We start from the raw sequence: 461,373 nt of genomic DNA on the forward strand, positions 1-461,373 counted from the left end.
GTGTGCTCGAGTTGCGCATAGGGACGGTCTCCAACCAGCTGCAAAGGTCCGTCCGATGCTTCGGGTTGCGGATCTACCTTGGGGCTTCGACGCCACTGCGAGTCAGCATTGACTCCGTCGAGGATTGCCGAGAGAAGGCTACGGTCGAACGCCTTCAGGGTTTCAGCATCTCGACTCTTGGGTTCCTCGCTCGTAGCGGCAGGGATTTCGTCGTGCGTGGGTGGATTGTTGATTGCTCGCCCTGCTGGGTGGCGGTCACGAGCTTCCTGTTCGGACTTGCCAACCAGGCGAACGGACTCGGACTTGATCGCATTCGTCACGTTCACCGTGCCGGTGCCGAGCGCTTCGATCACTGCCGCCATGATGTCTTCACGGGTAAGCGGTTGTGCGGTAGTCTCTGTCATCAGATTCCTTTGCTTGGGATTCGGTTGGCCGTCATCTGTTGCTGCAGATGACGGCTTTTTCATGCGGTTCGCCTGAGTCGTTGCGGCTTCTCGCCGGACCTCCAGGCGATAGCGTCGGAAGGCAGGATCAGCCAGCGGGTCTTGCGACTTCCCGTCTGCCTTGCGCGCAATTCGCCACTCTGGCATGCCTTTAGGACCGTGTTGTATGAAGGGCTCGTCTGCGTTCCTGAACCTTCCCAACCGAGCAATCGCGCAATGCGTTCGGGAGGAAGAGGAATCTCACCAGTCACGCCGCCGCTCGATCCATCCGAGGAACACGCTTGCCGGTCGGCCGTTTCACGATGCGGGCACGGCGCTGAGCGACCTCCTCGACGGTTACGTCGAATGCTTCCTCGAAGTCAACAGCGAACGTCGTCATCACCGCACCGATGAACCGAGGGCTAGCTTCACTTCTGCCATTCGCCTGCCTGGACACGGTCGACGTCTCAATGCCCATCCGCTCAGCAAACTTTGTCATCGTTCGATGCTTTTCGAGCATCTTGTCGATCCAGTCCGAGCGCACCCGGACTGTCGCAATTTCAGGCATTCCAGCCTCCTGGTTCTTCTCTGTGAACTAGCGGTTCACGTCGCAGAACAGAAGTTACATCATTGGTATTTCATGCGCAACCATCAGTTTGGTTCTGGCAACTGCTTGCCTCGTTGCATGTGCGCAACTAGGCTGGTCGCATGACGGAAACACGATGGTGGGCGTACGTACAGAAGCTGATCGGAAACGACACAGCTCAGGACGCGGCAAAGCGCGCAGGATTCAGCAAGAGCGCATTCACGCGATGGAAGCAGGGAGCCAACGCTGATCCGGAATTCGTTGTTCAACTGGCTCGTGCGTACAAAGTGAACATCGTTGAAGCATTGGCGGAATCTGGGCTGATCACGGATGACGAAGCTGCACTGCGCCTCGTTCCGGTCGGCAAAACTGAAATCCTCCGCTCCATCTCGATTGCCGAACTGGCTGAAGAAATAATTCGGAAGGCCAAGGAGCTACCTCGTAGTGAGTCCGACGCTCCGGACAACATCCGAGCATTGGCCCCGAGTGATCGACCAGACGAGGTTGACCATCGAGCTCTACGATCCGTCGCCGACAAGTCCCCTCGAGAGGACGGACATGGAGGTGACGAGAGTGCTTGGGATGCTTGAGCGAATCGCCTCCGGACTGGGGGTCCGAATCATCGAGGCTCCTCCCCCGGAAGGGAAAGGGTGTTACTCCCATCAGTCCGGGCTGATCGTTCTAGCGCCCTGGCTTAGCCACCGAGAGAAGGTGGGCACCCTGGGGCACGAACTCGGGCACGCAATTGCGGGCGATGAAGCTGTCGACGATCCGCGATTCACTGCCAGGCAAGAGCGCGCGGCAGACCAGTTTGCAGCGAGACTCCTGATCAATCGCCGTGAGGTTGAGATCGCAGAGCGCGCCTATGGTCCGAACTGGCCGAAGATCGCACACGAACTTGGCGTCACTGAACACCTACTTGGCGTGTGGATGGAGATGCACGCCAGCAGGAATTGATATCCGACCGCGACATCGGAGCATGAGCGGCATTTTCCAGGGAGGGATGCAATGAACGAACCTGAGCCGACGGCTGCCAACGATATCGACATAGAGGCGCTGATCAAGAGCGACGAGCCGTACCTGTCCTGCAAATTCTTCGGCGAACCCGATTCGCGCGATGTGTGGGATGCCGAAGTCGAAGCGCCGGATGACCCCGGCGACGAATGGGGAGCATGACCCGTGGCGACGATCAAGTCCTACGACACAAAATCCGGTCTGCGCTACAAAGTCCGGTATATGAAACCGGACGGCTCACAGGGGTCCAAAGGAGGGTTTCCGAGCAAGCCAGCCGCGGAAAGCTTCGCCAATCGTATCGAGGTCCGGAAACTTGATGGTGAATTTGTCGACCCCAAGCACGGCAAACTGACAGTCGAGTCTCTCGCTCAACCGTGGCTCGACACCAAGAAGGCGAAGCTGAAGGCCTCGGCCTACAAGCCGCTCGAATCGGCGTGGAGGGTTCACGTAAAGCCCGAGTGGGGCACTGTGCGAATTGCGGACATCGAAGTCACGATGGTCGAGGACTGGATCACGGACCTAGTCACCGATCAGAGGGACCCCGCGAATCCGGAAGTGATCATCAAGAAGGCTGCGAGCGCGACAACGGTGATCCGTGCGCACGCAGTTCTCTCCGGGTTGCTCGACCGGGCGGTGCGAGACCGAAAGATCCTCGCAAACAAGGCTCGCGATGTAGACAACCTGCCGCGGAAAGTTGCGAAGCGGAAGATCTATCTGACCCACGCTCAGGTCGCCTCGCTTGCCGATAGCGCCGGCGAATGGTCGACCCTCGTCCTGTTCCTGGCGTATTGCGGCCTCCGATGGGGCGAGGCGATCGGACTGCAAGTTGGCGACCTGGACCTTCTGCGCCGGCGCGTGAGCGTCAACCGGAACGCTGTAGAGGTCGGGTCGGAGATCGTCGTCGGGACGCCGAAGTCGAACAAGCCGCGTTCGATCCCTATCCCCGCATTCCTTGTAGACGAGCTTTCGAAGCAGTGCGTCGGAAAGGGCCGCGAGTCGCTGGTCTTCTCGGGACCGGATGGCGACTTCATGCGTCGGCCGAAGACACCACGCGGGTGGTTCATCCGGGCTGTAGAGGCTGCAGAGCTCCCGACGATCACTCCACACGACCTTCGGCACACCGCGGCGTCACTGGCAATCTCAGCGGGTGCAAACGTGAAGGCTGTGCAGAGGATGCTCGGTCACGAGTCCGCGGCGCTCACCTTGGACGTATACGCAGAACTATTTGACGACGATCTCGACACCGTCGCGAGCGCGCTGGATCGGGCTCGACTGGCTGTCATTAATTCGTAGGCTGTCCGAAAACTGTCCGCTCTCGCGAAGCTCACGATAATTTTGGGCGCAAAAAAGCCCCTCACCTGCACTCGCAGATGAGGGGCTTTTGTGGGCGCGGAGGGTTTCGAACCCCCGACCGCTGGTGTGTAAAACCAGAGCTCTACCACTGAGCTACACGCCCGAACTCCCGGTGAGACCCTCACCGGGAGTGCTCTAAGACTCTAGCGCGGCAAGCGCGTTTGCCCAAAGTCCGTGGTCACGGGCTTCTCCGGGGCCGTTCATCTCGGCAAAACGAATGATTCCGTCTTTGTCGATGACAAAGGTGCCACGATTCGCGAAGCCCAACTTGTCGTTGAACACCTCGTACTTCTGAGCGACCTCACCGTGCGGCCAGAAGTCCGACAGCAAGGGAAATGTGTATCCCTGCTCAGCTGACCAGATCTTGTGAGTCGGCGAAGCACCGACAGAAATCGCGAGAATGGCGGTGTCGTCGTTCTCGAACTTCGGAAGCTCGTCACGGACCTTGCAGAGTTCCCCCTGACAAGTCCCGGTGAAGGCCAACGGATAGAAGACCAGCAGAACGTTCTTCTTACCGCGGAAATCTGCTAGCGAGACTTCCTGGTTGTTCTGGTCCTTCAAGGTGAAATCCGGTGCCTGGGCACCAACTTCGAGAGGCATGTGCGATTCCTTGGGAAAGTGCGGAAAGGACCGGGTCAGCGCTTGTTGGCCGGACGAGCCTTCGGCTGAACCAGTCGACTTCCCGACCAGTCACCGAGGTTGGCTGCCGATGTCTGCGTCAGGCCGGCAGTCGGCGCCGATTCGGCGATCTCGCTGGGCTCGACGTGTCCGTCGAGACCGGTCTTGGGAGTGAGAACCCACACGAAGCCTTCGTCGGCGAGGGGCCCGATGGCATCCATCAAGGCATCTACCAGGTCACCGTCCTCGTCGCGCCACCACAGCAGCACGACGTCGATGACCTCGTCGGAATCCTCGTCGAGCATTTCCCCGCCGATGGTTTCCTCAACCGCGGCACGAATGCCGTCGTCGGTATCCTCATCCCAGCCCAGTTCCTGCACCACCATGTCAGTGGTAATCCCGAGTTTCTGAGCGTAGTTCTGGGCATCCGCCGCGGCGACCACGGTGGGGTCCTCCTTTTGTTGATGGTGTGTGGCGACCCCGCACACCTACCGTTTGACGATCAATTAGGGAAAGCGAACATGGTCTGAGGCGTTAGCGCAAGCCGACCACGCCGAAAACTTTCACCAAAGATCGTCTTCTGACACACGGCGAACCTTACGCCTGCGGATTACCGCAGGTCACAGGGATCCACATTCATCGAAGATCGACCTGCGAATCGAATTGCTCGTATCGCTGATCGAATTGATTTCATCGGCCGAATGATCACTCTCGATCACGACAGCAGATGAACGTAGGTTCGCGGCCAATTCGGCGAACAGTCCGGAAAGTTGCGTCGGAAGTTCACTCGAGACCGAGTCGAACCACGAGGCCGTCTCCCTTGCCGAGGAAGCAGCAGCGCTTGCTTCGGCTCTCAGGTCGGTCTCACCATGATTTCCGGCGTCGACGTAGGCATTGAACGCAACCACGTCGTTTTTCGATCGAGAGACCGCTTCCTCACAGATCGCGAACGCCGCCTCTGCCGCATCTGCCGCCGCTTTCGACGAGGACGCGGCGGCCATCGAAATACTCACCTCGGATTGGTATGCAGCCACGTGCGCTTCATTGGGTACTGCCGATCCGGTCACCGCCGCCGAACATCCCACGATCACCGACAGTCCCACTGCGATCGATCCGACCGAGACCCACGCCCCGACCCTGCCGTAATTGATTTCTTTGTTTATTTTTTCCCACCCCTTCATACGTTCCGATCGATCCCCCAAGCCTGTGACTACGGGGAACCATCACACCCCTGCGTCACGCCGAAAAACGCTACCCGAGAGTAACCAGAGGCGAGGTGTGCCGGACCGACCGGGATGGTGAAAGATGAGGTACGCGCCATATTCACGATGGAAGTGCGTCGGACCTAACAAGGCCTCGATCACCTATGTAAGGACGCCCCACCACGCGTCCCCAAACCAATGAGGAGCACACGTTGTCTGACCTGATCCAGGGTCCCGCGTCCGGGCAGAACGCCGATTCCGGCGCCGCCGGCGAGTCGGGTTCGCCCGCGTCGAATACGCCGGGGGGAACCGACGGTCGCGTTCGCGTCATTCGCGAAGGTGTTGCGTCGTACCTGCCGGACATCGATCCGGACGAGACCACCGAATGGCTCGAATCATTCGACGGACTTCTGGATCGATCCGGACCCACGCGTGCCCGCTACCTCATGCTCCGCATGCTCGAACGCGCCGGTGAGAAGCATGTCGCACTCCCCGCGCTCACTTCGACCGACTACGTCAACACGATTCCGACCGAAAACGAGCCGTGGTTCCCCGGTGACGAAGAGGTCGAGCGCCGCTATCGCGCCTGGATCCGTTGGAACGCCGCGATCATGGTCCACCGCGCTCAGCGACCGGGCGTCGGCGTCGGTGGACACATCTCGACCTACGCCTCGTCGGCAGCGTTGTACGAGGTCGGCTTCAACCACTTCTTCCGTGGCAAGGACCATCCCGGCGGCGGCGACCACATCTTCATCCAGGGTCACGCCTCCCCCGGCATCTACGCACGCGCCTTCCTCGAGGGCCGCATCCCCGCGGAACAGCTCGACGGATTCCGCCAGGAGAAGTCCCACGCCGACTTCGGCGGCGCACTGCCGTCCTACCCGCACCCACGGCTGCTTCCCGACTTCTGGGAATTCCCGACGGTCTCGATGGGCCTCGGTCCGATGAACGCCATCTACCAGGCCCGGTTCAACCACTACCTCAACGACCGCGGCATCAAGGACACCACCGATCAACACGTGTGGGCGTTCCTCGGCGACGGCGAAATGGACGAGCCCGAGTCACGCGGCCTCGCTCACGTCGCGGCAACCGAAGGCCTCGACAACCTCACGTTCGTCGTGAACTGCAACCTCCAACGCCTCGACGGCCCGGTCCGCGGCAACGGAAAGATCATCCAGGAACTGGAATCGTTCTTCCGCGGTGCCGGCTGGAACGTCATCAAGGTCGTCTGGGGTCGCGAGTGGGATGCGCTGCTGCACGCCGATCGCGACGGCGCACTGGTCAACCTGATGAACGTGACGCCGGACGGTGACTACCAGACGTACAAGGCCAACGACGGCGCGTTCGTACGCGATCACTTCTTCGGACGTGACCCCCGCACCAAGGAACTGGTCAAGGACCTCACAGACCAGGAAATCTGGAACCTCAAGCGCGGTGGCCACGACTACCGCAAGGTCCACGCCGCCTACGCAGCGGCCATGGCACACAAGGGCCAGCCGACGGTCATTCTGGCGCACACCATCAAGGGCTACACCCTCGGTAAGCACTTCGAGGGCCGCAACGCCACGCACCAGATGAAGAAGCTGACGCTGGACGATCTCAAGGCGTTCCGCGACATGCAGCACATCCCGATCTCGGATGCCGAGCTCGAGAAGGATCCGTACCTGCCTCCGTACTACCACCCGGGCGCGGACGCTCCCGAGATCAAGTACATGCTCGACCGTCGTAAAGCACTCGGCGGGTTCCTGCCTTCCCGCAACACCGATGCTGCTCCGCTCAAGCTCCCCGAGGACAAGACGTACGACGTCATCCGCAAGGGTTCGGGCAAGCAGGAAGTCGCCACCACCATGGCGATCGTGCGCATCCTCAAGGAACTGTTGCGCGACAAGGAGATCGGCAAGCGCATCGTGCCGATCATCCCGGACGAGGCTCGCACGTTCGGTATGGACTCGTGGTTCCCGTCGCTGAAGATCTACAACCGCAACGGTCAGCTCTACACGTCCGTCGACGCCGAACTGATGCTCGCCTACAAGGAGAGCCCGATCGGCCAGATCCTGCACGAGGGCATCAACGAGGCCGGTTCGACGGCATCGTTCACCGCAGTCGGCACGTCGTACGCCACCCACGGTGAACCGATGATTCCGCTGTACATCTTCTACTCGATGTTCGGTTTCCAGCGCACCGGCGACGGCCTGTGGGCGGCCGCCGACCAGATGGCTCGCGGATTCGTTCTCGGCGCCACCGCCGGTCGTACCACTCTGACCGGTGAAGGTCTCCAGCACGCCGACGGACACTCGCTGCTCCTGGCATCCACCAACCCCGCAGCTGTCACGTACGACGCCGCGTTCTCGTACGAGTTGGCGCACATCGTCAAGGACGGCTTGCGCCGCATGTACGGCGGCACCGAGGGCGTCGACGGTTTCGGTGGCGAGAACATCTTCTACTACCTGACCATCTACAACGAGCCGTACGTTCAGCCGGCCGAGCCCGAAGGTCTCGACGTCGAGGGCTTGCTCAAGGGCATCTACCTCTACAAGACGTCCGAAGCAGCCGGCCCGAAGGCACAGATCCTCGTATCCGGTGTCGCGATGCCCGAGGGTCTACGTGCGCAGAAGCTACTTGCCGACGAATGGGGCGTCTCGGCCGACGTCTGGTCGGTCACGTCCTGGGGTGAGCTGCGCCGCGAAGGCGTCGAATGCGAACGTCAGGCGCTGCTCAATCCGTCCGAGGATGCTCCGGTTCCCTTCGTCACCACGGCGTTGTCGTCGGCCCAAGGCCCCGTCGTTGCGGCTTCGGACTGGATGCGGGCGGTCTCGGACCAGATCCGTCAGTGGGTTCCCGGCGACTACACCACGCTCGGCACGGACGGGTTCGGGTTCTCCGACACCCGCACTGCAGCGCGTCGCTACTTCAACGTCGATGCCGAGTCCATCGTCGTTGCCGTGCTGATCGGTTTGGCGAAGGAAGGATCGATCGAGCGGTCGAAGGCCGTCGAAGCAGCGAGCCGATACCGCATCGACGACGTGAATGCTGCTCCCGAGCAGACCGGGGACACCGGTAGCGCCTAAGTCGTAGGGCAACAGTCCCAGCGATCGAAAACAGACCTACGCCCATCGCCGCGGGTGTCATCTCGACATCCGCTGCGGCGATGGGCGTAGGTTTTTCTCATGCCCGAACCTGATCCCGAGAAACCCGAAGAGGGCGTACGCCGCACTCGACCACAGTCGTCCGGGTTGCAGGCTGTACTCGCCCGCCGTCGTCAGGTTCGCGATCCACTTCCAGAAGCCTTGCTCCGCCGCGTCAAACAGTTCTCCGGCCGGCTCTCCACCGAGGCCGTGACCGTGATGGAGGAGCAGCTTCCGTTCTTCGACAGTCTCGACGCTTCGCAACGCGCCGACGTTCAACTGTTGGTGCAGACGTCGGTGGTGAATTTCCTGGAATGGCTGCGGCAACTCGACTCGGAGATCAGCTTCGGATACGAGTCGTTTCCGGTCATCCCTCAGGATCTTGCTCGACAGCTCACGCTGCGCCAGACCGTCGACATGGTCCGGGTGGCGATGGAGTTCTTCGAGAAATGGCTGCCGGCTCTCGCCCGCAACGATCAGCAGCTGATCGCGCTGACAGAAGCCGTCCTGCGCTACGGGCGTGAACTCGGTTTCGCAGCAGCGACGGTGTACGCAAGCGCTGCCGAGTCGCGGGGTGCCCTGGACACGCGACTGGAAGCGCTCGTCGTCGACGCCGTCGTGCAGGGAGACACCGGCTCGGACATGCTCTCTCGCGCCGCCACCTTGAACTGGGATGCCACGGCTCCGGCCACCGTCATCGTCGGGTCTCCCCCGCCGGACGAGCGGGTCTCGGTTGCCGGCACCGTCCACGCGACTGCCGCCGCGCACGGGCGCGCTGTTCTCGCCGTGGTGCAGGGTCCGCGACTGGTGATGATCGTCAGCGGCGAGCTGAGCAGTAAGACGGAAGGCAGCCAATTCCTTCAAGACCTGCTCATGAGTTTCGCCGACGAGCCGGTGGTGATCGGCCCGACGACACCCTCGTTGAGCGCAGCGCACTTCAGTGCGTCCGAAGCTCTGGCGGGAATCAAGGCTGTTGCCGGGTGGCGCGGCGCACCTCGTCCCGTTTTCGCGACTGAACTGCTCCCGGAACGGGCACTACTGGGAGACGCCGCTGCCGTGAAGGCTCTTCGCGATTTCCTCGTCGCACCTTTAGCTGAATCCGGCACAGTCTTGACCGATACTTTAGACAGTTATCTCGACTGTGGAGGTGCGGTTGAGACTTGTGCACGTCTTCTGTTTGTTCATCCAAATACCGTTCGGTACCGCTTGAAGCGAATCGCCGAAGTTACCGGCCGGGATCCAACGAATCCACGCGACGCGTATGTACTACGGATCGCCGCTACCGTGGGCCGATTGACACAAATCGATCTCAAATCGAACAATTCGGTTACTTCAGTCACATCTTTAACATCCGGACAAACAAACCTGTAACCCCTGAGCGTCCAATTTCGATGGCCGAGCGCGACGTGGGATTTTGTGGGAACCCTACAAAACACTTCGCCAGAGTTCATCGCGACCGACATCTCGCAGGTCGCTCGCGGCGGTGTTCTCTTAATAAGTGATTTCGTTGCTCGCCCCGGGACAGGGCTCTCAGACACCCGGCATGCTCAGCCCCTGGCTGGCACTGCCCGGAGCACAAGACCGCCTCGAAGTGTGGTCGAAGGCAGCCGGCCTGGACCTCGTCCGACTCGGCACGACCGCGACCGCCGAAGAAATCACCGACACCTCGGTAACCCAGCCCCTCGTCGTTGCCGCTGCTCTGCTGGCATACGAGGAAATCGAATCACGTGGGCTCCTCGGCGCCGACGTCATCGCTGCCGGCCATTCGGTGGGTGAACTTGCCGCTGCTGCGGTCGCCGGTGTTATCTCCGCTGACGACGCGGTCGCGCTTGCCGCCCTCCGTGGCGCCGAGATGGCCAAGGCTTGTGCGCTCGAGCCCACGGGCATGTCAGCCGTTCTCGGTGGAGACGAAGCCGAAGTGCTCGCACGAATCGAAGAACTCGGGCTGGAAGCAGCCAACCGCAATGCGGCCGGCCAGATCGTGGCGGCCGGACTGCTCACCGCGCTCGAAGAACTCGCAGCAAACGCACCCGAAAAGGCCCGAGTCCGCGCACTACCCGTCGCCGGAGCTTTCCACACCCGCTTCATGGCGCCGGCGCAGGACGCCGTCGCAGCTGCTGCCGCCAAGATCACCCCTTCCGATCCGACGCGCACGCTGCTTTCCAACTCGGATGGCGCACCCGTCTCCTCGGGCGCCGACGCCCTCACCAAGCTTGCCGCGCAGGTAACCCGCCCCGTTCGTTGGGACCTCTGCTCCGCGTCGTTGCGGACAGCAGAAGTCAGCGCGATCGTGGAACTCCCGCCGGCCGGAACCCTCGTCGGAATTGCCAAGCGTGAAATGCGTGGCACACCGACGGTGGCCCTCAAGAACCCGGAGGATATCTCCGCACTGTCCGAGCTGACCTAGCTCGGACGCCCACCCGGCCGATCAGCCCGAACGGCGGCCGGACGTTTCACCCCACCTCAATCGATCAAGAAGGGAGCCACACCAGTGGCCCACACTCAGGAAGAAATCATCGCGGAACTCGGCCAGATCGTGGAGGAGGTCACCGGTATCGAGCCTTCCGAGGTCACCGTTGACAAGTCCTTCGTGGACGACCTCGATATCGACTCCCTGTCCATGGTCGAGATCGCCGTTCAGACCGAAGACAAGTACGGCGTGAAGGTCCCCGACGAGGATCTCGCAGGCCTGCGCACCGTCGGCGACATCGTCGCGTACATCCAGAAGCTCGAAGCCGAAGGCGCCGAAGCCAAGAACGCAGAGTGAGCCGACCGTGACTTCCGCTTCTACCCGCAAAGGGAAATTCCCCGACATCGTCGTCACGAGCCTCGCGACGTCGACCTCGGTGGCTGGTGATGTGGATGGCACGTGGAAGGCGCTACTCGCCGGCGAAAGCGGCATCGGAATCCTCGATGACCCGTTCATCGACGAGTTCGACCTTCCCATTCGCATCGGCGGGCACCTGAAGGTTTCACCGGACGAGGGCTTGTCCCGCGTCGAAATTCGACGGATGAGCTGGGTGGAACGCCTTGCCCTCACGTTGAGTCGCACGGTCTGGAGCAACGCCGGCAGCCCTGAAGTCGATCAGGACCGCCTGGCCGTTGTCATCGGCACCGGACTCGGCGGCGGCGACACGCTCATCGACGCCGTCGACAAGCTCCGTGGCGGCGGATACCGCAAGGTGTCCCCGTTCTCGGTGCAGATGGTCATGCCCAACGGACCGGCCGCAACGGTCGGACTCGAACTCGGGGCCCGCGGTGGCGTCATCACTCCGGTGTCGGCATGTTCATCAGGTTCCGAGGCAATTGCTCACGCTCACCGCATGCTTGTCATGGGTGACGCGGACATGGTTGTGGCTGGTGGAGTCGAGAGCTTCATCGACGCCGTTCCGATCGCGAGCTTCGCCATGATGCGTGCGATGAGCACCAACAACGACAATCCGGCCGCAGCTTCACGTCCTTTCGACAAGGACCGCGACGGATTTGTCTTCGGCGAAGCCGGCGCCCTGATGATCCTCGAAACCGAGGAGCACGCAAAGGCACGCGGGGCGACGATTCACGCCCGCCTGCTCGGTTCCGGAATCACTTCGGACGGGTACCACATCGTGGCACCGCATCCGGAAGGCCTGGGTGCGGCGCGAGCCATGACCCGAGCAATCGAGATGGCCGGACTGACGAAGTCCGACATCAAGCACATCAACGCCCACGCCACTGCGACGCCGATCGGTGACATCGCAGAGGCAAAGGCAATCAACGCAGCGGTCGGCAATCACGCTGCGGTGTACGGCCCGAAATCCGCGCTGGGACACTCGATCGGCGCTGTCGGCGCCCTCGAATCAGTCCTCACGGTTCTGGCAGTGCGTGACGGGATCATCCCGCCCACGCTCAACGTTGACAGCCAGGATCCAGAGATCGATCTCGATGTCGTCAAGGGTGAACCCCGAACCGGCTCTTTCGATTTCGCACTGAACAACTCGTTCGGTTTCGGTGGGCACAATGTCGCGCTCGCCTTCGGTCGGGCCTAGCCCGAACCGCGGTTTGCATCTGTCCGCGGGTGTCGTTGCAACACAACGTCACCCGCGGACAACACCGACCTTTCGTTCCACCCAAGGCTCGTACTGAAGGAGGACGCGATGACCATCCTGGCCCCCGTGACAAAGTCCGAATCATCGACAGACCCGCGCGATCCTCTTGCGCGCCTGGAAAATCTGTTCGACCCCGGCACAACAGTGCCGCTCCACGCCCGTGACAAATCCGGTGTGCTCGCCGCGTCCGGAAACATCGACGGCGTCCGCACCATCGCGTACTGCTCCGACGCCACTGTCATGGGTGGCGCCATGGGCGTCGACGGTTGCAAACACCTCGTCAAAGCCATCGATACCGCTATCGAGGAAGAGTCCCCCATCGTGGGCCTCTGGCACTCCGGTGGCGCGCGTCTGGCTGAAGGCGTCGAGGCGCTCCACGCCGTCGGACTGGTCTTCGAGGCCATGGTCCGCGCGTCGGGTCTCATACCTCAAATTTCCGTCGTGCTCGGCTTTGCCGCTGGCGGAGCCGCGTATGGTCCAGCCCTCACCGATGTCGTGATCATGGCGCCGGAAGGCCGAGTGTTCGTCACCGGGCCAGACGTAGTTCGTAGTGTCACCGGCGAACAGGTCGACATGGTGTCACTCGGCGGTCCGGACACACACACCAAGAAGTCGGGTGTCGCGCACATCGCCGCACACGACGAGGCCGACGCATTGCACCGCGCGCGCCGCCTGGTCTCGATGATGTGCGAGCAGGGCGAATTCGATCAGCGGGCAGCGGAACTCGGCGACAGCGATCTGCGCGCCATGATGCCTGCCTCCGCGAAACGCGCGTACGACGTTCGTCCGATCGTTCACGAAATGCTCGACAACGTCGAAGGCGAGTCGAGTTTCGAAGAACTGCAAGGCAATTACGCTCGGAGCATCGTCACCGGTTTCGGCCGGATGGCCGGACGCACCGTTGGCGTCATTGCGAACAACCCACTGCGACTCGGGGGGTGCCTGAACTCCGAAAGTGCAGAGAAGGCCGCTCGATTCGTGCGACTGTGCAACGCATTTGGCGTGCCGCTCGTGGTCGTCGTCGATGTTCCCGGGTATTTGCCGGGCGTCTCGATGGAGTGGGAAGGCGTTGTCCGACGCGGAGCGAAGTTACTTCACGCCTTCGCCGAGGCAACGGTCCCCCGCGTCACCGTCGTCACTCGAAAGATCTACGGCGGCGCCTACATCGCGATGAACTCGCGAGCACTGGGAGCCACGGCCGTATTCGCTTGGCCCAACTCCGAAGTAGCCGTGATGGGTGCGAAGGCTGCTGTCGGCATCCTGCACAAGCGGGCCCTCGCAGCTGCACCGGACGACGAGCGTGAAGCATTGCACGACCGACTCGCTGCCGAGCACGAGGCAATCGCGGGCGGCGTCGACCGCGCGGTCGAAATCGGCGTCGTCGACGAGGAAATCGACCCGGCGAAGACTCGCAGCATCGTGACCGCTGCCCTCGCGTCTGCACCATCTGTCCGCGCGCGGCACAAGAACATTCCGCTCTGACAACCCTGGACAGCAAGGTGGGCCTCGCCGATACGGCGGGGCCCACCTTTGTCATTCAAGTCTTTGTCGTTCAAGCCGCGAGAGCACTCCGGGTTCAGGATGGACCTCGGTCAGCTGACACGCCTTCGCAGCCATGTCACTTCGGCACCTTCGCCTGAACTCCGGAAGGGTTCAAGTTCCTCGTCCCACGGTGCGCCTATCGCCCGATCGATTTCCGCGGCGATGTCTCCACCGGAATTCATGATGGACCGCAGTTTCATCTCCCCTACGACGACATCACCGTTCGCACTGGTGGATCCGCGCCACAGGCCCAGACCGGGCACATGGCTGTACCGTTCGCCGTCGACGCCGTGACTCGGGTCCTCGGTGACCTCGAACCGCAACATCGGCCACGCGCGTAGCGAGTCGACCAGGCGGGCACAGGTTCCGACGGGACCCGTCCAGTCCGTCGTCGCACGCAGAAGCCCGTCGTAGGCAGGCTGTGAGGTCCATCTGAGCTTGGCAGGGCTGTCCAACGTGGCGGACAAAGCCCAATCCACGTGCGGGCACAGCGCCGCGGGCGACGAGTGGATGTAAACCACACCAGTCGTCACGTCCGCGAATTGATTCATTTCGCGCACTCGAGCCTCCTGCTTCGACGAGGGACGTCTTCCCCAACGACCTCTGTCGAGTTCGTGCAGCACGCTCGATTGAACAGTGTGCCTTGTGTTACCCGTGTTGCGCCAGTGGAAGGAGAGAAATTTGTGCTCTACCGCGAAACTTCACCGACCACGCCATCCGACAATTCGGTCCACAAAGGCTTGGCCCAATCACCGAAATCGCGATCGGTAAGCACGACGCACGCAGTATCGATCGTGGGATCGACCCACAGGAACGTCCCGGACTGGCCGAAATGACCGAAGGTAGCGGCCGAGTTCTCGAGACCCGTCCAATGCGGACGCTTGTCGCCCCGAATTTCGAATCCGAGCCCCCAGTCGTTGGGGCGCTGAGAGCCGTAACCCGGAAGAATTCCGTTGAGCCCCGGGAACTGCACAGTTGTCGCCTCTGCGAACGTCTGCGCCGAGACCAGAGTCGGCGAGAGCAGTTCAGCCGCGAACTTGGCCAAGTCGTCTGCCGATGCCTGCGCACCGTGACCGGCCGGACCGACAAGAGCCGCGCTGGTCATCGCCAACGGCGCGAACACCGCCTCGGCCAGATAGTCGGCAAATTCGATCTCGGTCTCCCGGGAAACCAACTCGGCAAGCACCTCGAACCCCGCACTCGAGTAGATCCGCTTCGACGCCACCGGCGCCTGAACAACACGTTCGGCGAATGCCAATCCCGAAGCATGTGCGAGGAGATGACGAACGGTCGACCCCTCAGGCCCGGCCGGCCCATCCAACTCGACCGCCCCCTCCTCCACTGCCACGAGAATCGCGTAGGCGCACAACAGTTTTGTCACCGAAGCCAGGGGGAAAACATGCGCCTGGTCGCCACTGAAACCACGAATGCGGTCGCCCTCACCGGGATTCTTCCCGGAGAGGACGACCGCTGCCGCATTGTCGACCGGCCACTGCTGGATTACGTCGAGACTGTGAGTACTGGGCACCCGATCAGACTACTGGCACAAGAGTTGCGCTTCCGATCACCAGTCAGCTTCGGTGTAGCGGATGACGCCGCGGATGTTCTTGCCATCCAACATGTCCTGGTAGCCGTCGTTCACGCCTTCGAGCGTGTAGGTCCGAGTCACCATGTCGTCGAGGTTCAGCTTGCCTGCCTTGTACATCGCGAGGAGGTTCGGCACGTCCTGGCGAGCGTTGCCACCGCCGAAAATGTTGCCCTGAAGGTCCTTCTGAAGCATCGCCATCAGGAACAGGTTCAGCTTCACATCCATGTCCGTCAGGTGCCCCATTGCGGTGACGACACAACGGCCGGCCTTTGCCGTCAGAATCATCGCTTCTTCGACGTACTCACCCCTCATTTCGCCGACGGTGATGATCGTCTTCTGTGCCATGCGGCCATACGTAGCGTCGATGATCGGCTGAATGGCAGCGGCAGCGCTTTCGAAAGCGTGCGTTGCGCCGAACTTCAGAGCCTGCTCACGCTTCCACGGCACGGGGTCGATGGCAAAGATGTACCGGGCGCCCGATGCAACTGCACCCTGTAGCGCACTGATACCGACGCCGCCGACACCCATGATCACAACGTCTTCGCCGGGCTTCACATCGGCGATGTGGGTTGCCGATCCCCAACCGGTCGGAACGCCGCAACCGACGAGTGCGGCAACCTCGAACGGAATGTCCTTGTCGATCTTCACCACTGACGACTGGTTCACGACCATGTAGGGCGAGAACGTCCCTAGCAGGCACATCGGGATCACGTTTTCGCCGCGAGCCTGGATCCGGTAAGTGCCGTCACTGATGGCCTGGCCGCTGAGGAGGCCCATCCCGAGGTCACACAGGTTCTGATGACCGGCCGAACACGCCGGACAGGTTCCACAAGCCGGAATGAAGGACAGAACGACGTGGTCGCCGACCTCCAGACCCTTGACCTCCGGGCCGAGCTTGGTGATGACGCCCGAACCCTCGTGCCCACCCATGACGGGGAACGACGGCATCGGGGTCGCGCCGGTGACGATGTGGTGATCGGAGTGGCACATTCCGGCCGCTTCCATGCGAATCTGAACTTCGCCGGCTACCGGCTCACCGATCTCGATCTCCTCGACGGACCACTTTTCATTGAGGCCCCACAGGATTGCACCCTTGGTCTTCACGTCACTTCACCCTTTCATTCGCACACCCGCATCTATCTCTGTGACCATAGCCACAAATCTGCGAAATTGGAACGTGTTCTAACGAAAGATTTTGCACTGCAGGTCAGACGTCCAAATGACCTGGCACAACCGGCGCGGCAACAACGGAATAATGACCCACTGAGTGGGACAGGCCACACGGGCACCCGAAAGTAGAGCCGCCCCGAAAGCACGCAACCATTCGACTCCACCTCCCACCAATCGGTCGGACACAGAGCAGCGGGTCTGAAACAGGCCTGGGCATGTTCTGGTGCATCTGAGGTTTGGCCCCTCAGGTTTTGAAGGTGGTGTTCGCCGGCCGTGGGTGCTGCCCGGGGTCGATCGAGAGCGGCGGGATGAACCACGGTTTGTTGTCGGCGCCTATTCGGATCGCCCATTTCCCGACGAACCCTGATTTGCGGTGCATCAACCGATGATGTGAACGGCACAGCAGGACCAGGTTGTTCATCACCGTCGGCCCGCCGTTCGCCCAGTGCCGGATATGGTGCGCATCCGTCCAGGCGGGCACGCATGTGCAGCCCGGGAACGCGCAGCCCTTGTCCCGGGCGATCAACGCCACTCGCTGTTCGGCGGTGACCAATCGTTTTCCTGGTTGCGCATCCAAGGGCGCGCCGTGATCGTCGAGCAGAACGGTCGACAGGAAACAATCACACCCGAGAAGCCTGGTCTGCGATACGGACAGTGGTCCGAGCCAGGGCATGTGCCCGACATCGAGATCCGACAAGTCCAGATCGGGTGAGCCTTCGTCGTCCACATCAGAAGGCGACGCGGCGCAATCCCGATGCTCCGCCAAATCACGAGCATTGATGTGCACATTCACGTGCGGACGCTGACCACCATCGATTCCGGTCTTGGCGCAATCGAGATAACGCCGGATCAGTTCCGTGAACCCATCCGCAGTCCGCTTCGCCGCCGACCGAGAATCCGGGGTTCCATCGAGTGCCGGGGTCGGCATCGTCAGATTCGACAACGCCGACAACAACATTTCCCCGGTGAGAGCATCGAAATCACCACGCACCACCACCCGACCATTCAAGGTCGACGCGATCCGCAACTCATTGAGATCGACATCCTCGGCGGGCGGGATCTCATCCGATTCGAACAACCGCTCCAACGTCGCGATCACGTCCCGCACCTTCGTCGTCGTCGCCTCCACACCCGACGCAGCAGCCAACAACAAATCGATACAGCGAGGGAGCGCCTCCTCCGACATCCCCTTCGGCGGTGACTCACAGAACGCCACGATCAACACAGCATGATCGAACGAGCAATCCCCGCCATCGAACCGAGCAGCCACCGCCGGAAACGGCCGCAAAGCCGCACCCAACGCGGCGATCTTCTTCCCGTCCCGAACCTGCAGCATCGTGTTCGCCGCCAACCACGCACCCACACCGCGACTGGCAATCACCTGATCATCCGGGCGCAACGACAACTCGTCCACCACCGCCACACGCACAGCTTCGAGACGCAGAATCTCCGCACTCGCCTCGACAGCAGCAGCACGCAACTCGGCAGCAGACAACCGCCACAGACGTCCGCGTAACCCCACCGCAGAACCAGACACCACATCCGACAACAAGACACTCATTGAATCCCCCGATCCCCTCCCCAAACAATACTCGAACACCCGTTCGAGTCAAGAGTTTCTCGAGTCAATCCACCGAGCGTCCCGGAATCACCACACCGCATTGATAGGCGAGAACCACCAGTTGCGCGCGGTCGCGGACATCCAGTTTTGTCATCGCCCGGTTCACGTGCGTTTTTGCCGTGACCGCGCTGATCACCAATTCCGCAGCGATTTCGTCGTTGGACATCCCGAGGGCAACGAGGGTTACCACTTCGAGCTCGCGTGGGGTCAACTGACCGAAAATCCCAGAAGTCGAGTCGGCCCGCGACGGAGTGGAAAGGAACCGAGAAATCAACGCGCTGGTCGCAATCGGCGACAGCAAAGAGTTCCCACCTGCGACCGTCCGAACAGCATCGAGTAGATCCTCGGCTCGGATTCCTTTGCCGATGAAGCCGCTGGCTCCCGCCCGGATCGCCTGTGCCACATGCTCATCCACTTCGAAGGTGGTAAGAATCAACACGTGCACGTCGGTCAAATCCGGATGATCGGCAATCATGCCGGTCGCTTCGACTCCGCTGGTGCCTGGCATTCGAATGTCCATCAATACAACGTCGGGTCGATGCTCGAGCGCCGCCTGGAATGCCTGCTCTCCGTCTGCCGCCTCGGCGACCACCTCCATGTCCTCTTCCGAACCGATCAGCAGCGCAAGCGTTTGACGGAAGAGCGCCTGATCGTCTGCCACTACCACCCGAATACTCACGACTCCTCACGCTCCGAACCCCTGGACACCGAGACAAGCGGTAGTTGGGCGTCCACACGAAATCCCCCGTCGGCGCGGAATCCTGCTGAGACCTCGCCTCCCATCGCCTGTGCCCTCTCCTTCATTCCCAGCAGTCCGTACCCGGGTGGTGACGTCGAAGGCACTGCCGTTCCGGCGTTTTCGACCGACAGCATCAGAACCTCGGCTTCGTATGACAACGACACGGTGACGGCTCCTGGCAGCGCATGCTTGCTCGCATTCACGAGTGCCTCCTGGATAATTCGGTACGCTGTGAGATCTACTGCGGGCCCGAGTGGGCGCAGCGAACCCACAGCGCGCACATCGATTTCCATTCCTGCACTGACGAATTGATCCACCAGTGCCGGTAGATCCGAAAGCCCCGGAGCCGGCTTCATCGAGCGATCACCGTCCTGAGCATCACGGAGAACTCCGACCGTGGCCCGAATTTCATCGAGTGCCGCCTTGGACGTTTCCTCCACTCCGCGTAGTGCAGTCGTCGCCTTCTCCGGGTCTTTCCCGATCAAGTGCGACGCGACCCCGACTTGCAGGTTGACCAAGGCAATGTGGTGCGCGACAACGTCGTGCAGGTCTCGCGCAATCCGCATCCTTTCTTCGACGACGCGGTGTCGGGCCTCGTCCTCGCGCATTCTTTCCGCTTGCACCGCGCGCGCCTCGACGGACTCCAGATAGGCTCGGCGAGAACGGACCTCGGCGCCGGCAAAACTTGCCATCAGCAACCAAGCCAACAACCCCAGTGCCTCCTGCAGGAGATTGTTCCCCACTCCCAGGAAGATCGTGACGAGCATCAGCGAGCTGACTGTGCTCGCCGCTGCGAAGAAGGTCCTCCGGCGGTCACTCGTGCTGGCAACGTAGTAGAGGCACACCATCGCTGCGGAACCTGTGCCGGCATTCGGCGGCGCTGACAGTGCAATCATCAATACGCCGAGGAGTACTGCCACCGCCAGTGCCGAGAACGGATAGCGCCTTCGGAACACGATGGTTGCCGCTGCGATCGCTGTTACAAGCACTCCCACAACCGTGACCTCGCGGGTGTCATTGCCGTCGAGCGCGATGCGGTGCGCCGTCCACGTGGCAAGGAGCACGAGAATCGCCAGTGCCAGGTCGATGGTGCGCGGGTGTTCCGCACACCATCGACCCCACGTCGATGTCGAAGTCATCGATCTACCGTATCCGGGTCACACCGACAACTTGTCGCTCGTGGGTTCACTGGATTCCTTCGAATCTGCGAGCAGCGCTCGCAACTGCTCCCCCTCGACATCGACGTTCGGGACCAACCGGTCCAGCCATGAGGGGAACCACCATGCCCTCGAGCCCAACAGGGACATGACGGCCGGTACGACGGTCATACGAATCACGAAGGCGTCGAACAGAACCGCGAACGAGAGTCCGAGTCCGATCTGCATGATGAAGGCGTCGCCGCCGAAGATGAAGCCCGCGAAAACGGCGATCATGATCAGCGCCGCGGCCGTGACCACTCGCGCGCCCTGGTCGAAGCCCTTCACGACTGCTTCATCCGGTCCGTCACCGTGGACGAACGCTTCACGCATTCTGGTCACCAGGAACACCTGGTAGTCCATCGCCAACCCGAAGACGATGCCGATCATGAAGATGGGCAACATCGCCACAACTGATCCGGTTTGACCTTCGATTCCGAGAATGCCGGCGAACCAACCCCACTGGAAGATCGCGACCAGCACACCGAACGTCGCACCGATCGAGAGCAGAAATCCGAGAGTTGCCTTGAGTGGTACCAAGATCGAGCGGAACACCAACATCAGGAGGATGAAGGCGAGGCCGACGACCAATGCGAGGTAGGGAACCAGGGCGTCGGCCAGGCGATCCGAAACGTCGATCGTCAACGCTGTCTGACCGGTGACCGACATCGTGGCTCCGGTCTCGTCGGTCAGTGATCCGGCGACCTCACGTATATCTGCGACGAGTGCCTTTGTTGCCTCGGTTTCGGGGCCGCTCGAGGGAACCACCGTGACGACTGCTGTATCGCCGGCCTGGTTGAGTGCTGGCGGCGTCACTGCCGCTATGTCAGGCAGAGCACCGAGCTTTTCCTGGGCGCCGCTCAATGCCGCTGCCGGATCTGTGGCGTCGGCAACGTCGACGACCACCATGAGCGGACCGCTGAACCCGGCACCGAACCCCTCGGATAGTCGGTCGGTAGCCCTGGCGGCAGTTGTGTCGGGCACTGGTGGGCTCGCCAAACTCAGGTTGATTCCGAAGGTGGGGATCGCCAGCAATCCCAACCCGAGGACAGACGCGAGCAAAACCGGAACTCGACGCCGGATCACGAACTTGGCCCATCGCGAGCCTGCGCCTTCCTTCGTCTTGCGATGCGTCAACTGACCACCGGACGCAAGCAGGCGACGATCGGATCGGCTCAGAACGCGCAATCCAGCAAATCCCAGCGTGGCGGGCAGCAGGGTCAGTGAAATCACCACTGCAACAGCAACTGCAAACGCCGCAGCCAGACCCATGCTCGTCAGGAACGGGATGTTCACGACGAACAGTCCTGCCAATGCGATGAGCACCGTCAACCCCGCGAACACTACGGCCGAACCCGCCGTCCCCGCTGCGCGGCCCGCAGCAATTTCCGGATCATGTCCGTCACGTAGTTCGGAGCGGTAGCGCGAGACGATGAAGAGCGAATAGTCGATCGCCACGGCGAGCCCCAGCATCATTGCCAGGACGGTTGTGCTCGAACCCAATTCGATGAAACCAGTTGCGATAGTGATCGTGCAGATCGCGATGCCGATGCCGATCAACGCGCTGATCAAGGGAAGCCCTGCTGCCACCAACGAACCGAAAGTGACCGTCAGGACCACAGCGGCGATCGCGACGCCGATCACTTCGCCCATCGATTCGGCACTGCTTTCCATCAGCACGTTGCCGGCAACATCGACTGCCAGCCCTGAATCCGCGGCGTCGTGGACGGCGGACTCGAGCAGTTCTTTCGAACTGTCCGGTAAGTCCATCGAGTCGGCGGTATAGGAGACCTGCATGTATCCGATCGTCCCAGTCGGCGACACTCCGCCGGAGGCATACGGATCCGATACCGCTGCAATCTCAGGATCCTTCCCGAGCGCAGAGACCAAGTCACTGACGGATTGTCGAATCGCCGGATCGGTGAGCGTCGTGCCCGCCGGAGATTCGAAGACGATGCGAGCACTGGCTCCGTCGGTGGACGATTGCGGAAATCTTTCAGCCAGAAGATCTTGCGCCGCTTGTGATTCGGTGCCCGGAATCGACAACGTATTGACGGTCGGACCGGACAGCGTTGCTGCGCCTACTCCGCCCGCCACCAGCAGGACGACCCAGAAGCCCACCATTGCCCAACGGCGCCGAAACGCGAGTCGCGAGAGTTTGTACAGGAATATCGACATGCGTGTCACTGTGCCGATACACGACCCCGTCGCACATCGTGCACAGGTAGGCAGTTCGACGTACTGCGCTCGCAGTAGGGCGGTGGTCCCCAGTGCTAGACGGGCAGGCCCAACTCCCTTGACCACGGCGGATCCGCCCCGGGACGTGACACGGTGACGGCTGCCGCGCGTGCGGCAAAGGTCAACGCGGCCGACCAATCTGCCTCGGTGAACGCACGCACAACAGCGACGTCGAGTGCGTCGTGACGATCAAGGTAGGCCAACAGGGCTCCGTGAACGGTGTCGCCCGCACCGATCGTGTCCGCGACGTCGACCGCGGGCGCCGGCACCGAAACATCGAGTTCCTCGGTGATCAACCGCAACCCGTCACCACCACGGGTGAGCAGGACGGCGCCGACGCCTTCGTGGAGCCACTCGGCGCCGTCGACCGAACCCAACCACTTCGCGTCGTCGTCGCTCACTTTGAGAATATCGATGGCGGGCAACCACGAACGAAACCGTCGTCGATACGCGTCCGGGTCGGAGATCACCGCCGGACGAATGTTGGGGTCGACCATGGTGAGTCGACCGCGGGCGTGTGCTTCGTGCAGCAAAGCTTCGTAGGCCGAGGCCCCGGGCTCGAGCACCAGCGACAGCGTTCCGAACGAGAATGCCCGGGCAGAGGGAAGTTTCGGCAGCGCGAACTGTCGATCTGCCGTTCCCTCGAGGTAGAAGGAATACCGCGCACCTCCGTCCGCTGCAAGGTTCACGACGGCCAGAGTTGTCGGCTCGGGCCCACGTTCGACCCCAGTTGTGTCGACATTGGACGCGGCCAGCGAGTCGATCATCCGATCTCCGAAAGCGTCTGTGGACAAGCGAGAGACGAATCCCACGTCGGATCCGAGTCGACCCAGTGCAATCGCAACGTTGAACGGTCCACCGCCCAACTTGGGTGAGAAGTTCTCCCCCACCGGAACCAGATCAACCAGTCCCTCACCACACACCACGACGGATCGTTCGCGTGTATCACTCATCGGTAGACCCTAACCTTCTCACCAGTCGAAGATGGATGTGACCTGCTCGGCACGAACGAGTTCGGGTGCCGAGCAGGTCACGATTGTGATGGGATTCAGCTACCCACACGCTCGCCCGTAGCCGGGTCGAAGAGGTGAACGAGGCCGTCCACCCGCTCGAAGCCCAGCGTCTGGCCGTACTGCAGCTTCGATCGCCCGCCGGTGCGTGCAACGAGCGAGATCGGGTCGGCTTCGGTACCAGGCACGTGTGCGTAGATGTACGACTCGTTGCCCAGTTCCTCTACCAGGTCGATCTGAGCTGCGATTCCGTCTCCGGCAGCGACCACCTGGAATTGCTCGGGCCGAATTCCTACTGTGACCGAAGCCAGACCGGCCGCGGCGATTGCCGCCATCTGCTCGCGGTCCAGCGGAACCTCGACGTCGCCGAAACGCACCCCACCCGAACTGACCGGCGCCGTTACCAAGTTCATACCTGGAGATCCGATGAAGCCTGCAACAAACGCATTGGCCGGCCGATCGTAAAGTTCGGTCGGAGAAGCGAATTGTTGCAACTTGCCGCCCTTGAGCACTGCCACGCGATCACCCATCGTCATCGCTTCCACCTGATCGTGCGTGACGTAGACGGTGGTGGTTCCGAGACGACGCTGCAACGCCGCGATCTGCGTGCGGGTCTGGACGCGTAGCTTTGCGTCGAGGTTGGAGAGCGGCTCGTCCATGCAGAACACTTGCGGTTCACGAACGATAGCTCGGCCCATGGCAACTCGCTGCCGTTGACCACCGGAAAGCTTGGCCGGCTTGCGGTCGAGATAGTCAGTCAGGTCAAGCAGTTTGGCCGCTTCGGCCACTTTCTTCTTACGCTCCTCAACGGGCACACCGCGCATCTTCAACGCGAACCCCATATTTTCCCCGACGGTTTTGTTGGGGTACAGCGCGTAATTCTGGAAGACCATTGCGATGTCGCGATCCTTGGACGGGACATCGGTCATGTCCTTGCCGTTGATGGTGATCGCGCCGGAATCGATGTCCTCGAGCCCTGCCAACATGCGCAGGGCCGTGGACTTTCCGGAACCTGACGGACCGACGAGCACGATGAACTCCCCGTCGTTGATGTCGAGATCGAGTGAATCGACAGCGAGGGTCCCGGCACCTTCGTAGATGCAAGACGCTTTCTGGTACGAGATTTCAGCCATGACGAACTCCTGAGAGGGTGAGGAGAATTATTTGATTGCACCGAAGGACAGGCCGCGCACCAGTTTGTTCTGGGCGAACCAACCGGCCAGGATGACGGGCAATGCCGCCATGGTCGCTGCCGCGGAGAGCCGAGCCCAGTACAGTCCCTCGCCGGTGATGAACCCGACCAGGAAGACCGGAATCGTCTGCGCTTGAACAGCTGTCAGGTTGACTGCGAAGAAGAATTCGTTCCACGAGAAGATCACGCAGATCAGCGCAGTCGCAGCAATTCCGGGCGAGATCAGCGGGAGGATCACCTCGCGAACCGAGGTCCACAAACTCGCGCCGTCCATGCTGGCAGCTTCGAGAAGTTCGCCGGGGACTTCGAGAAAGAACGAACGCATCATCCACACTGCGATCGGCAGATTCATCGATGTGTACAAGATGACCAGCGCCCAGATGTTGTCGAGCAATCCGATGTCGTTGACGATCACGTACAGCGGCACGATTGCAGCGACGACTGGGAGCATCTTGGTACTGATGAAAAAGAACAGAACGTCCTGAGTCTTGGCTACCGGGCGAAGCGACAATGCAAACGCAGCCGGAACACCCAGTAGCAGAACAAGAATCGTCGACATGGCCGTCGCAAATGCGGAGTTTGCCAGCGTCGTGCCGAGACCGGAGTCGAGGACGGCACGGAACTGTTCGAGGGTGGGAGTGAAGAACAGCTTCGGCGGATCCGTGTAGGCGTCTGCCTCGGTCTTGAACGCGGTGAGGACCATCCAGAAGACCGGGAAGAAAAACCCGAGAGCGGCGATCCACGCCACAACCGACCACGGACTGAACTTGCTGCTCTTCCTTTTCTTGACGACGGGCTTGTCGGCCGTCGCGCTTGTCGTCTCTACGGCAGTCATCACGCCGCCTCCTCGTTGCCGGTGAAGCTCTTGAAGATCAATCGGAGCGCAAGTGTCGACACGATGATCGTCGCGATCACTGTTACGACACCCATCGCCGCAGCTTGACCTACGTCGAAGCCGAGGAACGCGCGCTGGTAGATGTAGAACGGCAGGTTCGAGCTGGCCACGCCGGGCCCGCCCGACGTCATCATGTACACCGCGTCAAAGGTGTTCACGAGGTAGATCGCACCCAGAACTGCACCGAGTTCGATGAAGCGGCGCAGGTGCGGCAACGTCAGTTCGCGGAACATCGCAAACGGCTTGGCTCCGTCCACTCGTGCGGCTTCGAGAATGTCTCGGGGCATGGACTGCAAACCGGCCAGAATGAGCAGCATCATGAAGGGCGTCCACTGCCAGATCAGATTGATCATGACGGCGGCGAGCGGAAACTTGCTGACCCAGTCGACCTGGCCGACGCCGAAAGGCTGGAGTACGAAGTTCACGATACCGAACACCGGGTCGAACATTGTTGTCTTCCAAAGCAATGCGCCGGCGACGGGAGTGATGAGAAACGGCGTGATCAGCAGTGTCCGGACGATGCCCCGACCAAGGAATGCGCGGTCGAGCAGCAGCGCCAGCGCGAGTCCGAGGATCACCGAAACGATGACCGTACCCACGATCATGATGACCGTGTTGACCGCGACTTCCCGAAACTGACTGTCCTTGAAAACCTCTATGTAGTTATCGAACCCGTTGAAGTGCCGCGATCCCGGCCGGACAAGGTTCCACGACTGCGTCGAGTAGTAGAGGGTGAACAGAAACGGAATCTGAGTGACGACGATCGAGAAGATCAACGCCGGCAACAGGGGACCTCTACGACGCCAACCCTCGGCGCGGGAGATCTTCTTTTCGACACGGACCGGTGGCGCGTCGTCCACCGTAGTTCTGGGCTCGGCAACCGTAGTCATCGGTTCTCCTGATAGGTCTTGCCGACCACCTCGGCATACTGCTGGGATTGTTCGAGTGCTTCTTTCACGCTCTTCTGACCCGCGATGGCCGCACTGATCTGCTGGCTGACGCGAGTGCCCAGGTCCTGAAACTCAGGGATGGTGAGGAACTGGACGCCGGTGTACGGAACCGGTTGCACTGTCGGGTTTTTCGGATCTGCATTATTGATCGATTCGAGGGTGATCGGACCGAATGCCTGTGCGGCCTCTTGATATTCCGGAATCTCGTAGGTCGATAGGCGACTTCCCGGAGGAACTCTCGACCAGCCGAGTTCGGTTCCGACCTTCTGGATGTAGTCCTTGTTCGTCATCCAGGAAATGAACTTCCAGGCGTCATATTTGTTCTGTGCCGACTCCGGGATTCCGAGCGCCCACGTGTAGAGCCAACCAGGATCGGACTTCTCGACCTTCGGGGCCTTCGCATATCCGATGTTGCCGACTACCTTCGACGACGCAGGGTCCTCGAGAACCGACACAGCCGACGTCGCGTCGTACCACATCGCCGTGTTGCCTTGCGCGAATTGTGTTGCACATTCACCGAATCCGCTTGTGGCAGGACCCGGCTGACCGTGCTCCTTGACCGTGTCCACGTAGAACTGAACCGCATCCTCGACCTGCGGACTGGTCAGCTGCGCATTCCAATTCTCGTCGTACCAGCGTCCACCGAAGGTGTTGATCACGGTGTTCAGCGGTGCGAGTACCTCACCCCAGCCAGGCTTTCCGCGCAAGCAGATTCCCGCCATCTTGGCGTCCGGGTTGTCGAACTGTGCTGCCCAACCTGCAACTTCTTGCCACGTCGGGTCTTCGGGAACTGTAATCCCCGCCTGATCGAACAGATCCTTGCGGTACATCAGGAACGACGACTCCCCGTAGAAGGGGACCGCGTACATACTGTCCTCGTACGACAGAGAAGTCTTGATCGACGGTACGAAGTCGTCCTCGTCGTAACCGGGCGTCGTGTCTGCATAGTCGGACAGGTTCGTGAGCCAACCGTTGGCGGCCCACTGAGGTGTCTCGTAGTTGCTGATCATCACGACGTCGAACTCACCGCCGCCGGTTGCCGTCGACGCCGTGATCTTGGCGCGCGCCTGGTTCTCGGAAAGGCTGACGAATTTGAGGTCGATGCCAGGGTTCTCGGCTTCGAAAGCCGGCGCCAGTTTGATGGCGTCCTGCATCTGCGAGTTCGACACCATCGCGATGGTGACTGTTCGTTCGCCGGAACCACCGAGCGCACCAGCGCCCGCACATCCCGACACCAGGAGGCAGAGCGCCGCCGCGGCAGCGCCCCACACTCGTCTTCCTGTTTTCACGGATTACCTTCCTTCACACTTGCGTGTCAGTCGCGCGCTCGGACCGCGAAACTCGTGAGATCGCTAGCCTTCGAGCAGCCACTGGGCGCACTCGACGTCGGTGACGAGTACGTTTGCCAAACCTCCGCGCAATGCGCCCAGAACGGCCTGGCGTTTGTGTGTTCCTCCCGAAATCAGAATCGTCTGATCGCAGGATTTCACTGCGTCGAGCGAGACGGAGACCGTTCGCTCAGGTAGTGGCCCCTCCACTGGATTGCCGTCGACCGAGTAGAAACGGCCGCCGATTTCACCGACAGCGCCTCGACTTTCCAACTCGTCCAGCATGGTCGAGTCGACGAAGCTACCGGCAAACAAGGTCGTCGCGGTCGAGACGGCACCGACTCCGAAAACCATGATGTCGGAATCAGTTCCGGCTTGCAGCGCCTTCGAGATCACCGAGTCGTTTCGCATCGACTCCACGGTCGCCGGGTCGGCATACAGCGGAGCGTTGAGACGAATAGGATTGGCCTGCAACTGTTGTGCACATCGGCCGATGGTGAAGTCGACACCGGTTTGGTAGTCGGTCACCGTCATGGAGCCGTCAAGTTGTACCACAGCCGAGCACTTCGCGGCCTTGTCCGGCAAAGATCCTGCTACCGCAACGGTTTCCGGACCCCAGGTAAACCCGAGAACGCTCGAAGGCTGCAGACGACGAACCAGAACTTCCGCTGCTCGTCGACCGAGTGCGTCGAAGTCCGGGTCGTCCGCATCCGAAATCGCTTCGGGGACGATCAACACTTCGGCCAACCCGAAGTGCTTCTCCAGCTTCGATTCCAACTCCGTGTTCACCGAACCTTCGAGCTCCGGCGGTACCAAAATCTCGACCCTGACCAAACCTTGCGTCCGCGCCCTGGCCAACAGTCGCCCGGCTGTCGGCCGCGAGACGCCCAATTTCGCTGCAATCTCCGCCTGAGTGGCGCCTTCGAGGTGATACATCGTCGCCGCCCGCAAGGCGAGCCGCACATCCTCGGAAGCGGGCAACTTCGACGACTTGAGTCCTGTGGGCTGAGCCGACTGGTTCACACGGTCTCCTTGTGTATCAGGTTCAAAGTTTCTCGATCGTGAGCAAATGCTCACTAGATGTTCTTATGCTCATTAAGCTAACATCTACGTTGTGACCCACACAACAGTTTCCGGAGAATCCGTCGATCTACCTGCGACAATTCGGGCAAATGTCCTCGTCGAGACCGGAAAGATGCAGATGGTCGAGAGACCACGACCGTCCCCGAAGGCGGGTGAAGTCCTCGTTCGCATCCATGCCGTGGGCGTGTGCGGGTCGGACGCGCACTACTTTCACGAAGGTCGCATCGGCCCTTACGTAGTCAACTCACCGCTCGTTCTCGGACACGAAGCATCGGGACGCATCGCTGCGGTCGGTGACGGCGTCGACCCAAGACGCATCGGGCAGCGTGTCTCCATCGAGCCTCAGAAGCCCGATCCGACAAGTCCCGAATCCAAGGCAGGCAGATACAACCTCTGCCCTCATATGGAGTTCTTCGCGACGCCGCCGATCGACGGTGCGCTGACCGACTACGTCACGATCGGTGCCGACTTCGCCCATCCCATCGCAGATTCCGTGTCCTACGAGGCAGCTGCGCTGTTCGAGCCACTTTCCGTAGGGATCGCCTCAGCCCAGAAGGCGGGGATCACTGCCGGCTCTCGGGTGTTGATCGCCGGCGCCGGCCCGGTAGGAATCGTGACGACGCAGGTGGCCAAGGCATTCGGCGCGACGGAAGTCATCGTCTCGGACATCGACGCGGCCCGGCGTGATGTGGCACTGAAATTCGGCGCAACAACCGTCGTTGATCCACGTGAGAGCGACGTACGCTCGCTGGCCGTCGACGCATTCATCGACGCGTCGGGTGCCACGGCCGCAGTGATCGACGGGATTCACGCAGTTCGGCCCGCTGGAACCGTCGTTCTGGTCGGAATGGGTGCCGACGAGATACCGTTGCCGGTCCCGATCATTCAGAATCGCGAACTGATGCTGACCGGAGTGTTCCGGTACGCCAACACGTGGCCGATCGCCGCCGCATTGGTCGCTGCCGGGCGCGTCGATCTGGACTCGATGGTCACAGCACGCTTTTCACTCGAACAGTCGCAAGAGGCCCTGGTGGCCGATCGCATTCTCGGCAGCATCAAAGCCGTAGTCATCGTCGCCGAAGGAGACTAGTACTTTCATGGAACTCAATACGAAGACCCTGTTCGACTTCGATGCTGCACTCGAAGTGCCGAACTACGACCGGAGCAAAGTCACTACTGGCATAGTGCATTTCGGTGTCGGAGGCTTTCACCGTGCACACCAGGCCATGTACATCGATGATCTCCTGCGACGCGGTGAGGGCTTCGACTGGGGAATCTGCGGAGTGGGAGTGATGCCGTCGGACAAGCGGATGAAAGACGCTCTCCGCGCGCAGGACTGCCTCTACACGCTGGCGCTCAAGCATTCTGACGGAACCCTCGAGGCCCGGGTCATCGGGTCGATCGTCGAGTACCTGTTCGCTCCGGAGGATCCGGAGGCGGTGATCGAAAAGATGGCATCCGAATCGACGAAAATCGTATCTCTCACCATCACCGAGGGCGGATACAACATCTCGCACACTACGGGTGAGTTCGACGCGTCCGATCCCGATGTAATGCACGATCTCGAGCCGGGAACACTCCCCCACACCACCTTCGGTCTGATTTGTGCGGCACTCGCACTCCGTCGCGACCGGGGCCTCGCCCCGTTCACGATCATGAGTTGCGACAACATCGAAGGCAACGGATCGGTCGCCAGGACGGCAGTCGGAGCGTTCGCCGCCCTGAAGGATCCCGAACTTGCGGAGTGGATCGACGAGAACGGCGCCTTCCCCAACTCCATGGTCGACCGGATCACACCCGTCACGACAGCCGAGGTGACCACCGAGATCGCCGAGACGTTTGGCGTGGAAGATCAGTGGCCGGTCGCGGCTGAGCCGTTCACCGCGTGGTTCCTCGAGGACGAGTTCACCTCAGGCAGGCCACCTCTGGAGAATGTCGGCGTCAATCTCGTGCCGGATGTTCGCCCGTACGAACTGATGAAACTGCGCCTTCTCAATGCCGGCCATCAAGGCATCGCGTACTTCGGCTACCTTGCCGGATACCGCCTGGTCCACGAGGCATGCCAGGACGAACTCTTGTCGGGGTTCCTGCTCGACTACATGAATCTCGAAGCGACGCCGACCCTTGACCCGGTACCCGGCGTCGACCTCGATCAGTACAAGAAGACCCTCATCGAAAGATTCTCGAACCCCCAGATCCGCGACACGATTGCACGTCTGTGTGCCGAGTCGTCCGATCGAATTCCCAAGTGGCTGTTGCCCGTCATCCGGAACCAACTCGACACCGGTGGGTCGATCAACCTGTCCACCGCAATTGTCGCTAGCTGGGCCCGCTACGCCGAGGGCACAGACGAGAACGGAGATCCCATCACCGTCGTCGATCAGCTGTCGGACACTCTGGTGCCGCTCGCCCAGAAACAGTCGAGCGACCCGTTGGCCTTCATCGGGTACCGCCAAGTGTTCGGCGATCTCGTGGACGATCGCCGATTTGTCGCTAGCTTCCGAAAGACCCTCGACTCATTGCACTCCGTCGGAGCCAGAAGAACCCTCGAGGAGGTGCGCGGGCTCTGACTACACCGAGACGTCGTGCAGGTGATGGATCGGATCGTGAATGAAGTAGGCCGCCAACGATTCGACGGTGAACGCCGATCCGTCACTGCGGAGACCCCGTCGTTGGCGGCTACCCTCTGGCACGGTTTCGAAGGCATTCGCGACCTCCGCCGCGGCGTCGGACAATTCCGATGCCACCTTTGCCGGATCTTGGTCGTTGTACCGCTCGGCCTCAGCTGTTGCGTCTTGATCCCAGTTCTCGAATAGCGGATCGTCGAATTCGAGCATCTGTTCCAACCTCACCTTGAAGATCCTGAACACGTCGCGTACGTGGGCGGAATACTCCAGCGCTGACCATGTTTCGCTGTCCGGTCGCTCCGTCACATTCTCGCCCTCCAGTACCTCGGCCCACGAGACGGCATTGCTACGCACAAGATCTGGAACATCCGCGAACGCAACAGCGGACGAATCAAACCCGCACTCGCCGCATGGGCGTTCGAGGACCCAGGTCCAGTTCTTTGTATCCGGGGTGATCGGCATGCATCGAGAATAGTCCGCGGGAGCGGAGTCGGTCTGCTTCGATTGGCCGATGAAGCGCATCATGGTCGGTATTGCGATTCCATTCGTGCTGATGCTTACTTCGTGTGGCGGGGACGGGGGCGACGCCGAACCACACGAACTCGCCTTCACATGCGACGACGCACATGCGTACCTCGAAGTTTTCGGGACGGTCGAGGCGGCGTTGGCCCGGCTACAGAGCCCTGGATGGAACGATGTCCCTGAGTTCCGCCAGCGCCTGGGCAGCGTTCACACCACAACAGCAGACTGCGATAGTCAATTCACTTCATTCGGCTTCCCGAGGTGAATGTTGATCCGTATTTCGGTGCCGGTATCCGGCATCTGACTCCGTCGACAAGATTTGCCGGTCGATACTCGGATCGGCCGAAGAACTGGACATACTCCGACTGATTCCACGTCGCCGATCGATCAAGTCCGCGATGACATGAGCGGGCCGCACGACGACTGGAGAGGATTCGACGCTGAGGCGCGTGAGCGCACCAAGAAGCCTTCGAAGCAGCGGAATCGGGATCGTGCGACTGAGCAACGCCGGAGGCCTGATTCGCCGGTCGCACAACAGAATTACAAACGACGACGTAACTACGTCATTCCGATCGTGACAAAATACTCGTTCGTCGGCGACGGACCGATCACTTCGATTTCCTCGACGGGTCTCGTCGCCCCTCAAGTGAAGGGCGTCGAGTCGACATGTACCCCTTCCGAACGCAGTAAATGCTCGGCCGCACAAATCAACAGGGAAAGGGATTCGTACGAGAGTCCCTCGATCGCATGCATCAGCCTGTCAGGCGCCGGAATCGACCGGTCGACCGGCGAACCCTCGGATCTCCGCACAGAAAGCACGGTCGAGAGTTCTCGTTGATTCACCACCTGACCTGCGCTGTTCGCTCGCTCGAACATGGCATTCAGCCGCTGGACCAGTTCCTCACCTTCAGCTGATCGAATAGTGTTGCCAAACAGCCTGTTTCCATGATCGGCTTCGACACCAGGCCCGATCGAGTTCTTGATTGTCACAGTATGTTCTCCGTTACGTTGGTCTGTCAGGTTGATCAGGGGTGCGACCCGGCGCAATTCACAGAGCCTTTATCCGTGCCGCCCAACGGCGTCGCGTCCATCGACAGCAGACGAATCTCCCCCGGCGCCCATCGGCTTCCGGTAGCGAGACCTTGAAGTTGCTGTTCACTTGCAGTTCGTCGTTACACTTTAACAATATTTGTAACGCATCGACAAGTGTTTTGTTCCGATTGCCCGGTTTTGCACCCGATCGAGGCAACTACTGAGCTCTCACGGGCTGCGGATTCTGCAATTCACGAAGCTCGGCAAAATGGATCCGACGCAGACAAGGACGGCGAGACAGCCCTCGTTGGCTCTCATTTCCAGTGATCGAGCACGAAGTCCTCAATGGTGATGACCCAAGTCCGACAGCGCTTTTCAGACAGGGAAAGGGCCCCGCAGTTGCGGGGCCCACTATCGTTGCCGTTCCTTGCGTAGAGTCGTTTCCGACAGTCGGCTGCCGGTCAGCGCGTCAACATTTGGGTGCAGCCGAGCCGCGGGGGGGGGACGGCTCGACTGCCTTGTACCTACACCGGTAGGCACGTCTAAAGCGTGACACTTCTGTACGTCGAGCACATACGCTGAAATACCCGGATAGGTACCTACTTTTCCTTCACGTCCGGCACGTCGCTCGCTCGGTTGCGCCCAATTGCACTGCGCTCCCGATACTTGTCGAGGATTGGGTATCCGGATCCGAGACTTTCACCTCGTCCGAGATCGACGATCGCGGTACGACATTTACTTGTGTAGCCACGAAGGATCAACTCAGCCGTACCCGCATGCGCGTTGCGTGCGATTCAATACCAACTACGTGTGGGCAACTGCACCAACTACCTGTGGGCAACTGCCCTGTTGATTGCACTCTGCGCACTTGTCGCCGTTGCGATCGTCGGCAGCATGACTTTCGACAAACGTCATTGGGTCTGACCTGCGGGCTCACGGCAACTGAACGTGGGGCGGGCGGGGCTCGAACCCGCGACCAATGGATTATGAGTCCACGGCTCTAACCGACTGAGCTACCGCCCCATCCGGATGCGATGCATCGCGGCGAATCCGAATGTTACCGGCACATCCGACGCGGATCACAATCGGGCAGGCGGTGACGCGTTGCACTCTTTCGAGTCGAGTCTTCCAAGGTTGGTCGGCACAGGCGCGATGAGCCGATACCGTGGGAGTGCACACCCCACGGAACAGGATCACCACATGAAGCTTGCACTGACCGAATTCAAGAACTCGAAGGCCACGATCCGGATCATCATGTCCGACGGCGCGAAACTGAACGGCACCGTCACCGATTTCACCGAAGACACTCTCGTTCTCAATTCTCCGAATGGTGTCTACTACATCAACCCCAGCCACATCATCCGGCTGTTCGAGCCGTCGGATCGCGCAGCGAAGTAGGCGCACCGGTCAAACAGTTCGACGGTTCCACCGAAAGCCCGACGCAGACACTTGCGTCGGGCTTTGGTGTATCTGTCGCCAATATCTTCGCGTCGCGTTCACGGGTGCTGATGCCGCCTATCCTCTCCGACATGGCGAACGACAGCGGACCACCTGAACTCGTGTTGTTCGACTTGGGCGGTGTGCTGTGTCGATTCGAGCCTGACCGTCGCGCCGCAGAACTGGCTGCGGCCATCGGCGTCACGGAAGACGAGATTCATGCCCTCGTGTTCGCGTCCGGGTTCGACCAGGAATGCGATCTCGGCATTCACTCCGAAACCGCGATCCTGGAACGCTTTCGACGACTCGGGTTTCCTGGTGACCGCGACGAGCTACGCCGAGCCTGGGCCAAGGCCTTCATCCCGGACCGCGCGGTCATCGATCTCGCAATCGCGCTTCGAAGCGAGGGGGTCGTGGTCGCCACACTCTCCGACAACGGACCTGTTCTCTTGGCCGCCATCGAGAGTGTCGTAACTCCATCGGCAATCGACGAGCATGTTTTCTCCTGCATGCTCGGAGCTACCAAACCCGAACCTGCGGCCTTCCTGGCTGCGCTGGAGTTGCTCGATGCGCGTCCACAGCAGACCTTCTTCGTCGACGACAACCCGGTGAACGTCCTCAGCGCTCGACGGCTGGGAATTCGCGGCGAACAAGCAAACAAGGCGGCAGACGTCGAATCGGCACTTCGATCGGTGGGTCTGCTGCGAGCGCACTAGGTCAGACAAAAACAAGGTCAGACCACAACAAGAAAGCCCCCCACCCGATTTCTCAGGTGAGGGGCTTTGCTGCTCCCCCGGCTGGACTCGAACCAGCAACCGTCCGATTAACAGTCGGAAGCTCTGCCAATTGAGCTACAGGGGATTGTCTTGCTCGCTTCGCCCGTTCCGGCGTTGCCTGAGAAACTGTAGCGAATCCTTCACCGAAGTACCAAATCGCCTGCCCAGCGAGTCATCAGGCAGGATGGAGTCAGGACGATCGGTGCTGGAGGGAAGCAGGAATGATGCGTTTGTTGATCGGTGTTGCAGCTGGGTACGTCCTGGGAACCAAAGCGGGCCGCGCACGATACGAGCAGATCAGCCGGGCCGCGAAGGCGGTGGCCACCAGTCCGGCCACCAAGAAGGTGTTGGACGCGTCACGGCAGAAGCTGGCCGACTCACTGAGTACTCAGCCCAAGCTCGAGCCGATGAAGCCGATCAACGAGGAGACTACGATTCTGGTCCCCCACGACCAGTTGAAGAAAAACCGCTAGGTCAGACGCTTTGGTCGCCGACAGCCTGCTCACGCAGCTGTCGGCGATACTGCTCCAGCGCCACGAGGTCGCCGAACAGTGAGTTGTACTCCTCGGGGGCTGCAGCAGGTGAAACGCGCTGAAGCTTGGATTTGAGGTCGGCAACCTGCTCGCCCACCCACGCTTCCTGCAGTCGTGCGAGCACTCCGTTGATGTAGCGCGGAACCGTGTCTTCGTCACACGGCATCGGTTCGACGGCCAGCTCAGATACAACCGAGGCCACCGTCATGTCTTCGACGCCCTTGGTGACGACTTCGATCCACTCGGCGCCGCCGAGTCCCTTGCTCGTTCCACCGGCGTCAGCCATTGCCTGTCTGATGACAACGTAGGCGGGGTGGGTGAACGTCTCGGGCGGCAACGAGTCGAAGACACTGCCGGCGATGCCAGGGTGCTGCAATGCGGCCTTGAGGACAGCTCGCTGCGTCGAGAGCGCGGGATCGTTGGGCCGGGGCCTGGAGATTCCGATCGGCAGCGCAAGCGCATCGGCAGCAGGTTGGTCGACAACCTGACGACGCTTGGGCGCCGGTGACGATCCGCGCGTCGACGCCCGTTTGCGAGCTTCGTCACGCACGCGTCGTCGAACCGACGGAAGATCGTCCCAACCGACCCATCCGCACAACAGATTCGCGTAGCTGTCGCGCAGAGTTGATTCCTTGATCTGCGCAACGACGGGCACGGTACGACGCAGTGCCTCGACACGACCTTCAGCGGTCTCCAGATCGTGTTCGGTGAGGATGGACTTCACCACGAACTCGAACATCGGAGTGCGCCGTGCCACGAGGTCGCGAACGGCGGCGTCACCAGACTTCAGACGCAGATCGCACGGGTCCATTCCGTCGGGCGCGACGGCGACGAACGTCTGCCCGGCCATCTTTTGATCACCCTCGAACGCCTTCATCGCAGCGGCCTGCCCCGCGGCATCACCGTCGAAGGTGTAGATGATTTCACCGCGAAAGTAGCTGTCGTCCATCAGGAGTCGACGGAGCATCGCAAGGTGCTCCTCACCGAAGGCGGTCCCGCACGAAGCGACGGCGGTCTTGACGCCGGCCAAATGCATCGCCATGACGTCGGTGTAACCCTCGACGACTACCGCCTGGTGTCCCTTGGCGATGTCGCGCTTGGCGAGGTCCAAGCCGAACAGGACCTGAGACTTCTTGTAGAGAATCGTTTCCGGCGTGTTGACGTACTTACCCGGCATGGTGTCGTCGTCGAAGAGCTTGCGGGCACCGAAGCCGATGACGTCACCGGCGACGCTGCGGATCGGCCACAGAAGTCGGCGATGGAACCGGTCGATCGGACCTCGCCGGCCTTCTTTGGACAGCCCGGCTGCTTCTAGTTCTTTGAACTCGAAACCTTTGGACATCAAGTGTTTTGTGAGAGTGTCCCAACCTTCTGGCGCGTATCCACACCCGAACTGCAGGGCCGCTGCACCGTCGAAGTTTCTCTCGGTGAGGTAGTCGCGAGCCGCCTGGGCATCGGGTTCGCGCAGACGAGCGGCGTAGAACTCCTGAGCCGCCGCGTTTGCTGCGATCAAGCGTGCACGGGTGCCGCGATCGCGCTGAACGGACGGTCCGCCGCCCTCGTACGAAATCGTGTAGCTGAGTCGATCCGCCAACTGCTCGACGGCCTCTACGAAGCTGATGTGATCCATCTTCTGCAGGAACGAGTACACGTCACCACCCTCACCGCAGCCGAAGCAGTGGTAGAGGCCGTGGTTGGGTCGCACGTGGAACGACGGCGACTTCTCGTCGTGAAAGGGACACAGACCTTTGATCGAATCGCCACCGGCACGCTTGAGTGAAACGTATTCACCGACGATGTCCTCGATGCGAGTGCGTTCGCGAATGGCCGCGATGTCTCTGTCAGAAATTCGGCCCGCCACGTACATCAGTCTAGGCGGTCCCCCGGCACCTCCTGACAACGATATGTTGATGGCCGACTCTGCACCGCAGCGATGGGACCGACGATGACTGAAAACGCCTCGAGCGCGCACGAAGGGCGATCAGGAACCCGATTCGGCGTGTACGAGTTGCGTAGCCTCCTCGGCCGAGGCGGAATGGGTGAAGTGTACGAGGCGTACGACACCTCGAAGGATCGCCTGGTCGCACTCAAGTTGCTCCATCGAGAGCTTGCGGCCGACCCGTCATTCCAAGCTCGTTTCCGCCGAGAATCTCGCGCCACCGCCGCCCTGAACGAACCGCACGTGATCCCGGTGCATGACTGGGGCGAAATCGACGGAGTCCTCTTCATCGACATGCGTTTGGTCGAAGGCCACACATTGCGAGCCGAGTTGACCGAATTCGGCCGACTCACCCCGGCGCGAGCCGTCGACATCGTCTCGCAGATAGCGTCAGCGCTGGACGCAGCGCACGCGCGCGGACTCATCCATCGCGACGTCAAACCAGACAACATCATTATCACGAAGACCGGCTTCGCGTACCTCGTGGACTTCGGAATCGCATATTCACAGACAGACACGAAAATCACCACCGAGGGAAGCGCGGTCGGTTCGTATGCGTACATGGCGCCGGAGCGATTCGGTATCGAAACACCGACGGCCGCAGCGGATGTCTACTCCCTGGCTTGTGTTCTCTACCAGTCCCTCACCGGAACAACGCCTTTCAACACCACAAGCATCGGCCATCTCGTCAATTCGCACCTGAACGCTCCGCCGCCGCGCCCCACCCTGACGGTTCCGTCGCTCCCGCAACGTTTCGACACTGTCGTGGCCCGCGGTATGGCAAAGGATCCCGCACACCGCTATCCGACCACCGGAGCGCTCGCACTCGAAGCGCGGCAAGCACTCTCGGCCGACAACGCCACCAGTGCGGCCGGCGGACTGCAATCCACAATCGTCGGGCCGCCCGCCTACACCACAGTGAATCCCGCTTACGGGAACTACACGCACATCGCGACAAAGACCAAGCGAAACCGAGCCCCGATCGCGATCGGAGCGGCTGGAGTTGCACTCGTTCTGGCCGCAGGAGGCGCGGCGGCTTGGGCGATACAGGGAAGCTCGGGGCCCGAATCACCAACCGCTGTAACAGCTTCCACCGCCACGACGGAACCGGCACCCATCCAGGAGCCGGTCAGAACGCCAAACCTGGAGCCGCTACCCACCGCCGGACTGCAGGCAACCACGACCACGCAGGCGTCCACCCCGTCCACGAAGAACGGCGATCTCGGGGTGAGCAAGCCGATCACCGTCCCCTCGTGCAAGGGAACCGGAATCGTGGTGTTGGCCAATGCCACCGATCCGGCCACGTATGCCAGTGAGATTCAGAACTACCTTGACGCGTTCCCGGGCTCGAAATACCTACGCACAGACCAGTCCTGCCCGTCACTGCGTCAAGTCTCGGATTCCGGGACTGCGATCTACACCGTGTATCGCGAATCCGGAAACAGCGAGTCGAAGATCTGCAAGGACGTCCGCGCAGCAGGAGGCGACGCTTACGGCAAGTGGCTCGACACCACTACCGATCCGTCGACGCGAATGACCTGCTGAGAGCGCGGCCGGCTCAGCCCCAACTGGCCTGCGCGCCCAGGCTTGCCTTGTCCACCCGCTCCAGCCGACTTTCCGTGTACGACGCGATCTGATCCACCACCACGCGGACCCGAGCACCGTCGTCCGCGGCGCGCTCCCATGCGGGCAGCAAGATCGGATCGAGCCCGGCGGGCGCCGTGGCCAACAACCATTCCGCGACGCGATGAACACGATCACGTTGCCGATCCTGACGCGCCTTGTGCCCGGCGTCGGACATCACGTAGTAGAGCGCCACGGTCTTGAGCAACGCGACCTCGGATGCGACGGCCTCGGGTATGTCGAGGTCGGCTTGATAGCGCGAGAGGGGTCGGTTGCCGTTTGTGAGCCGGGTGCTGGCGATCGCCGCGGTGGCGAAGCGACCCACCAATTCACTCGTGAGATTCTTCAACGCGACGGAACTTCCGAGTGTTCCGTCGAAACTTCCGACCCCGCGTACGACGGGGAGTTCGGACAACCGTTGAGCGGCGTCGATCAGATCGTCGACTACCAACCCCCGAAACTCGGAGGCCCCCAGTTCTGCCAGTGCGCGCTGCTCGGACGGATCAGCAAGCGAGCGAAGGTCGATACGGCCTGCGATCACCCCGTCCTCCACGTCGTGCACGGAGTACGCGATGTCGTCGGCCCAGTCCATGACCTGAGCTTCCAGGCATTGCCGACGCTCGGGCGCTCCCTCGCGAACCCAGGCGAGCACCTCTGCGTCGTCGTCGTATGCCCCGAACTTCGCGCCGGGCTCAGGGCGGGTCCAGGGATACTTGATGGCTGCGTCGAGTGACGCCCTGGTGAGATTGAGGCCTGCGCTCAGACCGTCGGGGCGCAGGATCTTGGGTTCGAGGCTGGTCAAGATCCGCAGATTCTGCGCATTGCCCTCGAAACCTCCGCAGTCCTTGGCGACTTCGTCGAGGGCCTTCTCGCCGTTGTGACCGTACGGTGGGTGCCCGATGTCGTGCGCGAGACCGGCGAGGTCCACCAGGTCCGGATCGCAACCGAGTCCGTCGGCGATCCCTCGCCCGATCTGTGCGACCTCCATCGAGTGCGTCAACCGCGTGCGAGGTGTGTCACCGTCGCGCGGGCCGACAACCTGGGTCTTGTCGGCCAAGCGCCGCAAAGCCGCGGAGTGTTGGACACGCGCCCGATCTCGCGAGAAGTCCGAACGATGCTGCGCCGCTGCGATCTGCGAACCCGGCAACCCCGCTCGCTTCGGCGCCTCGACGACACGACGTTCGAGGTCGTGTTCGGAGTAGGTGCCGCCTCCGTAGGTGGTGTGAGCTGTCATGGTCTCTATTGCCCTGCCGTGTAGGGGAAGTCTGCCGAGAAGTGCGTGAGCTGATACCAGAGCAGCGCGCCGGTTTCGCGAGCGATTCCGTGCAACTGGGATTCGCGGGTGAAGACAGCCGGGCCCTGACGAGTAGGTGCGGTCCACGCCTGGAGTCCTGTGTCGCGGGCCATCGTCCGCGTTCGCAAGGAGTGCCACGGGTCACTGACCAGGACAGCGGAATTGATTCCCTGCGAGGACATCTCGGCGCTCACCGCGTCGATACTGAGCAGTGTGTCCGAACCGGTCTCCACCGCGGTGATCGCACTCGAAGGAATTCCGCGATCGGTCAGATACATCTTTCCCGACGCCGCTTCGGTGTACTCGTCACCTTCTTGTTTGCCGCCGACAGTGATGATCTGCGGCGCCACTCCGCGCTTGTACAGCTTGTACGCCTGCTCGAGTCGGGCCTCGAAGACGGACGACGGAGTGCCGGAATACTGAGCCGCGCCCAGAACGACTATCGCGTCGGCCGGCCGCGTGTCGTCGATGCGCGCCACCTGCCACACCCGGAACGCAGTACCCCCGACCAGAACCACGGCCATCAACACGGCACCGGCGATCAGTCGGCGCGTCCAGCGAGCCAATCCTGCCCCGAAGCCGCCCGCCCGTGAGGGTGATGGGTCGTGGGGGCGGTTACCGAAAGCAGGTTTCACTCCCGCAATTCTGCCAGTTCGCGGCGATCACCTCCGATGCCGACGCGCCACAACGGATAGATTTGCGTCATGGCCCTCGCACCACACTTCTCGCAGTTGTCCTCGGTAGAGCAGAGTCGGACAATCACCCGACCCGTTCGCCGTCGGGGAAGCGCCGCCGCCGTCGCTGCGATTTTCGCTCTGCTGGCGCTCGTCTTCAGTCCTGCGCTCGCCTCGGCGGACGCCCCGATGGTGTTGCCGAATCACATCACCGACACCTCCGGGGTTCTCGACGCCGGGCAACGCAGCGACATACAAGCCGCGATCGATCAACTCGGCGAGGACCACCAGATCGATCTGTGGGTCGCGTTCGTCCCCGATTTCAACAACCTGGGTGGCCAGGCGTGGGCGCAGCAGACAGCCACGAAGTCGACGCTGAGTACCAAGTCCGTCCTGCTTGCAGTTGCCACGGCGGAGCGTGCTTACTACCTCGATGTGCCCGCTGAGCTGAGCAACATCACGGATTCCGACATCGAATCGATCAATACCGACGCGGTGGAACCGGCTCTCGCCGAGGATGATTGGACCGGCGCGGCGATTGCCGCGGCCGGCGCACTCGGCGACGCGAACAACACGAGTGGCGGAATGGGAGTCGGAACACTCCTCATCGCGGGCGGCGCTGTGGTGGTCGGGACGGGCGGCGTGGTCCTGTACTCACGCAAGCGCAAGAACGACAAGAACAAGGCAAGCGTCGAAGCCGCGAAGAACATCTCCCCCGACGACATCGCCAGCCTCAATGCACTCCCGCTGCCAACGCTCGACGAACGCGCGAAGGAGATCCTCGTCGAGACGGACAACGCGATCGCCGGCAGCCAGGAGGAACTCGATCTGGCCCGCAGCGAGTTCGGAGATTCCGCCGTCGCACCCTTCTCGGCAGCATTCGACAAGGCCAAGGCCACCCTCGCCGAAGCCTTCGCGATCAGGCAGCGACTCGACGACGCCATCCCGGAAACTCCCGATCAACGCCGCCAGATGCTGATCGACATCATTTCCTCGTGCGGTCGAGCCGACCAAGAACTCGAAGCTCGCGTCGAGGAGTTCGACGGGCTTCGCGACCTTCTCATCAACGCCCCCGCCCGTCTCGATGCGTTGACGCAGAGTGTTGTTTCTCTCAGCGTGCGCTTGCCCGAATCCGAGGCGATTCTGACCAAATTGAAGGATCAATTCCCCGCGCCGACGCTGGCATCGGTCGTGAACAACGTCACGATGGCGAGTGAGCGCCTGACGCTCGCCGAGAAGTCGATCGAGGAAGGACGAGACGCGACGGCACTGCCGGCCGGTAAGCAAGGCGCTGCCGTCACTGCGATTCGCACGGCCGAAGCCGCCCTCGATCAGGCACGCAAGCTACTCGACGGCGTCGATCACGCCGCCGACGACATCCGAAACGCCATCGCGACACTTCCGTCCGCGATGGACGACGTCCAGCAGGGCATCACCGCTGCGGACGCTTACCTGGCGCAAGGCGGGCAGAAGTTGGCGGACGCGAAGGCCGCAGCCCAGGCAGCGTTGGCGAATGCTCAGACGTCGAAGGACAGCGATCCGCTGACAGCCTTCAACCAGATCGTCGCAGCCGACGCCCAACTCGACGCGCTTCTTGCCGACGCTCAGGAGCAGAAGCAGCAGCTCGAACGTGCACAGCAGCGCCTCGCCCAGGACATTCTGGCCGCACAGGCTCAGGTGACCGCTGCAGGCGACTTCCTCGGAACCAGGCGCGGCGCGATCGGAGCGGAGGCGCGCACTCGCTACGCCGAGGCTCAGCGGCACCTGCAGGCGGCCCAGCAATTGCAGGCCTCGGATCCGTCGAAGGCGCTGCAACACGCCCAGGCCGCGACCACCTTGGCGACGCACTCACTTCGCGCCGCGCAGAACGAGGTCAACACCTGGGAAGCAAACCAACGACCCCGTGGCGGCGGTGGCGATGCGACAGGAGCGATCCTCGGCGGCATCCTGATCAACAGCATTCTGCGAGGTGGCGGAGGGCCCCGTTCGTACGGCGGACCGAGCAGCAGCGGACGCTCCGGTCGCGGTGGCGGCGGCGGTGGTTTCGGCGGCGGGGGCGGCGGCCGAACCAGTCGAGGCGGCGGCGGCCGGTTCTGACGGATCCCGTCGAGGTAGTAAAATCCCTACTTTGTTCACGACCGCACTCGTCGTACGCTTCATCCGGCAAGTCGGGATCACAGATCATACGAAGGTGTTATGGAAAGCGTCGCCCCGCAGATAACCGTCGTTGTACCCACATACAACGAGCGTGAGAACCTGCCAAAGCTCGTCGATCGCCTCGCCGCGTTGAAGATCCCGAACCTGCACGTCCTCGTGGTGGATGACAACTCCCCCGACGGAACGGGCGAGGTTGCGGACAAGTTGGGTATCGATGGTCCCATCCCGGTCGGAGTGCTTCACCGCACGGTCAAGGACGGTCTCGGCCGTGCTTACGTCGCGGGCATGAGCCGGGCTCTGGCGGAGAACGCAGACATCGTCATTCAGATGGACGCAGATCTCTCGCACCCGTCCGAAGCGATCCCCGCCATGATCGAGATCCTCACCACTACCGATGCGGCAGTCGTTCTCGGCTCCCGCTACGTCGAAGGCGGCGCAGTCGCCGGCGACTGGCCGTGGCACCGCAAGGCCTTGTCCGCCTGGGCGAACTTCTACGTCAACGCCATTCTGCGACTGCACGTCAAGGATGCGACCGCCGGCTTCAAGGCGTGGCATGCAAAGACCTTGCGCGACATCGACGTCGAATCGGTGCAGAGCAACGGCTACGCGTTCCAGGTCGAGATGAACTACCGAGTTGTTCAGCGCGGCATGAAGATCGCCGAAACGCCCATCCGCTTCGAGGAGCGCACCGAAGGCGTCTCCAAGATGAGTCTCTCGGTTCAGTTGGAGTCTGCTCTGGTGCCGTGGAAGCTCAAGTTCGGCAAGAAGTCCCTGTGACCTCGGCGGCCGATCGAAAGTAGTCGGCCGTCTGCGTGTCCGACGGGTAGAACGATTCGATCGCAATCTCTGCGAGCGTGACGTCGCGCGGCGTACCGAACACGGTGGTGGTGCTGAACATCGCCAGTTCGGTATCGCCGACGCGTACACGCAACGGAACCAGCAGGGAATTCGCGCGGTCGTCGTGCCAGTCTCCGCCGCTCGGATAGGCGCGCAGCTCGTCGAGCAACGACGACAGCTGCACATCCGCACTGACCTCCACTTCCCGAGCCAGCCTTGTGAGCAGGTGGGCCCGCCACTGCGCGAGGTTCACGATCCGCGGCGCCATGCCCTCGGGATGCAAGCTCAGACGCAATACGTTCACCGGTGGTTCCAGGAGGAAATCAGCGGCGCCCGCGGTCAAAATTCCCACGGCCTGGTTCCCGGCGACCATCTCCCACTGCTGATCGACCACCACGGCCGGATACGGGTCATGCGCGTCGATGATGCGATCGATGGCCTCACTCACCGCTGACATCGGCGCTTCTGCCAACGACTTCTGCGAGTACTCCGGCGCGTGGCCACTTGCCAGCAGAAGCGTGTTCTGTTGTCGTAGAGGAACATCCAGACATTCGGACAGGTGAAGAATCATGTCCCGGCTCGGCTTGGAGCGGCCGGTTTCGATGAAGCTCAGATGCCTGGTCGACACTCCTGCCGCCGCCGAGAGTCCCAACTGAGTGAGCCTTCGCCGCTCCCGCCACCGCTTGAGTTCGGAGCCCACGTCCATCGTCTCGAAGGTCATTCTTTCAAGTTAGCGACCCGAGGTAGCCGAGGCCATGACCTCAGAGGTAATCGACCCGACGCAGTTTCGGAGGAACAGTGGTCTCAGCCGGCGAGGCCGCCGGACATTCACCACCGGAAACTGATCAAGGGAGCGACCATGAGCGACTTCGACGCAATCGCCGACGCCTACATCGACATGTGGAACGAAACCGATACCACCGCCCGTAAAGCACGGGTCGAGCAATTGTTCGCACCCGGCGGTCGCTACACCGATCCGCTCGCGGACGTCACCGGACACGTTCAGATCGACGCGATGATCAACGCTGTGCAGCAACAATTTCCGGGCATGCACTTCACCCTCGTCGGACCTGTGGACGCGCATCACCGACAGGCCCGATTCGGTTGGGCTCTCGGCCCGTCGGGGGCCGAGTCACTGATCGACGGATTCGACGTACTCGAACGCGACGACGACGGCCGGGTGACGCTTGTCCTCGGGTTTCTCGACAAGGTGCCTTCGGCCTGAATCGGGACTACCACCGACAGCGTTCGTCACGAAGGTTGTCGGTGGTTCGTGGCATCATCGGTGCCGATGAACGCCGACGGATTTACCTGGTCCACACCGATTCCCGAGTCCGAGGGTGCTGAGTACGACGCTCACACGTTGACCGTCAACGGCCTTGCCTCCGTCTATCGAACCGCCAAGACGACGCCGACCAAGCTCGGTCAGTTCGTCACGCTGTGGCGCCGTTCCGAGGCCGGGCCCATCCGCCCATTCGACACCAGCGACGGCGTCGCGCTGTTTGTGGTGAAGGTATACGACGAAGAGCATTCGGGGCACTTCGTCTTTCCCGTCGAAACCCTCGTCGAACACGAGATCGTCTCGACGAACTTCTCCGGCGGTAAGCGCGCTGTCCGGGTCTATGCGCCCTGGGTTACGCCGACCAGCGCGCAAGCAGTCAGAACTCAGCGCTGGCAGATTCGGCATTTCGGCGAGTTCCCTGATGTACTCAGCTCGACTGTGTTCAGCTCAACTGCGTTCAGCTCAACTGATACGTCGCGATGATGACGCCTGTTGTCGTAGGGACGCTGTCGGTGAGGGTGAACTGAGCGAGCGCAGCTCCGTCGGGGAATAATCTGCGCCCAGTTCCGAGAACCAGCGGATGTATCAGCAGAGTGTAGGTGTCGACGAGACGCCGATCGGCCAAGGACGTGATCAAGTCGCCACTGCCCAGAATCACCAGATCCGGGCCCTCACTTTCCTTGAGCGTGGCGACCGCGTCGGCGGCATCACCTTTCAACAAGGTCGAGTTCTTCCACGGGAGCTGTACGCCCAAAGTTCTTGAAACTACGTATTTCTGCGTGTTGTCGAGCACCTCGGTGAACGGATTGTCGGTCTGAAACGGCCAGTACGAGGCGAAGTTTTCGTACGTTCTGCGGCCCAACAGCAACTCCGATTTCTTCGCCATCCCCTCCCCCATCTTCTGCGCCATGACGGAATCGTTGAAGGGTGCTGCCCACCCACCGTGCTCGAATCCGCCACGACGGTCCTCGTCCGGCCCACCAGGTGCCTGCATGACACCGTCGAGAGTCACGCTGTTGGTCACGCTGAGTTTTCTCATAACTTCGATCCTGCGCCTGAAGGACCATCGGGGAAAGAGAAAACGGGCGGTCCTTCTCGATTGAGAAGGACCGCCCGTCAGCTTCGAACGAGAATCAGGAGCCGATCAGCCGTGCGGCCAGGTAGCTTTCCACCTGATCGAGGGCGACGCGTTCCTGCGCCATGGAGTCACGCTCACGCACCGTCACAGCCTGGTCTTCGAGAGTGTCGAAGTCGACCGTGATGCAGAACGGTGTGCCGATCTCGTCCTGGCGACGGTAACGACGACCGATGGCGCCGGCGTCGTCGAACTCGACGTTCCAATTCTGACGCAGCTGCGCTGCAAGATCTTTGGCCTTCGGCGTCAGGTCCGCGTTACGCGAGAGCGGCAGAACGGCAGCCTTGACGGGAGCGAGTCGACGATCCAGGCGGAGCACTGTGCGCTTGTCGACGCCGCCCTTGGAGTTGGGCGCCTCGTCCTCGGTGTAGGCGTCGACCAGGAAGGCCATCAGCGAACGCGTGAGACCGGCCGCCGGCTCGATGACGTACGGCGTGTACCGCTCGCCCGTCGTCTGGTCGTAGTAGTTCAGCTCGGTGCCCGAGTGCTTGGAGTGCGTCGAGAGATCGAAGTCGGTACGGTTCGCGATACCTTCGAGCTCGCCCCATTCGCTGCCCTGGAAGTGGAAGCGGTACTCGATGTCGGTCGTGCCCTTCGAGTAGTGCGAAAGCTTTTCCGGCGCATGCTCGTACAGACGCAGGTTGTCCTTGTTGATACCGAGGCCGGTGTACCAGTCAAGGCGGTAGTCGATCCAGTACTGATGCCACTGCTCGTCCTCGCCCGGCTTGACGAAGAATTCCATCTCCATCTGCTCGAACTCACGGGTGCGGAAGATGAAGTTGCCGGGGGTGATCTCGTTGCGGAAGCTCTTGCCGATCTGGCCGATGCCGAACGGCGGCTTCTTACGCGAGGTGGTCAGCACGTTGGCGAAGTTCACGAAGATGCCCTGTGCGGTCTCGGGGCGAAGGTAGTGCATGCCCTCTTCGCTCTCGACGGGGCCGAGGTACGTCTTGAGCATCATGTTGAAGTCGCGCGGCTCGGTCCACTGGCCGACGGTGCCGCAATCGGGGCAACCGATGACATCCATCGAGACGTCGTCCGGGTTGTCGAGCTTCTTCTTCTCCGCGTACGCCTCCTGCAGGTGATCCTGACGGTGACGCTTGTGACAGTTGAGGCACTCGACGAGCGGGTCGTTGAAGACACCGACGTGACCGGACGCGACCCACACCTCGCGGGGCAGAATCACCGACGAGTCGAGGCCGACGACGTCCTCGCGGCTGGTGACCATGTTGCGCCACCACTGGCGCTTGATGTTCTCCTTGAGCTCGACACCCAATGGGCCGTAGTCCCATGCGGACTTGGTACCGCCGTAGATCTCACCGCACGGGTAGACCAGGCCTCGCCGCTTGGCGAGATTGACAACGGCTTCGATCTTGGACTTGGGTGCCACTCGATTGCTCTCCATCTGGGTAATAGATGCATGATTTTCGTGCGCTTTTCGCACCATCAGCCTATCTGGCGGCTGCCACGCACTTCCGTCCAAGGTTGACATGCATACTTGTGCATATCAAAATGAAAGTGATTTGCAATAATGTGGTGAGATGGCTATGCCCGGACATCATGATCTACCCCTCGAAGGAGCCTCGCTGTGAGCATTGCGGATACCGGCGATCTCCACAAAAGCCATGATCATTCCGACCTCGGACACACGCACGACCCGTTCGAAGCCGCACCGCCCGCGCCCGTGCCGCCCAAGGAAACCCTGGCGGCCGCCGGCGAAATTCTGCGGGCGCTCGCTGCACCCGTTCGGATCGCGATCGTGCTTCAGTTGCACGAGTCGGAGCGTTGCGTTCACGAACTCGTCGGAGCTCTCGGTGTCACTCAGCCACTCATCAGCCAGCATCTGCGCGTACTCAAAGCAGCGGGCGTCGTCCGCGGCGAGCGCAACGGACGAGAAGTTCTCTATCGACTCGTCGACGATCACCTTGCACACATCGTCGTCGACGCTGTCGCCCACGCCGAAGAAGGATGAGATTCCACCGCATGAACACCCCGGGCAGTACGACCTCGAAACGTGGACCGGCCACAGTCGGCGTTCGTTCCACGAAACAGCGCAGCGCCATCTCCGCCCTGCTCGACGACATCGACGAATTCAAGTCGGCACAGGAATTGCACGACGAACTGCGCAAGCGAGGTGAAGGCATCGGCCTGACCACCGTCTACCGCACGCTGCAGGCACTCTCCGACGCCGGAACCATCGACGTCCTACGCACCGACACAGGTGAGTCCGTCTACCGACGCTGCTCCTCCGGGCACCACCATCACCTGGTGTGCCGCAACTGCGGATTCACCGTCGAGGTCGAGGGCCCGACGGTCGAGCAGTGGTCACAGACCATCGCCGAGGACAACGGTTTCACCGAAGTGAGTCACACCGTCGAGATCTTCGGCACCTGCCGCGACTGCGCCGCCGCCTGAGAGCGTCAGGGAATCAAACCCTGCCGGGCGGTATCGGCACCGGTGAGCGCCAGTAGCAACATCGTGGTCAGTGCCTCGTCGTCCAGTCCGGCGGCAGGGAACGTGTAACGCAGGATGACGTCCGCCAGACTGCCGTGGCCGAACACCGCGATGGAGCCGAATTGGATGGTGCGATTTCGCTCGGCCACCTTGCGATGCAGTGCCGCGCTGACCGGTCGGTCCCATGCGAGAACGCACGTCATGGACAGCACGTCCAGACCCTCGGACAGATTCATCGCCTGGATGGAACACAGCGCGCCGGAGTACTGGAAACCCAGTGATCCGTCGGCAGCCACATCGACCGTCACGAAATGCGCCAGCGAGGCGGCCGCGCGTTCTTGTAGGCGGGCTGCTTCGTCGGTGGTGTCGGTCATGTTCTCCCCTGTCATTTGACGCCACCGAATCTACGGTCACGTGAGGCGTACTCGACGCAGGCGGCCCAAAGGTCGCGGCGGTCGAAATCGGGAAACAGCTTCTCCTGGTACACCATTTCGGCGTAGGCGGATTGCCAGATCAAGAAATTGGACGTCCGCTGTTCCCCCGACGGACGCAGGAAGAGATCGACGTCGGGCATGTCGGGTTCGTCGAGGTACTTGGCAACCGTCGCCTCGGTGATCTTGTCCGGATTGATCTCACCGGCCGCGACACGCTTCGCGATTTCCTTTACCGCATCGGCAATTTCGGCCCGGCCGCCGTAGTTCACACACATGGTCAAGTTCATGACGGTGTTGTTCTTGGTCAGTTCTTCGGCGATCTCGAGTTCCTTGATCACGCTGGCCCACAGGCGTGGCTTACGACCGGCCCAGCGAACACGCACACCCATTTCGTTCATCTCGTCGCGTCGACGGCGGATGACATCACGGTTGAAGCCCATCAGGAATCGAACCTCGTCGGGACTGCGCTTCCAGTTCTCGGTGGAGAAGGCGTAAGCGGAGAGCCACTCGACACCCATCTCGATGCACCCGCAGACGGTGTCCATCAGGACAGCTTCGCCGCGTTCGTGCCCGGCGGTTCGGGGCAGACCGCGCTCCTGCGCCCATCGTCCGTTGCCGTCCATCACCAAAGCGACGTGGCGCGGGATCAGTTCGGTCTGCAGGATCGGCGGGGTCGCCCCGGACGGATGTGGGTCCGGTGGTCGGATCACCCGGTCAGCAGCAGAATCAAGCGGAGTTCGCGGTTCGCGTCGTCGAATCACGTGTTCCATCCTGCCTCACGGGCAAGTCGACCTCGACGGCTGCATGCGGCCTCGAACGCTCGATCAGCGGCAACGTCCGCAATTGGCGCTCGAGATGCCACTGCAGGTGTGCCGCGACCAGTCCGCTGGCTTGCGTCCGCAGCGTCGCGGGCGCCGAATCGGTACCCTCCCACTCCCCTCGGAGCAGGGCTTCCATCAAGTCGAGCACTCCGGGCGACGGCGTCGCAGCACCCGCCGGGCGGCAATAGGTACACACGGCTCCGCCTGCGGCGACATGAAAGGCCCGGTGCGGTCCAGGAGCACTGCAGCGGGCGCACTCTTCGAGGGCAGGCGCCCAACCCGCATAGCCCATGGCTCTCAACAAGAACGCGTCGAGCACGAACTCGACCGGTCGTGCCTGCTCGGCGATCGCACGCAGTGCTCCCACCGTCAATCGCTGAAGCTGCGGGGCCGGCGCGCGTTCCTCGCCGGCCAACCGCTCGGCAGTTTCGAGTACGGCGCAGGCCGTGGTGTACCGGCTGTAGTCGTCGACGATGTCGGTGGCGAATGCGTCGACCGTCTGCACCTGAGTGATGATGTCGAGATTCTTGCCCGGAAGTAGTTGCACGTCGATGTGAGCAAACGGTTCGAGTCTGGCACCGAATTTGGAGGTGGTTCGGCGGACACCTTTGGCCACGGCACGTACCAACCCGAACTGACGGGTGAGCAACGTGACGATGTGGTCGGCTTCGCCCAGTTTGTGCAGGCGCAGCACCACCGCCGTGTCTCGATACAACCTCACTCGACCAGTGTCCCACGTTGTACCGACGACCGATCCCGATGCCGCGCCCGATGACAAGTCGGAAACACGGCAGGTCCGTCCGGATAGACTGGCGCGATGCCGAGCGACGCAATTGTGCAACCTGTCACTGCAGAGTTGACCGGTCGCGAAGCGCGGTGGGAGCGACACAACTCCGAGCGTCAGAAACGGATACTCACCTCGGCGGTCGAACTGATCGAAGAGCGTGCGGCAGGTGCCGAGGTGTCCGTCCAGCAGATCGCCGATCGTGCCGGCCTCGCCAAGTCGGTGGTGTACCGCCAATTCAGCGGCCGAGACGACCTCGATCGACGAGTGCGAGCGTTTGTGCTCGGCCAATTTGCGGCGGCCCTGGATGCTTCGATGAGCATTTCGGTAGGCACTCTCGACCAGATCCTGACCCGAACCATCAGCGCCGTCGCCGAGTGGATCACCGAGCATCCGCGGATTCACGAGTTCATGGGTACCGGCCCCACCGACTACGACGACGAGAGCATCGACGCGATCAGCAGTCTGAAGGCCACAATCGCCGACTCCGCCCGCACCACTATCACCGAAGTCGGTCGATCCGTGGGGATCGACTCCTCACCCTTCGATTCACTACCGTTCGCAGTGGTGACAATGGTCGAGGGCACGCTCACCCACTGGGTCCGAAGCACCGATCCGAAACCGAGCCGCGAAGAGATCGTCGCCGACCTCGCGAAATACACCTGGTACATGTTCGACGGCGTTGCCCGCTCGAGCGGACTACAGATCGATCCCCATGTCGAATTGTCCACGCTCATAGCCGAGCTGGTGTCCTCCGACGGAGGAACTTCGCGGCCGGACTAGATCCGGGTCTTGTCGGAACGCTTCGGCTCGCCGCGGTAGCGGGCGTAGTCGCCGTCGATGCGCAGCTTTCGCCACGCACGCTTCGACACCGGATTCATCAATCCGAGTTCGTCTGCCAGGGCTCGCATTTCGCCGAAGTAGTTACCCAGGATGCGGCGTGAATGCGGGCTCCCCCAGAAGGCGCTCTTCATCACCTCGTCCGGGATTCCGAATTCTTCGGCGAATTCCTTTGGCGGTGACATGATTTCACCCGCAAGCCAACGCATCGCGCCGGGGAAGGCGACCGATGTGATGGCTCGACTCGTACGACTGAGTCTGGGGACGTGATTGCGCAGGAACTCGTGAGCAAACGAGATGTGTCTCGCTTCTTCGGCGATGTGGATCTCCATGGTGCGGAGCATCGCCGGCGGCGTGTCCTTACCCTCACGGATGAGATCCTTCTGGAAGTGGTCGATCGGTTCTTCACCAGCCAGAATGCCGATGAAGAAGATGACCGGGAACTTTGCTCCCAGCACTCCGATGATCGGCGACAGTCGCCGGAACATCGGACGCATACCCGGCACGTCGATGTCCATGCGATTGACGAGTTCCTGGAACATCTGGATGTGATTGCACTCTTCGGTCATCTCGTGCAGGCAGTACCGAAACTCAGGCGACTGGTTGGGTAGCGCCATGATGTATTGCAGCATTCCCCGGATCAAGATGCTCTCGAAGGCCGAACCCACCTTGGTCACGTTCGCCTGACGCCACATTCCCATGGCGATTCGACGCTCCAACGACTGATCCTGGTACCACTGCGTCGCCCCGAGGGGGTCCGACACGGACGAGAGCACCCATCTCGGATCATGCGGATCGATCGCGAACTCTGGTGAATCCCAGTCGATGTCGAGATAGGGATCGAAACTGCGGGCAACTGAGCCCTCGGACAAAGTCTGCAGTACCTGGTGGTACGGCTTTTCCACTTCGATCGACGCTGACCGAGCCATCGGTGTCTCCTCACGGCCAGTCCGTCGATTGCAGTCGACGGACTTGAATGAGGTCAAACATAATGGGACACCGCGTCCCACGCAACCCCCTCGGGGCCTATTTCAGGCCCGACGCAGCGGGATGATCTCGCGAACCTTCTCGTCCCGGAGATACAGTCCCGCCCACATGACGATTCCGGTGTAGACGGCAAACAGGGTCGTGCTCAGCAGAGGCTGTTCAGCTCGAAGGTTGGTCAACACCGCTCCCCCCAGGTAACCGGTGAGCAGAATCGCGCCGAGTATCGACGTTCGCGGAATCACGTACAGCGCAAGGCAGATCAGTTGCACCACCCCAGCCGTCAATGCCAGCGAGTCCGGCAACCCAAGTTCAGCCGACGCATCCTTGACTGTCTGAAGGTTGAGAATGTGGATGATGCCGTCGAAGAGCATGAAAACGACGAACAGCCCACTCAGGACGTATCCGAGCTTGCGAGCCGTGGCCGAAGGTGTCGTCGTCGTGGCGTTACCGGAAACAGTGTGGACGGGCTGGGTGGTCATCGGAATCTCCTGGGGCGAAGGCGAGCGGCCGGTTGCCACTTCGCTTGCAATTACGACTCCCGCGCGATCGAAAACTCATCGCGCCGGCCGTTACAACGCACCCGGCGTTCAGGACGATTCACCTCACGTGGTCTGATGGACGGTGACACGGGGTGCCGAAAAAGTCGGCTGAGATCAGACCCGATGAACCTGACCAGTTAGCACTGGCGGAGGGATGTCGACGTGACCGAACAGCAATTTCAGCGCGCATTGAACCTCGACGAGCAGATCGTTCTGATCACCGGTGGCGCCCGCGGGCTCGGCGCCGCACTGAGCCGAGCATTCTCCCGCTCGGGCGCCCGCGTAATCGTGAACTACAACAAGAGCCGCGATGCCGCCGAGGCCCTGGTCGCCGAACTGGGTGAGGATCGCACCTTCGCAGTCCAGGCGGACGTGACGGACCGCAGTTCCGTCGACCAGTTGTTCTCCGCTGCACGCGAGAGATTCGACGCACCGATCTCGACCGTGGTCGACAATGCACTGGTCGACTTCTCGTTCAACGGCGATGCACGGCCGAACGCGGACACGATCACCTGGGCCGACTTCGACTCTCAACTACGCGGAGCTGTTGCCGGAACACTCAATACCACCCAGGCAGCGCTACCAGGCATGCGCGAACTCGGCTTCGGCCGAATCATCACTGTCGGAACCAATCTGGTCCAGAATCCGGTAGTTCCGTACCACGACTACACCGCTGCCAAGGCCGCACTGTTGGCACTGACACGGACGCTGTCCGCCGACCTCGGTCCGGACGGGATCACAGTCAACATGGTCTCGGGCGGCTTGCTCCGCACCACCGATGCGAGCGCCGCAACACCGGAAGCCGTGTTCGACATGATCGCGGCAAGCACTCCCCTGCGCCGAGTCACCACGCCGGACGAATTTGCCGACGCTGCACTCTTTTTCGCCTCCCCATGGTCGCGGGCCGTGACCGGCCAGAACCTGGTTGTCGACGGCGGACTCGTCAAGAACTGATGGGCGCACAGCTGCGGATAGGTGCGTTCCTGCTCGGTTGCGGACATCACAGTGCGGCATGGCGTCATCGCGACTCACCGGTCGAAAGTCTCGGCGACATAACGTATTACGAGTCGCTCGCCCAGATCGCCGAACGCGGCAAGCTGGACGCCGTCTTCTTCGCTGACGGTCACAGTGTTCGCGAACCCGAGTCGGGTGCGTCGTGGTTTCTCGAGCCGATCACCGCATTGACTGCCATGGCACGAGCGACAGCGGACATCGGCCTGGTGACCACCATTTCCACCACTTTCTACACGCCGTTTCACGCGGCGCGACTGTTGGCCTCGCTCGACCACATCAGCGGCGGACGGGCCGGCTGGAACGTCGTGACCTCGATGTTCGACCAGGAGGCGCGCAACCACGGACTCGAGGCGATGCCCGATCACGCATCCCGATACGAACGAGCCGACGAATTTGTCGAAGTGGCCCTCGCATTGTGGGATTCATGGTCGGAAGACGCGCTGATTCTCGACCGGTCGGGGCGTTTTGCCGACGCAAACAGGATTTCTCGAATCGATCACGACGGCAAACATTTTCGGGTGGACGGGCCGTTGACGGTTCCGCGCTCCCCGCAAGGCCGGCCGGTGTTGTTCCAGGCCGGGGCGTCCGAGCAGGGCCGCGATCTGGCGGCGCGTCGCGCCGAGGCAATCTATTCGGTTGCCTACGACTTACCCAGCGCACAGGCCTACTACGCGGACGTGAAATCGAGAATCGAGCGAGCCGGCCGGGATTCGAACTCTGTCGCCGTGATGCCGGGACTGGTCACCTACGTCGGCAGCACCGTCGCCGAGGCCAGGGCGAAGAAGGCCGAACTCGATCTCCTGCTGCCCACCGAACAGTCGATACGCCAACTCTCGTTGTTCACCGGACAGGATTGCGAGAACTGGGATCTCGACGGGCCCGTGCCCCCGTTGCCTTCACTCGAAGCGTTCACCGGGCCGCAGGGACGCTACGCCACTATTTTGCGGATCGTCGAGAAGGACGCACCGACTGTGCGGGAACTCCTCGGGACGCTCGCTGCGGGTGGTGGTCACGCAACGATGATCGGAACACCGGAGTCGATTGCCGACGAGATGGGATCCTGGTTGAACGGCCGCGGTGCCGACGGTTTCAATCTGATGCCGCCGACCTATCCGCAGGGCCTGGAAGATTTTGTCGATCACGTGATTCCAGTGCTGCAGGCGCGTGGGTTGTTCCGTCGCGAATACGAGGGAGCGACTCTGCGAGAAAACCTCACCTAGTCCGGCAGTAGCGGCACCGACAGATCCGGATCGCGTCCCAGGAGCACTCCCCTCGTGAGGGCCGCGGAGCCGAACTTCTTCCGGACACTGTCCATTGCCGAGTCGAGGGCGGCAGTGTCCGGACCCGCGAATCCTGGACCGTCGAAGGGCAATTCGAGTTGTTCGGCGCCGTCCCGATCCAGGTTGGAGACAGCGACGCCGATCAACGTGATGCCCTTGTCCGCGATCATCGGTATCGCTTCGTCCAGCAGCACCATCGAGGCGTTCAGCAATTCCGCTGTGTCGGCGGTGGACCGGCGCAGCGTGTGAGATCGAGTTGCCCGCGTGAAATCCGCGAAGCGGAGCCGGAGCGTGACCGTGCGCCCCGTCCGCTGCGCCGAACGCATGCGTCGACTGACACGGTCGACAAGGGACATCAACGACGCATCGAGTTCTGCGCGGGGATGGGATCCGCGACCCAGCGCATGCTGAGCACCCATCGAACTGCGGCCACGATAGGCGCGGACGGGGCGCGGATCTCGATTGTGTGAGAGTGCGTAGAGATGGCGACCGGCGCCGCCCCCGAGAATCGAGACGATCGAGGATTCGTCGTGCCGAGCGATGTCACCCACCGTCACGATGTCGAAGTTTCGCAGCTTCTGGGCCGTGATCTTGCCGACGCCCCACAGCTTCTCGACCGGCAAGGGATGCAGGAACTCGGTCTCGCCCTCCGGCGGCACTCGCAGCAATCCGTCGGGTTTCGCGAATGCACTGGCGACCTTGGCCAGGAACTTGGTGCGTGCGATTCCGACCGTGATCGGTAGTCCGACCTGCTCGGCCACATCGCGTCTGAGGTTGGCTCCGATCTGCAGCGGGTTTCCCACGATCTTGGCGAGCCCGCCGACCTCGAGAAAGGCCTCGTCTATGGAGATTCCTTCGACCAGCGGCGACGTGTCGTGAAAGACGTCGAACACGTCTTTGCTCGCCTGCGAGTACGCCGACATTCGCGGAGGGACGACTATCGCCTGAGGACACAGTGATCGGGCCTGACCACCGCTCATGGCTGTGCGAACCCCGAACGCCTTGGCCTCGTAGCTTGCCGCCAAGACCACCCCACCACCGACGATGACCGGCCTGCCGGCCAGAGTCGGGTCGTCGCGTTGCTCGACTGATGCGTAGAACGAATCGAGGTCCGCATGCAGGATTGTTGCGTCACCTGTGGACCGACTACCGCCAGAATGATTACCGCCGGAACGAGCACCGCCAGGGTGATTACCTGGCGTTTCTTGATCCAGCGGTTCATGCGACACGAACATATGTTCCCATGCGCCACCGACACAATGAAAGGCCGCAAATAGATTCCATGGAATTAATCACGAATCGGGCGTACGGTGAGAAAATGATTCCACGGAATGCATATCGGTTCGGAGTCTGCTCTTGACCAGATCAGCCCTGAGCAGGCACTTCGACAACCTCGTCCGCTTCGAAACCGAACTGTGGACGGCCGTCGACCAGCGACTCCGAATCGAGCACGACCTGCCACTGAGTCGATTCGAGCCGATGCAGATCATCGACAGGCTCGGCTCCTGTCGGGTCTTCGACATCGCCGAGGCCCTCGCGATCACCGTCGGTGGCACGAGCAAGCTGGTGGATCGAATCGAAGCGGCTGGACACTGCCGTCGAAAATCCAATCCCACCGACAAACGATCCTCACTCATCGAGTTGACTCCCGAGGGCAATGAGCTGTTGCGGCGGGCGAAGGCAACGTTCGACGACGAATTGGAGCGCCGTCTCGGTTCCGTGCTGACGCCCGACGCTCTCGATCGATTCGGCGCCACACTGGCCACGCTGCGTGAAGCCAATCGAAACCTGACACCGACCACGAAGGAAAAAGCATGACCGACACAATGCGCGCAATCGTGCTCGACGCCCCCGGCCCGCCAGAAGCATTGACTATCAAAGTGATTCCGATACCCGTGCCGATTGCGGGCTGGGTACTGGTCCGGGTGAAGGCTTTCGGCCTCAATCGATCCGAACTTCACACCCGCCTCGGCCTCGCCGAAGGCGTGACATTCCCGAGGGTGCTGGGCATCGAGGCCGTCGGCGAAGTGGTGAACTGCCCCGGCGGGGAGCTCACCGAAGGCCGGCAAGTCGCCGCCATGATGGGTGGGATGGGGAGGACGTTCGACGGCGGTTATGCCGAGTACACGTGCGTTCCCGTCAGTCAGGTCGTTCCCTTCTCGAGCGAACTGGACTGGTCGACAGTGGGAGCTGTTCCCGAGATGCTGCAGACGTCCTACGGCTCGCTGACGGTAGGACTGGACGCGAAATCCGGTCAATCCCTGTTGATCCGGGGAGGAACCTCCTCGGTCGGCATGGCAACCGCAGTCCTGGCGAAGCAGTGGGGACTCACTGTCCTTGCGACCACCCGAGATGCGAACAAAGCGTCGTCGTTGACCGCGATCGGGGTTGACCACGTTATCGTCGACGACGGTGCTGTGGCCGGCCAGGTTCGAGACATCCTCCCGGGCGGTGTTGATCTGGCCCTCGAATTGGTCGGAACACCAACACTTCCCGACACGTTGCGCGCGACCCGCGTTCACGGCACCGTGTGTTTCACGGGAATGCTGTCCAACGAGTGGACAGTCAAAGACTTTTATCCGATCGACTACATTCCACGCGGAGTGCGATTGACCTCGTACGGTGGGGACGCGTCCGACCTGCCTGCCGGCGTACTGCAAGACTTCCTCTCCGCTGTGGCGTCAGGCGAGGCGGTGGCACCGATCGACGAGGTGTTCGCGTTCGAGGACATCGCGCGAGCACATGCCAAGATGGAAGCCGGTACGGCACGTGGCAAATTGGTAGTTGTGCTCTGACCTGGCTTCTCACACCACGAATCGATAACCCATTCCTGCCTCGGTGATCAGATGCTTGGGGTTCGCCGGGTCATCCTCGAGCTTCCGACGAAGTTGAGCCAGGTAGACACGCAGATAGTGGGTCTCGGTGTCGTACGCCGGTCCCCACACTTCCCGAAGCAACTCCTTCTGCCCGACCAGCTTTCCGCGGTTGCGCACAAGCATCTCGAGCATGCCCCACTCGGTCGGAGTCAGGTGCACCTGTTCACCGCGCCGACTCACTGTTTTCGCAGCCAAGTCCACCGTGAAGGACGCGGTCTCGACCGACGGTTCCGAAGTGTCCGCCGCGGAGGTTCCCCGCCTCGCCGCAGCGCGCACGCGGGCCAGAAACTCGTCCATCCCGAAGGGTTTGGTGACGTAGTCGTCCGCACCGGCGTCGAGAGCCTCGACCTTGTCCGCGGAATCCGTGCGCGCCGACAGCACGATGACCGGCGCCGTGCACCAGCCACGCAGGCCGGCAAGCACTTCGGTGCCGTCCATGTCGGGCAGTCCGAGATCGAGTACCACGACGTCCGGTGGACGCTCGGCAGCAGCCCGCAAGGCACCGGCGCCCGTCGACGCGGTCACCACCTCGTACCCGCGCACCGAAAGATTGATACGCAGAGCTCGCAGAATCTGCGGTTCGTCGTCCACTACCAGGATTCGACTCATGATCCATTCCCATTCGTACCGGCCGCAGCCAACTCCACGATCATCGTCAATCCCCCACCAGGTGTGTCTGTGGCGCTGACCGTTCCGCCCATCGCATCGACAAACCCGCGCACCACGGAAAGTCCGAGGCCCACTCCGCCGGTGTTGTCGCGATCTCCCATCCGTTGGAACGGCTGGAACATCGTTTCGGCCTCACCTCGCGGAACACCTGGGCCCGTATCGGCAACACTGATCACCACACGATCACCGAGTTGCGCCGCCCCGACGCGCACCGGGGTTTCTCCCCCGTAGCGCAGAGCGTTGTCGACGATGTTCGCAATCACCCGCTCGAGCAGACCTTGATCTGCTTGCACTGCAACGGTACCCACGTCGACGACTACACTTCGAGCCCGCGAATCCGAGCGTCCACCGATGCCGAGGCCCAGCAACGCGCGGTGAACCACCTCGTCCAGATACACCGGCCGGAGCGTGGGTTTCACCACCCCGGCGGCAAGGCGGGACGAGTCGAGCAAGTTCCCGACCAGTGCCGTCAACTGATCCGCCGACTCCTCGATGGTTGCCAACAATTCAGCGGTGTCTTCGGGCGAGAACTCGATGTCGTCGCTGCGCAGACTCGACACCGCCGCCTTCACTCCGGCGAGAGGCGTTCGCAGGTCATGGCTTACCGCTGACAGCAGGGCTCGACGCAGTTGATCAGCCTCGGTGAGCGCGGCAGCCTTGCTCGCCTCGACTGTCAGTTTCTCCTGGCGGATCATCCCAACTGCTTGGTGAGCCACCACCGTCAGCACTCGTCGATCCCGCGCACTCAGGTCGGGCCCAGCCAACAACAGCGCGTATTCCCCGTCGTTGACCTCACAGACCGTATCCGCTTCGTCGTCCGTGGTCGGCGGCTGCGTACCCACGGCGGCGATGACTCCGTCGTCGTGATGAATGACGGAAACCCCTCGCTGGCGATAGATTTCGAGTGCCTTCGCCAGAAGTGTCGACAGATCCGCTCCGCGGAGAACTGATCCCGCGAACAGTGTGAGCAGTTCGGCTTCCTCGGATGCGCGCTTCGCCTCGCGGGCGCGCTTTGCTGCGGCGTCGACCAGAACGGCAACTGCCACAGCCACGATCAACAGCACGATAGTGGTGATGAAGTTGTCAGGTTCGGCGATGGTGAAGCTGTACCGCGGATCGGTGAAGAAGTAATTGAGCAGCAGTCCCGAGATCAGGGCCGACAATATCGCCGGGCCGACGCCGCCGAGGAGGGCGACCAGAACGACCACGACGAAGAACAGCGCGTTCTCGCCGTTGACCCCGGAGATTCGGTCGACGAGACCCATGATCGCGGCCGCGAGCGAAGGCACGACGATCGCCGCAATCCACGACAGGACCCGGCGCTCCGAGCGCCCCAGCACCGAAATGCGTCGTCGCGCCGTCGCTTCCTCGTGCGTGACCATGTGAACGTCGATACCACCGGACTGCTGAACCACCGCAGCGCCGATCCCCTCGTCGAGGATGCGAGCCAGGCGGGAACGCCGCGACGTTCCCAGCACCAACTGTGTGGCGTTCTCCTCACGCGCGAACTCGAGGAGCGTCGACGGTACGTCGTCACCGACAACAGTGTGAAGCGTGGCGCCGACTCCGACAGCCAACGCGCGCACCTTGCCCATCTCGGGGGCCGAGACTCCGGTGAGTCCGTCACCGCGTACGACGTGGACCACCATCAGCTCGGCGCTCGACTTCGACGCGATTCGAGATGCGCGTCGTACCAGGGTTTCCGACTCCGGTCCCCCGGTCACGGCAACGACGACACGCTCGCGCGCTTCCCAGGTATCGGTGATCTTGTTCTCGGCCCGGTATTTCGCCAGTGCGGCGTCCACCTGATCGGCCACCCACAGCAGAGCCAGTTCGCGTAGCGCCGTGAGGTTTCCGCGTCTGAAGTAATTGCCCAAGGCCGCATCGACCCGTTCCGGTGAATACACGTTTCCGTGAGAAAGTCTGCGGCGCAGCGCCTCCGGGGTGATGTCGACCAGCTCGACCTGCGCCGCACTACGCACTACCGCGTCCGGAACCGTCTCCTGCTGAACCACGCCGGTGATGTGCGCGACAACGTCGTTGAGGCTTTCGAGGTGTTGCACGTTGACCGTGGACAGAACGTCGATCCCGGCTTCGAGCAGTTCCTGTACGTCCTGCCAGCGCTTGTGATTCTTGCTCCCTGGCGTGTTGGTATGTGCCAACTCGTCCACCAGGACAAGGGCCGGACGCCGAGCCAACACGGCCTCGACGTCCAGTTCCGGCATCCGTGTTCCGCGATAATCCACCAGCTTGGGCGGCACTATTTCGAGGTCTCCGATCTGCGCCGCGGTGCGGGCGCGGCCGTGTGTCTCCACGACGGCCGCGACCACGTCACAGCCACGATCTCGACGCCGATGAGCCTCACCGAGCATCGCGAAGGTCTTTCCGACGCCGGGCGCAGCGCCGAGGTAGATACGCAATTCACCACGTTTGCGTGCCCTACCGAAAGATTGACCGACCTTCTCCGAAGAACTCACGTGACAATCATCCACCAGTCGTCGGTGCAGCACACGTAGGTGCCGTCAATCCGAGTGCCAGGTTCAATTCCAGGACGTTGACTCGCTCGGCTCCGAGAAATCCGAGTTGCCGACCGTCGGTGTGCTCGGCCACCAAGTCCCGCACCTGGTCTTCCGAGATGCCGTTGTTCGCCGCCACCCTCGCGACCTGCAGTTGGGCGTACGCCGGACTGATGTGGGGATCGATACCCGAGCCCGAACCGGTGACTGCGTCGACGGGAACCGATGCCGGGTCGACACCCTCACGTGCCGCGATGGCTGCCCGGCGCTCGATGACGAATCCGGCCAGAATCTCGCTGCTCGGCCCCTGGTTGGACGGCAGTGCCGCAGCGGGATCACCGGTGGCAAACGGATCCTCGTCCGAAACGGATCCGACAACACGATTGTGGAAGAACGGGTCCTGCTGCCCTTCGGCGACCTGCGGATCGACACCCACCCAGGCACTGCCGACCACGCAACCGGCGGCATCGGTGACCGGTGAGCCTTCGGCAGATCCGGAACTGATCCGGCTGACACCCCACACCGCGGCGGGATAGACCACACCGAGAACGACGGTGAGCGCGAGCAATACGAGCAAACCCGCCCACACCTGTTTGGCAAAACCGATAGTGAAACGCATGTCAGGTCACCCAATTCCAGGAATCAAACGTACGACGAGATCGATCAACCAGATACCGACGAACGGTGTGATCACACCGCCGAGACCGTAGACGAGCAGGTTACGTCCGAGCAACTGCGATGCCGTCGACGGTCGGTATCGAACACCCTTGAGTGCCAACGGAATCAAACCGATGATCACCAAGGCGTTGAAGATCACGGCCGAGACGATCGCCGATTCGGGGGTGGCGAGACGCATGATGTTCAACGCGTCCAGCTGCGGGTAGATGCCGCTGAACAAGGCCGGCAGGATTGCGAAATACTTCGCCAGGTCGTTCGCCAACGAGAATGTGGTCAACGCGCCGCGGGTGATCAGCAATTGCTTGCCGATTTCCACCACCTCGATCAGCTTGGTGGGATCGGAATCGAGATCGACCATGTTCCCGGCCTCTTTGGCTGCCGAGGTTCCCGTGTTCATCGCGACCCCGACATCCGCCTGGGCAAGGGCGGGAGCATCATTGGTCCCGTCACCTGTCATCGCGACGAGACGTCCGCCTTCCTGTTCCTTCCGGATCAGGGCCAGTTTGTCTTCCGGGGTGGCCTCCGCCATGAAGTCGTCGACGCCCGCCTCGTCGGCAATCGCCTTCGCGGTCAACGGATTGTCGCCGGTGATCATGATCGTGCGAATACCCATCGCCCGGAGTTCGGCGAACCTGTCAGCCATTCCCGGCTTTACGACGTCGGACAACGCGATCACGCCGAGGATCGAGGTACTCTCACCATGCTTGACGGCAACTACCAGCGGCGTTCCGCCCGCTTGGGCGATGTCGTTCACGGTGTCGGTCACCGCGCTCTCCGCGTGTCCACCGCCACTGACGACCCAGTTCATCACCGCATCTGCTGCACCCTTTCGGATTTGGCGTCCGGAATGGTCGAGTCCGCTCATCCGGGTTTGTGCCGTGAACGGAACGAACTCTGCGCGTTCCTCGTCCAGCGTCGGCTCGGCAGCGAGACCGAAATCCGCTGCGCACAGCTCGACGATGCTCCGTCCCTCGGGAGTTCCGTCGGCCAGGCTCGACAAGCGAGCTGCCGCAGCAAGATCGTCGGCGGATACACCGGGCGCCGGATGGAGTGCGGTGGCCCGGCGGTTACCGAAAGTGATGGTTCCGGTCTTGTCCATCAACAGGGTGTCGATGTCGCCCGCAGCTTCCACCGCGCGTCCCGACATCGCGAGAACGTTGCGCTGGACGAGGCGGTCCATGCCCGCGATACCGATCGCCGAGAGCAGCGCTCCGATGGTCGTCGGGATCAGGCAGACGAGAAGTGCGATCAGCTTGATCGGATCCTGCTCGTGCCCCGCGTACAAGCCCATCGGGCCGATGGCTACGACGGCGAGGAGGAAGATGACGGTCAACGACGCGAGCAGGATGTTGAGCGCAATCTCGTTGGGTGTCTTCTGACGTGAAGCACCCTCGACGAGCGCGATCATCCGGTCCACGAACGAACTGCCCGGTGCTGCGGTGATTTCCACGACGATGCGGTCCGAGAGAACCGTCGTACCACCGGTGACGGCGCACCGGTCACCACCGGATTCACGGACCACCGGCGCGGATTCACCGGTGATCGCCGATTCGTCTACGGAGGCAATACCTTCGACCACGTCGCCGTCGCCGGGGATGACCTCGCCGGCAACCACTATCACCCGATCGCCGACCACCAGTTCGGTGCCGGAAACCGATTCGATCGCACCGCTCATCGTGATCCGATGTGCTGTGGTGTCCTGCTTCACCTTTCGCAGGCTCGCCGCCTGCGCCTTGCCGCGCCCTTCGGCCACGGATTCGGCGAGGTTCGCGAAGATCACCGTGAACCAGAGCCACAGGGTGATCACCCAGGAGAACACCGAGGGATCGGCGATCGCCATGACAGTGGTGATGACGGAACCGACGAACACCACGAACATGACCGGGTTGCGGGCGAGGTGGCGTGGGTCGAGTTTGCGCACGGCCCCCGGCAACGCGGTGATCATCTGCCGCGGGTTGAAAACGCCTGCGTGTACTTGACGGGACTGCCCTGGATCAGCCTTGTCGGCGGCGTCTTGCGCTACCACGGGTTTCTCACTGATACGCACGGTCATTGAAGAGCCTCCGCTAGCGGGCCCAGCGCGAGGGCCGGGAAGAATGTAAGTGCAGCAACAAGAACGACGGTGCCGGTCAACAAACCGGTGAACATCGGTCCGGACGTCGGGAGGGTGCCGGCCGTCGGCGCCACCTTCTTCTGCGAGGCAAGAGCACCGGCCAAAGCGAGAACGAAGATGATCGGCAGGAATCGGCCGAGAAGCATGCAGATTCCGAGAGACGACTGGAACCAGTCGCTGGTGACCGTCAGACCGCCGAAGGCGCTGCCGTTGTTGTTGGAGGCGGAGGCGAAGGCGTAAAGCACCTCACTGAACCCGTGGATCGATCCCGGCGTGCCCGGATCTCCCCCATTGCCTTGATAACCGGTGGTCGAACCGAGGATGACGGTGATGGCGGTACCGATCAAGACCAGCGCGGGCATGACCAGAATCGACAGCGCCGCAAGGGTGATCTCGCGTCGACCCAACTTCTTGCCGAGATATTCGGGCGTGCGACCGACCAGCAGTCCGCCGACGAACACTGCGATCAATGCCAGCACAAGAATCCCGTAGAGGCCGGTTCCGACTCCACCTGGCGCAATTTCGCCGAGCAACATGTTGAGCAGGACCGCGCCGCCGCCGAGGGGGGACATGCTGTCGTGGGCCGAGTTCACCGCGCCCGTCGACGTTCCCGTGGTCGCCACCGCGAACAACGCCGATCCGGGGATTCCGAAGCGAACTTCCTTGCCCTCCATCATCGAACCAGCTGCTGTGGCGGCAACACCGCGTGCGCCGGATTCGGCAGCGAGCGTGACTGCGAGCAGCCCGCTCCACAGGATTCCCATCACTGCCAGCAGGGTGAGGCCTTGCCTACGATCCCCGACGAGAGTTCCGAACGTTCGGGTGAGGCAGACCGGAATCAACAGGATCGCCAGGATCTCGACGACATTGCTCAACGGGGTGGGGTTCTCGAACGGGTGCGCCGAGTTGGCAGCCAAGATCCCGCCACCGTTGGTGCCGAGTTCCTTGATCGCTTCCTGGGACGCGACGGGGGCCAGTGCGTTGGTGACCGCATTGCCGTCGAGGCCGGTGGAGGCGAAACCGCTGTGGAACGACTGGATCACTCCCTGGCTCAACAGGATCAGGGCGATCACGAAGGAGAACGGGAGGAGGATGCGCAGAGAACCACGCGTCAGATCGACCCAGAAGTTGCCGATCTCGCCGCCCCTGGCCACCCGAATGAAGCCGCGAACCAATGCGATGGCCACCGCCATGCCGACCGCTGCCGAGACGAAGTTCTGCACCGCCAGACCGACGGGCTGAACGAAGTTGCTCATCGTCGTTTCCGGCGTGTACGACTGCCAGTTGGTGTTCGCCACAAACGAAATCGCGGTGTTGAACGCTACGGCAGGACTGACCCCGGACAGACCGTCACTCAGCGGCAGTACTGCCTGAATCCGTTGCAGGAAGTACAGGAACAATGCGCTGGCCAGCGAGAATCCGAGAACGCTTGCGGCGTAGCCGTACCACGTCTGCTCGGCCCTGGAGTCGATCCGACCGACGCGGTAGATCACACTCTCGACCCGAAGATCTCGCGTCGACGAGTAAACACGCGCCATGTAGTCGCCCACCGGAACGTAGGCGATTGCCAGAACGACGAGGACAAAAGCGATCTGCAGGCCGGCTGCAAGAGCGGGCGACATCAGAACCTCTCAGGATCTACGAGTGCAACGAGCAGGTAAATGACCAATGCCGCGGCGACGGCGATCAGAACCACGCTGACCACACCGGCAACCGTCATTTGCGAGCGCTCGCCTGTAGGGCGCGCAGTACCAGCGCGCACACGAGAAAACCGCCGAGAATCAGAGCAACGTAGGCCAGATCGGCCATGAGCTTCCCTCTTCGAAATCTTTTGCCGTGCTGCTGTGCATCGCAGCCATGACGCGCGGTCGCCCTCGACCGGATGCGCTCTCTCAGCTTCGACCTCCGGAAAGGCCGATTCCGCGTCTCTGACGATCCGCTTACGCACTGACCTGGCGTCTTGACGCGATCTTGACGCGAAACCGAAGTTCACTAATACTGAAACAAGTTACTGTTCGTTCGAACGAACAGTTTTGCGAAGGGAACCTGATGACTTCTCGAACCGACCACGATCTCGCCCCCGGTCTTGTCGACCAGGTTGCGAGTCTGGCCTCGGGCGCCACCTCGTCCGTCGCGGCCACGGAGGCAACGCTGAGCCGGATCGAGGCCACTCAGCCTCACCTCAATGCGTTCAAGATCGTGCGGCGAGAGAAGGCACTCGAGGAAGCTGCCGAGGCCGACAGACGTCTCGCACGCGGCGAGCGTCTGCCGCTGCTCGGTGTGCCGATCGCAGTGAAGGACGACGTCGACATCACCGGCGAACCCACGGCCTTCGGTTGCCCTGGCGATTTCCCGGCCAAGACCGAGGACTCGGAGATGATTCGACGCCTTCGCGACGCCGGCGCAGTGATCGTGGGCAAGACCAACAGTCCGGAATTGGGCCAGTGGCCGCTCACGAGCGGTTCAGCCTTCGGTTACACGCGCAATCCGTGGTCGCGTCACCACACTCCAGGCGGATCGTCGGGCGGCACCGCCGCGGCCGTCGCCGCCGGATTGGTCAGCGCCGGAATCGGTTCCGACGGTGCCGGTTCCATCCGAATCCCTGCGGCCTGGACCAACCTCGTCGGAATCAAACCGCAGCGCGGGCGCATCTCCACCTGGCCCGACGCCGAAGCGTTCTACGGCCTGACGGTCAACGGCCCGCTCGCTCGCACCGTCGCCGACGCGGCACTGCTGCTCGACGTCGCTGCCGGCAACCATGACGGCGACCTCCACAAGCCGACACCGGTCACCGTCAGCGACGCGGTGGGACGCGACCCCGGAAAACTGAAAATCGCGCTTTCCCTTCGCAATCCGTTCACCGCCACTCCCGTGAAGCTGGACCCGGAAGTGCGCCTGGCCGTGCATTCGATCGCCGACACGCTGCGGGAACTCGGACACCATGTCGTCGTCGACGATCCCGCATACGGCCTGATCTTCGGCCTGAACTTTCTGCCCCGCTCGCTCGTCGGGGTCCACGACTGGCTCGGACGCGTTCCCGACCCGAAACTGGTCGATGCCAGAACACGCGGAAATGCCCAGAACGGCAAGCTACTTCGCGGCGCACCTCTGCGCGCGGCCCGCGCGGCCGAGCCGCGGATGCGAAAGCGGATCGGAGCGATCTTCGACACCTACGACGTCGTCCTGGCACCCACGACGGCAACTCCACCGATCATGGCGACCGCGATCGACGGCATCGGTGGCTGGGACACCGACAAGGTCATGACCGGCGCCTGCCCCTACGCGTGGCCGTGGAACGTCCTCGGCTGGCCCTCGGTCAACGTGCCGGCCGGATTCAGCAAGGCCGGCCTGCCCATCGGTGCGCAGTTGATGGGCAACGAGAACACCGAACCTCTGTTGGTCTCCCTCGCTTCACAGTTGGAATCGGCCCTGCGTTGGGATCAGGTCCGACCCGAGCCGTGGTGGTGACCCGATGAGTAACCGGGACGTTCGCGAGCGAATACTCGACGCCGTTCTGCACGTCGTCGGTACCGACGGCATCCCGGGTGTGAGCAACCGGCGCATCGCCGCGCAGGCCGGCGTCTCACTCGGATCGATCACGTATCACTTCGCCAGCCAGTCGGACATGCTGCGGGCCGCGCTGTCTCGTTTCGTGACCGACGAGACGACGCGCCTGCGCGCCTTGGCCGAGGAGTACCGCGACAAAGGTCTGAGCGTCGAGGACGCCGCGGCAATAGCCGAAAAGGTGACGCGAGATCTTTCGTTCTCGGCCGAGCGGATCGCGCCGTTCGAGATGTACATCGCCGCCGGGCGCGACCACGAACTCCACGAAGTCGCCGTCGAATGCTTCGCCGCCTACGACGATTTGACCGTCACGATTCTGACGGCACTCGGTGTACCTGATCCGGAGTCGATTGCATCGACGCTCGTCGCCGTCATCACCGGCCTCCAACTCCGACGCCTGGCCACCGGCGTCGACGAGCAGGACATCGGCGCGGCAATCCTCAGGGTCCTCCGGCCCTAGAAGCCCAGCCGGCCGAGCTGCTTCGGGTCGCGCTGCCAGTCCTTGGCGACCTTGACGTGCAGCTCCAGGAAGATCCGCACACCGAGCAGCTTCTCGATCTGCAGGCGCGCACTGGTACCGACTTCCCGCAGACGCGCCCCGCCCTTACCGATGACGATGCCCTTCTGACTGGGCCGCTCGACGTAGAGCAACGCATGCACGTCGAGCATCTCGCCCTGCTTCTCGGTGCGACCCTCACGCGGGATGACCTCCTCGATCACCACAGCCAGAGAGTGCGGCAATTCTTCGCCGAGCCCCTCGAGCGCAGCCTCACGGATCAGTTCGGCCATGAGCACCTCTTCGGGCTCGTCCGTCAGTTCCCCGTCCGGGTAGAAGGCCGGGCCCTCGTCCATCAGACCGGCGAGGACGTCGACCAGGATCTCGACCTGTTCACCCGACTTCGCGGACACCGGAACGACCTCGGATTCGGGGCCGAGCAGGGTGGACAGCGCGAGCAACTGCTTTCCGACGGCGTCGCGGCTGACCTTGTCGATCTTGGTCACGATGCCGACAAGCTTGGTCTTGGGCGCCATCTGACGGACCTGCTGCACGATCCAGCGGTCTCCGGGCCCGATGGCCTCGTCGGCCGGGATGCACAGGCAGATGACGTCGACCTCGGAGTACGTGTCGCGAACCAGGTCATTGAGGCGCTGCCCGAGCAAAGTGCGGGGCTTGTGCAGTCCAGGGGTGTCCACCAGGATCAGCTGCGCATGCTCGCGGTGAACGATGCCGCGAATCGTGTGGCGCGTCGTCTGCGGGCGCGAGGACGTGATCGCGATCTTGCTGCCGACCAACGCGTTGGTCAGCGTGGACTTGCCCGTATTGGGTCGACCCACGAAACACACGAAGCCTGACCGGAATTCGTTCTTGCTCATAACTGCTCCTCGCTGAACTCTCGCTCAGTCATCGGTGTCTTCTGTCTCTTCGTCTTCGGACGGCGGGATGCGCTGCACGAACACCGTGCTGATGCGTACCCGGCCTCGGCCCGTATTGGTTCCCTCGCCGCGCAGGATCAAACCGTCGTACTCCACTTCGGAACCGGGAAGTGGCACTCGGCCGAGTACGTATCCGATCAGCCCGCCGACGGTCTCCACCTCGTCGAGTTCGAGTTCGAGATCGAACAATTCACCGAGGTCTTCGATGGGAAGTCTCGCGGATACGCGGAACATTCCGTCACCGAGATCCTCGATGGGCGGCGTCTCGTCCTCGTCGTACTCGTCGGCGATCTCACCGACGATCTCTTCGATGACGTCCTCGATCGTGACGAGCCCGGCGATTCCGCCGTACTCGTCGACGAGTATCGCCATGTGGTTGCGGTCGCGCTGCATCTCGGCCAGCAAGCTGTCGAGCGGCTTCGAGTCGGGAACGAAGACGGCGGGCCGCATGACGTCGCAGACGTTGACGTTCCGGCCGCCGTCGGGCAGGTGGTAGGTCTGCTTGACCAGATCCTTGAGGTAGACGACACCGAGCACGTCGTCGACGTTCTCCCCGATGACCGGCAGGCGCGAGTGACCACTGCGGACGGCCAACGACGTTGCCTGCCCGGCATTCTTGTCGTTCTCGATCCACACCATGTCGGTGCGGGGCACCATCACCTCGCGCGCCGACGTGTCTCCGAGTTCGAAGACGGACTGGATCATTCGGCGTTCTTCGTCGGCCACGACGCCACGTTCCTGCGCCATGTCCACGAGTTCACGCAACTCGATTTCCGACGCGAACGGGCCGTTGCGGAAGCCCTTACCCGGGGTCAATGCGTTACCCACGAGGATCAGGACGCGACTGATCGGCCCGAGCAGAACCCCGATCCACAGCAGTGGCAGCGACGCGGCCATCGCGATGGAGTACGCATGTTGGCGCCCAAGCGTTCTCGGTCCGACGCCGATGACCACGTACGAGACGAGAACCATGATCACCGCGGTGACGGTCAGCGCCCAGCCCAGCGAGAGGACGTCGATCAGGCCGCCCACGAGTACGACGGTGGCCGTGATCTCGCACAAAATGCGAAGCAGGACCATCAGATTCACGTATCGCGGGCGATCGGTCAGGATGCGTTGCACTCGCGCGGCGCCGGCTCGCTCTTCCTTTGCCATCTCGTCGATCCGCGCCGACGAAATGGTGTTGAGCGCCGAGTCGACGGCCGCGAACACACCACCGACCGGGACAAGAGCAATCGCCAGAACAAAGAGCGCTATGGCGCTACTCACTACAGAACCCCCGGATAACTGTTATCGGTCCACTCCGTCGACGAAACCGGTCTTACCGAGCAGCTTCTGATCGCGTTCGGCCAGTGCTGCTTCGCGGTCGATACGGCGAAGGTCTTCGTACCACTCTTCGAGGAGGCTGTTCTGCAAGCCGAACATCTCCTTCTCCTCCTCCGGCTCCGCATGGTCGTAGCCGAGAAGGTGCAACACACCGTGGACGGTCAGGAGGGCAAGTTCGTGAGCCAGTGAATGCCCGGCCTTGTCAGCCTGATCCGCGGCGAAAGACGGACACAGCACGATGTCGCCGAGCATCGACGGCCCCGGCTCGGGGGAATCGGGACGGCCACCCGGCTCGAGTTCGTCCATCGGGAACGACATGACGTCGGTCGGACCCGGCAGGTCCATCCAGCGAACGTGCAGATCCGCCATCGTCGCGGAGTCGACGAGAACCATCGACAGCTCGGCCGCCGGATGGACATCCATCCGAGCGATCACGAAACGGGCAACGCTGATCAACTCCGGTTCGGAGATGTCCATGCCCGATTCGTTCGAGACCTCGATGCTCATGTGCGACGCTCTTTCCTGGGAAAAGTAGGGGTTGATGCGTCGCTCAGCCTACCGTCGCGGTGAATGAGCATGTGCAGCGCGGCGCTGCGCCCGGTTTCCGACCGCCAACTCGCCGGACCGATCCGATTCGTGACGCTCGTAAGCGTCGACGATGTGAGAGACCAGCCGATGACGTACGACGTCGCTGCTGTCGAGAGTGGCGAAATGAATATCGTCGATCCCGGTGAGGATTTCGGATGCCGCGCGCAGACCCGAACGGGCCCCGCCCGGCAGATCGACCTGGGTCACGTCTCCGGTGACCACGATCTTGGAACCGAACCCGAGGCGGGTCAGGAACATCTTCATCTGCTCGGCCGTGGTGTTCTGCGCTTCGTCCAAGATGATGAAGGCGTCGTTGAGCGTCCGGCCACGCATGTAGGCGAGCGGAGCGACCTCGATGACTCCGGCCTGCATCAACTTCGGAATCGCCTCGGGATCCATCATGTCGTGCAATGCGTCGTGCAGCGGGCGGAGATACGGATCGATCTTCTCGTGCAGCGTGCCGGGCAGAAAGCCCAGTCGCTCGCCGGCCTCGACTGCCGGCCTGGTCAAGATGATCCGAGAGACCTGCTTGGCCTGCAACGCCTGAACGGCCTTGGCCATGGCGAGGTAGGTCTTGCCGGTACCGGCCGGGCCGACTCCGAACACGATGGTGTTCTCGTCGATGGCGTCGACGTAGCGTTTCTGGTTGAGGGTCTTCGGCCGAATCGTCTTGCCCCGACGCGAAAGAATGTCCAGGGAGAGCACCTCGGCCGGAGACTCGCCGACCTCGTTGGTGAGCATGCCGATGGTTCGTCGAACAGCGTCCGGGGCAATGGGCTGCCCCCGACCGGCCAGCGACGCCAATTCACTGAACACACGTTCTGCCAGCGCCACGTCTGCAGCCGTCCCCGACAAGGAGATGGTTCCGCCACGTACATGAATGTCGGCACGAAGCTCACGTTCTATCGCGGTGAGATTCTCGTCCGTCGCCCCCAGGATTTGACGCACGGTCTCCGGCGCCAGATCCATACTCGAACGGACGGTGCGCTCTGCGGGCAGAGCGCGCTCGGTGATGGTGGTTACACGGTTCCCGTCGAGTTCACTGTGTTCACTCACGTGGTGAATATGGCCTGCTTTCTGGTCCGATCAGCCCACTCGACTCGTGAGCCTCGATACTTCGAAGTCTAGCGCCAGAGTCGGACACGGCCCACTTGTTAATCGTCCCGGCCTAATCCTCGCGGCGACCGGACGGCAGCGATTCGCGGATCCACTCCGACGCTTCGGCGACGATCTCGGAGCTTCTGTCCGGACTGATACCCGCGATGACCAGGCACACGGCGGCAAAGGATTCGCCCGAGTCCGTGATGAGCCCACTGTTGGCCTGATCGAACAAAGTGATCGTGATCGCCTCGGTCATCGCTACCAGAGTCTCGGCCGGCAGGTATTTCGAGAAGGTTCCGTCACGCTGACCGCGCTCGACGACGCTGATACTCACGGCACGCGCGGGCTCCATCAGATCGAGAATCCGCTGCTCCCCCAACTCTTTGCGAGCAAAGCTGAGCAGCATCCGGAAGCGATCACCGACCGGCCATGACAGCAATGCCAGTACGGCAGTCGCCAGATCCGGGCGCTCGGGCGGCTCGCCGGCTTGGCTCAGCGCAGCTACGAGATCGGTCGACGCCTCGTCCACGATGCCGTTGATCAGCGCCTCTCGGCTGTCGAAATGCGCGTACACGGTTCGCCTGACCACACCGGCAGCCTTTGCGACATCGTCCATGCTCGCATCCGGATCAGCAGCGAACGCCGTGATCGCCGCCTCGATGATGCGATTGCGATTGGCCGCGGCCTGACTACGACGCTGCCGTCCGCCCGATTCGGCAGTTCCCGAAACGACTGTGCCCGAATGCGTCAACGCGCGTTCCACCTCTTTCGACTGCCCAACTGTGATCTAGGTCAATCATAGTTGCACATCGGTGTGCAAGTTATTAACTTACACATCAGTGTGCAAATAGATCGAGGAGTGTCTTCGATCATCAGGAACGGAGTCGCGTCATGACGACACTCATGAGCAAACCTGTCTCGGAGATGGACCAGCCGTACTCACGGCGGTGGGCCGCGCTCGGGGTGTTGTGCCTGAGTCTGCTGATCGTCGTGATGGCGAATACCGCGCTGATCGTCGCGGCGCCGGACATGACCAGAGACCTCGGCCTCACCAGCACGCAACTTCAATGGGTCATCGACGGCTACACCGTCCCCTACGCCGCATTGATGCTGCTGTTCGGCGTGATCGGTGACAAGTACAGTCGCCGCGGCGCACTTCTCGCCGGACTCGCCGTGTTCGCCGGCGGCGCCGTCTTCGGCAGCATCGCGGACACCACCAACGCCGTCATCGCGGCACGAATGATCATGGGCGTCGGCGCCGCGATCATCATGCCCGCGACGCTTTCGCTTCTGGTCGCTACCTTTCCCAAAGCGGAGCGATCACGCGCCATCGCGGCGTGGGCGGCGACGTCGGGTCTCGCGATTGCACTCGGTCCGCTGTTGGCCGGATGGATTCTCGACAGTCATTCCTGGAGCATCACTTTCCTGATCAACGTCCCGATCGCCGCAGTCGCTGCCGTCGCCGCCGTAATTCTGGTGCCGCCGAGCAAGGCCGAGCACCTGGGCCGGATCGACTGGATCGGCGGCGCACTCTCGGTGGTCACCATCGGCTCGCTCGTGTACTCGATCATCAACGGATTCCACTTCGGGTGGACCGGCGGACCCATCGGTGCCGCGGTACTCGCTGCGATCGGCCTCGTCTCGTTCGTCGTCTGGGAACTGCGTCACCCGCAGCCACTGCTCGACGTCCGTAAGCTCGGCCAGCGCATGGTCGGCGGCGCGACGCTCGCCGTACTTCTGCTGTTCCTGGCCGCCTTCGGCGCCATCTACTTCATCTCACAGCAGTTCCAGTTCATCCTCGGCTACGGCGCACTCGAAACCGGTGTTCGTTTGCTGCCCTTGGCAATTGCCGTTTCGATCGGCGCCGTTGTCAGTGGGCGGATCACTCCGCTGATCGGCGTCCGGGCGTCCATCGTCGGCGGCATGGTGGTCGCCGCGATCGGCGTTCTGATTCTCACGCAGGTCGACGGCGATTCGGGCTACTGGATGTTCGCAGTCCCACTGATCCTGCTCGGCCTGGGCATCGGTCTCAGCGAACCGCCGGCCACCGACGCCATCATGGACAACTTCTCCGAGGACGATCTCGGTGCTGCGGGTGGCCTCAACGACACCGCCATCGAACTCGGCGGCTCGCTGGGTATCGCGATCCTCGGCTCGATCCTCGCTGCGAGCTACAAGGATTCGATTGCCGGATTCATCGATGGAATGCAGGTTCCGCAGTTGACGGGCGAACTTGCACAACAGGCCGCGTACGCGATGGAGGTGTCGGGCGAATCCGTCGGCGGCGCTTCGTTGGTCGCCGAAGAGATGGCAGGCAACCCGTTGGCTGCAGCTCAGGCAGGGCCGTTGCTCGACGCCGCAGGCAGTGCCTACGCCGACGCGATTTCGGCGGCCAGTTGGGCGGGCGGTCTTGCACTGTTCGTGGGGGCAGTTGTCGTGGCGTTCATCCTGCCGGGCAAGAAGGCCCCTGTGGAAGTAGACCCCGCGTCAGTCTGACGTGCTCGGAGCCAGCGGGTCTTCGGCGAGAACCAACTCACGGGAGACCCGCCACGACTCGGTCGAGGGTGAGAGAAATGCGTCGTGTCCTTCGCCCTCGATCACACGCAGTGCCACGGGATCACCAGCCGCTTCCGCGGCTTTCGCGTACCGGGAGCTCACCTTGGCCGGCACCTGCAGATCCTCCGCACCCGTGACGCACACAACGGGGACGCCGATCGGCAATCGATGCTGCGGCGACGCACTGCGATACAGATCCGGGTCCGCGTCGAACGGAACGCCGAACAGATCCTCGATGAAGCTGATCCGTCGTCCACGCTCGCCTGCCGACGCCAGATCGAGTGCGGCCGCCTGTGCGATGACCCGTTCAGGCCGGGTGAACGTGTCCTTCTCCCCCGCCAGCCACACTGCAAGATGTCCTCCGGCCGAATGCCCGAGCAAGCGAATCTGATTCAGATCCAATTCGGCCGAGGACTTCCCGGCAACCAGTCCGGGGATTTCGTCGTACGCCGTTTTCACGTCGGCGGACATCTCCGGCCAACCACCGCCCGCCCCGAGACGGCGGTATTCGATGTTCCACACCGCGACGCCGTGCCGCGCGAGTTCGACGGCAAATGCGGTGCCCAGAGTCAATCCGTACTGCCCGCTCCAGAAGCCGCCGTGGATCTGCATGACGACCGGGATCGGGCCGTCAGCGACTCCGTCGGGAACGTAGAGATGCCCGAACTGCTGCTCGTGTCGGCCGTACGGAATCTTGAATCGAGGCACCGAGGAAATCTATCTCAGGCGAGGGCGCTGCCTGCGGCCCAGTCTGCCCAGGAAAGGGTCCAGTCGCCGTTCTGCCACACCTCCAGCGGAGCGCCGCCGGTGTTCTTGATCTCGACGACATCTCCCGGCTGCGAGAAATCGAAGAACCATTTGGCATTGGCCGCACTGAGATTGAGGCAACCGTGCGAGGTGTCGGTGTTTCCCTGCGCCCAGACGGTGCTCTCCAACTCGTGAAGATAGATACCGTCCGTGCTGATGCGGGTGGCCCAGTTGATGGATTCCTTGTAGCCGAGGCGCGAGTTGATCGGCAGACCGTAGGTCGACGAATCCATGATGACGGGATTTGCCTTGTCCATCACGGTGTACGTGCCGGGCTGGGTCCAGAACGAGAGCGTCGTGCCGCCGATCGTCTCGGTGCCGCCCATTCCCATCGAGGTCGGCATTTCCTTGATCACCTGACCGTTTTCGTAGACGGTCACCATCTTGGTGTTGTCGTCGGCGACCGAGACGTGGGAGTCGCCGATCTTGAAGGACACGGTGTCGTCCTGCTGGCCGTACAGTCCGTTGCCGAGCTGCTTGCCGTAGATGTTCGCGTTCACCGAGACCGTCGTGCCTGGTGCGTAGTAGTTCTGCGGTCGCCAGTGAACGTTCTGACCGTCGACCCAGTACCACGATCCCTGTACGGGCGGATTGGTTGTGACCAGCAGAGACTTCTCGGCCGCGGCCTTGTCACCGATCAACTCGTCGAAATGAACGGCGACGACGGTGCCGACACCGTACGTGCCACCGTCCGATATCGAGGCGCCACCGGTGGTGTTGATGTACGCCCGGGTCTGGTTACTCGGCGCGACGGTGGTCAGCGTCGTGTTCTTGGTCGTGGCAACACCGTTCGCGTCGACGGCGTCGACGACCAGCTTGTAGGTCTTGCCGTATCCGAGTTGTTCGCTCGGTTTCCAGGACGTCTTGTCCGGCGTGGTGATACCGGCGACTTCCTTACCCTCGGGGTTGGTCAGCGCGACGGTCGTCAGTATTCCCTTCGCGACCTGGACCTCGATGGGGTCGAGTGGACTCACCGGAGTTCCGCCGTCCGCCGGGGTGACGGTGACGAGAGCCTCGCTGGTCGGGGTAGTGGTGACGGCGCTGCTGGAGGAACCCGTGTTGTCTCCGGTGGAGACCGTGCACCCCGCGACGAGCATCAACGCCGCCGCGGCACACACCGCTCCAACGATTCGCATATGCGCACGTGACAACATCTGGCCTCCTGAAATCCCCGAACCAACTCACGCCGAAGGCGACCCCCGACGTCCTTACGATAGTGCGCAAATCTGACACTTCGCTGAGCGCCGGATCCGATTCAGCTCGGGATCACAACAAGATCAGTGCAGTGGCCGTGGTCCCCAGCGATCGGTCAGCACTCCGATCGCGCCCAGAGCAACAGCCCCGGCGGTCGACGTGCGCAGGACCGTCGGGCCGAGAAGCACCGGAGTGGCCCCGGCCTCCGACAACGCGCTGATCTCCGAATCGTCGAGCCCACCTTCGGGACCGACAACCAGAAATACCTCGTCCGCGCTCGCCAGCGGCAAACCGGCCAACGGCGTCGTCGCCGATTCGTGAAGCACCGCAACCACAGCGCCACGGGCAACGGCGTCACGAACCAACGCGATCACCGCCGGCGTCTTGTGCAGTTCCGCAATTTCCGGGACGAACGCGCGTCTGGACTGCTTTGCCGCAGACACTGCCGCACTTCGCCAGCGTGCGACGCCCTTGGCGAGCTTGGGGCCCTCCCACTTGGCGACACAACGCAAGGACTGCCACGGGATCACCGCGTCGATCCCCGCCTCGGTCGCCAGTTCGACGGCCAACTCGGAACGCTCGGCCTTGGGAAGTGCCTGAACGAGGGTCACCAACGGCTTGGGCTGCTCGAGAACCTGAACGTCACTGACCAACAGTTCCAGGCGGTCCTTGCCGACGCTCGTCACCTCGGCGTCGGCTACCCGGCCTCGGCCGTCGGCCAACACCAATCGCTCACCGACGCCGATCCGGCGGACAGTGGCCGCGTGGCGACCCTCCTGTCCGTCCAGAACTGCGATTTCACCGACGCCGGGAACCGGGTCGAGAAAGAAGACCGTTGCGGCCACCGTCAGCGGCCGCTGAATGCTTCGCGAAGACGCGAGAACAATCCACCGCTGTTCTGCGAGGCCGTCGAGACAACCTCGGCCTCGTCACGATCGCGGAGCAGCTTGAATTCCTTGAGCAGCTTGGACTGCTTGTGATCGAGACGGCTCGGGATGACCACCTCGAGGTGAGCGTGCACGTCGCCGCGCACTCCCGACCGCAGTTTCGGCATGCCATGACCGCGAAGAACAGCAACGTGTCCGGGCTGGGTGCCTGGCTCGATGGTGATTTCCTTGGGGCCGTCGATGATGGTGTCGACGGTGACAGTCGTACCGAGCGCTGCGTCGACCATCGGAACGCGGATCGTGCAGTGCAGGTCTTCACCGTCTCGAACGAAGACGTCGTGCTGCTGCTCGACGATCTCGACGTAGAGGTCGCCGGGGTGTCCGCCGCCCGGGCCCACTTCACCCTGCGCGGTCAAACGGATGCGCATGCCACCGGCGACGCCCGCGGGAACCTTCACGGTGATGTCACGCTTGGCCCGAACTCGGCCGTCGCCGCCACACTTGTGGCAGGGATCCGGGATGGTCTCACCGGCACCGCGGCACGTCGGGCAGGGACGCGAGGTCATGACCTGACCGAGGAACGAGCGCTGGATGGACTGAACTTCGCCGGCACCGTTGCAGGTCTCACAGCGGACAGGCTTGGAGTCGCCGTTGGTTCCGGCTCCGGTGCAGCTGTCGCACAGAATGGCCGTCTCGACGGTCACGTGCTTGCTGACTCCCGTCGCACATTCTGCGAGGGTCAGCTTGGTGCGAAGCAACGAGTCGGCTCCGGGCTGAACGCGACCGCGCGGCCCACGACCTGCGCCGCCACCGCCGCCGAAGAATGCTTCGAAGACGTCGCCGAGGCCGCCGCCACCGAATCCGCCGCCGAAGCCACCACCGCCGCCACCACCGGACTCGAGCGGGTCTCCGCCGAGATCGACGATGCGACGCTTCTCCGGGTCGGTCAGGACCTCGTAGGCCGTCGAGATCTCCTTGAACTTGGCCTGCGCCGCCTCGTCAGGGTTGACGTCCGGGTGCAGTTCGCGTGCCAGCTTGCGGTAAGCGCGCTTGAGCTCCTGGTCTGTCGCGTTCTTGTCGACGCCGAGCAATCCGTAGTAATCCCGTGCCACGTTGAGTCTCTCGTCCTTCTCTTACTTCTAGGTTTTCCTCAGTCCTCGCGAGGAGGCGTGCCGACGAATGTCGACGTCCGTCATCGCTCGGAGAGAACTTCGCCGATGTATCTGGCAACGGCGGCAACCGATGCAATTGTTCCCGGATAGTCCATCCGAGTGGGTCCGAGCACACCGACACCACCGAAAACGGTACCGGCCGCGCCGTAGCCAGTCGAAATCACAGAGGTTCCGCGCATCTGTTCGACCTGCGTCTCTTCACCGATCTGAACGGTGACCGTGCCGGAGTTCTGCGTCGCAGCGAGCAGTTTGAGGACCACTACCTGCTCTTCCAGTGCTTCGAGCACAGCGCGCAGCGAACCGGGGAAGCCGGCCAGACCGGAGAAATCGGCGGCGTTGCGCGTGAGATTCGAGGTTCCGCCCAGAACGAGACGATCTTCCGGATGTTCGACCAGGGTCTCGACCAGAACCGTTGCCGAGCGGATCACGGCGTCGCGAAGGTCGGCCGGAGACTCGTCGGCCAGTTCCGCCACGGCAATCGACGCGGCGGCCAGGCGCTTGCCTTCCAGTGCTCCGCCGAGAAGCGTGCGCAACCGGGAAAGGTCTTCGTCTTCGAGGACGTCTCCGAGTTCGACGATTCGCTGATCGACGCGGCCGGAATCGGTGATGAGAACGAGAAGCAGGCGCGCCGGCGTCAACGCGACCACCTCGAGGTGGCGAACCGACGACGCGGACAGCGACGGGTACTGGACAACCGCGACCTGACGGGTCAGTTGCGCGAGCAGTCGCACACCACGACGCAGAACGTCGTCGAGATCGACACCCGACTCCAAGAACTCGAGGATCGCTCGACGCTCGGGCCCGGACATGGGCTTGACGTCGGCGATGCGATCGACGAATTCGCGGTATCCCTTGTCGGTGGGGACGCGGCCGGAACTGGTGTGCGGTTGGGCGATGTAGCCCTCGGCCTCGAGGAATGCCATGTCGTTGCGCACAGTGGCGCTCGACACTCCGAGGTTGTGACGCTCGACCAGTGCCTTGGATCCCACCGGGTCCTGGGTGGAGACGTAATCGGCCACGATTGCACGTAAGACCTCGAAACGCCTGTCGTCGGTACTCGACATCGTTGCCACCTCCGTTTCCTGAAAAGAACGAACACCGACATTTACACATCGGTTTCCACTGGCAGTCTAATCGCCCGAGCGCCAGAGACGGCTGTTGCCCTTACTGTGGAGTGAGATCGGCGAAAGGTCGATCGCACAACCATGGACAAGGCGGCACATGATCTTCAAAGGCGTGATGGACGGCAAACCGTATCCCGATCACGGACTGTCTCTACGCGACTGGTCGAAGTTCCCTCCACGTCAGGTTCGACTCGACGAGATCGTGACCACCACGAAGGTCCTCGAACTCGATCGCCTGCTGTCGGAGGACTCGACCTTCTACGGCGATCTGTTCCCGCACGCAGTGCAGTGGCGCGGCACTCTCTACCTCGAGGACGGTCTGCACCGAGCGGTTCGTTCGGCCCTGCGAAACCGCGTCGTGCTGCACGCGCGTGTCTTCGACTTCGACGCGATGCCCGGTGTCATCGAGGGAGTCCGCTGACGCTCAGGCGATAGTCACGAGCAACGCAGGTGTCGTTTGCCCCGGCCAGGTTCCGGTGAGCGTCTCCGAGTCCGAGACTCGATCTGCGTCGATCACTCTCGCCACAGTCAGTTCCAGGCTTCCCGCGCGGATGATCGTGTCGGTGCCGACTGTCGAGCAGGTCACCGATTCGACTGCCGGTACGGAAGAGTGGGCCGTACCGCTGCCTACTACGTGAGCCGTCACGGGGATGTGATCGGCGGTGTCCGCGAAGACCAGTTCGACTCCGGCCCCACCGGTCAGAATCGCGGTCGCCACCGCGCTGACGTAGACCGGATCACAGCATGCGTCGTAAACCCACCGTTCGCCGAGTACCGAATGATCCATGGTTGCGATCAGTGCGGTCTCCGCCCCGTCCAGCGGAGCACCACGATAAGTGAGCGGGACCTGAAGAATTCGACCGTCGGCAGAGCGCATCAGGTGCGTCTCGATTCCGACCTCGCCGTCCGGGTCGTCGAAACGATAGGCGTCGACGCGTTCGAGCGTCGAACAGTCGACCGACCCGAGCCACGGCTGCTTGGGCACCCACGCTCGGAGCAGGTCGTTCTTGGACGGATTCAGCTGCGCACGATGAATGATGGCCACCACGGCCACGTTACGCGGCGAAGGATGGTTGCGCGTCAGGTCAGGATCGTGCGAATCACCGCATCGGCGAGCAGGCGACCACGGTCGGTGAGAACCACGTGATCGTTCTCGATCACGGCCAACCCGTCGACTACCACCTGTTCGACCGAAAGACGTTCGGATGCAGACAGTTCCGACAACGGAAGTCCCGTACGCAACCGTGCGGTCAGCATGACGCGCTCCATGTGTTCGTCCTCGGCGGTCAGTTCTTCGCTGCCGCCGACGGGAAGTTCGCCGAGCGCCAACTGTTCCGCGTACCGCGCCGGGTGCTTGACGTTCCACCACCGCACTCCGCCGACGTGGCTGTGCGCGCCCGGACCGGCACCCCACCAGTCACCGCCGTCCCAGTAGCCGAGGTTGTGACGGCACCGGGTGTCACCGGAGTCCGCGGTTTCCGCCTTTGCCCAGTTGGAGACCTCGTACCACCGCAAGCCTGCCTCGGACAGGCGTGAATCGATTCGTTCGTACCGCGAGGCCAGCACGTCGTCGTCCGGGGCGGGCAGCTCGCCGCGCCTGACCTTGCGAGCCATGGCGGTGCCGTCCTCGACGATCAACGCGTAGGCCGAGACGTGATCGACATCGGCGGAGAGGACCGCATCGAGTGAGGCGTCCAGGTCTTGATCGCGCTCCCCCGGGGTTCCATAGATCAAATCGAGATTCACGTGCGAAAAACCAGCTGCGCGAGCCTCTTTCGCGGCAGCGACGGCGCGACCGGGGGTGTGCGTGCGGTCGAGGATCTTCAGCACGTGCTGGGCGGCCGACTGCATGCCGAGGGAAATCCGGGTGAATCCGGCACTGCGGAGAGCACCGAAGAACTCCGGCGACGTCGATTCGGGGTTCGATTCCGTGGTTACTTCGGCGCCGGACGCCAGGCCGAAGCTGCTCCGCACCGCCGACAGCACGTCGGCCAATCCGTCACCACCGAGCAGCGACGGCGTTCCACCGCCCACGAACACGGTCTCCGCCGCCGGGGCGCCCGTCATCTCGGCCGCGAGATCGAGTTCGCGCCGCAGACCTTCCAACCACGATTGCGGCGAGGCGGAAGTTCCGAGCTCTCCGGCCGTGTAGGTGTTGAAATCGCAGTACCCACACCTGGTGGCACAGAACGGGACGTGGATGTAGATCCCGAACGGCCGTTTCCCGACACCCTCGAGCGATCGCGCGGGCAAGGCGAAGGGCGTCGCCTCGCTCTGTCGAGTGGGAGTCGTGCTGGTGGCATTCACACCTCCAGTGTCCCAGCATCCGGAACGCACACCTATTCAGCCTGCGATGCAGGTCGGCGTATGGCTTGAACTCGATATTTCCCCCGTTTTTCGTGGAAATATGCGCCCGAGTCGGAATTATCGAGTTGACGTGGCACAATGGTCCGCATGACCGGACTCGGAGTGCGACTTGTGGCGCGTCGCCATGTCGACTTCAAGCGTGTGTGCAGCTCGTCGTGTCTGCACCTGTGTAGCTGTTGATCTTTCACTGATCTTCCAGCCTTTCCCGCTCATCTCCATCTGCTTCACCGAAACACTCTCTGCAGAGACATGCCTTTTCAGGGACGCAGCTTCTCCAGCTGTTCGTTTTCGTGAGCACACCTGCCGGCCGCGAGCTTTCCGAGACCGAGGACAGCCCCCTCGATTTCCGACACGGACCGGTGCGTCCCGATCAGACACCGCCACAGTTCATCGATAGTGCGTGCCGCGTGCCGATCAACCGCCCAGATCCAGGAGTTCATCGATGACGTCGACCACCGACGCCGCCACACCCGCCGATTCGGCAGCTGCCGAAGCCCGGCCTGCACGCGCTGCGCGTCCCGCCAAGCGTCGCGCCGAAGGTCAGTGGGCCCTCGGTTACCGCGAGCCTCTCAACGCCAACGAGCAGGCCAAGAAGGACGACAACCCGCTCAACGTTCGGGCCCGCATCGAGAACATCTACTCCAAGCAGGGCTTCGACAGCATCGACAAGGGCGACCTTCGCGGCCGCTTCCGCTGGTGGGGTCTCTACACCCAGCGCGAAGAAGGCTACGACGGCACCTTCACCGGCGACGAGAACATCGACCTGCTCGAGGCCAAGTACTTCATGATGCGCGTGCGTTGCGACGCCGGCGCTCTGAACGTCGAGCAACTGCGCACCATCGCCGGTATCTCGAAGGAATTCGGCCGGAACACCGCCGACCTGTCGGACCGTGAGAACGTTCAGTTCCACTGGATCGAGGTCGAGAACGTCCCGGAGATCTGGAAGCGCCTCGAAGCCGTCGGGCTCAAGACCACCGAAGCGTGCGGTGACTGCCCTCGCGTCGTCCTCGGTTCTCCCCTGGCCGGCGAATCGCTCGACGAGGTCCTCGATCCCACCCCGGCGATCGACGAGATCGTGCGCCGCTACATCGGCGACCCCAAGTACTCCAACCTGCCGCGCAAGTTCAAGACCGCTATCTCCGGTCAGCAGGATGTTGTTCACGAGATCAACGACATCGCCTTCATCGGCGTGAACCACCCCGAGCACGGCCCGGGCCTCGACCTCTGGGTCGGCGGCGGACTGTCCACCAACCCGATGCTGGCGCAGCGCGTCGGCGCGTGGATTCCGCTCGACGAGGTCCCCGATGTCTGGGAGGGCGTCGTCTCGATCTTCCGTGACTACGGCTACCGCCGTCTGCGCGCGAAGGCCAGGCTCAAGTTCCTCGTCAAGGACTGGGGTATCGAGAAGTTCCGCGAGGTTCTCGAGACCGAGTACCTGAAGCGTCCGCTCATCGACGGCCCCGCGCCCGAGAAGCCCAAGCGTCCGATCGATCACGTCGGTATCCAGAAGACCCGCAACGGCCACAACGCAGTCGGTTTCGCTCCGATCGCCGGCCGCGTCTCGGGAGACATCCTGGCTCAGGTCGCCGACGCCGCCGAGAAGGCCGGCAGCGACCGGATCCGCTTCACTCCGTACCAGAAGCTGATCATCCTCGACGTCGCCGACGAGACGCTCGAGCCGCTCATCGCCGATCTCGACGCGCTGGGTCTTCCCGCCCGTCCGTCGCACTGGCGCAAGAACCTGATGGCCTGCTCCGGCATCGAGTTCTGCAAGCTCTCGTTCGCCGAGACCCGCAAGCGTTCGCAGGTGCTCGTGCCCGAACTCGAACAGCGTCTTGCCGACATCAACAGCCAGCTCGACGTGCCGATCACCATCAACATCAACGGTTGCCCCAACTCCTGCGCTCGCTCGCAGATCGCCGACATCGGCTTCAAGGGCCAACTCGTCGACGACGGTGAGGGGAATCAAGTCGAGGGTTTCCAGGTTCACCTGGGAGGCAGCCTCGGATTCGACAGCGCCTTCGGACGCAAGCTGCGCCAGCACAAGGTCACCAGCGTCGAGATGGGTGACTACATCGACCGCGTCGTACGTCAGTTCGTCAAGAACCGCAACGAAGGTGAACGGTTCGCCGAATGGGCAGTGCGCGCAGACGAAGGAGATTTGCGATGACAGTGGACATTTCGCGAGCAACTGCCGACGAGCTTCGGTCCATCGCCGAGCGCGGTGCAGTAGAACTCGACGGAGCCAGCGCGCAGGAACTGTTGCAGTGGACCGAGGACACGTTCGGTGACTCGTACATCGTGGCGTCGAACATGCAGGACGGGGTGTTGGTTCACCTTGCCGCACAGGTGCATCCGGGCGTCGACGTCCTATTCCTCGACACCGGCTACCACTTCCCCGAAACCATCGGCACGCGTGACGCGGTCGAGCAGGTGTACGGCGTCAACGTCATCAACGCTCGTGCGCTGGCAAGCGTCGCCGAGCAGGATGTCGCCGAGGGCAAGGATCTGTTCGCCCGTGATCCCAACCGCTGCTGCGCACTACGCAAAGTCGCGCCGCTCAAGCAGACACTGTCCGGGTACAGCGCGTGGGTGACCGGCATCCGCCGCGTCGAAGCGCCCACCCGCGCCAACGCTCCCCTGATCTCCTTCGACGAAGCCTTCGGACTCGTGAAGATCAACCCGATCGCTCCCTGGTCGGACGAGGAGATGCAGAACTACATCGACACCAATTCCATCCTCGTCAATCCCCTTGTCGACGAGGGATATCCGTCCATCGGCTGCGCACCCTGCACCAGCAAGCCAGCCCCCGGCAGCGATCCGCGTAGCGGTCGTTGGGCCGGTGCCTCCAAGACAGAATGCGGGTTGCACGCATCATGACAGTTGACTTGACACCTTCACGGCCTCAGCTCGACGGCACACAGTTCGATACTCTCGACGCCCTCGAGTCCGAAGCGATCCACATCTTCCGAGAGGTGGCCGGCGAATTCGAACGCCCGGTCATTCTCTTCTCGGGCGGTAAGGACTCCACCGTGCTGCTGCACCTGGCGATCAAGGCCTTCTGGCCTGCGCCGTTGCCGTTCACCCTGCTGCATGTCGACACCGGCCACAACCTGCAGGAAGTCCTCGACTTCCGCGACCACGTGGTGGCCAAGTACAACCTGCGCCTGCACGTGGCCAGCGTCGAGGAGTACATCGCGGACGGCCGCCTCACCGAGCGTCCCGACGGTATCCGCAATCCTCTGCAGACCGTGCCGTTGCTGGACGCGATCTCGGAGAATCGCTTCGACGCCGTCTTCGGTGGCGCTCGCCGCGACGAGGAGCGGGCACGTGCCAAGGAGCGGATCTTCTCACTGCGCAACGCTTTCGGCCAGTGGGATCCCAAGAAGCAGCGCCCGGAGCTGTGGAACCTGTACAACGGTCGCCACTCCCCCGGCGAGCAGGTGCGCGTCTTCCCGCTCAGCAACTTCACCGAACTGGACATCTGGCGTTACATCGCTCGCGACAACGTCGAACTCGCCAGCATCTACTACGCCCACCAGCGTCCGGTGTACCAGCGCGACGGCATGTGGATGACCCCCGGAGTCTGGGGTGGGCCGGCTGACGGCGAAGAGCTGCAGACCCTTTCGGTGCGATACCGCACCGTCGGCGACGGTTCGACCACCGGTGCTGTTCTCTCCGATGCGGCTGACAACGAAGCGATCCTCGCCGAGGTTGCGGCATCGCGTTTGACCGAGCGCGGCGCGACCCGTGGCGACGACCGAGTTTCCGAAGCGGCCATGGAAGACCGCAAGCGAGAGGGCTACTTCTGATGAGCGATCTGCTCAGACTGGCAACTGCCGGCAGCGTCGACGACGGAAAGTCCACCCTCGTGGGCCGCCTGTTGTACGACACGAAATCCGTTCTCGCCGACCAGATCGACGCCGTGACCCGTGCGTCGGTGGACCGCGGTCTCGACACCCCTGACCTCTCGCTCCTGGTGGACGGACTGCGCGCCGAGCGTGAGCAGGGCATCACCATCGACGTGGCGTACCGCTACTTCGCGACCCCCAAGCGCACCTTCGTGCTCGCCGATACACCGGGCCACGTGCAGTACACCCGCAACACTGTCTCCGGTGCCTCGACGGCTCAGCTCGTGATCCTGCTGGTCGATGCTCGCAAGGGCGTCATCGCGCAGACTCGCAGGCACGCAGCGGTTCTCGCGTTGCTCGGTGTCCCGAAGCTCGTTCTCGCCGTGAACAAGATCGACCTCGTCGAGAACCCCGAAGAGGTCTTCACCTCGATCTCCGCCGAGTTCAACGAACTCACCAGCTCACTTGGCTGGGCAAGCGAAGACGTCGTCGAGATCCCGGTGTCGGCACTGCACGGTGACAACGTCGCCATCCGCTCCGACAAGACCCCGTACTACACCGGCCCCACGCTGATCGAGCACCTCGAGTCGATTCCGGTCGACGCCGAGCCACATCGCGTCGGTCTGCGTTTCCCGGTGCAGTACGTGATCCGCCCCCGCACCGCAGAGTTCCTCGACTACCGCGGCTACGCCGGTCAGGTCGCTGCCGGTTCCGTCGTGCCCGGCGACGAAGTGGTGATCCTGCCCTCGGGTACGCGCACCACCGTCACACGTATCGACACGGCCGACGGCGAACTGGACGTCGCCCACGCCGGACGCAGCGTCACGCTGATCCTGGCCGACGACGTCGACGTCTCACGCGGCGACACCATCGCATCGCCGTCCGACGCACCCGAGCCGATCGGCGAATTCGACGCCACTGTCTGCTGGCTGGCCGAGAAGTCGCTGCGCCCCGGTGCACGTCTGCTGCTCAAGCACGGCACGCGAACGACGCAGGCCATCGTGGGCAGCTTGGTGGAACGCTTCAACGAGCAGGACCTCACCACGGATCAGGGCCCGGACACTCTCGAGCTCAACGAGATCGGCAAGATCTCGATCCGGGTGGCCGAGCCGATCGTGGCTGACGACTACGCCGTCAACCGCCACACCGGCAGCTTCCTGCTGATCGATCCCGCTGGTGGAAACACTCTCGCAGCCGGCCTGGTGGGCGACGTCATTTCCGCTGTCGAATTGGGCGAGCGCGTCTAAGTCGATGGTTCCGCTCATCGCTGTTGCGCACGGCAGCCGTGACCCCCGTTCTGCTCGGGTGATCGCGGCTGCTGTGGCAGCTCTTCGTGAAGTCCGGCCAGACCTCGATGTCCGGCTGGCGTTCCTCGACCTCAATGCACCGTCCATCGATCAGGTCCTGGACGGAGTTGCACACGACGGCCACACTCACGCCGTTGTTGTTCCGATGCTGCTGGGCAATGCCTTCCACGCCCGGGTAGATCTGCCCGGACTCTTGGCCGCTGCCGCGACACGCCACCCCCAGTTGACCGTGTTCCAAGCAGACGTGCTGGGTCGCGATGCTCGGCTGATCGAGGCAGTACGCGAGCGAATTCTCGAAGTGGGTGCCCGGCCGGACGATCCGTCGGTCGGTGTCGCTCTTGCGGCAGTCGGCTCGTCCGACGCGCGCGCCAATGCCGCGACCGCAGAATTGGCGTCCACTCTCCTCGGCGGAACCAACTGGTCGGGCGTTCGAATCTGTTTCGCGACATCCGCGGAACCGACAGTTACCCAGGCGATCTCCGCACTCGAGCAGGACGGCGCCGAACGTGTTGTCGTCGCGCCGTGGTTCTTGGCTCCCGGCCTACTGACCGATCGACTCAGCGCTGCCGCAGCAACTGCATGTCCGCGCGCGCGTTTCGCCGACACGATCGGTGGGCACTCTCTACTGATCGAAACGATGATCGACCGTTACCGACAAGTCGCTGATGCACTACCCGGCCGTCTGGTCCGCTCCGCCTGATTCGGTTTCACAGGCCGTTATCAGATTGTTACCGTAGTGTTGGATCTGTCCAGCTCGCGAAGGTACCTCCTTCGCCTGCGAAACAGATCTTTGGGTGCAATCCCCTCAGAGCGCCGCGAGAGGGAACACCATCACTCACAATCTTCGCCTCGGCACAGCCGGCATCGCATGGGTCCTGTCGGTGCTCTACCTGCTTGTCGAAATCTTCACAGCCGGAGCATGGAAGACGCCGTACAGCTTCGCGCGCGACTCCATCAGTTCGCTGGGCGTGACGACATGCAGCGTGGATTCATGTTCGCCGATGCACGACGTGATGAACGCGGCCTTCATGATCCTCGGTGCGCTCACCATCCTCGGTGCGGCCTTGCTGCACAAGTACATTCCGGACGGTCGTGCGAAGAAGTGGATTCTCGGTCTTGCCGTCGTCGTTGCATTGAGCACCGCGGCCACCGGCCTCTTCCCGGCGAACGACGGGACCTTCGTTCATTGGACCGCCGTACTTCCCGGCTTCGTCGCACGTCATGCCGTTCTCGTCCTCATGGCAATTCAATTCTGGAAGCACAGCAAATGGATCGCAGTGTGGTCAGGGCTGTGCGCGGCTACCGGAATCGTCGGTGCCGTACTGCTTCTCGGACGAACCCTCACTTTCGGCCTTGGTGAACGCCTGACGCTGTACCCGCTGCCTATGTGGATGGCCGTCACCGGCGTCGCGGCCCTGCTCGCGTTGATGCGCCGAACCGTGTTGAAGAACGTGGAACTGACACTGTCCGGTAACGGATTCATCACCGCTCTGTTGTCGTTGCGCCCGCGTCGATCTCGCGCGGCAGTGCCCACCGACGTTCTCGCACCACGGGAGCTGACCGGTTTGTAGCGAACCGGGGGTGAGCAGGGACACACTGGTAAGGAGGCGACGCGAGGAGACTTCCATGACCAGTGCATCTGTTCGACACGGAATCGTGGCCGGTATCGACGGCTCGGCAAGCGCGGTCAACGCCGCGAGGTGGGCAGCTTCGGCTGCAAAGAGATTCGACGAACCACTTCGCCTGACCCACGTGCTGCCAGGACAACCCGAGTCCGGTGGCGGTACCAACGTCACCGACGAAGAGATGTTCGACCACCACCTTCGCGTCGAGGGTGCAAAACTGCTCGACGAGGCCGAGGACGCCATCCGCGATGATCACACCGACGTCACCGTCGAACGTGGCCTCGTGACCGGTACTCCCGCAACCACACTCGTCGAACTCTCGAAGTCGGCTCGCATCGTTGCACTGGGTCAGGCCGGTACCAGCGAAATGCAGTCCGTGTTTCTCGGATCCGACACCATTCGGGTGGTCAACCGTGCGCACTGTCCCGTGGCCGTATTCCGCGGTACGGGTGATCACGCGATGGCCGACACCAGGCCCGTCGTCGTCGGCGTCGACGGGAGCAAGCTCAGCGAACTCGCCGTCGCGCATGCCTTCGAATTTGCCGCGTTCCTCGGCGCACCTTTGGTTGCGGTCCACACGTGGAACGAGCACGCCTCGCTGGGCGGGTACTCCGAAGCCAGGCGCTTCGTCGACTGGGGACCGTACGAACAGCATGAGCATGCACTGCTGTCCGAGTGCCTCGCCGGCTGGACGGAGAAGTACCCCGATGTCGAAGTCACCCGCAGTGTCCAGCGCAGCGGACCGATGAAGGCACTGCTCGAGCACTCGGCGGAAGCGCAACTCGTAGTCGTCGGTAGCCACGGCCGCAGCCCGTTCATGGCGTCGATAGTCGGATCGACCAGTCAGAGCCTCATCCACCACGCCCAGTGCCCGGTCCTCGTCTGCCGAGAGGGCTGAACTCGTCTCGCTGTTGCCCGACCACCTGCTCTGAGCGAACGGCACTTTCGGCGCCATCAGGAGGCCGAAAGTGCCGTTCGCTCAAACAGGAGTGGGGGTACAACAGGTCAAACAGGGCGAGCGGGTCATACCTGGCCGACCACGCTCACCGTGACCGGCTCCTGCACCGGCGTCGACACCGGGTTCTCCGGCAGATCCGGCACCCGGGTAGCACGCGCGTACACCGTCTCCCCCGCCTCGAGGTGCAGCGCTGCACTGTCACCGCGCGTGACCTGAGCCGAGAAGAGCTCGCCGGTTGCCTCGTTGCGCAGGTCCACTCGAACCTCGAAGCCGAGATACACGACGCGCTCGACTGTTGCGCGTGTGACGCCGAGCGACTCGGCCGTTCCGGATTCCTGCGCGAGAGCCATGCTCGGATCCCGGCCGAGACGGATGTCATGCGGACGGACCAACTGCCCGTTGAGCTTCGCGACGGATCCGAGGAAGGACATCACGAAGTCGTTGGACGGGCGGTCGTACAAGTCGGCAGGTTCACCGATCTGCTCGATCCGCCCCTTGTTCAGCACCGCGATGCGGTCGGCGACGTCGAGAGCCTCTTCCTGGTCGTGGGTGACCAGGACGGTGGTGACGTGCACCTCGTCGTGCAGGCGACGCAACCACGTGCGCAGGTCGGCACGCACCTTCGCGTCGAGCGCGCCGAAGGGCTCGTCGAGCAGGAGCACCTGCGGATCCACAGCCAGAGCGCGTGCCAACGCCATGCGCTGACGCTGACCGCCGGAGAGCTGCGCGGGGTACCGATGCTGAAAGCCGTCGAGACCGACGATCCCCAGTAGTTCGTTGACCTTCTTCTCGATCTCCGGCTTCGGGCGCTTGCGGATCTTGAGCCCGAACGCCACGTTGTCCCGCACCGTCATGTGCTTGAACGCCGCGTAGTGCTGGAACACGAAACCGATGTCACGCTTCTGCGGCGACACGCCGGTGACGTCCTTGCCTGCGATGGTGATGGTTCCCGAATCGAGTTCTTCGAGCCCTGCGATCGAACGCAGCAACGTCGACTTTCCCGAGCCACTGGGCCCGAGCAATGCCGTCAACGAACCCGAGGGAATGTTGACCGTCACGTCGTCGAGCGCCGCGAAATCACCGTAGTTCTTGCGGGCCCCGGTCACTGTGATCATGTGGTGCTCCTCTTACGGTCCAGCAGCGTCATCAGCAACAGGACAATGATGGCGATGCCCATCAGCAGCGTTGCCGCCGAATACGCACCAAAGGTGTTGTGGTCGTCGATGTATCGCGAGTGCACCAGCAATGTCAGTGTCTGGGATACCCCCGGGAAGCCGGAAGAGACCATGATGACTGCGCCGAATTCACCGAGCGAACGCGCCACCGTCAACACGATTCCGTACGTCAGGCCCCAACGGATCGCGGGCAAGGTGATCCGCCAGAACGTCTGCCAGCCCGAGGCACCGAGCGTCGCGGCTGCTTGTTCCTGCTCGTCGCCGATCTCGTGAAGTACGGGTTCGACTTCCCGGACGACGAAGGGCAGCGTCACGAAAATCGTCGCGATCACCATGCCTGGCAACCCGAAGATGACTTTGAACCCCAACGATTCGATGCCGCCGAACCAACCGTTGGCACCCCACAGGAGAATCAACGACACACCGACGACGACGGGCGAGACCGCGAAGGGCAGGTCGACCACCGACTGCAGAACTCCGCGGCCCGGGAACCGACCACGCACGAGTGCCAGAGCGGTGACCACACCGAACACGACGTTGATCGGGACCACGATCGCCACGATGATCAGCGAAAGATTCAACGCGGAGATCGCTGCCGGTGTCGTGATCGATTCGAGAAACGGGCCGATTCCGTTCTCGAACGTTCGAGTCAGGATCACACCGATCGGCACGACCAACAACACGAACAGGTAGACGAGAGCGATGGTCCGTAGACCGATCTTCGATCCTCTGGACACGTTCATCGGGAACTCTCCTCACGTCGCTGTCCCCGCGATGCGAAGATTCGCAGGACGAACAGCGTCACGAATGCGATGGCCAGCAACGCTACCGAGACGGCAGCGGCGTTGGTCGGACGATCGATCTCGATCTGCTGCTGAATGTACTGCGACGTCATCTGTGTCACGCGTGGGATGTTGCCGCCGATCAGAACGACCGAGCCGTATTCACCGATCGCTCTGGCGAACGCGAGGCCCGCACCGGAGATGACGGCAGGCGCCAACGTCGGGAGAACAACCGAGCGAAAGATCGTCCAGTTGGAAGCTCCCAACGACGCGGCGGCTTCCTCGACTTCGCGGTCGACCTCCATCAGCACCGGCTGCACGGAACGGACGACGAACGGCAAGGTCACGAAGGCCAATGCCACGATCAGTCCGGGCTGGGTTGCATTGAGATGGATGTCGATCGGTGACTGCGGGCCGTAGAGGGACAGCAGCACGATCGATGCCACGATGGTCGGTAGCGCGAACGGCAGATCGATCATCGAGTTGACGATGCGCTTGCCCGGGAAGTCGTCCCGGACCAGCACCCACGCGATGATCGTGCCCATCACGACGTTGATCAATGCCACGATCACCGAGACCAACAACGTCACGCGCAACGACGCCAAGGCGACGGGTGCGGTGACGGCGTCCCAGAATCCGGAGATCCCCTCGTCGAACGCGGTGGCGGTCAACGCGGCGAGCGGAAGCAGAACGATCACGGAGAGCCACAGAGTGGCCACTCCGATTCCGAGCGGCCCCACACTCCCCGTGACCCGCGCGAGTTTTCGCCGACGAGCCACGGGGGTGGGGTCAATAGTGTCAGTCACGTCAGTCTTACTTGGTCGCGTTGTCGTAGATCACTGCGATCGAACCGGTGTCCTTGGTGAACAGAGCACTGTCAACGGCCTTCCAGCCGCCGAGGTCTGCAATGGTCCACAGCTTGGTCGGCTCGGGGAACTTGTCCGTGAACTTGGCAGCGACGGCGGGATCAACGGGACGGAATCCTGCTTCGGCCCAGAGCGTCTGACCCTCGGTCGTGTACAGGTAGTCCTTGAACGCGGTCGCCTTGTCGAGGACCTTGCTGTTCGAGATCACGGCAACGGGGTTCTCGATCTTGAAGGTCGTGGGCGGGGTGACGTGCTCGACCGGGTCGCCGTTGCCTTCGATGAACAGTGCCTCGTTCTCGTAACTGATCAGAACGTCACCGCTACCCTGCAGGAAGGCTTCCGAAGCCTCGCGTCCCGACTTGGGCTGGATCTTGACGTGGTCGTTGACCAAGGCGGTGACGTAGTCGAGACCCGCCTGCGGGTTCTTGCCACCGTCGCTCTTGGCGGCGTACGGCGCCAAGAGGTTCCACTTGGCCGAGCCGGAGCTGAACGGGTTCGGCGTGACGACCTCGAGGCCGGGCTGAAGCAGGTCGTCCCAGTCCTTGATGCCCTTCGGGTTGCCCGGACGCGTCACGATGGTGACTACCGATCCGAACGGAATTCCGTTGTAGGCGTCCTGGTTCCAGTTCTGATCTACCAGACCGGCATCGACCAGACGGGTGATGTCGGGCTCGACGGAGAAGTTGACGAAGTCTGCCTCGGCACCGTCCTTCACCTTGCGCGACTGGTCGCCCGAGGCGCCGTAGGAAGGATTGAAGTTGACGTTCTTGCCCTCGTCGGTCGCCTGGAAGGCTGCGGTGAGCTTGTCGAAGCCAGGCTTCGGCACGGCGTAGGCGAACAGGTTGATCGTGCCGGCGCTACCGTCGCTGGCGGCGCTGTCACCACCCACGGTGTCGCTCGAGCCACCACTGCACGCTGTGAGTACCACGGCCCCCATGGTCGCGATAGCAGTGAGAAGTGTGCGGGAACGGCGTTTCATTGCAGATACCTTCCTGAAAGGACTGACAAACGAGGGTTGGTCAAACGACAAGTCCGAGACCTCTGGGGCTGATTCCATCGGGATGTTCAGACATGGAGAGCCGACGGGCGATGAGCCCTGAATCGGGGGCGCGAGTTACGCGCAGAGAAGTTCGAGTGGGGTGCGCAGCACCACCGGAGAGGTCGAACTCAGGAAATCAACAACAGGCGACGTCAGCGACGTCGAGCATGCCGACAGCAATCAACGCCAACTGGTGGCGGATTACGGGAGCTGTTGCTTCGGACACGCGGTGGACTTTAGCAGAGCACCGGCGCCCGCTCTAATCGGGAGAACTAACGGGTGAGAAGCCACGCGACGATCACGAGGAGAATCAGGGCTATCAGGGCGAGAGTGACCCGTGAGCGGGGCATCAGCTTTCCTCTACTTCTCGAGAATTCCTACGCAACCAGCCGAAGAGCGGCAGAGCGAGAACGGCGGCCAACGCGCGATCCAGACCGATGGCCACCAGGCGGCACAGCGGAACGACGACGATCAGGACCAACGCGACCTGCGGGATGAACGGGAGCCCCGCCATCCACAGCTCGAAGCTGTCCCACCAATCCGCAATCCGATCCACGCCAACACCCTATCCTTCGGACGATACGGTCCCGACAGCGTGTGGATTGGACGTGTGCCGATTCTGGCCGGATGATGGCCGAATGAGTGCTGACGACGAAGTGGTGCAGACGATTCCTCCCGCCTCCACGGGTCACCATCGAAGCAACTTTCCCCCGATCGACGACTATGCGTTTCTTTCCGATTGCGAAACCTCGTGCCTGATTGCCCGTAACGGATCTGTCGAGTGGATGTGCGTTCCACGCCCGGACTCCCCCAGCGTGTTCGGTGCCATCCTCGACCGCAGCGCAGGCCATTTCCGTATCGGCCCCTACGGCCAGAACGTGCCGGCCGCTCGGCGCTATCTGCCGGGTGGACTCATTCTCGAGACCACCTGGCAGACCGAGACCGGCTGGCTCGTCGTCCGCGACGCCCTGGTTCTCGGTCCCTGGCACAACGTCGACAAGCGATCGAACACGCACAAGCGCACACCGACCGACTGGGATGCCGAACACACCCTTCTCCGTACGGTCAAATGCGTCAGCGGCACCGTCGAACTCGAGATGAGCTGTGAGCCCGCGTTCGACTATCACCGTGGCACGGCGAATTGGGAGTACACCGGAAAGGTCTACGAGGAAGCAACGGCAACGTGTCGCTCCGCCAAGCCCGGAGACCATCCCACTCTGCGCTTGACCACCGACCTACGACTGGGTCTGGAAGGTCGTGAAGCACGAGCGCGGACGCGACTGGTCGAAGGCGACAACGTGTACGTCGCGCTCTCGTGGTCGGATCTTCCCGCGCCGCAGACGTTCGACGAGGCCGCCGACAAGATGTGGCAGACGTCCAAGTCCTGGCGTGAGTGGGTGACGATCGGCAAGTTCCCCGATCACCCGTGGCGCGGATACCTACAGCGCAGTGCGCTCACACTCAAGGGGCTCACCTACGCACCGACCGGAGCCCTACTCGCGGCTTCGACGACCTCGCTACCGGAAACACCAGGCGGAGAACGCAACTGGGACTATCGCTACGCGTGGGTTCGCGATTCCACCTTCGCACTGTGGGGCCTCTACACGCTCGGGTTGGACCGTGAGGCCAACGACTTCTTCAACTTCATCTACGACGTGTCGAGTTCGGACAACGGTCAGCCACATCCCTTGCAGGTGATGTACGGCATCGGCGGCGAGCGCACGCTCGAGGAATCCGAACTCAACCATCTGTCCGGCTACGACGGCGCCCGTCCGGTGCGTATCGGCAACGGGGCGTTCGATCAACAGCAGCACGACATCTGGGGCACCATGCTCGACTCGGTGTACCTCCACATCCGTACCCGCGAGCGCGTCCCCGAGGCGTTGTGGCCGCTACTCAAGAAGCAGGTCGAGGAAGCGATCAAGCATTGGCGCCAGCCCGACCGCGGGATCTGGGAGGTGCGCGGTGAACCGCAGCACTTCACGTCGTCGAAGATCATGTGCTGGGTCGCTCTCGATCGCGGCGCCAAGCTGGCAGAGATGCAGGGCGAGAAGAGCTTTGCACAGCAATGGACGGCCATCGCCGACGACATCAAGGCCGACATCCTCGCGCACGGTGTCGACTCGCGCGGAGTTCTGACACAGCGGTACGGCCACGATTCACTCGACGCGTCGCTCTTGTTGGCACCGCTGCTGCGCTTCCTGCCGGCCGACGATCCGCGCATCCGGGCAACGGTGCTGGCGATCGCCGACGAGCTCACCGAAGAGGGGTTGGTCCTGCGCTATCGCGTCGACACCACCGACGACGGATTGAGCGGAGAGGAGGGCACGTTCACCATCTGTTCCTTCTGGTTGGTGTCCGCCCTCGTCGAGATCGGCGAACTGGATCGCGCAAAGCATCTCTGTGAGCGCCTGCTCGGGTTCGCGAGCCCGCTCAAGCTGTACGCGGAGGAGATCGACGCGCACACCGGTCGCCATCTGGGTAATTTCCCGCAGGCGTTCACACACCTGGCGCTGATCAACGCCGTGGTCCATGTGATCCGCGCCGAGGAAGCTGCCGAAGCCGGAGCTTTCCAGCCCGCACACAACGCGACCTAAACCCCTGCTGTGCGCCTTTATTAACCGCCCGCGGTTAATAAAGGCGCACAGCAGGTCTAGCTGTTGTGGGTATGGACGTTGCTGACGCTGGATTGAAGTAGACGGGCTGGCCCTTCGCGGCAGGATGGAAGTTGCGAAACAGACCATCAACAGCAAAGGGACCAGCCCTGTGACACACCGTAATGCTCCGCTGACTGTCGAGGGAAGACGACGACTCGTCGAGCGGTGCCAGAGTCGTCCGATCACCCACGTCGCCGCCGAGATGGGCATCTCCCGACAATGCGCCTCCAAATGGGTCAACCGGTACCGAAAATACGGTGACCTGGGATTACAGGATCGATCCAGCACACCACACCATCAACCGGCCGCCACGGCGGCAGGGCTTGTGGCCGAGATCGAAGCGATGCGGCGAACCCGGAAATGGTCGGCCGCGCGCATCACGTTCGAACTCCGAATGGATGGAACGGTCATCGCACGCCGGACAGTCACGAAAATTCTGCGGAACCTGGGATTGCACCGTCGCCGGTTCATCGACCCGAACGGCGAGAACAATCGCAAACCGCAGGTCATCGTCGCGAAACGACCAGGCCAGATGGTGCACGTCGACGTCAAGAAAGTCGGCCGAATCCCGGACGGTGGTGGTTGGCGCGTTCACGGCCGCGGCTCCGCACAGGCCAAACAATCCCAGCGACGCAAGGCGCGAGCGAAGCAACCCCGGATCGGTTACACATACCTGCATTCCGCGATCGACGGCAACACCCGTTTGGCATACACCGAGGCACGCGATAACGAAACCGCCGCAACAGCCATCGATTTCATGAACAACGCCCGACACTTCTTCGCTGCACATGGCATCACCCGTATCGAACGGGTGATCACCGACAACGGATCATGCTATCGCGCAGCAGATTTCACCGCTTCACTCCGCGAGGCTCGGCATTACCGGATCAGGCCGTACACACCGAAACACAACGGGAAGGTCGAACGCTACAACCGCATCCTCGCCGAAGAACTGCTGTACTCCCGTGAGTACATCAGCGAAGCCCAGCGGCGCATTGCCGTCGAGGTATGGAACGTTCACTATAATTATCACCGACCGCATTCAGCACGCGGAGGACGACCGCCCGCCGCTTACCGCCGGCACCGCGTCACCAACGTCCGTTCCTCCTACATCTAGCCGGCCACCGCTTCGAGCTGCGGCGTGATCGATTCGAGCGAGTACTTCAGCGACAGCGACGACGGAGTGTTCAGGCCGGCAACAGTCGGATAGTCGACGATGGCCAATCCGCCACCCTTGACTGCAGGCAGGTCGGCAAACCCCGGCAGCTTCATCATGTCGTCGAGCGACCCGCCGTTGGGCAGCAGCACCACGACGTCGGCGCTGAGAGCGTCGACCCGTTCCGGGCTGAGTATCAGCCGGCCACCGGTCACACCGGCCTCGTCGACCAGCTTGGGCGGCAACGACATTCCCAGACGCGTGAACAGTCCCGAAGCACCGTCCTTGGGATCAGCGACGATCACCAACTGCGACGTCGGGAAGACGTACTGCGACAAAAGAGCGGTCTTACCCTTCAGCCCCGGCAACCGCTGTGCGAGCGCATCGATCTGCCCGTTTGTCGCCTCGACGATCTCGTCGGCTCGCGACTCCTTGTCGAGAACCCGGCCGAGAATCTCCACCTGGTCCTGCCACGGATCGACCTGGACGTCGGACAGACCGGCAATTGTCGGAGCGATCTTGCTCAACTGGTCGAAATCGTCCTGATCGGCGACGGAGAACCCGCCGAGAATCAGATCGGGATCCAAGGCTGCAATTTCTTCAGCTTTGAGCGGGACACCGAACTGCTGGATCGCCGAGCGATCGAGTTCCTTCGCCGACGCGTCCACGCCACTCTCCCACGGGAACAGACCACGCTCGTCGCCCATCGGGCCGGCAGCCAGGTACCCCACCGGCTGGATTCCGAGTTCGAGCAGAGCGTCGAGCCACTGGGTGTCGGCCGCGACGATGCGCGTCGGCGTCCCGGTGATCGTGGTGGCGCCGAACTTGTGGTCGATCGTGGTGACCCGACCGCCCGCGATCTCGTCGGCGTCCGAGGACGAACATCCGCTGATACCTACGACCAGCGCTCCCAAGAGAGCCACCGCCGAAAACTTCATCGCACGCACGAAAATACTCCTCCACTAGTTAGCAGAGGCTTACCTTCTCATATGGGACCCGGTTGTGTCCGACCTTGCTTTCAGGCGAAACGAGAGAGCAGACGCTCCGCATCGGCGCCGATGCGTCGAACCACGTCGCCGGCCGGATGGGTTCCGTGTACGAGTCCGACAGCTTCTCCGGCGTAGACGACTCCGCTGTGGGGATCCGACGGGTCGTACGCCTTTGCCAGCATTTCCTCATCGGCGTCGACTCCGTGCCAGGCGGCAGTGAACTCGTTGGCCACCGCGCGGCCACCCCACCGCTGCGGCCACGGTTGACTGCGCGCTCGGTCGAACACCGAGGTGTAAATCGTGTCGGCACTTCCGGCTTCGACGACGCGGTCGCGGGCATAGTCCGGCCCGACCGTCTCCGGGCTGGCGAGCAGCGCCGTTCCGATCATCACGCCTTCCCCGCCGGCTGCCAGGACTGCGGCCAAACCGCGGCCGGTCCCGATTCCGCCGGCCGCCAGTACTGGAAGTGATGTCGTTTCGAGGATCTCCTGCAGCAGCGGCAAGGTTCCGATTCGGCCCGTGTGACCGCCTGCCTCACCGCCTTGCGCGATCACGCCGTCGACACCCGCGGCCTCGACAATGCGAAGGTCTTCGAGCGTATTGATCTGTGACACAACGGGAATGCCCGCATCGTGGATTCGTCCGACATACGAGGCGGGATCACCGAACGACAAGGTGATCATGGTCGGCTCGACGGCAATCGCGGCGTCGAGCATCAACTCGTTCTCGGGCAGCGACCACGTCATCAGGCCGACGCCGAACTTTCCGCCGATCGAGCGGGCCACTTCAGCTTCGGCCTCGATCCACTCCGGTGTGTTGTACCGAGCCGCGCCGAGCAGACCCAACCCGCCGGCCGCCGATACAGCTCCGGCGAGCGCGCCGCCCGCGCGGCCACCCATGGGCGCCCCGAGAACCGGGATTTCGATTCCGAACTCTCGGGACAACCAGGTGGTGACCATGCGCTCCTACTTCTTGGGCTTCTCGCCGACCGATTCCGACGTCAGGGCCGCCACGAATGCTTCCTGCGGCACCTCGACGCGACCGATGGTCTTCATGCGCTTCTTGCCTTCCTTCTGCTTCTCGAGCAGCTTGCGCTTACGGCTGATGTCGCCGCCGTAGCACTTGGCGAGAACGTCCTTGCGGATTGCGCGAATGTTCTCGCGCGAGATGATCTTCGCGCCGATCGCGGCCTGGATCGGAACCTCGAACTGCTGGCGAGGAATCAGCTCACGAAGCTTCGACGTCATGCGTCCGCCGTAAGCGCCGGCGTTGGAACGGTGCACGATCGAGGAGAACGCGTCGACGGCCTCGCCCTGCAGCAGGATGTCGACCTTCACCAGATCGGCCTGCTGCTCACCGGCCTCCTCGTAATCGAGGCTGGCATAACCCTTGGTGCGGGACTTGAGGGCGTCGAAGAAGTCGAACATGATCTCGCCCATGGGCAGTTCGTAGCGCAGTTCGACGCGAGTCTCGGAGAGGTAGTCCATGCCGCCGAGCTCACCGCGACGGGACTGGCACAGCTCCATGATGGCGCCGACGTACTCACTCGGGGCGATGACGGTGCATTTGGCGACGGGCTCGTAGACCTCGCGAACCTTGCCTTCCGGCCAGTACGACGGGTTGGTGACGATGACCTCGGCCCCGTCCTCCATCACGACGCGGTAGACGACGTTGGGCGCGGTGGAAATCAGTTCGAGGCCGAACTCACGCTCGAGGCGGTCGCGGGTGATCTCCATGTGGAGCAGGCCGAGGAAGCCGCAGCGGAAGCCGAATCCGAGGGCAACCGACGTCTCGGGTTCATACGCCAGGGCCGCGTCGTTGAGACGGAGCTTGTCGAGGGCATCGCGCAGCACGGGGTAGTCCGAGCCGTCCATCGGGTAGAGGCCCGAGTAGACCATCGGCTTGGGATCGCGGTAGCCGACCAGCGGTTCGGTCGCGCCGTTGCGGGTGGTGGTGACGGTGTCACCGACGCGCGACTGACGGACGTCCTTCACACCGGTGATGAGGTAGCCCACCTCGCCGACGCCCAGACCGATACTGGCCTTCGGCTCGGGGGAAATGATGCCGACCTCGAGCAGTTCGTGTGTAGTGCCCGTGGACATCATCGTGATCTTCTCGCGGGGACGGATCCGACCGTCGACCACACGCACGTAAGTGACCACGCCGCGGTAGGCGTCGTAGACGGAGTCGAAGATCATCGCGCGGGCGGGACCGTCAGCATCGCCGACAGGCGCAGGTACCTGCTTGATCACCTCGTCGAGCAGTTCCTTGACGCCCATACCGGTCTTACCCGAGACGCGCAGGACATCACCGGGCTCGCAGCCCGTGATGTGCGCGATCTCTTCGGCATAGCGGTCGGGATCCGCGGCCGGGAGGTCGATCTTGTTGAGGACGGGAATGATCTTGAGATCCTTCTCCATCGCCAGGTAGAGGTTCGCCAGCGTCTGAGCTTCGATGCCCTGAGCAGCGTCGACCAGCAGAATTGCGCCCTCGCATGCTTCGAGCGCACGGGAGACCTCGTACGTGAAGTCGACGTGGCCGGGTGTGTCGATGAGGTGGAGGACGAACTCTTCGCCGTCGACGGTCCAGGGCAGACGAACGTTCTGAGCCTTGATGGTGATGCCGCGTTCACGCTCGATGTCCATACGGTCCAGGTACTGCGCACGCATCGCCCGCTCTTCGACCACACCGGTGAGCTGAAGCATGCGATCTGCCAGCGTCGACTTACCGTGGTCGATGTGCGCGATGATGCAGAAGTTCCGGATCTGCGCAGGATCCGTGAACGTCTTGTCGGCGAAGCTGCTGATGGGAGACCCCTTAGTCGGACCGGCACCGGCCCGGATCCGGGCCACTGTCAACCCTCAGGATATCCAAGTCTCGGCGCCGCCGTACCAGGGGTTCCCACGGGTGGGTGATTATGCTCGAACGCTATGGCAAGCATGTGGAAGCAGATCGGCAGAACCCTCGGCGCCCTCGCGGTGGAGAAGGGCCCTGCGTTGCTGCGCCAGCTGCAGTCCTCCACGTCTCAGTCGTCTGCCTCGAAGCCGGGTCCGACCGGCCGCCCGATCGCCGCGCGAACGTCTCCGACCGCACATCGCGCCCGCAAGGTCGAGTACTCCCCCGACCTCGACGGCAAGGCCGATCCGGGCGAAATCGTCTGGACCTGGGTTGCCTACGAGGAGGATCCGACCCAGGGCAAAGACCGCCCGGTGCTGGTTGTCGGCCGCGACGGCGACACGCTGCTCGGCCTGATGTTGTCTTCGCAGAGTAAACGCGAGGGTGAGCGCGATTGGCTCGCAATCGGTTCGGGTCCATGGGACGGCGAGGGAAGGCCCAGCTGGGTCCGGCTCGACCGGGTGCTCGACGTTCCCGAGAGCGGGATCCGGCGCGAGGGCGCCGTCATGGATCACAAGAAGTTCGACGCGGTCACGGCAAAACTTCGGGCCGACTTCAGCTGGAGCTGAAGCCGACCCGGACGATGGAAACAGTGTCGATCAGCTGTCCATACGGTTGAACCGTCCGAAGAGTGCTCGATAGATGAGTGCACCGAGCGCACCGCCGATGAGCGGGAACACGATGAACAACCACACCTGGCCGAGTGCACCGTCCTGGAACGGCGCGACAGCGAGGCTTCGAGCGGGGTTGACGGAGGTGTTGTCGATCGGGATCGAGATCAGGTGAATGACGGCCAGGGTGAAGCCGATGGACACCCCGGCGAGAGGCACGTCGGAGATCTGGTCGGTCGACGCGAGAACGACGAATACCAGCAGTGCTGTCAGCAGGATCTCGATGATCATGGCGGCACCGATGCCGTAGCCGTCGGAAACCACGTTTCCGAGAAGATTCTTCTCGGCAGACGGACTGTGTGCGCCCCAACCGTTTGCACCCAAACCGTCAGCAGCACGGTTGTACGCCGGGAGACTGTTGGCCACCGTGTAGATCACGACGCCTGCGACCAAGCCGCCGATCACTTGCGCGACAACGTAAATCGCCGCATTGACGGCTGAGATTCGCCCGATCACGAATTGGCCGAGAGTCACGGCTGGGTTGACGTGGCAACCGGAAATCGGGCCGATCGCATATACGAGGAACAGCAGGGTCAGGCCGAATGCGAAGGCAACTCCGAGGTTGCCGACTTTCGCACCTGCAAAGACGGCAGTTCCGACTGCGGAGAACACGAGCACAAATGTTCCCACCGCTTCGGCCGCATACTTCTTCACATCCGAGATCGGTTCGATCTCAGTCAATTCCTGTGCAGTTGGAGACATATTCCCACCCTTTTTCTCATCGAACGGTAGTAATGCTCACGCGCCTAGATTTGCCGGACTTTACGCAAGCCTGGTGATCTCCACAACAACTTCGAGATCTGTGGAGCGTCCACCGGAAAAGATTCCCTTCAATGGCGGCACATCCGAATAGTCCCTTCCTATTCCGACCGAGACATGCTGTTCATTCACAGCTATCGCATTGGTCGGGTCGTATCCCCACCACGCGCCGGTCCACGCTTCGATCCACGCGTGCGATTCGCCGACCACCGTGTCCCCGACTGCCGCATCACGTTTGGGGTGGAGATAGCCGGAAACGTATCGACACGGTATTCCCATCGTTCGAAGCAATACCAAGGTCAGATGCGCATAGTCCTGGCAGACGCCTTTCCGTGCCGACCACGCCTCGACCGCCGACGTATGCACTCCGGTCGTACCCGGAACATATGACATTTCGCCGTAAACCCATTGCGACGCAGCCACTACTGCATCTTCAGGTGATTTATCTTTGCGCAATTCCTTGGCAATTGTCGCCAGCTTACGATCACGCGGAACATATCTCGTGAAACTCAGTTGTTCGTTGAATCGATCTTTAATCGCGTTTCCCGACAATTCATCCCAGTCGACGGTTTCCTCGGGCTGAACGAACGGTTCCGTCTCCACCACCGACAGTCCGGTCACTTCGAGTTCCGTGTGCGGGGCGTGCAAGTCGAAGGCGGTCACCGCGGTGCCCCAGTAATCGGTGTATCGGTAGGAACGTGTGGCCGGCTGGGTTTCGACGCGCGTGAGTATCACCGTCTGCCTGGTGTCGCCGCGAGGTGTCAATCGCGCTTCGTTGTACGACGACGTCACCGGGGCGTCGTACGCATATCCCGTGGTGTGCACGACCCTCATTCGCCAGCTCACAGCTCTCCCTCCACCGTCGACTCCGCATACGCGGCGCCGGCATCCGTCCACGCGACCCACGGCGCAGCGTGGAAGTACTGCAATGCAATTGCCTCACCCAGTTCGCGGCAGGTCTCCTGCCAACCGAGCAACCGTCCCTGCAGATCCTCGAGCAACACGCCCTGCGGCAGGAACTCGAGTTCGCTGCGTGCGCGGCCCAGAAGCCGCGGCGCCTCCGCCCGGATTCCGACGCGACTGCCCGGCTGCGGGTCGAGCTCCTGCAGGCACTTCTCGGCCTGCCTGATCGAATGGAACACCGAGCGCGGAAAGAGTCTGTCCAACAAGATGAACTCGACGACGCGATTGGCGTCGAGTGCTCCGCGATACGTACGCAGATACGTGTCATGTGCGCCCGCCGAGCGAAGAACGCTGACCCATGCCGGCGACGACGGGCGGTCACCGGCGCGCGCCAGAAGCATCCGCACGATCATGTCGACACGTTCGATCGACCTGCCCAGCAGAAGGAACCGATAGCCGTCGTCGCGACTGAGCGTGGAATCCGCCAGGCCCGCGAACATCGCTGCGCGTTCCTCCACATAGCGGAAGAACTCGTGTGGCCCCAGCCTGCGTGAGGCACGTTCACGCTCGGCCAGTCCGTTGTACGTGGTGTTCAGGCACTCCCACATCTCACTCGACGTGACCTCACGCGCCCCGCGAGCATTCTCACGAGCACTTGCCAGCGAGTCCACGATCGAACCAACCTGGTTGCGGCTGAACGCAACCAGATCGGTGAGCGAGCGCACGTCGAGCTTGCCCTCCGGCGCCTCGATGCCGAGGACACGCAGGAGCAGACGCGACGTGCGGTCCGGGTCGACGGTGGCGTCGTCGAGCAATTGATGGACGGCGACGTCGAGGATCCGAGCAGTGTCGTCGGCGCGCTCGACGTAGCGGCCGATCCAGTAGAGGGACTCTGCGTTGCGAGCAAGCATCGGTCACCACGCTCCGTTCACTGATAGTTCTTGGTAGCTGGGCACTTCCGAGGTGTTCACTGTTGCTGCTGCTGTTGTTGCTGCGAGGTGCTCAGTTCGGGACCCTGCACCGGCTCCGCGGATTCCGGGGGCTCGGACACCAGTTCCTCGCCTGACAACTCTGGGTCTTCGTCAGAGGTGCGACTCGCAAGCACCCACGTGTCCTTGCTTCCGCCGCCCTGGCTGGAGTTGACCACCAGCGAACCTTCCGGAAGTGCCACCCGGGTCAGGCCGCCGGGCAACACCCACACGTCCTCACCGTCGTTGACGGCAAAGGGCCGCAAGTCCACGTGGCGCGGCGAGAGAACATCGTCGATCTTGGTCGGCACCGTGGACAACTGCACGAGTGGCTGCGCAATCCACCCGCGCGGGTCTGCCTTGATCTTGCGGGTTATCGCGGCCAGTTCCTTGGGGCTCGCGTCGGGTCCGAAGACGATTCCGTAGCCGCCGGACCCTTCCACCGGCTTGATGACCAGTTCGGCGACGCGGTCGAGGACTTGCTCGCACTCCTCGTCCAACCAACAGCGGAACGTGTCGACGTTCTGCAAGAGCGGCTTCTCACCGAGGTAGTAGTCGATGATCTGCGGAACGTAGGTATAGACGAGTTTGTCGTCACCGACTCCGTTGCCGACGGCGCTCGAGATCACCACGTTGCCCGCCCGCGCCGCATTCAGTAGGCCTGCGACGCCGAGAATCGAATCCGGACGGAAGTGCATCGGGTCGAGATACTCGTCGTCGATGCGGCGATAGATGACATCGACCTGGCGCTCGCCTTCCGTAGTGCGCATGTACACCATGTTGTCGCGGCAGAACAGGTCGCGACCTTCGACGAGTTCCACACCCATCTGACGAGCGAGCAACGAATGCTCGAAATAGGCGGAATTGGCGATACCCGGTGTGAGAACAACCACTGTCGGGTCCGCTTCGTTGAGTGCAGCACCCGCACGCAGCGCCCTCAGCAGGTGTGTTGCGTAATCACCGACCGCCCGCACCTTGTGGGACATGAACAGATCCGGGAACACCCGAGTCATGGTGCGACGGTTTTCCATCACATAGGAGACACCGGACGGAGATCGCAGATTGTCCTCGAGAACTCGGAACTCTCCCGCCTCGTCTCGGACCAGGTCGATACCCGCGACGTGAATTCGCACACCGTTGGGCGGCACTATGCCTGCCGCTTCACGGTGGAAGTGCTCACACGAGGTGACCAGGCGGCGCGGCAACACGTGATCGCGCAGGATTCGCTGCTCTCCGTAAATGTCCGCGAGAAACAACTCGAGCGCCTTCACCCGCTGTTTGATGCCCTTTTCCAGCCGCGACCACTCCTGGGCGGCGATGACGCGTGGCACCAGATCCAACGGGAAGGGTCGTTCCTGCCCGGACAGCGAAAACGTCACACCTTGGTCGATGAATGCGCGTCCGAGTGCGTCGGCACGCGCGGCGAGGTCGGCGCTGCTCGTCGGCGCCAGGGCTTTGTACACACCCTTGTACGGACCACGCACCGAGCCGTCGGGCTCGAACATCTCGTCGAAAGCCAACTCGTAGCGACCGATGTCTGAATATCCGTCGAACACTGCGGCAGGACGCGCTCGGGTGGTGGTCGAACCTGTTTTACTCGAACTTTTCGAAGGCGGCGGCGTCATAGGGCAACATGCTGCTACAAGTGGGGCTATTCGGCAGCGCGGCGAGAAATCGGGCGCTCGGTGTACCCTTCTCGACAGACGCAACGTGCGACGGTTTGGGTTCTTGGGCCCTCGGCTGGTAATCTTGCCAGTCGGTGCATCAGTGCGCCCACAGCTTTCTCGACCGTAACCAGCTAAAGACGACAAGGATTTTACGCGTGGCCAACATCAAGTCCCAGGTGAAGCGAATCCGTACCAACGAGGCGGCCCGACTCCGTAACCAGTCGGTGAAGTCCTCGCTGCGTACCGCGATCCGTTCATTCCGCGAGGCTGCGGCAGCCGGTGACAAGGACAAGGCCAACGAGCTCCTCGTCTCCACCAGCCGCAAGCTCGACAAGGCAGCCAGCAAGGGCGTCATTCACGCCAACCAGGCTGCCAACAAGAAGTCTGCACTCTCGCAGGCTGCCAACAAGCTCTGACGTTTCCACTGTGACGGTTCGCCGTCACACTGGATCGTCTCGATAGCCGCCAGGTCGAAAGACCAGGCGGCTATTTTGCGTATTCAATCGGGTCAGTGCGAAGACCCGCCATCCATGTCTTGCAGCGAATATGTGGAGCGGGCTGCAACCATCTGATGATGGCGATCAACGGGCACGGGAAGCGCCCTCGCAGCTGGTTGTTCACGACTGTCTTCTGGGCGGTCGTCGCTTTCGGCGTAGTGGCCGCCCTGGGAATCCCTCGTTGGTGGGAATCATTGACGGTTGCAGTCGTCGGAGGTGCCGCAAGCTACGGATGGTGTAAGCGCAGGCAACGTAGCGAATTCCGGATCTTCCTCGGCGTGATGTGTTCACTCGTTGCGATTCTGGCGTTTCTCGCCGTTGGACGAGCGCTACTCACCACCGTGAAGGTGCCGGTGGACAGCATCGGCCAAGAAACCATTGTCTGCGGCAGTGTGGTGAATCCGGTGTCGCACGACTCACTACGGGTGACCGATATCAGAACAGGTGAACCAACGACACGGCCTCAGGCCATTCCGCTACTCAGTTGGAGCAAGCCTGCGTGAAATGCCTCGACTACCGGGCGGGTGAGGCCACGGCCGCCACTGTCGTCGGACTACTTCTGGCCGGACGCGCAGTAGGCCACGTTGTACTCAGTTCTTCCGCAACGCGCACACTTTCCGCACTGCCATCTCCAGGGCGAAGGACGAGTCGACTGCGGCACCCTTCACGTCGGCATTGAGGGCGGCGACGATCTGCATCGCAGCGCCGATCGACGTGGGATCCCAGCCGCCGACCTCCTTGATCGCCTTCTTGACCTTCCACGGCGGCATTCCGAGATCCGACGCCAACCGGAACGGGTCACCGCCCCGTGCAAACGGGCCGACCTTCGCGATGGTGTGGACTGCGTCGGCGAGGGCATCCGCGAGCAGAACATGGGCTGTTCCGATCTGATCTGCCCATCGGAGCGCCTCGAGCGCACCCCGGGTATCGCCGACGATGACTTTGTCGGCCACGTCGAATCCGGAAACCTCGGCCTTGCCCGAGTAATACTTGTGGACTGCATCCACGTCGATCTTGCCGCCCGTATCTGCCGCCAATTGCGAGCAGGCCGACGCGAGTTCGCGGAGGTTGGAGCCGACGCTTTCGATCATCGCGGCGATCGCATCTGGCGCAACCCTGACGTCTGCGGTCCGAAACTCACCCCGGACGAAGTCGACAAGCTGACTCTTGTTCAGTTTTCCGCAGTTGTGAACCGTCGCCCCGAGCTTCTCGAGGGCCGGTGCCAACGCTTTCGCGCGACCGCCGCCCGAGTGCACGACGATCAGAACCACACCTTCTGCCGGCTCGCGTGCAGCCTCCAGGACAAGCGCTACGGCATCTTTGCCTGCTTCTGCAGCCGATTCCAAGACGATCACACGGTCTTCGGCAAAAAGAGAAGGGCTGAGCAACTCGGCCAACTCGGGAGCATTGGTGTCGCCCGCGCGCATCTTGGTCACCGGGAGATCCGAAATACCCTGTCCGCGGTCACCGCGGACAGCTCTGATGAGCTGCGATACCGTGCGGTCGATCAGGAACTCGTCGTCCCCGAGAACAAGATGCAGCGGATCGACTCCAGACGGATTACTCACCCGAAGATGGTCCCACGAGGAACCGACACGATCGACACAGACCCGCCGCCCCCGCCGTACACAGCGACGGTGCCGTCGACGTCGGTCCGAACCACCGCCCCGCCCAATGAATCCAGTTCATCGAGAACCTCCGCATTCGGGTGCCCGAAACTGTTGCCGACGCCGACGCTGATCATCGTCAACCTCGGACGCACCGCTTCCAGAAATGCCGACGACGTGGTCCGAGAACCGTGATGGGGCAGCTTCAACACATCGGCCTTCACGTCCGCTCCCGATCGGAGGATCGCCTCCTCCCCCGCAACTTCGGCGTCGCCCGTCAACAGAATTCGACCCGCGCCCGTGTGCGCCATCACCACCAGCGACTGATCGTTCGCGGCGTCCGCGCCGTCCCCCGCATCGCGGGGAGCCGGAACCAACGGACCGAGAACCTCCACGTTCACCGATCCCAACGTCAACTCCATACCTGCGCGCAACGAGACAACCGGAACGGCCTGCGAGTCGGCGGTATCCTTCACCGCCCGAAAACCTGACTCCGGCAACAACATCGACCCGACTCCGATCGCAGCGACCGAACGCCCACTCAGGACTGCTTCCAATCCACCGATGTGATCGGCATGAAAATGACTGATCATCAGCAACGCGATGTCGTTGACGTCCAACATGTTCAGGCAACGATCCATCGATGTGGGATCAGGACCGACATCGATCACGATCACCCTGCCGTCTCCAGTCGAGAGCACAAGACCGTCCCCCTGACCGACGTCGCACATCACCAGCGCCCACCCCGGAGCAAAACGGCCACCCCCGAACACGTGTTGAAAGATCAGGGCCAGAACAACTCCCAGAACAAGAACGCCGAGCACCCATCTCGAAATCCGATTCCACAGCGTCAGGGCCGCGGCCAGTAGGACTCCCACGACGACGAGGGCACCGATGAGTCCTGACGGCACTACCACCGACGCTCCGGGAAGCGCCGCCGCCCGCTCGGACACGCACAGCAGCCACCCCATCGGCGGCCGCACCAATGGCGCGACGAACACCGCGATCGGTGGACAGATCAGCGCACACAAGGCAATCACCGCACCGAACACCGTGATGATTCCGATCACGGGCGCCACCGCCATGTTCGCGGCAATCGTGACTACGCTGAAGGTTCCCGCCATGGCGCCCACCAACGGTGCAGTCACGACAAACGCAGCACCCGAGACAGCTGTCATCTCCGAAAACCAACGGGGCCAGCCTCTTCGGCGAAGCACGTCCACCCACACCGGCGCAATGATCACCAGCGCGCCCGTGGCAGTAGTCGACAGCGCAAACCCCCAGTCGACGGCCAGCTCGGGCATCACGACTACCAGAACGATGACGGCGGCGGCAAGCGCAGGCAGCGCCTGTTTGCGCCGACCAGTGACCAGACTGAGCAGGCCTACCAAGCCCATCACCGACGCGCGTAGAACACTCGGCGACGGCCTCGCGACGACAACAAAGGCAACGAGGGCTACCACCGCCAAAGCGGCGCCGACCCGTGGACTGAGCGCCGCGGCTCTGACCAACAGCAGAACGGCCCCGAGCAGAATGCTGATGTTGGCGCCGGACACCGCGGTGAGATGGGAAAGTCCGGCAACGGTGAAGTTGTCCTTCACCACCGGCGACAGCGCCGACGTGTCTCCGACGACGAGGCCAGGCAGCAGACCCGCCTGATCCGGCGGGAGTGCAGCCGAGCACGCAGCCGCGAAACGAATGCGCACCACACTTGCCCATCGCTGATACCAGGGCACTTCTCCCACCGCGACGGGAGGCCCTTCGGACGTGATCACGGCGAGCGTGGAATCGCTACGCCATGGCTGACTCGCCCGGCCACGAACCGTGAGGCTCTGCCCTGGAACAACTTCGAGCCACGACGAACTGGGCGCCCGGATGGTGACCAAGCCGCCTCCGGAGTACCTGCGGTTCTGGGCAGTCACCGAATTGACGGTTGCCCTGAAGACGACCTGACCTTGACCCACCGCGCCGGAGACCGCGTGCGGATCCTCCGAGGGTTCCACTTCGACACTCACCCAAGCTCCCTCGAGAGAAGCTCGGGTCAGTGGGTGCCTCTCCGCCTCGGACGCCCGCCACCCGCCGACGGCACTACACCCGGCACCGAACAGCAATGCAACCAACATGATTCGTACCCACCCCGCTGATGTCCGGCGCACAACCACGTAAGTGAGGAGTGCCGCTGGAACCGCACACGCCACCGCCAGTACCCACGCGGCGACCGGGCCAAACAGGATCCCCACCGCACTGCTCCCCCACACCGCGACGGCAGACGGAAGCAGTCGAGCGTCGAGGACCGGCGAGGCTTCCGGTTCGTTCACACCGACACCAGCACTCGCAATTTGGCCAACCTTGCCGGGCCGATCCCGTCGACTTCCCCCAATTGTTCTATGTCCGTGAATTTTCCGTTGGATGTGCGCCAGGAGATGATCGCCGCAGCCGTTACCGGCCCTACCCCGGGAAGCTCGTCCAGTTCGGCCTCGGTGGCGGTATTGAGGTTCACCAGCCCAGCCCCGCCGGATTCCCCCGTAGCTGCGGGGCTGGTCCCTCCTGCAGTGGTACTCGAAGAAACACCACCGGACTGATCGGCCGCACCAACCACGATCTGATCGCCGTCGACAAGTTTCTGAGCCAGATTCAGGCCCACCGTCTCCGCTCCGTCGAGCACGCCACCTGCCGCAGCAAGCGCGTCGGCGATGCGCGAGCCCGAATGAAGATTGACAAGCCCAGGCGTGCGCACGAGCCCGACGACACTGACCACCACAGCCTCGGGCGGCTGCTCTGCCACGACGCCGGTCGGTACAGGACTGGCTGATTCACCATCGCCGGCAGTCACATTCTTCTCCGTGACATTCTGGGGCGAGGGCAACGTTGGGACCGCCTGCATGCTCGGAGAATCCCACCACACGGCGAACAAGCCGATTCCCGTGGCCAGAACTGCAACGATCGCCAACACCCAGGTCGCCGACCGACTCGGGCGCCAACGTGTACCGCGCCAATGTTCGGGCAATCGGTCGAACCGTGACGAGTCGGGCTGAGCGTCGTAGTCGTCCTCGTCGAAGTCCCGAAGCCACTCGGGGGACCTCTCGAAAGACCCTGAATCCTCGAATTCGTCGACGGCCGGTCGCTGCCGGTAGTTTCCGTCCATCGCCGCGAGGCGATCACGCGCCCGCTCGCGCTCCTCGCTGATCCTCATGACTGGACGCTAGCGAGAGACCTCGCCACCGAAGACGATGAATTTCGACCTGTGGAGAACTCGGGGATTGTGGAGAAACGATCAGGTGTTCGCGTCGATCTCCGGCAACGGGCACACCACAACACCGATCGCGCCGACACCGACGTGCGCTCCGATAACCGCGCTGAAGTCGGTAACCACGGATTCCGCTACATCGGGAATGCGCTCGGCCAACTGTTCCGCTATCCCGTCGGCACGCTCTCGTGCTCGCATGTGATGCACGGCTATCGCCACGCGGCCGAGACCGGCGCGCTCGACTGCCGAATCAACCAAGCGTGCAAGCGCTTTGGTGGTGGTGCGCGTTTTTTCGCCGAGCACGAGTTTGCCGTCCACCAGATGCAGGATCGGCTTCATCGCCAATGCAGTACCCAGCAACGCAGCGGCGGTTCCGATTCGTCCGCCCCGACGCAATTGATCAAGTTTGTCGACGACGATGTAGCAGCGCCCACGGCTGGCGACGTCGACCGCCCGGCCGTACGCCTCTTCGAGTGAAGCGCCCTTCTCGGCCAAGCGTGCAGCTTCGAGAGCCGGATAGCCCAAACCCATACCGGCGGACTGTGAATCGACGATCCGGACGGCGCCACCGAATTCCTGGGCTGCGACTCGTCCGGCTTCCCACGTTCCCGACAGTTGACGTGAAATGTGAACGGCGAGAACGCCGTCACCGTCGCTCATGTCCAGGGCGCGTGCATACGCTTCGGACAACTCGGCGGGCGACGCTCCGGCCGTTGTCACTCCCGACAGGTCGCTCGGCATTGCGTCGACGCCCTCTCGCAAGTCGCAACCGTCATGGAGCACGTGGAGCGGAACAACCTGAATGCCACATGCGTCGGCCGACTCCTGCGGGATGCAGGCGGAGGAATCCGTGACGACGACGACCGGCATTCTGCTACCCGACTTCGCTCGGCGGTGATACCAGTTCCGGCGAAACCAGTTCCGGCGAAACCGTTTTCTGCGACTCGACCCCGCGAATCGCAGCGATCATCGCGCGGGCTACACCGACGTGACCGTCCCAACCCCAGTGAATGCCGTCAGGATTGCCGTTCTCGGAAAAGACGTTGTCACGCACTGCATCTGCAAGGTCGACTACGGGAACGTCTTTCTCCGTAGCCCACTCGGTGATCGCGGACACCGCGGCAGGTCGTCCGGCATGCACGCTGGCGTAGGCATCACTGCGGTGCACTGACGGCAAGGTCGCGATCATCGGCAGTTCCGGCCGCATGTACTCCAACGCATTTCGCGAGCTTTCCAGATACTCGACGCTCAGCTTGGGAGGAAGTGCGACCGGGCGGCCCAGAGGTGCAAGCCGCGGCTGCAGCCATTGATAACCCTCGCGCACCACGCGTCGAAGCGCGGGTGGCCGAACGTAGCGGATGGTCTCGCGGAGCGCGGTAGGCAATGGGGACGGCAGCGAGTCCATCCCGCCGACCGCGAACACGACGGCGCCGGCCCGCGGCACCGCCGCCCACACACGAGGATCCTGAGTCAGTGCCCACCACGCGTCGCGACACGTCCATCCGATACGGGCGACCAACTCGACGTCCCAGCCGAGTTCGTCGGCCACGATGTTGGGCCAGATGCGTGGATGATCTGCCGCGAGGCCGCCTTTGGGGCCGAAATACGACAGCGAATCCGCGAGTACGAGGAGGACGGGGCGCTGCCCGTCGGCACTTTCAGAGGACGTCATTTGCGACACTCGCAGAAGCATTCCATACGTCGAGTCGCCACTCGATCGACTTGACGTCACCATGTCCACTGAGTTGCACCCAACTGGTGTTTCCCAATCCGCCGAGGACGGCCCAGCGATCGATGGGTAGGTCGAGCAATGCCGCTGTCAGTGCCGCGATCAAGCCTCCGTGCGCCACCAGAACCACGGGCCGCTCGGCCCAGTCCGGGTGCGTGTCGAGCAATTCGTGAACTACGGGGAGGCTGCGATTCGCGACGTCGATTCGGCTTTCGCCGCCGGGCGGCGCCAACGTGGCATCCGCTCGCCACGCAGATCGCACACCGGGAGTGCGCTCGTCGACGTCATGATGAGTCAGGCCCTGCCATTCCCCCAGGTGTGTCTCACGCAGACGCGTGTCGGTGAGGACCGGAAGTCCGGCGGCATCACCGACAGCGACGGCCGTGAAGTACGCCCGACGCAGATCCGAGGACACGATCGTCAACGGCCTGCGATCGGCGATCACCGGACCTGCACTCTTGGCCTGCGTGCGTCCCAACTCCGACAGGTCGGTGTCGAGTTGCCCCTGCATCCGAGAGTCGGCGTTGTATTCGGTCTGTCCGTGACGCAGCAGGATGAGCCGGCGGACAGGGTTCGACGCCGCACTGGGCGCCGACGAAGTCACAGCGAGGGATCCTGCGCGTCCGGCTCGGAAACCGTGTCGGTCTCGAACACCGTGTTGGCGTCGGCGGGGCCGGGACGGTTCTGTCCGAGGCCTTCGACCTCGACCGTCGGGCAGTCCTTCCACAGACGATCGAGAGCGTAGAAGTTGCGCTCCTCGTCATGCTGGACGTGGACGACGATGTCGGCGTAGTCGAGCAGTGCCCAGCGGCCCTCGCGGGTGCCTTCCCGGCGGACCGGCTTGTGTCCCGCTTCGCGGAGACGGTCTTCGATGTTCTCGACAATCGAGTTGACCTGACGCTCGTTCGTCGCAGATGCGATGACGAAGCAGTCCGTGATGACCAGCTGTTCGGACACATCGAGCACCACCACTTCGGTGGCCAGCTTCTCGTCGGCTGCCAAGGCCGCGATGCGTGCCATGTCGATGGCTTCGGTGTTTGCGCTCACTCGATGTTCTCCAGTTTCGTCTTCAGAAAGTACTTGTTGTTCTCGGCTAGCTCGATTCGGCGCCCGGGACGGCTTCCGACTTCCCCGGTGCGGGCTCCGACATCGTTGTAGCTCCGTCGCGGCGCTCCGCGTCGACAGGTCGATACAGGTTCCGCTTCGAGATGTACTGCACCACTCCGTCCGGCACCAGGTACCAGACGGGGCGGTCTTCACTTGCCCGACGCCGACATTCGGTCGACGAAATGGCAAGTGCCGGAATCTCTATCAACGTGACCGCGTCGGCGGGCATGGTGTCGAGGTGACCGGCCAGGTGCTCTGCATTGAGATCGAAACCCGGTCGCGATACCCCGACGAACTTCGCCAATGCGAACAACTCTTCCCAATCTTGCCAGGAAAGGATGCTGGCCAGCGCATCGGCACCGGTGATGAAGAAGAGTTCGGCGTCAGGGTGGTAGGCCCGGAGGTCTCGCAGCGTGTCCACGGTGTACGTCACTTTTTCACGGTCGACGTCGACCCGAGAGACGGAAAACCGCGGGTTGGAGGCGGTGGCGATGACCGTCATGAGGTACCGGTCCTCGGCAGGACTGACGCCCTTCCCCTGCTTCTGCCAGGGCCGCCCGGTGGGGACGAAGATCACTTCGTCGAGTCCGAACCGGTCGGCGACCTCACTGGCCGCAACGAGGTGGCCATGGTGAATGGGGTCGAAGGTGCCACCCATCACTCCTAGGCGTCGAGCACGTTCCACCGATAGTCCCTTCTGCACGAGTGTCGAGCTTACGGGTCAGACCGGCAGCAGACGGGACACGACGTCGGCAAGCTGCTGGGCCGAGCGGCACTCGTGCATGCTGATGACCTCGTTGTAGACCTTCGCCGCGGAGTCACCCGTTCCCCATTGCCCCTTCGGCTCGGGGTTGAGCCAGTGCGCGTGCTTGGCTACTGCCACCATCTGCGACAGCGACTGAAGGTTGGGATCGCGGTAGTTGTTGCGACCGTCGCCGAGTACCAGTAGCGACGTGCGACTGGTGATCGACTGCGCGAACTTCTCCTGGAACACTCCGAAGGCGTGTCCGTAGTCTGAGTGGCCGTCGTAGGTGATCAGTTCGGCCTCACGCACCATCCGTGACATCGCTGATCCAAGGTCTGCGTTCGAGTCGAAGAACCGCGTGACCTCGTCGGTCGTGTCGATGAACGCGAACACCCGCACGCGCGAGAACTGCTCACGCAAAGCGTTCACGAGCAGCAGAGTGAAATGGCTGAACCCCGCCACCGAGCCGGATACGTCACACATCACCACAAGTTCGGGCCGCGCCCGCTTCGGCTTGCGCTGCACCAGATCGATCGGCACTCCGCCCGTCGACATGGACTTGCGCAACGTACGACGTAGGTCGATCGAACCCGCGCGAGAGCGGCTGCGACGCACGGCGAGACGACTGGCCAACAAGCGAGCCAGGGGTGCGACGTTCTTCTTCAGCGTGGTGAGTTCGGCATCGGACGCTCGCAAGAAGTCGACTTCCTCGGCGAGTTTCGGAACGCCGTACGTGGCGACCCGCTCCTTGCCCAAATTCTCGGCTGTGCGTCGACGCGTTTCCTTCTCGACCATCTTGCGGAAGTCCGCGATGCGCTGCGCTGCCGTGCGCTTGGCGACCTCGGACTGATAGTCGGAGTTGTCCTTGCCCTCTGACCCGGAACCCTCCTGGTTGCCGAGCAGGCCCTGCAGGATCTTGTTGAGCAACGCCTCCGGGGCGACGTCACGCAGCGCCTGATAGGCGGAGAACGACGGGCCGTTACTCGACTGGTACTGCCCGAGTTCCTCGACCATCGCGGCGGTCAGGAGTTCGGTCATCTCCATCGCCTCGTCACTGCCGTCTGTCAGCAGTTCGGCAATGAGCTCACGCAATGCCTGCAGGTCGATCGAGCCGTCTGGCTTGCGCGGCAGTGTGACGTCGACGTCGCCGACCGCACGGTCACCGATCGCCTTGGGGAACCACAGGTCGAAGACGGCGTCGAACGTCGCCCGGTGGGTCGGCCTGCGAAGGAGCGAGCATGCCAGCCCTTCACGAAGCGCTTCACGATCGAGCAGGTCGAGAACAGACATGACCTGACCGGCGTCGACTGTCTCGGACGGGCCGACCATGATTCCGCGTCGTCGCAAAGCCTCGACAAAATCGACGAGGTGACCGGGAATCCCGTGCGGCGCTGCCAGGCCGCCAGGTGAGAGCGGCGACGTCGATGCTGCGGGAGCCATGTCAGACCTCAGTTCAGCCGAAGTTCAGCGGCGGCACGCACCTGGTCCGACTGGTGCTTGAGGATCACGCCGAGCGTGGCGCGAACGGCATCGTCGTCGAGAGTGTCCATGCCCAGAGCAAGAAGGGTGCGTCCCCAGTCGATGGTCTCGGATACCGAAGGGACCTTCTTGAGCTGCATTCCGCGAAGAACACGAATGGTGTTGACCAGCTGCTCGGCAATCGCTTCAGGAAGCTCCGGCACACGGCTTGCGAGGATGCGACGCTCGAGGTCGGCGTCCGGGAAGTCGAGATGCAGGAAGAGGCAACGACGCTTCAGAGCCTCCGAGAGTTCGCGAGTGGCATTCGAGGTCAACACCGTGAACGGCTTGCGGGTGGCGGTAATGGTTCCGAGCTCGGGGATCGTGACCGCGAAGTCGCTGAGCACTTCGAGGAGCAGACCTTCGATCTCGACGTCTGCCTTGTCCGTCTCGTCGATCAACAGCACCGTCGGGTCCTCGCGGCGAATGGCCTTGAGCAGTGGACGTGCGAGCAGGAACTCCTCCGAGAAGACATCCGCCTTCGTCGAATCCCAGCTGTGGTCGACCGCGACATCACCCCTCGCTCCGCTCGCCCCGCCCGACTGAATCCGAAGAATCTGCTTCGCGTGGTTCCACTCGTAGAGTGCACGAGCCTCGTCGACGCCCTCGTAGCACTGCAGACGCACCAGTTCTGCGCCCGTGGTCTGGGCGACTGCGCGGGCGAGTTCCGTCTTTCCGACACCGGCCGGGCCCTCGATGAGCAGCGGCTTGCCCAGACGATCGGCCAGGAAGACTGCCGTCGCGGTGGCCTTGTCGGACAGATAGCCGGTTTCGGCCAGCCGTTCGATCACGTCGTCGACGGTCGAGAAGAACGGCGTCGTGTCGGGAAGTGCTCGGTCCACGGTTAACTCCTTGAGAGGTGGGGCAAGTCTGGTGAACTTTTCAGGCGGGTCGGGTATGCCCGTCGCCCCAGACGATCCACTTGGTGGACGTCAGTTCCGGCAGCCCCATGGGGCCACGCGCGTGCAGTTTCTGGGTGGAGATGCCGATCTCGGCGCCGAACCCGAACTGCTCACCGTCGGTGAAGGCAGTCGACGCGTTGACCATCACTGCCGCAGCGTCGACTCGAGCGGTGAACTCGCGGGCAGCCGAGAGATCGGACGTCACGATGGCTTCGGTGTGGCCGGTTCCGTACTGGTCGATGTGCTCGACGGCAGCGTCCAAGTCCTTGACGACCTTGAGGGCGACGTCGAGGGTGAGGTATTCCTTCGACCAGTCGTCCTCGGTCGCGGGAACCAGTCCCGGCAGATCACCGTGCACGACGACGTCGTGCATCTGGAGCGCTTGGAGCAGCTTCGGCACGGCAGTCTCGGCGATCGCAGCGTCGACCAGGACGGTTTCGGCTGTATTGCAGACACTGGGCCGACGGGTTTTGGAGTTGAGAAGAATCTTCTCGGCCATCAGTAGATCGGCGGCCGAGTGAACATAGACGTGGCAGTTACCGACACCGGTCTCGATGGTGGGCACGGTGGCATCACGCACGACGGCGCTGATCAAGCCGGCACCGCCGCGCGGGATGACGACGTCGACGAGGCCGCGGGCCTGGATGAGGTGCGTGACCGTCGACCGATCCGCACTCGGCAGAAGTTGAACGGAATCCTCGGGCAGTCCCTGGTCAATCAACGACGCGCGCAGAGCCGCCACTAACGCTTCGTTGGACTTGACCGCCGAGGACGAACCACGAAGCAGCGCAGCATTTCCCGACTTGAGAGTGAGCCCGAAAGCGTCGACGGTAACGTTGGGGCGAGCCTCGTACACCATGCCGACGACACCGAGCGGAACGCGCTGCTGGCGTAGCTCCAAACCGTTCGGCAAAGTAGATCCACGAAGCACTTCACCGATCGGATCGGGTAGTCCGGCAACCTGACGCAAACCCGACGCGATGCCCTCGATCCGCTCAGCGGTCAGACGAAGACGGTCGAGCAGCGATTCCTCGGTGCCGCCCGCCTTCGCGGTGTCGATATCGAGAGCGTTGGCCGCGAGAATCCGATCACTTGCCGCGAGTACCGCGTCGGCTGCGGCGTTGAGCGCAGCATCCTTCTGCGCGGTGGTCAGCAGAGCCAGGACGCGCGAAGCCTTACGGGCTCGGCGTGCGGCGTCGTGCACGACGGACTTGGTGTCGGACGCGTTCGAGTCGACGGTTTCTGCGTTGGAAGTCACAGCGGTCATGAATACACATTAACCACCCACCGTGACGGCCTGCTCGGCGGAACGAGGCTGTGACCACCCGGGACCATTCCGGCGGACCGCCTGCGAACATTTCGGCGGACCGCCGGGGAACAATTCCGGCGCGCGACACTGTTGCACCCACCGACCTTCTTCTTCGAGTCAGGAGCCATCCGTGAGTGTGTTGTTCGAGCCTTTGACCCTGCGCGGCGTCACCATCCCGAACCGCGTCTGGATGGCACCGATGTGCCAGTACTCCGCTGACGTCATCGGCGACCAGGTCGGAGTGCCCAACGAGTGGCATCGCACGCATCTGGTGAGCCGTGCAATCGGCGGCACCGGCCTGATTCTCACCGAGGCGACGGCCGTCAATCCCGAAGGCCGCATATCGGTAGCTGATCTGGGGATCTGGAACGACACGCAGGCGCAAGCCTTCGCCGAGATCAACGCGCAACTCGCGTACTTCGGCGCAGTGCCCGGAATTCAGCTGGCCCACGCCGGACGCAAAGCGTCGACGCAGGTTCCGTGGCGCGGCGGCAAGAGTCTGCCCGCCGACGACCGACTCTCGTGGCAGACGGTTGCCCCGAGCGCGGTTCCGTTCGGTCACCTTGCCGATCCGGTCGAGCTCACCACGGAAGGCATCGAGAAGGTCGTCGCGGACTTCGCAGCGGCGGCTACCCGCGCATTGAAGGCCGAATTCAAGGTCGTGGAAATTCACGCGGCCCACGGATACCTGATTCATCAGTTCCTCTCCCCCGAGAGCAACAAGCGAACGGACCGCTACGGAGGCAGCTTCGAGAACCGCATCCGATTGCTCCTCGAAATCCTGAGCGCAGTCCGCGAGGTGTGGCCGGCCGAGCTACCGCTCTTCGTCCGGGTCTCGGCGACCGATTGGCTCACGGAAGAACGTGGGCTCGACGTCGACAGCTGGACCGCGGATCAGACCGTTGCCCTCGCCAACATCCTCTCCGACTACGGCGTCGATCTCGTCGACGTGTCCACCGGCGGTAATTCACCGGCGGCCAAGATTCCGGTGGAGCCGGGATACCAGGTTCCGTTCGCCCGTCGCCTGCAGAACGAGAGCCTGCTACCGGCCGCCGCCGTCGGCCTCATCACCGAACCCGAACAGGCCGAGAAGATCGTCGAAGACGGAAGCGCAGTGGCGGTGCTCCTCGGCCGCGAACTGTTGCGTGATCCCTACTGGGCGCGCCGGGCGGCCCGTGAACTGAACGCCGAGGTAGGACCGCATATCCCGTCGCAGTACGCCCGCGCCTTCTAGCCCGAAAATCGGCTCCCGCGCACAACTTTGATAGCGTAAGCGTCTTACTTGCCGGTAGTCCGGAGCCCTGTGGGCTCCGGACACTGCCGCGGGCCAGAGCCGTGCGACGGGGGTCGCAACGAGCCACAGGGCACGCGGACGCTCGATTTCCCGACCGGCTCATCGGCGAGTGGGCAACGAAAAGATGCGTGCATCAGGTACGTGCCCCGCTCGGTTCGATGATTGCGCTGGGGAGCGCATGTCATGACTACACCAGAGAACTCGATAAGCGCTCTCGAAGTGGCCGAATCACCCGATGTCTGCGTCACCGACAATGCGTCCGTCAAGCGCGCTGTCAAGGCAACGATGCTCGGAAATGCCATGGAGTGGTTCGATTTCGGCGTTTACGCATATCTAGCTACCACTATAGGAAAAGTGTTCTTCCCGGACGCGAGCGGCAGCGCTCAACTCCTCTCTACCTTTGCAATTTTTGCGGCAGCCTTCATCGTCCGCCCACTCGGCGGATTGTTCTTCGGTCCACTCGGTGACCGCATCGGACGCAAGAAAGTCCTGGCCACCACCATCATTCTGATGGCGGGCAGCACCTTCGCCATCGGCCTCATCCCGAGCTACGAATCCATCGGTATCGCCGCCCCGATCCTGCTGGTACTCCTACGCCTACTGCAGGGCTTTTCCACCGGCGGCGAATACGGCGGAGCCAGTACGTTCGTCGCCGAATACGCACCGGACAAGCGCCGCGGTTTCTTCGCCAGCTTCCTCGAATTCGGGACTCTGGCAGGATATGTGGCGGCAGCGGGCATCGTGACGATCATCCAGACCGTCGTCAGTGCCGAGGACCTACTCCAGTGGGGCTGGCGCATCCCCTTCCTCATTGCCGGACCTCTGGGTCTCATCGGCCTGTACCTCCGTCTGCGTTTGGAGGAAACCCCCGCATTCCAGATGATGGAGCAGGCCGAAGAGCGCTCCCTCGCAGATGAATCCACAGGCAAGAAACTACGCGAAACTCTCGTCGACAACTGGCGTCCGCTTGTTCTGTGCATCGTCCTGGTGGCCACGTACAACATCGCTCACTACGGACTGCTCAGCTACATGCCGACGTATCTGACCAACACGTTGGGTTACGACGAATCCCACGGACTCGTTCTGATGATCATCGTCATGATCGTGATGATGATGGGAATCAGCTACGTCGGAAAGTTCTCGGACCGCGTCGGGCGTAAACCCTTGCTGCTCAGCGGTTTCATCGGATTCTTCGTCCTGTCCCTGCCTGCCTACCTTCTGATCGGCGTCGGCAACTACGTGACGGTCTTCCTGGGACTCGCAATTCTCGGCGGCTTGCTCCTGCTGTTCGTCGGTGTGTTCCCGTCCGTGCTTCCCGCACTGTTTCCGACCGGAATCAGGTACGGCGGCTTGGCAATCGGATACAACCTCGCGGTCTCCATCTTCGGCGGGACCACTCCCCTGGTGCTCACCGCCCTCGAAAGTGCAACGGGCAGCAACTTGGTCGCACCGATGTACATGATGATCGCCGCCGTGATCGGCGGTATCGCAGTCCTGATGATCCCCGAGACCGCACGCAAGCCACTCGACGGCTCTCCGCCCTCCGTCGCCACCGACGAGGAAGCACGTCGGATCATCCGCAAGGTTCGTCGAAAGAGAATGAAGGCCGATAACCTCGAGGTATGAGCACGCCTCGAATCGTCGTCGTCGGCAGTATCAACATGGATCTGACCACGTCAGTGTCCAGATTCCCAACTCCGGGAGAAACGCTGCTCGGCACTGCCTTTGCCACCGCGGCGGGAGGCAAAGGCAGCAACCAGGCCATCGCCGCCGCGAAGGCCGGTGGGGACGTGTCGTTCGTCGGCGCGGTCGGCGACGACGGTTTCGGCACCCAATTGCGCGAGACCCTGCAAGACGCCGGGGTCGACACCGCGTTGCTTCGTAGTGTCGACGGCCCGAGCGGCGTTGCCGCCATCACCGTGAGCGAGGACGCGGAGAACAACATCATCGTCGTCCCGGGCGCCAATTCCTCGGTCACCTCGTTGTCCGAAGTAGACCTCGACGCGATCGCACACGCCGACGTTCTCCTGTGCCAACTCGAAATACCCCTCGACACGGTCACCACAGCGGCCCGGCACGCGCGTGCCAACGGAACAACTGTCATCCTCAATCCTTCACCGGTACAAGACCTTCCGGGCGCCCTGATCGAGTCTGTCGACATCCTGATCGTCAACCAGACCGAGTCGGAGCAGTTGGCCGCGGTCACCGGTCGCGTCCGATACCTCGTCACGACGCTCGGGGCCGGCGGCGCGGATCTCCGGTCGGGCGAGGAGACAATCCACGCCGACTCCCCGGCCGTGACACCCGTGGATACAACTGGCGCAGGCGATGCTTTCACCGGCGCCTTCGCCGTGGAGTGGGTGCAGGGCCAGGACCGCGCCCTGCAGTTCGCTGCCACGGCGGGAAGTCTGGCGACGACGGTCCGCGGCGCGTCGGTGTCGTCACCCACTCGCGCTGCGATCGAAAAAGTCCTGAACCGACAGCTTGACTCTGACACCGTGTGAGGTCGTAAACCTGTAGGTATCGGGTTTGTGAGAGAGAAACGGGGCGAGCAAGGATGTTGAGCATCGGAGACTTCGCGAGAGCAGGTCGTGTGTCGGTGCGCATGCTCCGCCACTACGACGCCATCGGTCTGCTCAGACCCGCGAGGGTCGACGCATCCACCGGGTATCGCTCGTACACCGCGGGCCAGTTGGCGCTGCTCAACCGCATCGTCGCTCTCAAGGAGTTGGGCCTGACTCTGGCCCAGGTCCAGCAAGTGGTGGAGTCGGCGGTCACCGTCGACGAGATCCGCGGGATGCTCACGCTTCGCCGAGCAGAACTCGAAACCCGAATCCAGGAAGACACCGCGCGACTGGCGCATGTACAGGCGCGCCTACGGATCATCGAAAGTGAGGGACAGATGTCCGCATACGAGGTTGTGATCAAGTCAGTTCCGGCGCTGCGGGTCGCGGAGTTGACCGGTACCGCCAAGACGATGGATCCGTCGTCGATCGGCCCGGTGGTTCGCGGGTTGTACGAGCGCCTTTGTACCGGTTTGGATCGTGCCGGTATCGCCGCGATCGGACCCGCTGTCGCTTACTACGAGGATGCCGGTGACGACGAGAACGTCGTCGTCCATGCGGCGCTACCGGTAGACGCGAATCCCGATGGCGACTACGAGTTCGCTGTGGTGGACCTGCGGGCCGAAGAGCACGTGGCCTCGCTGCTGCACAAGGGTTCGATGGACAACTGCCTGCCCGCTTATCAGGCGTTGGCCCAATGGATCGACGCAGCGGGATACCGCAATGCCGGCCCCAGCCGTGAGGTGACGCTGGCGTGCCCGGAGGATGTCGACGGCTGGGTCACCGAACTGCAGGAACCTGTTGCCAAGGCCTGAAGCCCGCACGTGTCGGCAGGGTCGTGCACCATGGGGTCCATGACCACCGCCACTGCCCCAGCCATGCGCGACGAAGCCGAGCGGCTGCTCCGCGAACTCGCGGGGCCGGATGCCCGCCTACGCGAGGACCAGTGGACGGCCATCGAGGCGCTGGTGGTGCAGCGCAAACGCGCGCTCGTCGTACAGCGGACCGGCTGGGGCAAATCTGCGGTCTACTTCATCTCGGCGAAGCTGCTCCGGGCAACGGGCCACGGCCCCACCGTCATCGTCTCTCCGTTGTTGGCCCTGATGCGAAACCAGGTCAGTTCTGCCGAACGTGCCGGAGTGCGCGCCGCAACCATCAATTCGGGCAACGTCACCGAATGGGACGACATCCATGCCCGCGTCGCAGCCAATGATCTCGACGTCCTTCTGGTCAGCCCCGAGCGCCTGAACAACCCTGACTTCCGCGATCAGGTGCTCCCGGCCCTGGCAGCTGATGCCGGCCTGGTCGTAGTCGACGAGGCTCACTGCGTTTCCGACTGGGGCCACGACTTCCGTCCCGACTACCGCCGCATCAGGACCTTGATCGCCGAACTCGGCGAGGGCATTCCCGTCCTCGCAACCACGGCGACGGCCAACAACCGCGTCGTCGAGGACGTGTCCGCCCAACTCGGCGTCGGCGGTGAGGAAACCCTCGTCCTTCGCGGCGGGCTCGAACGCGAGTCGCTTCACCTCTCTGTAGTCCACATTCCGGAGGCGACGGCGCGCGCTGCCTGGCTTGCCGACATGCTCGAGACGCTGCCGGGTTCGGGCATCATCTACACGCTGACGGTTTCGGCCGCGCGCGACCTCGCAAGCCTGCTCTCCGAGCGCGGCCATACCGTCGCCGCCTACACGGGCCAGACCGATCCCACTGAACGTGAATCTCTCGAGCAGGACTTGTTGGGTAATCGCGTCAAGGCTCTGGTGGCCACCTCGGCACTCGGGATGGGCTTCGACAAGCCTGATCTCGGGTTCGTCGTCCACCTCGGCGCACCGTCGTCGCCGATCTCGTACTACCAGCAGGTGGGCCGCGCCGGTCGTTCCACCGACAGGGCAGACGTGATCCTCCTGCCTGGCGCCGAGGACAAGCAGATCTGGAGTTACTTCGCCTCGGTCGCCTTCCCCCGCGAGCACCTGGTCCGCAGCGTCATCGAACACCTCGACACCGAAAAGGCCACGTCGACACCGGCACTCGAACCTCTGGTGGAGCTCAATCGCACGCGTCTCGAGATGGTCCTCAAAGTCCTCGACGTCGACGGCGCGGTCAAACGCGTCAAGGGCGGGTGGATCAGCACCGGCGAACCCTGGGTGTACGACGCCGAGCGCTACGGCCGACTCGACGACGCCCGCCAGGCCGAGCAGGCCGCAATGGTCGAGTACCAGAGCATCACGACGTGTCGAATGACCTTCCTGCGTGAACAACTCGACGATCCTGGTCTGACCTCAGAGAACTCACAGTGCGGTCGCTGTGACAACTGCACAGGCAATCGCTACGACACCACTGTCGACACCGCCGCCCTCGACGAGACTCGGGCGCGCTTGCAGCGCCCCGGATTCGACCTGGAGCCGCGCAAGATGTGGCCGACCGGCCTGAGCAAGCTGGGCGTCAAGCTGTCCGGGAAGATCACCGAGGGGCCCGAAACCGGGCGCATTCTCGGACGGATGTCGGACCTGGGCTGGGGTCAACGTCTCCGCGCGCTTTTCGACGGTCCCGACGCCGAGGTACCCGATGCGGTGGTCAGCGCGTGTATCAGCGTTCTGGCCGCCTGGAATTGGGCCGAGCGACCCACCGGTGTCATGGCCCTCGAATCCACAACGCATCCTTTGTTGGTGTCGAGCCTGGCTGCCAAGTTGGCCGAGGTCGGGCGATTGACCGACCTGGGCACTCTTCGCTTGCGCCCCGACCACCCTCCGGTGTCGGCAGCGAACTCCGCCTACCGCGTGTCCGGACTGGTCGATGTTTGGGAAGTCCCGGACATGAGCATCCACCAGGGACCGATACTTCTTGTCGACGCAATCGCCGATACCGGTTGGACTTTCACGATGGCCGCGCGCGCACTTCGACAGGCTGGTGCTCACTCTGTACTTCCGTTGGCGCTCGCAAGCCCGAAATAGCGAGTTTTTGCCCGAAATAGTCGCTCCGACAACGGCAAAAGTTACATAATGTGAGCACCATCACATTCATGTCCTCACCTGGGGCGCAACGGGTTCCACACGGCCCGAAACGGACATCTGCATGACTTCGACAGCAATGATTGTTACGTTCAGATGACCGATGAAGCCTGTTGATACGAGAGCTATCCCGACCACCGCGCCGGACGCGGTGTTGTTCAGAAGCCCACAGATCGATGACGGAGTCCGGCTCTGGGAGATCGCACGTGATTCGAAGGTGCTCGACCTCAATTCGAGTTATGCATACCTGTTGTGGTGCAGGGATTTCAGCGCGACGTCCATCGTCGCGGAGGTAGACGGCCGCGTAGTCGGATTCGTTTCCGGTTATACCCGTCCCAGCGCGCAGGAAACCCTGTTCGTGTGGCAAGTTGCGGTCGACGAAGACCAGCGCGGCAAGGCAATTGCTGCCCGCATGCTGTCCGACTTGATGGATCGCACTGCCCCACTGGGTGTTACACATCTGGAGACCACGATCAGCCCCGACAACGAGGCTTCGATCGCACTCTTCACCGCGCTCGCACGTCGACGCGAAGTACCGATAACCAGGCAGACCTTGTTCTCGCCCAACGATTTTCCCGATGGACACGAAGCCGAAGATCTTTACACGATCGGCGCCTAGCGCACTTCGCGCTCGGCATACAGCATGCCCCGGAGGAACAAAGAAGATATGAATATCAACGAAGCAAGCATTTTCGAAACCCTCGAGTCCGAGGTTCGCAGCTACTGCCGTGACTGGCCCGCAGTGTTCACCAGCGCATCCGGATCCTGGATTCGTGACGAGAACGGACGCGACTACCTCGATTTCTTCGCCGGTGCCGGCGCCCTCAACTACGGCCACAACAACCCGGTGCTCAAGTCCGCACTGGTCGACTACATCATGAGCGACGGCATCACGCACGGCCTTGACATGTCGACAGTCGCCAAACGCGAATTCCTCGAGACCTTTCAGCGCAACATCCTCGAGCCGCGCGGCCTGGACTACAAGGTCCAGTTCCCCGGCCCGACCGGATCGAACACCGTCGAGGCTGCACTGAAGCTGGCCCGCAAGGTCACCGGACGTTCGGCAGTCATCAACTTCACCAACGCATTTCACGGAATGACACTTGGTGCACTCTCCGTGACCGGCAACTCGATGAAGCGCGCGGGCGCCGGTGTCCCCCTCGTGCACACGACACCGATGCCCTTCGACAACTACTTCGACGGCGTCACCGAGGACTTCCAGTGGTTCTCCCGCGTTCTCGATGATTCCGGCAGTGGAATCAACCGCCCCGCGGCAGTGATCGTCGAAACCGTGCAGGGTGAAGGTGGCGTCAATGTCGCTCGCCCCGAATGGCTTCGGGCGCTGGCAACACTGTGCTCGGATCGCGGAATCCTGTTGATCGTCGACGACGTCCAGATGGGTTGCGGCCGTACCGGCCCGTTCTTCTCCTTCGAAGAGGCCGGAATCGTTCCCGACATCGTCACGTTGTCCAAGTCGATCAGCGGCTACGGAATGCCGATGGCGCTCACGCTGTTCAAGCGTGAACTCGACGTCTGGGGACCGGGCGAGCACAACGGCACCTTCCGCGGCAACAACCCGGCGTTCGTCACCTCCAAGGTGGCACTCGACCACTACTGGTCCGACGACGCACTCACCAAGACGACGTTGAAGAAGGGCGCACGCATCAGCGAATGCTTCGCCAACCTCTCCGATCAGTTCCCCGGCGAGGTCTCGCACCGCGGGCGTGGCTTGGTTCAGGGCCTCGTCTTCGAACAGCCCGAGCGCGCCGGCAAGGTCTGCCAGTTGGCATTCGACGAGGGATTGCTCGCCGAGACCTCCGGACCCTCCGACCAGGTTGTGAAACTGCTTCCCGCACTGACGATTACCGACGACGAGCTCGAGCACGGCCTCTCCATCCTGGCCGAGGCGACACTCAAGGTCTGCAGCTAGAGGAAGGACTCTCCCATGATCGTTCGCACCACCACCGAGATCACCGACACCGACCGCGACATCACGAGTGAGGACGGAAACTGGCGCAGCAAGCGCATCGTCCTCGGCGGCGACCGCGTCGGGTTCTCGTTCCACGAGACCACCATCAAGGCGGGTTCGGTCAACGAGTTCCATTACGCCAACCACGTCGAGGCTGTCTGGCTCGTCGAGGGCACCGGCAAGCTGATCGACCTCGACAACAACAAGGAATACGATCTCGCACCGGGGTCGATGTACCTGCTCAACGGCCACGAGCGTCACCGCGTCGAACCGGACACGCAGATGCGCATGCTGTGCGTGTTCAATCCGCCGGTCACCGGGCGTGAGGTGCACGACGAGAACGGTGTCTACCCACTGGTGGAGGTCCCCGCGTAGCGTCTAGTCATGGCGACTGACACCTCTCCACGCGTAGCGATCGGCCCCGTCCCCGATGCACTGCTCGACAGCGCGGTGCTTCGGGGCGGCGGTCTGATCAGTCCGATCGACACTGCGGACGCCCTGATCTGGGCGGGCTCACCCGAGACCTTTCCGTCGGAGTTACCGGCGTCTGTCAGGTGGGTGCAGCTTCCGTCGGCGGGAATCGAGGATTGGTTCGACTCCGGTGTGATTCCGAAGGACACAGAAATCACGTGGACCTCGGCGGCCGGTGCATTTTCGGCGTCGGTGGCCGAGCATGCACTCATGCTTCTCTTGGCCGGAGTTCGCCACTTGCCTGCACACATCGAGGCTCGAACGTGGCGTCAGTTCGAGTTCTTTCCCAAGATCGGCACCCTTCGTGGCTCGACGGTTGCGATCATCGGCGCGGGCGGTATCGGCCGCGCGCTGATTCCGATGCTGGCCGCGCAGGGGGCGGACAGCATCGCAGTCAATCGTTCCGGTAGCCCGGTCCCCGGGGCGATCTCCACGTACCCCGCATCCAGAATGGATGAAATCTATTCTCGCGCAGATCACTTCGTGATTGCTGCGCCCGCCACCCCGGCCACCCGTCACCTCGTGGGCCGTGCGCAGTTGGCGGCGATGCAACCCCATTCCTGGGTGATCAATGTCGCGCGCGGATCACTGGTCGACACCGACGCACTGGTCGAGGCCATCGAGTCGGAACAGATCGGCGGCGCCGGTCTCGACGTCACCGATCCCGAACCCCTCCCGGACGGTCACCCACTGTGGGATCTGACGAATGCGATCATCACACCCCACGATTCCAATCCGCCAGGCGTTCGCCCCGCCGCGTTCGCGGATCACGTCTCCAAGAACGTGACCCGCTTCGCGAAGGGTGAGGCGCTGGCTGCCCTCGTGGACCCCGTAGCCGGATACTGAGCACGCCGCCGAAGCTCGAATGCTCGGACGACGGTTGCCACAAATTACTGTGACGACTGCGTCTCCGGAAAGAAAAGCGCCCGCGCCCGGCGAGCGACCTCTTCGGCAGGTACATCCTCGACCTTCGTGCATACTGCCCACCTGTGGCCGAACGGATCGAGAAACACTCCATGCCGGTCGCCCGAAAATGTATCGGCCACAGCCGTGACCAGCGTGCCTCCCTCGGCGACTGCCCGAGCGACAAACTCGTCCGTGTCCTCGGTGTAGACGACGATCGACGAATGCACCCAGCCGTCCTGCGGTGATTTGAGACCGAAGTCCGGCATCTCCTGCGAAAGCTGCAGCATCGAATCGCCGATCCGGATCTCCGCATGCATGAGGGAGCCGTCAGGTGCGTTCATCGCATCGACTATCTCAGCTCCAAGTGCTCGTTTGTAGTAGTCGAGTGCGGCATGGCCGTCCGGCACCGCAAGGTAGGGAGTGATCGTGCGGTAACCAGCAGGGATCGGGTTCACTGTGTTCATGTGTACGAGTATTGGCGATCGCACACGTGTTCTATTGAACATTTCGGACTTCCTCCGCGCCTCCGTCTCGCACACGCGCCTATCCTGGAACGGTGCCTACCGACAACAGCCGCCTCGACGCCCTCCCCGAGCTCCTGGCCGGCCGTCGCCTGGCAGTTCTGACGGGCGCCGGCATCTCCACCGACTCCGGAATCCCGGACTACCGCGGACCTGATTCACCCCCGCGCAATCCGATGACGTTCCAACAGTTCATCGGCGATCCGGCGTTTCGGCGGCACTACTGGGCGCGCAACCACATCGGCTGGCGATACATGGACAGCTCCCGCCCCAACCAGGGCCACCGGGCCGTCGCGGCACTGGAACGAACAGGGCGAGCCGTCGGCGTGATCACCCAGAACGTCGACCTCCTGCACACCAAGGCCGGCGCGCGAAACGTCATCGACCTCCACGGCACCTACGCGCAGGTTCGATGCCTGAGCTGCCAGCGGCTGATCTCCCGCACCACTCTCGCGGAGAGGCTGGAAGAAGCCAATCCCGGATTCGCCGAAACAGTCGCTGCTGCAACAGGAGTCGAAATCGCACCCGACGCAGATGCCGTGATCGAATCCACCGCACACTTTCGCGTCGTGGATTGCGCCGTGTGCGGTGGCTTACTCAAACCGGACATCGTCTACTTCGGCGAATCCGTCCCCAAGGAACGCGTCGCCCGTGCATACAGCCTTGTCGACCAATCCGACGCACTGTTGGTAGCCGGGTCGTCGTTGACCGTGATGTCCGGCCTACGTTTCGTCCGGCATGCCGCCAAGACCGGGAAGCCGATCGCCATCGTCAATCGAGGCACGACTCGCGGCGACGAATTCGCCGACCTCAAGCTCGAAGTCGGTTGCGCTGAAGCACTTTCCGCCCTCGTTGAGCACGAAAGCTACAGCGCCACCAAGTCGTCCGCGTGAACCACAGGACGCTGCATGTCGGCCGGCAGATCGGTGGTAGAGCGCCCCAGGATCTCCTCGATCTCCGCAGCGTCGAACGCAACGACACCCCGGGCGACGGGCTTCTCCCCCGGCCCCATCAGGGACACTACGTCGCCGGCGTGGAAGTCACCGGATACACCGACGATGCCAGCGGACAGAAGGCTTCGACGCTTGGACACGACCGCGCGGACGGCGCCTTCGTCGAGGTGGAGGTCACCCGATGTGTCAGCGGCGTGACGAACCCAGAATCGGCGTGCCGACAATCGAGTCGGCCGCGGCGCAAATGCCGTTCCGACATCGGCACCACTGAGTGCCTGCGCAGCGTCCGATGCTGCCGCGAGCAGAACCGGCACGCCGGAATCAGCGGCCAGGCGTGCTGCTGAGAGCTTCGACGCCATGCCTCCGGTACCGAGGGCGCCACCCGAACCGGCAACCACACCGTCGAGATCCTCGGGACTGTTGACCTCGGGAATCAGTGTGGCATCGCCCTTCCGGGGATCCCCGTCGTACAGTCCGTCCACATCCGACAACAGGATCAACGCGTCGGCGCCGACCAGATGAGCAACCAGAGCAGCCAGCCGATCGTTGTCACCGAATCGAAGTTCGGTGGTGGCAACGGTGTCGTTCTCGTTCACGATCGCCACCGCGTGCAATGCCCGTAGACGATCGAGTGTCCGTTGGGCGTTGCGGTGCTGCGTCCGTCGAGCAATGTCGTCAGCCGTGAGTAGAACCTGCCCGACGGTACGGCCGTAACGGGCGAACGACGTACCCCAGGCGTGAGCCAGAGCCAACTGACCGACGCTGGCCGCAGCCTGCTTGGTCGCGAGATCGCGAGGCCGCTTGGTCAGTCCCAGCGGCGCCAGTCCGGCGCCGACGGCACCGGACGAGACGACGACGACATCGGAACCCGCACGCATGCGAGCCTCGATGGCATCGGCCAACAGATCGAGTCGGTGAGTATCGAGTCCCGCCACCAGACTGGTGAGCGCAGACGACCCGATCTTCACGACGATACTGTGAGCCGACGCTATCGACTCCCTGGTGGACCCGAGCACAGTCCCGTTCCCTCTCTTCGGTTTTCGTCCTGAAATCGCGTGGGTCAGGCGTCTTCGTCGAGCAAGCCGCGGCGGACACGACGCGCGTGCTTGCGCTCGTCGGCGCCGATGCGCTCCACCTGATCGAGACGCGGGTCGGTTCCACGGCCCGTGCGGGTCAGATCGATACCGGCCGGCGTCATCGGCTCCCACTCGAAGCTGACGTCGCCGATGGTGACGGAAGCTCCTGGCTGAGCGCCCTTCTTGACCAATGCGTCCTCGACGCCCAATCGAGCAAGACGGTCGGCGAGGTAACCAACGGCCTCGTCGTTGTCGAAGGCGGTCTGACGAATCCACCGCTCCGGGCGGGTGCCTCGGACTACGAACCCACCGGGAATATCGGGATCCTTCTCGATGGTGAAGCTGGAATCCTTGACCTTGACCGGGCGAATGACCTGGCGCTTCGGCTCGGGCTTCGGATGAGCTTCGCGGTAGTCGCGGACCATCTTCGCCAGCGCGAATGTCAACGGTCGCAATCCTTCTCGGCTCACCGCCGAGATGGTGAAGACCGGCCATCCGCGAGCTTCGATCTCAGGCGTGACCATTTCGGCCAATTCGGCGGCCTCGGGAACGTCGGTCTTGTTGAGGATGACGACGCGCGGGCGCTTGTCGAGGTCACCGAGTCCCGAATCGCCGGAGAGCGCAGGCGTGTACGCAGCCAGCTCTGCTTCCAAGGCGTCGATGTCGGAGATCGGGTCACGTCCCGGATCGAGGGTGGCGCAGTCGATCACGTGCGCCAATACGGCGCAGCGTTCGATGTGGCGCAGGAAGTCCAGGCCCAAACCGCGGCCTTCGCTGGCACCGGGGATCAGCCCGGGCACGTCGGCGACGGTGAAAGTGGTGTCGCCGCTCGAGACGACGCCGAGGTTGGGGACCAAAGTTGTGAAGGGGTAGTCGGCGATCTTCGGCTTGGCCGCAGAGAGAACGGACACAAGCGAGGACTTACCGGCGGAGGGGAATCCGAGCAGACCGACGTCGGCTACCGACTTGAGTTCGAGAACCAGGTCACGCTCGACACCGTCCTCACCGAGGAGTGCGAAACCGGGAGCTTTGCGGGCTTTCGAGGCGAGTGCTGCGTTGCCGAGTCCGCCGCGGCCGCCCTGAGCGGCGTCGAAGCGTGAACCGACTCCCACGAGGTCGGCAAGCACGTTGCCGTCGGTATCGAGAACCACAGTTCCATCCGGAACCTTGAGGATGAGGTCTTCACCGTTTGCACCCTCGCGGTTACTGCCGGCGCCCTGCTTGCCGTTGGTCGCCTTCGCGTTGGGATGGAAGTGAAAGTCGAGGAGGGTGTGGATGTTCTCGTCGACCACGAGGATGACGTCGCCACCGCGACCTCCGTTGGCACCGTCCGGACCGCCGAGCGGTTTGAACTTCTCGCGGTGTACGGAGGCGCAACCATTGCCGCCTTTTCCAGCGCTGACGTGCAGCACAACACGGTCAATGAATCGGGACATGACTGCCGGATCCTTCCTCAGTCAATTGCGGGTCTCACGCGATGAGCTGAACTTCTGGTGAGCAGGGTTGCTCGGGGCAAAACGGGTACTGCTTAAACAAACGATAGGGGCGGACCGGGTTATTTCAACCCTGGTCCGCCCCTATCGGGAGCTTGGAACGCGTCACTCTCTTACCGAAAGCAGAACCGGCTTACCGAAGTAGAACCGATGACGCACAACTAGCGAGAAAGACTAGACCTCAGCCGCAACGACGGCCGGAACGATGTTCACGGTCTTGCGTCCACGCTTCTGGCCGAACTCGACTGCGCCGGCAGCGAGAGCGAACAGGGTGTCGTCGCCGCCACGGCCGACGTTGACGCCGGGGTGGAAGTGCGTGCCGCGCTGGCGAACCAGGATTTCGCCTGCGCTGACCGACTGGCCGCCGAAGCGCTTCACGCCGAGGCGCTGGGCGTTTGAATCGCGACCGTTACGGGAGCTGGATGCACCCTTCTTATGTGCCATGCTATTGACCCTCCTCGGGTGAAATTAGCTAGAAAGAACTGGTTACTTGATGCCCGTGACCTTGAGCACCGTGATCGGCTGCCTGTGGCCCTGACGCTTGTGGTAACCGGTCTTGTTCTTGAACTTGTGGATGCGGATCTTCGGGCCCTTGGTGTGCTCGACGATCTCACTGGTGACTGCGACCTTGGCCAGCTTGGCCGCGTCGGTGGTCAGGTCAGATCCGTCGACCACGAGAACGGGAGCAAGCGAGACAGCAGTGCCGGGCTCACCCTCGATCTTCTCGACCTTGACGAGGTCACCAACAGCGACCTTGTACTGCTTTCCGCCGGTCTTGACGATCGCGTACGTTGCCATCGGAGGGCTACCCCTTGCTTCTTCGAACTTGCTCGCGCTGCTGCCTGAGGCTTCAAATGCATCGCGACTGGTCTGGTTTATGTCACCTCGGCTCGGCACTGACGTACCGGGACATTCACGCGCACTCTAGGCACACGGAATCTCTACCGCCGGGTGGCGACCCTCCAAGGTTACGGGAAAGCAACCGTCAGGGTCAAACCGCCCCGCCGAGGGGTGGTGCTTACTACTCTGTACTGCTTCTACCAGCTGAAACTTCGGATAGCGGTTGGATGTCCTCGCTCATCGCGAAGTCATCCAACCGACCGAAAGCCAGTAGTTCTTACTCTCCGTCTACCGGAGGACCTGCGGGACGTGCTGCTGCACGCCTGCGACGGGGTCTCTTGACGACGACAACTTCTTCCTCAGCCGGAACTTCGGTGGCCGGAGCCGGAACGTTTTCCGCGACCGCGTCCACCACGGGTTCCGGAGTCGGAATCACGAAGACCGTGCCCACCTCGGGAGCTGCCTCGGCAACAGGTGCCGACGCTGCCCGCGACGCCCGGCGACTACGCCGACGACCGCGCGGAGCTGCTTCGGTCGAAGCTGCGGCCGACTCGTTGTCCACTGCGGATACTTCTTCCGCAGCAGAGTCCACAACAGGAACGTCATGGCGCTCAGCAGCAGCAGGAGTATCGATCGGCCGATCTTGTTGCCGATCGGCACTTTTGGATGCATCGTCCCCCGAAGACACACCGGCGGAATCAGACTCGGTCGAGTCAGCCGCGACGGTCTCGTCGTCGTCGTGGTGATGCGAGGCCATCGCCAATGCCACCGGATGAGCCCGCTTGACCGTCGCGTCGACGGCCGGAACCTCCGGCGCCGGAGCTTCCTGTCCGTTGGACTCGGTCGAAGCCGACTTGTCTCCGCGGCCACGCTTGTTCTTGCGCGAGGTACCGGAATCACTGCGCTGCGAGCCCGAACGCGATCCTCCGTCGTCCGAGGACTTCACCTCGACGGGCTCGGAATGGACGATGATGCCGCGGCCGTGGCAGTGCTCACAGGTGGTCGAGAAGGCCTCGACCAATCCGGTGCCCAACTTCTTGCGCGTCATCTGCACGAGCCCGAGTGACGTGACCTCCGACACCTGATGGCGCGTGCGATCGCGACCCAGGCATTCGGTGAGCCGACGCAGGACCAGGTCCCGGTTCGATTCGAGAACCATGTCGATGAAGTCGACGACGATCATTCCGCCGATGTCCCGCAGGCGCATCTGGCGAACGATCTCCTCGGCCGCTTCGAGGTTGTTACGGGTGACGGTCTCTTCGAGGTTTCCGCCGGCTCCGGTGAACTTGCCGGTGTTGACGTCGACGACGGTCATGGCCTCGGTGCGGTCGATCACCAGGGTGCCGCCGGACGGCAGCCACACCTTGCGATCGAGTGCCTTGGCCAACTGCTCGTCGATACGGCGAGCCGCGAAGACGTCGATACCGTTGTTCGGCGTGTACTTCTCGAGCCGCGGAAGCAGGTCGGGCGCAACGGAGTTGATGTAGTTCTCGACCGTCGTGTGCGCCTTCTCGCCCTCGATGACCAGCTTGGAGAAGTCCTCGTTGAACAGATCGCGAATGACCTTGACCAGCATGTCAGGCTCTTCGTACAGCGCCTGCGGGTTGCCGGACTTACCGGTGTCCGCAGCCGCGGCCTGCTCCTCGATGCCGGCCCACTGAGCCTGCAGACGAGTCACGTCGCGCGCCAACTCTTCTTCGCTGACGCCCTCGGACGCCGTGCGAATGATCACGCCGGCGTCGGCGGGAACGATGTCGCGCAAGATTTCCTTGAGACGCTTGCGCTCGGTGTCCGGAAGCTTGCGGCTGATACCCGTGGACGTACCACCGGGCACGTAGACGAGGAAACGACCGGCAAGCGAAATCTGTGTGGTCAGTCGAGCACCTTTGTGGCCGACCGGATCCTTGCTGACCTGAACGAGCACCTGATCGCCAGGCTTGAGAGCCTGCTCGATCTTGCGCGAGTTGCCACCGAGACCGGCAGCCTCCCAGTTGACCTCACCGGCGTAGAGAACACCGTTGCGGCCACGTCCGATGTCGATGAACGCAGCTTCCATGCTGGGGAGCACGTTCTGGACACGTCCGAGGTACACGTTGCCGACCATCGACGCGGACGCCGAGTTGGTGACGAAGTGCTCGACCAGCACTCCGTCTTCGAGGACTGCTACCTGTGTAGTCGCATGCGGCTGACCGCTGTCTGCCCGATCGCGCACGACCATGACGCGATCGACGGCCTCACGACGCGCGAGGAACTCCGACTCGGTCAGGATCGGTGGGCGACGTCGGCCGGCGTCACGACCGTCGCGGCGACGCTGACGCTTCGCTTCCAGACGTGTCGAACCACTGATGCCCTGGACCTCGTCCTTGACGCGGGTCTTGTTGCGCGGCTCGCGCTCGTGAACGACGGTGTTCGGCGGATCGTCCTCGGACGTCGCAGTCGCGTCGGTGGCGCCGTCGGTGCCGGTCTTGCGACGACGACGACGGCGGCGACGGCGGCTCGATCCGTCGGCATCGAGATCGGAATCGTCGGCATTCTCGGAATCCGCATCAGCGGTGGACTCGGACTTATCACCGGATTCTTCGCCGGCAGCGTCGTCGGTTTGCTTCTCGACTGCCGCAGGGGCAGATTCCTGCTCCGATTCGGTAGCGGTATCCGACTCTTCGTCCGAACCCTGCTCGCCACCCTGTTCACCGCGACCACGTCCACGTCCACGGCGTCCACGACGACGGCGACGCGGCTGATCGTCGTCCTCGTCCTCGGACTCGGCGCTCTCGCCCTCGGTTTGCGGTGCGGTCACAGCCGGCTCTTCGACGGCAGGAACTGCAACCGGCGCTGCCTCGGGAACGACGGTTTCGGCTTCCGCGGTTGTCTGCTTCTCTTCGACGACCGCCGGTGCAGCAGGCTCGCGGCGTGCGCGACGGCGACGCGGAGCTACCTCGGCGGCTTCGAGATCCGGCTGCAGGAACAGCGGGACCTGCGGCGCGGCGGGAGCCACCTCGGGCTGATGGGTCTGCGGTGCCTCGAAGGAAGTGAACAGATCGGACTGCTCGGCTTCCTTGCTCTGCAGCGCAGCTGCGGCGTCGAGTCCAGCGCTGATCTCGGCGACAGCCGGATCCACTGTTTCTTCTGCTGCAGGTTCTTCGACGACGACCTTTTTGCGAGTGCGACGAGCCCTGACAGGCTTCTCGGCCGGAGCCTCTGCAACAGGAGCAGCCTCCACGGGAGCTTCTGCAGCAGGCTCCTCGGCAACCGGCGCCTCGACAACCGGGTCGATGAGGGTGTCGAGCTCGGCGACGACGGGCTCGATGGCCTCGGCCGCGGAAGTCAACGAGGCATGAATCCGCTGAGCGACGTCACGGTGGAGACTCGACTGCGCGCTGCGCAATTCGGTACCGAGCGCTGCGGCTTCGGCAAGGACCTGCTTGCTGGTGACGCCGAGCAACTTCGCCAGCGCGTGTACGCGCATCTTGTCGGGAAATTCCGGGGTGGTGCTGGAATCTGATTCGGTTGGGGATTGATCGGCCACGTAAGTCTCCTCAGCCCCCGGGCGCGTCCAACCCAGAAGTCGAGTTGTCACGCGGCCACGCGGGAGCGTGCTGTGTGTACTCGCACTCAGAAGTGAGTACGAGATTGTAAGGTCTCGCTCCGCATGGTCCGCAATGCCCGTTATTCACTGCGAGCACATGAAGTGCCTGGCTGGATGGCCGTTGTCCTGTGCGCGAGCGCCTGATCATCCAGCGTGCAGAGGTCCAGGGATTTCCTGTTGACCTGGAGCAGCGATGAAAGGGCATCGAACCTAGGTGTCATCCGGTTGAACGTGCGTAAAACAAATTGCGGTTCAACTGAAAGCAGTATCCCACACCAACGCGCCTGCAACTGCAAAGGGCGCACCGATGTGGGATACGTGCCGAGAATTCGCTGTGGAGATGTGGGCCGAAGGCCCGTTCATGTGGGCCAGAGGCCCGATCGGAGATTCAGATGGACGACAGCGCGGGGAACCACAGAGCGATTTCACGCTCTGCCGACTCCACGGAGTCGCTGCCGTGAACGAGGTTCTGCTGCGCTTCGAGTCCGAAGTCGCCGCGGATCGTACCCGGAAGAGCCTTGTCGACCGGGTCGGTTCCGCCGGCCAACTGACGGAAAGCAGCGATGGCTCGGGGGCCTTCGAGCACTGCGGCCACCAGCGGACCGGAGGTGATGAACTCCAACAAGCTCGGGTAGAACGGACGCTCGGCGTGTTCTGCGTAGTGGCTACCAGCCACCTCTTCGGAAGCTACGCGGAGGTCGAGTGCTGCAATTGTCAGGCCTTTGCGCTCGATACGGCTGAGGATTTCTCCTACGTATCCACGGGCAACGGCGTCGGGCTTGATAAGTACGAGGGTGCGCTCAGTCACAGCGGACAGCCTAAATGGTCAGTCCCGCTGACCGGGAAGCAGGCCCTTGTCCATCCGGCGCTTGATGTCTCTCTGCAGGTAGACGAGGTATCCCCAGACGATCCCGAAGGTGATCGCCACACCGGCGATCGACGGGTGGACGAAGAAACCGAACAGAAGAATCACCTGCAGCGCGACGTTGAACCCCATCGCCCACGGCTTGCCCTGGATGCCCGCACCCAGAATCATCAGTACCGCCAACCCGATGATGAATCCCGCGGAGGCCGCGGTGAGGCCTCCGCCGACGACCGCGACAACCGGCAAAGCCAGCAGCACGACGATCGCCTCGAGGATCAGGGTTCCGGCCATCACTCCGCGGAAGCTTTTCCACGGGTCCTTGGTCGGCGGCCCGAACTCGCCGGCAGTGTCTCCGGGCTCGTGGTCTCCGGACTCGGGATTGGCATCTGACGGGGTACTCACGCGGGGTCCTTTCCGAACAGCGTGCGGGCGGCGCCTGCGGTCACGACGGATCCCGTCACCACCACACCCGCCCCTGATACGGCCTCACCGGGTTCGGCGACCTGCTCGGCGATTTCGATCGCGACTTCCAAGGCGTCGGCAAGCACCGGCGCAACGACGACGCGCTCGTCGCCGAACTTCGCGACGGCGATGTTCGCCAGTTCTTCGACGTCCATCGCCCGGGGTGACCCGTTGTGGGTGACGACGATCTCGTCGAAGACGGATTCGAATGCAGTCAAGATGGCGTCGACGTCCTTGTCCGCCATGACGCTGACCACTCCCACGAGCTTGCGGAAGTCGAACTCGGCGGACAGTGCGGCCGCGAGAGCGCGAGCACCGTCTGGATTGTGGGCGGCGTCGAGAAAGACCGTCGGCGCACTCCGAACACGTTCGAGGCGACCGGGATTGACGACCGAGGCGAACCCGTTGCGGATTGCATCCTGATCCAGTTGTCGATCCGGACCGGCACCGAAGAACGCTTCTACGGCAGCGAGCGCGAGCGCGGCGTTGCGCGCCTGATGCTCACCGTGAAGGGGGAGGAAGATGTCGGTGTACACACCGCTCAAGCCTTGAAGTTCGAGCTGCTGTCCGCCCACCGCGATCTGGCGAGCAAGCACCTTGAACTCCGAGCCTTCACGAGCGACCGCGGCCTCCACCTCGACAGCACGCCGCAGCAATACCTCCATGACTTCGGGAGTCTGCTCGGCGATGATCGCGACGGTGTCCACCGGAACCAGGTCCTCGCGGCCCTTCTTGATGATCCCGGCCTTCTCCTCCGCGATCCCGGCCAGGTCGGTGCCCAGGTACTCGGCGTGATCGAGGCTGATCGGGGTGATCACCGCAACCTGCCCGTCGATCACGTTGGTGGCGTCCCAGCGTCCGCCGAGGCCGACCTCGACCACGGCGACGTCGACCGGCGCCTCCGCGAAGGCCGCATAGGCCATGGCGGTGAGCACTTCGAACTTGCTCATCGCCGGTCCCCCGGCTTCCTCCGACTGTGCGTCGATCATCTGCACGTACGGCTCGATCTCGCGGAACGTGTCCACGTAGAGCCGCGGCGAGATCGGATGACCGTCGATGCTGATCCGCTCGGTCGCGATCTGCAGATGAGGGCTGGTGGTTCGCCCGGTGCGACGATGCAGAGCCGTCATCAACGAATCGATCATGCGCGTCACCGACGTCTTACCGTTGGTTCCCGTGACGTGCACCGACGGATAGTTGTGCTGAGGCGAGCCCAGGACATCCATGAGCGCCTCGATGCGAGTCAGTGACGGCTCGATCTTGGTCTCGGGCCAACGCTTGTCGAGTTCTGCTTCCACCAGCGCCAGTTCGGCGATGTCGACCGGAGTCGGAACCGAACTCTGAGCGTCGAATTGGGACGGCTCGTACGAACTCACTTGTCGGCCAACTCCTTCAGACGTCCCGTGATGCGCTCGATCTCTTCGACGGCGATCTGGCGACGTGTCTTGATCTTGTCGACGACGGCGTCGGGCGCCTTCGCCAGGAAGGCCTCGTTCGCCAGCTTGTTGTCAGCGGTGACGAGCTCCTTCTGCGCTGCCGCGAGGTCCTTTTCGAGCCGCTTCTTCTCCGCGCCGAGGTCGATGGTGCCCGAGGTGTCGATGTCGACAGTGACGGTGCCCTGGCTCAGGCGCACCTCGACGGAGATCGACGCGGTGAATCCCTCTTCGGGTTCGGTCAGCTTGGCCAGCGCCGCCACGTAGGCGAACTGGCCGTCCATGCCGGCCTCCGATAGCCCGGACGCACGAGCCGGGACCTTCTGGGAAGGCTTGAGTCCCTGATCGTTTCGGAATCGTCGCACCTCGGTGATCAGCTTCTGCGTGTCTTCGATCCTGGTTGCGGCCTGGGCGTCGACTGCCTCACCGGACAACACGGGCCATTCGGCGACGACCACGGACTCGCCGCCGGTGAGCACCTTCCACAGGGTTTCGGTCACGAACGGAATGACCGGGTGCAGGAGGCGGAGCAGTGCATCGAGAACGTTGCCGAGCACGGCGCGGGTGTTCGCGGCGACGGCCTCGTCGGCGGCGAACTGCACCTTGGCGAGTTCGAGGTACCAGTCACAGACCTCGTCCCACGCGAAGTGGAACAGGCCTTCGCACGCCTTGCTGAACTCGTAGCGATCGAATGCGGCGTCCGCCTCGGCCTGGACCGTGTCGAGACGGTCGAGGATCCAACGATCGGCGTCGGTCAGTTCGCTTCGAGCGGGCAGCGGCGCGGGAGCAGCGCCGTTCATCAGAGCGAACTTGGTCGCGTTGAACAACTTGGTCGCGAAGTTGCGCGAGGACTGCGCCGAATCCTCACCGACGGACAGGTCGCTGCCCGGGTTGGCGCCGCGTGCAAGTGTGAATCGCAGGGCGTCGGCGCCGAAACGATCGACCCAGTCGAGTGGGTCGATACCGTTGCCGCGAGACTTCGACATCTTCTTGCCGTACTGATCGCGGACCAGTCCGTGCAGGAACACGTCCTTGAACGGCATCTGCGCGCCGGACTTACCCGGACCGGCGGTGATCGACTCGTCCTCGGACACGTAGGTGCCGAACATCATCATGCGGGCGACCCAGAAGAACAGGATGTCGTAGCCGGTGACGAGAACGCTGGTGGGATAGAACTTTTCGAGTTCGGGCGTGTTGTCCGGCCAGCCCATCGTCGAGAAGGGCCACAGTCCGGAGGAGAACCAGGTATCGAGGACGTCGGGATCCTGGACCCAGCCTTCCGGCGCCGTTTCGTCAGGACCGAAGCACGCAACTTCACCCTCGGGGCCGTACCAGACCGGAATGCGGTGACCCCACCAGAGCTGACGGGAAATGCACCAGTCATGCATGTTGTCGACCCAGTCGAACCAGCGTGGCTCCTGGCTCGCCGGGTGAATGACGGTGTCCCCGTTGCGAACCGCGTCACCCGCAGCCTTGGCGAGCGTCTCGACCTTGACCCACCACTGCAACGAGAGACGAGGCTCGATGGCCTCGCCACTGCGCTCGGAGTGCCCGACGCTGTGCAGGTACGGGCGCTTCTCGGCGACGACGCGTCCCTGCTCGGCGAGAGCTTCGCGAACCTTGACGCGAGCCTCGAAGCGGTCCATTCCGTCGAATTCGGTTCCGGTGTCGGCAATCTTGCCGGTCTTGTCCATGATTGTGGGCATCGGCAGGTTGTGCCGCAGGCCCATCTCGAAGTCGTTGGGATCGTGAGCCGGCGTGATCTTCACAGCGCCGGTTCCGAACTCGGGGTCGACGTAGTCGTCGGCGATGATCGGGATCTGACGCCCGGTGAACGGATGATCGAGAGTGGTGCCGATGAGGTGCTTGTAGCGCTCGTCCTCGGGATGGACCGCTACTGCGGTGTCACCGAGCATCGTCTCGACGCGAGTGGTCGCGACGATGACGTGCGGCTCGTTGTCGTCGAGCGAGCCGTAGCGCAGGGAAACCAGCTCACCCTCGACGTCCTCGAACTTCACCTCGATGTCGGAGATCGCGGTCTGCAGCACCGGCGACCAGTTCACGAGACGCTCGGCGCGGTAGATCAGGCCCTCGTCGAACATGCGCTTGAAGACGGTCTGGACGGCGCGGGAGAGGCCCTCGTCCATCGTGAAACGATCACGACTCCAGTCGACGCCGTCACCGATGCGCCGCATCTGGCCACCGATGGTTCCACCGGATTCGCGCTTCCAGTCCCAGACCTTGTCGATGAACAGCTCGCGGCCGAAATCTTCCTTGGTCTTTCCGTCGGCAGCGAGTTGCTTCTCGACGACGGACTGCGTGGCGATACCGGCGTGGTCCATGCCTGGCAGCCACAGCACCTCGTAGCCCTGCATCCGCTTGCGACGGCTGAGCACGTCCATGAGGGTGTGATCCAGGGCATGGCCCATGTGCAGGCTGCCGGTGACGTTCGGGGGCGGCAGCACGATGGAGTAGCCGGGCTTGTCGCTGGTCGCGTCGGCCTGGAAGTACCCGGCGTCTACCCAGCCTTGATACAGATCGGCCTCTACCGCGCTGGGGTCCCAGCTCTTGGGTAGGGCGTCGGCGGGGGTCTGGGGGTTCTCTGGAGCTGCACTGGTCACCACTTGATCCTAATGACTCCCCCGTCGTGAACGAATTCGCCCGTCGGCCGCCGCGGCGCACACGAACGACTGCCCCGCGGTCCGGGGTCAGCCGAACAAACGATATTCACCGATCCGCTCGGCTGACAGGATCGCTCTGAAGGACGACCGACCAACTACCCGTGGAGCAAATATGTTGAACAACTGGAGTTCTCGCCGTCCCGGCGTTCGAACCTTGGCGGCGGCCGCGACGATCGGAGCGGCGGTTGCCCTCGTGCTTCCGGCGACTGCGTCCGCTGCCCCCGGCATCGAAGAAAGTGTGCAAGGAAGCATCGACAGTAGCAGCGCCACGATCAACGGAAGCGTCGGCGATATCGGGAACGACATCGCAAACGGCATCGCCAGCGGCAGCGTGGGTGACATCGTCGGCGGGATCGCCACCGGGAACCTCAACGACGTCCTCGGCGGCCTGAACGCCGGCTCGACCAGCGCGACGGACATCGTCAACGGCCTGGCCAGTGGCAACGTCAGGGACATTCTCAGTGGCCTGGCCAGCGGCAGCGGCGGCGGCGGATCGTTTGCGCCCACGCAGCGCTGCGACGCCTCGACCGTCTCGGGCGGCGCAGGAATCACCAGCACCAAGCACGAACTCGGCCGCGGTGGCCCGACCTCGTTCGTGCTCGGCTACGAGACCGAAAACGTCCCGGACCTGATCGAGGTGTACTACGAAGGTCGGTTGATCCACAGCACCGGATACATCGGCGACAACATCAACGAGGGAACTGGTTCAGCTGTCGTCAACGTGCCCGCCGGTGGGGCGTCGTCCGTTCTGGTTCGCGTCACGGGCCCTGACCACACCGAGTGGTCGTACACCGTTCGTTGCCCCGGCGCCTGATTCCGGTCCGGATCCACGCGAAGACGCTCGTGCCTCGTTCGGTGTTTCATCCGAACGAGGCACGCGCGGGTTCAGCCCAGAATCTCCGGTAGCGCGACATCTTCGCCGAGAACGTGCTCGGAGAGGAACGCGGTGACCACCTCGTACCAGATCTTGGTGTGCTGCGGCTTGAGCACCCAATGATTCTCGTCGGGGAAGTAGAGGAAGCGATGGTCCGTTTTCCCGTCGTCGTCGGCGGGCAGACCTGACTCGGCAAGCAGTTCGTACCAGAGTCGCAAGCCCTCACCGATCGGAACCCGGTAGTCCTTGTCGCCATGGATGACCAGCATCGGAGTCGTGATGTCCGCGACGTACAGATGCGGCGAATTCTCGACGGCCATCTCAGGCGACATCTCGCGCTGCCAGTACCAGGCAGCGTCCGTCGTCGGGCCGAATTGATCGAGTGCCCACAGACTCGCGTGGGTGACGATGGCGTCGAAACGGTTGGTATGTCCGGCAATCCAGTTGGCCATGTAACCACCGAACGAACCACCCATCGCGCCGGTTCGCTTGGGGTCGATCTCGGGCTGGGCGACAGCAGCATCGGTGATCGCCATCAGATCGGTGAAGGGCGCCTTGCCCCACTGACCCCACCCCCGCTGGACGAAGTCCTGGCCGTATCCGGTCGAGAGCGCGGGATCTGGTAGCAGTACTGCATAGCCCTTGGCGACGAGCAGCCACGGATTCCACCGCCAGGACCAGGTGTTCCACGAACCGAGTGGGCCGCCGTGGACCCAGAGAAGCAATGGCACCGGTGCATGCGGCGCGGCGCCCGTCGGCAGCGCCAACCAGCTACGCACCGTCGAACCGTCCTCGGCACGCGCGGTGATCTCGGTCAGTGTTCCCGGCAGCTCCGGCAAAGTGTCGGGCCCACGAAGTGCGGTGATCTCACCTGATCGCAGATCGACCCGCACCACGTGCGGGGGCGCTTCGTACGAGGCTCGCAACGCGTAGATCGACTCACCGTCCGGCGCCACTCGAAGGTCGGTGTACGCCGCGTCGTCGGCTGTCAGGCGCACTGGTTGGCCCCACAGGTCGATGGTGAAGATCGGACCGCGGCCGCCGTCGTCAGCGGTGACGACCAGCCCGGATCCGTCGGGTAGCCAGGCAAGTGAGGTAGGCCAGCGATCCCAGCCGTCGGCGACGCCGGTCACGGCACCGGATCCGAAGTCGTAGAGCTGCAGAGTCATTCGTGGTGCGGACTCCGGTGTGGTGAGTGTCTCCCGGATGAACGCGAGCTTGGTTCCGTCCGGCGAGAGCACCGGGTTGTAGACGTCCGCGTCGGCCTCGTCGACAAGCGTGACTCGGTCACCGGTCACCGTGTCGATCCGAACCAACGTCGATCGGCGGGCGGCACTCGCATCGCCGACAGTCCACGTGGTCACGACGAAGAGACCGTCGTCGGAAATCGTGGTCGACGTCTCCCGCAGCGCTGCGCCTGCCGTCGGTGTGATGTCCCGCAACTCGACGGATTCCTTCGAATCCGTCTCGGCCACAACCAGATGCGGATGATCGGGGCCCAGGTCGTGGTCCCAGTGGCGCACCGGATAACCGGTGTGCAGCATCGCCGTGACTTTCTTGTCCTTGCGCGCCGATCGCACCTGATCGTCCTGGTCGAGGCTGATCGCCGAAGCCATGACCGACGTCTGGGCCACGAACGTCGGCGCCGCCTTCGCCGCTGATACCGACGAGACACCACCGGGACGCGAGATCAGCAGCTGAGCTTCTCCGCCCGCCGCTGGTAGGCGCCAGAGTGCTGGTTGCGGATCACTCTCGCCCGGCACGGCTCGCGTGGCAGTGAAGAGCACGTCGCCGTCGAACGCGAAGGCAGCACCGGACTCGCTGGTCGAACCCCAGGTCAACCGACGCGCAGGACGCCGGCCTTCCGGGTCGATCTCCCACAACGAGGACACGTATTCGGCGCTCTTGTCGTCGAGAACGGCGCGCGCGCAGATCAGCAGCGAGCCGTCAGGTGACAACACCAGGCCGGACAACCTGGCCAGAGCGATGTAGTCGTCGAGTTCGTCGAACGGTGTGCCTGCGTGGAGCTCGGGAATCTGGGTCACCACTAGTTCGTATCACGCGCCCCGCGGTTGACGCATCATTGCGTAGATCGTCGGCCCGCCGCCTGGCATGACGATGTCACGGGTCACTTCGAAACCGAAGCGGTTGTAGTACGGGATGTTCGATTCCTTGCTGCTCTCGAGGTAAGCGTCGACATGTTGACGGTCACAACGCTCCAACCGAGAGTTCAGCAGCGCTTTGCCGTATCCCCCACCGCGCGCCGCGCTGCCGGTCCCGACGGTCGCGAGATACCAGTGCGGCGAATTCGGGTGTGCTCCTTCGAGAACGGAGCTGACCTCGGCCGCGTGTCGAAGCCCCCTGCCGAAGACACGCACCATTGCGGGCAGGCTCACGAGCCCGGAAATCCACGACTGCTTCCACCGCCCCGGCGGATCCCACAGAGTTGCCCCGCCGATCAGGCCGTTGTCGTCGGTGGCCACCTCGACGCCGCCCCCGGCGAGGTGGTGGTAACGAGCTTCTGCGGCAAACAGTTTCGTCAGGCGATCAGCCCTGGTGGCCTCGTCCGGCAACATCCACGCCATCAAGGGATCATCTTCGAACGCCTCGGCCAACACTGCCGACAGTGCCGGAATATCGGATCGGACAGCCGGCCGTACGTGTACACCCATGAGGCGAGAGTACCGCCGACTGTCCGAATCACTGGACTTTGAACAGCGCTGTCCTTGAACCGATCAGACGAGCAAGCCCGCAATCCGCGGCGGAATCTGTTCGAGCGCGTACGGCAAGCTCAGTACGGTGCTCCACGTCATGGCTTCGGCAGCAGCGTCTTCCAGAATGATCGCGCGGCCGTCCTTCACGACGTCGAGTTCCTGGTAGATCGGGGTCTTGTCCAGCTCCGCGCGAAGCTTGTCGCCGTAGCCGCCACCGGCGTACCAGACGAGTACATCGACGTCCGCGAGCGAGAGTTGCTCGGTGCTGATCTCGGCGAAGTTACCCGTGATCTGATCGGTGACAGGCGGATTCACGAATCCGAGTTCGGTGAAGAACCGCACCTTCGGGTCTTCCGGTCCGTAGACCCCGAACTGCCCCGGCCCCTTCAACGCGCCGACCAGAACGGTCTTGCCGGCAAACGCCGGATTGGCCGTCTTCACGTCGGCGAACTTCTGGTCGACGCCGGCGATCAGCTCGGTGGCCTTACCCTGCTGCCCCAACGCTTCGCCGATGATGGTCGTCTGGTTCTGCCAGGGGATTCCGTAATCCGCGAACTCCTTGGGCTGCGCCACCGTCGGCGCAATGGCACTGAGTTTGTCGTATTGCGCCTGAGTGAGCCCGGAGTAGGTGCCGACAATGAGGTCGGGTGTCGTGGCAGCGACCTTCTCCATCTGAATGGTGGTGCCCGCAGTTCCGATGATCTCGGGAGTCGCCCCGTTCAGCAGCGGCTGCGCCCAGGGCCACACTCCGTAGGGGTAATCGCCGTACCAGTCGAAGGTTCCGACCAAGGTCCCACCGAGCGCCAGGATCGCATCTTGATCGTTGTATCCGACACTGACGATCCGCTGCGGATCCTTGGGCAACTCCGTAGCCCCGAACTTGTGGGTGATCGATTCCGCAGAGTCACCGCTGGGAGGTGTGTCCTCGTCGTTCGAACTGGAGCAGGCTGCGGCGAATGCCAGCAACGCTCCCGACGTGCCGATCAGAAATCCGCGCCGGGTCAGCCGACCTGCGTCCGTTCGATCCATGTTCCTACCCCTTAAAGTCTGCTGGTTCGGTAGGTAAGGCTAGCCGATGAAAGCTTCATTCCGGCTAGTTCGACCGGCCCATTCGATGGCAGTACCGCGCCGTTCGGGCCACTATGGAGACATGACGCGCCAGGGCCCCTCGAAGGACATCGACGAATCGGATCTCGAAGTCACGCACCCCAAGGACTACGCCGCCGGAGTTCCGGCCGTTCTGGTGTCGCTGCAACGAGGAATCGAGCAGATGGGAGCCTTGCGGACCGCCCGAACGCTCACCAGACTCAACCAGCGACACGGCTTCGACTGCCCGGGGTGTGCGTGGCCGGAGACTCCCGGACATCGCAAGCCCGCCGAATTCTGCGAGAACGGAGCGAAAGCTGTCGCCGAGGAAGCAACGCTTCGCACCGTCACACCCGAATTCTTCGCGGAGCACTCGATCGCCGATCTCGAAGGCAAGACCGACTACTGGCTCGGACAGCAGGGGCGACTGACGCACCCGATGGTCCTGACGCCGGGAGCAACCCATTACCGGCCGATCGACTGGGACGGCGCGTACGCACTGATCGCCGAACATCTGAACGGCCTCGCATCGCCGGACGAAGCGGTGTTCTACACCTCCGGTCGCACGTCCAACGAAGCCGCGTTTCTCTACCAGTTGATGATTCGCAGCTACGGCACCAACAACATGCCCGACTGTTCCAACATGTGTCACGAGTCGTCCGGAAGCGCACTGACCGAATCCATCGGCATCGGCAAAGGCTCGGTGACGGTTCCCGACCTCGAGAACGCCGATCTCATCCTCATCGCCGGACAGAACCCCGGCACCAACCACCCTCGAATGCTCTCGACGCTGGAGAAGGCAAAGAGCAACGGCGCCAAGATCATTGCCATCAATCCTCTGCCCGAGGCGGGATTGCGCAGGTTCAAGGATCCACAGAAGGTGTCCGGCGTGATCGGGCACGGAGTCGACATCGCGGACGAGTTCCTGCAGATCCGGCTGGGCGGCGACATGGCGCTGTTCCAAGGCCTGGGGAAGCTGCTGCTCGAGCAGGAAGATCGCGCTCCCGGGACGGTCGTCGACCGTGCCTTCGTCGACCGGTACTGCGCCGGTTGGGACGAATACGAGAAGCACATCCGCGCGGTCGATCTCGACACGGTACTCGAGGCAACGGGTCTGTCGATGGCACAGCTCGAGGAAACGGCGGCCGCACTTGCCCGATCCGAGCGAACCGTCACCTGCTGGGCCATGGGGATCACTCAGCACACACACGGAGTCGCCACCATCGAAGAAGCAGTCAACCTGCTGCTCATGCGTGGAATGATGGGCAAACCCGGTGCCGGCGTTTGTCCGGTGCGAGGACACTCCAATGTCCAGGGTGACCGCACGATGGGCATCTGGGAAAAGATGCCGGAAGAGTTCCTGGCCGCGCTCGACACCGAGTTCTCGATCTCGAGTCCCCGCAAGCACGGATGGGACACCGTCGACGCAATCCGCGCCATGAACGCAGGCAAGGCAAGCTTCTTCATGGCGATGGGCGGCAACTTCATCCAGGCAAGCCCGGACACCGCAGCGACCGAAACAGCGTTGCGTCAATGCGAACTCACCGTGCAGGTGTCCACCAAGCTGAACCGCAGTCACGTGGTCCACGGGCAGACCGCGATCATCCTCCCCACCCTCGGACGCACCGACCTCGACGTCCAAGCCGGCGGAAAGCAGCTTGTCTCCGTGGAGGATTCGATGTCCATGGTGCACCTGTCGCGCGGACGCCTCACACCGGTCAGCCCCTACCTGCGTAGCGAAGTCGCCATCATCTGCCAACTCGCCCGCGAACTACTCGGCAACGATCACTCCGTCCGCTGGTCGGCCTTCGAGGGCAACTACGACCTGATCCGCGATTCCATCTCACGGGTAGTGCCAGGCTGCGAAAACTACAACTCCCGCGTTCGAGAGCCAGACGGATTCCAACTCCCCCACCCGCCGCGTGACTCGCGTGAGTTCCGCACGCACACCGGCAAAGCCAACTTCGGCGTGAACGACCTGCACTGGATACCCACTCCGAGTGGGCGCCTGATTCTGCAGACGATGCGCAGCCACGACCAGTACAACACCACGATCTACGGCCTCGACGACAGATACCGCGGCATCAAGGGCGGACGCAAAGTCATCCTCGTCAACGCCGAAGACATCACCGCGCTCGGATTCCGTGACGGCGATCTCGTCGACATCGTGTCCGAGTGGACAACACCCGACGGCACACTCGAAGAGCGTCGGGTCACGGAATTCCGCATCGTCTCCTACGACACCCCGCGCGGCAATGCTGCGGCGTACTACCCGGAGACAAATCCGCTCGTTCCCCTCGAACACGTTGCGGCCAAGTCGAACACGCCGGTGTCGAAGGCCGTCACCGTTCGACTCGAAGCATCGGGCGCCTGAGATGGGACGAGTCACCGCACGAACACCGGTCGTTCGAATCTCGGGTGATCGGGTCGTCACGCGCCCCGACACGCTGGCCGTCGAGGAACCACTCGAAATGAGAGTGGGCGGTCAGGTGCTGGCAGTGACGATGCGGACCCCCGGCAACGACGTCGACCTCGTGCACGGATTCCTTCTCAGCGAAGGTGTCATCGCCACCCGCGACGACGTGAGCGTCGTCCGCTACTGCGACGGCGTCGACGAATCCGGTGCGAACACGTACAACGTCCTCGACATCGCTCTCGCTCCCGGAGTGCCGTTGCCCGACCACACCACCGACCGCAACACCGTCGTCAGTTCCGCGTGCGGCGTGTGCGGCAAGACCTCGCTCGACGCCGTCCGAACCACGACGCGACATCCGCTGGTCGGTGACACGACTTCCGTCACCTCGACCATCCTGTCGGCCATGCCGGTCACACTGCGGGAGAGCCAACGGATCTTCGAGCGCACCGGTGGCCTGCACGCGGCCGGATTGTTCACCGCCACCGGCGAACTCCTGGCACTGCGCGAGGATGTCGGCCGTCACAACGCCGTCGACAAGGTGATCGGTTGGGCCATCACCGACGGCCGAGTGCCCCTCTACGACACGATCTTGATCGTCAGCGGTCGGGCGTCGTTCGAACTCGTCCAGAAGGCCGTCATGGCCGGCATTCCGATCCTCGGTGCTGTCTCCGCGCCGTCGTCGCTGGCCGTGGAACTAGCGCAGGAGTCCGGGCTGACTCTCGCCGGTTTCATCCGCGGCGATTCGATGAATATCTACTCGCACCCGCACCGAGTCGAGGTCACGTCGAACTCGCACGCAACTGAGCCGACAGTCGCACAGCGGAGTTGACTTCCCCGTAGCCCTCGTATCCACCCACCCGCTGCACGACCTCGAAGAACAGGTCTCCCCCGACGGTCGGGGTGAACAGGTGGAAGAACTCGCCGTGAGCGTCCGCGTCGTAAAGGATTCCGGTGCTGCGCATCCGGTCGAGCAGTTCCGGATTCAGTCCGAAACGTGCGTCCAGATCGTCGTAGTAGTTCGGGGAAATGGGTAGCGGAGCAAATCCCCAGTCCTGCATGGACGCAGCGGCACCGAAGATGTTCTCACACGCGAAGGCGACGTGGCTGACGCCGCCGCGACGGACCGTCGGCAGCCCACTTCGACTTCCCTCCACCATGTTCAGCGAGATGCGCAGGGTATGTCCGTCACCGCCTTGAACGAGCGTGAGCGCCTGGCTTCGCATGAGGCCGACAGAATCGGTGACGTCCTGCCCCTCGTGTGGTTGCATCTCGAACACGGACCGCAGGAGCAGCATGATGCCGTCCCAACTCTCCGCCGGAACTGCCAGTGCCACGTGGTCGATCCCGGTGAACACTGCGCCCTGTTCACGATTGCGCTCGGCGGGCAGCGGGTAGATCTCGAATGCCGATTCCCACGCTGCAGCGCTGCCGGGGCCACGAAGGTCGATCGATGTCGCATCGGTGACCTTCAGGCGTACGACGTCCGGTACCTCGGAGTTCTCGTCGCTCGACCCCGGCAACTGCACGCGCGTCGCCGGCACTTCGAGAGCCAGAGCGCGCTCTCCCCACACCTCGGGTTCGGTTGCCCGGATGCCGATCTGAGTGAGAACCGGTGGATCCGCAGGCAGCCCGGGCGCCGTCCACACTGTGCCCGCAGTCGCATCCACGGCAACGGTGAGCGGTCCGTGCCGCCACAACTGCAAATCGTGATCGTGGTGCCGTCCGACAAGATGAAAACCGACGCGGGAGAGCATCGAGTGCACCTGGTCCTGTTTCGCCGGACCCGCCGCGATTCGCAGAGACACGATTCCTTCGAGCGGCGTGCGCTCCGGGGCGGTGAACAGGGTGGGTCCACCGGCGGCAGGGTTCGCGGCGGCGACCTGTTCTTCCAGATGCAGGAGCGACCGATGAGCGTCGATTGCCGTCCGCTGGGTGTCCGCGCGGCGGAATACGTCGTTGAAGATCTCGAGCGACCACGGTCCGGCGTAACCGGTGGCGTAGACATGCTGAGCGAACGCACTGAGATCGAAGCTGCCCTGCCCCGGGAAGTTTCGGTGATGCCGGCTCCACTGGAGGATGTCCATCGCCAAGAATGGAGCGTCCGCCAACTGGAGGAAGAAGATCTTCTCGCCGGGAATCTCGCGAATTCCGGCGGGATCGTCACCGCGCGAGAGGATGTGAAAGCTGTCCAGACAGGTACCGAGCGAAGGATGGTCGACGCCCTCGACGATCTGCCACGCATGGCCGTACGTGTTGACGTGGGCACCCCACGCGAGCGCCTCATAGGCAACCTTCTTGCCGTGCTCGGACGCCAGTTCGGCGAGTGCTCCGAATTGCTCTGTCAACTGACCGTCATCGTGACTTGCGGTCGGCAGGGGCGAGGAGCACACCAGGAGCGTCTCGCACCCCAGTTGATCCATGAGCTCGAATTTGCGTTGCACTCGAACAAGATTCCGAGCAAATTGGGCCTCGTCCACCGTGTCGAAGTCACGGAACGGCTGATACAGATCGAGGGTCAAGCCCAGATCCGCAGCCCTCGTTCGTAATTCCTTCGGGGACCACGGCGAAGCAACAAAATCCGGCTCGAACACCTCGAAGCCGTCGAAGCCGGCAGCAGCGATGGCGTCGAGCTTCTCCTCGAGAGTGCCACTGAGCGATACCGTCGCGATCGACGTCCGGACCGGGGCACTCACAGCGCTGCCGCAGTCTGTTCGCCGTGTACAAGTTCCGTCATGTGCGCGAGCATGCGCTTACTGTCGGGCTCGATGCCCGTGAAGATCCGGAACGCGTCGACGGCCTGGAAGACAGTCATTCCGCCTCCGCTGAGCGTCGGGGCTCCGATCAACCTTGCCTGACGCAACAGTTCGGTTTCGAGTGGACGGTAGACGATTTCGGCCACCCACAGATCAGGGCGAAGCAGATCTGGCGAGAACGCCATTCCGGGATGAGCCGCCATTCCCATCGGCGTCGCGTGGATCAATCCGTTTGCCTTGCCGAGCACTTCGGCGAGGTCGCTCGTATGCCGCGCCTCGACAACCTGCGCCGGAAACTGCTGCGCGAAGGTTTGTGCAAGTTCCTGCGCGCGAGGCAGGCTCGAATCGACCAACGTCAGTGTCCCGACGCCACGGGTGAGCGCGGCATAGGCAACCGCCGCACCGGCTCCGCCGGCACCGAGCTGCACGACACGATCGAGCTGTGCTCCGGGAAGTCCGTCGTCGAAATTTCGGCCGAAGCCCGACCAATCGGTGTTGTGTCCGATCGCCTTGCCGGAGTCGAAGAGGACCGTGTTCACCGCGCCGAGCCGGCTCGCATCGGGCGAGAGCTCGTCGAGGTGCTCGATCACCAACTGCTTGCACGGGTGAGTGATGTTGAGGCCGCGGAACCCGAAACGTCGTGCATAGGTGAGAAGTTCACCGATGTCCGACGGCGCCATGCCCATCACGTCGAGATCGAGGATGCGGTAGACGTACGGAAGACCCTGTCTGCGCCCTTCTTCCTCGTGCATGATCGGAGTCAAAGAGGCTCCGATTCCGGTGCCGATCAGACCGCAGAGCATCGAATCGCTCATCAGTTCTTCCCTTCTCGGATGCAGACGAATTCGACTGCGGCGCTGTATCCGTCGATTCCCAATCCACAGATGACGGCGTCGGCGATGCCGGAGACATACGAGTGGTGACGGAATTCTTCGCGACTGTGGATGTTGCTGATGTGCACCTCCACGACGGGGACATCGAGTGTGACCAGAGCGTCACGCAACGCAACGGAGGTATGCGAGTACCCACCGGGATTGATGACGATGCCCGCGACTCTTCCCCTGGCCTCGTGGATCCAATCGATCAGTTGGCCCTCGTGGTTCGACTGCCTTGCCTCGACCACCGCTCCGAACTTCGCGGCCGCCGCTTCACAGCGGGAAACGACGTCGTCCAGCGTGTCTCTCCCGTAGAACTCCGGTTGGCGCTGGCCCAACAAATTCAAGTTGGGCCCGTTGAGGACCAGGACCGGTAGAGATGAAGTCATCAGGGGCACCTCGGGGTTGACGCTCGAAACTAATGTACGAACTAGTGAGTTAGTTCACTGGACGTTACTCCCCCCGACGCGGACTCGACAAGCAAAGTCGACAAACTGCTGACAGATAGAGTGAGCACATGGTTTCCGAGCAGTCAGTGAACTCCGTGGTGTCGAAGCCGGAGAAACGACGCCGAAACAGCGATCTGACCAGGGTGAACATCATCGCCGTCGCCACCGAGGAGTTTGCCGACAAAGGCTTTGCCGGCGCCCGAGTGGACGAGATCGCAACCAAGACTCACACCACCAAGCGCATGATCTACTACTACTTCACCGACAAGGAAGGGCTGTACAAGTCAGTCCTCGAGCATGCGTACAGCGTCATTCGTGCGCAGGAACGCGAACTCGACCTCGAGGGGTTGAACCCCACCGCAGCAGTCCGCGCCTTGGCCGAACTCACCTTCGACCACCACGAACAACACCCGAATTTCATTCGGCTCGTGGCCAACGAGAACATGCTCCGCGGCGAGCACATCGAGAAATCCGAGCTACTCAGCGGCCTCGGCGCCCCCGCCGCCGACCTGGTCTCGCAGATCCTCCACGACGGACAGCAGTCGGGAGCATTCCGCTCCGACGTAGATGCTCTCGATATTCACATGTTGATCAGCAGTTACTGCGTCTTTCGTATCGCCAATCGTTACACCTTCAAAGCGCTCTTCGACCGCGATCTGACCGACTCGACGCATCGTGAGCATCTTCGAACAATGCTCGGCGACATGGTTGTTGCGTTCTTGACCTCGAAGGCGCCGTCCTGACCCACCCCGAAGTCCGAAAAATCCCCCTACGGTGGTGAGTGGAACTCACAGCTGCCACCGGGAGGAATGACGTGACCGAGAATTACGTAGACGGGCTTTCACTCGACGAGAAGGCGTCGTTGACGTCCGGCTCGGATTTCTGGCACAGCCAGTCCGTTGCCGGCATCGAATCGATACTCCTTACCGACGGTCCGCACGGAGTCCGGAAACAACCCGAGGGCGGCGACGCACTCGGACTCGGCCACAGCATTCCCGCGACGTGTTTCCCACCGGCGGTCGGGTTGGGCTCGTCGTGGAACCTCGACCTCATCCGCCAGGTCGGTGAGGCTCTGGGCGACGAGGCCAAAGCCGAACAGGTCTCGGTCCTCCTCGGCCCAGGCATCAACATCAAACGATCACCCTTGTGTGGCAGGAACTTCGAATACGTCTCCGAGGACCCATTCCTCTCCGGCCGCGTCGCGGCAGCCCTGATCACCGGCATCCAGTCTCGCGGCGTCGGAACCTCGCTCAAGCACTTCGCTGTCAACAACCAAGAACACGACCGGATGAGAGTCAGTGCCGACGTCGACGAACGGACGCTGCGCGAGATCTATCTGGCCGGCTTCGAATACGCCGTCAAGACCGCGGCCCCGACGACGGTCATGTGCTCGTACAACAAGATCAACGGTGTGTACTCGAGCCAGAACCATTGGCTGCTCACCGAGGTACTCCGCGAACAGTGGGGCTTCGACGGCCTCGTCGTTTCGGACTGGGGAGCGGTCAACGACCGCGTGGCGGCACTCGCCGCGGGCCTCGACCTGGAAATGCCGCCGACCGGAACCGATACCCAGATCGTCGACGCCGTGCGCGGCGGCGACCTGGACGAATCAGTGCTCACCACTGCCGCCGAGCGCCTGGCGACGCTGGTGGCACGCACCGCCGCCGCGCGCACCGAAGGCCACACGTACGACGTCGAGCGTCACCACGAACTGGCACGGACCGCTGCAGCGGAGTCCGCTGTCTTGCTGGCCAACGACGGAGAACTACTGCCGCTGACCCCCGGCGGGCAAACCGTCGCGGTGATCGGCGAATTCGCGTGCAGCCCGCGGTACCAGGGAGCCGGCAGTTCACAGGTGGTCCCGACCAAGCTCGACAATGCCTTGGACGCGATCCTCGACCTCGAAGGCGCCGACCGCGTCACTTTCGCACCGGGCTTCACCTTCGACGGCACTCCGGACGACGACATGGTCACCGAGGCTGTCGACGCCGCACGCCGCGCCGACGTCGCGGTGCTGTTCCTCGGACTACCGTCCGCCACGGAATCCGAAGGATTCGACCGAACCGACATCGAACTGCCGGCTGACCAGATCGCCCTGCTGGAAGCGGTCCACGGCGCGAACCCGAACACGGTCGTCGTGCTCGCCAACGGCGGTGCGGTTGCGATCGAGCCTTGGAAGGATCATGCCGCCGCAATCCTCGAGGGCTGGCTACTCGGCCAGGCGGGCGGCTCGGCGATTGCCGATCTTCTGTTCGGCATCACGAATCCGTCCGGCCGCCTGACGGAGACCATTCCGCTTCGCCTCCAAGACAATCCGTCGTATCTGCATTTCCCGGGATCACAGCAGCACGTCCGCTACGGCGAAGGCCTGTACGTGGGATACCGCTACTACGACTCCGCGCTGCGCGAAGTGGCGTACCCGTTCGGGTTCGGGCTGAGCTACACCACCTTCGACATCACCGATACCTCCGTCGAGGCCGGTGAGAACTCCGCCGAAGTGACCGTCACCGTGCGCAACAGCGGCGACCGATCGGGCAGCAGCGTCGTTCAGGTCTACGTCCACGACGCCTCGGCAAGCATCGATCGACCCGCGCAGGAATTGAAAGGCTTCGCCAAGGTCCACCTCGACCCCGACGAATCCGCGACTGTGACCATCACGCTCGACAGCAGGGCATTTGCCTATTGGTCTGTCACGGAAAAGGACTGGGCGATCGACGCCGGCGACTACGAGATCCGCGTCGGCTTCTCGTCTCGGGACATCGCAACCACCGACACGATCACCCTGGCCGGGAACGTCGGCGTCGGCACGCTCGACGCCATGTCGACCATCGGCGAATGGCTCGCCCATCCCGTCGGCAGCGCAGTTCTCGGCGCCGCCATGGCTGCCGCAGCGGGCGACGGTGCACAGGCGGTCAGCCCCGAGATGATGGCACTCGCAGGCTCGATGCCGCTCGGAAAACTCGCCACCTTCGGCCTCGGGATCACCGAGGAACAGGTGGAGCAGTTGGTGGCGGCCGCAGCACAGCCGGCCTCCTAACTCTCTGAACTGCGGTTTCGACGAGCAGCGTGACCGCCAGTAGATTTTTATGAACTATTTGGTTAATAATCTTGTGTAGTTGCTGTGGCGTCGGTTACATTCCTTGTATCGCTCTCCGCACAGACGTTCTTGATACGAACACAATCGGCGGATGTAGAGCCTCCACGACGCTTCCACCCAGGAGATGAGCATGTCAGCTAGCACGGTTACACCGTCCGAGCCCGAGGCGGGATCCTTGGCAAGGCCGGATACGACCAAGGTCAAGCGCGCCGCAACATCGTCGTTTCTCGGCAGCATGCTCGAGTACTACGACTTCTACATCTACGCCTCCGCCGCTGCGCTCATCTTCCCCACGGTGTTCTTCCCGGACAGCGGACATGCGGCTCTGCTCTCGCTGGCCACCTTCGGTGTCGCGTACGTCGCGCGTCCCCTCGGCGCTGTAGTCCTCGGCCATTTCGGTGACCGCGTCGGCCGCAAGAAGATCATGCTGCTCACGCTCATTCTGATGGGCGCAGCCACCTTCCTCATCGGATGTATTCCCAGCGCCGATTCGATCGGAGTTCTTGCACCGATCCTTCTTGTCCTGATGAGAATCGCCCAGGGCATCTCCGCTGCCGGTGAACAGAGCGGTGCCAGCTCACTGACGCTCGAACACGCCCCCGAAGGCCGACGCGCGTTCTTCTGCAGTTGGACCCTCAACGGCACCCAGGCCGGCTTCATCCTCGCCAGCCTCGTATTCCTGCCCATCGCCGCGCTCCCCGACGACATCCTCTACACGTGGGGCTGGCGAATCCCGTTCTGGGGCAGCCTGATCGTTCTGGTCGCGGCATACATCATGCGTCTCAAGCTCGAAGAGCCCGAAGAGTTCACCGAGCAGCAGGAGTCGAAGGCCGTCGCCAAATTGCCTGTTGCCGATCTTCTTCGCACCCACAGCGCAAATCTGATTCGCGTGATCTGCTGCGCTTTCATCGCCGTCGTCTCGACCATCTTCTCCGTCTTCGGTCTCGCTTTCGCCACCACCGAAGAAGTGGGGATTCCGAAGTCGACCATGCTCTGGGTTGCCATCGCAGCCAACGCCGTAGCCCTGCTCAGTCAGCCCGCCTGGGCGATGCTCTCCGACCGGATCGGTCGCAGGCCGCTGTTCATCGGTGGCGCCCTCGGTAGCGCGGTGTTCATCTACGTGTACTTCGGCGCAATCGCCAGCGGCAACGTTCCCCTGATCTTCCTCGCCGCAATCGGATTGATGTCCGTCTTCTACGCTGCCCCGAATGCCATCTGGCCGTCGTTCTACTCCGAGATGTTCAACACCAAGGTCCGCTACTCGGGCATTGCGATCGGCACCCAGGTCGGCTTCGCCCTCGCAGGCTTTGCCCCCGCCATCGGCAACGCCCTCATGGGCGGCGACAAGACACACTGGATGCCCGTTGCCATTCTGACTTCGGTGGCCTGCGTCATCTGCGCGATCTCGGCGTTCACCGCCAAGGAGACTTTCCGCACCCCCCTCAAGGAGCTCGGCAACCCGATCTAGCCGACCACCCCACAGACACCCTGCACGAACGACTGTGTTGCGCGAACGACTGTGGCCCGGCATCTCGCGAGAGATACCGGGCCACAGTCGTTTTGAGTTTTCTACGCCGTCTTGTCGCGACGCTCGCCACGTTCCGGCTTACGCGGAACGATGGTCGGAAGTACGTTGTCGTTGACGGTCTCCGCGGTGACGACCACCTTTTCGACGTCGTCACGGCTGGGGATGTCGTACATCACCGGAAGAAGAACCTCTTCCATGATGGCGCGCAGGCCACGAGCGCCGGTTCCACGCAAGATCGCCTGATCGGCGATAGCGTCGAGCGCTTCTTCGGTGAACTCGAGTTCAACGCCGTCCATGTCGAACAGGCGACGATACTGCTTGACGAGAGCGTTCTTGGGCTCCGACAGGATCTGAACGAGCGATTCCTTGTCGAGGTTGGTCACCGACGCGATCATCGGCAGTCGGCCGATGAACTCCGGAATCAGACCGAACTTGATCAAATCCTCCGGCATGACCTCGGCGAAACGATCGACCGTATCCAGTTCGGCCTTCGACCGAACCTCGGCACCGAATCCGATACCGCGCTTGCCGACACGATCGGAGACGATCCGCTCGAGACCTGCGAAAGCGCCCGCGACGATGAACAGCACGTTCGTGGTGTCGATCTGAATGAATTCCTGGTGCGGATGCTTACGGCCACCCTGCGGCGGGACGCTTGCCTGCGTACCTTCGAGGATCTTCAGCAACGCCTGCTGAACACCTTCGCCGGACACGTCACGCGTGATCGACGGGTTCTCGCTCTTACGGGCGATCTTGTCGACCTCGTCGATGTAGATGATTCCGGTCTCGGCGCGCTTGACGTCGTAGTCGGCAGCCTGAATCAGCTTGAGCAGAATGTTCTCGACGTCCTCACCGACGTAACCGGCCTCGGTCAACGCCGTCGCGTCAGCGATGGCGAACGGGACGTTGAGCATCTTCGCGAGAGTCTGAGCGAGATACGTCTTGCCACAGCCGGTGGGGCCGAGCATCAAGATGTTGGATTTCGCGAGCTCAACCGTCTCACCCCGCGCGTCACGGCCCTTGTCGCCGGCCTGAATGCGCTTGTAGTGGTTGTAGACGGCCACGGCCAACGTCCGCTTGGCGGAGTCCTGACCGATGACGTAGTTCTCGAGGAATTCTCGGATCTCCGCAGGCTTGGGAAGCTCGTCGAGCTTGACCTCGCTCGATTCGGCCAATTCCTCTTCGATGATCTCGTTGCAGAGGTCGATGCACTCGTCGCAGATGTACACCCCGGGTCCTGCAATGAGCTTTTTGACCTGCTTCTGACTCTTACCGCAGAAAGAGCACTTGAGCAGATCCCCGCCGTCGCCGATGCGTGCCATCTCGTGAGGTCCCTACTTTCCATCATGTACGTGCACTCGCCGCCACTCGATCGGTCGAGACGCTCCGCAGTACTTCGGTAGTTGTCAGATCAGACAAACTGATCGAACAAATCTGGTCGAACAATCGCAGAACGCCGGTCGAGAACCAGCCCGTGAAGTGACGGTACCCGCAGATCCCGAACGGGGTCGACCTGTTCTCGGCGTTTCGTCTGCGGATAAAAAAGAAAAGAGTCGAGATTTCAGCCTGGCAAGCGCTCCACCAGGCACTTCTCGACGTGTCCGCCTCGTGTCGGGAATCGGGTAACAGATCCTCGACACGAGGCGGAAATCGACTACTTCTGTGCGCTGAGCTTCCGGTAAGCCAGCACGTCGTCGATGATGCCGTACTCCTTGGCCTGCTCGGCCGTGAGGATCTTGTCGCGATCGGTGTCGACGCGGATGGTCTCCGGATCCTTACCCGTGTGCAGCGACAGCGTGCTCTCCATGAGCCGACGCATACGCTCGATCTCCGCAGCCTGGATCTCCAGATCGGAAACCTGACCCTGGATGCCGCCCGTAGCCGGCTGGTGGATCAGAATGCGCGAGTTGGGGAGCGCGAAGCGCTTGCCCGGCGTACCGCCGGCCAGAAGCACGGCAGCTGCCGAAGCAGCCTGACCGAGGCAGACGGTGGAAATGTCGGCACGGACGTACTGCATCGTGTCGTAGATCGCCATCAGCGCGGTGAAAGAACCACCGGGCGAGTTGATGTACATCGTGATGTCGCGGTCCGGATCCTGCGATTCGAGAACCAGCAACTGCGCCATGAGGTCGTTGGCGGACACGTCGTCGACCTGCGAGCCGAGGAAGATGATGCGCTCCTCGAACAGCTTGTTGTACGGGTCGGACGTCTTGACGCCGTAGCTGGTCTGCTCCGTGAACTGGGGCAGGATGTAACGCGATTGGGGGCCCGACGGCGCCTGGCCGCCCAGCGAGTTAGCTCCGAAAAGATTGGTCATCAGTTCTCCAAAGTATGAATTGGGCAGCGAAAGGATGGGCGAACCGGCTCAGTTGCCGGTGCCGCCGGCCTGATTCGCACGGGAGACGACGTGGTCGACGAAGCCGTACTCGAGAGCTTCCTTCGCCGTGAACCAACGGTCACGATCGGAGTCCGCGGTGATCTGCTCGACCGTCTGGCCGGTGTGCTGAGCAATCAGCTCGGCCATTTCGCGCTTGGTGTGCTTGAACTGCTCGGCCATGATCGCGATGTCACTGGCGGAACCACCGATGCCGGCGGACGGCTGGTGCATCATGATGCGGGCGTGAGGCAGTGCGTAGCGCTTGCCCTTGGTGCCTGCCGAGAGCAGGAACTGACCCATCGACGCCGCAAGGCCCATGCCGAAGGTGGCGATGTCGCACTCGGCGAACTGCATCGTGTCGAAGATCGCCATACCTGCGGTCACGGATCCACCGGGCGAGTTGATGTAGAGCGAGATGTCTCGCGTCGGGTCCTCGGCCGAGAGCAGCAGGATCTGTGCGCACAGCTTGTTGGCGATGTCGTCGTCGACCTGGGTACCGAGGAAAATGATGCGCTCTCGCAGCAAGCGCTCGTACACCGAGTCGCTGAGGTTCAACCCAGCGGTCGCTGAAGTCATGGCGGGACTCTGCAAAGTCTCCAGGTGATTGGAAGTCACGGTACCTGCCTTCTATGTGGATCTACTTGTGCGGTGGATCGTCTATGCGAAACACTTCTACTGACACAGACAGTAACGAAGTAGGGCGGCACCGGAGTCCCGGTGCCGCCCTACTTCGCTCAAAGCGGAAAACTCAGTGCAGTCGATCGTGGTGAAAACACCCGTCCGCCTGCGTTTTTACTTGTCTTCGCTCTCGGCGGAATCAGACTCGTCCGCTTCGGTTTCGGCCTCACTGCTGCCGAACAGCTCTGCGGTGTCGACAACTGCGCCGGAGGTGTCCTTGACACCGGCCGACTCGACGACGGACGCGAGAGCCTTGCCACGACGGACGTCTGCGAAGACGGCGCCGAGCTGGTTGGCCTGCTGGATCTGCTGGATGAACTGCTCAGGAGCCATGCCGTAACGCTGCGCCTGGAACAGGATGCGCTCGGTGAGCTCGTCCTGACCGACGGTGACGTTGCCCGCATCGGCAATCGAGTCGAGCAAGAGCTGCGTCTTGACGGAGCGCTCAGCGGCTTCCTGTGCATCCTTGTCGAACTCTTCGCGGCTGCTGCCCTGTTCTTCGAGGAGCTTGTTCAGTGCCTCTTCGTCGTGATCGAGACCGTGAACGGCGTCGTGCAGTGCAGCGTCGACCTCAGCCTTGACGACAGCCTCCGGCAACGGAACCTCGACGGTCTCGAGCAGCTGCTCGAGAACCTTGTCGCGGATCTGACCGGCCTGCTCGACCTTGCGGACGCGTGCGACGCGCTCACGGAGGTCAGCCTTCAGTTCTTCCAGGGTGTCGAACTCGCTGGCGAGCTGAGCGAACTCGTCGTCCTCAGCCGGAAGCTCACGCTCCTTGACCGTCTGCACGGTCACGGTGACAACAGCTTCCTTGCCTGCGTACTCGCCGGCGACCAGCGTCGACGTGAAGTCCTTGGACTCCCCCGCCTTGAGGCCGATGATGGCTTCGTCGAGGCCCTCGATGAGCTGGCCCGAACCGACCTCGTGCGACAGTCCGCTCGCGGTTGCCTCGGCAACGTTCTCGCCGTCGACGGTGGCCGACAGATCGATGGAGACGAAGTCGCCGTCCTCGACTGCGCGGTCGACGCCGGTGAGGGTACCGAAACGCTGACGCAGCGAAAGCAGCTGCTCTTCGATAGCTTCGTCGGTGATCTCGATCGGATCGACCTCGACGTTGATGGAGCTGAAGTCAGGGAGCTCGATCTCGGGGCGCACGTCGACCTCGGCGGTGAACTCGAGGAGCTCGCCGTCTTCGATCTTGGTGACCTCGATCTCGGGCTGGCCGATGGCCTTCACGCCGGCGCTGGTGACAGCCTCGGAGTAACGCGACGGCAGAGCGTCGTTGACGACCTGCTCGAGCACAGCGCCACGACCGACACGCGCTTCGAGGAGGCGGGCCGGAGCCTTGCCGGGACGGAAGCCGGGGAGACGAATCTGCTGCGCGAGGGCCTTGTAGGCCTTGTCGAAATCAGACTTGAGTTCCGCGAAGGGCACCTCAACGTTGATACGGACTCGCGTCGGGCTGAGCTGCTCGACGGTGCTCTTCACGAAACTTCGCTCCTTCGTCTGGTCTTGCTCACAACTTGTGTTGAATCGGTACTGCTGTCTGGCGCGGCACTTCACTCCCGGACTTACTGGAGGTGAAGTGCCATGTACGTACTTGTCGGGATGACAGGATTTGAACCTGCGACCCTCCGCTCCCAAAGCGGATGCGCTACCAAGCTGCGCTACATCCCGTTTCCGATCACATGAAACACACGATACGGCCATCCGAGGCCACTAAGACAGCGGGCCACAAAGGCAGCCACCATCGGTGACCGCGCACAACCCTATCGCGCTCACTACTCTCTCACGAACCCGACCGCCATTTGTACACGGCCCGGCTGTCGACCCCGTCAGTATGTCATCCGACGGCAGCCGCATACAGCAGCCACATACAGCCTTGCCTCAACTGCCATTCAGAGCCGGAATCAGAAGTCGCGCCTGCGGCCGAGACACCCCGACTCGCCGAGCAATTCGCCAATTCCCCAGGTGAACGACGGTCTCGAACTTCTCCGACCCCCCGATTATGAAATCCGGTGGGGCATTGGGTACAGTTTCGTATCGCAGACGACGAACACGGCGATCCCGAGTTGTCGTATGCACGGGGATGTAGCTCAATGGTAGAGCCTCAGTCTTCCAAACTGATCACGCGGGTTCGATTCCCGTCATCCCCTCCATCAGGAGGGAAACTCCCCAAAAGATCCGCATCGGCCCAGCCGGTGCGGATTTTTTGTATTCCGACTTTGTCCACTCAGACCACTCCCCTGCGGTCCGTATCCTGGAGTTGTCCGGATCGATTCTGCTCGGGAGGCCACGTGACCACGATTCTTCTCATACTCGTCGTTCTGGCCGTAGTCGTATTCCTGGTCATGAAAAGCCAGCAACGCGGTTCCGGCCACAGCGCAACACAACTCGACGATGCGAAAGCCGATGCCCGGCAGTCGATCGAACGCCTCGGCGGTCAGGTCTACAACCTGACCGGCAGTGACGACGCGTCGCGCCAAGCCCTCGCCGACGCGGCCGAACGGTACAACGCCGCAGGCTCGCAGATCGATCAGGCCGCAACGCCGGTCCAAGCACGTCTCGCGAAACAGACTGCACTGGAAGGGCTTTACTACATCCGCGCGGCACGGGTGGCGATGGGCATGGATCCGGGACCGGAAGTTCCTTCCATCGACGGACAGAAGGCTGCCGGTTCGGTCACCGAAGACCGTGAGGTCGAATTCGAGGGCCGCAAGGTCGCCGCATCACCCAATCCGTCGTCGCACACACCCAACTACTACCCCGGCGGCCGAGTCGCCGGACGCCCGGTCCCGGCCGGCTGGTACTCCGAACCCTGGTGGAAGCCTGCACTCGTCGCCGGCTCCTGGGGTCTGGGTTCGATGATGCTGTTCTCGACCATGTTCTCCGGCATGGCCGGGGTTCCTTACGGCGCAGAGGCTTTCGCCCAGGGTGGCGATCCCGGCGCCGACACAGGCTCCGGTGACTCGGGAGATCAGGGTATGGACGCCGGTGATCCCGGCGCCGACCAAGGAAGTATCGACAACACGGACTACACCGCTGACGGCGGAAGCGACTGGTCTGGTGGCGACGGAGGCGGAATGGATTTCGGGGGCGGCGGGGACTTCGGCGGCTTCGACTTCTAAGCCGACTGACACACCGGGCACCAGAACAGGTTTCGTGCCTTCATGACGGAATGCAGGATCGGTGTGCCGCACACGCGGCACGGCGATCCTGCTCTTCTGTAGACATAGGTACGCGGACGATCCTTCGCGTACGCCGGATCTCCGTTGTCGTGCTCGGCGCGAACGACGTGCATCTTCCCCCGTCTGACGCCGACTTTCATCAATTCGACTAGGTCTGCCCACATGGCGGTCCACTCGCCGTGAGAGACGAGATTCCCCGGTCGTTCAGGGTTGATTCCGTGACGAAAGAGAAGTTCGGCGCGATAGACGTTGCCGACACCCGCCAGGACCGCCTGGTCCATCAGCAGGGCGCCGATTGCCGTCTTGGACTTGGAGATTCGCAACCAGGCCTTCTCTGGATCCGCGTCGCGGCGCAGTGGGTCCGGCCCGAGTCTGGCCTCGATCGCGGCGACCTGAGGAGGTAGCAGGACTTCGCAGGCGGTGGGACCACGAAGGTCGGTGCCGAAGTCGGCACCGACCATTCGCATCCGGACCTGGCCTACCGGTTCTTCCATCGGCAGGGTGACGTCGGTGAACTTTCCGTACAACCCGAGGTGTACGTGAACTGTCAGACCGTTGTCGTACGTGTGCCAGAGGTGCTTTCCCCAGGCATCCGAGGACGTGAGTACGTGTCCGTCCACCAGGCGCGCGTCCTCGGCGAATCTGCCTTGCGGACTGAGGACGCGGACCGGTGAACCGACGAACTTGCGGGCATGCAACCGTGCCAGCCGGTGCAGGGTATGACCTTCAGGCACGGAACAACTTTCGGATCAGGCTTGCGGCAGAGCCGGTGCGACGCCGGTCTTCTCGTACTCGGACAGGATGTCGATACGACGCTGGTGGCGCTCTTCACCCGACCATGCGGTGGCGAGGAAAGCGTCGACGATGGCAAGCGATTCCTCGAGGGAATGCATACGTCCGCCGATGCCGATCAGCTGAGCGTTGTTGTGCTCACGTGCCAGCTTCGCCGTTTCGACGCTCCAAGCGAGGGCGCACCGTGCGCCGGGAACCTTGTTCGCTGCGATCTGCTCGCCGTTGCCACTGCCACCCAGGACGATTCCCAGGCTGCCCTCGTCGGCGACGACGCGCTTTGCGGCTTCGATGCAGAAAGCCGGGTAGTCGTCCACGGCGTCGTACTCGTGAGCACCACAGTCGATGGCCTCGTGGCCGTTCGCTTTCAGGTGTTCGATGATCTCGTTCTTACGTTCGAATCCGGCATGGTCGGCACCCAGGTATACGCGCATGGCGACAATTCTCTCAGGCCCGACCAGCCGGGCGCACCCGGGTCGACGTCACACTTTCAGGAACACGCATCGCCGCGCGAGCACACCTATCGTGGTGCCCATGTACCCCGTCAACGGCCAGGCCGCTGCACCCGCCCTTCGTATGTCACCGGGCAGTGACGCCGTTCGCCACCCGTGGGAAATCCCGCTACTCGTGCTCGCGGTGCTGACGACGGTCGTCACTTATGTGGTGGCGATCGTTCTGATCGCTGCGGGTGATCTGTCGACGTGGATCCTCGTGGTGCTCGCGGCTCCGATCCTGCTGTTCCTTGCGCGAGGTCAGCTGTACGGATCGCAACAGGTCAACGGAATCAAGATGACGCCTTCACAGTTTCCGGAGGGGTATCAGCTCGTTGCCGAGGCTGCGGCACGGTTCGGCATGAAAACTCCGCCGGATGCCTACGTCGTGCTGGGGAACGGACGGATCAACGCGTTCGCGTCGGGGCACGGATTTCGCCGTTTCGTCGTCGTCTACAGCGACCTGTTCGAAGTCGGTGGGCAGGCACGCGAGCCCGATGCGCTCGCATTCATCATCGGCCACGAGGTCGGCCACATCGCTGCCGGGCATGCGTCGTACTGGCGCCAGTGGGGACAGTTCGCGTCGAACTACATTCCGGTGATCGGATCTTCGCTGTCGCGTTCCATGGAGTACACGGCGGACAACTTCGGCTTTCACATGCGTCCGCAGGGTGCACCGGGCGCGATGGGCGTCCTCGGCGCGGGAAAGTATCTGGTGGGTCTGGTCGGGTTCGACGAACTGGCCGATCGGGCGACACTCGAATCCGGGTTCTTCCCGTGGTTCGTCAACATCTTGTCGTCGCATCCGGTGCTGACCTGGCGTGCGGCTGCGCTTCGCAACCGCACGCACTCAGGGCATCTGTTCTTCCGGCCGGGCCAGCTCTACCGAAATCCGGCGCTCACTGCCGCTCAGTCGAACTGAGGATCCTCGTTGCGGGTCCGCTTGAGCTCGAAGAAGTGGGGGTAGCCGGCCAGCGCTACTGCGCCGTCCCACACCTTGCCTGCGTCCTCGCCGCGCGGGATGCGTGAGAGCACGGGGCCGAAGAACGCCACGCCGTTGACATGGATCGTCGGGGTTCCGACGTCGGGTCCGACGGCGTCCATGCCCTTGTGGTGGCTCTCGCGCAGAGCCTCGTCGTACTTGTCGGTGTCGGCGGCCTCGGCCAGTTCAGGTGGCAGGCCGACCTCGGCGAGGGACGACTTGATGACGTCGGCGAAGTCCTTGTTGCCCTCGTTGTGAATCTTCGTCCCCATAGCCGTGTACAGCGGCAGCAGGATCTCGTCACCCTTCAGCTGCGCTGCAGCGATGGCGACACGGACCGGGCCCCAGGCCTTGGTCATCATCTCCCGGTACTCGTCGGGAAGGTCACGGCCCTCGTTGAGAACCGCAAGGCTCATCACGTGGAACTTGGCCTCGATGTCGCGTACCTGCTGGGCCTCGAGAATCCAGCGTGAGGTGATCCAGCACCACGGGCAGAGCGGATCGAACCAGAAGTCAGCAGTGTCCGTGGTCTTGCTCGAGGTTGCGCTCACGAAGAAACTCCCTATCAGTTCATGTCGGTCAGGTCATATCAGTTCGGGGACATACTCCCGTTCTGCCAACAATCATGAACCCGCAATCCTTCCCGCGCTTTCCCCCGAACCACCTCCCGATCGCAGTAGTGTCGAAAAGAAACGAGTACGAAGGAGTGGTTCAGTAATGAGCACCAACCGGAGATTCGTGATCGTCGGCGGCGGGCTCGCGGGCGCAAAGATCGCAGAAGCCCTGCGTGACAGAGATTTCGACGGTGAGATCACCGTATTGAGTGAAGAAGACCACCTCCCGTACGAGCGTCCGCCGCTGTCGAAAGAGTTCTTCGCAGGCAAGAAGACACTCCCCGAATTCACCGTCCACGACGGCGAGTGGTTTCGCGACCATCGCGTCGATCTTCGCCCGGGAACGACGGCAACGGCCATCGACCCCGCTGCGCACACCGTGTCACTTCCGGACGGTTCCACGATCAGGTACGACAAGCTCGCCTTGGCCACCGGTTCGCGGTCGCGGCGCCTCGACATCCCGGGGTCCGACGCCGAGGGTGTTCACTACGTGCGAACAGTCGATCAGGCCGCCGCGCTGCTGCGCACCCTGGCCGCCGACAAGAAGCTCGTCGTGGTCGGTGCCGGCTGGATCGGCCTCGAAATTGCCGCGTCGGCTCGCGGTTTCGACGTCGAGGTCACCGTGCTCGAACATGCCGGCCTTCCGCTCGAATCGACCCTCGGCCCGGAAATGGGTGAGGTCTTCGCCGCGCTGCACCGCCAGAACGGGGTGGACTTACGCACCGGCACGGACGTCACCGCAATCTCTGTCGACGGCGGTCACGCCTCGGGTGTCACTTTGAGTGATGGAACCGTGATTCCGGCCGACGCCGTGTTGATCGCTGTCGGCGCATTGCCGAACACCGAGTTGGCATCGGAGGCGGGTATCGACGTCGAGAACGGGGTTCTCGTCGACGCCGGTCTGCAGAGCAGCGACCCCGACGTGGTCGCAGTGGGTGACATCGCGGCCGCACAGCATCCGATTCTGAATGCACGAATTCGGGTGGAGCACTGGGCAAACGCACTCAACCAACCCGAGACGGCCGCAGAGACCATGTTGGGACGGCCCGCCGAGTACGTCCGCATGCCGTATTTCTTCACCGATCAGTACGACCTCGGAATGGAATACGTAGGTCACGCACCGCACGGCGGCTACTCCCGTGTCGTCACTCGCGGCGACGTCGACAAGCGCGAGTTCCTGGCATTCTGGCTCGATTCCGCGAACAAGGTGCTCGCCGGCATGAACGTGAACATCTGGGATGCCGGTGACGCCATCAAGGAATTGGTCGCGTCTTCGCGTCCCGTCGATCCGGAGCGGTTGGCCGATCCGGAGATTCCGCTGGCAGAAGTGTCCGCTTGAGTGAAGTCGTTCTCTTCGTGATGGGATGGACGTAATAGATCCGCACCATCTACGAGGAGATCTTTGTGGTCGCACCGAACCTGACACGCGAAACCGCAGCGCAACGGTCAGCAATCCTGACCGTCGAGAACTACCTGATCGAACTCGATCTCACCGACGGCAAAGACGCACCCGGCGAGGAGACGTTCTCCTCGAAGACCACCGTCACGTTCACCGCCACGGCCGGAGCAAGCAGCTTCATCGACATCGTCGCGGCCAGAGTCCATTCCGCGGTCCTCAACGGCACCGCGCTCGACGTCTCCGGCTACGACGAGTCGACGGGCATCAGCCTGCCTGATCTCGCTACCGACAACGAGTTGGTCATCGAGGCCGATTGCATCTACTCCCACACCGGCGAGGGACTGCACCGATTCGTCGACCCGACCGATGACTCCGTCTACCTCTATTCACAGTTCGAGACGGCCGACGCCAAGCGCATGTTCGCGTGCTTCGATCAGCCTGATCTCAAGGCCACGTTCGACGTCCGCGTCACCGCTCCCACGTCGTGGAAGGTCATCTCCAACTCCGCGGTCGTCGAGACCCTTGCCGCCGATCCCGGCAAGCACGTTTTCCGGACCACCCCGAAGATGAGCACGTACCTGGTGGCACTCATCGCCGGTCCCTACGCGCAGTGGACCGACAACTACTCCGACGAGCACGGCGACATCCCGCTCGGAATCTTCTGCCGCGCTTCGCTGGCCGAGTTCATGGACGAGGAGCGACTGTTCACCGAGACCAAGCAGGGATTCGACTTCTACCACCGCAACTTCGGTGTTCCCTATGCTTTCGGCAAGTACGACCAGCTCTTCGTCCCCGAATTCAATGCGGGCGCGATGGAGAATGCCGGCGCCGTGACATTCCTCGAGGACTACGTCTTCCGTTCCAAGGTGACCCGCTACTCGTACGAACGTCGTGCCGAAACGGTCCTGCACGAAATGGCGCACATGTGGTTCGGCGACCTCGTCACGATGGCGTGGTGGGACGACCTGTGGCTCAACGAGTCGTTCGCGACCTTCGCTTCGGTCCTGTGCCAGACCGAGGCCACGGAGTACACGAACGCCTGGACGACGTTCGCCAACGTCGAGAAGTCGTGGGCGTACCGCCAGGACCAGTTGCCGTCGACGCACCCGATTGCCGCGGACATTCCGGACCTGGCCGCCGTCGAGGTGAACTTCGACGGCATCACGTACGCGAAGGGCGCCAGCGTCCTCAAGCAGTTGGTGGCATACGTCGGACTCGAGCCGTTCCTCGCCGGACTGCGTGAGTACTTCCGTGAGCACGCATTCGGAAACGCAACCTTCGACGATCTGCTGGGCTCACTCGAAAAGTCCTCGGGCCGTGACCTTTCCGACTGGGGTCGGCAGTGGCTCAAGACCACCGGTTTGAACATCCTGCGCCCCGACTTCGATGTCGACGCAGACGGAAAGTTCACCCGCTTCGCCGTCCTGCAGGACGGTGCTGCACCAGGCGCCGGCGAGCGGCGAATCCACCGGATCGCCATCGGCATCTACGACGACCTCGACGGCAAGTTGGTACGAAGCCATCGCGTCGAACTCGACCTCGATGCCGCGGAAAGCACGGATGTCCCCGAACTTGTCGGCGTCGCCCGCGGTGCACTCGTGTTGGTCAACGACGACGATCTCACCTACGGCTCCGTGCGACTCGATCCCGAATCGTTGGCGACGGCGATCGAGCGGGTCGGCGACATCACCGACTCACTCCCCCGCACCCTGGTCTGGTCGGCGGCGTGGGAAATGACCCGTCAAGCCGAACTGAAGGCACGCGACTTCGTCGCGCTGGTCGAGCGCGGCATCAGTTCGGAGACCGAAGTCGGTGTGGTGCAACGTCTCTTGCTCCAAGCCCAAACCGCCATCGGCTCCTACGCAGATCCGGCCTGGGCCGAGGCCGAAGGCGCGGCGAGCTTCGCCAATCGGTTGCTCGAACTCGCACGTGAGGCAGAGGCCGGGTCCGACCACCAGCTGGCATTCGTCAACGCACTCACCGGCGCAGCACTCTCCCCGTGGCACACCGAGGTACTGCGCGAATTGCTCGACGCCGATCCCTCCACCGTTGGGCTCGACGGCCTGATCGTCGACACGGACCTGCGCTGGCGCATCGTCGGGGCACTCGCGGCCGCCGGTGAGATCGACGCCGAAGGAACCACAACTCCGTTCATCGACGCCGAAGCTCAGCGTGACCCGACCGCTGCGGGCGCTCGTCAAGCCGCGGCGGCCGCGGCCGGACGTCCGCAGGCCGCTGTCAAGGAAGAGGTCTGGGCGAAGGTCGTCGGCGACGACTCCGTGCCCAACATCACCGCGCGATCGATCATCGGCGGGTTCGCTCGCGAAGGCCAGGACGAATTGCTCGAGCCCTTCGTCTCCCGCTACTTCGCCGATATCGCGGCGGTGTGGGAACGACGCTCGAGCGAAGTGGCACAGACGGTCGTCATCGGGCTGTACCCGTCGTGGTCGATCTCGGACGAATCCGTAGCGGCAGCAGACCGGTTCCTCGAAGGCGACATCCCTCCCGCGTTGCGTCGCCTGGTCGTCGAAGGCCAGGCCGGCGTGGTTCGTTCACTCGCAGCACGAAAGTTCGACGCGAGCTGACATGCGAAAGGCCGGTGCCCGCGTCGATTCTCACGAATCGACGCGGGCACCGGCCTGTGTCTGACAAACAGTTACGGCGCTGAAATCGCGGCTGCCATAACGCGGATAGCGCTGATCAGTCCGTCGATCAGATTGCCTTCACTGAAGGATGCAACAGCTGCCGTTGCTCCGAGCTGGGTAACACGATCGGTGACCCGATCGGCGATTGCCCGACCGCTGCGAACCTCGACGGTGCGCTGGTTGGGCGAAACGGCGATCAGGACGGAACGCTCGGCTTCGGGCGTGGTCGGGAACAATGCGTCGGCACCCGCTGCCGGATCAGAACCGAGATCACCGACGTACGCGTTGAACCGCACCTTGGTGGCCCGCGTCGCTTCGGTCATCGCGACGTCGAGCGCGACCAGATCCATGGTCTCGAACGGAAGATCGTCGGTGAACGGCTCGCCGATGCGATGCACACCGGATACGCGTCCACTGGACGTGACGACGCTGCCGACGGGCAGGTCCTCGGGCGCTACTGCGAGCGCGGTCGAATGATCACCACTTGCCACTTGCGGACCCTCCGATCAGATCAGCCGAACCGGCTTCGATTGCGTGTGCACTGCCGTGATGGCCACCGCGAACGGTGACCTCGTCGACAGCACTCCACAGCACGGGAGCGTGATCCCACGACTCACCGAGATGGAACGCCGGCGGAACCGGTCCCGGCGTCTTCTTCCCGAGGAAGGACGCAGCCGCGAAGAACGCGGTGATCAAGGCCGGAATCCCAACGTATATCAGTACTACCTCGAGAATGCTCACACCAGATAACGTAGCCCAGAACGCCAGGAAGGAAAGCGTCAGGGCCACAAATTCTCGGGCAATTTCGTTTCGGTGACGCTAGAACTCAATTCAGGCTGCGCCCACGCCGACACATTGCTCAGGCTGCGCCCACGCCGAGATACGGCATCCACGCCGGATGCAATTCCTTGGTCGCCGCGAGCAGACGCCAGTGAGGTCCGGACGGCGGGACCAATTCCGCACGGAGGGTCCATCCGAGTTCGCTGAGCATCTTGTCTGCCTTGCGGTGATTGCAGGGGGCACAGCACGCGACGCAGTTCTCCCACGAATGCCCGCCACCTCTGCTGCGAGGAACGACGTGGTCGATGGTTTCGGCTTTGGCTCCGCAGTACGCACATCGGAAGTGGTCACGATGCATCAGCGCGGCACGAGTCATGGGGATGCGGGCGCGATATGGAACGCGCACGTAGGTGCGCAATCGAATGACCGAGGGAACCTGCACCGACCAGTCCGCGGAATGGACTACCGGGCCCTGTTCGTCCTCGTGGACGGTATCGGCCTTGCCGCAGGCCATCAGTACGACCGCGCGCCTGGCAGGAAGGGCGGTCAGCGGTTCGTACGTGACGTTGAGCAGTAGCACCCGACGTTTCACCCACTCGGGGACGACGCGATCGGGAGGGAACATCTCGAGGTGAGAATGCTCGTCGGAAAAGAGTGGGTCGGTAGTGTGCGCGAACCCGTCAGGAACAACTTCCAGAACAGCCCCTAACGCGTGGTCGTTCCGCGCGCTAGTGGGCTGGAGTTGTCGGTGATTGCGTGCAGCATGTCGGTTCTTCATACGACCTCCGGGAGACTGCCCCCAAGTTGACCACGGATGATCGCGTTACGCACTCCCATTTCGAACAAAATTGCCAGGACGGCCGGTGAATTTCCGGTGAATGGGTACGCACTCCGACTCGATACAACCGTCGTCGACCCGGAAACCGACCACTACGGCCGTCAGGCACAATGGAACTTGCCATGAATGACGTACAGCACGACGTGCAGCAGACCTTCTACGACGCCGTCGGCGGAGCCGAGACGTTTCACAAGCTCACCGCGCGATTTTACGAAGAGGTCGCGAAGGACGAGGTTGTGCGCCCGCTCTACCCCGAGGCCGATCTCGGCCCGGCCGAGCGGCGGATGCGGATGTTCCTCGAGCAGTACTGGGGCGGACCGCACACGTACTCGGAGGAGCGTGGACACCCGCGTCTGCGGATGCGCCACAATCCATTCGTGATCGGCCCGATCGAGCGTGATGCGTGGCTGCGGTGCATGCACGTCGCCATCGCGTCCATCGACGAGAAGACTCTGAGCCCGGTGCACCGCAAGCAGTTGATCGACTACATGGAGATGGCTGCCGCGTCCATGGTGAACTCCGCTATCTGACCGTCTACCTAGCCTTCGGCCTGAACACGCGCGCGACCCGGCGGGCAGCGCGTACCCCGAACGACACCGTGGGATGCAGGGGCGAACTCAAGATTGCATGCTTGCGCACGTACTCTTCGACCTCCCACTCCGACCAACTGCCCGCACGGAAGAGTGCGGCATCGCCGACACTCAGGGTTCGCTCGGCGATTCCGTCGGCCTGAACGGTGACCGACCCTTCGATGATGTGCACGATTTCGTCCGCGTGGAAGTACCAGCGGAAGCGCCCCTTCGTGCAATCCCAGACGTGTGTAGTCGTGGTCCCGTCTTTACTCGCCGACCATTGCGCCGACCGTGCAACCGGTGTGCCGAAGATTATCCAGTCGCGGTTGATCGGATCATCTTCGAGCAGTACATGATCCAAACTGACCGCTTCGATTGCCGACAAAGTCAAGGCCAAGCCCCCTTGGTTGAATTCCCGAACACTTCTCCCCCGGCAGTAACACCAAAGTTGCCACATGGTGTCACCGCGTGAATGCAAAGTACACCAAGGCTAGGTAAAGAGTCACGCTTTTGCCGTGTCCAAGTCGTGAGAGTGCCAGACGTTTGGCACTATGAACTGCTGTGAGCACCCCCGCGGATTCGTCCTCTGTAAGCCGGCCCGAAGCCCCGTGGTGGAACGAGGCGGTCTTCTATCAGATCTATCCGCGTTCTTTTGCCGATTCGGGCAGCGACGGTATCGGCGACCTCGGCGGAGTCGAGGAGAAACTCGGCTACCTCGAACTGCTCGGCATCGATGCAATCTGGTTGAGCCCGGTGATGAAGTCACCGATGGCAGACCACGGCTACGACGTCTCGGATCCTCGCGACATCGATCCCCTGTTCGGTGATCTGGCGACGATGGATTCGCTGATCACGTCGGCCCACGAGCGCGGAATCAAGGTCACCATGGACTTGGTCCCGAACCACACGAGTGATCAGCACGAGTGGTTCAAGGCAGCCCTGACGTCGGCGCCCGGTTCTGCGGAGCGATCCCGCTACATCTTCCGAGACGGCAAAGGTGAAAACGGCAACGAACCGCCGAACAACTGGCCGAGCATCTTCGGCGGCCCGGCATGGACCCGCGTCAGCGAAGCCGACGGAACACCCGGCCAGTGGTACCTGCACATCTTCGCCAAGGAACAGCCCGACCTGAACTGGGACAACCCCGAGGTCTTCGACGACCTCGCCAAGACTCTGCGCTTCTGGCTCGAGCGCGGAATCGACGGATTCCGCATCGACGTGGCCCACGGAATGGCCAAGCCCGACGGTTTGCCGGACCACGACTGGGAGCTCAACGAGCTCATGCGCAATTCCGACGACGACCCGCGGTTCAACAACCCGGCAGTTCACGAAATCCACCGCGGCATCCGCAAGGTCATGGACGAGTTCCCGGAGGCGATGACCGTCGGCGAGATCTGGGTGAAGGACAACCAGAAGTTCGGCGAATACATCCGGCCAGACGAACTGCATCTCGGATTCAACTTCCGACTTGCAGAAACCGAATTCTCCGCCGAGTCCGTCCGGGAGGCCGTGGAGAACTCTCTTGCGGCCGTCGCCGAGGTCGGGGGTGTGCCCACGTGGACGCTGTCGAATCACGACGTCGAACGTGAAGTCACGCGCTACGGCGGGGGTGAGATCGGAACCCAACGCGCACGGGCGATGATCCTCGTCGAACTGGCGCTTCCGGGCGCGAGCTTCATCTACAACGGAGCCGAACTCGGCCTGCCGAACGTCGACCTGCCCGACGAGGCACTACAGGACCCGGTCTGGGAACGATCCGGACATGCCGAGCGAGGACGCGACGGCTGCCGAGTGCCCCTTCCGTGGGAAGGAAGCGAACCCCCGTTCGGATTCACCACCGGTGCGAGCACCTGGTTGCCGATGCCACGCGAGTGGTCGACACTCACGGTGGAGGCGCAGATCGAGGACGTCGACTCGATGCTCTCGCTTTATCGCGCCGCCCTCGAACTTCGTAGCGCCAGGCCGGAGTTCTCCGGCGCCGACATCGATTGGTACGGCAGTCCCCCCGGCTGCCTCGCTTTCCGTCGACGCGGTGGTCTGATCTGTGCTCTCAACACCACGGAGGTGCCGATCGCACTGCCGAACGGGCAGCTGCTGTTGAGCAGCGCACCACTCGTCGACGGTCAACTACCCGTCAACGCTGCGGCGTGGCTGATCTGAGAGAACACCGCACCCGCCACCTGAACTCCTATCGTGCGACCATCAGCGGTATCGAACCACCGCGGTGACGGTAGATCGAACCGAACCGTGCATCGAGCCGCACCCAGGATTTGCTCGCCCGCACCCGAACCAGTTCCGAGGCGTCGATCTGCTCGAGGTCGATGTCGGCGGTCATCGCCTCGGACCCGGCGTGCGGAACGAATCCCATTGCGGTCAAGGCAAAAATAACCCGCATCGAGATCCCGACCGTGCCGGACGGACCACTGACCTCGAGCACGTCCTGATCGAGCAACGACGCCGGCGGACCGTGACTACTTCCATGCTCGAGCGCCAAGGCGTTGCCCCGCTGCGCCAGTTCGATCAGCACCCGGGCGGGTACGTCGTCCAGGTGCTCGAAGCCGTCCATCGGCGGCAACGCCCCACGCCACGCCGAATCCATGGCGAACCCCGGATCGATCAGCTCACTTGTCGCCTGCTCCACCGCCGAGAGCAACTGATCGCCGGCAGCCGAGGTGTCGTCAGGGTTGATGGTGCCCGCCACGGTTCGCGTAGCGAGAGCGTCGAAACCCGTTGACGCCCAAACGCTCAGGTGAGCATCTCCGCGTCGACGCATCCGGATGACCGTGGACTCGTCCAAACGCAAGGCATGACCGATGAAGCCGGCCAAGTTCTTTCGCTCGGCCTCCTCGGGCACGGTCAGTACACGTTCATGCACGTTGCCAGCTCTCCAAGTACTCGCGCTCGGGCCCGCTGAGGCGACGCAAACGTTGAGTGTCGATATCGAAGGCCGCGATCTGAGTCGACGCCACGATGGACGGCGGGACACTGAGATCCGCACCGCGCGGGCGAACCTCGTACGCGATGGTGAAGTCCACCGCGCGCACCTTTTCCACCCACATGAAGACGTCGAGCGGCGAATCGTCGTGCCGCAGTTGGCCGCGGTACCGCACATGGAGATCGGCAATCACGGCCCCGTCACGCAGGGTGACCGTCGGGCGCGAGTCTTCGAACAACCAAGGAATCCGCGCCTCTTCGAGCAACGTCACCATCCGTGCGTGGTTGATGTGCTGGAAGGCATCCATGTCGGACCACCGAACCACAACTTCGGCGTGGAATCCTTCGCTCAACGTCCTACCTCCGATCGGGTGCCCATGCTGCGCACCATGCTACGAACCTGACGCGCCGCCACCGAGAGCGTCGCGAGGTCAAGCGTCCCAGACTCGAAGATCTCGACGAGAGCTGCCCTCGCCCGGCTCAGACGCGAGGCGTTGGTCGACTCCCATTCGTCGATCTTCTCCTGCGGCGACTCCCCCGGCTCGCCGCCGGCCAGAACCTCCATCGTCAGCTGCCGAAGCGAACTGTAGAGGTCGTCTCGCAACGCGAGCCTCGCGAGCGAGTGCCATCGATCGCCGCGCTCGAGTCCCGAGACCGCGCTCAGCAACCAGTCGATTCCCAGATGCGCGTCCAAGGCGTAGTACAGCTCCGCGACTTCGGTGATGTCGTGATCTGCGATGTCGGCGATATCCGCGATGTCGAGCAGGCAGTAGACGTCGAGCAGTCGGAACACGTCCAGCGCCAACGCTTCCGGAGCCCCGCGATCGATCACCGATTGAGCCCGCACCAGCAGATCGTCGAGTTGATGGCCCGCAAGCAGCCCCGGAACCAGAGGTGCCGTCGCCCGATACGCCGCCGAGTAACGCGCAACCTCGGCGCCGACGGCGATCGGCTGGGGCCGATTGGCCAGGAACCACCGCGACGCGCGGTCGAGCAAGCGGCACGACTCCACGATCAGCTCGTTTTCGATCTCTGCACTGACGCCCGCCGAGCGGATTCGCGACCACACCTCGTCGAGCGCAAACACCTCTCGCACAGCGGCGTAGGCACGGATCGAGTCGGTACTGCTCGCTCCGGTCTCCTCGGCCAAGCGGTAGGCGTACGTGATTCCGCCGTTGTCGATCACTTCGTTCACGAGCATCGTCGCGACGATCTGCCGCCGCAACGGGTGTGCCTTGATCTCCGTTTCGAACCGATCGCGAACAGCGGTCGGGAAGTACTGCGGGATCTGCTGGGCGAAGAAATCGTTGTCCGGCAACTCGGTTGCGAGCAGATCGTCCTTGAGTGAAAGCTTGACGTGCGCCGTCAGCGTCGCCAATTCCGGCGACGTCAGACCCACACCGGCCTCGAGTCGACGCTCGATCTCCTTGTCGGTCGGCAACGCCTCGAGCTTGCGGTCAAGGCCACGTGCCTTGGTCAGATCCGTCAACTGACGGCGGTGAACACCGAGCATCTGAGAAGCGGTCACGCGGGAGATTCCGAGCAGCGCGTTCTGAGCAATGTTGTCCGCCAACACCAGCGCCGCCACGTCGTCGGTCATCGACGCCAGCAACGGATTCCGTTCCTGCGTGGGCAGTAACTGCGAACGCACGAGCGAATCGAGAAGAATCTTGATGTTCACTTCGTGATCGGAGCAGTCGACGCCGGCCGAGTTGTCGATGGCGTCGGTGTTGATGTGACCGCCGCTGGCGCTGAACTCGATTCTTCCCAGAGCAGTGACGCCGAGGTTGCCGCCCTCCCCGATCACCTTGACCCGCAGATCTTGACCGTCGACACGCACGGCGTCGTTACTCTTGTCGCCAACCTGCGCATTGGTCTCGGTCGACGCTTTGACGTATGTACCGATTCCGCCGTTCCACAGCAGATCCACCGGTGCCGACAGAATCGCCTGCATCAATTCCGGCGGCGAGAGCTTCGTGACCCCCTCGGCCAGACCCAGTGCGATCCGGACGCTTTCGGCGATCGGAACCGACTTGACCGTGCGGTCCCAGACGCCGCCACCTTCACTGATCAGGCTCTTGTCGTAGTCGGCCCATGACGACCGTGGCAACTCGAAAAGTCGTTGACGTTCGACGAACGAGCTCGCTGCATCCGGGTTCGGATCGAGGAAGATGTGTCGATGGTCGAACGCGCCCACCAGACGGATGTGCCGACTGAGGAGCATTCCGTTGCCGAACACGTCTCCGCTCATGTCGCCGACGCCTACCGTCGTGAAATCCTCGGTCTGCGTGTCGACCCCGAGTTCGCGGAAGTGCCGCTTGACGCTTTCCCAGGCGCCGCGAGCGGTGATACCCATGCCCTTGTGGTCGTATCCCACGGAGCCACCGGAGGCAAACGCGTCGCCGAGCCAGAAGTCGTACTTGGCGGCAACCGAATTGGCGAGATCCGAGAACGTCGCCGTGCCCTTGTCCGCGGCGACCACCAGGTAGCGATCCTGATCGTCCTTGCGCACCACTCGATCCGGCGTCACAACTTCGCCGGTAGCCGCGTGCACGTTGTCGGTGATGTCGAGCAATCCGGAGATGAACGTGGTGTAGCAGGCCTTGCCGGTTTCCAGCGTCGCCATTCGATCAACGGCCGGATCACCCGTCGGCAGAGGCGGATTCTTCACGACGAAGCCGCCCTTGGCGCCGACCGGCACGATCACCGCGTTCTTGACGGCCTGAGCCTTCACCAAGCCGAGCACCTCGGTGCGGAAATCCTCGCGCCGGTCGGACCAGCGGAGCCCGCCGCGCGCGACTGCGCCGAATCGCAGGTGGACGCCTTCGACCTCGGGTGAGTACACGTAGATCTCGAAAGCCGGCCGCGGCTTGGGCAACTCGCTGATCCGTGAGGGATCGAGCTTGACCGACAGGTAGTCGCGAGAGCGGCCATCGGCGTCGACGACGTAGAAATTGGTACGCAAGGTCGCCTTCACCAAGGAGAACATTCCACGCAGAATGCGATCGGCATCCAAGCTGAGTACCTCGTCGATGGACGCACGCAACTGCTCGTCCAATTCGGCGACGCGAATGTCGTCCTGCTTCTCGGGGTCGAACATCGCCTCGAACAACTGCACCAATGCAAACGCGGTCTGCGGGTGTGTAAGCGCGATTCCTTCGATGTGGAACTGACTGTATGGAAATGTGGCCTGGCGCAGATACTTTGCGTAAGCACGCAGCACCACGGCTTGCCGCCAGGACATTCCGGCCCGCAGCACCAACTCGTTGAATCGGTCAGCTTCGGCCCGGCCGAACCAGACTGCACCGAATGCAGCCGTGAATCGCTTCTGGACCTCGGTCAGCGGGGCGGTACTGGTCTCGAGCGGCACCTGCGCATCGAGGTCGATCTCGACCGACGCCCGAAGATCCGCCGGTACCGACAATCCGAAATCGTAGATCCAGCACTGAACGCCGTCGAGTCGCTGCACGACGTGCGGCCGCTCGTCGAGAACTTCGACGCCGAGTGACTGCAGCACCGGTAGCACCTGGCTCAACGAGATACCGTCGCCGCCGACGAAGAGCGTGAAGCGCCAGGCACCGGGCGCGGAGTCCACAGCACGATAGAGCAGTACGTCGATCGCGCCTGGCGCCAACGCCTCGAGTCGGGCGATGTCGGCCAACGCGCGTGACGGTTCGAAGTCCTCCTTGTATCCATCGGGAAGCACCCGCGAATACCGCTGCACCAGTTCCGGATCCACACCCGGACTTTCACGAACAAGGTCGTTGATGCGGTCGTCCCAGCTACGACTGACTTCGGTCAACAGAGCCTGAACTCGCTCGCGGTTGGCCTCGGAGACATCCAGATGAACCGGCTCACTGTCCGGATCGCGCCGGATCGTCACGTGCAACAGCGCAAGATCGTTCTCGGTAACCCGGGCGGTGTAATCGACTGTGCCTGGTCCGAATTCGCGCCACAGCAGGTTTTGCATCGCCAGTCGCACCCGCGTCGTGTACCGGTCGCGGGGTAGGTACACCAAGCAGGACACGAAGCGTCCGAACGTGTCCTCGCGGACAAAGAGTCGCACCTGTCGACGCAGCCCGATGCTGTGCACGGCGTGGACGGTCTCGAACAAGGTCTCGGCGTCGCTCGAGAACAACTCGGTGCGTGGGAACGACTGGATGACCTCGAGCATCGCCTGACCGGAGTACGAATGCAGGTCGACACCGGCACGCGCGATGACTTCGCGAACGCGGCGCTCGATCAGAGGAATCGCGAGGACGTTCTCGTGGAGTGCGACCACGGTGAACACACCCAGGAATCTGTGCTCCCCCACGATGTTTCCCTCGTCGTCGAGGATCGAGACACCCACGAAGTACGGGTAGACAGCGCGGTGCACCGTGGCGGGGAACGATCCCTGCGTCAGGACCAGAAGCGGTCGATCCGGGAGATCTGCGACGGGAGGCAAACTCATCGGGCCTTCGGTGACCGCGTCGGAGCGCAGCACGCCGAGCCCGCTGCCGGCGACCGTGCGTGAACCGTCCTTCGTACCCTCGAATCGCCGGTATCCGAGCACGGCATAGTTTCCGTCCGCCATCCACCGCAGCAGCCGAGCGGTATCGGAGAATTCTTCGGGGGTGATCCTCCCGGAGGCAGTTTCTGCAGCACTCTCCAACTCGTCGGCAACGCGCAGTTGCAATGCCTTCATGTCCGGGGTGTCACCAACCACCTGGCGGACGTCCGCGAGCACCTTGCCGAGGTGTGCTTCGATCGCGTCGAGAGCGGAATCCTCGACTTCGGAGTCCAACTGGACGTGCATCCAGGATTCTTGGATACCGCTGTCGCCCAAGGACATCAGATTGCCCGAGTCATCGCGTTCAACCGTCAGGATCGGATGGGCGAATTGACTGATTCCCACACCTTGTCGGTTGAGCATCGCGGTAACGGACTCGACGAGCAACGACATGTCGTCGGTGACGATCTGGACGGCAGCGCCGAGACCCTCGGATCCTGACGGGCGGTACACACGCCATACGGCCGTGCCCGGGGTCCGCTGCCTCCCGAGCGCAAGATGCGCGAGCAGGACTCGATCCGATCGACCGTTGATGACGTCGTCGCTGTCACCCTCGTCGATATGCGTGAAAAAGGCCTCGCGAAGACGCGTCAACAACGTCGCTTCGTCGAGGCCTGTGCCCTGCTGCCGTACACGGTCTGTCATTCCTGGCTCACATCCTTGTGGGTTCTGATCGCCGCGACCAATCTCTGACTCGAGACTAGCCGCGGCAACCAGTACCTAGGGTGAACTGAGAAACGAAATCTACGATGTCGTCATCTGAACAAGCGATGCTTCGAGCACCGCGCGTTCGCTGTCCGCCAGCGGTCTGGACTTTTCGGACACCGTGTCGAATCCGACCATCAACGCGTCGCCGAAAGCGCATTCGACACCCGCGTTGTCACGGATGACGTGCCGAACCGTGAACGAGGAAGTCCCGACGTGAGTCGTGAAGATCTCCACATTCAAGGGACCGGACCGATCGGTGACCGGCTTGAGGAACTCGACGGTCATCTTTCGAACCACGAGGTATCCCGGCCGGCCGCCGAGCGGCGCCAGTTTCGCTTCCAGGAACTGGATGCGCGCTTCCTGCATGTACTCGACGTAACGCGTGTTGTTGACGTGACCCAACCGGTCGGAATCGCCCCACCGGACCTGGATCTGCGCTGTGTATACGTCGGACACCGGATCAGTCCCTGGTGAGCTTGCGGTGAGTCACGCGGTGCGGGCGTGCGGCGTCGGGGCCGAGTCGCTCGACCTTGTTCGCCTCGTAGCCCTCGAAGTTGCCCTCGTACCAGTACCAAGCTGCCTCGTTGTCGCCGAAGCCACCTTCCCACGCGAGGATGTGGGTACAAGTCCGGTCCAGGAACCAGCGATCGTGCGAGATCACGACGGCGCAGCCGGGGAACTCTTCGAGAGCGTTCTCCAGCGAGCCGAGGGTTTCGACGTCGAGGTCGTTGGTGGGCTCATCGAGCAGGATCAGGTTGCCGCCCTGCTTGAGCGTCATCGCCAGGTTCAGGCGGTTGCGCTCACCACCGGAGAGGACGCCGGCCGGCTTCTGCTGATCGTGGCCCTTGAAACCGAACGAGCTGATGTACGCGCGCGAGGGGAACTCGGTCTGGCCGACGACGATGAAATCGAGCCCGTCCGACACGGTCTCCCAGACCGTCTTCTTGGGGTCGATTCCGGAACGGTTCTGGTCGACGTAGCTCAGCTTGACCGTCTGACCGATCTTGACCTCACCGGCGTCAGGCTCCTCGAGACCGACGATGGTCTTGAACAGCGTCGTCTTACCGACGCCGTTGGGGCCGATGACGCCGACAATTCCGTTGCGCGGCAACGTGAACGAGAGATCCTTGATCAGAACGCGACCGTCGAAGCCCTTGTCGAGGTTCGAGACCTCCACGACCACGTCACCCAGGCGCGGCGGTGCCGGGATCTGGATCTCGTCGAAGTCGAGCTTGCGCGTCTTCTCGGCTTCGTTCGCCATTTCCTCGTAGCGATCGAGACGAGCCTTGTTCTTGGCCTGGCGGGCCTTGGCGCCGGAACGAACCCATGCGAGCTCGTCCTTGAGGCGCTTCTGCAGCTTCTGATCCTTCTTGCCGGCAACTTCGAGGCGTGCAGCCTTCTGCTCCAGGTAGGTGGAGTAGTTGCCCTCGTACGGGTACAGGCGTCCGCGGTCGACTTCACAGATCCACTGCGCGACGTGATCGAGGAAGTAGCGATCGTGAGTCACGGCGAGGATTGCGCCGGGGTAAGCAGCGAGATGCTGCTCGAGCCACAGGACAGATTCGGCGTCGAGGTGGTTGGTGGGCTCATCGAGGAGCAGGAGGTCGGGCTTGCTCAGCAGCAGCTTGCAGAGCGCAACGCGTCGCTTCTCACCACCGGAGAGGTGGGTGACCATCTCTTCCGGCGGGGGGCAGCGCAGGGCGTCCATAGCCTGCTCGAGCTGCGAGTCGATCTCCCACGCATCTGCGTGATCGAGCTTCTCCTGCAGCTCGCCCATCTCTTCCATGAGCTCGTCGGAGTAATCCGTAGCCATCAGCTCGGCGATCTCGTTGTACCGCTTGAGCTGGACCATCGTCTCTCCGAGACCGTCCTCGACGTTCTCGCGAACAGTCTTGGTCTCGTCGAGCTCCGGCTCCTGCATGAGGATGCCGACGGTCGCGCCCGGAGCCAGGAATGCCTCGCCGTTGCCCGGCTGGTCCAGTCCGGCCATGATCTTGAGGATGCTGGATTTACCAGCGCCGTTCGGTCCGACGACACCGATCTTCGCGCCGGGGTAAAAGCTCATCGTGACGTCATCGAGGATGACCTTGTCACCGTGCGCCTTGCGCACCTTCTTCATCGTGTAAATGAACTCAGCCATGACCGCCAGCCTATCGGTGTTTGTCCTATAACCCACATTGCGCGTTGGCGCTCACACCGATGCGGGTTCTGCGGACAGTCCGAGGTCATCGACCAGATTCGTCGACATGCTCATCGACCCCCACGAAAACCGCGATGGGGACACCTCCGGGTGTCCCCAGGACGGCTCAGATCATTGCCCTGTGGATGCCCTTCGGCTCGCCACCGAGCTGCGAGAGCGTCGACGAATGGAAAATGGAACCGGGTACGTGGATCGCGTGCGCGAGACCGGCATGAGCGTCACGCCAGAACCGCTGCATCGGCGTGTTCAACTGCAAAGCCCCACCACCGGAACGAGCAAAGATCTCGTCCACCGCACGCACCGCACGCCACGCCGCAGCAGTCTGCGTACGGCGACCGATCGCACGAAGCTCGAACGAAACTTCCTGCCCCTTCTCCGTCATGTCCCAGAAACGATCCACCGTCTCCAAGATCGCAGCCCGAGAAGCAGCGATCTCGGCCGCCGCCTCACCGATCGCGAACAGCACGTACGGATCTTCCTTGATCGGAACACCACTGACCGTCACACGCTCACGCTGCGCCGCCATGTTGCACGCCAACGCGCCCTCAGCGATACCGATCAACGACGAAGTGATCCCCAACGGGAAAATGCACGAGAACGGGAACTTGTACAACGTCTCCGTACGGCCCGCTTCCTTCCACGCCGTCCCGTCGAAAACCTTTCCCGCATCAAGAGTCCGATACGTCGGCAAGAACGCATCCTTGACGATCAGATCCTTCGACCCCGTTCCGCGCAGACCCACGACATTCCAGCTCTCCTGGTCGATGTCGTAATCCGAACGCGGCAACAACACGTGCAGAATCTTCGGCGGCATCAACGGCTTACCGGACTCGTCACCGACCATCGCACCGATCATGATCCAGTCACAATGATCGGTACCGGACGAGAACGACCAACGACCGTTGAGGATGTACCCACCCTCGACCGGCCTCGCCACACCCATCGGCGCATACGGCGACGCCATCCACGTATCAGGATCGGTTCCCCACACCTCTTCCTGAGCCTTGCGGTCGAAGAACGCAAGCTCCCACGGATGCACACCGACGATGCCGCTGACCCAGCCCGTGGCACCATCCATCGCACCGATAGCCATTGCCGTCTCGGCGAATTCACGCGGATGCGCCTCGAGGCCACCGAACTCCTTCGGCTGCAACATCCGGATGACGCCGGAGTCGCGCAAACGCTTCGCGCTGCCGTCCGTCAAGCGCATCAGCTTGTCACCCTCGACCCCGTCAGCGCGGATCTCGTCGGCGAACTGTGAGATGTTGTCCAGAACCTGACCCATGATCTTTCCGCCTCCACTGATAGTCGATCAACGACCATTAAAGTAGAACACGTTCTAGAAACTTGCGGAAGTGAAATGGCCGACATTTCTTACACTCACACGGTCTGCAGTTCCGACGGGAGTTCGACGGCGTCGCTACCCGAGGCCGCAAGCAACTGTGCGTATCGCCCACCTTGTTGCACAAGTTCGTCGTGGGTGCCCTTTTCCACAACCACGCCCTGGTCGAGGACCGCGATGAGATCCGCATCTCGAACCGTGGAAAGCCTGTGCGCCACAACAAGAGTGGTGCGTCCGACCATCAGCTCGTCGAGCGCGTCCTGCAACGCACGTTCAGTGCGATTGTCCAAGGCGCTCGTCGCCTCGTCGAGGACGAGGATCGGCGGATTCCGCAGGACTGTGCGCGCGATCGCTATGCGCTGTTTCTCACCGCCGGAGAATCGGTAGCCGCGCTCGCCGACCATGGTGTCGTACCCGTCGTCGAGACCGGAAATGAACTCGTGGATCTGCGCGATGCGCGCTGCCTGCTCGATCTCGGCGTCCGTGGCGTCGGGTTTCGCGAACCGAAGGTTCTCACGAATCGTCGTGTGGAAGAGATACGTCTCCTGCGACACCACACCTACCAGGTCGGAGACCGTCGCCAGATCGAGGTCCCGCAGATCGACGTCGTCGATTCTCACCGATCCCGCAGTCGGGTCGTACAGACGTGCGGCCAAGTATCCGAGAGTGGTCTTGCCCGAACCCGTGGAGCCGACAAGCGCCAAGGTTCCGCCGGCCGGGACCGTGAGGTCGATGTTGTCGAGGGTCTTGCTGTCGGTTCCTGGATACGAGAAGTCGACGTGGTCGAACCGAAGTTCGCCGGACATCTTGGTGCGGTCGAAGCTCTTCGACTCTTCCGGATCCGCGATGTCGATCGGCAGATCCAGGTACTCGAACACGCGACTGAACAGTGCCATCGAGCTCTGCACCTCGACGCCCGTGTTGAGCAGCATCATGGTGGGGCGGAACAATTGTGTTTGCAGCGTGGTGAATGCGACGAGGGTGCCGACGGTGATGGTGTTGCCGTGATCGAGAGTGAAACCGGCAAACCAGTAGACCAGTGCAGGCATGGCTGCGAAGGTGATCGACATGGTCGCCATGCGCCACTTGCCGGCCATCATGGCTCGGAGTTCGACGTCTGCGACTTCCGCTGAACGCTCGGTGAATCGATCCGTCAGAGCCGACTTCGCGCCGGTCGTCTTGCCGAGGAGAATGCCACTGACGGAGAGAGATTCCTCCACCTGGACCGACAGATCACTGAGTAGCTTCTGCCGCTTACCAGAGATCTTGCGGCGCTCGTCACCGATCTTGCGTGCGATACGGATGAACACCGGCAAGATCGCCAGCGAGAAGATGGCAAGCCGCCAATCCAGAAGGAACAGAGCAACAATGGTGGCTGCCACGGTCGTTGCATTCTGCGCGATGGACGTTGCCGTGTTGGTGACCACCGACTGCATACCGCCGATGTCGTTGGCAATACGCGACTGAACTTCTCCGGTTCGGGTTCGAGCGAAGAATCCGAGCGACTGATTCTGCAGATGCGAGTAGACCCGCACGCGCAGTTGGTGCATCAGTTTCTGGCCGATGCTGTTGGACATCCATGTCTGGGCCACGCCGAGACAGCTCGTGATCACGGCAATGGCGATCATGCCGATGGCCAGAACGCTCACGAGTCCGAGGTTCTTGTCCGGGATCGCCTTGTCGAGCATTTCGCGTAGGAGCAGCGGGCTGCCCAGCGCCACGATCGCGCTGAGTGTGATGACCGCGGTGACGATGGCGATCTGAGTTCGATACGGCGCGAACAGTCCGAGTACGCGCTTTGCCGGTACGGATTCCGCCGGAGTGATCTCGACAGCGGATCGTTCGATGTTTCGCATGTGATCTGGTTTCACGTTCTACCTCCTGGAGGCTTTCTCATCCTAGTTTCATATTGATGAGGTTACCTCACTATGAGGCTGACACCAACAACGCTAGACTGACGCCATGCATTCCCGAGAGCGCGAACTCACCGACGTCGTGATGTCCGTGGCACGGCTCATCCGCCGACGTCAGGTGGCAGCGCTGGAACCATTCGGTCTCTCGCCGTCGCAAAGCCGAGCGCTGCGAGTACTGACCCGAGTGGGCGAGCCGGTTCGACTCGGGTTTCTTGCCGAGCGATTGCGCATCGTTCCGCGGTCGGCGACCGACGTCGTGGATTCCCTCGAAGAGGCCGGATGGGTGCGCCGCACTCCCGATCCGAACGATCGGCGAGCTGTATTACTCGAGCTCACCGACGCCGGCGCTACCCTCGCTGCCGACGTCGCGAAAGCTCAACGACGCGAATCCTCGGATGTGTTCGACGACCTCGACGAATCGGAGCGAGCAACTCTCACCGAACTTCTCGAGCGAGTGGACGCGGGGCACGACTCTCGGCCCCGCGACTGCCCGAAACCTTCGGTGTGAGTCCTCACGCAGCGACGGTGTCGACTGCGTCCTCGACATTCTCTGCCGACGTCGGCTTACTCTGACGCTCGATCTTCGAGATGCAACGAGCAAGGTCCGCGCCTACCGCAGTCGCCCGTAGCTCGAGATCGGAACGAGGCACACCCTCTTTGGTCGTGTACTCGTTGGTGCGCAACTCCCCCGCCACCATGACCGGATCACCCTTCAAGATGGATGCGCCGACGCCGGTGACCAACCGCCGCCAGCAGCTGACCGTGAGATAGAGGGTCGCTCCGTCCGTCCACTCTCCGGTCACCGCGTCTTTGCGACGCGTGTTGCTCGCCATCCGAAAGCTCAGCACCTCTTCGCCATTCGTGGTCTGCCGCTTCACCGGATTGGTGATGACGGTTCCGACCACCGTTGCATGCGTTTCGTACATGTCCGATCCCCCTTCGAACTCCAGAACCCGCCAACTGCCGCGGGGCCGATCATTGCGTCGGCAGTTTCGATTGTGGAACGACAAACGCGTGGCTCGGGATCTTCGATTTCCACCTGTGCATCGGTGGAACAGCTGTGGAGAAACAGCACTGCCCGAGCCAAACGGCCCGGGCAGTGTCGGAGCTAAGTGCTAGTGGAGGATTCGTCGGATTTCTTCTCGCTGGGTGTCTCGTCCGCAGAGTCCTCGCTTGCAGTCTCCGCGTCAGCAGCCTCACGCGGTTTCCACCCTTCGCGGTCCCGCCTGGCCAATTCGGCGAACATGGCGTTGTGAGCAGCGAGGTCGGCGTCGTGGTCACGCTCGGCCGCACGGTCGGTTCGGCGCGCTGTCCTGCCATCGCTGCGCGACCACTGAACCAGTAGCGCGAGCATGACCACCATGAGCGGGATCTCGCCGGTCGCCCACGCGATGCTGCCGCCCAGCTGCTGATCGCCGATCAGGTCGTTGTTCCAGCCGAGGCCGAGCGAACGGAAGTACGCGCCGCCCATGACGGCGGTAGTGCTCATCAGTGCCACGCCGAAGAAGGCGTGGAACGGAAGTGAGCCGAAGACCATTGCCAGCTTGGTCACTGGCTGCAATTGACGTGGTGACGGGTCGATTCCGATCGCCACCCAGTAGAAGAGATAGCCGCTGAGGATGAAGTGCAGGTTCATCAGCAGGTGAGCGCTGTGCGAGTCGACCGTCGCACCGTAGATTCCGCCGAGATACAGCGCGTAGAAACCGCCGACAAAGAGAACTGCCGCCACGATCGGGTGGGTGATGAATCGCGAGAACGGGCTGTGCAGAGCGGTCAGAATCCACTCGCGAATGCCGGGCACGCCGTCCTTGCCTGCCGGATCCAGGGCCCGCAGAGCCAAAGTGATCGGCGCACCCAGAACCAGCAGGACTGGTCCCAACATCGACAGCGCCATGTGCGCACCCATGTGAACGCTGAAGACTGCCGGTGCGTATTTGCCGACGCCCGACGACGTGGCGATCAGGAGCACCGCACAACCGCTCATCCAGGCGATGGTTCGGCCGACAGGCCAGGAATCCCCACGCTTGGCCAGCTCGCGAAGGCCGATGCCGTACAGAATCGCCGCAGCAACGGCGGCGGTGCCGAACATGAGGTCGAATCGCCAGTCCGTCACGAAGGCCATGAACGACGGCGGGTCCGGAAGGTTGTAACCGAGTTCGACCTCGGGAATCGAGGGAATCGACAGCGGCGGGGGCGGCGGGGTACGACCGAGGCCGATCGCGAGGCCGATGGTTGCCGCCATCACGATGCCTTCAGCGCCGGCAAATCGAATCAGGGCAGAGCGACTCTTCGGATTCTCCGCCAGCGCCGGTAGCGCCCGACTCCGCTGAGCCCAACCGAAGAACCCGAGGATGATCAGTGCAACTGTTTTCGCGACGATCAATCGTCCATACGTCGTGGTGAATACGTCGTCGAGAGGCAGACGGACAATCGCGTTGATGACGCCGCTGAATCCCATGACGACGAAGCAGATGGATGCGACCGTCGAAAAGCGTCGGGCTGCTACGTCGGTGTAATCGCCGCCGCGCCGCGCGTGTGCCAGTAGCGCGAACAAGCCGCCGGCCCAGAGCGAAGCCGCCACGAGGTGCAGGATCAGGCTGTTGGTGGCGATGTCATGCGACCCGCCCGAAGACGAGTGACCGGTGAGAGCGAGCGGCATCAGTCCGAGAAGACCGACCAGCAGCAGTAGCGGGGTCCACCACCAGCGCAGTGTCAGTCGGGCCAAGATCGCCAGAACAACCGCGATGATCGCAGTCCAACGCCAAGCGCCGGCGATCTCGACCTGATCGAGTCCCGACCACAGGTTCGCCGGTTTGATCGCTTCGGCAAACGGCTGACCCGACGTGTCAGAGAGCGTCAGAGGCACCATCATGAACGAACAGATCGCCCACACGATCGCGGCGTGCGATGCAGTTCGGACTGCCCGATAGCCGTCGACGTCGAGGACACCCGACTTCTGCGGCGGCACGAAGAACGCGGCCAGAAGCAGTGACCCGATCGCGATGACTGCGGCGATCTCCCCCAGTGCGCGCATCGCGGGCAGGCCGTATGTGGTGATCGGGCCTGGATCCGGGATGCCCAGAAGAGTCAGTGCCTGCGACGCGGAGAATCCCACCACGATGGCTGCGGTGAGCCCTGCGATGAGTCCACTGACCACGAATATCGCGGTCGAAGAAGCGGGTGCACCGCTGTGCGGAGTGGACTCCGGTGGGGAATCTGTCGGCGCGAGGTCGGGTGTAGCCATACCTCAAGGGTAGGACCTTCGCGAACCGACTACGACAACGCGTCGGAGTTGGGCGGCGCGCGTCACATCCCCAACCCTCGAGTATGATGTTCCACGCGCCTCCGTAGCTCAGGGGATAGAGCAAGAGCCTTCTAATCTCTTGGTCGCAGGTTCGAATCCTGCCGGGGGCACCAGGTCAGAGCATGTTTCGGGAGGTTCCGTTCCCTTACCGTTGCCTAGACCACCTGCATAGACACCACCGCCCCGAACCTCGAATGAGGCCGGGGCGGTGGCATTTTGGCCGTGGGGTCGCCAGTGCCCCACCGGCACCAATCTCAAGGGCGGTCAACACCTCTGCCGGATTTGTCGGTGGACGCACCTATCGTTGACCGTAACCGACCGACGAGTCGGTACCCGACAACGAAAGGCCACCATGGCATCCCCTAACACGCAGTTGCGAAACTGGCTCGAAAATCTCGATACCCTGCGCCGTGAGTTCGACTCATACGAGGAACGCCTTGAGGAATGGTCCGAGCCGGGGTCGGCGGAACGCGCCCGTGCAGGCGTCAAACAGCGGCTCGCGTTCCAGGTAGGCATCTTCCTGCGCCTCATCGTCAGGGACCCTATCTTGGACCCCACGAACGCGCCTGGCGTCATCGGCTATTCCCATTTCCTGCGTGTGACGTTGCTCGTAGCCGAGAACGCGACGATGGACGAGGCCGTGGCCAGCCTTCACGAACTCAACGACTCGATGACCGAAATCGGCAAGCGATGGCTTAAGGGCGGCGTTGACGAGGGCGAACTCGCGACACTCGTCGGGAATCTGAAGATCGAGGCCGACCGCATCCGCGAACTTGGCGGCAATCCCGACCTGCCGAGTAAGTGACTACCTGATTCCCAACACACCGCCCTGGCCTCACACGAGGACCGGGGCGGTGGTGTTTGACCGGACTACCGCCCCCTCGAAAGATCCGCAAACCCTCAACCTGACTTCAGGTGCATGCGACGTGTCACGGAAAGTTCGCTATGCTAAGCACGTAGCCGATCAAGTCCACTCAAGCGGACGCCAACGATCGGGAAACGTAGTCCAACTGGGCAACGAGGCACGAAGGACATCGCCGGTCTGACTGGAGCTTGAGAGTCACCGATCGGGAGCCGTCCACAGTGAACACACCTGTGGATAGGACGGCCCGAAATGGCTACTACACCAGCGAAACTCATCAGCATGGCCGACGCCGCCGAGCGTTTGGCAGTGCACCCGATCACCATCCGTCGATGGATCGCCAACGGCAAGCTGACCGGCTACCGCATCTCGGATCGCGTCCTACGCGTCGAACTGGCCGAGGTCGAAGCCCTCCTGGTTCCCGTCCAGGTCGAGGGGTGAGCGCCATTGTCCAGGGCGTGGATCGCGAGAAAATACGCACCTGGTTAGACCTTCAGTACGGTCGGGACAAGGGCACGGCATGGATCAGCGTCGGCACCGGCCGCAGTACCGAACAAACTTTCTCCGACAACCCGTTTGCATGGCCCGAGCGGGCCGAGGAGGTGGTGTCGTTCATCGTCGCCCAGAACGAGGCAGGCTACAACGTCTGGTACGCGGCGCATCTGAGCTACAGCCATGAGAAGAAAAAGGCAGACGGCACAGGTGGCCGCGCGATGAACATGTCCGTCAAACGCCGACGCCTGCATGTGGACATCGACCGGGCACTGACAGCCGAGGACACGACGAAACTGCGCAAGCTGGACGCCTGGGTGGTCTATTCCGGCTCTCCCGGCCACGTGCACGCCTACATCGAGTTGAATCATTCCGTCGACGTAGCGACCTATCACCGGCTGGAAGATCAGCTTGTCGCCCACTTCGGCGCAGACCGCGCGGCGTGCCGGGACAACGGAATACTGAGGATTCCCGGCACCGTCAACCAGATGTCACCGAAGAAGTCTCACCCGACTGCACCCGTTCTGTGGGACGAGAGTGTCGGTAAGAAGCGCTGGAATCCAAGGGAACTGGCCGAGACACTGCCTGCCGTCGAGGTCAAACTGGAGGTCGAGGTCACTACCGACCCGATCGCACCCGTTGCGCCACAGCGCATGCCCGAGGGTGTCAGGGACGCGCTGAACGCTTCGAGCGCAGACCGCAGCAGCAAGACAGCGAGAATCATCAACGCATGCAAGGCAAGTGGACTCTCTCTCGAAGAAACACTGCATTGTCTGCTACTTGACGCGGGCCAGGCCGATCGCTATCAGCAGAAGGGTCCGGCGTTCATGTACAAGGAGGTACACAAGCTCTACGGCACCGCCGACGACTACAACCCACAGCTGAAGGACAAGGCAGCCAACGACATACTCGGAATCAACGCAAGGGAAAGCCAGGCAGACGCATTCACTGATTCCGGCACATCGCCGCCAGCCCTCCCGTCATCGTGGGCCGAAGTCAGTATGGATCGGATCTGGGACGCGGACTATCGGATGCAGGAAACCACGATGTTGTTCCGGGACGACGATATCGGTTTGCTGTACCCCGGCAAGTCTCACGACTTTCACGGGCCGTCCGGCAGCGGCAAGTCGTGGATAGCGAAAATCGCATGCGCCGAACAAGTCCGAGCCGGAAACCGCGTGCTGTATCTCGACTACGAATCGGACAACGAATCTGTTGGCATCAACTTCCGACAGCTTGGCTTGACGCGTAAACAGATGAAGCTCATTTCGTACCGGAACCCCCACGAGGTGGCGACAGCCGAAATGCTGTCCACGCTCACCGACTACAGCATCGTGGTGGTGGATGGTTGCACGGCCTGCCTGGCGTCGTACGGATACAGCGGCAACGACAACGACGAAGTGGCGAAGTGGTTTCACCATCTCATCGACCCTCTCAAGCGAACAGGCGCGGCAGTCATCGTCATCGACCACGAAGCGAAAGCCAACGGCGGAACCTTTGCACTGGGAGCCATGACCAAACGAGCACTGATGGACGTGAGCTACCGAGTGATCATGACTCAGCAGATGGTGCCTGGACGGGCCGGAGAACTCACCGTACGACTCACCGAGAAAGAGCGCGGGTCATGGGTTCGCAAACACTGCCCTGACCCTGACTCCGACGCGGTGGCGGCACTGTTCCAAATTGTCTCCGACGACAACGGAAATCTGACAGTAAAGATCGAAGCACCGACGCTGCAACAAAAGGTGGACGCGGTTCAGTCGATGGTGGACACCTTCACCACTTTGGGGATGCCCGCCGACGACACTTTCGGGCGCGAACACGTCAAGAAGTTCCTTGCCGACCACGGCGTGAAGGGCGTCCGAGCAGCCACCCTTACCGACGCGATTCGGGACTACAAGGCGAGAAGCAAACTACGCCCGGAATAGGTGAAAACACCCTCTGACCTGCAAGGGAACAGGTTGGCAGCCCTGAACCTGTTCCCCAAGCGGCGGGAACACCCCGGAACAGGGTGCCGTGGATCTAGTGCAAAACCACAGGTCAGGGCGTGTTCCTGCCTGTTCCCAAGCGTCGGGAACACCCCGGAACAGCCTGCACCCCTTGCATGTTCCCCACCCCCAATCCCTTGGGTGGGAACAGGGAACAGGTCGAAATCGAAGTGAGAGAACAACAACCCCGAAGGAACCGAAAATGCTGAACCTGACACCACCCAAGCACCCCTGTGGAGACTGCAACGCCGACCTCCGCGTCGAGACCGTGAACGAGGTCATTCATTGGACCGTCTTCCATGACGACACATGCCCTTGGTACCGAGCCCACCTGAACCGCGCGCAGCGCCGCGCCGAACGAAAGGCACAACGATGAACGCCGAACTCGAAAGATCTGGTCGCCGGTCTCTTCTCCACCCTTGGCCGCAGCCATGACCGCCGAATCCGACCTAGCCGATGCCCTGCATGTGGTGTGCACCCTCAAAGCAAGTCCAGGTGCGCTCACAGCCGCCGAGATTGTCCAGCGCACCCAACTAGGCCACGACGCGGTTCTGATGGCGCTGAGAGCCGCTGAACGGGCCGGAGTCGTGCAGCGTTGCCCGAGTGCCCGACCGGCCGCACGGTTTCGAACGACGGAGGCATGTTGGTGAACCGACTATTGGAGGACTTTGACGCTGACGACTACATGCCGGAAGAAAAAGGATTCAAGTCGGCTAAGACCTGGGCGAAACAACGCGAGTACAAGCGTCGGATCTATCGCGAGTTCAGAGAGATCCACGAGTTGGCAAGTAACGGAACCTATTCACCCACCTGGGACCAATGGCAGGCCGCTAGCGACAAGGTGAAACGGGAACAGGCAGAACGCCGCAGGGCCAATGCACACACCAAAGGGAAGGCAAGGCAATGACTATCGACAACTACTCACCACTACGCGGCATCGAATTGTTCAAGTGGAAGGTCTCGCGACTGGTGGAAGAGGCAACCAAACTACTACCGCCCGACGAGCAGATCACCATCGAGAACAATCCGGGAGTGACCTGGAAGAGCCTGGGCCACGTCGTGGAGTTCCGAGCCGCAGCGTTCCCGGATCGAGTGTTGGTTCTGGCAGACGCCGAATGGTTGACCGACGACTGCGATCCCAGCGGGCCGGAACTGGAGTACGTACCGAGCGCCGACGATGTTCCCGACGACATCAGCGAACTCACCGACTGACCGGCACCGCAACCTGCGGCAACCCCGGAACCTCTGCCCGCACAATGTTTCCGGGGTTGCCACGCCCGCAGCACGATTCTGAAATCTGCTCTAGAATGAAACTCACGTTAGGTCGCCCGGTGTTACTGGCCGGGACCGCCAGCGAAGCAGGATCACCACCGGAACCGTGATATCGACGGTCACCATGGCAAACGTCCCCTGTTAGAGATTCTGGAGTGGCTTTCATGCCCTCTCTCTTCAGTGACCGACGAAAGACACTGCTATGCAACATCAAACGCTCACCCGAGCCCTTTCAAGCGATCTCGAAATCCGCTCCAGCGGCGACGGTCGAACAGTTCACGGCATCGTGGTCCCGTTCGATTCGCCGACCGATATCCGCGACTACGACGGCGAATACACCGAGACATTCAAGCGCGGCACCTTCGCCAGATCCATTGCCGAGGCCGGATATCGAGTGAAGCTACTCGCCCAACACAACCGGCAGACAATGCCACTGGGCCGAGCCACGTCGCTCAGGGAAGACGCCGCAGGGCTGTACGGAGAGTTCCGAGTCTCTGCCACCCAGGCCGGTGACGAGGTACTCGAACTCATTCGCGACGGCGCACTCGACAGTTTCTCTGTGGGATTCACTCCGATTCGAGAAGCCTGGAACCGCAACAAGACCGAGCGAACTCACTACGAGGCCAAACTGAACGAGGTCTCGGTGGTGAACTTCCCGGCATATGAGTCGGCCAAAATCGCCGGAATCCGAGCAGCTCAGCTCCCACAGCTCGACTCGAATCAACTAGCGGCCCGCCTGGGTCTGCTGAAAGCAACTTACGGGCTGTAAAGCCCTCACTCTCAAAGGATCAAGACAATGAACATCACCCCTCTCGACAAGAAGTTCGACCATCTTCGGGGACTCAACAATGAGCAACGAGCTGCCAAGCTCACCGAGCTGAAAGAATTCATCGAGCCGTACACCACGCGCGCCGAGGGCATCAACGCCGAGGAATCCGAGCGACTCGCTACCGCCCTGGACGAACTCGAATTCCTGGGCCACTTGAAGGAACAACGCGAACGCCTGTTGAGCCTTGCCGACGCTGGCGGGCACATCGAAGCGGGTACATCCCTCGTCGGGTCGAAGCGAAAGGACACCGACCCGACGAGGGATGCAGCGCTGTCCAACGTCGAACGCTCGCACAAGGCAGGCAGGCTCACCGACGCCGCTGCAGCACTGTCCGAGAAGCTGATCGGCAGTGAGAGTATCGCCGCACGACTCGCAGCGACTACGGGCAGTGATGCTTACCGCAGTGCGTTCGCGAAGCTGGTCGTGAACCCCGAGCGCGGGCATCTCCTGTGGACCCCGCAGGAATCCGAGGCTTACCGCAATGCAGAGTCGGTGCGTTCGATCATCTCCGGCAGCAGCGGAACCGGAAAGCACCTCGTCCCTTGGGATCTGGACCCGGCAGTGATCTTGACCAGCGCAGGGAGTGTTTCGCCGTTGCGTGAAATCTCCAGGGTGGTCACGACTTCGAGCAATCAGTGGAACGGGGTCAGCTCGGCTGGTGTCACGGCAGAATGGCTTGCAGAGACCGCCGAGGCAGCCGACGCAAGTCCGTCCTTTGCGCCAGAGCCTGTCCCGCTATTCAAATCCAGTGCGTGGATCGAGTTTTCGTTCGAAGCCGAGGAAGACGCGTTGGGATTGCTCAGTGAACTCCAGCGGCTCCTGGCAGACGGCGCACTCGAACTCGAAAACGCGGCACTGGTGAACGGCAACGGAACGACTCAGCCGACCGGAATCGTGACATCCTTGGTCGCAGCGGGCGGCAGCGTCATCGTACCGGGCAGCGGCACCGAAGCTCTTGCGGCAGCGGACCTCTACAACCTCCAGAATGCCCTGGGGCCGCGATTCCAGCCGAATGCATCGTTTGCAGCGAACCTGGCGACTATCAACACGATTCGGCAATTCGAAACAGGCTCAGGGGCTTTGAAGTTTCCTTCGGCTCAGAATGTTCCGGCGACACTGTTGGGGCGGCCACTGCACGAGGTCAGCAACATCGACGGGACACTGAATCCGGCCGCTACCGAGAGTAATTACGTCGCGATCTACGGGGACTTCGGGAACTTTGTGATCGTTGACAAGCTCGGCAGCACAGTCGAACTCGTCCCTCAGGTATTCGGCCCAAACCGCCGACCAACGGGACAGCGCGGATTGCTCCTGCATCGGCGCATCGGCAGTGACGTGGTGAATCCGGCAGCGTTCAAGTTGCTCCGCATCAACACCACGGCCTGATGAAAGCTACCGGGTCGGTCATCTGGACTTCCTCGCACGGAGTTCACCAGTTTGATCGGCCCGGTTAGGTAGTGGCGGTCCCCATATCGGACGCGGCATCATCTACCCGCCAAAGGCTCTGTCTCTTTCACTATGGGAGACAGAGCCTTTGGTGTATTGAAACCTATAGGGTCTTACTACAAACCCTGATACACATATTGAAACCTGTTGGAAGGCTAGGAATATCATGTCGGACTCGTGGTGGTTGAAAGATGCACGTTGGGTCGCCATACGCAAGTGGTACAAGGACAACACTCCTCCGGGCGGCTGGACGTGTCATCTTTGCAACGAGCGAATTGATCCAAACATCAGTGGTCGCACCAGGTTCGGGCTTTCAATAGACCACATCGTGCCGGTCAGTCGTGGTGGTGCTTTGTTCGATCTAGCCAACACCGCTCCCGCACACGGTAAATGCAACTCAGGGAAGAGGGAGGGTCGCAACCTGGCTGGCACCGTAGCCGCGCCGTATCAAGCGCCGTTCCGACGCCGAGCACGACGTGCACCAGGCACAACACCGAAGCCTAGGCAGGCCGCACCACAGCCCATCACGATCGAACCTGTTGGACCTGACGACGTGACTGGTAGCCAGATCTGGTAAGCCACACTGCATCTCACACCATCACACTCATTGATCAACACAACATTGCTTCACACTGACTGACACTGCACTGCATGTGACACCTACCATGCTGCATGCCTACCACACTGCATGCCTTGTGCCCTTGCCTAGTTGAGATCCCTTACATCTCAGTAAGTCTCAGCCTTTGCACCACAACCACACTGCACACCATGACACTGCATGCTATGCCTTGCTGCTACCTACCACCCAACGATGCACTGCCATCAGCACCTTGCCCAACGCTGACCATGCATGACTGCAACTCATGTCTCTCGTTCGAAGCTTCCTCACGTCACACTGCACACCATTGCCCACGATCGCTGGTCCATTGCGCACGATGCTGCCGACGACGACCCAGACAGCCAGCAGCAGTGCAGCAGCGACCGCGAAGCTGACCACCGTCAAGCCTATGCACGCTCGAAGTGCCATCCATGCGACCTTGCGCACTGTGGCACCGCTTGGTAGCTCCTGCCGTACGAGAGCACTCCAAGAGTTATTGATTGATGTAGTAGTCATTGTGTTCACCCCCTTCCAGTGAGTGATATTCATTTGGATAACGCCGCAATGAATGCGCTTATTCCCTATCCACTAATCACGTTACACCAATTCTTTCTTTTAGTGAATTCGGTAGAAGTGCACGCATAAACAATGGCTCGACCCGCATGGGTAGGGGGGTCATCGGTTTGCGTGATCCCGCCAGACCGAGGAAGACCCTGCCTCCGATCGCTTCTCCCTCTATAATTTTTTCTTCAACTACTTTATATAACCGCAGGTCAGAGCACTATTCGCGGCGTGCATGTGGCCCGAAACAGGGCCTGAAAGAGAATCCGCCATGGGACGACGAGAACCGGCACCGCCGACCGCCATTCCTGGGCACCAAACAATGGCAAAAGAATGGATCGAAGAATGGTCTACAGCCAAGCGCTAATGCCGTCCGATAAAGCTCCGATCACCACAGGAAGTGCCCACTCCTGCCTATTCTTTCTGTGGCCGAGCCCTATTCTTTTGAATTATCTTCCGCCATCATCTTCGATAACTTCTCCGCTAATTCGGCGTCACGTCCAGCCGCTACCGATTGATATCTCATCGCCATGGCCGGGGTGGTGTGCCCGATACGCAACATCAGTTCGGCGGTGGTGGCACCGGCTTGAGCAGCCAGCACCGCGCCGACGTGGCGAAGATCGTGCACGCGCAGATCCGGCTTACCGATCGCGGCAGCGGCTTTCTTGAATGGCTTACGGAATTCCCAATCGGTGATGTGCCCACCATCGTCGGCAGCGAAGAGAAGGGCTTCGGGATGCTTCGGAATCCGGTGCAGATGCGCAGTGATCGCGCTACGGATATGAGGAGGCACCGCGACGGTACGGACACCGGCAGCAGTCTTCGGCGTATCCACAGCGGTAACCCCGGACCGATACGTCACGGCCCGCTCGACACGCAACGTCGCCGCATCCTTGCCGACATCCTTGCGCCGTAGCTCCTTCAGCTCACCAGACCGTAGACCGCACCACCCGAGCAGCAGCACCGCGACGGCCAATGGTTCGGGCATCTCCCCCGCGAGCCGAGACAACTCCTGCGGCGTCAGTAGACCGATATCGCGCTTCCTCTTGGTCTGCATCGCCGAACGGATACGGCAAGGGTTGGCGTCGATCACCTCGTCCGAGACAGCCGTCGCCATAATCGCGTGCAGTAGTGCGTAGGCATGAGCCTTGCGAGTCTGTCCGGTCGCTAGCTCGGCATACCAGACCCGAACAGCAGCAGGCGAGACTGCCGACACCTTCAGATCCCCTAGCTTCGGATTGATGTGCAGGCGCAGCAGATCGTCGTAGAGGGAGCGGGTGCGCGGCTTGAGCGTGCGATGAGAGAGCCATATCGCCGAATACGCTGCCAGGCTCAGACCGCGCGACTTCTCCGCACCAGGCGGCGTCCAGGTCTCCAGGTCAATGGTGCGTTTGATGTTGCCGAGCCAGCCCTCCGCGTCGATCTTCGCTTTGTACGTCTGTGGCGCGGCGTAGGTGATCCCGTCAGGGCCGACATAGCTCGCACGGTGGTTGCCGCTCGGCAGTTTCTTGATCGTTCCCCAGCTACGACGCCGCTTGACCGTCATGCTGCACTCCCCTGGATCGTTCCGTCTGCGTTCCCTTACGAGAGTAGTTCTCTGCATACCTATGTACCTACTTGCAACATCGGCTGAGAGCTTTGCATGCTGCTCAGAATGACTTTTTGGCGTGCCTACCTGCACGAATCCCCTGTGGCGTGATCAGGTTCGAATCCTGCCGGGGCACCACAAGATTTGATTCACAGACGGACATGGCGGACCAGCGGCCTCTTGGGCGAACGATTCGATCTGACCGAAACCTAACCCACAAATCATGATCCGTCCGCAGTAATCTGCCTCGCATGAAGAAGGCACTTCCGAAGACACTGAAGTCATTCGCCCGGACCGTTGGAATCCTGGCACTCGCGATCGTCGTGGTATCTGTCGTCGAGAGGTTCACCGGCGCACACCAACCGACGACCGGTCCCGCCTCGTTGACCGGACCCGACCAATCGTTGTAGCCCTTCCCTTGTGGCGGGGTCGACTCATGACGTTCGAGGAACAGGACGAGTCGACCGGTGAAAGCCGTCCGATTGCGGATGATGGGCCATTCACGCTGGAAGTCGATGGAGAAATCTTCACGGTGACGGTCCGCCCCGGGGAGCCGGGCGCGTCCGACTACGACTGGAAATCGGGGCCGAACGAGGGGTACGGGTTTTCCAGTTTTCACCGTGTTTCCTACTACAGTGTCCTCGACCGAGCGAACAGTCCATCGAACGAAATTCAGCCCGAAACTATCGATGAACACCGTGCGTCGATCCGCGACTTCCTCAGCAAGGTTAACCCGGAGACCGGATATATCGGAGACTGATCGTCAGAGTTGCCAGTAGCGTTGCCGTCATGATTACGGACCCGACGAGGCCGTGGTGGGAGACTTACAACAACAACGTCCTCTCCGCCCGCGAAAATGGCTGGAGCGAAGACGATTCCAGGCTCTCTCGCGAACGATGCGACCTACTCGATGACGTCGCTGCCGCGTTCGCCATCACGGGCGCGCAGACACCAGGGTGGCTGAGCCCATACAGCGGCGACGTCCAACCCCGCAAGGACTCGTACGAGCGTTGTACCGATCCGGAGAAGTTCCTGATCGTGGTGGCAAGAGCTCGAGCGTGGACAAAGGTCCTCGTCGATCGCGGCTGGGCACGAGAAGTACCGCCTGTGCGATGGGCGCTCCGTCCCTTGGAGTCCGGCGGGGCCGACACCGTTTTGGAGCCTTCGAGTGACGGTGCGGTTCCGCTCGTGCTGACCACGCACACTCCGGTCGACAGCGCCCACCCGTTCAATGTCACGATCGCCGCGGGCAACCCGGCTGTGGCGATGGCGTCCATTCCTGACTGTGCCTGCGACGGATGCGACAGGGGGTCCGCTGTACTGCTCGAAGAATTCGACACCTGGGTGTTGTCAGTGGTCGACGGTTCCCTCGAAGTCGACGTCACAGCCGCCTGTTATTCGATTCAAACTTCTTTTCACGGCGGAAGGCACGGGGTCCAGTACCTCGACGAACCCACAGCTTTCACTGCGGCACCGTGGCCCCCGAATTGGACGGCACGCTCGTTCGCGTCTACAAGATGAGCAGGCGCTGAGCCCTGATCCCGCCGCTACAGAACCTTCGTGAAGATCTGCGCCGGCGCTGCCGTCTCGAGCTTGGCCAGCGCCTCAACCAAACTGACGAAGTGCTCGGTATGGGTATGAGCGTCGAGGTGCTCCTGCGATTCCCATTCTTCCGCCAACACGAGCTCGCAGGGATTGTCGGTGCGCTGCAATAACTCGTAGTTGATGCAGCCGACCTCTTTTCGGGTCTCGGTGACAAGTTCTTCGTACAACCGAAGCACTTCCGCGAGATCGCCCTGCTCCACTGTGGTTGGCACCAAAACCCTGATCACAAAGACTCTCCGATTCGTCTGACCCGCGTTGACCCCTCCGCTCGAAGTCTGCCGTAGACCTCCGACAGATCGACATTTCCGTTGTGACTCGAAGTTTGCGGACAGGCGCAATACCTACGAAACACCCCCGATACCGGAGGTTCGTAGGGTTTGCCGAAGTCGGGCTCGCAATCAGCAGCGCAGCCCTGGGCCCGGGCGAGGGGTAAGCACATGAGTGGAAATGCAGTTCGCTTGCAAGCGATCAAGGACGTCGAGGCCTACACACCTCCGGTGGTCAGTTTCACGACCGACGAGACACCCGGAGAGGTGTTCGGAGCCAACGTCTTCAACAAGGTGGTCATGCAGAAGCGACTGCCCAAGCTCGTCTACAAATCGGTGATGGCGACGATCGAGCAAGGCAAACCGCTCGATCCCATGGTCGCCGACGCGGTCGCATCCGCGATGAAGGACTGGGCGTTGGAGAAAGGCGCAACCCACTACGCCCACGTCTTCTATCCGCTTACCGGGTTGACCGCCGAGAAGCACGACAGCTTCCTCGAGCCGGTCGGCGACGGCAGTGCACTGGCGGAGTTCGCCGGCAAGACCTTGATCCAAGGTGAACCCGACGCTTCGAGTTTCCCGAACGGCGGGCTGCGCAACACGTTCGAGGCTCGCGGATACACCGGCTGGGATGTCACGAGCCCGGCCTACGTTCTCGAAAACCCCAACGGCAACACACTGTGTATCCCGACCGTGTTCGTTTCGATGACCGGCGAAGCGCTCGACCACAAGACTCCCCTGCTGCGTTCACAACAGGCAATGGGTTTCCACGCCGAACGAATCCTTAAGTTGTTCGGTCATACCGATCCCGAGCACATCGTGTCGTTCTGCGGACCCGAGCAGGAGTACTTCCTGATCGATCGACACTTCTTCCTCGCCCGCCCCGACCTCCTCAACGCCGGCCGAACACTCTTCGGCGCAAAGCCGCCCAAGGGCCAGGAGTTCGACGACCACTACTTCGGGGCGATCCCGGAACGTGTGCTCGGATTCATGATGGACACCGAGCGGGAACTTTTCAAACTCGGTATCCCCGCCAAGACGCGGCACAACGAGGTTGCGCCCGGCCAGTTCGAAATCGCCCCGATGTTCGAGCGAGGCAACATCGCCGCGGACCACCAGCAGTTGCTGATGACCACTTTCAAGACAATCGCCAAGAAGCACGGCATGGAATGTCTGTTCCACGAGAAGCCGTTCGACGGTGTCAACGGCTCCGGCAAGCACGTCAACTTCTCGCTGGGCAACTCCGAACTCGGCAGTTTGCTTGTCCCCGGCGACAATCCGCATGACAACGCCCAGTTCCTCGTATTCTGCGCCGCAGTCATCCGGGCCGTCCACAAATACGCCGGCCTCCTGCGCGCGTCGGTCGCATCGGCAACCAACGATCACCGTCTCGGTGCCAACGAGGCTCCCCCGGCCATCATCTCGATCTTCCTCGGCGATCAGCTGGCCGACGTCTTCGAGCAGATCGCCAAGGGCGCAGCGACATCGTCGAAGGACAAGGGCACCATGATGATCGGAGCCGACACCCTTCCCGTCCTACCGACCGACCCGGGCGACCGCAACCGCACGAGCCCATTTGCCTTCACCGGCAACCGTTTCGAGTTCCGCGCGCCAGGATCGCTGCAAACAGTCAACGGCCCGATGGTCACCATCAACACGATCATGGCCGAGGCCTTGGACTACATGGCCACCGAACTGGAGGCCGCGGTCGCCGACGGCGCCGATTTCGACACCGCCGTCCAGAATCTGCTCACCGAGATCATCACCAACCACGGTGCGGTTGTCTTCAACGGCGACGGTTACTCGGAGAACTGGCAGATCGAGGCCGAGTCTCGCGGCCTGCCGAACCTTCGCACGACGCTGGACGCCCTTCCTGAACTGATCACCGAATCCTCGATGGAACTCTTCGAGAAGTACAAGGTCTTCAACCACCGGGAGATGCACAGTCGCTACGAGGTCGGACTCGAACAGTACGCACTGAGCATCGGCGTCGAGGCACGCCTGGCCGCCGAAATCGGTACGACGCTAATCCTTCCGGCCGCAGTGCGCCACCAGACGGAAGTTGCGCAGAACTTCGTCGCACTGAAGTCCGCCGGCCTCGAACCGGATTCAGCACCGCTCGAAGAAGTGTCGGCGCCCGTTGCGGCTCTGCGCACAGCGCTCGCGGCCCTGCGCGCAGCAATCGACACCGACGCCGGCGAGTCGCCATTCGATCAGGCCAAGCACGCACAGGACGCACTCCTGCCCGCCATGGCAGAGGTACGTGCAGCGGCCGACTTCCTCGAAACCATCGTCGCCGACGATCACTGGCCACTCCCGACGTATCAGGAAATGCTCTTCATTCTCTGAGTATCACCCGAATATCACTACCCACAGAACTATGGCCTGCAACTCGATCGAGTTGCAGGCCATAGTTGTCGAATCTTGCTCGCCTAGCGGTCTTCCGGCATCGTGACTTCGAGTACGCGAGCCTCACCGGTGGTCGCGGGGTCAGGACGATCGCGCGAATCCGACGACGCCATCTGGAGTCCGTTCAAATCGGTCCGCATGTAGATGACGTTGTAACGGTCCCACGTGGTGGCGACGAATTCGAGGAACTGTCCGCTCGCCCACGGGTGCATGAATCCGCCGTACAACGCGGGCAACGTGATTCCACTCAACAGGGTCTGCGTACCACTCCACGGGCCTTGCGGTTGGTCGGCCTGACGGATCACCAGGTTGCCCTCGGCACTGGTGTACATGGCAACGTACTTGTTCAGGTAGTCGTTCCACTGCACTGCGAGTTCACTGACCGGTGCCTTGATGACCTGAACGGCATCGGTATCTCGCGGACTCCAACCGGAGCCGTCCCAGTATTCGTAGGCGCCGAGATTTCTGATGTCGGCGCCGGCCACTCGCGCCAGGATCGCCTTACCGAAACGACCTGAGGGAGTTCCGTATTCGTAAATGTAGCCGTCCCGACCGTCGAGGAAGGCGCTCTGCTGGAAGTTGGAATTGATCGGCGATACTGCCGGAATCCCCGGAATGCCAAGTCCTTCGGTATTGGCGCGAACTGTCGCCGGATCGAGTTCCCAGTTCTCACCGTTGTCCGTGGAGAAGGCCAGAGCCGAGTAGTTGGTGGTCCAGGCTCCAGGTTCGTCCCACGACCGAACGGACATGAATCTGATGTACTGCACACCACCGTAAGAGATTCCAGCGGTCGGGATGGTGGTGAACTCACCCGGAATGCCGAATCCCGGAATGATCTCCTTGGAATGATTGGGGCCGTCCAAAGGAGAACTGTCGATCTTCATCCCGTCGGCAATGGCGGTGTCGTTGCTGCGGAACAATACGTTGCTGCGCCAGTCGTCACCCGGGGTGTCGCAGTCGCCCACCGTGTCGCCGAATGCCATCAGCACGTCGTGATCCGGCCCCGAAAGACCGTTGTCCCACATGATTCCGAGGTCGGTACCCGACACGTTGAACCGCTCGATGGTGTTGTTGGGACTGCCTGGGCCAGTGACCATTTCGATCGCCTTGGTCCGGCCGGTCAGCACCGGCAGAGCACCGTTGGGGGCGCCGGTGATCCAAGGCAGCGCGTTGGCGAGGGAGCCGGTACCGGCGGATCCACTGCCGAGCGATCCGGTCAGCGAGCCGAGCGAACCCGTCATCGATCCGGCGGAACCACTTCCTCCCGAACCGCACGGTCCACCGATCGCCGACGCAGACGGTGCTGCGGCAATCGTCGCGGCAATCGTGACGACGCCTATCGACAACATCGCCGACATGGAGTGTTTATTACGCACGTGCAGCCCCTCTGATCATTTTCGACTCGTTCGGACCACAGGCACAGTGATCCCCGACCGCAGAAGCAAACCATTTGGACTGTGTTAAGAGAGTGAAAGCTGAGCAAATTGTTATAAATCGCCCGTTCAACTGACACAAGTGACAGCTGTGTCCGATTTCACCTTCACAGGACAGTTGTCCGATACAGCAATAAAGGCGCCTAGTATGTAACGGAAATGTAAAAGAGTTCTCACAACGAGGTAGGTGAGCGGTGTCCGTACGTGACCGCGTAGCGCAGATTTACGATCAGGTTTTGGTTCGCAATGCAGGAGAGCCCGAGTTCCATCAGGCCGCCGCAGAGGTCTTCGAGTCTCTTCACGTAGTGCTCGAACGCCACCCCCGCTACGCCGACGCCGGACTCATCGAGCGGCTCTGCGAGCCGGAACGCCAGATCATCTTCCGCGTGCCGTGGACCGACGACCAGGGCAACGTTCACGTCAACCGTGGCTTCCGCGTGCAGTACAACAGTGCACTCGGCCCCTACAAGGGCGGCCTGCGCTTCCACCCCAGCGTCAACCTGGGCATCGTGAAGTTCCTCGGCTTCGAGCAGATCTTCAAGAACTCACTCACCGGCCTGCCCATCGGCGGCGGCAAGGGTGGCTCGGACTTCGATCCCAAGGGCCGCTCCGACGCAGAGGTCATGCGCTTCTGTCAGTCCTTCATGACCGAACTGCAGCGTCACATCGGTGAATACACCGACGTTCCGGCCGGCGACATCGGCGTCGGCGGTCGCGAGATCGGCTACCTGTTCGGTCAGTACAAGCGGCTGACCAACACGTACGAGTCGGGCGTCCTCACCGGCAAGGGCATCACCTGGGGCGGATCGCAGGTTCGCACCGAGGCCACCGGCTACGGCGTCGCGTACTTCGTCGCCGAAATGCTCAAGGCGAAGGGTGAAGGCCTCGAAGGCAAGAACGTCGTGATCTCCGGATCCGGCAATGTCGCCATCTACGCAATCCAGAAGATCCACCAGCTCGGCGGCGTCGCGATCGCCTGCTCGGATTCCTCGGGATACATCGTGGACAAGAAGGGCATCGATCTCGACCTCCTCAAGGAGATCAAGGAAGTTCGCCGCGGCCGCATCAGCGAGTACGCCGACGCAGTTCCGCATGCCGAGTTCATCGCCGACGGTTCCATCTGGGACGTGCCGTGCGACGTCGCACTCCCCTGCGCGACTCAGAACGAGCTCGACGAAGATGCCGCAAAGACCTTGATCGCCAACGGCGTTCAGGCCGTTGCCGAAGGCGCGAACATGCCCACCACCCCCGGTGGCATCCAGCTCTTCCGTGACGCGAACGTAGCCTTCGCACCCGGCAAGGCGGCCAACGCCGGTGGCGTTGCAACCTCCGCTCTCGAAATGCAGCAGAATGCTTCGCGTGATTCCTGGAGCTTCGAGTACACCGACGAGCGTCTCGCCGGAATCATGCGCGGCATTCACAAGCGCACCATCAACACCGCTGCCGAGTACGGAAAGCCGGGCGACTACGTGCACGGCGCGAACATTGCCGGCTTCGTGAAGGTGGCCGACGCCATGATTTCGCTGGGCGTCATCTAGAGATTTCCGCAATACAGACAGCAGTACAAAAAGGGGTGATTTCACCCTGAACCGGTTCCCGTACATCGGACTGGTCGAATCAATACCTAGGCCGCGAGGGCCCTGGGTCCGCGAGGACCCAGGGCCCTCGAGCTTGATCTGAGCAAATCGCCCGCGACGAGCACCGTAGGCGCCGGCAATCATCCCAGACGGAACTCGTAGTGTCCTCCGAATCCGTTTTCCGCTCTGACGTCGAAAAACACCGTAAGTGGACGATTGTTTAGGTCCGCAGCGCGTGGGGCATATGGACTTATCTTCACATTTGTCCATTTCACAGTTGGACGATCGTTCATGTGGTAGAAATCACAACGCCTGGCGCAATTCGATCCGCAAATTTCAGCGGCGAGTATGCCCCCGAACAAGGCCTCAGCGTGTACCCCGCTTCGTAACGCGCCGAGCCTCCGGGTGCCTGTGCCAGGCGACGCACCTGTCTAGAGGAGGCCACCCATGTCCCCAGCGCTGCTGAACAACCCGGGACCGCTCATGTTGGGAGGCAAGCCCGCCTCCACAGCGGTCAACGACGTCATCCCACTGGCAAGCGATCTCGTAGATCACCTGTCCCGTGCCAACCCGACGTTGACTTCCCTCCAAACGGAGGCAGTACGTCGGGAACTGATTGCGGTGATCGTGCAGGGGCTCCAAGTGGGGATCCAGCTATTGGATCACCGCAAACTTCCCACCGACCAAGAGTTGGACGGCATTCACACGATGACCGTCCAACAAGCATTGAAAGGCGTGCCACTCAGCGCGATCCTCAACTTGACCAACGAGGGCATCAGCACTTTTCGCACCCTCATCCTCAGCCGGGCCGACGCCGAGGACTCCGCCAATCTCGGGGATCTCAACGAGTTCTTGTTCGCACTCGCGCAGCGGCTTCACTCGTTCATCTCGATCAGCTATCTTTCGGCTCTTCCAGCCGGTTCCCAACTCGGGGAATACTCGGCCGGCGCTCTCGTGAAAGCCATGCTGGACGGCGACGATCCCACCCAGCTTGCGTTGCAGATGGGCGTCGAACTCGCACCCCGCTATCTCGTCCTGCGGCTCCTGGTGAACCTGCCGCCCATCCGCCCGGGAGCACGCAACGGCAACCACCAGCGCATACAGGCCTACCGTGACCTCTCCGTCGCTCAATCGAAAATCGCGGCCCACTTCGGATCGGCGCTGCTCGAAGCTCCTGCACCGCAACGTGGTCTGGTCCTGATCGAGGGCACACCCGACTGGGGAACAGTGTGCGAGGTCATCCAACGTGCACGCGCAACGGTCGGGGTGGAGATCACAGCAATCGCCGAGAACGCCGCGGTACGAGATATCGCCGCCGCCCAAGCAACCACTCACGAATTGGCACAACTCGTGCGGCGCCTGAGACTGCCGGCGCGGTCGTACCGAATGGAAGACCTCGCGCTCGAGTATCAACTCACTCGGGGTGGCGTAGGCCGCGACAGCTTGATCAATCTTCTCAAGCCACTCGACGGCAATCCGGAACTGCTGCAGACATTGTCCATACATCTCGCCAACGGCCAGCATCGTCAGCGCACCGCGTCGGCGCTCGGCCTGCACACCAACACCGTCGACAATCGAATCAAGCGCATCGCAACCCTGACCGGATTGGATCCGGCCCTGCCCTCTGAACTGCTCAAACTGCGCGCTGCCATGATCTCGCTGACCTTCGCAAGCACTGATGTGGACAATCGTCCAGCGAAAATGTGAACACTCACATCCTCGCTATTAGCTGTCCACGTGTGGCGCCTGGACCCCACTTTTCCGCTCCGAACCGGGCTATAAAAGTGTGGTGCGAATCACCGCGCAAACCAGTAACAATTAAGGGGAAACACATGATCAACGGCCAGGATAACGCTCTCCTCGGTGCCTTCTTCGACACCATCCTGCAGCTCTTCAACGCGGGCAGCACCGGCACGGGCTCGACGGATGGCGGCGGCGTCTCCTAGGACGAATCTCGGGCCCTGTGCGAGAGAATCTCTCGCACAGGGCCCGCTCCAAGCCGCCTGACACTGTGATGGCGGTGACCACGGTGACCACCACGTCGCCACCGCTGAAACCAGGAGCAAGCACATGATCGCCGCACCAACCACAGGCGCTTTGGCCGTCGTTTTGAACACCGTCCTACAGATGTTCAACGCCGGCAGCAGTTTCCTCTACACCGACAACTCTCCGATTGGCGGCGGCGGCGAAACTCCCACGACGCCTGCTCCCTGATCGACTTACCCGCTCGCATCACACAGTCGCGGCACAGACAGGAACCACCGTGATAAACCAGCACACCCTGGGCAGCCTGGTCATCGACTTCGGCTCACTCTCCCGAGCACTCGGCTTCGGCAACGGCTCCATCGTGTCGCTCGGCAGCACCGGAAGTGGCTGAAACAGCCCGCCTGACCACGTCGACGATCCCGTCGCCGCTCACCTTCTCACCACATCTCGAAACAGAAAGCAGGTCCCCCTGTGCCTACAATTCCGCTCACCGGCGACCCCATCGTCATCAACATCATCGTCCAGCTACTGAGCGCGGGCAGCAGCAATGCGCTCGCACTGGGCGGAGTCGGGAGCAGCGGTCTCGGTAGCACCGGGCTCGGCAGCTTCGACTCGGCGAGCCTCGGAAGCGCTGCTTAGGACCTCACTCGTGATCGGTGTTCGATCCGCGTCTTCGGCCGCCGAAACAGTCCACGAAACCCACGTTGCCCTCCGTCATCTGTGACGGAGGGCAACGCGGTCGTTCAGGCGAGACGGCTCGCGGTTGCGCGATCAGGCCGTCCGCCGCGGTGGATCAACGCCAGTCTTCAGGTGGATCGCTGTCGTCGTGCTCGATGGTCACGGACTCCGAACGATCGTCAGCTGCAGCCTTTTTCGCTGCTTCACGCATCTCGATTCCGTCGGACACCCAGTCGCCGATCTCGCGCGTCACGTCTCGAACGGCCCCGGCGATGATCATCGCGATCGAGCCCACGTGGTTGGCTGCACTTTCGGTCAGTTCCTGGACCGTGTCCTTGCGGCGTTCGAATTTCCCGACCATCAGTGTGTGCCTCTCAGGCTGCAGTTCGCTGGCGCTCGACGATAACACCGGGAGGGGTCTTCGACTTGACCAAACCGGGCGGAAGAGCGAGCTTGAAGATCTTGCCCCATACCGAACCGATCTGCTTGAAGAACCCACCGGTGTTGTACGGCAAACCGTACTTCCCACACAATTCTTTCACCTGGGGAGCGAGTTCCGGATAACGATGCGCAGGCAGGTCCGGGAACAGGTGGTGCTCGATCTGGTGCGAGAGGTTGCCGGACATGATGTGGAAGAGCGGGCTTCCCTCGATGTTGGCGCTGCCGAGCATCTGACGCACGTACCACTGCCCGCGAGTCTCGTCGGCCGTCTCGTCCTCGGTGAAACTCTGGACACCGGTGGGGAAATGGCCACAGAAGATGATCGAGTACGTCCACACGTTCCGGACCAGGTTGGCGGTGACATTCCCCGCGAGAGTGGTCACGAACAGCGGCCCCGTGAGAACCGGGAAGATGACGTAGTCCTTGAGGACCTGCTTGCCCGCCTTGTTCCACCAGCCCTTCAGGAGCGGCTTGACGTCGTGCCACTTGCGCTTGCCCTGAATGACGTTCTCGATCTCGAGATCGTGCATCATCACGCCCCACTCGAAGAGCACCATCAAGGCGAAGGCCCAGACCGGATTACCGAGGTAATAGGGGTTCCACTTCTGCGCGTCGTCGATACGCAGGATGCCGTATCCGATGTCGCGGTCTTTGCCGAGAATATTGGTGTACGTGTGATGCATGTAGTTGTGCGAGTGACGCCACTGGTCGGCCGGGCACACCGTATCCCATTCGAAGACTTCGGAATTGAGCCCTGGTTCACGCATCCAGTCGTACTGACCGTGCATGACGTTGTGGCCGATCTCCATGTTGTCGAGGATCTTGGACACGCTCAATGCACCGACTGCCGCGAGCCACACCGGAGGCAGGAAGCCCAGGTACATCAAGCCGCGACCTGCGACCTCGAACCCGCGCTGAGCCTTGATGATCTTGTAGATGTACTCCCGATCCTCCGCCCCGAGCGAGGCGACGGTGCGATCGCGCAATGCGTCCAACTCGCGGCCGATCTCCTCGACCTGCTCGTACGTCAGAACGACGGGAGCGTCGTCCTTCGCATCGGAACCGTTGCCGAGGAACGGGAGGGTGGGAAGTGAAAGTCCAAACATGTCGGTCTCCAGACAGTCGTGTGGAAAATGGGACTTCAGATGTCGACGGTGACGTCGCCGACGGGAGCACTGACGCACAGCTGGATCTTCTTGTCCGGCTCGTCGTCTGTCTCACCGGTGCGCACGTTTCGGGTACGGCCCGCCTTCTTGACGGAGGTGCAGGAGAAGCAGATTCCCATCCGGCATCCGTACTCGGGATTGAGGCCCGCAGCTTCTGCTTGTTCGAGAAGTGTTTCGCCGGAGTTCTCGGCCGCCACCCCACTTTTGGTGAATGACACCTCGCCGCCGGCCTCCCCCGGCTCGGCCACCGCCGGCGCGAACTCCTCGGTGTTGAGCAAGTGCTCGACGTCGACCTCACGGAACACCTCACGCACTCCCTGCATCAGTCCGGGAGGTCCGCAGAGATAAGCCTGAGCGTCGATCGTGTCCGGATCGGCGATCCAAGGAGCCACCGCGTCGAGGTGCCCGCGATCGAAGAAACCTTCGAGGTCACCTCCACCGCTTTCGGTGTACACCAGTACCAGTTTCACATTCGGGTTCTGCTCGGCGATGGTCTTCAGCGCGCGCGTGTACGCCACGTCGGCATCGGAGTTCGCGTAATGCACGAACACGATCTCGCCCGAGTGCTGCTCCTCCACCAGCGTCCGAAGCATCGACATGACCGGGGTGATTCCACTGCCGCCACTGATCAACAACACCCGACGCGGGCGGTCGACGGGAAGGGAGAACACCCCGTCTGCCTGCGAGAGGCTGACAACGAGCCCGGGCGCTGCGTTGGCGTACAGATACTGCGACACCAAGCCACCCGGATGCGCTTTGACGGTGAGCTCGATCAGCCCGCTGCGCGTAGACGCGCCCCCGGCCGGCGAGTAGCAGCGAGTGTGACGAACACCGTCGATCACCACGCCCAACTGCACGAACTGGCCCGCCTGAAAACCGCGCCACTGGCGAGTCGGGCGCAGCGTGAGAGTGACGGAGTCAGCCGTCGGATGGTCGACGGCGACAACCTGCGCGCGAATGTCACGAACGGTCGCCATCGGGTTGACCAACTCGAGGTATCGGTCGATCTGATGTGGAGCAGCCATGGCTTCGATCAGTCCCACCAAGGACAGTCCGCGCCGAGGTGTGGACTTCGGTGTCGTGTTCTCAGGAGCAGATGCGATTGTCATGACCCTCCTCGTACTTCGATTGCCGGGTATCTCGATTGCTGGGCTAGCTTCCCCCGACTGCGTGAATTCAGTGTACAAATGTTCACCGAAGATAGTGTGACAGGTGCACACAAGTACATGTCAACAAGAATGTGATCCGAGTTACACGAGTTGCCGAAAGGAGCCGGAATGCCTGTACCTACACTCGACGTCGTGACGAAGGCCGGACCGGTGAACCCAGAGCGCAGGGAACCCGACAACAGGGAGCCGGAAAGTCGTGCCGCAAAGAAGGAACGCACACGCCAAGCGCTCCTGGACACTGCCATGGACCTCTCGGCCGATCGGGGCTTCGCCGGAATCAGCTTGCGAGAGGTAGCCAGGGAAGCCGGGATCGTTCCGACTGCGTTCTACCGCCACTTCGCTTCACTGGAGGACGTCGGTGTCGTCCTCGTCGAAGAGAGCATGCGCATGTTGCGCCAGATGCTGCGCGACGCAAGGCGTAATCCCAGCACCAAGGACGCCGCTACGTCACTGGGCATCCTTGTGCGACAAGTGCATACACACGAGCGACAGTTTCGGTTCCTCTGCCGCGAACGCTACAGCGGCGTCAGTGAGGTACGACGTGCGATAGCCACTGAAATGCGGTTGTTCGTCAGCGAACTGACCATCGACCTCTCCAGAATTGCCGGACTGGAAAGCTGGTCGTCGGACGATCTGGAAATGGCTGCCGGCCTGATCGTCTCGACGATGTTCAGCGCTGTCGTCGAACTGCTGGACGCCGGGACGGCCGGGTATCGCGACGAAGCCGCCGTCATCACACGAGCCGAGAAGCAACTGCGAGTCATCATGCTCGGAATGGCCACCTGGAATCCACCTCGAAACTGACCTCGGGTTCACCTTTTCGACGTACGGTGAGAGTCATGTCTTCCACGAGTACATACGAAATCCCCGTTGGCGACCTCACCTTCGACGTACTGATCTCGGGCCCGGACGACGGCATTCCGCTGGTAGCGCTGCACGGCTTCCCGGAGAGCGCCGCATCCTGGGGCAAGGTCACACCACTGCTCACCGCAGCGGGCTACCGCGTTATCGCACCGAATCAGCGCGGTTACTCCGCCGGCGCGCGCCCCGAAGGGGTGGATGCCTACAAGATCGAGCATCTGGTAGCCGACGTCGTCGGATTGCTCGACGCACTCGGCCTGTCCGACGCGCATCTGGTCGGCCACGACTGGGGTTCGGCGGTCGCCTGGCAGGTCGCCGGTCGCCATCCGAACCGGATCCGCAGTCTGACCGCGATCTCGGTCCCCCACCCCACCGCCTTCGGCTGGGCACTCCGCGAGGACGAGGACCAAAAACAACGCTCGTCGTACATCGGACTTCTCCGACAGGAGGGCAAAGCCGAGGAAGTGTTGTCGGAGGACAACTTTCGCCGGCTGCGCGCTATGTTCGACGGCCAGATCGATCCTGAATTCGCCGACGAGCACATTCGTGTCCTGAGCGGGGAGGGCGCGCTGACCGGCGCCTTGAACTGGTACCGCGCGATGACCCGCGACTTCGGCGACATCGATCGCACCACCGTGCCGACCACGTATGTCTGGAGCACCGGCGACTCAGCGCTCGGCCGCGCAGGCGCAGAACGCTGTGGTGAATTCGTGGACGCCCCCTACGAGTTCGTCGTGCTCGACGGCGGAAGTCACTGGATTCCGGAAGAGCGAGCCGAAGAGTTGGCCGAGGCGATCCTCGCACGTGCAGGATCCTGATCGCCGCGACGAATTCGGCTCTATGTATGTTGTCATACATAGAGCCGAATTGATTCCATCACCAGGAGTTCTGCGATGACCGAGACCGTTGCACCACCCCATCCTTTCGACGCTGCTGTCGGATTGACGCCACTCACCGCCGGCTTGTCGACCGGCGAGACCAATCCGGCGTACAACAACATGGTCGGGCCATTCGGCGGCGTCACCGCTGCCACGTTGCTCGAATCCGTACTGAAGCACCCCGAACGCCTCGGCGATCCGCTGTCGTTGACCGTCAACTTTGCCGGTCCGATCACCGAGGGCGCCTTCGAGATCTCCGCCCGGCCGGTGCGCACCAACCGCTCGACGCAGCACTGGTCCATCGAACTGTCTCAGGACGGAACCGTCGCCACTACCGCGACGGCAGTGTTCGGTACCAGGCGTGAAACCTGGTCGTCTACCGAGATCACGATGCCGGAAGTTCCGTCGGCCGAAGACGTTACGCTGCTGCCGTTCCCCGAGTTCATCGCCTGGGCACAGAACTACGAGATGCGCTTTGTCGAGGGTGCGATCCCCGACCTGGAGTCGGGCGAGCATCCCGACTCGACCACGACACTCTGGGTGCGCGATCAACCGGCACGCGCTCTCGACTTCACGTCGCTGACCGCACTGTGCGATGTCTTCTTCCCACGAGTCTTCTTGCGCCGAGGCAAGATGGCTCCGGCTGGAACGGTCTCGATGACCATCTACTTCCACGCCGACGCTCAGACGCTGACCGAACAGGCAGACAATTCCGTGCTGGGAACCGCGCGGACCCAACGGTTCGGCAACGGGTACTTCGATCAGTCGGCCGAAATTTGGGGCAGTGACGGCGCATTGCTCGCTACGACACACCAGTTGGTCTACTTCAAGGATTGACGGGCAGCGCACTGTCCCCTTCCGGCGCCTTCACCATCGACAATGCGGCAAGGCCGACGCCGAGAACCACCAGCAGTCCGATGATGCCGGCACGGTCTGCACCGAAGAGCCATGCGAACAGGCCGAACAGTGTCGGCGCCAAAAACGACACTGCTCGGCCTGTTGTCGCATACAGGCCGAACATCTGACCTTCACGCCCAGGCGGGGTGATGCGCGCCAGGAAGGTTCGTGCCGACGACTGAGCGGGCCCGACGAAGAGGCAGAGCGCGAGACCGAAGATCCAGAACATCACCGGCCCTGACACCGCGATCAGGATCGCGCCGACCACGATCATCGACGCCAGCGAGACGGTGATGACCTGTTTGGGTCCGATCCGATCGTCGAAACGTCCGGCCACCAATGCACCGATTGCGGAAATCACGTTGGCCGCAACACCGAACAACAGCACGTCGGCCGCACTGATTCCGTAGACGTTGACAGCCAGCACGGCCCCGAAGGTGAACACGCCCGCCAGACCGTCACGAAAGAGTGCGCTCGCAATCAGGTACCAGATCGTGCGCCTGTCGACGTTCCAGAGTTCGCGCAGATCGCGCCACAACACCCGATAGGAGTCGAGGAACCCGGCCTTGGACGCTCCCGGATCGACCGCGGGGCTGGGCAACTCGGGAACCTTGAAGAACACCGGAATCGCGAAGACCGCGAACCACACTGCAGCCAGCAGTGCAACCATCCGGATGTTCATGCCGCCGTCGGTGGTCAATCCGAGGAATCCCCGAGTGTCGCCGTCGCCGACGATGAACCCGAAGTAGCACAGCAACAGCAGCACGATTCCGCCGAAATATCCCATGGCCCAGCCGAAGCCGGAGACTCTACCCAGATTCTCCGGTGTCGACACCTGCCGCATCATGGCGTTGTAGGGAACGCCGGCAAGCTCGAAGATCACCGAACCGATTGCGAGCAGAACCAATCCGAGCCACAGATAGCGGTAGTTGTCCTCGACGAAGTAGAGGCCCGCCATCGAGAGCACGGTGATGCCGGTCAGTATCGCGAGCGAGAGTTTACGTTTACCCGACGCATCGAAACGTTGTCCGGTGATCGGAGCGAGAATCGCGATGAAGAAGCCGGCGATTCCGAGTGCCCAGCTGAGCCACGTAGTTGCCGAAATCGTGCCGGGAAGGTCGTCACCGACCGCGTCGGTGAGATAGACCGAGAAGACGAACGTGAGGATCACTGCGTTGAATGCGGCCGATCCCCAATCCCACAGCCCCCATGCGAACACTTGACTCTTCGTGGCCGCACCGCCGATGCCTGCGGGTGGCTCGGCCTGCGTGCTCGTGGACTCGGCGCTCATACGGCGAAGCCTAACTGCGCGCGGGCGACTCGGCGCCTCTCTCCGAAGTCGACATACAAGACGTTCTATGCACCCGAGTTAGTACGCACTTAGTTGCATACGCACCTGAGTGCATAGATACTCTTTCCATGGCACTCGAACATGCGTTGCTCGTCTCCCTGTCCGAACAGGATGCGTCGGGATACGACCTCACACGCCGGTTCGACAAGTCGATCGGCTTCTTCCACAGCGCGACGCACCAGCAGATCTACCGAGTCCTCAAGCGAATGGACGAGGCAGGCTGGGTGGAGGTGGAAGCCATCGCGCAGGACGGCCGACCGGACAAGAAGATGTACCGCGTCAGCGATGCCGGCCGCGCCGAACTGACCCGATGGATCGCAGAGCCGTCCGAACCGAACCACCTGCGCAACGAGTTGGCCATCAAGATCAGGGCCGCTGCGCACGCCGATCTCCCCGCTCTACGACGCGAAGTCGCTCGCCACCGCGACGGCCACGCCGCCCGCCTCGACGTCTACCGACTCATCGAAAAGCGTGACTTCCCCAATCCAGCAGCGCTTTCCGGCTCTTCACTGCACCAGTACCTCGTACTTCGCGGCGGCATCCGCGTCGAGGAAGGATTCACCGACTGGTGCCAGGAAGTTCTGGACGCATTGCCCACTGGCGAGTACGCCATCGAAGACACCGGCGAGTACGCCACCGAAGACACTGGCGAGTACGCCACGGAAGGACATCTTCAGTCATGACGGATACACAGTTCCCCCGCCTGCTCGAACCGCTCGACCTCGGATTCACGACGCTGAAGAACCGCGTCGTCATGGGATCGATCCACACCGGCCTCGAAGATCGCGCGAAGGACACCGACCGCTTGGCCGAGTACTTCGCCGAACGTGCCCGTGGCGGAGTCGGCTTGATCATCACCGGCGGCTACGCGCCCAACCGCACCGGTTGGCTCTTGCCCTTCGGTGCCAAGCTGACCAACCGCATCGAAGCGCGCCGTCACCGCCGGATCACCAAGGCGGTTCACGACGCGGGTGGAAAGATCGCCATGCAGATCCTGCACGCCGGCCGCTACAGCTACCAGCCGTTCAGTGTCTCCGCGTCGTCGATCAAGGCACCCATCAATCCGTTCCGTCCGCGCAAGCTGACCGGCCGTGGGGTGCGTTGGCAGATCCGGAACTACGTTCGCTGCGCGCGTCTGGCCAAGTCCGCGGGTTACGACGGCGTCGAAATCATGGGCGGTGAGGGCTACTTCATCAACCAGTTCCTCTGCGAGCGCACGAACAAGCGCACCGACCAGTGGGGCGGCAGTTCCGAGAACCGTCGACGCATGGCAGTCGAAATCGTGCGACGCACACGCAAGGCCGTCGGCCCGAACTTCATCATCGTGTTCCGGTTGTCGATGGCAGACCTGGTCGAGGGCGGTCAGACCTGGGATGAAATCGTCTCGTTGGCAAAGGAAGTCGAAGCTGCCGGCGCCACGATCATCAACACCGACATCGGATGGCACGAGTCACGGGTGCCCACCATCGTCACCTCGGTTCCCCGAGCAGCCTTCGTGGACATCACGAGCAAGCTCGAGAAGCACGTCGACATTCCGGTAGCCGCCTCGAATCGGATCAACATGCCCGAGACTGCCGAAGAGATCCTCAACCGCGGTGACGCGCAGTTGATTTCGATGGCCAGGCCGATGCTCGCCGATCCCGACTGGGTGAACAAGGCCGAGCGCGGAGCGTCCGACGAGATCAACACGTGCATCGCCTGCAACCAAGCCTGCCTCGACCACGCCTTCGTTCACAAGCAGGTCTCCTGCCTGCTCAATCCGCGCGCGGGCCGTGAGACCACGCTGATCCTCTCCCCCACTCGGCGGACCAAGAATCTCGCCGTCGTCGGCGCCGGTCCTGCCGGACTTTCCGCAGCACTCAATCTTGCTCAGCGTGGTCATTCGGTCACGTTGTTCGAGGCCTCGGACAAGATCGGCGGACAGTTCGGGATCGCACAGCTCATTCCGGGTAAGGAAGAGTTCGCCGAAACCATTCGCTACTACACCCGCATGCTGGACGTGGCCGGAGTGACAGTCAAGCTCGAAACCCGCGTCGCACCAGCAGATCTCATCGGATCCTTCGACGAAGTGGTGGTTGCCACCGGCGTGACGCCGCGGGTTCCCAAGATCCCCGGCATCGAGAACCCGAAGGTGCTGACCTACGCCGAGGTCGTCCGAGAGGGCAAGCCCGTCGGCAAGTCCGTCGCCGTCATCGGTGCCGGCGGCATCGGCGTCGACGTGAGCGAATTCCTCACGCACCCCACTTCCCCCACTCTTCATCTCAAGGAGTGGAAGCAGGAATGGGGCGTCACCGAACCCGAAATGGCCCCGGGCGCTCTCACCACTCCGGTACCAGAGCTCTCCGAGCGGGAGGTCTACCTCCTCCAACGCAAGCCAGGACGCATCGGCGCCGGCCTCGCGAAGACCACCGGCTGGGTCCACCGGGCGGCCCTCAAGAACAAGGGCGTCCACGAGCTCTCGGGCGTCAACTACGAGCGCATCGACGACGCCGGCCTGCACATCACCTTCGGTGAGAAGCACGAGAAGCCCCGACTTCTCGAGGTCGACACCATCGTCATCTGCGCCGGGCAGGAGTCGGTTCGCGATCTAGTGGACGAACTGACCGTCGCGGGCGTGGTGACCCACATCATCGGCGGCGCGGATGTCGCTGGAGAACTCGACGCCAAGCGTGCCATCGAACAGGGCACACGACTGGCCGCGAAGATCTGACCGGCTACGCTGACTGATCGTGAGCCTGCCGACACCCACAACCACAGCCCGCGCCGTAGTGACCGGCGCCTCCTCCGGCATCGGAGAGGCACTGGCCGCTGATCTGGCATCACGCGGACACTCCCTGATCCTCGTTGCCCGTCGTGGCGAGGTCATGGAGGTCCTCGCCGAGAAGCTTCGCGCCGCGCACGGCGTCGAGGTGGAGGTCCGTGCATCGGACCTCTCCGACAGCGCGGCGCGTGCCGTTCTGGTCGAGGAACTCGGTGGCCGCGACATCAGCATCCTGTGCAACAACGCCGGTATCGCCACCTTCGGGCCGATCGCCGAGCTGGACCCGGCCTACGAGCGCGACCAGGTCGAGCTCAACGCCGTTGCAGTGCACGATCTCACGCTGGCCGTGCTGCCGGGCATGCTCGCGCGCAAGTCCGGAGCCATCCTGATGGTCGGGTCCGCGGCCGGAAACATGCCGATCCCCAACAACGCGACGTACGCCGCCACGAAGGCGTTCGTGAACACCTTCGCGGAATCGTTGCGAGGTGAACTCAAGGGCACCGGAGTGAACGTCACCCTGCTCGCCCCAGGCCCCGTACGCACCGAAACCCCGGACCCGGCCGAAGCGTCGATCGTCGACAAGCTCGTCCCGGACTTCTTCTGGATCTCGAGCGAGTACACCGCCAAGGTCTCGCTCGACGGCCTGGCCGAGAACAAGATGCGCGTCGTACCGGGCATCTTGAGCAAGGCGATGTCCGTCGCGGGCGGTTACAGCCCGCGTGCCGTCGTTGCGCCCATCGTGGGCACGTTCTACAAGAAGCTCGGCGGCTGATTCACGCAAACTTCTCAGAGCAGGCCATAGCAGACCATATAGTCGGTTAATGGCGATGCGAAGAACACTGGCAGCCGGGGCAATCCTTCTTTTGACCGGAGGGTTGCCCTTACTGCTGCCCACGGCAGCGAATGCATGTTCGTGCGCATCATCGGCTACCCCGGAAGAAGCCGTGAGCGTCTCCAGCACCGTTTTCCTCGGGACTCCGACGGAGAAAACTTCGGACGGATTCGAGGACACCTACCTGTTCGACGTCAGCCGGGTCTACAAAGGCGATCTGGCATCGGTGACGTCGGTGGGGACACTCGCGAACGGGAACGGTTGTGGCACAAGCTACGTGCTCGGCACCGAGCAGCTGATGTTCGTTTCTGCGCCGTACGACGTCGACGCCGAGCACGAGGGGCACAGCTGCGGGCCGGCTACCGAAACCGGGTTCGACATCCAAGCGGCGGTCGAGTCCGTGTACGGCGCCGGTTACGCCCCGAGTGCCGGCGGAACTCCGTCCGTTGGTGTGTCCGCCGACAGATCGACGGTCATCGGCGGAGGCGCCGCGGTGGCATTACTCGCGGTGCTCGGTTGGTTCGGACGGAAGCGCCGGCGAGCACAGTGAGTCGACAGGCACAGTAAGTCGAGGACGTCAGGGCCGCGTCAACCTCGTTCGGCGGCGCGTCAAGTAAGCGTCAAGATCCGCCCCACCGGTGATCTTCGGGAGTAGATCTGAAGGTAGCCCGCAACACGGCGGGTCACCTTCAGGAGATCGACGTGACGCTACTCGAAATCTTCCCCTCCCTACGCGGCGCAATGACACCGCGTATGGATCCTGCGTTGTGGCCCATCAGTACTCGCCACGACCACAGCGGGCGTGTCTGCATCGGCGACGTCTCCCTCGAAGAGATCGCGGACCAGTACGGCACACCGACGTACGTCGTCGACGAGGCGGACGTGCGGCACCGCTGCCGCACGTATCGAGAGATCTTCCCCGACTCGGAGATCGTGTACGCCGGCAAGGCACTGATGATTCGAGCGATGGCTACCTGGGTCTCCGACGAGGGACTCGGGGTGGATGTCTGTTCCGCCGGTGAACTCGCCGTCGCGCTTGCCGCGGGCGTGGACCCCCACCGAATCATCCTGCACGGCAATGCCAAATCGGTTTCCGAACTGAGGGCGGCGGTCAACGCGGGTGTCGGCCGGATCGTCCTCGACTCCCCCAGCGAAGCGGTACGGCTCGCGTCGGTGTGCACCCACCGACAGAAGGTGTTGGTCAGAGTCACACCCGGCATCGACATACACGGACACAAGGCAGTGTCCACCGGCATCTTGGACCAAAAGTTCGGTTTACCAGCATTTTCCGAAGAACTGGAACGAACGGTGTCCGTCGTCGCCACCGCGACGCACCTGCAACTCATCGGCCTGCATTGCCATCTCGGCTCCCAGATCACCGATCCCGAACACTTCCGCCCCGCGATCGAGACGATGGTCGCGCAGATGGACGATATACGTCGTACGCATCGAATCATCCTCACCGAACTCGATCTCGGCGGTGGCCACGGGATCGCCTACGTGCCGGGCGACGCCCAACTGGATCTGACCCGCCTCGCACATGTCATCGACGAAACTCTCGACGACACGTGCACCCGAAACCGCTTCCCTCGACCAGAAATCGTGCTCGAACCCGGCCGAGCGATCGCTGCGCGGGCCGGAGTCACGCTCTATCGCGTACAGAACATCAAGTCGATCAGCGGGGGACGAACCTTCGTGTCCGTCGACGGCGGGATGAGCGACAACCCTCGGGTGTCGTTGTACGACAGCCACTACGACGTCGAACTGGTGAACCGACATTCGCGCGCACCGCTCCAGGAAGTCACCGTCGCCGGGCGACACTGCGAATCGGGCGACGAAATTGCCGTCGGAGCAAGGCTTCCCGCCGACCTACATGAAGGTGACCTGTTGGCAGTGCCGTGTACGGGCGCATACCACCACAGCATGGCCTCCACCTACAACAGCGTCGGCCGGCCGCCGGTCGTCGCCGTGCTGGGCGGGATTGCGCGGCCGTTGATCAGGCGCGAATCGATCAACGACCTGCTGGCCCGCGAGGTCGGCATCTGACCTCGCGGGCGCCTGAGCCTCAGCGCCTGCGGCGACTACCGGTGCCGAAGATGTTTCGCGAAATCTCGCGTCCCGCAGCCGAAGCCGCCGAGCGCAGGAAACTCTTGACAGCCGAGTTGCCCAAGATCTGCTCGGCGATGTTGGGGCCCTCCGGCTCGGCCGGCGGCGGTGGCGGCAGATCGGGCAGCGGCGGAAGATCCAGGGACTGATCCGCTGTCGGAGCACCGGCCACCTTGGCCGTCAGCTTCTCGTACGCCGACTCGCGGTCGATGGTCTGGCCGTACTTCTGATTCAGGGGACTCGACGACGCGGCCGCCTTGATCGCGTCGTTGCCGATGGTGTCCATCAGCGACCTCGGAGGACGAATCTTGGTCCAGGCCACCGGCGTCGGCGCACCCTTTTCCGAGAGTACGGTCACGATGGCTTCACCGATGCCGAGTGAAGTCAGTGCCTTTTCCAGGTCGTAGTGCTCGGTCTTCGGGTACGTGCGGACGGTCTTGTTGAGGGCTTTCTGATCGTCGGGCGTGAAGGCACGCAGGGCGTGCTGAACCCGCGCACCCAACTGTGACAGCACCGAATTCGGAATGTCGGTCGGAAGTTGCGTGCAGAAGAACACGCCGACGCCCTTGGAACGAATGAGCTTGACCGTCTGTTCGACCTGCTGAAGGAAGGCCTTCGACGCGTCCGCGAACAGAAGGTGCGCCTCGTCGAAGATGAACACGAGCTTCGGCTTGTCCAGATCTCCCTCTTCGGGCAGCGTCTGGAACAGGTCCGCGAGCACCCACATCAGGAAGGTGGAGAACATTGCCGGGCGCGCCGCCTGGGCACCGAGTTCGAACAGCGTGATCACACCGGCACCGCCGACGACACGCAGCAGATCCTCGGTTTCGAGTTCTGGTTCACCGAAGAAGGTGTCACCACCATCTGCTTCGAGGTTGACCAACGCGCGCAGAATCACTCCCGCCGTCGCCGAGGAAACTCCGCCGATACCCTTCAGATCCGCCTTGCCCTCAGCGCTTGTCAGGTGGGCGATGACCGAACGCAGATCCTTGAGGTCCAGCAGGGCGAGGCCCTGAGTGTCGGCCCAGTGGAAGATCAGCCCGAGTGTCGATTCCTGGGTCTCGTTGAGGCCCAACACTTTACTGAGCAGGATCGGCCCGAAACTGGTGATGGTCGCGCGCACCGGGATACCGATTCCGTCAGTACCCAACGACAAGAACTCGACTGGCATCCCAGCGGGAGTCCACGAATCGTCGCCCGTCTCGACTGCGCGAGACTTCACCTTCTCGCTCGGATCCCCCGCCTTCGACAGACCCGAGAGATCGCCCTTGACGTCGGCCATCACAACCGGCACACCCGCGGCGGACAGCTGCTCGGCGATGCCCTGCAACGTCTTGGTCTTGCCGGTACCCGTCGCACCGGCGATCAGACCGTGACGGTTGATCGTCGCCAACGGAATCCGCACCCGCGCGGTGGGATCTGCAACACCGTCGATCACCACCGAGCCGAGCTCGAGTGCCCACCCCTCGGATGAATAGCCCGCCGCGATTTCAGCGGCAGCACCCGAGGGCACCTGAGCAGCGGGGGTGGCTCCGGCCGATGCTTCGGCCTCGGCGGCAGCCGCTTCCTTCTCTGCTTCCTCAGCTGCTGCAGCGGCTTCAGCTGCAATCCGAGCGGCTTCGGCAGCGGCAGCCTTGGCAGCTTTCGCCTTCTCCGCCGGCGTCAGCGGCGCTGCTCCGTCCTTCGGATCCACGGTCATCGAAAAGCCCTCCTCGTTGCAATGCGGCGAAGTTCTTGTCATCACCCGAACGCCGTCTCACACACGTCGAGTTTCCACCGCAGACCTTATCCCGCGCCCGCGCGCACTACTGTGTTCCTGGTGCAGGACAAATTGGTATGGATCGATTGCGAAATGACCGGGCTGCGACTCGAGTCGGACAAACTCATCGAGATTGCGGCTCTGGTGACCGACAGCGACTTGAACATCTTGGGCGAAGGTGTGGACATCGTCATCCACGCCGACGACGACGCGTTGGCTGCAATGCCCGACGTCGTGAAGAAGATGCACGCAAAGTCGGGACTGACCGAAGAGGTTCGTAAGTCGACGGTCACCCTCGCCGAGGCGGAGAAAGAGGTGCTCGCGTACATCCGCAAGCACGTTCCCGTCGCCGGTACGGCACCCTTGGCAGGCAACTCCATCGCCACCGACCGCGGATTCATCTCACGCGACATGACGGCGCTGGACACATACCTGCACTACCGGATGATCGACGTCAGCTCCATCAAGGAACTCTCCCGTCGCTGGTACCCGCGAATCTACTTCGGCCAGCCCGAAAAAGGTCTCGCCCACCGAGCGCTCGCCGACATCAAGGAATCCATCCGCGAACTCAAGTACTACCGCGGCACTGCATTCGTCGCGGCACCCGGACCGTCGAGTGCGGAGATCGCAGCCGTCGTCGAGGGCTTGGGTCCCGCCTGACCAGCCGATTGGCTTCCTGACCGACTTTCGCGCTAGTATCTCTTTCGTCAAAGCAGCCGGGTCAAACCGGTGGCCGAGGCAATGGTGGGCGTAGTTCAGTTGGTAGAGCACCAGGTTGTGATCCTGGCTGTCGCGGGTTCGAGTCCCGTCGCTCACCCAAGCGGAACCCCCGAGAATGTCGAAAGACATTTTCGGGGGTTCTTTTGGTTTGTGCGCCAGCCCCAATCTCCCCTTCCACGGCCGGGTGAACGTATCGCTCCCCTTCTCTGACGGGGGCAGCGATACGTTCACCCGAAGTGGGTGGGGTGGCGACCGCGACAAATCGCGCGCTCCCGAGCAACCCGTGCCCGAGCCGAGCGAACGTACCTCTGGTCGCTTCAGATAGACCGAAAGCCACTTTCGCTCGCATCGGGGTAGCTGGAATTCGCCGCAAATGGCCCAGCCGTCGATCACTCGGGCGACGGTTGCGGCTCCCAGACACCTGCGACGGTCCCCTCGCGAACGTGTCGCTCGTATGCCGAAACCTTGTCGTGGATGACGGTCAGGTTGTCCTGCATCGCAGCGATCCTGGATCGAATCAACTCCTCATGCGACTGCAAAAGTGAAAGCCGCTCCTTCTCGTTTCCTGGACCTGACCTGACGAGAGCGGCGAATTCGCGGATCGTGGCGATCGGCATACCCGAGTCTCGGAAGCGATTACACAGCTTCAACCAAGCGACATCGCTATCGGAGTACACCCGACGCCCACCTGCCGAGCGCGCAACCTCGTGAACGAGCAATTCCTCACGTTCGAAGTATCGAAGGGAATCGATACTGATTCCGGTCTGGACAGCGACGTCACCGATTGACAGTTCGCGCATTGCCTGGCGACCTTTCCTTGACCTGGAGTGCACTCCAGATTTTACGGTCGCAGCCATGAATTCCATCCAGCGCAAAATCAACACCGGATACTCCCGAGTCTCCACTGCCAACGACGTACTTGCCGGACAAGATTTAACAGGCACTACGGTTTTGGTCACCGGCGGGTACTCCGGACTCGGATATGAGGTTTCGCAGTCACTTTCTTCGGTCGGCGCGCGAGTTGTAGTTCTTGCCCGCCGACCAGAACAGGCACGGAGCGCGGTGGCCGACCTTCCGGGTATCGAAGTGCGAGCGTGCGACCTGTCGGACCCGAGCAGTGTCAGATCGTGTGCGCGAGAAATTCTCGAATCCCGGATCACTCCGGACATCATCATCTGCAATGCGGGGGTCATGGCCTGCCCGGAACTCCGTGTCGGCTCCGGCTGGGAATCACAATTCGCGATCAATCACCTCGGGCACTTTGTACTGGTGAACCTGCTTGTGCCAGCCATGCCCGCAAACGGCTCTCGCGTAGTAGCGGTCTCGTCGGCGGGACATTTTCTGTCGGGAGTGCGTTGGAATGACATACATTTCCGCAACGGTTACGACCGCTGGCTTGCGTACGGTCAAGCCAAGACTGCAAATGCTCTATTCGCTGTACAGCTGGCGAGCTCCGGTGCTTCACGCGGTATCAGTGCGTTCTCCGTCCATCCCGGGAGCATCCTCACTCCCCTTCAACGTCACTTCTCTGCATCGAAGAAACACGATCTCGGATGGACGACGTCGAATGGCGACGCCGTGCCGGGGTTCAAGACTCCCTCCCAGGGCGCCGCTACAACGGTATGGGCAGCGACGGCACCGATACTCGCCGATCACGTCGGCGCGTACCTCCAGGACTGCAACATCGCGGACGTCGCGCAGACCGATGACATGAGCGTCGGCGGCGTGAAGCCTTGGGCTACCGATCCCGCCGACGCACGCAGATTGTGGGCACTGTCCGCTGAAATGACCGGAGTGGACGCGTTCGGTCGACGCTGACACCGAGCGAACGTACCTCCCGTCGCCTCAGATAGACCGAGAGGCACTTTCGCTCACAAAAGGTGTGCAGATGCAGAATGCCCCCAACCGGACGGTCGGGGGCATTCTGGCGTTCAGCGCTTCAGGAACGCACTCAGACGTCCGCGTTGCCGGTCTTCCAGACGCTCCAGGGAATGTTCCAGTCACCGAGGCCGTCGGTGCCGGAGAGAGTGCCGCCGACGGTGTTCTTGACGACGACGATGTCCCCACGCTTGGTGTTGTCGTAGACCCACTTGGCGTTGGACGGGCTCAGGTTGAGGCAGCCGTGACTGGTGTTGGAGTAGCCCTGCTGCCCGACCGACCACGGCGCCGAGTGGAAGAAGATACCGCTGTAGGACATTCGGGTCGCCCAGTCGACGGGGGTCTTGTAACCCTGCGCCGAGGTGACCGGGACGCCGTACGTGGACGAGTCCATGATCATGTTCGCGAAGCGGTCACCGATGATGTAGACGCCGTTGTCGGTGGGAGTGCTGTCCTTGCCCATGGAGGTGGGCATGGTCATGACGGTCTCACCGTTGACCTGGAAAGTGACCTGCTTGGTGTTGTCGTCCGCCGTGGCGATGACGGCATCACCGATGGTGAAGGAACTCTTGGCGTCTTCCTGCCCGAAGACTCCCTTGCCGAGATTGCGCCCGTACACGTCGACGCTCACGTCGACCTTGGTGCCCGGTGCCCAGTAGTTCTCCGGACGCCAACGGACCTCACGATTGTTGACCCAGTAGAACGCACCTTCGACGGCCGGAGTCGTGGTGACGGTGATCGCGGCTTCGGCAGCCTTGCGATCGGGGATGTTCTCGTCGAACTGCACCGCGATGGGCTGACCGATGCCGACCACGTCACCCTCGTTGGGCAAGACGTACGGCTTGGTGACGTTGCCGGGTGCGCTGGTGGTGAAGGACGTGACCGTCGTACTTGCGCCACCCAATCCGAATGCGCGGGCCTCGATTTTGTACTTGCGGTTGTAGCCGAGTGGCTCGGTGGTGGTCCACGACGCACCGTCGGCAGCAATCGCGCCGGCAACTGCCTTGCCGTCCTGATTGACCATCGTCACGTCGGACAGAGCGCCGTCAGCGACGTTGATCTTGACCGGGTCGCCCGGCGAGAAGCCGACAGCACCGTCGGCAGCGGTCGAGGTGAGCTTCGGCTTGATGAGTTCGGTGAGCGGATTGGAATCGATCGGCGCCGACCCTTCGGTACTGACGTCCTTGCCGCCCGACGTGCACGCGGTCATCAGAACGAGAGCACCGAGAGACGCCGCGATCATCGCCGCGCCCTTCGACGCTCGACCGTTCCCCCCGCGCACGGACAGACCCCACCTTTGACGACTCATCGTTCGACTCCGCTTCACAATTTCTCCGACTAACTTCCGCGTCACATGCGAATCCCACTTACCGGAAGGCAAGTGGGACTTGCGGTATGACTGCGCTGCACCAATGATGCCAGGCGCGCTCGTTACCAACGGTCATGAAAGGCCACGCCGTCAGTAACGTTCAAGTATCAATCGCTCCGAACCGTCCGTTTTGTTACCGCTTTCAGCGGATTTCCTCCGATCGGACTACAGCGGTGACGCCTCCACCTGGCGATTTGCTCCCGAACCGGCGATTCGGCTAATGTTCTGTCTCGCAAGAGCGAGCGCCTATAGCTCAGTTGGTAGAGCAAGTGACTCTTAATCACTGGGTCCGGGGTTCGAGTCCCTGTGGGCGCACTTGCAAAGGTCCCCACCTTCTTCGGAAGGTGGGGATTTTTCTTTGTGTCGTGGTGAACAGGTTGTGGTGAATAGACTTCACAGTTATCGGAACCACGGCCTGGAGGATTGATGACCGAGCGCGAAACCACACCGGGCAGCGAGCTGGCATTTGCCGGGGTTGCGGGTCAGGCCGCTCTGATCCGGTCCGGAGAAATATCGGCCCGCGAGCTCACCGAGAACACACTTCGCCGTATCGAACGCCTCGATTCGACGCTCAATGCTTTTGTGCGAGTTCTCGCAGACGAAGCGCTCGACGAAGCGACACGTCTCGATCAGCGCCAGGCCGACGGCCACAGCCTGGGCCCACTGCACGGAGTCCCGATCGCGATCAAGGACGAGAACGACGTCGCCGGAACGCCCACGACGTACGGCGGTGCGGCAGCAACTCGCATCGCCTCCGCTGACTCGGAGGTCGTTCGCCGTTTGCGCGAGGCCGGCGCAGTGATTGTCGGCAAGACGACGATGCCCGAGTTCGGCATCTGGCCCTTCACCGAGACCGCCGCAAACGGCTACACCAGAAACCCTTGGGACACTGGCGTATCCACGGGCGGATCGAGCGGAGGATCTGCGTCGGCCGTCGCTTCGGGAATGGTCGCGGCGGCGATAGGCGGCGACGGCGGCGGTTCCATCCGACTGCCTTCGGCGTTCTGCGGGTTGTTCGGACTCAAACCGCAGCGCGGTCGGGTGAGCACCGCGCCGAACCGAAACCTCTGGCGCGGACTCGGCACACTAGGGCCTCTCACTCGTTCCGTCGAGGACAGCGCGCTCGTGTACGACGTGATCACCGGTACCACCGGGATCGACGACTACACAGCCGAAACGCTCCGCACCAGCTTTGCCGAGTCAGCCGCGTCGGCGCCCGCGCCACTTCGCATTGCAGTGTCCACTCGGAGTCCGGTCCGGGGCGTCCGCCCGTCCCCGGAGGTCGTTGCCGCGGTGCATTCGATCGCAGAGATGTTGAGCGCGTTGGGACATCACGTCGAAGAACACGATCCCGAGTACCCGGACGCAACTGCAGCATTTCTCCCGCAGGTACTCGGCGGCGTCCGCGACGAAGCACTGCGCGTCGATCATCCAGCGTTACTCGAGAAGCGCACACGAGCACTCGCGTCGATCGGCCGGATAGCCGCTCCCGCGCGCGTCGGGAAATTCGCTTACCGCAAAGGTGAGCGAATCGCAGCGACGGTCAACCAGGTCTTCGACACCTTCGACCTGGTCCTGATGCCGACCACGCCCGCGCTGCCACGCCCGATCGGACAACTCGAAGGAACCAGCCTTCTGTCAGCAGTCCGCAAGGCGTTGCCGATCGCCGCCTACTGTTCGATCTGGAATGTCTGCGGCAACCCGGCGGCCGCTGTGCCCGCCGGGTTCTCCGAACGCGGACTCCCCCTGAGCGTCCAACTGGTCGGGCGCAGCGGTGGTGAACCGACGATTCTCGCCGTCGCACAGCAGTTGGAAAGCACCGTCCGCTGGCCGGATTCGCACCCTCCACACTCGTGAATTCCGGAAGCGATGTAACCATCGTCACCACGATGAACACGCGTTTTGCAAACTCCTGAGCCTGTCGGCTAATGTTCTGTCTCGCAAGAGCGAGCGCCTATAGCTCAGTTGGTAGAGCAAGTGACTCTTAATCACTGGGTCCGGGGTTCGAGTCCCTGTGGGCGCACTTGCAAGAAGGCCCCCACCTCACCAGGTGGGGGCCTTCTTCATGTTCTGTCTTCGACAACTCGGGTCAGCGAATGATCTTCCGGACCACGAGTAGTCCCACCACTGAACCGACTGCGATCAGCGCGTACTTCACTGCCGGCTCGTTGAGCTTGGCGAGCACCGTCTTCTTGGTGTTCTCGACCAGCCGCTTCGGGTTGGTGCGGACCGTCAGTTCGTCGAGTGTGCTCGCGAGCTGGTTACGCGCCTTCTCGATCTCGCGTTCGATGCTCTCGGTGTCCCTGGGCACGTGTCCTCCAACTTGTCTGTGTTCTGCTGCTCTGTGTGCGGGTCTGCTGTGCGGACGCAGCGCGCCGACACTTCGCTCTACCGTAGAGGAGCAGAATGCCCTCGCGCCCACCTGCCGCGCAATTTCTCGACTAACCTCGATTCCCGTGACCGAGAACAGTAGATTGTCCGCCGGCGACGTCGCGCCGGATTTCACACTCCCAGACGCCGATGGCAACGAGGTTTCCCTTCACGATTACCGCGGCCGCAAGGTCATCGTGTACTTCTACCCGGCGGCCAGCACCCCGGGGTGCACCAAGCAGGCCTGCGACTTCCGTGACAGCCTCGCCGAGCTGAACGGCGCCGGCCTCGAAGTCATCGGAATCTCGCCGGACAAGCCCGCAAAACTCGCGAAGTTCCGCGATACCGAAGAGTTGACCTTCCCGCTGCTCTCCGATCCCGAGAAGGCGACGCTCGAAGCCTGGGGCGCGTTCGGTGAGAAGAAGATGTACGGCAAGACCGTCCAGGGCGTCATCCGCTCGACGTTCCTCGTCGACGAGGAAGGCAAGATCGAGGTGGCCCAGTACAACGTCCGGGCCACCGGCCACGTCGCCAAGCTACGACGCGATCTGTCGGTCTAACTCCCGTACCGGCTCAAGAACAGAGCCTCCGCGAAAGCGAGATTCTCGATCTCCGACGGGTCGACGCTTTCGTCGGGCGCATGAATGCGGCATTGCGGTTCCTCGACGCCGATCAACGCGATCTCCGCGTCGGGGAACTGCTCGGCCAGTGCACTGCACAGCGGTATCGATCCCCCTTGGCCGCCAAATCCGACTTCGCGGCCGTAGGCATCGGTGAGCGCGGACTTCAGCTGCGCGAAACCTGCACCCTCCGTCGAGGACGAGAACGGCGATCCCGTCGATTCCGGAACGACCTCGATGTGGACGCCCCACGGCGCCGCCGCGCGGAGGTGGTCCGTCAACAACTTCTGTGCCTGCGCCGGATCCGTGCCAGGCGGGACACGAAGATTCAGGCGCGCCGACGCGCGGGGCGTGATCGCCGCCGCCGAACCCACGACCGGCGGGCAGTCGATACCCAGGATGGTCAGCGCCGGACGAGCCCACACCTGCTCGGCAACCGAACCGGAACCAGTCAACTGCACCCCTTCGAGCACCCCGGCGTCGGAGCGGAACTGATCGCCGTCATAACTGACACCCGCCCACTCCTGATCGTTGGTCAAGCCTTCGACAGTGGTGTTTCCGGCGCTGTCGTGCAGCGTCGAGAGTATGTGCACCAGCGCGGTGATCGCATCGGGCGCCGGTCCACCGAAGACACCGGAGTGAATCTCACCCTCGAGCGTCGACACGTGGACCACAACGTTCGCGATCCCGCGCAATGACGTCGTGATCGTCGGCTCCCCGACTTCGGTGTTGCCGGTATCGGCGATCAGGATCATGTCGGCTGCAAAAAGTTCGGGCCGCTCTCGCACCAGATCCTCGAGACCGCCAGTGCCCATCTCCTCGGATCCTTCGGCGACGAGCGTCAGGTGGACGCTCGGATCCACACCGGCTGCGGCGAGCGCTCGCAGAGCTGTCAGATGCATGACGACGTTGCCCTTGCAGTCGGAAGCGCCCCGTCCGTACCACCGTCCGTCGCGCTCGGTGAGCGTGAAAGGCGGGGAGCCCCAGAGCTCTTCGCTTCCGGGCGGCTGAACGTCGTAGTGGCAGTACAGCAGAACGGTCGGAGCACCGCCCGGGCCTGGTCGACGCCCGACAACCGCGGCCGAACCGTCGGAGGTCTCGATCGCCTCGATATCGGCGAAACCCTGAGCCCGGAATGCCTCCAGGACCCAATGCGCAGCGGCCGCGCATTCTTCCGGCGGGTACTGCCGTGCATCGGCAACGGACTTCATCGCCACAAGTGCACTCAGATCCTCACGGGCACGCGGCATGAGTTCACCTACCGCGGTTCGCAGTTCTTCCGTCATCGTCTCCCTCTCCTCGGCATCGAATCTCGGTGTGCCCGAAGAATCTCAGTCTGCCCGAATCGGACGTAGGCAGGCGCCAGGATCGCCGTTGCGCCACACCGCGCAGCAACCTCTTCGGCTACTGGACAGTTGGTCACCTAGTATCGAGGTGTGGCAACAGCATCGGGACTCGTGTGCGCGCACCTGCGCGGTGCGTTTCGACCGATCACGACCGCCGAAGTAGGTGGCCGATGACACCGGATAATGCACAAGTCCCAAATTCGACAGAAAACACCGATAGCCTGGAAGACGTGCAGCCCACGACTCGTCACCGCGCGCGGCGACGAGTCGACCCAGCACTGGAGAATCCCCAGAGCCTCGAAGAACCGCAGGAACTGCTGCCGCGCAAGCGTCCGACGCAAGAGCGCAGCCAGCGTAAATTCGACGCACTCCTGGCTGCGTCACGGGAACTCCTCACCGATGTCGGTTTCGAATCGTTCACCTGTGAAGAAGTCGCGGCACGTGCTGACGTCCCGATTGGGACGCTTTACCAGTTCTTCGCGAACAAGTACGTCATCGTGTGCGAATTGAACCGCCAGGACCTCGTCGGGGTCCAGCACGAGCTTGCTCAGTTCGGCGGCGAAGTACCCTCGCTCGACTGGTTGCGGTTCCTGAACAGTTTCGTCGATCACATGGCCGGGCTGTGGACGTCAGATCCGTCGCGCCGCGAGGTCTGGCTGGCGATGCAGTCGACGCCGTCCACGCGGGCAACCGGAGTCATTCACGAAAAGCAGTTCGCCGAGACCGTAGCGAAAATGCTCGGCCCGTTGACGCCTCGTACGCGGCGAGATCGTCGCCTGATGATGGCGGAAGTTCTTGTCCACGTGGTGTATTCGATGCTCAATTTCTCGGTTCAGGACGGTCAGTCGCATGCCGACGCCGTCGCCGAACTGAAAAGGTTGATGATCGCGTATCTCCTCGTCGCCGAGAAGGAATCCCGCACGAAGGACTAGTCGAACGACAAAGAGCCGGTCTCCCCTTGGGAGACCGGCTCTTTCGTGTCCGGCAGTGCTACTCCGGGTCGGATTCGATGACCGCGAAAGCGCCCGCCATGTCCCCGTCGTGCGTGAGCGAAATATGAATCTTCACTCCGGTCAGGTGTTTGGCCACGTCACCGCGAAGCCGGATGCCGGGGCGCCCCCAGGCGTCCGAGACGACCTCGATCTGATTGTGGATCATTTCCCCCAGCACCGGTGGGCCGGCGAAGAGAGCAGTTGACCATGCCTTGATCACTGCTTCCTTCGCAGCCCACCGGGCGGCGAAATGTCGTGCCGGTTCGGAGCTCCGGGTAGCGGCGTCTCGACGCTCGCCCGGTGTGAAGTTGTCGAGCATTGCCGTTCCCGGCCTGTTCAATTGCTCGGCGAACTCCGACACCGTCACGAGGTCGAAACCGATACCCAGAACTCCCATACCGTGACTACTACTTGCAGCCGGGCAGATTCGAGCGGTACACCTGGTCTGCGCCGAGTCGTGCGTCCTCGCTCAGCAGCATGTCCGCTTCGAGCTGACGCGACGCCTTGGCCGGCGTTCTGTCGGCACCGAGGCGACGATCCGCCGGGCGCTCGTAGAGGCTGTCGCCACCGCACATCGCCTTCGCGAGGCGACGCTGACCGTCGATCGTCCGCTGCTGGGCCGCAGCAACATAGGCGTCACGCTTGTCGGCCGGAACCGACTCGACGAATGCCTGCGGGTGCACGACTGCGATCAGTCCGGAGACGTGACCGAAGCCGAGGCTGGTCAGCAGGCCCGCGCGCAGCGGAAGATGCTCACCGAACTTGAGCGGCTGACGTGCCCACACGAGGTGCTCGAATTCGGCCATCTTGTCGTCGACGCAGTCGAGGCTGCGGTTCGGCGGGACGATGCCCTGGCTCAGTACCTGGCAGAGCCCGATCAGCTGGAAGGCTGCGGCACCACCCTTGGCGTGACCGGTCAGGCTCTTCTGCGAGACCACGAACATCGGCGCGCCTTCACTGCGTCCCAATGCCCCGGCGAGGCGCTCGTGCAGCTCTGCCTCGTTGGGATCGTTGGCGGCAGTGGAGGTGTCGTGCTTGGAGATCACGGCGATGTCGTCGGCGCTCACGCCGAGTGCGTTGAGCGAGAGTGCGAGCTGCGAATCCGCTCCCCCACGTCCGGCGCCCAGTGCTCCGAGTCCCGGTGCCGGGATCGAGGTGTGGACACCGTCGGCGAACGATCCGGCCCAGGCGACCACACCGAGGACGGGAAGACCCATCTCGAGTGCCAGGTCACCGCGAGCGAGGAGAATCGTTCCGCCACCGGCCGACTCGACGAATCCGCCGCGGCGACGATCGTTGGCCCGCGAGAAGCGGCGATCCTCGATGCCCTTGGCATGCATGTCCTCGGTCTTGGCAGTGGCCGACATGTCGCCGAAGCCGATGATGCCTTCCGTGCTCAGATCGTCGAACCCGCCGGCAACAACCAACTGCGCCTTGCCGAGTCGGATCTTGTCGACGCCTTCTTCGACGGATACCGCTGCCGTGGCGCAGGCGGCGACGGGGTGAACCATCGCACCGTAACCGCCGACGTACGACTGAACGACGTGCGCTGCAATGACGTTCGGCAGCGCTTCCTGCAGGATGTCGTTCGGACGGTTCTCGCCGAGCAGCGTGTCGATGTACAGGCTCCTCATGGAGGTCATGCCGCCCATGCCGGTGCCCTGCGTGTTGGCGACCAGGCTCGGGTGTACCCAGCGGAGCAGTTCGCTCGGAGTGAAGCCGCCCGTCAGGAAGGCGTCCACCGTTGCGACGATGTTCCAGAGTCCGACGCGGTCGACCGAATCTGCCATGTCGGCGGGGATGCCCCACTTGGTGACGTCGAAGTTGGTCGGAATCTGGCCGCCGACACTGCGAGTCAGCTTCATCTTGCGCGGGACGCGGATCTCGGTGCCTGCGCGGCGGGTGACCGTCCAGTCTCCGGACTCGGCGGAAACCGTCGCCGTCGTGTTCTCCGGATCGGATTCGACGAAGGCCTGAGCCTCTGCCTCACTGCCGACCACGAAGCTCAGATCCTTGTCCAGGAACACGGAGGTGAGCAGCGGAGCGGTGTTGTCGATCATCGCGCCCTCGTCGACGTAGCGACGGATGCCGCAACGCTCGACGACTGCGTCGTGGTACTTGTCGGCGATTTCCGCCTCGGGTACCAGGTCACCGGACTCGACGTCGTACCAGCCCGGCTTGGGGTCGTTCTCCCAGACGATGAGTCCGGTGTTCCACGCCAATTCGAGAACGCCTGCGGCAGAGAGCTGCTCGTCGACCTCCATCTCGAAGCGGGTACGCGAGGAACCGTAGGGTCCGAGCTCTCCGGCACCCACGATGACCACGAGGTCCGCGGGGGTGACGTCCAGTTCGGGCCAGCTCGGAGCCTTGACCGAGTCGTCGATGCGAGCCGGCGCGGGCAGCGCCAGGATGCTGGACTCGTCCACTGCTTCGTCGACAGCTTCGGCGATCTCGGCAACCTCGGCAGCTTCCTTGGCCAAAGCACCCAGATCCAGGTTGGCCTCGGACAGTCCGCCGGTCAGGTCGACCTCGAGCGGGGCCTCGGCAGCAGCGCGCCGCGACTCGCGGGTTGCCGTCTTCAGCAGTTGGGTCGCCATCTCCTGGGTGGACCAGGTGCGGACGCCCGCAGCTTCGACTGCGTCGACGATCGGATCGTTGTGACCCATGAGTCCGGTTCCGCGAACCCAACCGATGACCGCATGTGCCAACGTGACCCGCTCGGCCCAGTTGCGCTCGGCCTTCCAGCGGTTGACCACGGCGATCAGCGAAGCCTTGGCCTCACCGTATGCACCGTCGCCGCCGAACGTTCCGCGGTTCGGCGAACCGGGCAGCACTACGTGCAGGTGCGTGTCGACATCGCTGTCGTAACCGATCTTCGACAGACCGCCGATGAGGCGCTCCACCGACCAGAGCAGCACGCGCATTTCCATTTCGGCGCGAGCGCCGGCGTCGGAGAGTTCGCCGCCGACACGGGGAGCTGCGAACGGGAAGAGCATCGTCGGCGTCATGGCCGGCTTGATGAGCTTCTTTGCGCCGCCTGCGTTCTCGGTGGCCTCGTTGCCGATCCAGTCGATCAGCGCGTCGACGTCGGTGTACGACGCCATGTTCGCGGGAACCACCCAGAGGGCTGCACCGGCGCGAGCGTTCTCGCGGTACAGGTCGCGGTAGAAGCCCAGACGCTGACCGTCGAGTCGCGAGGTGGTCACGAATACCGTTGCGCCACCGGCAAGGAGCTTGCCCGTGACCGCTGCCGCGATGGAACCCTTGCTGGCGCCCGTCACTACTGCGACCTCGCCTGCCCACTCGGGTGCGTCGGATTCTGCCGCAGCAGCCGCATCAGCGATGCGGGTGTAGACCTCGGCGAGTGCGGTGCGGCCTTCGTCGGTTGCACGGGTGGCCCACCACTTCGCCTGTGCGGCGACGGTGGAGCCGGCACCGATGAAGTTCTCGACCGACAACGCGGTGTCACCGAGCCAAATGCGAGCGAGATCCTCACGCGCACTTGCCCAGCGGTCGTCGAGCAGAACGGCCTTCTGCGCGTCGAATGCCGGAGCAACCAGACGCGGCCAGTCGGAGCCGAGTTCAGCCGAGACCAGGTCGACAAGTTCGGTGTCCTCGACCGTCGCGACTGCCGTTTCTTCGTTCAGTCCGAGCTGCTCGAGTACCAGGCGTGCGGCCGAGGCCAGAACGCCGTTGCGACCGGTGATGTTCTCGGTGAACTCACCCAGAGCAGCTGCGTCGACAGTTCCGCCGCTTCCGCCGCCGGTAGCGGGCAACGAGACGCTGACTCCACGAGCAGACCCGACCGAGGCAACTGCGCTGTCGATGACTGCGTCCACTGCTGCCGCGTCGGCCAGTGCGCCGGAGCTCAGGCCACCGAGGTCGCCGCCGCGGATGCTGGCGCCGTCACGAGTACCGAGAGCCACTGCTGCGGTGACGTGGTGTGCCCAGCCGTCGCCCAGTTCCCAGACCTTCTTGACGCGGTCGGCGATGTAGCCGGGACGCTTGCCCGAGGGGCCGAAGACCTTACGCAGGTGATCGTTGATCGAATCGGAGAGCACCGGTCCGAACGGCTTGTACGTACGGGCGAGCTTGTCGACGGTTGCCCCCAGGGAGCCCATGTCGGCGTCTGCGGCCCCGTCGATGGCACCGAGGGAGAGCTCGGAGCCGAGGTCGACCAGAAGCTGGTTGCGACGCGAGGAAACGCCGTCGCACAGTGCCTCGATCGTGTCCGCGGGGCCGACCTGATCGGGACGGAGCTTGGTCCACAGGCTGATCAGGACCTTCGTGGCGTCGGGCGCCTTGAAGGTGAGGTCGTCCGGACGCGGTCCACCCGAAGGTGCAGCCGGCGCGGCAGCGGCAACCGGAGCAGCGGCCGCGGCGGCCGGAGCAGCCTGCGCGGCAGGCGCTTCGATCTCGTCGTCGTCATCGACAGCGGGGTCGACGTCGGTGCCGTAGACGATCGCAGCTTCGCGCTCGACGTTGAGAACCTCGACCGGGTAGCCGAAGCGGCCCGGCAGCTTGAGGGTCTGCGACGCGAGGTTCGCGACGGTCGGGGCAGCGCCGAGACCGATCTCGACGAAGCGTTCGACCCCGAGCCCTCCTTCGGACTCGTCACCGAAGAGCAGGTCCTGCGTCTCGATCCAACGGACCGGGCTGGCGAACTGCCAAGCCAGCAGCTCGATCAGGATGATGCGGGACAACTCGTGAGTGCGCGTTGCGTAGCTGTCGAAGTCTGCGAGGACTTCCTGCAGCGGCTCGGACGGCACCAAGTCGGCGATTTCCTGAACGAAGTCACGACGCAGCGAGAACGGCTTCGGAACCAGGTTCGGGATGTAGCGGCCGATCAGGATGTCCGGGTCGATGTCGTGCGGGAGCAAGTCCTGCAGGCACACGCGGAAGTCCGCCACGCCACCGCGAAGGACGGTGGAGTGGAACGGCACGTCGATGCCGGGAACCTGGATGTATGCCCGCTTGCCACCGAATTCTGCTCGGCGACGATCGATTTCGACCTCGAGTGCGTCGAGACCGGCTACCGAACCGGCAATGGCGTACTGGCTGCCGCGCAGGTTCAGGTTGACGATTTCGAGGAACTCACCGGAGGTCTCGGCGACACCGGCGACGAAGCCCTGCACGTCGTCGTCGGAAACACCGATCTGCGACGGGCGGATAGCGGCCATGCGGTAGTCGGAGCGTCCGGCTTCGTCGCGGGGAACGAGCTGATGCATGGCCGAGCCACGCTGGAAGACGACCTCGAGAAGCGCTTCGAGCGGGAAGACCTCGGCGACAGCGGCGAGTGCGTTGTACTCACCGACAGAGTGACCGGCCAGAAGCGAATCCTCGATGAAGGTTCCAGACTCGCGCAGCTCGGCAACCTGGGCAACACCGAGAACGGCCATGGCCACCTGGGTGAACTGGGTCAGGTGCAGGACACCGTCGGGATGCCTGTGCTCGACACCACGGGCCTTGACGGTCACCGGGTTGTCTCGCACGACAGCGAGAATCGAGAATCCGAGCGCCTTACGAGTGTGCTTGTCCGCGCGCTCCCAGACGTCGCGGGCGGCCTTGGAGCGTGCGCGAGCGTCGAGGCCCATGCCCGGGCGCTGAATGCCCTGGCCGGGGAAGGCGTAGACGGTCTTCGGTGCGGCAGTGCGGCCGGTGGCGACCATGACCAGTTCGCCGTCGATGCGGCAGCCGACCTCGACGATTTCTGCGCCCTGGTCGATGCCGACACGATCGACACGGACGTCGATCTCGGCGCCGGGTCGAACCATCCCGAGGAAGCGAGCTGTCCAGGCGGTCAGGCGGCGCGGCGGGACGCGGGTCTCGGCCGGGTCGACTGCGGTGACTACCTGCTGCGCTGCGGCGGAGAGCCACATGCCGTGCACGATCGGGGTTCCGAGGCCGGCCAGCAGAGCGGCGTTGTCGGAGGTGTGAATCGGGTTGTGGTCACCGGAAACCTGAGCGAAGGCGCCCATGCTGACCGGAGCGAGGATCTTCGCGTCACGGCGACGACGACGCGAGGTGTCGACAGCCGCATCGCTGATCGATCCACCGGCGCGAGCCGGGTCGGCGAGTTCGCCTGCACCGGTGCGTCCGCGGATCGCGAAACGCTCGGTCATGGTGACGACTGCGGGGGCGTCGAGGCCCTCGCCGAGCATGGCACCGACCTCGACCTTGACCTCGACGACACGACCGAGGTCGGTGTCGAGAACCGAGGCGACCTCGGCATTGACCACGAGAATGCTTGTCTCGGAGGGAAGCTCACCGACGAAGTCGACGGTGTGGTCGAGGTGGACCAGGTCGAGCATGCCTTCGATAACGGAAAGACTATCGAGCTTGGCTGCGCCGAGGACTGCGAACACTGCAGGCCAGCATGCTCCGACGACGACGTCCGGAACAGCCTTGCCGCTGACACTGAGCGTGGCGGGCAGACCGGAACCGGTGACACCGGCGTGATCGGCGATGCGATCGGGAACCCACGCGACGTTGAGGCGAGCCTTGCCGTTCTTGACTGTCGGAAGTTCCTGTCCGGCAGCAACTGCCAGGAGCGCGGACATCGCACCTTCGGCATCGGCTTCGGTGACAACCGGAGCGCCGCCGTCGACGACGGACTCGGGGATCGTGATCGTGATGTCGACCGACTTGCCTGCCACCAACGGAACCGAAAGCAGCACGTGCGAGGAATCGACGACGGTCAGACTGGAACCGGTGGTGCCGTGAACTGCCTTGTCGGCAGACTCTGCACTCCACTCGTCGAGGTCGCCGAGACGACGGACGGGGTTCTGGGTCAGGCGGCCGGCCCACTGGAGGTCAGGAGCCGAGAGAACGGCGTCGAGAAGTCCGGGTGCGGAATCCTGGTGGCGACGGCTCGCGAGTGCAACCGGAGTGGTTCCGGCAGCAACCAATTCGTCGTAGGTCGCCTTCTCGAAGCGATCGAGCAGGTCACCGACCGGCTCGTCGACACGGGTGATGCCAGCGACGGCAACGGTGCCGGGGATGACGCAAACCTGATCGGCGGTGTAGCGGGGGTCGTGTGCCTGCCACAGGGAGTCGCTGCGCCACCAACGACGCACGTCACCGTCGACGACGGGAACGAAGTTGACCGGCTTGCCCGGCGTCTTGCACAACGAGATGAAGAACGAGACGTCTGCGGGATGCAGAACGGTGGTCGAGTAGTCCGGGTACGACGCCTGCAGTGCGCAGATTGCAGCCTCGGGGCGCTCGAGGGTCTCGGCGTCAGCGAACAGCGTGGGGATCGGGCCGCGGTCGACCGGGTGCAGACGCGCCTCGGTGCGCTGGAGCATCTCGCCGAAGCGAGCACGCCAGGTGATGTCGAGCCACGGGCTCGACGTCGCCTCGACGATGGCGTCCTGAAGATCGGCGCCGCAGTCGAATTCCTTCGCCGCGTCGATGCCGACGGTCAGCTCGAGGTAGCGGCGCAGCCACTGTGCGTACGTCATGGTCTCGACGTCGCCGAAGTACGGCTTGGCGGTGACGTCGAGGGCGGCGATGATCTCGTCGCGGCGCTCGGCCACTGCCTCGGAATCGCCGGCAACCTCGTCGAGGAGGCGACCGGTACGCGAAGCCGCGTTGTCGATCTCGTGGATGTCGGCACCGAGCTGGCTACGGCCGGAGGCCATTCCGCCTTCAGCGGTACCTGCACCGACCCAGTCCGGCGTACCGGGTGTGTCGACGAGGAGCTGCTTGACCTCGGGAGAGGTGGTGGCCTCGAGAGTCGCCATGGCTGCGGTGCCGACCAGGATGCCGTCGACGGGCATGGCCGGGAAACCGGCTGCGGCAGACCAGCGACCGGTCAGGTAATCGGCTGCGCGCTCGGGTGTTCCGATGCCGCCACCGACGCAGATGACCAGGTTCGGGCGTGTACGCAGCTCGGCGTACGTGTCGAGGAGCAGGTCGTCGAGGTCTTCCCACGAGTGGTGTCCGCCGGCGCGGCCGCCTTCGATGTGGACGATGACCGGGAAGTTCGGAACCTCGTTGGCGATGCGGATCACGGAGCGGATCTGCGCCACGGTGCCGGGCTTGAATGCAATGTTGGTGATGCCGATCTCGGACAACTCGTCGATGAGAGCAACAGCCTCTTCGAGTTCCGGGATACCGGCGGTGACGATGACGCCGTCGATGGGAGCACCGGCGGTACGGGCACGCTGCACGAGGCGCTTGCCACCGAGTTGCAGCTTCCACAGGTACGGGTCGAGGAACAGGGAGTTGAACTGGACCGCGCGGCCCGGCTCGAGCAGCATCTTCAGCTCTGCGACACGGTCTTCGAAGATTTCTTCGGTGACCTGCCCGCCACCGGCAAGCTCGGCCCAGTGACCGGCATTGGCTGCCGCGGCAACGATCTTGGCGTCGACCGTCGTCGGCGTCATACCTGCGAGCAGGATGGGTGAACGACCGGTCAGCTTCGTGAACGCGGTCTCGACGCCGATACGGCCGCCGGGAAGCGCAACGGGCTTCGGCGCGAACTCGGACCACGAACGTGAGACCTCAGGTGCTGCACCGGGTGTGAGCAGATTGCGGTGTCCGCCGCGGGTGGCTGCGGCAATGATGCCGATGCCCTGTCCACGCAGCGAAGAGGACGTCATACGGGTCAGCTGATCGCTGGGTCCGAGATCGAGAATCCACTTGGCGCCGGCGGAGATTGCGCCGTCGACAGCCTCGACCCAGTCGACCGGATCGACGAGGACACCCTGCGCAAGTTCGCGCGCACGGTCCGCGTCGAGACCGCAACGGGTCGCCCAGCTGCCGACGAGTTCGACGGCCTCGGTCAATGCGGGGTGATGGAAGCCGATTTCGGTGTCGAGCGGATCGAAGGACGGCGCGAAGACGGAACCGCCACGCTTCTTACCCTCACGCTCGCGGGCTTCCTCGGCTTCGATCTGTTCACAACGCTCTTGCACGCGTGCCAGCTGAGCGGGCGGCCCGGCGAGAACGACGCGGCGACGGCCGTTGCGGATGGCGAGGACAGCCGCGCGCTCAGGCGCCACACCCTCGGCAAGCTCGGCGACGACGGCGGCGAGACGCTCGGGATCGACGCCCGAGACCGCAACCATCGGCTTCGCGGAGGCGCCGGCGATGACGCCGCGGCGACGGCCGACCAAGCTGGCAGCAGCACCGACGAGCTGTGCGACGGCGAGGAGTTCACCGTCGTCGTTGCCCTGCGCGGCTACGGCAGCCGTGGCCAGAAGGCCCTGCGAGTGGCCGATGACGGCAGCCGGCGGGTTACCGGCTACATCCAGACCCTGAGCGGAGAGTGCACGCAACGCCGCAAGCTGCGTGAGGAAGACGCCGGGGAGTGACACCGGAGCTGCGGTGAGCGCGGCAGCGGAAGGCCCGGCCGACTTCTCACCTTCTTCTTCGTCGACGATCTCGGCTTCGAGCATCCACGCGATCGGATCGAATCCGACCGGGCGAACCACGAGGAGATCCTGTGCGACGGGCGCGAGGCGTGCGGCTGCGTCATTGACCAGATCGGTCAGAACGGGCTCCAGGCCGTTGTCACGGCTGAGCTCCTCGAGCGAGGTGAGCCAGGGAGCGCCCTGTCCACCGAAAGCGATTGCGTAGGAAACGCCGTTGTTCAGCGAATCGACGAGGGCACCTTTGCTGGTCGTGCGGGACTGTCCCCCATCGACGCCGAAACGGCGTCCACCCTTCGAGTCGCGTCCGTTTCCTGTAGGTGTCGTGTCATCGATCGTCACGCGTACGTCCTCTCCTGGTCACCTCTGCGGCGAGGTGGGATTTGCGGTGTGCTGCCCGGCTGAAGTGCTCGCGAATTCGTCGAGAGAATCGACGGAGTCAGGGCGTTCGTGCAAGACAAGGTTTACACAGAATCATGAGGATTTCCTCACGTTTGTCGGCACCCTGGAAATCTGGACTTTCGGGGCCGTGATCTTCCTCACGAGACTTCGAGAAAGTGACTCGCGAGTAGGTCGCGAACGCCCTGCCTGGGACTGTTACCGGGATTTTCAGAAACCTGAGGAACCCCTCATATTTATTGTTACCAATTCGTGACCTCCTTGACGGACGGTCGATCCCGTGCGTTCCGGGCCACAATCTGTCGGACTCCCTCGCTACGTTCAGCGCGTCCACACCGGACAACTTCTCGGGGGGAGAAATCATGAAAGACACAGACGTAGTCAGAGCGGCCGAATTCATCGGCGCCGAGCTTCCGCGCGAGGCGTGGCCGCATTGGAATCAGGGATGGCCGCGCGAGTCCGAAGCCGCCCTTCTCGATGCGATCTTCTCGTCGCGCGCCGCCTATGGAACACCGAAGACCGGAGTCCGCGCCGTCGTCGACCGTTGGCGCACACACCGCTCGGTAGCCGCCGACGATCGCCTCGACAGCTTGCCCGCTCTCGCCGCCTTCACCGACCGTGGCGACGAGCTCGCAACGATTCTCGGCAATCGCCAGCGCGTGCCGGGCAACTACTTCACCAAAGCCGAGGGTGCGGCTCGCGCGGCCAAGGCGCTCGTCGAATCCGGTTGCAGGTCCAGTGCCGACGTCGAGGACACCGAAAGCCTCCGTTCGGCAGTTGTCTCCGTTCCGGGGCTCGGCCCCAGGACCTTCGAGACGCTGGTGTTCCTGTCCGGGAAGTTGACGGTAACTTCGATAGATCTACTTGCACGGTTCGCCACCGAAGCAAGCAGTGGTGAGGAATTGTTGTCGAGCACCGACGCAGCCGAGTTGCTCGTTGCGGTTGCCGAACATCTCGATGTCGATGTTCAAACGCTCACCCACGCTGCGTGGCGGTATCAACGCACGGCCGAGCAACCTCGCCGGTCGAAGAAATCCACCATGCCGCCCGCAGCGGATCCACTCGCCGAAACGGCCTGAGAGCGGGCGGGCGCATCCCGACCAGGGTGGTGTGCCCGCGAGCGATTCCACTCGCGTATCCTTTGAATTCCGCGCGCGAGTGGCGGAATTGGCAGACGCGCTGGATTTAGGTTCCAGTGTCTCAGGACGTGGGGGTTCAAGTCCCCCCTCGCGCACAACGAAGAGCCCCGCCGGATCTGATCCGGCGGGGCTTTTTCGGTTCTCGTGAGCAAGGTCAGCGCTTTCGATCCTTGACCGGTGGAGTCATGTACGTCGTCCGACTCGGTGTCAGCCCCAGACGGACCGAGCTCTCCAACCAGGTGATCGCCGAGGCCGTCGGATCCACAACCGGAACGTGAATCCCTTTGCCATGCAGCCTGTCTCGGACCGCACTGGTCACACCGAGCATCCCGGTGCAACCGAGAACGACGGTGTCGGCCTCGCCGTTCTCCACTGCCGCAGACGCCTGAGCGGCCAGTCGATCGATCAGTTCCTCCCGATCAGTGAGGCCCAGCACCGGCATGTCCACGACTCGAATACTGCCCAGCCGATTGTCCAGCCCATACCGCCGAGTGAGCGATCGGAGCATCGGCACGACATTCGGCAGGATGGTCACGACACCGACGCGATCGCCCAGACTCATCGCTGTCAGAAATGACGGCTCGAAGCCGCCGACCACCGGAGCGTCGATGACCTCTCGGGCGGCATGCACTCCGGGATCGGCGAAACACGTGATGAACACACCGTCGACGCCGTCGACTGCCGCTTCCTCGACCCGCTGCACGATCCCGGGGCCGGCAAGTGCCTCGTCGTACTCGGACTCGATGCTCGCCGTACCGGTAGGCAGCGAAACGACGTCGACCGTCGTGCCGGGCGCCGCCCAGTGCTCCACCTCGTCTGTCACCGCCGGAGTCAGTGTGGTGTCGATGACCGGGCGAATCACTCTGATGTGCATGAAACACTCCCCTGCTTTCGGATACGCGCCGAGGTTATCGATGCAGCACAGCCGGGAGAATGTGTTCAGTGCCCTGGCGTTGCGGGTGAGGATGGGCATAGCGCACAGGTGCTGTGGAGCGGCTTCTACGACACGCCGTGGCACGGCCTCTACGACACGCCGTGGCACGGCTCCTACGACACCGTGTCGGAGATCGCAGGGCGAGGCACTATAGCTCTCAGGTACCGTCTTAGTGTGTCCAAGAACGCTACTAAACGCCGACCTGCGCTGATTCTGCTGGTCATCGTGTCAGCTGCCGGCTGCCTCGCGCTCGGCTGGTGGCAGTGGGAGCGCTTCGAAGCCGTCGGAGGCTCGGGACAGAATCTCGGGTACGCGTTCCAGTGGCCGCTGTTCGCGGCGTTTGTCGTGTACGCGTATCGCAAGTTCGTTCAGCTCGAAGACGTGGACCCCGAAGAGGCCGAAGCCGAGGAAGCCGCCGCGGAGCCGCGTGAGATTCCCGCCGACCTCTTGCCGCAACGCCCGCGGGCCGAGTTCGACGATGTGAACCTCGACGTCGACGACCCTGAAGCCCGCCAAATGCTGGAATACAACGACTACCTTGCGCAGCTCGCCGCTCGCGAGTCCGATAGGAGCACGACGTGAGTACCGGTTCGGAAGCGAGCATCGCTACCCCCGCAGTCAACGCAGAAAAGCAGAAGAAGGTTGCGTCGGCGCTGGTCCGATACCGCGTTCTCGCCTGGATCACCGGCCTCTGGCTGCTGTTCCTGACCGGTGAGATGGTCTACAAGTACCTGATTCTCGACAATTCGGCGGACGCACCCTCGTGGTTGTTCTACATCGGCCAGATCCACGGCCTGTTCTACATGCTCTACCTCGTGTTCACGATCGACTTGGCGATCAAGGCTCGGTGGAAGCCCGGTACGACGGTTGCCACCGCGCTCGCCGGCACGATCCCGTTCCTGTCGTTCGTGTTCGAGCACAAGCGAACTGCCCAGGTGAAGCAGGCTTACCAGCTCTGAGAGTTTCAAAAAGTGGAGCCCTGAACGCAGACGCGTTCAGGGCTCCACTTTTCGGATTCGGTTCAGCCGGCCAGTGCCGCCAGCGCGGGAACGAGCTGTACGAGCGCGCGCCCTCGATGTGACGCCGCATCCTTCTCGGCCGGGGTGAGTTCTGCGGCCGAGCGGGTGTCGCCGTCCGGACGGAAGATGGGGTCGTATCCGAAGCCGCCGTCGCCGGCTGGTTCGCGGCCGATCACCCCGCGCCATTCGCCGCGCACGACGGTCTCGTCGCCGCCGGGGATCACCAGTGCACAGGCGGAGACGAACGCCGCGCCTCGACGCTCGTCTGGCACGTCTCCCAGCTGAGCCAGGACCAGAGCCGTGTTGGCGCCGTCGTTTCCGTGAGTGCCCGACCATCGCGCGGACAGCACGCCGGGCATACCGTTGAGTGCGTCGATCTCGACACCGGAATCGTCTGCGATGCAGGGCATTCCGGTTGCAGCTGCTCCGTCACGCGCTTTGGCGAGCGCATTCTCCTCGAACGTCGCTCCGGTCTCGGGGGCTTCGGGGAACGGCGGGACCTCGTCGAGCCCGACCAGTTCGATTCCGCTCACTCCGGCGGCGTCGAGCACCCGGTGAAGTTCCTTCAGTTTCTTGGCATTTCGGCTGGCAACCAGTACTCGTACGCTCACAGCTCAGGCACCGAACTTCTTCTTGGGTTCCGGATTCTTCGGTTCGGGTAGCACCCCGGGATACGGCTCGGCCAACGCTTGACGCTGGATCTCGAAAAGTTGCTCACAACCAGCCAGAGCGGAGTCGAGCAGCTTGTCCAGCGTCGAGCGTGGGAAGGTGGCGCCCTCACCGGTTCCCTGAATTTCCACCAGCGTGCCGGTATCGGTGGCCACGACATTCATGTCGACCTCAGCACGCGAATCCTCTTCGTACGGAAGGTCGAGACGCACTCGTCCGTCCACGACGCCGACGCTGACGGCCGCTATGCCACACGAGATGGGCTGTGGGTCGGAGAGCAGGTCGGCTGCGCGCAGGTACGTCACGGCGTCGACCAGGGCCACGTATGCCCCCGTCACTGCCGCGGTGCGAGTGCCGCCGTCGGCTTGGAGGACGTCGCAGTCGAGGGCGATGGTGTTCTCGCCGATTGCCGCGAGGTCGATGCACGCTCGAAGTGATCGGCCGATGAGTCGACTGATCTCCTGAGTGCGGCCGCCAACCTTGCCCTTGACCGATTCGCGGCCACTACGTGTGTGCGTCGCGGCGGGAAGCATCGCGTATTCGGCTGTCAGCCAACCCAAACCGGAACCCTTGCGCCAGCGGGGTACACCCTCTTCGACGCTGGCGGTGCACATGACGCGAGTGTTCCCGAACTCGACCAGAACGGATCCGGCCGGGTGACTGGTGAACCCGCGGGTGATCTTGACCGTGCGGAGCTCGTCGTCCGCCCTACCGTCTTCTCGTGTAGTCACCTTCGTGAGCCTAGCGGTCGCCCGGTGAGCGCTGCACCGAATGTGAGGGGAATCAGATGTCGTAGACACTTCCGGCGGAGACGGCATGGACCGGTCCGGAGAATTCGGATTTCGCTTCGGCGATCACGTCTTCACGCGATGTCCACGGCGGGATGTGCGTGAGGAGAAGTTCCTTGACGCCGGCGAGCGCGGCCACTCGGCCGGCTTCCTTGCCGGAGAGATGAACCCCCTCGGGGCGATCGGGACTGTCGGTCCACGACGCTTCGGAGAGCAACACGTCCGCATCGCGCGCGAGTTCGACGACGTTGTCGCACATGCCGGTGTCGCCGGTATAGACGAGCACGCGGCCGTCGGCGCCGGTGATCCGGAAACCGTAAGCCTCGGGCGGGTGATTCATCCGACGCGCGACGACGCTCAGTTCTCCGAACGTCACCGGCTCGTTTTCGGCCCAGAGTCGGACGTCGATGGTGTCGGAGATGTCGTCCATCTCGCCGGCACACTCGGCGGAGGACACTCCGATGCGGCAGGCAGTGTCGGTGGGGCCGTAAACCAGAGCTCGGCCGACCGGCGGGTTGGGGTGATAGCGACGCCAGACGAGCAGGCCGGGCATGTCGAGACAGTGGTCCGCATGAAGGTGCGAAAGCAGGATCGTCACCTCGCCCGGATCGGCGTATCGCTGCAACGCCCCAAGAACTCCCGGGCCGAAGTCGATCACGAGCGGCGGAGTTCCCGGTGCCGTGAGCAGGTATCCCGAAGCCGGTGAATCCGGACCCGTGACGCTGCCGGAACACCCCAGGACGGTCATGCGCATACCGGTCATGCTGCCACGTCTACCCGTCTGGGAAAAAGCTCTTGGTGGTTTTGGCGCGTCGAAGTCACACCGCAGTGAGGGTGTGACCCACGTCCGTTCAGAAACTCGGTGGTCGAACGGCCGGCGCCGACCCGGCGCGCTTGGCCCTCTCCCCCGACGTCAACGCCCAGGCGGCAACCACGCCGCCGATCGCTCCGAACAGATGCCCTTGCCAGGAAACCCGTGGATCGCTCGGCAGAACGCCCCACAGCACTCCGCCGTACACGACGAAGACGGCAACGCCGATCAGGATCTGTGTGAAGCTCCGCGTGAAGAACCCGCGCACCAGCAGGTAGGTGACCCAGCCGAAGATCAGCACGGACGCACCGACGTGATTCGAGTTCGAGCCGGCGAACAACCAGGTCCCGACGCCGCCGATCACCCAGATGATGCCGGTCGCCGCGAGTCCCCGCGCAATTCCCGACACCAGCACGAGGTATCCGAGGATCAGCACCGGAATGGTGTTGGCGATCAGATGACCCCAGTCGTCGTGCAGCACCGGGGCGAACAGGATTCCCCACAGGCCGTCGAGCGTGCGCGGGGTGACGCCGGCGTTCTGGACATTCTGACCGGAGATGACATCCACGATCTCGATCACGTAGAGCAGGATCGCGAAGCCGCCCACCAACACGGCCGACTGCTTCCACACCGAGGGCGGACCGGATTTCGGTGCCGGCGTCCGGGTGCCGAAGTCCGGACTGTTGAAATCCATCGTCATCGTGTGCGTCCTCCACCGTCGATCCGGTTTTCTGATCCGGTCACTCGCGACCAGGCTCAATTCGAGATTACCGCCGATTCCAGGAGTGCTGCCTAGAGAAATGCGGACGGGAAGAGTTCGCGGTAACTCGGGATTCCGGCTACCGACGTGGCGTCGAGAATCGCTGTGACGATCGCACGTTCGACCACCTGGGCCGAAGCCGCGCACACCGCGTCGAGTATCGGCAGATCGTTCGGGAAAGCGTCCGGAACCGTGATCTCCGAATTCGGAGTGTGATCACCGGTGGCGAGCGCAAAGATCGTGTCGCCGTCGAGCGGCGAATGTGCGGGCCGAATCGCTCGGGCCAGGCCGTCATGACCTGCGACGGCGACGCGTCGGCACCCGGCTTTCGTCAAGGCGGCGTCAGTGGCGACCACACCGATCGTGGTGTTGAGGACGGTTCCCTTGGCTGCAACGGCGTTGGCCGCCGCGAGTTCGGACGCGTCGGGGAGCCTGAGGCCGAACGACTCCGCGCCGTCCGAGCCGACGCCCCACGGCAGGCCTGTTCTGGGGTCGAAGACCGAACCCACCGGATTCGCCACGATCAAGGCGGAGACCGTCGCCCCCTCGGCGGGGCCGTCGGCGATCACGACGCTGGCCGTTCCCACCCCACCCTTGAGCGCTCCGGCTCTGGCACCTACCCCCGCGCCGACCGTGCCGGTGGCGAATTCGCGCGAAGCAGTGTCGGCAGCGAGGAATCCGAAATCGCCGGTCGGACGAACGGTCCAGTCCCCCACCGGCAGATCGAAGATCACGGCGCCGGGCACGATCGGTACCACCTGGCCGGGAGCGCCCATCGCGATCCCGTGATCGTGTTCCTCGAGCCAGCGCATCACTCCGTCGGCCGCGGCAAGTCCGTAGGCACTACCACCGGTCAACAGCACGGCATTGACCTCCTGGACCGAATGGCTCGGGTCGAGCAGGTCTGTCTCGCGGGTACCCGGACCGCCGCCCCGGACGTCGACTCCGGCGACCACACCGGCCGACGCGAGCACGACCGTGCAGCCGGTGGCTGCGCCGCTTCCGAGAGTGGCTCCCTCGTCGAGCTTGTGGTGATGACCGACGGCGAGGCCGGCGACATCTGTCAGTGAATCAGTGGGCCCGGTCCGCGTTGTGGTCATGGCATGAGCGCCTGGACGAGGGAGTCCTGCATCCACGTCAACCAGTGATAGACGTCGAGATGCGGGGCTCGCGGGTCGTCGGGTTCGAGGCTCTCCGGTGTGTCGGCGTCGATGCCGAGATTGGTTCCGAGCGCGAGACGGACGTCGTTGAGCGAGGACAGCCAGGCGTCGGCCTGTTCCTGCGTGAGAACGACCTTGCCGCCGGCCTCCGGAAGCGAAGCCAACAACATGCGAGCGGACTCACGCTTGGCGTCGATGATCTCGGGTTCGTGCAAACTGCGCAGCGCGCCGTTGACATTGGCGCCGGCGTCGTCGAGATCGTCACTGTCCGGAGCGACCTTGTCCGGATCGGTGCGCTGGAAGTCGGGAAGCAAACGCGCCAACACCGGATTGTCGGGCGTCTCCGAATTTCCGGTACGAAGACCCGTCAGCGCGGCGAGCTCGTCTTGCGGCGCCGAAGACGCGCGCTCGTCGAGAAGCCCGGTCACCGACTCCACGAGCGAGCGCAGAACCGCCGCCTCGTGGCCGTCCATCTCGGACTTGAACTTCACTCCGCCGAGTGAACTCTTCCTACTCCACGTCCGCACGCGTCGGACTCCCGTCTACGAGTTAGGCGAACAAATCGGCCGAAAAAGTGCTTTTCTCAGGTGTCGTCGCGTTGCATCGTGGCCCAGAGACCGGCAGCGTGGAGGCGACGAACATCGGCCTCCATCTTGTCGCGCGAACCGCTCGAGACCACGGCCTTGCCCTCCGAATGGACTTGCATCATCAGGTCGGTGGCCTTGGCTTTGCTGTAGCCGAACAACTTCTGGAACACGTAAGTCACGTAATGCATGAGATTGACCGGGTCGTCCCAGACGATGGTCACCCAGGGCCGATCTGCGGCTTCGATGGTCGAAACAGCCTCCGACTGCTCGGGCGTGGCTTGAGGAGAGGAAGCCGTAGCGCCTCTCATCGTTACGTTCGCCGAGTAAGTGCCGGACACGGTCGCGCCGCCGAAAACCATGTATCCAGGGTACGGCGCGACGAGAGGCGACAACACCCACCCACGTCGTCTCGCGCATAGAGTTGTGTGCGTGCCTACGCAAATTTCCGACATCCGCGACGCCGGTGCCAGCACCGCACTGCTCACCGATCAGTACGAACTGACCATGCTCTCGGCGGCTCTCGCCGACGGATCTGCCTTCCGCAACTGCAGTTTCGAGGTATTTGCACGGCGGCTGCCAGACGGCCGTCGCTACGGCGTCGTCGCCGGTACCGAGCGCCTTCTCGACGCACTCGAGCAGTTCCGGTTCGGTGAACCTGAACTGGCGATCGTTGCAAAATTTCTCGACGACACGACCGTCGAGTGGCTGCGCAACTATCGATTCTCCGGTGACATCGACGGCTACCGCGAGGGAGATTTCTACTTCCCCGGATCACCGATCCTCTCGGTCCGCGGAACGTTCGCCGAGTGCGTCATCCTCGAAACCTTGATTCTCTCGATCCTCAACCACGACAGCGCGATCGCTTCGGCCGCAGCCCGCATGGTGAGCGCAGCGGGCGGTCGACGGATGATCGAGATGGGCTCGCGTCGTACACACGAACAGGCCGCCGTCGCCGCTTCACGTGCCGCCTATCTCGCCGGCTTCGACGCCACCTCCAACCTCGAAGCCGCGCGGCGTCACGACGTACCCAGCGCAGGTACCAGCGCGCACGCCTTCACGCTCCTGCACACCACCGAAGACGGTCCGGACGAGGCAGCAGCATTCCGCGGTCAGGTCGCGGCACTCGGCGTATCCACCACGTTGCTCGTCGATACCTACGACATCACCGAGGGTGTGAAAACGGCTGTCGCCGTTGCCGGTCCCGAGCTGGGCGGGGTTCGCATCGACTCCGGCGATCTCGGCGTTCTTGCTCGTCAGGTACGCCAACAACTCGACGATCTCGGTGCTACCAAAACACGCATCGTCGTCTCCGGCGACCTGGACGAGTACGCGATCGCGGCTCTGCGCGCCGAACCCGTCGACTCGTACGGCGTCGGCACTTCCCTGGTCACCGGATCAGGCGCCCCCACCGCCGGCATGGTCTACAAACTTGTCGAGGTCGACGGAATCGCGGTCGAGAAGAGAAGCACCAACAAGGCATCTCGCGGCGGCGCAAAGAAGGCACTGCGCGTAGTGCGTCCGACCGGAACGATCGTCGAAGAAGTCATCTACCCCGCCGGATCACCGTCACCTGTCTCCGAGGCGGACGGCGCGACCGAACTGCTGATCCCGCTGGTTCGCGAAGGCAAGGTCGTCGACAGCGCGCCGACGCTCGAAGAGAGCAGAGCAGTTCTGAAGGCAGGGCTCGTGAGCCTGCCGTGGGAAGGCCTCAAGCTCTCGCGCGGAGACTCGGCTGTGCCCGTTCGATTCACCGGAGGTGAGCACCAGTGAGTGCAAAAGCACTGATAATTGTCGACGTTCAGAACGATTTCTGTGAAGGTGGAGCTCTTGCAGTCGACGGCGGTGCTGCGGTTGCGGGAGCCGTCAACGATTTCGTCAACTCCCACGAGTACGACGCCGTAGTCGCGACTCGCGATTTCCACATCGACCCTGGGGCGCACTTCTCCGAGAATCCCGACTTCATCGACAGCTGGCCGGTTCACTGCGTCGTCGGGACAGCCGGCGCCGAGTTCCATCCGGCGTTCGACGCTTCCGTCGCCGGGTCGGCGATCTTCTCCAAGGGCGCCTACAGCGCGGCCTACTCCGGTTTCGAAGGAGCAGCCGAGGACGGAACGACGCTCGAGGACTGGCTCCGCGCCCACGAGATCACCGACGTCGACGTGATCGGAATTGCCACGGATCACTGTGTCAAGGCCACGGCCGTCGATGCCGCGCGCGCGGGGTTCGCCACGACTGTCCTTCTCCCCTTCACCGCTGGTGTGTCGACCGCCACGATCGAGTCGGCATTGGTGCAGATGCGGGAGGCGGGAGTGCAGCTGATCGGGCGAGACGAGGCCTCGTCGCAAGAAGACTCGAATGCCGGGGAACCACCCCGGGAATCATCCGTGGACGTTTCTGACGTAGGGATCCATTAACCTTCGTGGGTGGCCGATCAACTCCCGAACGTTCCCGAACTGCTCCAGACAGCGGTGCGGTCGCTCGGCGGTGCCGAACGAACCAGTCAGCTGACGATGGCGTCCGCCGTGGCGCACTCGATCGACACCGGCGAGCATCTGGCCGTCCAGGCCGGCACCGGTACCGGTAAGTCGCTCGCCTACCTCGTTCCGAGCCTGCGCCACGCGGTCGAATCGGGACGCACCGTGGTCGTGTCCACCGCCACCATCGCGCTGCAGCGTCAGCTCGTCGACCGAGATCTGCCTCGACTCGCCGATGCCCTGAAGAAGCCACTCGGCCGACGCGCAGAGTTCGCAATCCTCAAGGGCCGCAACAACTATCTGTGCATGAACAAGATCCATACCGGCGCGTCCGAGCAGCCACCCGAGGACGAGTTGTTCGATCCGTTCACGGTCTCGCGTCTCGGCCGGGAGGTCGTCCGCCTCACCGAATGGTCCTCCGACACCGAAACCGGTGATCGGGACGAATTGGTGCCGGGCGTATCCGATCAGGCGTGGCGGCAGGTCAGTGTCACCTCCCGCGAATGCATCGGTAAGAACCAGTGCCCGGTCGGTGAGGACTGCTTCGCCGAGCGCGCCCGAGTCGAGGCGTCGAAGGCCGACGTAGTGGTCACCAACCACGCACTGCTCGCGATCGACGCCATCACCGGCATCCAGATCCTGCCTGACCACGACGTCGTGGTGATCGACGAGGCCCACGAGTTGGTCGACCGCGTCACCGGCGTCGCCACGGCCGATCTCACTGCCGCGTCGATCAGTGCCGCGGCCCGGCGTTGCGGCAAGATCGCCGAAGAGCAGGATGCCGATCGCCTCGAAGCTGCCGGCGAGGGGTGGGCTGGACTCCTCGAGGAATTGCGCCCAGGTCGCTGGGAAGGCCTCCCGGACGGGGCGGCACCCGCACTGGCTGCGATCCGCGACGCGGCCTGGTCGCTGCGCACCGCTATCGGTCCGGCCAAACCGGGTATGGCTGCTGCAGATCCCGAAGCCGCTGCGGCCCGCAACGCCGCACTCTCGTCCGTCGACGACGTCCACGACAGTGCAGTGCGTATTCTCACCGCTTTCGACGAACCCGACCCGGCCAAGCGCAAGGACGTCGTCTGGCTGTCCTCGGACGAGTTCCGCGGATCGGTGCGGCGCTCCGTCCGGATGGCTCCGCTCTCGGTCGGCGGATTGCTGCGCTCGCGACTGTTCGCCGAATCCACCGTCGTTCTCACTTCCGCGACACTGACCGTCGGCGGATCGTTCGACGGTCTCGCCGTCAACTGGGGTCTTCCTGCGGAATCGTCCGCGCGCCCCGACTCGGGTACCGCCATCGGCACCGAAGCACCCTCTGACGCTTCGGCTTTCCGCTGGAACTCACTCGACGTCGGGTCGCCCTTCGACCATGCAAAGGCCGGCATCATCTACATTGCCCGCCACCTGCCCACGCCCGGCCGCGACGGCCTCTCCCCTGTCTATCTCGACGAGATCGCCGAACTCGTCGAGGCCGCCGGCGGACGCACCCTCGGCTTGTTCTCCTCGATGCGCGCCGCCAAAGCCGCGTCGGAGGCGATGCGCGAACGCCTCGACACCCCCATCCTGTGCCAGGGCGACGACGCCACCGGCACCCTCGTCAAGGCCTTCGCCAAGGACGAACCCACGTCACTGTTCGGCACGTTGTCCCTGTGGCAGGGCGTCGATGTCCCTGGCCCATCGCTGAGCCTCGTCATCTTGGACCGGATTCCGTTCCCGCGCCCGGACGATCCACTGTTGATGGCTCGCCAACAAGCCATCGAATCCCATGGCGGTAACGGCTTTCTCAGCGTCTCGGCCAATCACGCGGCGCTGCTCCTGGCACAGGGCGTCGGCCGTCTGCTTCGTAGCACCGACGACAAGGGCGTGGTGGCCGTGCTCGATCCGCGTCTGGCCACGGCGAGATACGCGGGTTACCTTCGCGCATCACTGCCTCCGTTCTGGGAGACGACCAACCCCGAAGTCGTCCGCAAGGCACTCACCCGCATCCGCGACTCACGTCCCTGACCCAGTTCTCACGCGGGCACAATTCTGCCCCGGTACCGACCGAACGGACCGGGGCAGAATGTATTACGTCAGACGCTCGGAGTGGTCACCAACCCGAGTTCGGAGGCATCGACCAACAACCGGTGATGCGGCAGCACCCGCACGGTGTATCCCACGGAGCCGGAGACCGGAAGCGCAACCTCGGCTTCGAAGATCTCGGCTCCGTCCTCGGTTCCGAAATGTGTCATCGGGAACGTCACCACGTCGGTGAGTTCCTCGCCTGGGCTGACGCGTCCCAGGACTGCCTGAACCTCCACATCCGAGACCGACAAGCCGCCGAGGCGGACCTTGGCTTTCAAAGAGATGGTCGCACCGATCTCCGGGGTGTCCGGCAGGCCGGAACCGTCAACCTGCTCGACGGCGACCGACGGCCACTGCGACTCGATACGGCGACGGAACTCGGCCACCTCACGCGCGCCGGCAAAATCGTCCGCCACTACCGCTCGAGCTGATTCCGCCGAAGGGGCGTAGTAGTCGACGGCGTAGTCACGAACCATGCGTGATGCCAACACCTTCGGGCCCAGATTCTCGAGGGTGTGGCGAACCCTCTCGACCCAGCGCGTCGGCAGATCGGCTGCATCACGGTCGTAGAACGTCGGCAGTACCGCGTGCTCGAGAAGTTCGTAGAGGGCGCTGGCTTCCAGATCGTCACGCCGCACGTCGTCGAGAACACCGTCGGCCGTCGGAATGGCCCACCCGTTCTCGCCGTCGTACATCTCGTCCCACCATCCGTCGCGAATGGAGAGGTTGAGGCCGCCGTTGAGCGCGGATTTCATGCCGGAAGTACCGCACGCCTCGAGGGGGCGAAGCGGGTTGTTGAGCCACACGTCGCAGCCCCAGTACAGGTAGCGGGCCATCGACATGTCGTAATCAGGCAGGAAGACGATGCGGTGACGCACATCCGCTTCGTCGGCGAACCGCACGACCTGCTGGATGAGTGCCTTACCGCCGTCGTCGGCGGGGTGCGACTTGCCGGCCACCACCAACTGCACCGGACGTTTCTCGTCGAGCAACATCGCACGCAGACGCTCGGGATCACGCAGCATCAGCGTCAACCGCTTGTACGTCGGAACGCGCCTCGCGAATCCGACTGTCAAGACGTTGGGATCGAATACTCCAGTGGTCCAGCCGAGTTCGGCCTCGGTCGCGCCGCGTTCGAGCCAGGACGCTCGGACGCGACGACGAACTTCGTCGACCAACTTGCCGCGCAACGCATTACGTGTTTCCCACAGTTCGGTTGCCGACAACTCGTGCAGGCGCTCCCACCCGCGTGCTTCTTCGAGTTGCTCCTGACCGACGATCCGCCTGGCCACGTCCATCCACTCCGGCGCCGCCCACGTCGGCGCGTGAACACCGTTGGTGACCGAACCGATCGGCACCTCGTCGGCGTCGAAGCCCGGCCAGAGACCGTTGAACATGTCGCGGCTGACGATTCCGTGCAACTTCGAGACGCCGTTGGCTCGCTGGCCCAGGCGAAGACCCATGTGCGCCATGTTGAAGATCGACGGATCGGCTTCACGCCCCATCCCGACGATGCGGTCGACGGTCAGGCCGGGAAGCAAACTCGATTCGTTCTCGCCGTTCGCTCCGCCGAAGTAGTGACGGACCAGATCCGCCGGGAAGCGGTCGATTCCGGCGGGAACCGGAGTGTGCGTCGTGAAGACCGTTCCGGCACGGACCGCGGCCAGAGCCGAATCGAAGTCCAGACCGCTGGTGGTGACAAGTTCCCGAATCCGTTCGATGCCGAGGAATCCGGCATGCCCCTCGTTCATGTGGAACACCTCGGGATCGGGCAATCCGTACGCCGCGGTGTAGGCGCGCACCGCGCGGACGCCGCCGATACCCGCGAGGATCTCCTGCTTGATGCGGTGATCCTGGTCCCCGCCGTAGAGACGGTCCGTGACGCCGCGCAGATCCGCGTCGTTCTCGGCGATGTCGGAATCGAGCAGCAGCAACGGCACTCGTCCGACCTGAGCGATCCACACTCGCGCACGCAGCACCCGGCCACCGGGCATGGCGACGTGAATGACGACCGGCGATCCGTCTTCGGAAGCCGGGCCTGCGTCCGTCAGCAAACGAAGAGGCAACCCTTGAGGGTCGTGCGGCGGGTAGTGCTCGGCCTGCCAACCGTCGGCGGTCAGCGACTGGCGGAAGTAGCCGGATCGGTAGAGCAGTCCGACGCCGATGAGCGGCAGCCCGAGGTCGGACGCGGCCTTGAGGTGATCGCCCGCCAGGATGCCCAATCCACCGGAGTAGTTGGGCAGAACTTCGCTGACTCCGAACTCCATGGAGAAGTACGCAATTCCGCCGGCTGACGATGTGCCCTTGGCCTGCTGGGATTGGTACCAGCGCGGGGTGCTCAGATAAGCATCGAGATCGGCTGCTGCAGTGTCGAGGTCACCGAGAAATGCCTCGTCACTGCTGAGTTCGTCGAGACGGGTGGGGTCGACTTCCCCGAGCATGCGGACCGGATCGAACTGGACTGCTTGCCAGAGTTCGGGGTCGAGTCGCGAGAACAGATCCTGTGTCTCGGGATGCCACGACCACCGAAGGTTGGTGGACAGGGGGCCGAGCGCGGCGAGGCGCTCCGGAAGGTGGGCTCGGACAGTGAACCGACGCAAGGCTTTCACCCCGCGAACCCTAGTCGAGTTCCTTGCACTCTGTCCGGTGGAACCGAACGCCCGAGCCGACCTGACCACCGACAGACCCGAATTCGTCGTTATCAGCACTCCAGCGCCGCACCCACTACGGTTGAACCCGGCGAAAGAAAGTTTTACCGCGATCCATCACCAGAAATGGAGCTTCCCGTGTCAGGACGCCTCGGTATCGACGACGTGGTACCCGAGATCTCGGGTAACTATCCGGCAAAGGCCGTGGTCGGTGAAGTCTTCCCAGTGCACGCCACCGTGTGGCGAGAAGGCCACGACGCCATTTCCGCCACTTTGGTCGTGCGTGGTCCGCGCGGTACCAAGCCGCTGCGCATTCCGATGGACCCCGGCACCGAACCGGACACCGTCGACGCGGTGTTCACACCGTCCGCCCAAGGTATGTGGTCGTTCCGGATCGAGGCGTGGAGCGATCCCATCGCCACCTGGAAGCACGCCGTGGAAGCGAAACTCGCCGTCGGGCAAGGGGCGGCCGAGTTGGCCAACGACCTGGAAATCGGTGCGCGCCTGTTCGAACAGGCCGCGCACGAGGTACCGCGGGGCAACAGGTCCAGGCTCGAGGCCGTCACGGCGTCGCTGCGCAGCGATCAGGCGCTGACTGCTCGCGTCGCGCCGGCCTTCGCCTCCGACGTCGCCGAACTGCTCCGCGCCACTCCGCTCCGTGAACTGGTCACCAAGGGCGAGTCCCACCCCGTCGTCGTCGATCGCAACCGTGCACTGTTCGGATCGTGGTACGAGTTCTTCCCCCGCTCGACGGGCGGTTGGGACGAGAACGGGGTGCCGCAACACGGTACTTTCCGAACCTCGGCCGAAGACCTACCCCGCATCGCCGCAATGGGTTTCGACGTCGTCTACCTTCCGCCGATCCATCCCATCGGCGAGATCAACCGCAAGGGACGCAACAACACTCTCACTCCCGAACCCGGTGACGTCGGCTCGCCGTGGGCCATCGGCTCGGTCGACGGCGGGCACGACGCTGTTCACCCGCAGCTCGGCACGCTCAAGGACTTCAAGGCGTTCGTCGCTGCGGCCCGCAAGCTCGATCTCGAAGTGGCACTGGATCTCGCGCTGCAGTGCGCCCCGGATCATCCATGGGCCAAGAAGCATCCGGAGTGGTTCAACGTCCTTCCCGACGGCACCATCGCCTACGCCGAGAACCCGCCCAAGAAGTATCAGGACATCTACCCGATCAACTTCGACACCGATCCTCGCGGTCTGGACAAGGAAATCCTGCGAGTCGTCCGACACTGGATCAGTGCCGGCGTCAAGATCTTCCGGGTAGACAACCCGCACACCAAGCCGCCGAACTTCTGGGAGACACTCATCTCGGAGGTCAAGAAAACTGACCCCGACGTCTTGTTCCTCGCCGAGGCTTTCACTCGTCCGGCGCGCATGTACGGCCTTGCCCGGCGCGGGTTCACGCAGTCGTACACGTACTTCACCTGGCGAGTTGCGAAGTGGGAGCTCACCGAATTCGGTAACGAGCTGGCGGCGAAGGCCGACGAAGCCCGACCGAACCTCTTCGTGAACACGCCGGACATCCTGCACGAGTCCCTCCAGCACGGTGGGCCCGGAATGTTTGCACTGCGAGCAGCTCTCGCCGCCACCCTGGCGCCGACGTGGGGCGTCTACTCCGGTTACGAACTCTACGAACACCAAGCCGTTCGCCCCGGCAGCGAGGAATACCTCGACTCCGAGAAATACGAACTTCGGCCGCGCCGTTTCGCCGAAGCAGCAGCGCGAGGCGAATCTCTCGAGCCGTGGATCACCGCACTCAATCGCATCCGGCGTGCACACCCGGCCCTGCAGCAGTTGCGGAACCTGCACTTTCACCACATCGACAACGACGCGTTGATCGCCTACTCGAAGTTCGACGCCTCGACCGGTGACGCCGTCCTGACGGTGATCAACCTCAACCCGTTCGCTGCAGAAGAGGGCACCGTCTGGTTGGACATGCCGGCGCTCGGACGCGAATGGCACGACCACATGACCGTGCTCGACGAGGTAACCGGTGAGCAGTTCAATTGGGGCCAAGCCAATTTCGTCCGCCTCGAGCCCTGGCGTTCGGTGGCGCACATCCTCGCGCTCCCACCCGTTCCGTATCCGGCCCGGATCTCTCTGGCCTACCAAGCACGCAATGCGCACCGCGCAGGTGGAGGCAAGTGATGTCAACCGAGAAGTTCCCTTCGGGTATCGCACCGGACAATCACGATCTGGAGCTGTTGGCGCGCGGTGAACATCACGATCCGCACAGTGTCCTCGGCGCCCATCCCCACGCCGACGGCACCGTTCTGCGAGCGTTGCGTCCCAACGCCGAGTCCGTCAGTGCCGTCATCGGCGGCAAAAACTTTCCTCTCGAACATGTTTCGAACGGAATCTTCGCGGCTCTGGTCCCCTACCCCGACCTGATCGACTATCGCTATTCCGTGACGTACCCGGGTGGACACACGGTTCTCGCAGCCGACCCTTACCGGTTCCTGCCTACTCTCGGTGAACTCGACCTACACCTGTTCGGCGAAGGTCGGCACGAACGACTGTGGGACATCCTCGGTGCACATCCGCGTTCTTACGAGACACCGGACGGCCCCGTCGACGGCACCTCGTTCGCCGTCTGGGCTCCGGCCGCCCGCGGCGTGACCGTCGTCGGCGACTTCGACGGGTGGAGTGGGCAATTCGCCCCCATGCGAGTCCTCGGATCCACTGGGGTCTGGGAACTCTTCCTGCCCGACATCGCAGTCGGTTCGCTGTACAAGTTCCGGGTCCACGGCCACGACGGCTCCGTTCGCGACAAGGCCGATCCCATGGCATTCGGTACCGAGGTCCCGCCGGCGACGGCGTCGCGAGTGACCACCAGTTCGCATGAGTGGAACGACGGGGCCTGGCTCGAAACCCGCGCCGGTGTCGATCCTTCGCAGTCCCCGATGAGCGTGTACGAGGTGCACCTCGGATCGTGGCGTCCGGGACTCGACTACCGGCAGATGGCCGAGCAACTCGCCGTCTACGTCACCGAAACCGGATTCACCCACGTCGAACTGCTGCCCGTCTCCGAGCATCCGTTCGGTGGATCGTGGGGATACCAGGTCACCTCGTACTACGCACCGACCTCCCGCTTCGGCACCCCGGACGACTTCCGCTGGTTCGTCGACCACCTGCACGCCGCAGGGATAGGTGTCATCGTCGACTGGGTGCCTGCACACTTCCCCAAAGACGAGTGGGCCCTGGCTCGTTTCGACGGAACTCCCCTGTACGAGCACGCCGATCCGCGTCGCGGCGAGCAGTTGGACTGGGGCACATACGTATTCGACTTCGGTCGCCGCGAGGTGCGGAACTTCCTCGTCGCCAATGCACTCTTCTGGCTCGAGGAGTTCCACATCGACGGACTTCGCGTCGACGCTGTCGCATCGATGCTGTACCTGGACTACTCACGCCCGGAAGGTGGATGGACTCCCAACATTCACGGCGGCCGCGAGAATCTCGAAGCCGTTGCGTTCCTGCAGGAGATGAACGCCACCGTCCACAAGAACCATCGAGGAGTCGTCACCGTCGCCGAGGAGTCGACGGCGTGGCCCGGAGTCACTCGGGCGACCAATGTCGGCGGCCTCGGATTCAACATGAAGTGGAACATGGGGTGGATGCACGACACCCTCGGGTTCCTCGGTCACGACCCGGTACACCGGACCTACCACCATCACGAGATCACGTTCTCACTGATGTACGCGTGGAGTGAGAACTACCTGCTACCGATCAGCCATGACGAAGTGGTGCACGGCAAAGGAACTCTGTGGACCCGGATGCCCGGCAACGACTTCGCCAAGGCGTCCGGCCTGCGCTCACTGCTTGCATACATGTGGGCGCATCCTGGCAAGCAACTGCTGTTCATGGGACAGGAGTTCGGTCAGAGTGCGGAATGGTCCGAAGAACGCGGCCTCGACTGGTGGCAGCTCGACGATCAGTACACCGGCACTCTCCATCGCGGCGTCCAGCGACTGGTCGGCGATCTCAACTCCGCGTATCGACGTCATCCGGCCATGTGGACCCTCGACACCTCGCCCGGTGGATACTCCTGGATCGACGCCAACGACACCGAGAACAACGTCCTCAGTTTTCTGCGTTACGGTACTGACGGTTCGATTGTCGCCTGCCTGTTCAACTTCTCGGGCAGTGAGCACTCGAGCTACCGCGTCGGGCTACCAGAGCCCGGCCGATGGGTGGAAATTCTCAACACCGATGCCGAGGTGTACGGCGGCTCCGGAGTCGGGAACCTCGGAGCGGTCACAGCAACGTCGCATTCGTGGCACGGTCGGCCAGCCTCCGCACAGGTGGCGCTGCCAGCTGCTGGAGCGATTTGGATAAGTCTGGAGCGTTGATGGTCGGCCGGCGAGTAGTCATTGTCACGTCGTCACTGTTGGCAGTGGCAGCACTGCTCGCCGGTTGTGCCCAGGGAACGAGTGGCCACGCCGTCTCGATTTATCACGATCCCTTCCGCGTCGCCGGACTCGACGCAACGGCAGGACCAAGTGGGTTGCGTCCGGGAGCCCCCAACGCCGACCGAGCAATCACCGGCACCGACGGCGGGGACATCGACGCGCTGGCAGCCAACGCCATCACAGACATCGAAACCTACTGGGCCGCCGAGTACCCGGCTCTGTTCGACAAGCCCTTCGAACCGGTCGACGAGCTGATCTCGTGGGACCCCACCGAATCGAACGGCCCGGACTTCTGTGAGGAGACCACCGAAGAACTCATCAACGCCGGGTACTGCAGCATCGATCACACCATCGGTTGGGATCGTGAATTGCTGCTGCCCGAGGTGCGGGAGAAGTTCGGTGAAGTGGCCGTCGCGTTCATCTTTGCGCACGAGTACGGCCATGCCGTTCAACGCAAGGCCGGGATCGTCGGCGGTAAACGAGACGCAGCCCTGGTGCGCGAACAGCAGGCCGACTGTTTCGGTGGCGCCTTCTTGCGGCACGTCGCCGAGGACAAGGCCGCGCACTTCACGATGAACACCTCCGACGGACTCAACAAGGTGTTGGCGTCGGCGGTCGCCATCCGCGACGAAGACCCTAATGATCCTGAGAGCCACCATGGTTCGGCGTTCGAGCGCGTCACCGCCACTCAGATCGGCTTCACCGACGGCGCCGGTGCGTGCGCGAAGATGGACGCCGACGAAATCGAGTCACGGCGTGCAGACCTCCCGCAGCAGTTCGCCGAGGGCAACGATTCCGGAGAACTGCCCGTCACCGAGGCAACTCTCGACGAGTTCGTGAAGACCTTCCAAGCGATCTTCGATCTACCGCAGCCACCGAAGGTCGTGTTCACCGGCGCAGACACCGGGTGCAGCGATGCCGTTGCGACCGAACCCGTCTCGTACTGCCCGTCGACGAACACCATCGGAATCAGCGTCGACGACCTTGCCGAGCGCGGCACGCCGGGTCGCGTCGGGCGACGCGAGTTGATCCAGACCAACATCACCGGTGACTACAACGCCTATGTCCTGCTCGCGTCGAGGTACACCCTCGCGATGCAGAAGGAGAACGGCCAATCGCTCGACACTCCGCAGACTGCCCTGCGCGCGGCCTGCTTGTCCGGCGTCATCACCGCAGCACTCAGTCCCACCAACGCCGCGGCGTCCGGAGCACAGGTCACACTCTCTCCCGGCGACCTCGACGAAGCCGTATCGGGGCTGCTGACCGACGGCCTGGCTGCCAGTGACGTCAACGGTGAGACGGTTCCGAGCGGGTTCGCACGTGTCGACGCGTTCCGGACCGGCGTTCTCGGTGGCCGGGAAGTGTGCGACAGCCGCTACACGGAGTAGCGACTGCCGGTCCACACGTCAGTAGAGAGCGGAAGCCAACTTACGACGGGCCGCGATGACGATCGGTTCTGCCGGGTCGAACAGTTCGAACAGTTCGAGCAGGCGCGTCCGAGCGGCAGCCTTGTCGTCGCCGGCAGTTCGCGAGACCACCGAGATCAAGCGGGCGAACGACGCCTCGGGTTGCTGGGCGAACATTTCCAGGTCGGCCGCAGCGAACTGCAGTTCGAGATCGGACGGATCAGCATCCGCGGCCGCAATCGACTCGGGATCGACACCCTGAACCCGAGCCATGAACTTCACCTGGCGGACAGCGCTCTTGGCCTCCGCATTGTTGGGTTCGGCGTCGAGAATTTCCTGGTACGCAGCGATGGCGGCGTCGAGATCGCCCTCGTCCAGCGCGGTTTCAGCGGCCACGAAGCGAGGATCCTCGACCTCCTCCACCGGTTCGTCCGCGTCGGAGACCGGCCCACTCAACTTGCCCTCGACAGCTTGGAGGACTGCGTCGAACCACTGGCTGAGCTGCGCCTCCGGCTGAGCGCCCTGGAAATCGGCCAACGGCTGACCGGCCGCGACAGCAATAACCGTCGGCACCGACTGGACGCCGAAAGCCTGCGCGATGCGAGGACTCACGTCGACGTCGACGTTGGCAAGAATCCACTTGCCGCCGGCTCGCGCTGCAAATGATTCGAGAACTTCGGTGAATACGACCGAGGGCTCGTATGCGCGGCCACCGATGTTGACGATCACCGGCACCTGGCTCGACTTCAGCAGGACTTCGCTTTCGAAGTTCTCCTCGGTCACCTCGATCACTGCCCCGGAGACAGCAGAAACGGCCCCGTCGCCGCTGGTGTTACGCGGCGGTGGTGGGGCCGTGGCCCGCTCTTTGAAGGCGGACAAGTCGACTGCGCCGCTCATGGCGGCAGCAACTGCGGACGAACGCGCGGGGGGCCTGGAACCTGGTCGAGTCACGGCTCCCAGTTTGTCACGAGTTGCGAGAAGCTACGTAGAGGGATGCAGCACTCAGACGAGCGCCGCGTTGCCCTTGGACGCCTCGAACTCCGTGGACAGCTCACCGAGCTTGCCGTTTCGCACTGCCCAGCGTTCGAAGATGACGGTGCCGAAGGGCGGAACGCTCGAGATCAGCGCAAGGATCGTGGTCTTGACGTCCCACTTGAGCGACCACGCGGTCAGGAGTGCAACAACGATGAACACCAGGAAGCCGGCGGTTCCGTGGACCATTCCGGGGATGCGAATCGCTTCTTCGTGTCCGAGGACCCACTTGAAGAACATGGCAACCAGCAAGGCCGCCCAGGTCACAGCTTCCCACCACGCCACCAGACGGAAGCGTTTCGCGGGAGTGGATACGTCAAAGATGTTCGCCATGAGGCCATTGTGCCCGAACAACTACGACGCCCCGTAGTTGTGTGAGAAAAACCACGGGGTGTCGCAGAGCGAGAGCGCTCGTTCAGGTGTATTTAGACACTCAGGCCTTGGGGACGCGGACGATGAGTGCGTCGCCTTGTCCGCCGCCGCCGCAGAGTGCGGCTGCGCCGATGCCGCCGCCGCGGCGTTGCAGTTCGAGGGCGAGGTGCAGGGCGATGCGGGCGCCGGACATGCCGAGGGGGTGGCCGACGGCGATGGCGCCGCCGTTGACGTTGACCTTGGCGGGGTCGAGGCCGAGTTCGCGGGTGGAGGCGATCCCGACGGCGGCGAATGCTTCGTTGATTTCGACGAGGTCGAGGTCGGTGGGGTCGATGCCTTCCTTCGCGCAGGCTTTGGCGATGGCCCGGGCGGGTTGGGACTGGAGGGTGGAGTCGGGTCCGGCGACGACGCCGTGGGCGCCGATTTCCGCGATCCAGGTCAGGCCGAGTTCTTCGGCTTTGGTTTTGCTCATCACGATCACGGCGGCGGCGCCGTCGGAGATCGGGGAGGCGGAGCCGGCGGTGATGGTGCCGTTTTTGCTGAACGCGGGACGCAGTTTGCCGAGGGATTCGGTGGTGGTGTCGGCGCGGATGCCTTCGTCCTGGGCGAAGACGATGGGCTCGCCCTTGCGTTGGGGGATGGAGACGGGGACGACTTCGTTGTCGAAGAGGCCGTCTTTCCAGGCGCGGGCCGCGTTCTGGTGTGAGGCGGCGGCGAAGGCGTCCTGCTCGGCGCGGGTGATGTGGGCGGTTTCGTGTTGGTTGACTTGTTCGGTGAGCAGGCCCATGGCCTGGTCGGTGAAGATGTCGTGGAGGCCGTCGTAGGCCATGTGGTCGCGGAGGGTGACGTCGCCGTATTTGAAGCCTTCGCGGCTTTTTTCGAGCATGTGGGGTGCGCGGGACATCGATTCCTGCCCGCCGGCGACGACGATGTCGAATTCGCCGGCGCGGATGAGTTGGTCGGCGAGGGCGATGGCGTCGATGCCGGAGAGGCACACTTTGTTGATGCTCAGGGCGGGGACGTTCATGGGGATGCCGGCGGCGACGGCGGCTTGGCGGGCGGGCATCTGGCCGGCGCCGGCGGTGAGGACCTGTCCCATGATGACGTAGTCGACCTGTTCGGGTGCGACTGAGGACTTGTCGAGGGCGCCTTTGATGGCGATGCCGCCGAGGTCGGACCCGGAGAGGTCTTTCAACGATCCGAGGAGTCGACCCATCGGGGTACGAGCTCCCGCAACAATCACAGAACTGGTCACGATTTCCTCCGGCTGCAAAAGAGAGATAGTCGTCGGTTCCGTGCGGCCTAAGAGCCAAGTCACATCCCGACGTGTACTCCTCAAACGGTAGCGCTACCGTGAAAGGTATGACACAGACCTCCCCCAGTTCTGCACTCGCACCTTTGTCGTCCGACCTCGTCGTCGCGATCGATCACGTCGGAATCGCGGTGCCCGATCTCGACGTGGCAATCGAGTGGTACACGCAGCACCTGGGCATGGTGTCGACCCACGAGGAAATCAACGAATCGCAGGGCGTGCGTGAGGCTATGCTCTCCGTCGTCGGCTCCCCCGCCGGATCCACTGCCGTTCAACTGCTCGCGCCTCTGGACGAGAACTCGACCATCGCCAAGTTCATCGACCGAAGCGGCCCCGGACTCCAGCAGCTCGCCTACCGGGTCACCGACATCGACGCCATCTCCGCCGAACTTCGCGACCGCGGGGTTCGGTTGCTGTACGACGCTCCCCGACGCGGTACGGCCAACTCGCGCATCAACTTCATTCACCCGAAGGACGCCGGCGGCGTCCTGGTGGAACTGGTCGAACCCGACGCGAGCCACTAGCAGACCCGACTCCAGCTCGTATGCCAGGTAGATTGTCGCCATGGCATACGAGCAGGACCGCGGTTCGATCCAACTTCCGTTCCAGATCGCACGGAAGGGATACGACCGCGACGAGGTACGTAACTACTTCGAGCGATTCGACGCGGAGCTGCGAGTTACCGCGGCAGATCGTGATGCTGCCGCTGCGCAGGCCCGTGACCTCGCCAAGCAGCTCGACGATGCACGCGACGACATCGACGACCTCCGCAAGGACGTCGACCGCCTCTCGGTACCGCCCACCACTGCGGAGGGCATGAGCGATCGCATCAGCCGCATGCTGCGCCTTGCCTCCGACGAGGCCTCGGAGGTGCGCGCGAAGGCCGAAGCCGACGCAGCCGAGATGACCTCCATCGCCGAACAGGACGGCGCTCGCCTACGTGGGCACTACGAGTCGCTGATCGCCGAACTCGAGGACCGTCGCAACGCAATGGAAACCATGCACGAGCAGACCATGGCGCAGGCCCGTACCGAAGCCGCCCGGATCGTCGAAGCCGCGCAGGCCGAGCGGGATCGACTGGCTGCCGAGTCCGAGGCCAAGCGCACTCAGATCCGCGAAGACTTCGACATCTCGATGTCGGAGCGCCGCGCCAAGGTCGTCGCCGCCGTCAACGAGCTGGAGTCGTCGAGCAAAGCAGAGGCCGAGCGTCGACTCGCCGATGCGTCGCACGAGGCTCAGCGCAGGCTGCAGGCCGCCACTGATCAGTCCGAGCGCAAGATCGCTCACGCGAAGGAACTCACCGAAGAACTGCGCGTTCTCCGTGGCCGAATCCTGGCTCAGCTCTTGGGCATTCGCGGACAACTCGATTCGGTTCCGGCTATGCTCGCATCGGTCAACCGGGAGAGCGAACTCCTCGATGCACCGCCCGCTCCGGTCATCGTCGAAGCCGAGGAAGATCTCGAGATCGAAGACAAGAAGGCCGACGCAGATAAGGTCGACGCAGATCCGGTCAAATCAGAACCGAGTATCGACGAAGACGACGTTCTCGAGGACTCGGACGAGACGAACACCGCCGAGATCGACACCCGCGCCGTCGAGCAGCGAGCCCAGTCCAGGAACTGATCGACGCTCAGGACCACCGTCTGGTCAGGCTGCGCGTACCGCGGCCTGACCAGCATCCGGTATGCCAGTGTCGACGCTCGTTCGCGCCGCCCGGTTCCGAAGGCCACGTCACCACGTGAGCGACGCCGGGTCTGATGTCGTGATCACAACCGGGGCATCGATAGAACTTCGTCGCGTTGGAGCCGGGTATCGGCCTCACCATGTACATTTCACCGCCCGGCCCGGGTTCCTCCCGGACCAGCGCTCCGCCGAACAACACGCCGCTTGGTGACGCCGACTCCGCGCTCGAATCCCGAGCACGCCGAGTATCCGTTCGACGGGTTTGCTTCGGCGAAGGTTTGCGGCGCGGCATGGTTCGAGTCTAAACAGCGTCAGAAGAGGCGGAACTCGGTGCTTTCGGTGCCCCGCAAGGCCTCGTAGTCAAGGACCAGGCAACGGATCCCACGGTCGTTGGCCAAAGTCTTTGCCTGCGGCTTGATCTGTTGCGCTGCAAAAACTCCCGTGACCGGCGCGAGCAGCGGATCGCGGTTGAGCAATTCGAGGTAGCGCGTCAACTGCTCGACGCCGTCGATCTCGCCGCGACGCTTGATCTCCACCGCCACCGATGCACCGTCCGCGTCTCGGACCAGAAGGTCGACCGGCCCGATGGCCGTCATGTACTCACGTCGCACCAACGTGTAGCCGGGGCCGAGCGTCTCGACATGCTCCGCCAGAAGTTCTTGAAGGTGTGCCTCGACACCGTCCTTGATCAAACCCGGATCAAGGCCGAGTTCATACGACGAATCGTGCTCGACCTCTTCGAGAGTGATCCGGAGTTCCTCGCCTGCCTTGTTGGTGACGACCCACAGGATGTCGTCGCCGTCCCCGGTGGTCTCGACCAACCAGCACGGCGGACTCATCCAGTTGAGCGGCTTGTACGCCCGATCGTCGGCATGGATACTGACCGAGCCGTCGGCTTTGACCAACAGCAGTCGTCTTGCGGTAGGGAGGTGGGAGGTCAGGCGTCCCACATAGTCGACACGGCAACGAGCAATAACTAGGCGCACCGGACCACCCTAAGCGATCATTACGACTACTCTCGACACACTATGCAGCGAAGCCGTGTCCCGAGTGCGCCCCTGGGGTCGTGGCTGCTCGGATCCACCGACGAAAGCCCCAGGCGCCGCCGAATCCGCGTCCAGGCACTACTCACCGCGCCCCTCCTGGTCACAAACCTGATCGGAGCGGTACTGGCGATCGTGCTCATCGGATTCGTGGTTCCCGGACCCGCGATCATCCACCCCGAATTCGCATGGATCAACTTCATTGCCGTGCCCGTCTTCATCGGGTGTGTCTTTCTCATCGGACTGCTGTGGGGCACCAAACGGCTGATGCGGGATCTTCGATGGGCCACCGAGGATCACCCACCGACAGAGCAGAATCAACGCGCGGCGCTGCGCGGGCCGTGGCGACTGACCCGAGTGCAAGCCGTCCTGTGGACGGCCGCGCTCATCACCTTCACGACAATGTACGGAATCGTCGACCCCGATACCATTCCGAAAGTTCTGTTCACCGTGGCTTTCAGCGGTATCACCACGTGCGCCTTCTGCTACCTGCTCAGCGAGTTCGCACTCCGCCCGATTGCTGCGCGTGCACTCGAATCCGGAGCACCCCGCAAGGCTGCCGTTCTCGGACTGACCGGCCGGACAATCCTCGTCTGGCTGCTCGGAAGCGGAGTCCCCGTCACCGGCTTGATGCTCGTAGCGGTCTTCAGCTTCATCCGGCCTGCTTCGTGGCAAGCCCTCGCGACCGCGATACTCGTCATCGGCGGGATCACTCTGTGCGTCGGACTCGGGCTGACATACATCAACATCCGGTCCGCCGCGGCCCCCATTCGGTCCGTGCGACGAGGAATGGAACAAGTCACCCGTGGCGACCTCACCGCGTCCGTCGTCGTGTACGACGGAACGGAACTGGGACTACTGCAGGCCGGCTTCAATCGCATGGCCGAGGGTCTGCGCGAGCGAGAGCGAATACGCGACCTCTTCGGGCGCCACGTCGGACACGAGGTTGCCGCAAACGCGGTTCGCCGAAACCCGGAACTCGGCGGTGAAGAACGTGACGTTGCCGTACTCTTCGTCGACGTCATCGGATCGACCACCATCGCGGCCACCAACTCCCCTACGGCGGTGGTCGCTCTACTCAACCGTTTCTTCGACGTCATAGTCGACGAGGTCGACGCACACGGCGGATTCGTCAACAAGTTCGAGGGCGACGCAGCGCTGGCGATCTTCGGAGCGCCGACGACACTCGACGATCACGCCGGCAGCGCACTCGCCGCTGCCCGCAAGATTCAGCAGCGCCTGCGTGCCGAGGTTCCGGAAGTGAGCGCGGGAATCGGCGTCGCCGCAGGTGTTGCCGTAGCCGGGAACGTCGGTGCGCGAGAAAGATTCGAGTACACCGTCATCGGTGATCCCGTCAACGAAGCGGCGCGACTGTCCGAAGTTGCCAAGACGGTTCCGGGTAACGTCGCCGCATCCGGTCGGGCTGTGGCTGCCGCTGACAGCGCCGAGGCTGCACAGTGGTCGATCACCGAGAACATCACCCTTCGCGGCCGCCTCGAACAGACCGAGCTCGCGATTCCGTGCGACGCCCTGGAGTCCGAGACCAGCCCGTCAGACTCCGTGCCCGTTCAGCCCTGACCCCACCTCCCCCCTGAGCGAACGGCACGTTCGGTCGGTCCAAGGCGATCAACGCCACGTTCGCTCGATGACTTTCCCGCTTCTCGACGGTCTATATCGGCACAGCGGAAATCCGACGACGCCTGGGAGATGGGTACGACTATGAAACTGACGACCTTTACCATCGCCACTCTCGACGGGGTGATGCAAGGACTCGGTGGGCCGGACGAAGATCGGCGAGGTGGATTCGAGCGGGGCGGCTGGTCCGCGCCATTGGTGGACACCGAAGCCATGGATTACCTCGTCCAGGTCTACCAGCGCGCTGACGCGTTCCTGTTCGGGCGACACACGTACGAGATCTTCGCCGGCTATTGGGGCGCGTTCGAGAATCCCGACGTCAACCCCATTGCAAGCGCACTGAATTCGCGGCCCAAGTACCTTGCGTCGACGACGCTCACCGATCCGCAATGGAAGAACACCACGGCCCTTTCAGGTGACACCGCCACAGCGATCGGCGAACTGAAAGCCAGACCCGGCGGTGAGCTTCAGGTGCACGGCAGTGGCAACCTGTGCCGCTGGCTTTTCGCGAACGATCTTGTCGACGAGATGATCCTGCTGATCGTTCCGGTGGTGGTAGGCCAGGGCACGCGACTGTTTCCCGACTCCGGACCGGACATCGCACTAGAGCTGGCCGAATCGCGAGCCACATCAAAGGGCGTGACGATTCAGAGGTATCTGCCGGCTGGCCGGCCGAAGTATGCGACTGCCACCGCCGACGGCATCGACTGATCCGGGCAAAGTGCCTGTCGTCCTCAGTCGTGTTCCCGCCCCTGATGGTGTGAACGTACCGTTCCCCTCGCCTAAGAGGGTGAGAGTGCCGTTCACTCCATGCCGGGGTGCCGGCGGCGTGCCCGCCCCTGATGGTGTGAACGGTACGTTCGGTCGATCTGAGGCGACGAACGTACCGTTCACTCGATCAGAGGGTGCCGGCGGCGGTGCTTTCGGGTGTTGGCGGGGTGGGGTGTTTTGGGTACGAGAAAGCCCCCCAACCAGTACTGGTTGGGGGGCTTCTCAAGTTGTGTTCGGCGGTGTCCTACTCTCCCACACCCTGTCGAGTGCAGTACCATCGGCGCTGAAGGGCTTAGCTTCCGGGTTCGGAATGGGACCGGGCGTTTCCCCTTCGCTATGACCGCCGTAACTCTATGAAACTGTCACAGTAACCTTCTTCTGATCACCTGGTTTCACCACCCGTCAACACCAGTTTCTGGTGTTGGGGGATGGAGAAACAGGGTTTCTCATCAGTATCTGTGTGTTGTTTCAGATACCGCACAGTGGACGCGTAGCTTCTTTGTGGTAAGTCCTCGGCCTATTAGTACCAGTCACCTACATGCATTACTGCACTTCCAGTTCTGGCCTATCAACCCGGTGGTCTGCCGGGGGCCTTACCCCCTCGAGGGGGTGAGAAACCTCATCTTGGAACAGGCTTCCCGCTTAGATGCTTTCAGCGGTTATCCCTTCCGAACGTAGCTAACCAGCGGTGCTCCTGGCGGAACAACTGGCACACCAGAGGTTCGTCCGTCCCGGTCCTCTCGTACTAGGGACAGCCTTCCTCAAGTTTCTAACGCGCGCGGCGGATAGAGACCGAACTGTCTCACGACGTTCTAAACCCAGCTCGCGTGCCGCTTTAATGGGCGAACAGCCCAACCCTTGGGACCTACTCCAGCCCCAGGATGCGACGAGCCGACATCGAGGTGCCAAACCATCCCGTCGATATGGACTCTTGGGGAAGATCAGCCTGTTATCCCCGGGGTACCTTTTATCCGTTGAGCGACACCGCTTCCACTTGCCGGTGCCGGATCACTAGTCCCGACTTTCGTCCCTGCTCGACCTGTCAGTCTCACAGTCAAGCTCCCTTGTGCACTTGCACTCGACACCTGATTGCCAACCAGGCTGAGGGAACCTTTGGGCGCCTCCGTTACATTTTGGGAGGCAACCGCCCCAGTTAAACTACCCACCAGGCACTGTCCCTGAACCAGATCATGGTCCGAGGTTAGAGGTCCAATTCGATCAGAGTGGTATTTCAACAACGACTCCACGATAACTGGCGTCACCGCTTCACAGTCTCCCACCTATCCTACACAAACCGAACCGAACACCAATACCAAGCTGTAGTGAAGGTCCCGGGGTCTTTTCGTCCTGCCGCGCGTAACGAGCATCTTTACTCGTAATGCAATTTCGCCGAGTCTACGGTTGAGACAGCTGAGAAGTCGTTACGCCATTCGTGCAGGTCGGAACTTACCCGACAAGGAATTTCGCTACCTTAGGATGGTTATAGTTACCACCGCCGTTTACTGGGGCTTAAATTCTCAGCTTCGCTCCCGAAGGAACTAACCGGTCCTCTTAACCTTCCAGCACCGGGCAGGCGTCAGTCCGTATACATCGTCTTACGACTTCGCACGGACCTGTGTTTTTAGTAAACAGTCGCTTCTCACTGGTCTCTGCGGCCCCACCCAGCTCAGACAGTAAATGTCGTCACCAGACAGGGCCCCCCTTCTCCCGAAGTTACGGGGGCATTTTGCCGAGTTCCTTAACCATAGTTATCTCGATCGCCTTAGTATTCTCTACCTGACCACCTGTGTCGGTTTGGGGTACGGGCCGTGTGAAAGCTCGCTAGAGGCTTTTCTCGGCAGCATAGGATCACTGAATTCGCCTCAATCGGCTACGCATCACGTCTCAGGCTATGTGCGACCCGGATTTGCCTAGGTCACGCCCTACACGCTTACACCAGTATTACCACTGACTGGCTCAGCTACCTTCCTGCGTCACCCCATCGCTTGGCTACTACCAGATCAGGTCCCATGCATCCACCAACTCGAGACCCGAAGGTCTTCTCGTGGCTTCAGGATGGTTAGTATCACTGATTCACCATGGGCGCGTTCACACGGGTACGGGAATATCAACCCGTTGTCCATCGGCTACGCCTGTCGGCCTCGTCTTAGGTCCCGACTCACCCTGGGCGGATTAACCTGGCCCAGGAACCCTTGGTCATTCGGCGGACGAGTTTCTCACTCGTCTTTCGCTACTCATGCCTGCATTCTCACTCGTGTGGCCTCCACGGCTAGGTCACCCTGCCGCTTCCATGGCCACACGACGCTCCCCTACCCATCCACACACCTGCCAGAAAATCCGTGGATCAACTGGGGGCTATTGCGTGAATGCCGCAGCTTCGGTGGTGTACTTGAGCCCCGCTACATTGTCGGCGCAGGATCACTTGACCAGTGAGCTATTACGCACTCTTTCAAGGGTGGCTGCTTCTAAGCCAACCTCCTGGTTGTCTTCGCGACCCCACATCCTTTTCCACTTAGTACACGCTTAGGGACCTTAGCTGGCGATCTGGGCTGTTTCCCTCTCGACTACGAACCTTATCGCCCGCAGTCTCACTGCCGCGCTCTCACTCACCGGCATTCGGAGTTTGGCTGATTTCGGTAAGCTTGTGGGCCCCCTAGACCATCCAGTAGCTCTACCTCCGGTGAGAAACACGCGACGCTGCACCTAAATGCATTTCGGGGAGAACCAGCTATCACGGAGTTTGATTGGCCTTTCACCCCTACCCACAACTCATCCCCTCAGTTTTCAACCTAAGTGGGTTCGGTCCTCCACGACGTCTTACCGTCGCTTCAACCTGGCCATGGGTAGATCACTCCGCTTCGGGTCTAGAGCATGCCACTACGATCGCCCTATTCGGACTCGCTTTCGCTACGGCTACCCCACACGGGTTAACCTCGCGACATGCCACTAACTCGCAGGCTCATTCTTCAAAAGGCACGCCATCACCCCCAACAGTAAACTGCTCGAAGGCTCTGACGGATTGTAAGCGCACGGTTTCAGGTACTATTTCACTCCCCTCCCGGGGTACTTTTCACCTTTCCCTCACGGTACTAGTCCGCTATCGGTCACCAGGGAGTATTCAGGCTTATCGGGTGGTCCCGACAGATTCACACCAGATTTCACGGGCCCGGTGCTACTTGGGTTTCCATTACAACAGTCACAAAGTTTTCGTGTACGGGATTCTCACCCTCTACGACAGGCCGTTCCAGACCACTTCCACTAACCCTGTGATTTCTTACTGTTGGCCAACACGGCAGTATTGACAAAATGAACCCCACAACCCCACGAATGCAACACCTGCCGGCTATCACACACCCATGGTTTAGCCTCTTCCGCTTTCGCTCGCCACTACTCACGGAATCACGGTTGTTTTCTCTTCCTGTGGGTACTGAGATGTTTCACTTCCCCACGTTCCCTCCACACGCCCTATATATTCAGGCGCGGGTAACACGACATCACTCGTGCTGGGTTTCCCCATTCGGACATCCTCGGATCACAGCTCGGTTGACAGCTCCCCGAGGCTTATCGCAGCCTCCTACGTCCTTCATCGGCTCCTGGTGCCAAGGCATCCACCGTACGCTCTTCATTACTTACAACAAAGATGCTCGCGTCCACTGTGCAGTTCTCAAACAACACACAACACTCAGGCTCCAAGCAGACACCAACAAGAAAAAATTCTTGCGGTATGACCGCGCCTGAACATTGTCGTTACTTCCTTCGAGGAAACACTCGCGTGTTCTCTCAGGACCCAACAGTATGTCGATATATTGTTCGTCGGTTTCCCACAGAGGAGAAACCGTACGACGATCAAGTTTGTCAGCGATCCACCCATGAGCAACCACCGTTCCACATACGGGAACGAAATGGCCTCTGCTTTCCTCAACCACACCTGTGTGCAGCGAGCGAAAGAGATGCTCCTTAGAAAGGAGGTGATCCAGCCGCACCTTCCGGTACGGCTACCTTGTTACGACTTCGTCCCAATCGCCGATCCCACCTTCGACGGCTCCCTCCCACAAGGGGTTAAGCCACCGGCTTCGGGTGTTACCGACTTTCATGACGTGACGGGCGGTGTGTACAAGGCCCGGGAACGTATTCACCGCAGCGTTGCTGATCTGCGATTACTAGCGACTCCGACTTCACGGGGTCGAGTTGCAGACCCCGATCCGAACTGAGACCAGCTTTAAGGGATTCGCTCCACCTCACGGTCTCGCAGCCCTCTGTACTGGCCATTGTAGCATGTGTGAAGCCCTGGACATAAGGGGCATGATGACTTGACGTCGTCCCCACCTTCCTCCGAGTTGACCCCGGCAGTCTCTTACGAGTCCCCACCATAACGTGCTGGCAACATAAGATAGGGGTTGCGCTCGTTGCGGGACTTAACCCAACATCTCACGACACGAGCTGACGACAGCCATGCACCACCTGTATACCGACCACAAGGGGGGCCACATCTCTGCAGCTTTCCGGTATATGTCAAACCCAGGTAAGGTTCTTCGCGTTGCATCGAATTAATCCACATGCTCCGCCGCTTGTGCGGGCCCCCGTCAATTCCTTTGAGTTTTAGCCTTGCGGCCGTACTCCCCAGGCGGGGCGCTTAATGCGTTAGCTACGGCACGGATTCCGTGGAAGGAACCCACACCTAGCGCCCACCGTTTACGGCGTGGACTACCAGGGTATCTAATCCTGTTCGCTACCCACGCTTTCGTTCCTCAGCGTCAGTTACTGCCCAGAGACCCGCCTTCGCCACCGGTGTTCCTCCTGATATCTGCGCATTTCACCGCTACACCAGGAATTCCAGTCTCCCCTGCAGTACTCAAGTCTGCCCGTATCGCCTGCAAGCCAGCAGTTGAGCTGCTGGTTTTCACAAACGACGCGACAAACCGCCTACGAACTCTTTACGCCCAGTAATTCCGGACAACGCTTGCACCCTACGTATTACCGCGGCTGCTGGCACGTAGTTAGCCGGTGCTTCTTCTGCAGGTACCGTCACTTGCGCTTCGTCCCTGCTGAAAGAGGTTTACAACCCGAAGGCCGTCATCCCTCACGCGGCGTCGCTGCATCAGGCTTTCGCCCATTGTGCAATATTCCCCACTGCTGCCTCCCGTAGGAGTCTGGGCCGTGTCTCAGTCCCAGTGTGGCCGGTCACCCTCTCAGGTCGGCTACCCGTCGTCGCCTTGGTAGGCCATTACCCCACCAACAAGCTGATAGGCCGCGGGCCCATCCTGCACCGATAAATCTTTCCACCACCCACCATGCGATAGGAGGTCATATCCGGTATTAGACCCAGTTTCCCAGGCTTATCCCGAAGTGCAGGGCAGATCACCCACGTGTTACTCACCCGTTCGCCGCTCGTGTACCCCGAAAGGCCTTACCGCTCGACTTGCATGTGTTAAGCACGCCGCCAGCGTTCGTCCTGAGCCAGGATCAAACTCTCCGTTGAAGACTCTAGATATCACCAACCCGAAGGCCGGCTAATCAGTCATAGACAAAAAGAGTCAAATCACTAGCAAAAAAACTCAACTAGCAAAAAATGTGTCGGCAACCATTCAGACGGAAGAATGAACAATCACCGACGAAAAATACTCACACCCCGAACATCAGAACCGAAACCCGAAGGCCCGGAACATCATCCGACATGCGAAGTACCAAAAAATTTTGGCACTGACATTCATCGACACACTGTTGAGTTCTCAAAGAACACGCACACACCATCACCACGACCCAATGGCCGCCGCTCCGGGGCAACTTTTCCAGCCTATCCCAACCTGGCCACCGGCGCAAACCGGAACCCCGTGAGAAAAACTGGATTGTGTTCGCCAGGCACTTCGTACAACCTCGTGTCACTCGCCGTGAAGGCGGGAGTCGGTGTCCGTGTCGCTCTGACTTGGAATAAGTTACGCGAACCTTCAATCAATTCACAAATCGCCTGGTCACTACAGCGATTGGCCGGCTAAGGCCAGGTCAGCCTGTTGCGCCTATCTGCCAATCGCGAATAGACCCGAGTGTGACGCCGAGCACCGAACCTATTCGGAGCCCACCCGCTCGATCACTCCCCCGAGTCCACGGAGATTCTCGACGAATCGCGGGTACCCACGGTCGATGTGGAAGATGTCGTGGACTTCGGTGGTTCCGTCCGCAACCAACCCCGCAAGCACGAGCCCGGCGCCGGCCCGAATGTCCGAAGACCACACCGGTGCACTCGACAGCACTGGAACTCCGCGGATCACCGCATGGTGACCGTCAGTACGAGCGTCGGCGCCGAGTCGGATCATTTCCTCGACAAATCGGAAACGCGATTCGAATACGTTCTCGGTGATCATCGACGTGCCCTCGGCAACCGCAGCCAAACCGATTGCCATCGGCTGCAGGTCGGTCGGGAATCCGGGGTAAGGCAAGGTTGCGAAATTGACCGCCTTAGGCCGTTCGCGCTGGATGACACGGAAGCCGTCGACCTCGGGAGTCACCTCCGCGCCGGCTGTCCGAAGCTTGTCGAGGACCAACCCGAGATGCTTGTGGTTCACCCCGCGAACTCGGACGTCACCCCTGGTCATGGAGGCAGCGACACCCCATGTTGCGGCAACGATCCGGTCACCGATGACGCGGTGCGTAGTCGGTTCCAACTTGCGGACGCCTTGAATGGTGAGCGTCGAACTTCCGCCGCCAGATACCTTGGCGCCCATCTCGTTGAGCATGTTGCACAGATCCACGATCTCGGGCTCACGTGCAGCGTTGTCGATCACTGTCTCACCACGGGCGAGGACCGCTGCCATCAAGATGTTCTCGGTTGCACCCACAGACGGGAAGACCAGGCGGATGTTCGCTCCATGCAGGTCGTCTGCCTCGGCAACTACACATCCGTGTTCGATCTCGCTGCGCGCACCCAACAGGCGGAGCCCGGATTGGTGCATGTCGAGGGGCCTCGAACCGATGGCGTCACCGCCAGGCAAGGCAACAACAGCGCGTCGACAACGCGCGACCAGCGGACCGAGAACACACACTGACGCTCGGAACTGTTTCACCGCATCGAAGTCAGCGTGATACTTCGGCTCGGCCGGCGTCGTGATCCGCACTTCGGAATCTTCGAGTTCGACTTCGCAGCCCAGACCTCGCAGAACGTCCGCCATCAGCGGTACGTCGAGAATGTCCGGGCAGTTGGTCACGACAGTGGTGCCTTCGGCCAACAGCGCCGCGGCCATCAGCTTCAGCACACTGTTCTTGGCCCCTCCCACCAGTACTTCACCTTCGAGGCGGTTACCCCCGGTCACAAGAAAGTGCTCACTCACGGTTCACAGCCTAGAGCCACAACCTCGTCGGCACCGCGCCGGTACCGTAGCCCTATGTCTGTTCACCTGACGAAGATCTACACCCGGACCGGCGACGACGGGACCACGGGCCTCAGCGATTTTTCCCGCGTGTCCAAGAACGATCCGCGTCTGATCGCCTACGCGGATTGCGACGAGACCAATGCAGCGATCGGTGTGGCCGTTGCCCTCGGCACTCCCCCGGAGAATCTCCTCGCAATGCTGCGCCAGATCCAGAACGACCTTTTCGACGCAGGGGCCGACTTGTCCACCCCCGTGGTCGAGAACCCGAAGTACCCGCCGCTACGAGTGACTCAGTCCTACATCGATCGACTCGAAGGATGGTGCGATGAACTCAATGAGCAACTGGCACAGTTGAATTCGTTCATTCTGCCGGGCGGAACCGCCTTGGGAGCCCTGCTTCACGTAGCAAGAACCGTCTCGCGGCGTGCTGAGCGTGCGGCTTGGTCCGCCATCAATGCGAACCCGGAGGACACGAGCGTGCTCCCCGCGAAATACCTCAACAGATTGTCGGATCTGCTCTTCATCATGGGAAGAGTGGCAAATCCTGAAGGCGATGTGCTCTGGAAGCCCGGCGCCGGGGCTTGAGCGGGACCGGTCAGGCGGTGCGTCGCCTACGGGCGCGCCCGTCCGGCCGAGATTCCACCCAGGACAGGAACGCTGTCAATGCTCCACTGTCCAAAGCGATTTCGTAGGCCGACGAGCCGTCATTGACCTTGACCACGACGATGTCGTCGCTCATGATGTCGAATTCGGTACCCGAGGGAGAACGACGGCTCTCGACCTCGATACCTTGACGATCGATCCTGGAGTCCGGGCCCGGCCGCAGACTCGACAGTTTGAAAAAGACAAAGGTGCTTTCGCCGTAGCGAATGATTCCGTGACGCCACCCGCTGTCCCCCGGAGATGGCAGAACACGAAGCAGTGCAGCGGTACCGCCGCGACGCAGAACCAGCAGACGATACAGAAAAGCCGCGACGAGAACCGCGAGCAGCACAACCAGAATGATCAACACAGTCATTCCGAATATCACTGTTCGTCGGCTCCCGTCGCGGCTTTACTCGAGTAACTTACGCGCGCTCGACGGCCCGGAGCTGACCCTTGGCGACCGCAATCGCTTCGAGGTCGCCCGAGTTCTCGGCCAAGACAGCCTTGGCTGCCTCGACGTCGATGTCCTGTGCCATGTCCGCGGACTCGGCAAGGATCGTCACCGTCGTCGCAGTGACGGAGAGAAATCCTCCGTGTACCGCAGCAACGATACGCTCGCCGTCGACCGAGGTGATCGACACGGTTCCGCCCTCGATCAGCTGGCCGAGGACCGGCTCATGCCCAGGCATGATTCCGATTTCACCCTCGGTGGTCTGAGCGCTGACCAGCGTCGCCGAACCAGACCACAAGCGCTGCTCGACGGCAACGAGTTCTACGGTCATCTCAGCCATCGTGGACTACTTCCCGGCCATCTTCTTGGCTGCAGCCTCGACGTCGTCGAGTCCACCGCAGCTGTTGAATGCCTGCTCGGGCAGGTGATCGAACTCGCCCTTGCAGACGCGGTCGAAGGCTTCGATCGTGTCGCGGAGCGGCACGACGGAGCCGGGCTCACCGGTGAACTTCTCGGCAACGATGAAGTTCTGGCCGAGGAACTTCTGGATACGACGGGCGCGGCCGACGAGGACCTTGTCCTCTTCCTGAAGCTCGTCCATACCGAGGATGGCGATGATGTCCTGCAGTTCCTTGTACTTCTGCAGAATGCGCTTGACCTCGTTGGCGACGCGGAAGTGCTCGGCACCGACGATGCCGGGCTCCAGGATGCGGGAGGTCGAGCTCAGCGGATCCACAGCGGGGTAGATACCCATCTGCGAAATCGGGCGCGAAAGCTCGGTGGTGGCATCGAGGTGCGCGAAGGTCGTAGCCGGCGCGGGGTCGGTGTAGTCGTCGGCGGGCACGTAAATAGCCTGCAGCGAGGTGATCGAGCGACCGCGAGTCGAGGTGATGCGCTCCTGGAGCTCACCCATCTCGTCCGCCAGCGTGGGCTGGTAGCCCACTGCCGAAGGCATACGGCCGAGGAGGGTGGAAACCTCGGAGCCTGCCTGCGTGAAGCGGAAGATGTTGTCGATGAACAGCAGAACGTCCTGGCCCTGGACGTCGCGGAAGTACTCCGCCATCGTCAGTGCGGACAGGGCGACGCGCATACGCGTTCCGGGCGGCTCGTCCATCTGGCCGAAGACAAGGGCGGTGTCCTGGAGGACGCCCATCTCTTCCATTTCCAGGTGGAGGTCGGTGCCCTCACGGGTACGCTCACCGACGCCTGCGAACACCGAGGTGCCCGAGAACTCGCGAGCGATACGCGTGATCATTTCCTGGATCAGAACGGTCTTGCCGACGCCGGCGCCACCGAACAGGCCGATCTTTCCACCCTTGACGTACGGGGTGAGAAGGTCGATGACCTTGATGCCGGTCTCGAGGATCTCGGTCTTACCTTCGAGCTGATCGAAGGCTGGTGGCTTGCGGTGGATGCCCCACTGCTCGCCGTCGCGGCCGAGGCCGGGGGTGTCGAGGCAATCGCCCAGGGCGTTGAACACGTGGCCCTTGACGACGTCACCGACGGGAACCGAGATCGGCTTGCCCGAGTCGGTCACTGCAGTGCCGCGGACGAGGCCGTCGGTGGGCTGCATGGAGACGGTGCGGACCAGGTTGTCACCGAGGTGCTGTGCAACCTCGAGCGTCAGCGTCTTGGCGACCGAGGGAAGCGTGATCTCGGCGTTCAGGGCGTTGAACAGTTCAGGAACAGCGCCACGCGGGAATTCAACGTCCACGACGGGACCGATGACCCGCACGACGCGGCCGGCTACGGCCGAAGCCGAACCTGCCCCGTTGTTTTCGGTTACTGCTGCGGTCATGTGCTAGTCACTTCCTGCGCTCGAGGCGAGCGCGTTGGCGCCGCCGACGATCTCGCTGATTTCCTGGGTGATCTGGGCCTGGCGAGCCTGGTTGGCCTGACGGCTCAACGTGTTCACCAGTTCGTTTGCGTTGTCCGTCGCGGCCTTCATGGCAGTACGACGGGCTGCCGACTCCGATGCCGCAGCATCGAGAAGCGACGAGAAGATACGAGTGCTGACGTACTTCGGGAGAAGAGCGCCGAGAAGCTTCTCGGGCTCGGGCTCGAAGCTGAAGTCCGCGACGGGGCCATTGTCATGGTCGTCGTCGTGGCCGTTGGTCAGCATGTCGTCACCGAGTTCGATGCGCTCTTCCGACACGAAGACCTCGAGAGGAGCCATACGGCGAACCTCGGGAGTCTGCGTCAGCATCGACACGAAGCGGGTGTAGACGATATGGAGTTCGTCGACGCCCTCGATCGTGCCTTCACCGTTCGGAGCGGCAACCTGGTTACCCGAACCAGCCATGAACAGCTCCACCAGGTGGCGGCTGGCCTTCGCGGCATCCGAGTAACCCGGATCCTGCGAGAAGCCCGTCCACGCAGCACCGATGTCGCGGCCGCGGAACGTGTAGTAGCCGAGCCCCTTGGAACCGAGCACGTACACGACCGGCTCCTTGCCCTCGCTGCGGAGGAGAGCCATGAGCTCTTCTGCCTGCTTGAGGACGTTGGAGTTGTAGCCACCACACATGCCGCGGTCACTGGTGACAACGAGGACCGCTGCCCGCTTGGGCTCCGGACGCTCGTTGAGCAACGGGTGATCGAGCGAAGCAGACGCACTCGCCAATTCGGTGAGTACCTTCGTGATCTCCTCGGCATATGGCTTGGACGCGGCGACGCGAATCTGAGCCTTGGTGATACGCGAAGTCGCGATCAGTTCCTGTGCCTTGGTGATCTTCTTGGTCGAGTTGACCGACTTGATACGAGACCGCAATTCGAGAATGCTCGCCATCGATCAATCACTCTCCCTTCGGAATTCGCAGTGTCATGGGCGCGTACGTCACTTGCTGACGGTCTTGCGCTTGACGTTGATCTGCTCGTTCGCGACCTCGTCGGCGCCCAAAGCGTCAGCCTCGGCTTCGTTCACGACCCGGCTTCCGTCGGATGCGATGAAGCCTTCCTTGAACTTGTTCGTCGCGGCGATCAGCTCAGCAGCGTTGTCGGCATCGAGTGCCTTACCGCCGTTGATGCTGGAGTAGACGCCAGCAGCCGAGTGCTTGAGGTCTTCGAGCAGTTCCTTCTCGAAGCGACGGACGTCGCCGATCGGAACGCTGTCGAAGATGCCTTCGCCGGCCAGGTAGATCGAGACGATCTGGTCCTCGACGGGGATCGGGCTGTACTGATCCTGCTTGAGCAGTTCGACCAGACGGGCGCCGCGCTCGAGCTGAGCCTTGGAGGCAGCGTCGAGGTCGGAAGCGAAGGCGGAGAACGCTTCGAGCTCACGGAACTGAGCCAGTTCCAGACGCAGCGAACCGGAAACCTTCTTCATGCCCTTGGTCTGTGCAGCGCCGCCGACGCGGGAGACCGAGATACCGACGTTGATCGCGGGGCGAACGCCCTTGTTGAACAGGTCGGACTCGAGGAACACCTGACCGTCGGTGATGGAGATGACGTTGGTCGGGATGTAAGCCGAGACGTCGTTCGCCTTGGTCTCGATGATCGGCAGAGCCGTCAGCGAGCCACCGCCGAGTGCGTCGGACAGCTTCGCCGAACGCTCCAGCAGACGGGAGTGCAAGTAGAAGACGTCACCGGGGTAAGCCTCGCGTCCCGGCGGGCGACGCAGCAGCAGCGAGATGGCGCGGTACGCCTCTGCCTGCTTGGTCAGGTCGTCGAACACGACCAGAACGTGCTTGCCCTGGTACATCCAGTGCTGGCCGATGGCCGAGCCGGTGTACGGTGCGAGCCACTTGAAGCCTGCGGAATCAGATGCCGGAGCAGCAACGATGGTGGTGTACTCCATCGCGCCCTTCTCCTCGAGGGCAGCCTTGACGCCCGCGATGGTGGAACCCTTCTGACCGATGGCAACGTAGATGCAGCGCACCTGCTTGTTGACATCGCCGGAATCCCAGTTGGCCTTCTGGTTCAGGATGGCGTCGATGCAGACCGCGGTCTTGCCGGTCTTGCGGTCGCCGATGATGAGCTGGCGCTGGCCGCGGCCGATCGGGGTCATGGCGTCGATAGCCTTGATACCGGTCTGGAGCGGCTCTTCGACCGGCTGGCGCTCGAGCACCGAAGCAGCCTGGAGCTCGAGTGCACGGTTCTCGGTGCTCTCGATCTCGCCGAGGCCGTCGATGGGCGCACCCAGCGGGTCGATGACGCGGCCGAGGAAAGCATCGCCGACGGGAACCGACAGAACGTCGCCCGTGCGCTTTACTTCCTGGCCTTCTTGAATGTTCTGGTAATCGCCAAGGATGACGGCACCGATTTCGGTGGCATCCAGGTTGAGCGCGACGCCGACGATTCCACCGGGGAACTCCAACAGCTCGTTGGACATAGCCGAAGGCAGGCCAGAGACGTGCGCAATGCCGTCACTGGTGTCGGTCACTGTGCCGACCTCCTCACGGGAGGCCTCCGGGGAGTAGCTCGCGGTGTAGTTGTCGATCGCGCTACGGATCTCGTCGGAGGAGATCGTCAGCTCCGCCATGTTTTTCCTGCTCTCGGTGTCTGGTCTTCGAAAAGATCTGGAGTATGTGTTCGGCTGAAGGACTACTTGAGGTTCTTCCGCAGTGCTGCGAGTCGACCCGCTGCGCTGCCGTCGATAACCTCGTCGCCCACCCGGACGACCAAGCCGCTGAGGAGTTCTGGATCGACCTCGACGTGCACTGCTACCGGCTTCCCGTAGGTGCGGGTAAGAGTGCTCGCCAAGCGATCCGACTGCTCCGAGCTCAACGCCGAGGCGCTGCGAACGTGAGCAACGGTGGTATCGCGCTGCGCTGCGGCAAGATTCGACAGCTGATCGAAAGTGTCTGCGGGTGCAGACTTCAACCGGCCGACAGCCTGTCCGGCGAGTGCCTCGGTGACCGCGGTGACCTTGCCGTAGAGCAAGCGGGAGAGGAACTCACGCTTGCGGGCTGCGGGAACCGACAGATCCGAGAGCGTCTGCTCCAGGCTGGGATCCCCTGCCACGATGCGACCGAGACGGAAGAGCTCGTCCTCAACGGTGTCCAACTGGCTCTGATCGGCTGCGGCGCGGAGCAGAGCTTCGCGTCCGAGCAGTTCGAGCGAGTTGACCAAGTCGCGGGCCGCAGACCAGTCCTGGCCTGCAGCTGCCTTCACGGTGGCGAGCGCCTCGGCGCCGACCTTTCCGGAGAACAACTGCTCTGCCAAAGCCTGGCGACCAGCGGCCGGTGCCGAAGCGTCAGCCAGCGCGCTGCGAAGAGCGCGCTGGCCGTCGAGTACCTCGACCACCGAGAAGAGCTCGGACCCAGCCTGAGCAGAAGCAGCAGTTGCGGCTCCTGCAGAGACGGCGCCCAGGGCACTGCTCAGCGCAGAACGAGTCTGCGCCAAGGCTTCACGGCTCGCTGCGTACATGTTGCTCACTTCCTGGCTGAATCAGCGCTGACGGTGTCGAGCTCGTTGAGGAAACGATCAACCGTTCCGGCGCGCTTCACGTCGTCGGCGAGGGACTCCCCGATAACCTTCTCGGCCAGGTCTACAGCGGTCTTGCCGAGATCCGAGCGGAGCTCAGCGACAATCTGCTGACGCTGGGCGACGAGCTGGCTGTGGCCTGCGGCCACGATGCGGTCGCTCTCGTCCTGCGCCTGAACCTTCATGTCAGCGATGATCTGCTGACCCTGGGTACGCGCTTCCTCACGGATCTGCGCTGCCTCGGTACGAGCTTCGGCGAGCTGCGCGCGGTACTGCTCGAGCGCTGCTGCTGCCTCCGCCTGTGCGTCTTCGGCTTTCTTGATGCCGCCCTCGATCTGCTCGGTGCGTTCGGCCAAGACCTTCTGGAACTTCGGAAGAACGAGCTTCCAGAAGACGAAACCAACTACTACGAGCGCGACCGCGGACCACACGATGTCGTATGTCTCGGGGATGAGGGGATTGTGTTCAGTCGTCCCCTCCGCCGCGAGAATTGCGATGGTGGCTGCCATGTCGGTCTTAGAAGATGAAGCCGGCGACGAGGCCGATCAGCGCGAGGGCCTCGGTGAATGCAATACCGAGGAACATGGTGGTACGAACCTGGCCGGCCATCTCGGGCTGGCGGACCATGCCTTCGATTGCCTTGCCCACAACGATGCCCACGCCGATGCCGGGGCCGATTGCTGCGAGGCCGTAGCCGATGGCTCCGTAGCCGCGCGACTTGGTCTCGACAACTTCCTGAGCGAGGTAAGCGATGCTCATGGTGTTCCATTCCCTTTCTGTTGACCTCCGCCGGATTCGGCAAGAGGCTCAGTTCTTGGTGTAGCTGGTGAGGAGGTAAAAGGTCAGTGCTCGTCGGCGTGGAGCGCCAGATCGATGTACACCGCGGTCAGCAGCGCGAACACGTAAGCCTGCAGGAAGATGACCAGCAGCTCGAAGAACGTGAATGCGATACCGGCAATGATCGACGGAACACCGAAGATCGCCTGGAATCCGCCGGACACGAAGAAGAAGTAGTTCGTCGCGCTGAAGAACAGCACCAGCAGGATGTGGCCGGCCAACATGTTGGCCATGAGACGAACCATCAGCGTGAACGGGCGCAGGATGAAGGTCGAGATGAACTCGATGGGCACCAACAGGAAGTGCAGGGGCAGCGGGACGCCGGGAACGACGATGCTGCTCTTGACGTACTTGAAGAAGCCGTACTTCTTGATTCCCACGTAGTTGAACACGATGTAGGCGAGCGCTGCGAGTACCAGCGGCATACCGATTCGTGCGTTCGGCGAGATGTTCAGGAAGGGAATGACGCTGGCCAGGTTGCTGGCGACCACGATGAAGAAGATCGTCGTGATGACCGGCAGGAAGCGCTTGCCCTGTTCCTTGCCCAGGATCTCCTCGGCGATGTTGATACGAACGAAGTCGAGCGCGAGCTCAGCTGCGTTCTGCAGTCCACGGGGAACCAGTCGAGGGCTGCGCATTGCGATCACGAAGAAGGCTGCGACCAGCACCGACATCAGCAGACGAATCAGCATCAGACGGTCGAGCTCGAAGGGGCCCGCGTGAATCAACACGGAGGGCGGGAAAAAATCGTCTAGTGACGGCGCATGGAATTCATCCGCGGCCAGGGTGGTGACGCTCAGCGTTCTCTCCCGTAGTCGGTCCGCAGCCATCATTGACTGCGGTTCGATCGGACATTGACGATCTACAAGTCGACAAGTTCGACTCGCGCATTCGTCAGCAGCTGGAGAACCCTAGAGGGGCCTGGCGTCTGTCGGTGTCGGCGACTCTCGTCGACTCAGTGGTCAGAATTTCGACCACCTGCGAGCACATGGCATCGTCGGCTGAGTGTTACTCGGCCCACCATTGCTCTCGCTTGAACCGAACCTTATCAAGTCATCTACGACATTGTGTAGATGGGGTACCTGGAAGTCCGATTAGTTACCTCTTGTAGTACTACTCGTCGTCGTCGACGTTGCTGCTGGGAGCGGGATCGACGTACGGAGTTTTGGTTCCCAGGACGCCGTAAGTCTCCGCACCGAGCACCACGACCAGCGACATGATGATGACCAGGACGAGGGCGGTCTTGTTGTAGAAATCCATGTCCGAGAGGACAAAGAGAACCACCATCGCGAGAATCATCTTCAGCAGCCAGGTACCGAGCAGAACGGCACCGGCCGTGAGCGCAGGCAGCTTCGCTGTGAGCAGCACGCCCAACGCCGTGAACAAGATGAACCCGCCGCCGACGGCTGCGCCGATCAGAGCGCCGTAGACGCCTTCCTTACCGGCGAAGAGCCCGCCCAGGAGCGCGCCGACCACGGCCAGCGCGATCAGCCCCATCACACCCCACTTCACGGCCGACTTCATGGCGGCGGTCGAATCAGGGATGGGTTGCGAGGCAGGTACAGGCTGCGGCGTGTTCGTCACGATGCCCAAGGGTAATGGATCGGAAAACTTGGCTAGCGACGCTGCTGCTTGCGATCGATCAGCGAAGGCACCGCAGTGAAGAACAACGCAAGAACCAAACCGGCCGCGACGAGTACAACAACCAGCTGACGATTGAGCAGCGAGGATCCGACGGCACCGAACGCCAGGACGCTGACCCACAGGTAGATGACCAGCACAACTCGTCGGTGCGTGTGTCCGATCTGCAAGAGGCGATGATGCAGGTGCATCTTGTCCGGACTGAACGGACTGACGCCCGCTTTCGTCCGGCGGATCACGGCCAGGAGCATGTCCAGCATCGGGATGAACATCACAGCCCCGACCAGCAACAACGGCGCGAGGAGGCCGACGAGGTCGCGGGTTCCGTAGGCAGTGAGCGGAATACGACCGGATGCACTGGTGGAGATCGCGGCCAGCATGAGACCGATCAACATCGACCCGGAATCGCCCATGAAAATGCGCGCTGGATTGAAGTTGTGTGGAAGAAAACCGAGACAAGCGCCTGCCAAAGCCGCCGCGATCATCGCCGGCGGGTAGACACTCGCGTCGCCGCCCTGATCGTGGAGAAGACCGATCGAGAAGATGAGGATGGCGAGCGCCGCAATCAGACCCAACCCGGCGGCCAATCCGTCGAGACCGTCGACAAAATTCATGGCGTTGATGGTCGCGACGGCAACAGCAACGGTGAACAGTCCGGATTGAATCTGATCGAGGATGATGGTGGACCCACCGTCACCGCCGAACGGGTTGTAGATGATGAACCAGCTGACGCCCATCACCACGAGAACGCCGGCAGCAGTCACCTGACCGACAAATTTGGTGAGGGCGTCGAGGCCCCACCTGTCGTCGATCACACCCACGAGGACGATGACGGCGCCAGCTACGAGCGCAGCGTGTACGTCAGGACTGCCGAAGCCGAAACCTCTTGTGAGCGCGGGTAATTGCTGCGCAAACAGCAGACCGACAGCCATGCCGACATACATTCCGACGCCACCGAGACGGGGAATCGGCTCGACGTGAACGTCCCGATCACGAGGAATCGCGACAGCGCCGAACCTCAGCGCCAACAACCGGACTGCGCCAGTCGCCAGGTAGGTCACCACCGCCGCCGTACACAGCACGAGCAAAAGTTCACGGATGGGAACACCCGCTCCCCCGCCACCCTGTGCCAGATACGTGGTCGCCTCGTAGGAAGTGATCACTGCTCGAGATCACCCGTCTGGCGGGCATAGGCAGGCTTTGCCCGGACCAGTTCGCGAACGCCTTCGGCAACTGCTGCCAACTCGGCCTCTCCTGACGTGGTGGCGGGGTCCGCGACAACTGCGCGCGCGATCAACTCCCCCACCACTCTCATGTCGGAGCGGTTGAAACCCTGGGTCGTGACGGCCGCGGATCCGACGCGGATTCCGGACGTGACGGCGGGCGACTGCGGATCGAACGGAATCGCGTTCTTGTTGAGCGTGATCGAAGCCAGTCCGCACCTACGCTCGGCGTCGACTCCGGTGACACCGCTTGCGCGCAGGTCGAGAAGCGCCAGATGTGTGTCGGTTCCACCGGACACGGTGCGCAGGCCGCGAGCTTCCAACGACTGCGCGAGTGCCGATGCGTTGGCAACCACTTCCTGTGCATACCAACGATATTCCGGCGTCGACGCTTCCTTGAAGGCAACCGCCTTCGCAGCGATCGCATGCATCATCGGGCCGCCTTGAATGAAGGGGAACACCGCGCGATCTACAGCCGAGGCATGCTCGCTGCGGCACAGGATCATTCCGCCGCGCGGGCCTCTGAGGACTTTGTGCGTCGTCGCGGAGACGACGTCGGCGTACGGAACGCACGAAGGTATCGCCCGGCCTGCCACGAGTCCGATGAAGTGGGCGGCGTCGACCCACAGGATCGCACCGACCTCGTCTGCGATCGAGCGGAAGGCTGCGAAGTCGATGGTGCGGGAGTACGCGGTCGCGCCGGCGACGATGATTTTCGGCTTGTGCGCCAGAGCTAGGGTGCGAACCTCGTCGTAGTCGATCAATTCGGTGGCCGAATCGACGTGATAGGGAACGGTGGTGAACCACTGCCCAGAAAAGCTGACGCGAGACCCGTGAGTCAGATGCCCACCGTGCGGCAGACTCATCGCCAATACGGTGTCGCCGGGCTTGGCGAATGCGGCGTACACCGCGAGATTCGCAGTGGCCCCCGAATGCGGTTGGACGTTGACGTGCTCGGCGCCGAACAGCGCCTTTGCCCGATCGATCGCCAGATTCTCGGCTACGTCGACGTACTCGCACCCGCCGTAGTAACGCCGACCCGGATAGCCCTCGGCGTACTTGTTGCTCAGGGTCGAACCCAAGGCAGCCAGTACGGCAGGGCTGGTGAAGTTCTCGCTCGCGATGAGTTGAAGTCCGTCGCGCTGACGCTCGAGTTCGGCCAGCGCAACAGCCGCGATCTCGGGGTCTGCCGTGGCAAGCTCACCGAAATCCGGTCCCCAATACGTGGATTCCCCCGCGCGCTCGCCGCCGGCGCCGACCATCGTTACGAAACTCCCTCTACGAGACTTTCCGGACTGGTGCCCAATACCTCGGCGATGGATTCTGCCGAGACGGCACCCACTCGCAAGATACGCGGTGAATTGCCGGTCAGGTCGACGATCGTGGAAGCAACGGCGTGTTCGGCCTTGCCCCCGTCGAGATACACGCTGGCAGATCCGCCGAGCTGATCTCGGGCTTCCTCGACGGTAGTTGCCGGCGGACGCCCCGAAATGTTGGCGCTCGAGACGGCAAGCGGTCCGACATCGCGCAACAGTTCGAGGGCAACCGGATGCAAGGGCATGCGGAGCATGACGGTTCCGCGGGTATCACCGAGGTCCCAGGCAAGTGAAGGCGCCTGCTCGACGACCAGGCTCAGTCCGCCGGGCCAGAATGCGCGGATCAGATCCCGTGCCTGCGGGCGCACGCTGTAGACGAGCCCGTCGATGGTGTTCCACGATCCGACCAGAACCGGGACGGGCATGTCTCGCCCGCGTCCCTTGGCGCGCAAAAGACTCGTGACAGCTTCGCTGTCGAACGCGTCGGCGGCGAGTCCGTAAAGGGTGTCGGTAGGGAGAACTACGAGTCGGCCGGCCTTGAGCGCGTTCTTCGCGGCGGCCAAGCCTGCGGTTCGGGAATCTGTCTGACTGCAGTCGTACACGGTGCTCACTCAGCCATCCTTTCACTCTGCGCTTCGGGCGTTCGATTCCGCTGTGCTTCGACGTCGGTGGCGACACGTCTGGCGACGACGAATCGCGGACGACCGGCAAGATCTGGATGCTGCGCGACCTCGCCGAATACCCGGCGCGCCGAGAACAGCGCAGCGACGCCGTCCCCGTTGGTGTCGTCGTGCTCGATGCCTGCCGCGCCGCCGATTCGAAGCCACCGTGCGATGTTGCTGATCATGGGTTTGATGACGGACAGACCGTCGGTACCGCCGAACAGTGCGGTGTGTGGGTCGTAATCCATGACCTCAGGCTGCAATTGCGCGCCTTCGGGGATGTACGGCGGATTGGACACGACCAGATCGACGCCGCCCTCGAGCCCTGGCAACAGGTTCCGATCGGTGACATCACCCTGATGCAGATGGATCGGTGTATCACCGGCGGCCTCGCGGTCGGCAGCATTGCGACGCGCCCACGCCAACGCGGCGGGCTCCTTCTCCACGGCGTGAACGACGGCGTCCGGACGGGCCTCGGCGATGGACAGCGCGAGTACACCCGATCCCGTGCACAGGTCCAGAACTACCGGCGGCTTGCTTCCGCAACCTTCGAGGAACGAGAGTGCCCAACCCATGAGCAGTTCGGTTTCCGGCCGCGGAATGAAGACACCCGGCCCGACAGCGACGTCGATGTTGCCCATCGACGCGACTCCGATGATGTGCTGCAACGGAATCCGCTTCACCCGTTGGGCAACCAACTCGTCGAACGCCGCGATGACCTCGGGATCGACCAACGGAATCAGTCCGAGACGCGTGCGTTCGACCCCGAGCAGGTGGGATGCCAACAACTCGGCGTCGGTGCGTGGGCTGGGCACACCTGCGGCGTCGAGCTGTTTTGCAGCTTCGATCAGCGCCAAACGAAGTGGAAGTCGACTCACGGGTACAGCCTGCCACGCTCGACCGACACGCGGTTCACCGAGTTCCCGGCGGGATGGAGGTCAGTCATGGTCTGCATCTACTCGGCCGCGAGACGCGCCTCTCGGTCCGCCTTGCCCAATGCATCGAGAAGTGCGTCGAGCTCACCGTCGAGCACCGCGTCGAGGTTGTGCGACTTGAATCCGATGCGGTGATCGGTGATGCGGTTCTCGGGGAAGTTGTAGGTGCGGATGCGCTCCGAACGGTCCACCGTCCGAACCTGACTCTGGCGACCTGCCGACGCTTCAGCGTCCGCGGCTTCCTCGGCGACTACCTGCAAACGGGCTGCAAGGACCTGCATGGCGCGCGCCTTGTTCTGGAGCTGCGAACGCTCGTTCTGGCAGGTGACGACGATGCCGGTCGGAAGGTGCGTGATTCGGACAGCAGAGTCGGTCGTGTTGACGCCCTGACCGCCCTTGCCGGACGAACGGTAGACGTCGATACGCAGGTCACTTTCGTCGATCTGGACCTGCTCGACCTCTTCGGGCTCCGGGTAGACCAGAACGCCGGCAGCCGAAGTGTGAACGCGTCCCTGGGATTCGGTGACAGGCACTCGCTGGACGCGGTGAACGCCGCCCTCGAACTTCAGCCGCGCCCACACTCCGTCCGGGGTGTCCGACTTGCTCTTGATCGACAGCGTGGCTTCCTTGTATCCGCCGAGATCGGAGACCGTCGCGTCGAGAATCTCGACGCGCCAGCCATGCCGTTCCGCGTAGCGGACGTACATGCGGGCCAGGTCCGAGGCGAAGAGCGCGGATTCTTCGCCGCCCTCACCGGACTTCACTTCGAGGACGATGTCGTCGCCGTCGTGCGGATCACGCGGCGCCAACTGATCGGTAAGCGTCTGCTCGAGCTGCGCGACCTCGGCTTCGAGATCGGGGATCTCGGCGGCGAAGCTGGAATCGTCGGCGGCTAGTTCGCGCGCGGCTTCCAGATCGTCCTGCGCAGCGGTGAGCTTGTTGTACGTCGACATGATCGGCGAGAGCTCGGAGAACCGTTTACCGACGCGCCTGGCAGCGGCAGGGTCGTTGTGCAGCGCCGGATCGGACATCTGTGCTTCGAGACCGGCGTGCTCCGCCAAGATGTCGTCGATGGCCGAGGGCTGGGTTGCGCCTGCCATGGTTCGCTCCGCTCTGAGTTTCGATTCCTACGGTGCGCGCTTGAAGGTATTTCGACGCCGGGACCCAGGAAACGCGCAAACCGAGTGCAGGCACAAAAAAGCCGACGCCCGATCTGCGCATGGCAGATCGGGCGTCGGCGGAACAGCTAGGACTCGGTGGCCGGGACCTTGCTGTCTGCGCGCTTGCCGTAGCGAGCCTCGAAGCGAGCGACGCGTCCACCGGTGTCGAGAATCTTCTGCTTGCCCGTGTAGAACGGGTGGCACTGCGAGCAAACCTCGACGTTGATGCGTCCGGACTCCTTGGTGCTGTGGGTCTCGAACGTGTTACCGCAACCGCAGACGACGGTGGTCGCTACGTAGGTTGGGTGGATTCCTGCCTTCATGGTGTCCCTTTCAATGGTCGCCGGGTCGACGTCGCCAATCGACATCGTGAACCGGAACCGGACTCGGCCGTTCAGTATGCCAGATGCGGTACCTCACCGGATAATCCGCGTCTCGCACGCCTCGGGGTGGCTGTACGAAGTTGTCAACGCACTGCCCCTCGGTTTTGTTCCGCCCACGCAAAAGGCCCACAACCAGCTGGTTGTGGGCCTTTGACGTCGAGTCGATCAGTCGTCGATCGCACCCGGTGCGGTCTTGGAGACCTGCATCAGGAACTCGAGGTTGTTCTTGCTCTTCTTCAGTCGATCGATCAGCAGATCGATGGCCTGATGCGAGTCCAGACCGGACAGGACGCGGCGGAGCTTGTGCAGCACCGCAGCTTCGTCCGGGCTCAGGAGCAACTCGTCCTTACGCGTGCTGGACGGGTTGACGTCCACGGCCGGGAACACGCGGCGTTCGGCGATCTTGCGATCGAGCTTGAGCTCGGCGTTGCCGGTGCCCTTGAACTCTTCGAAGATCACGGTGTCGCCGGTGGATCCGGTCTCGACCATTGCGGTAGCGATGATGGTGAGCGATCCACCGTTCTCGATGTTGCGGGCAGCACCGAGGAAACGCTTCGGCGGGTAGAGCGCCGTCGAGTCGACACCACCGGAGAGGATGCGTCCCGACGCCGGCGAGGAGTTGTTGTACGCACGACCCAGACGCGTGATGGAGTCGAGCAGTACGACGACGTCCTTACCCATCTCGACCAGGCGCTTCGCACGCTCGATTGCCAGCTCGGCAACTGCGGTGTGATCTCCCGGCGGGCGGTCGAAGGTGGAGGAAATGACCTCACCCTTCACGCTGCGCTGCATGTCGGTCACTTCCTCGGGGCGCTCGTCCACGAGGATGACCATCAGATAGCACTCAGGATTGTTGGTGGCGACCGCATTCGCGATCGCCTGCAACACGCTGGTCTTACCGGCCTTGGGCGGGCTGACGATGAGGGCACGCTGGCCCTTACCGATGGGCATCACCAGGTCGATGACACGCGTCGTGAGAATGTGCTGCTCGGTCTCGAGGCGCAGACGCTGGTTCGGGTACAGCGGCGTGAGCTTGTTGAACTCGGGGCGCTTCTTCGCGGCCTCGACGTCGCCGCCGTTGACCGTGTCGATGCGAACCAGCGGGTTGAACTTCTGGCGCTGGCTGCCCTGCTCACCGTCACGCGAGACGCGGACGGCACCGGTGATGGCGTCGCCACGGCGAAGGCCGTTCTTGCGGATCAGGTTCATGGAGACGTAGACGTCGTTGGGACCGGCGAGGTACCCGGACGTACGCACGAAGGCGTAATTGTCGAGGACGTCGAGGATGCCGGCGACCGGCTGAAGGACGTCGTCCTCACGAATCTCGGTCTCGCGTGAATCGTTGGGTGCGCCACCCTCACCGCGATCGCGACCACGGCCACGGCGCTCGCGGAAACGGCGTCCGCGGCGTCCGCGTCCACCCTCTTCGTCGTCGTCCGGTCCGTTGTTGCGGTTGTCCGTACGCGGACCGGCGTTGTTCTGGCCGGCGTTGTTCTGATTGCCGCGATCCTGACGGTCCTGGCGATCCTGGCGATCCTGGCGATCCTGGTTGCCCCGGTTGCCCTGGTTCTCGCGCTGGCCCTGGTTGTCCCGCTGGCCCTGGTTGTCCCGGTTTCGCTCGCGGCGGGGACGCTCGTTGCCCTGCTCGGCGGGAGCCTGATCAGCGTCGGACTTGCCCTCGGTGCGCGCAGGACGCTCGGCCGGAGCCTCGGCCTTGGCGGTCTCGGCGACCTTCGAAGAATCGGCGGCCTTCGCGGTGTCCGCGTCGGACTTCGCCGAAGGCGCTTCCTGCTCGATACTCAGTTCGCCCTGGTCGGGTGAACCTGCACGACGAGCGGCGCCACGACGCTGACGTCCGCGACGGGGTGCGCTCTGATCGGAATCCTCGGCGGATTCCGTACGCGCAGGCGCGGCCTCGGCAGGAGCCGACTCGGCTGCCGGAGCTGTTTCGGCTGCGGGGGTTTCGGTGCGTGCGGCGCGAGTGCTCTTGGCACGAGTGCGGGCAACGGGTGCGTCGTCGAGAGTGAGTTCACTCTGTGCGGGTGCAGCCTTCGCGCTGCCGCCCTGGCGCTCCTTGATGGCTGCGATCAGGTCACCCTTGCGCATGCCGGAAGTGCCTTTGATGCCCAGTTCACCCGCAAGAGTGCGGAGTTCGGTGAGCACCATGCCGGAGAGTCCGGCACCACGGCGCGTTTCGGCACGCTTCGTGGAGGTCGCCACCGCACCGTTCGATGCTGAAGATGACGCCTGAGAATTGTCGCCTGATTCCGACCCGGCGGGTGCAGAAGTGGCGATGAGGTCCGTATCGGTCACGGAGGTCCTTTCCTTCCCTCACTCGCACTGCGCAAAGTCGAGGGTTCGTCCCGCAGTTCGATTGAATACCGAACTCGGTGGTGCCGTACGTGGTTGCTGTCCAGAACTGCCGGCTTGTCCGCCGTCACATGATTGTCGGAAACTCTCGCCTCAAACTTTTCATGCGCTCGCAAACCTGCCCAACGCGCCTTCGTCGACGATTCACTCCCCCGTGTGTTGAACCCCAGAGTGATGGAACCTCTGAGTGTTCGATCCGCGGAGGATTCAAACCTTCGGAGAAGGTACAAGCGTGAGGATCATGCCTGCGAGAATCATGCCAAGGACTGTGGACCCCGATTGGGAAGGAGTTTTGCCCCCTGGTGATGCACCGGCGACTGACGCGCACGATGTACGGACATAGCCCAGGATAGCGCCCAAACCTGAGTCCGGCAAGAATTTGGATGACTGGGTGTGTCAGTTCACTACCGATCGGTAGTGGGCGATCACCAGGACCAAGGCAGGGATCAGACCGTCGTCGTGGATACTTCGACGCCGTCGGCGATGTCCAATTCGAGCACACGTAGTCCGTCTGCCCGCGCCGCTTCCGCGAGTTCGACGGGGAAAGGTTCTGTGCTGAGCGCCAACACGGTGGGGCCGGCTCCCGAAACGGTCGCAGCAATACCCGCCTCGCGCAGGATCCCGATCCATCGCGTCGTGAGCGGAAGCGCGGGTGCGCGCTGTGCCTGATGCAGGCGATCCTCGGTGGCCGCCATCAACAGATCGGGCCGAGCAGTGAGCGCAACGACGGCGAGCGCGCTGCGGCTCGCGTTGAACGAGGCATCCTGGTGCGGAACCAATTCGGGCAGGAGCCCGCGAGTGTGTGCGGTGGACGACCGCTCCTCGGGAACCAGTGCCACAGCACGGATGTCGGGATGGACGTCGAGTTTGGCCGCGGAGTAGATCGGCTCGTCGCCTTCGACGGCCGGTGGGCAACTCCACGAGACGACTGCGCCACCGAGAACACTGGCAGACGCGTTGTCCGGGTGACCTTCGAACTCGGACGAGAGCTGAACCAACTGCTCTTCCGTCAAGCCGATCTCGGCATCGAGAGCGCGCGCCAGACCGTTGGCTGCTGCCAATCCACCGACAGCCGCGGAAGCCGAGGATCCCAACCCGCGCGAATGTGGAATCGCGTTGCGGCACAACACGTCCAGGCCACTGGCCCACACTCCGGCCGCCTCGAGACCACGCTCGATGGCGCGGACCACGAGATGCGAAGGACCCCAGGGCACGTCGGCAGCGCCTTCACCTTCGACGCGAATCTGAAGGCCTGAATCCGTTGTGGTGACTACGATTTCGTCGTACAACCCCAACGCCAGACCGAGGGTGTCGAACCCCGGCCCCAAGTTTGCACTCGAGGCCGGGACGCGAGCAGTCACCGAAAGGCCGATAGGCAGGGTTATAGTCATGTCAGACACCGGATTCCGCGGAGTGGTCGATGAATCCACGGACACTATGCAAGCTCGAGGGCAGCCGCGACGGCAACGGGATCGACACCGATCGGCTCGACGTTCGGCATACCCTTCAAAGCCGTGTCAGGATCCTTGAGACCGTTACCGGTCACCGTGCACACGACGGTCAGGCCCGGCTCGAGCCAGCCCTCTGCACGTGCGGCGAGTAGGCCGGCGACGCTGGCTGCCGACGCCGGTTCGACGAAGACGCCCTCGGTGGCGGCGATCAGACGGTAAGCCTCGAGGATCTTCTCGTCGGTGGCGGCACGGAATGCACCGTTCGACTCTTCCTTCGCGGCGACAGCGCCGTTCCAGGAAGCGGGAGAACCGATTCGGATTGCGGTGGCGATGGTTTCGGGATCCTTGACGGGTGCACCGTTGACCAGCGGAGCCGCTCCGGCTGCCTGGACACCGAGCATGCGGGGCTTGACCGTGGTCAGACCGTCCGCGTAGTACTCGGAGTATCCGCGCCAGTACGCGGTGATGTTCCCGGCGTTTCCGACCGGGAGTGCGTGCACGTCGGGAGCCTTGCCGAGGACGTCCATGATCTCGAATGCCGCGGTCTTCTGGCCTTCGATGCGCACCGGGTTGACCGAGTTGACGAGACCGATGGTGGGGAATTCGGCCGTGGTCTTGCGTGCCAGCTCGAGGCAGTCGTCGAAGTTGCCCTGGACCTGAATGATCTTGGCACCGTGCATGACTGCCTGCGCAAGCTTGCCCATGGCGATCTTGCCCTGCGGGATGAGCACGGCGCAGGTCATGCCGGCCTTGGCTGCATACGCAGCGGCCGAGGCGGAGGTGTTGCCGGTGGACGCGCACAGAACTGCACGCTGGCCACGGGCCAAGGCGTCGGTGACGGCCATCGTCATGCCGCGGTCCTTGAAGGAACCGGTGGGGTTGAGACCCTCGACCTTGAGGTAGACGTCGCAGCCGGTGATCTCGGAGAGGTGGCCGGCCGGCAGGAGCGGGGTGCCGCCTTCGCGCAGGGTGACGGTCTTCCAGTTGTCACCGATCGCGAGACGGTCCCGGTATGCCTCGATGAGACCCGGCCATGCCTTGTGGACGGGGTTGACGATGCCGGTCATTGTTCAGTGCCTTCCAGTCGCAGCACGCTGGTCACAGCGGTGACGAATTCGAGTTCGTTGAGAGCCGCCACGGTCTCGGAGAGAGCCGCGTCGGTTGCTACATGAGTGACGACCACCAGACGCGCGCCGGCGCCGGCGCCCTCCTGGCGGACGACGGAGATGCTCACGCCGTGCTTGGCGAACTCGGCGGCGACTGCGGACAGCACACCTTCCTTGTCCGCGACCTCCATGTTCACGTAGTAGCGGGTGAGGATGTCGCCCATCGGGGCGACCTTGAGCTTGGCGTACTTGGACTCGCGGGGGCCGCGGCCGCCGTGAACCTTGTTGCGCGCAGCCATCACCAGGTCACCCATCACCGCGGAAGCGGTGGGGGCGCCGCCTGCGCCCTGGCCGTAGAACATGAGCCGGCCGGCGTTCTCTGCTTCCACGACAACGGCGTTGAACGCGCCGTTGACCGAGGCCAGCGGATGGCTGAGCGGAACCAGCGCCGGGTACACGCGAGCGGAAATCCGCTCCTTGCCCTTGGGCGTGACGATGCGCTCGCAGATCGAGAGCAACTTGATCGTGCAGTCGAGTGCCTTCGCCGAAGCCAGGTCGGCGGAGGTGATCGTGGAGATTCCTTCGCGGTACACGTCCGCGGCAGTGACGCGGGTGTGGAACGCGATCGACGCGAGGATCGCTGCCTTCGCCGCGGCGTCGTAGCCTTCGACGTCCGCGGTCGGGTCGGCTTCCGCGTATCCGAGGCGTCCGGCTTCGGCCAAGGTCTCTTCGTAGTCGGCGCCGGTCTCGTCCATCGCCGAAAGGATGAAATTGGTGGTGCCGTTCACGATTCCGGCGACCTTGTTGACACGGTCTCCGGCCAACGACTGTGTGAGCGGGCGGATCACGGGGATCGCGCCGGCAACAGCGGCCTCGAAGTACAGGTCGACAGAGTTGGCCTCTGCAGCCTCCGCCAATTCACCGGTGTGGTCCGCGAGCAGCGCCTTGTTGGCGGTCACGACCGACTTGCCGGAGTTGAGCGAAGAGAGAATCAGCTTGCGAGGGAGCTCGATTCCGCCGATCACCTCGACCACGATGTCGACGTCGTCACGACCGACCAGGGACTCGGCGTCCGTCGTCTGCAGTTCCTCGGGAATTCCGCGGTCCGAGCCGATACGGCGGACGGCAACCCCCCGCAGTTCCAACGGGGCGCCGACGCGAGCTTCGAGTTCCTCGGCCTGCTCACGAATGATCCGGACGACCTCGCTCCCGACGTTGCCGAGGCCGAGAACGGCCACACCGATAGCGCGATGCGCCGATTCGCTCGTCACTGCGATACCTCCAAGCTGAGCAGATCTTCCACTGTTTCCCTCCGCAGAATCACGCGTGAGACTCCGTCACGCACCGCCACCACGGCTGGGCGGGTGAGCAGGTTGTACCTGCTCGACATCGAATAGCAGTATGCACCGGTCGCTGCTACCGCTAGTAAATCACCGGGCCCGACGTCCTCGGGCATCCAGGTGTCCCGAATGACCACGTCACCGGACTCGCAGTGCTTACCGACGATACGTGCAACGACGGGATCAGCCTCGGAAGTTCGCGAAACCAACTTGGCTTCGTACTCCGCACCGTAGAGGGACGTGCGGATGTTGTCGCTCATCCCGCCGTCGACGCTGATGTAGCGGCGTGTCAGCGAGCTACCCACCGTGACGTCCTTGATGGTGCCGACCTCGTAGAGCGTCACCGTGCCAGGTCCGGCGATGGCGCGGCCGGGTTCGACGGCAAGCGTCGGCTCCGGCAATCCGGCCAGTGCGGACTCGTTGCGCACGATGTGGCCGAGCTTTGCTGCCAGTTCGTCGACGGGCGGCGGGTCGTCGGAGGGGATATACGAGATCCCCATGCCGCCGCCGAGGTCGATGATCGAAATCTGCTTGGTCTTCTCGACTCCGAACTCGGTGACGACGTCGCGGAGCAAACCGATCACGCGGTGCGCTGCCACCTCGAAACCGTCGACGTCGAAGATCTGCGAACCGATGTGGCTGTGCAGGCCGACCAGGCGCAAGTTGTCGGCAGCGAAGACGCGACGGACCGCGTCGATCGCCGCTCCCCCGGCCAGCGAGAAACCGAACTTCTGGTCCTCGTGTGCGGTGGAGATGAATTCGTGGGTATGCGCTTCGACGCCGACGGTCAGTCGGATCAACACGTCCTGAACGACACCGGCCTCACCGGCGACACGATCGAGTCGGTCGATCTCGATCGACGAGTCGAGCACGACGTGTCCGACGCCCGCGGCGACACCAGCGGCCAGTTCGGCGACTGACTTGTTGTTGCCGTGCATGGCAATTCGCTCGGCCGGGAAGTCCGCGTGCAACGCGATCGCCAGTTCGCCGCCGGAGCAGACGTCGAGCGAGAGGCCTTCGTCGGCGACCCAGCGTGCGATCTCGCCACAGAGGAATGCCTTGGATGCGTAGTGCACCTTGGCATCCGGGCCGAAGGCGCGGGCCATGTCACGGCAGCGTGAACGGAAGTCGTCCTCGTCGATGACGAACAACGGAGTGCCGTACTTCTCGGCAAGTTCACCGACCTTGACACCCGCGAGGGTCACTTCACCGTCGTCGCCGCGAGAAGCGTTGCGCGGCCACACCTGCGGTGAGAGTTCGCCGAAGGCTTCGGGGCTGGTCGGACGGTCGGGCAAGCCGGGGGCCTGCAACTGCTCGGCATGCTTGGGGCCGGCGGGGTGCGCGTTCACATTTGCTCCGGTGCGGTGACGCCGAGCAGTTCGAGACCGTTGGCCAGGACCTGTCGGGTGGCGGCGCAGAGAGCCAGACGCGCGCGGTGCACGTCGGTGGCGTCTTCGTCGCCTTGCGGAAGGATGCGGCACGCGCCGTAGAAGCGGTGGTACGCACCCGCGAGTTCTTCGAGGTAGCGGGCAATACGGTGCGGCTCACGCAGATTCGCAGCGCTCGACACGACGCGTGGGTACTCGCCGATCGTGCGGATGAGGTCACCCTCCTGCTCGACGGTGAGCAGGGCGAGGTTGCTCGCGTCGGCGGACAGACCGAGGTCTGCGGCGTTGCGAGCGATCGCCGAGAGGCGTGCGTGCGCGTACTGCACGTAGTAGACGGGGTTCTCGCTGCTGGTCTTGGTCCACAGGTCGAGGTCGATGTCGATGCTCGAGTCGACCGACGAGCGGATCATGACGTAACGCGAGGCGTCGACGCCGATTGCCTCGACCAGGTCGTCGAGGGTGATGACGGTGCCTGCACGCTTGCTCATCTTGACGGCAGTGCCGTCCTTGACGAGGTTGACCATCTGGCCGATCAGCACCTCGACGGTGTCCGGATCGTCGCCGAATGCGGCAGCGGCAGCCTTGAGACGGCCGATATAACCGTGATGGTCGGCGCCGAGCATGTAGATACAGAGGTCGAACCCACGTGCGCGCTTGTTCTGGAAGTAGGCGATGTCACCGGCGATGTAGGCGGCGTTGCCATCGCTCTTGATGACGACGCGGTCCTTGTCGTCGCCGTAGTCGGTGCTCTTGAGCCACCACGCACCGTCTTCGTGGAAGAGGTTGCCCGAACCCTTGAGGGATTCGACGGCCTTCTCGACCGCACCGGATTCGAAGAGCGAGTTCTCGTGGAAGTAGACGTCGAAGTCGACGCCGAAGTCGTGCAGGGTCTGCTTGATGTGCGTGAACATCAATTCGACGCCGATGGCGCGGAAGGTTTCCTGCTGCTCGTCGGCAGGCAGATCCATGACGTCGGGACGCTGCTTCAGAACCGAGGCGGCGATGTCGGCGATGTATGCACCGGCGTAACCGTCTTCGGGAGCAGGTTCACCCTTCGCTGCAGCGATCAGCGAACGCGAGAAGCGGTCGATCTGGGCACCGTGATCGTTGAAGTAGTACTCACGTGTTACCAAACCACCCTGCGCGGACAGAATGCGTCCGAGCGCGTCTCCGACTGCGGCCCAACGGGTTCCACCGAGGTGAATCGGTCCGGTGGGGTTGGCGGAGACGAATTCGAGGTTGATCTTCTTGCCGGCGAGGGAGTCACCCGAGCCGTACGACGCACCGGCTTCGAGAACCGACACGACGATCGCGCCCTGGGCGTCCTTGTCCAACCGAATGTTGAGGAAGCCGGGCCCGGCGATCTCGGCGGATTCGATTCCGTCGGCAGCGGTGAGGGCTTCGGCGATCCAGCCCGCCAGCTCGCGGGGATTCGTGCCGACCTTCTTGGCTACCTGCATGGCAATGTTGGTGGCGTAATCGCCGTGCTCGGGGTTGCGTGGTCGCTCGACGGTGAGGGTTTCGGGTAGCACGGATACGTCGAGGCCACGATCGGCAAGGACGCTCGCTGCGGTTCCGCGGAGCAGTTCGGCAAGGTCAGCTGGAGTCACAGGTATTCATCCTATTGCCTGCACACCGGAAGTGGAGACTCGCCTCACGCCTCGCTCTCCGTGAACGTGCGCGGGGCCGCTGTGGCGTGTCGCACGCCACTCTCAAAGTTTGCCCTCAGACTCGGAAAGTACAGTGGTAATGCCCGAGCTACCACCGCGTACCTTCATGCGCGGGCGCGCCACACCTCAAGCCCACACACCGAAAGAGCCCAATCGATGCCAAGCGGTTCCGATAGTCGCGGTCCCAACAAGAACTCCGGGGCCAAATCAGCCAAGGCCATCAAGGCCGCCAACAAGAACAGTCGGCCGGCCAAGAAGGGCAAGGGCGGCGTCCCCGCTCCCCGCCAGATCCCCTGGCTGTCGATCGGCGCCGGTGTGGCTGTGCTCGCACTCATCGCCGTGCTCGGTATCAATCTGTGGCCCAAGGTCGAGGAGCGGCAGGCCCTCGAGCCGTACAAGTACAGCTCCGAGAACAAGGATCCGTCCGACAAGATCGACGGCGTCCTCAAGATCGAGTACCCGGCCGGCCAGCACGTCGATTCCACTCAGCGCGTGGCGTACGACCAGACCCCGCCGTTCGGTGGCCCGCACGACGCCACCTGGGCTAACTGCACCGGAACCGTGTACGCCGACCCGATTCGCACCGAGAACGCCGTCCACTCGCTCGAGCACGGCGCCATCTGGATCACGTACAACCCCGATCTCGTCGACCAGGACCAGATCGACAGTCTCGCCGGACGCGTGAACGGCAAGTCCTACATGCTGATGTCGCCGTACCCCGGTCAGAGCAGCCCCATTTCTCTGCAGTCGTGGGGCCATCGCCTCGAGATCGACAAGGCCGACGACGATCGCATCGATCAGTTCATCACTGCGCTGAACCAGAACCCGAACGTCTACCCCGAGGTCGGCGCGAGCTGCACCAACCCGCTGTTCACTCCGTCGACGTCGCCGTTCGATCCGACACCTCCGGGCGCCGACGCCATCCAGATGGACGGCACGGGCGCTACCCCGGCCACCGACGAACAGATTCCCGCCGGTGGATAGTTCGACGAACACCGATCAGTCTTCGAAGCCGAGTCAGCGCACCGCACTGCTGATCATCGGTCTGATCGGCGCGATCGCCGTCGGTTTTGCGCTCGGCGCACTGACCAACCTCCTCGGACCCGATGCGAAGTCGTCACTGACCGTTCCGGCTTCGGATTCGGTGGACGTGGGCTTCGCGCAGGACATGAGCGTGCATCACAGCCAGGCCGTCGACATGGCGTCCATCGCCCTGACGAAGTCCACGGACAACGACGTACGCACGCTGGCGTTCGACATCTTGACCACGCAGCAGAACCAGCTCGGTCAGATGCAGGCGTGGCTGACCATGTGGGATCAGCCGCTGTCCAAGGTGGGCCCGTACATGGAGTGGATGTCGTCGGATTCGGGCTCCGGCCATGGATCGCACGGGACTTCGGCCACGATGGACATGAGTCATTCCGGGCCGGTCGACACCATGCCCGGCATGGCGTCCCCCGAGGACCTTGCGGCTCTCCGCGCAGCGGAAGGTCTGCAACTCGACACCTTGTTCCTGCAGCTGATGCTTCGTCACCACGAAGGTGGGCTTCCGATGATGGAGTACGCAGCAGCCGACGCCACCGAGGGGCCGGTGCGCAGCCTGGCGCAGACGATGGTCAACACGCAGCAGAGCGAGTCCAAGCTGATGACCGACATGTTGGCAGCTCGCGGCGCAATGCCACTGCCCATGAACTGAGCAGAACTGAACTGAGCCGAGAATGTTCAGACCCAACTGGGCCTGGTCCTGAATTTCAGGACCAGGTCCAGTTTTCTACTTCCGGCATGTCTTCGAGGTGCTCGACGATGTAACGCGAGTGCTTTTCGAGTTGTGTGCGGCAGAACTCCGCCAACTCGGACGCCCCGGCCGGCCGACGCTTGGAGCGTCGTAGCGCCTCGATCACCAGGTGGTAGCGGCTCATCTTGTTGAGGACGACCATGTCGAACGGTGTTGTGGTTGTTCCCTGTTCACTGAATCCGCGAACGTGGAAGCGCTCGGGACTCGGACGCCCGTGAATCAGTTCGTGCACGGCACGCGAGTATCCGTGGAATGCGAACACGACGTCGGTCTGCGCGGTGAACAGATCGAGGAAGACCCGCTCCCCGAATCCGTGGGGATGCTCGGTTGGCGTCAGCAAGGCCATCAGATCGACGACGTTGACGACGCGGGTGATCAGTTCGGGTGTGTGATCGCGCAGCAACTGTGCAGCAGCCAGGATCTCCTGCGTCGGCACATCTCCTGCGGCGGCCAGGACCACGTCCGGTTCCTGTCCGCGAGCCTCGGTTCCGGCCCATTCCCAGACCGAAGCGCCCGCCGCGCAGTGCTCGTGCGCTTGCTCGAGCGTGAGGTACTGCAGGTGTGGTTGCTTGTCCACGACTATCAGGTTGACGTGGTCGGTGCTACGCAGGCAGTGATCCGAGATCGAGAGCAAGGTGTTGGAATCCGGCGGCAACCACACGCGGATCACACTGGGGGCCAGGGGAATAACGGCGTCGATCATGCCGGGGCCCTGATGACTGAATCCGTTGTGATCGTTGCGCCAGCACGTACTGGTCAGCAGCACGTTGAGCGAAGCAACAGACGCCCGCCACGGCAGGTCGACGGCATGTTGGAGCCACTTGGCGTGCTGGATGAGCATCGACACGCTCACCATCGCAAATGCTTCGTAGCTCGCGAACATCCCGTGTCGGCCCGACAGCAGATAGCCCTCGAGCCATCCCTCGCAGAGGTGCTCGCTGAGGACCTCCATGACACGACCGTCCGCGGACAGCCCGTCGTCGTAGTCGGTGATCGGCAGTTGCCAGCAGCGATCGGTTGTCTCGAATACGGCGCCGAGGCGATTGCTCGACGTCTCGTCCGGACAGAAGAGTCGGAAGATCCCGCCGCTGTCCTCGGTTTCCGTGGCGGCGTAGATGTCGCGCAGAAGCTCGCCGAGCACTCGCGTCGTCTCGTGGAAGGTCGAACCCGGCGATTGGATGGGAAGCGCGTACTTTTCGAGCGGCGGCATCGGGAGATCGACGCGAAGTCGTCCACCGTTCGCGTAGGGAGTGCTCCCCATGCGCTTGTCCCCCGTCGGCGACAGCGCCGCCAGTTCCGCGACGAGTGATCCGTTGGCGTCGAACAACTCGTCCGGACGGTACGACCGCATCCACTCTTCGAGTTGCCGCAGATGTGATTCGTTGCTTCGCACGCCGGACAACGGCACCTGGTGCGCACGATGTGTGCCCTCGACCAAGATTCCGTCGACGGTGTGTGGACCGGTCCATCCTTTCGGCGTCCGCAACACGATTGCCGGCCACGAACCCGTCCACTCCTCTCCGCGGCGTGCGGCACCCTGCATCTCGCGGATCTTCTCGTGCGCCTGCGAGATCGCTTGATACAGCTGAGGAAACACCGCGTCGGGGTCGTCACCGGAGACGACGATCGGCGCCCACCCCTGTCCACCAAGATAGGCCTGGATGTCTTCGTCGCTGCTGCGTCCGTAGACCGTCGGCCCGGCGATCTTGGCACCGTTCACGTGCAGGATCGGCAGCACCGCGCCGTCGCGTCGTGGATTCAGGAACGCCGGGAGCTTCCACGAGCCGGACAACGGCCCGGTCTCCGCTTCGCCGTCGCCGATCACACAGGCCACCACGAGGTTCGGATGATCGAAGGCAGCGCCGGCCGCATGGGCAAGGGCGTAGCCGAGCTCGCCGCCTTCGTGGATGCTTCCGGGTGTCTGCACACTCACATGGCTGGGCACTCCGCCGGGAGCGGAGAATCGCCGACACATCCGGTGGATGCCCTCGGCGTCGTCCGAGACTTCCGGATAGATCTCCGAGTACGTTCCCTCGAGATACGTCGACGCGACCAGCGCCGGACCGCCGTGCCCGGGACCGGTCACGTAAAGCCAGTCTGCGCCGGTGGCGACGATGTGCCGATTGAGGAGCGTGTAGATCATCGACAAGCCGGGGCTGGTCCCCCAGTGCCCGAGCAGTCGGGGCTTGATGTGCTCGGCACGCAACGGTTCCCGCAGAAGCGTGTTGTCCTTCAGATAGATCTGCGCGACGGTCAGGTAGTTGGCCGCTGCCCACCACTTCAGGTCGAGCGCGAGCTGGTCTTCGGAATAGTGGTGATCGGTCATCAACGACTCCCGTACCTCACGAGGGTGCCCGAGCAGTCCGCCCGAGCCTGTGCTCAGAGCCGAGCCTAGGCGTAAAAAGCATCCGAGTCAGTCGGTACAGATGATTCGACGACCATGGTCCCCGGCCGCATCCTCGACTACCTCACGCGAGGACGCCATGCCGAGACGGGTGCCGGTTTGGTCTTGTCCCCCCGTGATGCGCTACGCTAACGCAGCCCAATCGGCACACCGAAAGTTCGGTGCGCCCCCGTAGCTCAGGGGATAGAGCGTTCGCCTCCGGAGCGAAAGGTCGCAGGTTCGAATCCTGCCGGGGGCACCACGAAGACGCAGGTCAGCGATTGATCGTCGACCTCTTCACGGTGCCACACCAAAATAGTCAGGGCAATCTACCCGACTACTGTCGATCTCATGCCTCGCATCGACCCTGCTCCCACGTACACGATGCGTCAGCTTGCTGCGTTTGTCGCGGTAGCCGAGACCGGGACGATCAGCGGCGCGGCCGAGCGCTTGCATCTCTCCCCCTCCGCCCTGTCCGCGGCGCTCACCGAACTCGAACGCGCGCTCAAAGTTCAACTGTGCGTTCGCCGTCGCTCATTCGGCATTCAACTGACCCGCACCGGTGAATCCGTTCTGGTGCGCGCCCGGGCGCTACTTCAGCAAGCCGGGGAACTCGAATCCGATGCGCTCGGAACCGGCGGAAGCGTGTCGGGGCCCATCGCGATCGGCTGTTATCCCGCTCTGGGGCCGACGGTGTTGCCGTCGATGATCGCCGGGTTCACCCGTGAGAATCCTGACGCGCAGGTGGAGTTCCGCGAGGACACTCAGAATCGGCTCCAGACACATCTCGAGAACGGCGAGTTGGACCTCGCAATCGCTTACGACCTGGACCTGTCTCCACAATTGCGCACAGTTCCGTTGGCCATCCGCGAACCCTTGATCGTCCTGGGTGCAGAACACCCACTCGCGCGGTCCGAGCGACCGATCCATCTTCCGGACCTCGCGGAACACCCGATGGTTCTCCTCGACGCGCCGCCGAGCACCAAACACGCGCTCGACGTCTGTCGCGCAGGCGGATTCGCCCCGAAGGTTGCCTACAGAACTGCGAACTTCGAGACGGCGCGGGCATTTGTCGGCCGTGGCCTCGGCTGGACGCTGCTACTCCAGCGGCCCAAGATCGACGTCACGTACGAGGGGCTCGAGGTGGTCGTCAAGACCATCGCTTCCCCCGCCGTGCCGTCGGTGCACGTAGTTCTCGCTTGGCACCAGAACACTCGCCTCAGCCGCGCCGCACGCGCTTTCATAGAATTCGTTTCACCCTCAGAACCTGCCCAATAGTCCCGCTACCAGGCAGCGGATCTGGTTCCACGTATTTTCCGTGCAAGAACCTCCAATTCTTTCGCTTTTCAATTGTTGTGGCGCACGTCATTGTTTCTTCAAGCCACATTCATCTCGAAAGGCACTTCATGACCTCCATCGCCTCACCGACCGCAACGCGCGCCGCCGCGACGGTCAAGGCGCGTAAGGCCGCCCTCGGCAGCTTTGTCGGCACCGCCATCGAGTGGTACGACTTCTTCATCTACGGCACCGCCGCCGCACTCGTGCTCGGCAAGCAGTTCTTCCCCGGCACGTCCGATCTGGCCGGCACCCTCGCCGCCTTCGCCACCCTCGCCGTCGGATTCGTCGCGCGTCCCATCGGCGGAATCGTGATGGGCCACTTCGGCGACCGCATCGGACGCAAATCCATGTTGGTCACCTCGTTGATGCTGATGGGCTGCGCCACCGTTGCCATCGGGCTGCTACCCAACTACGCCGCTATCGGCGTCTTTGCCCCCATACTCCTGGTGACCTTGCGATTCGTTCAGGGACTCGGTGTCGGCGGCGAGTGGGGCGGCGCAGTTCTGGTCGCCACCGAAAACGCACCGGAGGGCAGGAAGGGGCTGTACGGCAGCGCACCACAAATCGGTGTTCCCGCAGGCGTACTGGTGGCCAATCTCGTCTATCTCCCCCTCGCCGCCTTCATGGACGACGATGCATTCAACTCCTGGGGATGGCGAATCCCGTTCCTGCTCAGCGCAGTTCTGGTGGGCGTTGCGATGTGGATCCGTCTCGGCCTCGAGGAAAGTGACGAGTTCACCGCGTCGAAGTCCGAGGCACCGGCGGAGTCCATGCCGATTCTCGAGGTTCTCACCAGACACTGGAAGACTGTGCTCCTCGCCGGTGGAACCTTCATCGCCACCAACGGAATCGCGTACGCGTACATGGTTTACGTCCTCAAGTACGGCGAGACCGAACTCGGCTTCAGCAAGACCACGATGCTCTTTCTTCTCATCGCATCCTGCCCGTTCTGGATGGCGGGAATGGCTTTCAGCGCTCACAAGTCGGACACTCTCGGACGCCGGACCGTCTACATCCGCAGTTCGATCACCCTGGTAGTGGCGGCAGCGGTGTTCTTTCCGCTGATCGACACAGCGATCGTTCCGGTGATGCTCGTATCGATGATCGCCCTCGGCTTCACGCTCGGCTGCTGCGCCGGCCCACAAGCGGCACTGTTCGCCGAATTGTTTCCCGCACACATCCGCTACAGCGGAGCGTCACTCGGCTACCAGATCGGCGCAATCCTCGGCGGCGGTCTGGCCCCGATGATCGCCACCGCGCTCTACGCCGCCTTCGATACCTCGTTCGCCATCACCGCCTACTTCGTGATCATTGCCGTGATCAGCCTGGTTTCCATCCTGCTGCTCCCGGAACCTCAATTGATCCCGAAAAACACTGCCGCACAGAAAGCCTCGTGACCATGTCGACCTACTTTCATCCGAAGAAGTACGCACCCGAGGACTTCGCCTCCCTGGCGCCTTCGGCCGACGCACTTCCCGTCGTGATCGTCGGAGCCGGCCCCGTCGGCATGGGCGTAGCCATGGGCTTGGCGCAGCGCGGCATTGCCGTCACGATTCTCGAAGCGGCCGATCAGGTCTCGTTCGGCAGTCGCGCGATCTGCGTGTCACGCCACAGCCTCGAAGTTGCCGAACGCCTCGGCTTCGGTGCCGAGCTCGAAGACATCGTTCTGCCGTGGGTGGGTGGTCGGAGTTACTACCGCGATCAGGAAGTACTGCAGTTCCGCATGGCATCCGCCGAGCACGACGCGCGTGGACCCATGGTCAACGTCTCGCAATCCGAGTTCGAGCAGATCATGACCGACAAGCTGCTCGCTCACCCACTGGTGAACTTCCACTGGTCGTCGTCGATCGCCGGCATCTCCGTCGGTGACAACGAGGTGACTCTGACCGTCGACACCGCGTTCGGAACCCGCGAACTGCGCGCGGCGTGGGTCGTTGCCGCCGATGGTGGACGCAGCAAGATGCGCGAACTCAGCGGAATCCGCTTGCAGGGCAACAGCTACGAGGGCAACTACGTCATTGCCGACATTCATTGGGAATCGGAACTCCCGGCCGAGCGTCTGGTGTGGTTCGACGCACCCAGCAACCCGGGGTCCACGATCATCATGCATCGCCAACCACGGGACATCTGGCGCATCGACTACCAGCTCGACGCCTCGGACGATCCGGAAGCGGAGACGCAAGAAGATCGCATCCGTGACCGCATCACGCGTCACCTCGAATGGCTCCAGAGCGACATCCCCTGGACCCTGGAATGGTTCGGCTTCTACCGCGCCCACGCACTCGCTCTGGAAGATTTCACTCACGGCCGTGTGCTTTTTGCCGGCGACGCCGCGCATCTCGTTCCGATCTTCGGTGTTCGCGGCCTGAACTCGGGCATGGAAGACGCCGAGACCTTGGTGTGGCAACTAGCCGCCGTCATCAACGGAGCTGCCGATTCCACCATCCTCGACGCGTATTCGAAGGAACGTCGCAGCGCGTGGCAGCAGAACGTCGACAACGCAGGCAAGTCGACGCTCATCATGTCGCCGGGAAGTCACGGCTACCGGACCACCCGCGATGCCGTACTCGAACTCGCCACCAAGCGAAGCGAATTCGCGCACCTCATCAACCCGCGCCAGTCGAGTGCGACGCACGCCCGGCTCTCCCCGCTGACGTGGCCGACAGCTGCGGGCGCCGAGGGCGTACTACCCGGCGATCCGTTGGAAGACAGGGTCGTCCAGGTCTCGGCGGACGGTTCATCTACCTCCTTGAACAGTCTGCGCGGTACTGGATTCGGCCTGCTGGCTTTCGGACTGTCAACTGAGCTGGTATCCGAACTCGACACGCAAGCCGATATCCTTGCTCAGGCCCTTGCACCGGAAACCGTACGCGTAATCACCGTGGGAACTACCGACTCCACGGTTCCCGATGCCGAAGGCAATCTCGCATCTGCCCTCGGCGCACGTGTCGGCGAGATCTTCGTGATTCGGCCCGACGGATTGGTGCTGTGCCGCATCAGCGATCCCACGCAATTGAACGACGTGGCCAAACACCTCACCGCCGGCACTGCGCCGACGCACTTCGATACGGCACAGTCGGCGACAACTGCGGTGGTCGACGACGAGGGCCACCGCGAACACGTCTGGTTGGCACTGTCGAATGCACTGGATCAGGCTGATCCGTCCGACCGCGAAGCCATGTTGGTGCGCCTTGCCTTGATTCTCGGTTCGCAAGCTACGTCGACGAGCTTCGACGTAGCACTGAAAGACGCTGCTCTGAAAGACGCAGCCCTGAAATCTGCCACCCGATAGTTCAGACACAGCAACTCGGCCGCGCAGGATTGTCTCCTACGCGGCCGAGCGCATTCGCGGATGAAGCGAGTATTCAGTTGACCTCGGCCAATTCCTTTTCTTCCTCAGCGCGCCCTTCACGTGCGGATCTTCCCCGCTGCGACCTTCCACGTACCAGCGGCGAGACGGTGATCGCCAAGCCCACCAGCGCGACCCCGGTGACCAGGATCAGTCCGGGATGGAACTGCTCGAATCCGGCGGTACCGGCGCCGGACGCGGTGTGCGATCCAGCGGTTACGAGGGCAGTGGTCAGAGCGAGCACGAGCGCCGCACCGACCTGAGCGGAGGTGTTCACCAGCCCGGACGCCAAACCCTGCTCCGAGTCGTCGACACCCGAGGTGGCCTGGGCCATGATCGAGGTGTACCCCAGCGCGAATCCGAGTCCGAGCAGGATGACGCTCGGCAGAATCGCCACGACGTACGACGGTGAATCGCTGCCCGCGAAGAGGAACCAGAGGTACCCGACGCTGAGCGACGTCAGTGCCGCGATGATGAGCTTGGCACTGCCGTACAGGTCGACCAGCCGTCCGACGAACGGTGATCCGAATGCGACGATGATGCCCGCGGGCAGCAGTGCCATCGCCATCTTCAGGGGCGACCAGCCGAGGGCCGACTGCAGGAAGATCGTCATCATGAACTGGAAGCTCAGGTAGGAACCGAAGAGCGCGATGATGGCCAGATTTGCACGAACGATGGTGCCGACGCGCAGAAGCCCAAGTCGCACAAGCGGATGCGCCACCTTCTTCTCCACGAAGAAGAACGTCGCCAGAAGCACGGCTGCGACAGCGAACGAACCCAGCGTCATCGGGTGTGCCCATCCACGGGTCGGAGCCGAAACCATCGTGTACACCGTGAGAAGCATTCCCGTCACCAGGGTGACGGCGCCGACGAGGTCGTGTCCCCCGGTATCTGCGGGACGGTCCCGCGGAATGAGGAAGTACCCACCGATCAGCGCGATGACGGCAAACGGAACCGGCATCAGGAACGTGAATCGCCAACCGGCACTGGTCAACAGCCCACCGAGGATCAGACCGGACGAGTAACCACTGGCGCCGAACACGGAGAACACCGACAGCGCACGGTTACGGGCCGGACCTTCCTTGAACGTCGTGGTGAGAATGGACATTGCGGTCGGAGCGGTGAAGGCCGCAGCCAATCCCTTCACGAATCGTGATGCGATCAGCAGTGTTCCGTTGTCGACAAGGCCACCGACCAGCGAGGCGATTGCGAACACGGTCAGTGCGATCAGGAAGACCTTCCTGCGCCCGAGAAGATCGGCGGTACGTCCACCGAGTAGCAACAGGCCGCCGAATCCGAGGACGTAGCCGTTGATGATCCACTGCAGCGAGGTAGTGGACAGGCCCAGTTCATTGCCGATGGACGGAAGCGCGACGCCCACCATCGACACATCGAGACCGTCGAGGAACAACACGAGGCAGAGCACCGCGAGGATGCCCCACAGCTTGAGGGACCAGCCCTCCCCTGTGGCCAGAACCGAGGATTCCGTAGAAACCGGGGCTTCCGGCGAATCGAATGGTTTGAGTGTCGAGTCTGTGCAAGTCACGTGAGCGAGAATAGATGCACATGCACATAATGCACAAGCATTTAATGCAATTGCACGTAATCGAGTCTTCAACTAGAATGCGGTCGTGACGTCGGAATCCGAATTGCGCAACACCTGGCGCTCGCTGTCGACCAGCTACAACGACATCGCGTGCGAACTCGATCGCCAGATGCAGTCGGCGCATGGGCTGAGCATGAGCGACTTCGAGGCTCTCGACCGACTCATGGACGCCACGTGCGAACGTCCACGCATGCAGGAGCTTGCCTCGGAGATGTACCTGAGTCCCAGCGCGCTCTCCCGTAGCGTGGCCCGTCTCGAGAAGGCCGGACTGGTTCAGCGAGCACTGTGCGAGGCCGACCGGCGCGGAGTCTTCGTCGACGTCACCGACAAAGGACGTCAGGTACACGCGGACGCCAGCAAAATTCAACTGGCCGTACTGGATTCACGCCTGCGCGAGCAGTAGCCACACGTCAGCGGAGCACAACACAGCGCCCGGCCACCGGGTGAGGGCCGTTCCGGACTAGACTGAGCACATACCGACGCGCCTTTCTGTTGCCGTCGGCGATCGACAGCAGCGCAGCCAGCACGCTTTCACGCGGTCCTGGCCGAGGCAATCTGCCAGCGTTCCTGCGGCTTCTGCTAGTCCCTCAGGCTCCTGCCTGACATCTCTACCTGCTCCTATCGAGAGATACACAATTGAACAACGCACGCACCCTTGGAGTCATCGGACAGTCGAGCAAACCGGCAGAACGCCGGTTGCCGATCCATCCTGCGCATTTCGATCGCATCGATGCCGAACTACGTTCTCGGATCTACCTCGAAGAAGGCTACGGTCACCCCTTCGGCTACTCCGACGACTACCTCTCGCGCCTCGTTGCCGGAATCCGCACGCGCAAGCAGATTTTGGCGGAAACCGATGTGGTTCTGCTACCGAAGCCGTTGGTGCGTGACCTCGCCGAGCTACGATCAGGTCAGGTTCTCTGGGGCTGGCCGCACTGTGTCCAGGACACCGAACTGACACAGATCGCGATCGACAAGAAACTGACTCTCATCGCCTTCGAGGCCATGAACTTCTGGCACAGCGACGGATCGTTCAATCTGCATGTGTTCCACAAGAACAACGAGCTCGCCGGTTATTGCTCGGTACTGCACGCCCTGCAGTTGATCGGTTCCACCGGTGACTACGGCCGGCGTCTCACCGCTGCCGTGATCGGTTTCGGAGCCACTGCACGCGGCGCGGTCACAGCACTCAAGGCGCACGGTATCCACGAAGTGGACGTCCTCACCCAGCGTGGAGTCACCGCCGTCAGCTCCCCCATCCACTCGGCGCGCATGGTCTCGTTCGACAACAACAACGGTGACGTCCGTGGCAGCCACGTCATGCTCGACAACCACAGCGTGCCGGTGCCCGGTTTCTTGGCCGAGCACGACATCGTCGTCAACTGCGTACTGCAGAACACGGACGCCCCACTGACGTTCCTGACCGAGGAAGACCTCATGGACTTCCAACCCGGCAGCCTCATCGTGGACGTATCGTGCGACGAAGGCATGGGCTTCAGTTGGGCTCGCCCCACCTCGTTTGCCGAGCCGACCTTCATCGTCGGTGACAACATCACCTACTACGGTGTCGACCACAGTCCGTCATACCTGTGGAACTCCGCGTCGTGGGAGATCAGCGAATCACTTCTTCCCTACCTGCCCACTGTGATGGCAGGAGAGACGGCCTGGAAGGCAGACGAGACCGTCGACCGTGCCATCGAAATCCGTGACGGCGTCATCGTGAATCCCGCCATTACGCGTTTCCAGCACCGCTCGTCGGACTACCCGCACGCTGTCATCGCGGAGTAGGCGCCCCGATCAGGCCTGGCCGGCTGCCGCATTGATCGGCGCCATGTCGAAATAGTCGCGCCAGGCTTTGATCTTTCCGTCCTCGACTTCGAACACCCCCATGACCGGGAGCGCTACCTCGGCGCCGTTGATGGTGAAGACGTCGACGCGCTCGTTCATGACGGTGTTGCCGTCCGCGACCTGACGCTTGATCTGAAAGTCGATGTTGCCGAAGGCACCGACAAACTGCTCGATGAACGCCCGGACGGCCTCGCGACCGACCACGGGCTCCATCGGGATGTTGTGATAAACGACGTCATCGGTGAAGTAGTCGACGATCTTTGCAACATCGGCGTCTGCCCACAGCGCACAGAAATCGGTGATCAGTTTGTCCGATGTCATTGTGTTCCAGCCTCTTTCGAATCGTCTTCGTGGGGTTCGATGATTGCCAGGATGCTTTCGATCTCGCCTGCCGGTATCCCGAAGTACTCGGTCACGAAAACCGTGACGGCCGGTGCCTGGCCGGGTGTTCCGAGGTCGAGCAGATACCGGGCTACTACGCTCTCGCCCCACTCACGCAGCGCGAGTTCACGTATCGCCACGATTCCGCGATATTGCTGGCCTTGTTCGAGCTCGTTGCTGATGAAGGCGCCGCTGTCACCGGTTCGCTGACCGTTCTCGACCCGCCAGGCGTCGGCGGCGAAGCGGACCTTCGTTGCGTCATGAGTGAGCAATGCGTTCACGTATTCACGCGCCATGGCGACGCGTCCGCTGACCGCAGACTCCGTGGAGTGCTTGGCAATTGCGCCCAGGATCGACTCCGACAACTCCGGTCGGCAGATCACGAGATCCGGCAGGTACGGATGAGATTCGTTGTAGAGCAGCGGCGAACCGTCGATGCGGCTGCAATGCAGTCCCGCCGCCTGTGCGACGCCGACGGGCGCAGCCGAATCCCATTCCCACTGCCCACCGGCGTGCAGGTACGCGTCGACCTCGCCGCGCACCACCGCCATCGCCTTGGCGCCGGCCGATCCCATGTGCACCACGTCGGCGCCGAGTTCGGCTGCCACCGCTTCGGTGAATGCGGGTGGTCGCGATCCGCTGACTACTACGCGGAGCGGCGAGTTGGCGGCAACCGAAGCTGCCTCGTCGCCACTGGAGTACACCGCTCCGAGTGCCGGCTGAGCAACCGCGGCTGCGGTAATTCCGCTACCGCGCTCCCAAAGCGCCACGTGCACTGCCCAATCCGCATGATTCGGCAAGCCGTATTCCTTGGAGCCGTCCAGCGGATCGATGATCCAGACCCGAGCTGCATCCAGACGACTGCGATCGTCGGCAGATTCCTCAGAGAGCACGGCATCGCCCGGCCGCTCGGCAGCCAACCGGTCGAGGATGTAGGAATCGGCGGCCTTGTCGCCCCGGCGACCCAGTTCACGACCGTCGTCGACACCCAGACCCTCGGCTCGGATCCCCAGGAGGATCGCACCGGCGGCCTGCGCCAATTCCGCCGCGAGTGCCTCGTCGGCGATTCTGCTGTGTGTGGATTCGCTCACCGGTCCAACACTTCCATAATTCGCAGCGCAAGTTCGGTAGGCGTTCCGTCTTCGGGTCTGATCACCAGCTCGGGACTTGTCGGAGCTTCGTAGGGATCGTCGACTCCGGTGAATCCCGTGATTTCCCCGGCCCTGGCCTTGGCGTACATGCCCTTGGGGTCTCGGGCTTCACATTGCTCGATCGGGGTGTCGACGTAGACCTCGACGAACTTCAGCCCGGCGGCCTCGTGCGCCGCCCGCACTCGATCACGATCTTCGCGGTACGGGCTTATCAGGCAGGCCACTGCCACTGCACCTGAATCAGCGAACAACTGCGCCACCGAGCCGACTCGGCGGACGTTCTCGGCGCGGTCATCGGCACTGAATCCCAGATCCGCGTTCAATCCGTGCCGGAGGTTGTCGCCGTCGAGGCGGTACGCCGGGATACCCGCGGCCACCAAGCGGCGTTCGAGTTCCACCGCGATCGTCGACTTACCCGAGGCCGAGAGACCGGTGAGCCACACGGTGGCGCCGGCAGTCGCACGTTCCTCGCGAGAAACCTCCGAACTGTGCCAGACGACGCGCGATTCCTTGAGCGTCGGACCGTTGATCATTCCGGCGGCGACGGTATTGCCCGTGGTCTCGTCCACGAGAATGAAGCTGCCCGTCACGCGGTTGCGGCGGTAGGGATCGAACATCAACGGCTGCTGCGTCTTGATCGAGATGCGGCCGATCTCGTTGAGGGACAGAGATTCTGCCTTCTCGTCGCGGTGCAGAGAATTGACGTCCAGCCGGTAGTCGAGCTTGACGATCTGCGCTTTCGTGGAGCGCGTGGTGTGCAGCAACGAGTAGCGATTGTTCTCCGACAGAGTTGTCTGTTCGGTCAACCAACAGACCATCGCATCGATTTCCTGCCCGACCTGCGGCCGGTTGTTGAGCCGACACAATTGGTCCCCGCGGCTGACGTCGAGATCGTCGGTCAGCTCGATGCATACGGCCGAGGGCGCAAACGCTTCGTCGATCACGTCACCGCCCGGCCCGTGGACTGCCTTTACCGTCGAGGTGAATCCTGAAGGCAAAGCCACGATTTCGTCGCCGGGCTTGAAGACGCCACTGGCCACCGTTCCGGCGTATCCACGGAAATCGTGGAGGTCGGCGTCGGTCTGCTTCTGCGGACGGATCACGTACTGCACCGGGAAACGCGCGTCGATCAAATTGCGATCCGACGCGATGTGCACCTGCTCGAGATGGTGCAGCAGAGAAGGCCCGTCGTACCAGGACATGTTCTCGGTCCGGGCAACGATGTTGTCCCCCAACAGCGCCGAGACCGGAATGAACGTCAGGTCGTGGACGTCCAGTTTGATCGCGAACTGTCGGAATTCTTCCTTGATCTCCTCGAACCGTTCCTGAGACCAGCCCACCAGGTCCATTTTGTTCACACACAGCACGAGGTGGGGTATCCCCAGGAGAGTGGACAAGAAGGCGTGCCGCCGCGTCTGTTCGAGCACCCCTTTGCGAGCATCCACCAGGATCAGGGCAAGGTCGGCCGTCGACGCGCCGGTCACCATGTTGCGGGTGTACTGCTCGTGCCCGGGAGTGTCCGCGATGATGAACTTCCGATGAGGGGTCGCGAAATACCGGTGGGCCACGTCGATCGTGATGCCCTGTTCACGCTCGGCGCGCAATCCGTCGGTCAGTAGCGCGAGGTTGGCGTACTCGTCGCCGCGTTCTCGACTGCTCCGTTCCACGGCCTCGAGTTGGTCCTCGAAGATCGACTTGGAGTCGTAGAGCAAGCGGCCGATGAGTGTCGATTTTCCGTCGTCGACACTGCCCGCTGTAGCGACTCTCAGCAGTTGCGGCATCAGAAGTACCCCTCTTTCTTACGATCTTCCATGCCAGCTTCGGAAATCCGGTCATCAGCTCTGGTTGCGCCACGCTCCGTGATACGGCTCGCCGCAACTTCTTCCACGACAGCGCCCGGTGTTTCGGCCGACGATTCGACGCATCCGGTACACGTTGCGTCGCCGACCGTACGGAAGCGCACCAACGCCTCGTAGGACTCTTCGCCGGCGCGCAGCTCGAGGAAGCGGGTGCGTGCCAACAACATTCCGTCGCGTGGAACCACCTCGCGACGATGGGCGTAGTAGATGCCGGGGAGGTCGATCTGCTCGCTCTCGATGTACTGCCAGATGTCGAGCTCTGTCCAGTTGGAGAGCGGGAAGATCCGAATATGTTCGCCCTTACGGTGTTTGCCGTTGTACAGGTTCCACAGTTCAGGTCGCTGCACCTTCGGATCCCACTGCCCGAACTCGTCCCGGAAGCTGAACACCCTCTCTTTGGCGCGCGCCTTCTCCTCGTCTCGGCGAGCACCACCGAACACGGCGTCGAACTTGTTGTCGCGAATTCCGCGCAGCAACGCGTGCGTCTGCAGGCGATTGCGACTGGAACCGACTCCGGTGTCCTCGATGACGCGTCCGGCGTCGATGTCGTCCTGCACGCTGGAGACGACAAGACGCAGGTTGAAGCGATCGACCGTCTGGTCGCGGAATTCGATCACCTCGTCGAAATTGTGACCGGTGTCGACGTGCATCACAGCGAACGGCAGTGGGGCAGGCCAGAATGCCTTGGCCGCTACGTGCAGCATCACGACGGAATCCTTACCTCCGGAGAACAGGAGGACCGGCTTTTCGAAAGTCGCTGCGACTTCGCGGAAAATATGGACCGCCTCCGCTTCGAGTGCTCGCAGATGCGACAACTCGTAGGCGGGCGGGGTCTGGAGTGTTGCCATGTCTTTCGCTCCTGAGCATCACGTACTCCGTGCGGAACACCATTTCCGCATCGGTACATTTATGTACCGGACTGGTTCTAAATTGAACGCAATCACAGAATAGAACTCGTTCTACCCAAAGGTCAATGACCGGCAATAAGACGTCACAGACCGCGAACCGGACTCCTGCCACCAACTTCCGCCGTCACCGCATCCGCCGCCGCAACCAGCACCGCGGCGCGGCGCTCGATCTCGGCGCCCGTGATCGCCCCACCCACATAAAGTGTCAGCACAAGGGCCTGATGCCCCTCGGCGTCGTAGGTCGGGGCCGCGATGAGACTGACGGGATGCTCGTCGTCAGAGCTGATGTCGCGTCCGAGATACACCCTCTCGCCCAGGCTCGACACCATCTCACCGAGCAGTTCACGCACCTCCGGCGGAAGATCGTGCGTCGCAACGCCCGCCATCAGCGTGTGCAGTCGCTGCCCGACGGGATCCAGACTCTCGACCAGATACCCCGCAGCCCGACACTCGCGGACCACGTTCCACAGACGCTCGCGATCCAAGCGCACCGGCAGGCTCGGCTCTTTGCTCAGCCAACTGTCCATATCGTGATCCGAACCCCAGAGGACGTACATCAGCCCGACCGGCGGAGCGAACGGGTACACCTGACCGACCTTGGCAGCGCGACGCGCGCCGATCGGTCCGGTCACTTCGAGAACGCTGATCTGATCACCGATCACACCGGACGCCGTGCACGTCGTCCCGAACTCCGTGCTCACTTTCTCCAGATGGGTGCGGGCAATGGGTCCGACGGCAAATCCTCGCTGAGCTGCACGTCCGGCCGCGATCAAGGCCGGACCGAGCCCATAGGTCTTCGACACCTCGTCCCGAGTCAGGTATCCACGATCAGCCAGCGCCGTGAGGATTCCCAAGCAGGTGGGCTTGCTGATCTCGAGCGCGCGGGCCAGTTCCGACAGCCCGAACCGCTGATCAGGGCGGCCGACGAGGTAGTCGAGCACCTGAACCACCCGTTCGGTGGGAGGCGATTGTCTCCCCCTCGGGCGTCCCTCTTCAGGCGTCTTCTCCGGTCCACCCATTGACCACTCCCTAGAACGCGTTCTATTGTCGAAATACCCAACATCTACCAAATAGGTACATATTTGTACCACGACGCTCTGGACCGGCGACATAGTCGGAACTGTGAGGAGCCAGCGTGCTGACGGACCCGTTTGCCGAGGCGATCGCCGAAGCCGAGAAATTGATCGAGACTGCGCCGCACATCAGATCCGAACAGGATCTACTGGAGGGATACCAATATCTGGCCGGCGGAATCATCGCGACGACGCATGCCGCCTGGGCCGGCGAAAAGACCCATCCGAGTTTCATCCAGGGCACCGGACCATTCACCAAGATGGGCCTCGACAACCCCGACACTCTGTACTTCGGCGCCCGAATCAACGACGACAAGGAATACAAGGTCACCGGAAAGCGCGGCACCACAGCCGATCTCAGCTTCCAAGTGTTGAGTGGGAACTACACCAACTCGAACGTTCCCGGCAGCGAAATCGCCTTCGACGACCGCGAGCTGGAGATAGACGACGACGGTAACTTCGTCGCTTGGTTCGGCCCCGGCCCTGCCGACGGCCGAGCCAACTACTACACCCTGGCGCCCGGATCCTCGCAGCTGGTCGTTCGCGAGGTCTACAGCGACTGGAGTCAGCAGCGCGGTGTGATCCGCATCGAGCGCACCGATTCGATCGGGATCGCGCCGCCACCTCTCACCGCCGAAGAGACCGAGAAGCGTTACGCCCGGGCTGGGAAGGCACTGGTCACGCGGGTCAAGACGTGGCTCCAGTTCCCGGAGTGGTTCTACCTCAAGCTCACGGTCAACACCATGACCGAACCACGCCTGACACCGGGCGGGCTGGCAACACAGTACTCGTCGGTGGGACATTACGAACTCACCGACGAGCAGGCGATGATCATCACCGTTCCCGCCTCCGACGCACCGTATCTCGGCTTCCAACTGGGGAGCCTCTGGTACATCTCACTGGACTACGTCAATCATCAGACCTCCCTCAACAACGGCCAGGCACAGGTCGATCCGGACGGGATGGTTCGAATGGTGGTCAGCGAGAAGAACCCCGGTGTCACCAACTGGATCGAAACCGTCGGACATCCGCGCGGCATTCTGCAGTTCCGTTGGCAGCGCGTGTCCCGCGAGCTGACGCCGCAGGACGGTCCCACCGTCGAAATCGTCGCCGTCGCAGATATTGCGAAGCACCTGCCGCATTTCGACACCAACGCCATCACCGCCGAGGACTGGGCAGCACGCATTGCCCAGCGCCAGGCCGCCATCGACAACCGAATGCTGGGGTAATCATGACCGCCTTGCTCGAAGACCGTGTAGTAGTCATCTCCGGAGTCGGCCCGGCACTCGGCCGCGCTCTGGCCCTTCGATGTGCGTCGGCCGGCGCGAGTCTTGTTCTCGCAGCACGTACGCAATCGCGACTCGACGACGTTGCGAAGGAAATAGTCGATGCCGGTGGGCGCGCCGTCACCGTTGCCACCGACATCACCGACCAGGCTTCCGCCGAGAATCTGGTGGCCGAGTCCATTGCCGCCTACGGCAAAGTGGACACTCTGATCAACAATGCATTCTCGATTCCGTCGATGAAACCGTTGGCTCGCACCGATTACCAGCACATCCGCGACAGCATCGAACTGACCGTACTGGGTGCGTTGCGCCTGACTCAGCTGTTCACGCCGGCACTTGGCGAGTCGGACGGCTCCGTGGTGAACATCAATTCGATGGTGTTGCGGCATTCGCAAGAGCGTTACGGCAGCTACAAGATGGCGAAGTCGGCCCTGCTCGCCATGTCGCAGTCCCTGGCCACCGAACTCGGCCCGCAGGGAATTCGTGTCAATTCGATTGCACCCGGCTATATCTGGGGAGACACCCTCAAGGGATACTTCGCGCACCAGGCGGAGAAGTTCGGCATGACTGTCGAGCAGATCTACGAGCACACTGCGTCGAACACCGACCTCAAGCGCCTGCCGACGATGGATGAAGTATCCGACGCGGCGATCTTCCTGGCGTCTCCGATGGCCAGCGCGATCACCGGCCAATGCATCGACGTCAACTGCGGCGAATTCCATCACTAGGAGCACCATGACTGAACGCACTCACGTCGGCACCGTCGAGGATCTCCACGCCTCGGCGACGCGGATGACCGGACTGACGGACTTCGGCGTCGACGATTACACCGAAGCTCTGTCGGTCCTGCTCGAGTCCTACGACCGCGACGAGGATCTGACGCCGTTCGGCAGCAAGATCTCTCGGGTATTCCTTCGCGGCGCCCTGGTGGCCCGTCTGCTCAGCGAATCGGCGTGGAAGGAGCATCCGGAACACGCCGACGTCAAGATCGAGCGGCCGATCTTCGTCACCGGATTGCCACGGACGGGCACCACTGCCTTGCACCGCCTCCTCACGGTCGACCCGGCTCACCAGGGCCTCGAGATGTGGCTGACCGAGTTCCCTCAGCCTCGCCCGCCTCGCGATACGTGGGAATCGAACCCGGTCTTCGCCAAGATCGAGGAGACATTCGGTCAACACCACGTCGAGCATCCCGAATTCATGGGCGTGCACTACATGTCGGCCAGCGAAGTCGAAGAATGTTGGCAACTCTTGCGTCAGACGTTCAAGTCCGTGTCGTACGAGTGTCTGGCCAATCTACCCACGTACTCCGCATGGCTGAAGGACCAGGAGTGGTCGAACGCCTATGCACGACACAAGAAGAACCTGCAGCTGATCGGTCTGCCCGATCAGGATCGACGGTGGGTCCTCAAGAACCCGAGCCACCTGTTCGCGCTCGACGAATTGATGGAGGCGTACCCCGACGCGCTTGTCATCCAGACTCACCGCTCCCCTTCGACGATCATTCCGTCGGTGTGCAGCCTGGCCGCCCAGGCTACAGAGGGTTGGTCGAACACGTTCACCGACAAGGTGATCGGCGAAAGTCAGCTCGAATTGTGGGCCAGGGGGCTCGAGCAGTTCGACAGTGCACGCGCACACCACAATCCCGCACAGTTCATCGACGTCGACTATCAGGACTTCGTCACCGATCCGCTGGGAACCGTCGAGAACATCTACACGCACTTCGACATCCCGTTGACAGCTGTCGCGCAGCAGTCGATGGAGGCCATGCACGAGGAAAGCCGCTCGGGTGCTCGCAAACCGTCGCACAAGTACACGCTCGAGGAGTTCGGCCTGACGAAGGAGCAGGTGGAAGAGCGATTCGGAGCTCGCTGACCACGGTTGGTCGACGACCTTGCTGACGACCTTGCTGACGACTGAAGCCCCCGCCGAACGGCGGGGGCTTCAGTGATCAAAACGCGGTCAGCTGCTGAGATGCTCACCCAGCAGTCGGTCCAACTCGACCGGCGCCTCGTCCGGAATCCAGTGGCTCACGCCGCTGAGAACCTCGAACCGGTACGGGCCGTCGACAAACGCGGGGGTGAGCGCAGACCCTTTGGGTCCGATGGCGGCGTCGCCGTCACTCCAGACGTGCAGGGTCGGCACGGTGACCCGGGCAGCTTCCGGGTTCGGCTTGGTCATCCACATCGCGCGATACCAGTTCAGACCACCCCGCAGGCGGCCGGGAGCCAGCATGGCATTCAGATCGCGCCGCGCATTCTCCGGCGTCTGCCCACTCGAAACCAGGAACTTCGCGCCCAGCGATGACGAGGCCAGAATCTTCTCAGGAACGAAGGGTAATTGGAACGCCCCCATGTACCACGACTTCAGTCCCTGTGTGCTGGTCACCATCGCCTTGACGAACGCCAGTGGGTGCGGAACCGACACCGCGGTCACGGTATCGAGCAAGTCCGGCCGTTCGGCGGCCACCTGCCATGCGACTGCGGCACCCCAGTCGTGGCCGACCAGGTGCACTTTGCCCACCGCGAGCGCGTCGATCAGTGCGACAGTGTCAGCGGCGAGTTCGGACCCACGGTACGCCCAGCGCGCTTTCGGCCTGGCGCCGGGTGAGTACCCTCGCTGATCCGGTGCGACGGTCCGGAAGCCGCGGGCGTGCAGTAACGGCGCAAGGTGATCCCATGAGCGGGAATCCTGCGGAAACCCGTGCAGGAGAACCACGACCGGACCGTCGGCGGGTCCTTCGTCGCGTACGTCGAAGGTCAGCCCGGACCGGGAGTACGAGGTGAGGCGATCCGCCGGTGTAGTCATAGCGCCACGCTAGTCTTCGCGGCCCTGGTAACCGGAGCCTTTTCACCGGCACGCAGGAACTGACCTGTCTTTTCGATTCCGAATCCGGGGGCGAATTCACCTTCGCGGTAGACGAGTCGGCCGTTGATCACCGTAGCGACGGCTGCGTCGTCGCTGCGGTTGACCATCCGGCTGATCCCGCCGTACTCGGGAACCTTTGCCTCGAACAACCCGTCCACCGACTCGTCGAGCCCGGCCGGGTCGATGACAACGAAGTCCGCGCGGTCACCCTGGCGTAGATGCCCGGCGTCGATGCCGTACCAGTCCGCCAGTTCGCCCGTCAGGCGGTGGATTGCGCGCTCGATGGTGAGGAACGGCTTGCGGTCACTCTGAGCGTCCTTGACGCGCTTGAGGAGTCGCACCGGGTAGTTGTAGAACGCCATGTTGCGCAGATGCGCGCCGGCATCGCCGAAGCCCATCTGCACACCGGAACTCGCGGCGAGTTTCTTCGCGAACTTGGGCCGGTGATTGGCAATGGTGGTGCGCCAGCGAAGATCTCGCCCGTACTTCACCACCAGGTCGAGGTACGCGTCCACCGGGTGCACTCCGCGGATGTCACCGACCTGACCGAAGTTCTTGCCGATCAACGTCTCGTCCGGGCATCCCACGATGACCGCATCGTAGAAATTGCGATGCCAGATGCGGGGTGAGAACTTGTTGTCGTAGTCCTTACGGAATGCGCGACGGTACGACTCGTCCTGGAGCAGTTCGTTGCGCTCCACCTGGTCCTTGAGGTGCAAAGCGGCGGCGCCGGCACCGAACTCCTCGAACACGACCAGGTCGATTCCATCCGCGTAGACGGTGAAGGGAACCGGAAGGTGCTGCCACTTGAAATCGGTCTTGGCGAAGCGATTGAGCAGTGGGGCCGCAGCGAGCATGAAGTACACGATCACCGGGTAGGCCTTCGAATCCGCGCCCGAGAGCACCGACGTCTTGAGCGGCTTCTTGCGCCCGATCGCCGAGCTTTCGGCGAAGAACGCCGCGACGTTCGGATGCAGGTTGATGGTCGGAGCGCTCTGCAAGATCTTTCCGCGATCACGAAGGATGCGATTGAGGAATCGGAACTCTTTCCACCGTGCATACGTCGACGGCAAAGAGCGAGAACGATATTCGTCGCCGTCGATCTTGTCGAGGGCATTGGTCATCGACGACAGGCCCAGCATCCCAGCGTCGATGGCGTCCTCGAGCATCGAGCCCATCCGGCCGAGTTCCGAGCGAGTCGGCTTGACCTTCTTGTCGGTACCGCGCCCCAGTCCGAGTACGTGCGTGCGGATATCGGAATGACCGATGAAGGCCGCGACATTGGGTCCGAGGGGAAGGGCTTCGAGGGCGGCGGTGTACGCCGCGGGACCGGTCCAGGTCTTGTTCGCTTCGAGGATGCGCAGCACCGCGTCGTGGGGAACTGCTTCGACCCGGCTGAACAGATCCGCAATCTCGCGCGGGGTCGAATACACCGTCGACAGCGAGCAATTGCCGAGCACGACCGTCGTGACGCCGTGGCGAACCGATTCCGGAAGCCCTGGACTGACCAAGGCTTCGGCGTCGTAGTGCGTGTGGACGTCGACAAAACCCGGGAGAACCCACTTGCCGGCCGCGTCGATCACCTCGGTGTCCGGCCCGATCTCCAGGCTCGTGCTGGACACCTCCGCGACCACGCCGTCTCGAATTCCGAGATTACGACGCAGACCTGGAGCCCCCGTCCCGTCGAACCACAACCCGTCGTTGACCACGATGTCGAAAGCAGACACTGTCGGACTCCTCGCCTCACGTATGTGTTACCTCACGTTATAGACAGCGTTGAGTAAAAGTCAATGAACCTTCCGAACCAATACATAAGATGACGGAATGGCTGCAGTCCCCCGCTCCCCCGAAGACCGTCAGAGGCAAATCCTCGAGGTGGCAGTACACATGTTGCGGACCGAGCCTTTCGACCAACTGTCGATGGATCGCGTCGCAGCCGAGGCCGGTGTCTCGCCGCCACTGCTGTTCCACTACTTCAAGAACAAGAAGGGTTTCCAGAACGCCATCCTCGAGGCCGCCTCGGCCGATCTCGAAGATCGAATGCGACCGGATCCCGAGCTACCCATCACGTCCCAGCTGCGCTCAGGTATCGAGACATTCGTCGACGCCGTTATCGAGCACCCCACCATTTACCTCGCCGTGATGCGTATGGCCGGCAGTGGTGACGTCCGAATGCGCACGATCTACCGAGGCATGCGCCGCACTTTCACCACGTGGATTGTCGCTGCGCTGACGAATCTAGGCATCGAATCGAATGCGACCGTGGAGGCGACAATCGCCGGGTGGCAGGCATTCATGGAGGAAATCGTCGTCAACTGGATCGACGAGCCGACGCTCGAGCGAGGCGAAATGGTCGACCTCTGCGAACGAATCTTCTACCACTGCCTACCGGCAGCGGGCATCAGCGTGGAGCAAATAGTGGCAGCCACCGTTGTCGCGACGGCCAGTGAGTCCGGCGCAACACAACTGTGATCTTCGTGCCGGGGTTTCACAGGTGGTCACGATTGGGTATCTTGCTTGCAGTGGCACTGGACCACGACCCCAACACATGAAGGATCCAACATGGAGTCTGTCGAAAACGTATTGCCCGAGGGTGTCAAGCTCGAAGACGTCTTGAGTGTCCTCAAGGTCGCAGTTGCGGGCATCGGCCTCATCAGCGCACTTTCGGCATTCAGCTGATCGCAAAGCGTCATCAACAGGCCGGACTTCGGGGAGTCCGGCCTGTTTTTTGTTTACGTTCCTGAACAATCCGTGAACTTTTCAGCAACTTCAGCGCAAAGCCGTCATTTCGACCCAAACAAGCGTCCAGTTTGCTAACTTGTGTCTGCGACACAAGGTCGTACAGAAACACCACGCAGACACAACCTTGTACATACACACCTGTACATACGACACGGAGGACCGAAACATGGGTTCCATCAACACCCTCAGCGCCGTCATCGACATCATCAAGGTCGTCCAGCCGTTGATCGCCAAGCTCAACCTCAGCTGATTCGCTTGCACCACACCCCTGCCAGGGCGTAACTCGAAATGGGGCCGACATCGTCGGCCCCATTTTCCGTAGGTGCTCTATCTCAGCCGAGTGCCTTCTTGATCTCTCCTGCCAGTACCGACGCCAGCTGCGGCGGCACCGCATTGCCGATCATCGTGCGCACCGCTCCCCACTTGCCCTCGAAGATGTAGTCGTCGGGAAAGGTCTGGAGGCGAGCAGCTTCTCGAACGGTCAACGATCGCGTGTGTTTCGGATGCACGCTGCGTGAAGCCGAGATCATCCCGAAAGTGGTTCCGACCGTGGACGCCGGCTCGTCCCACCGGAGGCGCTTGTACGTCGTGTTGTACCCGGACGACGGTCGCATGGCCGGATCTTCGTTGTCGTGCGCCGACATTCCTTCTGGTACATCACGCAGCCACCGCAAGACGTGCTCGGGATGTTCGACGGCCCAGTGCAGCGGGTCCGTCTCGCAGGCCTGCCCGGATTCCAGCGGGGCCAGGTCGACGGTGGCGTCGCGGAAAGTCCTCAGCGGTGCAACATCATTCACGCCGTGAGTCTTCGGCGGGAAACGCAGCGGCCCGATACCACTGTCGCGGCGGGTCGCCACGATGAACACTCGTTCCCGGAACTGCGGCACTCCGTAATCCTGCGCATTCACCGTGTTGACCGAGGCGTCATAACCGCATGCAGCCATCTCGCCGAGAATCCGGTCGACGACCATCCCACCGTCCGGGTCTTTCATGCTCAGCAGCAGCCGAACATTTTCCATCACCACGACCTTCGGCCTCACCAGATCGGCGAGCTCGAGTAGGTTCCGGAAGAGATGGTTACGCGGATCGTCGCGGTCTCGCCGGCCGGCGAGACTGAAACCCTGACACGGCGGCCCCCCGGCCAACACATCGATATTCACCTGTGCCAGAAGATCTTTCACCCGGGCTTCGTCGATCGCCCGGATGTCCTCACCGAGGCACTTCGCGCCGGGGAAGTTCCGATCGAAGGTCGCGCGCGCCTCCGGCACGACTTCGATGTATCCCTCCACCGAAAACCCCGCCATCCGAAAGCCTTCGGCCATACCGCCACAACCGGAGAACGCCGTCAATACGGTGGGGCCACCGTTTCCTGCCCCCGCGACCGCACGCCTGGCCACCGAGGCGGGGTCGTTGACCGGTGTCGCTCGACGCGCACGGGTACTACCGCTCGATCGCTTCCGGGGGGCCGCGTACGTGCCCTCACGCTTGGCCGCTTCCAGCGCGGAGAGGGCCGTGAGAACTGCTCGTTCCGCCGGTGGCTTCGGATACGCCTTGTCGAGTTCCCACGCGGAGACGACGGCTGACGAGACTCCCGCCTGGCGGGCGAACTGGAACTGACTGATCCCCACGTGCAAGCGCCGCGATCGCAGGTCCTGTCCCGAAATCAATTCAGTGCCTCACTCATGTGGTCCGCTCGCTCCGGCAGCCCAGACTATCGCAGCCGACCCCGCGAACCAGGACCACACAAGAGAGACCGGCAGGCGATATGCCTGCCGGTCTCCGACACGAGCGGATGACGGGACTCGAACCCGTGTGAACGGCTTTGCAGGCCGGTGCCTAGCCACTCAGCCACACCCGCGTCAGTGAGTAACTCTGCCCCGAGTCGCGGCGCCGAACCACAGTTCCGCTCAGCATGATTCGAGTGCAATCCCACCAACTGTTCCAGTCTCTGGGAAAACCGTGAGCCCTTCGGGAACAAATCGGTCAGTCTCGATGCTGACTCCCTCGGTGGGCGCAGGTCATTCGATTGCGGCCCGACTTTCGACCGAACGACCGAGCAGTTCGCCAGACCAAGACAACCCAGAAGGTTTCATGAGTGCCGAGAACACCGCCATCGCCCCGCCTGTGAAGGCAGCTCCGCTCTTGGAGACGGCCCCGCTGGATACGAGCAGTGTCGACCGCAAGCCGAGCGTCGGGAAGATTCTTGCCCTCGGTTCCATGACTGCACTCGGGCCCTTCACCATCGACATGTACCTGCCCGCGCTGCCGGATATCGGTGCCGATCTCGGGGTCTCGTCGTCAACGGTTCAGCTGACCATCACCGGAACTCTCATCGGCCTCGCACTCGGCCAGCTGTTGGTCGGGCCGCTCTCGGACACTCTCGGCCGCAAAAAGCCGCTGCTTGCCGGAATCGGCGTCCATATCCTGGCTTCGCTGCTGGCGGTCTTCGCACCGAGCATCGCGGTCCTCGGCATCCTGCGGGTTTTCCAGGGCATGGGCGCGGCGGCCGCGGCAGTGGTGACCATGGCGATCGTCCGCGACCTCTACAGCGGTAACACCGTTGCCGTTGTGATGAGCCGGCTGATGCTCGTGCTCGGCGTTGCGCCGATCCTGGCGCCCAGCATCGGTGGCGCCCTCCTCGTCGCCCTCGACTGGCGCGGGATCTTCGTCGTACTGGCACTGATCGGCGTCGGCACAGCGATGATCGGTGCGTTCGGACTGTCCGAAACATTGCCGAAGGAAAAGCGTCGCCCGAGCGGATTGACGTCGGTTCTCCGTACCTACGGTTCGCTGCTCGGCGACCGCACGTTCATGGTCCTCACGCTCGTCTCCAGCGTCGGCATGGCGTCGTTGTTCGCGTATGTCTCCGGCGCGTCGTTTGTCTATCAGGATCAGTACGGCCTCAATCAGCAAGAGTTCGCACTGCTCTTCAGTGCGGGCGCGATTGCGTTGATCGGCGCTTCGCAGGTCAACGTCCGACTGCTCGATCGGTGGACTCCCCAGCAGATCACCAAGTGGGCCCTCGTGGCTGCCGTTGTCTCCGGGGCCGTCGTCATTGCTGTCGCGGTCCTGGAACTGGGCGGGCTCGCCGGATTCGTGATCGCACTGTGGGTCATGGCCGGTGCCATCGGGTTCGTTCTGCCCAACGCCCCGGCGCTGGCGCTCGCTCGTCACGGCGAAGCGGCCGGTACTGCCGCGGCAATGCTCGGGGCATTCCAGTTCGGCGTCGGTGCGGCCATCGCGCCGGCCGTCGGCCTACTGGGAAACACGAGCACAGCCCTGGCCGTCACGATGACGGCGTGTGTGTCGCTCGGTCTGATCGCTCTTCTGGCTACGACCCGAAAGAGTGAATCGGTCTAACCGGCAGCGGAGAACCACTCGCTGTAGAAGGTGGCAAGTCCCAGGACGCACGAGATCGCGACGAAGATCCAGAATCTTGCGATCACGACGGTTTCCGGCCAACCGAGTAACTCGAAGTGATGATGGATCGGGGCCATCTTGAATACGCGTCGACCGGACGATCGGAAGACCAGAACCTGGATGATCACCGACAGGATCTCAGCGACGAACAGGGCGCCGATGATGACCATCAGCAGCTCGGTGTGCGTCGTGACGGACAGGCCGACAACCAGGCCGCCGAGTGCCAAGGAGCCGGTGTCGCCCATGAAGATCTGAGCCGGGGCGGCATTCCACCAGAGGAAGCCGAGGCACGCCCCGCCTGCGGCGGCAGCGACGATCGCTAGATCGAGAGGGTCACGAACGTCGTAGCAACCGGCGGCAGGCTCGAGGACACACGAGTTCCGGTACTGCCAACCGGCGATGACGACGTAGGTCCCCAGGATCATGCCCATCGAACCGGCCGCGAGACCGTCGAGGCCGTCGGTGAAATTGACGGCGTTGGACCAGGCGAACACCAGAATGCAGAAGAAGACCACAAAGCCGATGGCACCCATGGAGAACACCGAGATGTCACGAACATGGGACAGGTACTGGCTTCCGGGAGTGACTCCGTTGTTGTTGGAGAACTGCAGGAACAAAATGCCGAAGATGATGGCACTCGCCAGCTGACCGACGGTCTTCGCTGTCTTGTTGAGCCCGAGATTGCGCTTCTTACGGATCTTGATGAAGTCGTCGAGAAAGCCGACGATTCCCAGTGACGTGGCGAGCGCGAGAACCAGCCAACCGGATGCAGACAGCCGCGGTAGCCGCGAGCCGAATCCGATGATGTGTGCCGCCAGGTAGCCCGCCCACATGCCGGCGATGATCGCGATCCCGCCCATCGACGGGGTGCCACGCTTGCCCTGATGACTCTGCGGACCCTCGATCCGAATCTCGTGCCCGAGCCCCTGCCGCGAAAGCACACGAATGAGAAACGGAGTCAGGAAGAGCGCGACGAACAACGAGACGCCACCCGCTACGAGGATTGAAATCACCCGTGGGACTCTACAGACGTAAGCGGCTGCGACACACAATCAGACAAGGCACCCGACCGCTTGCCAGCATGGGATGATCGAACTTATGTCTCCCCCCGCGCCGCTCCCCCTCGACCCCATCGAAGAGGCGCATCGTCAGTGGACGAAGCACGGTTGGAGCGATGTCGCCGACGGTATGGCTGCGGTCACGTCGGTGATGCGTGCGCAGCAGATCATGATGGCGCGGGTCGAAGAGGTACTCAAGCCTCTCGGGCTGACCTTCGCCCGCTACGAACTCCTGACGCTTCTCACCTTCACCAGGTCGGGCGCACTCCCGATGGCCAAGGCAAGTGCCCGACTCCAGGTTCACCCCACCAGCGTCACCAATGCCGTCGACCGTTTGGAGAAAGCGGAGTTGGTCAGGCGGGTCCCGCATCCCAGCGATCGCCGTGCGACGCTCATCGAGATCTCCGACGCGGGTCGCGCGCTGGCCCTCGAAGCCACCGAAATGCTCAACAGCAAGGTGTTCGCTCACCCCGGACTCCAGCAGGACAAGCTCGAGCAATTGGTGACGATCCTCACTGAACTTCGCAAGACTGCGGGTGACTTCGACACCGGCGGCGCACCGACCAAGTGGTGAACCGACCACCCGTACACACAAAGAAACTGCCCTCACACTCTCGACGAGTGTGAGGGCAGTTTCAGCGCTGTTGAAATTCGGCGCTGTTGAAATTCAGCGATGCTTGAATTCTGCCGACCGCTTCTCCACGAACGCGGTCATGCCTTCCTTCTGATCCTCCGTCGCGAAGGTCGAGTGGAACACCCGACGCTCGAAGCGGACGCCCTCGGCGAGGGTGGTCTCGAAGGAGCGGTTGACTGCTTCCTTGGCCATCATCGCAATCGGCAGCGACATCTCGGCGATGGTGGTTGCGGTCTTCAGGGCATCGTCGAGCAGATCGGCGGCCGGAACGATCCGGGCAACCAGGCCTGCACGTTCGGCTTCTTCTGCGTCCATGTTGCGGCCGGTGAGGCACAGCTCCATGGCCTTGGCCTTGCCCACGGCGCGCGTAAGGCGCTGCGAGCCACCGATACCCGGAATGACACCGAGCTTGATCTCGGGCTGGCCGAACTTCGCGGTATCCGAAGCGATGATGAAATCGCAGAGCATCGCCAGTTCGCAGCCACCACCGAGCGCGTATCCGGAGACGGCGGCGATCAGCGGCTTACGAGCTGCTGCGACGCGATCCCACGGGGTGAAGAAATCCTCGACGTATGCGTCCATGTACGTCTTGGACTGCATTTCCTTGATGTCGGCACCGGCGGCGAAGGCGCGCTCGGAACCGGTGATCAGGATGGCTCCGATGCCGCTGTCCGCTTCGAGGTCGGCAACCGCGGCGACGACCTCGTTCATCAGCTCGGAGTTCAGCGCGTTGAGAGCCTTCGGGCGGTTGAGCGTGATGACGCCGACGCGACCCTTACGCTCGAGGATGATGGTGTTGAAGTCGGTCACTACTGTCCTTCGGTCGAACGGTCACGGATGTCGTTGATGATGGCAGAGAAGTCCTGACCGCCACCGCCCGCGGCATGGAAGCGACTGTAGAGCTCGGCGGCCTTGAGTCCGATCTCCGCATCGACGCCGTTGTTGCGCAGCGCATTTGCTGCCAGACCCAGGTCCTTGTCCATCAGTGCAACAGCAAAGCCAGGCTGGTAGTCGTTGTTGGCCGGGCTGGTGGGCACCGGTCCCGGTACCGGGCAGTTGGTGGTCAGTGCCCAGCACTGCCCCGAGGCGTTGGACGCCACGTCGAAGAGCGCTTGGTTGCTCAGGCCGAGCTTTTCGCCCAACACGAACGCCTCGCTGATCGCGATCATCGAAATGCCGAGGATCATGTTGTTGCAGATCTTGGCTGCCTGGCCGACACCGGCGTCGCCGCAGTGAACGACCTTGCGGCCCATCACGTCCAGCAACGGTGACGCGGCTTGGAAGTCAGCCTCGGAACCGCCGACCATGAATGCCAGCGTGCCTGCGGTAGCCCCGACGACTCCACCGGAGACCGGTGCGTCGACGCTGCGGTGACCGGCCGCTTCGGCCTTGTCGTGTGCCTCGCGGGCGTCGGCGACGTCGATGGTGGAACAGTCGATGAACAGCGTGCCCGGTGTTGCCACCGGCAGCAGCTCTTCGTACAGACCCAGAACGTGCTTACCGCTCGGCAGCATCGTGATCACGACGTCGGCACCGCGAACGGCGTCGACCGCCGAATCCGCCACCGATGCACCGTCTTTGACTGCCTGCTCCAGCGCCGCAGGTGCCAGGTCGAAACCGACGACCTTGTGTCCGGCCTTGACAAGATTGGCCGCCATCGGGCCACCCATGTGACCGAGTCCGATAAATCCAATGGTGCTCATTAGTGATGCTCCTTCGGCGGTGATCAGTTGCCTTGCGGTTGAGGGGCGAGTCCGAGCTCGTTGTCGCCCAGCGGGGCGAAGTAGGCGTCGACGGATTCTGCCGTGACGTCGTCGAGAGTTGCCGGCAACCACTTCGGGTTTCGGTCCTTCTCCACGACCTGGGCGCGAATGCCCTCGACCAGATCGTGTGAGGCGAGCGCAGCGGTCGAGACCCGGAACTCCTCGTTGAGGACTTCTTCCAAGCTTGCTGCTTCCTTGGCATGCCGCAGAGATCGCAGGGTCACCGACAGTGCAATCGGGGACTTGCCGAGAATCTGCTCCGCTGCCTTCTCCGCTTCGGGGATTCCACTTGCGCGAAGACGCTCGACGATGGTGGATACGTCGTCGGCCGAGTACGCGGCGTCGATCCAGCTCTGCTGGGCCAACAGTTCCGACACCGGAGCCGGCTCCGCGTACTGCGCCACGGCGTCGGCAACCGAAGACGACGCGAGTGCGGCGATGAACGTCTCGATGTTCTCCGACGGGATGAAGTGGTCAGCGAAACCTGCTGCGATGGCATCGCCAGCGCTCAGTCGCGCCGTGGTGAGCGCGATGTGCGTCCCGAGTTCACCGGGAGCACGCGAGAGCAGGTAAGTTCCGCCCACGTCTGGAATGAAACCGATTCCGGTCTCGGGCATTCCGATCATCGAGCGCTCGGTCACGATGCGAATGTCGCCGTGTGCGGACACTCCGACGCCACCGCCCATGACGATCCCGTCCATGATCGCGACGTACGGCTTCGGGTAGTTCGCGATCTCGGAGTTGAGGATGTACTCCTCACGCCAGAAGTCGAGCGAACCGGTCTTGCCGTCCTTGGCGTCATGGTAGATCGAGACGATGTCGCCGCCGGCGCACAGACCACGCTCGCCGGCGCCCGTGAGTACGACTGCCTTGACGTCGTCGTCGGACTTCCATTCCTCGAGGGCCTTGGCCATCGCCTTGACCATCGAGTGGTTGAGGGCGTTGATCGCCTTGGGACGGTTGAGAGTGATGAGCCCCAGTCCGTCACGCTTTTCGATCAATACCTCGAGCTCGTCGCTCATGCTGCTCCCTGCTTTCCCTGACCTGATGCGACCACGCTGCGGGCGATGACCACCCTCATGATCTCGTTGCTGCCTTCGAGGATCTGATGAACCCGAAGATCGCGGACGATCTTCTCGATCCCGTACTCAGCAAGATAGCCGTACCCGCCGTGAAGCTGGAGGGCCTTGTTGGCTACGTCGAATCCGGTGTCGGTGGCAAAGCGCTTGGCCATCGCACACAACTCCACGACGTCGGACGCTCCGTCTTCGAGTGCGGCAGCGGCGCGCCACAGCAACGTCCTGGCCGCTTCGAGTTCGGTATGCATGTCGGCGAGCTGGAACTGCAGGGCCTGCGACTCGATCAGTGCCGAACCGAAAGCTTTGCGGTCCACCAGATATGCGACTGCCTTCTCCAGCGCCGCCTGGGCCCCACCGACCGAGCAGGCGGCGATGTTCAGCCGGCCGCCGTTGAGACCCTTCATAGCGATGCGGAAGCCGCTGCCCTCTTCACCGAGCATGTTGGCGGCAGGAACTCGCACGTCTTCGAAGATCACCTGACGGGTGGGCTGCGCGTTCCAGCCCATCTTGACCTCGTTGGCACCGAACGACAGTCCGGGCGAATCCTTGGGCACGATGAACGCCGAGATCCCCTTGGCACCGGCAGATCCGGTGCGCGCCATCACGACGTACACGTCGGAAGTGCCTGCGCCGGAGATGAACTGCTTGACGCCGTTGAGGATGTAGTCGTCGCCGTCACGAACGGCCTTGGTGCTCAGGCCCGCAGCATCCGAGCCCGCACCGGGTTCGGTGAGGCAGTAGCTGCCCAGTTGATCCATCGAGCAGAGTCCGGGGACCCATTTGTGGCGCTGTTCGTCGTTGCCGAACTGGTCGATCATCCACGTGACCATGTTGTGGATGGAGATGTACGCGGCGATCGACGGATCGCCCTTGGCCAGCTCTTCGAAGATCCGTGCAGCGTCGACGCGGCTCAGTTCACTGCCACCCACGTCTTCACGAATGTAGATACCGCCCATCCCCAGGGACGCCGCCTTACGGAGGACGTCCACCGGGAAATGCTTGGTCTGATCCCACTCCACTGCGTTGGGCGCCAGATGCTCGGCCGCGAAGTCGCGGGCAGTGTCACGAATCGCCCGCTCGTCATCGGTCAGAGTAAACATGGAAAGTGTTCCGATCAGTTCATCGTGGGGATGACGAAGTGGTTGGTCTCTTCCTTCTTGCCGGAAGGCCAGCGCTGCGTCACGGTCTTGGTCTTGGTGTAAAAGCGGAAGGAGTCGGGACCGTGCTGGTTCAGGTCACCGAATCCGGAGCGCTTCCAGCCACCGAAGGTGTGGTACGCGATCGGGACCGGGATCGGCACGTTCACGCCGACCATGCCGACGTTGACGCGAGCGGTGAAGTCACGCGCGGTGTCGCCGTCGCGGGTGAAGATGGAGACGCCGTTGCCGTACTCGTGTTCGGTCGGAAGACGCAGTGCCTCTTCGTAATCGGCAGCGCGGACCACCTGAAGGACGGGTCCGAAGATCTCTTCCTTGTAGATGCGCATGTCCGAGGTGACGTTGTCGAACAGGGTTGCGCCGGCGAAGAATCCACCTTCGTGGCCTTCGAGGGTGAAGCCGCGGCCGTCGACGACTGCCGTTGCGCCCTCGTCGATGCCGATCTGCACGTAGTTGTTGACGCGGTCGAGGGCATCCTGGCAAACGAGCGGTCCGAAATCGACGCCTTCGTCGTCACTGCGACCGATCTTGAGCTTCGCGACGCGCTCCTTCAGCTTCGCGACAAGAGCGTCCGCGGTCTCCTCGCCGACGGGAACGGCAACCGAGATGGCCATGCAACGCTCGCCGGCGCTGCCGTAGCCCGCACCGATCAGGGCGTCGGCAACCTCGTCGAGGTCGGCGTCCGGCATGACGATCGCGTGGTTCTTGGCGCCACCGAAGCACTGTGCGCGCTTGCCGTGAGCTGCGGCCGTCTCGTAGATGTACTGAGCGATCGGCGTGGAGCCGACGAAGCCGACGGCCTTGATGCGATCGTCGGTGAGCAGGACGTCGACAACTTCCTTGTCACCGTTGACCACGTTGAACACACCTGCGGGCAGTCCTGCTTCGAGGAACAGCTCGGCCAGGCGCAGCGGGACGGAGGGGTCACGCTCGGAGGGCTTGAGGATGAAGGCGTTACCGGCGGCGAGGGCGGGGCCGGCCTTCCACAGCGGGATCATCGCGGGGAAGTTGAAGGGCGTGATGCCGGCAACGACGCCGAGCGGCTGACGCATGGAGTACACGTCGATACCGGTGCCGGCACTCTCGGTGAATTCACCCTTGAGCAGGTGCGGAGCGCCGACGGCGAACTCGATGACCTCGAGGCCACGCTGGATGTCGCCCTTGGCGTCGGCGACGGTCTTGCCGTGCTCGGACGAGAGGAGGCGGGCCAGAGAATCCATCTCGGCCTGGGCGAGCTGCAGGAACTTCATCAGCACGCGGGCACGCTTCTGCGGGTTGAACGCTGCCCACACCTGCTGCGCCTCTTCGGCATTGGCGATGATGGCTTCGGTCTCGGCCTTGCTCGCGAGGGGGACGCGGGCCTGCACCTTGCCGGTGTTGGGATCGAACACGTCCGCAAATCGATCAGATGTCCCGGGAACACGCTTGCCACCGACGAAGTGCGTCAACTCATGAACCGTCGCATTTTCAACCATTGTGCTAACCCGTTCCTTGCTCGTATGGACCGCCCAGGAGGCAGCAGTGAATATGTCTACCATCCTATAGTTGGATGTCCATGTATGTCTAGAGCCCAAGGGCTGTGCGCCTTTATTAACCGCGGGGGGTTAATAAAGGCGCACAGCGCGGAGCGCGGCTGCCGCTTCCTGCGCGACTACTGCATCGGTGACGTCGTATCCGTCCGATCCCCCACCAGGTCCGCCGGAAACTGCGACAACCTTGCGCGCCGAGAGATGCACCGCATCGACGCCGACGGCAGCGATTGCCGGGATGTCGTCGACGGTTATTCCGCCACCGGCCATGATCTGGATCCGGCCCGCGGCATGTTCGACCATTCGACCGATCTCGTCGAGTCCCTCATTGCAAGTGTCCGCACCCCCGGACGTCAGCACGCGGGTCACGCCCAGGTCGATCAGTTCGTCCAGCGCGGTCAGACGGTCGGTCACCACGTCCATCGCACGATGTACTGTCACCTCGACCCGCGCGCGGTCCACGCATCCGATGATGCGGCGCAGCACGACGGTGTCGATCGAATAATCTTCTGTCAGCGCGCCGATCACGATGCCGGAAGCTCCACCGGCCACAGCAGCATGTACGTCGTGCTCCATCACCCACACTTCGTCGGGTGAGAACACAAAACCTCCGGCGCGCGGACGGATCAGCGGGTGAACCGCGATCCCCACTTCCGACACAGCCTCGATCACTCCGATGCTGGGCGTCAATCCCCCCGTCGGGCCGAGTGCCGCACACAACTCGACTCGAGTCGCTCCCACCGAACGCGCGATCCTCGCCCCCCGCACGTCCTGCACAGCCAGCTCCAGAACCGTCATGTCAGAAGGACTGCCACGACGGCTTGTGTTCGAGCGCATACCGGTAGTAGTCGGCAAGTTTGAGTGAACTGGCCGCAGCTTCGTCGATGACGACGGTGACATGGCGATGCAATTGCATCACCGAAGCCGGGCAGAAAGCAGACAACGGACCTTCGACGGCAGCGGCGATCGCGTCAGCCTTGCCTTCTCCGGTCGCGATCATCACCAGATGCCTTGCATCGCTGATGGTTCCGAGCCCCTGGGTGAGCACGTGATGTGGGACGTCGTCCACACCGTCGAAGAAGCGTGCGTTGTCGATCCGGGTCTGCTCGGTCAGCGTCTTCACGCGGGTTCTCGAGGTCAACGACGATCCGGGCTCGTTGAAGCCGATGTGGCCGTCGGTACCGATGCCGAGCAACTGCACGTCCACTCCCCCGGCCGCCGCGATGCTCTGGTCGTACCGGGCGATCTCCTGCTCCGGGCACGGCGCTTCACCGTTGGGACTGGACACCATCGCGGGATCCAGGTTGACGTGATCGACGAACTCCGACCGAATCACCGAGTAGTACGACTGCGGATGGCGTTTCGGCAATCCCAGGTACTCGTCGAGCAGGAATGCCCGAGCCAGCGAGAAGTCGAGTTCGGCGTCGCGATGCCTCGCTGCCAGTTCACGATAGGTTCCGATCGGCGACGACCCCGTTGCGAGACCGAGCGTCGTCGCCCCGGCTCTGACGTAGCCTTCGACGATGTCCGCGACGGTCGAGTCGACCTCCGCGGGTGTCGGCTGAATTACGATTTCCATGATTTTTCCTTTCCGGCGACTTTTCCGCCGAGTAGTACACGCCCCAGGCGCAAGTGACGATCGGTGATCAGGATGTCGGCTCGGCAGCCCACGGCCAGCGATCCGATCAGGTCGCCGAGCCCCAGCAGATGCGCTGGGCTCCGAGTTGCCGCTGCGACAGCGTCTTCCAGCGCGACGCCGCCGTCGAAGACGGTGCTGCGCAGCACGTCGAGCAACCTCGCGGTCCCTCCGGCGATCGCGCCGACCGAGCCGTCGGTCGTCGCGAGCCGTGCGACGCCCGCCTGTACGGTGACGTCGAGCGCACCGAGTTGGTAGTCGCCGTCGTCCATTCCCGCAGCGGCCATCGAATCGCTGACCAAGGCGATCTGGTCCGGTCCGACAGCGTCGAAGACCATCGACACGGTCTCGGGCGCAAGATGCACACCGTCTGCGATCAGTTCCACCACCATCTCGCCTCTCGCGGCAGCCGCCAGGCACGCCGCGACGGGACCCGGAGATCGATGGTGCAGGGGCGGCATCCCGTTGAAGAGGTGGGTCGCGCTGATCTGTCCGGCCCAATCCCCGTGCACCGCAGCATCGATGCGCGCCGACGTCGTTGCCGCGTCGGCATCGGTGTGACCGAAACTCGGCACGATGTTGCGATGACGCATGATCGCGAGCAACTCTTCGAAATTCTCGGTCTCGGGCGCCAAGGTCATGGACCGCACGGTCCCCCGCGCAGCGTCACACACGGCTTCGAGCAGATCCGGATCACCGGGAATGATCGCTGCCGGATCCTGGGCACCGCAGCGGACGCCGTTGATGAACGGCCCCTCGAGGTGGATACCCAGAAGTTCTCCGCGTTCGACCAGATCGGCGAGCATCGTTGCTTGTCGCACCAGATCTGCGCGCGGTGCGGAGACCAGGCTGGCCAGCATTCCGGTCGTGCCGTGCTCACAATGATGCGCCGCCGCGCGGCTCGCTCCATCGGCGTCGGTGTTCGGGAAACCGGCGCCCGCGGCGCCGTGGCTGTGGACATCGATCAAGCCGGGCATGATCACCGTGTCGGTGCGTTCCGGAATGACGACGACAGGTGCGGAAGCCACGTAGTCCGCAGCCGAGCCGACCCAACTGATCTTTTCGCCGTCCACGACGACGACTCCGTCGTGAATCTTCCCGGCCGGAGATCCGATCACCGTTCCCCGCAATACGATCGGATCGCCGACAGCAGCAGCCGAGCCTGATGTACTCATGCCGACTCGCGAATCCGCGCGACGGCCGCTCTACCCTCGATCGGGTTTCGCGCGCCCCGCGCCGCCGCGGCCATGTCCTTGCACACCGCCAGATCGAGAGAGGCCAGTTGCGCGCGAACTGCGCCCAATGCCGGGACCGACATCGACAGACTCGTCACGCCCAAACCGACCAGAACCGGAGCCAACAGCGGGTCAGACGCGGATTCTCCGCACACACCAACAGGTTTTCCGGCATCGGCGCCCGCCTGACCGACCATCGCGATCAGATCGAGGACCGCCGGCTGCCACGGATCGAGCAGTTGCGCCAGGCCTCCGGCCATACGATCCACGGCGCAGGTGTACTGGCTCAGATCATTGGTACCGATACTGACAAAATCGAGGTGCTCGAGGATATCCTTCGCCCGCAACGCTGCAGCTGGAACCTCGATCATCGCTCCGACCTTGCCGATCCCCCGCGAACGCGCAAGTTCTGCAAAGTCTTTCGCCTCGTCGGCCGTAGCTACCATCGGCGCCATGACCCACAGATCGGCACCCGTCGCATTGCCTGCCGCCGCGAGGGCGTCGAGCTGGCTGATGAGCGTGTCGGGATAAACCGTGCCGACACGGAGCCCGCGGATACCAAGGGCCGGATTCTCCTCGATCCCGAGATCGAGAAACGGCAACGGCTTGTCCGAACCCGAATCGAGAGTGCGGACCACCACCTTCTGTCCGGCGAAGTGCCCGAGCACCGACGCGTACGTCTGTGCTTGCTCCTCCACCGACGGCGCGTCGTGACGCCCGAGATACGAGAATTCGGTACGGAACAGTCCGACGCCCTCGCAATCCGCCGCTCCGGCCCGCGCGGCGTCCTCGAGGGTTCCGATGTTGGCCGACAACCTCACCGCGAACCCGTCACGCGTGCGTCCTGGACCCTGTGCCGAAGCCGACTGCTCTGCCACGAACGATGCTTCGAGGACAGCGCGCTCGCGCATTTCTGCCGAGGGATCGATGGTGACCGTCCCGGTGGTGCCGTCGAGGATGAGAAGTTTTCCCTCCGCCAGCAGATCGGTTCCCGAGCAGTTGACCACGGCCGGGATTCCGAGCGACTTCGCCAAGATTGCGGTGTGGCTGGTCGGACCTCCTTCGGCAGTCAACAATCCGACCACGTCACTGGTGCCCAACGTCGCTGTATCCGCCGGAGCGAGGTCGCGCGCCACCAGGATGTACGGATGACCGGGAGCGGGGATTCCGGGCATCGGCTCCCCTCGAAGAACGGCCACGGCTCGCTGCCCGAGATCGCGCAGATCGGTTGCCCGTTCGGCCATGTACCCGCCGAGCGCCGTGAGCTTTTCACAGAAGGCGTCGAAGGCGACTGCGACGGCGTGTGCAGTCGGCAGCCCCGATTCCAGGTTCGCCTTGGCCGCCTTCACGATGCCCGCGTCGCGCGCCATCGCAGCCGACGTCGTCAGGATCTCCGCGGAGACGCCCTCGACTGCCTTTGCACGCGAGAGCAGTTCCTCCGCGACGGCGTCCAGTGCCTCACGGATCCTGATCAGCTCCGCCTCGGGACTGCCTGTGATCGGGTCCGACGCCGAGGTCGGCTCAGGCGTGGAGAATCGCAACCACGGCGCGCAGACCGAACCCGCGCTCACTCCGATACCCGCGATGCGGTTGTCCACACTCGCCGTCATCAGGCTTCGTCCAGTTCGGATGCGAGAAGCTCTGCGAGCGAACCGACCGCAGCGTCGGCGCCGTCACCGTCAGCACGCAAGGTCACCGAATCCCCGAATGCTGCACCGAGAGTCATGACAGACAACATGCTGGAGGCATCGACGGGTTCGCCGTCGCCGAGCGCGATGGTGACGTCTACCGGTAGATCGGCTGCGGCGCGCGCGAAGAGCGCTGCGGGTCGTGCGTGGAGTCCGACGCGGGATCCGATTGTCGTGGTTGCGATCGCCATGTTCAGCGTCCTTCCAGTTCCTTGTCGAGCTTGTTTTCCAGTTCGGCGACGAGCGGGGCGTCGGTGCGGCTGTCACCTTCGGCAGCCAGTGCCAGTTCGGCTTCGAGCAGCGCTGGGTCGGGCTCACCTGCAGCCACCTCGACCTCTTCTTCTCGTCCTGGCGTGCGCAGATTCCACTTCTTGATGACGAAGCTGAAAAGGAAGTAGTAGATCACGGCGTAGCCGAGTCCGATCGGGATCAACATCCATGCGTTGGTTGCCTTGCCGAAGTTCAACACGTAGTCGAAGAAGCCTGCGGAGAACGTGAATCCGTCGTGAATCCCGAGCGCATTGACCAAGGCCATCGACGTTCCGGTCAGGAGCGAGTGGATGACGTACAGGGGCCACGCGACGAACATGAAGGAGAATTCGAGCGGCTCGGTGATACCGGTGAGGAATGCGGTCAGGCCGGTGGAGAGCATGATGCCGCCGACGAGCTTCTTCTGAGAAGGCTTGGCGTTACGCCAGATTGCGAAGGCTGCAGCGGGGAGGGCGAACATCATGATCGGGAAGAAGCCGGTCATGAACGTACCGGCGGAGGGGTCGCCGGCGAAGAACCGGTTGAGGTCACCGCGAACGATTTGACCGCTCGCGTCCTGGTAGTCGCCGATCAGGAACCACACGGCGGAGTTCAAGATGTGGTGCAGGCCCGTGGGGATCAGGAGGCGGTTCGCTGCGCCGTAAATGCCGCCGCCCACAACGGTATTGGAAGCAACTGCTTCACCGACCCAGTTGAGGCCGGAGTTGAACAAGGGGTACACGAATGCCATCAGGACACCGACCACAAGACCGGTGATCGCTGTCAGGATGGGAACGAGCCTGCGCCCGTTGAAGAACCCGAGATAATCGGGAAGCTTCGTTCGATAGAACCGCTGCCACAAGATCGCCGACAGCAAGCCCATCACGATACCGGCGAGCACACCGTAGTTGATCAGGGATTGATCCCCGTTCGGGTCCGTCTTCCCTTCGAGGACGATCGGCGACATCGCCTTGAACACGCCGTCGATCACCATGTAGCCGACGACGGCTGCCAAGGCAGTCGATCCGTCGGCCTTCTTGGCCCAGCCGATCGCGATACCGACGGCGAAGATCAGCGGCAGCCACGTGAAGACTGCTTGTCCTGCCGCAGAGATCACTGCAGCAGCACTGTGCATCGAACTGAATCGCCCGAGCAGGTCGTCCTGGCCGAGGCGGAGCAAGATTCCCGCAGCCGGCAGAACGGCGATCGGAAGCATCAAGCTTCGGCCGAGGCGTTGAACCCCGGCGAACACTTTCGATTCCTTCTTCGGGGTGTCTTCGAGAGTCATCAAGGACCTTCTTCGTTCGCCGGGCCGCGTCGCGATCGGCCGCTGGTTCTGGAAATTCGGGTGTCGTACACGTGCAGGTTTCGTGAAAATGCAGGTCACGGTTCTTGCTCGGAAGTGAGGCCGAAACCGTTTTGTCGAAACTGTTGTGGAGCCGGACTTCCAACGGGTACTGTCCGGTCATAACCAGTTGTAGTTTTACCTGGTGGAGGCGAGTTGTCAACACCCAAATGTGACATACGTAACCGGGATAGCCTTGACCAGCAACTAGTCAGCCCACCTGCACGACCGTTCAACGATCACGACCAACCCGACAATCAGGAGCAGCAAATGTCGAAAGCGGAAGCAATCATCAAGGGCCTCGGCGGCGCAGAGAACATCGTCGAGATCGAGGCTTGCATCACCCGCCTGCGTACCGAGGTCAAGGACGGAGCGAAGGTGAACGAGTCCGCTCTCAAGGCTGCCGGCGCACACGGCGTACTCAAGGCCGGAACGGTTGTCCAGGTCATCGTCGGGCCCGAGGCCGACACCCTTGCCGAGGACATCGAGGACATCCTGTGACGGTCGTCCTCGCCCCGCTCCCCGGTCGGGTCGTCGCACTCGCTGACGTACCGGACCCGGTGTTCGCTCAGCAGATGGTCGGCTCGGGCGTCGCGATCGAACCCGCTCGCGGTCAGGGCCCACTCACGGTCGTGGCGCCGATCAGCGGAAAGATCCTGAAACTTCACCCCCACGCGTTCGTGATCTTCGGCGAGAAGGCCACCGGCGTGCTGGTCCATATCGGCATCGACACGGTCAAGCTGGAAGGCGACGGATTCACCCTCATCGCCGCCGAGGGTGACACCGTCGATGCGGGTGATCCCATTGTCAGCTTCGATCCAGCGCACATCGACACGACCGGTTACTCGGCGATCTGCCCGGTAGTCGTGATGGATTCCAAACCGGACACCGTCGAATCCCCTTCCGTCGGTGGGGACGTCGCCACTGGCGACACTCTGTTCGACTGGTCGGCGTAACGCAAAGGGCGAGCACACCGGAAGGTGTGCTCGCCCTTTCGCTTCGAACGATGACTATTGGTCGCCGCGCGTTTTGGGCCGCGCTTGGCCCTGGACTTCCATCTGCAACTGGTAGCGGTCGGATCGGTACCAACTGCGAGTGTGCTCGACCGGTGCGATCTCGCTGAACGACACTCGATCGAAGTACAGAACCGGAGCGCCCTTACGAGTGCCCAGGAGAGTCGCGATCTCCGTACTGGCACCATCGGCACTGACTGTCTGCTCTGCCCGATCGATCGGCTTGTCGTACTTGTCGGCGGTTGCCCGATAGATCGAACCCGTCAAGTCCATGTCGAGTAAACCCGGCAACAGTTCGGGATTGAACCAGCCGTCGTCCACGCTCACCGGCTCGCCGTCGGCAAGGCGCAAGCGCTTGACGTGGTAACCGTCGGAACCCGGTCGCATATTCAGTGCGGCAGCAGTGTTTTCGGGGACCGGCCCCTGTTCGCTGACCAGGACCACTGTCGTGGGGTGATGCCCCTGGGCGCGCATTTCCTCGGTGAAGGATGCAAGGTGCAGCTTGGATTGGACAGCACGGTGCGCAACGAAGGTTCCCTTGCCACGCACGCGAACGAGGTGTCCGTCATTGACCAGTTGCCCGATTGCCTCGCGAACGGTGATCCGACTGACGCCGTAGTCCTGCATCAGGTTTCGCTCGCTGGTCATCAAGTCGCCAGGCTGGAGTTCTTGGGTGCACTTGCGCAGGAGAATGGTGCGCAACTGTTCGTGTTTGGGTATTGCGCTGTCGCGCAAATGAACGGGCATCACAGCGACTGTCCCTCCGAGAAATGAATAGTCGTCTATTCGCCGACGACAACGACCTGAAATCGCAGGCAGGTCCCGACCGGACCGGTCCAATTAACGATACTGGAATTTACGACAGGAAACTAGCACCAGTCCGGAGTTGTCCGATTTCAACCGTCCAACCGTCGGTAGATGGACCGTATTTCGTCCAAGGCGACGTTCTGCTGAGCCATGTCCAATCCCAATGCCGCAACCGCCTCGCGCAACCGCCTGATATCCAGATCGTCGATCGCCGCGCGAAAAGGCACCTTCGGTAGCGCAGGGAGGGCAGCCGCGATTCCGAACCAATTCTCGACGTCCACCGAAACAGTCGACTCGTCTTCCACTCCCCCGATCAACTGCTCCAGGTCGACCCCGCGAAGTCTCAGCAACCTGAGCGGATCGGTGTCGATTCGCTCCGCGGTCAAGAACGCCACGGCCGCAGCGTGTTTGCACGGCCAACCGACATCGGGGCAGGTGCAGTCGAAGCGAAAAGCCGACGGGCCGTCCGGTATCAGTTGAGCAGCAAGCATGTCCGGGACAACGCCGGACACCAGTGCGGCAAGACTTCCCGGCACGCGGCGGATCTTGGTGATGATGTCGTCGATATCCGATTGGTCAAGGGTGTCGATCGACAGCGTGGAAACGAACGGTTGAAGTTGGCTGCCCTGAACCTCGGCCGTCACCACTCCTGGTTCGATGTCGAGCGCCAAGACCTGACCCGAACGCGCATACGTTCGCCCACGCGTGACACGAGGTTTGTCGCCGATCTCTTCGACGACCCGAACAAAAGCCTTGCCCCAGAACGTCCTCCCGAACGCTGGACGAGGCTTGACCGGCGCGGGTGCTCGCCGTCGAGGCCCGGTGTACTCACTGAAATCGGGGCCTTTACCGCGCGGACTCATTCGCCCACCGCGTCGTCGCCGAGTCGCAACAACTCGTCCAGTTGCTCGACGCTCATCTCCGTCACCCAGTTCTCACCGGTCCCGACTGCAAGTTCGGCGAGTTCACTTTTACTCGCGATCATCGTGTCGATTCGCTCTTCCAAGGTTCCGACGCACACCATCTTGCGTACCTGAACGTTCTTTCTCTGACCGATGCGGAAGACACGGTCCGTCGCCTGGTTCTCTACCGCCGGGTTCCACCATCTGTCGAGGTGAACCACATGGTTGGCCGCCGTGAGATTCAGACCCGTGCCGCCGGCCTTGAGCGAGAGCACCATGATGGGCGGGCCGCCTTCACCTTGGAATGCCTCGACCATGGCGTCGCGCCCGGCTTTCGACACTCCGCCGTGGAGAAACGGAACTTCGGTGGTGAACCGGTCGGCCAGGTACGGCACCACCAATTCGCCGAACTCACGAAACTGTGTGAACAACAGAACCTTCTCGTCGTCGCCGATGACCGACTCGACGATGTCCTCGACCAGTCCGAGCTTTCCCGAACGGTGTTGCCCGCGGCGCATCACCGGCGAACCGTCGCGCAGGAAGTGCGCGGGATGATTGCACACCTGTTTGAGTTTGGTCAGCGCAGACAGGACGGCGCCCTTGCGCTTCATCCCTTCCGTCCCCTTGATCTGCGCCATCATCTCGTCCACCACGGCGCGGTACAACGCGGCCTGCTCTTCGCTGAGATTCGCTCGAACCGTCATCTCCAACTTCTCCGGGAGATCCGCGATCACGGCGGGATCGGTCTTCACGCGCCGCAGCACAAAGGGGGACGTGACGGCTCGCAGTCGCGAGACGGCAAGCTGATCTTTTTCCCGCTCGATCGGTACGACAAACCTTTTGCGGAACATCTGCTCCGAGCCGAGTACACCGCGATTGGCAAAATCGAGGATTGACCGCAGCTCGTCCAGTCGGTTCTCCACCGGCGTTCCGGTCAGAGCAACGCGATGATCCGCGGGGATGCTGCGAGCAGCGCGGGCCTGAGATGTCTTGGCGTTCTTGATGTGTTGAGCCTCGTCGAGCACTACGCGCCGCCAGTCGAGATCCTTGAGGGCCGCGACGTCGCGGGTCATGAGCGCGTAGGTGGTGATCACGAGGTCACTCTCACGAACTGCCTGTTCCAACTCCGCCCCGGTAGCGCGATCCGAACCGTGATGAACGTAGACGCGCAAGCTCGGTACAAATCGCGCCGCTTCACGCTGCCAGTTTCCCACGACCGACATCGGGCACACCAAAAGTGTTGCTGTCTTGGACTTCTCGTGCGCAAGTAACGCCAACAGTTGCAGCGTCTTACCCAGACCCATGTCGTCGGCCAGAACGGCGCCGAGCCCGAGGGCACTCATGTACGCCAACCAGTCGAGACCGCGTCGTTGATACGGACGCAAAGTCGCGTTGACCGTCGACGGTACCGCGACCTGCCGCGGAGCCACCGACTGGTCGAGCAGTGCCGAGGCCCATCCGGTTGCTTTCACTTCATCGACCGGCAGGTCTTTGAGGTCGTCGGCGATCAAGTCCTTGATCAGATCGACGATCGCTCGGTCCCCGCTCGAGTGCCGCTGACTGACAAAACGAGCCGCGCGGGCCAGGACGTCTTTGTCCGCCTGAACCCACTCGCCGCGCAACTGGACCAGATCGGACTTCGCATCGACGAGTCGGATCATTTCCTCGGCGGTGAGTACCTTGTCTCCGAGCGCCAATTCCCAATCGTATTCCAGCAATTGGTCCATACCGACCGTACGATTCTCCGCAACGATCGGAGATGCTGCCGAGGTCACGCGCACACGCAGGGATGGAGACACCACGTTCCATGCGCGAGGAAGCAGCAGCGTGATCCCTCGCTCTCGCAGGACAATCGCGCCGTGTCCGACCAGGTCCATCACGACAGGTGTGGGCAGCAACAGGTCGAGGCTGTCCTCGTCACGCGGCACGTCGCGAAAACGTGGGTAAGCCTTGATTGCGTCTTCGAGCTTGCGGCTGCCGAGCTGGATACGTTTGGGATCTGCCCGGTGCAGTCGAACACGTTCGGGCGCTTCACCTTCAGGACGCAAACACACTTGCAGACGCCACAGCGCATCGTCGTCGGGATCGGAATTGTCGTCGAGTTCAGGCTCGATCAGCCGCAGAACCAAGTCCGGCTCTCCGGCGGTGAACGTCGACCCCCATTCGGCGAGTCCCTCGGCCGCTCGTACCGACACGTCGTCGAAAGCGTCCCCGGACAACACGGCCTGCCACAGCGGGGTCTGCACCACCGGATGTGAGTCCCCGAGAGCACGACGAACGATCGGGTCCGTGAGTTCGTTCGTGATGTCTTCGATCGTCGCCCTCGGCGAACCGACCGCCCGCTGCACCGGCGGCATCGCCACGACCAGTTCGCCGATCCAGGCGCGCTGGCGTTCCCCCACCGACAACTGCCAGCGTGGCCACCAACTTCCTTCAGCCCGCGTCAGTGCGGGGACCACCCGTCCGGCGCGCACCCACCGGTCTATTCCTCGCGCCACATGTACGAGAAAGTGCAGGTCTCCCGCAATTCGCTGATCGTCGGCCTTGAACCGCAGCAGGAGATCGACTGCGTCCGGCGGCGCCAACGCAACAGCTGCGTACTCACTCTGCAAAGGCCCGCCAGGTACGGGCGGCATAGCGACATTCACACGATGACGGAACTTGCGATGCAGGACAGCACTGACCGGATCACGGGGATCGTCGGTCCCGGCACCCTCGTGCCCGTCGACCCACAGTTTGAGCCCCGATCCCGGTGACCAGAGTCCATGCAGCATCCGACCATCCAATCAGGTGCCACCGACACCACTTCCCGCCTACCGGGCAATAGGCTGGCAGGCATGACGACGGCATACGGCTTCACCGAGTACGGCGGACCCGACACACAGTCCTACTTCGACGTCACCTTGCCCCCGCCCGGTGCCGGCCAACTGCTGGTGTCGGTCCGAGCGGCGGGCGCCAACCCCGCTGACTGGAAAGTTCGCGCGGGTACTCGAAAAGATACTGTCCCGGTGACGCTGCCTGCGGTTCTGGGCCGCGAAGTGTCCGGTGTTGTCATCGGAGTAGGTCCGAGGGTCACCGAGTTCGAGGTCGGCGACGAAGTGTTCGGCGCTACCGCGACCGGCTTCGGCGGCTACGCCGCGTCGACATTGCTCAACGTCTCCTCGACAGCACACAAGCCGCCTACCGTGTCCTGGGCCGATGCCGCAGTGCTGACGGTTGCGGCAGGAACGGCCTACGACGCACTCCACGATCTCGGTCTGAAACCCGGGGCGACACTCCTGCTGCTCGGCGCCGGCGGCGGCGTTGGTCGCAGCACGATCGCGCTTGCTCTGGCGCGGAGTATCAACGTGATCGGTGTCGCGAGCGAGTCCAAGAGAACCGCGATCGAGGAAGCGGGAGCACGTTGGGTTGCGTCGGGGGACGGCTTCGCAGACGACGTGTCCGCGTTGTCCCCAGTCGGAGTGGACGCGGTTTTCGACCTGGTCGGCGGGGACACTCTCACTCGCGGCGCTGAGCTCGCCCGACCGGACGCACCGATCCTGAGCATCGCCGATCCTCTGGCGGCGAGCCGACTCGGCGGCGGTGGTGTCGAACGCCGAAGAACTACAGCAGTATTCACGGAGATCGCGGCGCTCGTGGCCGACGGGATCCTCGACCCGTCCGTGTCCGGGCGGTACCCATTCTCCCGCGCTGGGGAAGCGCTCGCTGCAGTCGAAGACGGCCATGCCGCCGGCAAAGTGGTGATCGAGTTCGGCTGATTCCTGTCGGCCCCCGATGGTTCAATCACCGTCTACGACGGACGGCGTTGAATCACCGTCTACGACGGGCGGCGTTGAATCACCGTCTACGACGGACGGGGGCACAGGTGGTTGCACGGTTATTTGCGATCCTGTCGACGCTCGCGCTCGTATGTCTCGTCGCGTCCTGCGGATGGTTCGGGGACGAGCGTCTCGAGTCGGCCCCTGGCAGCCCCACGCGATCGGAACTGGAAGAGTTGCTGTCCCGGACCGCGATTGTCGACACCCGACCACATCCGGGTGGATACCAGCGCGGCTGCGGTAACGGCGAGGCCTGCGTCTTCGGCCCCGCGTGGTCCGACGACCAGGACGCACCTGGTGGCCACGACGGGTGCGATACCCGCAACAACGTCCTGGCCCAAGATCTCTCGGACGTGGTGTTCAAACCAGGAACACGTGACTGCGTCGTACTGTCCGGCGCGATGACCGACCCGTACTCCGGAGATCGCATCGAATTCGAACGCAGCCAGGCCAAGTCCGTCCAGATCGACCACGTCTTCCCGCTCGCCGCGGCCTGGGACTTCGGCGCGAACTCCTGGACTCCTGCGTTGCGGATGAGGTTCGCGAACGACATGTCTCTGAACCTGTTGGCCGTCAACGGCCCCGACAACCAGGCGAAAGGCGACAGCACGCCCAGTGACTGGTTGCCGCCCGATCCTGCTTACCGATGCTTCTACGCCGGCAAGTACCTGACCGTCGCGATTTCCTATGGCTTACCAGTCAGCCGAGCTGATCATTCGACCCTGACGGACCTTGCCACTCGCTGCTGATCTAGCGGCAGTCCTTCACCACTCGCCCACTCTGGATGACGAGTGCGATCCGCTCACGATCGGCAAAGATCGAGGGATCCGTCAACGGATTGCCGCGGAAGGCAACGAGGTCGGCGAACTTACCGACTTCGATGGTGCCGACCTCGTCGGCGATTCCGAGAATGTCGGCGTTGATCCGGGTAGCGGAAACCAGTGCATCCATGGGTGTTTCGACCTTGGCGCGCAGGACCAACTCCATCCCACGGCCCGTTTGATCGGTACCGATGAGGTCCGATCCCAAGCCCACTCTGACGCCGGCATTTCGAGCAGCAAGAAGCCCGTCGATCTGACCCTGCATCATCTGGCCGATCCGAGCCGAAATCGATTCGGGTAGACCTGCTGACGCCGCGCTGTCCGAGAGCGCCTGCACCACAGCCAACGTCGGCACCAAGGCGACGTCGTGCTCGGCCATCAACTTGGCGGTCTCGTCGTCGATATCAGAGCCGTGCTCGACGCATTTCGCGCCGGCAGTGACAGCGTTACGGATTCCCTCGTTGTTGTGAGCATGCACCGTGACATAGGTACCGCGCGCATTGGCTTCCTCGACGGCAACTTCGATCTCGTCGACCGTGAACTGGGTATCGGTGAGCTTGTCATGAGTGGATACCACTCCCCCGGTAACACACAGTTTGAGGAAGTCCGCACCCCTGCGGAACGTCTCGCGAACGTTCTTTCGCATTTCGTGCGGACCGTCGGAAAGCAGAGACATACACCGTAATCCGGGGATGTCATGATCGGACCAGTCCGAAGTCGGCTCCCATTCGGCCGCCAGGTGTCCGTGTCCACCGGTCTGGCACTGGATCGGGCCGCACTGAATGATCCGCGGACCCGGGATCTTGCCCGAGGCGACAACTCCGGCGAGTCCACCGTCGATTCCGCCGCAGTCACGAACAGTGGTGAATCCCCCGTCGAGGGTCGATGCGCAGGTCGCGAACATGTCTGCAGCGAGCTCGGCTACCGAGATCTGACGCCGCAGGCTCGGTGCGAGATCGCTCGATCCACCGAGATGAACGTGTGCGTCGATGAGGCCGGGCGTGATTGTCAACCCAGTGCAGTCCAGCACCTCCGCCCCCGTGGGTGGCGTGCCACCGAGTGCACTGATGCGCCCGTTTTCCACAGCAACAGCGCAGTTCTCGATCGGGCCGGCGCCCGTCCCGTCGATGATCGTTGCACCGGTCAGCCATACGACAGACATATTAGATGTTCCTCCGACGTGTACCGATCGCCGGAAGATTCCGCCGACATACCGAATAGGGTTCGGTTAGTATGATGCATACCGGCTCCCGAAATCAAGGAGTTGTCATCACTCGATGAAGTCCGAGATTGCTGACGAATCCCTCACCAGGAGAATCGATGCCGCGTCCCACCCAGCCGATACTGTCCACGCGAAACATCACCGACGCGGCTCTGGATGCTGTCGACGCGACCGGCGACTTCACCATGCCCGGGATCGCCAAGCAACTGAACGTGACTCCGTCTTCGCTCTACACACATATTTCGGGTCGATCCGAGATCGTCGAACTCATGCGCATCCGCGTGATGTCGTCGATCTCTGTCCCCCACCCACCGGCAGGGTGGAGCGAACGGATCAGCGCGTGGGGGTGGGCCTATCGCCGAGCTGCGGTCGAGCACTGGCGCCTCATCCCGCTGCTCATGACACGAAGCGTCCGCACAGAGGTAACTTTTGCTATCGATACTGCACTGGTTCAAGCATTTTCGGACGGGGGTTTCGATTCGACAGACACTCGTCACGCAATCTCCACGCTGGACAGTCTGGTTCTCGGATCCGTCGTGAAACTCTCGACGCCGGATGTCGCGTGGACTCAATCCTCCAACCTGAGCGAGATCACGCGCGAGGCTACGACCCCACTGCGAACCGACGACACGTTCGACTTCGGCCTGCGAACCCTGATCGCCGGATGGATGGCTCAGCGCGTTGTTCGTCTGTATACCGAACCTCATTCGGATTCCGACGTCACTTCACGGTGAACGACCTGGTGTGCCATCCCGTGGCTCCACCGGGGATCGGCGGAGTGCGCTCTTCCACCTGAACGTTCCCGTCCAAATCCGTCGCTCTGACCTGCACGGTGTGCAAACCCGAGCCTGCATCCCACATCCACGACCATTGCCGCCAGGTGTCGACCGAGTACTCCTGGGCCAGCGTCGCCGGTTGCCATTCACCGTTGTCGACGCGAACCTCGACCTTCTCGATCCCGCGATGCTGAGCCCAGGCCGTTCCCGCCACCAGCACCTGGCCCGGCTCGATCGGCGCCAAAGCTGCCGGCACCTCGATACGCGACGACGTCTTGATCGGTGCCTGCGCACCCCAACCGCGCTGGGTCCAATAGGCCTCGACCTTGTCGAAACGCGTCAACTCCCACTCCGTCACCCACTTGGTGGCGGACACGAAACCGTACAGCCCCGGAACCACCTGCCGAACGGGATAACCGTGCTCGAACGGCAACGGCTCACCGTTCATCGCCACGGCGAGAATCGCGTCACGGCCGTCGGTGACTATCTCGACCGGGGTGCCGACTGTGAAGCCGTCGACGCTGGTCGAGAGGAGCATGTCGGCGTCGGGATGGACACCGACTTCGTCGAGCAGGTCCTTCATGGGATAACCGATCCACTTCGCGTTCCCGGCCAGAACGCCGCCCACCTCGTTCGAGACACACGTCAGCGTGATGACCCGCTCGATGGGCGTTCGCGCCACCAGATCGTCGAACGACAACGTCATCTCGCGGTCCACCATTCCGTGAATCCGCAGTTCCCACGAATCCGTCGTCAATTGCGGAACGAGGAGTGCCGTGTCGATTCGGTAGAAGTCGTCGTTGGGCGTGATGTACGTCGACGCACCCGCAATTGCGATATCCGCACCCGCCGGGATCGGCGGCGCCGGGTCAGCGGCGGTGGGCACGACAAAGTCTTCACGATTCGCTACTGCTCCGGCGATTCGCTGACCCACGAACTTCCCGGCGGCACCCGCTGCCGCAGCCACTGCCAACGCCGCACCTGCCAGCAGAAGGAACTGACGACGAGGCAACCACGAGTCGGCGACGCCCGGCGAGAGCGGCACTTCGAGTTGTGTGATCAGCAACCGCAAGGTTGCGACGCCCGCCACCACACCGACCAGCGTCGGGAACACGTACATCGCATCGGCAGTCGGGCGCTGCATCGCCGCATACACACCAACCGCGCCCAGAAGAACGAGAATGACGCTGCCGATCGGGCGGCGTCGCCGTTCCAGGAGCCCGGCCACCGCACCGAGCAGAACGATCAAGATCGACATTCCGATGAACAGCGCCGGCTTGTCATTGGTACCGAAAGTATCGATCGCGAACTCGCGAGCCCACGCCGGCGTTCGGTCGACGGTAGTCGCACCTACCGCGTAGAAGGGCGACGCGTCCGGGTTGATCGGCAACGCAACCAGTTCACCGACGCCCAGGACGACAGCCGCGGCCAAGACCCCGGAGATCGCGTGAGCAGCCCATCTACGACGCGGTGGACGAGATTCGGTGCTCGGGTGCTCGTCGATGTTCTGTGTGACCATGTCGTCTCGGCTCTGTCGGTGCGAGTGGTGCTTCGATCGGATACCCGACATTCGGCGCTGCGGGCCATCCGGATGGGTGCACTCCTCCATCAAGAACTACTCCGAACTCGCGATTAGAGTGGGAACGATGACCGTCGACCTCAACAAGGACACGCTCCTGTGCATGTCGCTCTCCGGGCGACCGAGCAACATCGGCACCAGATTTCACAATTACCTCTACGAAGAATTGGGCTTGAACTTCGTCTACAAAGCCTTCACCACCGAAGACGTGCCAGCCGCGATCGCAGGCATACGAGCACTCGGGATTCGAGGCTGTGGGGTGTCGATGCCGTTCAAGGAACAGGTCATCGAGCACATCGACGTCATGCATGATTCGGCCAGCGCCATCGACTCCGTCAACACGATCGTCAACGAGTCCGGAGTGCTGCACGCCTACAACACCGACTATCAGGCGGTGGCCGATCTACTGCGTGACAACAACGTCGACACGAGCCTGTCCGTCGCTGTCGCCGGCAGCGGTGGCATGGCAAAAGCAGTCGTCGCCGCGGTGCGCGACACCGGATTCACCGACGTCACCGTGATCGCCCGCAACCAGCAAGTGGGGTCATCGCTTGCGAAGCAGTACGGCTTCGACTGGCAGGCCGAACTCGGTGAGCTTCGTCCCGGTGTGCTGATCAACGCCACCCCGATCGGTATGTCCGGCGGCGCAGAAGCAGATGCACTGTCGTTCCCCGAGCACGCAGTGCGCGCCGCCGATGTCGTCTTCGACGTCGTCGCGATGCCTGCGAAGACGCCACTGATCGCGTTGGCGACCGAACTCGGCAAAACGGCGATCACAGGAGCGTCAGTCATTGCCCTTCAAGCCGCCGAGCAGTTCGTGCTCTACACCGGCGTGCGTCCGAGCGCGGAGCAGATCCAGCGAGCGTCGGAATACTCACGGGCGTAGGAACCACGTCGCCGTGAACGAGACCGGGGAGACTCCACCTCAACAACTCGCGCGGAACTTCAACGAGTTGTTGCAAGAGCTGCGCGTCGCGCTCTCTGGTGTGCAGATCCTGTTTGCCTTCCTGCTAGCCGTGGCATTCACCGAACGCTACGAGGAAGCGTCGGCGTACATCCGCGGCATCCACTTGGTGACGGTGATCCTTGTTGCCATCTCGTTCGGGTTCCTGATGGCACCCGCGGTCTGGCATCGCATGCTTTTCCGCCGTGGGCACCGCGAGAACATATTGCCCGTGGCCAACCGATTCGCCCTGTGCGGCATAGCCTTTCTGGCCGCCTCCATGACCGGCACGGTCCTGTTGATCGCCGAGGTCGCCGTCGGCGGAGTTGCCGCAAAGGTTTTGGCAGCGTGCGCCGCGATCATGTTCACGGCACTGTGGTTTCTCGTGCCGTCATTCATCGATCGCACCAAGAGCTGACTCAGGCTCCGGTGTCGACGGCGCGAGTGCTGTCGTTGGACCACTGTGACCACGAGCCCGGGAACAGCGTCGCGTCGTAACCAGCGATCGCGAGCGCCGCGATCTCGTGCGCGGCAGTCACTCCGGATCCGCAGTACACCGCCACCTTGTCTCCGACGCCCAGTCCGGCGAATCGCTCACGCAGGTGGGTCGTATCCAGGAATCGCCCGTCGCCGGTGATGTTCTCGGCGGTCGGCGCGTTCACCGCACCGGGGATGTGCCCTGCGACGGGATCCATCGGCTCGACCTCGCCGCGGTACCGCTCCCCGGCTCGGGCGTCGAGAAGGACACCGCCCTCGCTCGTCCAGTTGCCGAGACCGTCGATGTCGACAGTCGGCATGTTGCCGCCGGTGAAAGTCACGTTGCCCGGGCTGACGGACTCGCCGAAACCGGCCGCCAACGGCAGTCCTGCGGACTCCCAGGCCTGCAGCCCGCCGTCGAGCAGTCGGACATCCGAGAGTCCGGCCCACCGCAGCAGCCACCAACCACGGGCAGCGGCCGTGTTGCCGGTGGCGTCGTAAATCACCACCGAATCACCGTCGTCGATTCCCCAACGACGCGCCGCGGCCTGCAGGTCTTCGAGACTCGGCAGCGGATGCCTTCCCTTGCCCGGCGACGGCGGCGAGGCAAGTTCCTCGTCGAGGTTCACGAATACCGCACCGGGAAGATGGCCGTCGCGAAAATGCTGCTCGCCGTTCGAATCACCCAGCGCCCATCGGACATCGAGCAATCGCGGCGCAGCGCCGGCCTCGATGAGAGCGGACAGTTCTTCGACGTCGATCAGCACGGGAAGTGTCATGAGCCCATCCTGACACGACCACTCATGCAACCCCGAAGAAGGCACCGAGGCCCACCAACAACACTCCCGTCACCACGTCGATTCGCTTGCCGACGCCAGGGCGACGCAGCTTCTTGCCGGCTCCGGCCGCCAACACCACCACGATCGCCCACCACAGTGCCGCGGCGACCACCGTCGCGCCCGCCAACATCAACGTCCGCAGCCCTGCGCCTTCACCCGGCTCGATGAATTGCGGGAGTAGCCCGAGAAAGAACAACAGCGCCTTCGGATTCAGCAGGTTCGAGAGGAAGCCGTAGCGAAATGCCGTGGTGACCGCGATCGGTTCTTTCGCTGCCGGAATTCCCTCGTCCGAGGCTCGGGCTTTGAAAGCACTTCGAATCGCGGAGATGCCGAGCCAGGTCAGATATGCCGCCCCGGCGTAGGTGAGCGCGGAGAGCAACTGTGGCCGTGTCGCCACAAGTGCGGAGAGACCCAGTGACGCGGCAGCAGTGTGAACGAAGAGCCCGGAAATCACACCGGCGGCCACCACCGCGCCGGTCCGACGATCTGCCAGAGAATGACGCAGGATCAGGACAAAATCCGGTCCCGGCGTGAACAGGACGATGGATAGCAGGGAGCCGAAAGCGAGCCATTGACCGACACTCATCCGAAATACCTCACACCCGAGCTGATTCGAGACACATGTTCATGCCAGGAGTGTGCAACTGGATCCGGGAAGTTCAAAACGACTCCGGATATAGTTCGGCAGATGACGAAGAATGAGCCTCTGGATCCGGTGGACTGGAAGATTTTGGCCGAATTGCAGAACGACGCGTCGATCACCAACAAGGTGTTGGCCGATCGAGTCGGCTTGGCGACGTCCTCGTGCCACGAGCGCGTACGACGCCTACGTGCCAACGGAACAATCAGCGGTATCCATGCGGTTGTCGATCCGGCAGCCGTTGGCCGGTCGATGCAGGCGATCATCGCCGTTCAATTGCGACCACACCGCCGCGACCTCGTCGACCGGTTCACCGCCGACGCGCTAGCGCTGCCGGAAACGCTTGCGCTCTTCAACGTCTCGGGGCCCGAGGACTTCTTCCTCCACGTCGCGGTCCGTGACAGCGCTCATCTACAACGGGTATTGATCGACCACCTCGCCGCACATCCCGAGGTCTGGCACGCCCAAACGCACCTCATCTACGGCAAAGCGGTCACCTCACCCATCCGACCGGACAGGTAAATCGGGCCTCGAGCGGGTCGGGCAGAATCACTGACCATGTCGGACTCCACAGATACCACCGAACCGGAAGCCGTTCGCAGCAACTCGCAACCGATGAGCGCAGGCATCGTCACGGCCCTCGTCGGCTTCACCAGTTCGTTCGCGGTGGTCCTCACCGGCCTCGCCGCTGTCGGCGCGGACGCGACCGAGGCGGCGTCCGGACTGCTGGTTCTGTGTGTGACCCAAGCGTTGGGAATGCTCTGGCTCTCACGCCGGTATCGGATGCCGATCACCCTGGCCTGGTCGACGCCCGGTGCCGCTCTGCTCGTCGGCGCGGGAGCCGTCGAGGGTGGGTGGCCGGCGGCGGTCGGAGCATTCATCGTCGTCGGAATCGCGATTGTTCTGACCGGACTGTGGCCGACGCTCGGAAGGATCATCTCGGCAATCCCGACGCCCCTCGCGCAGGCGATGCTCGCCGGGGTTCTGATGCCGTTGTGCCTGGCGCCGATCATCGCCGTCCGGGACGCCCCCGCAGCGGTCGCGCCCGTCATCCTGGTTTGGCTTGCCGCGCAGCGCTTCTCCAAGCGATGGGCGGTTCCGCTCGCGTTTCTCACAGCAGCGGTCGTGATCGGGATCAGCCTCGTCACGTCGGATCGAGTGCTCGACGCCGGCGCCATGATTCCCCGCATTGATCTCACCGCGCCGTCGTGGACCTGGCAGGCAATGATCGGTATTGCGATTCCCCTCTACATCGTCACGATGGCTTCGCAGAACATTCCCGGTGTGGCCGTGATGAATTCGTTCGGATACACCGTTCCCTGGCGACCGTCGATGATCGTGACGGGTATCGGCACCATCGTCGGCGCACCGGCCGGTGGCCATGCGATCAACCTCGCGGCGATCAGCGCAGCCCTGGCCGCCGCCCCCACCGCACATCCGGAACCCAAACGTCGATGGATCGCTGCCTTCACCGCAGGCTGGGCGTATCTCGTTCTCGCTGCCGGCGCGGCCGCGGTGGCCGCTCTGGTAGCCGCCGCACCGGCTGGAGTCGTGGAAACTGTTGCCGGACTGGCGCTCCTGGCAACGCTTGCCGGCGCCCTCACGTCGGCGCTGAGCGAGGCGAGTGAACGTGAAGGCGCCGTGGTCACGTTTCTGATCGCCGCATCCGGGGTCAGTATCCTGGGAATCGGATCGGCATTCTGGGCACTGTTGGTGGGGCTGATCGTGCGCGCCGTCCTACAGGGCACCACCCTGCCCCCACTCTCGCGAAAGTCCTCACTACAGTCGAAGCCGTGAGCACAGCGCAGACGCCCCCGTCGATCAGCGAGTTTCCCGTTCTCTGGCCCGTCCCGACGCGGTGGGACGACAACGATCACTACGGCCACGTCAACAACGTGACCTACTACTCGTACTTCGACACCGCGGTCAACGCCTGGCTGATGTCTTCCACTGGAACCGACATCCGCACCCTGCCTGCCATCGGCGTCGTCGCCGAGACGTCGTGCCGGTACCTGAGCGAACTGTCGTTCCCCGAGCAGTTGCAGGTGGGTATCTCCGTCGAGAAGCTGGGCACCAAGAGCATCGTCTACGCCCTGGCGATATTCCACGAGGTCGACGGTGGCAATTGGGAACCCGCTGCCACCGGCCGCTTTGTCCACGTCTACGTCGACGCCGACACCCGTAAGCCGGTGGAGATCCCGGCGGCCATCAGATCTGCAGCCGGGACCTTGACCGAAAACTAGCTCAGACCGAGCTGATCTGCCGTCAAGACGGCGCGTGCAACGATTCCGTCGATCAGCGCGACCGTCGGGCCGCCGTGCTCGGCCTTGTTGCGCGGATCGTCGAGAATGCGTCGCAGCACGCCCTCTGCGATGATCGAGAGCTTCCACAGAGCGAGTACGTGCCAGTATCCGACCGCTGACACGTCGCGGCCAGTCGCCTCGACGTAGGCAGCGACCAGCTCGTCACGGTTCGGGAAGCCTTCCAGCGTGGACGCCATGAACGGACCGGCAACCTTGTCACCGGCTTCCGGCCAGTACGCGAGTAGCGCACCGAGATCCGCGAGCGGCTCCCCCAACGTGCACAGCTCCCAGTCGACGACGGCAACGATGCGCCCCTCGGCCGGATCGGTGATGACGTTGTTGAGATGGAAGTCGCCGTGAACCAACGTCACTTCGTTCTGTTCCGGAATGTTTCGGTGCAGAATCTCGGCCAATCGGTCGACATCCGGAACATCGCGGGTCTTCGACTTCTCCCACTGCGCCGACCACCGCTTGAGCTGACGCTCGGCAAAGGGCTTGCGGCTGGCCAGGTCGTCCAGCCCGGTCTCTTCCAGGTCAACTCCGTGGATGCTTGCGAGGGTTTTGGGCATCGCCAAGCCGACCGCGCGACGCTCGTCCTCGGTCAACTTCTGAGCCACCGGAACGCCGTCGATCACAACGCCGTCGATGTAGCTCATGAGGACCAGCGGAGCGTCCGTGATCTCCGGATCTTCCGTGATGCCGAGGATCTTCGGAACCGGCACTTTGGTTCCCTGGAGCGAGGACAGGATGCGGTGCTCGCGAACGACGTCGTGCGCGGAAGCCAACAATGTTCCCAGTGGAGGTCTGCGTAGTACCCACCGTCCTCCGCCCGCATCCGTCACGGAGTAGGTCAGGTTCGATTGCCCGTTACCGATCCTCTCGAAAGTCAGTGGTGTCGTGGCGCCGACCCCCAGTTCGGCGATCCACGCGGAAACAGCTTCTTCGTTCAAACCGACTGCAGTCACCGCACCGATGCTAGCGGTTGCAGTCCGATCGGTTGGCCGTACCGACACGTTTGTTACTCGTCAGTTCGCAGCTCAGGTCTTGATACGGCAGTGAAAATACTTGCGGATTTCCCAATCAGGGGGATCCTGATGGTAGAGCGACAACTGCATACAACACATCGGGATTGTGCGGCGTACTCACGAGGCGCGCCGGGCATGAGCAGAAACCGAGGTGAGCGAAGATGGTCGACAACCTCGATTATCCGGTCCAACTCATCCAACCGAACGGCGCACGGGTGTGCCGTCCCGAATTCGACCGCCTGATAACGGACATCGGGCCTGACGAACTGCTGTCGTTGTATCGCGATCTCGTCGTGAGTCGCCGCATCGATACCGAAGCTGTTGCCCTGCAGCGTCAAGGCGAAATCGGGTTGTGGGCTCCGATGCTCGGTCAGGAAGCCGCGCAGGTCGGTTCCGCGAGAGCGCTCGCCCCAGGCGACTTCGCCTTCACCAGCTATCGCGAACATGCCGTCGCGTACTGCCGCGGAGTTCCCCCCGAATTGCTGACCACCATGTGGCGCGGAATCTCCCATTCCGGTTGGGATCCAGAACAATTCAGCGTCACCAACCCGGCGATCGTCGTCGGCTCCCAAGGTCTGCACGCCACCGGATATGCGCTCGGCGCCCACCTGGACGGCGCCGAGATCGCAACGATCGCCTACTTCGGTGACGGCGCAACAAGTCAGGGTGACATCGCCGAGGCGATGGGATTTGCCGCCAGTTTCCGTGTCGGCGTTGTCTTCTTCTGCCAGAACAACCAGTGGGCCATCAGTGAACCGGTATCCCTGCAGTCCCGTACACCCATCTCGCATCGGGCGATCGGTTACGGTATTCCGGCGATCCGCGTCGACGGTAACGACGTCCTTGCCGTGCTCGCCGTGACGCGCTCGGCGCTCAATCGCGCACGCGAAGGCAGCGGCCCGACGTTCATCGAGGCGATCACCTGCCGGATGGGCCCGCACACGACCTCCGACGATCCGAGCAGGTACCGCACCGATACGGATATGTCGGAGTGGAAAAGCCGCGATCCGCTCGAGCGAATGCGTCTGCTCCTCGGCCGTCGCGATCTTCTCGGAGAAAACGAACTCAGCACCATCGCGGCCGCCGCCGACGACGTCGCCGCTGGACTGCGACGCGCAACCATCGCGCTCGCCGATCCGCCCCCGTCAGCGCTCTTCGATCACGTCTACGCCGAGGCACACCCACTGATCGACGCTGAACGCGAAGAGCATCGCGCGTATCTCCGTAGCCTGGAAGGGGCTTCGTCATGACCGTCATGAATCTGGTGACCGCGCTCAACACCGGCCTTCGACGCGCACTCGAAGACGATCGTCGCGTTGTCATCATGGGCGAGGACGTCGGCCGTCTCGGCGGCGTATTCCGGGTTACCGACGCCCTGCAGAAGGACTTCGGCGACACCCGGGTGATCGACATGCCCCTCGCCGAATCAGGGATCGTGGGAACAGCTTTCGGTCTTGCCTTGCGCGGATATCGGCCTGTCTGCGAAATTCAATTCGACGGGTTTGTCTACCCGGCTTTCGATCAGATCGTCTCGCAGGTGGCCAAGATCCAGTATCGCACCCGAGGCGCTGCCTCTGCGCCACTGACGATTCGGATTCCCAGTGGCGGCGGAATCGGTGCGGTGGAACATCATTCGGAGTCGCCGGAAGCGTACTTCGCTCACACCGCGGGACTGCGGGTGGTGTACCCGAGCAATCCGATCGACGGTTTTCACATGATCCGCCAATCCATTGCGGCCGACGACCCGGTGATATTCCTCGAACCCAAACGGCGCTACTGGGATACCGCCGACGTGAATACCGATGCTGCGCCCGAGCTTCCGCTCCACCGTGCTCGCGTCGCCCGCTCGGGGAACGACGCGACAGTGGTTGCGTACGGATCCATGGTCACCACCGCACTCGACGCCGCGCGGATCGCCGAAGAAGAGGGCCATGATCTGGAAGTGGTGGATCTGCGTTCACTCTCCCCCATCGACTTCGACACGATCGAGGCGTCGGTGAACAAGACAGGCCGGCTGGTCGTTGTCCACGAGGCTCCGAAGTTTCTCGGCGTCGGCGCCGAAATCGCAGCACACGTCGCGGAACACTGCTTCTATCAGCTGGAGTCACCGATCCTGCGGGTCACCGGATTCGACATCCCCTACCCGCCCGCCAAGCTCGAGCGTTTTCACCTTCCGGACGCCGACCGGATCCTCGCGGCGCTCGACCGAACGCTGGCAGCATGAGCACGGCGCACGAATTCCGGTTACCGGATCTCGGCGAGGGCCTGACTTCCGCCGATCTGGTCGAGTGGGCGGTCGGCGTCGGCGACACTGTGGCACTCAATCAAGTTCTCGCCCAGGTAGAGACAGCCAAAGCTCTTGTCGAACTGCCGTCGCCCTACATCGGTGTTGTCAGAGAACTCCTCGTCGAACCTGGCACTACCGTTCCGGTGGGTACTCCGATCATCCGTATCGAGGAGTCTTCAAATTCACCGTCTCCAAGTAATTCTCAGTCTCCGAGCGTGCTGGTCGGATACGGACCCGCGACCGAGAGACCGAGCCGCCGACGGAGCAAGATCACGCCGTACTCGCAATCCGCGGCGAGTACCGAGCGTCGGCCCGCAACCCCCGCGGCGCGGCGCGCGGCCCGCGAAGCCGGCATCGATTTGAGCGAAATCACCGGCAGCGGATTCGACGGTGCCGTCACCGCGGCTGACGTCGCAGACGCGCTTACCGTGCAGTCGCCTTCGGATAACGCGACACGCCTGGCCTCGTCCGGCATACGAAAACAGATGGCGTCGGCGATGGTTGCCAGCACCCGCGCTCCGCAGGCCAGCGTCTTCCTCACCGCCGATGTCACGCCTTCGATGGAACTGCTCGGCAGGCTCCGTTCCTCGGAGGCGTTCACCGGACTGTCTCTCACTCCGCTGACACTCGCTGCCAAGGCAATGGTGGCCGCCATCGCCTCGCACCCGATGGTGAACGCGCATTGGGACGAGGCCCGCGGCGACGCCGCCGTCGACGATGACGTGAATCTCGGCATCGCCGTCGCCTCCGAACGTGGACTGTCCGTGCCCAACATCAAGAGCGCCGAGACACTGAGCCTGGTCCAACTCGCACGCGCGGTGACCGAACTGACCGTTGCTGCCCGTGAGGGAAAGACGGACGTCCGTCACCTGACGGGTGGCACCGTCACGATCACCAATGTCGGAGTCTTCGGCGTCGACGGCGGCATTCCGCTTCTCAATCCGGGAGAAGCCGTCATTCTCTGTCTGGGCTCGGTGAGCGAGCGTCCGTGGGTGATCGAGCGCAAGATCGAAGTGCGGAGCGTCGTGACACTGACGTTGACGTTCGACCACCGCGTGCTGACCGGTGAGCAGGCCGCGAGATTCCTCTCATTTGTCGCAGAGATGCTCGCGAACCCGGACCTGTTGCTGACTCACCTGTAGAAAGGAACGAGTGAGCGTCAACCCCACCGACCGCGCAGTCCCCACCTCCGCCCTGGTGCGCGCCCGCGCCGGCATCTTCGGCATTTTCGGCATCAACGGATTTCTCCTCGCGATGTGGGTCGTCCACATCCCGTCCATCGAACACCGAGTGGGGATCAGTCACTCGACGCTCGGCTCACTTCTTCTCCTTCTTGCAGTCGGAGCCATTGCCGGCATGCAGTTGAGCGGCCCGCTCGCAGATCGATACGGCAGCAGACGCATGGTCGTCCTGGCGGGTAGCGGGCTGGCATTCGCCACTCTCGGCCCGGGGTTTGCCACGAACACCTGGCAACTGGGCGCTGCACTTGTCGTGTTCGGCTTTGCGAACGGCGCGTTGGACGTGTCGATGAACTCGCAGGCCGTCGAGGCCGAACAGTTGTACCGGCGCCCGATCATGGCGGCCTTTCACGGCATGTTCTCGGTCGGTGGCGTATTGGGCTCTGTCATCGGATTCGGCACTCTCGCACTGGATCTTCCGCCGTATGTCACGCTCAGCATCGCGTCGGCAATCGGCTTGCTGGCAGTCTGGTTGTGCTCGCGACCCCTTCTCCCTCACGTCGACGTGCATGCCGAAACCGCGTCGACTACCGGAAAGACACACGGCAGATTCTCGGCTCGCGTACTTGCCCTCGGAACCCTCGCCTTTGTTCTGATGCTGGCCGAGGGAGTGGCAAACGACTGGAGCGCGCTGCAGGTCAAGGAAGATCTCGGTGTTTCGAATGCCGTTGCCGCACTGTCGTTCGGCGCATTCTCCGCCATGATGACCGTCGGCCGGTTCACCGCGGATCGGATCAGCGCGGCGGTAGGCCCGGTGGCAGTGGTTCGCTACGGTGCGTTGCTGTCGTCCATCGGAATGCTGACCGTCGTGGTATCCGGCTGGCTACCACTGACGTTGCTCGGTTGGGCCCTGTTCGGCGCCGGCCTGTCGGGATGCATTCCGCAGATCTTCACCACGGCCGGAAATCTGGGCTCAGGTTCGGCCGGCACCAACATGTCTCGCGTCGTCGGCATGGGATACATCGGATTCCTCGCCGGGCCGGCAACCATCGGGTGGGTCACCAAGCTTGTGCCTCTCACCACAGCAATGTTGATCCCGTTTGCATGCGTCCTGGTCGCAGCGGGTTGTGCGGGTGTCGTTCGGCGCGATTCTCCGACCGCCTACAGACCTCACAGCTGATCCTCACGATCGGCACAGACTCAACAGGGATGCTGGTACTCGTGACCGTCTCGACCTCCACCCAGCACCCCGCTCCCTCCACAACCACTCGCTTCCTCGTCCTTGCCGCGATCGCCGTCGTAGCGCTGGGCGTCTTGTATTTCGTGCGACCCACCTCGCCCGGTTTGAGCGTCCCGGAACAGGTGCGCGCACTTGCCGAGTGGACGGTAGGCCGATTCGACGTCACCGCTGTACTCGCAGCCACTACCGCTCTGGCCGTCGTCTCGATGGTCCGCGGACTGCCATACGGCATCGGCGCGATCCTGCTCCTCGGAATGGGCGCCAATCTCACCAACGCGGCATTCGGTTCCTGGCTCCCCGATGTGCCCCAGGACCTATTGCCCAGCGGTCACGTCGCAGCGGCGACCGCGCTGTACTGCTCGGCGATCTTGATCTCCGCCCCGCAGTGGCGTCCGGTGGTCGCCGGGCTCGGATTCGTCGGAGTTGCTGCGATCGGTGCCAGCGCGCTCGCCGCCGAGCTGAGCGGCCTTTTCGGAGTGATAGCTGGCATTCTGATCACCCTGGTATGGGCCTGTGCCGCAGCCATTTTGATGGCACGATCGCCCATCGCCGCGAAACGTGAAGAGCTGCGCCCAGATACGGCAGCCATCGCGTTCTCCAGGCACCGGAGCATCCGACTTTAGTCCTAAATCTTTGGGATTCAGAGATTTTCGCCGATAGCTCTCCCGCCACGGTTGGACATGACGTATGTTCTGAAATGTCCGAATCAAGTAGTTCCACAGCGAAGGAGTCTTTACCGTGAGCCTCGAAGATCTGAACCCGCTCGAACTGATCCAGAAGTTGATCGAACTACTTTCCGGCTTCTCTTCCGACCCCGAAACCCCCGAGGTTCCGTAAAACGTCGCCAGAGGCGCCTGTTCCGAGTTTCGTCTCGGAGCAGGCGCCTTTGTCGTTTCAGCACAAGAAGTCGTTGCAACACACGACATCTTTGCAACACGGCCACGAAAAAAGGCGTCCACTCGCAGCTGCGAGTGGACGCCCCCTCCGAGTACCAGCGCTAGAGCGCCTTGAGTTCCTCGGTTACTTCGGAGACCGACTTCTTGGCGTCACCGAAGAGCATCGAGGTGCCCTCGGCGAAAAAGAGCGGGTTCTCGATACCGGCGAAACCGGAGTTCATCGAGCGCTTGAGCACGATGACGGACTTCGACTGGTCGACGTTGAGGATCGGCATTCCGTGAATCGGTGAGCTCGGATCGTTGCGCGCCGCCGGGTTGGTGACGTCGTTCGCACCGATCACCAAGGTGACATCGGTACGAGAGAACTCGTCGTTGATGTCGTCCATTTCCTTCATCGCGTCGTACGAGACATCCGCCTCTGCGAGAAGAACGTTCATGTGACCAGGCATACGGCCGGCGACCGGGTGAATGGCGTACTTGACCTCGACACCCTTCGACTCGAGCAATTTCGCCATGTCCTTGACGGCGTGCTGAGCCTGCGCGACGGCAAGTCCGTATCCGGGGACGACGATGACCTGGTTGGCGTAGGCCATCTGGATGGCCGCGTCGGCCGCCGAGGTCGCCTTTGCCGTGCGCACGACACCGTCGGAAGATGGCGCTTCTCCGCCGCCGCCGCCGAAGCCACCGGCGACGATGGCCGGGATGGAGCGGTTCATGGCCTTGGCCATGAGGTTGGTCAAGATGGTGCCCGAAGCACCGACGATCATGCCGGCGACGATCATCGCCTGGTTGTTGAGCGCCAAACCTGCAGCAGCGGCCGACAAACCGGTGAGAGCGTTGAGCAGCGAGATGACGACGGGCATGTCCGCGCCGCCGATGGGCAGCACGACCATCAGTCCGAGGATGCCCGAGAGCACGAGCACGCCGACGATCCACAGTGAGCTGGTCGGGCCTTCCGGCGAGATCGCCTTGATGCCGATGATCACCGAGAACGCGATAGCGGCAATGAGGAGCAGAGCATTGAGCGGCTGCTGGAGCTTACCGATTCCGATCGGACGACCAGGCAGGGTTTCCTGCAGTTTCAGGAACGCGATCACGCTGCCCCAGAAGGAGATCGATCCGATTACGGCCGCAAAGAGCGATGCGATGACGATATGCACCGTCGGCGACTCGCCGTGCTGGAATGCGGTGAAACCGTCCGAGTCCAGGAACTCCGCGTACGCGATCAACGCGACCGTGCCGCCGCCGACACCGTTGAACAGTGCCACCAACTGCGGCATGGCCGTCATCTTCGTCCGGAGCGCCGGCGGAACGCCGAGCACGACACCGGTGACAAGGCCGGCAGCGATGAGGATCCAGTTCCCCATCTCCGCATCACGAATGGAGATCAGAGTTGCAACGACGGCGATGAGCATGCCGACCGCGGCGATCTGGTTGCCGCGGACTGCGGTCTTCGGGCCGGTAAGACCCATGAGGCCGTAGATGAACATCGAGAACGCGACAATGTAGAGCGCATTGACCAGGTATTCCATTACTGGTCACCATCCTTCGACACAGACTTGGCGGCCGGCTTGGCCTTGAACATCGCCAACATGCGGTCCGTGACCACAAAACCACCGACAACGTTCACGGTTCCGAAGACGAGCGCGACGAACAAGATGATCTGCAACCCGATCGAGGGATCGTGCACCTTGCCCAGGACAACCAACGCACCCAGGACGACGATGCCGTGGATGGCGTTCGTACCGGACATCAACGGGGTGTGCAGAGTGTTCGGAACTTTGGAGATCACAGCGAAACCGACGAACCCGGACAACACCAGGATCGCGATGTTCGCCAGTAGTGATGTGTACATCAGGCGCCCTTCTCTTCACGGGTGACGCACGCACCGGCCAGAACCTCGTCGGAGAAATCAGGCGCCAATGCACCTTCGACGAGCATCAGTTCGATCAGCGCGGAAATGTTCTTCGAGTACAACTCGGACGCATGCTCAGGCATGGACGCCGGCAAATTCAGCGGAGAGCAAATGGTCACGCCGTGCTTGACGACAGTGTGACCCGGCTCGGTCAGCTCGCAGTTACCACCGGTTTCACCCGCGAGGTCGACCACGACACTGCCCGGCTTCATGCCTTCGACCGCGGCAGCGGTCACCAGGCGCGGCGCGGGACGACCCGGAACCAGAGCTGTGGTGATCACAACGTCGAAGCTCTTGATCGCATCTTCGAGTGCCTGCTGCTGCTTCGCTCGCTCGTCGTCGGTCAACTCGCGGGCGTATCCACCCTCGCCCGCCGCATCGATTCCGAGGTCGAGCCACTGTGCACCCACCGAACGCACCTGGTCGGCGACCTCAGGACGCACGTCGTACCCGGTAGCGCGGCCACCGAGACGCTTGGCTGTCGCCAGCGCCTGCAGACCTGCCACACCCACTCCGAGGACCAGAACCGTCGCAGGCTTCACCGTGCCCGCAGCGGTGGTGAGCATCGGGAAGAACCGCGTCGACTCCGATGCTGCCAACAGAACAGCCTTGTACCCGGACACGTTCGCCTGCGAGGACAACGCGTCCATCACCTGCGCGCGGGAGATACGAGGAATCGCCTCCACGGCGTATCCCTCGATGCCGGCAGCCTTCAACTCGGCGATGCGGTTGTCCGCATTACGCGGATTCAGGAAACCGATGAGCTTCGCGCCGGTACTGATCCGGGCGATCTCTTCTGTCGACGGAGGCGCAACCTTGACCACCACGTCAGCAGTCCACGGATCGCCGATTTTCGCGCCGGCAGCGGTGTACAACTCGTCGGGAATCAACGCCCCGAGACCGGCCCCGGACTCGACGACCACGTCGACACCCTTGCCGATCAAAGCGGGCACAATTTTCGGCACCAATGCGACCCGACGCTCACCATCACTCGATTCTCGAGGGACGCCGACCGACGGACGCACTTGTGCGCTCTTCGATGTTTCCATTTTCCATTACCTTCTGCGGTTGGTGGTTCGCCTGCTGCGACGAGCGGCAACCAGCATGTGATGAGCGGAAGATGACCCGCTTTTGGGTGAATGGTGACTGATAGTAGCCAGAGTTAACGCGGCGTAGGGAAACCGACGACGCACTTTCTCCATCTGAATCGAGTCCGAACAGTATGTTTGGACATACCTGAAGAAGCCTACTGTGAGGCCGATCACACCGGAATGGCGGACTATTCCACTATTTGAAACGGCCGAAAGACGTAAAGGCATCAGAATGACGCGCCGAATAATCACCGTCGAGCGAGTTTACGAACCGGCTTCCGAATGTAACGCCGTCCGACTCCGCGTAGACCGACTCCGGCCACGCGGCCTCAAACGCGAAAACCTGCAGTACGCCTCGCACCGGCCTCGGATGCTCGACCCGTTGTTCTACTGACAGCAAGCAAGGACCTGCCATACGGTCACGCGCAGGTCCTTGCCGACTATCTCGCAGAATTACTCTGATGTCCTAGCATTTCACTAGAGCATCAATTGCTCACATATTGAGACCGCAACTTGTGCTTGACGAGCTTTCCTGTAGCGGTCCTAGGCAATTCGTCGGCAAAGTCAATGCTTCTCGGAGCTTTGAAATGTGCGACCTGACTGCGAACGTATTCCAGCAATTCCTCGGCGACATGGGCACCAGGCTCGATTCCCTCCGCTAGTTGGACAACCGCCTTGACCTGCTCACCCATTTCTTCGTCGGGAACACCGATGACCGCCACGTCGAACACCTTCGGGTGCAAAGTAAGGATGTTCTCGGACTCCTGTGGGTAGATATTCACACCACCGGAGATAATCGTGAACGCGGCGCGGTCGGTCAGATAAAGGAAACGCTCGGAGTCGATATAGCCGATATCTCCACTCGTCGTCCACGTCGGATGATCCGGATGCTGCGCGGCAGCCGTTTTCTCGGGATCATTGTGGTACCGGAACGGCAAAGTCTCCCGCTCCCAGAACACGGTACCGATCTCGCCGACCGGAAGATCGCGCCCGGCGTCGTCACAGATGTGCACGATCCCCATCACTCCGTCACGCCCGACGGAACCCGGATGCGACAAGGCCTGCTCACTGTTGATGAAGGTAGCGCCCGAACCCTCGGTCGAGGCGTAGTACTCGTAGATCACCGGCCCCCACCAGTCGATCATTGCCGTCTTCACTTCGGGCGGGCAGGGAGCAGCAGCGTGAATGGCGACCTTCACCGTCGAGACGTCGTAACGATCACGGGTCTCCTTCGGAAGTTTCAACATTCGAACGAACATCGTCGGTACCCACTGACTGTGCGTCACAGCGTATTTACCGATCAACTCCAGCGCGGTTTCGGCTTCGAATGCATCCATCAAGATCACGGTTCCGCCGACCGAATTGATCACGCCGCAAAAACGCAGGGGCGCCGCGTGATAGACCGGAGCCGGGCACAAATAGACTGTGTCGGAATCGAACCCGTACATCGGTGCGAACACCGCGGTGTACGGATCCATGGTGGTGTTCACCTCACCCTCCGGGAGATCTCCTTTGATCCCCTTCGGCCTGCCGGTGGTTCCCGACGAATACAGCATGTCAGCCCCACGCGGCTGCGAGTCGAGTGGAGCAGTGGACTGCGCATCGACCGCTTCTTCGTAGTCGCCGAAGCCCTCGAGGGCGCCGCCGTACACCAATCGGTGCCGCACGCGTGGAATCAGCTTCTCGTCCAACGGAACTGCTGCGGACGCCTGCCCCGACGCCACCAGAATTGTCGCCTCGCAGTCGTCGACGATGTAGGCAGCCTCCGCAGCCGTGAGATGCCAGTTCACCGCGGTGATGTAGAGGCCGGATCTCAACGCTGCCCAGTACACCTCGAACGCCCGGAGATCGTTGTTCGAGATGAGAGCGACGTGGTCCCCAGGCTTGGCACCGACACTTCGGAAGTATCGCGCCAACTGCGTCGACCGTTCGTCGAGTTCCCGATAGGTGATGGACTCACCCGTCGCAGGGCGAATGACGGCGGGCTTGTCCGGTGTGGACTGGACAAAATTTCCTGGAAACACGAAGACTCCTCTGTCGGTGACGACAACGCCGCGTGAGCCTGATTCGGCGTCGACAATCCTGGTCTACCACAGGAACTCTGCCACCCTCGGAGGTTTGGCGACACCGACTCGAAGCATGGGAATGCCCGCTCACTTATCCGCCGGGACATACAGTGAGGAGAACCGCACCGTCCGAAACAGGAGATGTCCACATGAGTGGTTGGCCCCAGGACTCAGTAGTCGACGCATTGACCGAGGAATGGAGAGTCATCGACGCACTGCTGGCCGAACTCGACGGCGATCAGTGGTTGGCACCGTCGAACCTTCCGGGGTGGACGGTTCACGACATCGTGTCCCATCTGATCGGTACGGAATCACTGCTCTCGGGCATCAATCCGCCGTCGATCAATCTGGACGTGCACGCATTGCCCCACGTCCACAACGAGATTGCGGCGTTCAACGAGCGCTGGGTCGAAGGCCTGCGGCGGACACCGCACTCGGACCTGCTGACCCGATATCGCGAGATCACCGCCGAACGAACCGAAGCGCTGCGCTCGATGACCAGCGCGGACTGGGACGCCGAGACACAAACACCGGTCGGTCTTGCGCCCTATGGCCGGTTCATGCGTATTCGGACCTTCGACTGTTGGATGCACGAACTCGACATCAGAGATGCAGTTGGCATTCCGGGTGAGGAAGGCGGATTGCGCGCGGAGACTGCATTCGGCGAAATCACCAGCGCGCTCGGATTCGTCGTCGGAAAACGAGGAAAGGCGCCAGAGGGAGCACGGATCACTTTCGAACTCGAAGGGCCACTTGCCCGTTCACTTCACGTCTCGGTCGACGCGCGAGCAACACTCGTCCCGGAGTTGGACGGTCCGGCGACCACGACCATCTCGATGAGCTCACCGCTCTTCACCCGAATTGCCGGTGGCCGCGTCCACGCGTCGGATCACCGAACCGACATCTCGCTTCGCGGTGACACCACGGTGGGCACACGCGTCGTCGACAATCTGGCGTTCACGATTTGAGGGCTGGATGGGTAGGTCGCGAAGGTACTGAGAAGTGAAACTGTTTCTCTCGTCCTACCGATTCGGCGACCACCGCGAGGCTTTTGTCGATCTCGTAGGCCGCGGCGCTCGCATCGCGGTCATCGCCGCGGCTGCAGATTCGTGGCCCGCCAATGCCCGCAGTTCAGCAGTCACCAGCGAATTGACTCCGCTACGGGCAGCGGGCTTCACCGCAGAGGAAGTGGATGTCCGAGACTTCCTGGGTGCATCGGAAGCACTGGAACTCCGGCTCCGCGAATTCGACTGCCTGTGGGTTCGCGGCGGAAACACGTTCGTCCTGCGAGCTCAGCTAGCTCGAAGTGGCGCTGACAGGGTCATCGAGATGCTGGTTCGTTCAGGCGTCGTGGCCTATGCGGGATACAGCGCCGGAGCGTGCCTGGCGACTCCGACTCTGATCGGGCTGGACGCGTCGGACGACCCCGCTGAAGTCATGCCAACGTGCGGTATCGACCCGATCTGGTCCGGGCTCGCGCTGATCGACTTCGCGATAGTGCCGCACGGCGGCGATTCGCTACTCGAAGATCCACAGGTGACTGCGCGGACGGTTGCGGCCCTGACCACGGCGGGCGCGCAATTCACCGTGCTTACAGATCACGAGGTGATACTCGTCGACCGTTGATGTAACGCAGACGGTTGATCTTGACGCAGACTGAGCAGTCGACTCGGCCCGACCGGATCAGCCGTGCTCTGCCACCGCGGTTCCGGCTGCCGGCGACTGACGCTCGAGCCTCGTCCACGCGATCTCCCAGCGCTTGACAGAGACCTCGTCAGCGTCCTCGAGAAGGGCGTCGAGGAGCAGGCGTGGATTTTCGCGCCATGCCAGTTCAGCGGCATGGACTTCCGCAGCCGAGAACAACCCGGAAGCCTCGAGATCACGAATCCATTCGCAGATCTCGCCTCGGTGAATCCGTGCGATGGTCTCGTATCCCAGACCTTCGTCAAGGAAGTCGTACGAAAAAATTGCGGCAAAGTAACTGTTCGACTCACGCTGCCCGAAAATCATGTGCGTTCCTTCCTCGAAGTTGTCCGACGAAGACTCGAAATCGAACCGTTGAGCAGCGACGCCAAAGTTTTTTTGGCGAAGTTGTAACGCTTCTTCTATCCCCGACGATTCAAACGCTAACCCCCCGAGCGGGTCTTTGGGATCACGTCCGAGAAACGATCTGATGACCAACGCAATACCCCTGGGGTTTCCGGCCACTCGCACCCATCATCGACACGCAACCAGCGCGCCGCTGACCTGCAATTTGCCCGTTTCAGGCCCTCCACTTAATCCATCCGAACAGACGACAAAAAACTTTGTGACCGGTCCCACATATTGGGATAGTTACGATCGTGATGCATATGTATCACCCGTTGTGGGCACAAAAGTACGGGCAAATCGGCACGTACAGACCAGTTTTGTTCGTTCTCCATGGCGACGAAGGTCCCTTGAACGGTCGTCCAGTTGTAGTTGCGCTAAGTAACGGATCCCACGTCGGCAACCGATATTGCGGACGGCCTGCCAGGTAGCGTGCTCCAGAGAACGTAGACGCGGCGCGGCGCAACCGGCCGCCCTTTCGAAACGGAGCCCGAAGATGACCGAGACAGTGGCGCACAATCCCGCGGAAACGCGTTTCGAGATCCGAGTCGACGGCGAACTCGCCGGTTTCGCCGAGTACTCGGACCATTCCGGCGTCCGTGATTTCCACCACACGGTGACCTATCCGCAGTTTCGTGGGCGCGGGCTTGCCGCCATCGTGGTGCGTGAAGCGCTCGATCAGACCCGGAACGAGGGATTGAAGATCCTTCCGACGTGCTCGTACGTCGAGAAGTTTGTTGCGGAGAACCCCGCCTACCAGGCATAACCGAACGAGAACGGCCGGCGAAAAACCAGTCGCGAACCTGCAGACCCCGCTGCTAGCGTCGATGGTGCCGTCGTCGAAATCCTGGGCGGCACCATCTCGGGGAAGGAAAGAACGTGGTCGCCTCAGCAGATCGGCGTCCACCTGCGTCCACGGACGTAGTTATCCCCAGCTATCTCCCTCTCGTACTGGTCAATCTCGCGACGCTGTTCTCGGCGATCGGCAACGGTATCGCCATCGTCGTGCTCCCCTGGCTGGTTCTCGAACGAACCGGTAAGGCTACCGACGCGGCGATAGTTGCCGGCGCAGCAGCCATTCCGCTACTCGTGTCGAGCCTGTTTTCGGGGACATTCGTCGACAAGTTCGGACGCCGTCGAACGTCGATGATTTCCGACGCTCTCTCTGCGATGTCCGTTGCAGCGATTCCGATCATCGCGGCCACCGCGGGCTTGACGATCCCGGTGATCGCGGCGTTGGCCGCACTCGGCGCCGTGTTCGACCCCGCCGGAATGGCGGCGAGGGAGTCCATGCTGCCTGCAGCGACTCGGACCGCCAAGTGGAAGCTCGATCGAACCAACAGTGTGTACGAGGCCAACTTCAACGTCGCGTATCTGATCGGCCCTGGCATCGGCGGTGTCCTCATCGCAACGATCGGAGCGGTGAACACGCTCTGGGTCACGGCGGCAGGTTTTGTGTTCTCGATAGTCGTGGTCGCCTTCATCCGGCTTCCCGGCGCCGGAGTGCCCGAACACGAACACCGTCCGAAATCGATCTGGCACGGCACACTCGACGGTCTTCGGTTCGTCTGGAACAACAAACTGCTGCGCACCCTGGCGCTGATCGACATGGCAGTCGTCGCGCTCTACATGCCTGTGGAGAGTGTCGTGTTCCCGGTGTACTTCACAGAGTTGGATCAACCGGCCCAACTCGGATCGGTGTTGATGGCCTTGGCGATCGGCGGCATCATCGGCTCTCTCGCCTACGCCCCACTGGCGCCGATCATGTCCCGGCGGCTGATCATGATTTTTGCCGTCGCCGTTCTCGGCATAGCGATGCTGGCCATGGCGCTCCTACCTCCACTGTGGGTGATCCTCGTACTTGCCGGACTGCAGGGCCTCGTCTACGGACCAGTCGGCCCGATCGCCAACTACGCCATGCAGACGCACAGCCCGGAGCACATGCGTGGACGCGTCGTCGGTGTCATGACGTCGACGGCCTACGCCGCAGGCCCGCTCGGCTACCTCGCGGTCGGCCCGCTGCTCGATCAACTCGGAATCGCGTCGACCTTTGTGGCCCTGTCGATTCCGATCATCCTGATCGCCGCAGTCTGTGCCTCTCTGCCGGTGCTTCGCGAACTGGATCGTCCGCGGCACTCGACCGACGTCAGTTGAACCCCATCACGTCGTTGCCCCAGGCGACGCGCAATCCGTGATCGGGGTCGCTGACGAGGGTGTCGGCGGAGTCGATCAACAGCGTCGACCGCTTCTCTTCCTCGTACGGCGCCCAGTGCTTCGAGCCGTCGAGGGCCGCCGGCACGGCATGCCTGGCGAAGGCCAACCATCGCCGTTGGATACGGCCGGCCACCTCCATCGCGGCCTTCCGACCGCCGAGCCAGAACGTGGGGTCGACGTTCAGGGTTCCGAAATTGCCGAATACATAAGGTAATTCGGTCGCGTGGCCCGCGCCGATCCGCGCCGCCTTGAGCATCGGCGTCGCGTGATCGAAGCGGTAGACCCACGTAGGGGAATGCCTGCAGTGCGCGTCTGCGATCCAGAGGGTCGGCATGCGAAACGCCGCGTCCCGTGAAAGCGCCAGCGCGCCACTCGGTTTCGCATGGTCAGGGTAAGCCGACATGATCTCGGCAAGTTTGGTCGCGGAGATGTCGGGGTGATCGTCGGCCAGTAATTGGAGCATTGCCTCGACGGACTGCGCACTCACCGGCATCAGCGGAGACTTCATGAACTTGAAGATCGACGCCTCGTCCTTGTTGGAACCGATGATCAGTGGGATTCGGTGCGCGTAACCCTTCTGGAAAGCCGCAACCGGGTAGTGCGGCACCAGATCGCGATCGACAACGGGTGCCATCGCCAAAGTTCCCGGAATCCGGGTCGGAATTTCGTTGACCAAATCATCGCTTGCCTTGACGAGCAGTTCCAGATCCGTGGTCAGCAGATCGCCTGCGTCTTCGGGGTCGATCGAGAGCAGTTCGAGAAACCGCTCCGCCACGGTCTTGGCGCGCTCGGCCCCGTAGACGGAGGTCGCGGGCGGACTCTGGGCAATCGCACGATGGAACAGACCTTCGGCGCTCGGACAGGTCATGAGCGTCGTGATGGATCCTGCGCCGGAGGACTCCCCGAACACGGTCACCGCACTCGGGTCACCACCGAAGGCGTCGATGTTGTCTCGAACCCATTCGAGTGCCGCAATCTGGTCTCGCAGACCACAGTTCGATTCGAAAACAGTATCCGCGGTGGAGAATGCAGACAGGTCCAGGAATCCGAGTGCGCCGACACGATAGTTGAAGGAGACGAGAACGACGTCGCCGGTTTCAGCCAGATGACGGCCGTCGTAGATCGTTTGGGCGGCGGATCCGAGGCAGTAGGCGCCGCCGTGAATCCACACCATCACCGGTCGCGGCGTGCCGTCGGGTCGCGGGGCCCAGACGTTGATCGACAGGCAGTCCTCGTCGATTTTGAAGGCCCGATCGATCGGAACCGCCGGACTCTGGCCTTGCGGCGCGATCGGCCCGAACTCACGACAGTCGCGCACCCCGTCCCACGGCTGTGTGGGTTGTGGCGCTCGGAACCTCCGCTCACCCACCGGCGCCGCTGCGTAGGGCATGCCCTTCCACGCGAATACACCGCCATCCGGATACCCGCGGGCTTCTCCGCCTCGCGCCCGGATCACCAGAGTTCCGTCCTCGCCGAGATTTGGTCGAACGTCGGTCTCCATGTCTGAATCCCCTCCCGACCCGCGCGTGTGGCAATCAAGACCAAACCTACCAATCTCGGACGGGTGTGCGCCGAGTACGCAACCCCTCGGTGTTAAGGTCGCCTAGTTCTGACACGGGGTGCTCCGCATGGGCGGGGCTGAGAACACACCCGGGAACCTGATCAGGTAATGCTGACGAAGGGATGTCATGGCTACTACGCAGCCTGCATACAATTCTGCCGAAAACTCGGTGGCCACAGCGCCGTCGACGGATCGGTTCACAGATCGACTCTGGGCCGAGACGAAGGCCCTCCGCGAGTCGATCGACTCACTGGAGTTCCTCCGCCGCCTCGGCGACGGAACATTGCCTCTCGACGCGTTCCGCACGTACATCGAGCAAGACAAGCTTTATCTCGAGGGGTATTCGAAAGCGTTGTCCCTGGTCGCGGCCCATTCCCCGGATCCGCAGTCCGCGGGCTTCTGGTCGAATTCCGCGTCCACGGCAGCGACAGTGGAATCTGCGCTTCACGACGGACTTCTCACCGGTGGAATTCTTCCAGCGGGATCGGGAAGGCTCGAGCATTCGCAGGCCTGCCTGGGATACGTCTCGTATCTGACGGCGACTGCAGCAACTGCGCCTTACCCGGTCTCCGCAGCGGCAGTACTCCCCTGCTTCTGGATCTACGCCGAGGTCGGCCGCGATCTTGCCGCTTCAGCGCGCGAGGTACTCGACGCCGATCCGTCGCATCCGTACGCACAGTGGGTCACGACCTACGACGCACCCGAATTCCACGAGTCGGTGGCGCAGGCCCGCGTACTGGTCGATGCTGCGGCCGAAGCTGCCACCGAGACAGAGCGTGAGGCGATGAGCGAAGCATTCCGCATCGCCAGCCGCTATGAGCTGATGTTCTGGGATTCCGCACTCCACCAGCAGCCTTGGCCGGCGTCGTGATGTCGTTTGCGGCGCTGCGCCGCACGCTTGCCACGTCTGCCGCGATCGCAGCCGCGTTCACAGTTCTGACCGGATGCGCCTCTCACACCGGCTCTTCCGACGGGACCATTCGGTTCGCACTCGACTGGACACCGAACACGAACCACACCGGTTTGTACGTAGCACTCCAAGAGGGCTACTTCGAGGACGCCGGCCTGGACGTCTCGATCCTGCCGTACAACAACACCTCGCCCGACACCCTGGTCGATGCCGGCAATGCCGAGTTCGGCATCAGCACACAGAGTCAGGCCACGTTCGCCCGTGCAGCCGGCGCCGCCACGACGTCCGTCATCGCGCCACTTCAGCACCGCGCCACCGGCATCGGCGTGAAGGCGGATCGTGCGGACATCACGCGCCCACGTGATCTCGACGGGAAGACGTACGCCGGGTTCGGTGATCCCGGCGAAGTCGAAACGCTGCAGCAGATCATCCGCAACGACGGCGGGACCGGGAACTTCACGACGGTCACGCTCGGAACTTCCGCGTACGAAGCCGTGTACTCGGGCCAGGCAGACTTCACCGTCTCCTACTTTGCTTGGGAAGGCCTCGAAGCGGAGCGAAACGGAACTCCGATGCGGTACTTCCAGTACACCGATTACGGCTTCCCCGATGCGTATTCGATCGTGATCAACGGCAACCAGCAGTGGTTGAAGGACCATCCCGACGAGGCACGCAAGTTCGTCAAAGCCGTTCAACGCGGATATCAGACTGCTGCCGACAACCCGGACCAGGCCGCGCAGGATCTCATCGACGCGAACCCCGGAGCATTCACCGACGAAGACCTCGTGCGTGAGAGTCAGCGGATGCTCGCCGCCGACTACATGAAAGACGCCAACGGTGTTGTGGGCGCCCAGAATCTCGAAACCTGGTCGGGTTATTCGGGATTCCTCTTCGAGAACGGATTGCTCGCCGGACCCGACGGGAAGCCGTTGACCCAGAAGCCGGACTGGTCGGAGTACTTCACCAATGAGTATCTCGACGCGTCCTGACGTGAGCGGACGGTTGGTCTCGACCATGCGGCGGGCGCTTCCCGCGCTCGCCGTGGTGCTGCTCCTCGTGGCGGCGTGGCAGATCTACGTCGAGATCAGTGGGATTCGGCCGCAAGTACTTCCGTCTCCGGGGCGCGTTCTGTCCCAGGGGTGGGACAACCGCGAGATCATCTCCGGCCACGCCTGGTCGACATTGCAGGTCACGTTGGTCGGCTTCACTGTTTCATTGGTGTTGGCCTGGATTCTTGCTGTGGTCGTGGACTTTTCGCCGTGGTTGTCACGCGCGCTGGTACCACTTTTTGTCGTCTCGCAGACGCTGCCGATCATCGCCATCGCGCCGCTGATGATCATCTGGTTCGGCTTCGGGTTGTTGCCGAAGGTGTTGGTGATCGCCCTTGCGACGTTCTTCCCCATGACCATCGGACTCATCGAGGGATTTGCCGCGGCCGATCGGGAAGCGGGCGCTCTCCTGCGCAGTATGGGCAGCACTCGCTGGCAGGAGTTCCGATACGTTCGCCTTCCTTCGGCAATTCCGCGATTCTTCACTGCCCTGCGCATCGGCATCACGTATGCGGTCGTGGGTGCGGTGTTCTCCGAATACGTCGGCGCTACTTCCGGTTTGGGTATCTACATGAGCACCCAGAAGAACTCCTTCCGCACCGACCTGGTGTTGGCGGCCGTACTGGTGACCGCGTTGATCAGCGTCACGCTGTACTTGCTGACGTTCGCCATCGAGCGCATCGTTGCACCATGGGCGATGAACGAAAGGTCGCGGACATGACTGACCCGATGGTCGAGGATGCAGTGGTCGAAATCCAGGACCTGACCAAGAGGTTCGACACGGCCGGAGAATCGCGTCTCGTGCTCGATTCGGTGTCCTTTGGTGCCGACGCGGGCGAATTCGTGTCGGTGATCGGGCCGAGCGGCTGCGGAAAGAGCACGATCTTCAACGTCCTGGCCGGGCTCGAATCCCCGACCGCGGGTTCGGTCCGTGTGGGCACGCGCGCAACGGAATCCGAACCAGCCACCGAGGTGCATACCGCGTACATGCCGCAGAAAGATCTTCTGTTCCCTTGGCGTTCGGTACTGGACAACACGGCCCTCGGTTTGGAAGTGCAGGGAGTCGGCAAGAAGGAAGCACGCGAGCGCGCTCGCGAGTTGTTCCCGGCGTTCGGACTGTCCGGATTCGAGGACGCCCGGCCGTCACAACTGTCCGGCGGCATGCGCCAGCGAGCGGCGATGCTGCGCACCGTTGTTCAGGGCAAACCTGTCCTGCTGCTCGACGAGCCGTTCGGCGCACTGGACTCGTTGACCCGCACCGAGATGCAGGCCTGGCTACAAGACGTGTGGCAGCAGTACCGGTGGACCGTGCTGATGATCACCCACGATATTCGTGAAGCGATCTATCTGTCCGATCGCGTGGTCGTTCTGTCGGCGAGGCCGGCAACGGTCAGGTGCGTCGTCGACGTTCCCTTGCCGAGGCCACGCGAACTGGACATGATCACCTCGCCCGAGTTCGCCGACGTCGAGCGTGAACTGCTTGCGGTACTCCACGACGAGACGCGCAAGTCGCTACACCCCTAGCGGTTACTGACAATGCGCTGAGAGCGCGCCGATTTCACCTGCCGTTCAAGAGAAAGTGCATCGCAACGGTGCAACTTCGCGTAGGATGTCGCGGCGCGTTCGCCCAAAACGCCTTAATATCAGCAAGATCCGAACGCTCGACACGCAATCCGTCAACGCTGCACAATTCTCTGTACTCTTCGGTAACGTACACTCGGTCGCCTACGAGACCAACGGCCAGAAGGTAACTGGACGGTAAAGCGGAATCGTGGAGGCACAGTCATCGCAACAGATTTGGAAAGGGACAGCGTGAGCACACTGCAGTCAGGTCAGAGCCTCGGAGTCGGCCAGGAACTCAAGTCCGACAACGGCGCATACACCCTCACCTTGCAGGACGACGGCAACCTGGTTCTGTCCGAGGGCGGACAGGCTGTTTGGGCCGCAGGCACCAACGGATCCGGCGCCAACCGCGCCGAGGTGCAGGCTGACGGAAACTTCGTCATCTACAAGGACTCCGACGCCGTGTGGGCATCGCAGACCGCAGGCAACGACGGTGCCTCCCTCTCGGTTCAGGACGATCGCAACGTCGTTCTGTCCGTCGGCGGAAATGCTCTGTGGTCTTCGGACACTGCAATCGCAGCGCCGGCCGCCGAGGCTGCCCCGGAGCCCGCTCCGGCACCCGAGCCCGAGCCTGCCCCCGCCGCTCCGGCAGCGCAGAGCTACACCGTCGAAAGCGGCGACACCCTGTGGGCGATCGCAGAGCGTTTCTACGGTGACGGCAACCAGTACCAGCGCATCGCGGATGCAAACGGCATCCCGAACCCGGATCTCATCAACGCCGGTCAGGTACTGACGATCCCCGCCTGATTCACTGCTTGACCTGGCCCTGGGTGCCGACGTCCGCGTCGGCACCCAGGGCCTTTTGTGTTCTACGCCACACGGATTCGCGTCCCGCCCAGCAGACCCTGATACTCCATTGCGGCATCTTTTCGCCTACAGTACTTCCGTACTGCTCCCGAAGGACAGGTGTGCATGAAAGACAGAACAGTCATGATCGGCGCTGTCGCAGTGGCCGCTCTTTCTCTGACATCAGGCCTCGTTTTCGGCGGAGCAGCCGGCGCATTCGGTGCCGGCGGCCCTGTGGTGAAGCCTCCCACTCTGGTCTCGTCGGTTTCCGTGGAGTCCGTCGCCGGGATCGAACCGGCCGCGTTCTACAGCTCGGTTGCAGTCCCCACGGTTGTCATCCCGCCGACGCCGACCTGGCGAATCGCCGACGAGACGACTGCTCCTCGTAATCAGCCGCTTGTGGTGACCGCGACAAGCACGAGCTCCGCCACCTCGACTACGACGGCCACCAGTACGACAACACCCGTCTCATCCACGACAACTGCGTCGGCTACCGCGACCTCGTCACCGACCGCGACGGCCACAACCACCAAGACCAGCACCACCCCCGTTGTCACGACCGGATCCACGCCGCCCGTCGTCGAGGTCTCGCCCGTTCTCGCCGGATAACCCTCGCTCTTTCGCCCGCACACCGCCTGGCGTGACGGCGGTTACAGGCACACTTCAGTCGCCGCTCTCGAATAACCGATCTACCTGCAACTACCTTCCTCGTCGTCACGGTTCGTGGTCCGCTGCAATCCGGTCGACCGGAAAAGGACAGCAGCATTGTCGGAGCCTCGCGATACCGTATAGGTCTGAGCTTTTGCGGAAGGAGGTGGCTGATGAGCGCAATGGGCTTCGATCTCGATGTCAGTGTCGACCGGGCGTGGGCAGAATTTCAACGTCGCCTCGGCGATCACATTTCCATCATGGTCGACGGCGACGTTCTTGCCGTGGAATCGTCCACCGGCGACTTCGATCCAGCTGACGGCGCAGCGCCATGCGTTCAGTTCCTCGTGTGGGACGAGAACACAGTCCGCTGCGAGGTTCCTTCCAACGACTTCCTTCATCCGCGCTATCGACTCGACGATGCCGACGAACAAAAGTTGATCGCACTCGGCTGGAATCCGCCTTCCGAGAATCTCGAGGATCCGAACAACTCCCCCGCCTTCTGCGTCGACAAGGCGCAGAACTGGGCCGATCAGCTCGCAGCGATGACTGTCGCTGCATTCCGTGATGTGTTCGGTGTGCACCACCCGGCTTTTCTATCCAGCGATCTCACCGGCAACGAGCAGACTCCGGATTTCGATCCGTCGGTCGTCGAGTCGACAGAACTTCCGACACTCGACCCCACCGCGGCCTACATGCCCAACGACATCGACCACCTCAAGGAGTTGGTCACTCTCGCTTTGCTTCCCATGCTCGGCACTCTTCCCGAGCGAGACAGCGACGGCGACATACCCATTCGTGTCGGTTCGACTGTCATGTTCGTCGGTCCACTTTCCGAGTCCATGGACGTGCAGTTGTTCTCGCCGCTCGTTCAGGACATCAGCAACCGCACCCGTGCAGCCGAGGTCATCGCCGATCTCAACCGCAAGTGGTCGCGCATCAAGTTCGTCTTGATCGACGACCGTCTGTCGGTGTTCCTCGAGGTGGCGGGTTCACCATTCGTTCCCAAGCAACTCACCGATACGTGCGCCGCCCTGACGTCGTTCCTGCGTACCGTGGACGACGAGTTCGCCGCACGCGTCGGCGGAGACCTCTTCTTCGCGAACAAGAGCGGTGACTCCTCCTCACTGCAGCCCGATCTGACGGCCGAGGACCTGCCTCCCGAACTCGAGACCCTGCTGCACCTCGATCTGGACGTGGCCGAGGATCTCGACGCGGTAGCCGATGTCTGTGGTCGTGATCGCGATCTGATTCTTCAGCTCCTCCACATCAGCAACGAATGGCAGATTCAGCTGCGTAGTCAGGCTGTGGACGCCCACAGTCGCGGAGACGCCGAAGAGGCTGCGGGATACGAGGATCAGATCGGCGGGTGGGAACTCATGGTCGACCGTCTGCGCGGGGCTTTGCGACTGGTGGTCCTGCCCAATTCTCGAACCGAGACGCCGGCAAAGCCGCAACCTGAGCAAATGGGCTTGTTTGCCGATCCCTTGCAACAGAGCCTCTTCGACGATCCGTCCTGACAACACGGATCGCCTTTCCCGCTATTCGAAGTGGGATTTGAAGATCTGTCCGTGGACGCCCACGGTTCGATCGACAACCTGCGAGACCGTGAAATCGGCTGCGGCAGAAAGATAGGCGTAGGCCGTCGCTCGATCCATTCCGCGATCATGCTCGAGGAAGTCGAGCGCGTTGACCACCGCGCGCCGCATGGCGCCGTTGAGGTCACTGTTCTGCCCATCGACCGAACCGTTGGGGTCGGACAGGCCGATCGGAATCCAGGCCTCCTCGGTCTCGGCGAACGGGTATCCGAAAGCCACCGATGGAGCGTCACCGGAATCCTTCTTGCACACGCTGAGTCGGAACGTGCCGCGCAGCGATCCTTCCATCGCCGTCAGCGCCGCCTCGCCGTCGCCCATGGCCATGTGGGGGTCACCGACGTAGAAGAGGGCGCCTTCAGCGAATACCGGCAAATAGAAGGTTGATCCGACACCGAGATGCCTGATGTCGATGTTTCCGCCGCCCAGGGTCGGAGGAATGGAGTTCGACGACGGGGATGTCGGGTCTGCATCCGCAGAATAGGCAACTCCCATCATTCCCATGAAGGGCCGCAGGGGAAACCGCACCTTCGACTGTCCGAAAGGCATCACGCCCTTGCCGTCTTCGATCGCCGTGAAAGTGGAAACACCGCCGTACTTCAACGGGTCCTTTGTTGCGCGCCCGTCTGTGGCGACCGGCGGCATGACTTCGTCCAGAGTGATTCCCGCTGGAGCGGTTCCGTCTGCTGTGACGGCGAGAGCGCCCTTGCCGTGTCTGCTCGACACAACGCCGTACGGCACGCGGGGAATGGCTTCGAGAGTCTCGATCTTGAGTACGTCCGGGCTGGGCGCCTTCGACGAAGACCGGGCCGGTGACGACGTGCGGTCCGTCCTTGTCGAAGTTTCGTTCGGTTCGGTTGTATTCGGCCGCAACGGCAATCGCATCCTCGAGCACGTCCTTCTCGGAAACGCCTTTGCTACCGAAGTATTCGAGAGGATTGCGCCCTTGATCCTCGAGAATTCCCTCGTGCGAGAGGGCGTCGATCGTGACGGTCTGGCCCGACTTCATCCGCATCACCTCGCGGGTGTGGATGTTGGGCACATAACCCCACATGACGTCCGACGGATCCGAACTCAGATAGTGATCGCCACTGACGTTTCCGCTGCCCGGTTGCAGAATCGGAATGCCATCGGCGAACGGTAGTGCAGAGGAGGACGATCCAGCCGGTGACGCGTTCGAGTGCGCGCATCCCGAAGCCACACCGGCAACTCCTACGCCCGCACCGAGGGCAGCGACTGCCCTCATGAATCCGCGTCGGCCAAGACCTTTCGTCAGGTCTTCGGCTGCGTTGCGGGCAAGAGTGTATTCCATCGAGATTCCTCCGGAGTGCGTGACGATGTGCGACTGCGAAGAAAGCTAGACCCGATTTGTTACTCGTTCATTACCATTTCATGGCAGGAAAATACCGTTGACTGAGAATGAATTCAGCGACGGCGAAGCCGCCAGAGCGAGGTCGTCTCTCGTGTCCGGGCGGCGTGAAGCGCATCGGTTCGGTCACTGACCTTTGCGTGCGTCGGTTTGACGTCCATGCGATCGACAACAGTGAGTCCACCGGCCGCAATCAGGTCGTGTAGTTCGGATCGCGTTCGGAGACCGAGGTGTTCGGCAATGTCCGAGAGGATCAGCCACGCTTCTCCCCCGTCGTCCAGATGCGCTGCGACACCAGTCAGGAAGCCCTTCAGCATCGCTCCAGCGGGGTCGTAGACGGCGTATTCGATGGGCGAGGTGGCCTTGGCCGGAATCCAGGGAGGATTGCAGACCACCAACGGAGCGGTGCCTTCGGGAAAGAGGCCTGCTTCCACCACGGTCACCTGATCGCCGTAGCCAAGCCGCGAGAGGTTGCTACGAGCGCATTGCAGTGCCCGGGGGTCCTGGTCGGTGGCCGTCACCGTCTGAACTCCACGCCGCGCCAGGACGGCAGCAAGAACGCCGGTGCCGGTGCCGATGTCGAAAGCCGATTCCGTCGACGGCAGTGGCGCAGACGCGACAAGATCGACATACTCCCCGCGGACGGGTGAGAACACTCCGAAGGCGGGATGCACTCGTGCGTCGAGAGCCTCGATGAAAACACCTTTGCGGTGCCACTCGTGAGCGCCGATCGCGCCGAGGATGTCACGCAACGAGCGAACCGAAGGCTCACCGGTAATCCCGAAAGCTTCGGTCAACGCGACTTGCGCGTCCGGGGCTCGCCGGAGTGGAATCGACAAATCTGCGTCCAAGGGAATGAGCAGCATGCCGAGGATCTGCGCGCGGCGTCCTTGGGTCTGCCGGTGGAGATGGAAGGCTTTGGCTGGGTCGTCGGACGCTCGGCGCGGCTTGCGGTCGATGCGCGACGCGACGGCCTTCGACAGTTGGCGAGCGTTCTGAAAATCTCCGCGCCACAATAACGCCGTGCCTTCGCATGCCAAGCGATAGGCGACGTCGGCCTTCATCGTGTCGTCGGCGACGACGATGCGCTTGGGCACCGGGGCGTTGCTCGTCGAACCCCAACAGGCCGATTGCTCGGCGTCGTTCTCGGTCCACACAGCGAATTGTTCAGTCATGTAAGCCCTTCCGGCGTCCGACGCATAGCGGCCGGTCTACCGGCTGATGTGGTCCAGATCTGCAAAATCTGCTCGTCTGGTGTCCACACTAGTCGGGACCGGCCGCGCTACATGACTGCGAGAGGGATGTCAGCCCTTGGCGACGCGAGCTGCCTCGGCGATCCGAGCCTCGGCGACCGCGTCAGCAGCCTCGCCGGCGAGGATTCCGTCCTTCTTCGACTTCGCGAAGATCTCGGTGACCGTGTCGAAGATCTTCTCGACCTTGAGCTTGACCTCTTCGGCCGAGTTGCCCTTCAGCTCGCCGGCAACCTGGATGAGGCCGCCGCCGTTGGCGACGTAATCGGGGGTCCAGGTGATGCCGCGGTCGCGGAGAATGTTCTCGACCTCGGGCACGGTGAGCTGGTTGTTGGCAGCGCCGCAGACAACCTCGGCCTTGATCGAGCGTGCGGTCGTGTCGGTGAGGGTTGCGCCCATCGCGCACGGTGCGTAGACGTCCAGATCGGCGTCGATGATGCTGTCGACGATGCTCACCTGCGGGAAGTCAGCCTTGACACGGTCGAGCGCTGCGGCGTTGACGTCGGTCGCGAGAACGGTTGCGCCGTCTGCGAGGAGGAGCTTGATCAGCTCGTAGCCGACCTTGCCTGTGCCCTCGACACCAACAGTCTTGCCTGCGAGCGACGGAGTGCCCCAATGCGACTGTGCCGCGGCGCGCATCGACTGGAATACGCCGAGGGCCGTCATCGGAGCGCTGTCGCCGGAACCGCCGACCGTAGCGTTGCGGCCGACGACGAAGTCGGTGTTACGACCGATGATGTCGAGATCGTTGGAGTTGGTTCCGACGTCACCAGCGGTGATGTAGCGGCCGCCGAGGGTCTGGACGAATTTTGCGTAGGCGCCGAGCAATTCGTCGGTCTTGGCCGTTGCGGGGTCGCCGATGATGACAGCCTTGCCGCCGCCGAGGTCGACGCCGGCAACCGCAGCCTTGTAGGTCATGCCGCGCGAGAGGCGCAAAACGTCTGTGACTGCGGCAGATTCGTCGGAGTACGGGTAGAAGCGCGTTCCGCCGAGCGCGGGGCCGAGCGTCGTGGAGTGGATGGCGACGATGGCCTTGAGGCCGCTCGCGGGATCCTGGAAGAAGCTCACCTGCTCGTGGGGGTAATCGCGCAGGTAGTCGGCGCGATCGAACACGCCCGCAGTGTCGTCATGGGAAACAACGGAGTTCACGGGCTCGGCGGTGAGAGTCATTGTGGGATAGACCTTTCCGAAGGATAAACGGGGCGCAGTCGAAATATTGGGACGAATTGGCCGTTGGGTACTATTGGGGACAAATAACCCAAAGAGAATCCCGCTGAGCAATTCGTGGAACCAATGCTCTGCCTGAGTTACGATTTGGTCAATGCAAATCTCTTGAACTAGTCAATTCGATCATCCAGTGACTCATATCACTGAGGAGAGGTTCACAAAGTGCTCAGCATCGACAAGCTCGACGTCCAGTTGCTCGGTCTGCTCAGCAAGGACTCGAGGATGAGTGTGGCCGAGTTGGCCAACTCGTTGGGCGTCGCCCGCAACACCGTCCAGTCGCGAATGAAGCGCATGGAATCCAACGGACTTCTCACCGGGTTTCGGCCGAATCTCAATCTCCCCGAGGTCGGTATCCCGATTCAGGCATTTGTCGGTCTGGAACTCGAGCAGGGCAAGATCAGCGCAGTCGCGCGGAGTCTGACCGAGTTGCCCGAGGTGATCGAAATTCACGCGACGACCGGTCGCGAGGATTTGCTCGTTCGCGTCGCCACCTCGACGCACGCGGCCCTGCAGAAGTTGGCCGAGCAGATCGTGTCACTTCCAGGCGTCACGCATTCGACCACGACCATCGCTCTGACCAATCCCCTTCCGTATCGAATTCAGCCTCTCCTCGAGCACCTCACCAATGACGCCGGCTGGGGTCGTTCGACCGCCTTCCCCCGTCAGCAGGACTAGGACGGGTGGTCGCGTCGATGCTTCCCAGTGCGCTAGTTTCATGGTTATGAGTGAGATCCAGGGACAGCGCATCGCGTTCATTCAGGCGACGTGGCATCGCAACATCGTCGACCGTGCACGCGACGGATTCACCGACGCGATCGTCGAGCTCGGCTACCCCAAGGACACGGTTGATTTCTTCGAGGTACCGGGAGCTTTCGAGATCCCGCTGCATGCTCGGCGGTTGGCCAAGACCGGCCGCTACCAGGCCATCGTTGCCGCAGGTCTGGTCGTCGACGGCGGTATCTACCGGCATGACTTCGTGGCGACGGCTGTCATCGACGGTCTGATGCGCGTGCAGCTCGACACCGACGTTCCGGTTTTCTCGGTGGTCTTGACGCCTCATCACTTCCACGAGCACGCCGAGCACGTCGACTACTTCAGCACGCATTTCGTGAAGAAGGGCGCCGAGGCTGCTCGCGCGGTCGACGCCACCGTCAAGTCGTTGAAGGCCCTGCCCACCAACTAGTCGTTACCCAAGTCTCGCTGAGTCGAATGCCATCGGCTCAGCGAGATTTTTTGTGTCTATCGAGGGGTCTCGACGCTTGCCAGTGCGGAGGCATTCGAGTCGTCGACTTCGCCGTAGCGGTCGACGCATTGCTGGAAGAAGTCCCGCATCTCGGTGACCACTTGGATGTGGCTGTTCAATGACTTCTCCAACGAATCTTCACCATCCTTAGCTTTCTTGGAGAACTTCTCGGCCAGGTTGATTCCAGATTGGAGCGTTCCCATTCCAGAAACATTCGCAATCACGAACAGATTTCTGCGCATCTGATCGAGTTCGCCAAGAAACCCTTCGCATGCCGCAACCACATCACGTGCGATGTCTGGCTCAACTTCCAGTCGCGAGTCGTCAGACCCATTGCTTCGATCAGACCCACTCACCGAGACCTCATTTCGGTAGCGTCGGTTCAAGATTGACCGACAGACGCTGCACAACAACACAACTGGACTCTTGCCGAGCCTCAGACAGCTTTCGTTCTACGTTGAACCAGATTGAGCCGTGTTCGACCGAGAAAGCAAGGTAGCAACCATTGTTGTCCTCGTCGTCGACGCGCTGATACTCGATACCACGCCGCCCACCGACAGTGAGTTCCTCGAAACCTCGGAAATCAGGATTCCGTCGAACATCGTCGACGGTGTACGACGATGAATACACGGTCAAGAAATACCAGGACCCGCTCCACCCACAGATCTTCCATCCTGGCTGCTCCACGCCCGCCGCACCAGCTTCCTCGGTAGCCGGATCAAGCCCCACTTCCTCCAGAACCGAGTCCGGAATGTCCTTGCACGGATCGAACAAACCCTCTTGGCCGGATGCAGGCTCAGCCGCCCCCTCCACGACTGAGCTGCATCCTGCCGCAGCCCACACCAACACCCCAGCCATGAGCAGTCGCCCAACCCCCACCGACCCCCGCATGACACCCCCTGTTGATGTGGACCCACTGTATTGGATGCACCGGAGGCTCGATCGGTTCCCGCAATCAAGAAATTCCCAGTTCAGGTTCGCCGGTTCACTCAGAGCGCATCTTCAGCGATTGACGCTCAGCTCAGCAGTCGCATACTGGAGAGGTTGACTACGACTTCGGGAAGGCACCGAGTGAGCGCACCGAAAGCCCCGGCCAAACCAGCGATCCTCAGCGTCGACGACGATCCTGGTGTTTCGCGTGCCGTCGTTCGAGACCTTCGCAAACGGTACGGAGAGAAGTACCGAATCATTCGTGCGGAGTCCGGCGACCAGGCTCTCGAAACCTTGCGTGAAATGAAACTTCGCGGCGATGCAGTCGCTGTGATCGTCGCCGATTACCGCATGCCCGGTTTGAGTGGAATCGAGTTCCTCGAACAGGCAATGGACCTGTATCCCGTAGCTCGTCGCGTTCTCCTCACCGCGTACGCCGACACCGATGCTGCGATCGACGCCATCAACGTCGTCGACCTCGACCACTACCTCCTCAAGCCTTGGGATCCGCCGGAAGAGAAGCTGTACCCCGTCATCGATGCGCTGCTCGATGCCTGGGCAAGTTCGAGTCATCACCCCGCCGAGGAAACCAAGGTGATCGGCCATCGTTGGTCCGAGCGATCATCCGACGTCCGAGAGTTCTTGGCACGCAACCAACTTGCCTATCGCTGGTACATGTCGGACGAACCCGAAGGACAACGGCTGCTCTCCGCTGCCGGTACCGACGAACTACGGCTTCCCGTCGTCATCGCATCCAATGGGGATGTACTCGTCGAGCCCACTGACGCCGAACTCGCCGACAAACTCGGGTTGAGCACTACTCTCTCCGAAGACTTTTACGATCTCGTTGTCATCGGCGGCGGCCCTGCGGGTCTGGGAGCTGCTCTGTACGGCGCTTCGGAGGGACTTCGGACGGTTCTCATCGAACGGCGGGCGACTGGCGGTCAGGCCGGCCAGAGTTCACGAATCGAGAACTACCTCGGGTTCCCTGACGGAGTTTCCGGCGCACAGTTGGCCGATCGGGCGAGGCGCCAGGCAACCAAGTTCGGCGCCGAAGTCATCACGGCTCGAGACGTCACCGGTTTGGAAATCAACGGCTCGGCCCGCACCGTGCGTTTCGACGACGGTTCGTCGGTCGACGCCCATTCGGTCATCTTGGCGACAGGTGTTTCCTATCGCCAACTGTCGGCGCCGGGGCTCGATACATACACCGGCCGAGGGGTCTACTACGGGTCAGCCGTCACCGAAGCCGCTCGGTGCAGCGAACAAGATGTGTACATAGTCGGCGGCGCCAATTCGGCAGGCCAAGCTGCGGTCTATCTCTCCCGCGGAGCTAGGTCCGTCACCATTCTCATTCGCGGCAACACGCTCGAAGCCTCGATGTCCTACTACCTGATTCAGCAGATCGAAAAGAATCCGAAGATCACCGTGCGCACGTGCACGGAGGTAGTCGGCGCTGAGGGTGACGATCACCTCGAACGAATCACACTGCGTAACAGAGCCACCGGAGAAGAAGACACCGTCGATGCTCAGTGGTTGTTCATCTTCATCGGAGCCGCTCCCCTCACCGACTGGCTCGGCGACGTGGTGGTCCGCGATGGGAATGGCTTCGTTCTTGCCGGCCCGGACCTTCCGTCCGAAGGCGTCACCCCGGACGGGTGGCCGCTCGACCGCGCACCACATCATCTCGAAACCAGTGTCCCCGGAGTGTTTGTCGCCGGGGACGTACACGCCGAATCGGCCAAGCGCGTCGCGTCGGCCGTCGGAGAGGGCGCGATGGCCGTGATGTTCGTCCACCGCTATCTCGCTCAACAATAGGGAGATTCGATGTCCATTCCTGAATGCAGCCCAGACTTGCTTCGCACCCTGTTCCTGTTCGAGAAGCTCACCGACGATCAGCTCGAATCACTGTGCCAGGCAGGCCATATCACCGAGATCGATCGAGGTCAGGTCTACCTCGAAGGTGAGCCTGCCACCTGCTTCTACGTCCTCATCGAGGGCGAGGTGGTGCTGTCCAAGCTGTCGGGCGGCGAAGACATCGAGATCAACAGGACCACCCAGCGCGGCGTCTACTCGGGAGGCTGGACGGCGTATCTCGGCGATCGTGTACCGCAGGTCTACGCGGGGTCGATGCGAGTGACGACTCCTTCGACGTTTTTCGTCCTGGACGCCGACAAGTTCGGCAACGCGATGCGCGAGTGGTTTCCAATGGCGGTTCATCTACTCGAAGGTGTTTTCTTCGGCAAGAAGAACACTCAGCAGATCATCGATCAGCGAGAGCGACTCCTTGCACTCGGATCACTGTCGGCCGGGTTGACTCACGAGCTCAATAACCCTGCAGCCGCAGCGGTTCGAGCGACAGCCTCTTTGCGCGAGCGTGTTGCAGGCATGCGTCACAAACTGGGGATGGTTGCATCGGGCACCTACGACCGCGATGCCCTCGTCACTCTCATGCGACTTCAAGAGGAAGTTGCAGAGGTTGTCGCCAAGGCGCCGACGCTCACTCCCCTCGAAGCCTCCGATCGGGAGGATTCGTTGGGTGAATGGTTCGAGGATCATTCGATTCGAGAAGGTTGGGACCTGGCTCCGACCTTCGTGCAGGCTGGACTCGACACCGCTTGGCTCGAGAACGTTGCTGCAGCCGTTGACGAGTCCGTACTCGAAGGCGCAATTCGCTGGCTGAATTACACCATCGAATCCGAACTCCTGATGAACGAGATCGCCGACTCCACAACGAGGATCTCGACGCTCGTCGGTGCGGCCAAACAGTATTCACAGATGGATCGCGCTCCCTTCCAGACCATCGATGTCCACGAATTGCTCGACAGCACGTTGATCATGTTGGGGCAAAAGATCGGAAGCGGAATCGAAGTCGTCAAGGAGTACGACCTTGCGTTGCCTCCGATCGACGCCTACGCCGCCGAACTCAATCAGGTGTGGACCAACCTGATCGACAATGCGGTGTCTGCCATGGACGGATCGGGAACACTCACCGTTCGGACAAGCCGCGATGGCGACCGCGTGTGCATCGAGATCTGCGACACCGGCGCCGGGATTCCCGATGACGTCATCGACAGGATCTTCGAACCCTTCTTCACGACTAAGCCTGTCGGTGAGGGAACCGGTCTCGGCCTTGATATTTCATGGCGAATTGTGGTCGGCAAGCATCGTGGTGAGCTGCGGGTCACGTCGGAGCCCGGTAACACCCGGTTCAGAGTTTTGTTGCCAATCGCGGGCCCACCGCGGGATACGCGCGACGACTAGTCGCCCTTGCACGGCCGGTAGGCAAAGCGCACGATGAAATGACCGACTTCAGTCAGCGAGAGGGTGGACCATGACCGACGGACTTCCAGCGGGGATCGATCCGAGCGTGCCGCCCAGTGGCGCGGGATGCGTCGAATGCGATGCGAGCGGCGGTTGGTGGGTGCACCTGCGTCGATGCGCGCAATGCGGTCACGTTGGGTGTTGCGACTCCTCACCGTCACAGCACGCAAGCAAGCATGCGGCCTCGACGAAGCATCCGTTCATGCAGAGCTACGAACCCGGTGAGGATTGGTTCTGGAGCTTCGAAACCAACGAGGCGTACGACGGACCTGAATTGGCTGCGCCCACTTCACATCCCGTAGATCAGCCGACGCCGGGGCCTAAGGGTCGTGTCCCAGCCGATTGGCAGCAACACATCCACTGACTCAGTTCGGTTGGTCGATCGACCTCAAAGTCGAGGCGTTCGACGACTCCTGATCCAATGCGTTGTCGATGCAGGCTTGAAACAGAGCCTGCATTGCCTCCACGACCGCGATATGACTCGCCAACACATCGACGAGCGCATCCGGGCCGCCAACCGCCTTTTCCTCGAACTTAACCTGCAGTGCCCGGGCGGATCCGAGAGTGCCGAAGCCTCCCACTTGCCCGAGATAGTTCGCATCGTCCGACAGTGACCTGAACAGCGAAATTAGATCATCACACGCCTTCGCCAGATCCTCTGCGACCCTCTTCTCCAGATACAAACCGGACATCACATACTCCAATTCACTACGAGTCGAATCTCTTCCGAGCGTTACTCGGGAAGCAGCGGTAACACGGTCAGACCGACCCGCTCAACCAGTTCACACGGAGTTTCGGGGCGCTGGTCACCGACTTTCGCACCCACTCGAATCATCGCCGTGGACTGAGCAGTCGCGAAGGCGATATTGCACGCGGTGTCCGCCTTGTCATTGTGTTCCTGGAACATCAGGACCTGTCGGCCGGCGAGTTGAATTCGATGTAGATCGCGCATCACCGGATTTGCTTCGACTTCCGCAAGCGAGTGTGTTGTGGAAGTCAGACGGAGGAAGAACCAAGATCCTTCCCACTTGCATATATTGAACCCATCGATATGGGTGTTGACTATGTCAACCTCTTTTGTTGCCGGGTCAACTCCGACTCTCTCCAATTCCTCATTGCTGAGAACCTCACACGGATCAAACATCCCAATCACATCGACAGGGAAAGCCTCGCCCTCGACGGTCGAGGAACAACCCCCAACCAACAGCGCGGCCGCGACCAGGACCACTGCACCCCTCACTCCCACAGCACTCCCCCTCGTTCGCGGCCCGCTCACAGTATTGGACGCTCCCCAGCACCGATCGGTTCCACGACATTGCATTCCGTTGCAACCCTTCACCCACGCCGATAATCGGCCTAGCGTCGATCTACCAGGGGATTCACAACGAAGTGAGGTGCGGATCAATGAAGGCAGCACGGTTCCACGGGCAGAAAGACATCCGGATCGAAGAGATCCCTGAGCCCGAATTGCGGCCAGGAACAGTCAAGCTGAAGGTCGCATGGTGCGGAATCTGCGGCACCGATCTCCACGAGTACCTCGAGGGACCGATCTTCATCTCCGCACCGGGCCACCCGCATCCACTCTCACACGAGAATGCGCCGGTCACGATGGGCCACGAGTTCTCCGGCACCGTCGAAGAGGTCGGCGAAGGTGTCACGGACGTCGAGGTCGGTGAAAATGTTGTCGTCGAGCCGTACTTCGTCTGCAACGAGTGCGCCCCGTGCAAGGCGGGCAACTACCACCTGTGTACGAAGATGGGGTTCATCGGCTTGGCCGGCGGCGGTGGCGGGCTCAGCGAGAAGGTCGTCGTCGACCGTCGCTGGATCCATAAGATCGGCAACATCCCGCTCGACGAGGCAGCCCTCATCGAACCGTTGAGCGTCGCCCATCACGCAGTCGTGCGCAGTGGAGCCGAAAGCGGCAACGTCGCAATTGTGGGCGGAGCCGGACCGATCGGACTCCTCGTTGCGGCAGTTCTCAAGGGTCTGGGTGTCACGACGATCGTCACCGAACTCAGCGAAGCCCGCAAGGCCAAGGCGCTCTCCAGTGGCGTGGCCGACTACGTCATCGATCCCACCACCGAAGACGTCAAAGCGCGCGTCCTCGAACTCAGCGGAGGCATCGGCGCAGACATCGGCTTCGAGTGCGCAGGCGTCAACGCGGTCCTCGACACCATGCTCGACACGGTCCGGCCTGCTGGAGTTGTTGTCAACGTGTCGATTTGGGGCAAGCCCGCGACCATTGACATGCAGAAGCTGGTCCTCAAGGAAATCGACCTACGCGGAACCATCGCGTACGTACGCGACCATGAAGCGGTCATCAAGATGGTCCAGGACGGTGTCGTCGATCTGGCGCCATTCATCACCGGTCGTATTCAGCTCGAAGAATTGATCTCCGAAGGATTCACCACTCTGATCGAGCACAACGACACTGCAGTCAAGATTCTCGTCAGGTCGTAACCGGACGGGGCACCTCCGGGCCCACCGCAGTCAGGGACCCAGGTGCCCGCCCTTTGCCCCATCCGATCTTCTCTCGGTAGCGGCCGATGTGATCGTCCTCGATCACATCGGCCGTTTCCAATGGTGTGGATTGCGGATGCACATACAGCGCATCCGTCGGGCAATATGCCTCACACATGAAGCAGGTCTGGCAATCCGATTGGCGCGCAATCACCGGGACGCCCGAGGGCGTCCGGTCGAAAACATCTGTAGGACAAACGTCTACGCACTTGTCGCAACCGATGCAGTCAGGCGCGGACACCAGCTCGATCATGACGCCACCAATGCAGACCCGACAGGTTCCGACGTTCGGGTCCACACCGAATCCAAACCTCCGGTGAGAACGTGATGATGCTGCGTTCCATCGAGTTCGGGATAATCGTCACGCTTGCTCATTCCCCGAGTCTCGGTCCGCGCCAACGTCGAGTGGTACATCCAGCGACCGACGGCCGTGATCGCGGCAGCCTGCCGCGCCGCCATCCGACCTGCTGGATCCGCGCCCAGATCCGCACTCACTGCACCCCACAGCGATTCGAGCTCACCGAGCGCTGCGGATACTCGATCACCGCTGCGGAGGTAGTTCTTGTCGAAGGGAATCAGCTGCGCCTGAGCAGCTTTCACCACATCGTCGGCAGCAAACCCGGTTCGTACCGGATTACGCAATCCGACGGTTCCGGCTCCGCGAAGACCACTGGTAGACCCACGTCCGACCGACAGCGCATAGCGCGCAGCACCGCTTCCCGCCCACGAACCAGAAGACATCGCCCACGCGGCGTTGTGACTTCCCCCGCCGGTAAACCCTCCGCAGATTCGCTCGCGGGTCGCAGCGTCCCCGGCGGCAAACAGTCCTGGAACGGATGACGCGCAATCGTCATCGACGACGTTGATTCCCCCAGTGCCGCGCACCGTGCCTTCAGCGAGCATGCCGACCTCGAATTTGTCGGTGAAGGGATCGATTCCGCGGCGATCGAATTGCAGGAAGAAGTTGGGTTGCCCCAGCCTCATTCGACGCTGCACCTCAGCGTCGGCCCGATCGATCTGCGCGAAGACCGGCTCGTTCCGCAACGTGCTGGCGATGACGGACCTCCCCTTCGCCGAACCGGCACCTTCGAGCACGCTTCCGTCTGCGTGAAAGAACGTCGCGTACGCGTAGTAAGCCGTCTTGGTGATCGTCGATCCGGCCGCTGCGATTCCGTACGCGTTGGAGAACTCCATCCCAGAGAACTCCGCTCCGACTTCGGCTGCCATCAATGCACCGTCACCGGTATCGACGTTGGTACCCAACGCACCGGACAGAAACGCACAACCTCCACTGGCGACCACTACCGCGCCTGCCGAGACTCGGTAATCCTGTTGCTCGTGGCGTTGGTAGCCCGCCGCTCCGCGAACTCGCCCGGCGTCGTCCACCAACAACTCCAGCGCCGGCGAATGATCGAGGATCCGCACACCGGTTCGACGAATCCAGGTGCGCATCCGTCGCATGTACTCAGGCCCCTGCAAGCCGGTGCGGATCTGCTTGCCCGTGCTGGAGTCGACGGGGAACGGATATCTGCCCTCCACCGCGAGGAGATCCATGTTGGAGTATGTCTGCTCGAGGACGCGGTCCATCCAATGGTGGTCGGCAAGATATCCGCCGAGCGCCTCACGACCGGCCTTTGCCCGCTCACGGGCAGTCGTATCCGGTTCGACGTACCAAACACCCGTTCCGGAGGGGGCCGTTGCGCCGCTCGTTCCGCAGTAGCCCTTGTCGACCAGGACGACGTCTGCACCGGCCTTGGCCGCGCGCAACGCTGCCCACGCGCCGGCGGGGCCACCACCGATCACCAATACATCGGTGGAGAGTTCGAGGACGTCCGTCACTGGCCAGCTCCTGTCAGAGGTCTACGCAACACTTCTGTTGCCGCAATATTCCTCGAACGAACTACCCAGCGCCACAGTCAGAATCACTGTGAACTCAACCGGTCGCTATGACGCTTCCCGCTCCTCGTCGGTGCACAACGCGGAGTACTTGGCGAAGGCTTCCTGCAAGGTCAGCGATTTGCGTCGCTCGGCGATGTCGCGGGGCTTTCCCTGTGCAACACATCGACGAGCATGCTCGATCACAGCTTCACGAATGACGCTGGAAATGTCCGCGCCCGTGAGCTCTTGGAGGGTCTCTAGGGCCCTCAGTTCCTCTACGTCGAATCTCACCGTTACCGATCGTCTAGCCACGCTCAGGATGTTACTTGCGGGTACACCAAATTTGGTGAGTTACATATGCGTCGAGTCGAATATCTTTGGGCGCCAAAACCTTCGAATTCCGATCTACGTGGGTAAATAGTTTTCCACTCACGGCACTCATGTAATGCAACGCACACGGCGCTAGCCAGCGTGCCGACGGACACTGTCGCTGTCTATGCTTGCGAAACACTGCCTTCGATCGGAGATATACCGCGTGAGCATCGACCACATCGTTTCCGCAGTCGACGGCGATGCTGCCGAGCGAATCAAAACGGCCCTGACCCAGAGAGCCGCAACCTCGGCGGACACGACCACGCTGGTGTTCGACGGCGTCCGGATCGAGATTCCACCGTCGGTCGGCGACGCCGTCGTGCAGCTCCTGACCTACCTCGCTGCCGGGGACAGCGTCGCCCTCGGGCCAGTCGCAGAGCTCCTCACCACCTCGCAGGCAGCAGAGATCCTCGGCGTTTCGGACACGTATGTGCGCAAACTCGCCGACGCCGGGAAACTCCCGATCGAACTACGCGGCACCCACCGCAGGTTCCGCCTCGACGACGTGATGGCTTACCGCGAGCAGTTCCCCAAACGCGCCTAGCTCTTCGCGTACATTCCTTCGATCTCTTTCGAGAACCGATCGACGACGACATTGCGCTTGATCTTGAGCGTCGCTGTCATCTCACCGTCTTCCTCGGTCAGATCGCGATCGAGAATGACGAACTTCTTGATCGACTCTGCATGTGAGACAGCGGCATTGGCGTCGTCGACGGCCTTCTGCAGCTCCGCTCGAAGGTCCTTGTCGTCACGTAGTTCGGCGACGGTGGCACCAGAAGGCTTGCCGTTCTCCGCCTTCCACTTCTCGAACACCTCGGGGTCGACGGTCAGCAACGCCGTGATGTAGGTCTTCCCGTCGCCGACGACGACTGCCTGCGAGACGATGGAATGCGAACGGATACGGTCTTCCATCGGGCCGGGCGAGACGTTCTTGCCGCCCGCCGTCACCAGAAGATCCTTCTTGCGTCCGGTGATGGAAAGGTAACCTTCGCTGTCGAGTTCACCGAGATCACCGGTTCGCATCCAGCCGTTGACGAATGTCTCTTCGGTGGCCTTGTCGTTCTTCCAGTATCCCTTGAAGACGACTCCACCGTTGAGTTCGATCTCGCCATCCTCGGCGATGCGAACCCCGTTGCCGCCCATCGGCTGTCCGACGGTTCCGATCTTCTGAGCACCCGGGACGTTGACGCAGTGCGCTGCTGTGGTTTCGGTGAGGCCATAGCCTTCGTAGATCGGAACTCCGAGCCCACGGAAGAAGTGCCCCAGTTCAGGAGTGAGGGCGCCGCCGCCGGAGATCGCGAACCAGCACTCGCCGCCGAGAGCCGCGCGAAGTTTCGAGTACACGAGCTTGTCTGCCACTGCGTGCTTCACCTTCAGGATCAACGAGGGACCGCCCTTGTCGAGAGCCTGGCTGTACTCCTTTGCAGTGGCTTCTGCGAAGGCGAAGATCGCGCCGGGAATCTTTCCACCGGACTCCGCCTTGCGTGCTGCGCCGTCACGAACTTTTTCGAAGACACGCGGAACACCGAGGATGGTGTTGGGCTTATAACGCTCGAATTGGGTTGTGATGGTGGCAAAGTCGGACCAGTGCGCCTGCGACGCACCAGCTTCGAACGTCGCAAGGGACACCGCGCGGGCCAGTACGTGCGCGAGCGGGAGGAAGGTCAGGACTCGGTTTCCCGGAACCGCCACCTTGCCGATCGATGCCGTGAGAATCCCGCGCACCTCGGACAGGAAGTTACGATGCGTGAGGATGCATCCCTTGGGACGGCCTGTGGTGCCGGAGGTGTAGACGAGTGACGCCAGATCGTCGGCCTTGATGCCCGCGAGTCGCTTCTTCAACTCGGTATCGTCAACGTCGGCGCCCTGTGCGGTCAGCTTTTCGACTGCTCCGTCGTCGATCTGCATGACGGCCTTGAGAGAGCTTGGCGCGTCCTGGAACAGCTGCTCGTGCGCGCCGGTTTCGACGATCGCGATGACGGCCTCGGAGTCTTCGAGGATCCAGCTGACCTGCCCCTGAGACGACGAGTCGTAGATCGGAACGGTAGCGGCGCCGGCAGCCCAGATGGCGAAGTCGAAGAGCGTCCACTCGTATCGGGTCGCGGAGAGGAGTGCGACGCGGTCGCCTGCCTGCACCCCGGCTGCAATGAGACCGTTTGCGACGCCGGTGACCTGCTCGGCGAACTCTTTAGCCGTTACATCTACCCAACCCTCGCCCTTGGGTCGGGAGAACACCGTCAGTTCGGGCGTGCGCTCGGCGTGAGTGAAGACGGTGTGCACCACGGACTCATTGTCGGAGATGGTGAACTGGGCTTTGGCGCTGTACTCACTCACAGGGTGTCATCTCCGTTGGTCTGCGATTCGATGCTGATTCTGAAGCGGTGGAGTGCGCGGGCGAAGTCTGCGACCTCGGACTCGGTCCAATCGTGCAGCCTGCCGGCGACTTGGTCGAGCCGACGCGCGTCGGCGGCGTCGAGGTATTTGCGGCCAGCCTCCGTGAGGTGCAGCGGATTGCCCTGACGAACGGATCCCGGATCGGCATACACCCAGCCAGCCTCGATGCACCCGCGCACTTGGCGCGAGATGGTCGAGCGGTTGACGCCGAAGACTTCGGAGATCTCCGTGGCCTTGCATCCGTCATTGCGGCCGATGAAGGAGAGGAACGAATGCTGGGCGATCGACGGGTGGTCATCGGAATGCCGATCCCCCGTCATCAACTGCCGCGTCAGGTGCACCAGCTCGTCATGAACCGCTGGTGGACCGGTGAGCGCCATTGCTCCGTCGTGTTGCACTGGGCAACTATAACGCTGCCCCCAGTCCCGATTGCAATATGACCGCCGCCACCGACAAGAAGTCCGTCGGTGGCGGCGTGAAAAGTTAGACCAGATCCTCACCGTTGCGGCGAGCAGTTGCCCAATCCTTGAAGAATCCCTTGCTGATGACTCCCAGCACGACCAAGACCAACGCCGGCCAGATCAGAACATAAATGGTCAGTAGAGCTGTACTCATTCGTAGCCCTTCCACTTGTCTCGACGGTTACTTTCCGGACGCTCCCACGGCAGGAAGCTCGTCATCGTCGAAGTCTCCCGTCCGCTGCTTGATCAGTTCGAAATCGAACGTCTCACGCTGATTGACGGACATCGCAAAGCACACGACGGTACTGACGGCATAGGCCACCAAAGAACCGCTGAGCGTTGGGTAGTCGTGCAGGAAGCCGATTGCGAACGGCGCGGACAGCACGATCGCCAGGCCACCGACGATCTGCGCAACCTTCAGGCCGAAGAATCCAAATGCCATGAGCCCCAGCACCACTCCGATACCGACAACGGCAACGATGTCGGAGAAGATCCCGAACATCCCATCCATCGGCACCCAACTGAATCGGACGGGCAAGAAGGCGGCAAGCGCCACCAGAACCGACACAGTGAAGGCCTTGTTGGTGACCTTTCCCCAATAGAAGCTCGCGATAACCGGGAACACCAGCGCGCCCCACAGCGCGCCGACGAACACCAACAGATCAAGAATGCTCAGTTGCAGACTTGCCAAGGAGATAGCCGCCGCCGTGGCAACTATCATCGTTACTCGGCCGATGAGCAGCATCCGTCGAGGGTTCGCATTGGCCTTGCCTGCGACGGCTTGGCCGTACACGTCGGTCATCACGATGGACGAGAGCGCAGCAAGGTCCGAGTCCGCCGTCGATGACAGCGCGCCGATGATCATGACAAAGAAGACAGCCAGCAAAATTCCGGGCAGGTACGACGCGGCCATCTGCGGAATCAGATTGTTGACGTCACCATCCATCGGCTCGATTCCGAGGTATAGAGCGAGAACACCCAGCATTCCGACACCAATGACCGTTGCGCCGTATCCGACGGTTGCGGTGATGAAGGTGGGCTTGATCAGGTCTTCGCGGACCGCGAACAGACGTTGGGCAATGGTCTGGTTGCCGATTGCGTAGGCAAGAACTGCTGCGATGTACGGCGCGCCCTGCTCGAAGAAGGCAACGCTCGAGAAGAAGTTGCCCTGCTCAGCAGTGAGGTTGCCTGCCCCGGATTCGAAGGCTGCCGGGAACCCTGCCGCAAAGAAGATGAACGGCACCAAAACCGCTACCGCACCGAGCATTCCGATCAGCTGAACGAAGTCGGTCAACACCGAAGCGCGGAAGCCCGACCACAGTGTGTACAGCAAAACGCCCAGCGCAACGATGAACACACCCTGGATGAAGTTGAACGGCGAAAGTAACGCGATCAGCAGACCACCAGCGAGGAAGTTCGACATCAAACTGATGAGACTGCCGACGATATTGGAACCCGCGAGCATCAGCTGACTCGAGCGTCCGTGCCGCGCGTACATGACCTCAGCCAGCGTGTGGGCTTTCGGTGCCACTTTACGAATTCGCTGGCCGAACGGATAAATGAAGAGAATCATCAACGCGCCCCACAAACCGTAGTGAATGGGGCCGGAGATTCCGTAGGTGTAGCCAGAAGTGGCAGATGCGTACATCGACGACGCCCAAATCCAGGTGGCCGTCATACTCGCGGCCGAAACACCAAATCCTAATTTGTTTCCGGCGGTCATAAAACCGTCGGCATTTTCCTGTTTCTTACCAATACGAAGAGAAATCAGAAATGTTCCACCATAAAAAGCAACAAGCAGTGAAACAATTACCAAGGTACTGAACTGGACCATGTCGGACCCCGTCACATGCCACATCCTTCGCACATAATCGGCAGAGCAAAGCACAAAACCCCTGTTCAGGATCTTTGCGCTTCGTTTCTGCACGCCCTAGGAGCGACCGCCATACCAACACCGGTCACATATTCAATTGACTAGCAACACGCACTTCGTCTTTTCGGAAACCCAACCTCCACAAAATAAATCTTCTGCGCAAGCTTTTGGCTCGACCACGCAATTCAACAACTGAGAATCGACCATAGCATGATGGCAATTTCGAACAAAAACTCCGATATTTTCCCACCCGAAAATATTCATGTTTCCGCCGCAGTAAAATCGTGCGCTTCCAGCGCATATAACAACTCCGCATCGATTGAAATCGATGCTCGATTCGATCGCATACCTACATCGACAGGACCATCCTGGCAAACCGTCGGCCCCACTCGGGATCGGCGGAAACATGCTGGTCCAGCGGATTGGAGACAATCGCCCCGATCATTCGCAAGTACACGAGAGTGTCTCGCACCATCCACGTCCAATCGTCGTCCCCGAGTCGTGTTCCGTCTGTTGTCGACCAACCCAATGCCGTGAGGCCTTCGATCATCACTTCACTACGTTCGGACTCCGACAAGCCGGCAGCCAACGTAAGGAACAGAATTCGGCCGGCTTCCTGCGCCAACTCACCCTTTCCCAACGGCATGGCCGACACGATGTGACGCCACAGCTCGCCTTCATATGCAAGCACTGACGCGCCGAGTCGAGTCAGAAGCAATGTGCCTCGGAGTTTCCGGACAAATCTCAGTGTCTTTGCGACTTCAACGAGTACTGCTAATTGCGAGTCACTCCCTGCCGTGACACCGATCCAGTCGCTGCCCCAATCGAGTTCGTCTCGGGCGGCCGCAACATGGTCCGAAGGAAGTGCCCCGGACGCCGTCAAAACAATCCCACCACCTCGCGCGGAGTTCAGCAGCCACAGCAGTTGGCGGGTTGCTCCTTCACGCATCACCTCGAAATAGTTGTCATATCCGCCACGAAGCTCCGCTTCGGCAACTGCGGCAAATAGTTTCGGCGCGGAATGAACAGACAAGCGGCGCAAGAACTTCTCGAACAGCGAGCTTCCCACAGGCGGCGATTTATGCAGTGCCACTGCAATGGTGACTGCTGCATTGGACTCTGCGGGAACAAAACGTTCGGGATCGAACAGTCCGGTACTCGCCTGCACATTCAGGAACTCGCGATACCCGATCGGACCGCCAGAATCCTCCGGCGGGCACGCTCTCTCGCCGTCGAGACAGGATGGCTCAGGAATCGGCTGGTCTTCGACAATCTGCTCGAGAACCAACGTGTGACTCCACCTCGCGCGGGCGTTGTACTCATAACGGACGTACTCCCGTACCGCGGTAACTGCCTCGTCGATCCGGACTTCGTCCTCACCAAACTCGTCTTCCTGGTATCCGTCGCGCTCGATCACATCTGGCGCGATATACCGATCTGGGCCATTGTCCGTTGAATGATGGACACTCACCCACTGATGAGCGTGTTGATCTCCCCACCCCATCACCGCCTGCACAATCGAATGAAGTTGGTCCAGTTCGATATTCGACGGAACCGAAAACCGTCTCCAAATAGGCGGCGTGATGCAATCGAGTTCGATCCGCATGACAAAGTTCGCCGCCTCCGGCCGTCGACGCTGATTCCGCATCTGCCTCGGCGTAAGGACCTTCATCTGGCTTTGCGCCGCTTGATATGCAGCTACCAAACGCAGATGTGAAGCTCGCCGAACTCTCTGACCCGTCATGCATGGAGGCTAGATCTACCTACCGACAGCCGAGATACTCACTGCCACAAGGCTGTCCGATTTGTCGGGGCTCGCATCACGTCGCTGGTCGGCTGTTAAAGTCCTGATCGCGCGGACCTGCCCAGGCATTTTCAATCATCCACTGCGCGGACAATAGTGTGCGCCGATTACCGTAGACCTGACAGCTACCGCACGAAAACAGTGCCCAGCGCCTGCTCGGACTGGCACAGAACATGAGGATCCATGAGCGACCAAGACACGACCGCCGACCAGCCCCTCCACATCAACGGCGCAATTGCCTTGGTGACGGACGAGCGCGACGAATTGGTTCGCCTGTGCGTTCAAACTCTCGCCGAACTACTGGGCAGTGAGCCTGCCACCGATGACGACGGCGACATTGTCGTGCCGGTTCACGGGTTTGTCGTCTACGTAACTGTTGCGGATGACGGCCCTCAGATCAACGTCTGGTCCTCGGTCCTGACGGGCCTCGGCAATCCCTCGCACGCTGCGACTCGACTGATCGAACTCGCGCAGGAATGGCCACGCCTGCGCTTCGCCTTCAGCGGCGACCACCTACTGGTCTCCACGATGCTCGACGCCGATCCCTTCGCTCCGCAGCATCTGCTGAACCTGATCGACGAGGTTCACGACTTCACTCACGAACTCGACGACGATTTTGCTGAATCCTTCGGAGGGTCCCTCGACTGCGACGCGGATGACGACAGCTACGCCGGCGAATGCACCACCGGTGGCTGCGGCGGAGACTGTGACTGTGCGTGCGGCGATGATGCAGACGGCGAGCTCAGCATCAGGGCGGTCACCTCGACGCCCAGCGAGTAAGCAATAACCCACGGCTAGTATTGCGCGCGTGCATCTCTGCGATTGCAGAGATGCACGCGCGCTGACGTTTGTTGCCACTTTCCAGTACCGCCGGAAGCGACAACATCCAGCCTTCGGCGGCGAACGCTATTCCGGTCGATACCGTGAAATGCAAGCGCGGCTATCTCGTTACGGTCCGCCAGCCGGCCGCGTTCGCTGGTACCAGGCGCGAACCTACGATCTGCGCATCCTCGACCGTGACACCCGGCGTTGCAGTTTCGCTCCTCGCAGCATTCATCTGGCTAGCCGAGGTATCGGAGTCAGGTAGCTGTGCCTTGTGGATCGAATATTTCAGGGTCTAGACCCTATTTCTCAAGAGGCGCAGACAGGGCGAATGCGCAACGCCCAGCCTGTTCTGAAATTCGCAATCCCTCGTTCATCAGTCACAGACAATAAGAGATCTCACATGAAAAGTATGCGAAACGATAGTGGGAATGTGCCGCAAAACGCCTAGACACTGCAGACCAGTCAGTGCCATGCCCTAACGTAATTAATTTGATCGTACGGAGTTGGAATCTTCGTCCGGGTAAATTGTGGAATACGATTCGGAGGAAAAGTGAACGAGCGTGAATCAGCACGGGACCGATGCCGTACGGAAGTTGATGGCATCTCCATCGAACTTCATACACACCCCGCCGTGAACCTGGCTCTGGTCCACAACGGAGTACCGCTGGTACGGGGGCTCTCGATCACTAACAACTCCGATTCGCCCGTCGTCGATATGAAAGCAACCGTACAACTGCACGGTGCCGGCCAGGAACTCTCACCGGCTCGAACTGACATCGTCGACGGTTCTCTCGCTCCCGGTCACGAGGCGTTCTGGGACGACTACGCGGCCGTCGTGCCAACTGTTCCGCACCTTCGAGAACTGAACGAGAGCTACCCTGCCACCATCGCGGTCACCGTCTCACGCCTTTGGGGCGATGACATCGCGTTGAATGTGCCGATTAGAGTTCTAGCCCACAACGAGTGGTTCAATGCCCCCGAGTTCTTCGATTCACTGGCAGCCTTTGTTCAGCCAAACACCCGAGCTGTGAGCAATGTTCTCGACGCCGCGTCCGAGCTTCTTGGCAACCTCACCGGTTCCACCTCACTCGAGGGGTATCAGCGCGGACCACAACGTGCTGCAGAGATCGCGGCAGCAACCTACGAAGCCCTACGCCTCCGTCAGATTCGCTATATCGATCCGCCTGCCTCGTTCGAAGGAACGGGCCAGAAGATCCGAACGACGGCACAGGTACTCGATGAACGTTTCGGAACGTGCATCGATCTAGCAGTCACCTATGCAGCATGTTTGGAAGCGGCCGGACTGCGACCGGTCATCTGGCTTGTCAAGGGACATGCATTCGCTGGATTCATGCAAGAAGAAGCTCACCTCTCACACAGCGTCATTCTCGAGTCGAACGCGATAGCCAATCTCTTCGATTCCGGAAAAGTCGTAGCCGTCGAAGCTGCATACTACGACAGCAGCCCCGAAGGATCCTTCAAAAATGCTGTGGCACATGCTAGACGCCACTTCTCCCAGCCGGACGACCTCCATGGACTTGTCGCGATCGCATCCGCCCGCAAGGACGGTGTGCGGCCGCTTCCAACCTTCGACGAATTCGCATCGCCAATATCCGAGCGCACCGCCGCCGGCAAAATTCAGCCGGACCTCAGCCTGCCCGATAACCTTCTCACTAAACAGAATTCGGTTGACACGGTCTTCGATGCAACTGACGCTTCTCCCCCACGAGTTCAGAAATGGAAGCGATCCCTGCTTGACCTCAGTACACGGAACCGTCTGCTCAATTTGAAAGAGTCGCGGGAAGTTATCGATCTCCATGTCCCCATCGGCGGACTCGCATTACTCGATGATTTGGTGCATGCAGACGTTCCCATTGAGCTCACTCCCCACGACGAACTGAGTTCGATCCACGAACTCCAAGGCGCACGCCAAGCCCAAGACATCGATGATGCAACGGTTCTCGACTATTTACGCGACCGAAAGCGAATCTATGCAGTCGTCAAGCACGACGTATATACAGCCCGACTCAAGCACCTGCAACGCACCGCGCACACCATGTTCGAGGAGACCGGCAACGCCAATCTCTATCTGACATTCGGCGGATTGATGCATGCCACCAGCACCGGACGGCCAGCGCGAGCTCCCCTATTTTTGTTGCCCGTCAAGGTTACTGGCGGCTCTGGGCGCAGCCCCTTCAGGATTGTGGTCGACACGTCCGGCACATCAACACCAAACTACTGCCTCGTCGAGTGGCTACGGCTCAAGCACAGTGTCTCGATTCCTTCTTTGGAGACGCCACCTCTCGATGAGAGCGGCATAGACATCGACGCAGCTCTCAAGGGCATTCGCTCGGCGATGATCGAGCACAACTTGGATTTCCGCATCGATGAAACTGCGTCACTGGCCATTTGCCAGTTCGGAACTTTCGGCATGTGGAAAGACCTCGACGATCACTGGGACCTTCTCGAGCAGAGCCCCATCGTTCGTCATCTGACTCATCATGCTGGTGAGTCGTTCCGAGATTCACGTCGCCCGGACGGTACCGAGATTGAAGCTGTACCGGTCAAAGAACTCGACGTGCCCGTCCCAATCCCTGCCGATGGCTCACAGCTCCGTGCAGTGGCATTGGCAGCGGATGGTCACTCCTTCGTCCTGGAGGGCCCTCCCGGTACCGGCAAGTCACAAACCATCACCAACCTCATTGCGCACACTCTGGCTCAGGGCAAGACCGTGTTGTTCGTAGCCGAGAAGCAAGCCGCCCTCGAGGTGGTGAAAAAGCGGCTGACAAAGGTCGGCCTGGCCGAATTCACGCTGGACCTACATGGAAAGAGTCAGAGCGCTAACGCTATTCGCGCTCAGCTGAAGACCGCGATCGATCATTCTGTTCACTACAATCAGCGCGCCTGGTCAGCAAAGCTCGCTGAGTTGCGGGCCAAGCACGTCCCGCTCGACGACTATCCGTCCAAGATTCACACCGAGAACGGCGTCGAGCACACACTGTGGACTGCCTACGACACAGTCCTCAGCCTTGGCGACGGCCCGACGGCCACAATTCCTGCGCCTTATGTTGCGTCCCCTAAGGTCAGCGTTCGAGCAGTCACCAACGCATTGCAGCAATTCGAACGTGCTGCCCGGTCGGTCACGATAAATCGCGTCAATCCGTGGACCATCGTCGGAGCGATCGATCCGGCAGCATCGGAAGACTCGTTCCGCTCCGCTTCGGCGCAGATGAACTCCGCACTTGCGCTCGTACAGCAGACCCCGCCTGCTTTGCGGATCATCGAGCGGATGCGCACTCCCGCCGAGATCGAGGTCTTGTTGCCGCAGGCCCGCCGGCAGTCGAACTGGATGATCGCCGACCCGACCGTAGTCGAGCGCATGCAGGGCACCCAATGGACAACGTCCCGCACTTCACTACTCAGTGAGCTGACCCTGCTCCAACAGCAATGTGCGCCACTCACTGCAGTTTTCATGCCGAACTTCATCGGATCTGGTTCCGTCGAACCATTAATCGTAGCGGCCGAGGAGGTCAGCAAGGGCATATTCGGCAAAAAGAAGCGAACCGAGCAATTCATCCGCGATGTTGCACCGGCACTATTGCCTGGCGTGGCGATCGATCCGGACACCGCATTGCCGTTGTTGCGATCGATTTCCAGCGCACGCGAATTGACTCGACAAACTGTCGAACACATGCGCACCCTGCTCGGGCCATTTGCTCCCCCGGTCTGGAACCCTTTCAACGCTGACGCAGCACAGCAACTTCAGCCGGCGTTCGACTTCATCGATATGTCAGGTGACTACATCCGCGCACACCCGGGCATGTGGCGGATCCTGGTCGAGTCCGGTCTTGTGTCCCAACAGAACATCGATGCGCTCGCAGCGGTGTCACAAGCGTGGCTCAACTGGAAGAAACTCCTCGGGTTCAGCGACGCCGAGTTCGACCGTTGGTGTGATGAGTCCCATTGGCTGTCCGCGTGGGGTCGCGACTCAGAAGCCTGGAGATTTTCGATCGATGCAGACGCGGGAGCGTCCGTTCGCAAGTGGTCGACAATGTCGACATTCCTCGAGCCACTGCAAACTGCCGAGCTGAATGTCTTTGCCCATGAACTTCTCACGGGCGCTATCAACTCTTCGGACGCTGAAGTCGCTTTCATCCGTGGCCTGGCAGTTGCTTCGCTGAACGAACACAGAAGAACGCAGGGACTCACCAATTTCAACAAGGCCCTCAAGGATGGCGAGACTCTCGACTACGCCCGAGCCTCGGCGGCTCAACGCGAGGAACAGATCGCAGCCCTGCCCGCTGCATTGCTCGACCGACGCCTATTCAAGGCCGGTGCGCTGTCTGGCGAAATCGGGCAGCTTCGACGCCAACTCGATGCCAAGCGCGGTGGAACCACCTTCCGTCAGTTGATGACTCGCTACTCAGACCACATTTTGGCAGCAACGCCGTGCTTCTTCGTCAGCCCCACGTCCTTGGCTCAGTTCGTGCCGCCGGGATCAGCCACATTCGACGTCGTTGTATTCGATGAGGCCTCGCAGGTCACTGTCCCTCAAGCCATCGGCGCGCTGGGCCGCGCCCGCTCGGCCGTGATCGTCGGCGATTCGCAGCAAATGCCGCCGACTGCAATCGGCCAGGTGACCGCAAGCGATGGCGACGATGTCACTGAAGATGACGAGGTCATACCGGAGGATCTCGAGAGCATTCTGACGGAGTCCGTTGAATCTGGGGTTCCACGGCTGTGGCTATCCTGGCATTACCGGAGTCAAGACGAATCTCTGATCGCCTTCTCCAACCGCAAGTACTACGAGGGACGCCTCGCGAGTTTGCCTTCACCTGGCGGCGATGCCACAGCTGGCGTCGAATGGCGAAGAGTGCCGGGACATTTCAATCGCGAGACTAAACAACTGCACCGAACCAACATTGTCGAGGCGGAAGCGATTGTGGCCGAGATTCGCCAGCGCCTGTCGAATGCCAATCTGGCGTCTCAAAGCATCGGCGTCGTCACGTTCAACGCACAGCAACAGACCCTGGTGCTCGATTTGCTCGAGAAGACCGGAGACCCATTGGTCCTCGACCAACTGCGCACCGACAAGGAAGACGGAATCTTCGTCAAGAATCTCGAGAACGTGCAGGGCGACGAGCGAGATGTCATTCTCTTCACAACGGCATTCTCGAAGAAGCAGGACGATTCGAAGATGCCACTCAACTTCGGTCCACTGACTCGTACTGGTGGCGAGAAACGATTGAACGTCGCCATTACCCGTGCCCGCCGAAAGGTTGTCATCTTCACCTCGTTCGAGCCTTCGGACATCGATCTTTCACGCACCAAGTCGGTTGGAATGGCGCATCTTCGCGGATATCTGGAACTCGCTGCACAACCTGATCGCTCCGGCAACGCCTCGTCCCAACCACGCCCCCAGAACACGTCCGATCAGATCCAGGAGTCGATCTGTGAAGCCTTGCGCCAACAGGGATACGAAGTCGAAGCAAATTACGGTCTGTCAGACTTTGTTCTGGACATTGTTCTTCGTGAACCAGAATCCGAATGTTGGCAGGTCGCAATCCTGCTCGACGGGCCGGCGTGGGCTGAGCGTCCGACGGTCGCTGACCGCGATCTGACACCACAGCTTCTCGAGTCGATGATGCATTGGGGAGCTTCAGTTCGCGTGTGGCTTCCCAATTGGATCGACAACCCCGAATCCGTTGTCCAACAAGTCAAGGAAGCGCTGACCAGATCGAAGCTCCGCATGGCCGAACGGCAAGCCCAGATCGACGCCGCAGCACTGGCTCAGGCCGAAGCTATCGCTGCCGCTGCGCTGGCTGAACTCGAAGTGTCGATATCGGTCGACTTCTCAGCCGACAACACCCGCTGGCTGAAATCGGATGAGCCCGACCACCCCGCTGAAGTGTCCGACGAACCCGTCCTGATCGGTCGGATGGCTGCAGCTGATACGCCCCCTGCCAGTCCTGTTGCCCGGGATTGGGATGGACGCGGAACCACGTATCTGGAGGCGCCCACAACAACGCTCGGACCACGCGGTGATCTCGATCGCGTGGATTCACCCTCGGTTCAGCAAACGATCCTGAGTGCAGTGCGGGAAACAGTAAACATCGAAGGCCCGATCTCGATGGACCGTTTGGCCCGTGACGTCGGCCGGCGCTTCGGTCTCGACCGTGTCTCGGCCGGGAAACGGGAGACGATCGTTCGTTGCATTCCGGCCGAGTTGATCAAAAAATCAGGACTCGGCGACTTTGTCTGGCCGAAGGAACTCAACCCGATTGGCTGGCGTGGCTACCGCACCACCCCGGCCGAGATCACGCGAAGTTTGATGGACATTGCGCCCGAGGAGATCGTGAATGCCATGATGGCGGTCTGTGGTAGCAAGTCGGATGTAGACTCCCTGCATCGTCGAACTTTGGCAGTCTTCAATCAGAAGCGACTGACCACTCCAACCCGGGAACGACTCGACGCTTGCATTCACCTCGGGCTTCAATCCGGTCAGCTGATCAAGATCGATGAGCACTACCGCGCAGGATCGTAGCGCGGCACGAGTCGCTCAATCCGTCAGGCCGCGCTTCCGCTAATGTACTGAGCGCGGCCCGACGGACTTCCGCTGTGATTCACAGCCACGGACATGCCCCCACCCGCACGACTCGATTCGTGCTGCCTGGGGGACCTCACTGTGACCTTGCTTCGTACTTCTGCCAACAGGATTGGCGCGATGGCGAATCCTGATTCCTTGGTGGAACAGCTGTTGGAACAAATGCTGTTTCGTACCGGCCGGCGCGCAAGTGAATCGGAGCAGAAGTCGTGGAGCCGCAGCCTTCCCGTTCTAGCCAATGATTTGATCGAAGCCGGTTTGGGCGGCGTCGAGATGTTGGTCGAGTACCACTTACCTCTCACGTCTCAGCGCGCTGATGTCGTACTGGCCGGACTACATCCGACTACCGGCCGACCGTCATATGTCGTGGTGGAACTCAAGCAATGGTCGGCCGCCCAACGATATGAAGGCAGCATTGACCTCGTCGATGTGCCGGGGATGCCCGGTGGCCCCAAACTGCACCCTGTCGCACAAGTCAAGGGCTATTGCGAGTATCTGTCAGATTTCGCGAAGGCTCTTGCAGATCAGCCCGATGCGGTTGCCGGCGTGGCCTACCTCCACAACGCCACGGATCCCGCAGCCGTCGCAGAACTACGGTCGTATCCCGTCTCCCTCAGCGGCCGGTTGTTTACCGGAGCCGACCGCGGAGATATGCAAACCTTCCTCAAATCTCGGCTCTCGACTGAGTCCTCCGGACACACTGCCGGTGATACTTTGATCCGTTCCGCAGTGGCACCCTCTCAACAATTGCTCAAGGTAGCTGCCGCCGAGGTCCGCGATCGACCGCAGTTCCATCTCCTTGGTGAGCAGCAACTAGCTGTCGACCTCGTACTCCACGCAGTGGATCAAGCTCACCAACTCGATCACAAGCGAATCATCATCGTCACCGGAGGGCCTGGCAGTGGAAAAAGTGTCGTCGCACTGTCCTTAGTCGGTGAACTCGCGCGGCGCGGTCGAACGGTATTGCACGCCACAGGTTCCCGATCCTTCACTCAGACACTTCGCAAGGTCGCCGGCGCCCGCGCTCCACGGGTGCAGAAGATGTTCAAGTATTTCAACCAATTCATGACCGCTGACCGCAACGGACTCGACGTACTAGTTCTCGACGAAGCTCACCGTATCCGTGAGACCTCAGTCGACCGCTACACCAAGGCAGAGCTTCGAACGGAGCGTCCTCAGCTCGACGAATTGATGGCAGCAGCACGCGTCCCCGTTTTCCTGCTCGACGAGTACCAGGTGGTGCGACCCGGCGAGATGGGATCACTGGAGCAGATCGAGCGACATGCAAAGTCTCTCGGATTGGAAACGCAACACGTTCACCTCGGTGAGCAATTCCGTTGCGGTGGTAGCGAAGAGTACGTTCTCTGGGTCAAACAGCTTCTCGGACTGGCAGAAGGTGAGCCCGTAGCCTGGGCTGGCGATCCGCAGTTCTCAGTTCGTATCGCCGACACACCGCAGGAGATGGAACATCTGCTGTCACAACAGATCGAACGTGGATATTCGGCTCGCATGACGGCCGGGTACTGCTGGCCATGGAGCAACGCCGATAAAGATGGCACTCTCGTGCCGGACGTAGAGATCGACAACTGGTCCCGTCCCTGGAACAGCAAGAGTGACAGACGAATCGGAGACGCACCTCCGGCCCCGCTTTGGGCTACGGAAGACGGCGGTTTCGGGCAAGTTGGATGCGTCTACACCGCACAGGGTTTCGAATACGACTGGAACGGTGTCATTCTTGGACCTGACATTGTCTGGCGCAACGGCGCATTCACCACGGTACGCACCGCCAACCGCGACCCGGATCTCAAAAACACCAAGAAGATCGGCGACGTCCGGTTCAACCGCTTGATCCGCAACATCTACAAAGTTCTGCTCACCCGAGGCATGGTTGGAACTGTCATCTACTCGACAGACGAAGAAACTCGAAAAGCTTTGCGTTCGTTGGTGAGCGAACACCTCTGACCTTCCGTTCGAAACACACTTCTAGCAGAAAACGAGCTCGGCCCGACAGGCTTCCGCCACAGGACATGCCTCCACCCGGTGCGATACCGGATAGGTGCATGACTAAATGTCCGCTTGGATAGTTCCGATAGACGGCGATAAGCTTGAGAACTGGGAGATCGCCCAAGCCAATAGCTTCTGGGACATGCCCAAGCGTTTCAATATCCAACAAGGCGACGACGTTTTCTTCTGGCTTTCCGGCGAGAAGCCCAAGGTCGCGCATGCAGGCATGGCCGGCTGGGGAATTGTGTCCTCGGGAGTGGAAGTCGTGGATCCAAGCACGCTTCCTTGGACCGATCCGAACTACGGCTACAAGTACAGGTTCCACTTCCAGGTGGTCAACACACAGAGAACCGTCGACCCCCGCTGGGGCGAGGCGCAGAAGCTGCTCGGGACCGCATTCACGGCGCAAGCTCCCCGCGAATTCCAAACCACACAGCAAGTCGATTACTTGCGATCACTATTCGCCTCCCAAACTGACCGCACCATCGGGCCGTATGCGACGACTATCACCGTCGACTCGTCTGTTGTTCCCTCACGAATCGACGACCCGTACGTCCAAGGCGAGGACATGCGCAAGCGAGCCGAGCGCTTGATCGTGATTCGCCAAGGCCAGGGTGCGTTTCGGAAATCTCTCATGGACAACTACCACGGTGCCTGCGCTATGACCGCAACCTCAGTGCCATCAGTGCTCGAAGCCGCTCATATCGACCGCTACTTTGGTGAGAACACGCATCACGTAACCAACGGGCTTCTGCTGCGTGCCGATCTCCACACGTTGTTCGATCTCCGACGCATCACGGTGGACGAGAATTTCCTTATCCGAGTCGATCCCAAGCTGACGGGCACGGAGTACGAGTCTCTCGATGGCATGCCACTTCGGTTGCCCGCCAACCTAGCTCACCACCCAGATCGGGGTGCTCTCCACCGGCACCGCGAAAGCTGCTCCTGGATGCCCAATTCATCGGCCACAACCTAAACTTCAGGATGCGACGTAAATCTGCGTACGATGCCAGTCCAGGTAGGCGATGTCTGGCCGGTCGGCAGCATCGGGCAGTATCAAACGGTCTGTGAGGGGTGGCTTTCCGAGCGCCGCGCGCAGCGGGCCTTCGGTCAGCATCTCGTTCTCGACACCAGGTGCGTAGTGAAGGTTGAGTTCCTTGTCGACGGTGATCAGTCCTGTGTCAAAGGCGACGTCGTGGGTCGGGCAGGCGGTGAAACCATTCCGGTGGTCGAGGCGTTCCCTACCGGTGCTGTCACGCCAAGGTTTTATGTGACTCGCGGTGAGAAGTCGTGGACGGCGGCGTCCGCCGATATTCGCGCTGAGTCCGCAAAACACGCATCGGTGCTGGTGATTACGAAGCACGCCTTCTGCGAAACGGTGCTGCCCCACACGCACGGTGGAAGTTAGCAACCGCTGCGTGGTTTCTATCGGAATATCGTCACGCACTTTAGACCACTTTTCGAGAGTCAGTTCCAATGACTTTTCGATCTCGCTCTCCACCAGCTCTTCTTGACCCGCGAGCCACAGTATTTCGCCGTGCTCGAGGCCCAAGAAGTCCGGCAAAGTAACTTCGTCGATTCCGTGTTGCCTGGCCGACCGCAGGATTCGCAGGTAGACGTCTTGAAGAAGCTCGCTGTCTGAGAGCATCCGCGCCGCAACTTCAACTTCGTGCCGACCCCCGTTGCTGCGACTCCCGTCGAGGTTTGCCATCTTCGCGATGAAGCTGGTCGGTGGACGCTTGAATAATCGCGCTAGGTGTTGCACAGGCATGCCTGCACGATGAGCGGACCCGCTACCGAACCTGCTGTGGTCGACCAACAAGGAAGCGCATAGCGACAGCACCACTTCGGATGGCACAAAGTTCACTTGGTTCGTTTTTGGCGGAGGAATTTGGCGTGCCAATACCGACGTCCACTGCTCTGACAAAGCCGCTGGTGTCGGGTCGAGAAACTCAGAAATCGCCAACGGCGCCAAGATCCACTTCCCTCATCGAGGTTGACTGCAACATTCACACAGTAGCCGGCGCCCGAAATGACACACCCGCACCTTGCCGTAACGATCTCTCCCAAATCCGTGGCATCATGCGCCTCCGGACGCCACCACGCATCCAAAGCCGAGGCAGCCGGCATAACCCCCTATTCGGCAATACTCGAAGAATCACTCGCGGGCGCGTGTCGATTGCATGAGCGGTCCAGCTCGTCCACGCCGGATTCGACGTGTGAACAGAGTTAGTTCACAGCCCACGGACCGATGCTGAGCACGCGATGTGACGCCCGTTCGCCTGACGTGTCAACATCGACCACCAACCAGCGATGATGATCCGGCAGTCGGTGACTCTCTGCTTGCCGAAGCGTGCTTGTCATAGCTATGCCTCTGGCAGGTAGCAGTGAAAACAGTTGATGCTCAATTGCAAACCAGGCCTGCGGCCCCTACCGGAACGCACTCCCCTTCGAGGTAAGAGTCTTCACCCGCTCGACAGTCCAGATCGCAAGCACATCCACTTTGCGCTTGCGACCCGTCTCCTTGTGCGTATCCATTTCCTGCTCCGCGATGATGTCCTTGATCCCGTCGGCATCGAGGGCCGAAAGACGCTCCAAGAGAGCCTCTTCCCCATCAAGCTTGAAGACCTCGAACGGGTCGAAAGCCCCCGGCTCCCGCTTCACCTTCGGAGCCGCAGCACGACGACGCGGCGCCGGCGCAGAAGCAGGTACCACAACGGCGGATCCATCCGACGGAACTGCGAAAGCGCTTTCGATTGCCTTCGCGAAGCGCGGGGTACGGGCAGCTTCCTCTGCAACTACCTGAACCAGTTTGGCCAGCAACACCGATGCCGAGGCATTGGTTGCTCCCAACTTGAGGAGCGCTGCACCGGTTTCCTGCACCTGCACGCGACGACGCGCCTCATCGATACCCGCACTCATAGCTTCGCCTGCGCTTCCGTGAGAATGTTCTGCGTAATTGCACGCATCTGATCGAACTGACCTGCATTGCCGTACTTCACCTTCAAAGTGCTGTACGGGTGAAACTCCGCCGACGCGGCAATCTGATTCGACTCCGCGAGATACTCCGGCAATACGTGAGGGACGTTGGGATCGCGTCGAAGATTTCGCACAGTCGTGCGGTGCACCGCCGAGTTGGACTTGTACTTGGTGATCACCAACCCAAGTTCGAAGAGTTCCCGACCAAGTTCCTTGCCGAACTTCGCGATGTGCGTCTGGATCTGCGGAATGCCGTACGTGGAGAGCACATCCGGGATCGTGGGGATCACATACCCGTCAGCCATGGCCAATCCGTTGAGTGTGATCGGCCCGAGATTCGGCGGGCAATCGATCAGAACATAGTCGTAGTACGGCATCACCGGGGCGACGGCATCCCTCAACAATTCAACCGGCTTGGTGGAGTTCCGATCAGCAACCCGAAGGGCACTGATCTCCTCCTGCAGCTCGATCAAATCGAGAGATGAGGGAAGCAGATCCACACCCGTCACTCGCTTGACCGGAGAAACTCCGCGCTGAATCGAGGCTTCAAGATCGAAGTTCGACGTGCCATCGACGGCGTCGCGGAAAATGGTTGCGCTGGTCAGCCCTTGCTTGTTGAGTTCGAGCCAGTGATCCTCACTGATCATCATCGTCGTCAGATTGATCTGCGCATCGAGGTCGATCAACAGCACGCGCTGACCGAATTCGAGCGACATGAACTCGGCCAACCCCGCGGTGATCGTCGTCTTACCGACGCCGCCCTTGAGGTTGATCGTCGCAATCGTCTTAGCCATCAGAACCCATTCCTGTCTCCCACCACAACACACCTAGTTCGCATCGACGATCGCCCCTGTCCCTGACTGCTTCACCCGAAAACCGATTCGCCCCAACGGCTCCACCGCGTGCGGAAGCGCGTACGAGAACAACGTCGCAAAATCGCGCGAGTCCACGGGACCAGCCTGTGCCCGTTTCAACTGACGAGGAGCCGGATCGTTCGCCAATACCAGAATCAATGCACCGCGAGTCTTCCGATGAAGAGCACCCGCAAGCGGTCCACCGTTCTTCTTCGGGCTGCCCGCAATGTGCTCGATCGCATCGCGCTCACGGACGGCCGTACCGGTGAAACCTGTTCGGTACTCGCGTTCCTGACGCTTGCGATTGACGATCGGAAGTTTCTCGTGCCAACCCTTGATCTCGATCGGCTCCCGGGTCTTAGGGTACGGCAGCAGAACTGCAAAATCCTCGAGCAATCCGGATGCGATTGCGGTCGAAAGCGCTTCGCGGTGGGGACCGAAATCCCACCCGTTCGCCCACTCGAACTGGTCGACGGCCTCCAACACCACATGGGCAGGGACAATGCCGTATCGCGCAGTGAACGATCGCGAAACATCATCCTTGTCAACGAAATTGAAGGACCCTGTTTCGCCCAACGACTTCAATAATGGTGCAACCGCGTCGAAGTGCCGAGCGTTGATCGAACCGTCGCCTCGCGGGGGCTGCATCGTGAAGCTGAAACTTTCACCGCCCATGCCTCGATAAACCAGATCGGCGTTGAACATCTTGTTTCGAGCCGTTGGCCTCAGCCACGGCAGCTGCTGAAACACCATCGGCGGCACATCGCGTGGAGTGACCCACGGTTCGCCCTTCTCGTTCACGCCGCTGAACCTGGTGAGCTCGTTCCGGAACTCCTGCTCATCCCGAACGATCGCCTCGAACGCCTTGTACATGTCGTAGTCCGCGCCGGCGGGTCCGCCAACCGTGCGGCCGATGAACAGGCGCACCAAGTCTCGGTACCCGGGGCGGAATCCGAACCATCGTCCCATCTGCATCAATGTGTCAGCTTGGCCCGTTCGACGCGTGTAATAAGTGATGGTCAGGCCCTCGACCGTGAAGCCGCGACTCAGCTTTGTTCCGCCGACCAGAATCTTCCACACGCCGCGTTCCTGGAAATCGAGGGAATCCTGTTTGTAGTCCTTCTCGGCCGCGCCGTTGACCACGATAACGGGGCTGGTTCCCTCGGAAATCTTGTCGTAGGCAGCGCCGATGAATTCCTCCAACTCGGCAAACGAACCAGGATTCTCCAGTTCACTGCCCCGAGCCGCACTCACCACCGCAAAGTCTTCGGCCCAGAGCTTGTCCAGCCGGGAAAGACTCTTGGCCTGGCTGTATCCGGCCGATTTCCACAAGGCCTTGAAGTCGTCGGCTACGGCGTCATGCTCGGCCTGCTTCACCGATTCGTGCACCAGCATCGTGTGGTGCCGATACGGCTTGGCGCCCTTCGATTCCCGGAATAGCTTGATCGCCCCCGTCAGGACAAACGAGTCGAGCGCTCGCAACTGCTCGGCTGAGCGATCCTCGTCGCACTCGGCCCGGAGATCCCGTACGTACGCTTTCTGGTTCGAATTGGCCGGAGTCTTGTCGTCGTCTTCGAGATCGTCTAGATCGTGGAAGTCCGCACCACCCATGTACGGGCCGGGCCGCTCGAGACTGACGATGAAGTCCGAAGGAAAGACGTTGACGCTGTCTTCCGGATCGACAAACACATTGGCAAAAGGTGTTGCGGTGTAACCGATGTACTGGGCACGCTCGAGTAGACCGAGGATCTCGGCAATCTGACCGTTGATCGCCGTCCGCTCGACCTGCTCGGTTTTCATCTTCTTCGGATCGATCGTGTTCACCGATGCCTGATCGGCTTCGTCGTCGATGATCAGGGCAGGAATCTGATCGAGTTCGGTCGGCACTTTCTTCAGATCGGCCACCAGCTTCTTGAGGCTGGAGACGTTCTTCTTCACGACCGCGATGCGAATATTGCTGGGGTACAGATTCTTCGGATCATTCAGCGGAAGGGAGTGATCCACGGTTTCGAAGTGCAGTGCGCTCAGGCCCGCGAGCAGGCTCTTGTAGTCAAAGGTCGAGGTGGTGAGTCGACGGATAGCCGGGATTTCATTGGTCTTGTTCGGATCGATTTCGTGTTCGAGAAAGTTCCCGTTTCGCCAGTCCTCGTCGTTGGCGTAGTCGTCGTCCACGCCTGCACTGATGTTTTGACGACCGACCAATTCCATGTCGAGGCGTCGCTGAGTCTGGCTCCGGAGAATCTCGATAGTGCCGGTCAGAACGATGACCAAGCGGTACCCAGCGTCGATCGCCTTGGCCACTACGCCACTGAAATTCGCCGTCTTCCCGCTCTGGACGTAGCCGACCACCAAACCTTTGGACTGATACGGCTCGGGCCGCGTCGGATCCGCAAGCCGGTGCACAACCTCAGTGGTTGCAATGTCCAGCTTTCCGATTGTCGCCTCGTCCCAGTTCTTGTCGGCTAGAACTCGCTTGTAAGCGCGCCAATAGAAGTCGTGCTCGCGGCGGCGTTCGGAGGTGTACCAGGGGTCCCACGGCTGCTGAGCCGCAATGACAACGGGCCCACCTTCGCGAGGGAAGTGCGCATCCATCTCGGCGTGGGCGTCGACCGGCAATCCCAACAAGTCGTAGATCCGAGCCCGCCGTTCCGGACTTTGCGGAACAGTCGAGCCTACCCACGTCTCGACACTTTCCGCATCCCACTGCCGTAGACGCGAGGTGAGCGCCGTTCGTACACCGACAGCACTCTCATCGAGGAACACATCGATGATGTCCGCGATGGTCAGGCCATCCGGATAGCTCGCTCGCAGGCGCGCGTTGACCGGGTAGAGCACGTTCTCGGGCGGAAACCCGTCACCGAGTTCACGCGCAACCGCACGGAATACTTCATCACTCACTGCACTACCTGCTCCCGGTGCGCTGCCACTGCGGAAATCAACACTTCCTGCCACGCCTGCATCTTTTCCCTCTGACGAGCGCCGATTCTCGTTCCTTCGAACATCTCACTCACCAACAGGAAGACAAGCGTCTTGAGCACCGGAGCATCAGCCGGGTCGAGACTGCGACGTCCGAGCAGATCACGCCGAAAACGCGCATTGATCCACAAAGTCCGAGTCTTGAGGTCGACTTCGAAGAACTGATCACGCGCCAAGGCTCGCCAACCCACAGCAACAGGATCATCACCGACGCTGAATTCGAAGGCGTCGCTGAAGGAATCGAGCACGTCTTCCGGAAAGCCGGACGCCGGCTCGATGACGCTGATCGGCCGAGGTGCAGAACTTCGGGCTGCCCGCACGACGCGCTCGGCATCGGTCAGATACGAACGGAATCCACCGTTGCAATCCGTGAAGACGGCCCCGTCGACGGCAGCCGACGCAGTGGCGTCGAGCGTCACCCCCGATTTCTCGGGATTGATGGTGATGTGCTGCAGCAGAGAATCGTTCAGATCGACAGCAATTCGTGCCAATCCGTAGTCCGGTCGGCCCCGCACTATCGCGTTCCAGCCGCCGATCTGCAGGAGTCGATCGTGCCGATAGAAGTAGAGCCCCTGCTGGTCGCGGCCGGGGGCGCCGTGGATGCGAAATTCCGGTGCATTGCTCCGGGCGGGCCACATGTGAGCTTCGGCGGTTACTGTGGCACCGGCGATCGACACGGTAAGTGTCCGAGGGTAGTTGGGGTCGCCGGTGCGCGGATACCGGAACGGGTCGATGGCACTGACTGTGCGCAGCGCGCCGGCGCGTCCCGCTTCGACGTCGAAGACATCCACAGTCAGAGCGATCCGGCCGGATTCGATGAGACGGTGAAATACGACGCCGAGGTGACTGCGCACGTCGTTGATGGTCTGTTCGAGCCAGCTGGTCTGCTCGTCCGCGTGCGCGGACATGAGAAATGTTGTGATGCCGCGCCATTCGACAACAGTTCCGGTGTCGAAGGGAAAGCGGGGCGTGACTGCGTCGAAGAATTCTTCGGCTTGCCGGTCCTCGATCACCGAAACTGACTGACGCCCCTGCACTGAGGCCGAGTCGATCTCGCGGCCCTGCGTCGGGTGCCCGGACTTTCGAGACCACACTCGGAGCAACCGAGCCTGACTCAACGACGCCGCCTTCATCCCTACACCGAAATGACCCAGGTCCCCGGCGGCATAGTCGCGTCGGCGGCCGTAGGTCATCGCGGAATCAATGGTGTCACTGTCCATGCCGGAGCCGTTGTCGATCACCATCATCGACACGATCCGTGTGCCGTCCTGAACGAACCTGATCAGCACGTGGGAGGCCTCGGCGTCGAGGCTGTTGTCGATCAGATCGGCGAGCGCTGTCGCGATGGTGTGGTGCAAGCCGATGGCGCCGGCGAGGGACTCGTCCGCAGCAAGGATCTTGGTGCCCACTATGCGGGTGTCCGCGACGTCAGTCATGGGATGCATCCTTACCCTCTACCTCGTCGATTTCGGATGCTTCGCCGCGCCTCCATGCCGCCTCCAGGAAGTCCAAAACCACGCCTTCACCACGATCTTCGTACGCGCGCAGTATCTTTCGTGGACGGTCTTCACCGTCCAGACACACGGCTTCGGCGAGAATCCGCACCACATGTCTCTCGGCAGTTCGCAATGGCTCGCGATTGCCAACCTCTGCAAGTGCCTGACGTAGTGGGTCGATGTCAGAGTGAACGATCGCCGGTCGGACCACGCGGAAGGTTCCGTCTTGCCACAGCTCGAGCAACACGTCTTCGCCCTCCACAGCGGAGAGTTCACGCAGGAATCGGCGGATAGTGCCGAACGTCGGCTGCGCTCCGGTCCACCGAACTGCTTGAACGCCGAGGTGGCTCTCCAACTCGATGGTCTCACCGCGCACACAGCCGGCAGCGACTGCAACACCGGCGGGTACAGCAAATCCGGAGCCCCGCAGATGATCTGCGGTCACAGTCAGTCGATACCGCCACGTACTACCTGACCGGTACAGGCGGCGAGTCAACTCTGGCGTCTTCGCAGTGTTGCGTGTCCGCTTGCGCCGGACTATCCCGTCACCACCAATGTTGAACTCACTGGCTTCTTCAGCCTCTCCCGAAGAAACCGGTTCCTCCCCAACGGAATCCGCGCTTCCCCAGGCGTGCAGCCGCCACACTGCGCCGTCGAGCGCCACGCGATCGTCGGCCTCGAGCGCGCGCTCGATCGACCGCTCACTGCGATCGGACTTCAGCAAGTCCACTAGCTCGACGACGGACTTCGGCGATCCGACGGCTTCGAGCGCGCCGACTGCCAGATCGGAGATCCGACGCGCACGCGTCAGCGCAGACTCCGCCACAACGACAACGCCGCACCACGCAAGCCACTTCTCCAGTTCGCCGCGTGACATCGACACCACTTCGGCGACGTCGTCGAGTGCAACCACACCGTTCGGGGACTCAAAGTCCTCGAGCAAGGTCTGAGTCCGTTTCTTGGCCTCCGCGACGCCCGGAGCGGCAGCCCAACCGTCAGTCACCTCGAAGTAGTCGTCGAGACGGTCCAGAACCAACCACAGCGGAACTCCGTAACCAGGCACCTCCGCCGCGATGCTCGGATGCACGTCGAGGAGGCGATCAAGCGAAGCTACCGGCTGAATCTCGACCCGCAGGCTGGCAAGCAGGTTCCCCACCGCCGTCCCGAATCCGCACGCCGCGTTGAGTTTGGCTTTCACGTCGGCCTCGATCTGCCCGACCCGCCCCGAGCCCACACCGAGCTTGGCTCCGATCGCTCCCCTGCGCTGCGGAACTCGCGCCACGATCCGCTCACGCAACACCAACGACTCCCGCTCATCCAGCTGCGAGAAGAGATTGTCGATCTCGTCCATCGCGTCAGTACTGTCCGTGTCGGGCAAGTCGTTCGGCGTCAGAGCCGAGATCCGGGCGGCAACTTCCTGAATCGAGGCCGGAGATTCATCGTCGATCTCGACGGTGACGAGTGGTCTGCTGTCCTGGCCTCGGACCCGTCGCCACATTGCCAGCTGAGCGAGATCGTCGAGCAGCGCTGTGATCGCGGGTGGGGCAACTGATTCCTCAGCGGTCTCGACGCGGGCGAGCGGAGTCGTCATGACCGCACAGACCAACAGGTTGAGCACTATGTCGTGCACCGTCTGTTCGCTCGTTCCGCGCACGCCGAAGATCTCAGCGGTCGTATGCGTCAGTAGACCGCCGATTGCTTTGTCGGTGGTGAGCCGTGACAACGCCGTCACTGCGCGAGTATCGAGACTCAACACCTCCAGCGGGAGATCTTCACCAAGGAGCGGAAAGCTCTCTTGTAATACCGCTGCCGCGTGGTGAGCGATGTAGAGGGACGCCAGCTCGGAGAGAACCTTCTCGAGATCGACCTCGAGAACAGTGAACGACGGCGCTTCGCTGAACCACCAATCAGGCGACGGGGCCAGCGGCTCGAGCAGCGCAGCACGATCGGATACGTAGTCGTCCAGCCAAGGAAACAGATCGACCCACAGCGTCTGACTCAGCTCGTTCGCGGGAAGCGAGTTCACACCCAACGTCAACGCACTACTCCCACTCACGGATACCTTCATTGCAGTCAAAACCGACCGCGATGTCGGTAACAAGTTACTGCAGCTTGTGAGCGGTCGCAGCGCCGGACCTGCTTACCCGACAGTCAGACTTTCTCCGCTCAGTCGACGGCGGTGAAACCCTTCGCCCGATCTTTGTCGACCGACGTCCACAGCGTCGTCGACAGTTCGGCCTTCACCAGCGGGATGACCTCCTCGGCAAAGCGGCGCAGAGTGTCCTTCTGCTGCTCGAAGTCGAGCACGTGATTGACCGACACCGATTGGAAATCGTGGCCGTAGCTCTCGTGATAATCGAGGATCTTCTCGGCGACTCGCTCCGAAGACCCGACCAATGCCGGCCCACGGTCGACGGCTTCCTCGATGGTCCGGAAGCTTGTCGACTTTCCGACCGCTTTGGGATCGTGCTTGCGTTTGTCGGCCTGCGCAACGGCGCCTTCGTAGATCGGACGGAACTCTTCGATGGCCTGCTCGGTCGTGTCGGCGAGGAACAATCCGCCCGAACCCGAACCGACATACGCCTTGGCCGGGTCATGTCCGTACGCCAGGTACTGCTCGCGGTAGTGGTCGATCAGCACTTTGTAGTTCTCACGAGGCTGGAAGGCGTTGGCGGTGACGATGGGGTCACCCCACTTCGCCGCGAGTTCGACGGCCTCGAACGAGGTAGCCGATCCGTGCCAGATACGGAACGGGCCGTCGAAAGGACGCGGTAGCGTCGTCGCGTCCTCGAGCGAAGGCCGGTGCGTTCCCACCCACTTGACGTTTTCCTCGCTGATCAGCAGTTTGAGGAGTTCGTAGTTCTCGGTGAGGTACTCGTACTGCTTGGCGATGTCCAGACCGAGGAGCGGGTATTGAAGAACCTCGTTGCCCTTGCCGATCACGATCTCGAGGCGTCCCCGGCTGAGTTGATCGATGGTTCCGAAATCTTCGGCGACTCGGATCGGGTCGAGTAGCGAAAGGACCGTGACACCCGTCGAGAGCAGGATTCTGTCCGTGGCCTGCGCAATCGCCCCCAAAACGACGGTTGGCGCCGACGAAAGAACCGGCCCGGCATGGCGCTCACCCACCGAGAACGAATCGATACCCAGTTCTTCGGCGAGAACCGCCAGTTCGACGACGCGGTTGAGCCGATCGGACGGGGCAACTTCCTCGCCGGTCACTGGATGGGGTGGGTTGAAAATGATGTCCAGAACCTGAAAACGCATGACCCGTCTTTCTCGATAACCGCACAGCGCGCCTGTCCCTCGGAGGCTAGTGCGCGACTCGTCGACGGATCCGCCATCCGAGGACGCCCCTGACACGGCGAAATCACGAAAAACCCTATTCAACAACTACTTTCGACTCAATGGCATCATTCGGTCGATAAAACTCTCCCCGATCCGAAGTCGACCGAAAACATGCCGCACTCCCGCCAGGCAGGACCTGTGTCACCAACCAAACGAGCGCACGGTAAACATGAAGTACTAAGAGTGCGTTCCCTTATCGTTAAGAGGTACTTGATATGAACGGTGCGGCAGCCATCGGTGATGGCATATTTCAGATTCCTGTCCCGATCACGGACAACCCGCTCGGGCACACGCTCGTCTACGCCATGGAATCCCCCGGCGGACTGATCTTGGTCGACGCTGGTTGGGGCGACGACAACGGCTGGCAGGGCCTCAACGCCGGGCTCGCCGAGATCGGGCATTCGGTGACCGACATCGAGGGCGTTGTGGTCACGCACTTCCATCCGGACCACACCGGCCTGTGCGGACGGGTCCGCGAGGCATCCGGCGCCTGGATCGCCATGCACGAGGACGACCACTACTTGTTCGATCAGATGGCCACTGCGCGTAACGAGGAGTGGATGGCGTACCAGCTCGACAACATGGAACGTGCCGGAGCGCCCGCAGCTGACCGTGATGCATTCCGACTGGCTGCCGCGGGTGAGTCTCCGGTGGGCCCCGAGTCCGCTCCCGACCGCCTTCTCGCGGACGACGAAATCATCGCGCTCACCGGCCGCGGCCTCCGCGTTGTCTACACCCCCGGCCACACGCCTGGTCACGTCTGCTTCTACCTCGACGACGCCGACGTCATGTTCACCGGCGAGCACGTCCTGCAGAAGACGACACCCCACGTCGGCAACTTCGTGTACCCCCTCGACGAGCGTGATGCCCTCGCCGATTTCCTCGACTCGCTCGCACGGGTGCAGAACATGAACATCACCCGCGGTCTCGGCGCACACGGCATTCCGATCGACGACGTCGGAGGTCGCGCCGGCGAGCTGATCGAGCATCACCAGGAGCGACTCGATCACCTGCTGCAGGAGTTCGCCGACGACAAGCTCACGGTGTGGGACGTCGCGGCAAAGATGAAGTGGTACAAGCCGTGGGCCGAGATCTCCCCGATGGGAAAGACGATGGCGCTCTCCGAGGGCGCAGCTCACCTTCGCCATCTGGTTGCCCGAGAGCAGGTCTCTCAGGTTCCCGGCTCCGAGCCAGCGCTCTTCGCTCGCTCCGTCTGAAAGATCAGGGCCGACAAGCACTCCGCTCGTCGGCCATGATCTCTATTCCGCTTCGGCCTGATCGACTATTCGGGTCGACGCCGATCGCGGCACCACCACCACCGGAACCGGTGAGTACCGCACGATCTTCGCCGCCCGACTGCCGAGGAACACCCGCGCCAGTGGACCTGCCTTGCTCGAGCCGACAGTCAGAACGTCACCTCGGTCCCACTCGACACCCTCGAGCGCCTCGGCCCAGTTACGACCATGGCTGATAACCGATTCCATGACGTCGGGTATTTCGGGCAGTGCACGCACGCGCTCGAAGGCAGCGTTGGTCTCGCGCTCGACCACCTCGGCCCACTCAGAGATGATCGGTGAATCCCCCTCGGTCCCGAGCGTGGTCGTGTACTGCGCGTTTGCGCGAACTGCAAACGCCGCCAGTCTGAGTCCGGCATCGACACGCGCAGCCACGGTCGCGGCGGCGAGCACCAGATCGTCTTGATCGGGTGTGCCCGAGTATGCGGCGGTGACGCGGCGAACCACCTCACCGGGCTTGGTTCGAAATCCCCTCGGCGCCAGGGCGACCGGAACGTCGGAGCTGTGCAGCAAGCGTGAGGTGACACTGCCGAGAGCCACGTGACCGAACACCCCGGCCGTAGACGAATCCAGGACGATCATCTTGGCTTCGTGCTCGTGAACGAGATCGAGCAGGCCACTCGACGTCGACTGAGCCTCATGCACGACATAGGTTACGTCGACGTCGGAGGGCATGTCGGCCCGCGCTTTCGCCAGTGCCGCTTCGGCTTCGGCTCGCAATTGCTGGTGGTATTCGGCGTCGACACGCGCCATCCCGGGCGGTGGCGGCGAGGGAATCACCGCGCAGATCACCAGCGGTTCACCGGACGAGCGCGCCAACAGCGTTGCCAGATGGACGGTTCCGGAGCTGTCACCGTCGGGTGCGTATCCCGCGAGCAACGTCATGACTCGGACTCCGATCCCAGTTCGGCGCGGTTCTTCGCCCCGAGGCGCGAGTGCTTCATACCGTAGGCGAAGTACCAGATGATCGCGACGGTCACCCAGACGAGGAATACGTAGATCGTGACGGTTCGGAGGTCCTTGATGATCCACAGGCAGCCCAGGATCGAGAGGATCGGCGTCACCGGATAGCCGGGAACTTTGAAGCTGCGCGGCAGGTCCGGGTCACTGCGCCGCAGGATGATGACCCCGACCGAGACCACGAGGAAGGCCACCAGAGTTCCGATGCTGGTCATTTCGGCGAGGAAGTTGATCGGAATGAAACCGGCCAGAATGCTGATGACGACGCAGACGATGATGGTGTTGGGCACCGGCGTCAGAGTCCGCGGGTTCACCTTGTGGAAGATCGACGGAATCATGCCGTCGCGTGACATCGCGAACAGGATCCGGGTCTGACCGTAGATGACCACGAGCGTGACGCTGCAGATCGAGATCACCGCACCGGCGGCCAGAAGTGTTCCCGGCCAGGTAGATCCGGTCACCTGTTCGAGGATGGCGGACAGTCCGGCTTCCTGACCTTCGAACGATGCGGAATCCTGTGCACCGATCGCGACGGCGACAACAGCGATGTAGATCGCGGTGACAGACACGAGCGCAATGAGGATCGCGAGAGGGAGATTGCGACGAGGGTTCTTCACTTCTTCGCCGGCGGTGGACACAGCGTCGAGGCCGATGTACGAGAAGAAGATGATTCCGGCGGCGGACATGACGCCACTGAATCCGAACGGTGCGAAGTCGGCGAAGTGATTGCTGTTCCATCCGGCGATGCCGACCACGATGAAGAGCAACAGAATTGCGAGTTTGATCGAGACCATGATGGCGTTGGCCTTGGCCGATTCACTGGCGCCGCGGATGAGCAGAACACCGCACAGGCACACCAGGATCACTGCGGGCAGATTGATGATGCCGCCCTGCTCCGGCGCTTGTGACAACGCGTCGGGGATCTGGAACCCGAAGAGGTTGCCCAGTAGCTGGTTCAAATATTGCGACCATCCGACGGACACCGCCGCGGCCGAGACTCCGTACTCGAGAAGCAGACACGCGCCGACGGCCATGGCCGGAAGCTCTCCGAGCGTCGCGTAAGCGTAGGAATACGACGAGCCCGACGCCGGGACAGCTCCGGCCAACTCCGCGTAACAAATCGCTGTGAGTCCCGCGACGACACCGGCAACAACGAAGGAGATGATCACTGCCGGACCCGCAACCGGGACTGCCTGCGAGAGGACGAAGAAGATACCGGTGCCGATCGTGGCGCCGATGCCGAACATGGACAACTGCGCCAAACCGATACTGCGGGTCAGCTCGCCGCCGTTGGTATCTGCGCCGGTCTCCTGGTCTATCTGCAAAGCCGGCTTGCGCCGAAGTACGTGTTTGACGAGAGTAGCCATCGACGCTCCTCTAGAGTGCCTGGTAGGAAACTGTTGTATCCTCATACTGCACGTAAGTGTCCTGCGACACAACAGTTGGAGCAAAGTTGCCCAGCTCACGCCAACCGTCCGGTCTGGAATGCCCGGATCGTGAACCGCCTTCGGAGAAAACGGGGAGATCATGACCGGACCGACCATCACCGTCGACCTGCGTCGTATCGAACAGAATGCGCGCGTCCTCGTCGAAGCGTCCAATGCCAAGGGTATTGCGGTGGCGGGCGTCAGCAAATCTACATGTGGCTCCCCCAAGGTGGCCCGAGCAATGGTCCGCGGCGGCGTCGCACAGATCGCCGACTCCCGCCTGGACAACCTGGCCCGCATTCGCCGCGACGGCATCACCGTTCCCCTGATGCTGATCCGCGCACCGTCGTTCAACGAGATCGACGACACGATCCGCTACGCGGACATCAGCCTCAATTCCGAGTTGACGACGATTGTTGCTCTGGGCAGAGCAGCACGGGCGCGAGGAGTAATCCACGACATCGTGCTGATGATCGACCTCGGAGATCTCCGCGAAGGGATCCTGCCGGCGGAGGCGTTGGATGTAGTCGCCGAAATCCTTCCCATCGAGGGCATCAGACTGATCGGAATCGGCGCGAATCTCGCGTGCGTCGGCGGCATCCAGCCAACCGTCGACAACCTGTCGAATCTGGTCTACATTGCCGACGAAATCACGAAGCGGTTCTCGATCGAACTGCCGATCGTTTCCGGCGGCAATACGTTCTCTCTGCCACTCCTCGAGACCGGAACGATGCCCGAGGGGATCAACCATCTGCGTTTGGGTGCCAGCATCGTTCTGGCCGAATCACCGACTCCCCCAGGACTGTACGAACTGCTGAACAACGACGCCTTCACTCTCACCGCGGACATCATCGAGGCCAAGATCAAGCCGTCGCGGCCGTATGGAGTCTCAGGGGAAGACGCGTTCGGCCGACGCCCCGTCTTCGACAACGAGGACAAGCCGAGCCGACGCCTGATCTTGTCCATCGGCCGCGAGGACATCTCGCCGGAAGGCTTGACCCCGATCGATCCGCGTCTGAAGGTGATCAGCGCCAGTAGCGATCACCTCCTCGTCGACGCCGGAGAAACAGGCGACGAATACCGACTGGGTGGCACCGTCGACTTCACGATCGATTACGGCGCGCTCTTGATGGCGATGACATCGCCCTACGTCGAAAAGCGCTACGTCCTGGGCACCGAACCGATCGATGCCAATGCGACCGTCGAATTGATCGACCTCGAAACTACCGGGCTGGCAAGCCATCTCCTCGATCACGGCCTACGTGAGGACATGTCCGGAATCGGTTTCGACTGCATTCAAGCCGAGAATGCCGCTGCGGATCTCACAACGCTGCCGCTGTGGCTCACTGCCGAAGCCTGGCAGAACACCAGAATTCCGATCGCCACCGAACCTGGAACCGATTTGGGTGCAATCATTTTCGCCTCCCACGGCGATATCGAACAATTGCTGTCGTCGGCGGCGGATCTGCACGGCCCCAGTTTGGAGAACACCGTCTTGGTGGGCGTCAAGGACGCCACGGTCGATCACAAGCGCGCACTCGACGAGTACGGGGTATTGCTGGTGACGATCGACGAGATCGATCGCCATGGCATGGCGGCCTTGATGCCTCGCGTCCTCGCCGCGGCGGGCCAGGGTGTGAACGGCGTCCACGTCCATTTCGACATGGACATCATCGACGGACGTGTTCTCGGAGTCGACGACACGACACATCTGGGCGGCCTCACATTCCGAGAAGCGCACCTCGCCGCCGAATTCATCAGCGAGACCGGCCTGACGAGATCGATTTCGATCGGCAGCGTCGCGGCAGCGGATTCCGATCCCCTCGGACGGCAAGCGACCTTCGTCGACGGACTGGTTGCATCGCTGCTCGGGCGCAAGGTGGTCAAAGCCTGACGCTGTCGGCAGCCCTTGCGAGAATCGTCCGATGATCACGCGGAGCTCCGGTCAGCACGTATTCATCGCCCTCGGCACGCCATGGATCGATGCCGTGGTCGCGTTTCTCGAACCCCGAGCCCGTGTCGATCCCTGGATCATGCACGGAAAGATGGCCATCGGTGACCTGCTGGTCACGGTTCTCGACACCACTCCTCGCACGCTGCTCTGCATCGAGACCGTGGCTGCGCCGTTCGACGGCACGTCGCCGATTGAAGTCGATGAACGCCCGTACGAACTCCACGGTTTGCCCACCGTTCCCGAACTCGAACAACGATGGTCCATCACGTTTCCCACGGACCCGGGGCCGGTCGACGACGCACTGGCCGACCGGATTCTCACGGCCGGCCAGTCACACTATGCGCACTACTTCGGCGACATCGACACGCTGGATCCGACGTCCACAGCTGCCCACGCCCGAATGTTGATGAACGAGCGGGGAAACTGCACAGGTTGCCGCTCACCGCTGCCGTTGCGAATGTTCAACAGCGGCGATCGCCTTCACTTTCATTCCGCATCACGGATCTTCAGGCAGGCTGAACCTGGTGACGACTACCCCGCCGTCCTGTGCCGCAAGTGCACCGGAAGGATGGCCACGTCTGGGCACACCAACTTCATCGACTACATGCTGGCGAAAAATCCACCGTGCCCACACTGCGGTGCACACAGAACCGCTCAGTGTTCCCCGGGGATGCCGGTCCATCCGTTCGATCACCTACCGTGGCTCGCCGGAACAGGCTGCGTCGTGGGACCGGACACCCCGGAATGGACGTGCCGAGCGTGCAGTCACTCATGGGGACAGATGTTCCCGCCGGATCACCCGCACCTCGACTGATCAATTCGCGGCAAAGCCGGGAAGCCGGTCGATGTCTGCAATGATCGAGAACTCGGATGCATCGCCCTTGATGATGCGGCTCTGCTCACCGTGGACGTCGACGGGAACGTCACCGGCCAACGTCACGCGATGCACGCTGCGCGCCTGTGTCCCGTAATCGGAAATCCCGTAGTGCTGGGTTGCCTGGTTGTCCCAGATCGCCAGATCACCGGGAGCCCATGACCACCGAACGGTGTTTTCCAACTTGATGATTCGTGTCTGCAGAAGCTGGTAGAGAGCAACCGACTCCGACGGCTTCAGTCCGACGAACTCCTTGACGAAGTGACCGAGAAGCAGAGTCTTCTCCCCTGTCGCAGGATGGACCCGAACCACCGGATGCTCCGTCTCGTAGATTTCGCGGGTGAATTCGGAGTAGTTCGTCACGCGCTGAGCGTCGCCTTGCTTCACCTTGTCGATAATCTCGGCGTAGTCGTAGGCATTGGTGTGGACAGCGCGCAGATTCTCGACCAATACCTTGAGCGAATGCGGCAGTTGGTTGTACGCAGCCGTGGTAGACGCCCACGTGGTGGCTCCGCCGTACTCGGGAATTGTGGTCGCGCGCAGGATCGATGCCTTCGGGATGCGATCGATGAAAGTGACGTCGGTGTGCCAGCTGCTGGCAGCGCCGTCGAGCACCAACAGCTTGTTGTCCTTGGACTTGAGAGTGGGATGCGTGGTGGTCTGGCTGCCGAGGGTTCCGGCGAATTCGTACTGCGACGTGTCGTCGAGATGCTGCTGCCCACGGAAGAACACAACCTTGTGCGCTGCCAGCGCATAGTTGATCGCGTAGGCGGTCTCTTCGGACAGATCCCCAGAGAGGTGTACGCCGTCGATGCGGGCGCCGATCAGCTCACCGACCTTGTGGACAGTGATTCCGCCGGCAGCGTAGATCTGCTCCGGGGTCTGAGTGACGCGTTCGAGTTCGGTGATGGACATGTCAAGCTCCTATGAGTCTGCAAAAGGTTGAGTGGTGGTAATGCTGTTCGATGTCGAGACGGGTCAAACGGCAACAGTCAGGTCGGGAACCAGTGATTCCCGTTCCCGCCCGGCGCGCTGACGACGCGGATCTGGAACAGGCACCGCGGCAACCAACTGTTGTGTGTAGTCCTGCCGTGGCGAGCTGAATACCTCTGCAGCGGGGCCCTCTTCGACCAACTCCCCGCTGCGAAGTACCGCTACCCGGTCGGCTACCTGATTGACGACTGCAAGATCGTGGCTGATGAACAGACATGCGAAGTTGTATTCCTCCCTGAGATCGGCAAAGAGTGAAAGAACATCGGCTTGGACGGAAACATCCAGAGCGCTGGTCGGCTCATCGGCCACCAGCAGTCTCGGTCCGAGGGCAAGTGCTCGGGCCAGCGCAACACGCTGGCGTTGACCACCGGAAAGTTCTCCTGGTGCCCGGTGAGCAAAAGACTTCGGTAGGCGAACTGATTCGAGTAACTCCCCCACCCGGTTTCGCAGCAGTGCTCCGGTGGCAAAGCGATGGACTTCGAGTGGCTCGCCGACGCTTTGTCCGACCGTCCGACGCGGATCGAGAGATGCCGCAGGGTCCTGATGAATCAAGGCCATTCCCTTGCGGAGGCCCCGAAGATTCGCGGCGGAGATCTTTCCGAGATCGGTTCCGTCGAAAGCAACGATGCCACTACTGGCCCTGATAACACCGAGCGCGGCCCGGCCGAGAGTTGTCTTCCCTGATCCCGATTCACCGACCAGTCCGACAACCTCGCCGGCCTGAACCGTCAGGCTCACCTGATCGACCGCACGAAACTCTCTGTTGCCCAGCCTCGCCGGGTACACAATGGAGGCCGCGTCGAACCGCAGGATCGGCGGGACTAGCGCGTCGCCTTCGCTATCGATCAGAGCAACCACAGGCTTCGGCTGGTCGGCCTCCGGCAGACGTGGCACGGCCGCAAGCAAAGCCTTTGTGTACGACTCACGCGGCGTCGCAAAGAGATCGAAGACGGACTGCTGCTCGACGACCCTGCCCGATCGCATCACCAGCACGCGATCTGCGATGTCCGCAACGACACCCATGTTGTGTGTGATGAGCAGTATTGCAGTGCCCGAACGATCACGCAGATTACGCAGGAGTTGCAGAATCTCGGCCTGCACGGTGACGTCGAGCGCAGTAGTCGGTTCGTCGGCGATGAGTAAATCAGGAGAACCCGACAACGCCAGCGCGATGACAACCCGCTGCTTCTGTCCACCCGAGAGTTGATGCGGATACCAGTCGACCCGACGCTCCGGTTCCGGAATCTCCACCATCCGTAGAAGATCGATTGCGCGAACTCTGGCGTCGGCACGCGAGATCTTACCGTGTGCCCGCAGCGCCTGCGCGATCTGCCAACCCACCTTCTGCACTGGATTCAGTGCAGTCTGAGGCTCCTGGAAAACCATCGCGGCCCGAGTCCCCCGCAATTGATTGAGCGTCGCCTCGTCGGCACCGAGCACCTGCTTGCCACCGAGTTGGATCAACCCGCGGGCCTGCGCGCCGTCCGGTAACAACCCGAGAACAGCGCGTGCGGTCAACGACTTACCGGATCCGGACTCGCCGACCAACGCCAATATCTCACCGAAACCCAATTCGAGGTTGACGTGGTCGACCACAGTTGTCGACGAGCCAACGGAACCGTCGGCATCGAACTCGATCACCAGATCCCGGATGGCGAGAACTGCCTGTGCGGGTGTTGCATTCATGACTACGTCCTTGAAGTGGTGGTGGCGGTGGCGATTTCAGATTCGGTGGGCCTTGCCCAGTCCCTGGGCGATCAGCAGGAAGCTCAGGACCAGCGCCGAGACGATCACCAACGGTCCGATCGCGTAGGCCGGATTGGCATCGAGGTTCGGAATGGCGCCCGCGATGATCGAACCGAGAGACGGATCCGGCGGGCGCACGCCGATTCCGAGAAAGCTCATCGCACTTTCGGCGAACACCGCAACCGACATGGAGAGCGCAATCTGCACACCCAGCGGTTCTACGGCGTTGGGCAGCACATGCTTACGCAGTACCCACCACCGCCCCGCACCGATTACCTCGGCCGACTCCACGAACGGGAGTTCGCGCACCTTCAACACCGTCGTTCGCACCAGGCGCCCGAACAAGGGTATTTCAGCAGCCACGATCACCGCGATCACCGGCGCTACTCCTGGCCCCGTGATCGCGACCAACGTGATCGCCAGAATCAGCAGCGGGAAGGCAAGAATCACATCGAAGATCCGCTGTGCGATGACATCTGCCACCGAATTGATACTCGACACCAGGCCTGCGAGTGAACCGATGATCGCACCCACTGGCACCGCGACGAGCACGATTACGAGGTTGATCCGGATTCCGTGGAGCGAACGAGCGAAGACGTCGCGGTTGACCTGATCTGTTCCGAACCAGTGCTGTGCACTGGCCCCCAGCAGATTTGCACCCTCGATCTGCTCGTTGGGCCCGTAGTGGGTCAACAGTGGAGCAGCAATTCCCGCTACTGCGATGACCAACAGGATCAACACACCCGCCAGCCCCTGACCGTGCGTCAGAGCAGCGCCCACAGGACGAGATCGCCAAACCCTTTCGTCAACAGACTGATCGGCCACCGTCATTGCTGCCCTCCGATTCGGATGCGTGGGTCGAGGTAGGCATGCACGATGTCGGTCAGAAGTTGGATCAGAACGAAGATCGTGACCGACAGCAGGAGCAGCACCTGCACCACCGGGTAATCCCGCCGACCGATTCCCTGCTCGATCAATTGGCCGATGCCAGGCCAGGCAAAGATCGCCTCAACCAGTACGGCTCCGCCGAGAAGGTGCCCGGTCTGAATTCCGAGCACGGTGAGCATGGTTGGCAGTGCATTGCGTAATGCACTGCGTGTAACCAAGTTCCACCGTGGCACACCGGCTGCGCGAGCGGTGATCACGTACTGCTGCGCCATCTCGGTGCGCAGCGCTTCGGACAGGAACCTGGTGAGAGCGGCCGCGACAGGAAGTGCGAGGCACAGTGACGGCAGCAACAGGTACTGGAACGTGATGTCGGGACGAGCGAGATACCCACCTGGTGGAACACCACCGGATGGCAGAACCGGAATCAGCACCGCGAAGACGAGAACCAGAAGGACACCGGTCACGAAGTTGGGCAGAGCAACCGAGAGAGTGTTCAGAAGGTTCACCACCGAGGTCAGCCATTTCTTCGGCCACACCAGCACCGCAACACTGAGCACCAGACTCAACACGACGGCCAGCAGCAACGCACTTCCCGCCAGAACTGCGGTGTTCCCCAACCCCGCCAGCACCAGATCGGAAATCTGGCCGCCGAGAACGAACGAACGCCCGAGATCCAATATCAGTACGTCGCCGATCCAGGTCAGGTACTGCGCGGGAATCGACTTGTCGAGACCGAGCGAATGACGAATGGCTGCAATCGCTTCCGGAGTTGCATCGGGGCCGGCGAGAGCCAACGCGGGGTCGCCAGGCACCAGACGCATCACCGAGAAGATCAATATCGACGCGAGGAAGAGAACCACCACCGCCGACGGTAGTCGCCCCGCAATGTAACGAATCATCGAATCCCCTACGCCAGGAATGTGTTGGCGAATTGTGGCTGGCGACCCTTTGTCCAGGCCAGACCACGAACGGTCTCGGCCGCCGATACCTGCGGCACGACAACACCGATCTCGATCAAGAACAACTCGTTCAACAGTTGCGTGCCCAATTCGGCATACAGTTTCTTTGCCTCATCGCTCGAACCGTCGGGAACCTGCCACGCACCCTCCGCTGCGGCGGAATACGCCGGCGAACTGAACTTCGAGGCATTGTGTGCAGCGTTGAACGGGTAGGCGCTGACCGTCAGGGTTGACGGAACATATTGCGCAAAAGTGTGATTGGTCAGCCAAAGTCCTTTGAACTCAGCGCCGATCAACTGCTTGACGAAGATGGATGCCTCGACAGGGTCCAACTCGACGCGGATCCCTGCCTCGGCGAGATTGGCCTGCACGATCTGCGCGGCGGCTTCGAAATCCGGGCTCGCTCCTGTGTAGGTCAACGGAATGGTCGGCAGTGCGCCCAGATCGCCGACCAGGGCGCGCGCCTTGCCGACATCGCGGGTGTAGGTCGCGTTCTTGGCAGCGTCGTAGGCGGGCGACGACTTCGGCCACGGCAGATTGGCCGCATACCCGGTATCGCGATACACCTCACTCATGATGCGATCACGATCGATCGCGTAGGCCAACGCCTTTCGTGCCCGCACATCGGTCAGACCGTCGGCGGTGACGTTTGCGCCCAGGTATATCTGTAATTCCGCACCCTCGATCGAGGTTGTCGCGAACCCGCTGGTCTTGGCCAAGTTCTGTGAGTCACGGAAGGGCAACGACGCCGGAGCAACAAGAGAGACCTGTCCGGACTTCAGCGATGTCAGGCGCGCTTGGGCGTCCGGAACGATCCGCGCTTCCACGTGATCGAGGTACGGCCGCTCGGCGACCCAGTAGTCCGGGTTCCGATCGAAGGAGATGGAACTGTTCGGGGTGCGTGAGGTGAATACGAAAGGGCCCGTACCAACGAAGGATTCACCGGTCACCGCCTTGTCGAACGTTTCGGGGTCGAAAATCGGCGCTAGATCGAGAAGATCGAAGATGTTCCCGGTTCGGTGTGCAAGGGTGAGAACCAGCGTATTGGGATTCGAAGAGTCGAAGCCGGTGATGGCGGCCGCAGTACTCCTGAGCTGGGCCGAGAATTTCGGGTCCGCATAGGTGCGTAGCGAGAACTCCGCATCAGCGGAGGTGAAGCGCCGGCCGGAGTGGAAGGTGACGTCATCGCGCAGATCGAGCGTGAGCGTCAACCCGTCGTCGGACAGCTTCCAGGCCTTGGCCAGAACTGGCTGTGGCACTACCGAATCGAGTGGATAGCGGGTCAGGGTCTCGTACACGAGCCCGGATATCGTGACACCGGCAACGGTGGTGCTGGTCAAAAGTGCCGCAGGGCTGACGTCGTCCGGTATCGCCAGTGTGAGCGTCCCACCTCGAACCGGCTCGACTGATTCAACTGCGTCCGAGCGTTGTTCGCCGACTGCAGAGGAGCACGCGGCCAGTGAGCCGCTACCGAAGACGGCGAATGCGGCGATCGCACTGCCACGGAAGAAGGCACGGCGGTCAAGACCGGCCGTCGAAAGAGACGAGTTCACGGAGGTGTTGTCCTTCGTAATAGGTGCGCAGCTGTGCACTCTCAGGGCACACGCTTGCGAGAATGGGAAAGAGTGTCGTTCCGACATGCTCACTCCCGGGAATTCAGAAAGGCGAGCTGCTACGACAGTCGTTGTGGCGCCGAAGAAGTCAGAGCCGACATCGAGGAGCGACGGACACGGTGTGAAACCTCCCGGTCGGAATTAAGGCTTTTGCCTTCAGGGGATACTCAACCATTTCCCCTGATATCGGGGAAATAGTTGGACTCACGGTGATCTGAATTTCTCTTAACTGCTGCCACTGACTGGGACGCCTCGGTGTTCGGTCGGTCCACGGGCAATATCCTGCGATCCACCACAGCACCCACACGTACGGAGAACAGCATGCAACCCGAGGGCCCTGCCGAACAGATTCGTTCAACGCTCGCTCGCATCGCACATCTTGCCGATACCGGCTCGGTCGAGGATTACGTGGAGCAGTTCACCCGCGGGGCCGAATGGAACATGCCGGCCAATCCCGATCGCGGTATCCCCGCACAGGTACGACGTGGCCGTGAAGAAATTGCTGCTGGAGTAGTCGAGCGCAGGGCGGCCGGAATTCAAGGGCCTGGCACGTTCACGCGTCACGTCACCACGGCGATCGCCGTGGACGTGACCTCGGAAACTACAGCCCGCGCGGATGCGGTGTGGACGTTCTACGTCGACACGACCACAACTCCCAAGCTCAGTGGCGTCGGGAGCTACGCCGACGAGTTCGAACTCGAAGATGGGCGGTGGCGACTGTCGCGACGAGTGATCTCGCGCGGCTGAAGAACACACCGGCCCGCCGCCGAAGAAGCAACAAACCAGCGTTGCCGTAGCGGGCTTCCTTCTCGGCGGTACGCATTGCGTGATCGACGACGGAGGTCAGTTCTTCCCAATCGATCTGGCGCAGTGGAACTTCCACCGAATCGAACTGTGGAAGTTCTGGTAGTCGCGGTAGCTCTGGGAGGGCCACTGCACCAAAATTTCCGTCGAGCCAGTTGAACTCGGGGCCTTGCACAACCTGTTCCGCGAGGAACGTCGAATCAAGCCCCGTCATCGCCGTCGCAATGTCGCCCAATTCCGGAACTTCGACAAATCTAACTGCCGGCGGATCGAAGGCGTACACGATATCGGTCGACTGCTCAGTCGTACCGTGACCATTCGAAGCTACGAGACGAAACTGACCGGATTGCTTCAACGTCAGCCGGTGCCGCGACGCACCAATTCCGAGCGCATGCACTTCACCCCAAGGCGATTCGAGACTCAGCCGTCGATGCCCCCTAACGCGCCAAGTGACTTCGATGGACTGATAGCGCAACCCGTGTTCGGGAAGCACCTCGAACATCTCGATCACCGGAGGGGCAGAATGTGAGACAGTTTGGGAATACAGATACGAGTACCATTCGAAAGCCGACGGTCGAGCGTGAGGGTCTGTCCCGAGTCCTCGGTCGAACATACCGATTCCCTCATTGTCGATCCGGGCGCCCAGCGAGAACAAAGGCGCCGGACTCTCTTCGGCCTCACCGAGAATGCGGCGGAACAACGCGGCAAGTTTGAATCGATCAGTGCCAACGTCGTGCACAGTCTGCCCGCGGGCACATTCAGTCGGGCACATGCCCACTGAATGCACCCTCTGTTGCTCTCCAGAGAATCCCCCGACACGCATGAACTCTGTTCCGACCAACATCACGTCGATGGGTGAATCACTTGTAACCACCTGTAAGGGACCGAGGTCGCCGAACACCACCCCGCGAGAATGCACGAAATGAATCGCTCGCGCTATCTGTGCGCAATAGGCCACTCGCAGAATAATGTCGTGTGATTCGACCACAACTGAGGCACCCACAGCGCGTGCATGATCAGGATTGTTCAGCCAGTCCAGTGTCCGGGGAACTGTGACCTCTCCCGAATGCGGAGTGCGTACGCGCTCTTCGAAACGTGGCTTGACGACCGCGGTGAGGTATCCGACGGAGTGACCTTCTGATTCGACCAACGCCAGCGGCCACAGAAATAGCGCATCGAGCGTCGCTCGCTCGGCTTGCGGCAACTTCTGTCGAAAATCGATCAGAGATTGAACATTGGCGACGGCACCACCGTGTGCATTGTCGAATTCGCGGAAAAGACAGCGAAATCCTCGTCCAACCCCTTTCGGGGCCTTAACCTCACTGGACGGATTCCCGTCCGGCGCAACAAAACTACGGAGAACGCTCAGTTCAGCGATATCGACCTTCATACCCTGACTCTCCACAGATCTCTCCAATCACGACACTGCATAACCGACACCCCGCATCTGAGCACTCAGCGAAGCGCTTTCTACCAACGAGCCACACGAAGAATCGTGATGGGAGGGAACACCGCGTATCAGCCCTCGAACCAACTGATGAACCAATGTTTGACAGGTACTCATGAACATGAGTGGGGATGTTGACTCGTCCGCCACAGTTCGACGGGTCATGGCATCAAACCGTTCATGCACCGTGAGCAACGCATCCGTCGAGCCGTCCCCGACAACCCAAACCAGCAAAGGTGTCAACGTGTCGATCCCACTATCGCCTGCGCGAGCAAGAATCGAGTCAGCCGGACCGACAACGACTGACAGCACGGTTCTGAAGTCCTTATCTCGGCGCCTTGGCCCTGGATGGCCGTAAACACAGTCCACGAGACTGTCGAAGGACGCACCTCCACCGGAGCGAGAAACGCTGAGCACAAGCAGGTCCGACAAAATTGGCCGACGGGCGCACTCGTCACTGAACCAGTCAGTCAGTTGTGCAATGTATTCGAAAGTCTGTGACATGCCATCATCCGCAAGGGACCGAACGTCGATGTGGGATCGGATCATCGTCTCGATCTCGAAATCTTCGATCATTGTTGCATCGACTCCGGTGGCTGCAGATGCGCTGCTGGGCCATTAGCCCACGTCGTGTCGGACATCCAGTGCGGCAACGGACCGGCGGACACACCGCCTGGCGCGGGACTTTGCGGGTAGCTTCCGCCCACTCGACTGGCAGTGCCGATGGATGAAGAAGCATGCGGCTTGTCGAGCACTACTGGTCCTGTCGCAGCCAACGGCCACATCGTGGCAGTCTGCTCGGCGGCAGGCTGGGACGTTTCAATCCGAGAATTCGACTGGTCACTTTCGGCGCCGGAGTGGCCATCAGGCCGGACTGGTGGTCCACCCACCAGCTCTCTCTCCCATTCCCTCAGTCGCTCGGCAGATACCCGCTTCGCGTGACGGCTCCACTGCTCGAGAGCGTCGTCGACAACTTCCGTTTGATGCGCGACTACGGTCTCGTTGACTTTCAGAACAGTCTCTTGCTGCTTGTTTATGCGATCTTGTTCAGCCTCGAATTCGGCGTCCCTGCGGAACTCTGCCACTCGCTTGCGGGTATCGATGTCCTCGGTCGCATCACGCTTTTCCTCCTCTTCGAAGGCTTCTACCAATTCGTCGTAGGGCGTGCGGGTTCCCGCATTCGACATCACCTTGAATAAAACCGGAAGAAGTTCGACAAGCATGAAGAGGATAGACACTGCCAAGTGCGCCATGCTCGCCGTTCCGTCGCTACCAGACAGGTCGTTGAGTGCCTTGAGTCGGGCGATAATTCCCTTGTTCGCCTGTTCAAGTGCGTAGGAACCGTTCTGTGCGCTGTCGACCTGAGAACGTAACGTCTCGACACTCTGCTCCGCAGTCGGCAAATCCTTCTCCGCGTCGGCTACGGCCTTCGTACTTTCCTCCAACAGAGTCGTTTTCAGCCGCTCGATGATGCTGGCTTTCTCGCCCTCCTTGACCTTCATTTGTTCGAGAGTGTCTTGCCACAATCGCTCGGCGTCTTCGGCGAGTCGTTTCTTCTCGAGACACAACGCCGCACATCCTGGCACCCCGGTACCCGCTGAACCTTCTTCTTCCGCGAGCGCTCGTGTGCGCGCACTGTCGGCATCTGCCTTCTGCTTTGAGGCGGTCGCCCCGAGCTTGTCTATCTCCGCCTGCACCAATCCGACCTCCGGGTTTGCCGCCGGATCGGCGGTAGGCCCCGCATTGATTAGTGCGCGCATTCGAGCCAGTTGCGCCTCCGCGTCCGCGAGGTCGGAACTCAACGTCGAATCCTTGAGATCCGTCCGCAATTCTTCCTGCGAGGCGAGTATATTGCGGTTGAGCTGCGTCTCGATCTCACTCTCGAATACCTTGAGCATCAACGGAGTTGAGATGACGAAACCGATGACGATCGCCAACACGACCCGAGGAATTGCGAGCATCAAACTACGGCCGATTCGCTTCTCGTGCGATAACCCGATCACCAAGAGTCGGTCGAGATTGAGAATCGCAAGTCCCCACACCACACCACCCGCGATGGCCGCCCATCCAGTTGCGATACCGGTGATAGACAACGCGTACGCAGCCGAGATCGCCGCAAAACCCGCGGTCGTCAACAACACCGACCCCATCGCTGTCTGCTTGGCAACCGATCCTGGAAGCTTCGCCAAGACATCGACACGTGAGCCCGCTAGGCGCGCAAGATAATACTTCTTAGTCATACCGATCCATTTCAATGCCTGCGAGTAAATCCTCGGGTCAATGCCTGCGAGTAAATCCTCGGGCTACTTGTTGCGATGACCGAATCTGGCCAGAGCGAGAGGGAAAAGAACGTAGATCATGCTGAGAGAGAACAACATCGGCACCGCGGTAGGCATCTGCCACAATCGCAAATACCCTACAGTCGAGTAGCAGGAACTGGCCGCGGTCGGGCCAGTCCAGGACTGGATGAACTGGCAAGGTGCGTACGACGGCCACGTCGGCGTGGCGCCGTAGACTGCGTGTGGCGTCTGATCATCTCTCCATTTGTCGGTCATCTCTGCCACGACCGATGGAGCAGACATCGCTCCGAGATCGCCACGGAAGAACACTTGCACCACAGGAATGGACAGTGCTCCGGCCAGAACCACAAGGACTGCATAGGTGAGCACCCGACGAGTCGTGCCGCCGCCTGTTCTCGAACCGAGCCTCTGCAGCCCGGATTTGATCCAGCGGTGCAGGTTTCGCACGTAGATGGGTGTGAACAAAGCAAATATGTATCCAAGAGGACGCCAAACGAGGGATCCGAGTGCGATCACCGACAACACTGGCATCATCGTGACCACCAAGACAGACGCCGAATAGGGGTTGGCCAGGTATCCACCTATCGCGGTCAGACGGCGGACAGCTGTCTCGATCACCCGTGGCCGTCCACGACGACGCCGTATGATGTTGCCAATTCGGCAAGTCCTCCGTCGAAGCCCTGCCATACCGAACGCACACGCCAGCGGCCGGCTCGGGTGTAGAACTCGCCGACGATCATCGCTTGCTCAGTGGTACCGTGCGCACAGAACGAGTCTGCAATCGGGATCTCGTTGTCCGTCAGAATCATTCGCAAAGGGTTCAAGGAACTGAACGACCCTTCACCGGTGATGACGATTCCCAGCGCCACTCGGTGATACCGCGAGGCCAACACGCCGAGATCGAGATCCACACGCTGCATGTCAGGGCGCAGCACCGACAGTTTCACGGCCCCGTTCCCACCTACCGGAGCGTTGTAGAAGATAAAATCCTCGTCATTGCTGACCTTGCGGTTCTCGTCCAGGAGGAACACGACGACGTCGACCTCGAGCGAGTTCACCGCCGGCTGCGTCCACGACACCGAACAACCCCATCGAAGGGCGTCCGGCGAAAGGTCCATGACCTCACCCATCACCAGACTGCGGAGTTTCGATTGGCTGGCAACAGAATCCGTAGCCTCACTGTCGCTTACGCCGCCGGAGGAAGTGACCGCCGTACTCGCCACTACCGGCTCAGGAATGGCCGGGGCGACCATTTGGTCGCGCCACATGGCTGCACTTTCGCGGCCGTACACATTTGCCACAGCTCCGACTGCGATGTTGAACAATTCGGACTCGCCACACAGTGACTTTGGCGAATGCGCGCGTATGACATTCGCCGCACTGGACATGGAATCGTGCATCTCCGGTGTGGATGCCACCGTCATCGCCAATGGCCACAATCGATAAACACTTTCGTCTGCGAACTTCTTATCGATCTTCTCCTGAAGAGCGAGCGCTGCAAGCGCAGTTTCATGGTCGACGATCAGAGCCTCGGCCAGCAGGGACCACTGGGTGACGGTCACGGACGTCCCGCGTTCAGTCTGGTGGCCGTCGACCGACAACTCCCCGAGACTGCAATTGTCCTCCTCGCCGATCACCACCCCGGTGCTCGCTTCTGCCCATCCAGTGAGCTCTGTGAGCGCGACCGTAACGAGGTGCACTTCCTCGCCCACTGATCCACGGCCCTCCGCGTGCTGCCATCGGAACTGTTCGGCCGAACTCGGAGCGAGAAACATCGACACCGCTCCACGCCACAGCCCGGCTACGGTGTCGTCACGTACACCGAGAACGACAACGGAACCACCGTCCATTGCCGCGCCGACGGCGTCGAGCAGCAGACTTAGTAGGCCTGTTCGCCAAGTACCCGCTTCGAGGAGGAAATCGAGAATCTGGGAGCTCGTAGGTGCACTCGCCCCAGGAACCGATTGAGTCATGAGGTCACTGCCAGTGCCACACGCCGCGGGTTGCGAGCACCCAGCGAACCGGATCGAGACATCTGAAAGGCGTAATTCCGCTGGCATGCAAACGGTCACCGACCGGAGACTCCCCCAATGCAGAGACCGCGAAATATCGATTGGCCAATGGACGACCTGTGTGAGGTTGGTCCACCGACATCACCATTGGCGTTGCGTCGAGCTTCTTGAGCAGACTGCGAACCTCCTGGTTGAGAAGCTGGCCGTCACCGTCGTGGTAGGGGGCCGGACGGAGACTGAAATCACGTGAGAACGCGGCACCCGGATTCGACATGATTCGACTCCACTCGCTGCCTTCTACGTACTGAAGGGCTTGCAGTGCATCAAATTTCGACAAGATAATAGCCAAATTGGGAGTGCCCAGCCCAACAATCCCGAGGACAGTGCGAAGTACCGTCCTGGGATCTCCGCCGACACGCTCTTGTGAAGGCAAGAGATCGTGGAGTTGGTTGGTGACCGCCTCCACCTTGAGTGGATCGAACATGAAAAGTACGCCGTCGGCATGTGTGAAGAACTGGAGCCATGGGGCCCGCGCATTCTCAGGGTTCTCGAGATCCTCTCCCGCAACGTCACGGATTACCAGGATCTGGGACACGTTGTTCCAATGCCCGAGGCTGAAGATCAACGGGTCACGCTGGTAGGGATTTCCGGTGTGGGCGGCTGGGGTGGCTTCCAGGATTCCACGAGCCTCATACAGCGGCGCTTCGTAATGATCTCGATACGTGGCTTCCGTTGTGCTGTCGAATGGTTCGACTACGGCGTTGAAAGATTCTCCCAGCAACTGCAATTGCTTGATCAGTACTGCAATGTAGACCGTCTTGCCCGTCGCTCGCGCACCGGCCATCGCGATACACGTGACTTGTGCATTTCGCCACCCGTCGACGAGGACATAGTGACATGTTGGACATACTTCGCGGGCGGGTCCACCGAGTTCGAGTTCGGCATATTGCGGCGGGGGCGCCCAGCCCGCGTGGGCGTCGGCCGGTCGACGCAGTTTGACGATCTTGCGTGAAAGAACTTGACCACCATGAAATGCCCCGGCAATCGGGTCCGCCTCGGTAGCTGTACCAGACACCAGCGTCCAGGCAAAGTGATCAGGCGTCAGGCTGACGAAGCAGCGTGGGCATTTACTCACGAGAAACCACCCGGATTCGAACCAGTCATGACTGGTGACAGTAATTGTGTTACAATCCGGGATAATTCACTCGGGTCCGAGGCGAGTGTCGATACGACCCGCGGAGAGATTACAACCATAGAAGCGCCAGTAGGAACAACCTCCGGAACTGCTTCCGTAAGGAGCACCAGGACACGGGTGATCAGCGGATCAGCCTCGGCGATACCGAGATCCGCAGGCACACCGTCGGTAATCGTGTAGACCATGCGCCTCACCGTTGCTGCCTGCGCAGAAAGTACGGATCGGAATCCAACTCCCAGGGGTACGGAATCCAAAACCTCCTGTACGACCGAACGAAGCTCACGCAGGTCACATTCGGGAACTGTATTCAACCGCACGCCCAGAATCGAAACCATCGGCGCGGTGTCACCCAGCACGGTGGACACACCTGCCAGAAGATCGACGATCGCCGCCGCACTGAAATCATCGAATCTCGGTAGCATCGACATAGAACTGTCAATATCAATGCTCACCGCGTATCCATCGGCATCACGAAGTCGATCGGTGCGCAGTACGCCACGGGCACTCGATCGCGCGACTGCCGCCAACTCACCCAAGGCCACATCGATTTCCGTTCGCCTCGAGGCGATTTCAAGCGAGGATACTCCCACCGAGATAATTGCCAGATCGGCACGATGCAGACCCGAAACATCCATTGGACGAAGTTCCGCACGATCGGGATCCGGGTCGTTCTGACTGTCGACGCTTATCGCCACACGCAGAATCGTTCCCTGAGGAAACGCGATGAGTCCATTTCCTGGTCGAGCGGACACGGTTGTCACGTCGGCAATACGGGGAAGAATCATCAGCCCCGCCCGCGGATGCACGGCACCCGCCGATCCGCCGGATTGCGCCGTCGCCGAAAGCTCTATACTAACTGCTCCTGCGTCGGCAGTGACAGCCAACGGCCGGCGTGGGAGATCTACTCTCCCAGCCCCATCAAGCACATATGCAGGCATCAGGTTTTGTCCTTTCCGAGACGACCCAGTGGGCCTTGCGAATGTTCCCATTCAGATGTGGGCATAACCAAGTGCTCGAACCATTGCCAGACAAAAGGTCGGTACTTTGCGATTGCGGCTTGCGAATCCACATTCGGCCTGCGGCGCACTTCTTCACGAAACATATCTGCGATCGGGGACAACACTTCATCGCCGAACCCTCGTAGATCCGAGAGCGATTCCCGCGCCAAGGATTCCAACAACCCGGCCCCGTTCTCGCTACCCAACCCCAGACTGGTCAATAGGTCGGGACGACGGCGTGCCTGCCCTGGGGCGCCGTCCGTCAGAAACATCACGGTCACCAGGAGCCACTCACGATCGATAATTCCTGACCTGATCAGCTCGGCGATGTTCGATCTCGCGTAGTCGCTCGGCCCCAGAATCGAGTGTCTCAAGCCGCTGATCTGTGCGTCACCCACAAATGGAACATGTGGCGCAGCACATCGATCGCGCGCCCAGCGTGAAGCGAAAAGCAACACCACCAACCGATCCAGAACGTCTCTCGACAATTCAGCGATCTCCGCGGCGTTCATCCGGCAGAAGCTGATCAGCGCCGGGCGCATGAGGTCCACCACCCGCTCCAACTCCGCGAATCCCGAGGATGCCCATCGATCAACCAGTCGTACGTGCGCCCAGGACAGCGCCGTCGCGTCGCCGTGGACATCACGCAGACCAATCGTCAACGCCAATCGTCCGACCTCCGCTTCTCGCACCAAATTCGCACAGACGAAACCGATTTCAGGCGGTTGCCGCGATGAGATAATCGTCGACTGTAGGTATCGTGGAGGAACAACATCGGGGAATCGTTGAGCAAGAGTCAACAAATCTTCGTGCAGCAGGTACTCCGGCAAGAACAAACTCGTCGCATCACCTACAAAGTACGACTGGGCCGCTTCAGCGTCATTCTTCGTTCGGCTCTCCCACAGCACCCGCCACAGCGCTAGAGGCACAAACGGAGACCACTCGCCTAGGTGACAGCGAGGTGAATCCGCGACCGTACGAAGTACCAGGTCCGCCACCAACGCGACTGTCGGCTCCTCAACCGCCGTCGCGTTACCGCGAATCCCACCGTCAATTTGCACATCTTCGGTAGGCAGCATCCATACGATCGCTGCACGAGGTACCCGAAAGCCCAGTGGCCGAACAGTAAATGACCCATTCACTCGCTCGTCGACAACGCACCCACGGATCAGCTGTCGTAGCGGAACGCTGATCGCACCAACTGAAGCGGTGAATGTCTGCACTGTCGACTCATCGAGAAGCAAAGGAACGACCGCACGGACAATCAGTGCCCGGACGGGAGCTTCGATCCCTTCGTCGAACAACCCCGCGTTCATGATCAAGTCAGCGAAACGAACGATTTCGATCTCCACCGACTGCGAATTAGCCGACCGCGCAGGCATTGCCTTGATACTCAGCTGATCGAGGAAACCATGGGCGACCGATTGCACCGTTCGTAGCAGCTCGGGAGTCGGCCGAGCGCCCAGCCTTCCAAAGATGTTCCGGAAATCGAAGCCTCTCGTCGACCATCCCGGGGTTTCGCGAACGATTCCGAGAAATCGAAACCATCGCGCTTCGGATTGCTCCGGCGTGAGATTCGGCATCGCGAGGATGCCAAGATACCCCTCCGAAACGCGTTGTTCCTGTTGAATCGCGCCGGATGGCACGACTGACGGAGCATCTCCGCCGCTACCGTCGAATGGGTCCTGCCGAGATCCGTGATATGCGGTTCCGGTTTGCGCAATCGACAGAGCCACCGGTTGCTCGGATCCGATACGGCGAACTGGTGCCTGAACGCGATCGATCACACGGCGTGCCTCGCTCTGAGCGTCACTGAAGATGTCGTTGCGCATGACGAGCTCGGCCAATGGCCACGCGGTTTCAGCGATGGGAACAGGGCCGGCTTCAGCGATGTCATCCAACTGCGTCAACGCCTCGACTGCGGTATCCGGGTCCAGAAATACCGTCTGCGCTAAGACCGACCATTCCGTCACCTCGACTTCTGCATCACGTTCGGTGCGGTGAGATTCGTGGTTGGCTCCGTCCGAGCTATCCAACTCGCCCAACGAGGGTGTCTCGAGCTCGCTCAGTACGACAACACTTCCCGGGAGCTCGAGCTCCGCAAGATCTTCAATCGGCACACACACCAGATGCGCGTTCAATGCTTCGAGGTCTTCCCGACTTGGGTGACGTTCGTAGGTCGAGAAGTAGAATCGCGCAGCAGCTGACGACGCCATCAAGGCACTCACCGCGCCAACCCACAACGCGCCACGATCCGGATCCTCGACGCCGAGAATGACAGTGCCCCGCTTGACGATCGCTTCGTGAACGGCATCGAGCAACACAGAGAGCACGCCGATCCGCCACACACCCGGATCAAGCACGAAGTTCACGATCCTCGACAGCTCGAGGACCTCCCCCTCCGGAAAAGGCTCTGTCTCGACGAGTTCGGATCGAGCCACGAGCTCTGCTCCGAACGGTGTCAACCACCCCGACGAGCGCCACAGCGAAATCGGCCTGCGAAGCGCTGAAAGCAGTGGGGCTCGATCGACGAGCACGTGCACAAAGACGTTGCCTGGTCGACCCGATGCGTCGGAACCCGCCTGCACAGAATGCCAATATGCGACGCTGTCGCCGATCAGTGGGCCGTAGTGCAAACGCCGTGGCCGACCTTCGATTTCTTCTTGCGTCGGAAACGTCGGTAGCGCAACCACAGTCTCGAACCGGGTGTTGATACCGACGCGCACCGCATCTTGCTCGAACTCATCGAGCCCGCCTGCAACAGCCTTGACCTGCCAGCCGCCGAGTACCTGACCCCGTCCAGCCGTCGGTCGATCGAACGACGTATATGTCAACTGACCGAAACGAGGGACTGCTCGCTGATCGCCCGCCAGGGCTCCGGTCGTGAAGTCGGTTTCCGAGAAGCCGCCAGTGGTCATCCTGTTTGCCCGCCCGCAATTTCGCGTCCGTCAACCCAGAGCTTCTCGACAGCTGGGTCGATCAGTGCAAAAGTGCTTCGATGCGTCGGCAGTAGATCGGCAAAGAGACGGACGTAACCGTAGAGTCCTCGAACGTCGGCACTCCACGTCACTCCCCGGTCCGCTCGATTGAGCTGTACCGGCTGGAACTGCTTCGCACGCCCACCTCCGTCCGTACCCGCTGCCCACACATCGACCGCGGTTCCGTCCATCGAACTCAGCGGCAGTCGATTTGCGTTGTAGACCAGGATGAATGGTGGCGAACCATGCGTGTCGCGCTCCGGAGCCAATGCAATGTCGAGCACCAAACCTGCGCTGCGCGCGATGATGTCGTATTGCACGCGAAGGAGTCCTGGATAGTCGACTACGCTCGGGGCACCCAACACCTTGTTACCCGCCGTGTACGAGACGGGCACTACGTGCACCGAGCAACCGTTGGCGGGCAATTGAGATGGGAAATGCAAACCCCCGTCCCGCTCGTATCTGCTCCTTGAGATTTCATGGCCGGCCGGCTGTGCCAGCGCACTTGCCGAATCCATGCCGCGACTGCTGACGTGAACCTCGATGGCTGCTGCACCCTCCGGCCAGGCAAAGGTCAGCAGTTGCTCGGCACAGCGTTCTACGAGACGCAAATGCCGGACGGCGCCCAACGGTCTTGTGGCAGTTACTGTCTTACCAACCTGGACCGCGTTGTCGAGCGTCGTGACTGGTGTGAAGTAAGCGCGCGTCCACCCACGCGGCCACGACACCTCGGCCATCACGCAGTTTCCGGTTTGTGCACCCTTGATCGGATGAATCAGGCGAGCATCACTCGGCAACCCGCCGGACGCCTCCAACGCCCCCTCCGCCAAAACCGATTCCTCGACACCCGGCTTCGGGCCTGTTTCGGTTCGGTAGATGACAACCTTGCCAACTGGAGGGCTGCTCCATTGCAGATCGAAGCGTGGTTCGTCGGCGTCGCCGTAGGTATCGACCGAAAGATCGAGTACCGGTGACAGAATCACCGAGACCTGCACAACCTCCTCGACTGGCGGAGACAGCTCGGTACCGCTCCCAACCGGGACTTCACAGATCGCCCGATATAGATAGCGCTGACCACGCTCGGCGGTAGAGTCCACGAACCCGCCGAGATTGTCGTCGTCGGGGTGAAGTCGAACCTGACCGGCAGACCCGAGGGCGCCCGAAAGAGAAGTCCTCATCACGCGAACGACTGTCACGCCCGGCCAAGTGTCCCAGCGACCAATGATGGTGCCTTCGTCCTCTGAGATCGCCAAATCCACTACTGGACTGATGATCTGAGCGGTGCCCAACAACGTCGGCTGCTCGGAGGCGGCATCGGCGACAGTTCGCCCGACGTGACACCAGACCTGAACAAAGCGCACCGCAGAACTCGGTGGCCGCAAATCAGTCAGCGAAGTTTCCGTGGTCGACCCGAGTAATTCCCCAACTTCTGGCTTGTATGCGGCGTGCTCTTCGCTGGAGACGACGCGATAGACGACTACTTGATCTCCGGCGACCTGAAACGGTTCCCACGCGATGCGGTACCCACCCCGGGACCTCTTCGCCTGTAACTTGGCATCGCTTGTCCCGTCGGTCGAGTAGTCGAATTCGCAAAAATCGTCGGACGTCAGATCCAACGTGTTGCCGATGATCGGCGACGCCGGCGCCGAAACTGCCTCCGCAGGTTGCGAAACCTGCGCCGGGTTCGCTGCGTCGCGGTCCGAACCGCTCTCTTGAACCCCCGCGATTACGTTCGCGATGTGGCCGGCCATTGGTTTGGCCGTGCGTGGGAGCATCGATTCGATCTCCGAGGTGGTTCGCCTGTTGGAGCGCGCAATCTGAGTGAGATGCGCATCCTTGATCACCCCGATTTGAAGTTGATCTTCGGCAATTGCACCCGTCCTCCACTGGAGGAGCGCTTCAAGCACCTGACCGCTCATCGCTCGACTCCTCAGAAGTTCATGCCGTCAATTGACGGCGCCCGGAAGGGATCGGAAACAGGTGATTCAATGGACGAACGTCCGAATCCGCCGAGTGCTTCAGAATCAGGAGACACGGGAATCTCGTACGAATAGTCATCGTCTACGGTTGTGGACGGCTCACCGAATTCGAGTTCCTCGCGCGACAGACCCTCACTGAACTGAGTGGTGACCGCGATCAATCCCAGTCCGAGGCGCACCTGATTCGCTCGCCCACCACATACCGCCGCGCGTCCACTTGTCGAGGCGAGATCCGTGAGCATCGTCCGATCGAAGTATCCGCCTTCCGCGAATTCACCCGAAACTCCAACACCGGCCATGAAACCGTCGATCGACTGCATCGTCGACTGCCCCTCGTCATGCACCTCGACCGACGCCACCAGGTCGCGAATCAAAGACGCCTTGGGTCCGGCGAGTTCTTCTAATGCTCGTTCCCAGACAACATCCGCACCGTCCAGCACAACGTCACCGGCCGCCAACTTGTCAGACCACACGTCAAGAGCTGAACCAGAACCGGTGCCCTGCTTGGTATAAAGCAGTTCCGGATTCTGTCGAACATCCAGACCCAGCGCCCCCACATGATCGCCGGCGGAGCGAGTCAATCCGTCCCACGGTGACGTCATCCACCCAACTGTGAATAGTTCACTTCGTAGTCGTTCGGCGACCTCGGCAATTCGGCCCGGCGCCGGTCGCGCTGATCCGATCCCAGCAGAACGTGGCAGCCCCCAGTCGATTTGACGCGTCGACCCCGACCTTGCCGGCGCCCGTCCGAGAGGCTCGGACAAGAAGGAGCCGAGTGCTGCACTCCAGGACACGTGCTGGCGATAGGCAGCGGAGAGTCGATCCAAGTCGCGCAGTGCGGTGCGAAGGTTCACCTGATCCGCTTCCAATTCACCCGCAGCTCTTCGTTGTCTGTTGATCATCTGGAACAGTTCTTGCTGGCTTCGGTTGAACAGAATGAACAAGCTGGAAAACCAAACGAGCACAGTCACCAACACGATCAGCGTTAGATGCCACCAAAGCAACGCTTCACGGTAGGTCGCGTACCCTGCAGTGCCGAGAATGAGCACGGTGACGAAGGTGATGACCTGTGCCCATCGAGCGAGACTGCGCTGACGCATCCTTATGCCCTCGGACTGGTCCTCGAATCCGGTGTGCGCCCGCAACCTCGAAAGTAAGCCACTGACTTCTGTACGTGCCGCGTGTATTCCGCCTGCCAGAATCTGGCCGAAAGCGAATCCGTACGAACGTCGAATGGTCTGCCCCCAAGCATCGACTGCGCTGGCTGTTCGACGAGCTTCCAAGCCCAGAACTTGATCTTGCTCGAGTTCACGCAACTGCGAACGGAATTCGGAGATAGCCAGCACGTCGTGAGCGTCCAAGCTCGAGACGCCGGTACTAGCCGCGATGATTCCTGGTACCTCGGTGAATCGTTGAGCCCTGCCCGGAACAATATCGCTGGCAGTGCGAATGACGGCGCGATTTGCACCGACTTGAATGGGTGTCAACCCCTGTGACCGCTCACCCGCATCCGCCAAAGTCAAGGCGCCAGCGCAATAGTCGTTCCACAGCCTCGAGAGGTCTGTGGCTGCGGAGTGGTGACGACTCTCGGTTCCTGGATCCAATGCCGTCATCATCTGATGGGACGCTTCACTGAAATCGTTCCACTTCACCGAACGCCCATCGGGTCCCACACCGTTGACGACAATCGTGTACGCAGATGAATCGGAACCGAATACCGCTGAGTTGACCGTTGACGCGACAGCTCCCGAAATGCCCTTCGACACTCGGTTGTAGAAAGCCATCGGAGCGTTGCGCAGAGCTGAACCCATGAAACTGAAGAACATGACCAACGCTCGCCACAGCCCGATCGCCTGCGACCCCACGTCTGTTGGTTTCGGCACACGAACCCCGACGAGCATGCCGCGATGCTTTGTCCACAGGTTCTGGGCCATCGTCCCGGTAGCCAAGGGAACGTCCTCGACATAGACCACGCTGCCGCCCGCATCCAAAGGCAGCGGCAGTGGCCCACCTATATCGAGTACTCGCTCCCGCAGATCGTGCTCGGCACCCGACGTCTCCAACCTCCGATAGAACGAACGCACCAGGCGAATCGCATCGCCCGGAACGATATGGATGTCGTCAAACGGGGCATGATGAACGTGAGCCCACAAACCGGCGATTCCGGCGACAACCGGAGCCGCGCTTCGTCCGATCTCGATCGGGTCCGTAGTCGGGAAAAGGGATACGTGACCCATGCCTGGACCATTCGAATCCTCGGGAGCAATCAACAGATTGTGCCAACCCGCGAGGGCCGGAGCCGCCGAGTCCGGCACCCGTAAACCACCGCGAGTAAGTATCATCCTCATTCGAACCAGCTGCGCGCTACCCGAGTTGGACACCAGCATATCCGCCACCGCACGTTCGGAATCGACTCGAACCGTCCGAGCACCCTCGATGAAGGGCACCAGGACACAGAGCCTGACCCGCGCAACCCTCGTCGACGCCAATACGTCCTGTAATGCGACCTTGGCTGTCTCACCGCCTTCGACCGACAGGGCACGCACACCCGGGACACCGGAGAGTCCTTCATCTTCGTCGATCCACAAGAAGGGGTCGAGCAGCCCCGCTGCCGACAGGTCCGTGAGGACGTCACGTACGCCGTCGGACGGCCCGTTCGACGCGAGAAAAACCGTCAACACACTCATGTCAGAACTGTCCTAAGTCGGGAATCACGATGTCGTTGTCTCCGTAACCGGCCGAAGGCATTGCGGGAATGCCGGTTTGAACCGGCCGGAGCGCTGCCTCTTCGCATTCCTTGACCATCGACGACAATTCGGCCGTGGCCCAGAAGACGTCTGGTGCGAGGTCTCGAAAAATCGGGGTCTTGGCAGCTTGACCCCTAGATGTAATCAGGGAAAAGGTGCCACCCCCGGCCGCTCCGCCTTCTCCTGGAGCCATGTAGTGATGGCCGGCAAATGCGTTCAGGCGATCGAGCCACTCGATAGTCTTCGCGCTGCGTTCCTCAATCGTGGAAGCGTGGCCGGACTCAGGTACCGCTGATGGCCACCCTGTTTGTGTGTCGCCTGTGCGCAGCCAGTCCGTCATCGCGGCCTTTGCTGAGATTTCGTTGATCCCGCGCGCCGGATCCTCCAGCGTCGCATCATAAATCGATCTCAGCGCCCGATACGGATACAGCGAGGACATCACCGGCTGCTGATGCGACTGAGCCATCGCCAGCAGCACCGACTCGAGGACGGCCGGCAACCAGTCGTTGTTAGCGCCGAAACGAGATGGAGGTGTAAGCAACGGATTGGGGAAGTCCAGCCATGCACTGTCGGACGCTGACCACACGCGGACAGGTTCAATAAAAGGCGGCGCTGGAATTCGGATCCGACCGAGCACCAAGCCGAGGAACCAGCCTGCCGTCATCGCACGGCGCTCGTTCTCGTGCATCGGCAACGAGGCTGCCAATGGCCTGGACCGGCGCATAGACCAGAACGCCTCCTGCTGCGAGGGCGTCGAGTCAGCCCATTGTTTCGCGGCCGGCTTGAGTACCGAGTCGTAAGCAAGCGGTGAGTAGTTCGGGTACGAACCAAAAATGTCGAGCCTTTTGAGCCCGCCCTCGTCAGTCAGAACACGACCGAAGCCGTCCGCGGTCTCACGGTCGATCTTCGGATTATGACTGATCACCTGCTCCAGCAAGTCCGAGACGGGCAAGTTGAGAAACGGCACAGCGGAGAACTTGTATCGGTAGGCGATCTGCTGACCCGGATGGAGCGCTTCCATTGCCTGCTGGTTGACGCTGGCCAAAGGACGAGCCAGTGAAAGCGCTTCACCGAACTTCGAAATCAGAAGCGAAGTTCGTTGCGACAGTTCGTATTCTGGCACGCCGGCCGCCACGATGTAGTCCCGCAATGTGACTTTGCAGAACCGGTCGAAAGATTCGCCTGTCCGTGAAACATATGACCTGGCACGTCCTAGCAACTCACCGCTACGCAAGTGAATGTCGTAGCGAGCAGCCGAGGGAATGAGCGCTTCGTTGGTTGACGGATTGACTGGAAACGCTTTGGATCGCCAGGTCGCGGTCCGTTCGATCAACGGCACGACCTGGCCCGGCGCTCGCGAGCCGTCGGTCGTGGGCCAGAGTCCCGTGACGACGCGCCTCGCTGCGATCTGGACGGCAGATTCGAATGGAGGTGGCACGGCTGAGTCGTCCGCAACCGCCATCGGAAGGTCACTTCGGTACTGCGACAAGAACTCCGATGACGGCGTCAGCATGACCTCGTTGTTGGCCTCGGCAAATCGCTGCGGAACACGTTCCGCGGCATCGGACGGCCACGCTGCGTACTGATCTGTCTCCAATCGTGCCAGCCCGACATCGATAGCCGGCGACTTACTCGCGATTCGCAACACGGTCTGAGACTCGTTGAGCGCAGTCAACAGCGGCGTCATGATCTCGGGGACCAGCGCTGCCGCAACGTCGCGGACCTTGCCTGAGAGGGTCGAATATATCTGCCGATTGACATTCTGTTGATATTCGACGACCACAGAATCGATGACTGCTCGGCTCATCGGGATCGTACCGTTGAGGCTTGCGAGGGTTCCCGTTACGCCGGGCGTCGGAGCTGCGATGTCTGCAGGTGACAACTTCGACAGATCTTCGGCGGCTGGACGGATAACGTCGCGCAGATAGACCGCAATACGATTGACAATGGCTGTGGCGTATGGCAATCCGAGAGTGGCCACGGCTTCGGCGACCGTAGACTCAATGTTGTGGACGATACGATCTTGCCACCCGAAAGCGTACAGAAGTGCGGCGTTGTCAGACGCTGTCCGCAAGGCCGTAGAACGCCCACGAACAGCATGGTGGACGTCGGGAACCCACTGCTTGGCGTTCATGCCGTCCCCGGACGGAATGAACGGGCGAAGTTGCGTTTCGACGATCTGGCGAGACATCCGACCAACCTCATCCCAAGGCAACACAGTCCCGGTAATCCATCCACCGACATTCGCAGGTGAAGCACCACCTCCTGCATTCCGATCGGACAGTCCGACACGTGCCAGGATCGACGGCCACTGACTGTCGAGGATGGAGTTGACCTGCTCTTCATCGGACGCCGGGTTACCCCGCTGAAGGTGACCGTCCAGCAGTCGATCGACACTACTGCGAGCGAGCCGCTGGGCGGCGTACTCGGCGTACCGGTCGCGGCCCATACTCAAACTCGAGAACCCGAAAGTGCCCCACGGCAGGCTGTCCCATGCCCCGGCGCCCCATCCGATGTGCTCGCGCAACCCCGCCAACCCACCACCGTTGGTCAAGTCGTACTGGATAAACTGCCGAGTAGCGGCACCACTCATCATCAGACCCGAGAGACCTCGCCCCAGACCGCGATAGATCGCGTTCTGCGAACCGTCACCGAACGGTGCGCCTTCGGTTCCGACTCGGCGGCCGACTGGGAAAACCCGAGCGAAGGGCACTTCGGCTCCGTCACCGTTCTGCTGGCCCAAAGCTTTCAGGATCGCAACGTCGTGCTCACGCGCGGAACCCATTTGGCTCGCGACGATTTCCCCGAGCATTGCGAGGGCGTTGGCGCTCACCCCGGTAGTGGCGCTTTTGCCCAACCCGTCGAAAATGTCGGGGGCAACCATGAACACACCCATCATCCGAGGATCCAGACGGGGTACGAGGGTGAGAAGTCGGCAGACGTCCAAAGCCATCGACGCTCCCGCACCGCCGGCCATTGAAGAGACCACAAGTACGATCGGGGACTCGCCCGGGTCGAACGAACCACCACCAGGGACATCGAGCGCGCGCATTTCGGTCTCGGTCGCCACCGTGAACAGTGTGTCCCAAGCTCGCTGCAACACTTCGCTGATCCCGGTTGTCTTACTCAACGTGATCATGCGGCCGAGAGCCCGGAACTGACCTGCGCCAGAACCGATCGGCACAGGCACATTCCGCGGATCGCGAGGCGCCCACGTGGCGATCGAGCTCAACTGTTGACGCGCGACCAGCTGGTTCGAGAGTGCGTTGTCCAGGACCGCATATGAATCTCCTTGCGGCCCGCTTCCGAAATATGTGCCGCCCTGATCGCGCACGTTGTTGAGACCGTCGGGCCCAGTCTCTGGAGCAGTCGGCACATCGAGGCTCACGAATTGCCAGCCGGCAGGGATCTTTTCGATACCAGCGGCGGCGAGATCAGAGCGCAGCTGATCCATCATGTAGGACAGCGTGACTGCTCCCGAACCACCGCAACCTACTACCAGGAAACGCCTCATACCGATCCTCTCGAAATGATGATGCTGAACGTCATTACCTGACACGCCCATCCGGTGGCGCGAAAGGGTCGAACCCGCTCGGTGGCGCGAAAGGATCGGGAGCATCCGTGATCCTCGTGGCCGTATCGCCGCCTGTTCCACCGCCTTGTGCTCCGGAAGGCCCACCGAATGGGTCGCCCCGTCGGGAATATTGCT

Annotated in this window: 400 protein-coding genes, 12 tRNA genes, 3 rRNA genes, 1 pseudogene and 2 riboswitches (2 of these 418 running past the window's edge); of the genes and pseudogenes, 171 read left to right on the plus strand and 245 right to left on the minus strand. The window is 62.2% G+C overall.

Annotated elements, in window-relative coordinates:
* Both ACVZUB_RS18025 and ACVZUB_RS18030 read right to left on the minus strand, forming a co-directional pair.
* Nucleotides 1-644, minus strand: partial view of a hypothetical protein gene (locus ACVZUB_RS18025; RefSeq protein ID WP_482627620.1) — the 5' portion only. The gene continues 571 nt to the left of window position 1, outside the view; only the first 644 of its 1,215 coding nucleotides appear in the window; it begins with the start codon at nt 642-644; its stop codon lies off the left edge, out of view.
* A gap of 46 nt (nt 645-690) precedes the next feature.
* Entirely contained in the window at nt 691-990 is a 300-nt protein-coding gene (locus ACVZUB_RS18030; RefSeq protein ID WP_134999456.1) for a helix-turn-helix domain-containing protein, read from the minus strand.
* Between the two features lie 140 nt (nt 991-1,130).
* On the opposite strand from ACVZUB_RS18030, the gene ACVZUB_RS18035 reads away from it, so the two are divergent.
* Genes ACVZUB_RS18035 through ACVZUB_RS18050 form a run of 4 tightly spaced genes read left to right on the plus strand, consistent with a single transcriptional unit; the run spans nt 1,131 to nt 3,315 of the window.
* A complete protein-coding gene (locus tag ACVZUB_RS18035; RefSeq protein WP_134999457.1) occupies nt 1,131-1,598 on the plus strand; it encodes a helix-turn-helix domain-containing protein in 468 nt (155 codons plus the stop codon).
* The gene (locus tag ACVZUB_RS18040; RefSeq protein ID WP_176450567.1) at nt 1,591-1,965 is read left to right on the plus strand and encodes an ImmA/IrrE family metallo-endopeptidase; all 375 of its coding nucleotides are present in this window, start codon (nt 1,591-1,593) and stop codon (nt 1,963-1,965) included. The genes ACVZUB_RS18035 and ACVZUB_RS18040 overlap by 8 nt, the downstream gene beginning before the upstream one ends.
* Before the next feature lie 51 nt (nt 1,966-2,016).
* On the plus strand, nt 2,017-2,184 hold the full coding sequence (locus tag ACVZUB_RS18045) for a hypothetical protein (protein WP_209447609.1): 168 nt from the start codon (nt 2,017-2,019) through the stop codon (nt 2,182-2,184).
* 3 nt (nt 2,185-2,187) lie between these two features.
* Entirely contained in the window at nt 2,188-3,315 is a 1,128-nt protein-coding gene (locus ACVZUB_RS18050; RefSeq protein ID WP_482627621.1) for a tyrosine-type recombinase/integrase, read from the plus strand.
* Nucleotides 3,316-3,406: 91 nt separating this feature from the next.
* On the opposite strand, the gene ACVZUB_RS18055 is transcribed toward ACVZUB_RS18050, so the two are convergent.
* From ACVZUB_RS18055 to ACVZUB_RS18070, 4 genes are all read right to left on the minus strand, one after another.
* Nucleotides 3,407-3,478 (minus strand) — tRNA-Val (locus ACVZUB_RS18055).
* Between the two features lie 32 nt (nt 3,479-3,510).
* Nucleotides 3,511-3,975, minus strand: a complete 465-nt coding sequence (locus ACVZUB_RS18060; RefSeq protein WP_003941619.1) for a peroxiredoxin — start codon at nt 3,973-3,975, stop codon at nt 3,511-3,513.
* A gap of 35 nt (nt 3,976-4,010) precedes the next feature.
* Complete coding sequence (locus ACVZUB_RS18065; RefSeq protein WP_003941575.1) at nt 4,011-4,436, minus strand: DUF3052 domain-containing protein; 426 nt, start codon at nt 4,434-4,436, stop codon at nt 4,011-4,013.
* A 177-nt stretch (nt 4,437-4,613) separates the two neighbouring features.
* Complete coding sequence (locus ACVZUB_RS18070; RefSeq protein ID WP_287487688.1) at nt 4,614-5,174, minus strand: hypothetical protein; 561 nt, start codon at nt 5,172-5,174, stop codon at nt 4,614-4,616.
* Between the two features lie 233 nt (nt 5,175-5,407).
* Between ACVZUB_RS18070 and aceE the strand changes: the two genes are divergently transcribed.
* From aceE to ACVZUB_RS18100, 6 genes are all read left to right on the plus strand, one after another.
* A complete protein-coding gene (gene aceE, locus ACVZUB_RS18075; RefSeq protein ID WP_007735476.1) occupies nt 5,408-8,263 on the plus strand; it encodes a pyruvate dehydrogenase (acetyl-transferring), homodimeric type in 2,856 nt (951 codons plus the stop codon).
* A gap of 99 nt (nt 8,264-8,362) precedes the next feature.
* Nucleotides 8,363-9,691: a PucR family transcriptional regulator gene (locus ACVZUB_RS18080; RefSeq protein WP_003941635.1), complete on the plus strand. Its 1,329-nt coding sequence runs from the start codon at nt 8,363-8,365 to the stop codon at nt 9,689-9,691.
* A gap of 127 nt (nt 9,692-9,818) precedes the next feature.
* A complete protein-coding gene (locus ACVZUB_RS18085) occupies nt 9,819-10,727 on the plus strand; it encodes an ACP S-malonyltransferase (RefSeq protein WP_064689135.1) in 909 nt (302 codons plus the stop codon).
* A gap of 84 nt (nt 10,728-10,811) precedes the next feature.
* Complete coding sequence (gene acpM / locus ACVZUB_RS18090) at nt 10,812-11,087, plus strand: meromycolate extension acyl carrier protein AcpM (protein ID WP_003941649.1); 276 nt, start codon at nt 10,812-10,814, stop codon at nt 11,085-11,087.
* Between the two features lie 7 nt (nt 11,088-11,094).
* Nucleotides 11,095-12,345: a KasA/KasB family beta-ketoacyl-ACP synthase gene (locus tag ACVZUB_RS18095; protein ID WP_003941591.1), complete on the plus strand. Its 1,251-nt coding sequence runs from the start codon at nt 11,095-11,097 to the stop codon at nt 12,343-12,345.
* A 108-nt stretch (nt 12,346-12,453) separates the two neighbouring features.
* Nucleotides 12,454-13,887: an acyl-CoA carboxylase subunit beta gene (locus tag ACVZUB_RS18100; protein WP_003941597.1), complete on the plus strand. Its 1,434-nt coding sequence runs from the start codon at nt 12,454-12,456 to the stop codon at nt 13,885-13,887.
* A gap of 110 nt (nt 13,888-13,997) precedes the next feature.
* Here ACVZUB_RS18100 and ACVZUB_RS18105 read toward each other — a convergent pair whose 3' ends face one another.
* From ACVZUB_RS18105 to ACVZUB_RS18165, 13 genes are all read right to left on the minus strand, one after another.
* The gene (locus ACVZUB_RS18105; RefSeq protein WP_003941617.1) at nt 13,998-14,507 is read right to left on the minus strand and encodes a DUF3145 domain-containing protein; all 510 of its coding nucleotides are present in this window, start codon (nt 14,505-14,507) and stop codon (nt 13,998-14,000) included.
* A 128-nt stretch (nt 14,508-14,635) separates the two neighbouring features.
* Nucleotides 14,636-15,475, minus strand: a complete 840-nt coding sequence (locus ACVZUB_RS18110; RefSeq protein WP_007735479.1) for a serine hydrolase domain-containing protein — start codon at nt 15,473-15,475, stop codon at nt 14,636-14,638.
* Between the two features lie 36 nt (nt 15,476-15,511).
* Nucleotides 15,512-16,639 carry an NDMA-dependent alcohol dehydrogenase gene (locus ACVZUB_RS18115; protein WP_007735481.1) on the minus strand — a complete coding sequence of 376 codons (1,128 nt, stop codon included), beginning with the start codon at nt 16,637-16,639 and terminating at the stop codon, nt 15,512-15,514.
* A 310-nt stretch (nt 16,640-16,949) separates the two neighbouring features.
* Entirely contained in the window at nt 16,950-18,266 is a 1,317-nt protein-coding gene (locus tag ACVZUB_RS18120; protein WP_482627622.1) for an HNH endonuclease signature motif containing protein, read from the minus strand.
* Between the two features lie 64 nt (nt 18,267-18,330).
* Nucleotides 18,331-19,005, minus strand: a complete 675-nt coding sequence (locus tag ACVZUB_RS18125) for a response regulator transcription factor (RefSeq protein ID WP_054781976.1) — start codon at nt 19,003-19,005, stop codon at nt 18,331-18,333.
* Entirely contained in the window at nt 19,002-20,204 is a 1,203-nt protein-coding gene (locus tag ACVZUB_RS18130) for a sensor histidine kinase (protein WP_058039428.1), read from the minus strand. Before ACVZUB_RS18130 ends, ACVZUB_RS18125 begins: the two co-directional genes overlap by 4 nt.
* 18 nt (nt 20,205-20,222) lie before the next feature.
* Nucleotides 20,223-22,439 carry an MMPL family transporter gene (locus ACVZUB_RS18135; RefSeq protein WP_482627623.1) on the minus strand — a complete coding sequence of 739 codons (2,217 nt, stop codon included), beginning with the start codon at nt 22,437-22,439 and terminating at the stop codon, nt 20,223-20,225.
* A 95-nt stretch (nt 22,440-22,534) separates the two neighbouring features.
* Nucleotides 22,535-23,452 (minus strand): carbohydrate kinase family protein, encoded by a 918-nt coding sequence (locus tag ACVZUB_RS18140; RefSeq protein ID WP_007731141.1) that lies wholly within the window; start codon nt 23,450-23,452, stop codon nt 22,535-22,537.
* A 95-nt stretch (nt 23,453-23,547) separates the two neighbouring features.
* Nucleotides 23,548-24,642 (minus strand): ABC transporter ATP-binding protein, encoded by a 1,095-nt coding sequence (locus tag ACVZUB_RS18145; RefSeq protein WP_042450146.1) that lies wholly within the window; start codon nt 24,640-24,642, stop codon nt 23,548-23,550.
* Nucleotides 24,643-24,669: 27 nt separating this feature from the next.
* Nucleotides 24,670-25,536 (minus strand): carbohydrate ABC transporter permease, encoded by an 867-nt coding sequence (locus tag ACVZUB_RS18150; RefSeq protein ID WP_054781981.1) that lies wholly within the window; start codon nt 25,534-25,536, stop codon nt 24,670-24,672.
* Nucleotides 25,536-26,486: a carbohydrate ABC transporter permease gene (locus tag ACVZUB_RS18155; protein WP_019748978.1), complete on the minus strand. Its 951-nt coding sequence runs from the start codon at nt 26,484-26,486 to the stop codon at nt 25,536-25,538. Before ACVZUB_RS18155 ends, ACVZUB_RS18150 begins: the two co-directional genes overlap by 1 nt.
* Nucleotides 26,483-27,835, minus strand: coding sequence for an ABC transporter substrate-binding protein (locus tag ACVZUB_RS18160; protein WP_081558017.1), 1,353 nt, complete (start codon nt 27,833-27,835; stop codon nt 26,483-26,485). Before ACVZUB_RS18160 ends, ACVZUB_RS18155 begins: the two co-directional genes overlap by 4 nt.
* A 63-nt stretch (nt 27,836-27,898) precedes the next feature.
* Nucleotides 27,899-28,897, minus strand: a complete 999-nt coding sequence (locus tag ACVZUB_RS18165; RefSeq protein WP_054781980.1) for a sugar-binding transcriptional regulator — start codon at nt 28,895-28,897, stop codon at nt 27,899-27,901.
* A 139-nt stretch (nt 28,898-29,036) separates the two neighbouring features.
* Between ACVZUB_RS18165 and ACVZUB_RS18170 the strand changes: the two genes are divergently transcribed.
* On the plus strand, nt 29,037-30,047 hold the full coding sequence (locus tag ACVZUB_RS18170) for an NAD(P)-dependent alcohol dehydrogenase (protein ID WP_042450271.1): 1,011 nt from the start codon (nt 29,037-29,039) through the stop codon (nt 30,045-30,047).
* 7 nt (nt 30,048-30,054) lie between these two features.
* Nucleotides 30,055-31,527, plus strand: coding sequence for a mannitol dehydrogenase family protein (locus tag ACVZUB_RS18175; protein ID WP_081558018.1), 1,473 nt, complete (start codon nt 30,055-30,057; stop codon nt 31,525-31,527).
* Here ACVZUB_RS18175 and ACVZUB_RS18180 read toward each other — a convergent pair whose 3' ends face one another.
* From ACVZUB_RS18180 to ACVZUB_RS18190, 3 genes are all read right to left on the minus strand, one after another.
* The gene (locus tag ACVZUB_RS18180) at nt 31,528-32,046 is read right to left on the minus strand and encodes a DinB family protein (RefSeq protein WP_054781979.1); all 519 of its coding nucleotides are present in this window, start codon (nt 32,044-32,046) and stop codon (nt 31,528-31,530) included.
* Between the two features lie 702 nt (nt 32,047-32,748).
* On the minus strand, nt 32,749-33,153 hold the full coding sequence (locus ACVZUB_RS18185) for a hypothetical protein (protein ID WP_232329877.1): 405 nt from the start codon (nt 33,151-33,153) through the stop codon (nt 32,749-32,751).
* A 934-nt stretch (nt 33,154-34,087) separates the two neighbouring features.
* A tRNA-Ile gene (locus ACVZUB_RS18190) sits at nt 34,088-34,161 on the minus strand.
* Nucleotides 34,162-34,338: 177 nt separating this feature from the next.
* Between ACVZUB_RS18190 and ACVZUB_RS18195 the strand changes: the two genes are divergently transcribed.
* Together ACVZUB_RS18195 and ACVZUB_RS18200 are read left to right on the plus strand one after the other, a co-directional pair.
* Nucleotides 34,339-34,536, plus strand: coding sequence for a hypothetical protein (locus ACVZUB_RS18195; RefSeq protein ID WP_003941659.1), 198 nt, complete (start codon nt 34,339-34,341; stop codon nt 34,534-34,536).
* A 131-nt stretch (nt 34,537-34,667) separates the two neighbouring features.
* On the plus strand, nt 34,668-35,291 hold the full coding sequence (locus tag ACVZUB_RS18200; RefSeq protein WP_223304513.1) for an HAD-IA family hydrolase: 624 nt from the start codon (nt 34,668-34,670) through the stop codon (nt 35,289-35,291).
* A gap of 72 nt (nt 35,292-35,363) precedes the next feature.
* On the opposite strand, the gene ACVZUB_RS18205 is transcribed toward ACVZUB_RS18200, so the two are convergent.
* Nucleotides 35,364-35,436, minus strand: a tRNA-Asn gene (locus ACVZUB_RS18205).
* A 136-nt stretch (nt 35,437-35,572) separates the two neighbouring features.
* Here ACVZUB_RS18205 and ACVZUB_RS18210 point away from each other — a divergent pair.
* Nucleotides 35,573-35,824, plus strand: coding sequence for a hypothetical protein (locus ACVZUB_RS18210; RefSeq protein WP_003941570.1), 252 nt, complete (start codon nt 35,573-35,575; stop codon nt 35,822-35,824).
* 1 nt (nt 35,825) lies between these two features.
* Here the strand turns inward: ACVZUB_RS18210 and dnaG are convergent, their stop codons facing one another.
* Nucleotides 35,826-37,745, minus strand: a complete 1,920-nt coding sequence (dnaG, locus tag ACVZUB_RS18215) for a DNA primase (protein ID WP_030536590.1) — start codon at nt 37,743-37,745, stop codon at nt 35,826-35,828.
* 72 nt (nt 37,746-37,817) lie between these two features.
* On the opposite strand from dnaG, the gene ACVZUB_RS18220 reads away from it, so the two are divergent.
* A complete protein-coding gene (locus ACVZUB_RS18220; protein ID WP_311093647.1) occupies nt 37,818-39,368 on the plus strand; it encodes a serine/threonine-protein kinase in 1,551 nt (516 codons plus the stop codon).
* 13 nt (nt 39,369-39,381) lie between these two features.
* On the opposite strand, the gene ACVZUB_RS18225 is transcribed toward ACVZUB_RS18220, so the two are convergent.
* The gene (locus ACVZUB_RS18225; RefSeq protein WP_482627624.1) at nt 39,382-40,680 is read right to left on the minus strand and encodes a deoxyguanosinetriphosphate triphosphohydrolase; all 1,299 of its coding nucleotides are present in this window, start codon (nt 40,678-40,680) and stop codon (nt 39,382-39,384) included.
* 5 nt (nt 40,681-40,685) lie between these two features.
* A complete protein-coding gene (locus tag ACVZUB_RS18230) occupies nt 40,686-41,375 on the minus strand; it encodes a YdcF family protein (protein ID WP_007731109.1) in 690 nt (229 codons plus the stop codon).
* Nucleotides 41,376-41,444: 69 nt separating this feature from the next.
* Here ACVZUB_RS18230 and ACVZUB_RS18235 point away from each other — a divergent pair, with 69 nt between their 5' ends.
* Both ACVZUB_RS18235 and ACVZUB_RS18240 read left to right on the plus strand, forming a co-directional pair.
* Nucleotides 41,445-43,511: a TPM domain-containing protein gene (locus tag ACVZUB_RS18235; RefSeq protein WP_007731108.1), complete on the plus strand. Its 2,067-nt coding sequence runs from the start codon at nt 41,445-41,447 to the stop codon at nt 43,509-43,511.
* Between the two features lie 99 nt (nt 43,512-43,610).
* Nucleotides 43,611-44,348: a polyprenol monophosphomannose synthase gene (locus tag ACVZUB_RS18240; protein WP_003944487.1), complete on the plus strand. Its 738-nt coding sequence runs from the start codon at nt 43,611-43,613 to the stop codon at nt 44,346-44,348.
* Here the strand turns inward: ACVZUB_RS18240 and ACVZUB_RS18245 are convergent.
* Nucleotides 44,323-45,129, minus strand: coding sequence for a helix-turn-helix domain-containing protein (locus tag ACVZUB_RS18245; protein ID WP_047270801.1), 807 nt, complete (start codon nt 45,127-45,129; stop codon nt 44,323-44,325). The two genes, ACVZUB_RS18240 and ACVZUB_RS18245, sit on opposite strands and share 26 nt — an antisense overlap.
* 138 nt (nt 45,130-45,267) lie before the next feature.
* Between ACVZUB_RS18245 and ACVZUB_RS18250 the strand changes: the two genes are divergently transcribed.
* Together ACVZUB_RS18250 and ACVZUB_RS18255 are read left to right on the plus strand one after the other, a co-directional pair.
* Nucleotides 45,268-45,633, plus strand: coding sequence for a nuclear transport factor 2 family protein (locus ACVZUB_RS18250; RefSeq protein WP_007731104.1), 366 nt, complete (start codon nt 45,268-45,270; stop codon nt 45,631-45,633).
* 48 nt (nt 45,634-45,681) lie between these two features.
* Nucleotides 45,682-46,173 (plus strand): MepB family protein, encoded by a 492-nt coding sequence (locus ACVZUB_RS18255; protein WP_007731102.1) that lies wholly within the window; start codon nt 45,682-45,684, stop codon nt 46,171-46,173.
* Here the strand turns inward: ACVZUB_RS18255 and ACVZUB_RS18260 are convergent.
* Both ACVZUB_RS18260 and ACVZUB_RS18265 read right to left on the minus strand, forming a co-directional pair.
* Nucleotides 46,148-46,729 (minus strand): dihydrofolate reductase family protein, encoded by a 582-nt coding sequence (locus ACVZUB_RS18260; protein WP_007731101.1) that lies wholly within the window; start codon nt 46,727-46,729, stop codon nt 46,148-46,150. The two genes, ACVZUB_RS18255 and ACVZUB_RS18260, sit on opposite strands and share 26 nt — an antisense overlap.
* 94 nt (nt 46,730-46,823) lie before the next feature.
* Nucleotides 46,824-48,215, minus strand: a complete 1,392-nt coding sequence (locus tag ACVZUB_RS18265) for a glycine--tRNA ligase (protein WP_003944491.1) — start codon at nt 48,213-48,215, stop codon at nt 46,824-46,826.
* 198 nt (nt 48,216-48,413) lie between these two features.
* On the opposite strand from ACVZUB_RS18265, the gene ACVZUB_RS18270 reads away from it, so the two are divergent.
* Complete coding sequence (locus ACVZUB_RS18270; protein ID WP_003944457.1) at nt 48,414-48,797, plus strand: ArsR/SmtB family transcription factor; 384 nt, start codon at nt 48,414-48,416, stop codon at nt 48,795-48,797.
* An 11-nt stretch (nt 48,798-48,808) separates the two neighbouring features.
* Nucleotides 48,809-49,240, plus strand: a complete 432-nt coding sequence (locus tag ACVZUB_RS18275) for a Fur family transcriptional regulator (protein ID WP_003944514.1) — start codon at nt 48,809-48,811, stop codon at nt 49,238-49,240.
* Nucleotides 49,241-49,245: 5 nt separating this feature from the next.
* Here ACVZUB_RS18275 and ACVZUB_RS18280 read toward each other — a convergent pair whose 3' ends face one another.
* From ACVZUB_RS18280 to recO, 3 genes are read right to left on the minus strand one after another with little or no spacing between them, the layout of a single operon-like run.
* Complete coding sequence (locus ACVZUB_RS18280; RefSeq protein ID WP_019749000.1) at nt 49,246-49,668, minus strand: YbjN domain-containing protein; 423 nt, start codon at nt 49,666-49,668, stop codon at nt 49,246-49,248.
* Complete coding sequence (locus tag ACVZUB_RS18285) at nt 49,665-50,483, minus strand: isoprenyl transferase (RefSeq protein WP_003944543.1); 819 nt, start codon at nt 50,481-50,483, stop codon at nt 49,665-49,667. Before ACVZUB_RS18285 ends, ACVZUB_RS18280 begins: the two co-directional genes overlap by 4 nt.
* Complete coding sequence (gene recO / locus ACVZUB_RS18290; protein ID WP_029255636.1) at nt 50,440-51,255, minus strand: DNA repair protein RecO; 816 nt, start codon at nt 51,253-51,255, stop codon at nt 50,440-50,442. The genes ACVZUB_RS18285 and recO overlap by 44 nt, the downstream gene beginning before the upstream one ends.
* 96 nt (nt 51,256-51,351) lie before the next feature.
* On the opposite strand from recO, the gene ACVZUB_RS18295 reads away from it, so the two are divergent.
* Nucleotides 51,352-52,101 (plus strand): TetR/AcrR family transcriptional regulator, encoded by a 750-nt coding sequence (locus tag ACVZUB_RS18295; protein ID WP_003944575.1) that lies wholly within the window; start codon nt 51,352-51,354, stop codon nt 52,099-52,101.
* Here ACVZUB_RS18295 and ACVZUB_RS18300 read toward each other — a convergent pair.
* Together ACVZUB_RS18300 and ACVZUB_RS18305 are read right to left on the minus strand one after the other, a co-directional pair.
* Nucleotides 52,098-53,087 (minus strand): AurF N-oxygenase family protein, encoded by a 990-nt coding sequence (locus ACVZUB_RS18300; RefSeq protein ID WP_003944493.1) that lies wholly within the window; start codon nt 53,085-53,087, stop codon nt 52,098-52,100. The two genes, ACVZUB_RS18295 and ACVZUB_RS18300, sit on opposite strands and share 4 nt — an antisense overlap.
* Before the next feature lie 102 nt (nt 53,088-53,189).
* Nucleotides 53,190-53,624: a DoxX family protein gene (locus ACVZUB_RS18305; protein ID WP_054781580.1), complete on the minus strand. Its 435-nt coding sequence runs from the start codon at nt 53,622-53,624 to the stop codon at nt 53,190-53,192.
* Between the two features lie 138 nt (nt 53,625-53,762).
* A riboswitch (TPP riboswitch) is annotated at nt 53,763-53,856 on the plus strand.
* A 17-nt stretch (nt 53,857-53,873) separates the two neighbouring features.
* Between ACVZUB_RS18305 and ACVZUB_RS18310 the strand changes: the two genes are divergently transcribed.
* On the plus strand, nt 53,874-54,638 hold the full coding sequence (locus tag ACVZUB_RS18310) for a 3-oxoacyl-ACP reductase (protein WP_046379952.1): 765 nt from the start codon (nt 53,874-53,876) through the stop codon (nt 54,636-54,638).
* Nucleotides 54,638-55,918, plus strand: coding sequence for an LLM class flavin-dependent oxidoreductase (locus tag ACVZUB_RS18315; protein ID WP_311093648.1), 1,281 nt, complete (start codon nt 54,638-54,640; stop codon nt 55,916-55,918). The genes ACVZUB_RS18310 and ACVZUB_RS18315 overlap by 1 nt, the downstream gene beginning before the upstream one ends.
* Here ACVZUB_RS18315 and dinB read toward each other — a convergent pair.
* Entirely contained in the window at nt 55,915-57,213 is a 1,299-nt protein-coding gene (gene dinB, locus ACVZUB_RS18320) for a DNA polymerase IV (RefSeq protein WP_162113806.1), read from the minus strand. The two genes, ACVZUB_RS18315 and dinB, sit on opposite strands and share 4 nt — an antisense overlap.
* A 121-nt stretch (nt 57,214-57,334) precedes the next feature.
* Between dinB and ACVZUB_RS18325 the strand changes: the two genes are divergently transcribed.
* The gene (locus tag ACVZUB_RS18325) at nt 57,335-57,796 is read left to right on the plus strand and encodes a MarR family winged helix-turn-helix transcriptional regulator (RefSeq protein WP_030536603.1); all 462 of its coding nucleotides are present in this window, start codon (nt 57,335-57,337) and stop codon (nt 57,794-57,796) included.
* Nucleotides 57,793-58,773: a zinc-binding alcohol dehydrogenase family protein gene (locus ACVZUB_RS18330; RefSeq protein ID WP_054781575.1), complete on the plus strand. Its 981-nt coding sequence runs from the start codon at nt 57,793-57,795 to the stop codon at nt 58,771-58,773. Before ACVZUB_RS18325 ends, ACVZUB_RS18330 begins: the two co-directional genes overlap by 4 nt.
* A 9-nt stretch (nt 58,774-58,782) precedes the next feature.
* On the opposite strand, the gene ACVZUB_RS18335 is transcribed toward ACVZUB_RS18330, so the two are convergent.
* From ACVZUB_RS18335 to kdpF, 6 genes are read right to left on the minus strand one after another with little or no spacing between them, the layout of a single operon-like run.
* Nucleotides 58,783-59,463, minus strand: coding sequence for a response regulator (locus tag ACVZUB_RS18335; protein ID WP_003944545.1), 681 nt, complete (start codon nt 59,461-59,463; stop codon nt 58,783-58,785).
* Complete coding sequence (locus ACVZUB_RS18340) at nt 59,460-62,000, minus strand: sensor histidine kinase (RefSeq protein WP_338925174.1); 2,541 nt, start codon at nt 61,998-62,000, stop codon at nt 59,460-59,462. Before ACVZUB_RS18340 ends, ACVZUB_RS18335 begins: the two co-directional genes overlap by 4 nt.
* Before the next feature lie 7 nt (nt 62,001-62,007).
* Nucleotides 62,008-62,658, minus strand: a complete 651-nt coding sequence (locus ACVZUB_RS18345; protein WP_050654653.1) for a potassium-transporting ATPase subunit C — start codon at nt 62,656-62,658, stop codon at nt 62,008-62,010.
* Nucleotides 62,659-62,664: 6 nt separating this feature from the next.
* Nucleotides 62,665-64,770 (minus strand): potassium-transporting ATPase subunit KdpB, encoded by a 2,106-nt coding sequence (gene kdpB / locus ACVZUB_RS18350; RefSeq protein ID WP_042924094.1) that lies wholly within the window; start codon nt 64,768-64,770, stop codon nt 62,665-62,667.
* Nucleotides 64,767-66,452, minus strand: coding sequence for a potassium-transporting ATPase subunit KdpA (gene kdpA / locus ACVZUB_RS18355; protein ID WP_482627625.1), 1,686 nt, complete (start codon nt 66,450-66,452; stop codon nt 64,767-64,769). The genes kdpB and kdpA overlap by 4 nt, the downstream gene beginning before the upstream one ends.
* Nucleotides 66,452-66,550 (minus strand): K(+)-transporting ATPase subunit F, encoded by a 99-nt coding sequence (gene kdpF / locus ACVZUB_RS18360; RefSeq protein WP_007731078.1) that lies wholly within the window; start codon nt 66,548-66,550, stop codon nt 66,452-66,454. Before kdpF ends, kdpA begins: the two co-directional genes overlap by 1 nt.
* A gap of 329 nt (nt 66,551-66,879) precedes the next feature.
* On the opposite strand from kdpF, the gene ACVZUB_RS18365 reads away from it, so the two are divergent.
* Together ACVZUB_RS18365 and ACVZUB_RS18370 are read left to right on the plus strand one after the other, a co-directional pair.
* Nucleotides 66,880-68,298, plus strand: a complete 1,419-nt coding sequence (locus tag ACVZUB_RS18365; RefSeq protein WP_042924092.1) for an amidase — start codon at nt 66,880-66,882, stop codon at nt 68,296-68,298.
* Nucleotides 68,299-68,302: 4 nt separating this feature from the next.
* Entirely contained in the window at nt 68,303-68,854 is a 552-nt protein-coding gene (locus tag ACVZUB_RS18370; protein ID WP_030536607.1) for a TetR/AcrR family transcriptional regulator, read from the plus strand.
* Here ACVZUB_RS18370 and era read toward each other — a convergent pair.
* From era to ACVZUB_RS18395, 5 genes are all read right to left on the minus strand, one after another.
* Entirely contained in the window at nt 68,851-69,768 is a 918-nt protein-coding gene (era, locus tag ACVZUB_RS18375; RefSeq protein WP_003944451.1) for a GTPase Era, read from the minus strand. The two genes, ACVZUB_RS18370 and era, sit on opposite strands and share 4 nt — an antisense overlap.
* Before the next feature lie 24 nt (nt 69,769-69,792).
* On the minus strand, nt 69,793-71,097 hold the full coding sequence (locus tag ACVZUB_RS18380) for a hemolysin family protein (protein WP_003944509.1): 1,305 nt from the start codon (nt 71,095-71,097) through the stop codon (nt 69,793-69,795).
* A 21-nt stretch (nt 71,098-71,118) separates the two neighbouring features.
* On the minus strand, nt 71,119-71,661 hold the full coding sequence (gene ybeY, locus ACVZUB_RS18385; RefSeq protein ID WP_003944525.1) for an rRNA maturation RNase YbeY: 543 nt from the start codon (nt 71,659-71,661) through the stop codon (nt 71,119-71,121).
* A 48-nt stretch (nt 71,662-71,709) separates the two neighbouring features.
* Nucleotides 71,710-72,798 (minus strand): PhoH family protein, encoded by a 1,089-nt coding sequence (locus ACVZUB_RS18390; protein WP_003944580.1) that lies wholly within the window; start codon nt 72,796-72,798, stop codon nt 71,710-71,712.
* 112 nt (nt 72,799-72,910) lie between these two features.
* On the minus strand, nt 72,911-73,606 hold the full coding sequence (locus tag ACVZUB_RS18395) for a TetR/AcrR family transcriptional regulator (RefSeq protein WP_007731067.1): 696 nt from the start codon (nt 73,604-73,606) through the stop codon (nt 72,911-72,913).
* 128 nt (nt 73,607-73,734) lie between these two features.
* Here ACVZUB_RS18395 and ACVZUB_RS18400 point away from each other — a divergent pair, with 128 nt between their 5' ends.
* Nucleotides 73,735-75,339: an MFS transporter gene (locus tag ACVZUB_RS18400; RefSeq protein WP_054187677.1), complete on the plus strand. Its 1,605-nt coding sequence runs from the start codon at nt 73,735-73,737 to the stop codon at nt 75,337-75,339.
* Here ACVZUB_RS18400 and ACVZUB_RS18405 read toward each other — a convergent pair.
* From ACVZUB_RS18405 to hrcA, 5 genes are all read right to left on the minus strand, one after another.
* Complete coding sequence (locus ACVZUB_RS18405) at nt 75,331-76,107, minus strand: alpha/beta hydrolase family protein (RefSeq protein WP_042924086.1); 777 nt, start codon at nt 76,105-76,107, stop codon at nt 75,331-75,333. The two genes, ACVZUB_RS18400 and ACVZUB_RS18405, sit on opposite strands and share 9 nt — an antisense overlap.
* A 14-nt stretch (nt 76,108-76,121) precedes the next feature.
* Nucleotides 76,122-77,360 carry a L,D-transpeptidase gene (locus tag ACVZUB_RS18410; RefSeq protein ID WP_482627626.1) on the minus strand — a complete coding sequence of 413 codons (1,239 nt, stop codon included), beginning with the start codon at nt 77,358-77,360 and terminating at the stop codon, nt 76,122-76,124.
* A 123-nt stretch (nt 77,361-77,483) separates the two neighbouring features.
* A complete protein-coding gene (locus ACVZUB_RS18415) occupies nt 77,484-78,245 on the minus strand; it encodes a 16S rRNA (uracil(1498)-N(3))-methyltransferase (protein WP_003944495.1) in 762 nt (253 codons plus the stop codon).
* Nucleotides 78,246-78,247: 2 nt separating this feature from the next.
* Complete coding sequence (dnaJ, locus tag ACVZUB_RS18420; RefSeq protein ID WP_003944460.1) at nt 78,248-79,399, minus strand: molecular chaperone DnaJ; 1,152 nt, start codon at nt 79,397-79,399, stop codon at nt 78,248-78,250.
* Between the two features lie 80 nt (nt 79,400-79,479).
* The gene (gene hrcA / locus ACVZUB_RS18425) at nt 79,480-80,523 is read right to left on the minus strand and encodes a heat-inducible transcriptional repressor HrcA (RefSeq protein WP_003944583.1); all 1,044 of its coding nucleotides are present in this window, start codon (nt 80,521-80,523) and stop codon (nt 79,480-79,482) included.
* Between the two features lie 157 nt (nt 80,524-80,680).
* Here hrcA and ACVZUB_RS18430 point away from each other — a divergent pair, with 157 nt between their 5' ends.
* Entirely contained in the window at nt 80,681-81,004 is a 324-nt protein-coding gene (locus tag ACVZUB_RS18430; protein ID WP_003944521.1) for a type II toxin-antitoxin system VapB family antitoxin, read from the plus strand.
* Between the two features lie 3 nt (nt 81,005-81,007).
* On the opposite strand, the gene ACVZUB_RS18435 is transcribed toward ACVZUB_RS18430, so the two are convergent.
* Together ACVZUB_RS18435 and hemW are read right to left on the minus strand one after the other, a co-directional pair.
* Entirely contained in the window at nt 81,008-81,628 is a 621-nt protein-coding gene (locus ACVZUB_RS18435; RefSeq protein ID WP_054782177.1) for a CG0192-related protein, read from the minus strand.
* A 35-nt stretch (nt 81,629-81,663) separates the two neighbouring features.
* Nucleotides 81,664-82,890, minus strand: coding sequence for a radical SAM family heme chaperone HemW (hemW, locus tag ACVZUB_RS18440; RefSeq protein WP_482627627.1), 1,227 nt, complete (start codon nt 82,888-82,890; stop codon nt 81,664-81,666).
* A 502-nt stretch (nt 82,891-83,392) separates the two neighbouring features.
* On the opposite strand from hemW, the gene ACVZUB_RS18445 reads away from it, so the two are divergent.
* The 7 genes from ACVZUB_RS18445 (at nt 83,393) to ACVZUB_RS18475 (ending at nt 90,631) form a co-directional block, all read left to right on the plus strand.
* Entirely contained in the window at nt 83,393-85,120 is a 1,728-nt protein-coding gene (locus tag ACVZUB_RS18445) for a nitrite/sulfite reductase (RefSeq protein ID WP_063316224.1), read from the plus strand.
* A complete protein-coding gene (locus ACVZUB_RS18450; protein WP_042924073.1) occupies nt 85,117-85,830 on the plus strand; it encodes a phosphoadenylyl-sulfate reductase in 714 nt (237 codons plus the stop codon). The genes ACVZUB_RS18445 and ACVZUB_RS18450 overlap by 4 nt, the downstream gene beginning before the upstream one ends.
* Nucleotides 85,827-86,762 carry a sulfate adenylyltransferase subunit CysD gene (gene cysD / locus ACVZUB_RS18455; RefSeq protein ID WP_007731054.1) on the plus strand — a complete coding sequence of 312 codons (936 nt, stop codon included), beginning with the start codon at nt 85,827-85,829 and terminating at the stop codon, nt 86,760-86,762. The genes ACVZUB_RS18450 and cysD (ACVZUB_RS18455) overlap by 4 nt, the downstream gene beginning before the upstream one ends.
* On the plus strand, nt 86,762-88,048 hold the full coding sequence (locus tag ACVZUB_RS18460) for a sulfate adenylyltransferase subunit 1 (RefSeq protein ID WP_020969973.1): 1,287 nt from the start codon (nt 86,762-86,764) through the stop codon (nt 88,046-88,048). Before cysD (ACVZUB_RS18455) ends, ACVZUB_RS18460 begins: the two co-directional genes overlap by 1 nt.
* 4 nt (nt 88,049-88,052) lie before the next feature.
* Nucleotides 88,053-88,808 (plus strand): sirohydrochlorin chelatase, encoded by a 756-nt coding sequence (locus ACVZUB_RS18465; protein ID WP_054782398.1) that lies wholly within the window; start codon nt 88,053-88,055, stop codon nt 88,806-88,808.
* 94 nt (nt 88,809-88,902) lie between these two features.
* The gene (locus ACVZUB_RS18470) at nt 88,903-89,679 is read left to right on the plus strand and encodes a DUF998 domain-containing protein (protein WP_030536614.1); all 777 of its coding nucleotides are present in this window, start codon (nt 88,903-88,905) and stop codon (nt 89,677-89,679) included.
* Between the two features lie 55 nt (nt 89,680-89,734).
* On the plus strand, nt 89,735-90,631 hold the full coding sequence (locus tag ACVZUB_RS18475; protein WP_064689230.1) for a universal stress protein: 897 nt from the start codon (nt 89,735-89,737) through the stop codon (nt 90,629-90,631).
* A gap of 125 nt (nt 90,632-90,756) precedes the next feature.
* Here ACVZUB_RS18475 and ACVZUB_RS18480 read toward each other — a convergent pair whose 3' ends face one another.
* From ACVZUB_RS18480 to ACVZUB_RS18505, 6 genes are all read right to left on the minus strand, one after another.
* Nucleotides 90,757-91,806, minus strand: a complete 1,050-nt coding sequence (locus tag ACVZUB_RS18480; RefSeq protein ID WP_081558036.1) for a sulfate/molybdate ABC transporter ATP-binding protein — start codon at nt 91,804-91,806, stop codon at nt 90,757-90,759.
* The gene (cysW, locus tag ACVZUB_RS18485; RefSeq protein WP_003944503.1) at nt 91,803-92,609 is read right to left on the minus strand and encodes a sulfate ABC transporter permease subunit CysW; all 807 of its coding nucleotides are present in this window, start codon (nt 92,607-92,609) and stop codon (nt 91,803-91,805) included. Before cysW ends, ACVZUB_RS18480 begins: the two co-directional genes overlap by 4 nt.
* A complete protein-coding gene (cysT, locus tag ACVZUB_RS18490; protein WP_030536617.1) occupies nt 92,606-93,454 on the minus strand; it encodes a sulfate ABC transporter permease subunit CysT in 849 nt (282 codons plus the stop codon). The genes cysW and cysT overlap by 4 nt, the downstream gene beginning before the upstream one ends.
* A gap of 7 nt (nt 93,455-93,461) precedes the next feature.
* Entirely contained in the window at nt 93,462-94,493 is a 1,032-nt protein-coding gene (locus ACVZUB_RS18495; RefSeq protein ID WP_003944569.1) for a sulfate ABC transporter substrate-binding protein, read from the minus strand.
* A 196-nt stretch (nt 94,494-94,689) separates the two neighbouring features.
* The gene (locus ACVZUB_RS18500; RefSeq protein ID WP_309599318.1) at nt 94,690-94,779 is read right to left on the minus strand and encodes an Ms4533A family Cys-rich leader peptide; all 90 of its coding nucleotides are present in this window, start codon (nt 94,777-94,779) and stop codon (nt 94,690-94,692) included.
* 123 nt (nt 94,780-94,902) lie between these two features.
* A complete protein-coding gene (locus ACVZUB_RS18505; RefSeq protein ID WP_003944489.1) occupies nt 94,903-95,109 on the minus strand; it encodes a hypothetical protein in 207 nt (68 codons plus the stop codon).
* A gap of 82 nt (nt 95,110-95,191) precedes the next feature.
* On the opposite strand from ACVZUB_RS18505, the gene ACVZUB_RS18510 reads away from it, so the two are divergent.
* Together ACVZUB_RS18510 and ACVZUB_RS18515 are read left to right on the plus strand one after the other, a co-directional pair.
* On the plus strand, nt 95,192-97,150 hold the full coding sequence (locus ACVZUB_RS18510; RefSeq protein WP_063316226.1) for a glycoside hydrolase family 15 protein: 1,959 nt from the start codon (nt 95,192-95,194) through the stop codon (nt 97,148-97,150).
* A 169-nt stretch (nt 97,151-97,319) separates the two neighbouring features.
* Nucleotides 97,320-98,327: an IS481 family transposase gene (locus ACVZUB_RS18515; RefSeq protein WP_482627628.1), complete on the plus strand. Its 1,008-nt coding sequence runs from the start codon at nt 97,320-97,322 to the stop codon at nt 98,325-98,327.
* On the opposite strand, the gene ACVZUB_RS18520 is transcribed toward ACVZUB_RS18515, so the two are convergent.
* The 3 genes from ACVZUB_RS18520 to lepA form a co-directional block, all read right to left on the minus strand.
* Nucleotides 98,324-99,304, minus strand: coding sequence for an ABC transporter substrate-binding protein (locus ACVZUB_RS18520; RefSeq protein ID WP_207624322.1), 981 nt, complete (start codon nt 99,302-99,304; stop codon nt 98,324-98,326). The genes ACVZUB_RS18515 and ACVZUB_RS18520 overlap by 4 nt on opposite strands.
* A gap of 80 nt (nt 99,305-99,384) precedes the next feature.
* Nucleotides 99,385-100,314 carry an NAD(P)H-dependent flavin oxidoreductase gene (locus ACVZUB_RS18525; protein WP_030536619.1) on the minus strand — a complete coding sequence of 310 codons (930 nt, stop codon included), beginning with the start codon at nt 100,312-100,314 and terminating at the stop codon, nt 99,385-99,387.
* 6 nt (nt 100,315-100,320) lie between these two features.
* Nucleotides 100,321-102,213, minus strand: a complete 1,893-nt coding sequence (gene lepA / locus ACVZUB_RS18530; protein ID WP_003944564.1) for a translation elongation factor 4 — start codon at nt 102,211-102,213, stop codon at nt 100,321-100,323.
* A 72-nt stretch (nt 102,214-102,285) separates the two neighbouring features.
* Here lepA and ACVZUB_RS18535 point away from each other — a divergent pair, with 72 nt between their 5' ends.
* Nucleotides 102,286-102,819: a type II toxin-antitoxin system PemK/MazF family toxin gene (locus ACVZUB_RS18535; protein ID WP_482627629.1), complete on the plus strand. Its 534-nt coding sequence runs from the start codon at nt 102,286-102,288 to the stop codon at nt 102,817-102,819.
* A 30-nt stretch (nt 102,820-102,849) separates the two neighbouring features.
* Here ACVZUB_RS18535 and ACVZUB_RS18540 read toward each other — a convergent pair whose 3' ends face one another.
* Genes ACVZUB_RS18540 through ACVZUB_RS18555 form a run of 4 tightly spaced genes read right to left on the minus strand, consistent with a single transcriptional unit; the run spans nt 102,850 to nt 107,176 of the window.
* The gene (locus tag ACVZUB_RS18540) at nt 102,850-103,623 is read right to left on the minus strand and encodes an aquaporin (protein WP_003944482.1); all 774 of its coding nucleotides are present in this window, start codon (nt 103,621-103,623) and stop codon (nt 102,850-102,852) included.
* A 60-nt stretch (nt 103,624-103,683) separates the two neighbouring features.
* Nucleotides 103,684-104,514, minus strand: a complete 831-nt coding sequence (locus ACVZUB_RS18545) for a transglutaminase family protein (RefSeq protein ID WP_007731033.1) — start codon at nt 104,512-104,514, stop codon at nt 103,684-103,686.
* 8 nt (nt 104,515-104,522) lie between these two features.
* Complete coding sequence (locus ACVZUB_RS18550; RefSeq protein ID WP_003944483.1) at nt 104,523-105,494, minus strand: alpha-E domain-containing protein; 972 nt, start codon at nt 105,492-105,494, stop codon at nt 104,523-104,525.
* A 56-nt stretch (nt 105,495-105,550) separates the two neighbouring features.
* A complete protein-coding gene (locus ACVZUB_RS18555; RefSeq protein ID WP_003944471.1) occupies nt 105,551-107,176 on the minus strand; it encodes a circularly permuted type 2 ATP-grasp protein in 1,626 nt (541 codons plus the stop codon).
* A 197-nt stretch (nt 107,177-107,373) separates the two neighbouring features.
* Here ACVZUB_RS18555 and rpsT point away from each other — a divergent pair, with 197 nt between their 5' ends.
* Both rpsT and ACVZUB_RS18565 read left to right on the plus strand, forming a co-directional pair.
* Nucleotides 107,374-107,634, plus strand: a complete 261-nt coding sequence (gene rpsT / locus ACVZUB_RS18560) for a 30S ribosomal protein S20 (protein ID WP_003944567.1) — start codon at nt 107,374-107,376, stop codon at nt 107,632-107,634.
* Nucleotides 107,635-107,792: 158 nt separating this feature from the next.
* Nucleotides 107,793-108,218 carry a hypothetical protein gene (locus ACVZUB_RS18565; protein WP_209447727.1) on the plus strand — a complete coding sequence of 142 codons (426 nt, stop codon included), beginning with the start codon at nt 107,793-107,795 and terminating at the stop codon, nt 108,216-108,218.
* Between the two features lie 87 nt (nt 108,219-108,305).
* On the opposite strand, the gene holA is transcribed toward ACVZUB_RS18565, so the two are convergent.
* The 11 genes from holA to ACVZUB_RS18620 form a co-directional block, all read right to left on the minus strand.
* A complete protein-coding gene (holA, locus tag ACVZUB_RS18570; RefSeq protein ID WP_003944476.1) occupies nt 108,306-109,283 on the minus strand; it encodes a DNA polymerase III subunit delta in 978 nt (325 codons plus the stop codon).
* On the minus strand, nt 109,280-111,640 hold the full coding sequence (locus ACVZUB_RS18575) for a ComEC/Rec2 family competence protein (RefSeq protein ID WP_064689235.1): 2,361 nt from the start codon (nt 111,638-111,640) through the stop codon (nt 109,280-109,282). Before ACVZUB_RS18575 ends, holA begins: the two co-directional genes overlap by 4 nt.
* A complete protein-coding gene (locus tag ACVZUB_RS18580) occupies nt 111,637-112,515 on the minus strand; it encodes a ComEA family DNA-binding protein (protein ID WP_050654644.1) in 879 nt (292 codons plus the stop codon). The genes ACVZUB_RS18575 and ACVZUB_RS18580 overlap by 4 nt, the downstream gene beginning before the upstream one ends.
* Nucleotides 112,516-112,596: 81 nt before the next feature.
* Nucleotides 112,597-113,439 (minus strand): DegV family protein, encoded by an 843-nt coding sequence (locus ACVZUB_RS18585; protein ID WP_209447729.1) that lies wholly within the window; start codon nt 113,437-113,439, stop codon nt 112,597-112,599.
* A gap of 4 nt (nt 113,440-113,443) precedes the next feature.
* On the minus strand, nt 113,444-114,241 hold the full coding sequence (gene octT, locus ACVZUB_RS18590; RefSeq protein WP_124569244.1) for a diglucosylglycerate octanoyltransferase: 798 nt from the start codon (nt 114,239-114,241) through the stop codon (nt 113,444-113,446).
* Nucleotides 114,228-114,902 (minus strand): histidine phosphatase family protein, encoded by a 675-nt coding sequence (locus ACVZUB_RS18595; RefSeq protein ID WP_058039398.1) that lies wholly within the window; start codon nt 114,900-114,902, stop codon nt 114,228-114,230. The genes octT and ACVZUB_RS18595 overlap by 14 nt, the downstream gene beginning before the upstream one ends.
* Nucleotides 114,899-115,345, minus strand: a complete 447-nt coding sequence (gene rsfS, locus ACVZUB_RS18600; protein WP_003944502.1) for a ribosome silencing factor — start codon at nt 115,343-115,345, stop codon at nt 114,899-114,901. Before rsfS ends, ACVZUB_RS18595 begins: the two co-directional genes overlap by 4 nt.
* 46 nt (nt 115,346-115,391) lie before the next feature.
* The gene (gene nadD, locus ACVZUB_RS18605; protein ID WP_003944462.1) at nt 115,392-116,108 is read right to left on the minus strand and encodes a nicotinate-nucleotide adenylyltransferase; all 717 of its coding nucleotides are present in this window, start codon (nt 116,106-116,108) and stop codon (nt 115,392-115,394) included.
* An 18-nt stretch (nt 116,109-116,126) separates the two neighbouring features.
* The gene (locus ACVZUB_RS18610) at nt 116,127-117,590 is read right to left on the minus strand and encodes a vWA domain-containing protein (protein WP_209447730.1); all 1,464 of its coding nucleotides are present in this window, start codon (nt 117,588-117,590) and stop codon (nt 116,127-116,129) included.
* 8 nt (nt 117,591-117,598) lie between these two features.
* A complete protein-coding gene (locus ACVZUB_RS18615) occupies nt 117,599-118,510 on the minus strand; it encodes an AAA family ATPase (RefSeq protein ID WP_003944506.1) in 912 nt (303 codons plus the stop codon).
* A 40-nt stretch (nt 118,511-118,550) separates the two neighbouring features.
* Nucleotides 118,551-119,837 (minus strand): glutamate-5-semialdehyde dehydrogenase, encoded by a 1,287-nt coding sequence (locus tag ACVZUB_RS18620; RefSeq protein ID WP_063316232.1) that lies wholly within the window; start codon nt 119,835-119,837, stop codon nt 118,551-118,553.
* 172 nt (nt 119,838-120,009) lie between these two features.
* Between ACVZUB_RS18620 and ACVZUB_RS18625 the strand changes: the two genes are divergently transcribed.
* From ACVZUB_RS18625 to ACVZUB_RS18665, 9 genes are all read left to right on the plus strand, one after another.
* Nucleotides 120,010-121,113, plus strand: coding sequence for an NADH:flavin oxidoreductase/NADH oxidase (locus ACVZUB_RS18625; protein WP_063316233.1), 1,104 nt, complete (start codon nt 120,010-120,012; stop codon nt 121,111-121,113).
* Between the two features lie 243 nt (nt 121,114-121,356).
* Nucleotides 121,357-122,799 (plus strand): MFS transporter, encoded by a 1,443-nt coding sequence (locus ACVZUB_RS18630; RefSeq protein ID WP_003944479.1) that lies wholly within the window; start codon nt 121,357-121,359, stop codon nt 122,797-122,799.
* Entirely contained in the window at nt 122,796-123,677 is an 882-nt protein-coding gene (locus tag ACVZUB_RS18635) for a ribokinase (protein ID WP_063316234.1), read from the plus strand. Before ACVZUB_RS18630 ends, ACVZUB_RS18635 begins: the two co-directional genes overlap by 4 nt.
* Before the next feature lie 53 nt (nt 123,678-123,730).
* Nucleotides 123,731-124,552 (plus strand): MerR family transcriptional regulator, encoded by an 822-nt coding sequence (locus ACVZUB_RS18640; protein WP_007731010.1) that lies wholly within the window; start codon nt 123,731-123,733, stop codon nt 124,550-124,552.
* A 39-nt stretch (nt 124,553-124,591) separates the two neighbouring features.
* On the plus strand, nt 124,592-126,691 hold the full coding sequence (locus ACVZUB_RS18645) for a RecQ family ATP-dependent DNA helicase (RefSeq protein WP_030536630.1): 2,100 nt from the start codon (nt 124,592-124,594) through the stop codon (nt 126,689-126,691).
* A gap of 160 nt (nt 126,692-126,851) precedes the next feature.
* A complete protein-coding gene (gene ectA / locus ACVZUB_RS18650) occupies nt 126,852-127,367 on the plus strand; it encodes a diaminobutyrate acetyltransferase (RefSeq protein WP_003944572.1) in 516 nt (171 codons plus the stop codon).
* A 48-nt stretch (nt 127,368-127,415) separates the two neighbouring features.
* Complete coding sequence (ectB, locus tag ACVZUB_RS18655) at nt 127,416-128,678, plus strand: diaminobutyrate--2-oxoglutarate transaminase (RefSeq protein ID WP_007731008.1); 1,263 nt, start codon at nt 127,416-127,418, stop codon at nt 128,676-128,678.
* Between the two features lie 15 nt (nt 128,679-128,693).
* Nucleotides 128,694-129,092: an ectoine synthase gene (locus tag ACVZUB_RS18660; RefSeq protein WP_003944463.1), complete on the plus strand. Its 399-nt coding sequence runs from the start codon at nt 128,694-128,696 to the stop codon at nt 129,090-129,092.
* 9 nt (nt 129,093-129,101) lie between these two features.
* On the plus strand, nt 129,102-130,034 hold the full coding sequence (locus tag ACVZUB_RS18665) for a D-isomer specific 2-hydroxyacid dehydrogenase family protein (protein WP_007731007.1): 933 nt from the start codon (nt 129,102-129,104) through the stop codon (nt 130,032-130,034).
* A gap of 44 nt (nt 130,035-130,078) precedes the next feature.
* Here the strand turns inward: ACVZUB_RS18665 and ACVZUB_RS18670 are convergent, their stop codons facing one another.
* The gene (locus ACVZUB_RS18670; RefSeq protein ID WP_081305478.1) at nt 130,079-130,600 is read right to left on the minus strand and encodes a VOC family protein; all 522 of its coding nucleotides are present in this window, start codon (nt 130,598-130,600) and stop codon (nt 130,079-130,081) included.
* 50 nt (nt 130,601-130,650) lie between these two features.
* Between ACVZUB_RS18670 and ACVZUB_RS18675 the strand changes: the two genes are divergently transcribed.
* On the plus strand, nt 130,651-131,508 hold the full coding sequence (locus ACVZUB_RS18675; RefSeq protein WP_042450219.1) for an NAD-dependent protein deacetylase: 858 nt from the start codon (nt 130,651-130,653) through the stop codon (nt 131,506-131,508).
* Here the strand turns inward: ACVZUB_RS18675 and proB are convergent.
* From proB to ACVZUB_RS18720, 9 genes are all read right to left on the minus strand, one after another.
* Nucleotides 131,481-132,584: a glutamate 5-kinase gene (proB, locus tag ACVZUB_RS18680; protein WP_003944552.1), complete on the minus strand. Its 1,104-nt coding sequence runs from the start codon at nt 132,582-132,584 to the stop codon at nt 131,481-131,483. The genes ACVZUB_RS18675 and proB overlap by 28 nt on opposite strands.
* Before the next feature lie 44 nt (nt 132,585-132,628).
* A complete protein-coding gene (gene obgE / locus ACVZUB_RS18685) occupies nt 132,629-134,080 on the minus strand; it encodes a GTPase ObgE (RefSeq protein WP_003944579.1) in 1,452 nt (483 codons plus the stop codon).
* Between the two features lie 231 nt (nt 134,081-134,311).
* Nucleotides 134,312-134,581 (minus strand): 50S ribosomal protein L27, encoded by a 270-nt coding sequence (gene rpmA / locus ACVZUB_RS18690; protein ID WP_003944532.1) that lies wholly within the window; start codon nt 134,579-134,581, stop codon nt 134,312-134,314.
* 42 nt (nt 134,582-134,623) lie between these two features.
* Nucleotides 134,624-134,935 (minus strand): 50S ribosomal protein L21, encoded by a 312-nt coding sequence (gene rplU / locus ACVZUB_RS18695; protein ID WP_003944533.1) that lies wholly within the window; start codon nt 134,933-134,935, stop codon nt 134,624-134,626.
* A 319-nt stretch (nt 134,936-135,254) separates the two neighbouring features.
* Nucleotides 135,255-138,503, minus strand: coding sequence for a translation initiation factor IF-2 N-terminal domain-containing protein (locus ACVZUB_RS18700; RefSeq protein WP_070161365.1), 3,249 nt, complete (start codon nt 138,501-138,503; stop codon nt 135,255-135,257).
* A gap of 448 nt (nt 138,504-138,951) precedes the next feature.
* Nucleotides 138,952-139,371 (minus strand): nucleoside-diphosphate kinase, encoded by a 420-nt coding sequence (ndk, locus tag ACVZUB_RS18705; RefSeq protein WP_003944527.1) that lies wholly within the window; start codon nt 139,369-139,371, stop codon nt 138,952-138,954.
* A gap of 18 nt (nt 139,372-139,389) precedes the next feature.
* Nucleotides 139,390-139,830: a DUF4233 domain-containing protein gene (locus ACVZUB_RS18710; RefSeq protein ID WP_003944448.1), complete on the minus strand. Its 441-nt coding sequence runs from the start codon at nt 139,828-139,830 to the stop codon at nt 139,390-139,392.
* A complete protein-coding gene (folC, locus tag ACVZUB_RS18715) occupies nt 139,827-141,266 on the minus strand; it encodes a bifunctional tetrahydrofolate synthase/dihydrofolate synthase (protein ID WP_030536635.1) in 1,440 nt (479 codons plus the stop codon). The genes ACVZUB_RS18710 and folC overlap by 4 nt, the downstream gene beginning before the upstream one ends.
* A complete protein-coding gene (locus ACVZUB_RS18720) occupies nt 141,263-143,944 on the minus strand; it encodes a valine--tRNA ligase (protein ID WP_064074827.1) in 2,682 nt (893 codons plus the stop codon). The genes folC and ACVZUB_RS18720 overlap by 4 nt, the downstream gene beginning before the upstream one ends.
* A gap of 172 nt (nt 143,945-144,116) precedes the next feature.
* Here ACVZUB_RS18720 and ACVZUB_RS18725 point away from each other — a divergent pair, with 172 nt between their 5' ends.
* Entirely contained in the window at nt 144,117-144,818 is a 702-nt protein-coding gene (locus ACVZUB_RS18725; RefSeq protein WP_482627630.1) for a hypothetical protein, read from the plus strand.
* Between the two features lie 71 nt (nt 144,819-144,889).
* On the opposite strand, the gene ACVZUB_RS18730 is transcribed toward ACVZUB_RS18725, so the two are convergent.
* The 3 genes from ACVZUB_RS18730 to ACVZUB_RS18740 all read right to left on the minus strand — a co-directional run bounded on the left by ACVZUB_RS18730 (nt 144,890) and on the right by ACVZUB_RS18740 (nt 148,621).
* Nucleotides 144,890-146,923 (minus strand): S9 family peptidase, encoded by a 2,034-nt coding sequence (locus ACVZUB_RS18730; RefSeq protein WP_050654660.1) that lies wholly within the window; start codon nt 146,921-146,923, stop codon nt 144,890-144,892.
* Between the two features lie 12 nt (nt 146,924-146,935).
* Entirely contained in the window at nt 146,936-147,550 is a 615-nt protein-coding gene (locus ACVZUB_RS18735; RefSeq protein WP_042450225.1) for a GNAT family N-acetyltransferase, read from the minus strand.
* Nucleotides 147,551-147,613: 63 nt separating this feature from the next.
* A complete protein-coding gene (locus ACVZUB_RS18740) occupies nt 147,614-148,621 on the minus strand; it encodes an iron-siderophore ABC transporter substrate-binding protein (RefSeq protein ID WP_030536639.1) in 1,008 nt (335 codons plus the stop codon).
* A 121-nt stretch (nt 148,622-148,742) separates the two neighbouring features.
* Between ACVZUB_RS18740 and ACVZUB_RS18745 the strand changes: the two genes are divergently transcribed.
* Together ACVZUB_RS18745 and fdhD are read left to right on the plus strand one after the other, a co-directional pair.
* Nucleotides 148,743-151,052, plus strand: a complete 2,310-nt coding sequence (locus ACVZUB_RS18745; protein WP_030536640.1) for an FdhF/YdeP family oxidoreductase — start codon at nt 148,743-148,745, stop codon at nt 151,050-151,052.
* Between the two features lies 1 nt (nt 151,053).
* Nucleotides 151,054-151,923: a formate dehydrogenase accessory sulfurtransferase FdhD gene (fdhD, locus tag ACVZUB_RS18750; RefSeq protein ID WP_165638862.1), complete on the plus strand. Its 870-nt coding sequence runs from the start codon at nt 151,054-151,056 to the stop codon at nt 151,921-151,923.
* Here the strand turns inward: fdhD and ACVZUB_RS18755 are convergent.
* Genes ACVZUB_RS18755 through aroQ form a run of 3 tightly spaced genes read right to left on the minus strand, consistent with a single transcriptional unit; the run spans nt 151,874 to nt 155,111 of the window.
* A complete protein-coding gene (locus tag ACVZUB_RS18755; RefSeq protein WP_482627631.1) occupies nt 151,874-153,787 on the minus strand; it encodes a TIM barrel protein in 1,914 nt (637 codons plus the stop codon). The genes fdhD and ACVZUB_RS18755 overlap by 50 nt on opposite strands.
* Nucleotides 153,784-154,662, minus strand: coding sequence for a shikimate dehydrogenase (locus ACVZUB_RS18760; RefSeq protein ID WP_054187687.1), 879 nt, complete (start codon nt 154,660-154,662; stop codon nt 153,784-153,786). Before ACVZUB_RS18760 ends, ACVZUB_RS18755 begins: the two co-directional genes overlap by 4 nt.
* Nucleotides 154,662-155,111 (minus strand): type II 3-dehydroquinate dehydratase, encoded by a 450-nt coding sequence (gene aroQ, locus ACVZUB_RS18765; RefSeq protein ID WP_118602567.1) that lies wholly within the window; start codon nt 155,109-155,111, stop codon nt 154,662-154,664. The genes ACVZUB_RS18760 and aroQ overlap by 1 nt, the downstream gene beginning before the upstream one ends.
* Nucleotides 155,112-155,239: 128 nt before the next feature.
* Here aroQ and ACVZUB_RS18770 point away from each other — a divergent pair, with 128 nt between their 5' ends.
* From ACVZUB_RS18770 to ACVZUB_RS18780, 3 genes are all read left to right on the plus strand, one after another.
* Nucleotides 155,240-155,914, plus strand: coding sequence for a TetR/AcrR family transcriptional regulator (locus ACVZUB_RS18770; RefSeq protein WP_019749082.1), 675 nt, complete (start codon nt 155,240-155,242; stop codon nt 155,912-155,914).
* A 71-nt stretch (nt 155,915-155,985) separates the two neighbouring features.
* Nucleotides 155,986-158,208, plus strand: coding sequence for a glycoside hydrolase family 3 C-terminal domain-containing protein (locus ACVZUB_RS18775; RefSeq protein ID WP_482627632.1), 2,223 nt, complete (start codon nt 155,986-155,988; stop codon nt 158,206-158,208).
* 190 nt (nt 158,209-158,398) lie between these two features.
* Entirely contained in the window at nt 158,399-159,736 is a 1,338-nt protein-coding gene (locus tag ACVZUB_RS18780) for an MFS transporter (protein WP_482627633.1), read from the plus strand.
* 101 nt (nt 159,737-159,837) lie between these two features.
* Here the strand turns inward: ACVZUB_RS18780 and clpX are convergent, their stop codons facing one another.
* From clpX to ACVZUB_RS18805, 5 genes are all read right to left on the minus strand, one after another.
* Entirely contained in the window at nt 159,838-161,118 is a 1,281-nt protein-coding gene (clpX, locus tag ACVZUB_RS18785) for an ATP-dependent Clp protease ATP-binding subunit ClpX (RefSeq protein WP_003944582.1), read from the minus strand.
* A gap of 332 nt (nt 161,119-161,450) precedes the next feature.
* Nucleotides 161,451-162,113 carry an ATP-dependent Clp protease proteolytic subunit gene (locus tag ACVZUB_RS18790; protein WP_003944539.1) on the minus strand — a complete coding sequence of 221 codons (663 nt, stop codon included), beginning with the start codon at nt 162,111-162,113 and terminating at the stop codon, nt 161,451-161,453.
* A gap of 48 nt (nt 162,114-162,161) precedes the next feature.
* Nucleotides 162,162-162,749 (minus strand): ATP-dependent Clp protease proteolytic subunit, encoded by a 588-nt coding sequence (locus ACVZUB_RS18795; RefSeq protein ID WP_007730960.1) that lies wholly within the window; start codon nt 162,747-162,749, stop codon nt 162,162-162,164.
* 216 nt (nt 162,750-162,965) lie between these two features.
* Complete coding sequence (gene tig, locus ACVZUB_RS18800) at nt 162,966-164,339, minus strand: trigger factor (RefSeq protein WP_007730958.1); 1,374 nt, start codon at nt 164,337-164,339, stop codon at nt 162,966-162,968.
* A gap of 115 nt (nt 164,340-164,454) precedes the next feature.
* Nucleotides 164,455-164,528, minus strand: a tRNA-Pro gene (locus ACVZUB_RS18805).
* 408 nt (nt 164,529-164,936) lie between these two features.
* Here ACVZUB_RS18805 and ACVZUB_RS18810 point away from each other — a divergent pair.
* Nucleotides 164,937-165,010: transfer RNA gene (locus ACVZUB_RS18810), tRNA-Gly, on the plus strand.
* Nucleotides 165,011-165,202: 192 nt separating this feature from the next.
* Nucleotides 165,203-165,979, plus strand: a complete 777-nt coding sequence (locus tag ACVZUB_RS18815; protein ID WP_218695502.1) for a DUF1542 domain-containing protein — start codon at nt 165,203-165,205, stop codon at nt 165,977-165,979.
* On the opposite strand, the gene ACVZUB_RS18820 is transcribed toward ACVZUB_RS18815, so the two are convergent.
* Nucleotides 165,976-166,773 (minus strand): Fpg/Nei family DNA glycosylase, encoded by a 798-nt coding sequence (locus tag ACVZUB_RS18820; protein WP_058039389.1) that lies wholly within the window; start codon nt 166,771-166,773, stop codon nt 165,976-165,978. The two genes, ACVZUB_RS18815 and ACVZUB_RS18820, sit on opposite strands and share 4 nt — an antisense overlap.
* A 15-nt stretch (nt 166,774-166,788) precedes the next feature.
* Nucleotides 166,789-167,262 carry a ribose-5-phosphate isomerase gene (locus tag ACVZUB_RS18825; protein WP_003944571.1) on the minus strand — a complete coding sequence of 158 codons (474 nt, stop codon included), beginning with the start codon at nt 167,260-167,262 and terminating at the stop codon, nt 166,789-166,791.
* Between the two features lie 142 nt (nt 167,263-167,404).
* Between ACVZUB_RS18825 and ACVZUB_RS18830 the strand changes: the two genes are divergently transcribed.
* A complete protein-coding gene (locus ACVZUB_RS18830) occupies nt 167,405-168,241 on the plus strand; it encodes a M48 family metallopeptidase (protein ID WP_228232720.1) in 837 nt (278 codons plus the stop codon).
* On the opposite strand, the gene ACVZUB_RS18835 is transcribed toward ACVZUB_RS18830, so the two are convergent.
* On the minus strand, nt 168,229-168,852 hold the full coding sequence (locus ACVZUB_RS18835; RefSeq protein WP_003944541.1) for a DsbA family oxidoreductase: 624 nt from the start codon (nt 168,850-168,852) through the stop codon (nt 168,229-168,231). The genes ACVZUB_RS18830 and ACVZUB_RS18835 overlap by 13 nt on opposite strands.
* Nucleotides 168,853-169,018: 166 nt before the next feature.
* Between ACVZUB_RS18835 and ACVZUB_RS18840 the strand changes: the two genes are divergently transcribed.
* The gene (locus tag ACVZUB_RS18840) at nt 169,019-170,254 is read left to right on the plus strand and encodes an NAD(P)/FAD-dependent oxidoreductase (RefSeq protein WP_058039388.1); all 1,236 of its coding nucleotides are present in this window, start codon (nt 169,019-169,021) and stop codon (nt 170,252-170,254) included.
* Between the two features lie 65 nt (nt 170,255-170,319).
* Entirely contained in the window at nt 170,320-172,899 is a 2,580-nt protein-coding gene (gene pepN / locus ACVZUB_RS18845) for an aminopeptidase N (protein WP_218695488.1), read from the plus strand.
* A gap of 71 nt (nt 172,900-172,970) precedes the next feature.
* Here the strand turns inward: pepN and ACVZUB_RS18850 are convergent, their stop codons facing one another.
* The 3 genes from ACVZUB_RS18850 to ACVZUB_RS18860 all read right to left on the minus strand — a co-directional run bounded on the left by ACVZUB_RS18850 (nt 172,971) and on the right by ACVZUB_RS18860 (nt 174,517).
* Nucleotides 172,971-173,450, minus strand: coding sequence for a DUF5130 domain-containing protein (locus tag ACVZUB_RS18850; RefSeq protein WP_003944512.1), 480 nt, complete (start codon nt 173,448-173,450; stop codon nt 172,971-172,973).
* A complete protein-coding gene (gene ctaJ / locus ACVZUB_RS18855) occupies nt 173,437-173,700 on the minus strand; it encodes an aa3-type cytochrome oxidase subunit CtaJ (RefSeq protein ID WP_007730943.1) in 264 nt (87 codons plus the stop codon). Before ctaJ ends, ACVZUB_RS18850 begins: the two co-directional genes overlap by 14 nt.
* A gap of 118 nt (nt 173,701-173,818) precedes the next feature.
* Nucleotides 173,819-174,517 carry an HNH endonuclease gene (locus tag ACVZUB_RS18860; protein ID WP_172403517.1) on the minus strand — a complete coding sequence of 233 codons (699 nt, stop codon included), beginning with the start codon at nt 174,515-174,517 and terminating at the stop codon, nt 173,819-173,821.
* A 182-nt stretch (nt 174,518-174,699) separates the two neighbouring features.
* On the opposite strand from ACVZUB_RS18860, the gene ACVZUB_RS18865 reads away from it, so the two are divergent.
* Nucleotides 174,700-175,107 carry a globin gene (locus ACVZUB_RS18865; protein ID WP_003944464.1) on the plus strand — a complete coding sequence of 136 codons (408 nt, stop codon included), beginning with the start codon at nt 174,700-174,702 and terminating at the stop codon, nt 175,105-175,107.
* A gap of 4 nt (nt 175,108-175,111) precedes the next feature.
* Here the strand turns inward: ACVZUB_RS18865 and ACVZUB_RS18870 are convergent, their stop codons facing one another.
* On the minus strand, nt 175,112-175,540 hold the full coding sequence (locus tag ACVZUB_RS18870; protein ID WP_256519448.1) for a cupin domain-containing protein: 429 nt from the start codon (nt 175,538-175,540) through the stop codon (nt 175,112-175,114).
* Between the two features lie 170 nt (nt 175,541-175,710).
* Here ACVZUB_RS18870 and ACVZUB_RS18875 point away from each other — a divergent pair, with 170 nt between their 5' ends.
* On the plus strand, nt 175,711-177,309 hold the full coding sequence (locus ACVZUB_RS18875) for a glycoside hydrolase family 13 protein (RefSeq protein WP_482627634.1): 1,599 nt from the start codon (nt 175,711-175,713) through the stop codon (nt 177,307-177,309).
* Between the two features lie 28 nt (nt 177,310-177,337).
* Here ACVZUB_RS18875 and ACVZUB_RS18880 read toward each other — a convergent pair whose 3' ends face one another.
* The 7 genes from ACVZUB_RS18880 to ACVZUB_RS18910 form a co-directional block, all read right to left on the minus strand.
* On the minus strand, nt 177,338-178,024 hold the full coding sequence (locus ACVZUB_RS18880; RefSeq protein ID WP_007730934.1) for a DUF8010 domain-containing protein: 687 nt from the start codon (nt 178,022-178,024) through the stop codon (nt 177,338-177,340).
* Complete coding sequence (locus tag ACVZUB_RS18885; protein ID WP_003944573.1) at nt 178,017-178,436, minus strand: acyl-CoA thioesterase; 420 nt, start codon at nt 178,434-178,436, stop codon at nt 178,017-178,019. Before ACVZUB_RS18885 ends, ACVZUB_RS18880 begins: the two co-directional genes overlap by 8 nt.
* The gene (locus ACVZUB_RS18890) at nt 178,433-183,280 is read right to left on the minus strand and encodes an NAD-glutamate dehydrogenase (RefSeq protein WP_065456262.1); all 4,848 of its coding nucleotides are present in this window, start codon (nt 183,278-183,280) and stop codon (nt 178,433-178,435) included. Before ACVZUB_RS18890 ends, ACVZUB_RS18885 begins: the two co-directional genes overlap by 4 nt.
* A 99-nt stretch (nt 183,281-183,379) precedes the next feature.
* Nucleotides 183,380-183,799 carry an acyl-CoA thioesterase gene (locus tag ACVZUB_RS18895; RefSeq protein WP_003944475.1) on the minus strand — a complete coding sequence of 140 codons (420 nt, stop codon included), beginning with the start codon at nt 183,797-183,799 and terminating at the stop codon, nt 183,380-183,382.
* Between the two features lie 4 nt (nt 183,800-183,803).
* On the minus strand, nt 183,804-185,483 hold the full coding sequence (ettA, locus tag ACVZUB_RS18900) for an energy-dependent translational throttle protein EttA (protein ID WP_007730925.1): 1,680 nt from the start codon (nt 185,481-185,483) through the stop codon (nt 183,804-183,806).
* Between the two features lie 166 nt (nt 185,484-185,649).
* Entirely contained in the window at nt 185,650-186,828 is a 1,179-nt protein-coding gene (locus ACVZUB_RS18905) for an acyl-CoA dehydrogenase family protein (RefSeq protein ID WP_482627635.1), read from the minus strand.
* 95 nt (nt 186,829-186,923) lie between these two features.
* Nucleotides 186,924-188,741: an ABC transporter ATP-binding protein gene (locus tag ACVZUB_RS18910; protein WP_054801009.1), complete on the minus strand. Its 1,818-nt coding sequence runs from the start codon at nt 188,739-188,741 to the stop codon at nt 186,924-186,926.
* A 106-nt stretch (nt 188,742-188,847) separates the two neighbouring features.
* Between ACVZUB_RS18910 and ACVZUB_RS18915 the strand changes: the two genes are divergently transcribed.
* Nucleotides 188,848-189,306, plus strand: coding sequence for a MarR family winged helix-turn-helix transcriptional regulator (locus ACVZUB_RS18915; RefSeq protein WP_003945320.1), 459 nt, complete (start codon nt 188,848-188,850; stop codon nt 189,304-189,306).
* A 4-nt stretch (nt 189,307-189,310) separates the two neighbouring features.
* On the opposite strand, the gene ssb is transcribed toward ACVZUB_RS18915, so the two are convergent.
* Together ssb and ACVZUB_RS18925 are read right to left on the minus strand one after the other, a co-directional pair.
* Nucleotides 189,311-189,724: a single-stranded DNA-binding protein gene (gene ssb / locus ACVZUB_RS18920; protein ID WP_482627636.1), complete on the minus strand. Its 414-nt coding sequence runs from the start codon at nt 189,722-189,724 to the stop codon at nt 189,311-189,313.
* Between the two features lie 182 nt (nt 189,725-189,906).
* Nucleotides 189,907-192,042: a bifunctional copper resistance protein CopD/cytochrome c oxidase assembly protein gene (locus ACVZUB_RS18925; protein ID WP_482627637.1), complete on the minus strand. Its 2,136-nt coding sequence runs from the start codon at nt 192,040-192,042 to the stop codon at nt 189,907-189,909.
* 97 nt (nt 192,043-192,139) lie between these two features.
* Between ACVZUB_RS18925 and ACVZUB_RS18930 the strand changes: the two genes are divergently transcribed.
* The 9 genes from ACVZUB_RS18930 to ACVZUB_RS18970 all read left to right on the plus strand — a co-directional run bounded on the left by ACVZUB_RS18930 (nt 192,140) and on the right by ACVZUB_RS18970 (nt 199,568).
* Nucleotides 192,140-192,215, plus strand: a tRNA-Arg gene (locus ACVZUB_RS18930).
* Nucleotides 192,216-192,454: 239 nt separating this feature from the next.
* Nucleotides 192,455-192,907 carry a hypothetical protein gene (locus tag ACVZUB_RS18935; protein WP_482627638.1) on the plus strand — a complete coding sequence of 151 codons (453 nt, stop codon included), beginning with the start codon at nt 192,455-192,457 and terminating at the stop codon, nt 192,905-192,907.
* 309 nt (nt 192,908-193,216) lie between these two features.
* Nucleotides 193,217-193,405 (plus strand): excisionase family DNA-binding protein, encoded by a 189-nt coding sequence (locus ACVZUB_RS18940; RefSeq protein WP_482627639.1) that lies wholly within the window; start codon nt 193,217-193,219, stop codon nt 193,403-193,405.
* Nucleotides 193,402-195,384 carry an AAA family ATPase gene (locus ACVZUB_RS18945; protein ID WP_482627640.1) on the plus strand — a complete coding sequence of 661 codons (1,983 nt, stop codon included), beginning with the start codon at nt 193,402-193,404 and terminating at the stop codon, nt 195,382-195,384. The genes ACVZUB_RS18940 and ACVZUB_RS18945 overlap by 4 nt, the downstream gene beginning before the upstream one ends.
* Before the next feature lie 706 nt (nt 195,385-196,090).
* Entirely contained in the window at nt 196,091-196,351 is a 261-nt protein-coding gene (locus ACVZUB_RS18950) for a hypothetical protein (protein WP_482627641.1), read from the plus strand.
* Nucleotides 196,348-196,656: a hypothetical protein gene (locus tag ACVZUB_RS18955; protein WP_482627642.1), complete on the plus strand. Its 309-nt coding sequence runs from the start codon at nt 196,348-196,350 to the stop codon at nt 196,654-196,656. The genes ACVZUB_RS18950 and ACVZUB_RS18955 overlap by 4 nt, the downstream gene beginning before the upstream one ends.
* Before the next feature lie 262 nt (nt 196,657-196,918).
* On the plus strand, nt 196,919-197,485 hold the full coding sequence (locus ACVZUB_RS18960; protein ID WP_482627643.1) for an HK97 family phage prohead protease: 567 nt from the start codon (nt 196,919-196,921) through the stop codon (nt 197,483-197,485).
* Between the two features lie 27 nt (nt 197,486-197,512).
* Nucleotides 197,513-198,931, plus strand: a complete 1,419-nt coding sequence (locus tag ACVZUB_RS18965; protein ID WP_482627644.1) for a phage major capsid protein — start codon at nt 197,513-197,515, stop codon at nt 198,929-198,931.
* 226 nt (nt 198,932-199,157) lie between these two features.
* On the plus strand, nt 199,158-199,568 hold the full coding sequence (locus ACVZUB_RS18970; protein ID WP_482627645.1) for an HNH endonuclease: 411 nt from the start codon (nt 199,158-199,160) through the stop codon (nt 199,566-199,568).
* Nucleotides 199,569-200,586: 1,018 nt separating this feature from the next.
* Here the strand turns inward: ACVZUB_RS18970 and ACVZUB_RS18975 are convergent.
* Nucleotides 200,587-201,696 carry a tyrosine-type recombinase/integrase gene (locus ACVZUB_RS18975; protein ID WP_482627646.1) on the minus strand — a complete coding sequence of 370 codons (1,110 nt, stop codon included), beginning with the start codon at nt 201,694-201,696 and terminating at the stop codon, nt 200,587-200,589.
* A gap of 293 nt (nt 201,697-201,989) precedes the next feature.
* On the opposite strand from ACVZUB_RS18975, the gene ACVZUB_RS18980 reads away from it, so the two are divergent.
* The 3 genes from ACVZUB_RS18980 to ACVZUB_RS18990 are packed head-to-tail and all read left to right on the plus strand — an operon-like array spanning nt 201,990 to nt 203,259.
* Complete coding sequence (locus tag ACVZUB_RS18980; RefSeq protein WP_482627647.1) at nt 201,990-202,148, plus strand: hypothetical protein; 159 nt, start codon at nt 201,990-201,992, stop codon at nt 202,146-202,148.
* A gap of 26 nt (nt 202,149-202,174) precedes the next feature.
* On the plus strand, nt 202,175-202,498 hold the full coding sequence (locus ACVZUB_RS18985) for a hypothetical protein (RefSeq protein WP_482627648.1): 324 nt from the start codon (nt 202,175-202,177) through the stop codon (nt 202,496-202,498).
* A gap of 29 nt (nt 202,499-202,527) precedes the next feature.
* The gene (locus ACVZUB_RS18990; RefSeq protein WP_391591238.1) at nt 202,528-203,259 is read left to right on the plus strand and encodes a DUF6226 family protein; all 732 of its coding nucleotides are present in this window, start codon (nt 202,528-202,530) and stop codon (nt 203,257-203,259) included.
* A 26-nt stretch (nt 203,260-203,285) separates the two neighbouring features.
* On the opposite strand, the gene ACVZUB_RS18995 is transcribed toward ACVZUB_RS18990, so the two are convergent.
* Nucleotides 203,286-203,555: a putative quinol monooxygenase gene (locus tag ACVZUB_RS18995; RefSeq protein WP_482627649.1), complete on the minus strand. Its 270-nt coding sequence runs from the start codon at nt 203,553-203,555 to the stop codon at nt 203,286-203,288.
* Between the two features lie 225 nt (nt 203,556-203,780).
* Between ACVZUB_RS18995 and ACVZUB_RS19000 the strand changes: the two genes are divergently transcribed.
* Complete coding sequence (locus ACVZUB_RS19000) at nt 203,781-205,958, plus strand: glutamine synthetase III family protein (protein WP_003945365.1); 2,178 nt, start codon at nt 203,781-203,783, stop codon at nt 205,956-205,958.
* A gap of 83 nt (nt 205,959-206,041) precedes the next feature.
* Here ACVZUB_RS19000 and ACVZUB_RS19005 read toward each other — a convergent pair whose 3' ends face one another.
* Nucleotides 206,042-207,376, minus strand: coding sequence for a DUF4185 domain-containing protein (locus ACVZUB_RS19005; RefSeq protein ID WP_007733338.1), 1,335 nt, complete (start codon nt 207,374-207,376; stop codon nt 206,042-206,044).
* A gap of 269 nt (nt 207,377-207,645) precedes the next feature.
* Between ACVZUB_RS19005 and gdhA the strand changes: the two genes are divergently transcribed.
* From gdhA to ACVZUB_RS19025, 4 genes are all read left to right on the plus strand, one after another.
* Nucleotides 207,646-208,989 (plus strand): NADP-specific glutamate dehydrogenase, encoded by a 1,344-nt coding sequence (gdhA, locus tag ACVZUB_RS19010; RefSeq protein ID WP_003945368.1) that lies wholly within the window; start codon nt 207,646-207,648, stop codon nt 208,987-208,989.
* 486 nt (nt 208,990-209,475) lie between these two features.
* Entirely contained in the window at nt 209,476-210,735 is a 1,260-nt protein-coding gene (locus ACVZUB_RS19015; protein WP_047270262.1) for a PucR family transcriptional regulator, read from the plus strand.
* 363 nt (nt 210,736-211,098) lie between these two features.
* Nucleotides 211,099-211,242, plus strand: a complete 144-nt coding sequence (locus tag ACVZUB_RS19020) for a hypothetical protein (protein WP_003945326.1) — start codon at nt 211,099-211,101, stop codon at nt 211,240-211,242.
* 243 nt (nt 211,243-211,485) lie between these two features.
* Nucleotides 211,486-211,653 (plus strand): hypothetical protein, encoded by a 168-nt coding sequence (locus ACVZUB_RS19025; RefSeq protein ID WP_003945367.1) that lies wholly within the window; start codon nt 211,486-211,488, stop codon nt 211,651-211,653.
* Nucleotides 211,654-211,807: 154 nt separating this feature from the next.
* Here the strand turns inward: ACVZUB_RS19025 and ACVZUB_RS19030 are convergent, their stop codons facing one another.
* From ACVZUB_RS19030 to ACVZUB_RS19040, 3 genes are read right to left on the minus strand one after another with little or no spacing between them, the layout of a single operon-like run.
* On the minus strand, nt 211,808-212,053 hold the full coding sequence (locus ACVZUB_RS19030; protein ID WP_003945295.1) for a hypothetical protein: 246 nt from the start codon (nt 212,051-212,053) through the stop codon (nt 211,808-211,810).
* 13 nt (nt 212,054-212,066) lie between these two features.
* Nucleotides 212,067-213,239, minus strand: a complete 1,173-nt coding sequence (locus ACVZUB_RS19035; RefSeq protein ID WP_058227155.1) for a fatty acid desaturase family protein — start codon at nt 213,237-213,239, stop codon at nt 212,067-212,069.
* Nucleotides 213,240-213,274: 35 nt separating this feature from the next.
* Nucleotides 213,275-214,408 (minus strand): ferredoxin reductase, encoded by a 1,134-nt coding sequence (locus ACVZUB_RS19040; protein WP_482627650.1) that lies wholly within the window; start codon nt 214,406-214,408, stop codon nt 213,275-213,277.
* 168 nt (nt 214,409-214,576) lie between these two features.
* Between ACVZUB_RS19040 and ACVZUB_RS19045 the strand changes: the two genes are divergently transcribed.
* From ACVZUB_RS19045 to ACVZUB_RS19055, 3 genes are all read left to right on the plus strand, one after another.
* Nucleotides 214,577-215,272, plus strand: coding sequence for a TetR family transcriptional regulator (locus tag ACVZUB_RS19045; RefSeq protein ID WP_482627651.1), 696 nt, complete (start codon nt 214,577-214,579; stop codon nt 215,270-215,272).
* 35 nt (nt 215,273-215,307) lie between these two features.
* Complete coding sequence (locus tag ACVZUB_RS19050) at nt 215,308-216,147, plus strand: alpha/beta fold hydrolase (protein WP_482627652.1); 840 nt, start codon at nt 215,308-215,310, stop codon at nt 216,145-216,147.
* A 75-nt stretch (nt 216,148-216,222) separates the two neighbouring features.
* The gene (locus tag ACVZUB_RS19055) at nt 216,223-217,044 is read left to right on the plus strand and encodes an acyl-CoA thioesterase (RefSeq protein ID WP_007733332.1); all 822 of its coding nucleotides are present in this window, start codon (nt 216,223-216,225) and stop codon (nt 217,042-217,044) included.
* On the opposite strand, the gene ACVZUB_RS19060 is transcribed toward ACVZUB_RS19055, so the two are convergent.
* On the minus strand, nt 217,034-218,395 hold the full coding sequence (locus ACVZUB_RS19060; protein ID WP_007733331.1) for an MFS transporter: 1,362 nt from the start codon (nt 218,393-218,395) through the stop codon (nt 217,034-217,036). The genes ACVZUB_RS19055 and ACVZUB_RS19060 overlap by 11 nt on opposite strands.
* A gap of 128 nt (nt 218,396-218,523) precedes the next feature.
* On the opposite strand from ACVZUB_RS19060, the gene ACVZUB_RS19065 reads away from it, so the two are divergent.
* The 5 genes from ACVZUB_RS19065 (at nt 218,524) to lysA (ACVZUB_RS19085) (ending at nt 224,094) form a co-directional block, all read left to right on the plus strand.
* The gene (locus tag ACVZUB_RS19065) at nt 218,524-219,138 is read left to right on the plus strand and encodes a PadR family transcriptional regulator (protein ID WP_047888983.1); all 615 of its coding nucleotides are present in this window, start codon (nt 218,524-218,526) and stop codon (nt 219,136-219,138) included.
* Nucleotides 219,135-221,165 carry an NADPH-dependent 2,4-dienoyl-CoA reductase gene (locus ACVZUB_RS19070; protein WP_007733329.1) on the plus strand — a complete coding sequence of 677 codons (2,031 nt, stop codon included), beginning with the start codon at nt 219,135-219,137 and terminating at the stop codon, nt 221,163-221,165. The genes ACVZUB_RS19065 and ACVZUB_RS19070 overlap by 4 nt, the downstream gene beginning before the upstream one ends.
* Before the next feature lie 19 nt (nt 221,166-221,184).
* Complete coding sequence (gene cmrA / locus ACVZUB_RS19075) at nt 221,185-221,988, plus strand: mycolate reductase (RefSeq protein WP_019749133.1); 804 nt, start codon at nt 221,185-221,187, stop codon at nt 221,986-221,988.
* 172 nt (nt 221,989-222,160) lie between these two features.
* Nucleotides 222,161-222,598, plus strand: a complete 438-nt coding sequence (locus ACVZUB_RS19080) for a hypothetical protein (protein WP_482627653.1) — start codon at nt 222,161-222,163, stop codon at nt 222,596-222,598.
* Nucleotides 222,599-222,750: 152 nt separating this feature from the next.
* Complete coding sequence (gene lysA / locus ACVZUB_RS19085) at nt 222,751-224,094, plus strand: diaminopimelate decarboxylase (RefSeq protein ID WP_482627654.1); 1,344 nt, start codon at nt 222,751-222,753, stop codon at nt 224,092-224,094.
* Nucleotides 224,095-224,113: 19 nt separating this feature from the next.
* On the opposite strand, the gene ACVZUB_RS19090 is transcribed toward lysA (ACVZUB_RS19085), so the two are convergent.
* On the minus strand, nt 224,114-225,853 hold the full coding sequence (locus tag ACVZUB_RS19090) for a helicase HerA-like domain-containing protein (protein WP_482627655.1): 1,740 nt from the start codon (nt 225,851-225,853) through the stop codon (nt 224,114-224,116).
* Nucleotides 225,854-225,973: 120 nt separating this feature from the next.
* On the opposite strand from ACVZUB_RS19090, the gene orn reads away from it, so the two are divergent.
* Both orn and ACVZUB_RS19100 read left to right on the plus strand, forming a co-directional pair.
* The gene (gene orn / locus ACVZUB_RS19095) at nt 225,974-226,573 is read left to right on the plus strand and encodes an oligoribonuclease (RefSeq protein ID WP_024487359.1); all 600 of its coding nucleotides are present in this window, start codon (nt 225,974-225,976) and stop codon (nt 226,571-226,573) included.
* Between the two features lie 84 nt (nt 226,574-226,657).
* Nucleotides 226,658-226,730, plus strand: a tRNA-His gene (locus ACVZUB_RS19100).
* 292 nt (nt 226,731-227,022) lie between these two features.
* Here ACVZUB_RS19100 and ACVZUB_RS19105 read toward each other — a convergent pair.
* Complete coding sequence (locus tag ACVZUB_RS19105; RefSeq protein WP_482627656.1) at nt 227,023-227,433, minus strand: MerR family transcriptional regulator; 411 nt, start codon at nt 227,431-227,433, stop codon at nt 227,023-227,025.
* Nucleotides 227,434-227,488: 55 nt separating this feature from the next.
* On the opposite strand from ACVZUB_RS19105, the gene ACVZUB_RS19110 reads away from it, so the two are divergent.
* Nucleotides 227,489-228,451: an oxidoreductase gene (locus tag ACVZUB_RS19110; protein ID WP_482627657.1), complete on the plus strand. Its 963-nt coding sequence runs from the start codon at nt 227,489-227,491 to the stop codon at nt 228,449-228,451.
* Between the two features lie 133 nt (nt 228,452-228,584).
* Here ACVZUB_RS19110 and ACVZUB_RS19115 read toward each other — a convergent pair whose 3' ends face one another.
* Nucleotides 228,585-229,754, minus strand: coding sequence for a L,D-transpeptidase (locus ACVZUB_RS19115; protein ID WP_374229205.1), 1,170 nt, complete (start codon nt 229,752-229,754; stop codon nt 228,585-228,587).
* Nucleotides 229,755-230,122: 368 nt separating this feature from the next.
* Between ACVZUB_RS19115 and ACVZUB_RS19120 the strand changes: the two genes are divergently transcribed.
* From ACVZUB_RS19120 to ACVZUB_RS19130, 3 genes are all read left to right on the plus strand, one after another.
* Nucleotides 230,123-230,195 (plus strand) — tRNA-Lys (locus ACVZUB_RS19120).
* A gap of 111 nt (nt 230,196-230,306) precedes the next feature.
* The gene (locus ACVZUB_RS19125) at nt 230,307-231,737 is read left to right on the plus strand and encodes an amidase (RefSeq protein WP_083060065.1); all 1,431 of its coding nucleotides are present in this window, start codon (nt 230,307-230,309) and stop codon (nt 231,735-231,737) included.
* Between the two features lie 93 nt (nt 231,738-231,830).
* Nucleotides 231,831-231,903, plus strand: a tRNA-Lys gene (locus tag ACVZUB_RS19130).
* A 66-nt stretch (nt 231,904-231,969) separates the two neighbouring features.
* Here the strand turns inward: ACVZUB_RS19130 and ACVZUB_RS19135 are convergent.
* Nucleotides 231,970-232,191: a DUF3618 domain-containing protein gene (locus ACVZUB_RS19135; protein ID WP_003945299.1), complete on the minus strand. Its 222-nt coding sequence runs from the start codon at nt 232,189-232,191 to the stop codon at nt 231,970-231,972.
* Nucleotides 232,192-232,336: 145 nt separating this feature from the next.
* Here ACVZUB_RS19135 and bcp point away from each other — a divergent pair, with 145 nt between their 5' ends.
* Nucleotides 232,337-232,810: a thioredoxin-dependent thiol peroxidase gene (bcp, locus tag ACVZUB_RS19140; RefSeq protein WP_007733290.1), complete on the plus strand. Its 474-nt coding sequence runs from the start codon at nt 232,337-232,339 to the stop codon at nt 232,808-232,810.
* Here bcp and ACVZUB_RS19145 read toward each other — a convergent pair.
* Entirely contained in the window at nt 232,807-234,156 is a 1,350-nt protein-coding gene (locus tag ACVZUB_RS19145; RefSeq protein WP_482627658.1) for a M20/M25/M40 family metallo-hydrolase, read from the minus strand. The two genes, bcp and ACVZUB_RS19145, sit on opposite strands and share 4 nt — an antisense overlap.
* Nucleotides 234,157-234,446: 290 nt before the next feature.
* Here ACVZUB_RS19145 and ACVZUB_RS19150 point away from each other — a divergent pair, with 290 nt between their 5' ends.
* A complete protein-coding gene (locus ACVZUB_RS19150) occupies nt 234,447-235,148 on the plus strand; it encodes a TetR family transcriptional regulator (protein WP_003945379.1) in 702 nt (233 codons plus the stop codon).
* A gap of 58 nt (nt 235,149-235,206) precedes the next feature.
* On the opposite strand, the gene acpS is transcribed toward ACVZUB_RS19150, so the two are convergent.
* Complete coding sequence (acpS, locus tag ACVZUB_RS19155) at nt 235,207-235,605, minus strand: holo-ACP synthase AcpS (protein ID WP_003945362.1); 399 nt, start codon at nt 235,603-235,605, stop codon at nt 235,207-235,209.
* A 10-nt stretch (nt 235,606-235,615) separates the two neighbouring features.
* The gene (locus ACVZUB_RS19160; protein ID WP_482627659.1) at nt 235,616-244,927 is read right to left on the minus strand and encodes a fatty acid synthase subunit beta domain-containing protein; all 9,312 of its coding nucleotides are present in this window, start codon (nt 244,925-244,927) and stop codon (nt 235,616-235,618) included.
* 419 nt (nt 244,928-245,346) lie between these two features.
* Between ACVZUB_RS19160 and ACVZUB_RS19165 the strand changes: the two genes are divergently transcribed.
* Both ACVZUB_RS19165 and ACVZUB_RS19170 read left to right on the plus strand, forming a co-directional pair.
* On the plus strand, nt 245,347-246,063 hold the full coding sequence (locus ACVZUB_RS19165; protein ID WP_042925794.1) for a hypothetical protein: 717 nt from the start codon (nt 245,347-245,349) through the stop codon (nt 246,061-246,063).
* A 73-nt stretch (nt 246,064-246,136) separates the two neighbouring features.
* Nucleotides 246,137-246,218: transfer RNA gene (locus ACVZUB_RS19170), tRNA-Leu, on the plus strand.
* A gap of 59 nt (nt 246,219-246,277) precedes the next feature.
* Here the strand turns inward: ACVZUB_RS19170 and ACVZUB_RS19175 are convergent.
* Nucleotides 246,278-246,997, minus strand: a complete 720-nt coding sequence (locus ACVZUB_RS19175) for an aspartate/glutamate racemase family protein (RefSeq protein WP_482627660.1) — start codon at nt 246,995-246,997, stop codon at nt 246,278-246,280.
* 234 nt (nt 246,998-247,231) lie between these two features.
* Here ACVZUB_RS19175 and ACVZUB_RS19180 point away from each other — a divergent pair, with 234 nt between their 5' ends.
* Nucleotides 247,232-247,639, plus strand: a complete 408-nt coding sequence (locus tag ACVZUB_RS19180; RefSeq protein WP_020970031.1) for a hypothetical protein — start codon at nt 247,232-247,234, stop codon at nt 247,637-247,639.
* Complete coding sequence (locus tag ACVZUB_RS19185) at nt 247,636-248,016, plus strand: DUF3817 domain-containing protein (RefSeq protein ID WP_003945334.1); 381 nt, start codon at nt 247,636-247,638, stop codon at nt 248,014-248,016. Before ACVZUB_RS19180 ends, ACVZUB_RS19185 begins: the two co-directional genes overlap by 4 nt.
* A 62-nt stretch (nt 248,017-248,078) precedes the next feature.
* Here ACVZUB_RS19185 and rdgB read toward each other — a convergent pair whose 3' ends face one another.
* The 7 genes from rdgB to clpS form a co-directional block, all read right to left on the minus strand.
* Nucleotides 248,079-248,687, minus strand: a complete 609-nt coding sequence (gene rdgB, locus ACVZUB_RS19190) for an RdgB/HAM1 family non-canonical purine NTP pyrophosphatase (RefSeq protein WP_003945370.1) — start codon at nt 248,685-248,687, stop codon at nt 248,079-248,081.
* 3 nt (nt 248,688-248,690) lie between these two features.
* Complete coding sequence (gene rph / locus ACVZUB_RS19195; RefSeq protein ID WP_003945332.1) at nt 248,691-249,476, minus strand: ribonuclease PH; 786 nt, start codon at nt 249,474-249,476, stop codon at nt 248,691-248,693.
* A 52-nt stretch (nt 249,477-249,528) separates the two neighbouring features.
* Nucleotides 249,529-250,287: a cyclic nucleotide-degrading phosphodiesterase gene (locus ACVZUB_RS19200; RefSeq protein WP_047270275.1), complete on the minus strand. Its 759-nt coding sequence runs from the start codon at nt 250,285-250,287 to the stop codon at nt 249,529-249,531.
* A 97-nt stretch (nt 250,288-250,384) separates the two neighbouring features.
* On the minus strand, nt 250,385-251,044 hold the full coding sequence (locus ACVZUB_RS19205; RefSeq protein WP_007733273.1) for a rhomboid family intramembrane serine protease: 660 nt from the start codon (nt 251,042-251,044) through the stop codon (nt 250,385-250,387).
* Nucleotides 251,045-251,136: 92 nt separating this feature from the next.
* Nucleotides 251,137-252,204 (minus strand): P1 family peptidase, encoded by a 1,068-nt coding sequence (locus tag ACVZUB_RS19210; RefSeq protein ID WP_482627661.1) that lies wholly within the window; start codon nt 252,202-252,204, stop codon nt 251,137-251,139.
* Nucleotides 252,201-252,791, minus strand: a complete 591-nt coding sequence (gene aosR, locus ACVZUB_RS19215) for an oxidative stress transcriptional regulator AosR (protein ID WP_003945318.1) — start codon at nt 252,789-252,791, stop codon at nt 252,201-252,203. The genes ACVZUB_RS19210 and aosR overlap by 4 nt, the downstream gene beginning before the upstream one ends.
* Nucleotides 252,792-252,847: 56 nt before the next feature.
* On the minus strand, nt 252,848-253,159 hold the full coding sequence (clpS, locus tag ACVZUB_RS19220; RefSeq protein ID WP_037132099.1) for an ATP-dependent Clp protease adapter ClpS: 312 nt from the start codon (nt 253,157-253,159) through the stop codon (nt 252,848-252,850).
* Between the two features lie 121 nt (nt 253,160-253,280).
* Between clpS and ACVZUB_RS19225 the strand changes: the two genes are divergently transcribed.
* Genes ACVZUB_RS19225 through ACVZUB_RS19235 form a run of 3 tightly spaced genes read left to right on the plus strand, consistent with a single transcriptional unit; the run spans nt 253,281 to nt 257,323 of the window.
* Nucleotides 253,281-254,621: a nicotinate phosphoribosyltransferase gene (locus ACVZUB_RS19225; RefSeq protein ID WP_030537905.1), complete on the plus strand. Its 1,341-nt coding sequence runs from the start codon at nt 253,281-253,283 to the stop codon at nt 254,619-254,621.
* Nucleotides 254,618-255,265, plus strand: a complete 648-nt coding sequence (locus tag ACVZUB_RS19230) for a nicotinamidase (RefSeq protein WP_042446164.1) — start codon at nt 254,618-254,620, stop codon at nt 255,263-255,265. The genes ACVZUB_RS19225 and ACVZUB_RS19230 overlap by 4 nt, the downstream gene beginning before the upstream one ends.
* A gap of 9 nt (nt 255,266-255,274) precedes the next feature.
* A complete protein-coding gene (locus ACVZUB_RS19235) occupies nt 255,275-257,323 on the plus strand; it encodes an ATP-dependent DNA helicase (RefSeq protein ID WP_058038870.1) in 2,049 nt (682 codons plus the stop codon).
* Nucleotides 257,324-257,391: 68 nt separating this feature from the next.
* On the opposite strand, the gene glgP is transcribed toward ACVZUB_RS19235, so the two are convergent.
* Nucleotides 257,392-259,992, minus strand: a complete 2,601-nt coding sequence (glgP, locus tag ACVZUB_RS19240) for an alpha-glucan family phosphorylase (protein ID WP_482627662.1) — start codon at nt 259,990-259,992, stop codon at nt 257,392-257,394.
* Nucleotides 259,993-260,169: 177 nt separating this feature from the next.
* On the opposite strand from glgP, the gene ACVZUB_RS19245 reads away from it, so the two are divergent.
* Genes ACVZUB_RS19245 through ACVZUB_RS19255 form a run of 3 tightly spaced genes read left to right on the plus strand, consistent with a single transcriptional unit; the run spans nt 260,170 to nt 265,843 of the window.
* Entirely contained in the window at nt 260,170-262,194 is a 2,025-nt protein-coding gene (locus tag ACVZUB_RS19245; RefSeq protein WP_482627663.1) for an alpha-1,4-glucan--maltose-1-phosphate maltosyltransferase, read from the plus strand.
* Complete coding sequence (gene glgB, locus ACVZUB_RS19250) at nt 262,194-264,395, plus strand: 1,4-alpha-glucan branching protein GlgB (protein WP_283552044.1); 2,202 nt, start codon at nt 262,194-262,196, stop codon at nt 264,393-264,395. Before ACVZUB_RS19245 ends, glgB begins: the two co-directional genes overlap by 1 nt.
* A complete protein-coding gene (locus ACVZUB_RS19255) occupies nt 264,395-265,843 on the plus strand; it encodes a neutral zinc metallopeptidase (protein WP_003945377.1) in 1,449 nt (482 codons plus the stop codon). Before glgB ends, ACVZUB_RS19255 begins: the two co-directional genes overlap by 1 nt.
* A gap of 18 nt (nt 265,844-265,861) precedes the next feature.
* Here the strand turns inward: ACVZUB_RS19255 and ACVZUB_RS19260 are convergent, their stop codons facing one another.
* From ACVZUB_RS19260 to ACVZUB_RS19270, 3 genes are all read right to left on the minus strand, one after another.
* Nucleotides 265,862-266,758 (minus strand): tetratricopeptide repeat protein, encoded by an 897-nt coding sequence (locus ACVZUB_RS19260; protein ID WP_283377283.1) that lies wholly within the window; start codon nt 266,756-266,758, stop codon nt 265,862-265,864.
* 105 nt (nt 266,759-266,863) lie between these two features.
* Nucleotides 266,864-267,226 carry a DUF3817 domain-containing protein gene (locus tag ACVZUB_RS19265; protein ID WP_003945330.1) on the minus strand — a complete coding sequence of 121 codons (363 nt, stop codon included), beginning with the start codon at nt 267,224-267,226 and terminating at the stop codon, nt 266,864-266,866.
* 100 nt (nt 267,227-267,326) lie between these two features.
* On the minus strand, nt 267,327-268,520 hold the full coding sequence (locus ACVZUB_RS19270; RefSeq protein WP_482627664.1) for an acetyl-CoA C-acetyltransferase: 1,194 nt from the start codon (nt 268,518-268,520) through the stop codon (nt 267,327-267,329).
* 107 nt (nt 268,521-268,627) lie between these two features.
* Here ACVZUB_RS19270 and mce point away from each other — a divergent pair, with 107 nt between their 5' ends.
* Complete coding sequence (mce, locus tag ACVZUB_RS19275; RefSeq protein ID WP_007733251.1) at nt 268,628-269,101, plus strand: methylmalonyl-CoA epimerase; 474 nt, start codon at nt 268,628-268,630, stop codon at nt 269,099-269,101.
* Between the two features lie 40 nt (nt 269,102-269,141).
* The gene (locus ACVZUB_RS19280) at nt 269,142-270,200 is read left to right on the plus strand and encodes a hypothetical protein (RefSeq protein WP_007733248.1); all 1,059 of its coding nucleotides are present in this window, start codon (nt 269,142-269,144) and stop codon (nt 270,198-270,200) included.
* A gap of 7 nt (nt 270,201-270,207) precedes the next feature.
* Here ACVZUB_RS19280 and ACVZUB_RS19285 read toward each other — a convergent pair whose 3' ends face one another.
* Both ACVZUB_RS19285 and nucS read right to left on the minus strand, forming a co-directional pair.
* Nucleotides 270,208-270,552 carry a hypothetical protein gene (locus tag ACVZUB_RS19285; protein WP_054828484.1) on the minus strand — a complete coding sequence of 115 codons (345 nt, stop codon included), beginning with the start codon at nt 270,550-270,552 and terminating at the stop codon, nt 270,208-270,210.
* A gap of 19 nt (nt 270,553-270,571) precedes the next feature.
* Nucleotides 270,572-271,246 (minus strand): endonuclease NucS, encoded by a 675-nt coding sequence (gene nucS / locus ACVZUB_RS19290; protein ID WP_007733244.1) that lies wholly within the window; start codon nt 271,244-271,246, stop codon nt 270,572-270,574.
* A gap of 42 nt (nt 271,247-271,288) precedes the next feature.
* Between nucS and ACVZUB_RS19295 the strand changes: the two genes are divergently transcribed.
* Both ACVZUB_RS19295 and ACVZUB_RS19300 read left to right on the plus strand, forming a co-directional pair.
* On the plus strand, nt 271,289-272,881 hold the full coding sequence (locus ACVZUB_RS19295; protein WP_042452409.1) for an adenylate/guanylate cyclase domain-containing protein: 1,593 nt from the start codon (nt 271,289-271,291) through the stop codon (nt 272,879-272,881).
* Nucleotides 272,882-273,022: 141 nt separating this feature from the next.
* Nucleotides 273,023-273,649: a dihydrofolate reductase family protein gene (locus ACVZUB_RS19300; protein WP_007733241.1), complete on the plus strand. Its 627-nt coding sequence runs from the start codon at nt 273,023-273,025 to the stop codon at nt 273,647-273,649.
* 291 nt (nt 273,650-273,940) lie between these two features.
* On the opposite strand, the gene rrf is transcribed toward ACVZUB_RS19300, so the two are convergent.
* The 4 genes from rrf to murA all read right to left on the minus strand — a co-directional run bounded on the left by rrf (nt 273,941) and on the right by murA (nt 281,031).
* Nucleotides 273,941-274,057, minus strand: a 5S ribosomal RNA gene (gene rrf / locus ACVZUB_RS19305).
* A gap of 152 nt (nt 274,058-274,209) precedes the next feature.
* Nucleotides 274,210-277,344 (minus strand): 23S ribosomal RNA (locus ACVZUB_RS19310).
* A 326-nt stretch (nt 277,345-277,670) separates the two neighbouring features.
* Nucleotides 277,671-279,188 (minus strand): 16S ribosomal RNA (locus tag ACVZUB_RS19315).
* The 16S, 23S and 5S rRNA genes sit together here, the layout of an rRNA operon.
* Before the next feature lie 583 nt (nt 279,189-279,771).
* Entirely contained in the window at nt 279,772-281,031 is a 1,260-nt protein-coding gene (murA, locus tag ACVZUB_RS19320; RefSeq protein WP_003941314.1) for a UDP-N-acetylglucosamine 1-carboxyvinyltransferase, read from the minus strand.
* A 54-nt stretch (nt 281,032-281,085) separates the two neighbouring features.
* Between murA and ACVZUB_RS19325 the strand changes: the two genes are divergently transcribed.
* Nucleotides 281,086-281,658 (plus strand): cob(I)yrinic acid a,c-diamide adenosyltransferase, encoded by a 573-nt coding sequence (locus ACVZUB_RS19325; protein WP_283552304.1) that lies wholly within the window; start codon nt 281,086-281,088, stop codon nt 281,656-281,658.
* A 10-nt stretch (nt 281,659-281,668) separates the two neighbouring features.
* On the opposite strand, the gene ACVZUB_RS19330 is transcribed toward ACVZUB_RS19325, so the two are convergent.
* The 22 genes from ACVZUB_RS19330 to argS all read right to left on the minus strand — a co-directional run bounded on the left by ACVZUB_RS19330 (nt 281,669) and on the right by argS (nt 305,012).
* Nucleotides 281,669-282,091, minus strand: a complete 423-nt coding sequence (locus ACVZUB_RS19330) for a DUF2550 domain-containing protein (RefSeq protein ID WP_029255703.1) — start codon at nt 282,089-282,091, stop codon at nt 281,669-281,671.
* Between the two features lie 49 nt (nt 282,092-282,140).
* Entirely contained in the window at nt 282,141-282,509 is a 369-nt protein-coding gene (locus tag ACVZUB_RS19335; protein ID WP_003941287.1) for a F0F1 ATP synthase subunit epsilon, read from the minus strand.
* 6 nt (nt 282,510-282,515) lie between these two features.
* On the minus strand, nt 282,516-283,967 hold the full coding sequence (gene atpD / locus ACVZUB_RS19340; RefSeq protein WP_003941349.1) for a F0F1 ATP synthase subunit beta: 1,452 nt from the start codon (nt 283,965-283,967) through the stop codon (nt 282,516-282,518).
* Nucleotides 283,968-283,970: 3 nt separating this feature from the next.
* Nucleotides 283,971-284,954, minus strand: coding sequence for a F0F1 ATP synthase subunit gamma (locus tag ACVZUB_RS19345; protein WP_003941320.1), 984 nt, complete (start codon nt 284,952-284,954; stop codon nt 283,971-283,973).
* Between the two features lie 48 nt (nt 284,955-285,002).
* On the minus strand, nt 285,003-286,646 hold the full coding sequence (atpA, locus tag ACVZUB_RS19350) for a F0F1 ATP synthase subunit alpha (RefSeq protein WP_007726218.1): 1,644 nt from the start codon (nt 286,644-286,646) through the stop codon (nt 285,003-285,005).
* Between the two features lie 62 nt (nt 286,647-286,708).
* Nucleotides 286,709-287,533, minus strand: coding sequence for a F0F1 ATP synthase subunit delta (locus ACVZUB_RS19355; protein ID WP_003941304.1), 825 nt, complete (start codon nt 287,531-287,533; stop codon nt 286,709-286,711).
* A gap of 5 nt (nt 287,534-287,538) precedes the next feature.
* Nucleotides 287,539-288,099: a F0F1 ATP synthase subunit B gene (locus ACVZUB_RS19360; protein ID WP_003941337.1), complete on the minus strand. Its 561-nt coding sequence runs from the start codon at nt 288,097-288,099 to the stop codon at nt 287,539-287,541.
* Between the two features lie 7 nt (nt 288,100-288,106).
* Complete coding sequence (locus ACVZUB_RS19365) at nt 288,107-288,349, minus strand: ATP synthase F0 subunit C (RefSeq protein ID WP_003941327.1); 243 nt, start codon at nt 288,347-288,349, stop codon at nt 288,107-288,109.
* Nucleotides 288,350-288,432: 83 nt separating this feature from the next.
* A complete protein-coding gene (gene atpB / locus ACVZUB_RS19370; protein WP_003941403.1) occupies nt 288,433-289,260 on the minus strand; it encodes a F0F1 ATP synthase subunit A in 828 nt (275 codons plus the stop codon).
* A 280-nt stretch (nt 289,261-289,540) separates the two neighbouring features.
* Nucleotides 289,541-290,011: a Cg1360 family ATP-synthase-associated protein gene (locus ACVZUB_RS19375; RefSeq protein WP_030537336.1), complete on the minus strand. Its 471-nt coding sequence runs from the start codon at nt 290,009-290,011 to the stop codon at nt 289,541-289,543.
* Nucleotides 290,012-290,043: 32 nt separating this feature from the next.
* Nucleotides 290,044-291,231 carry a glycosyltransferase family 4 protein gene (locus ACVZUB_RS19380; RefSeq protein WP_003941359.1) on the minus strand — a complete coding sequence of 396 codons (1,188 nt, stop codon included), beginning with the start codon at nt 291,229-291,231 and terminating at the stop codon, nt 290,044-290,046.
* Nucleotides 291,228-292,553: a serine hydroxymethyltransferase gene (locus ACVZUB_RS19385; RefSeq protein ID WP_482627665.1), complete on the minus strand. Its 1,326-nt coding sequence runs from the start codon at nt 292,551-292,553 to the stop codon at nt 291,228-291,230. Before ACVZUB_RS19385 ends, ACVZUB_RS19380 begins: the two co-directional genes overlap by 4 nt.
* A 2-nt stretch (nt 292,554-292,555) precedes the next feature.
* Complete coding sequence (locus ACVZUB_RS19390; RefSeq protein ID WP_003941345.1) at nt 292,556-293,218, minus strand: L-threonylcarbamoyladenylate synthase; 663 nt, start codon at nt 293,216-293,218, stop codon at nt 292,556-292,558.
* Complete coding sequence (prmC, locus tag ACVZUB_RS19395; protein ID WP_030537333.1) at nt 293,215-294,147, minus strand: peptide chain release factor N(5)-glutamine methyltransferase; 933 nt, start codon at nt 294,145-294,147, stop codon at nt 293,215-293,217. The genes ACVZUB_RS19390 and prmC overlap by 4 nt, the downstream gene beginning before the upstream one ends.
* Before the next feature lie 77 nt (nt 294,148-294,224).
* Nucleotides 294,225-295,304: a peptide chain release factor 1 gene (prfA, locus tag ACVZUB_RS19400; RefSeq protein WP_003941341.1), complete on the minus strand. Its 1,080-nt coding sequence runs from the start codon at nt 295,302-295,304 to the stop codon at nt 294,225-294,227.
* 146 nt (nt 295,305-295,450) lie between these two features.
* The gene (gene rpmE, locus ACVZUB_RS19405; protein ID WP_003941310.1) at nt 295,451-295,687 is read right to left on the minus strand and encodes a 50S ribosomal protein L31; all 237 of its coding nucleotides are present in this window, start codon (nt 295,685-295,687) and stop codon (nt 295,451-295,453) included.
* Nucleotides 295,688-295,912: 225 nt separating this feature from the next.
* Nucleotides 295,913-298,060 carry a transcription termination factor Rho gene (gene rho, locus ACVZUB_RS19410; protein WP_221742662.1) on the minus strand — a complete coding sequence of 716 codons (2,148 nt, stop codon included), beginning with the start codon at nt 298,058-298,060 and terminating at the stop codon, nt 295,913-295,915.
* A gap of 503 nt (nt 298,061-298,563) precedes the next feature.
* Nucleotides 298,564-299,508 (minus strand): homoserine kinase, encoded by a 945-nt coding sequence (thrB, locus tag ACVZUB_RS19415; protein WP_007726194.1) that lies wholly within the window; start codon nt 299,506-299,508, stop codon nt 298,564-298,566.
* Between the two features lie 44 nt (nt 299,509-299,552).
* Nucleotides 299,553-300,635 carry a threonine synthase gene (gene thrC / locus ACVZUB_RS19420; protein WP_003941280.1) on the minus strand — a complete coding sequence of 361 codons (1,083 nt, stop codon included), beginning with the start codon at nt 300,633-300,635 and terminating at the stop codon, nt 299,553-299,555.
* On the minus strand, nt 300,632-301,945 hold the full coding sequence (locus tag ACVZUB_RS19425; RefSeq protein ID WP_007726192.1) for a homoserine dehydrogenase: 1,314 nt from the start codon (nt 301,943-301,945) through the stop codon (nt 300,632-300,634). Before ACVZUB_RS19425 ends, thrC begins: the two co-directional genes overlap by 4 nt.
* On the minus strand, nt 301,942-303,363 hold the full coding sequence (gene lysA, locus ACVZUB_RS19430; protein WP_003941384.1) for a diaminopimelate decarboxylase: 1,422 nt from the start codon (nt 303,361-303,363) through the stop codon (nt 301,942-301,944). The genes ACVZUB_RS19425 and lysA (ACVZUB_RS19430) overlap by 4 nt, the downstream gene beginning before the upstream one ends.
* Nucleotides 303,360-305,012 carry an arginine--tRNA ligase gene (gene argS, locus ACVZUB_RS19435; RefSeq protein WP_003941360.1) on the minus strand — a complete coding sequence of 551 codons (1,653 nt, stop codon included), beginning with the start codon at nt 305,010-305,012 and terminating at the stop codon, nt 303,360-303,362. The genes lysA (ACVZUB_RS19430) and argS overlap by 4 nt, the downstream gene beginning before the upstream one ends.
* 216 nt (nt 305,013-305,228) lie before the next feature.
* Between argS and ACVZUB_RS19440 the strand changes: the two genes are divergently transcribed.
* On the plus strand, nt 305,229-306,056 hold the full coding sequence (locus ACVZUB_RS19440) for a DUF3105 domain-containing protein (RefSeq protein WP_003941378.1): 828 nt from the start codon (nt 305,229-305,231) through the stop codon (nt 306,054-306,056).
* Complete coding sequence (locus tag ACVZUB_RS19445) at nt 306,049-306,768, plus strand: DUF305 domain-containing protein (RefSeq protein WP_047270160.1); 720 nt, start codon at nt 306,049-306,051, stop codon at nt 306,766-306,768. The genes ACVZUB_RS19440 and ACVZUB_RS19445 overlap by 8 nt, the downstream gene beginning before the upstream one ends.
* A 55-nt stretch (nt 306,769-306,823) precedes the next feature.
* Here the strand turns inward: ACVZUB_RS19445 and ACVZUB_RS19450 are convergent, their stop codons facing one another.
* On the minus strand, nt 306,824-309,193 hold the full coding sequence (locus ACVZUB_RS19450; RefSeq protein ID WP_030537329.1) for a phosphoketolase family protein: 2,370 nt from the start codon (nt 309,191-309,193) through the stop codon (nt 306,824-306,826).
* 243 nt (nt 309,194-309,436) lie between these two features.
* Between ACVZUB_RS19450 and ACVZUB_RS19455 the strand changes: the two genes are divergently transcribed.
* The 4 genes from ACVZUB_RS19455 (at nt 309,437) to ACVZUB_RS19470 (ending at nt 313,880) form a co-directional block, all read left to right on the plus strand.
* A tRNA-Arg gene (locus tag ACVZUB_RS19455) sits at nt 309,437-309,512 on the plus strand.
* 89 nt (nt 309,513-309,601) lie between these two features.
* Nucleotides 309,602-310,528, plus strand: coding sequence for a LysR substrate-binding domain-containing protein (locus tag ACVZUB_RS19460; RefSeq protein ID WP_234552382.1), 927 nt, complete (start codon nt 309,602-309,604; stop codon nt 310,526-310,528).
* A 128-nt stretch (nt 310,529-310,656) separates the two neighbouring features.
* A complete protein-coding gene (locus ACVZUB_RS19465) occupies nt 310,657-311,985 on the plus strand; it encodes an MFS transporter (protein WP_007726181.1) in 1,329 nt (442 codons plus the stop codon).
* A gap of 2 nt (nt 311,986-311,987) precedes the next feature.
* A complete protein-coding gene (locus ACVZUB_RS19470) occupies nt 311,988-313,880 on the plus strand; it encodes an FAD-dependent monooxygenase (protein WP_482628541.1) in 1,893 nt (630 codons plus the stop codon).
* Between the two features lie 73 nt (nt 313,881-313,953).
* Here the strand turns inward: ACVZUB_RS19470 and ACVZUB_RS19475 are convergent, their stop codons facing one another.
* Nucleotides 313,954-315,483, minus strand: coding sequence for an MFS transporter (locus ACVZUB_RS19475; RefSeq protein ID WP_482627666.1), 1,530 nt, complete (start codon nt 315,481-315,483; stop codon nt 313,954-313,956).
* An 85-nt stretch (nt 315,484-315,568) separates the two neighbouring features.
* On the opposite strand from ACVZUB_RS19475, the gene ACVZUB_RS19480 reads away from it, so the two are divergent.
* Both ACVZUB_RS19480 and ACVZUB_RS19485 read left to right on the plus strand, forming a co-directional pair.
* Nucleotides 315,569-315,946, plus strand: coding sequence for a MarR family winged helix-turn-helix transcriptional regulator (locus ACVZUB_RS19480; protein ID WP_003941367.1), 378 nt, complete (start codon nt 315,569-315,571; stop codon nt 315,944-315,946).
* A 233-nt stretch (nt 315,947-316,179) separates the two neighbouring features.
* A complete protein-coding gene (locus ACVZUB_RS19485) occupies nt 316,180-317,331 on the plus strand; it encodes a N(5)-(carboxyethyl)ornithine synthase (RefSeq protein ID WP_030537325.1) in 1,152 nt (383 codons plus the stop codon).
* Nucleotides 317,332-317,340: 9 nt separating this feature from the next.
* Here the strand turns inward: ACVZUB_RS19485 and ACVZUB_RS19490 are convergent, their stop codons facing one another.
* The 5 genes from ACVZUB_RS19490 to ACVZUB_RS19510 form a co-directional block, all read right to left on the minus strand.
* The gene (locus ACVZUB_RS19490) at nt 317,341-317,712 is read right to left on the minus strand and encodes a nuclear transport factor 2 family protein (protein ID WP_007726173.1); all 372 of its coding nucleotides are present in this window, start codon (nt 317,710-317,712) and stop codon (nt 317,341-317,343) included.
* Entirely contained in the window at nt 317,709-318,863 is a 1,155-nt protein-coding gene (locus ACVZUB_RS19495; RefSeq protein ID WP_047270166.1) for a 3'(2'),5'-bisphosphate nucleotidase CysQ, read from the minus strand. The genes ACVZUB_RS19490 and ACVZUB_RS19495 overlap by 4 nt, the downstream gene beginning before the upstream one ends.
* Nucleotides 318,860-320,704: an adenylyl-sulfate kinase gene (cysC, locus tag ACVZUB_RS19500; protein ID WP_003941334.1), complete on the minus strand. Its 1,845-nt coding sequence runs from the start codon at nt 320,702-320,704 to the stop codon at nt 318,860-318,862. The genes ACVZUB_RS19495 and cysC overlap by 4 nt, the downstream gene beginning before the upstream one ends.
* Nucleotides 320,704-321,630 (minus strand): sulfate adenylyltransferase subunit CysD, encoded by a 927-nt coding sequence (gene cysD, locus ACVZUB_RS19505; RefSeq protein WP_003941285.1) that lies wholly within the window; start codon nt 321,628-321,630, stop codon nt 320,704-320,706. Before cysD (ACVZUB_RS19505) ends, cysC begins: the two co-directional genes overlap by 1 nt.
* Nucleotides 321,631-321,773: 143 nt before the next feature.
* A complete protein-coding gene (locus ACVZUB_RS19510; RefSeq protein ID WP_047270168.1) occupies nt 321,774-322,709 on the minus strand; it encodes a helix-turn-helix domain-containing protein in 936 nt (311 codons plus the stop codon).
* A 116-nt stretch (nt 322,710-322,825) separates the two neighbouring features.
* Here ACVZUB_RS19510 and ACVZUB_RS19515 point away from each other — a divergent pair, with 116 nt between their 5' ends.
* Genes ACVZUB_RS19515 through ACVZUB_RS19525 form a run of 3 tightly spaced genes read left to right on the plus strand, consistent with a single transcriptional unit; the run spans nt 322,826 to nt 325,924 of the window.
* The gene (locus ACVZUB_RS19515) at nt 322,826-323,992 is read left to right on the plus strand and encodes a hypothetical protein (protein WP_064075259.1); all 1,167 of its coding nucleotides are present in this window, start codon (nt 322,826-322,828) and stop codon (nt 323,990-323,992) included.
* A 2-nt stretch (nt 323,993-323,994) separates the two neighbouring features.
* On the plus strand, nt 323,995-324,777 hold the full coding sequence (locus ACVZUB_RS19520) for an SDR family oxidoreductase (protein ID WP_212634096.1): 783 nt from the start codon (nt 323,995-323,997) through the stop codon (nt 324,775-324,777).
* 7 nt (nt 324,778-324,784) lie between these two features.
* Entirely contained in the window at nt 324,785-325,924 is a 1,140-nt protein-coding gene (locus tag ACVZUB_RS19525; RefSeq protein ID WP_212634095.1) for a sulfotransferase family protein, read from the plus strand.
* Between the two features lie 87 nt (nt 325,925-326,011).
* Here ACVZUB_RS19525 and ACVZUB_RS19530 read toward each other — a convergent pair whose 3' ends face one another.
* Both ACVZUB_RS19530 and ACVZUB_RS19535 read right to left on the minus strand, forming a co-directional pair.
* A complete protein-coding gene (locus tag ACVZUB_RS19530) occupies nt 326,012-326,857 on the minus strand; it encodes an alpha/beta fold hydrolase (RefSeq protein WP_218680187.1) in 846 nt (281 codons plus the stop codon).
* Nucleotides 326,854-328,644, minus strand: a complete 1,791-nt coding sequence (locus ACVZUB_RS19535) for an N-acyl-D-amino-acid deacylase family protein (protein ID WP_482627667.1) — start codon at nt 328,642-328,644, stop codon at nt 326,854-326,856. Before ACVZUB_RS19535 ends, ACVZUB_RS19530 begins: the two co-directional genes overlap by 4 nt.
* Nucleotides 328,645-328,741: 97 nt before the next feature.
* Here ACVZUB_RS19535 and ACVZUB_RS19540 point away from each other — a divergent pair, with 97 nt between their 5' ends.
* Entirely contained in the window at nt 328,742-329,389 is a 648-nt protein-coding gene (locus tag ACVZUB_RS19540; RefSeq protein WP_042923173.1) for a TetR/AcrR family transcriptional regulator, read from the plus strand.
* 394 nt (nt 329,390-329,783) lie between these two features.
* Nucleotides 329,784-329,909 carry a hypothetical protein gene (locus ACVZUB_RS19545; protein WP_003941303.1) on the plus strand — a complete coding sequence of 42 codons (126 nt, stop codon included), beginning with the start codon at nt 329,784-329,786 and terminating at the stop codon, nt 329,907-329,909.
* 82 nt (nt 329,910-329,991) lie between these two features.
* On the opposite strand, the gene dcm is transcribed toward ACVZUB_RS19545, so the two are convergent.
* Both dcm and ACVZUB_RS19555 read right to left on the minus strand, forming a co-directional pair.
* Complete coding sequence (gene dcm, locus ACVZUB_RS19550) at nt 329,992-331,287, minus strand: DNA (cytosine-5-)-methyltransferase (RefSeq protein WP_482627668.1); 1,296 nt, start codon at nt 331,285-331,287, stop codon at nt 329,992-329,994.
* A 159-nt stretch (nt 331,288-331,446) separates the two neighbouring features.
* Nucleotides 331,447-331,517 (minus strand) — tRNA-Cys (locus ACVZUB_RS19555).
* 233 nt (nt 331,518-331,750) lie between these two features.
* Here ACVZUB_RS19555 and ACVZUB_RS19560 point away from each other — a divergent pair.
* Entirely contained in the window at nt 331,751-333,019 is a 1,269-nt protein-coding gene (locus tag ACVZUB_RS19560; RefSeq protein ID WP_100084653.1) for a multidrug effflux MFS transporter, read from the plus strand.
* On the opposite strand, the gene mraY is transcribed toward ACVZUB_RS19560, so the two are convergent.
* Nucleotides 333,016-334,092, minus strand: coding sequence for a phospho-N-acetylmuramoyl-pentapeptide-transferase (gene mraY / locus ACVZUB_RS19565; RefSeq protein WP_003941316.1), 1,077 nt, complete (start codon nt 334,090-334,092; stop codon nt 333,016-333,018). The genes ACVZUB_RS19560 and mraY overlap by 4 nt on opposite strands.
* A gap of 85 nt (nt 334,093-334,177) precedes the next feature.
* Between mraY and ACVZUB_RS19570 the strand changes: the two genes are divergently transcribed.
* Nucleotides 334,178-334,711, plus strand: coding sequence for a MarR family winged helix-turn-helix transcriptional regulator (locus ACVZUB_RS19570; protein ID WP_020970065.1), 534 nt, complete (start codon nt 334,178-334,180; stop codon nt 334,709-334,711).
* 93 nt (nt 334,712-334,804) lie between these two features.
* On the opposite strand, the gene ACVZUB_RS19575 is transcribed toward ACVZUB_RS19570, so the two are convergent.
* The 11 genes from ACVZUB_RS19575 to ACVZUB_RS19625 all read right to left on the minus strand — a co-directional run bounded on the left by ACVZUB_RS19575 (nt 334,805) and on the right by ACVZUB_RS19625 (nt 346,395).
* Nucleotides 334,805-335,581 (minus strand): enoyl-CoA hydratase, encoded by a 777-nt coding sequence (locus ACVZUB_RS19575; protein WP_054781510.1) that lies wholly within the window; start codon nt 335,579-335,581, stop codon nt 334,805-334,807.
* Nucleotides 335,581-336,474 carry a 3-hydroxyisobutyrate dehydrogenase gene (gene mmsB, locus ACVZUB_RS19580; RefSeq protein WP_003941308.1) on the minus strand — a complete coding sequence of 298 codons (894 nt, stop codon included), beginning with the start codon at nt 336,472-336,474 and terminating at the stop codon, nt 335,581-335,583. The genes ACVZUB_RS19575 and mmsB overlap by 1 nt, the downstream gene beginning before the upstream one ends.
* 23 nt (nt 336,475-336,497) lie before the next feature.
* Nucleotides 336,498-337,556: an enoyl-CoA hydratase/isomerase family protein gene (locus ACVZUB_RS19585; protein ID WP_042923165.1), complete on the minus strand. Its 1,059-nt coding sequence runs from the start codon at nt 337,554-337,556 to the stop codon at nt 336,498-336,500.
* Entirely contained in the window at nt 337,553-338,713 is a 1,161-nt protein-coding gene (locus ACVZUB_RS19590) for an isobutyryl-CoA dehydrogenase (RefSeq protein ID WP_209922767.1), read from the minus strand. The genes ACVZUB_RS19585 and ACVZUB_RS19590 overlap by 4 nt, the downstream gene beginning before the upstream one ends.
* A gap of 14 nt (nt 338,714-338,727) precedes the next feature.
* On the minus strand, nt 338,728-340,245 hold the full coding sequence (locus ACVZUB_RS19595; protein ID WP_003941275.1) for a CoA-acylating methylmalonate-semialdehyde dehydrogenase: 1,518 nt from the start codon (nt 340,243-340,245) through the stop codon (nt 338,728-338,730).
* Between the two features lie 129 nt (nt 340,246-340,374).
* A complete protein-coding gene (locus tag ACVZUB_RS19600; protein ID WP_042445509.1) occupies nt 340,375-341,097 on the minus strand; it encodes a copper homeostasis protein CutC in 723 nt (240 codons plus the stop codon).
* Between the two features lies 1 nt (nt 341,098).
* Nucleotides 341,099-341,878: a glucosamine-6-phosphate deaminase gene (gene nagB, locus ACVZUB_RS19605; RefSeq protein WP_007726140.1), complete on the minus strand. Its 780-nt coding sequence runs from the start codon at nt 341,876-341,878 to the stop codon at nt 341,099-341,101.
* Nucleotides 341,866-343,110, minus strand: a complete 1,245-nt coding sequence (locus ACVZUB_RS19610; RefSeq protein WP_312639382.1) for an amidohydrolase family protein — start codon at nt 343,108-343,110, stop codon at nt 341,866-341,868. Before ACVZUB_RS19610 ends, nagB begins: the two co-directional genes overlap by 13 nt.
* Entirely contained in the window at nt 343,107-344,780 is a 1,674-nt protein-coding gene (gene ptsP, locus ACVZUB_RS19615) for a phosphoenolpyruvate--protein phosphotransferase (protein WP_482627669.1), read from the minus strand. Before ptsP ends, ACVZUB_RS19610 begins: the two co-directional genes overlap by 4 nt.
* Nucleotides 344,780-345,049 (minus strand): HPr family phosphocarrier protein, encoded by a 270-nt coding sequence (locus tag ACVZUB_RS19620; protein ID WP_003941322.1) that lies wholly within the window; start codon nt 345,047-345,049, stop codon nt 344,780-344,782. Before ACVZUB_RS19620 ends, ptsP begins: the two co-directional genes overlap by 1 nt.
* A gap of 2 nt (nt 345,050-345,051) precedes the next feature.
* Nucleotides 345,052-346,395, minus strand: coding sequence for a PTS transporter subunit EIIC (locus tag ACVZUB_RS19625; RefSeq protein WP_003941307.1), 1,344 nt, complete (start codon nt 346,393-346,395; stop codon nt 345,052-345,054).
* Between the two features lie 327 nt (nt 346,396-346,722).
* On the opposite strand from ACVZUB_RS19625, the gene ACVZUB_RS19630 reads away from it, so the two are divergent.
* Nucleotides 346,723-346,953, plus strand: a complete 231-nt coding sequence (locus ACVZUB_RS19630) for a PTS sugar transporter subunit IIB (RefSeq protein WP_003941324.1) — start codon at nt 346,723-346,725, stop codon at nt 346,951-346,953.
* A complete protein-coding gene (locus ACVZUB_RS19635) occupies nt 346,950-347,408 on the plus strand; it encodes a PTS sugar transporter subunit IIA (protein WP_019749215.1) in 459 nt (152 codons plus the stop codon). Before ACVZUB_RS19630 ends, ACVZUB_RS19635 begins: the two co-directional genes overlap by 4 nt.
* 54 nt (nt 347,409-347,462) lie before the next feature.
* Here the strand turns inward: ACVZUB_RS19635 and ACVZUB_RS19640 are convergent, their stop codons facing one another.
* The 3 genes from ACVZUB_RS19640 to ACVZUB_RS19650 all read right to left on the minus strand — a co-directional run bounded on the left by ACVZUB_RS19640 (nt 347,463) and on the right by ACVZUB_RS19650 (nt 351,948).
* Nucleotides 347,463-348,212 (minus strand): GntR family transcriptional regulator, encoded by a 750-nt coding sequence (locus ACVZUB_RS19640; protein WP_007726130.1) that lies wholly within the window; start codon nt 348,210-348,212, stop codon nt 347,463-347,465.
* A gap of 149 nt (nt 348,213-348,361) precedes the next feature.
* Complete coding sequence (locus tag ACVZUB_RS19645; protein WP_047270178.1) at nt 348,362-349,135, minus strand: SWIM zinc finger family protein; 774 nt, start codon at nt 349,133-349,135, stop codon at nt 348,362-348,364.
* The gene (locus tag ACVZUB_RS19650; RefSeq protein ID WP_482627670.1) at nt 349,132-351,948 is read right to left on the minus strand and encodes a DEAD/DEAH box helicase; all 2,817 of its coding nucleotides are present in this window, start codon (nt 351,946-351,948) and stop codon (nt 349,132-349,134) included. Before ACVZUB_RS19650 ends, ACVZUB_RS19645 begins: the two co-directional genes overlap by 4 nt.
* A 63-nt stretch (nt 351,949-352,011) precedes the next feature.
* Between ACVZUB_RS19650 and ACVZUB_RS19655 the strand changes: the two genes are divergently transcribed.
* Both ACVZUB_RS19655 and ACVZUB_RS19660 read left to right on the plus strand, forming a co-directional pair.
* A complete protein-coding gene (locus ACVZUB_RS19655) occupies nt 352,012-352,932 on the plus strand; it encodes an NADP-dependent oxidoreductase (protein ID WP_482627671.1) in 921 nt (306 codons plus the stop codon).
* A 107-nt stretch (nt 352,933-353,039) separates the two neighbouring features.
* Nucleotides 353,040-353,741 (plus strand): HNH endonuclease family protein, encoded by a 702-nt coding sequence (locus ACVZUB_RS19660; protein WP_042923156.1) that lies wholly within the window; start codon nt 353,040-353,042, stop codon nt 353,739-353,741.
* Between the two features lies 1 nt (nt 353,742).
* Here the strand turns inward: ACVZUB_RS19660 and ACVZUB_RS19665 are convergent, their stop codons facing one another.
* Entirely contained in the window at nt 353,743-354,975 is a 1,233-nt protein-coding gene (locus tag ACVZUB_RS19665; RefSeq protein WP_482627672.1) for a metal-dependent hydrolase family protein, read from the minus strand.
* A gap of 158 nt (nt 354,976-355,133) precedes the next feature.
* On the opposite strand from ACVZUB_RS19665, the gene ACVZUB_RS19670 reads away from it, so the two are divergent.
* A complete protein-coding gene (locus ACVZUB_RS19670; protein ID WP_482627673.1) occupies nt 355,134-355,769 on the plus strand; it encodes a TetR/AcrR family transcriptional regulator C-terminal domain-containing protein in 636 nt (211 codons plus the stop codon).
* On the opposite strand, the gene ACVZUB_RS19675 is transcribed toward ACVZUB_RS19670, so the two are convergent.
* Entirely contained in the window at nt 355,756-357,330 is a 1,575-nt protein-coding gene (locus ACVZUB_RS19675) for a molybdopterin-dependent oxidoreductase (RefSeq protein WP_058227739.1), read from the minus strand. The two genes, ACVZUB_RS19670 and ACVZUB_RS19675, sit on opposite strands and share 14 nt — an antisense overlap.
* A gap of 127 nt (nt 357,331-357,457) precedes the next feature.
* Between ACVZUB_RS19675 and ACVZUB_RS19680 the strand changes: the two genes are divergently transcribed.
* Both ACVZUB_RS19680 and ACVZUB_RS19685 read left to right on the plus strand, forming a co-directional pair.
* Entirely contained in the window at nt 357,458-358,276 is an 819-nt protein-coding gene (locus ACVZUB_RS19680) for a shikimate 5-dehydrogenase (RefSeq protein WP_042447990.1), read from the plus strand.
* Between the two features lie 13 nt (nt 358,277-358,289).
* The gene (locus tag ACVZUB_RS19685; protein WP_003941357.1) at nt 358,290-358,751 is read left to right on the plus strand and encodes a DUF6328 family protein; all 462 of its coding nucleotides are present in this window, start codon (nt 358,290-358,292) and stop codon (nt 358,749-358,751) included.
* A gap of 1 nt (nt 358,752) precedes the next feature.
* Here ACVZUB_RS19685 and ACVZUB_RS19690 read toward each other — a convergent pair whose 3' ends face one another.
* Both ACVZUB_RS19690 and ACVZUB_RS19695 read right to left on the minus strand, forming a co-directional pair.
* Entirely contained in the window at nt 358,753-359,589 is an 837-nt protein-coding gene (locus tag ACVZUB_RS19690) for a sulfurtransferase (RefSeq protein WP_482627674.1), read from the minus strand.
* Between the two features lie 22 nt (nt 359,590-359,611).
* Nucleotides 359,612-360,235 carry a LysE family translocator gene (locus ACVZUB_RS19695; protein WP_003941342.1) on the minus strand — a complete coding sequence of 208 codons (624 nt, stop codon included), beginning with the start codon at nt 360,233-360,235 and terminating at the stop codon, nt 359,612-359,614.
* A gap of 102 nt (nt 360,236-360,337) precedes the next feature.
* On the opposite strand from ACVZUB_RS19695, the gene ACVZUB_RS19700 reads away from it, so the two are divergent.
* From ACVZUB_RS19700 to ACVZUB_RS19710, 3 genes are read left to right on the plus strand one after another with little or no spacing between them, the layout of a single operon-like run.
* Entirely contained in the window at nt 360,338-360,811 is a 474-nt protein-coding gene (locus ACVZUB_RS19700; protein ID WP_003941284.1) for an Lrp/AsnC family transcriptional regulator, read from the plus strand.
* A gap of 36 nt (nt 360,812-360,847) precedes the next feature.
* Nucleotides 360,848-362,086 (plus strand): benzoate/H(+) symporter BenE family transporter, encoded by a 1,239-nt coding sequence (locus ACVZUB_RS19705; RefSeq protein WP_482627675.1) that lies wholly within the window; start codon nt 360,848-360,850, stop codon nt 362,084-362,086.
* Nucleotides 362,083-362,532, plus strand: coding sequence for an acyl-CoA thioesterase (locus ACVZUB_RS19710; protein ID WP_042447890.1), 450 nt, complete (start codon nt 362,083-362,085; stop codon nt 362,530-362,532). The genes ACVZUB_RS19705 and ACVZUB_RS19710 overlap by 4 nt, the downstream gene beginning before the upstream one ends.
* On the opposite strand, the gene ACVZUB_RS19715 is transcribed toward ACVZUB_RS19710, so the two are convergent.
* Nucleotides 362,529-363,557 carry a phosphotransferase family protein gene (locus ACVZUB_RS19715; protein WP_003941376.1) on the minus strand — a complete coding sequence of 343 codons (1,029 nt, stop codon included), beginning with the start codon at nt 363,555-363,557 and terminating at the stop codon, nt 362,529-362,531. The genes ACVZUB_RS19710 and ACVZUB_RS19715 overlap by 4 nt on opposite strands.
* Before the next feature lie 221 nt (nt 363,558-363,778).
* On the opposite strand from ACVZUB_RS19715, the gene pdhA reads away from it, so the two are divergent.
* From pdhA to ACVZUB_RS19740, 5 genes are read left to right on the plus strand one after another with little or no spacing between them, the layout of a single operon-like run.
* Nucleotides 363,779-364,867 carry a pyruvate dehydrogenase (acetyl-transferring) E1 component subunit alpha gene (pdhA, locus tag ACVZUB_RS19720; protein WP_030536837.1) on the plus strand — a complete coding sequence of 363 codons (1,089 nt, stop codon included), beginning with the start codon at nt 363,779-363,781 and terminating at the stop codon, nt 364,865-364,867.
* Entirely contained in the window at nt 364,864-365,841 is a 978-nt protein-coding gene (locus tag ACVZUB_RS19725) for an alpha-ketoacid dehydrogenase subunit beta (protein ID WP_042923141.1), read from the plus strand. The genes pdhA and ACVZUB_RS19725 overlap by 4 nt, the downstream gene beginning before the upstream one ends.
* Nucleotides 365,838-367,046 (plus strand): dihydrolipoamide acetyltransferase family protein, encoded by a 1,209-nt coding sequence (locus ACVZUB_RS19730; RefSeq protein ID WP_215516002.1) that lies wholly within the window; start codon nt 365,838-365,840, stop codon nt 367,044-367,046. Before ACVZUB_RS19725 ends, ACVZUB_RS19730 begins: the two co-directional genes overlap by 4 nt.
* A 10-nt stretch (nt 367,047-367,056) precedes the next feature.
* Nucleotides 367,057-368,262 carry an MFS transporter gene (locus ACVZUB_RS19735; RefSeq protein ID WP_042447902.1) on the plus strand — a complete coding sequence of 402 codons (1,206 nt, stop codon included), beginning with the start codon at nt 367,057-367,059 and terminating at the stop codon, nt 368,260-368,262.
* Between the two features lie 29 nt (nt 368,263-368,291).
* A complete protein-coding gene (locus ACVZUB_RS19740; RefSeq protein ID WP_007726101.1) occupies nt 368,292-368,945 on the plus strand; it encodes a hypothetical protein in 654 nt (217 codons plus the stop codon).
* A 374-nt stretch (nt 368,946-369,319) separates the two neighbouring features.
* Here the strand turns inward: ACVZUB_RS19740 and ACVZUB_RS19745 are convergent, their stop codons facing one another.
* From ACVZUB_RS19745 to ACVZUB_RS19760, 4 genes are all read right to left on the minus strand, one after another.
* Nucleotides 369,320-370,750, minus strand: a complete 1,431-nt coding sequence (locus ACVZUB_RS19745; RefSeq protein WP_482627676.1) for an NAD(P)(+) transhydrogenase (Re/Si-specific) subunit beta — start codon at nt 370,748-370,750, stop codon at nt 369,320-369,322.
* Nucleotides 370,750-371,073, minus strand: a complete 324-nt coding sequence (locus ACVZUB_RS19750; RefSeq protein ID WP_003941319.1) for an NAD(P) transhydrogenase subunit alpha part 2 — start codon at nt 371,071-371,073, stop codon at nt 370,750-370,752. The genes ACVZUB_RS19745 and ACVZUB_RS19750 overlap by 1 nt, the downstream gene beginning before the upstream one ends.
* Nucleotides 371,073-372,182, minus strand: a complete 1,110-nt coding sequence (locus tag ACVZUB_RS19755; protein WP_482627677.1) for a Re/Si-specific NAD(P)(+) transhydrogenase subunit alpha — start codon at nt 372,180-372,182, stop codon at nt 371,073-371,075. Before ACVZUB_RS19755 ends, ACVZUB_RS19750 begins: the two co-directional genes overlap by 1 nt.
* Nucleotides 372,183-372,709: 527 nt before the next feature.
* Complete coding sequence (locus ACVZUB_RS19760; protein ID WP_482627678.1) at nt 372,710-374,248, minus strand: AMP-binding protein; 1,539 nt, start codon at nt 374,246-374,248, stop codon at nt 372,710-372,712.
* Nucleotides 374,249-374,439: 191 nt separating this feature from the next.
* On the opposite strand from ACVZUB_RS19760, the gene ACVZUB_RS19765 reads away from it, so the two are divergent.
* Nucleotides 374,440-375,258, plus strand: coding sequence for a maleylpyruvate isomerase family mycothiol-dependent enzyme (locus ACVZUB_RS19765; RefSeq protein WP_003941328.1), 819 nt, complete (start codon nt 374,440-374,442; stop codon nt 375,256-375,258).
* Between the two features lie 34 nt (nt 375,259-375,292).
* The gene (locus ACVZUB_RS19770; RefSeq protein ID WP_042447910.1) at nt 375,293-375,916 is read left to right on the plus strand and encodes a Type 1 glutamine amidotransferase-like domain-containing protein; all 624 of its coding nucleotides are present in this window, start codon (nt 375,293-375,295) and stop codon (nt 375,914-375,916) included.
* A 57-nt stretch (nt 375,917-375,973) separates the two neighbouring features.
* On the opposite strand, the gene ACVZUB_RS19775 is transcribed toward ACVZUB_RS19770, so the two are convergent.
* Nucleotides 375,974-376,300, minus strand: coding sequence for a hypothetical protein (locus ACVZUB_RS19775; RefSeq protein ID WP_003941297.1), 327 nt, complete (start codon nt 376,298-376,300; stop codon nt 375,974-375,976).
* A 574-nt stretch (nt 376,301-376,874) separates the two neighbouring features.
* Here ACVZUB_RS19775 and ACVZUB_RS19780 point away from each other — a divergent pair.
* A complete protein-coding gene (locus tag ACVZUB_RS19780) occupies nt 376,875-377,144 on the plus strand; it encodes a GNAT family N-acetyltransferase (RefSeq protein WP_042923125.1) in 270 nt (89 codons plus the stop codon).
* A 161-nt stretch (nt 377,145-377,305) separates the two neighbouring features.
* On the plus strand, nt 377,306-378,532 hold the full coding sequence (locus ACVZUB_RS19785) for an MFS transporter (protein WP_039972654.1): 1,227 nt from the start codon (nt 377,306-377,308) through the stop codon (nt 378,530-378,532).
* Here the strand turns inward: ACVZUB_RS19785 and ACVZUB_RS19790 are convergent.
* Nucleotides 378,525-380,093, minus strand: a complete 1,569-nt coding sequence (locus ACVZUB_RS19790; RefSeq protein WP_322942860.1) for a carboxylesterase/lipase family protein — start codon at nt 380,091-380,093, stop codon at nt 378,525-378,527. The two genes, ACVZUB_RS19785 and ACVZUB_RS19790, sit on opposite strands and share 8 nt — an antisense overlap.
* A 104-nt stretch (nt 380,094-380,197) precedes the next feature.
* Nucleotides 380,198-380,293, plus strand: a riboswitch (TPP riboswitch).
* Here ACVZUB_RS19790 and ACVZUB_RS19795 point away from each other — a divergent pair.
* The 7 genes from ACVZUB_RS19795 to ACVZUB_RS19825 all read left to right on the plus strand — a co-directional run bounded on the left by ACVZUB_RS19795 (nt 380,281) and on the right by ACVZUB_RS19825 (nt 386,689).
* The gene (locus ACVZUB_RS19795; protein ID WP_482627679.1) at nt 380,281-381,024 is read left to right on the plus strand and encodes a TenA family protein; all 744 of its coding nucleotides are present in this window, start codon (nt 380,281-380,283) and stop codon (nt 381,022-381,024) included. It overlaps the preceding riboswitch by 13 nt.
* Entirely contained in the window at nt 381,024-382,052 is a 1,029-nt protein-coding gene (locus ACVZUB_RS19800; protein ID WP_322942861.1) for an ABC transporter substrate-binding protein, read from the plus strand. Before ACVZUB_RS19795 ends, ACVZUB_RS19800 begins: the two co-directional genes overlap by 1 nt.
* Nucleotides 382,030-382,833: an ABC transporter permease gene (locus ACVZUB_RS19805; protein WP_322942862.1), complete on the plus strand. Its 804-nt coding sequence runs from the start codon at nt 382,030-382,032 to the stop codon at nt 382,831-382,833. Before ACVZUB_RS19800 ends, ACVZUB_RS19805 begins: the two co-directional genes overlap by 23 nt.
* A gap of 8 nt (nt 382,834-382,841) precedes the next feature.
* Nucleotides 382,842-383,636: an ABC transporter ATP-binding protein gene (locus ACVZUB_RS19810; RefSeq protein WP_214927693.1), complete on the plus strand. Its 795-nt coding sequence runs from the start codon at nt 382,842-382,844 to the stop codon at nt 383,634-383,636.
* Nucleotides 383,637-383,924: 288 nt separating this feature from the next.
* Nucleotides 383,925-384,482 (plus strand): LysM peptidoglycan-binding domain-containing protein, encoded by a 558-nt coding sequence (locus tag ACVZUB_RS19815; RefSeq protein WP_030536825.1) that lies wholly within the window; start codon nt 383,925-383,927, stop codon nt 384,480-384,482.
* A 165-nt stretch (nt 384,483-384,647) separates the two neighbouring features.
* Nucleotides 384,648-385,130, plus strand: a complete 483-nt coding sequence (locus ACVZUB_RS19820) for a hypothetical protein (RefSeq protein WP_003941346.1) — start codon at nt 384,648-384,650, stop codon at nt 385,128-385,130.
* Nucleotides 385,131-385,342: 212 nt separating this feature from the next.
* Nucleotides 385,343-386,689, plus strand: coding sequence for a T3SS (YopN, CesT) and YbjN peptide-binding chaperone 1 (locus ACVZUB_RS19825; RefSeq protein WP_482627680.1), 1,347 nt, complete (start codon nt 385,343-385,345; stop codon nt 386,687-386,689).
* 21 nt (nt 386,690-386,710) lie between these two features.
* Here ACVZUB_RS19825 and ACVZUB_RS19830 read toward each other — a convergent pair.
* The 3 genes and pseudogenes from ACVZUB_RS19830 to ACVZUB_RS19840 form a co-directional block, all read right to left on the minus strand.
* Nucleotides 386,711-388,076 (minus strand): annotated as a pseudogene (locus ACVZUB_RS19830) (acetamidase/formamidase family protein).
* 113 nt (nt 388,077-388,189) lie between these two features.
* On the minus strand, nt 388,190-389,308 hold the full coding sequence (locus ACVZUB_RS19835) for a methyltransferase (RefSeq protein WP_482627681.1): 1,119 nt from the start codon (nt 389,306-389,308) through the stop codon (nt 388,190-388,192).
* A 129-nt stretch (nt 389,309-389,437) separates the two neighbouring features.
* Entirely contained in the window at nt 389,438-390,553 is a 1,116-nt protein-coding gene (locus ACVZUB_RS19840) for a Glu/Leu/Phe/Val family dehydrogenase (RefSeq protein WP_003941274.1), read from the minus strand.
* 219 nt (nt 390,554-390,772) lie between these two features.
* On the opposite strand from ACVZUB_RS19840, the gene ACVZUB_RS19845 reads away from it, so the two are divergent.
* Nucleotides 390,773-391,285, plus strand: a complete 513-nt coding sequence (locus ACVZUB_RS19845; RefSeq protein ID WP_003941343.1) for an Lrp/AsnC family transcriptional regulator — start codon at nt 390,773-390,775, stop codon at nt 391,283-391,285.
* Nucleotides 391,286-391,331: 46 nt separating this feature from the next.
* Nucleotides 391,332-391,793, plus strand: a complete 462-nt coding sequence (locus ACVZUB_RS19850; protein WP_007726074.1) for a 6,7-dimethyl-8-ribityllumazine synthase — start codon at nt 391,332-391,334, stop codon at nt 391,791-391,793.
* Between the two features lie 56 nt (nt 391,794-391,849).
* On the opposite strand, the gene ACVZUB_RS19855 is transcribed toward ACVZUB_RS19850, so the two are convergent.
* Together ACVZUB_RS19855 and ACVZUB_RS19860 are read right to left on the minus strand one after the other, a co-directional pair.
* Nucleotides 391,850-392,056 carry a hypothetical protein gene (locus ACVZUB_RS19855; RefSeq protein WP_230793355.1) on the minus strand — a complete coding sequence of 69 codons (207 nt, stop codon included), beginning with the start codon at nt 392,054-392,056 and terminating at the stop codon, nt 391,850-391,852.
* Between the two features lie 160 nt (nt 392,057-392,216).
* Nucleotides 392,217-392,744 carry a DUF3558 domain-containing protein gene (locus ACVZUB_RS19860; protein ID WP_230793354.1) on the minus strand — a complete coding sequence of 176 codons (528 nt, stop codon included), beginning with the start codon at nt 392,742-392,744 and terminating at the stop codon, nt 392,217-392,219.
* Nucleotides 392,745-392,924: 180 nt separating this feature from the next.
* Here ACVZUB_RS19860 and ACVZUB_RS19865 point away from each other — a divergent pair, with 180 nt between their 5' ends.
* The 3 genes from ACVZUB_RS19865 (at nt 392,925) to ACVZUB_RS19875 (ending at nt 396,471) form a co-directional block, all read left to right on the plus strand.
* Nucleotides 392,925-394,601, plus strand: coding sequence for an NAD(P)/FAD-dependent oxidoreductase (locus tag ACVZUB_RS19865; RefSeq protein WP_482627682.1), 1,677 nt, complete (start codon nt 392,925-392,927; stop codon nt 394,599-394,601).
* A 9-nt stretch (nt 394,602-394,610) separates the two neighbouring features.
* Nucleotides 394,611-396,047 carry an ATP-binding protein gene (locus ACVZUB_RS19870; protein ID WP_003941311.1) on the plus strand — a complete coding sequence of 479 codons (1,437 nt, stop codon included), beginning with the start codon at nt 394,611-394,613 and terminating at the stop codon, nt 396,045-396,047.
* A 70-nt stretch (nt 396,048-396,117) separates the two neighbouring features.
* Nucleotides 396,118-396,471, plus strand: a complete 354-nt coding sequence (locus ACVZUB_RS19875; RefSeq protein ID WP_003941317.1) for a UBP-type zinc finger domain-containing protein — start codon at nt 396,118-396,120, stop codon at nt 396,469-396,471.
* A 1-nt stretch (nt 396,472) separates the two neighbouring features.
* Here the strand turns inward: ACVZUB_RS19875 and ACVZUB_RS19880 are convergent, their stop codons facing one another.
* Entirely contained in the window at nt 396,473-396,799 is a 327-nt protein-coding gene (locus tag ACVZUB_RS19880) for a hypothetical protein (RefSeq protein WP_095971524.1), read from the minus strand.
* A 41-nt stretch (nt 396,800-396,840) separates the two neighbouring features.
* Nucleotides 396,841-397,335, minus strand: a complete 495-nt coding sequence (locus ACVZUB_RS19885; RefSeq protein WP_003941299.1) for a DUF3558 family protein — start codon at nt 397,333-397,335, stop codon at nt 396,841-396,843.
* 176 nt (nt 397,336-397,511) lie between these two features.
* Between ACVZUB_RS19885 and ACVZUB_RS19890 the strand changes: the two genes are divergently transcribed.
* Nucleotides 397,512-398,567 carry a 2,3-butanediol dehydrogenase gene (locus ACVZUB_RS19890; protein ID WP_003941279.1) on the plus strand — a complete coding sequence of 352 codons (1,056 nt, stop codon included), beginning with the start codon at nt 397,512-397,514 and terminating at the stop codon, nt 398,565-398,567.
* On the opposite strand, the gene ACVZUB_RS19895 is transcribed toward ACVZUB_RS19890, so the two are convergent.
* The 3 genes from ACVZUB_RS19895 to ACVZUB_RS19905 all read right to left on the minus strand — a co-directional run bounded on the left by ACVZUB_RS19895 (nt 398,557) and on the right by ACVZUB_RS19905 (nt 400,817).
* Nucleotides 398,557-398,880, minus strand: a complete 324-nt coding sequence (locus ACVZUB_RS19895; protein ID WP_007726052.1) for a 4Fe-4S dicluster domain-containing protein — start codon at nt 398,878-398,880, stop codon at nt 398,557-398,559. The genes ACVZUB_RS19890 and ACVZUB_RS19895 overlap by 11 nt on opposite strands.
* Entirely contained in the window at nt 398,877-400,466 is a 1,590-nt protein-coding gene (locus tag ACVZUB_RS19900) for an FAD-dependent oxidoreductase (protein WP_007726050.1), read from the minus strand. The genes ACVZUB_RS19895 and ACVZUB_RS19900 overlap by 4 nt, the downstream gene beginning before the upstream one ends.
* Nucleotides 400,467-400,571: 105 nt before the next feature.
* Nucleotides 400,572-400,817, minus strand: coding sequence for a hypothetical protein (locus tag ACVZUB_RS19905; RefSeq protein WP_020908376.1), 246 nt, complete (start codon nt 400,815-400,817; stop codon nt 400,572-400,574).
* A gap of 223 nt (nt 400,818-401,040) precedes the next feature.
* On the opposite strand from ACVZUB_RS19905, the gene ACVZUB_RS19910 reads away from it, so the two are divergent.
* On the plus strand, nt 401,041-401,421 hold the full coding sequence (locus ACVZUB_RS19910; protein WP_030536813.1) for a helix-turn-helix domain-containing protein: 381 nt from the start codon (nt 401,041-401,043) through the stop codon (nt 401,419-401,421).
* On the opposite strand, the gene ACVZUB_RS19915 is transcribed toward ACVZUB_RS19910, so the two are convergent.
* From ACVZUB_RS19915 to ACVZUB_RS19935, 5 genes are all read right to left on the minus strand, one after another.
* Nucleotides 401,418-403,211: an AMP-dependent synthetase/ligase gene (locus ACVZUB_RS19915; protein WP_030536812.1), complete on the minus strand. Its 1,794-nt coding sequence runs from the start codon at nt 403,209-403,211 to the stop codon at nt 401,418-401,420. The two genes, ACVZUB_RS19910 and ACVZUB_RS19915, sit on opposite strands and share 4 nt — an antisense overlap.
* Nucleotides 403,208-403,651 carry a MarR family winged helix-turn-helix transcriptional regulator gene (locus ACVZUB_RS19920; protein WP_007726042.1) on the minus strand — a complete coding sequence of 148 codons (444 nt, stop codon included), beginning with the start codon at nt 403,649-403,651 and terminating at the stop codon, nt 403,208-403,210. Before ACVZUB_RS19920 ends, ACVZUB_RS19915 begins: the two co-directional genes overlap by 4 nt.
* Nucleotides 403,652-403,754: 103 nt before the next feature.
* A complete protein-coding gene (locus ACVZUB_RS19925; protein WP_003941363.1) occupies nt 403,755-403,886 on the minus strand; it encodes a putative transporter small subunit in 132 nt (43 codons plus the stop codon).
* Nucleotides 403,887-403,913: 27 nt separating this feature from the next.
* A complete protein-coding gene (locus tag ACVZUB_RS19930) occupies nt 403,914-405,566 on the minus strand; it encodes a sodium:solute symporter family protein (protein ID WP_172436616.1) in 1,653 nt (550 codons plus the stop codon).
* Nucleotides 405,567-405,954: 388 nt separating this feature from the next.
* Nucleotides 405,955-407,253 carry a plasmid pRiA4b ORF-3 family protein gene (locus tag ACVZUB_RS19935; RefSeq protein ID WP_482628542.1) on the minus strand — a complete coding sequence of 433 codons (1,299 nt, stop codon included), beginning with the start codon at nt 407,251-407,253 and terminating at the stop codon, nt 405,955-405,957.
* Between the two features lie 339 nt (nt 407,254-407,592).
* Here ACVZUB_RS19935 and ACVZUB_RS19940 point away from each other — a divergent pair, with 339 nt between their 5' ends.
* From ACVZUB_RS19940 to ACVZUB_RS19955, 4 genes are all read left to right on the plus strand, one after another.
* Nucleotides 407,593-408,189, plus strand: a complete 597-nt coding sequence (locus tag ACVZUB_RS19940; protein WP_007726024.1) for a T3SS (YopN, CesT) and YbjN peptide-binding chaperone 1 — start codon at nt 407,593-407,595, stop codon at nt 408,187-408,189.
* 676 nt (nt 408,190-408,865) lie between these two features.
* Entirely contained in the window at nt 408,866-414,778 is a 5,913-nt protein-coding gene (locus ACVZUB_RS19945) for a DUF4011 domain-containing protein (RefSeq protein ID WP_482627683.1), read from the plus strand.
* Between the two features lie 141 nt (nt 414,779-414,919).
* Nucleotides 414,920-416,800: a DNA/RNA helicase domain-containing protein gene (locus ACVZUB_RS19950; RefSeq protein WP_482627684.1), complete on the plus strand. Its 1,881-nt coding sequence runs from the start codon at nt 414,920-414,922 to the stop codon at nt 416,798-416,800.
* 184 nt (nt 416,801-416,984) lie between these two features.
* Nucleotides 416,985-417,818 carry an HNH endonuclease gene (locus ACVZUB_RS19955; protein ID WP_482627685.1) on the plus strand — a complete coding sequence of 278 codons (834 nt, stop codon included), beginning with the start codon at nt 416,985-416,987 and terminating at the stop codon, nt 417,816-417,818.
* 3 nt (nt 417,819-417,821) lie between these two features.
* Here the strand turns inward: ACVZUB_RS19955 and ACVZUB_RS19960 are convergent, their stop codons facing one another.
* From ACVZUB_RS19960 to ACVZUB_RS19990, 7 genes are all read right to left on the minus strand, one after another.
* Nucleotides 417,822-418,817 carry an HNH endonuclease gene (locus ACVZUB_RS19960; protein WP_039972632.1) on the minus strand — a complete coding sequence of 332 codons (996 nt, stop codon included), beginning with the start codon at nt 418,815-418,817 and terminating at the stop codon, nt 417,822-417,824.
* Nucleotides 418,818-419,272: 455 nt separating this feature from the next.
* Nucleotides 419,273-419,764 (minus strand): hypothetical protein, encoded by a 492-nt coding sequence (locus tag ACVZUB_RS19965; protein ID WP_047889239.1) that lies wholly within the window; start codon nt 419,762-419,764, stop codon nt 419,273-419,275.
* Complete coding sequence (locus ACVZUB_RS19970) at nt 419,761-420,615, minus strand: ParA family protein (RefSeq protein ID WP_003940667.1); 855 nt, start codon at nt 420,613-420,615, stop codon at nt 419,761-419,763. Before ACVZUB_RS19970 ends, ACVZUB_RS19965 begins: the two co-directional genes overlap by 4 nt.
* Nucleotides 420,616-420,648: 33 nt before the next feature.
* Nucleotides 420,649-423,573, minus strand: coding sequence for a Z1 domain-containing protein (locus ACVZUB_RS19975; RefSeq protein ID WP_482627686.1), 2,925 nt, complete (start codon nt 423,571-423,573; stop codon nt 420,649-420,651).
* Nucleotides 423,570-425,087, minus strand: coding sequence for an ATP-binding protein (locus ACVZUB_RS19980; RefSeq protein WP_007729274.1), 1,518 nt, complete (start codon nt 425,085-425,087; stop codon nt 423,570-423,572). Before ACVZUB_RS19980 ends, ACVZUB_RS19975 begins: the two co-directional genes overlap by 4 nt.
* Nucleotides 425,080-427,203 carry a hypothetical protein gene (locus tag ACVZUB_RS19985; protein ID WP_482627687.1) on the minus strand — a complete coding sequence of 708 codons (2,124 nt, stop codon included), beginning with the start codon at nt 427,201-427,203 and terminating at the stop codon, nt 425,080-425,082. Before ACVZUB_RS19985 ends, ACVZUB_RS19980 begins: the two co-directional genes overlap by 8 nt.
* A 110-nt stretch (nt 427,204-427,313) precedes the next feature.
* Complete coding sequence (locus tag ACVZUB_RS19990; RefSeq protein WP_221742702.1) at nt 427,314-428,414, minus strand: LLM class flavin-dependent oxidoreductase; 1,101 nt, start codon at nt 428,412-428,414, stop codon at nt 427,314-427,316.
* A 296-nt stretch (nt 428,415-428,710) separates the two neighbouring features.
* On the opposite strand from ACVZUB_RS19990, the gene ACVZUB_RS19995 reads away from it, so the two are divergent.
* A complete protein-coding gene (locus ACVZUB_RS19995; RefSeq protein ID WP_482627688.1) occupies nt 428,711-429,712 on the plus strand; it encodes an MBL fold metallo-hydrolase in 1,002 nt (333 codons plus the stop codon).
* 42 nt (nt 429,713-429,754) lie between these two features.
* On the opposite strand, the gene ACVZUB_RS20000 is transcribed toward ACVZUB_RS19995, so the two are convergent.
* Complete coding sequence (locus ACVZUB_RS20000; protein ID WP_003940649.1) at nt 429,755-430,675, minus strand: universal stress protein; 921 nt, start codon at nt 430,673-430,675, stop codon at nt 429,755-429,757.
* Nucleotides 430,672-432,117, minus strand: coding sequence for an amino acid permease (locus ACVZUB_RS20005; RefSeq protein ID WP_007729264.1), 1,446 nt, complete (start codon nt 432,115-432,117; stop codon nt 430,672-430,674). The genes ACVZUB_RS20000 and ACVZUB_RS20005 overlap by 4 nt, the downstream gene beginning before the upstream one ends.
* Before the next feature lie 160 nt (nt 432,118-432,277).
* Here ACVZUB_RS20005 and ACVZUB_RS20010 point away from each other — a divergent pair, with 160 nt between their 5' ends.
* Nucleotides 432,278-434,071, plus strand: coding sequence for an alanine racemase (locus tag ACVZUB_RS20010; RefSeq protein WP_482627689.1), 1,794 nt, complete (start codon nt 432,278-432,280; stop codon nt 434,069-434,071).
* 31 nt (nt 434,072-434,102) lie between these two features.
* Nucleotides 434,103-434,945 carry a hypothetical protein gene (locus ACVZUB_RS20015; RefSeq protein ID WP_482627690.1) on the plus strand — a complete coding sequence of 281 codons (843 nt, stop codon included), beginning with the start codon at nt 434,103-434,105 and terminating at the stop codon, nt 434,943-434,945.
* Here the strand turns inward: ACVZUB_RS20015 and ACVZUB_RS20020 are convergent, their stop codons facing one another.
* From ACVZUB_RS20020 to ACVZUB_RS20040, 5 genes are all read right to left on the minus strand, one after another.
* Nucleotides 434,946-435,920, minus strand: coding sequence for a TauD/TfdA dioxygenase family protein (locus ACVZUB_RS20020; RefSeq protein ID WP_482627691.1), 975 nt, complete (start codon nt 435,918-435,920; stop codon nt 434,946-434,948).
* Between the two features lie 63 nt (nt 435,921-435,983).
* A complete protein-coding gene (locus tag ACVZUB_RS20025; protein ID WP_482627692.1) occupies nt 435,984-437,684 on the minus strand; it encodes a dipeptide ABC transporter ATP-binding protein in 1,701 nt (566 codons plus the stop codon).
* Nucleotides 437,685-437,720: 36 nt separating this feature from the next.
* The gene (locus tag ACVZUB_RS20030) at nt 437,721-438,524 is read right to left on the minus strand and encodes an ABC transporter permease (RefSeq protein WP_256261659.1); all 804 of its coding nucleotides are present in this window, start codon (nt 438,522-438,524) and stop codon (nt 437,721-437,723) included.
* A 47-nt stretch (nt 438,525-438,571) separates the two neighbouring features.
* Nucleotides 438,572-439,531, minus strand: a complete 960-nt coding sequence (locus tag ACVZUB_RS20035; RefSeq protein WP_162114801.1) for an ABC transporter permease — start codon at nt 439,529-439,531, stop codon at nt 438,572-438,574.
* Nucleotides 439,532-439,539: 8 nt separating this feature from the next.
* Nucleotides 439,540-441,144 (minus strand): ABC transporter substrate-binding protein, encoded by a 1,605-nt coding sequence (locus tag ACVZUB_RS20040; protein ID WP_333837285.1) that lies wholly within the window; start codon nt 441,142-441,144, stop codon nt 439,540-439,542.
* A gap of 381 nt (nt 441,145-441,525) precedes the next feature.
* Between ACVZUB_RS20040 and ACVZUB_RS20045 the strand changes: the two genes are divergently transcribed.
* Nucleotides 441,526-441,951 (plus strand): nuclear transport factor 2 family protein, encoded by a 426-nt coding sequence (locus tag ACVZUB_RS20045; RefSeq protein WP_162114799.1) that lies wholly within the window; start codon nt 441,526-441,528, stop codon nt 441,949-441,951.
* On the opposite strand, the gene ACVZUB_RS20050 is transcribed toward ACVZUB_RS20045, so the two are convergent.
* From ACVZUB_RS20050 to ACVZUB_RS20100, 11 genes are all read right to left on the minus strand, one after another.
* The gene (locus ACVZUB_RS20050) at nt 441,866-443,398 is read right to left on the minus strand and encodes a hypothetical protein (protein WP_482627693.1); all 1,533 of its coding nucleotides are present in this window, start codon (nt 443,396-443,398) and stop codon (nt 441,866-441,868) included. The genes ACVZUB_RS20045 and ACVZUB_RS20050 overlap by 86 nt on opposite strands.
* Before the next feature lie 629 nt (nt 443,399-444,027).
* Nucleotides 444,028-445,695: a DUF4407 domain-containing protein gene (locus ACVZUB_RS20055; protein ID WP_333837286.1), complete on the minus strand. Its 1,668-nt coding sequence runs from the start codon at nt 445,693-445,695 to the stop codon at nt 444,028-444,030.
* Nucleotides 445,696-445,758: 63 nt separating this feature from the next.
* Nucleotides 445,759-446,373 carry a hypothetical protein gene (locus ACVZUB_RS20060; RefSeq protein ID WP_162114796.1) on the minus strand — a complete coding sequence of 205 codons (615 nt, stop codon included), beginning with the start codon at nt 446,371-446,373 and terminating at the stop codon, nt 445,759-445,761.
* On the minus strand, nt 446,370-447,728 hold the full coding sequence (locus tag ACVZUB_RS20065) for a TerD family protein (protein WP_159419697.1): 1,359 nt from the start codon (nt 447,726-447,728) through the stop codon (nt 446,370-446,372). The genes ACVZUB_RS20060 and ACVZUB_RS20065 overlap by 4 nt, the downstream gene beginning before the upstream one ends.
* A 4-nt stretch (nt 447,729-447,732) precedes the next feature.
* Entirely contained in the window at nt 447,733-448,902 is a 1,170-nt protein-coding gene (locus ACVZUB_RS20070; protein WP_081558131.1) for a TRAFAC clade GTPase domain-containing protein, read from the minus strand.
* Entirely contained in the window at nt 448,899-449,747 is an 849-nt protein-coding gene (locus tag ACVZUB_RS20075) for a hypothetical protein (protein WP_482627694.1), read from the minus strand. Before ACVZUB_RS20075 ends, ACVZUB_RS20070 begins: the two co-directional genes overlap by 4 nt.
* Nucleotides 449,748-449,899: 152 nt before the next feature.
* On the minus strand, nt 449,900-452,878 hold the full coding sequence (locus ACVZUB_RS20080) for a GAP1-N2 domain-containing protein (RefSeq protein ID WP_482627695.1): 2,979 nt from the start codon (nt 452,876-452,878) through the stop codon (nt 449,900-449,902).
* On the minus strand, nt 452,875-454,857 hold the full coding sequence (locus ACVZUB_RS20085) for a SaeA-related protein (protein ID WP_162114794.1): 1,983 nt from the start codon (nt 454,855-454,857) through the stop codon (nt 452,875-452,877). The genes ACVZUB_RS20080 and ACVZUB_RS20085 overlap by 4 nt, the downstream gene beginning before the upstream one ends.
* An 11-nt stretch (nt 454,858-454,868) precedes the next feature.
* Complete coding sequence (locus ACVZUB_RS20090) at nt 454,869-457,604, minus strand: hypothetical protein (RefSeq protein WP_081558134.1); 2,736 nt, start codon at nt 457,602-457,604, stop codon at nt 454,869-454,871.
* Between the two features lies 1 nt (nt 457,605).
* Nucleotides 457,606-461,178 carry a tubulin-like doman-containing protein gene (locus tag ACVZUB_RS20095; protein ID WP_162114793.1) on the minus strand — a complete coding sequence of 1,191 codons (3,573 nt, stop codon included), beginning with the start codon at nt 461,176-461,178 and terminating at the stop codon, nt 457,606-457,608.
* A 34-nt stretch (nt 461,179-461,212) separates the two neighbouring features.
* A protein-coding gene (locus ACVZUB_RS20100) for a vWA domain-containing protein (protein WP_338477636.1) crosses the window boundary here: on the minus strand, nt 461,213-461,373 show its final stretch. The gene runs 2,578 nt beyond the window's last position; the window shows 161 of its 2,739 coding nt (coding positions 2,579-2,739); its start codon lies off the right edge, out of view — the gene reads right to left on this strand; its stop codon occupies nt 461,213-461,215.

The organism is Rhodococcus sp. OS5, from assembly GCF_056837585.1.

Excerpts from the sequence above, each read along its gene's own strand:
- ACVZUB_RS18030 (WP_134999456.1), bottom strand. The coding sequence starts at position 990 with ATGCCTGAAATTGCGACAGTCCGGGTGCGCTCGGACTGGATCGACAAG.
- ACVZUB_RS18035 (WP_134999457.1), top strand. The coding sequence starts at position 1,131 with ATGACGGAAACACGATGGTGGGCGTACGTACAGAAGCTGATCGGAAAC.
- ACVZUB_RS18040 (WP_176450567.1), top strand. The coding sequence starts at position 1,591 with ATGCTTGAGCGAATCGCCTCCGGACTGGGGGTCCGAATCATCGAGGCT.
- ACVZUB_RS18045 (WP_209447609.1), top strand. The coding sequence starts at position 2,017 with ATGAACGAACCTGAGCCGACGGCTGCCAACGATATCGACATAGAGGCG.
- ACVZUB_RS18060 (WP_003941619.1), bottom strand. The coding sequence starts at position 3,975 with ATGCCTCTCGAAGTTGGTGCCCAGGCACCGGATTTCACCTTGAAGGAC.
- ACVZUB_RS18070 (WP_287487688.1), bottom strand. The coding sequence starts at position 5,174 with ATGAAGGGGTGGGAAAAAATAAACAAAGAAATCAATTACGGCAGGGTC.
- ACVZUB_RS18080 (WP_003941635.1), top strand. The coding sequence starts at position 8,363 with ATGCCCGAACCTGATCCCGAGAAACCCGAAGAGGGCGTACGCCGCACT.
- ACVZUB_RS18100 (WP_003941597.1), top strand. The coding sequence starts at position 12,454 with ATGACCATCCTGGCCCCCGTGACAAAGTCCGAATCATCGACAGACCCG.
- ACVZUB_RS18120 (WP_482627622.1), bottom strand. The coding sequence starts at position 18,266 with ATGAGTGTCTTGTTGTCGGATGTGGTGTCTGGTTCTGCGGTGGGGTTA.
- ACVZUB_RS18130 (WP_058039428.1), bottom strand. The coding sequence starts at position 20,204 with ATGACTTCGACATCGACGTGGGGTCGATGGTGTGCGGAACACCCGCGC.
- ACVZUB_RS18135 (WP_482627623.1), bottom strand. The coding sequence starts at position 22,439 with ATGTCGATATTCCTGTACAAACTCTCGCGACTCGCGTTTCGGCGCCGT.
- ACVZUB_RS18140 (WP_007731141.1), bottom strand. The coding sequence starts at position 23,452 with ATGAGTGATACACGCGAACGATCCGTCGTGGTGTGTGGTGAGGGACTG.
- ACVZUB_RS18145 (WP_042450146.1), bottom strand. The coding sequence starts at position 24,642 with ATGGCTGAAATCTCGTACCAGAAAGCGTCTTGCATCTACGAAGGTGCC.
- ACVZUB_RS18150 (WP_054781981.1), bottom strand. The coding sequence starts at position 25,536 with ATGACTGCCGTAGAGACGACAAGCGCGACGGCCGACAAGCCCGTCGTC.
- ACVZUB_RS18155 (WP_019748978.1), bottom strand. The coding sequence starts at position 26,486 with ATGACTACGGTTGCCGAGCCCAGAACTACGGTGGACGACGCGCCACCG.
- ACVZUB_RS18175 (WP_081558018.1), top strand. The coding sequence starts at position 30,055 with ATGGAACTCAATACGAAGACCCTGTTCGACTTCGATGCTGCACTCGAA.
- ACVZUB_RS18180 (WP_054781979.1), bottom strand. The coding sequence starts at position 32,046 with ATGCCGATCACCCCGGATACAAAGAACTGGACCTGGGTCCTCGAACGC.
- ACVZUB_RS18195 (WP_003941659.1), top strand. The coding sequence starts at position 34,339 with ATGAAGCTTGCACTGACCGAATTCAAGAACTCGAAGGCCACGATCCGG.
- ACVZUB_RS18200 (WP_223304513.1), top strand. The coding sequence starts at position 34,668 with ATGGCGAACGACAGCGGACCACCTGAACTCGTGTTGTTCGACTTGGGC.
- ACVZUB_RS18210 (WP_003941570.1), top strand. The coding sequence starts at position 35,573 with ATGATGCGTTTGTTGATCGGTGTTGCAGCTGGGTACGTCCTGGGAACC.
- ACVZUB_RS18220 (WP_311093647.1), top strand. The coding sequence starts at position 37,818 with ATGGGACCGACGATGACTGAAAACGCCTCGAGCGCGCACGAAGGGCGA.
- ACVZUB_RS18225 (WP_482627624.1), bottom strand. The coding sequence starts at position 40,680 with ATGACAGCTCACACCACCTACGGAGGCGGCACCTACTCCGAACACGAC.
- ACVZUB_RS18235 (WP_007731108.1), top strand. The coding sequence starts at position 41,445 with ATGGCCCTCGCACCACACTTCTCGCAGTTGTCCTCGGTAGAGCAGAGT.
- ACVZUB_RS18240 (WP_003944487.1), top strand. The coding sequence starts at position 43,611 with ATGGAAAGCGTCGCCCCGCAGATAACCGTCGTTGTACCCACATACAAC.
- ACVZUB_RS18245 (WP_047270801.1), bottom strand. The coding sequence starts at position 45,129 with ATGACCTTCGAGACGATGGACGTGGGCTCCGAACTCAAGCGGTGGCGG.
- ACVZUB_RS18250 (WP_007731104.1), top strand. The coding sequence starts at position 45,268 with ATGAGCGACTTCGACGCAATCGCCGACGCCTACATCGACATGTGGAAC.
- ACVZUB_RS18260 (WP_007731101.1), bottom strand. The coding sequence starts at position 46,729 with ATGAGAAAACTCAGCGTGACCAACAGCGTGACTCTCGACGGTGTCATG.
- ACVZUB_RS18275 (WP_003944514.1), top strand. The coding sequence starts at position 48,809 with ATGAACACCCCGGGCAGTACGACCTCGAAACGTGGACCGGCCACAGTC.
- ACVZUB_RS18280 (WP_019749000.1), bottom strand. The coding sequence starts at position 49,668 with ATGACAGGGGAGAACATGACCGACACCACCGACGAAGCAGCCCGCCTA.
- ACVZUB_RS18285 (WP_003944543.1), bottom strand. The coding sequence starts at position 50,483 with ATGGAACACGTGATTCGACGACGCGAACCGCGAACTCCGCTTGATTCT.
- ACVZUB_RS18295 (WP_003944575.1), top strand. The coding sequence starts at position 51,352 with ATGCCGAGCGACGCAATTGTGCAACCTGTCACTGCAGAGTTGACCGGT.
- ACVZUB_RS18300 (WP_003944493.1), bottom strand. The coding sequence starts at position 53,087 with ATGGCTCGGTCAGCGTCGATCGAAGTGGAAAAGCCGTACCACCAGGTA.
- ACVZUB_RS18305 (WP_054781580.1), bottom strand. The coding sequence starts at position 53,624 with ATGACCACCCAGCCCGTCCACACTGTTTCCGGTAACGCCACGACGACG.
- ACVZUB_RS18315 (WP_311093648.1), top strand. The coding sequence starts at position 54,638 with ATGGGCGCACAGCTGCGGATAGGTGCGTTCCTGCTCGGTTGCGGACAT.
- dinB (WP_162113806.1), bottom strand. The coding sequence starts at position 57,213 with ATGTTCGTGTCGCATGAACCGCTGGATCAAGAAACGCCAGGTAATCAC.
- ACVZUB_RS18330 (WP_054781575.1), top strand. The coding sequence starts at position 57,793 with ATGACCGACACAATGCGCGCAATCGTGCTCGACGCCCCCGGCCCGCCA.
- ACVZUB_RS18335 (WP_003944545.1), bottom strand. The coding sequence starts at position 59,463 with ATGAGTCGAATCCTGGTAGTGGACGACGAACCGCAGATTCTGCGAGCT.
- ACVZUB_RS18345 (WP_050654653.1), bottom strand. The coding sequence starts at position 62,658 with ATGCGTTTCACTATCGGTTTTGCCAAACAGGTGTGGGCGGGTTTGCTC.
- kdpB (WP_042924094.1), bottom strand. The coding sequence starts at position 64,770 with ATGACCGTGCGTATCAGTGAGAAACCCGTGGTAGCGCAAGACGCCGCC.
- kdpA (WP_482627625.1), bottom strand. The coding sequence starts at position 66,452 with ATGTCGCCCGCTCTTGCAGCCGGCCTGCAGATCGCTTTTGTCCTCGTC.
- kdpF (WP_007731078.1), bottom strand. The coding sequence starts at position 66,550 with ATGACGGTTGCCGGTGTGGTCAGCGTGGTTCTGATCGCCGTCGCCGCG.
- ACVZUB_RS18365 (WP_042924092.1), top strand. The coding sequence starts at position 66,880 with ATGACTTCTCGAACCGACCACGATCTCGCCCCCGGTCTTGTCGACCAG.
- ACVZUB_RS18370 (WP_030536607.1), top strand. The coding sequence starts at position 68,303 with ATGAGTAACCGGGACGTTCGCGAGCGAATACTCGACGCCGTTCTGCAC.
- era (WP_003944451.1), bottom strand. The coding sequence starts at position 69,768 with ATGAGCAAGAACGAATTCCGGTCAGGCTTCGTGTGTTTCGTGGGTCGA.
- ybeY (WP_003944525.1), bottom strand. The coding sequence starts at position 71,661 with ATGAGCATCGAGGTCTCGAACGAATCGGGCATGGACATCTCCGAACCG.
- ACVZUB_RS18400 (WP_054187677.1), top strand. The coding sequence starts at position 73,735 with ATGACGACACTCATGAGCAAACCTGTCTCGGAGATGGACCAGCCGTAC.
- ACVZUB_RS18410 (WP_482627626.1), bottom strand. The coding sequence starts at position 77,360 with ATGTTGTCACGTGCGCATATGCGAATCGTTGGAGCGGTGTGTGCCGCG.
- hrcA (WP_003944583.1), bottom strand. The coding sequence starts at position 80,523 with ATGTCGAGTACCGACGACAGGCGTTTCGAGGTCTTACGTGCAATCGTG.
- ACVZUB_RS18430 (WP_003944521.1), top strand. The coding sequence starts at position 80,681 with ATGATCTTCAAAGGCGTGATGGACGGCAAACCGTATCCCGATCACGGA.
- ACVZUB_RS18445 (WP_063316224.1), top strand. The coding sequence starts at position 83,393 with ATGACGTCGACCACCGACGCCGCCACACCCGCCGATTCGGCAGCTGCC.
- ACVZUB_RS18450 (WP_042924073.1), top strand. The coding sequence starts at position 85,117 with ATGACAGTGGACATTTCGCGAGCAACTGCCGACGAGCTTCGGTCCATC.
- cysD (WP_007731054.1), top strand. The coding sequence starts at position 85,827 with ATGACAGTTGACTTGACACCTTCACGGCCTCAGCTCGACGGCACACAG.
- ACVZUB_RS18460 (WP_020969973.1), top strand. The coding sequence starts at position 86,762 with ATGAGCGATCTGCTCAGACTGGCAACTGCCGGCAGCGTCGACGACGGA.
- ACVZUB_RS18465 (WP_054782398.1), top strand. The coding sequence starts at position 88,053 with ATGGTTCCGCTCATCGCTGTTGCGCACGGCAGCCGTGACCCCCGTTCT.
- ACVZUB_RS18475 (WP_064689230.1), top strand. The coding sequence starts at position 89,735 with ATGACCAGTGCATCTGTTCGACACGGAATCGTGGCCGGTATCGACGGC.
- ACVZUB_RS18480 (WP_081558036.1), bottom strand. The coding sequence starts at position 91,806 with ATGATCACAGTGACCGGGGCCCGCAAGAACTACGGTGATTTCGCGGCG.
- cysW (WP_003944503.1), bottom strand. The coding sequence starts at position 92,609 with ATGAACGTGTCCAGAGGATCGAAGATCGGTCTACGGACCATCGCTCTC.
- ACVZUB_RS18495 (WP_003944569.1), bottom strand. The coding sequence starts at position 94,493 with ATGAAACGCCGTTCCCGCACACTTCTCACTGCTATCGCGACCATGGGG.
- ACVZUB_RS18510 (WP_063316226.1), top strand. The coding sequence starts at position 95,192 with ATGAGTGCTGACGACGAAGTGGTGCAGACGATTCCTCCCGCCTCCACG.
- ACVZUB_RS18520 (WP_207624322.1), bottom strand. The coding sequence starts at position 99,304 with ATGAAGTTTTCGGCGGTGGCTCTCTTGGGAGCGCTGGTCGTAGGTATC.
- ACVZUB_RS18525 (WP_030536619.1), bottom strand. The coding sequence starts at position 100,314 with ATGGTCACCACCTGGTTGTCCCGAGAGTTCGGAATCGAAATCCCGGTT.
- ACVZUB_RS18535 (WP_482627629.1), top strand. The coding sequence starts at position 102,286 with ATGGCAAGCATGTGGAAGCAGATCGGCAGAACCCTCGGCGCCCTCGCG.
- ACVZUB_RS18540 (WP_003944482.1), bottom strand. The coding sequence starts at position 103,623 with ATGTCTCCAACTGCACAGGAATTGACTGAGATCGAACCGATCTCGGAT.
- ACVZUB_RS18545 (WP_007731033.1), bottom strand. The coding sequence starts at position 104,514 with ATGAGGGTCGTGCACACCACGGGATATGCGTACGACGCCCCGGTGACG.
- ACVZUB_RS18550 (WP_003944483.1), bottom strand. The coding sequence starts at position 105,494 with ATGCTTGCTCGCAACGCAGAGTCCCTCTACTGGATCGGCCGCTACGTC.
- ACVZUB_RS18555 (WP_003944471.1), bottom strand. The coding sequence starts at position 107,176 with ATGACGCCGCCGCCTTCGAAAAGTTCGAGTAAAACAGGTTCGACCACC.
- ACVZUB_RS18565 (WP_209447727.1), top strand. The coding sequence starts at position 107,793 with ATGGCGATCAACGGGCACGGGAAGCGCCCTCGCAGCTGGTTGTTCACG.
- ACVZUB_RS18580 (WP_050654644.1), bottom strand. The coding sequence starts at position 112,515 with ATGAGGATCAGCGAGGAGCGCGAGCGGGCGCGTGATCGCCTCGCGGCG.
- ACVZUB_RS18585 (WP_209447729.1), bottom strand. The coding sequence starts at position 113,439 with ATGCCGGTCGTCGTCGTCACGGATTCCTCCGCCTGCATCCCGCAGGAG.
- octT (WP_124569244.1), bottom strand. The coding sequence starts at position 114,241 with ATGACGTCCTCTGAAAGTGCCGACGGGCAGCGCCCCGTCCTCCTCGTA.
- ACVZUB_RS18610 (WP_209447730.1), bottom strand. The coding sequence starts at position 117,590 with ATGGCTCCCGCAGCATCGACGTCGCCGCTCTCACCTGGCGGCCTGGCA.
- ACVZUB_RS18620 (WP_063316232.1), bottom strand. The coding sequence starts at position 119,837 with ATGACCGCTGTGACTTCCAACGCAGAAACCGTCGACTCGAACGCGTCC.
- ACVZUB_RS18630 (WP_003944479.1), top strand. The coding sequence starts at position 121,357 with ATGACTACACCAGAGAACTCGATAAGCGCTCTCGAAGTGGCCGAATCA.
- ACVZUB_RS18635 (WP_063316234.1), top strand. The coding sequence starts at position 122,796 with ATGAGCACGCCTCGAATCGTCGTCGTCGGCAGTATCAACATGGATCTG.
- ACVZUB_RS18640 (WP_007731010.1), top strand. The coding sequence starts at position 123,731 with ATGTTGAGCATCGGAGACTTCGCGAGAGCAGGTCGTGTGTCGGTGCGC.
- ACVZUB_RS18645 (WP_030536630.1), top strand. The coding sequence starts at position 124,592 with ATGACCACCGCCACTGCCCCAGCCATGCGCGACGAAGCCGAGCGGCTG.
- ectA (WP_003944572.1), top strand. The coding sequence starts at position 126,852 with ATGAAGCCTGTTGATACGAGAGCTATCCCGACCACCGCGCCGGACGCG.
- ectB (WP_007731008.1), top strand. The coding sequence starts at position 127,416 with ATGAATATCAACGAAGCAAGCATTTTCGAAACCCTCGAGTCCGAGGTT.
- ACVZUB_RS18660 (WP_003944463.1), top strand. The coding sequence starts at position 128,694 with ATGATCGTTCGCACCACCACCGAGATCACCGACACCGACCGCGACATC.
- ACVZUB_RS18665 (WP_007731007.1), top strand. The coding sequence starts at position 129,102 with ATGGCGACTGACACCTCTCCACGCGTAGCGATCGGCCCCGTCCCCGAT.
- ACVZUB_RS18670 (WP_081305478.1), bottom strand. The coding sequence starts at position 130,600 with ATGTTCAATAGAACACGTGTGCGATCGCCAATACTCGTACACATGAAC.
- obgE (WP_003944579.1), bottom strand. The coding sequence starts at position 134,080 with ATGTCCCGATTCATTGACCGTGTTGTGCTGCACGTCAGCGCTGGAAAA.
- rpmA (WP_003944532.1), bottom strand. The coding sequence starts at position 134,581 with ATGGCACATAAGAAGGGTGCATCCAGCTCCCGTAACGGTCGCGATTCA.
- rplU (WP_003944533.1), bottom strand. The coding sequence starts at position 134,935 with ATGGCAACGTACGCGATCGTCAAGACCGGCGGAAAGCAGTACAAGGTC.
- ACVZUB_RS18725 (WP_482627630.1), top strand. The coding sequence starts at position 144,117 with ATGTTGAACAACTGGAGTTCTCGCCGTCCCGGCGTTCGAACCTTGGCG.
- ACVZUB_RS18735 (WP_042450225.1), bottom strand. The coding sequence starts at position 147,550 with ATGGGTGTACACGTACGGCCGGCTGTCCGATCCGATATTCCGGCACTG.
- ACVZUB_RS18740 (WP_030536639.1), bottom strand. The coding sequence starts at position 148,621 with ATGGATCGAACGGACGCAGGTCGGCTGACCCGGCGCGGATTTCTGATC.
- ACVZUB_RS18745 (WP_030536640.1), top strand. The coding sequence starts at position 148,743 with ATGACGCGCCAGGGCCCCTCGAAGGACATCGACGAATCGGATCTCGAA.
- fdhD (WP_165638862.1), top strand. The coding sequence starts at position 151,054 with ATGGGACGAGTCACCGCACGAACACCGGTCGTTCGAATCTCGGGTGAT.
- ACVZUB_RS18760 (WP_054187687.1), bottom strand. The coding sequence starts at position 154,662 with ATGAGCGATTCGATGCTCTGCGGTCTGATCGGCACCGGAATCGGAGCC.
- aroQ (WP_118602567.1), bottom strand. The coding sequence starts at position 155,111 with ATGACTTCATCTCTACCGGTCCTGGTCCTCAACGGGCCCAACTTGAAT.
- ACVZUB_RS18770 (WP_019749082.1), top strand. The coding sequence starts at position 155,240 with ATGGTTTCCGAGCAGTCAGTGAACTCCGTGGTGTCGAAGCCGGAGAAA.
- ACVZUB_RS18780 (WP_482627633.1), top strand. The coding sequence starts at position 158,399 with ATGTCAGCTAGCACGGTTACACCGTCCGAGCCCGAGGCGGGATCCTTG.
- clpX (WP_003944582.1), bottom strand. The coding sequence starts at position 161,118 with ATGGCACGCATCGGCGACGGCGGGGATCTGCTCAAGTGCTCTTTCTGC.
- ACVZUB_RS18790 (WP_003944539.1), bottom strand. The coding sequence starts at position 162,113 with ATGACCAATCTTTTCGGAGCTAACTCGCTGGGCGGCCAGGCGCCGTCG.
- ACVZUB_RS18795 (WP_007730960.1), bottom strand. The coding sequence starts at position 162,749 with ATGACTTCAGCGACCGCTGGGTTGAACCTCAGCGACTCGGTGTACGAG.
- ACVZUB_RS18815 (WP_218695502.1), top strand. The coding sequence starts at position 165,203 with ATGAAAAGCCAGCAACGCGGTTCCGGCCACAGCGCAACACAACTCGAC.
- ACVZUB_RS18825 (WP_003944571.1), bottom strand. The coding sequence starts at position 167,262 with ATGCGCGTATACCTGGGTGCCGACCATGCCGGATTCGAACGTAAGAAC.
- ACVZUB_RS18830 (WP_228232720.1), top strand. The coding sequence starts at position 167,405 with ATGTCACCGGGCAGTGACGCCGTTCGCCACCCGTGGGAAATCCCGCTA.
- ACVZUB_RS18840 (WP_058039388.1), top strand. The coding sequence starts at position 169,019 with ATGAGCACCAACCGGAGATTCGTGATCGTCGGCGGCGGGCTCGCGGGC.
- ACVZUB_RS18860 (WP_172403517.1), bottom strand. The coding sequence starts at position 174,517 with ATGAAGAACCGACATGCTGCACGCAATCACCGACAACTCCAGCCCACT.
- ACVZUB_RS18865 (WP_003944464.1), top strand. The coding sequence starts at position 174,700 with ATGAATGACGTACAGCACGACGTGCAGCAGACCTTCTACGACGCCGTC.
- ACVZUB_RS18890 (WP_065456262.1), bottom strand. The coding sequence starts at position 183,280 with ATGACAGACCGTGTACGGCAGCAGGGCACAGGCCTCGACGAAGCGACG.
- ettA (WP_007730925.1), bottom strand. The coding sequence starts at position 185,483 with ATGGCTGAGTTCATTTACACGATGAAGAAGGTGCGCAAGGCGCACGGT.
- ACVZUB_RS18905 (WP_482627635.1), bottom strand. The coding sequence starts at position 186,828 with ATGGGTCAGGTTCTGGACAACATCTCACAGTTCGCCGACGAGATCCGC.
- ACVZUB_RS18910 (WP_054801009.1), bottom strand. The coding sequence starts at position 188,741 with ATGCGAAACATCGAACGATCCGCTGTCGAGATCACTCCGGCGGAATCC.
- ACVZUB_RS18915 (WP_003945320.1), top strand. The coding sequence starts at position 188,848 with ATGCATTCCCGAGAGCGCGAACTCACCGACGTCGTGATGTCCGTGGCA.
- ssb (WP_482627636.1), bottom strand. The coding sequence starts at position 189,724 with ATGTACGAAACGCATGCAACGGTGGTCGGAACCGTCATCACCAATCCG.
- ACVZUB_RS18925 (WP_482627637.1), bottom strand. The coding sequence starts at position 192,042 with ATGGCTACACCCGACCTCGCGCCGACAGATTCCCCACCGGAGTCCACT.
- ACVZUB_RS18935 (WP_482627638.1), top strand. The coding sequence starts at position 192,455 with ATGGCATCCCCTAACACGCAGTTGCGAAACTGGCTCGAAAATCTCGAT.
- ACVZUB_RS18940 (WP_482627639.1), top strand. The coding sequence starts at position 193,217 with ATGGCTACTACACCAGCGAAACTCATCAGCATGGCCGACGCCGCCGAG.
- ACVZUB_RS18955 (WP_482627642.1), top strand. The coding sequence starts at position 196,348 with ATGACTATCGACAACTACTCACCACTACGCGGCATCGAATTGTTCAAG.
- ACVZUB_RS18960 (WP_482627643.1), top strand. The coding sequence starts at position 196,919 with ATGCAACATCAAACGCTCACCCGAGCCCTTTCAAGCGATCTCGAAATC.
- ACVZUB_RS18965 (WP_482627644.1), top strand. The coding sequence starts at position 197,513 with ATGAACATCACCCCTCTCGACAAGAAGTTCGACCATCTTCGGGGACTC.
- ACVZUB_RS18970 (WP_482627645.1), top strand. The coding sequence starts at position 199,158 with ATGTCGGACTCGTGGTGGTTGAAAGATGCACGTTGGGTCGCCATACGC.
- ACVZUB_RS18975 (WP_482627646.1), bottom strand. The coding sequence starts at position 201,696 with ATGACGGTCAAGCGGCGTCGTAGCTGGGGAACGATCAAGAAACTGCCG.
- ACVZUB_RS18980 (WP_482627647.1), top strand. The coding sequence starts at position 201,990 with ATGAAGAAGGCACTTCCGAAGACACTGAAGTCATTCGCCCGGACCGTT.
- ACVZUB_RS18985 (WP_482627648.1), top strand. The coding sequence starts at position 202,175 with ATGACGTTCGAGGAACAGGACGAGTCGACCGGTGAAAGCCGTCCGATT.
- ACVZUB_RS18990 (WP_391591238.1), top strand. The coding sequence starts at position 202,528 with ATGATTACGGACCCGACGAGGCCGTGGTGGGAGACTTACAACAACAAC.
- ACVZUB_RS19000 (WP_003945365.1), top strand. The coding sequence starts at position 203,781 with ATGAGTGGAAATGCAGTTCGCTTGCAAGCGATCAAGGACGTCGAGGCC.
- ACVZUB_RS19005 (WP_007733338.1), bottom strand. The coding sequence starts at position 207,376 with ATGTCGGCGATGTTGTCGATAGGCGTCGTCACGATTGCCGCGACGATT.
- ACVZUB_RS19015 (WP_047270262.1), top strand. The coding sequence starts at position 209,476 with ATGTCCCCAGCGCTGCTGAACAACCCGGGACCGCTCATGTTGGGAGGC.
- ACVZUB_RS19020 (WP_003945326.1), top strand. The coding sequence starts at position 211,099 with ATGATCGCCGCACCAACCACAGGCGCTTTGGCCGTCGTTTTGAACACC.
- ACVZUB_RS19030 (WP_003945295.1), bottom strand. The coding sequence starts at position 212,053 with ATGGTCGGGAAATTCGAACGCCGCAAGGACACGGTCCAGGAACTGACC.
- ACVZUB_RS19035 (WP_058227155.1), bottom strand. The coding sequence starts at position 213,239 with ATGTTTGGACTTTCACTTCCCACCCTCCCGTTCCTCGGCAACGGTTCC.
- ACVZUB_RS19040 (WP_482627650.1), bottom strand. The coding sequence starts at position 214,408 with ATGACAATCGCATCTGCTCCTGAGAACACGACACCGAAGTCCACACCT.
- ACVZUB_RS19045 (WP_482627651.1), top strand. The coding sequence starts at position 214,577 with ATGCCTGTACCTACACTCGACGTCGTGACGAAGGCCGGACCGGTGAAC.
- ACVZUB_RS19050 (WP_482627652.1), top strand. The coding sequence starts at position 215,308 with ATGTCTTCCACGAGTACATACGAAATCCCCGTTGGCGACCTCACCTTC.
- ACVZUB_RS19055 (WP_007733332.1), top strand. The coding sequence starts at position 216,223 with ATGACCGAGACCGTTGCACCACCCCATCCTTTCGACGCTGCTGTCGGA.
- ACVZUB_RS19060 (WP_007733331.1), bottom strand. The coding sequence starts at position 218,395 with ATGAGCGCCGAGTCCACGAGCACGCAGGCCGAGCCACCCGCAGGCATC.
- ACVZUB_RS19065 (WP_047888983.1), top strand. The coding sequence starts at position 218,524 with ATGGCACTCGAACATGCGTTGCTCGTCTCCCTGTCCGAACAGGATGCG.
- ACVZUB_RS19070 (WP_007733329.1), top strand. The coding sequence starts at position 219,135 with ATGACGGATACACAGTTCCCCCGCCTGCTCGAACCGCTCGACCTCGGA.
- ACVZUB_RS19090 (WP_482627655.1), bottom strand. The coding sequence starts at position 225,853 with ATGACCGTGGATCCGAAGGACGGAGCAGCGCCGCTGACGCCGGCGGAG.
- ACVZUB_RS19105 (WP_482627656.1), bottom strand. The coding sequence starts at position 227,433 with ATGCGCGAACTGTCAATCGGTGACGTCGCTGTCCAGACCGGAATCAGT.
- ACVZUB_RS19110 (WP_482627657.1), top strand. The coding sequence starts at position 227,489 with ATGAATTCCATCCAGCGCAAAATCAACACCGGATACTCCCGAGTCTCC.
- ACVZUB_RS19115 (WP_374229205.1), bottom strand. The coding sequence starts at position 229,754 with ATGATCGCGGCGTCTCTCGGTGCTCTCGTTCTGATGACCGCGTGCACG.
- ACVZUB_RS19125 (WP_083060065.1), top strand. The coding sequence starts at position 230,307 with ATGACCGAGCGCGAAACCACACCGGGCAGCGAGCTGGCATTTGCCGGG.
- ACVZUB_RS19145 (WP_482627658.1), bottom strand. The coding sequence starts at position 234,156 with ATGACGGAAGAACTGCGAACCGCGGTAGGTGAACTCATGCCGCGTGCC.
- acpS (WP_003945362.1), bottom strand. The coding sequence starts at position 235,605 with ATGGGAGTTCTGGGTATCGGTTTCGACCTCGTGACGGTGTCGGAGTTC.
- ACVZUB_RS19165 (WP_042925794.1), top strand. The coding sequence starts at position 245,347 with ATGAAAGACACAGACGTAGTCAGAGCGGCCGAATTCATCGGCGCCGAG.
- ACVZUB_RS19175 (WP_482627660.1), bottom strand. The coding sequence starts at position 246,997 with ATGCACATCAGAGTGATTCGCCCGGTCATCGACACCACACTGACTCCG.
- ACVZUB_RS19200 (WP_047270275.1), bottom strand. The coding sequence starts at position 250,287 with ATGCGCATGACCGTCCTGGGGTGTTCCGGCAGCGTCACGGGTCCGGAT.
- ACVZUB_RS19205 (WP_007733273.1), bottom strand. The coding sequence starts at position 251,044 with ATGACGATGGATTTCAACAGTCCGGACTTCGGCACCCGGACGCCGGCA.
- ACVZUB_RS19210 (WP_482627661.1), bottom strand. The coding sequence starts at position 252,204 with ATGACCACAACGCGGACCGGGCCCACTGATTCACTGACAGATGTCGCC.
- clpS (WP_037132099.1), bottom strand. The coding sequence starts at position 253,159 with ATGAGAGGCGCTACGGCTTCCTCTCCTCAAGCCACGCCCGAGCAGTCG.
- glgB (WP_283552044.1), top strand. The coding sequence starts at position 262,194 with ATGTCAACCGAGAAGTTCCCTTCGGGTATCGCACCGGACAATCACGAT.
- ACVZUB_RS19255 (WP_003945377.1), top strand. The coding sequence starts at position 264,395 with ATGGTCGGCCGGCGAGTAGTCATTGTCACGTCGTCACTGTTGGCAGTG.
- ACVZUB_RS19260 (WP_283377283.1), bottom strand. The coding sequence starts at position 266,758 with ATGAGCGGCGCAGTCGACTTGTCCGCCTTCAAAGAGCGGGCCACGGCC.
- ACVZUB_RS19265 (WP_003945330.1), bottom strand. The coding sequence starts at position 267,226 with ATGGCGAACATCTTTGACGTATCCACTCCCGCGAAACGCTTCCGTCTG.
- mce (WP_007733251.1), top strand. The coding sequence starts at position 268,628 with ATGACACAGACCTCCCCCAGTTCTGCACTCGCACCTTTGTCGTCCGAC.
- ACVZUB_RS19280 (WP_007733248.1), top strand. The coding sequence starts at position 269,142 with ATGGCATACGAGCAGGACCGCGGTTCGATCCAACTTCCGTTCCAGATC.
- ACVZUB_RS19285 (WP_054828484.1), bottom strand. The coding sequence starts at position 270,552 with ATGCCGCGCCGCAAACCTTCGCCGAAGCAAACCCGTCGAACGGATACT.
- ACVZUB_RS19295 (WP_042452409.1), top strand. The coding sequence starts at position 271,289 with ATGCAGCGAAGCCGTGTCCCGAGTGCGCCCCTGGGGTCGTGGCTGCTC.
- ACVZUB_RS19300 (WP_007733241.1), top strand. The coding sequence starts at position 273,023 with ATGAAACTGACGACCTTTACCATCGCCACTCTCGACGGGGTGATGCAA.
- ACVZUB_RS19325 (WP_283552304.1), top strand. The coding sequence starts at position 281,086 with ATGTCTGTTCACCTGACGAAGATCTACACCCGGACCGGCGACGACGGG.
- ACVZUB_RS19330 (WP_029255703.1), bottom strand. The coding sequence starts at position 282,091 with ATGACTGTGTTGATCATTCTGGTTGTGCTGCTCGCGGTTCTCGTCGCG.
- ACVZUB_RS19335 (WP_003941287.1), bottom strand. The coding sequence starts at position 282,509 with ATGGCTGAGATGACCGTAGAACTCGTTGCCGTCGAGCAGCGCTTGTGG.
- atpD (WP_003941349.1), bottom strand. The coding sequence starts at position 283,967 with ATGACCGCAGCAGTAACCGAAAACAACGGGGCAGGTTCGGCTTCGGCC.
- ACVZUB_RS19345 (WP_003941320.1), bottom strand. The coding sequence starts at position 284,954 with ATGGCGAGCATTCTCGAATTGCGGTCTCGTATCAAGTCGGTCAACTCG.
- atpA (WP_007726218.1), bottom strand. The coding sequence starts at position 286,646 with ATGGCGGAGCTGACGATCTCCTCCGACGAGATCCGTAGCGCGATCGAC.
- ACVZUB_RS19355 (WP_003941304.1), bottom strand. The coding sequence starts at position 287,533 with ATGTACGCAGCGAGCCGTGAAGCCTTGGCGCAGACTCGTTCTGCGCTG.
- ACVZUB_RS19360 (WP_003941337.1), bottom strand. The coding sequence starts at position 288,099 with ATGGCAGCCACCATCGCAATTCTCGCGGCGGAGGGGACGACTGAACAC.
- ACVZUB_RS19365 (WP_003941327.1), bottom strand. The coding sequence starts at position 288,349 with ATGAGCATCGCTTACCTCGCTCAGGAAGTTGTCGAGACCAAGTCGCGC.
- atpB (WP_003941403.1), bottom strand. The coding sequence starts at position 289,260 with ATGATGGCTGCGGACCGACTACGGGAGAGAACGCTGAGCGTCACCACC.
- ACVZUB_RS19385 (WP_482627665.1), bottom strand. The coding sequence starts at position 292,553 with ATGGTCGGCGCCGGCGGCGAGCGCGCGGGGGAATCCACGTATTGGGGA.
- prfA (WP_003941341.1), bottom strand. The coding sequence starts at position 295,304 with ATGGCAGGCGCAACCCAGCCCTCGGCCATCGACGACATCTTGGCGGAG.
- rpmE (WP_003941310.1), bottom strand. The coding sequence starts at position 295,687 with ATGAAGGCAGGAATCCACCCAACCTACGTAGCGACCACCGTCGTCTGC.
- thrB (WP_007726194.1), bottom strand. The coding sequence starts at position 299,508 with ATGACTATAACCCTGCCTATCGGCCTTTCGGTGACTGCTCGCGTCCCG.
- thrC (WP_003941280.1), bottom strand. The coding sequence starts at position 300,635 with ATGACCGGCATCGTCAACCCCGTCCACAAGGCATGGCCGGGTCTCATC.
- ACVZUB_RS19440 (WP_003941378.1), top strand. The coding sequence starts at position 305,229 with ATGCCAAGCGGTTCCGATAGTCGCGGTCCCAACAAGAACTCCGGGGCC.
- ACVZUB_RS19450 (WP_030537329.1), bottom strand. The coding sequence starts at position 309,193 with ATGACCGATCACCACTATTCCGAAGACCAGCTCGCGCTCGACCTGAAG.
- ACVZUB_RS19460 (WP_234552382.1), top strand. The coding sequence starts at position 309,602 with ATGCCTCGCATCGACCCTGCTCCCACGTACACGATGCGTCAGCTTGCT.
- ACVZUB_RS19465 (WP_007726181.1), top strand. The coding sequence starts at position 310,657 with ATGACCTCCATCGCCTCACCGACCGCAACGCGCGCCGCCGCGACGGTC.
- ACVZUB_RS19470 (WP_482628541.1), top strand. The coding sequence starts at position 311,988 with ATGTCGACCTACTTTCATCCGAAGAAGTACGCACCCGAGGACTTCGCC.
- ACVZUB_RS19490 (WP_007726173.1), bottom strand. The coding sequence starts at position 317,712 with ATGACATCGGACAAACTGATCACCGATTTCTGTGCGCTGTGGGCAGAC.
- cysC (WP_003941334.1), bottom strand. The coding sequence starts at position 320,704 with ATGCCGCAACTGCTGAGAGTCGCTACAGCGGGCAGTGTCGACGACGGA.
- cysD (WP_003941285.1), bottom strand. The coding sequence starts at position 321,630 with ATGGCAACACTCCAGACCCCGCCCGCCTACGAGTTGTCGCATCTGCGA.
- ACVZUB_RS19510 (WP_047270168.1), bottom strand. The coding sequence starts at position 322,709 with ATGGGTGGACCGGAGAAGACGCCTGAAGAGGGACGCCCGAGGGGGAGA.
- ACVZUB_RS19520 (WP_212634096.1), top strand. The coding sequence starts at position 323,995 with ATGACCGCCTTGCTCGAAGACCGTGTAGTAGTCATCTCCGGAGTCGGC.
- ACVZUB_RS19525 (WP_212634095.1), top strand. The coding sequence starts at position 324,785 with ATGACTGAACGCACTCACGTCGGCACCGTCGAGGATCTCCACGCCTCG.
- ACVZUB_RS19530 (WP_218680187.1), bottom strand. The coding sequence starts at position 326,857 with ATGACTACACCGGCGGATCGCCTCACCTCGTACTCCCGGTCCGGGCTG.
- ACVZUB_RS19540 (WP_042923173.1), top strand. The coding sequence starts at position 328,742 with ATGGCTGCAGTCCCCCGCTCCCCCGAAGACCGTCAGAGGCAAATCCTC.
- ACVZUB_RS19560 (WP_100084653.1), top strand. The coding sequence starts at position 331,751 with ATGAGTGCCGAGAACACCGCCATCGCCCCGCCTGTGAAGGCAGCTCCG.
- ACVZUB_RS19570 (WP_020970065.1), top strand. The coding sequence starts at position 334,178 with ATGTCTCCCCCCGCGCCGCTCCCCCTCGACCCCATCGAAGAGGCGCAT.
- mmsB (WP_003941308.1), bottom strand. The coding sequence starts at position 336,474 with ATGAGCACCATTGGATTTATCGGACTCGGTCACATGGGTGGCCCGATG.
- ACVZUB_RS19585 (WP_042923165.1), bottom strand. The coding sequence starts at position 337,556 with ATGAGCGACGAGCTCGAGGTATTGATCGAAAAGCGTGACGGACTGGGG.
- ACVZUB_RS19590 (WP_209922767.1), bottom strand. The coding sequence starts at position 338,713 with ATGTTTACTCTGACCGATGACGAGCGGGCGATTCGTGACACTGCCCGC.
- ACVZUB_RS19595 (WP_003941275.1), bottom strand. The coding sequence starts at position 340,245 with ATGGTTGAAAATGCGACGGTTCATGAGTTGACGCACTTCGTCGGTGGC.
- ACVZUB_RS19600 (WP_042445509.1), bottom strand. The coding sequence starts at position 341,097 with ATGACGGTTCTGGAGCTGGCTGTGCAGGACGTGCGGGGGGCGAGGATC.
- nagB (WP_007726140.1), bottom strand. The coding sequence starts at position 341,878 with ATGGAAATCGTAATTCAGCCGACACCCGCGGAGGTCGACTCGACCGTC.
- ACVZUB_RS19610 (WP_312639382.1), bottom strand. The coding sequence starts at position 343,110 with ATGAGTACATCAGGCTCGGCTGCTGCTGTCGGCGATCCGATCGTATTG.
- ptsP (WP_482627669.1), bottom strand. The coding sequence starts at position 344,780 with ATGACGGCGAGTGTGGACAACCGCATCGCGGGTATCGGAGTGAGCGCG.
- ACVZUB_RS19620 (WP_003941322.1), bottom strand. The coding sequence starts at position 345,049 with ATGGCGATCGCAACCACGACAATCGGATCCCGCGTCGGACTCCACGCA.
- ACVZUB_RS19625 (WP_003941307.1), bottom strand. The coding sequence starts at position 346,395 with ATGACTCTCGAAGACACCCCGAAGAAGGAATCGAAAGTGTTCGCCGGG.
- ACVZUB_RS19630 (WP_003941324.1), top strand. The coding sequence starts at position 346,723 with ATGTCGAAAGCGGAAGCAATCATCAAGGGCCTCGGCGGCGCAGAGAAC.
- ACVZUB_RS19640 (WP_007726130.1), bottom strand. The coding sequence starts at position 348,212 with ATGCCCGTTCATTTGCGCGACAGCGCAATACCCAAACACGAACAGTTG.
- ACVZUB_RS19645 (WP_047270178.1), bottom strand. The coding sequence starts at position 349,135 with ATGAGTCCGCGCGGTAAAGGCCCCGATTTCAGTGAGTACACCGGGCCT.
- ACVZUB_RS19650 (WP_482627670.1), bottom strand. The coding sequence starts at position 351,948 with ATGCTGCATGGACTCTGGTCACCGGGATCGGGGCTCAAACTGTGGGTC.
- ACVZUB_RS19655 (WP_482627671.1), top strand. The coding sequence starts at position 352,012 with ATGACGACGGCATACGGCTTCACCGAGTACGGCGGACCCGACACACAG.
- ACVZUB_RS19665 (WP_482627672.1), bottom strand. The coding sequence starts at position 354,975 with ATGTCTGTCGTATGGCTGACCGGTGCAACGATCATCGACGGGACGGGC.
- ACVZUB_RS19670 (WP_482627673.1), top strand. The coding sequence starts at position 355,134 with ATGCCGCGTCCCACCCAGCCGATACTGTCCACGCGAAACATCACCGAC.
- ACVZUB_RS19675 (WP_058227739.1), bottom strand. The coding sequence starts at position 357,330 with ATGGTCACACAGAACATCGACGAGCACCCGAGCACCGAATCTCGTCCA.
- ACVZUB_RS19680 (WP_042447990.1), top strand. The coding sequence starts at position 357,458 with ATGACCGTCGACCTCAACAAGGACACGCTCCTGTGCATGTCGCTCTCC.
- ACVZUB_RS19690 (WP_482627674.1), bottom strand. The coding sequence starts at position 359,589 with ATGACACTTCCCGTGCTGATCGACGTCGAAGAACTGTCCGCTCTCATC.
- ACVZUB_RS19695 (WP_003941342.1), bottom strand. The coding sequence starts at position 360,235 with ATGAGTGTCGGTCAATGGCTCGCTTTCGGCTCCCTGCTATCCATCGTC.
- ACVZUB_RS19700 (WP_003941284.1), top strand. The coding sequence starts at position 360,338 with ATGACGAAGAATGAGCCTCTGGATCCGGTGGACTGGAAGATTTTGGCC.
- ACVZUB_RS19705 (WP_482627675.1), top strand. The coding sequence starts at position 360,848 with ATGTCGGACTCCACAGATACCACCGAACCGGAAGCCGTTCGCAGCAAC.
- pdhA (WP_030536837.1), top strand. The coding sequence starts at position 363,779 with ATGGTCGACAACCTCGATTATCCGGTCCAACTCATCCAACCGAACGGC.
- ACVZUB_RS19725 (WP_042923141.1), top strand. The coding sequence starts at position 364,864 with ATGACCGTCATGAATCTGGTGACCGCGCTCAACACCGGCCTTCGACGC.
- ACVZUB_RS19730 (WP_215516002.1), top strand. The coding sequence starts at position 365,838 with ATGAGCACGGCGCACGAATTCCGGTTACCGGATCTCGGCGAGGGCCTG.
- ACVZUB_RS19740 (WP_007726101.1), top strand. The coding sequence starts at position 368,292 with ATGCTGGTACTCGTGACCGTCTCGACCTCCACCCAGCACCCCGCTCCC.
- ACVZUB_RS19745 (WP_482627676.1), bottom strand. The coding sequence starts at position 370,750 with ATGGAATACCTGGTCAATGCGCTCTACATTGTCGCGTTCTCGATGTTC.
- ACVZUB_RS19750 (WP_003941319.1), bottom strand. The coding sequence starts at position 371,073 with ATGTACACATCACTACTGGCGAACATCGCGATCCTGGTGTTGTCCGGG.
- ACVZUB_RS19755 (WP_482627677.1), bottom strand. The coding sequence starts at position 372,182 with ATGGAAACATCGAAGAGCGCACAAGTGCGTCCGTCGGTCGGCGTCCCT.
- ACVZUB_RS19765 (WP_003941328.1), top strand. The coding sequence starts at position 374,440 with ATGAGTGGTTGGCCCCAGGACTCAGTAGTCGACGCATTGACCGAGGAA.
- ACVZUB_RS19775 (WP_003941297.1), bottom strand. The coding sequence starts at position 376,300 with ATGATTTTCGGGCAGCGTGAGTCGAACAGTTACTTTGCCGCAATTTTT.
- ACVZUB_RS19780 (WP_042923125.1), top strand. The coding sequence starts at position 376,875 with ATGACCGAGACAGTGGCGCACAATCCCGCGGAAACGCGTTTCGAGATC.
- ACVZUB_RS19790 (WP_322942860.1), bottom strand. The coding sequence starts at position 380,093 with ATGGAGACCGACGTTCGACCAAATCTCGGCGAGGACGGAACTCTGGTG.
- ACVZUB_RS19795 (WP_482627679.1), top strand. The coding sequence starts at position 380,281 with ATGGCTACTACGCAGCCTGCATACAATTCTGCCGAAAACTCGGTGGCC.
- ACVZUB_RS19800 (WP_322942861.1), top strand. The coding sequence starts at position 381,024 with ATGTCGTTTGCGGCGCTGCGCCGCACGCTTGCCACGTCTGCCGCGATC.
- ACVZUB_RS19805 (WP_322942862.1), top strand. The coding sequence starts at position 382,030 with ATGAGTATCTCGACGCGTCCTGACGTGAGCGGACGGTTGGTCTCGACC.
- ACVZUB_RS19810 (WP_214927693.1), top strand. The coding sequence starts at position 382,842 with ATGGTCGAGGATGCAGTGGTCGAAATCCAGGACCTGACCAAGAGGTTC.
- ACVZUB_RS19820 (WP_003941346.1), top strand. The coding sequence starts at position 384,648 with ATGAAAGACAGAACAGTCATGATCGGCGCTGTCGCAGTGGCCGCTCTT.
- ACVZUB_RS19825 (WP_482627680.1), top strand. The coding sequence starts at position 385,343 with ATGAGCGCAATGGGCTTCGATCTCGATGTCAGTGTCGACCGGGCGTGG.
- ACVZUB_RS19835 (WP_482627681.1), bottom strand. The coding sequence starts at position 389,308 with ATGACTGAACAATTCGCTGTGTGGACCGAGAACGACGCCGAGCAATCG.
- ACVZUB_RS19840 (WP_003941274.1), bottom strand. The coding sequence starts at position 390,553 with ATGACTCTCACCGCCGAGCCCGTGAACTCCGTTGTTTCCCATGACGAC.
- ACVZUB_RS19850 (WP_007726074.1), top strand. The coding sequence starts at position 391,332 with ATGAGTGAGATCCAGGGACAGCGCATCGCGTTCATTCAGGCGACGTGG.
- ACVZUB_RS19855 (WP_230793355.1), bottom strand. The coding sequence starts at position 392,056 with ATGGGAACGCTCCAATCTGGAATCAACCTGGCCGAGAAGTTCTCCAAG.
- ACVZUB_RS19860 (WP_230793354.1), bottom strand. The coding sequence starts at position 392,744 with ATGCGGGGGTCGGTGGGGGTTGGGCGACTGCTCATGGCTGGGGTGTTG.
- ACVZUB_RS19870 (WP_003941311.1), top strand. The coding sequence starts at position 394,611 with ATGTCCATTCCTGAATGCAGCCCAGACTTGCTTCGCACCCTGTTCCTG.
- ACVZUB_RS19875 (WP_003941317.1), top strand. The coding sequence starts at position 396,118 with ATGACCGACGGACTTCCAGCGGGGATCGATCCGAGCGTGCCGCCCAGT.
- ACVZUB_RS19880 (WP_095971524.1), bottom strand. The coding sequence starts at position 396,799 with ATGTCCGGTTTGTATCTGGAGAAGAGGGTCGCAGAGGATCTGGCGAAG.
- ACVZUB_RS19890 (WP_003941279.1), top strand. The coding sequence starts at position 397,512 with ATGAAGGCAGCACGGTTCCACGGGCAGAAAGACATCCGGATCGAAGAG.
- ACVZUB_RS19895 (WP_007726052.1), bottom strand. The coding sequence starts at position 398,880 with ATGATCGAGCTGGTGTCCGCGCCTGACTGCATCGGTTGCGACAAGTGC.
- ACVZUB_RS19920 (WP_007726042.1), bottom strand. The coding sequence starts at position 403,651 with ATGGCGCTCACCGGTCCACCAGCGGTTCATGACGAGCTGGTGCACCTG.
- ACVZUB_RS19925 (WP_003941363.1), bottom strand. The coding sequence starts at position 403,886 with ATGAGTACAGCTCTACTGACCATTTATGTTCTGATCTGGCCGGCGTTG.
- ACVZUB_RS19930 (WP_172436616.1), bottom strand. The coding sequence starts at position 405,566 with ATGGTCCAGTTCAGTACCTTGGTAATTGTTTCACTGCTTGTTGCTTTT.
- ACVZUB_RS19935 (WP_482628542.1), bottom strand. The coding sequence starts at position 407,253 with ATGCGGAATCAGCGTCGACGGCCGGAGGCGGCGAACTTTGTCATGCGG.
- ACVZUB_RS19940 (WP_007726024.1), top strand. The coding sequence starts at position 407,593 with ATGAGCGACCAAGACACGACCGCCGACCAGCCCCTCCACATCAACGGC.
- ACVZUB_RS19955 (WP_482627685.1), top strand. The coding sequence starts at position 416,985 with ATGCCCAAGCGTTTCAATATCCAACAAGGCGACGACGTTTTCTTCTGG.
- ACVZUB_RS19965 (WP_047889239.1), bottom strand. The coding sequence starts at position 419,764 with ATGAGTGCGGGTATCGATGAGGCGCGTCGTCGCGTGCAGGTGCAGGAA.
- ACVZUB_RS19970 (WP_003940667.1), bottom strand. The coding sequence starts at position 420,615 with ATGGCTAAGACGATTGCGACGATCAACCTCAAGGGCGGCGTCGGTAAG.
- ACVZUB_RS19980 (WP_007729274.1), bottom strand. The coding sequence starts at position 425,087 with ATGACTGACGTCGCGGACACCCGCATAGTGGGCACCAAGATCCTTGCT.
- ACVZUB_RS19990 (WP_221742702.1), bottom strand. The coding sequence starts at position 428,414 with ATGCGTTTTCAGGTTCTGGACATCATTTTCAACCCACCCCATCCAGTG.
- ACVZUB_RS19995 (WP_482627688.1), top strand. The coding sequence starts at position 428,711 with ATGAACGGTGCGGCAGCCATCGGTGATGGCATATTTCAGATTCCTGTC.
- ACVZUB_RS20000 (WP_003940649.1), bottom strand. The coding sequence starts at position 430,675 with ATGACGTTGCTCGCGGGATACGCACCCGACGGTGACAGCTCCGGAACC.
- ACVZUB_RS20005 (WP_007729264.1), bottom strand. The coding sequence starts at position 432,117 with ATGGCTACTCTCGTCAAACACGTACTTCGGCGCAAGCCGGCTTTGCAG.
- ACVZUB_RS20010 (WP_482627689.1), top strand. The coding sequence starts at position 432,278 with ATGACCGGACCGACCATCACCGTCGACCTGCGTCGTATCGAACAGAAT.
- ACVZUB_RS20015 (WP_482627690.1), top strand. The coding sequence starts at position 434,103 with ATGATCACGCGGAGCTCCGGTCAGCACGTATTCATCGCCCTCGGCACG.
- ACVZUB_RS20020 (WP_482627691.1), bottom strand. The coding sequence starts at position 435,920 with ATGTCCATCACCGAACTCGAACGCGTCACTCAGACCCCGGAGCAGATC.
- ACVZUB_RS20025 (WP_482627692.1), bottom strand. The coding sequence starts at position 437,684 with ATGAATGCAACACCCGCACAGGCAGTTCTCGCCATCCGGGATCTGGTG.
- ACVZUB_RS20035 (WP_162114801.1), bottom strand. The coding sequence starts at position 439,531 with ATGATTCGTTACATTGCGGGGCGACTACCGTCGGCGGTGGTGGTTCTC.
- ACVZUB_RS20045 (WP_162114799.1), top strand. The coding sequence starts at position 441,526 with ATGCAACCCGAGGGCCCTGCCGAACAGATTCGTTCAACGCTCGCTCGC.
- ACVZUB_RS20050 (WP_482627693.1), bottom strand. The coding sequence starts at position 443,398 with ATGAAGGTCGATATCGCTGAACTGAGCGTTCTCCGTAGTTTTGTTGCG.
- ACVZUB_RS20055 (WP_333837286.1), bottom strand. The coding sequence starts at position 445,695 with ATGACTAAGAAGTATTATCTTGCGCGCCTAGCGGGCTCACGTGTCGAT.
- ACVZUB_RS20065 (WP_159419697.1), bottom strand. The coding sequence starts at position 447,728 with ATGACTCAATCGGTTCCTGGGGCGAGTGCACCTACGAGCTCCCAGATT.
- ACVZUB_RS20075 (WP_482627694.1), bottom strand. The coding sequence starts at position 449,747 with ATGATTCTTCCCCGTATTGCCGACGTGACAACCGTGTCCGCTCGACCA.
- ACVZUB_RS20080 (WP_482627695.1), bottom strand. The coding sequence starts at position 452,878 with ATGACCACTGGCGGCTTCTCGGAAACCGACTTCACGACCGGAGCCCTG.
- ACVZUB_RS20085 (WP_162114794.1), bottom strand. The coding sequence starts at position 454,857 with ATGAGCGGTCAGGTGCTTGAAGCGCTCCTCCAGTGGAGGACGGGTGCA.
- ACVZUB_RS20090 (WP_081558134.1), bottom strand. The coding sequence starts at position 457,604 with ATGAGTGTGTTGACGGTTTTTCTCGCGTCGAACGGGCCGTCCGACGGC.
- ACVZUB_RS20095 (WP_162114793.1), bottom strand. The coding sequence starts at position 461,178 with ATGAGGCGTTTCCTGGTAGTAGGTTGCGGTGGTTCGGGAGCAGTCACG.